This is a genomic window from Flagellimonas allohymeniacidonis, assembly GCF_004296335.1.
Taxonomy (GTDB): Bacteria; Bacteroidota; Bacteroidia; order Flavobacteriales; family Flavobacteriaceae; genus Flagellimonas; species Flagellimonas allohymeniacidonis.
Genome location: NZ_SGIU01000002.1, coordinates 1,166,174 through 1,627,546 on the forward strand (window position 1 = coordinate 1,166,174; position 461,373 = coordinate 1,627,546).

Here is a 461,373-nt window from a genome sequence, read left to right on the forward strand (position 1 = left end):
TATAGCTACCTTTTCAATTCTTGGCCTCACATCCAAAATTTCATGCAATTTTTCCCGGGTAATATCGGGTCCCATGGCAATGATCTGTTCCTCCTTTTTATTGTTCAGATAGTTCTGTGCCTCTTTCACCATTCCCAAAAAGGAAGTCTCAGCGGTATTTGGAATATAGGAGAATACCGTATTCAACAGGTCATTGTCTATTGATTTCAATATTTGTGGAAAAACCAGTTTGCCTAACATCTTACGCTCTTGGTATATTTCCTTGTCGCTTCCTCTTGAAAAATAGATGCGTTCAAAGGAACATGCTTTTCTTTCAGTAGGCTTTAGGATTTCTTCAAGATGTACTTTTCCATTTTTCTTGATGATGATGGCATTTCCTGGATCTAATTCCTTTACCTCATCATAATCAACATTGAACACGGTTTGGATGGCAGGACGTTCTGAAGCGACCACAACCACTTCTTCATCCTTATAAAAATATGTGGGACGAATGCCAGCGGGATCCCTAAAGACAAAAGCATCACCATGGCCCAGCAATCCGGCCATTGCGTAACCCCCATCCCAATTCTTAGATGATTTTCGAAGAATTTTGGCAACATTCAAGCGTTTGGCAATTTGGGGTGAGGCCTCCCGTTTGCTGTACCCTTCTTTCTTAATTTCCTTGTATATTTTGGCCACGGCGTCATCCAGGAAGTGCCCTATTTTTTCCATCACCGTTATGGTATCGGCCATTTCCTTTGGGTGCTGGCCCAATTCCACCAGATTACTAAACAACTCTGTAACATTGGTCATATTGAAGTTGCCCGCAACAATCAGGTTTCGGTGCATCCAGTTGTTTTGTCTTAGAAAGGGATGCACATTCTCTATACTGTTTTTGCCAAAGGTTCCATAGCGCACATGTCCCAACAACAATTCACCTATATAAGGAATCTCCTTTTTTTGCATCTGAACATCATGCTCCATTTCAGGTCGTTCCGTGAGGGAATTGTTGATGCGGTGGTTGATTTGATCAAAAATATCTTGAATGGGTTGTTGTTGCACCGACCGTACCCGGCTCATGTAACGTTCGCCAGGAGACATGTCCAGTTTAATGCTGGCAAAGCCAGCACCATCTTGGCCTCGATTGTGCTGCTTTTCCATCATCAGGTACATTTTGTTTACACCGTAAAAGGCCGTACCATACTTTTCCTTGTAGTATTCCAGTGGTTTAAGCAAACGGATCAGGGATATTCCGCATTCGTGCTTAATCGCATCACTCATAATAAACCAAAAATAAAAATGCCCCGAAATTTTTCAGGGCAGCACTTATGTTAACTCTATATTGAATTGTGTCAATTCCTTAAACTGTCGCAAGCGTTGATTGACCTCCTGCTTTTTGAGGTCCAGCATTCGCTCGGTTCCAAAGCGCTCCACACAAAAAGAGGCTAAATTGGAGCCTTGTATAATTCCATTCTTCAAACTTTCGAAGGAGACATTCCTCGCTTCCGTGATGTAACCGGCAAATCCACCTGCAAAAGTATCACCGGCACCTGTAGGATCAAAAACCTCTTCTAAAGGAAGGGCTGGGGCAAAGAACACATTTTCTTCATGAAATAAAAGTGCGCCATGCTCCCCCTTTTTAATAACAACATATTTTGGACCCATCTCTTGAATCTTGGCAGCCGCTTTCACCAAAGAATACTCTTCGGTCAATTGTCGTGCCTCTTCGTCATTGATGGTTATCACATCTATCCGTGAAATAATCTGCATCAATTCATCCCAAGTATTGTTCATCCAAAAATTCATGGTGTCCAAAATGGTAAGCTTGGGTCGAACTTTCATTTGATCCATTACACTCAATTGAATGTTGGGGTGTAAGTTGCCCAACATGACCACATCGGCATCCTTAAAATTTTCGGGGACTATGGGATTGAACTCACCCAAAGTGTTCAATTCGGTAATTAAGGTATCTCTAGAATTGAGGTCATTGTGGTACTTCCCTTTCCAATAGAAGGTTTTTCCACCTTTGATCACTTCAACACCTGAAATATCAACACCTCTTTCCGATAGTAAATCGAGATAATCTTTAGGCAAATCTTCTCCAACAACAGAAACAATTCCCAATTCGACCTTGAACTGGCTAGCTGCGAGACCAATGAAGGTCGCAGCACCTCCAAGTATTTTTCCGGTCTTCCCAAAAGGAGTTTCAATTTCATCGAAGGCTATACTGCCGACAATCAATAATTTGCCCATTCGCAAAATTTTGGTGCAAATATACGGTTACATATCTCATTTGAAGCATGGAAACGTTTAATTGAAAAAAAGGCTGTTCCAGAAGCATATAATCTTCTATTTTCTTCCAAAATCTGCAGGAATTTCTCCCCATGCCTTTGTTTCCCATTTCACTAAGGTGGTTGCGTATGCATTTTTTCTCAACCATTCCTCCGCTCTTTCTATTAAAAGGAACAGTTCTTTGTTTTTTGCAGTCCTTTTAAGTTTCGTGCCACACTTCTTCTTCTTCACCCAGCCCATGGCAATTTTGGAGTCTGAATATAAAATACGACCGCTCTTTTTCTTTTTTAAGAAGGCAAGGCCGTGAACAATGGCCAAAAACTCTCCCACATTGTTGGTTCCCTGCTCAAAAGGACCTTGTTTGAACAATACTTTTTTCGTTTTGGTATCCACCCCTTGGTACTCCATCTTTCCTGGATTTCCACTTGAGGCGGCATCAACAGAAATGGAACGATAATTCGGTTCACCGATACGTTTGAGTTCTTCCTTGGAAAGCTTTGGTTTCGTTTTGGTCTTGCCCTTATAATCTTCGTATTTGCCACGAAACGCCTTTTTAGCTTCAGAAAATTGGGAAAAAGCCTTGTATTGGGCTCCTTTGAAGCCGGCAATCTGTGATTTGCAATCCGCCCAAGATTCATAGATACCAGGCTTTTTACCCTTCCAAACCACATAAAACTTCTTATTGGCTGCCATTTTGCTGTTTTAGGACATGTTCAATTACTTTGGGGTAATGCTCATATTCAAGCAGATGTACCTTTTGGGCAATTTCATGTACATCATCTGCTGGTAGAAGCGTTGTTTTGGATTGATGGATGATGGCTCCCTCATCATAGTTTTCATTCACATAGTGGATGGTAATACCGCTTTCCACCTCTTGATTTTCCTTTACGGCCTTGTGGACATTTGAACCATACATTCCTTTTCCACCATACTTGGGCAACAAGGCGGGATGTATGTTAATGATTTGATTAGGGAAAGATTTTATAAAAAACTCGGGGATTTTCCATAAAAACCCAGCCAATACAACCAAGTCGGGGCTCAATGCCCGAATTAATTTGATGGCGCCTTCCTCACTGCAGAAAGCAGTTTTATTAAAATAAAAGGCTGGAATGCCGAGCCTATCGGCGCGTTCCAATACTTTAGCCGACTTTTTGTTGGAGAGAACTGCAACTACTTTGGCAAAATCGCCCTTTGAGAAAAAATGGTAAATATTCTCTGCATTTGAGCCACTACCAGATGCCAAGACGACAATTCGTTTCATGCTTAAATGGCGTTGATACCACATTTAAATTTGCAAAGCTAAAGTAATGCACTCATTTGTAAGATGCTCGATTTGGTCACATTTTATCGACAAATAGTGTATTTAATCCAAAGTTTTATATTTTTGCCAACGATTAAATTTTTAAAACCAATATAATTATGTCAGACATTGCATCAAGAGTAAAGGCTATCATCGTTGATAAACTGGGTGTTGATGAAAATGAAGTTGTACCCGAGGCAAGTTTCACCAACGATTTGGGGGCAGATTCCTTGGACACTGTTGAGCTTATCATGGAGTTTGAAAAAGAGTTTGATATTCAAATCCCTGACGACCAGGCAGAAAATATTGCTACTGTAGGTCAAGCCATTAGCTACATAGAAGAAGCTAAGTAATTTTATGATATATATCTAAAGCATGCAAATTATCCATGTGATGATGATCACATGGATATTTTTTTTATAATTTAGGTTGATAAGGGTAAAAAAATAGTTCAATGCAGTTAAAGCGTGTAGTAGTTACCGGAATGGGTGCGTTAACACCCATTGGTAACAATTTGAAGGCTTATTGGGAAGGACTAAAGAACGGCGTAAGTGGTTCGGCACCCATTACATACTTCGATACAGAAAAGTTTAAGACCAAGTTTGCTTGTGAGCTGAAAGGATATAATCCACAGGATCATTTCGATAGAAAAGAGGCTAGAAAGTTGGACCGTTTTGCCCAATATGCCTTGGTTTCCTCTGATGAGGCCATTGCCGATTCAGGTATTGACCTTGAACAGATTGATAAGTTCAGGGTTGGTGTTGTTTGGGGAGCTGGTATTGGAGGTTTAGAAACTTTTCAAAACGAGGTCATTGGATTTGCCAATGGTGATGGAACGCCACGGTTCAATCCTTTCTTCATTCCAAAGATGATTGCCGATATAGCTCCGGGCAATATTTCCATAAAGCATGGATTTATGGGTCCAAACTATACCACGGTATCAGCATGCGCCTCTTCGGCCAATGCACTTATTGATGCGTTGAATTATATTCGATTGGGCCATTGCGATGTTATTGTCACAGGAGGAAGTGAGGCGGCAGTTACCATAGCAGGTATGGGAGGGTTCAATGCCATGCACGCCCTATCCACAAGAAATGAAAGCCCTGAGACCGCTTCTCGACCTTTTGATGCAACCAGGGATGGTTTTGTTTTGGGTGAAGGAGCAGGAGCTCTTATTCTTGAAGAATATGAACATGCCAAAGCTAGGGGGGCCAAGATTTACGCTGAGGTTCTTGGCGGCGGTCTTTCAAGTGACGCACATCACATGACAGCTCCACATCCTGAAGGGATTGGGGTAGTACGTGTTATGGAAAATTGCTTGCAAAATGCTGGTTTAAAACCTGAAGACGTGGATGCCATCAATACGCATGGCACCTCTACACCTTTGGGCGATGTAGCAGAATTAAAGGCAATTTCCAAGGTATTTGGAGCACATGCCCCAAACATTAATATCAATTCAACCAAGTCTATGACCGGTCATTTATTGGGTGCCGCTGGCGCAATTGAAGCCATTGCATCCATATTGGCCATGGAGCACAATACCGTACCTCCTACCATAAATCATAGCGTGGTTGATGAAGGAATAGATGCTTCCCTTAATTTAACGCTGAACAAGGCACAAGAACGTGAAGTAAATGTTGCGATGAGCAATACCTTTGGATTTGGTGGCCATAATGCGTGTGTCTTATTCAAGAAAATAGGGTAGAAAAATACCATGAGATTTTCGTCAAAAATATTTAATTCCCATCCGAAATCGGATGGGGATTTTTTTTTGGCGATAAAAAAAATACTGGGCTTTAGGCCTAAGAACCTTGCCATATATAAAAAGGCCTTTTTGCATCGTTCCATTAATCAGAAAGATAAGGATGGAAACCCAATGAACTATGAAAGACTGGAGTTTTTGGGAGATGCGATGTTGGGAACTATTATTTCCAAGCACCTGTACAACGAAGTGCCGGAAGGGGATGAGGGTTATCTTACCAAAATGCGCTCTAAAGTGGTGAGCCGAAAGCACTTGAACGAATTGGGAAAAGATTTGGGGCTTTTAGAGCATGTGGAAAGCCGAATTCCTAAATCGCACTTTGGTGAAAACATCCATGGAAATGTGTTCGAGGCATTGGTAGGCGCCATTTATCTGGATAGGGGATATTCCTTTTGCGAGAAATTTATCAATGATAGGGTCATCGAACCTTATGTAGATATAGAGCAGCTGGAAGGAAAGGTCATTAGCTACAAAAGTTTGGTCATTGAATGGTGTCAAAAGCAAAAAAAATCCTTTGACTATGAAGTCTATGAGGATACGGGCAATGATGAACTCAAACATTTTGCCGTGAAATTGACCATAGGCAATAAGGTGTTGGGGAAAGCAAGGGCTACCTCGAAAAAGAAGGCGGAAGAAAAGGCCTCAAAAAGAGCATACTTTGCTCTACAAAGCCGAATTGAGAGTTCTTAGCATAAAAAAAAGTCTACGCAAACGTTTTCGTAAAGTTTTAAAGTTCAATGTTTTGCCCCAAACTAGGCTGGGAATTGTAATAGGAGTATATTTACCGTTCGTGTCGAGGCCATGCAGACCACCCATAAAATAGGAGCAGAATTTTACGAGGAGGACTATCATCTCATAGCTATTCACAGTGATTTGGAAAACTTCGCTATGACATACGCCCTTAATTTTTATTGTGGATTGAAGTTAAGGCGAACAGAGGAAGACCTTACTTTGGAAAAAGACCTTGCTTTTCCAATCTTTGAATGGAACGATGAGCTCAGCGAAACCCAATGGACCCTTTTTTGTAATAGAAGTGAGGAAGAAGTACGCATGGATTTTGGAGGCCTGTTTGAGGAAAATATCTCCTTGCAAAAGAACTTCCTTTTAAAGGAGCAAAAAGAGGTGGATTATTTTTTGAAAATGGATTCTGACCATACTACGGGTATAAATGAGCTGGCCAAGAAGGTCAATCAAATACCAAGAGTTGTGACTGCTTATTCAATTGACACGGAGACTTTAAAATCAAAAAGCAATTTAATCTTTTAAAGATGCCAACAAGAAAGAAGACCAAAATCGTAGCCACATTGGGTCCAGCCACTAGCAAGAAGGAGGTTCTGACCGAAATGATGAAAGCGGGAGTGGATGTTTTTCGAATAAACTTTTCACATGCTTCCCACGGTGATGTTGCGGAACGGATTAAAATGATTAGGGAACTAAATGAGGAATTGGAGCTAAATACTTCCATTTTGGCTGACTTACAAGGACCAAAACTTAGGGTTGGGGTCATGGGTGGAGAAGCTGTGGTGGCCCCAGGTGATGAAATTACTTTTGCAACCGGTAAACCCTTCGAGGGAAGTGCCCAAAGGGTCTACATGAATTATGAAAGTTTCCCTAGGGATGTAAAGCCAGGGGAACGTATTCTACTTGATGATGGGAAATTAATCTTTGAAGCCAAATCCACCAACGGGAAGGATGAGGTGAAGGCTGTTGTTTTGCAAGGAGGACCCCTAAAATCAAAGAAGGGGGTGAATCTTCCCAATACAGCTATCTCCTTGCCCGCACTTACCGAAAAAGATATTGTTGACGCCAAATTCGCCATTTCCCAAGAAGTGGATTGGATTGCCCTTTCTTTCGTTAGGCACAGCCAAGACCTGTTGGATCTTCAAAATTTGGTCAATGAGCATTCCGAACATAAAATTCCGATTATTGCAAAAATTGAGAAACCCGAGGCTGTCGACAACATCGATAAGATTGTTGCCTATTGCGATGGTCTCATGGTCGCTCGGGGGGATCTCGGTGTAGAAGTTCCGGCACACGAGGTGCCTTTGATTCAGAAAAAGCTGGTATTGAGGGCCAAAAAAGCGAGAATTCCGGTAATCATTGCCACTCAAATGATGGAAACCATGATCACCAGTCTTACTCCAACACGGGCCGAGGTGAATGATGTAGCCAACTCCGTCATGGATGGGGCCGATGCTGTGATGTTATCCGGTGAAACTTCCGTAGGAAATTATCCGGTTCAGGTTATTGAAAAAATGACCAGCATTTTGCTAAGTGTTGAAGGGTCCAGTTTAATTACCGTACCTCAAACACCACCCCATATTCGTACTAAAAGGTACATTACCAAATCGGTTTGTTATCATGCTGCACTAATGGCCAATGAAATTCAGGCCAAGGCCATATCAACATTGACAAATAGTGGATACACTGCTTTTCAGATATCGGCTTGGAGGCCCGGCGCCCATATTTTGGTATTTACCTCCAACCGGAGGATTCTCACTCAGCTCAACCTTTTATGGGGGGTGAAAGCATTTTACTATGACAAGTATGTTTCAACGGACGAAACCATTGAAGACGTAAACCAGATTGCCTGTAAAAAAGGGTTTTTAGATGTGGGTGATATGCTGATAAGCTTAGCCGCTATGCCTATTAAGGATAAGGGTATGGTAAATACACTTCGTGTAACCGAAATCGAGACCTGCAGTTTTTAGTGGAAGCAAGACCTAATTAGGCCACTTCTTTTTCAAAGGCAATAAAGTTGACGACTTTTCCCCGTGTGTCAAAAACAGGTGCACCCTGAATCCAACAATTATAGGTAGAACCATCTTTTCTATAGTTGGTAATAGTGGCTTCAAAAGGCTCTAAGTTTCGGACGGCTTTTGAAATGTTCCGAGCTGTTTCCATGGACGTTTTTTCGCCTTGGAACATCTTGGGCTTTTTGCCCAAAATTTCTTCGGGTCTGTACCCGTTCATGGAATAAATATTTTGCGAGGCGTAAACGATGTTCAACTGCGGGTCAGTGACCACTACAACATGTTCTTTTCCTAGAATTTCATTCTTAAAGGGTAATTCTTTTTCCCATTTTTCCTTCTTCGCCAAATCACTGAGATTGGAAATATCCTGAAGACTTTGGCAAACCTTATCAAAGTGTTGGGAATAAATATCTAGAGAGCTTAGTGGGTAGCTATTGATTTCTTGATTGCGATAGAACTTGCTTATCGCTTCATCATAATATCTTATCTTTTCCATGCTCAATACTATAAAGAAATTCAGTCCTCAGAAAAAATGTGAGAGACATTAACAGTATTGTTTAACAAATTCAGCAAAACTGCTTCGATAGTCCTATGTAAGTATCAACAAGAAAATGGGACAAATACCCATAAAATGGAGGTTTAAAGTGGAACCTGTGAATAGGGAAACAACATGAAATACGAATATAACGACGCCAAATTGGGAGCAATAATCGGGTTTACCGATGACGTAAAAAATAACCTCAACCGCTTTTCAGATACCTCCAAAACCATCAAATTTCTATGGAATAGAAACCAGGAACCGGTGAATCTTTTGATAGATGATATGCCAATTCAACTTGCTCCTGGTCAGTTGATGACTGTAACCTACCTACATCATGTTTCTTTTGATATGTTGAAACAGCCGTTGACGAGTATTTTGTTCAATAGAGAGTTTTATTGCATTTCGGACCATGACAGCGAGGTATCGTGCAATGGGATTTTGTTTTTTGGAACCCAAGAAATACCCATAGTCACTATTCCTGAAGAACAACGGCGCAAATTCGATTTGTGGTTCGATGTATTTCAAGAAGAATTCAGTACTCCAGACAACATTCAGGGAGATATGCTACAAATGCTATTGAAGCGATTGATTATTATGTGTACAAGATTGGCAAAGGAGCAACATATTGTAAAGTCGCTGAACAACGAACAAATTGATATTATTAGAAAGTTTAGTTTTCTGGTGGACTTAAACTATAAGACCAAACGAAAAGTCAGCGATTATGCGGACATGCTCTTTAAATCCCCAAAGACGCTTTCCAATCTATTTTCCATTTATAACCAGAAACCTCCTCAGCAAATTATTTTGGAGCGTATTACTTTAGAGGCGAAACGTCTTATGCTTTTTACCGACAAGCAAAATCAGGAAATAGCTTATGACCTGGGGTTCAACGACCCAGCACATTTTAGTCGTTTTTTCAAGAAAATGACACAAATGACTCCCTCGGAATACCGAGAAAATAAGACAAATGCCGCATAAGGGAAATATGGACAAGCGTTCGGGAAATCCCTTCTAACACCTACCTTCTTTTTCGCCACATCTTTGCCTCGTAATTAAAAGAAAGGTAAAAGATGAAATCATTAGAAAAATCCGTCTTCAATCTCATCGAGATATTTCGGACTTCCAAAAAACCCGAAATCCAAATCATTTCTAAAAAAGCACATTGCGAGCAAAAGCAAATTCACGATTTCTATTGTGATGCTGAAAAGCCTTTTGTAACCAATATATAATCTGAATTAATAAAATAAATCATTACAACTATGAGCACATTTAATGTACCTAAAAGAGAAGAAGTTAGCGCAAACAATCAAGCTATTTTCGACAATTTGGAAAAAGCCGTTGGCTTTGTTCCCAATCTATTCGCCACCTATGCCCATTCTGAAAATGCTTTAGGCAATTATTTGAATTTATCAAATGCCAAAACATCGCTGAAAACAAAGGAAAAAGAAGTAGTAAACTTGGCGGTAAGTGAAGTGAACAACTGTATTTACTGTCTTTCAGCCCACACGGCAATCGCCAAAATGAACGGATTTACCGATGCACAAATCCTGGAGCTAAGAGCTGGGCAAGCCTCTTTCGACAATAAGTTGGATGCTTTGGCAAGATTGGCCAGAAACATTACCGAGAACAGAGGTGCTACCGATGCTACTGTGGTAGAGAATTTTTTCCAAGCCGGATGGACCAAGGAAAATCTAATCGACACCATTGTTTTGGTGGGTGACAAGACTATCTCCAATTATATCAATAACACAACAGAAATTCCAGTAGACTTTCCAGTGGCACAACCCTTGGAAGCTGCTACGGTTTAATTCATAAAACCTCTAAATCATATAAAAATGAAAAATGTAATTGCAATTTTAGTATTCGCTTTTGGAGCCATTTTCTTTGGAAATGCCCAGGATACTATGAAAGATAAGGACGTTCAGACCATTTCTTTGGAACAGACTCCAGGAGAGTTTACCCAAAAACATATCACCGTTTCAGAAGGAACTTACATATTTGATATTGCCAACAATGGAGTTGGTCATGATGTGGGGTTCGTTTTGGTAAAGAAGGGACAGGACATTAGCAAGGCTGAGAATCATATTCAGACTGCCTATGTGACCCAACCTGTTAAAACAGGTGCTTCGCAGACTTCAAAGCCCACAACTTTGGAAAAAGGAGAGTACGTATATTTTTGTCCTCTTAACCCAACAGCAACAGACAACACTTTAGTAGTGAAGTAATCGAAGTTGTTTTAGATGAAAAACCTCCCAAAAGGGAGGTTTTTTTGTTTAGGATTTTATCTCTGCGTTTCCAAAAAGCTTAGGAGCGAGGCTTTTGGCCATATATATGGGCCAAGCATTTTGGAACAAATGACTTTCAGTAATAGCACTGTCGTACAACAGGTATAGCCCTCCTGATATTTTTTCAATTTCTGCTTTTGAACCATTTACAATGTTATTATCGACCACTTCTCCCAAAAAAAGAAGAAGTTCCTTCTTTTGCTTTTGTATGGTAGAGAAAATCCGCTTCTGTTTCGGGGATAGCTCGCCAAGGGTCCGAAGCGCCCAACAACCATAAAAATCACCTTCTCTAAACAAATCGGAGAGGTAATCGAAAATGGCCAACATTTGATTTTTCCCCATCTTCCTTCGGTCCACGTATCCTCGAAGAGTATCCAAAAAAGTATCATGTCGATTGTTCAAATAAGCAATGCAGATGTCTTCCTTGGATTTAAAATGACTGTACAAGGTTGCCTTGGCGATACCACATTTGCTAATGATCTCATTAATGCCAGTAGAAGCATAACCATTGGTGTAGAAAAGTTTACCAGCGGTATTGATGATTCTTTGGTGGGTGGTTGGCTGCTCCATGATATAAAGATAAGAAAAGACCGGTCAGTCTACGCGGTTATAGAAATATGGCAAAAACCATGGCCTGTGATGTAAAACCTGATCTCAAATACGCTAGGGAAATTTTAATCAATTTTTAGTGTTTTGAATGGTAATTTCCATTGTTTTCGGCAGTAATTTTGCAATTCAAAAAATGCTGTGATACTAGATTTAATAATGGCCATGCTATGGAGTCTGTCTCCTTTTGGTGAAGCTAAGTTGGGAATACCCTACGGCATCATGAAAGGGCTCAATAGTTATTTGGTCTTTATTGTTTGTTTTTTGGCCAATATCATGGTCTTTCCATTGATGATGTTCTTTCTGGAGCACATCAACCGCTATCTCACCAAATGGCGATTTTACAAAAAATCTGCGGTGTATGTGGCCCGAAGGGCAAAAACCGGGTCTGGGGGTAAGATTGAAAAATTTGGCTTTTTGGGTTTGGTCCTTTTTGTGATGGTCCCATTGCCGGGAACAGGTGTTTATGCTGGTAGCATTGCCTCCTATCTTTTTAAGATTGAAAGAAAGCAGGCTTTTTTTGCCAATGCCATAGGTATTTTCTTCTCCTCACTAGTAGTTTGGCTGATTACTGTGTTCTCCACCAACGGAGTTTAACAACTTGGGCTTAGAAATCAAACCGAAGTTGCACGGAAATCTCCTCTTTGGGCTCAACCTCTTTTTTCTTCTCTGTATTCAAATTGGCCAATGAAATGCCGAGTAGCCGAACAGAATCCTTAAGTGCAGATTGATAGAGTAATTCTTTGGCGGTTTCCAGGATGAGCTCCTTTTTTGAAATGAAATAAGGAAGAGTCTTACTGCGGGTTTGCAAGGTAAAATCACTGTATTTTATCTTTAAGGTGATGGTCTTTCCTGAAATTTTCGATTTAAGTAGCCGTCTCTCCAATTCGACTGCAATATTTTCAAGTTTTTCGAGCATAAAGATTTCGCTGCTCAAGTTTTCTGAAAAGGTACGTTCCGCTCCGACCGATTTTGGAATGCGATGCGGCTTCACTTCACTGGTATGGACACCCCTTACAACATGGTAGTAGTATCTTCCACTTTTTCCGAAATGTTGATCAAGGAATTCCATTGATTTTTCCTTTAAATCCTTTCCCGTAAAAATGCCCAGTTTATACATTTTCTCCGCAGTGACCTTGCCCACGCCATAAAACTTTCTTATGTCCAAATCCTCTAAAAAGGAAATGACCTCTTCCGGATTGATTGTTTTCTGACCATTCGGCTTGTTGATGTCACTGGCCACCTTGGCGATGAACTTGTTAATGGATATTCCGGCTGATGCGGTTAAGCCCGTACGGTCTAAAATTTTTGCCCTAATTTCCTTTGCGATAAGGGTAGCCGATGGGTTCCCTTTTTTATTTTCGGTTACATCCAAGTAGGCCTCATCCAAAGACAGGGGCTCAACCAGATCGGTATACTCAAAAAAAATGGCTCTAATCTGTTGTGACACTTCCTTGTATCGGTCAAAACGGGGTTTTACGAAGATCAATTCAGGGCAATTGCGCTTGGCAATGTATCCAGCCATAGCGCTTCGTACTCCGAATTTTCTGGCTTCGTAACTGGCTGCGGAAACTACACCTCGCTTTGAACCGCCTCCAACGGCTACAGGTTTCCCCTTTAGTTCAGGATGGTCATGTTGCTCCACGGAGGCATAGAAAGCATCCATATCCACGTGAATGATTTTTCGTAAAGGAAAATCGAAATCCATACCCAAATTTATAGCTATATTTAAAAGGATGGAACACCTAGAGATTGAACGCAAATTTTTGGTCAAATCGGAAGCTTATAAAAATGAAGCCATAACCAAAACCCGAATTGTCCAGGGATTTCTGAATACAGACCCGAAACGAACTGTTCGGGTTCGAATACATGGAGAAAAGGGTTCTGTGACTGTAAAGGGAGAAAGCAATGAATCTGGTACAACACGGTTTGAATGGGAAACAGGGATTGGTTTGCATGAGGCAACCAATTTGATAGATTTATGTGAGGGATTCATTCTAGAGAAAATTCGGTATGAAATCCCTTTTGAAGGACACCTTTTTGAGGTGGATGAGTTTCTAGCGGAGAACAAAGGCTTGATTGTAGCCGAAATTGAGCTGAAACATGAAGATGAGGTGTTTAAAAAACCTGATTGGTTAGGCGACGAGGTAACAGGAGAGGTTCAGTATTACAACGCACAATTAACCAAAAAACCATATAAGCAATGGCAATAGCAAATCGAGCTTTCGTCGTATTATGCTTCTTATTTTTCTCATGTCAACAGCAAAAACAAGCTGAGACTACTAAGCCCGTAGAGAACGAAAATTCAGTTGAGAAAAGCATTGCACAAGTTAAAGCTGAATTGGGCAAAAAGGGCTATCAGACTTTTGATTTTGTCGATGAAGAAACCAAGGATACAATTCTGATGCAACAGTACTTTATGGCCTTTCTTAAAAATGGTCCTAATAGAGAACAGTCCAAAGCAGAATTGGATAGTCTGCAAGTGATGCACCTAACACATTTGAAGCGAATGTACGACGAAGGCTTCGCAGACATTTCAGGCCCTTTTGGCGACAATGGCGATATAAGGGGAATTACCATTTACAAGGTAGCAACCTTACAGGAGGCGGATAGTTTGGCGAACTTAGACCCCATGGTCAAGGCGGGCAGATTGGTCATTGAAGTGCATCCTTGGTGGGCTGCCAAAGGGTTTCCACTTAGATGAGAATATTACCCTAAATATGCTTCGTTGCCGCACTCTTCATATCAGGACCTGAGATTTTATGCAGTACTCTTTTTTGAAAAGTCGTTGTGATGGGATAAATCAATCCTAACCCTACTAAAGCACTCCCAAAGCCCAATACGTTATATACGGATACGAACAAAGTGCCCGTATTGAGCACACCCAATATCAAGATGGTCGATAACGGGAAGGAAAGCGCCAAAACAGTCAGGGCAAAATCACTATTGAAGGTTCTTTTGGCGCTCTGGTTGTCTATTTCAAGAGATTCCACAGATGAAATATGCGCATAAGGCCAAAAACTGCAAGAGCTGAGGGCAAAAGCTAACAAAAGCAATATTTCACCTGAAACTGTCAGTCCTGTCAGTGAAACTACAAGGGCACATAGCAACACCACAGCCCCGGCCCGTAAGGTGAGTAATGAAAAGACCTGGAAAAACTGTTTTCTTCTTATTTTAAGACCCAGGCCGATAAAAAGCAACACCAAAGGCGTCATAATAAGACTGAGTTTATGAAGCACGTTGTTTAAAAATAAAGGCAGGGAATCCATGGTGATTCCAAAAGCCAGTAGAAGCAATGCAGCCCCGATAAACAGATTGACGGGTTCTGAAATAAGCACTTTAAGAAGCGAGATCAAATTATGGTTTCCCTTTCTTTTGGTAAATGTGGAATTTTGGAAATGCCAGTTCATCGCCACCAGATAGAGAAAAATCAATACAAACACTTTGTTGCCCAAATCGGCCATGGCAACTTTGGCCAAAGCAGTGTCGCCCAAAAATTCCAATACGAAAGGAAAGCAGGACAGTCCAGGTGCCAAGGAGGGGATCAAAAGACGCGCTGTTTTATGCTCAGGGGAATTTTTGGCAATTCCTACCAAAGGAAGGAGGAGAGGTGCCAATAAAAACAAAAAAAGATTCAGTCCCAGAGCCATAACAGGCAGAAACAAAAGATTCCATTCAATTTTAATGCCCAAAAGGGCGATAAAAATTGTGGCAGGCAGTGCCAAATTAAGAATGATTTTCTTTATGCCATTAAGTTCGTCCTTCGATGTGAACTTCGCCTTGAGCAAAACGCCAATTAGAATGAAGCACAAAAAGACGATGGTTTTCTGAAGACCAGAATCCATGGGCGGTTTAGATTAAGACCTTGGCGGTGGCGTCAGCGAATAGTTTCATTTCCTCCATGGTTCCCATACTTACTCGGCACCAGTTTTTATCCATAAACTGAAAGGCTCTAACGCCGACTTTTAAATGGGTCATCTTTTGTAAGAACTCTTTCCCCTCCATTTCAATAGGAAAAATGACAAAACTGGTTTCGGAAGGAACATATTCGAAGCCCATGCTTTCAAGACTGTTGTAGACAAACTTTTTGCATTCAGCGTTCAGCACTCTTGATTTATCTAAAAATTCGACGTCATCCATTGCGGCCATTGCCGCAAAGACTGAAGGATAGGTAATACCCATACCTCCACGGGTTATTTTTTTAAGCTTACCCAAGGTTTCTTCTTGTCCGACAATATAGCCCACTCGAAGCCCTGCCATACCATGTATTTTGGAAAAAGTTCGCGCAATAATTACGTTTTTGCCTTCACTGATAAGTGAAACCATGCTCTTTTTTAGGCCTTCTCCCATGAATGCCAAATAGGCTTCATCAATAAATACTGGAACCTTTTCAGAGACACGGGAACAGAAATCCAGAAGCTCTTTATGATCGGTTATCGTTCCAGTGGGATTATTGGGATTGCAAATGTAAACGAGTTTGGTGTTGGCGTCCACTGCGGCTTCCATGGCTTTGAGATCATGCGACCAATCTTTCTTCAAAGGCACTGGTTTCCAGGTTGCTCCTACAGATTCGGCAACACGAATGAGTGACATATAGGCCGGATCGGCTGATACCACATTCCCGCCGTTCATAAATAATACCATGGCTGTTTTTTCCAAAAGATCGGAAGAACCGGGGCCCATCATGATATTTTTATCTTGAACCCCTTCAAATTCTGCAATTTTGTTTACCAACTGAAAGAGTTCTTTCCAGGCATAGCGATTTCCTTTGGGAGCCGCCGCGGTAAAAGCTTCAAGTGCTTTTGGAGAAGGACCATAAGGGTTTTCATTGGCATTCAGCTTTGCAGAGAGGATGGGAAATTCCCTTAAGTCGTCAAGAAGATATTCCTTAAAAAATGGGCTGTACATAGCGTTGCCTTGCGCATCCAATTGCAATGGCGCCTTCCAGTTTTCTGCAAAGCCCAAATAGGGTGTGCTTAGAATTCCACCTGCGGTGAGCATACTTGTTTTTAACCAGTCTCTTCGGTTCAATTGTCTTTTGGCCATGGGTAGCAGTTTTTTGAGTTAGCAATCACCTCTAAATTAAGAGGTTAAGAAAAACAATCCAATGGAAAACAAATAAAAATGAAAGGGTCAAAATGGGAATTCCCTAAAAATAAGGCCCAAAAAAAAGGTTTAATGAAAGTTTAAACAAAGCATAGGGTGCCAGAATCAGAGGGGGCAAATGTCCATTCTAGAGCTTTTGCTTTATTGGAATCCAAATTTCTTCTTCAGAAGTTGGGTCATTATTACGGTAGTTTTGACCCAAAACCTCAAAATGCGGCCGGTTATCCAGCACATATCTTGACTTGGGCACCCATTCTCCATAGATGTATTGAAATATGCTTTTGTCGGAGCTTAGTCCTTTGTAATGGAAAACAGCATAATTACCGGGCACAACAATATGGGTTTCCATTCCTTTTGGGATTTGTTCAAAATCATCAACTTCTACAGCTGCCCATTTGACAAAAGAAGTTTCGGGATTGAAATGGTCAAAATAGTCTGGGTCATACTCCTGAAGGGAGATAAAATCATTGTTTGCCCTAGTATTGATTTCACTAACCCTGGGCATAAAAGTTTTCCATAATTCTTGTGTGCGATTATGCACTATGCTCATGGAAAGGTTGATTCCCAAAAGTTTCTTTTCCTCAGAACGTTTGATTTCAGGATGCAAAATGGATGACTAAAGTGAACTTTTAAACTGTTTCAAAAAACGGAGGTCGTTTTCGCTTAACAAGCGAATGTCTGGAATTTGGTGCAATAACAGTGCAATACGGTCTATACCCATTCCAAAGGCAAATCCCGAATACACTTCCGGGTCAATGCCGCAATTTTGTAATACATTGGGGTCTACCATGCCACAACCCATAATTTCAAGCCAGCCTGTGCCCTTTGTCATTCGGTAATCGGTTTCTGTTTCCAGGCCCCAATAGACATCAACTTCGGCACTCGGTTCTGTAAACGGGAAATAGGAAGGTCTCAATCGAATTTTTGATTTTCCGAACATTTCAGTTGTGAAATATTGCAAGGTCTGCTTCAAATCGGCAAAAGAGACATTCTTATCTACATAAAGGCCTTCCACTTGATGGAAAAAGCAATGGGAGCGTGCTGAAATGGCCTCATTTCGATAAACTCTTCCCGGTGAAATTGTGCGAATAGGAGGTTGATTGTTCTCCATATACCGTACTTGAACTGAAGACGTGTGGGTCCTTAGCAAAATATCGGGGTCCGTTTGAATGAAGAACGTATCCTGCATGTCCCTCGCCGGGTGATATTCTGGCAAGTTTAGTGCAGTAAAATTATGCCAATCGTCTTCTATTTCCGGACCCTCGGAAACATTGAACCCGATACGTGAAAATATGTCGATGATTCGATTTTTCACTATGGAAATAGGGTGTCTTGAACCAATTTCAATAGGTTCGCCGGGCCGCGTAAGATCTCCGTATTCGCCTTGGGTTTCTGCTTGGTTTTCCAGAGCTTCCTTTAAGGTGTTTACCTTCTCGGTCGCTGAGGTCTTCAGTTGATTGATGACTTGACCAAACTCCTTTTTCTGACCGTTTGGAACATTCTTGAATTCAGCAAAAAAGGAATTCAAAAGCCCTTTTTTTCCCAAATACTTGATTCGGAATGCTTCAATATCCTCTTTTGAGGTTGAGGAAAACTTTTTAACCTCTTCTAAATGTTCCTTGATGGTATCAATCATTGGCAGATTGCTTTGCAGCAGACAAAGTTAGCAAATTGTCTCTGAAAATATAGCCTATCAGACCATGAACAGCCACACCTCCAAAAAAATGCCATAACCAATGGGTGCCCATTGGAAAAATCTCTTGTGTTAAATCGATACTTCTGAAGTATACGGCCAAGCCAAAAATCAGAAATACCATTAGGATACTTTGGTAATTTGAGAATTTGGTTTTGACCAAATACAGCATTATGGGCAATAATACGGTTGTAGCTGTTACAATGTATCCTATGGAAATCTTCATGGATTCGGGCATTGGTGACATACGTACCACAAATGAAAGTCCAAGTATGACTATCACGAACAAAATGCGCTGCCACCACTTTGCAACAATTTTAAAGACAAAGTAAATCACCAATGCGCCACAAAGCAGCATAATCGGGACCCAATCCAAAAGCAACCAAAATTCATGGCTTCTTGTTGCGTGATAGATGGTACCTCCCACATAACTTATGGCGATAACGGGGATTACCCAAGTAAGAAAAAGATGTTGTTTTGGATTTTTAAAGATGCGATATCCCCAGTAAATCACAATGAAAAGGAAAACAAGATTGCTAAAGGTGTTATAGGGTTCGGCAATCAGTCCTCCAGCAAGAGTCTCCCTATAAATAGGGCCAGAATCATTGGGAAAATTACTTGTTAACGAGATGAAAAGATAAGATGCCAACAGAAGTGGATTATTAAGGATATTTGTCTTCCACATTGACCATTACCCAAGCCATACAACTTTTGAAATCCCCAAAAATATGTTCTTCAGGGATGAGGTCGGGAACAATATCAATTCTCTCCATCATATATCTGGGTTGATCAAGAATATCGACTAAGAGAACATCCATATCCTTGTTTTTCAGGTCTTGCAATACGTCCTCCATAGCATATAGACCCGATTGATCCATGTATTCCATCCGCCCCATTCGGATAATTACCGCTGATGCGGTATTTGGAATTTGCTCAGCGAGTTGTTGAAATTCACTCGTTGACCCAAAAAACAAGGGTCCTTTAAGGTGCTTAATAAAGACCTCCTCAGCCAGGTTTTTTGGAAAATCCTTTTCATCAGCCCAAGCTTTTTCCTTATTCAGTGGGATGACATCCGACCGTTTTGCAGTCAAGTCCCCCATTTTTTTCATGAACATCAACGAGGCAAAAACAAGTCCGATTCCGACAGCATAGACCAAATTCCAAATGGAGGATAAAACCATGACCGTCAGCATAATGATGACCTCGGAGCTCAGTTTCAGGAGACCAATGGAGATATCTTTGGGCAAATAAGGAATGGCTTTGAGTCCTTTATAATCCATGACCCCAATACCAACAGTCACAAGAATACCGGCCAAAACTGCTGCAGGAATTTGAGAAGCTACGGGACCAAGGGCCAAGAGAATAATCAGAAGTAAAACACCGGCTATCATTCCAGATAGTCTGGTTTTACCTCCAGAGTTGATGTTTACAACGGTGCGAATGGTAGCACCGGCCCCAGGAATTCCTCCAAAAAAGGCCGCTATACTATTTCCGATGCCCTGCCCTACCAATTCTTTGTTCGGCTTGTGCTTGGTTTGGGTCATATTGTCGGCCACAACAGAGGTAAGCAACGAATCTATGGCACCCAATAATGCCAAAGTTAGTGCGGTAAAAATGTGTGGGGAGATGGAGGCTATCGAAAACTTCGTAAAAATCCCAAGATTGGGAATTGGCAATCCGGTGGGAATTTCTTCTATGGGAATATACTTCAAACCGAAGCCGTAGGCCGCCCCAGAAACCAGAATAAGCGCAATCAAGGTACTGGGAATAGCCGTGGTAATTCGTTTAAAGCCATAAATGATAATTATGGTGGCAATGGCCAGGGCCAATTCGAGCCAGTTGATATTGGACAATGCCCTGGGCAAAACTTTTATTGTTCCCAAAACGCCAGAGGCATCCTTTGCAGCCAAACTTTGGGCCTCTTTTTCCATATCGGCCTGGGTAATTTTTCCAGCTCTGTTTATGGTTTCCTCAAAGTCCTCAAGAACCAAAATGCCTTCCCCTGCCTCCTCTTTCAATATATTTTCCAATATCTCTTCCTCCGCAGCAGCCATATATTGTTTTACATACTCTTTATCTTCTTTTGGGTAATAGCCTACTGCAGGAAGAATTTGGGTCACCAGAATGATTACGCCGATGGCGGTCATAAACCCAGAGACAACAGGATAGGGGATATACTTGATATATTTCCCTAAACCTATCAATCCTAAACCGATTTGCATCACACCGGCCAAAAGAAAAATGGTAAGGATTGCTGGTAGGGCCTTTTGAACATCCCCATCGTTGACGGCGACTATTCCCGCAATCACGACCATGCTTACCGCAGTCATTGGAGCGGTTGGACCAGAAATTTGAGTATTGGTACCGCCAAAAAGGGCGGCAAAAAAACTGATGAAAATAGCGCCGTACAATCCAGCACTGGGTCCCAAACCCGAACTTACCCCAAATGCAAGAGCCAGAGGTAAGGCTACGATTCCTGCGGTGATCCCCCCAAATAGGTCTCCTTTAAAATGCTTCAGCATAGGTTACAAGCTGTTTCCCAGTAAAACAGGTAAGATAGTGAATTTAACAAACTAAAAAAGGCCGTTGAAATGTTAAACAATGGCCTTTCCATGATTAATTACTATGAACAGTTCAGCTATAAATAAGAAACCTTTCCATTCGAAATATCATACATGCCCCCAACAATCAAAATTTCGCCGTTTTGTTCCATTTCCTTTAGAACAGGGCTCTTCTTTCGCATATTTTCTATGGTTAGATGTACATTTTTTTCAGCAACAGCATTTACAAAAGGGGTATTCTTCGAGGTGCGTTCGCTTGCCTCGGAAGGTTCTGTAATGGCTTCCACAGCTGGTTTGATCTTACTAAGCAGCTCGGTTAGATTTCCCATCTTAGCGTCGTCACAAGCACCTTTTACAGCACCACAACTGGTGTGGCCCAAAACAACAATAATCTTTGTGCCAGCTAATTTGCATGCGAATTCGATACTACCTAAAATATCCTCATTTACGATATTGCCCGCTACCCTGGCACTAAAAATATCTCCAACTCCTTGGTCAAAAATCAATTCTGCAGAAACCCGGGAGTCAATACAGCTTAAGATAGTTGCGAAGGGATACTGCCCAGTTGATGTTTCGGATACCTGTTGAAGAAGGTCCCTTTTCTGTTGTTTTTGTTCAACAAAGCGCTGGTTACCTTCTTTCAGAAGATCCCACGCCATATTTGGGTTCAAAGCCGCCTGGCTTTCCTTAGTCTGTGTCGTCATTTGTTGTTTTGTTATTGTTGTTTTTGTCTAGTTTGAAAAATTGGATATAACTTTCTGGATTCTCAACAATACCCCTTTCAGAAATCAATTTGATATCAATATGCTTGTTTCTGGCCTTTTCAGAAAAGTCTTCAAGAATTTCAACGATATCATTATCCAAATAACGGGTGTTGCGGACGTCCAGTTCAAGTTGCGAATTTTCCGGAAGACTATCAAGTTCTTTCAGAATGGCCCCCTTATTAAAAAAGGTTACTTCCTCGGCCAAGGTCATTTTAATTTTATGCGCACCGTTACTTTTGTCCTCGATATGCAAGAAATGTGAGTTTTGATAACTCTTAATTAGGATGACCACGATACCGACGCCCAAACCAAGTCCAATTCCTACAAGAAGATCGGTAAAAACAATCCCTAAAACAGTTACTACGAATGGAATAAATTGTTTCCAACCAAGATTGTACATGGTTTTGAACAAGCGTGGTTTTGCCAATTTATAGCCAACCACAAAGAGTACAGCAGCCAAAACCGACAAGGGGATCATGTTGAGCAATCTTGGAATAAGAAGTACCGAGACCAGCAGGAAAAACCCGTGGATAATGGCCGATGCTTTGGTTCGACCACCAGACTGGATATTGGCGGAACTTCGTACAATTACCTGCGTAACGGGAAGACCTCCCAAGAACCCAGAAACGGTGTTTCCAACACCTTGGGCAAACAATTCTTTATTGGTGGGTGTTGTTCTTTTGTAGGGATCCAGTTTATCGGTGGCCTCAACACAAAGCAGGGTCTCCAAACTGGCAACCAATGCAATTGTGAATGCGGTAATCCAAATTTCTGGGTTTCCAATTACTGAAAAGTTCGGAAAACTCAATAGGCTGCCCATCGCAGAAATACTTTCGGGAACAGGAACCTTGACTAGGTGATCTATTGAAATAGACCAGGTTTCGTTTCCCTGTGTCACAGCAAAATAGAGTATGCCCAAAATAACGGCAACCAGTGGGCCTTGTATTAGTTTAAACACTTTTGATTTTTTGCTGAGAACCTTTTCCCACAATATCAGGACTCCCAATCCGATTACGGCAATCAATGTTGCTCCCGGACTAATGGAACGGAGAGCGGAGAAAATTCCGCTGAAAGTATTTTCTCCATCAACTTGAAAAAATGAAAAGTCTCCCCCAGGAGCTTCATCATAACCAAAGAAATGTGGAATCTGTTTTAATATGATAATGATACCTATTCCGGTAAGCATACCCTTGATAACAGACGAAGGGAAGTAGTAAGCGATAACACCGGCCTTCAAAATACTGAACAAAATCTGTATGAGACCTCCGAGCACTACAGCGACCAAAAAATTTTCGAAGCTTCCAAGAGTGCCTATGGCCGTTAATACGATAGCCGCCAAACCCGCAGCCGGTCCACTTACTCCAATCTGTGAACCACTTAATACCCCAACCAAAATACCACCCACTATTCCAGCGATGAGTCCGGAGAATAGTGGTGCACCACTTGCCAGCGCGATACCTAAACATAGGGGCAGTGCTACAAAAAAGACAACAATACTTGCAGGCAAGTCATTTTTAATATACTTGAACATAAGAATGAATTTTTTTCGTCTTGCCAGAAAAGAATGGCAAAGACATTGACAAAATGAATTAACTAAATTATGCTATGCCATTTGTCTTGGAGGAGGAAGAAGTATGTCGCCAATAAAATCAGAATCGAAGATTGAATGTTCTATATAGCCAGAAGCTATATGGAAAGAAATTGGAGTTTGGGAAAAACCAGAATTGTTTAAGAAAAGGTTCTTTTCATCAGCTTTTTTTTCCGACTCTTTCTCACTTTTCTTTTCCTCTTCACCCGTGTCAACCAAAAAAGCGACTTCACAGTCTTTATGCAACAAAGGCAATAGGGAAGGTGCCATTATTGAGAATGTTAGCATAAAGGCAATAAAGGGAAATGCTATCGTTCTGACCACTTTGAGGACTTTGAACAAAAATAACAGCATAGCTATCAATTTTTGTTAAATATTTTTTAAAAATCCTTAAGGGGCTTGATATTTTCAATTTTAAGCCAACCGGTTTGACCGTCTGCTATTCTTATCTTTCTCCAGTCGTCCAAGCCATCCAAAATGCTGACTTTAGTGCCTTCATGAAGAATAAAAACTGCCTCGCTATTGGTGTTGGGCTCTGAGGTAATCCTGACTTCCTTGCTAAAGACTATGGCAGGATTGTCGTTTTTTACCGCTTGATATTGCAAGTAGGCCATAACAGTTGCGGTAAGCCCGAGAAACAGTGCCAAGATACTCGTGATGAATGCCATCCGTTTTTTACCTGCCGGACGCAGAAAATAATAAGCTAGGTAGAAGAGCACAAAAAGCATCATCAATATTATCGCCAAATAGGCCCATTGGTCATGGGACAGGGCATTTACCAAAGAATCATATAGTTTGGTAAGCACCGATCTAGGCATTTCCTCCACAGCATCCAAACGCATATTTTGTGCATATTTTAGATTACTCAGGATTTCGCCGTCACCAGGCTTTAATAGCAATGCCTTTTCGTAATAATAAATGCTGGGACCAATGGCATTTAATTTATAGTGGCAATTACCCAAATTGAAGTAAAGTTCAGCAGAATGTTGCCCATTGGCAATGATCTGTTCGTAGTTTTCAATGGCTTTTGAGTACTCCCCTTTATTGTAAAATTCCGTGGCCTCCGAAAAGAGCTTGGAATTTTGGGAATACCCCATTGAAGCAATGGAAAGAACTAATAACAGAGCTACAGCGCTTATTCTCATAGTTGCTTATCCAGATTTGAGATTACCTCACTCGCTTTGGCATAATCTTGTTGCATTTCCACATCAGAAAAAGGGCTGTATCTAGCCATTTCACAATTTTGCAAAAGAGCGATAAAGCCTGTTATGTCGGCACCATTCACTTGCTTTTCTTCCAATATGGAAGTGATTTTTTCTTTACTGAATTCTGCGGTTTCAATCTTCAGCTTGGCTTTCAAATAATTGTGGAGTCCCTTTTCCAAGGCTACATAAAAGGCGTCCTTGTTTCCCAATTCTTTTCGTGCAGTAAAGAGGTATTTCTTCGCGAGTTTATTTGCTCTTTTTATTTTGTTTCCTTCAATATCGCTTGCCAAGGCCTCTCTTTTCTTAAAAGAAAAAACAGCGATGGGAATCAAAAGTAACGGAGCAAAAAGAAGTAAGTAAAAGCGGTTGGAACCGAAAAAAGTTTGCGAACCGATATTCGTTAGATTGGGTTTCAGTTTTATGAAATGAAATTGTTTTCCGGTCGGAACTACCAATTGTTTGTTCACCGATGAAATCGAACTTGTGCTTTCGGTACTTTCGGGACCTTCAAGCACCTCAATATTGATTTCGTCAGAGTCCAAGGTAACGTATCTTGATGTTTTCGGATTAAAGTAACTAAAAGTAATACTAGGAATAGGGTATTTACCACGGAAGGATGGAACAATGGTGTAATTATCCGTCACTTTGCCATCCATTCCATTAATATTGGTACGTACGTTTTCATTGTACTCCGGTTCATACACTTCCAGGGAACTTGGCAATTCAAGTTCTGGTAATTGAAATAATTTTAAATTTCCCTTTCCTGAAACCTCAACCATCGCCTGAAGGGATTCAGAAGCATTCAATTGGTTTTTGCTTGTGGAAACTGAAAAGGTAAACTCGCCTACAGCACCACCAAAATTGGCCGGTTTACCTGCCTCGGGAAGGGATTTCACATTAATCGTTCTTTTCCCGGCCGAAACCGTTTTACTGGTTTGGGTATAAATTCTCCCTCCAAAGAAGTCCCTTCGATTGGTGGGAACGTCCACAAAAATTTCTAGGGAGAGTGGTTCAATTTCAAGTTGCCCCGCCTTTTGCGGATAAAGAACAACCCTTTTAAGAACAACATAGCGATACGGTTTGCCCTTAAAAGTTCCATTTTGTGCAGTGTGTTTTGTTACCGGAATGTCTTGACTCCAAAAGTTGTTGTATTTGGGATTGTCCAAGGGTCTATAATTGGTAACACTGATGTTCGGGCTCACATACAGTTTGTAAATTACGGTTACCGCTTCATTTAAGTATGGGCTTCCTTTGGAAACCTCCGCTACCAAATGGAGACTTTCGTCCGCAATGTCATCTACCGATTTTTCATCGTTGGGTTTATCGACCGCCGCTGTAACTACCACTGATTTAGGCAAGGTCTTGTAGACCTGTCCCTCAATTTCTATAGTTGCTTGTTTTATGGTGAATTTGCCACGGGCCGTTGGTACTAAAATATAGGAATAGGTCTTGGAAAAGCTCCGCTTACCGTTTATCCATGATGAACTTATAGATTGCGAGGGCCCCATAACTACTTTAAATCCTTCGAAAGGAGGAGGGGTAAAGTTGTCTCCATCTTTGTTCATGGAAAACTCAACTTTCAATCGTTCGTTTATGCCCAACTTTTCTTTACTGAGCTTAAGCTCAAAGGTTACTTCATCTTGGGCATGAAGTGGCAGGGTCAACAGAAAAACTCCGCATACCAAACTCCAAAAACTCCCAAAATACCTCAACATCACCAATCTTTCTCGTTTTTTATTTTTTTGCCTCTCACCTTGCGGGCTTCCATCTTTTCTTGGACCTTTTTCTCTTCGTTTTGCATTGCCTCTAGCAAATTCTGAATTTGCTGTTTGGACAGTTGATTGGGTCTTGGTTGCTGCTTTTGTTCCTCAGGCTGGTCTCCTTCATTGGGCTTCTTCTCTTGCTCTTTTTTCTCATCCCCGTCCCCTTTTTGATTCTCTTCGGGCTTATTTTCTCCATTATCTCCCTCATCGCCCTCATCTTTGTTTTCGTCTTGATCTTGTTCCCCTTCGTTGTCCTTATTATTATCCCCCTCGTTATTCTGGTCTTGGTTTTTATCTTTTTGGTCCTGCTGGTCTTGTTGGTCCTTGTTATCCTCGTTTTGATCGTTTTTCTGCTCTTCTTGCTCCTTTTCCAACATCTTTTTGGCCAAAGCTAAGTTGTATCTGGTCTCATCATCATCCGGATTGTTTCTTAAGGCTTCCTTGTAAGCCTCTACAGCCTTTTGGTATTCTTTGTTTTTCATGAAGACATTGCCCATGTTATGAAACGACTTGTGCTTGCCCCCTTTTGTTGAAGCCACTTCCCCCGCTTGTTTATAGCGTCCGAACGCCTCCCCATAGCTTTCCCTGTTATAATAGGCATTCCCTAGGTTAAATGGAGCAGCAGCATTTTTTTTGCTTTTCGAAATGGCCCGGCGATAATCGGTTTCTGCCGAAGTGAAATCATTCGCGGTCAATTCTTCATTGGCCTCATGGGTAAGGTTGGTGGAAGCCCTTAGGGCTTTTTGTGCCTTCTTGTTGAATTCCTCGGTGTCTTGAGCAGCACCGGGGATGGCGATCAGGAATATTAAAACAAATACTAATCTCATCGTCTTATGCATCATCATGTTCATTGAAAAGATTTAGTTTCTTCAGCCAACTTGTTTTTCTATCCAGAAGGAAAATGTCCAAAAATAAAAATAATAAGCCTATGCCCAAGAACCACTGAAACTGGTCCTTGTATTCAGCAAATTGCTTGGCTTCGAACTCCTTTTTGTCCATCTGGTCAAGTTGCTCTTTTATGTATTCAACCGCTTTTTCGGTATTGGAACCATCAATGTAGGCACCATTGCCTTCTTCCGCAATTTCTAATAAGATGGCCTCGTTCAATTTTGTGATGACCACTTCTCCTTGATTGTCTTTCTTCAGGCTTTCCACTACGCCATTCCGTTTTAGTGGAATGGGAGCACCTTTTGATTTTCCCACCCCAACCGTAAAAACACGTATTCCATTTTGAATGGCATTGTCTACAGCTCCAATGGTATTTCGTTCAGAGTGATCTTCCCCATCAGAAACAATAAACAACACCCGGTTGGTTTGCTCCTCATCATCGTAGTAGGTGCTTGCCAGATTTATTGCGGCGTCGATGGCCGTACCTTGGGAAGACAGCATGTTGGTATTCATACTCTGCAAGAACATTTTGGCCGCCCCATAATCTGTTGTGATCGGCAGTTGGGGGTAAGCCTGTCCTGCATAGGCAATAATGCCTATTCTATCACTTGCCAATTGATTGATGATTTCTGAAACCAAACGTTTTGCCTTTTCCAATCGATTGGGTGCAATATCCTCGGCCAACATACTTTTGGAAACATCCACGGCAAACACGATATCCACTCCTTCCCTCTTTACCGTCTCCAGTTTTGTGCCAATTTTAGGATTTACCAGACCAAGAATCAAAAAACTTAGTCCAAGCAAAAGGAAAATAAGTTTTAAGGAAGATTTGAAACGAGATCTGTTGGGTGCCAGCTTTTTCAACAACTTTGCATCGGCAAAGTGTTTTTGTGTGCGATTTTTCCAAATTTGAAGAAAAAAGAAGGCCAGTACCATCACGGGGATGATGGCCAACAGGTAGAAGTATATTTTTTCGTCAAACTGAATCATGAATCTTTAAATAAAACTTTTAAAAAGCGAGTTTCTCAATCCCCATTCCACTAACAGCAAGAGCCCTGCCAAAAATATAAGGGGTCGAAACTTTTCTTCGTATTTGTAATATTTGAATTCTTCAATTTCTGTTTTTTCCAATTTATTGATCTCATCATAAATCTCTTCGAGCTTCTCGTTGTCCGTGGCCCTGAAATATTTTCCTCCAGTGGCTTGGGCAATTTCTTTCAACAATTTTTCATCAATTTCTACCTGGCGCATGCCATACCTGAAAGAGCCATCACGATTATAAGCAATTGGAGATAGGGCATTACCGTTGGTGCCCAAACCTATGGTATAGGTTTTGATTCCGAATTCCACTGCCAAATCAGCAGCGGTATTTGGTTCAATAAAACCTGAATTATTGACACCATCGGTTAGAAGAATGATTACTTTACTTATGGCTTTGCTCTCTTTCAATCGATTTACCGACGTGGCCAACCCCATACCGATTGCCGTGCCATCCTCTAACTCGCCATATGTTATTTCCCTCAATGCCGCCAAAACAATGGATTTATCACTTGTGATAGGGGTTTTGGTATAGCTTTCCCCGGCATAGCCCACAAGGCCAATCCGATCATTCGGCCGTTTTTTGATAAAGCTGGCAGCTACCTCTTTGAGTGCGGATAGGCGGTTTGGCTTTAAATCTCTAGCCAACATACTTGATGACACATCAATGGCCATTACAATATCGATACCCTTGGTTGTTTTGGTCCTTGTGGAAATATCTTCGGTTTGAGGTCTTGCCAAAGCCGTGATAACCGCTGCTAGAGCCAGAAGACGAAGTACGAACAAAAGAGGCCTTAGTTTTGAGGCCAAACTTTTTACAGTAAAACCTTGAATGCTTGAAATACGAAGGGAGGCCAGTTCTTGTCTTCTTTTAAAAAGATACCATGCTATCGCCAGAGGAAGCAATAGTAGCAACCAAAAAAACTGTGGATTGGCAAATTCTATATTATCAAACATTACTTAGACCTGGGTTTTTACATCCAACGTATTCAATATTCGGTTTACGATTTGTTCCGCATAATCATCTCCATCCTCCCAGGTGATGATCACCTGTTGCATAAATCCTTTTCCTCCAAAGGAAAGTATGTTGTATTTGGCTCTTTTGGATTTGTTGTTGCCAGGAGTTTTTAAACTTCCGGCACCGTAGGTCCTTAATCCCTGAACACCAGATTTGGTAGTGAATTCCTCTTGTTTGGTGGTAATATTGCGAACACCAAGACTCTCAAAATTTCCTAAAACTGCTGTGATGGCTCCCTCAAAGTTGGGGTCATTCTGCTCTTTATAGGTAACGGAGTTAGTTGCCACCGAGAAAATACCAACATAACTTCCATAGGTAAAGGTTTGCATTTCCTTGATCAATTCCTCAGTTTCTGGAGGAAGCTCTATTTCCTGTCGAACCAACACATCGGGTGTTTCCAATTCTATGGGTGGATACCCGTATGAGCTAGACACCCATTCGCCCTCCAACAACTCTTTTGTAGGATATCCGAAAACCGTATCCCTAACCTGCTTTACTCCGAAAAAAGCCAACGAAAATCCGGAGCCTAAAACCAGAACGCCAGCGAAAATGGCAGCAGCCCAATAGATTCTTTTACGTTGTTTTTTTCTTGCCAACTCCTCCAGGTATTCTTCGTTTAGAAGCAGCTCTTCCTCCGTCGGCTCGGGCAAGGCATCATGGGTCTTGACCACGATATCCTCAACAAGCTTTCTATCTTGTTCAGCAACCGACGTAGGGGGTTTGGACCGGGCAAACTTCACCAAGTCTGCAGTCTGCAGTATTTTTTGAAACTGCCTGATGGTTTCTTCCTCAAGTTTAAGCTCCCCAGAGTCAATAAGCATCTCGAGTTTTGTAATCAGTTCGGCCGTTGTGCTTTCCAAAGCAGATATGTGAACATCTTCTTCCAAATAGGAGCGAACAATAGCGGTCAATTCCGAGTAGTATTTCTTATAATCGTCCTGAATCAGGTATTTGGAATTTTCCAAACGCTTCAATTCCAAAAGTGCCCTATCGTAAGGAGGCAACAATGCTTCTTTTTCTTCTTCGGTGAGTGGTTTTTTACGCAAGAAAAACCAGTAGATCAAGCCCCCAATAATAGCCAGCCCAAGAACTATCCAAAGAAGGGTTTTCCAAAGTTCAGCATTGCTCCGTTCAACCTGAATCAAGGGCTTGATGTCAAACATTTTCTGTTTGGTGGTGTCCACTGCAACATCGGCTACCTTGATATTAAAGGAATCGGTAAAAAAAGGCTGTTCATTAATGGCTATTCGCTGCGGAGGAATGGTATATGTACCGCTATCAAATTGTGTGAGTGCATAAATGCGCTGCAAGGTGAGCCTATTTTTATTTTTTGTGGTGTCCGTCAAAAGGGCCTCAACACTTTCCAAGGGTGAGAATGTTTGTCCCTCCGGGAAATGGACAATATCCGTTGAATCGACCTCAACCGTAATCTTGTATTTAATCTGCTCCCCAATCTTGATGGAGGTGGTATCAATTTCAGTTTGAACCTTGGGAGCTTTTTGGGAAAAGCCTGTAGCAGGAGATAAAACTGCACAAATAGATAGCAACAGAATTGCCGAAACAGTCCCTTTCTTAATTTCCCAATTCACCATCTTCAACCTCATCATCCCCTTCTTTTAAAATAGGCCAACAACTTTTTCACGTAGCTTTCATCAACTCTGCAATGTATTACCCCACTGCCCGATTTGGTAAATGAATCATGAAAATAAGCCACTTTGTTGTTATGAAATTCACCATAGGCGTACCGAACTTTTTTTGATTGGGTGTTCACCAATTCCAACACACCGGTTTCTGCATCCTGCATTTGAACCATCCCCAAATTTGGCATCGATTCTTCCCTTTCGTCATAGACCCGTATTCCCGTAACATCGTGCTTGTTTCCCACAATGCGGAGTGTATTATCGTAGTCGTCCGCTATGAAATCAGAAAGAACAAACACTATGGCTTTCTTTTTCATCACATTCGTCAAAAACTTAAGCGCCTCTGAAAGATTTGTTTTACTGCTCTGGGGAGAAAACTCCAAAAGCTCCCTGATAATTCTAAGAATATGGCTTTTTCCTTTTTTGGGAGGAATAAACAACTCCACTTCATCTGAAAAAAGAATAAGCCCCACCTTGTCGTTGTTCTGCAAAGCCGAAAAAGCCAATGTCGCAGAAATTTCGGTAATTACTTCCTTTTTGAATTGTTTGGTGGTGCCAAATAGTTCAGAGCCACTCACATCCACCATGAGCATCATGGTCAGCTCCCGTTCTTCCTCAAAAACCTTCACATAAGGTTCGTTGTAACGTGCGGTTACGTTCCAATCTATGGAACGGACATCGTCACCAAATTGATACTGTCGAACCTCGCTGAAGGTCATTCCCCTTCCCTTAAAAGTGGAATGATACTCACCGCCAAATATATGGTCTGAAAGACGGCGAGTCTTTATTTCAATCTTACGTACTTTTTTAAGTAACTCTTTTGTATCCATTTTGGTTCAAGGAAGAAGGGTTTCCGTATTCGAGCGAAGCATCGCTACTTCTACCAAGAGGTTGAACCTTTAAGGTACTTCCACTTCGTTGACAATCTTATTGATAATTTCTTCAGACGTCACATTTTCTGCCTCTGCTTCATAGGTGATTCCGATTCGATGACGCAGCACATCGTGTACAACGGCCCGCACATCTTCAGGAATAACATATCCTCTTCTTTTTATAAAAGCATAGCATTTGGAAGCGTTTGCCAAATTGATACTTCCTCGGGGAGAAGCTCCAAAACTGATAAGGGGTTTTAGATTTTCAAGGTCGTATTTTTCTGGATAACGGGTGGCAAAAACCAAATCCAGAATATATTTTTCAATTTTCTCATCCATATAAACTTCCCTAGCTGCCTTCTGTGCACTTAAAATTTGCTTCAGTGTAACCACTGGCTTAATGGGTTCGTGGTCGCCTTTTAAATTTTGACGGATGATGAGTTGTTCTTCGTTCAATTTAGGATAGTCGATAATCGTTTTCAACATAAATCGGTCGACCTGCGCTTCAGGAAGTGGATAAGTACCTTCTTGTTCCACAGGGTTTTGTGTTGCCATAACCAAAAAAGGAGCGTCCAATTTAAAGGTTTCATCCCCAATGGTTACCTGCCTTTCCTGCATAGCTTCCAACAAAGCCGACTGTACCTTGGCCGGGGCACGGTTAATCTCATCTGCAAGTACAAAATTTGCGAAGATGGGCCCTTTTTTGATGGAAAAGTCATTCTCCTTGATATTATAGATCAAGGTACCAATGACATCTGCCGGGAGTAAATCTGGTGTAAACTGAATTCTGCTGAAACTGCCTTTAACCGCTTTTGCCAAACTGTTTATGGCCAGGGTCTTGGCGAGACCTGGAACTCCTTCCAACAAGATATGGCCTTGTCCCAATAGGCCTATAAGCAGTCGCTCCACCATATGCTTCTGACCTACAATGGCCTTGTTCATTTCGGTGGTAAGCAAATCAATAAAAGCACTTTCCTGGGCAATTTTCTCGTTCACTGCGCTAATATCAATAGTAGTAGTTTCTTCCATACAATCTTTTCCGGTAAGGTGTTAATGCTAGTGTTTTCCTAAGGAGTGCAAAATGAAAATTAATTTAAAAAGCCCCTGTTAATTAATGGTTAAAAAAAACGCGAAGGCCGCAGTTTTAGGAAGTATTTAAGGGTTTAATTTTATATTTTCACCATCCATGGAAGACTCAAATAACTTTTCCAAAATTATTGCTGGAACAATGACTTGGGGAAGCTGGGGCAAACAGCTTTCCAAAAGGCAGATTATTGATTTAATGCAGCACTGCGTGGAGATAGGTTTGACCACCTTTGACCATGCTGACATTTATGGGGATTATTCTACGGAACAAGACTTTGGAAAGGCTTTCGCCGAAAGCGACATTCCGAGAGATCAAATACAGTTGATTACGAAGTGTGGCATACAAATGACTTCGGGTCGGCCCAACAAATTGAAACACTACCAATACGACAAAAACTACATCATCGGGTCGGCAGAGGAATCGCTAAGGAAACTGAACACCGAGTATCTCGACCTGTTCTTGTTGCACCGGCCCAGTCCGTTAATCGAACCCGATGAGATTGCCGCTGCAATTGACAGTTTATTGGCGAGTGGAAAAATTAGAAACTTTGGGGTTTCGAACTTTACGCCTTCGCAGATAGCGATGGTTGAAAAAGCTGTTCCTATTTCCGCGAATCAAGTAGAATTCTCCTTAACGCATTGCTCCCCAATGTATGATGGTACTTTTGATGATTGTATCGCCCAGAATAGAACAGCAATGGCTTGGAGCCCATTGGGGATTGTTTTTCGGGAGAAAAATGAACGAACGAACCGAATTAAAGAGGTCCTTTCCCAGTTAAAGGGAAAGTATGATGTTGAGGAGAGCCAACTTCTTTTGGCTTGGCTTTTGAGACATCCGGCGGGAGTTTACCCAGTAATTGGCACGACTACCAAAGAGCGATTGGAATTGTCCGTTCAGGCTGCTTCAATACACCTTGAATTACAAGATTGGTTTTTATTGTTGGAAGCCAGCAACGGACATGAAGTCCCTTAAAAAATGGAAATGCAGGCAATGACAGTTTTAATTACAGGAGCTACCAGCGGTATTGGTAAAGCTACCGCGGAAATCTTGGGGTCCAATGGCTTCAATCTAATCCTATGCGGGAGACGAGAAGAGCGCTTAGCACAACTAAAGAAAGAGCTTTGGGCAAAAACCCAAGTACATACCTTACAATTTGATGTTCGCGATAAGGATGAGGTATTCAAGGCGGTTCAATCCCTACCTACTGATTTTAGACAAATTGATGTGCTTATCAACAATGCGGGCAATGCTCATGGTTTAGATCCGATTGACCAAGGAAGCACAGAGGATTGGGAGGCAATGCTCGATATTAATGTGAAGGGATTGCTCTATGTTTCAAAGGCGATTTTGCCTCAAATGGTGGAACGCAAAGCGGGGCATATTATCAATATTGGCTCCTTAGCCGGTAAAGAGGTTTATCCAAAAGGGAATGTGTACTGTGCGAGCAAGCATGCCGTAGATGCCATTAATCAAGGAATGCGATTGGATTTGAATGAACATGGAATTCGCGTCGGGGCAGTAAATCCTGGATTGGTGGAGACCGAATTCAGCGATGTACGTTTTAAAGGGGACGCACAAAGAGCTGCAACGGTGTATAAAGGGTACCAACCCTTAAAACCGGAGGATATTGCCGAGATTATTTATTTTGTTCTTACAAGACCGTATCATGTAAACATCGCAGATTTGGTGGTCTTGCCCACTACCCAGGCAAGCAGCACCATCGTGAAGAAGGAGTTATGATCAATAAACGCCTGCTTGTAAAAAACTTATTGGCCCATAACGATGAAAACAGTTTCTACGACAAAAAACGGTTTATCTCGATAGGGGAACGGGAAGGGAAAGGCAAATTTTTGAAGCATGTCTGCGCTCTCGCGAATAGTAACCCGAAAAACAATTCTTTTATAGTTATCGGAGTTGAAGATGAGGACAACAAAATTGTTGGTGTAGACTTTTTTGATGATAGTAAGATTCAGAACCTGGTGAACGCCTATCTGGATAACCCACCTATAATTTCCTACGAAAACATACCTTTTCCTCACTTACCTGAGGGTAAGGTGGTTGGGCTTGTGACCATTCGGTCAAATGGAAAGGTCTGTGCACTACGAAAGAATATTTGGAAGTACTATGGTGGATCTGTTTTCTTTCGAGAGGGGAGCATAAGCCTTCCCAAAGCATTTGACATCGAGCTTAAGGATATCAATTCCGAGGTTGTTGAAACCCTTGAACAACATGCACGAAACAACATTGAATTAACCTTGGATGCGGTCATTAACTTTATCAATATTCGTCATGCGGACCTGCGAAGTGACTACAAAGTTTTCAAAGAACAGTTTGTGGTCTGTTGGGCGGGGAACGTTAAGAAGGTCAGGAGCGAACAGTACTATTCTCGGGTGGATATTGAGTTGATCAATGAACAAGTAAAGCTGTTTTATTCTGCTTTGGATGAGATAACGATAGACTATGACGAGGATTCGTTCTCGATGTTGGAATACGTACAATTGGGATTGGGAACACAGCAAAAGTACTATCCATTGGAGAAGATGGTGATTACTTTTTTCAACAATGGAAAATACTCTATAAATAGTGAATTGGTGTTCGAACCACCCCAATATGACAAGAAAACCCTGCATCACGTTTTTAATGCCAACAATTCCATCCTACAAAAACTGGAGAAGAAGATTAGATTAAACAAAGCAGAGGAGCGGGATTTAACCAATCTCCCTGCTTCATATTTGATTTGCTATCTGAATGGGTTTGAGGAAGCAAAGGAGCAAATGGACCATGCTCGCCATTTACTTAAGAAAAGGAATGCTCAAGTTTATCAATCGCTTAAGGAATCATTGCGCATTCTAAGAAAAGTGAGGTATAGCTAGTTTTTCGCAAGCCAAAGAACTTGATATGGATGCACTTCCAACAGTCCGCTCTGAACCGTAATCTTTTGGTCAGATATCAAATCTTTGGGCTCACCTTTGGTAAAATAGCCCAGTTTCATAATCCAGGTAGCCTCGATCACCTGAGGCTTTTCATCAAAATTACAAACTACCAACAACCCATTTTGTGTCCCGCCTGTACGTTCAAAAACCAAAATATGGTCGTTGCCGGTATGATGTAAAACGGTATTGTCAGAATCTGCAAAAATGGATGACGCTTTTCTGATGGAAATCAATTTTTTGAGGACATGAAAAATTTTGGATTGTGGGCTTTCGGTATTCTTTAAGCCCTTGATTACATCCCAGTCTTGTTGGGGTCGGTTCACCCATCGGCTATCTTCTTTTTTTGCCTCATCTTCCAAGAAGGAATAGTCATTCAAAGCACCAATCTCATCACCGGCATAGACTATTGGGATACCGGCAAAGGAAAAAATGATGGCATGTAACAATATTATTTTGTCTATGGCCTCATTGGTTAGTTCAGCATCATTTTTCTTAATCCCTTTTTCCAAACCTAAGAGAGAGGCTGTACTGCCGGTGATACGACCATCCCCAGTTTTTGGATTGTACATGAACATCAAACCCTTTGATGGAGACCAATCCAACCGTTGGCAGTAATAATCCAAAAGAAACTTTCGATGTTGTTGGGGATTCCAGCCAATCTCCCAAATAAACCCATCGTCATACCCTAAACCAATATCATCATGGCAACGAACATAGTTCAACCAGGTGCCATCCTTAGGTTTGGAGGGAACGCTTACCAGACTTTTGTACAGCAGAATTGTTTTTTTGGTCGCGATGGAATTCCATAACAAGGCCATTAGGGAGGCATTGTAGGCCACTTCACATTCATTGCCTCTTCGTACACCCTCTCCGAAATATTTCACTATTTCTTTTGGAGCAACTATGGCCTCAGCTAAGAAAATGGTTCCAGGTGCGATAACCTGTAGACACATGCGGAAAAGACTAACAACCCTATGCGCTTCCGGGAGGTTTTGGGAAATGGTTCCCATTTTTTTCCAAAGAAATGCCAAGGCATCAAACCGAACCATATCAACCCCTAAATTGGCCAACTTTACAAGATTGGCCAACATTTCCATAAACACCTCGGGATTGGTATAGTTCAAATCCCACTGATAATCATTAAAAACGGTCATCACCCATTGGTCCATCTCTGGGATAAAGGTGTAATTGCCAGGTGAGGTTTCGGGGAATACCTCGGGCAACGATTTCTCAAACTCATTGGGAATCGTTCTGTTTTCATAGGTATAATAATACCGCTGGTATTTTTTGTTCCCCTGTTTGGCTTTTTTGGCCCAAGGAAATTCATCTGATGTGTGATTGACCACAAAATCAAGCATCAAAATAATGCCTTCTTTGCGCAAGGCATTTGTAAGATTCTCTAAGTCTTTTTTGGTACCGTACTTTTTGTCGACCTCATGATAGCTATTTACCGCATAGCCCCCATCATTTTCTCCGTTTGGTCTTTTTGTGATGGGCATCAAATGCAGAAAATTGATGCCGAGATTTTTAAAGTAGGGTATCTTTTCCTGTAGCCCTTTTAAATCTTTATTGAAATGCTCAACATAAAGTTGCATTCCGACCCACTTCTCCGATTGGTACCAGTTTCCCGATTTTATCCTTGACAAATCCTGCTGCCTTAAATCATCTGGTCTAGAGGCAAATAATTTTGGGAGTAGTGAAAGTAGCTTTTTGAAACTGGAGCCGTACTTTTCTTCGGGATAGAGGGAAAAGAACAAATGTTGAATAATCCCGAGGTTCGTGGCTAAACGAAGCTCAAAAAGGGAATCTTCTTTTTTATGCTTCGCCCCTGAAGTCAAGAGTTGGTGTATCGCAGCCTGATTCATTAGACTTCCAGCTGTGTTTTAGTTGGCAGTGAGGGAATAGCCCCGTAATTGGTTGTCGTCAATGCGCCAGCCTTGTTTGCCATTTCAATCATATCGATTAGCAATAATCGGTTCTCAAAGGCTTTATTATAATTGTCGAGATTGGAAATCTGGTATAAAAGACAGCCAATAAATGCATCTCCGGCACCTGTGGTATCCACAGGCTTTACGGCAATACTGGGGACAATGGTCCTAGTATTGTTGGAACTGACCAAGGTTCCTTTTTTACCAAGGGTAATGGCAATGATTTTTGTTCCTACTTCATGAAAAAAGTCACAAGCGTCATCGAGCTCGGTTTTGCCTGATAATAGTAAAGCCTCTTCTTCACTGAACTTGCACAAATGCGACTTTTCAATAAAAGGCATGCATTTTTTAATGAATTTTTTTTCATCGTCGCGCCAAAGGTCACTTCGGTAATTGGGGTCGAAGCTGATGAACATTTCCTTGGTAAGTGCATCGAACAGGTATTTGCTGTACGAGGTTTCCAATGGACCTCCCAATAAGGCCGTTGCAGCCCCCAAATGCAGCATGTTGCCATGAAAACCCTTTCTCAGGCTTGCATCATAAGTAAGTTCTTTATCTGCTCCTCGGCTAAAGACAAAATCACGTTCGCCATCCTCAGCAAGCGATACAAAGGCCAAGGTTGTGAAGGTTGAACAAATCTGTGCCAGTGAGATGTCAACGCCCTCATTTTTAAGGGTATTGAGCAAGAAACTACCAAACGGGTCGTCTCCAACACTTCCCACAAAAATGCTTTTTCCTCCCAATTTGGCAATCGCACAGGCAACATTTGCCGGTGCTCCCCCAGCTTTTTTGGTAAACTCCAAAGCCTCGGCAAGATTACTCCCTTGGTTTTCTGCCACGAAGTCTATAAGTAGCTCCCCAACACAGAACACTTTTTTCATACCTCCAACAAGAAATTAAAGTTCCAAGGTAAGAGAAAAACGGATGCTAGTCCAAAATTTTGTGGGCAATGACAGTAAAATAAGTTGATGTGGTATTCGCACAAAGGGTTTCCCGTGCTTTTGCTTCGATGACCATACCATTTTCCAGGGTATTTTCTGTCATTAGAAAGACTACTTCCACCTGTTGTTCCTCGGTGAGTCTCTGTCGAACGCTGCTTCCGTATTGAAGCACTTCCATGACCTCAATGGTAAAGACATTGTTTTTGGCGGTGCCACATACATCCTTTTCCTCAGAAGCTTGTTGCATAACTCTAAGTGTGAACAGAATCTCGTCTTTACCCAATTGCTGCCCCACGGGAATGTCTTCCCCATTGAAGATGTTTTCTGGTTCCCCTGAATTATCGGTTGGGCTACAAGCTACGACTAGCCATAAAAAAAGAGTGATGACCACGAATTTCACAACTAAAGTTTATATACCTACGATATGGAACAGGTATTGGATGTTAAAGAAAAAAGGGGCGATAAAATCACCCCTTCTCCCATTAGTAGTGTTTAACAACAGATTTATCTTTTGATAATCTTGAAGTTCTCGTTAATGTTATGTCCAAAAATCTTTACAAAATAGATGCCTGGTGTGGAGTTGGAAGCATTCCAGACAAAAGGTTTGGAACCATCCCAATTCTTTTCTTCATACACCATTTGACCCACCATGTTGAAAATTTGGGCACTCACCGTTCTATTTTCAGAATTCTTCAGAGCAAAATAAAACGAATCTGAAGATGGGTTAGGCCACACAGCTGTGATTACCTCTGTTTCCAAGGTGGCTAAATTTTCAGGTACTCCGGTTTCTTCTCCAGGGACTCCCATAGGTTGAATCTCCAAGGCTGTCTCTCCGGTGGCGGCTCTGTTTACCGTACCGAAAATCTGGAATATTTGATCTTCTGGATTACCTCCAAAGGCAACAGATTGCGGCGTCCAATCAATAGCTCCAGTGACGAAAAGGTCAGCTGGATCTCTAAATGACGCCTCATTCCCAATAAGGCTTGCTTGGGTCAACCAGAACCACTGGGTTTGATTGGGCAGGAAGTTGAGATTTGCATAAACAGAAAGCCAATACGTGCCTGATTCCAATACCAAGGCTTCGGGAAGGTCAAGACTTAAATTGGCATCTGTTGGATTTGATGATGGGGCAAATGCACCACTATCATATACCACAGCCCCGGGCAATCCTCCATTGTCTTGATAAACTACAACTGAGGCATTGTCCAATAATGGGCTGTTGTTGGCCCCGCCAAAAGCGATGATGTTGTTTATGGTCCATTGCTCACCCTCCGGGATGATGAAGTCGTCTGCAGATTGTGCCAACGCACCTCCAAAATCGAGGAATGTTTGTGAGGGGCTGCTACTGCTTACCGCGCCATTTTGGTCATAAATGGGAAACTCGGTAAGGGTCACTGTGAATCCCTCGGCTACTTGTTCCTTGCCAGACGTGGCAACCAGTCCTATTGCGGCTGAACCTTCAACATCTGGAGCAAACGATAGCGAAATGGTATCATCTTCCAAGACGGCTGTTACAAAGTTAGGATTGGAGTTGGTCAATTCTACGGATATTGGTTTTCCTTTTGAACTGACAAAAAGGTCAGTAACATCCACTTCAATGGGCGGATTATTGACAGGAAGCGTTATATCAGGCAGCAAGTAAGCGGTGCTCAGCGAAGCTTCCGGGGATTTGGAAGCATAAAAACGGGCATTGTAAACCCCGTTACCATGAGCAGCCACAGCCACAAATCCATCACTTCTTGTACGAATTTGCGGAACTACAACATTCCCAACCACAAAAGGTTCCTTAAACCATCGGGTTCTGTCCCCATTCAAACGGAAAGAAACATATAGCCCTGTACTGGTTCCAGCATAATAAAGGTTGTTGTTTCCACCAATGGAAAACCATCGAACCGACGGCCCATTTCCTGTTCCATCTTTGTTTTCTTCAAGATTTCCACTAATACTTTCCCATGTTTCACCGGCATTTTTGCTCATAAAAACACTGACGATATTATAGTTGGAAAAGACTGCAAATACCCGATCGGAATTGTTGGGATCCACATAGATCTGATTGATATTTCCCGTTGGAAGTCCTTTCCCACTTGAAATATCCACAGGAGTTTGATCATCCAGGTTGGCGTTTTCAACTTTAAAAATCAATCCAGAGGAAGTACCGTAGTATAAGCGGTTAGCCACAGGGAATCTCGAGACATCCAATCCGGAGATTACAGATCCATCAGGGGTGGCAGTTTGCGTCTGTTGAACCCAGTTTACGGTCGCAGGGGCGTTGGAAAACAATGGAACTTCATCCAAGTTGTTGTTTCTCCACATTCGATCTCCAGCGGGCATATACATAATGTTGTCATTGATAGGGTCGAGCACAAATGGCGCAACAAAATCAAAACCACTGGCACCAGCAGGCTGAACGCGTGTAAAGGAAATGAATTCCCCAGCTTCGTTAAAATTGAACCGATACACATTCCCGAACTGGGCAGAGACATACCGGGTAAGGCCTCCGTCAGCTATGGCATTATAGGATCCGTCACCACTGAAATCACTTTCCCAAGGGTCATTTCCATTGGTAGAATTGGTGAACCAAGTTCCATTATCCTGAAAACCTGCAACAATATCTTGACTATTGCCCTCTGGATCAATGGCAATGGCATAAGGTTGTGTGGTGATATAGCCATTGTTTAAGGAAGTCCAGGTCACAGGTTCTGAGGTAATGGTGATATCCTCGGTTACTTGCACTCCACCATCGTTTGCCGAAATGGCCTTATTTGGATTTGATGGCAAAAACACCAAATTATGTTGATCGGGGTGATGGTTTGGATATAGGGCGAAACTATTACTGAAAATCGTATAGCCACCGATCCAACCTTCAAATCCGGTGGGTGTTGTGAAACCGGTTGTGGAACGGTATAAATTGGTACCACCGACAAAAACGATATCAGGGTTCGTAGGATGAACCTTAATTACCATGTTATAAGCTCCTTGAAGGTTCAAATTCCCTGCTATACCACCAACGTTGGTTGGGAGGTTGGCGGTTAAATCAACCCATTGCTCTTCTGGAGTTGCTGCATCCGCTTGATATCTCCAAAGGAAAGCTTCTCCAAAATTGCTTAGATCATAGGAAAAGAAATAAACACGATTTTCATCGGAAGGGTCAAAAGCCATTATGGTCCTTCCGTAGGAAGGAAATATCCCTTCAGGAGTGATGTTGGTCCAAGTGTCTCCATCTTCCGAAGTGTAGAAACCGGCATTTTCATTACCAAAAATGTCCACGGTTGCATAAAGTGTTCCACTTGGGGTAACAATGACTTCCGTTTGACTGTCAAACCCGCTTGGGAGGACTTCTTCAAAATTTCGGGCGCCATCTTGGGAACGGAACAAACCATCAAAAGTAGCGGCATAGACATCCCCATTTTTCGGGTGAACTATTATACTGTTAATTAAATCGAAGGAAGAGAAAGAAGTAACATCGTTATCTGTAGTGTTACGCATTCGAATCCAGCTTCTTCCATTGTTGAATGATTTAAAAATACCTGAGCCTTGGTAAAAGGCACCTGGTGCTCCCGCGGAGTTTCCAAATCGCTCCCCTGACGCATAATACCATACATTTTGCCTGTTCTTTCTGGGATCTTGTGCAATGGCCGTAATGCTGGGCGATTGCCACTTGCGGGTTACCCTTCTCCAGCTCGAGCCGGCATCTGTAGATCTCCAGAGGCCACCGGATACTCCACCGGCCAAAATGGTGTTTTCATTTCTCATGTCTAATGCTAAGGCACGGGTACGACCTCCTACGTTGGCAGGACCACGGCCCCTCCAATAGAAATATCGTCTTTTAGAGGCCTCGGTGCCATAAGTTTTAGACATTTCTTGTTGCACATTGGTTGGAGCAATCTTATCCGAAAACTCTGCTTCCTTAGTTAGAATATTATCTGGTATCCGCTTTGAAACCGGGTCTTGTAATAGTCTGGCTTCATAGGCAAGTCGGTCCAGGGCCCGATCACCTATGGCTTTAGGTTTGGCACCTACAGGACCCTTTTTACTATCATATAATTTGGATTGTTTATACAAATTATGCCCTTTCTGCGGGGCATCGTCATGTGTTCTTTTAAGTTGTTGTGCCAGACCTGAGGAAAGGACGAGCAAAAAACTGATAATAAAAGAAAAAAGATGTTTAGAGAGTAGAGGTCTTTTCATATGTAGTGTCTTTGAAAAAGTTAGCCTTTCAATATAAAAAAAACTTAAATTCTTGTTAAAGCTTTCTTACGAAAATCGATGAAATACACTGTTAACCTAAGATTTTGGTAGGAAAAAAACCAACAAGACGAAGCTGGCGGGTTAATGTATTCGTAAACTTTTTGGACTTAGCAACAGTTTCCTGCGTATTATTGCGAAAAATTTGGCACATGCGAACCCTTGTGATTGGAGATGTCCATTCTGGACTGTATGCTTTGGAACAACTCCTGGAACGGGCCCAAGTAACCCAAAAAGACCAACTGATTTTTCTTGGAGACTATGTGGATGCTTGGAGTACCGCTGTGGAAACTGTTGATTTTCTAATTGGGCTAAAACAAAATTACAACTGCAAATTCATTAGGGGCAACCATGATGAACTTTGCAAGGAGTGGTTGCTAACCCAAAAGGAAAACCCACAATGGCTTGCACATGGAGGAGCAGCGACCCGAGCTTCCTATTTGCAAACTGATAAGGAAACTTGGCATTCGCATGTTGAATTTTATGATGCGTTGGAGAATTACTACTTGTCAGAGGATAACAGACTCTTTGTTCATGCAGGGTTTACCAACTTAAAAGGTGTCGACTTTGAGTATTTTGACCAACTTTTTTACTGGGACCGAACCCTTTGGGAGCTTGCCAAGGCTATTGATTCCAAACTCAGTCCAAGCGATGAGGATTTCCCTAAAAGATTATCCCACTATACAGAGATTTTTATAGGACACACCCCGATTTCCAAAACTGGGGAAGTACTGCCAAAAAAGGCGGCAAATGTTTGGAATGTAGACACTGGTGCAGCCTTTAAAGGCAAATTGACCCTGATGGATGTAAATACCAAAGAGTTTTGGCAAAGTGATCCTGTCCACACCTTTTATCCAGGAGAAAGAGGAAGAAATTAAGGTGTCAGAATTTTCCAGCTTTGTGATCATCTTGCCACTTGGCCAATTCCTTCCATTGACCTTTATGTGCCATTTTAGCCTGCATGGGCCAAGAAGCTGGATCGTGGATACGGTAACGGTCCCCACCGGAATTCAGCACCTCTTGGCATTTATCCGTAGAAACCTCAGAAAGGGCCTTCCATGTTTTTATTCCAAAATTATGGAACAAACCTTCAATTTTGGGACCAATACCTTCCACAAGTTTTAGGTCATTCTCTTTAACTCGTTTTCCAAAAGCGGCCTTTGCAGCGTTGGCATCAAAACGAGCTTTTGATTTAGTTTCCTTTTCCTTTGGGGAAGAAGTCAAGGCGGTTTTCTCCACACTACTTTGTGTTTTGGCACTTAGTTTTTGGGTACAGGCTTCGAGATCTGCCTTGAGCTTCGCATTTTCCTCCTCTAATTTTTTTGCTTCAGGGGATTCCATTTGCAAATCAGAGTTTTGAGCCTTTCCAATAAGATATCCAAGTATGCCTGAAATGATTCCCACCAAAGCTGGAATTATCCAGCACCAAATATTTAGATTTTCAAAATTCATAAATCGAGGTTTGCTGATTATTAGTTAAAGTTATGGGGCTTCTGTACTCGAAGAGTCTTTGTCTTTCAAAATAGCCTTGATCTCATAAGAAACTGGTCCGAAGAAAATGTCCTTGTCAGAAACCATTTCTTTGGATAACTGACCAAAGGGCTGCACTTGAGAAGTGGGGATACCACTCATCACAAAATGATTTTTTACCGAGTTGGCCCTAGCCAAACCCAGATTATCGAATGGGGTGAAATTTTCTTCCTGAGAAGTGTAATACCCCGTAATCTCAACAAATTTCCCAGGATTTTCTATCAAATACTCCTTTAAACTGGCCAAACCGTTCCTCATTTCAGAGGAGATGGGCATAATAAAGGAAGGTGAGGAGTTTTTAAAGCTAAAGTTATCCGAAGAACTAAAAGCGTACCCATCTTGTTTAAAGCTAAGGGAGTATATGGGACTGATATTTTTCTCAATATCCCGGGAAGGTGTTTCATTTGTGACCTCACCCATAGTTGCACTATCTAGGCGGCAAGAACTACACAATTTCCAATACAGTAGGGTACCAATTAGTATGGTAAACAAAATGCCCAGTAGGTAGGCCGAGGTCGTTTTCATCAGTACCCAAGGTTAATGTTCGTTTCTACAATGTATTAAAAAAATGCTAATTTTTTTGAATTAACTATAAGAATCTGAGAGAATTAGAAAATCAATCCGAATAATCTACAAACAGAAGATATAAGGAAAAGTGCCAACTATACACAATTTGGAACCACTGATACGTAAGCCTATAGTTTACAGTAATTTTTTTAAGAATTTAGTATAAGAAAACATAAGGGACCCTATTTCTCCCGACGAAGATCCGGCATTGAAATAGGGTTTTAATTTAAGTTTGAGTTAGTTAAGTTGGTTTAAAGACTGCCGGTTTCAGGTTCATCGGAAACCGGCGTTTTTTTTATTCACTGTGAACGTGGTCTTTAATAAATCTTTCTCTCTTGAAGAACTACCAACATACAATTCATAGTCCATTATCTCGATTTCCCACCCTTCATTTTCTGGATTATACCAGGCCAAATCTTTGACACTGACTTCCAGCTTTACTTTTTTGGTTTCGTTGGGTTCCAAAAGGATTTTTTTAAAGTCTCGAAGCAGTTTAATGGGCCTGTCAACCTCTGAATTGGAAAACCCGACGTATAACTGAATCACTTCCTTTCCTGCAATGGTACTGGTATTGGTCACCTGTACTTCTACTTCAAGAAGGTCATCTAAGCCAATTTCATTTTTAACCACACTCAAACTGTCATATGCAAAATTGGAATAGCTTTTTCCAAAGCCAAATGGATAGGCGGGGTCAATGTTCTTTTTATCAAAAAGGGTATAGCCGTGGTAATAATCGTAGGTGGCTTTTTTGGTAAAAGGCTTGAATTCTGGATAGTCCTTTTGGTCCTTGGCTATGCTAAAAGGTAGTTTTCCACTGGGATTTACATCTCCATAAAGAATATGGGCAAGAGCAGTACCTCCTTCCATTCCAGAATACCATGAGAAGAGAATGGCAGGTACTTCATTTTCCCAAGGAGATAAATCAATGGCACTACCACCGACATAGACCACCGCTAGATTTTGGTTGGTAGGAGAAAGTGCTTTGATCAATGCCTCATCGGGCTGGTTCAGTCGAAGATTTTCGCGATCACCTCCTATTTTGGTATCCCCCAAGAATTTACCTGCTTCAGCAGAGGCCTCCATGGTTTCGCGTTTCCAAACGATAAATTCCCCTTCGTCCTCATGTGTAAAGCCAACCAAGAGAATTACCTCGTCAGCTCTTTGGGCCAATGCCTTGGCTGACGCTACATCGCTGCCATCATTTAGAATCACTGTGTTGCCCAAGGCTTCCTGATGTGTTTTGATACCTTCAAAAGGTGTGGTCACATAGATTGGAGTGGAATCACTACTGCCATGATCTCCTGTGTTTTCCAGATTCGCCAAACGACCGATAACGGCGATGGTTTTTCCACTTTCCTTTTTGAAAGGGAGCACATTTTCATTTTTAAGAAGGACCATACCTTCCTCGGCAGCTATCCTCGCTAAATCAATACTTGAGGGTTGGCCGATAATATCCTGAGGGTATTGCCCTTGGTCATCTACGAACGCATATTTTAATCGAGTAGCGAGTGATTGAACCACCAATGTATCTATATCGGCTTCAGATATCTCTCCATTTTGAATGCCTTTTTCAATTGCTTCATAATTATAAGCCTGTCGTACTGGCATTTCAACATTCAGGCCGGCCTTTACGCCCCCTATGCCATCATAGAGGCCGTAGAACCAATCTGTTGTGACAAAACCATCAAACCCCCAGTCATCTCTTAAAATGTCGGTCAAAAGTCTTTTATTGCTCCCACAAAACTCCCCGTTTACCGCATTGTAGGCACTCATAATGGATGCAGGTTTTCCTTCTTGCACTGTTTTCTTGAAATGGGGCAGGTACACCTCATGCAGGGTTCGGTCGTCCACGGTAATATCAATTACCCAGCGTGAGTTTTCAATGCTGTTCAGAGCAAAATGTTTGGGACATGCCATGACCTTGTGCTTCTCGATACCTTTGACTGCTGCAACACCAAACTCCCCAAGTAGCCATGGGTCTTCGCCATAGGTTTCCTGTGCTCGTCCCCAACCAGGGTGTCGCAACAGGTTGATACAAGGTGTAGCAGCATAATTGACTTGGTTGGCACGTATTTCTGAAGCAATGACCTCATGGATCTGTTGTTCCAATTCGATATTCCAACTTGCCCCCCGTGCCATTGCAACCGGAAAAGTAGTAACACCTTCCACCGACTTATCTCTTACCCGAGCTCCTCTGGGACCATCGGACAATACCCACGGAGGAATCCCCAAACGTTCATTTTCACCAACATAAATATGGGGAAATCGACCTCTGCCCAAAAAATTAATCAACATCTTAGCCAATCCACCAGCATACTTTTCCCCATACATTTGTTTTACTTTTTCCTTCAAAGTCATCTGCGCTACAAGTTCTTTGGCGAGTTTTTTGAAATCGGTATCGGAGGTAAGGGCGGTCGATGCCACTTCTTTTGTATGCAATGAAGGCATGCTATAATTCACACTGTTGTAGTAGACGATACCTGCCGCAATCAATAGGAATAACAGGAAAACACCAAGAAATTTTAGGGTTTTGAGCAGTATTTTTTTGAAGGTTTTCATGATAAAGGGAATTTATGGCATTTTGCCACAAATATATTTAATGTGGCGCTTTGCCACAAATATTTTTTCTACTAACTTTAAACCATGGACATGGATGAGTTTTTGGAACGAGGTGAGGAGTTATTCTTACCAAACCTTTCCCTGGATATTGCAATCATGGGTTTTCAGGAAGGGGAACTCAAAATTTTATTGCTTGAGTTTGAGGGCAAGTGGACCTTGCCCGGAGGATATGTTGGCCGTGAAGAATCTACAGATTATGCTGCGGTTCGCGTGTTGGAAGAGCGTACGGGATTGAAGCGATCATACCTAAAACTCTTTCAGGTATTCGGAAACAAAGACCGAAGTTTTACCAATGAGTTTGAGAAAATTGCCACCAAAGCGGGCCTACCTTGGCATAAAGATCTTTGGATCAACCAAAGATTTGTTTCCTTGGCATATTATGCCCTAGTGGATATTGAAAAAACCAATCCCACAGGAGGGGAATGGCAACAGGCCTTTGGGTGGCATAACTTAAAACAACTACCTCCGATGTGGATGGATCATGGCGATATAGCTGAGGCCGCCATGAAGCAGTTGCAGAGGGACATTACCTTGGAACAGATATCCTTTAATCTACTGCCCGAAGAGTTTACCATGCCAGAACTTCATCAATTGCATGAGACGATTTTAGACAAAAAATTGGAACGGAGCCGGTTTCAAAAAAAGATGCTTTCCCTGGGCATTTTTGAGCGACTGCCGAAGCCCAAAGCGGACGCTCCTCGAAGAAAACCCTATTTATATAGGGTCAAGGAATGAGTTTAAGCAGAAAATGACGTAAAAAAACCCCATAATGAAACGAAGAGAAGCCCTAAAAAATACAATGTTCGGTGTTAGTGCTTTAGCCTTGGCATCATCATTTACAAAATTCAACGACCTCATGATTTCACAAAACTTAGAGGAAAAAATAGCCTTAGGGGTTCAATTGTTTACCGTTCCCAAAATGGTGGATAAGGATTTTAAAGGTACGCTTCAATTGATTTCTGAATTGGGATATAAGGAAGTCGAACTATTTGGACCTTATCCTTTCAGTGCACAGGAAGCCAAGGACGCATGGAACCAATTTAAACCTATGTTAGGATTGGAGAACGATGCTTTTTATGGCTATTCCATTGAGGAAACCGCTCAACTTTTAAAGGATTCTGGTCTGTCCGTTCCTTCCATGCATACTGATTTCATTACACTTCGGAAAGAATTGGATAAAATGTTGGATGAGGTGGCGAAGTTGGAAATCAAGTATTTGGTATTGCCAGCCATTCAAGAAGAGAAAAATACCCTGGACCACTACAAAAGGTTTGTAGAGGAGTTTAATGGTTTTGGGGAGAAAATGAGCCCATACGGCATTCAGTTTGTTTACCACAATCATGGTTATGAACATGTGGAACGGGATGGCAAAATTCCCATGCATTATTTATTACAAAACACGAATTCTGATTATGTCAAATTCGAGTTGGATATATTCTGGATGCAGGCGGCTGGAGCAGACCCCATCCAATTTCTAAAAGATTATCCCACCCATTACAAAATGCTCCACTTGAAAGATGCCTCGCAAGAGTTTAGATTTTCGGGCGATGGCGGTTCGCCGGAGCAATGGATGGCCGGATTTCCATTGATGAGCGACCCAGGCGATGGCGTTTATGATATTGCCGGAATTATAAAACAGGCCAAGGCTTCTGGTGTTGAGCATTACTATCTAGAACGGGATATTGCACCCAACCCAGAAGAAACCTTGAAAAATTCCTTCAAAAATTTAAGTGAGCTGAGTTGAGACTTTTAGCCTACAAGTCGAATTTTATGCCTTGTGCCAAGGGCAGTTCGGTAGTGTAATTAATGGTGTTGGTTTGTCGTCTCATGTAAATTTTCCATGCGTCGGAGCCACTTTCACGCCCGCCCCCTGTTTCTTTCTCTCCACCAAAGGCACCACCAATTTCAGCTCCTGAAGTCCCAATATTTACGTTGGCAATTCCACAGTCACTTCCTGCGGCGGAAAGAAATTGTTCAGCTTCCCTCAAATTGTTGGTCATGATTGCAGAGGAGAGTCCCTGTACCACTCCATTTTGGATGGCAATGGCATTTTCAACCCCTCCCGAATACTTAAGTAGGTATAAAATTGGGGCAAATGTTTCTTCTTGAACGATATCAAACGAATTTTCAGCTTCGACTATGGCAGGCTTTACATAACAACCACTTTCATAAGCCTCACCAGTGAGAACCCCACCTTCCACTAGAATGTTTCCACCTTCAGTTTTTACTTTTTCCAGAGCGGCTTCATACATTTTCACAGCATCTTTGTCAATTAATGGGCCTACGTGGTTGTTCTCATCCAATGGATTGCCAATGCGCAATTGTCGATAAGCGTCGACCAAAGCCTTCTTTACTTGGTCATACATAGAATCATGAATGATCAGCCTTCGGGTTGAGGTACATCGTTGCCCTGCCGTTCCTACAGCTCCAAAAACGGCACCAATGACAGTCATTTTGATATCAGCATCCGGAGTCACGATGATGGCATTGTTACCTCCCAGTTCCAACAAAGATTTTCCAAGACGTGCTGCAACGGCTTGTGCTACAATTTTCCCCATGCGGATGGATCCTGTTGCCGAAACCAAGGGAACGCGTTTATCATGGGTCATAAATTCACCTACTTTGTAGTCCCCGTTGATCAGACAAGAAATTCCCTCAGGGAGATTATTTTCTTTCAACACTTCGGCAATAATGTTTTGGCATGCCACACCGCACAGGGGTGTTTTTTCAGAAGGCTTCCAAACACAAACATCACCACAAATCCAGGCTAAAGCGGTATTCCAAGACCAAACGGCAACAGGGAAGTTAAATGCTGAAATAATGCCCACAACACCCAGTGGATGATATTGTTCATACATGCGATGGCCCGGTCTTTCAGAATGCATGGTGAGTCCGTGAAGTTGTCTTGAAAGTCCGACCGCAAAATCACAAATGTCAATCATTTCTTGCACTTCACCCAGACCTTCTTGATAGGATTTTCCCATCTCGTAGGATACCAATTTGCCAAGGGGTTCCTTGAGTTCGCGAAGCTTTTCCCCAAATTGACGAACAACCTCACCACGTTGGGGGGCAGGAACTTTTCGCCAAAAAGTAAAAGCCTGGGAAGCTGCTGTCATTACCTTTTCATAATCTTCTTTGGAAGTTGTGGTCACTTTTCCAATTAAGTCTCCATCAACCGGGGAGTAGGATTCGATGACTTCGCCAGACCCAAAGTTATTGGAACCTGTTGAGGTTCCTTCATTGATTTCGCCTAGCCCAAGTTGTTCAAGGGCTTCGTCCAATCCGAAAGTAGCAGCAGCAACATTTGACATTTTATAACTTTTTAAAGCTGATTTGTTAGATTTTTGACAAAACTACGAAGAACTCCAGTTTTGAAAAGGGAAATCAAAGATAATGTGACAAGAACAGTAAAATGATACCCATTAAAGCGGGAATACCTTGAACCATGAATATTTTTTTGGATACGGAAATGGCTCCATAAAGCCCGGCAATTAGAACACAGGCTAAAAAAAACAAGGCAACATTGAATTGCCAAGTTGCATCTTGAATGAATAAGGACCAAATCAGACCTGCCGCCAAAAATCCATTATACAACCCCTGATTGGCTGCCATGGATTTCGTAGGCTCAAAAAGATCTTTTGGAAAATTGCGAAATACCTTTTTGCCCGTTGTGGTCCATGCAAACATTTCCAACCACAAGAAGTAGAGATGCAGGAATGCAACGATGGCAATAACAATTTTAGCGGCAAGTATCATAATCAATCATTTGAAGTAAAACGTTCATCAACTGGCATCACTGTGCCACAGGTGTCGCAGGTTCTCAATTCTTCCGAACCGTAAAAGTGCTTGAAATGCGAAAGGAAATCTTTTTCGATGTCATGCAAGGTAAAATAGGCCTCATAAAGCTTATTGTTGCAGTTATCACAAAACCACATGAGCCCGTCATCAACATTCATGTCGTCTCGTTTCCGTTCTACAACCAAACCGATGGACCCTTCATGTCGTACTGGGGAATGTGGTATTTTGGCAGGGTGCAGGTACATATCACCAGGACCTAATTTCATTGTCTTTTTTTGACCATCTTCCTGTATATGAACTTCAATATTACCCTCAAGCTGATAAAACAACTCTTCGGTTTCATTGTAATGATAATCCTTGCGCGCATTTGGTCCGGCCACTACCATAACAATATAATCCCCTGCTTCTTTGTATAGGTTTTTATTACCCACAGGAGGTTTTAGCCTATCCCTGTTTGCCTCTACCCATTCCAAAAGATTGAAAGGTTCTCGAATGGCCATAATCTTATTTTTTAGGAAAGGTAAAAAAAAGACCTGTAGAATCACAGGCCTCTTAAAAACACTTCACTAAGATTAATTTTAAACAAGCAAACGCTATTCCAGAGTAATAAAGATTTGCGTGAAATAGGGTTTGCCCTCCTTATCCAAACTTATGCTCAAAGCGGTATGGGTATAGGAACCTTCCAATGTGCTTTTGTGTGAAGAGCTGCTCAGCCAGCCCTCGAGGGCAGTGGCAGCCGTATCGTAATGACGGGCCACATTTTCTCCAATACTTACTGCGTTGGTTTCAGCAGCAATTTTTGTAGCTCTAGAATCAAAATTATCATGACTTAGTTTGTTCTGAGAAATCATATACTCATTGTGGTCCTCAGCATGCTTATAGGTTTCAGGGCTATCAAGCAGTGCTTTGGCACCAAGGGAGGCCCTATGCTCGTTTATGAGGCTCAACAGATCGTCCTCCATTTGGGAGGTATTGATTTGAACTTTTCTATCCGGATTTGGGGTTTGTGAAAGCAATTGCTCTTCGGGAGTAGCACCTGACTTGCTGCAGGTTATCACTAAGACAGCTACAAAAGCAGTCAAAGTGGCTATGCCAAATTTTTTCATTTTCCGGGGGTGTTTTCGTTAGTATTCTCAATGTGCTCGAAGGGCTAATCTAGTCAAGGACTGTAGTTGTGCCATAAAAATTCCATAAGCCACCAACTTGATCCGATAATATGTCAATTTTAGGAGCTCAAGGTCAAAACATTATCGATTGAGAATCATTTCATCGATAAAATGATACACTTTAAAGTTTATACAACCTAGAATAGGAGGTAGGCCTGAATTAGATATCTTCCGCTGGTAATTGGTCCTTTTTCTCCTCAAGCACCCAACTGAAGACAAAGGCACCAATCTCCTTTACCGGTTCGTAAAAAATGGAGTTTTTCTTGGTCTCTTCTTCCACAAAATTGAAAGAAGCAGTAAGCCGTTCAAAGAAAATGAGCAAAGCGCCAATAATAACGGCGACCTTTAGCGTTCCAAATACCGCGCCGGCAATCTTGTTCAAAATACCCAACATGGCAAAATCTGCAATTCTGGTCAAGAATTTCCCGGCAAAATGAACCAAAACCACAATAGCGAAGAACGTGATTAAAAAGGCGGTTATTTTGATATAGTTTTCGGACCAATCCAAACGCTCCATGAGATACTCTCCAGTGATGTAAGAGAAATGAATCGCACCATAAATACCTGCGATCAATGCGATCAATGAGGCAACTTCAACAAAAAGTCCATTTCGAAGCCCCTTGTAAAGTCCCCAAACCAGCAGGATGCCAATAACAATATCTATGAAGCTCATAGAAGGATTTTTAACAAATATAGAACTTTGATTCGTACCTTTGGAAAGCCAAAAAATAGCTATGGCAAGAGACGAAATATTAAAGCAAAGATGGGATTTACTGGTTGAAAAACTCTCCGCTCAGTTTGCTGATGGAGACCCCCTGGAAATAGACGGTATTATCTACCTAGTGGGAGTTCAAGAGCTTGGAGATTTTCATAGATCCTTTAAAAAGGATGAGAAAGTAAATCTAATGCATATTGCTATTTGCCGACTATTGGAACCCTATGGCTATTATGATTTTGATTTCTTTGATAATGATGGTTGGCCCCATTATAAAATCAAAGAACAGCTTCCCCCGTTAAAGGCCGGCGAACAATCTGTGTTGATGAAAGAAGCCCTTGTCAATTATTTTTTGGAAAAGAAATACATCGTTTAATGAATCTACAAAAGCCGTACTACGCTGTTATTTTTACAAATACAAGAACCCAAGGTGACCACGGATATGGAGAAATGGCCAAGGAAATGGAGGAATTGGCAAGGCAACAACCAGGTTATTTGGGTTTTGAAAGTGCAAGGGACGAACTGGGGATTTCAATTAGTTATTGGGAAAGCTTGGAAGCGATTTCCCAGTGGAAGGCGAATCTCGATCACAGCTTTGCCCAAAAAAGAGGTATCGAGCAATGGTATTCCTGGTACAAAGTTCGAGTGTGTCTTGTAGAGCGAGAATATGAATTTGTAAAAGAGAAATAATAAAAGCTTAACATCTGAATTATGTCCAAGTTTTGGCATTTTCTGTATGTTTCCGTTTCGACCAAAAATTGCTGAGTCTATGAAAGAAAATGTAGGGTTTTCCAATCTTAATCGTGAGCGTAAGGTTCAGGATATTGCTAAAGATTCCTTTGATCTTATTGTCATTGGTGGTGGAATAACAGGAGCCGGAATTGCCTTGGATGCAGCTTCCAGGGGAATGAAAGTGGTGCTTTTGGAAAAAGGGGATTTCGCCTCTGGAACCAGTAGCAAGTCCACCAAGCTGATTCATGGAGGACTTCGCTATTTGAAGCAATTCGATTTTTGGTTGGTAAAAGAAGTCGGTTCCGAAAGAGCCATTGTTCATAAATTGGCCCCTCATTTAGTGCTTCCCGAGAAAATGCTTCTCCCTTTGATTGAAGGAGGGTCGTACGGCAAATGGTTGACCTCAATTGGCTTGAAGGTCTATGATATTTTGGCACAGGTCAGTGGGGATGACAAAAGGCAAATGCTGGAGAAAAAAGAAGCCATGAAGCTTGAGCCCCTGCTTCCCAAGAAAATTCTAAACGGTGCCGGATACTATGCAGAGTACCGCACCGATGATGCCCGCCTGACCATGGAGAACTTAAAAACGAGTGTAAGCTATGGTGCTCAGGCCCTAAATTATGCCAAAGTCACAGATTTCTTGTACGAAAACGACAAGGTGGCCGGGGTTAAAATTAAGGATGAGGTCACAGGCAAAGAGCACGAGATAAAATCCAAATATGTCATAAGCGCTGCCGGCCCATGGGTGGATGAACTGCGAAGCGTCAACAAATCCAAAAAAGGAAAACGACTTCACTTGACCAAAGGTGTGCATTTGGTTTTTCCAAAGGAAAAGTTACCCGTAAAACAATCGGTGTATTTCGACATTCCAGACGGTCGGATGATGTTTGCCATTCCTAGAGGCAAGGTGACCTATGTAGGTACCACCGATACCAACTTTAATTTGGATAAAGATCATGTACAAACCGATGTTGCGGATGCTATTTACCTAATTTCCGCGGTCAATAATATGTTCCCGGATATTAATCTTGAGATGGAAGATATTATTTCTTCTTGGGCAGGATTGCGCCCTTTGATTCATGAAGAGGGCAAATCGGCGTCTGAACTATCCAGAAAAGATGAGATTTTCACTTCCGATACAGGGCTGGTGAGTATCGCTGGTGGAAAATTGACGGGTTATCGGAAGATGGCCGAGCGGGTGGTCAACCGGATTGTAAAAAAAATGGAGGAAGATTACGATATCGAACCAAAACCTTGCCTAACCGACAAAATTCCTCTTTGCGGAAACGATTTCAAAAAGTTTAAGCACGTTAAAAAGTACATTGACGAAGTTTACAACCGCATCAAGGAGGAGGGCTTTACGCATCATGATGCTTGGTATTTGGTAACCACTTATGGAAAACAGACAGAAACCATTTTGGAAAACTATGCTTCTTTGAGAAACAAGGACTCCTATATCAGAATGATTCGGGCCGAGGCACAGTTTTCCATTGCCCATGAAATGGCCTTGAACCCTATGGACTTCTTTATTCGAAGAACAGGAAGACTGTATTTTGACATTGACAGTGTTCGCGAATACCTAGACCCCATTTTGGAAGAATTCAAGAAAGCATTCGGTTACGACAGTGCCCAAATCTTGACCTTTAAGGAAAAAATGGAAGAGGAATTGGAATCCCATTCCAATTTTTCATTGGAACGGATTTAATGGTCTCATAAACCGTAGGATTTTCCCTTGTTAAGGGAATTTAATCTTAATCCAGTTTCTCCGTAAGCTTTTTAAAAGCTTTCTTTGGATCTTTATCCTTATAAAGGATGTTGTACACCGTATCGATAATGGGCGTTTTGGACTTTTTCTCCAACCGATTCATAAAATCATGGGCTGTTTTTGCCGCATAGTAGCCTTCAGCCACCATATTCATTTCCATCATCGCACTTTTCACCGTGTAGCCCTTTCCAATCATGTTGCCGAACATGCGATTCCGGCTAAAAATGGAATAACCGGTGACCAAAAGGTCTCCCAAATAAGCTGAATTGTTGATATTGCGTTTCATCTTGTGCACACACCCTATAAAACGTTTCATTTCACGAATGGCATTGCTCATCAGCACGCTCTGAAAATTATCACCATAATTTAGACCATGGGCTATTCCGGCGGCTATGGCATAAATATTCTTTAGCATGGCGGCATATTCCGTGCCTATGATATCATCTGAGATTTTGGTGCGGATGTAATGGCTCCGTAACTTTTCGGATACAATCTCTGCCTTTGGAGTATCGGAACAGGCGATGGTGAGGTAGGACAAACGCTCCATAGCCACTTCCTCTGCATGGCTGGGTCCTGTGATCACTCCAATGTTCTCAAAGGGGATTTCATACTTTTCATGAAAATGTTCACCGACAATCAGTCCCGATTCAGGAACGATACCCTTGATCGCTGAGAAAATGATTTTATCTTTCAGTGACACAGTAAGCTTGCTCAACTCCCCTTCCAAAAAGGCAGAAGGAATGGCAAAAATCAGAATATCGCACGATTCAACTACCGAATCGATAGTTGAGCTTAGGCTTAATTTGGAAACATCAAATTGTGCCGAACTGATGTATTGAGGATTGTTTCCTTCCCTCTCAATATGGTGGATAATGGAATCGTTTCGGATATACCAGCCAATATGATCTAAGTTCTCAGAAAGCATTTTTACGATAGCGGTTCCCCAGCTACCGCCTCCAATAACACCAAAGCGTGGCTCTTTTTGCATGGTCAACATTTGACGCCAAAACTAAACAATCTTCAGACTTTCTTATTAAGTACTGATTATCAAAAAGTTATGATTTTGGCATAGTGCTTGGTTATTACTTATTGAATCAAAAAACTACGATTATGAGAAATGGAAAACTACTTTTTGGAATACTGCTTATTGGTTTGTTGGCGAGTTCTTGCTATACCGAGGTAATCATTGAAGACGATTTCATTGATGAATCACCGGTAAATACAGCTTTAGTTTTGGAATCATACGACTTGTGGTATGTGGACATTAATGCTAGTCGTGGGAATGGCGAAGTGCCTTTTTTGCAAAGGGCTTTTACCATTTCTTTTGATCGTGGGGTTGTTTTTGTAAACAACAATTTGGTAGGAATTGGAAAAACAGGAAATGGTTTTGGCATTGATGTGGGGGCTTATGGTACGCTGAACGGAGCTGTGGAAATTGACCATGATGTTGATGGACTTTGGTTGCTAGAGGTATTGGCAGTAAACAACCGTACCATAGAGCTGTACGATCCAAATTCAAACACTTCGTATCTGTTGCGGGGTTACTCCAGAAACAACTTTGATTACGATACTGTCTTTTATGATAATATTCATTACTTCCTACAAGAATATGATGCATGGGAAAAAACGTTTACCAGTGAAGTAGGAGCTCTTAATGAGTTTGATGATGAAAACTATCTTCAATTTTTATCAGGTAACGGACAAGGTGTTTTTAGATCGTCAGTGGATAGCCCAGGTTTACCTTTGGTTGATGTAGTATGGGATTATGAAGGGGCTTACGAAGTATTCGATGTGGCGAATGATGCCTTACTCAAAACTTTAACACTCGATTATGACTTTTTGGGCAATGATTATTTTGAGCTCTACGTTATTAATGATAGCACGATTGAATTGTACCACGTAGCGAGCGAAACGATTTATGAGTTTACAGGAAGAGGGTATGTACAATATTTAAAGTCAGGTGCGAAGACAGGGAAAAAACGTGTAAAAGTTAAAAATGACACAATGAGCGTTTCCCGTCACAGAAAAATGTAAGGAACTTTTTTAGTGTTCGACTAGACATACAAGTTTTTTGGTTGGTTATTTAGTTAAGAATCGCCTCAGACATAAAGTTTGGGGCGGTTCTTTTTTATGGCATTCAATCAATAACCTTTAATCTTGGGAGATTGGCAAGAATAAGCCTAACGATTGTCAAATACGCAATTCTTCAATCAAATGCTGCCAAACCCCATATAAATCCTATTTTTGCCGGCTTCAAATCACTGGTGATGAAAAAGTACCTCAATCTGTTCGATTTTTCCCAAAAGGTGAATTACAGAACCGAAGTGTTATCCGGACTCACTGTGGCCCTGGCCTTGGTTCCAGAGGCAATTGCTTTTGCTTTTATTGCAGGCCTATCTCCTTTAACGGGACTTTATGCAGCCTTTGTAATGGGGTTGGTAACATCGATTTTGGGTGGTAGACCCGGAATGATCTCCGGAGCTACTGGTGCTGTGGCTGTGGTAATCGTCAGTTTGGCCAAGGACTACGGGGTGGAATACGTTTTTGCTACCGTTATTCTTGCAGGAATTCTTCAGGTAGCAGCCGGATTTTTACGTTTGGGAAAACTGATGCGTTTAGTGCCTCATCCCGTAATCTTCGGATTTGTGAACGGTTTGGCCATTATCATATTCCTATCACAACTAGATCAGTTCAAGGCGGTGGATGGGTCTTGGCTTAGTGGAATAACCTTATATACTTTTTTGGGTCTGGTTTTTTTGACCATGCTGGTCATTTGGGGATTGCCCAAATTGAGCAAGGTGGTACCTGCCTCATTGGTAGCAATTCTGCTGGTCTTTGGTCTGGTTTTTTTCTTCAATATTGATACCCGAACCATTGGGGATATCGCTTCCATTCAAGGAAGTTTTCCGCCATTCCATATTCCTGAACTTCCATTTTCCTTGGAAACGCTTCAAATCATTTTTCCCTATGCCGCCATTGTGGCTGGGGTAGGTTTGATAGAAAGCTTGTTGACCTTGAACATTGTGGATGAGATTACGGAAACCCGTGGAAGGGGCAATAAGGAAGCAGTGGCGCAAGGCACGGCCAATATTCTTTCCGGTTTGTTTTCGGGAATGGGAGGATGCGCCATGATTGGGCAAAGCTTGATCAACACTTCCAATGGTGCTCGAGCAAGGCTATCAGGGATTGTAGCATCATTGATGCTTTTGGCCTTTGTGATGTTCGGTTCTGATCTCATTGAGAAAGTTCCCATGGCGGCATTGACCGGTCTGATGATCATGGTAGCGTTAGGGACTTTTGAGTGGGCAAGTTTGCGGGTGTTTAAACGGATGCCCAAGTCTGATGTTTTGGTGATGATACTGGTGACGCTAGTGACCATATTCTTACATAATTTAGCCTTGGCCGTTTTGGTCGGTGTAGTTATTTCTGCTTTGGTTTTTGCTTGGGACAATGCCTTGCGGATTCGAGCAAGAAAACATGTGGACGAAGATGGCATAAAGCACTATGAAATTTATGGTCCACTATTTTTTGGAAGCACAACCCTTTTTGCTGAGAAGTTTGATGTGCAGAATGACCCGGAAGAAGTCGTGATTGACTTTGCGGAGAGCAGGGTGGTGGACATGTCTGCCATTGAAGCCCTGAACAAAATAACGGAACGCTATCAAAAGGTGGGTAAAAAAGTCCATCTAAAGCATTTGAGCAAAGACTGTAGACGTCTTTTAAAAAATGCAGATGATATTATTGAGGTCAATGTGATGGAAGATCCAACGTACAAGGTGGCTGTTGACAAAATCTGGCCTTATACCTAAAAACTGTGGTGAATTTTAATTTCTCAACCTACCCATAAACACGCTAACGTTGGGGTTGATGGGATTACCAGATGACCGGCGCATCAAGGTAATTTGTCCGGTATGGTAGATGCAATCCGAGAGCATTCCGTTGATTAGGTTCCAATAGGGAAAGCTGGATTGTTGCTCTCCTCTTTTAAAAATAACCTCAAAAGATTCAAAATCCTCCGCATTTTTGTTTGCCATGGCTTTACTTGCGGCTTTCAGGTTTTCCAGCGTTTTTCGTCGGAAATCTTCATAAGAGTATCCCGAAAAGTCTGCTGGCCGCTCATTCGGGGTGGCAGAAGGTGCGTTCATGATCATTTCCGACATACCGTAAATGTGCCTCATGGTTTCCAAAAGGGTTCGTGCATCTTCTGATGGTTGATACGCAAGGTCTTCGGGTCTAAGCCCCTCGGTGGCCCAGTAAAATCGAAAGCCCAAACCGTCAATCATTCGGGCTGCAACATTTCCCGGGGTATAATCAGCTGGATAATCAGGTATTTCTTTGTAGGGAAGGTCTTGAGCTTTCAAGGAGGTTGTCATCAGAAAAATAATTAAGAGGAAGCTTAACTTTTGGGTCATGTTATATCTATTGTCGTTTACTCCAAATTTCATGAATAGGGGTTCCTTTGCTGCTATTGCCAGAGTGATGCCAGGCCCCATCCTTCAGTTCAAAGTCGAAGGATAAACTTGCTCCAACCCTTGAATCATCGCGAGAAAAGAACTGGATGTTCTCGGTGTATTTTCCATCAACCGATGTATAGGTTCCCCCTCCGGTTCCCATAAACTGTTTGGTCTCTGTGTTATACGCAATCCACTGAAAACGGGTTCCTGATAATATCTTCATGGTTTTCCTAGGCCGGTCGGTATCCCGTTGCTGTATTTTTCCGTCTCGCATTCTTCCAGAAATCAGCCAGGCACCATCCAATTCCCCAGGCGAGCCATCATCAATTCGGGTCCATAGGTTGTCACCAATTTTAAGTTTTCCATCTATAAATACATATGTGCCACTTTTGGTGGTCCCCACTAGGTCTGGATCAAATGAGGCAAATTCATAGACATAGCTAAAAGTGCCATTCGAGGCTTGGAAGGAACCTCCCCAAGTGCCATCGAACTTGCCTGTTTTTTTCTCGAAAAAAGCTTCTGAAATGTAACCGTCTGAAATGATGATGACGTATTGGGTGTTAATACCCTTTTCATTTTTCATGGTGGCCTCCCATGCACCATCCAACGATTGGGAATATAGGCCAAAGCTAAAAAGGCAGGCTATGGCAGCAAATACTTTTTTAGGGATTGTCGAACTCATCAGAATAAAGAATTTTACCATTCAAATCCTTTAAAGATACATAATCTATGACCCCTTTCCCTGTGAAGGTAAAAATGAGTCCCATTATTTTGCCAGTGGCATCGGGGAACGGCATTTCATAGGCAAATTCTCCATTCAAATACACTTGAAGGAATCCGTCTTTACTTATAACTTTCAAAATTTGCCACTCATCCATCTTCACACCAAGGGAGGAGAAGTCATTTTCGGCACCCTTAAAGAACTGGCTTCCTGCCTTGAGTAAAAGATTGCTTTCGCACCCTTGACTTATGATGCTTACCCAAGACGCATCTTTTTCATCAATCACCTTCATTTCCATAAAGGGACAAATCAATCCTTGGATATCCTCATATCGCACTCTGGTTTCAAGCTCAAAGGCATTGCTTTGAAGCTCTGCGAACTCTCGGATATTAAAAAAGGAAAGGATGAGGTTCTTACTGAGGTCAACCCCCGATTCTATCAGATTCGAATCCTTTACATTTAGGGTGCCGTTGGAAACAATTTCCGCTTGGTTTGGATAAATGGGGACATTCTGAAGTCTTTCGGATTTTGTAGTGGCAAACCAGCCATCCGTTTTTACATGAATTCGGGTTTTCTGGACGACCTGATCATTGGCAATAAGACGTGCCCAATGAAACCCTGGATAGTAGTAGATTTCCGAGAAGTTTTTCTTTTCTGGGTCGATACGGGTCTTATGGCTGGGGTTCCACGAACGTTGAACAAAAAAACTGTCGGCCTCCACCTCGGTCAGGTCATATGAAAAAATCACGGAGTTGGGTACATTCAGGTCCTTGGTTTGGTTCGCCGAAAACGGAATATTTGCTGGGATTACAACTTCCTTTTTTTTCTTCACCAATGAGATTAGCAGTAAGGTCAAAACTATTGCTCCCAAAACAGAAAAAAGTAGAGTCGTTTTTGATGGGGTCCCTGATTTGACAGCGACTGTTTCATCTTGTAATAAAGGTTTACCCTGTTTCTGGCGGAAGATATTCCAATCTTCATAGCCTAACAATGAAACCAGTGCATCCAAAGTACTGGGATGGGGCATCTTATTGAAATCTTTTTTCCAAAGCCGCTTCATGGTGGAGAGGCTGATGCGGATATTCGATCTCTCCTCCATTTGATCAATAAGAAACTGAAGGTTACGTTGGCTTAAGGGCACTTTTTCCCTGGCCTTCTCGGGAAAGTATCGAGCTTCAATTTCCGCGATGCAAGTAGTTACAAAATCCCTCTCGGTGGCCGTCATGGATACAATTTATAAAATGGACGTGATTTGGATTATAAATAAACGGTTTTTGACGGTTTGTTACAGTTAGAATCACTCGAATTTTGGAAAAAACAAAAAAATGAGCAGAACACAAGTAATTCTAGGAGGTAGAATAGCCATAATAATTTTGTTGTTTTCAAGTCATCTGACGATGGCCCAGGCAATTCCATTGACCAAAGAAAATTGGAAAATAGTTGACAATGCTAACAACCAACCTCTTGATTTTTTTACCACAACGTACAAGGAGAAAGAAGCCTTGCACTTGGGAAGGCACGAAATAGTAACACTGGAAGGGAAAACCTATCAAAATTTTGTGCTGGAGATGGATATAGCAGGAAAGGCGATGCCGGGAATCGGCTTTCACGCTAAAGATTTGTATGACTACGAGTTTTTCTATACCCGGGTATTTTCTGGAGGAAAGGAGGATGCGCTCCAGTACACCCCAGTGTATAATGCGGCACTTCCTTGGCAACTGTACAACGAACCCATCTATGAAACCAAGGCCATGTTTCAACCCGAAGAATGGTTCCATCTACGAATTGAGGTATTTGATAAAAAGATGAGGGTGTTTGTCAATGATGAAAAAAGCCCCAATATGGAAGTGGAACTGTTACAAGAGGAGACCAAGGATGGATTTATTTTTTTTAAGACCAGTTTTGCTGAAGCTTATTTTGCCAATATTGAAGTCGGGCTATTGAACGAGCCTTTTCCCATAAAAGAAGTTGAAAATCCATACACCTATTTGGAGGAATGGCAGATTTCTGAACAGTTGGAAGGAAACATTCATTCACAAAGACAATACTATCGATGGTTGAACGATGCTGAAAAAAACCATAGTTGGAAGGATATACAAGCAGATAAAAATGGCATTGTGAATTTGGCGCAATATTACGAGCATCCCAAGGAATCTATTTTTGCCAAAACAAATTTGGTTTCATCTGAGGACAAAGAGGTCACTTTGGCCTTTGACTATACCCAAGTGTTATTGATAGTTTTAAATGACCAACTCCTTTTCCATGGAAGGGAACTGGATTCACATAATTTTATGCGGATGATGGATGGAGAGGAGAAAATAAAACTGCAACTTAAAAAAGGTGATAACAAATTGGTATTCTGGGTACGTTCAGATGATGAATGGCAAGATGAAGTGGGCAACCCAGCCTATTTGGGGAGAAAACAAGCCATGAACTGGGGATTTATTGCCCGTCTGGAAGAATAGTTAGGGTTAGTTGGGAATCTTTTTGATAAAATGTACCAATACGTCCTCTTTTTGAAACCCTAATTTCAAATGAAAGTCTTGAGCGGCAAGGTTCCAATCCCAAGTATCTGAGCCTATTTCCGAACAACCTTGAAGTTTGGTCCATTGCTCCCCTTTTTCAAAGAGAAGTTTGGCAAGCCCTTGTTTTCTATATTTAGCATCAACAAATATGGCCTCCACATAACCCGTAGGGGATGTTTTTGAGCCCTCAACATAATCCGTTCTAACGGAAACCGTGATAAAGCCGACCGCACTATTATCGAATTTGGCCAGAAAGGTTTTGCACTTCGGATTTTGTGCCATTCGTACCAAGCCCCTTTCTGTTTCTTCGGCAGGATAGTCCTTGAAAAGTTTCAAAGACATGTTAAGCCATGCTTGAAAATCTGATGGCTGATAATCTGCAATAGTAAAATTGTCCATGCCGATTATGGTCTAAGCAATTGAATTGTAGAGCACTCCACACGAGTGGGGTAGAAAATAACCCAAGATATTATCCTTGGTTTTGAGAGCTTAAAGTGTTCGAAGATACTCCGCCAAGTCCCGGGCCTCCTCTTCCGTAAGGTTTTGGTTGAGCATGATGGCGTTGTTGTACTCTTTCAATAAAGCCTTGGCAATGGGGTCTTCGCGAAGCATGCCATCGGGATTTAAGATCATGTTCATTACCCATTCTGGACTGCGACGCTCGTATACACCTTTCATGGCAGGTCCGATCATACGCTGGTCGACCATGTGACACGCTACACAAATGGCATTGAACTGGGCCTCGCCCCTTGCCGCCATTTCAGTATCGATTTCTTCACCGAACTCTAGGTTTTCGATCGGTCCAATTCCTTTGTTCTCCAAATCAACCGGAACACCTTCACTTACCTCTGTTTTCTTCTCTTCGGTTTTGGTGCGACTTACTTCGAAGCCATCTTTCTTCTCTTCTTTTTTTCCGCCACAGCTCAAAATAAAAGCCCCGAGGCACAACAATAGGAATACTTGTTTCATAATTCAGGTTTCAGTTGAATGTTTTTGACTAAAGGAACCACTAATATAGAAAATTGGTGGTTAAGTTAGATCTGGCCCATCTCCCTAAGGAATTCTATAGCCCTTTTCTCGGTATAGGAGATGTTATCCTTGTCCCAGAAGCCCACATGCCCTCCAAAACTCGGCACCTCCAGAAAGAGATTTTTGTTTTTGTCAGCTTCTGCGTAGGGATAGCATGCATTTCCCAAGAAAGAATCATCACTTGCATTAATTAATAGCACCGGGATATTTACTTCACGAAGAAATTGTAGGGAGCTACATTGGGCATAGTAATCGAAGGCATCCCGAAAATTATGCGCCCTACTGGTATAGATATCATCAAAATCCTTCAGCGTAATAATCGCTTTAATATCTGAATCAGGAATCAAATCGGGAAACATTTTTTGTTTTTGGCGTAGTTTGGCAATCAAGTGTTTTTTAAAACGCTTGGCATACAAAACGTTTTTTGCTGTAAGCAATTGATCACATGAATCGCGCAAGCTGCACGGCACGGAAACGGCGATAGCTCCCTTGATTTTTTCAGAAACCTCGTTGCTTTCCCCTAAATATTTGAGCAAGAGATTGCCACCTAGACTAAATCCTTTTAGGTAAATGGCATCATAGTCTTTTTGTTTCAGAATGTGATGGATAACCTCTTGTAAATCTTCTGTCGCCCCAGAATGATAAGAACGGTAGCTCAGGTTAGGTTCCCCGCTGCAGCCTCTGTAATTTACCGCACAGGCATCAAAGCCATAGGTATTGAAAATTTTGGCGCTTCCGGTAATGTAAGGGCGCTGGGCATTTCCTTCAAGCCCATGCAGTAAGATGACAAGCCCTTTTTTTGGAGTTTGGGAAAAGCTCCAGTCAACGTCCAAAAAGTCTCCGTCCGATAGCGTAATCCGTTCCCTATGTTGGGTTACTCCTTCCACCTTACGCATTACACCTGCATAGATGGTTGAGAAATGGCCATTTCTAAACAAAAGGGATGGGCGGTACTTTGATGTTACCAGCGGCATTAATACAAAATATTGTCTTTGGGTTTTATGGCTTCCGGAAGTTCTTGCTCATCAAGCATGTCCCTTAAATCAATTTCGATGGTTCGGCAAAGCGCGGTCATTGGCACGTCGTTGATTCTGCCCTCAAAAGGGTCTTCGCTATTGTCTCCAACACTTTCCATGGTGTTGAAAATCCATGAGATGAGTACAGAGAAAGGAATTTGCAGAAAAATCAACCAATCCATACCATCAACGCCAAAGTTCTGGTTGTGATCTTCAAATATGTTGAGCAAACCGAATGGAATCAAAAGCACAAAAATCCATGTGAACACCCTTGAGAAATAGGCATATTGCCTGGGAAAAGGTGTGTTTTTTATACGTTCGCACTTCCCCTGAAGATTATAGAACTCTTCCAAAACTCGCTGTAGTTGTAGTTCCTGAAATTCAGTTATTGTTCCCTCTTCCCTGAGCTTGGCAACATCAAGAGCTTGGTTTTTTACCAAATGTGTAGCAGGATTCACCCGTTTTTTCAGGTCGCTGAATTCACGCATGCTCACAAAATTATAGGCCTCATTGCATGAGATATTTCGTTCCCCATGCTTATCAAAAACTTTTTCTATCGATTTGTTTTCCTTAATACTCCAAGATCTGGGTTGTCGCAATTGAACGCGCAGGGCATTCAACCAAGCCACATGGCGAAGTATCAACTGTTCACGCATTTTTTTGCTCTCCTCGTCATTATCCGACCTAACAAATGACAAAACGCGTATACCCCAGGTTCTGCTATAATTGACAATTCCTCCCCATATTTTTCTTCCTTCCCAAAAGCGATCATAGCTTTGGCTATTTTTAAAACCTATGTAAAATGAAACGGCAATACCGATTACCGTAAGGGGTTGCCAGGGTAGATCGATAAATGTCCATCCTAGGCCGTAATAAATCCCAAAAATGGTGAGAGCATAAAGCGTAAAGAAAATTAGGTTTTTCCAGGCATATTTAAGAATAAGGCCCCATCCAATATTTCGTTTGATGTACATAGCAAAGGATTACTTTCTAAAAATAGGCAAATCCTTTAAATTTTGTTCTTAGCTTTAGGATTGACACATAATTTTAAACAAGAATGGAATTAAGAGGAAAGAAATGCGAACATCTTGAAGCTATAACGGATGTAAAAAAAGCAAAGGCATATGAGTGTGAGGAATGTGTGAAAAGGGGTGACAAATGGGTTCATTTAAGAACCTGTCAAGATTGCGGAATAACACTATGCTGTGATAGTTCTCCCAATAAACATGCAAGCAAACATGCTGCTTCTCATGATCATGCGGTTATAAGTTCTGCCGAGCCCAATGAAAATTGGTTGTGGTGCTACGTCCATAAGGCCATTGCCAAATACGAATGACGCAATCAATGGTAAGATTTTATCCTTTAGGATATATATCAAGCAGCTTTGCCTGAGCCTCGACGGCTTCTTTAAACTCTTCTTTAAGAGAAGTGACCAAGGCTGATACAGGAAGCACATTTTCGATGGTGGTCACCCCTTGACCAGCTGACCAAATCGTCTTCCATGCCTTGGCTTCGGTGTCCAATTCCTTTCCAAAATCGATTTTCCGGTCCTTTTTCAAATCTTCCTCGGAGATTCCGGCAGCTTTTAAGCTTGCTGCCAAAAAATTGGCGTGTACCCCAGATATGGCCGCAGTATATACCACATCACTTGCCCCGGATTCAATAATCATCTTTCGATATTCCTCTGGTGCCTTGCTTTCCTCAGCGTTGATAAAACGGGTGCCCATATAGGCCAGGTCAGCACCCATTTGCATGGCAGAGGCAATGTCCCTACCAGTGCTTATGCAGCCTGATAGCAAAATAGTTTTGTCGAAGAATTTTTTGACTTCAGCTACTAAACTCATCGGATTGATGCTACCCGCATGTCCTCCAGCTCCGGCAGCGACCAAAATCAAACCATCCACACCGGCTTCGGCAGCTTTTTGGGCATGCCTTTTCTTGATAACATCATGAAAAACAAGGCCGCCATAACTGTGTACCGCATCCACAAGTTGGCTTACTGCACCCAGGGAAGTAATAATAAGGGGAACCTGATGTTTGATGCAAAGCTTGAGGTCTGCCTCTAACCTAGGATTCGTTGGGTGTACGATGAGATTCACCCCAAACGGAGCAGGCTTGTTTCCAGTTTCTGCCTCGTATTCCTGTAATTCTTTTTTTATTTGGATGAGCCATTCTTCGAAACCCTCACTGGTTCTTTGGTTCAATGCCGGGAACGTCCCTACGATGCCATTTTTACAGCACTCAATGACCAAGCGGGGGCCAGAAATAAGGAACATGGGTGCAGCAACAGCAGGTAAGGAAAGGTCTTTGATGAAATCTGGTTTTTGACTCATGGCTTATGTGTTAAAGTATTTCTAAAAGTAGCCCGAAAATGAATAGGGATGAACTTTGATTTTCAAAACTATGGTAATTTTACAACTATTATGCATGCATAACAAATTAACCAACTATGTTTTTTAAGGAATTTGAAATTCGGTGGAGTGATTTGGACGCCAATCGCCATCTGGCCAATTCGGCTTACATTAATTTTATGAGTCATACGCGTATGGCGTATTTGGGTCTCTTGGGATTTAACCAAAAGACTATGGGGCAATTTAATATTGGCCCCGTTGTTTTTTACGAGCATATGTATTACTTCAAAGAAGTTTTTCCCGGAAAGCCGGTGAAGGTGTCTTTGGGCTTTAAAGGGATGAGTGAAGATGGAATGTTCTTCGAGTTCCAACATGATTTTTATGACAGTGAGGGAAAGAACTTTGCCCGGTGTGAAATGATGGGCGCTTGGATGGACCTAAAGGAGCGTAAACTCATTCCGTTGCCCCAGCAGTTTTTGGATGCATTCCACAAGATGGAAAAAACCGAAAATTTTCATACCATCACAAAAGCGGATACCCGAAAATTTTCCAAAGTACCTCAAAATCTATAGTTGGGTCCTTTGTATATTTTCGGACGGAAGTCGTTTGTGGCGATAACAATATGATCACCTACCTTTAGGTTCTCAGCCTCTTTTTTGGAACAAAGAATCCGAACCTCGTTGTGCTGGACCCATAGCTTCAATTCAACCTGGGATTCTTTTGGTTCGATGGACAAAATTTCGCCTGAAACACTAAAGTTTTCCTGAATTTTTGGATTGGAAAAAAGCTCTTGCGGAGTGCCAGAGCGAATAAGTTCGCCCTGCTTCATTTCAAAAACCCAATCGGACAGTTTTGAGATTTCTTCAAGGTCGTGGCTTACCAGAATGGTGGTCAATCTGTATTCCTGATGTACTTGCAATAGGTACTTCTGAAGTTTTTTCCGGATTTCAACGTCCAAGGCTGAAAGTGGCTCATCGAGTAAAAGAATTTTGGGCTGTTGTGCCAAGGCCCTTGCTAGGGCTACCCGCTGTTGTTGACCTCCTGAGAGGGTCCTTGGCTTCTGGTTTTTGAGATTTCCCAACTCCATAAGCTCCAATAGATGCTCTACATGATTCCCATTTTTACGCCCGGCTGCAAAATTCAGATTTTCAATTACCGTCATATGGGGAAAGAGGGCGTAATCCTGAAAAACAAAACCAATATTCCGTGCTTGTGGCTTGACGTTGATGTTTTGGTTGGAATCGAACCAGTTTTTTTGATTCACCACAATCTGGCCTGTGTCCGGTTTCAAAAGACCGGCCAAAATACGAAGGGTAGAGGTTTTTCCTGCTCCTGATTCGCCATATAGGGTAACAAGTTGTCCTTGCTCAACCTTGATGTCCAAATCAAGTAGCATTGAACCGCCAGCGGCATTAAGTTTCTTTTGGGCTACAATAGATATCATTTCCAAAAGCGTTTTACGTAACCGCCGTTCACCAAATACACCAGCAACAGAATACAAAAGGTAATGACGAAAAGCACCCCTGAGTAAAAATTGGCGGCGCCATAATTCAAGGCTTCCACTTCTTCATATATGGCTATGGAGGCAACCTTGGTTTCACCGGGAATGCTTCCCCCTATCATAAGGACAACCCCAAATTCCCCGACCGTGTGGGCAAAGGCCAGAACAATTCCGGTCAACAACGAAGGTTTAATGTTTGGCAATATAACCTTGGAAAGGGTCTCATACTTTGATTTACCCATTAGGTAGGAAGCTTCCCGTAAAGATTCGGGGAGACTTGCCAAACCGGATTGTATGGGATGTACCATAAAGGGGAGGCTATAAATTATTGAGGCAATGACCAATCCTGTAAACGAAAAGACCAATTTTAGTCCTAGCCATTCATTCAACCAGCTCCCAAAAGTATTCCCCGGGCTGAAAGCAATCAGAAAATAGAAGCCAAGCACTGTTGGCGGCAAAACTAGGGGCATGCTTACCAAGGCTTCCACCACAGGTTTGCTTCGGGATCTGGTATTTGAGAGCCATAGGGCAATAGGCAGTGATAGTCCAAAGAGGACAATCGTGGTGACCAAAGCCAGTTTAAAGGTTAGAACCAAAGGGTCCCAGTTCATAGGCAACAAGATTGTTTCAGATCACAATTTAGCTATTTTGCCGACGCTCTATCATCCTTTTTTGAAAGAGTTTACGGGCTGGTATTATAAGATGTCGTAGCCATGAGCATGAAGAATATTTTGGGCCTCTTTTGAATATAGATAATCAAAGAACTTTTGTGCCACTAAAATTTTGCCCCTCTGTTTTAAAATTACAGCTCCTTGCGCTATGGGGGTATAGCTGGATTCATTCACTTCAATCCAATGCCCTTTTCCCCTTATTTGGGGAGAAATGACCACGGATTTAGAGGTAAATCCCATTTCTGCAGATTTGGATATCACAAATTGATTGGCTTGGGCAATACTCTCAGCAAACACTAATTTGGACTCCACTTCATTTAGAATCTCAAAACCCTCTAAAACCTCCATGGCTGCTTTGCCATAGGGGGCAATGTTCGGATTGGCGATAGCAATATGCGAAACCATGTCTGTTTGCAAAAGCTGAAGCGAAGGCTCTAAATCGTCCACCATGGTCCATAGGACAAGTTTACCGTAGGCGTAAATTTTTGGTTTATTCTTAGTATGACCGGTAGCATATAATTCCTCGGGATATTTCATGTTTGCGGAAAGGAAAATATCAAAGGGAGCGCCTTCTCTTATCTGGGCCGTGAGCTTTCCAGATGATCCCACGACAAGCTCAAAGGGAATTCCAGTTTTTTCAGAAAATGACTGGGCAATTTCGGCACTTGCAAATTGCATATTGGCAGAAACGGCAATGATTAACGTATCGTCTTCTTTGGGTTTTTCCCCGCAGGAAAGCAGAATCCATAGGAAAAGGAAAAAAGAATGTGCTTTAGGTTTTGCCATCTTGAAGGATATACCTCTGTAAAAGTAGTTTATCCGAAGGAAAGGGTATCAAGGATTGGGTTTAGGTTTTTTACTTGCCAAATAAACACCCAGCAAGACCAATATGGTGGCCGATACTTTGACAAAAGTTAATTGGTCCTTTCCGGAAAACAGCGCGAATAGAATGCCTAAAAGGGGCTGCAGGTACACAAAGGCACCCACGGTAGAAGCCTTTAGCTGGGTGAGTGCAAAAACGTTGAACAAATAGGTCATAAAAGTTGTACCGATGACCACAAAAAGAATTGACCCATAAGCCCATAACGGAATGGTAGACCACTGAATTTCCATGAACTCAGGCAGGGTAATTGGAAAATTTATGACAAGGGCCAAGGTAAAAAGCCATTTCATCAAGGTAAATGGATGGTACTTTTCAATCAGCGTTTTGGCCACAATGAGGTATGCTCCATAGGAAGTGGCATTCACAACGAACAAAAAGTTACCCAAGGGAATATTTGGGGCATCACTCCGCATTTCGGCGCCGAAAAGAATCAAGGCAACAGCACCAACAAACCCCAGAAATACCCCTAGTCCCTTATTGGTCGTTATTCTTTCCTTTAGGAAAATTGCCGAAAGTATCACCACAATAATGGGGGTGATGGTGACCAAAACAGCACTGTTGATTGGGGTTGAGAGTTGAAGGCCTTTAAAAAAGGCCAACATATTAATGACCATTCCCAAAATGGCGCAAACCAATACCCTGGGCCAGTCCCTTTTTTCAATTTTCTCCCTTGGTCCCAAGGGTGAAATGAGCCAAAAGAGGGCAGCAGCACCTGCCACCCGTAGCATGATAAATCCAAAAGGTTGAACATAGGTAGGCATCACCCCTTTGGCTATGGTATGGTTAATACCATAGATGGTCGTGGCACCAATCGCCGCCAATATGGCCAAGGTACGCTTGCTCATCAATGCAATGCCGCATTTGCTTGTTGGACCACTTTTTTGGAGTTGCCGATAAAAATCTGCCCGTTAACTAGGGCAACAGGTCTTTTCAAAAACGTATAATGTTCCAAGATGAGGTTTTTATAGTCATCTTCGGAAAGGCCTTGTTCATGAAGTCCTCGCTGCCTAAAGAGCATCGCCCTTCTACTGAAAAGCGCTTCATAGCTTCCTGCCAGATTTTTCATTTCTTCCAACTGTTTTTCAGAAATGGATTCTGATTTTATTTCCTGAAGCTCCACCCCATCCAAAGGCTCAAGCTCTTTTAGAATACGTTGGCAGGTGGAACAAGTTCCCAAATGATATATTTTTTTCATAGGCTCAAATTTATAAGGCTACAAAGGAACTTAAAATTGTACATTTTAAATCAAGAAAGTGCAAATTCCACTGCTTTTTGGGCATGTATTTTTGTGGTATCAAAGGTAGGAAGGTCCACCTCCTCATCGGGAATGAGGATAGGAAGTTCGGTACATCCCAGGATAACTCCTTCAATCCCATGCTTTTTCAACTTTTCAATGATACCCAAACATGTTTTCTTGGCTTCCTCGGTGAAAACACCTTTTACCAACTCATTATAAATAATGGCTTGGAGTGTTTTGCGGTCATTACTCTCGGGAACCAATACCTCCAAGTCAAATTGATCTTCAAGAATTTTGGTATAGAAATCTTTTTCCATAGTGAATTGTGTGCCCAGTAAGGCCACTTTCTTAAGCCCTGCTGCTGAAATGGCCGCACCGGTTGCTTCGGCAATGTGCAAAAATGGAATGCGAGTGGCGTTTGTAATATGGTCGCTTACCAAGTGTATGGTATTAGTGCATAGAAGGATGAGGTCAGACCCTGCTTTTTCCAATCGTTGGGCTTGAGAGGCCATTTCTTGGCCAATTTTTCCCCAATCGTCGGAAAATGACCATTTTTCAATTTGCTCAAAATCTACAGAGCTCATAACACTTTTGGCAGAATGGGAACCGCCGAGTTGTTCACGGACCATTTCGTTAACGTGTTGGTAGTAGATTTTGGAGGATTCCCAACTCATTCCTCCTATCATTCCAATTGTTTTCATGCTGCTGTTTTTTGATGTTATTATTTTATTTTGGAAAGGTCTTCCGCTCCCTCAATAATGAAATTCCTTAGGAATTGTAAGAGAGGTTCAAAAGTCTTTGTGCCTTTTTTGGAAGTTGTTTGGAGATGGTCATGATGACAAACACAATTTTCCATGGTGATTAAATTTATATTTCGCTAAATATCGATATGTTCTCAAAAATTTTTTAAAGTTCATCTTTTAAGCTATCCACATAAGCTTGAATGACTTCTTCGTTTCTTCTATAATACGTCCATTTTCCATGTCGCGTGGGAATAACCAAATCGGCACTTTGCATGGAATTCAGGTAGGTAGAGATTGTCGACTGCGACAACCCTGTCTTGTCTTGGATAAAACCAACACAGACACCATCATCAAAATGGTCAATATCCTGATGGGGCGGAAAATTATCTTCTGGACTTTTCAACCATTTCAGGATATTTACCCTAGTTTTATTCGACAAAATTTTACTGATTTCAACAATGTCCATGGGACAAATATATATAAATATTTACATATCTAAAAATATAGATATATTAATTTTGAATGGAAAAACAGTTTGATATTCTTTTAAAGAACAGGACCATACTGAGGTATTATCTCCAAAACCTTACTAAAGATGAACTATTTAGGATACCAAAAGGCTTCAATAACAATATCTGGTGGAACATTGCCCATGTTGTGGTGACCACCCAGGTATTGACTTATGGTTTTAGCGGTCTTGACTACATAATGGAAGAGGAGCTGGTTGAGAAATATCGAAAGGGTACTTCTCCCGAAGGAGAGCCTTCCCTTGACGAGGTTAAAAGAATAGAGGATGGTCTTTTCAGCACATTACAAACCATGGAAACCGACTATCAGGAAGGAAAGTTTTCAGGGTTTAAAGAATATTTAACCTCCCCAAAAGTTTTGTTGCGAACTGTGGAAGACGCTATTTCCTTTTCCGTTTTTCACGATGGTCTGCATTTGGGAACAATCCTTGCGCTTCGAAAAGCCATAGCGCAGGAAAATCACTGAACCACTTTACGCTTTAGATATTTGTTGGCCTCCGCATAGGGAATGGTTAGGGTTATAGGTCCGTCTGCATACGAGGCCACTTCGTATTGATTATAGATCAATTCCAATCCCGATGCGGTATAACCCAGATTTTGTGGCAAATGGAAAGAATCCCCTTCAAACATGAATCCGGTTGTGTTGATGCCTGAATCCTGCGGAATTTTCTCTTGGATTCGAAATTTGGTTTCGGCGTATTTCGTGAAGTTTTCTTTGTCATCAAATAGCTCCCAAGCCTCCAATTCTTCTGCTTTAAGTTTATCAAAATTTAGAAATCCTGTTGAGCTATACCCATGGGCTCCCCCGGTAAAGGTATAGGCGTCCATTTTGATGGTCAGGGTTTTGGCATCCTCGTATATCACTTCGGCGATAAGCTTGGCCTCCCAGCCAATGGATTCGTCAGGAAATCTGGCTTTCAGGTCTTTATAGCTGTTGGAAAATGAACGTATTGCCTTTTGTATTGAGTTGATATCTTCGCTTTCCTCAAAGGAAAGGATAGCGATCACCTCCTCATGGAGTGCCAGGTTAATGGTCTCGGCCAATGGGTTTTCATCCAGCGCATTCGGAAGACGGACTTCCACTTTTGGGCAGCCTTCACAAGAATCTCCTTCAAATAAAAAAGGCTCGAAAGTAAGGTTGTTGCCATTTTCACAACCAAGGAGCAGCAAAAGAAAAGTAAAAAACGGAATGGGGTTTTTCATCGAGTAAGGGTTTAGGGTGACCCAAAAATAAAACTTCGTTGATTACTCCAAAAGATAACGATACATTTGTACGCATATTTGAATGAAATGAGCACAAAAAACCTAAAATTCAATAGTAAAACCATTCATGGAGGACAAGAACCCGACAAAGCATATGGTTCTGTAATGCCTCCCATTTATCAAACATCCACTTATGCCCAGACCACACCAGGAGGGCATAAAGGATACGAATATTCACGAAGTGCCAATCCTACTCGAACCGCCTTGGAAAATTCTTTGGCAAGCATTGAAAATGGGAACTATGGCCTTGCTTTTGCCAGTGGCCTATCGGCGATTGATGCTGTCATAAAATTGTTGAGTCCAGGGGATGAAGTGGTTTCTACCAATGACCTATATGGGGGTAGCTACCGCTTGTTCAAACAGGTTTTCGAAAAGTATGGGATTAAATTCCATTTTATTGGCATGCAAGAGGTAGATGTTATTGAAGCCCATATCAACGAAAAAACCAAGCTTCTTTGGGTAGAGACGCCAACCAATCCCATGATGAATGTTATTGATATCCCAGCTGCTGCCGATTTGGCCAAAAAACACAATCTATTGTTAGCAGTAGACAATACCTTCGCCACCCCTTATTTGCAAAGACCTTTGGACCTTGGAGCAGACATCGTGATGCATTCTGCCACAAAATACTTGGGTGGCCATAGCGATGTTGTTGTGGGTGCTTTGGTGGTTAAGGATAAGGAATTGGCAGACCAATTATACTTTCTTCAAAACGCGAGTGGTGCCGTATGTGGCCCTATGGACAGTTTTTTGACCCTTCGTGGAATCAAAACTTTACATGTTCGTATGCAACGCCATTGTGAAAATGGGAAAGCAATCGCTGAATATTTGGTAAAGCACCCTAAAATTGAAAAGGTCTATTGGCCTGGATTTGAATCCCATCCCAATCACGATATTGCCAAGGCCCAAATGGATAACTTTGGTGGGATGATTTCTTTTATCCCAAAAGGAAGCAGTTTTGAAGATGCCGTTAAAATTGTGGAAAACCTAAAGGTTTTTACACTGGCCGAATCTTTGGGAGGTGTTGAAAGCTTGGCCGGTCATCCAGCAAGTATGACCCATGCCAGTATTCCAAAAGAGGAGCGTGAAAAGAGTGGGGTTGTCGACTCCCTTATCCGCTTAAGTGTGGGGATTGAGGATGTTGATGATTTGATTTCTGACTTAGATCAGGCCATTGGATAAATTCATTTTGCAAAATTTTCAAAAAAGAGACTTTAAATTGTCTAAATAGCATAATTTTGCCCCCAAATTCCTAATTCGATAAAAACGGCCTCTTTATCGGGGTGCCCATTAACAATTTACCAATCCTCTTATGGAAGCAAAAATCAAAGCATTTATGGATGAGGTGAAGACCCGAAACGGTCATGAGCCAGAATTCATTCAAGCGGTTCAGGAAGTGGCTGAAACCGTCATACCCTATATTGTAAAACACGACATCTACCATGGAAAGAACATTCTATTGCGAATGGTTGAGCCAGAGCGGCTCATTTCATTTCGTGTCGCCTGGGTCGACGACGATGGGGAAATCCATGTAAATCGGGGGTATCGAATTCAAATGAATTCGGCCATTGGACCGTATAAAGGGGGACTTCGATTTCACCCAACGGTAAACGCCAGTGTTTTGAAGTTTTTGGCCTTCGAGCAAGTTTTTAAGAACAGTTTGACCACCTTACCGATGGGTGGTGGAAAAGGAGGTTCCGATTTTGACCCTAAAGGCAAGTCAGACGATGAGGTAATGCGTTTTTGTCATTCGTTCATGGTGGAATTGTGCCGCCATATTGGACCGAATACGGATGTTCCAGCAGGAGATATCGGAGTAGGCTCTCGTGAAATAGGCTTCTTGTTCGGGATGTACAAAAAAATAAGAAACGAATTTACTGGTGTACTTACTGGAAAAGGGCGTTCATGGGGTGGTTCTCTGATTCGACCGGAAGCCACGGGATACGGGACCGTTTATTTTGCGGATAGCATGTTGCAGACCAAGAACGAGTCCTTCAAAGGAAAATCGGTAGTGATTTCCGGATCTGGAAATGTGGCCCAATATGCAGCTGAAAAAGTGTTGCACTTGGGAGGTAAGGTCTTGACCCTATCCGATTCTGGGGGACACATTTATGATAAAGATGGGATTGATGAGGAGAAATTGGCCTTTGTAATGGATTTAAAAAATAACAAACGGGGAAGGATTTCGGAATACGCGGATAAATATCCATCCGCAGAATTCCATAAAGGAACCCCACCGTGGTATGTGCCCTGTGACATAGCGCTGCCTTGTGCCACCCAAAATGAGTTGGATGGCGATGCTGCAGCGACCTTGATCAAAAATGGCTGTATGGCTGTGGCCGAAGGCGCCAATATGCCATCTACACCAGAAGCGATACATGCGTTTCATGAAGCGAAAATTTTGTTTGCTCCGGGGAAAGCATCCAATGCGGGAGGTGTAGCTACATCAGGTTTGGAAATGTCGCAAAACTCATTGCGTATCAGCTGGACCCGCGAAGAGGTCGATGATCGACTCAAAGGAATTATGGGCGACATTCATGATTCATGTATTGAATATGGTATGGAAGAAAACGGTTATTGCAACTATGTAAAAGGGGCAAACATTGCAGGTTTTGTAAAAGTGGCCGATGCTATGTTGGCACAGGGAGTCATCTAGACCGTATTAATTCATTAATTTAAAGGACAGTTACAAAGCTGTGGTTAATTTTGCCCTGTTTTGTAACTGTTTTCTTTTTAAATGTCCATGCAAGTTTCTACCAAAGCTATTGTACTGTCATCTTTAAAATATGGAGATACCAGCCTCATTGTAAAGATGTTCACCGAGTCCGATGGTCTTAAGTCGTACTTGTTAAAAGGAGTGTTGGCCTCAAAACGGGGAAAACTCAAATCGGCCTATTTTTTGCCATTGATGCAATTGGATATTGTGGCAAGCCACAAAAACAAAGGCACTTTGGAACGTATTCTTGAGGCCAAGGTTTCTGCTCCGTATAAATCGTTGCATACCGATATTGTAAAAAACAGTGTTGTACTTTTTTTGGCGGAAATGTTGGGCAATAGTATTCAAGAGCAGGAAAAGGACAGGGGATTGTACAATTATTTGGAATATAGCTTGTTGTGGCTGGACGAGCACGAGCTCAACCCAAATTTCCATTTGGTTTTCTTATTGAATTTAACCAAATATCTTGGGTTCTATCCTGATACATATTTCCAAAATGCTTCCTACTTTGACCTTCAGGAAGGTAATTTTGTCCAGACCCCAACCATAAACCCTATAATCCGGGGAGAGAGTTTAATGCACTTCAAAAGCATATTGGGCATAAATTTTGATGCATTACAAACGATTAAAATCAATAAGACACAGAGACGAGAGCTCCTTAAAATGGTTATTCTGTATTTTCAGCTACATTTGCACGGATTCAGAAAACCCAAGTCCCTGGAGGTCTTAAATGCAGTTTTTGAATAGTATGCGCAACATCGGAGTTGTACTTGCCTTTTTTCTGACTTCCCTTCCAATTTTTTCGCAGGAAATCACTGTCTTGGATTCGGAAACAGGAACTCCTGTGGTCAACATTGCTGTATATAATCGAGATAAATCCAAAACCATTGTTTCCGACTTTGACGGAAAATGCGACCTAAGTATTTTTTCTAGAAATGAACGGATTACCTTCCGCCATATTAGTTACGAAGTTTATACGTCAACCAAGGCCTTAATAGCAAGAAAAGGGAATCGGGTATACCTAAACCTTCGACCTGAAGAGTTGCAAGAAGTGGTCATGTCCGTTTCAAAATGGGAGCAACAAAAAAAGAACATTCCACAAAAAATTGAGTCCATTGATGCACGGAGTATTGCCTTTTCCAATCCACAAACAGCCGCCGACCTTCTCCAAAATAGTGGCAAAGTGTTTGTCCAAAAAAGCCAACTGGGCGGGGGAAGCCCTTTGATCAGAGGGTTTGCCACAAATCGGTTGTTGCTTTCGGTGGATGGCGTACGAATGAACAATGCCATTTTTAGGGGCGGGAACATTCAGAATGTAATCTCATTGGACCCTTTTACCATTAAGAATACCGAAGTGATTTTCGGCCCTGGCTCGGTTATATATGGAAGTGATGCCATAGGAGGTGTAATGAACTTTTTCACCCAAAAACCACGGTTTTCCTTTACCGATAGTCTTACGATTTCTGGAAATGTAAATTACCGCTTTGCATCTGCAAACAATGAAAACACGGCTCATCTTGACCTTAATTTAGGGCAACAACATTGGGCATCCTACACAAGCTTCACCTACAATAACTTCGGAGATTTGGTGATGGGAAGCCATGGTCCAGACTCTTATTTAAGGAACAATTTTGTGGTTCGCAGAAATGGTGTTGATGTACTGGTTGATAACGATGACCCCCAAAAACAGGTCCCATCTGGTTATGATCAAATTAACTTACTGCAAAAGTTTGTCTACCGACCAAATAGTACTTGGAATTACGATTTCGGCTTGTATTACTCCGAAACTTCAGATTATTCCAGATATGATCGACTCATCCGTCCAGATGACTCTGGCGAAGGGCTGCGCTCAGCAGAATGGTTTTATGGTCCCCAAAAGTGGTTTATGGGAAAACTTCAAATCACCAAAAAGGGAAAGAACAAGTTTTACGATGGAGTAAAATTGACTACGGCCTATCAGCGCTTTCAAGAAAGTAGAAACAATAGGGATTTTCAAGACCTCATCAGAAATACCACCCAAGAAAAGGTGGATGCCCTGTCTTTGAATCTTGATTTTGAGAACAAGAAAATTGGAAATCTCAGGTTGTATTATGGGGCAGAGTATTTATTTAATAAAGTACGTTCTGAAGGGAGTTGGCTCAACATAGCAACGAATGAAGTAAATGCTGCACCTTCACGTTACCCCGATGGCTCAACTTGGCAAACTTTCGCCGGATACATTAATGGGGAATATCAGTTGAATCCGAATTTTAGCTTGCTTTCGGGCTTGCGATACAGTCAGGTTTGGGTAGATGCCCAATTTGATAACACCTTTTTTCAGTTCCCTTTTGAGGAAGCCGATTTGATCACCGGGGCGCTCACTGGAAGTATCGGTTTCAGTTGGTTTCCGAAGGCAGATTTACAAATTACCATGAATGGCTCCACAGGATTTCGAGCCCCCAACATAGATGATATTGGAAAGGTTTTTGACTCAGAACCTGGTTCCGTAGTTGTTCCCAACCCGGACTTGGAACCTGAGTACGCCTATAACGTAGAACTGGGCGTTCGCAAAAATTTTCATGATAAAGTGGTACTAAAAGGAGCGACTTTTTATACCTATTTGGTCGATGCCCTGGTTCGTAGGGATTTTACTTTTAATGGAGAGAGAGAGATTGTATACAATGGGGAATTGAGCAATGTACAGGCGATTCAAAATGCAGCCAAAGCCTATGTATATGGTTTTGAATTGGGGATGGATGCCTTTTTTACGGACAATTGGTCCTTATCGACCAATTTGACACTGACCGAAGGAACGGAGGAAGATGACAATGGAGAGGATTCCGCAGCGCGGCATGTGGCCCCCACCTTTGCCGATGTGCATTTGATTTGGCAGAACGATAGGCTCAAGGCAGATTTTTTCCTGAACTACAATGGGGAAATCAGTTTTGATGACTTGGCACTTTCTGAAAGAAATAAGCCCTTCATTTATGCATCTGACGCCAATGGAAATCCTTTTTCCCCTTCATGGTATACATTGAATTTCCGTTCGCAATACGAAATATCCAATGCATTAAAAGGCACCTTAAGTATTGAAAATATCACGGACCAACGCTATAGAAGCTATTCTTCGGGAATAGTGGCACCAGGAACTAATTTGATTTTGGGATTGGGCTATAATTTTTAATCAAAAAAGCCCAGATATTTCCGGGCTTTGCAACTTTTGGAGTTATTCGGGATTAATGTTCCAGCTTTTCCTTGGTGTCTTCAGCAGCTTTCTTTAGATCCTCCGCAGTCTGGTTGGCGGCATCTTTTAGATCCTCACCCATTTCTTTGGCTTTCTCCATAGTCTCTTCACCTGCCTTTTTAAGGCTGTCCAATGCTTTTCCACCTTCCTCACCGGCTTCTTTTATGGCATTCGAAGCTTCATCTGCGGCCTTTTTTATCTCATCACCTGCATCTTCCAAGGATTTTGATGCTTCTTCCGTCGCTTCTTTTGCCTTGTCCGTGGCTTCTTTGCAAGACATTACTGTCCCTAGGGAAAGGCACATTACCGATACAATTAGAATTCCTTTTTTCATTATAAAATGGTTTAGTGTTAAGGCCTGAAAGTATAAAATTTGAGGGATTTCACCATAAATACCATATCATATTTACATTAAGCCATTTAGAGATGACCTAAAGTGGATTTTACCAATCGAAATTCAGACTAAATTTATAATTTTGCACCCTTGGAAATTGAGAAGCTAAGAACCATGAAGTTTGCTGAATATAAAGGATTGAACTTGCCCAAGGTTGCCGATGAGGTACTACGTTTTTGGAAAGAACATCAGATTTTCGAAAAAAGCGTTTCAACCAGAGAGGGTAAAAAAGGCTACGTTTTTTACGAAGGCCCACCTTCTGCAAACGGTATGCCTGGCATTCATCATGTTATGGCAAGGACGATCAAAGATATTTTTCCGCGGTACAAAACCATGAAGGGTTTTCAGGTAAAGCGAAAAGCAGGATGGGATACCCATGGGCTTCCTGTTGAACTAGGCGTGGAAAAAGAATTGGGAATTACCAAAGAGGATATCGGCAAGAAAATTTCCATTGAAGAATATAATGAAGCCTGCAAAAAGGCGGTTATGCGCTATACCGATGTATGGAATGCCATGACCGAACAAGTGGGGTATTGGGTAGATATGGAAGACCCATACATCACCTACAAGCCAAAGTATATGGAGTCGGTTTGGTGGTTGTTGAAGCAGATTTATGACAAGGGGTTGATTTATAAAGGGTACACGGTACAGCCTTACTCCCCTAAAGCGGGCACGGGCCTAAGTTCCCATGAAGTAAATCAGCCGGGAACTTATCAAGATGTTACCGATACCACGGTTACTGCACAATTCAAGGCTAAAAAGGAGACCCTTCCCGATTTTTTGAAGGATACTGGAGAGGAAGTTTACTTTCTTGCGTGGACAACCACGCCATGGACCTTGCCTTCCAATACGGCACTTACGGTAGGATCCAAGATTGAGTATGTTCTGGTAAAAAGTTATAATCAATATACTTTTGAGCCTACTCAACTTATTCTGGCCAAAGCACTTGTGGGCAAACAATTTTCCGGGAAGTTTTATGAAGTGGACAATGCCGAAGATTTAAATGCTTATCAGCAAGGGGACAAAAAAATTCCCTTCCAGATACTGCAGAGCTTTATTGGAAAAGACTTGGTTGGCATTAAATATGAGCAACTGATAGATTACGTGCTGCCCTACCAAAACCCAGAAAATGCATTTCGCATAATATCGGGTGATTTTGTGACCACAGAAGATGGTACCGGAATCGTACATACAGCCCCCACTTTTGGGGCGGATGATGCCTTGGTGGCCAAACAGGCAAAACCTGAGGTACCACCCATGTTGGTGTTGGATGAAAACAAAAACCCTGTTCCCTTAGTGGATTTGCAAGGGAGGTTTCGACCTGAAATGAAGGAGCTTGGAGGTAAGTACGTCAAAAATGAGTACTACGAAAAGGGTGAAGCTCCCGAAAAGTCTGTGGACGTAGAAATTGCCATCAAACTTAAAGAGGAGAACAAGGCTTTTAAGGTTGAGAAATATAAGCACAGCTATCCACATAGTTGGCGAACCGATGAGCCACTTCTGTATTATCCATTGGATTCTTGGTTCATAAAGATATCTGATGTCAAAGATCGTATGCACGAGTTGAACCAATCCATAAATTGGAAACCCAAAGCCACAGGTGAGGGTCGCTTTGGCAACTGGCTGGCCAATGCCAATGATTGGAACCTTTCTCGGTCACGCTATTGGGGCGTGCCCTTACCCATCTGGAGAACGGAAGATGGTAAAGAGGAAATCATCATAGGTTCTGTGAAAGAATTGAAAGCTGAAATGGGCAAAGCAGTTTCCGCTGGATTTATGAAAGAGGACCTGTTCGCAGATTTTGTGGTTGGCGACATGAGCGAGGCCAACTATGCAAATGTTGACCTACATAAAAACATCGTAGATCAAATTACTTTGGTTTCTCCATCCGGAAAGCCCATGAAAAGGGAAACGGATTTAATTGATGTTTGGTTCGATAGTGGTTCTATGCCCTATGCACAATGGCATTATCCCTTTGAGAATAAGGATTTAATCGATAATGGAACTGCGTTTCCAGCCGATTTTATCGCTGAAGGCGTAGATCAGACCAGAGGATGGTTTTATACCTTGCATGCCATATCCACCATGGTGTTCGACTCCGTTTCCTATAAAAATGTGGTGTCCAATGGTCTTGTCTTGGATAAGGACGGTAAAAAGATGTCCAAACGATTGGGCAATGCAATAGATCCTTTCGAGACCTTACCTGAGCATGGAGCAGATGCAACCCGTTGGTATATGATTTCCAATGCCAATCCGTGGGATAATTTGAAATTTGATTTGGATGGCGTGGTCGAAGTAAAACGCAAGTTCTTCGGTACGCTTTACAACACTTATTCCTTTTTTGCCCTCTATGCCAATATTGACGAATTTCAGTATAAGGAAGACGAAATTCCGTTGGAGGAACGACCAGAAATCGATCAGTGGATTCTTTCTGAATTGCATTCTTTGATCAAGAAAGTAGACGAGGCCTATGCGGATTATGAAGCTACCCGGGCTGCGCGATTGATTTCCGATTATGTTCAGGAAAATCTAAGTAATTGGTTCGTGCGTCTAAGCAGAAGACGGTTCTGGAAGGGAGACTACCAAAAAGATAAAATTTCGGCATACCAAACTTTGTACACCTGTTTGGTAACGGTGGCGAAACTTTCTGCACCGGTCGCTCCATTTTATATGGATCAACTCTATAAGGACTTGAATGCGGTTACGGGCAAAGAAGACTTTGAAAGTGTTCATTTGGGAGACTTTCCGGTTTTTGATTCCAACAAAGTGAATGCGCAATTGGAGGGGAAAATGCAGATGGCACAAAAAGTATCGTCTTTGGTGTTATCTATCCGGCAGAAGGAAAAAATTAAAGTACGACAACCCCTTCAGAAAATCATGATCCCTATTTTGGATGCCACCCAGAAGGAAGAAATAGAAGCAGTTTCGGATTTGATCAAATCTGAGGTGAACGTAAAGGAAATTGAATTGCTGGATGATGCCTCTGATATTTTGGTGAAGCGCATCAAGCCCAATTTTAAGGTTTTGGGACCAAAATTTGGAAAGGAAATGAAGGCCATTGCCGCTGAGGTAGGACAGATGGGGCAAGAGGATATCCAAAAAATTGAGCGCGAAGGCGAATTAATGCTTCAAATAGAAAATAAAAGTATTATTTTACAGTTAACCGATGTAGAGATCAGTTCTCAGGATATTGAGGGTTGGCTGGTTGCCAGCTCAGCAGGACTGACGGTGGCATTGGACGTTACCATCAATGATTCTCTCCGGAAGGAAGGTATAGCAAGGGAGTTGGTGAACCGAATTCAGAACCTTCGCAAGGAATCGGGCTTTGAGGTAACCGATAAAATTGATATTAAAATATTGAAGGACGGCTGCGTGGAGAATGCGGTTTCCAGTAATGAAGAGTACATCAAAACGGAAACCCTCACTGCAGAACTCGATTTCGCAGAAAATATGGAAGAAGGCGTAGCGATTGCCTTTGATGACGTAAATACAAAATTGTTTATTCAAAAACATTAGCAAATGGCACAAGATTTAAAAGTTAGATATTCAGATAAAGACCTAGAAGAATTCAGAAACCTTATTGAGGAAAAAATAGAGAAGGCCAAAAAGCACTTGGACTTGTTGAGGAGTTCTTATATGAATGATGGCAACAATGGTACGGATGATACCTCGCCGACCTTTAAGGCCTTTGAAGAGGGTTCGGAAACGATGAGCAAAGAAGCCAACACCCAATTGGCTATCCGCCAGGAAAAGTTTATCCGCGATTTGAAGAATGCCTTGTTGCGTATTGAAAACAAAACTTACGGCATTTGTAGGGTTACTGGCAAGCTGATCAACAAGGAACGGTTAAAGTTGGTTCCGCACGCTACCTTGAGCATAGAGGCGAAGAACATGCAGAAATAGGAGGATGATGGCCCTTTTTCCATGAAAAGGCTACTCCTTGTTTTCTTGATATTGGGATACGGGAATCTTGCTGCACAAAAGCAGCTTAGAAAAACCATTCTCAACGATAGAACCACTTCTGTTATCATCAATTCAGAGAATTGCTATCAAATATCCTTGGAGACCATCAAAGGGACAGAGCTTCGGGTAGAGGCTGCCATTGAAGGTGAGTATTCCAAAGATCTTGTCATCAAATTAGAGGAGCAGGGAACTTCAATTTTGGTCAGTGCGGGGTTTCAACCCGGATTTTTATTTCCCAACGACAAACTAAGCGCACATAAGGTTATATCCATTTCCTTGCATATCCATATTCCAGAATTTAAACAGGTAAAGGTATACGGGACCAATACCAATGTACAGGCCAAGGGAAATTACAGCGATTTAAGTATCACTCTTGACGATGGGGAATGTAGAATTACCAATGTGGGTGAAAATGTGGACGTGGTGACACAAAAGGGAAATATTTGGTTAAATGCCATTTCTGGAATTGTGCAAGCGAACAGTGCTTATGGACAGGTGTTTCCAAGCCCTATACCGACCGGTGATAACCGCTATGTTCTGAATACCAAAGAAGGCAATATCTACCTGAGTAATACAAAATAATATCCCTACTTTTGCCCAATCTTTTGAAGTAAGATGAGTATAAAAAAGTCCCTTTTGGTTGTTGCTTTGGTACTCTTGGTTGACCAAGTAACAAAAATCTACATCAAGACCCATTTTGAATATGAGCACTCCGTGGACATATTCTCATGGTTCAAGATTTATTTTATCGAAAATTCTGGGGCTGCTTGGGGCACCAAGCTCAGCGATTTTTTACCAATTTCTGAATCAGCGGGAAAGTTGATTTTGACAATTTTTAGACTTTTTGCCATTGCTGGAATTGGATATTGGCTTTGGGACATCATTAAAAAACAATCTCCAAGAACATTGATTCTTGCTGTCTCTCTCATTTTTGCAGGTGCTTTGGGAAATATCATTGACTCTGTGTTTTACGGGGTAGTTTTTGACGATAGTTTTGGCAAGGTTGCCACACTTTTTTCAGATGACCCATATGGCAAGTTGTTCCACGGTAGGGTGGTCGACATGCTTTATTTCCCAATGATCGATACAACTTGGCCTGACTGGGTACCTTACTTTGGAGGTAAATCCTTTCGTTTTTTTGAACCTGTTTTTAATATTGCGGATACAGCCATCAGCACGGGGGTGGGAATACTCATTGTTTTTAACAAGAAAGCTTTCCCTAAGGTAGAGAAGAAAAAGGAAGACTAAAATTTGTGCAGACCTTTCGGGGTCACACAATAATCCAAACGAATATCTTCATCGCGGACGTCTTCAATGACCTCTACTTCGGGTTCAAAAAAGGATAATCCTACTTTCAAGGTTTCAGGGCTACAGTCCTGAAGAAAAGCATCGTAAAAACCTTTTCCATACCCAATACGATTGCCAAGAACATCATAGGCCAGCAAGGGAACGAACACCACCTCTATTTTAGAGGGCTCGACTTCTATTCCGTCAACGGGTTCTGGAATGTTCCATTGATTGGGTTTTAAAATAGTGTGGTCTTGGAGCAGATAGTTTGAGAGTGTATTGGGTCCAGTTACTTTGGGCACAACAATGGATTTGTCTTTTCCTTGAAGCAAAGTAATCAAGGCATGGGTGTCTACCTCTTTATTTTGGGGAATACTTAGGAAAGTATGGAAATAAAAAAAATCCCACATCGGGATTTTAAGTAAGCCATTTACTATTCTTAAACTTTGTTCTGAGATTTGATTTTCCGAAAGTTCGGCTCTCAGGAGTTTATATTTTTTTCTTAGCTCATGCTTCAACATCTAGTGTGCTGAAAGGTTTGGGGGTGTTTTGGGAAACTTGCTATTGTTGTTTGGTAGCAACCGAGAAAAAGATTTTGAAGAAAAGCATCAAAATCAAGTACATTCCCAAAACGATAACGTAATTCTCCATGTTTACTCGTTTATACGGTTAAAAATAGGGAAATAAAATGTAAAGAATACTACCAAATGCATCTTTTATCGATGAAAAGCACACTTTTTAGCAACAGTTTAACATTTTTAGCAAAAGCCTAAACATTTTTTAGGATTCCTTAAACAGAAAAGTCGCATTGAGCGTGATATCCTACAAAACGATGTTCCAATGCAGAAAAGGCACCTTTGCAGAATGTGTTTTCTTGTCCGCTTTTTCACTAAGATTACCGAATCAATGCCATCACTAGCTGAAGTCAGGTAATGTGGCCATCAATTTTGGGACGTTCTTGGTCAATTTTAACGAAAAACCCTTTTATTTAACTGTAATTTTGTAAAGCTTACAGTGTCTGAATAATATATGCCGAATCCTACCCTTGACATTCAAATTAGTGCTTTGCCCCATAACCCAGGGGTCTATCAATTTTATGATGAAGAAGGAAAGATACTCTATGTAGGTAAGGCCAAAGATTTGAAGAAACGGGTTTCTTCTTACTTTGTAAAGAACCATGAATACGGTAAGACCCGGGTGTTGGTCAAAAAAATCCAGTCCATTCGCCATATTGTGGTTCCCACGGAATCAGATGCGCTTCTGTTGGAAAACAACCTTATTAAAAAATACCAACCTCGGTACAATGTTCTGCTGAAGGATGACAAATCTTACCCATGGATTTGTATTAAGCAGGAGAGATTTCCAAGAGTTTTTCCTACCAGAAAACTGATTAAGGATGGTTCGGAGTACTACGGACCCTATACAAGCATGAAAACGGTACGAACGCTGCTCGATCTCATCAAGAGTCTATATCCCTTACGAACCTGCAACTATGATCTTTCAGAAGAAAAAATCAATGCTGGCAAGTATAAGGTGTGCTTGGAATATCATTTGGGGAACTGCAAAGGACCCTGTGTGGGCTGGCAAGAAGCAGACGAGTACCATGATCAAATAGCCCATGTTCGTGATATTATCAAAGGAAATTTCAAAAGTTCCCTACAACACTTCAAGGCCAATATGAAAGAAATGGCCCAGGCCATGGAGTTTGAAAAGGCGCAACGTATCAAAGAAAAGATAGAGATACTTGAAAACTATCAGGTAAAATCCACGGTGGTGAATCCAAAAATCAACAATGTTGATGTTTTTACCATCATCTCCGATGAGACCCACGGCTATGTTAATTTCCTTCAACTTTCACATGGTTCAATTACGCGTTCACACACCCTAGAGATTAAAAAGAAGCTTGAAGAAACCGATGAGGAACTCTTACAGTTGGCCATTACTGAGTTAAGGCAGCGGTTTAATTCCACTAGCAAGGAAATTTACCTTCCTTTTCCGGTAATGGTAGAGGAAAATGTAAAAGTGACCCTTCCGAAACTTGGAGATAAAAAACGTATTCTGGAGTTATCGGAACGCAATGCCCGGTTCTTTAGGCAAGACCGGTTTAAGCAAATTAAGATTACCGACCCCGACCGACATACCAAACGAATCATGGCTCAAATGAAAGCCGATTTGAGATTGTCGGAAGAACCAACACATATTGAGTGTTTCGACAATTCCAATATTCAGGGCAGTAATCCGGTAGCAGCCTGTGTGGTGTTCAAAAATGGGAAACCCTCAAAAAAGGAGTATCGTCATTTCAATATAAAGACCGTTGAAGGACCTGATGATTTTGCAAGCATGGAAGAGGTGGTCTTTCGAAGATATCGAAGGCTTCTTGATGAGGACCAATCCCTTCCACAACTTATTGTAATTGATGGAGGAAAAGGCCAGCTTTCCTCTGCCCTCAAAAGTTTGGAAGTTCTCGGACTTAGAGGTAAAATTGCGATTATTGGAATAGCCAAACGCCTTGAGGAGATTTTTTTCCCAGATGACCCCATACCCCTTTATCTCGATAAAAAATCGGAAAGCCTAAAGATAATTCAACAACTAAGGAATGAAGCCCACCGATTTGGCATTACGCATCATCGCAATAGAAGAAGTAAGGGAGCAATGAATTCAGAGTTGGAAGGTATAGAAGGTATTGGAAAGAAAACGGCCGAACAGTTGCTTAAAAACTTCAAATCGGTTAAACGAATACGAGAAGCCACAGTCGAAAGTTTGGCTGAAGCCGTTGGAATGTCCAAAGCAAAAAAAATATATGATACGTTTCACCAGTAAAAGAATATGAAGAAGCTGTTTGCTTTATTGACGGTTTTATGCATGGCGACAAACAGTTTTGCACAGACCGAAGCCCAAAACGACCTAAAAGTAGGGTTGGTTTTGAGTGGAGGTGGCGCAAAGGGACTTGCTCATATCGGTGCCCTCAAGGTTATTGAGGAAACCGGGGTTAAGATAGATTACATCGGAGGAACCAGTATGGGAGCCATTGTTGGTGCCCTTTATGCCTCTGGATATTCGGCGGTCGAATTGGATTCCATTTTTAGGGTCACCGATTTTTCTGCCCTTATTCAAGATAATGTACCTCGAAGTGCCAAAAGCTTTTACGAAAAAGATGACTCAGAGCGTTATGCACTTAGCCTACCTTTTGACAATTTCAATGTGTCCTTTCCCCAGGCGATTTCTGGAGGTCAAAACATTTATAACGAACTGGTGAGACTCCTTTTTCACGTCAAGGATGTTCAGAATTTTAAGGACTTGCCCATCCCTTTTTTGTGCATGGCCACCAATGTTGAAACAGGCGAGGAGGTGTTATTGGACAGTGGATATCTCCCCGAAGCTATTATGGCCAGTGGCACCTTCCCTTCCTTATTTGAACCCGCAGAAATCGAAAACGAGATTTTGATTGATGGCGGTGTTGTGAACAACTACCCTATTGATGAGGTGAAAAAAATGGGTGCTGATTTCATTATAGGGGTCGACGTGCAACACGGGCTTGCCACAAGGGAGTCCTTAAACTCTGCTACCGAGATTTTGCTTCAGATCAACAACTATAGAACCGTCAATGATATGAAAGAAAAAACAGGGAGAACGGATATTTATATCCGTCCCAACATTGATGACTTTTCAGTGATTGATTTTGAACGGGGCCCAGATATTGTTTTAAGTGGAGAGACGGGAGCACTCCAGGAAAAGGAAGCATTGACCACGTTGGCAGAAAGGCAAAATGGACAGGAACAGCCCTTGAATAGAATAGCAGCAATGGACAGTCTTACCATTAACCGATTGATTATTGAGGGGAACGATCGCTATACCAGGGGCTATATCAAAGGAAAGCTTCGGTTTAGCTTGGCTGAAAAAATACCGTTTGAAAAACTTAAGCAAGGAATCAACAACCTTTCGGCCTCGGGGAATTTTAAAGCTATCCGTTATCAGCTGGTTTCTAACGGATTGGGAACAGATTTGATTCTAAAACTTCGGGAAAACGAAACCAAGATGTTCATCAAAATGGCAGCCCACTACGATGACCTCTATAAAAGTGCTGCTTTGATCAATCTCACCAAAAAGAACTTCTTGCTGAAAGACGATGTGGCATCCTTTGATTTTATTTTGGGAGATCACCTCCGGTATAACATGCAATACTACTTGGACAAGGGATTTTATTGGAGTTTTGGAGTAAATTCAAACTTCACCACTTTTGATGAAGAAATTGACTTTGGGCTGATTCGCTCCAATTTTGATGCCCCTGACGATCCAAATATTCGCGAAATAACCCTCGATGTCACCGATCTGACCAATCAAATCTATTTGCAGACCGTGCTTCGGGAAGAGTTTGCCTTTACTTTGGGCCTTGAGCATAAACTGCTGCGATACAGTACCCGAACCTTGAATGATTTCGTAGAAGATCAAGAAAGTACCTTCGAGCCTACAAGCTCTGAGCGAACATTTTTTGAAGATTCCAATTATTTCAGTGCCTACGGAAAAATAACCTTGGACACCTATGACGACAAGTATTTTCCTACCAAAGGAATTTTCTTCGATAGCGACTTCCACCTATACCTGTTCTCTTCCGATTTCAATGATAATTTCCGGGAGTTTTCCATTGGTAAGGCCCGAATAGGGTCGACATTTACTCTATTTCCGAATTTGTACCTTAATCTAGAATCGGAAGGGGGTTTTAAGTTGGGGACCTCAAATGTAACTTCTTTCGATTTTGTTTTGGGAGGTTATGGCAACGACTTTGTGAACAATTTCATTCCCTTTTTTGGCTATGATTTTCTAAGCCTCCCAGGAAATAGCTATGTAAAGGCATTTGGAAGATTGGATTACGAATTCGCGAAAAAAAACCACCTAATGTTTGCAGCCAATTTTGCGAATGTGGAGGATGATCTCTTCCGAACTGGAGAGTGGTTCACAGAACCTACCTTCAGTGGTTTTGGGGTAGGATATGGTCTTGAGTCCTTTCTGGGCCCCGTACAAATTTTTTACACATGGAGTCCAGATATTGGGGACAATCACATCTTTTTCAGCGTTGGCTACTGGTTCTAAACCAGTTATTGTGCTGATAAAAAACACGAGTCACGTAATTCAAATATGAATCGAATAAAAAGTTAAACAAAAGTGGGTTTTTTTTCATGGCTTTCCTTTTTTTTGGCATTTCTCAAAAAAAACAAAAGGATAGTTAAAGTCCGTTAAAAACTTATTTTCCTACAAAACCTTGATGTATCTTTAGCGTCACATAAGGGGTGGTTCCCTTATAACTTTAAGTATTGGTTTTTCATAATTTAAAGTTTGGTTGGTTATTTAGGAAAAGCCCAGTTCTCATACTGGGCTTTTTTTTGTGGCTATTTTGGAACGGCTTTTGTTTAAGGAATTGTAAAATAGTTAACTACAACATTGATTTTATTAATTTTATACCAATTATTAAGGCCATGAAGAAGATCTGTATCCTACTTTGCATACTTTTTTCAGTACCTCTTTTGGCCCAAAAGAGCTATCCTGCATTTAAGCCTGGTGAATGGCTTAAGTTTCGAATTCACTATGGGTTTTTGAATGCGAGCTATGCCACCTTGAACCTAACCTCCGATATGGTGGATAGCATTCCAGTGTACCACGTGGTGGGACGAGGAAAAACTACGGGCTTTGCGAGTATCTTTTTTAAGGTAGATGATACCTACGAAAGCTATTTTGGCAAAAAAGACGGAAAACCGTATCGATTTATCCGCAAGATTAATGAAGGCGGATATACCAAAGACATTGAAATTGACTTTTACCACGATAAGGAAAAGGCCATTTTAAAAGATAATAAGAACGGGAAGCAAATGGATATTCCTGTTCATGATAAGGTCCAAGACCTCCTATCTGCAGCTTACTATCTTAGAAAAGAGTTCGACTTGGAAGATTTGACAGTAGGGGAATCCATTAATATGGATATGCTTTTTGATGACGATGGCGTCTATAAATTCAAACTGAAGTATTTAGGAAATGAAATCATCCGAACAAAGTTTGGTAAAGTAGAATGCCTTAAATTTAGACCAGTGGTTCAATCAGGTCGGGTTTTTAAGGAACAAGAAAGTCTTACTCTTTGGGTTTCCAATGACCTGAACAAGATACCTATTCGCATTAAGGCTGATTTGGCGGTAGGCTCACTTAAGGCAGACCTGGACGCTTTCAATGGACTCCGAAATCAGTTTAAGATAATTATGAAATGAAAGATTTGTATTGAATGAGCATGGATGACCACATCGAGTCCCAAATCAACAAATTAGAAGAAAAATACAAAAACTCCGGACAAGACTTAAGCTCATACCTTGATGGTCTATTGTACCAAAAATACCTTACCTACTGGGACTATATCCATTTAGATACCCTTTTGAGCATTCAGGTTCCGCGTACACACTTTCCCGACGAGGAAATATTTATTTTATATCACCAAATTACCGAGCTCTACTTTAAGCTTATTCTTCATGAGCAGAAACAAATTGTAGAGGATAAGTCGCAGAACCTCGATTTTTTTATTGAGAAGGTCAGGCGAATCAATAGCTATTTTAGAGCCCTGATTTCTTCATTCAGCATCATGATCAAAGGGATGGAGCGCGAGCAATTCCTCCGGTACCGTATGGCTCTTCTCCCTGCAAGTGGATTTCAATCTGCCCAATATAGAATGATTGAGATTTATGCAACCTCTCTTGAGAATTTGGTGCACCATACCGAACGGGAACACTTTTCAAGTGAAAACGGTATAGAGGAGCTATTCGACCACATTTATTGGAAAAAAGGTGCAACCGATCGCAACACGGGTGAAAAAACCCTGACCTTGAAGCAATTTGAGTTTAGATACACCCCACGATTATTGCGGATTTCCAATCAAGTGAAGAACAGCACTATTTACCATAAATACCTTCAGCTTCCTGAACAGACTAAAAACAATCCAGAATTGATAAAGGCCCTTCAAGATTTGGATGTAAACGCAAACGTGAATTGGCCCTTGATGCATCTGGGGTCCGCCTATCGCTATTTGGCCAAGGAAAAAGCAGAAGTTGAAGCCACTGGAGGCACCAATTGGAAAGAGTATTTACCTCCGAGTTTTCAGAAAATAATATTTTTCCCAACTTTGCATTCTGAAGAGGAGAGGGAGAATTGGGGAAAACAGTGGGTAGAACATATTTTTAATCCAGAAAATAAAGGGGCATAAGGATGTATAAGTATTGGGGCATTGTTTTGGCTTTCATCGTTTTTGTATCCTGCAAGGAAACGAAAAAAGTAGAGCCAATCGAAATAGCGGAGATTCCATTGCAGGAACCTATCAAGAAGATTTACGGGTTCGATTTGGAACAATTTCATGTGGTGCACGACACTGTAAGAAGTGGGGATAGCTTTGGTAAGCTAATGCTTCAGAACCATGTGGATTATCCCAAGATTGTAACCATTTCTGAGGAATACAAGGACAGCTTCGATGTTAGACGCATCAAAGTCGGTCGGCCCTACACCATTTTAAAATCAAAAGATTCCCTGGAAAAGGCCGAGGTTTTCATTTATGAAAATGACAAAATCAACTATACCGTGGTTGATATGCGAGACTCCGCGGTGGCCTACAAAAGCCGAAAAAAGGTAAAATATGTGCAGAGGGAAGTAGCTGGAGTCATTAAAAGCTCACTTTCACAAACCTTGGATAGTTTGGGAGTGGACTATATGGTCACCATTGACCTTTCCGAAATCTATGCTTGGACCATTGACTTCTTTCGATTGGAAAAAGGAGACAAGTTCAAGATACTTTTCAAGGAAAAATACATCAACGACAGCATCTATGCAGGTGTAGAGCCCATTGAGGCCTCACTTTTTGAACATAAGGGAAAACCTGTGTATGCATTCCCCTATGTCACCGATTCCCTGAAGCAAATACAAGATTACTTTGATGATGAAGGCAACAATCTGCGAAGCACCTTTTTAAGGGCGCCGATTAAGTTTGGATACCGACTATCATCTCGCTATAATCTGAAACGTCGTATTGCATATTACGGCTATAAAGTACGACCACACAAGGGAACTGATTATGCAGCTCCCATTGGCACCCCAATCATTGCTACGGCAGATGGAACGGTGACCGAGTCAACACGTCGTGGAGGTAACGGTAAATATGTGAAGATTCGCCATAATGGCACCTATAGCACCCAATATCTGCACATGAAAAAACAAGCAGTAAAGCGAGGTGAATTTGTTCGCCAAGGCGATGTAATTGGCTGGATTGGTATGACAGGAAATACAGGTGGTCCCCATGTATGCTATCGTTTTTGGAGAAATGGAGCTCAAGTAGATCCCTTAAAGGAGAAATTGCCAGCTGCCGAGCCCATTGCCGATTCTCTTAAGACAGGGTTTTTAGATCACATTGCCCCAATAAAGCAACAACTTGATTGCATTGAATTTGATACCCCTGAAAAGGTTGAGGAAACCTTAGTAACCCTAAACGAGCAAAATGGCACTGACCAATACGAATCCTACGACAACTAAAGCCTGGAAAAACCTTGAGGCACATTTCGAACAAATAAGCCAAAAACACTTAAAATCCCTTTTTGATGAAGATGCCAGCCGGGGACAAAAGTTTTCTATAGAATGGAATGACTTTCTTGTCGACTATTCCAAAAATAGGATTACGGAGGAAACCAAGTCCTTATTGCTGGAATTGGCTGATGAGGTTCAGTTAAAAGAAGCCATCGATAAATACTTTTCCGGGGATATACTCAACCAGACCGAGAATCGTGCAGTCTTACATACTGCCCTAAGGGCCAATACAAATGATGAGGTTTTTGTGGATGGGGAAAATGTAGTTCCCGAGGTCAATGCTGTCAAACAACAAATAAAACAGTTGTCGGAAGCCGTCATTTCAGGTACACAAAAAGGGTATACCGGAAGGGCATTTACCGATATTGTGAATATTGGTATTGGAGGTTCCGATTTGGGCCCGGTGATGGTAACAGAGGCATTGAAGTTTTATGGAAACCACCTAAAAACCCATTTTGTAAGCAATGTGGATGGTGATCATGTGCAGGAAATACTAAAAAACCTCAATCCGGAGACTACGCTGTTCATTATTGTTTCCAAATCTTTTACGACCCAAGAAACCCTGAGCAATGCCCTGACCATTAAAAAGTGGTTCCTGAAGCAAGCCGGAGAAGGAGACGTTGCCAAACACTTCATTGCCGTTTCAACCAATCTTGAAAAAATCAAGGAATTCGGAATTTCCAATGATAATGTTTTTCCCATGTGGGATTGGGTTGGCGGCCGTTTTTCGTTGTGGAGCGCGGTTGGTCTTTCCATAGCACTGTCCGTTGGATACGATAATTTTGAAAAACTCTTGGTAGGAGCTCGAAAGATGGATCATCATTTCAGAGAATTTGCTTTTGACGAGAACATTCCAGTGCTTTTGGGATTGCTGACCGTATGGTACAACAACTTTTTTAAGGCTGAAACAGAGGCCATTATTCCTTATACGCAATATCTAAGTCGTTTTTCGGCCTATTTGCAACAGGGCATCATGGAAAGTAATGGGAAGAGCGTGGATCGTTCTGGAAATCGTGTTGAACACGAAACCGGAACCATCATCTGGGGGGAACCCGGCACCAATTCCCAACACGCCTTTTTTCAGCTAATCCACCAAGGAACCAAATTGATTCCGACCGATTTTATTGGCTACAAGGAATCACTGTATGGCGATACCGACCATCACAATAAGTTGATGGCCAATTACTTCGCTCAGACCGAGGCGCTGATGAATGGAAAAACCAGAGAAGAGGTAGAAAGCGAACTAAAATCCCAAGGCGTATCTCCAGAGCAAATTTCGGCCCTTGCCCCCTTCAAGGTTTTTGAAGGGAACAAACCTACAAACTCTATCCTCATCAAGAAATTGACCCCAGAAAGCTTAGGGTCATTGATTGCCCTTTACGAGCATAAAATATTTGTGCAAGGCGTGGTTTGGAATATTTTTAGCTATGATCAGTGGGGGGTTGAATTGGGCAAGCAATTGGCAAAAAACATACTTTCCGATATCGAAAATTCAGAAATTGGCAAACACGATTCCTCCACATTGAAACTTTTGCAATTTTTTAAGAATTGATTTAAAATTTCGTAAAAACCCAATTTTTATAAGTAGTTGATTTAAAATTATTTACCTTTCTTCCCGACGCAGAAGCACACCTTATTTCTTAACATTATCTTAATGTTTGTAAAGATTAAATGGGGGATTTTTGCAACGCTATTTAATCAATTTAATACTGTAAAATGAAGAAAATCTACTTGGCCATCGCTGCAATTATGTTTTCAGCAATGGCATTTGCACAAGGGGTTACCACATCGTCCTTGGGAGGTAAGGTGACCGACAACACCGGTGAACCGCTTCCCGGTGCTAGCGTGTTGGCAGTACATGTACCTTCAGGTACAACCTATGGTGCAGCTACCGATTTTGACGGTTTCTACCGTATTTCAGGTATGAGAACCGGAGGGCCTTACAAAATCACAATCTCCTATATTGGATTTAATGAGGATGTAAGGGAAGGAGTTTATTTGAACTTGGGCCAAACGGAACGAATCAGCTCTCAATTGTCTGAGTCCGCCACTGCTTTGGATGAAGTCGTGATTGTAGCTCAATCGGGGGGTCTTTTCGATGCTGGAAAAACAGGAGCTGAAACCAACGTTAGTACAAGACAAGTAAATAACTTGCCATCTATTTCCCGTAACATTGCTGACTTTGCAAGGTTGACACCTCAAGCCAAGGTAACGGGTGATGATGTGATTTCAATTAGTGGTCAGAACAACCGTTTCAATGCCATCTATATTGATGGTGCCGTAAATAACGATGCCTTTGGCTTGGCAGGAAATGGTACCAACGGAGGGCAAACAGGCGTGAGTCCTATCTCCCTTGATGCAATTGAATCCTTCCAGATAAACGTTGCACCTTTTGATGTACGTCAATCAGGATTTGCCGGAGGTAGTATCAATGCCGTAACTAGGTCAGGAACCAACAAATTCACGGGATCAGCCTATGCACTTTTCCGAAACGAAAACCTTTCGGGAAAAACCCCTGTGGACTTAGTTGGCGACGGAGGAGAAAGAGAAAAGTTGGATGAATTTACCGCAAACACCTACGGTGTTAGAATTGGCGGTCCGATTATCGAAGATAAATTGTTCTTCTTCGTTAACTATGAAAGACAGGAAGTTGAAACTCCCCAACCTTTCGATATCTCTACCTACCGTGGTGATGCCACTGCAACCGATTTGCAAGGACTAAGTGATTTTCTTGTTGGTAACTTTGGTTACAACCCTGGCACATTTGCCAATAGTATAGAGTCCTTGACCAGTGACAAGTTGATTGCCAAACTAGACTGGAACGTCAATGACAAGAACAAACTTTCTTTCAGACACAGCTACGTAAAAGCTGTACAGTTTGATGCGGCCGCTTCAAACACAGGTCGAATCCAATTCTTGAACAGGTCTATCAATTTTGAGTCCGTTACCAATTCTTCTGCTTTGGAATTGAACTCACAAATTGGTGATAACATGTCCAATAACTTTGTATTGGGTTACACCAGAGTTCGTGATGATAGAGATCCTTTTGGAGACCCTTTCCCTTCCGTACAGATTTTTGATGCCGCTGGTACTTCCATTTTCTTTGGATCGGAGCCATTCTCAACTGCAAATGTCTTGGACCAAGATATTTTCACCTTGACGAACAACTTCCAAATTTACTCTGGACGTCACACCATTACTTTAGGTACCAACAACGAATACACTTCAGTTCGTAACGTATTCTTCCGTCAAAACTTTGGAGATTACCGCTTCAGCAGCCTCTCTGACTTTTTGGATGGTGAATTGGCCAACCGATACCGTCATGGGTATTCTTTGATTGGCGGATTTGGTGACGAATCTGAAGGTGCTGCCGAGTTCAATATTTTCCAATTTGGTCTTTACGCTCAGGATGAGATTGACATCACCGATAACTTTAAAGCTACCGTTGGTGTTCGTATCGATGTACCTTACTGGGAAGATGGTAGGGAGAACGAAGACTTCAACACAAGGACTGTTGCCTTGTTGGAAGCTAACGGAAAAGATTTGCAAGGAGCCCGTGTTGGACAGGGTATTGATCCCAATGTTCACTTATCTCCAAGATTAGGTTTCAGCTGGGACGTTAAAGGAGACAGGACTACACGACTACGTGGTGGTTTGGGGATATTTACATCTAGAGTTCCATTGGTATGGCCTGGTGGACAATACACCAACAATGGTGTATCTACCGGATTCATCCAAAGAACATCAAGTGACGGTCCAGTTCCCGTATTCAACCCAGATCCGAATACACAGTTGCAGGATCCTCCTCAAGGTTCTGGATCTGTAGGGGGCCAGATTGATTTGTTCGCCAAAGATTTCAAACTTCCACAGATATTTAAAACCAATATCGCGATAGACCAAAGATTACCTTGGGATATGGTATTCTCTGCTGACTTCATTTGGAACGACAATGTAAATACCGTTTTCTACGAAAACATCAACTTGGAAGGGCCACAGTTCACCACTACAGGTGCTGGTTCCCGACCTAACTACGGGTTTACAAGAATCGATTCTACCTACGATGCAGTTTATTTGGGAAGCAACACAAGTGCAGGTAGCTCATACAACGTTACAGGTACCTTGACCAAGAATTTCTTTAGTCCAAAATTGGATGCAACTGCTCAGGTTTCGTATACCTACGGTGATTCTGATGGTATTTTTGATGGAACGAGTTCGCAGAACAGTTCTCAGTTTAGAAACCTTGAAACAGTCAATGGTTCCAATGCTCCTGATTTGTCTACTTCTGACTTTTCTCCTGGGCACAGGATCATTGCGAACTCAACCTTTACCCTTAAGTGGAACGAGAACCTACGTACAAGAATCGGTCTTTTCTATGAAGGGGCTGAGGGAACACCGTTCAGCTACGTGTATAACGGTAGTGGACTTTTGGCTGATACCGGAAGCTTCTCTGCTTTGATCTTTGTTCCTGAAACCCAAGATCAAGCCTTGTTGGTCGATTCTGATGATTTGACGGCTGCAGAACAATGGCAAGCCTTGAACGCAGTTATCGAAGGTGATGAGTACCTGAGAAGCCGAAGAGGACAGTTTGCTGAAAGAAACGCAGACCGTACCGATTGGACCCATATTATTGACTTGAAATTTGCTCAAGAATTTGGCCTTAAAATCGGTGAAAACTATCACAAGCTAGAGCTTACCGCCGATATCTTCAACTTCACCAACTTGTTGAACAAGGAGTGGGGGGTACGAACCTTTACCAACTTCAACCAAGTTCAGTTGTTGAACTTCGAAGGTTTTGCTGCCGATGGTACCACACCAGAGTTCACTTTTGAGCCAGGTGTTGAGGACACCAAAAACATTATTGATGATGCCGGGTTGGTATCTTCAAGATGGCAAATGCAATTTGGAATTCGATATAGTTTCAACTAATTGATCGCCATAAACTTTCGAAAAGCCCCGCCATTTGGCGGGGCTTTTTTTATTCCCAAAATCATTACTTTTAAGCTTCAAACAAATAACCAATGGAAATTCTTCAGAACCTTCACTCCTATCTGGCATATATTGTTTTGTTGGTAATCATTTTTGCTGTTTTCAACGCCTTGATGGGCTGGACCGGCAAACGCGATTTCACCATGCACAAAGACTTGCGCATAAGTTTGTTTGCCCTCATCCTCAGCCATATTCAATTGTTGATCGGCCTTATTGTTTATTTTGTATCGGCCAATGGCCTAAAGGCCATACAGACCTTGGGCATGGGCGGTTTAAATGCCCCGGCCCGTTTGCTGGCCTTGGAGCATCCCTTGACCAATGTGTTGGCCATTGTCTTGATTACCATTGGGTGGTCGCGCCACAAACGCTTTGTTGAGAGCGATAAAAAGTTTAAGACCATTACGATTTTTTATGGCTTGGGCCTCTTACTTATTTTAAGCCGTATCCCCTGGGCGCAGTGGTTTAATTAGTATGAGCAGGCCTCTTAATTTGCAAAAATCATCCTAGGTGATAGTTCGCGAACAATTATTCGAATAGCCAAAGAGCCACTGCAATTATAAAATCTTATTGTTTTTAATAATCATGTAATCGGATTATTATTAGGTTTTAATGTAAATACTTTCTGGATTTATGAAGACGATAGTAGCAAATATTCTCAACGTGTTTGTTATTTTTCTAACGATTTACCATGGGTTCAAACAAGATTTGAAGGCATTTTGGATATTCTTGGGGATAAGCATTCTACTTATTTTAGCTCAAGTAGTTTTTAGAATCCTTAAATCCAAAAAAAAAGTCGATTCACAACGGAAAGACTTTTTCAAAACATTGATTAGCCCAAAATATCTTGGATGGCAACAAGAGATTTTCAATAGGCTATATGCTAATCTCGAATTTGCGGAGCTGTATAAAAAAAAATACCCGGCTTTAGTCTTAAGGGATAGTAAGATTAATAAATACCCTTTCGGGGATTTGTGTGAATTAAAAAGTGAAAAACTTCCAACTATCAAATTAAGTTCCGAACAAAAAAAATTTCTTAAAATTCTTAACCCTACGCTTCATTACCCAAAGATGAAAGGTTTTTCACTTAAAAGATTACATTTGAACCGATTGGGTTTTGTGGACAAATTAGAGGCCAATACAACTAATTACAAGCAAAATCTGGTAACATGTCATATATTAGAATGGGAGCTCTATAAGTACTATAAGACTCAAAAGAAGATTCCAGATAGTACTAAAGAAATTTTGGACAACCTTCCGTTTCGTAGTAAGTATCATGGAGATAAGAATGCTAAAAGTGCAGTTCTAGAACCCTCCGATAACAGTTTTCCATTATTGAGCGTGCAAGCAATTATAGTTTATAGGGATTACAATGAATACAACAATTCCACCTGGAAGGTTATATTGAAAAAACGAAATACTAATGTAGCAGTAAAACCTGGGTTTTTTCAGTTTCCTCCTGCTGGGGGGTTTGAGGTCTATGGATCTGAAGACGACGATGACAACATTTTATTGAAACAAGGTTTTGATGTTCGAAGTGCCATCTTTCGAGAATATGCCGAAGAAATTTTTGACATTAAAGATATGCAAGCAAGACCTGATAGCAGAGAAATTGATTTTGTCTATAAGGAGGAGAATGTTGTTGAACTTATGAATAGCATCAACACCAAAAACTCCCATTTAGACTTTCTCGGTGTCATTGTTGACTTGTCGGTTTTACGACATGAAATATCGTTTTTACTTTTAATTGATGATGAAGATTTTAGTAAAAAGACTATTAGAGGTAATTGGGAAGCACAAAATATAATGCCAGTAGATGTACGAAATCTTAAATCTACATTACAAAATGAAAACCTCCACAGTAGTAGCGCTGCTTTGTTACAGCTGGCTTCTGAAAACAAAAGATTGAAAGAGTTGGGAATAACAAAATCTTTAGAACTCTAATAATATATTTTTCAAAAGGCAGATTTTACACACTTCCTAATCAGAAAACAACTAGGTGATTATAAAATCACCTTATCTGCCTTTTTAGCTTTATCTCTGATAAGTCTAGAAGAGGACGTTATCAATGTTGAACGAAAACACCACGTTTTTGATAATAAGCGCCATTGCGAAAATTATATATCAGTACGTAATAAAAATCTTCCACAAAAAGAAGATTTTGTAAGGAAAAACTTCAGGTTGAAGAACTTTATATTTAAATTTATCACGGTCATTTCAATGTGTAACTACAGCACCTTGACCATCTTTCCCCTAAAAAGATGCGAGGTGCCACTGGAATGATGGAACAGTGTAAATGATAAAATGCCATCTCAACTTACAAATTATCGAATCTTTCTAGCTTCTCCAAGTGATTTATCTGATGATAGAACTATTGTGGAAGAAACAATAAATGAACTGAACTTGACTTTTGGTCGCCCAAAAGGCATTCATCTTGATCTTATTAAGTGGGAGACACATTCTGCACCAGGTATTTCAAAAAAGAGTGTTCAGAAATTGATAAATAATGACATAGGTGATTATGATTTATTTATTGGATTACTTTGGACAAGATACGGAACACCAACAGATGAGTATCAATCTGGCACCGAAGAAGAGTTTAACATTGCATATGAGAAATTCCAAAAATCATCAAAATCTGTTCAAATACTTTTTTACTTCAAGAAGACACCATTTTCCATAGATGATATCGAGCCCGATCAGCTTAAGAAAATTAAAGAATTCAAATCGGCAATTGAAAAAGACAGAAAGGTCTTATCTGGCGAATATAACGATACTTTTCAACTAAGTTCACACTTAAGACTGCATATCCCAATACGTGTTCAAGAATTACATGAGAATCAATCTTCGAAAACAGTTACTTCCAAAATTGAACCAGATACTGTAGAGGAAATCGAAGTTGATAGTGAGGTTGAAAATGGATTACTGGAGTACAGAGAAATCTATGATGATTCAATTGAAATTGTTATCCAATCACTTAACAGGATATCAGATGCGATGGAATGGGTGTCAGATGAATTAAATAGCAAAACCAACGAACTTACAGCGTTGACCTTGGATAAATCGAGACCATTGAATAGGAGATCTATAAAACAAATCCTTGCCAGAGCCGCCAGGTCAATGGACCATTTCGGAAATCGGATTGATGTTGAAACACCAATATTTTTTGAAAGCTTCCAAAGTGCCATGGATTCTTTGCAAAACATATTAATAATCTATACCTCGGATTTTGATGAGATTGATATGAATGAAGTCATTCAAACTAGAGATTCCCTCTCTGATCTTATTGAGTCCATGTCGAGTAGCGTTGGGGGTATTGACGAGTTTATTTCTACTGTCCGTTCCTTTCCAAGAATATCTAAAGATATGAATGCATCCAAGACCAAGGTTGAATCCAGTTTGATGGAATTATTGGACAACACGAAAATAAGTTTGTCCATTGCCTCCGGCCTACGAGGAAGATATGATGACTTTCTTGGCGAAACGAATGTGTGATAAATTCATTAACAAAGCAGATGTTCAATAATATTGAGTTTGACCCAGAAATTCTAAAGTCAACCTCTTCCAGTATTCATAAAAGGAATTTAGAAATTGGCTCGGCCAGCCTAAACGATTATAGCCTTAGGCTCAGTTTAAATGTTAGACTTTTATACGGTAAATTCTCTTACGAAGTATTGGAAAACAATGAAATTAGTATAGCTATTTGCCATGAGATCAATTATTTTATCAAATGGCAAAATAATCTTGATGACTAGTCCTATCTTCATAGTTTTCTGGATAGAATTACCAATTCTTGTGAGAGCATCATTCAGGGATATAGGGCTCCTTTAAAATGCAAAAAAACTGAAGGAAGATGATATCCTGTTTTTTGAGCAAAGAAGGGAACTCTTCATTAGGAGATAGAAGAGCTAGTCCCCGTTGGGTTTTTTGAACGAGGACCAATCAAATGAAATCAAAAGTGGTGTCCAAAATTGCATCTCACGGCTGAGGTCTGAGATATAGAATGGAAGATTCATTTCAAATATTGTCTCTAGACCCTTTTAACAGTTTTTATTATGTGTCGTCAGCTAGTTCATACTTTGGAACCACAGGTATCTTGTACAGTCTTATGTACCCATTTAGGTCGATGAATATTTCTGAACTACAATTTCACAATCAAAAGCTAGACCTGTGGATTTTACAATCTACTTTCTTTGCTCTAGCACCTTCTAACATAAAAAGGCAAGCATAACTGCAGAAAAAACTAAGCTGTACTTTATTGAAGCTCTATTCAACATCGAATACAGTGATAATTTCCTTCAGATATTATTATATGAGTCCAAAGTTTTATTCCGATAATACTAGCAGCGATTTTAATCAATTCTGTAAAATTCATATCCTCTTCACTTGGTAGTAATTCCCCAGATGGGTGATTATGGCATAATACTATTTTCGTACATTTTAGCGACACAGGGTAGCTAAGGACATCTACTGGTTTTAAAATGTTTCTATTACTTATCCCTATTGTGACCAGCTCAATGAATTCAATATCATTTCTATCGTTTAGGCCGATTGTCCAGCAATATTCCTTTTTTCTGTGATGTCTGTTTTGAAAGCATAATATTTTTTGCATTATGCGAGCTATATCGGCAATACTGTTGACATGCTTGTCCTCTTTGGAAACACTTACTTTCATGAATTTAATTTAGAAAAAAGAGTTATAACCCATTAATTGGATTGATATATGCACTTTCTGAGTTGGTAATTCTCACATACAAGTGTACGAATAGACTGAGTTTCGTAAAAGTGGTTTCACTAACTTTCATTATTCTTTCAGAATAGAATTTACATGCAATTCCACTATTAGCATTGCAATAAATTCAAATTGCTTGTCATCCGTAAGTCTTGCGGACCAAGATTAGATGACTAACTTTGGTACATGAATGAGAAAAAACACACCAAGTACAAAACCAAATATTGGTTGATAGCAAGTGTAATTGTTCTTTTGGCAGCGACAATAGGCGCTTATAAATTTGTCAATGGTTATTTGGTGAAAATGACATTGAATGAAGACGGTACAGGACAAGGATACATGAAAACACCAGACATCTTGGATATGATGTTGTTCTTTGGGATAATTGCAATAGGTCTGCTAGGTTTAGTTCTAACAATAGTAAACCTCGTCAGAATTGTAAGAAATTAAAAGGGCTTATAGCTAAACTTCTGCCCACCCACAGAGGCATCGGCCATAAGCCCGGCCTTGGGCAGGGCAAACACGGCCACCCCCTCTTTATATTTGGCATTGGCGGCAATACCAGATTTTAGCGCCACGGCAGAGGCCTCGGCCGCAAATTGAAATTTTCCTTCTTTGAATCGGTTAAGGTCCACAGCTGTCTCAAAAAAGATAACCTCAATAATCGCTTGGCCCCCAGCCTGTAGGCCCACATTGAGCTTTTTTAGGCCTGCCATACCCACCATTTCACCACCTTCATAGACCACCCCGTTTCCAGAGGCGCCCCCAATAATAAAACCGCCCTTGCCCACGTTGGGGAACAGCACGTAGCCTGCCGAATTTTCAAAGAATCGGTCAAGGCCTATGTCAGCCTTTAAAAGTGTTTTTTTGGCTTTTTTGGCATCGTTGATGACCTTTCGGTCTTTTTTGCTCTGTGCATTTGCACCAAATGCTAAAAATAGAATACCAATGATCAGTATGGATTTTAAGACTCTCATGGAACAGGAATTATAAGTGGAAAATAAAGGTAAAAAAAAACCCCTTCCTATACAGAAAGGGGTTGCCAATATTTGTTAAATCGACTATTCTTGCGAGTACTCCGGGAATTCTCTGTCCTTCATAACCTCCTCCATCTGCAGCACATGCCGTTCGGTATGCCCAGCGGCGAACATTACAATTTGAAACCCATCAACCGTGCCGAACGGAAGATCGTTGCTAAAGCGATTTCTCAGATCGTCTTCGGTGGTCTTTACATATTCAATATGCTCCCCGCGTTTTTCCATAAAGGCTTTAACCGTATCTTCATGTGATCCAAATTTTCCGCTGGGCTCAAAAGGTTCAGCTGTCTTTACTTTATTGGACCGATCGGTGATTATGCCGAATAGTTGATCGTCCTTAAGCTTTACCGAGTCTTTCAAGGTTGGGTTGGGCCCTGCAGCAACCGCTTTTTGTATCAAGCCGCTAAAGGCATTTTCTGAAATGGCCAGATGTTCCGCACATTCGGCGATGGACCATGATTCTTCGGTGGGCTTATAGTTCAATTGCTCTTCGCTGAGTCCGTCCAACACCGATTTCATATGATCTCTTGTCTCTTCCAAATATTTGATAAGGGTGGCACGTTCGTCATCGGTCAGCTTGTTGGTGTCTGCACTAAAACTAAAGAAGAAAAGTGCAATAATCGGTAAAACGAGTTTTTTCATTGTGATAGGATTTGATGTTCTTGTATGTATTTTACTAGGTGTAAGACGATTAAAGGTACAACAATTGGACACTTGGCCAATCTCCTTTATAAAAGGCCAATCATCTTAAGACCAAAGATAATGGTAAAGAGCAGCACTGAATGGGGGCAAATCGGCCAATAACAGGGGCGGTTCTGAAGAGATAATTTTAAAAAAGAGAAGAGATAATAGACAAAACCAATGACAAAATAAAACATCCATATAAATTTTCTATTTCTTGTACCATGGTTTTTGTATTTTTAATTAGTTCTAAATGCCCAAAAAGAGTGTGCAGATAGAACAAGGAAGCAAAGATTTTAAAGCTATCTGAAAAAGGAAAATTCAACTACATTTCATTGCCACATCCACCTTAGGTTGTGGCACTTTTTTTATCTTTCTGGAATATGGGACAAAGTGAGCTTTTTTTTAATGTGATACGTGAGGGCAACCTTGAAACGCTTGAACAATTGGTACAGGCCGATGGAAAACTTCTGAACTCAAAAGATTCAAGAGGCTCAACTCCCTTAATTTTGGCCACCTACTACGGTTATGCCAAGGTTGCCGAATTTCTAGTTAAGCAAGGTGCCGAAATTGACGCCAAGGATGGTTCAGGAAACACCGCATTGATGGGGGTTTGTTTTAAAGGGTATATCGAAATTGCCAAGCTATTGATTGATTCTGGAGCCGATGTCAACCATGTCAATGCTATGGGTGCCACGTCACTTATTTATGCTTCCACCTTCAATAAGCCGGAAATAGCCAAGTTACTTTTGGACCATGGTGCTGACCGTTCCCACAAAGATGCTAGGGGAAATACCGCCTTGGACCACGCCAAAATGCAGGAGTCCCATGAACTGATAGCGTTATTGACGCCAAAACCTTGAAACAAATGGACGCAAAAAAGCAACTTAACCTGGTCAAGCGTCTAAAAGCGATTGCGGATACTGGTCTTGTATACACGGAAGGGGATTATGACAAGGAAAGATATGAAGAGCTGCAGAAAATCAGTTTACAGCTTTTGGCTCATATTGCAGAGGCACCTCTTCAGGTTATGCAGGACTTTTTTGTCCCACAAAAAGAGTACCCCACGCCGAAGGTCGATGTGCGAGGTTTTGTGCTGAATGATAAAAATGAGGTTTTGATGGCCCGGGAACGAGTGGATGGTAAATGGACCATTCCTGGGGGATGGGCCGACGTGGGAAGTACACCATCCGAAGTGGCCGTAAAGGAAATCTTTGAAGAAACTGGCTTGGCAGCTAGGGTGGTTCGCTTGTTGGGGATATATGACAAGCAGGTGCATCCACACCCGCCAGAACCTTACTATATCTACAAAATCGTCTTTCTGTGTGAAATTACCGGGGGATCTTTAATACCGGGATTTGATATGCTCGGAGCGGACTTTTTCCCTTTGGATGCACTTCCGTCGTTATCCGAAGAACGAATTTTGGAAACGCAGGTAAGGCAACTCTTTGATTTGGCAAAATCTAATTCCAACGAAGTGCACTTTGATTGATAGACATCATGGACAAACTTAAAATTGCGCTAGTACAATCTCATTTGCATTGGGAAAATCCTGAAGCAAACAGGTCGATGTTTGAAGCTAAAATCAAATCCATGCCAGAGACCGTGGATTTGGTGATTTTGCCAGAAATGTTCACCACCGGCTTCACCATGAAACCCCAAAACATTGAGGTTGCTGAAGGAGAGAAAACTGTGGATTGGATGCAAAACCTTGCGAGGGAAACAAAAACGGCCATTACCGGAAGCATTGTTTTTTCAGAAAAAGAAAAGTTCTTCAACCGACTGTTTTTCGTGGAACCCAATGGAAATAGTATCACCTACGACAAAAAGCACACCTTTACACTAGCTGGTGAGGACCAGGTTTATGAAGCCGGCAGCAAAAAAATAACCATTGAATTCAAGGGATTTCGATTTTCACCTTTAATCTGCTATGATTTAAGATTTCCGGTGTGGTCCCGAAATGTGGACGATTACGATGTGTTGTTTTATGTAGCGAACTGGCCAAAACCTAGAATTGCTGCATGGGATACTTTGCTAAAAGCGCGCGCCATTGAAAATATGGCCTATTGCATTGGTGTAAATCGGGTTGGGCTTGACGGTCTGGGCTATGAGTACCCTGGGCATACCGCTGCTTATGATACGCTTGGCAATCAATTGGCTTTCTCCAATAAAGAAGAGATTTTATACGTCGAACTTGACCGGGAACACATTTTCACGCAAAGAAACAAGTTGAAATTTCTTCAGGACCGAGATCGCTTTAATCTGCAAGGATAAACTCTTGTGCCAATTCCCAATTCGCTCGCACATCAATCACATCGGGGTAATAGCTGATTTTTTCAGGCTGGATTTTCTTCAAAAAACTGCCCGTATCCCATTTGCCATTGCCATTGGTATCAAAAATTACGCGCACCAAATATTGGGAAGGTTCAAGATTGTTGAATTCAAAGGTTTTAGGCCTATCGGCCAGAAGTTCCCGCTGGGTTTCACCTTGTTCGTTGGTTAACTGAACTACTAGTGGATAACTTACCGCTCCACTCACGGTTAACCTGAGATTTCCGTAGTCCGCATAACTTCCTGTCGAAATCCGATAGGAAAGCGAATCGTTTTGCAACCCAAAAAAGTCCGAAACGGCCCCGGGCAATAACGAAAGTCCGTATCGTTGGTTAGGCTCAAGTTCAAAACCAAAATCAATCTTGTTTTTCAAGGTATCGATTTGATAACTATAAGGCATAACAATTGAATCGCTTATGACAAACTCTACCTTGCTAGTGTCCAAAGCAACGATTGGTGTAGTGCCCAAAATACTAAAGGAATCCTCAAAATTCATGGTACCTCGAACGCTCGGGGTAAACTTCAGGGAATCTAAATCCAACTTTCTGGTCTTAACGGTAAAGGTGTCCTGTTGGTCCAGTAAACTATTGCTGACCGTGAAAATAATGGAGTCTAAATCCGTTGGGGTTAACCAATAATCCAAGGTGTCCCGCTCCCTGTCTTTTAAAACTAGGGTGCGTACCGAGTCGGGCAGTTCAGTGAGCGACTCTATTTTCATGTCCTCATGATTGCCTTGAAAGCCAAAAATAATGTGGTTTTTGGCCACATAACTGGGTACGGAAGCACTATAATCGGGCTCCTCCAAAAAAAGATTGAGGAGATATATGGAATCCGTGGGAATTTGTATGGTGTCCAGCAAAAACCCGATTTTATCCTGTCGTTGGTCAAACAAATTATTTTTGTTGATATCCTTAATGGCAAAAAGGGCATAAGAGCCGGCCTTTAAGTTTTTGAGTTCAAACAAGGGAAGACTATCCAAGGTGTTTGTGATGTAATTTGGTGGTCTTTTGTAAATGGTGGAGTCGGTATAGCTGGTGTCGAGTTCATAGAGCATAACACTCACAAATTCGTCCGCTTTTCTATTGAAAGCATCCTTTATGGCTCCAGAAAGTGATAGTGAATCGATGTACGCTCCGGTGGAGAAAACATAGTTGAGATAAGGGTATGGATTTCCTTCGTTATTATCCACAATACTCTGACCAAAATTAAAGGTATAGGTAGTATTCTCCCTAAGGGTATCTTGAATGGTAATCTCCACATACTTGCTTGCGCCTCCAAGAGGTCTTATCTCTAGAGGGTATTGCAAGGGAGGAGAAACAATAATCTGGTTTTGCGCATCCTCCACCCTAACGAATTCATCAAAATACAGCCTGATTTTATTCGCATTAAAATTGATTGAAAAATTTTCGGGGGTGGCCCTTAAAAGAACCGGGGGTTCAATGTCTTTTGGGCCGCCGGAGGGGGTTCCCTTTCTGGCACATTGCCAAAGGGCCAGGCCAGTCAACAAAAGGAAAAGGAGACTCAATGATTTTTTCACGTAGACCATGCAAAAACTAATCTGGGACAAAGAAACAATTTAATTCAAGCATTGGGAACAAGCCTTTGAAAATTTTAACCCTTTGGAACTACAGCAATACTGGCCACGGAAATGGTGACATCACCAAGTTGGAGTAACTCGTTGGCGCAGGCTTCGAGGGTGGCCCCGGTTGTAATTACATCATCTACCAGCAAAATATGCTTGTAGGGAACCGAAGCGGTGGTATTTGCCTTAAAGGCCTCTTTGGTCCCTAACCATCGTAATTGCCTGTCTTTTTTGGTCTGCGTTTTGGTATTTCTAACTTTGACCAGTAAATCCGTATTTAAGTCCACTTTCAAATGGTGGGCAAGCCTTTTGGCAAATAAACGCACTTGGTTGTATCCTCTTTTCTTCTCTTTTCGCGGATGGAGGGGAACCGGTACAACAACATCAACATCTTGTAGTCCCTTATCCCGTTTCAACAAGGAACCATACCAATCACCGAAAAATCTTCCCACCTCTTCTTGGTTTTTATATTTTAATTGATGCAATAGGTTTTTCACTATTCCATTTTTCGAAAAAAACACAAAAGAAGCCCCTTTTTTCATGGGGATTCGGCCATAAAATATACGGTCTACGGCATTTTCATCGATGAAATTGTACTCGGTGAGTGGCATATCATGTCGACAAACGGTACAGAGTAGGTTTTCTCCTCTGGATAATCGCACATTACATCCAAAACATACCATTGGCAATAGTATGTTGTTAATATCGTTTATTATCTTAGCCAACCTTTTGTACAACAAAACCGTTTTGTTTTAGAGCAGCTCTAACACCCCATGGACGCCCAAGATAACAAATTCAACTACAAGATTATTTTCACAGCACTCTTGGCGGTTATTGTGGGGATTCTGATAGCATTTTACTATAGCTACGCCCAATCCAAGAACCAAATGGTGTTTTTGGAACAGGAAAAATCACTTCTGGTTAAGGACCTTACCCTGATGAAGGCCGAAGTTGACCGTCTCTCTGGTTTAAACGAAGTGAATGAAATAGAGTTGCAGACCTCCAGGTTTCGGGTGCAACAACTTTTGGATTCCGTGGGAAGACTTAATTTTAGCCTTACCAAGCTCAAGGAAACACGAAAGGAGCTGCGCATGTTGGAAATTGGCTTCGACAGTCTGAAGCTTAAAAACAATTTCCTTCGTTACAACAATAGGCTTCTGGCGGATAGGTATGAACAAACCCGAAGACAATTGGAAGAAGCTCGCGGTAGGGCGAGTAATATTGAGCAATCAGAATCACGCTTGCGTGAAGCCAATCGAGAATTGAGTCGGGAGCTTAAAATCAAAAGCTATCTCAAACTACAAAGTGCCGAAGGGAATGGTTTTCGATTAAGAGCGGGAAGACCCCTGAAAACCAACAAAGCCTCTACCATTGAAAAATTGAGAGGTTGTGTGACCGTATTGAGCGATCCTACCGAAAAAGGAAAGGTGCGCGTGCTCTACCTTCAATTTTTAGATCCCGAAATGAAGGTCATTGAGGACAATGCCAGCACTATTTCTGTTGGGGGCAACACCTATAGCAAAAAAGTTGAAATTGTATACACTGGAAAGGAAATCAGCGTATGCGATGCCATTACCGTACCAGAAGGTTCCTTGGATGAAGGAATTTATACCCTCAATGTCTTCGAGGATGAAAGACTTCTGGCCTCAGCTGAATTTCAGCTGAAATAACACTTCATTTTTAGGGTAAAATTCTATTTTTGCCGAATGGCGAATCAAGAGGATATTTTTAAGAAAGTTATTTCCCACGCAAAGGAATACGGATACATATTTCAATCCAGTGAAATTTACGATGGACTCAGTGCCGTTTATGATTACGGTCAAAATGGAGCTGAGTTAAAGAAAAACATTCGCGAGTACTGGTGGAAGGCTATGGTACAGCTCAATGACAATATTGTCGGTATCGATGCGGCCATTTTTATGCATCCCACAACCTGGAAAGCTTCAGGCCACGTTGACGCTTTCAATGACCCCTTGATTGACAATAAAGATTCCAAAAAAAGATATCGTGCTGATGTTTTGGTCGAAGACCATGTGGCCAAGATTGAAGCCAAGATTGATAAAGAAGTGACCAAGGCCGCTAAACGGTTTGGGGACAGTTTTGATAAGGACCAATTTTTGTCTACCAACCAGCGGGTTTTGGACTACCAAAATAAGGCAACCACTATTTTAAAGCGTTTGGGACAATCTTTGGAAAAGGAAGACTTGGCCGATGTAAAAGCTTTGATTGAGGAACTGGGGATTGTTTGTCCCGTTTCAGGGTCCAAGAACTGGACCGATGTCAAACAATTCAACTTAATGTTTGGGACCAAATTGGGTGCTTCCGCGGACACCGCTACGGATTTATACCTACGACCCGAAACCGCTCAAGGAATATTCGTCAATTTCTTGAATGTGCAAAAAACTGGCCGTATGAAAATCCCATTTGGAATTGCCCAGACCGGAAAAGCATTTCGTAACGAAATTGTGGCCCGTCAGTTTATTTTCCGAATGCGGGAGTTTGAGCAGATGGAGATGCAATACTTCATCAAACCTGGCACCCAAAAAGAATGGTATGAAGCATGGAAGGAGAAGCGGATGAAATGGCACCTCTCCCTAGGAATGGGTAAGGAGAACTACCGTTACCATGATCATGAAAAATTGGCACACTACGCCGATGCTGCCGCAGATATTGAGTTTAAATTTCCATTCGGATTTAAGGAGTTGGAAGGGATTCATTCCCGAACCGATTTTGATTTGGCCAGTCATGAAAAGTATTCTGGCAAAAAGCTGCAATATTTTGACCCTGAGCTAAATGAGAGTTATGTGCCTTACGTACTGGAGACCTCAATAGGTTTGGACCGGATGTTCTTGGCCGTTTTCTCCAATTCTTTGGTGGAAGAACAATTGGAAAACAACACCTCACGGGTTGTACTGAAGTTGCCCGCTGTGCTTGCACCGACCAAAGTGGCGGTTTTGCCCCTTTTGCGCAAGGATGGTCTTCCTGAAATTGCCCAAAAGCTGGTAAACGAGCTCAAATGGAACTTTAATGTGGTGTACGATGAGAAGGATGCTGTAGGGCGACGTTATCGCCGTCAAGATGCGGTGGGTACTCCATTTTGTGTAACGGTTGACCACCAAACCTTGGAAGATGAAACCGTAACCATTCGTCATCGCGATTCCATGGAACAGCAGCGTATAGCCCTTTCTGAAGTAAAAGGAATTATCGCGAAGGAAGTGGATATGAAAGAATGGTTAAAAGGGATTTGATTCCTCTACTACTTTCTTAATCAGGCTCAATCCCATTTTTTTGGATCTTCAAGACTTTGCCTTCTTGATCAAAAGCCTGTATAGGAGCAAAATCTTCCTTGATTTGGGCGTAATCCTTAAAGCTTAAATCCCAAATCATGGTATCCCTAGAATTATTATCGGAGGTCGGAGTATCTTCCTTTAGTATTTTGATTAGTTTAAATCCAAGTTTTTTTGGGATTTGCCGGCTTATCAAATTATTGGAATCGCAGTGGATTTGAATATTCTTCACCCTATGAAATTCGAATCCAGCCTTAACCATTGCGGAGGCTGCTTCGGTGGCATATCCTTTATTAAGGAATGAAGAATTTATCCAATAGCCAATTTCACGTGATTCTTTCCCCAAGCGGGTATGTAACCCGGTTGACCCGATCAATAGGTCTTCCGATTTGTTGAATATTCCAAACGTGTAGTCCTCATTTTGGATAAAATCGGATTCAAATTTTGATACTAATTCCTTTTTTGATTCTAGGGTTGTTGGCTCACTCTTAGCCCAAGGCATCCACTTACGAAGGTTTTCAAGACTGCTTGCAATTGCATTTTGAACCAATATGGCATCACTTGGTCTATAACATCGAATGACCAATCTTTCTGTAATAATTTTGAATGGGATGCTCATGGAATTGCTAGGGGCCAATTTATATTTAGTGGAGTTTTAAAAGCTACATTTTGGTAACGATTGACACAAATCATTTCAAATATATTAATCATAGTCAATCTTAATATCAACATAACGCAAATAGATTACCAGACGTTTAATTTTAGAGATGAGAGCATTACTTTTAATTCGGATAAATACCTAAACACTATTAAAATGGATAATATGCACAATGGTAACGGTGACCCTGGCCAGTGTCCCTTTCTGAACGGTGAGTTGAAGCAAGCCGCAGGTGGTGGGACCACAAATCGCGATTGGTGGCCCAATGCGCTGAACTTAAACATCCTTCGTCAACACTCCAATTTGGTTGACCCCATGGATGAGGATTTTGACTATGCTGAAGAATTTAAAAAGTTGGATTTGGACGCAGTCAAAAAAGACCTTACCAATTTGATGACCGATAGCCAGGATTGGTGGCCGGCAGACTATGGACACTATGGCCCCTTCTTTATTAGAATGGCATGGCACGCTGCAGGGACCTACCGTATCGCCGATGGGCGAGGTGGCGGTGGAACTGGAGCACAGCGATTTGCACCCCTAAATAGCTGGCCCGACAACGCCAATTTGGATAAGGCAAGACTCTTGCTTTGGCCTATTAAACAGAAGTACGGAAAACAAATTTCTTGGGCGGACCTTCTGATTTTGGCTGGGAATGTTGCTCACGAATCGATGGGCTTGCCTATGTATGCTTTTGCCGGTGGGCGTGAAGATATTTGGCAACCTGAGGAAGATATTTACTGGGGCTCTGAAGCCGAGTGGTTAGGGAACAAAGACCGCTACAATGAAGAAGGAGAATTGGAACAACAAATGGGAGCGGCCCATATGGGATTGATTTATGTAAACCCTGAAGGACCCAATGCCAATCCCGATCCCGTAGCAGCGGCCCACGATATCCGCGAGACCTTTGGCCGTATGGCGATGAACGATTATGAGACTGTGGCTTTGATTGCAGGCGGACATACCTTTGGAAAAACCCATGGAGCTGCAAGTGATGCGGAATATTTGGAAGCCGAGCCCGCAGGAGCACCCATTGAAATGCAAAGCATGGGTTGGAAGAGCAACTTTGGTACTGGCATGGGTTCAGATACCATAACCAGTGGCCTTGAAGGGGCTTGGACAGATACACCTATCAAATGGAGCCATAAATACTTGGAAAACCTATACAACTATGAGTGGGAATTGACAAAAAGCCCTGCTGGAGCATGGCAATATCAACCCAAAGATGGTGCTGGAGCTGGAACTATTCCTGATGCACATGATCCAAGCAAAAAACATGCTCCATTCATGCTGACCACGGATTTATCCTTAAGGATGGACCCGGCCTATGAGAAAATTTCAAGACACTTTTTGGAAAACCCAGAAGAGTTTAAGGAAGCCTACCAAAAAGCGTGGTTCAAATTGACCCACAGGGATATGGGCCCTATCCAAAGATATTTGGGTGCGGAGGCACCAAAGGAAACTTTGATTTGGATGGATCCGGTACCTGAGGTAGATCATGAGCTTATCAATGAGACCGACATTGCTGATTTGAAGGAAAAAATTCTTTCTTCCGGCTTGTCTATTTCCCAACTGGTTTCCACTGCTTGGGCATCAGCATCTACTTTCAGAGGTTCTGATTACCGAGGAGGTGCCAATGGGGCACGCGTTCGTCTGGCTCCCCAGGAAGATTGGGAAGTAAATAATCCCGCCCAACTCTCCAAGGTACTATCGGTACTTGAGGGAATCAAAAACGATTTTGCGAAGACGGTTTCTTTGGCAGATTTGATTGTTTTGGGTGGTTGCGCTGCGGTTGAAAAAGCAGCAAAAAACGCAGGTCATGAAGTTGCGGTTCCTTTCACACCAGGTCGAACCGATGCTACTGCCGAGCAAACTGACGCCGAGTCCTTCGAAGCCTTGGAGCCTATGGCCGATGGGTTCAGAAATTATATGAAAGATAACCTTAGCGTTAAGGGAGAGGAACTTTTGGTGGATAAAGCACAGTTGTTGACCTTGACCGTTCCAGAAATGACTGTTCTTGTTGGCGGGATGCGTGTTTTGGACACAAACTACGATAAGTCGCATCACGGGGTTTTCACTGGAAATCCAGAAACACTTTCCAACGACTTCTTTGTAAATCTTTTAGATTTAGGAACCACTTGGAAAGCGACTTCAGATGCAGATCAAGTGTTTGAAGGGCGTGACCGTAAAACGGGTGACCTTAAATGGACCGGTACCCGAGCTGATTTGATTTTCGGTTCGAATACAGAGTTACGAGCGATTGCCGAGGTATATGGCAGTGCAGACGCCAAAGGCAAATTTGTTGGCGACTTTGTAAAGGCTTGGGATAAAGTGATGAATTTAGATCGATTTGATTTAAAATAATCTTGGTGATAACCTAAAAAAAGAGCACCCCAATTTTAATTGGGGTGTTTTTTTATGGGGTAATAAGTGCCAGTGAATATCAAGATTTCAAAAACTTTGACTTATTCTATCTTGTTACGGTTTTCATCATACAAGCCTATCAATAGGCTATTACCTTGATCATCGACTTTGATGCCGCCGTACGCTGCGGCCTCATACTTTTCTCCTTCTCCTTCCTGAAAGAAAAAAGATTCCGCCCCAATATTGATTCCCATCCATTTTTGCGAAGTGTATTCAATAATATACTCTTGATTATTAACAGGTTCCCTTTCTTTTTGAAGTCGAATTCGCTGAGCGACACCATTTTCATCTAGCTTGACCACACAAAAGCCTCTTCTGGCTATGCTATCGGTATCAATATTTTCTGAAATGGCATACCGTAGTCGCATGTAGTCTCCCTGCAGCAATGATCTTGGGTCAACTGGGGCCAATTCGAGCAAAATTAGGCTTCCATCAGATAGTAACTCTTCCTTTTTTAGGGTTGAGTTGGTGAAAAAAGCCAACAAAACCAGAAGATTCAGAAGTATGATTATCCACCTATACCTTTTCATCGGCTTTCATTTTACGGTTAAGAAATAGATAGAGTAGCCCGAACAGAATTCCAGAGGAAAACAAGATGATCGACTTGGTCAATAGGGTGAAACTTAAATCGTAATAGTACTGACCAACAAAATATATCAATGCAATGATTCCGATGATCATGCCCGTCTTATAGTTCACCAAAAAACAGAGAAGCAAAATCATAAGTGCCCCTAAAATTGATGGGGCGAACAACGTGGATATCAGAAGCAATCCAACCAAGGAATAGATAATCACCTTGGTTTTAGAAGTCTCAATTTTATGGATGCCCGATATGATATGGGTCAAATAGGCCAAAATCAAAATCAGAACAATCGATGACAACCAAATATAGTCTTGCGAAACCGGTAATAAATCCTTTTTTCCTATGGCGATCAATCCAAAAAGAATAGACATGATCAAACCGATGCGTAAGGGATTGTACAATTTGGCCAATTTTTTATAGGATGCAATTATTCTGGCTTCGTTGAGCAAAAGGGAAGTAAGCACAATAGCGTTGGCAGCAACATAAAAGTGCACCAAATTATAGGCATCGTTGGAAATGATAAGGGTAAGTAAACTGCCATTAAAAATCAGCACTGAAATAAACAATAAAATATAATTCCTTGTTATTGAAAGGACCACAAGGGCAAGAAGTCCCGTCAATAGGGTAACCGTGTTTTCTTCGATATCCCATTGAAATAATCCCATAATGAACAATACAAACCCTATTATATAGAGTGAGATGCTGAAGGTGTCGATGATCAGCTTATCAAAAGCTTTGCTCAGAGCGATGGATGAAACTATGAACCCGAGCCCAAACAAAAAAAGGCCAATAGGTGAGTTGTAAAGCCCCGTAATGGTTAAAAACCCGAGGAAGGCCAGCATGGCCAAGAAGCCCCCAAAGATGGAAAGTATTTTAATGGCCAAACTGGATGTGTTGGCACCCTGTTTTTCATAAACCTCACGGATTTTACCCTCATCATAAGCAAAAGTATCACCTTCGGAAGAACGAATTTGTTCCAATAGCTTTGATATGTGCGCTAGCTTGTCCATTTCTTTTGAAAATCAATGAGTTTTTTAATGACCAAGGTTACGCTGGCAATTACAAATAGACCAATAAAGAAAAACATGCCTGCACTATCCGATAATTTTATAAAGTACGCCGAAAGGCAGATGATAATGCTAAACGGAATAATGGAAAGGTAAAATCCACTTTTTTTGCGCAAGCCATATAGTATTCCTAGGGCGTATAACAGGAAAGCCAATAAAATTAAAACAAGAAACGAGGGTTCGGCATCATCAAATATTCCGATGACCACTCCAATGGTACCAAAGCTAGCGGAGGCCAACCCGAGCAGGTTCAAAAACCATTTAGGAGCATTTAGCTGTGAAAAGATTTTTTTCGCAGCCAAAAAACCTATCAAAAACAGTGAATTCATCCCAAAAAGTAGCGTAAACAGAAATACTTCAGACCAACTGTGGGCTACTTGCTCTGCATACAAGATAAGGGTGGTATTGACCAGTGTGATGAAAATGAGCCACAACGGCGCAAAATTAGAAATCAGTACCCAAAGGGTTATAAACAGGGTCCAGCTTAGGAAAAAATCGTAGGCATTGGCTCCTGTTTGATAGACTTGCCCAAAAACGGCAAAAAGGACCCCTACCAAAATGGAAGCTCCGGTCAGTAGTATATTCTTGATTTGCAAACTATGCTTGGAGAAGAGGACTACGGCGGTAATAAGAATGATAAGCCCTTCAATCAATCCAATTTTAACGAACTTATGCAGTTCGGCCCAGTTGTAGGCAAAAAAGAAAATGATTCCAGCTGCAGTAAAACCGACTCCTAAGCTAATGAAAAGGAGTCTCAGAAATTTCTGCCAGGATGCTTTGCTGTTATAGACATGGTCTTTTAGCATTGTTTCAATGCCTTTTTCAGACCAACTACTGTATCGGCCTATAATATGAATGTCTTCACGCTTTATATCGGACATGTCGCTAAATCCCTGTAACCTTGCCATGGATTGGCAGGTTGGCTAGGAAGTTAGTCAATGTTTTCGTAATGGCAAACCGAACAGCTTTCGATGTATTTTTCCATTCCTTCAGGGATATGGGCCTGATTCCAATTTTCGCCGGCAAAGTCAATGAGGTCGGCTACACTTTTCCATTTGGAAATCATTACAAAATCATTGGGATTCCATTTCGTGGGCCTTCCAATTTCCAAACCAATCAATCCGTTGAACGATTTGACCAAAGGCGTGGATATTTCCTTGAATTTCTGCTCAAATTCTGCATGCAGTTCTTGGGGGACTGTTGTTGTAAATATTCGAAGAATCATATCAATCCATTTAATGATTAAGTTAAGAGCTTTTGTTTTGAGACAACTTTTGTCTTAGCTGAATTATGGAAACCACGTGAACAAAAACAGCGGAGGGCATCAAAAAAGCGGCGACCAAAATGTAGGGATATGTAAAGAAGTCAACTGGAAAAACCTCGATACTACCGTACATTTCGGGGAAGTAAATCGTGGTTTGAAAAAGGAAAATAATAAAAGCTATTACTGCTAGGCCTAGATAATTCCAGATTAGGCCAAGCTTTAGATTTCCCCTCCATACTTGCCATCCTATCAATAGGGCAGTTGCAGCATAAACCATATCATAATTGTAGCCATGGAGTGTTACATTGGAATGAAGAATCCCTTGATAGACTGAAAACACAAATAGGGTTTCAATACCAATCCTAAAGATCTGGTAGAAGATCAGCCAATGTGGCGGGATATGATTCAGCCAATTGGCGCCCTTGATTTTTGAAACGGACCATCCAATGAAAATAAAGGCAGGGAGTATGGTTAAAAGCACAAAGCGCGGCGGGAAATCCAGCGTTGCTATAAACCCTGTGAGGGATAAGCCAAAAATATAGAGGTGCCATCCCAAGAGGATGACCACCCACTTTTTAAACAATTTTGAATCATCTTGACGCATTGCCTTGAAAGCAAAGGCCATTAGGATTACTGTCATCAATAAGCTTAATGCAATATAACCGAGTTTTAATGTCATGATCGTTGTATTTTTTGGGTCAATAAATCGACGGCAAGTACACCGTCTTGGTTTAATAGTTCTTCAGTTTCTTTAAGTGCCTTTTCCCATTCAGGAATAATAGCGTTCACGAGTTCAATGCCGGCATCGGTCATTTGTACGAATGGAAAATCCACTTTGGAAATCAATCCTCGGGCAACCAACCGATTCAGATTCCGGTTCAAAGACGATTTTTCCAAATGCAGGCCCCGGCATATATCTTTTTGGGGAAGTTTCCCCTTTTTGGTGAGCACAAAGAGGATGGTTAGCTGACTATCAGTGATTTGAAATGGTGAGAGATACTTTCTATAGATGTTTGCAATGACTCTATTGACTTGCCTCACCTTGTTGGAAATACAAAGCGACGGATTAAAGTGCTTATGCTCAATGGAATTCATGTTTCAAAATTACTCCAAAAAGTTGTATTTACAACTTTTTGGATGTCAAATTGAAAACTTCTCGAAACTGTGGTCATTAATTTGAAGGGGCAGGGAGCGAATTGATTTTTCAGAAAGGGATTTGCTTATAGCTTGAACTCCGTAATATTTTCATCCGTATCGAAAATATGGGGATAGTGCTCTTTGATGTTCCTTTTCATAAAGTCCAAAGGCACGTCCGTGAAATGCCCATAGTCGTCGGTGTATTCCATAAACAGGCTTCCCTCACTATTGTACTGCTGTAAAAAAGAATTGTTCTCACCATCAAATTCCAAAGGCTCAACTTTGAACTTCTCACACAAAGATTTATTGAAAGCAGGTGACATTTTGAGCCATTTGTTGTTGAGGTGCACATTGACCATGCCGTGGGGAGTCAATTCGTTTGAGCCAAACTTTTCAATTAACCTTTCCGCGGCGATATGATTTTTCACCTTCCCCAAATGAAGTCTAGCCGGAATTCCCAAAGCACGAAGGCAAGCAATCAATACTATCGATTTCTCAACGCAGTTTCCCGAAGGGTTTTTGGCAATTGCACTTGCACGAAAATTTTCCTTCGAGAGGCTGATACTATAAGGATCGTATTTCCAATGGTCTCGAACTTTGGTGTACATTCCCATTGCTATTTCCTTTTTCGATAGCGAGTCATCCTTAAATTCCGCAATCAACTCCTGAATAGCATCACTTTCGAAGTCAAAAAAATATGAAGATTCCAGATATTCCATTCAGATATTTTCTTTTTTATATGTAGGGGTCAATTCATTGATTTCAAAATGTTTGAAAACCCTAAGTGCTCTCAGTGTATTCCACCTACTGGGTTTGCCGGTTTTTTCCATGGTAAAATGCACTTGGCCTGGATGGGCGGCCTGCACGTTCCAGGTTCCATCTTTGTTCCTTTTTTTTTGAAGGATATGTATTGCCGGAAGCACTCTACCGTCCCATGCGCACTTAGCATTGTGAAAATAATCCATTGCGCGAAGAATATCGAATTTCCATCGGCTTGGATACCGCAATTTCAAGAATTCTTTTTTGATGATTTCTCCGGTTCGGTCGGAAAGGAAAAGTTGGTGTAAAAGGATAAATTCCTCAGCGGTTTTCTTGGCTTCAATAAGGTCCTTGCGTCGATATGTATGGCCGCATTTTAGAAACCCATCCAGACCTTCAAGAACCGAGATGGTCGAATGCAGGGAACTATGGGTAGCCCCACTTCGCGTAGTCCTGCAATTAAATCCACCATCAGGCATCTTTTCGTTTAAAATAGCATCCAATACAGGCTTCAAACGTTGTTCATTTGTCTTAAAGTAGGAGGCGTAGTTCAAGAACATACCATTGACGCAAACATCACTTAAGTGTTCTGTGGAAGGTCCCAATCGGATACCGCCGTCTTGGGCTTTACACGTATCCAATATCAACTCGATGGACTCCTTAACTTTTGGGTTTTCTGGAGACAAATTCAAGTTTCGAAGATCAAGAAGCGTATAATGTGTTGATGTCCATTTAGGTTGATAAAACCGGTCTCCCCAATGCCCCTTGGGATTTCGTTTATCCAAAAATTGTTTTCCCCAACCTTCGAGGGCAATCCTTTGCTGTAAATCCTTTCGTTCTTCTCCTAGCAAATCTCGCCATACTTGATATTGTATGGATACATCGCCTTTAAGCAACCAGTTTATGATGTGTTGGGGATTCATTGAACAAAAAGAATCTAGTGTCATGAAATTAACAAATTCTTACGTTCTCAAAAACAGCCATTGAATCAGAGCTACCAATGATTGTAATAAGTAGCTCATTTTCTAAATGCACTAAGTACTAAGGAAGGCGGAGCGCCTAACATTACAGCTCCCGGAACAATTAGAGTACCCAATAGAAAGCCAGCTGGTCGCCTGCAAGTTGGAAATGCAGTTAACACGAAATTAAAATACGTCACATTTTGTAGGGCAATGATTTGGCATATCTTACTGGAGTTTCACCGGTCATCAGCTTGAAAAACCTTATAAATGCACTGCTTTCCGAAAAACCGAGGAGGTAACTTATTTCGTCAATGGAACTTTGCTTTTCTTCAAGATAGGTTTTGGCCAATCGTAGTTGTAACTCATATTCTACCTCCTTAAAGGAGGTGTCCAGCAATTTCAATTTTCGTTGTAGGGTTCTTTTGGATACGTTTAGGTTTTGGGATGCCTTTTCTATGGGGATACGCTCTGGTTTGTGCCTTAGAATGCATTTTTTCAATTCAAAAATCACCTTATGCTCTCCTTTTAGACTTTTCATTTCATCTTTTACTTTTTCCTTAAGGTCTTCAAGCAACCCTGGTATTTCATTTTTTTTATGCTTGTTAAAAATTTGCCTTTCGAAGAAAATCTGGGTTTTGGATTGATTAAAATGTAATCTGCAATTGAAGAGCCGGTAGTATTCGTTTAAACTCTTGGGTTTGGAATTTTCAAAATGAATCTTGATGGGACGGTAATTTCTGTTGGTATAGGTGACAAGAGACTTTAAACATGAGTATAGGGTAAGATCTAAAATTTGTTTTTTGGCATAGCTTTGTTGTACTTTCCAATTGGGATTCTCTTCGAAAATTACCGAGTAATAATCTCCGGTTTTTTGTAGGGTGCAATGCAATGCATCACTGATAAGTTTGGAATATTCCACGGCATTCTCAAAGGAATCTTTCAAGGTTTCACTGTACTGCATTATATTATCCACCTGCGTCGTTGCCTTTAAGGAAATCTGCTCTCCTATATGCAGTCCAAGGTTCTCGTCATTCAGCATTTGCCCAATCTGGTTTAAGTATTGGACCATGGTTTGATAGCTGATGTACTGATTTTCTTGGAACACCTTGGCGTCTCTTTTGAATTCAACCACATCTGCACCTTTCCGCTCAGCATATTCAACTAAGTCAGATAAAATTATTGACGAAAAATACATCCTATAAATATGGCGCAAAATGTCAATTTTATCAAATTGGACTCCAATAAATTTGCCAGAAACATCATTCATTACTTAAGACTACGATTATGACAAATCAACAATTTCCTAAAGGTATTTTACCAGTACTGCCTGTGGCAAGTATTGACAAAACGGCGGACTATTATGTCGACACATTGACTTTCAAGGAAAATTTTCGTCAGAAATCGCCAGAAGGGGTATCCATTAATGCACAACTGACTTTTGAAGAATCTACTCTGATGTTGAATCTAAATGCGGAACAGGCCCCACAAGAAGGAGGTGGCGTGTACTTTTGGATTAGACTCTACGAAACCGATATTGAAGTGTACTATAAGAATTTGGTAGCCGCTGGAGTCAATGTGGTAGACGAACTTAAGGACCAATTTTGGGGAGACCGCTCTTTTGTAATCAAAGACTGTAACAATTACTTCATTGCCTTCAATCAAGTCATTCAAAAGTAGGACAATTAATCACTAAAAAATAGACCATGATTTTTGTAAGAGCAGATTACAAAATAAGAGATTCTAAAGATCTTGAATTTGTCAAGATTATTATACGTGAATTCATGGCGGAAATCAGGGCTAATGAACCAAACACCATTATGTACAGATCCTTCCATGAGAAAGAAGATCCTTGTCGGTTCTCCCATTTGGTAGGATTTACCGATGAGAAAGCCGAGTTGGTGCACAAGCAGACGGATTATAACAAAACATTTACCTCTAAGCTATATCCATTGTGCGCAGACATGCCCAACTTTATCAATTTTCAAGAGGTAACTTTATGATGCAATGAAACCTATGATAGTTCCTTTGAAGATGTCTGTTTCTGCTTTTTCCTAAAGATTTTGGATTCAAGGGGATGTGTCAGTAGTTTTCATTCCCCTTTTCTCAAATCCTTGACGGTCGTTTTTGTGATATCAAAAAAATCAATTTCATGGGTTGCAGATTCACCAACCGGACTTTGAACTTCTATTCCAATTTTAATGGAATCAGCCTGAGGCAAAGTGCTTAATCGAGCCATTTTGAAGTTTTTTCCGTCTATCGACCAAAGCATTGAATAGATATTGCCTTTTCGAATTAGTTTTAGCCAGACTTCGTCCTGATTATGAAGGATCACCCCGTTGGCATCATCTGAAACATTTTTTGTGACGACGGTAACGATACTCTTACCGGTTGCATCTGAATTCTCAAAGGCAAATTTTATCCAGTTATTGTTATCTATATGAACCATAAGGGCAATGGCATTCCATAATGAGGAAAAGTCGGGTCGTACTAAAGCTTTTGTAACAAAATCACCTTGGACTTCTTGAAATAGAAATGGCGCCGATGAGGTTATGGAATTGTCTTCCGGATTATTAAAAAAGTCTGTTCCTTTTCCAGCTACGACTTTCAAAGTTCCATTTACTATTTCGAAGGATTTTGGCGTATTCATCCATTTAAAGGTGGCCAAATTTTCAGGCTTGAAGTTGGGTTCCATAAGCTGTTTCATTTCAGAAGTTTCTGCAGGGGCCTTATAATCTTTGGTATTGCAACTGAAGATAGTGAAGACTAGGATTGGAACTATTCTTTTGGAAACATTCATTTGCATCTTCTTTATTTATTAGTCACATAGGAGGATGCCCTGTTACTTTGGGAATCTATTGAAATATTCGGATGTAATCCACAACCATCGCACTTTCCATAAAGTTAGGGTCAATATCGGGTTGAATGGCGATGTTCAATATCAAGTAGTAATCTGAATTATAAGGCCATGTTTTGGAATCCTTAACCTCGGGGCTATATTGATAGTGTTCGACTCCATCAACGCTGAAAGCTAGCTTTTCTTTGGTCCATTCCAAGGTATAAATGTGAAATTCGTCCGAGGCATTTTCTATGGTTTGACCGCCAAGGTTCTCGACATAATCCCCATAACTTGAGCCGTTATGTACTGCGCTCGACACATAATCTTGGTTTTTCCCCCAATGTTCCAAAATGTCAATTTCACCACAATGGGGCCATTTGGTGGTTCCAAAACCCTTATTTTCCCAGTAAGCACCGTCCTCATCTATGTTTGTGTTTAGCATCCATATCGCTGGCCAAGTGCCGATACCTTTTGGCAATTTGGCCCTAATTTCAATCCGACCATAGGTGAAGGCAAATTTAGAATTTAATCGGGCAGAGGTATATTCTTTGGTCTTACCTTGGTCCCTAAATTTTTCCTTCTTGGCAACGAGGTTTAGATGTCCATTCTCCACATAGGTGTTTTCCGTTCTGTCCGTATAGTGCTGGATCAACCCGCCCCACCAACTGCCCCCTGGAGGAAGTTGGGTTTGAAGAAACCATTTCTCAGAATCAATGGCTCCGGTGCCGCTAAATTCATCGGACCATACCAAGGTATTGAATGGCGAATTTTGAATACTAGTTGGACTGTTGGCTGAATTTTCATTAGGAGTAAATGACCCAGTGAAAACTGCGCATGAGATCAAAAGCACAAATAGGGGAATGGTGAAGTAGGGCAGATGTTGTTTTGTCATTTTTAAAGCTTGATTTTTTGTTTTTTGTCACTTTGCGGTCAAACCGCGTTATTGGGATTATCCAGTTTATATTTAATGAATTGCTCGTTGCCAATCTGCACTTCTTTTTCCTTTTTAAAGCCAAGCCGCAATAATCCTTTTATTCGGGTTCTGGTAGGGGGAAACAATACCTGAATCGAATGTACACCTAGTTCATTAAAGGCCCTACGGATGATTTCCTTATATAAGACTTTGCCCATGCCCCAATATTCTGGATGTAATACCAATGCCAGGTCTGCTTCGCCATCTTCAGGTTGTATGCCACCCCAACCAGCAAACTGATCATCGATTACAAAAGCCCACGGGCCATAGCCATGTTCTTTCCAAAGCCGTTCTTTAGAGGCTACAAAGTTATCACAATCCTTTTCGTCAAAATCCCCTTTTAATAAGGGCATTTGTCTTCGCACCAAAGGGTTGTTCATCAAATCAATGATACTTGATTTGTCAATTTCCCCAAGACTCTTAAACTCAATATTCATTGGAACATTCTCCTTATTCACTTTTGGATATTTTTTCCTTTGACCAATAACCATATGCCTAAAGCAACTTCTGACAACATGGGCAATATAAAAATCCAATTAAGGATTTCAATAGCACTTTGATATTCTGGCACCAGTAATCTGGACGTGTGGATTATGAAATAGCCCATACCACCAATAACCAAAAAAATAGAGATCAGCTTGGGCACATAGTTCGATTTTAAACAAAGGTAACCGAGTGCCAAAATATGCAGGGCAAAAATGATCAAACCTATCGACCAAGACGTATCAAATCTGGTCAAAAATATCCAAGTTTGCGATACCAAGTGTGGTTCACCAAAGATGATTTGTTGATAATCAGTGTTAAACAGTTCAAGAATATAGCTAAAGTTTAAAATTGAGGTTCCCAAAATAGCGGTGTAAACAATTCTCAACCATGCTGAAACCAACGAAATGCCTTCACTGATCGGTTTGAAAAAAAGGTAAAGCCCCCAAGCGGCAACAATGTCACTTACAAGCACCACAATCCAACTCAGAACCCCTATTCTGAATAGCATTTGGTTGTTTTTTATATTTTCAAACGTGGCTGTTGGATCTTCTGAAATGGTGAGTTTGCCGATGCTTACATCTGTGGCAACCACGGCAGCTATGGTCATGGAAACAATAGCAATACCTGCGATGACCGCAGCTTGACCGACAGATATTTTAACAAGGCTAGTTTTCATTCCTTTACTATCTCATATACCAGTTCGACCATTCCGTCCTTAAAGGCGATAACATCCTTTAAATGTAAGGTGTTCTCTTTTTCAATATGGTCAAAGAAAAGGGTCCCGCTTCCCAGAAGCGTTGGTATGATGGTGATGTTAATTTCATCGGCCAGTCCCAATTGGAGGAATTTTTTTGTGAGCATGGTTCCCCCTACCATCCAAATATTGGTAAAGTTAGGCTTTAACTGCTCAGTAACTATTTCCGTCAGGTCGCCAGATAGGAAATGTACACTCTTCCTTTCTGATTCAAGGTTCCGGTGGGTCAAGACGAAAACGGGAACCTCGCCATAGGGCCAACCCAGTTCAACGGCATGTTCGTAGGTACGGGAACCCATAACATAACAATCGATGGAAGCCAAAAAATCGGCAATGTACTCTTTAGTGAGCTCAACGCCTTTCTCATAGGTATCTTTGGAATGCATCCAAGAAACGCTTCCGTTCTCTTTGGCGACAAAACCATCAAGACTTGAAACCATGTGAATGGTTATCCTTGGGTTTTTAGGTTTCATAGTCCTCAATTTTCCGATCCTCCTGAATTTCGCCGATATGATAGTACGATACTATATCTCCGATGAGATTATCCTTCCTATAATACCACTCACTTACATCCAATTTAAAATCTTCGCCTTGTTGGGCCGTGTAGCGAACACAGGCCTTATCCTCTTCATACATTTCATCATGGATCTTAAACGTATAGCCCAAGAATTTGTCCTTGTTTGCCTCAACCAAAGCAATGTAGGCTTGTTTGCCTTCTATGGTCCCAAAGGGACTAGTATGCGTAAAATTGTCAGCGATGGGCAAATTGTGGAAATCGCCTTGGTTCCATTTCGCAAACCATTGTTTTACCAATTTTTGCATATCGATTTTGTTTTCGTCAGGGGAAAGGAATTGATTCAGCTTTAGCCTAAAGATAGTGGATCGTAAAATTTTCCAATGGTAAATCTGTCCGCGGCGAAATTAGCACGGTATAAATCGAATTTTTAATTGAGCAGTGCAGGAAGTAGAAACTCTTCTAAAATATCTCGGCTCTGATTGCCTTTGCCGTTTCTAAAATTACCTGAGGTAATGACCACTACGGATTCAAGTGCGGGAAGTATAAAAATGAACTGTCCACCAGCTCCTCGGGCCTCTATGGACTCAATTTCTCTTCCGTTGATGGTATACGTATCATGCCACCATAGATAACCATATTGATTTTTATCTCGTACGTCTTGCAATTGTACGTGCTTTTCAAACGATTCTTCAACCCAAGATTTTGAGAGAATTTGTTTTCCATTCCACTGGCCTTTGTTTAAGTAGAGTTGCCCGAATTTGAGCAAATCTCTAGGAGTCAAAAGCATACCGCCGCCGAAGTAGGGGGTAACTTTTGAATCATCGGTTTGATTGATATAATTGGTTATTCCCAAAGGAGCGAAAAGTTTTTCGTCCATGTAGGTTTCCAAGGGAGTATCTAGCCGCTCATTGAGACAAATACCCAACAGAAAAGGGTTGGCAGAGCCATAATCGGCATAAGCGCCCGGCTTTTGAACCATGGGAGCCTCCAAAACGGTTTTGAGCCAGCTATTGGGATTCTCCGGATCTTGGTAATAGTCCTCGTAAGCTAGATTATTTACATCCAATCCAGAGCTCATGGTAAGCAAATCCTTGATTCTTATTTTTGATTTTAACGAGTCTTTGGTGTATTGGTATTCCTGAGGTACATAGTCATATAAAAGCTCATCAACACCCTTTATGAATTGATCCTCAATGCCGATACCGATCATGGCCGAGGAGATACTTTTTGAGGCAGATCTTAGATCATGTGGTATATGGGCATTAAAACCATCAAAATAGGTTTCAAACACCAAATTGTTTTCTTTGGCAATGAGCACACTGTGGGTGTTCACCAATTTTTTAGCGCGAACGCCATCAATCAATCTGAGCAGCTGGCTTTTATTGATACCATATTCACTGATATGGGCTGTGGACCAGCCATCGTTTAATTGTGCAGGGGTATCGGTATTTTGAGCTTGTTCCACTGGTGCCGAGGTGTATTCCCAACCATCATCAGAAGGCCTCAAACTTGTTTTTGTAATTAGGACATCGGTCAAAAAAATCTCGAGCTCAATCGTACTTTCCAATAGCTCAGCACGAAAATTAAATCCCGTATTGTCGTCTCTAAATAGTAGGGTATCTGCTTGCTTTTTAAAGTCCCCGGTATAGGTTCCTCTAAATCTTTGGTCTCCAAAAAAGGGATAAGCCAGATAATTGCCCTCTTCCGTATGTTCCATGTAAAGCATAATGTCGTCTGACTGCAAACCATTATCTAACATAAAGGGGTTCCAGGCCCCCACAAATTTGTTATCACCTACATGAGGTATGCTTACATGGTAAAGTAACTTTCCGCTTTTAATAAATCCTGTAAGCGCTTGGCTGTCATCGCCATACTTTAAATCAAAAAACAATTGTTCATCTACATCGGACAGCAGACCCTTTTCGCGGGAGGAGACCAAATCTTCATCGATGAGAATTTTGTCATTCGCAATGGTGAGATGATATGTGTTGTTTTCCAATTTCTCTAGGGTCACCTTAAAATTGAAGCTGCTTTTATCAGGCAAGAAGCCAATCCACTCACCTTGATAATCTTGCTTGTTATTTTGAGCACAACTTATCAATGCACTTACAGTCAGAAACACTAAGATGGCTAGGGATTTACGCATTGTTTGAAAGATTTGAGTTGTAAAGGTAGCGTGTCACAAGGCTTAGAAATTGTATAAAATTAACATCAGAATTTTTTGATGATCATTTTTCGATATTGGCTTGGGGACATCTTAAAATGGGATTTGAAGACACGGTTGAAATGACTTTGGTCCGAAAACCCAACTTGGTAGCTAATCTCCGTCAAATTCAAAGAGGAATTTAGCAGAAGCGGAAGCGCCTTTTTTAGTTTCTGTTGCCTTATGTATCCGCCAAGGCTCATGGAAAGGTATTTGGGCGCGGCTCTCGAAATGTGTACGGGATGTACATTGAGTTGGCGGGATAAATAGTCGAGGCTCAAAGTCGCCGTATCGTAATGCAGCAATTCTTTTAGGTCATCTACCCAGCTAGGATGCTTAAGCGCGTTGGTTTGTTTTATCTCGCTCAACGCCTCGCAGATTTGAAGTAATAATACCTCAACCGAGACTTCGCTCAACGTGTCCGAAAGCGCAAATTCACTATAAAGATGTGCGAAAAGCAGGTGTAATTGCGGATTTTGAATCAGTTGGCTGCCCTCCCATACCTGTAAAGAGATTCCGTTTTTTTTAAGCCAGTCTTTCTCAAATTCCAAATGAAATCCGCCGGCATAATCAGAATGCTTTGAGCCATAGTGTGGCTCTTGCCAATTGTTAAACATAAGACTCCCAGAGGGGCAGAGTGTTTTGACCCGTGTATTGCAGTCTTTCATATCACCCTGCAAAACATACATGAAGTATGGATTTTCATGGTAATGCCAATCCGTTTTATCTCCAGAATAGTCGTACTGCGACAACAAAATCCCGTTAAATGAACGTTCCGAATTTCGGTTTCCGTAATACTCTCCTCGAGATAAGATTTTCATAGATGGAAGTGCTTGCAGTTAACGGTGTTGTGTACGATTAGATGCGGGAATTGACGCGAGTCATTTTCCGTAGTAACCGAAAGATAATTGATAAGATTGAATTTCCGACAGGAAATTCAGCCGCTATGAATAATACACCTTGTTAGCCACTGACTTTTCCTTGAGATTACATTCGGATTGAACAGATATAAGTCCAAACTATAAAAAGGATTTGTAAAGGAATTCTAAACCACAAATACGCGAGACCATTTCCGTCGAATGTTCCTTTTTGATAATTTACATTGTTTATTGAAGCATAAATATTGGCTGGTAGCATTAGCAGAAGAAAAATAATCAGTGCCCACCCAGATAGATATTTAAATCTGGGAATTAGAAGCCCTATTGCCATTAAGATTTCAAATACTCCTGTTAGGTAGACAAAACTTTCTTTGAAAGGAACAAATTTAGGTACCATCATTGACATTCCTTTTGTAAATACGAAATGTCCAATAGCCGTAAATACCAGCATTGTTGACATGGCAATTCTGGCGGACAAAGCAAAATCATATTCTTTTTTGATGATTTTAATTACAAAAATGGAGATAGTAAAACTTAATAATAGTACAATTAGCGGTTTCATGTTTTTCTGAATTATAGAAGTGTAAAGGTCAGAAAACACCGAAGTAAAAACAATGAACCCAGGTTAAGTAATGCGCCTTCGTATCCTGCTTAATGCTTGTGGAGTTACACCAATGTATGATGCAATATATTTTAATGGAATTTGTTGCAACAATTTTGGCCGGTCAGAGAATAAGTCCAAATATCGTTCTTCAGCCGTTTTACTCAATAAGGAAAGTTCTCTCTTTGATTTTATTAAAAACATATTTTCAGCCATTTTTCGTCCGATACTATTTCCACTGCTTGTTCTTTCATAGACTTCTTCTAGGTCTTTGTGCGAAATTTTCCATAAAATGGTATCTGTCAACGTTTCAATTTGGTATTCAGAAGGGGTTTGTGTTAAAAATGAATCATACCCAGTGACAAATTCATTTTCGAACAAAAAACCAAAAGTTAGATCGACTTCTTCCAAGGGAACATAAAGTCTGACGATTCCTTTTGTTATAAAAGACAAATGGTTCTCAACCTCTCCAAATTTCAATAGAATAGAATGTTTTTTGAGCTCTACTTCTTGCAATTTTGAGGAGAAAAACTGCCAATCAGAATCGGTCATTGGAGAGATATTTTCAATAAACTTTCTGATTTCGTTCATTTACGGATTTTTTAGCTTGTGGCTAACGGTCTCGGCTATAAGTAGATGCGTGGTTTAGCACTCAACTTTGCAAGCCTGCCGGCAGGCAGGTACATGCCAGGTTGGAAATTCCTGCGGAATTTCCAAAGTAGGCGAGGACGGTCCCATTAGTTATAGCCATTGTTGGCGTTTCGTTGTTTTTATTTCATTACTCAGTCCGATGTTGTCGCAGTCTGTCCGCATAATAGTTTCCAACCATCATGTCGTTTGATTAGAAGTCCAGTTTCAACAAGCTTTAGCTTAAAGACTTGTCCTGATGTGTCTGTCATTGTCGAACGCAATCTACCTGTGTACGCCGCAAGTTCTTTAGTTAAAACGGTGATTCGTAGTGAGTCCCACTGGTTGTCAATGGATTGATACAATGGTGCACTATGATTGAGTATCGTAGCTACGGAATCATAAGAAATGGATGATGAGTATCCGGGAGGAGTCCAGAAAAAATCCTTGGAATTATCAAGGTATTTGAATTCAGCCGTAAGTCCTAATTCTCGAATGTCGTTATAATAATCGGTCAGCGTTTGTCGGACGTTGTCACTAACTTCAATTTTCTCATCAGATGTAATTGTCTTGGGCTGCTCACAGGACAATACTGTTAGTAGGCAGGAAATTGTCAGTATATTAATAAGGTGTCTCAAATCATTTTCTTTAATGCATGCCAACGGTCCCGGCTATGATTCCGTTGTGGGTAATTCCACAGGAATTTGTCCACTCATGAATCACCCCATTAAAAGTAATAACTTTATAAGAGTAGGGGGAGTAGCAATTGATTATACCCATTGTTGTGCGTTCGTTTTTTCATTAAGTAGGAATTGGCAGATTATGCATTTTCAAGAATGATAGTTTGTCCCAATATCCACGTTGAAACTTAATTTTTTCATCGACTACTTTAAAAAATCCACATCCTCTTAACCCTAAGGGGTCTTTCCATTCCAAAATAGCCCATTCTCCGTCCTCAAATATATTTTCAGGAATGCAAGTCATATTTGCTGTATTAAATTCAGTTGCAAACATTTCTCCAATGGCTTTTTTTCCTTCTATCGGCTCATTGGCTACTTGATGGTTAATCGCGTCCAAATGATATAACTCAGTTATTTTTTCTGCATTTCCTTCATTGAATATTTCAACCCACTTTTCTATTAGCTCTCTTGGTTTCATCTTTTTCAGTCTGTTTTTTATATGACTCACAACAATCCCGGTTATGAGTTTATCACGCCTGGCCCTTATGAATTATAGCCGTTGTTGCTTGCAGTTTTTATTTACAATTTAATTTGATTTCCTTCCCAAATGTTCAGTCAATAATTTCCAGCTGCAATCCTCTTTTATTAAAACAGAAGTTCCAATTCCATTTCCAGAAACAGATTTCCCATTTACGACTCCTGTCCAATAAAAGTCAAATAAATAAACTGCAAAATTTTCTTCTCTGCTCAGCCATCTTACATTATCAATTAAATACTTTTCATTTTTAATTTTGCTAAAATTATTTTCATAAGCAATTTGCACTTTGTTTTTTCCACAATGGACAGTACCATCTGAAAATATGACGCTTATGGATTCGGAAATTAGAGGTTCAATATTTTTCCAATTTTGTGTTGCCAATGCAATTTCATAGGCTTTTATAAATTCTTCTGGTATCATTTTGCTCAAATTGCAGGTAACGTTCCGGCTATGAAGCGTAGGAACGGTTTGTTTGGTTAGGCCTATACTTTATAGCCATTGTTGTGCGACGCTTTAATAGGGTATATTTATTATTTTAGAACTGACCCATTTTAACTTTCCATTATTTGAATAAAAAATAAATTTTCCATCTTCAGAGAGTGACGGTGCAAAATCTTGCCGTGTAATGTTAATTTGATCTCCTAAACTTTGAGGTTCTGTCCAATTATTCTTTTGATTCCTAGTACTATAATAAAGACTACTGTTACCATTTTCGTTAATTGAGAAAATTATAAAACTTTCATCTGGTGAAATGTAAGGGTCAAATTCATATTTTTCTGTACTTAATGGTCGTCCAACATTCTTTGGTTCCGAAAATTCATTGTTATCCAATACTTTGGTAGTATAGATATCAAAAGAACCTTCTCCACCCGATCTATCTGAAGAGAAGAAAGCATTTCCTTTATCTGAAATTGAGAAGAAATACTCGTCAAATTCGTCCGAATTAATAGGCTCAGGAAGTGGTTTGGGATTTGCCCATACACCATTTTCATCATTGGCATACCAGATATTCCAATCTAGACTTTTATCATTTGGTTGGGTTGGTCTGTCCGAAATAAAATATATTCTATTTCCTTCTCTGGTCAAAAAAGGGTCTGCATCACTATAGTTTGGGTGAGAGAATGAAGCAATTTTTGGCATGCTCCATTTATCATTGCGCATTTTTGAGAAGTATATATTTTCCTTCGAATCAATAGTAGTAAAATATATCTCGTCACATTTTTTAATTTCCATATTAAATTTAAAGCTTCCATTTAAATCCAATAGTACAGGATTAAAATCTTGTGGAATGGAATTTGGCTCTGTTAAACCAAAATAATCACAACCGTTTTCTTGAGCAGCCATTTTGTGGTTAGCTAGAATAAGTATGCAAGCAAAAAATATTTTTTTCAAAATAGATTGTACCATAATTCACTGAGATATTAATTCATTTCTTTTCAGGATGGGAAATGTTGCACAACGGTCTCGTTTAAACGCAGTAGCGGATTTTAAGCCATTGCATTTCCGTTAGAAATATGCTTAAAGTTAAACAAAAACGGTTCAAGCTTGGACCTGAACCGCCTATTGCGTTTATACATTGTTGTGTGCTGTTTTTATTTGAATATCGGCGCCATATCCATATACAGCCTAACCGATTTGACCTTTCCATTGTAGTTCAAGTCAGTAAATGCAACTGCTTTTACTGTAGCATCTCTTCCATCGTGCCGCTTGTAATGGTTTAAGGCCTCGAGCACATAATTCTTGTCTGTGCCATAAATATTGGTTAAATCGTGTTCGATACTCACAAAACTTTGCCAATACTCACCAAGTCCTTTTAAGATGGTTTCCTTTCCAATGCCAAACTGCTCGTTGTTAAACCACATTTCCACATCATCGGCAAGAAATTTACCATAAGTTTCTATGTCTTTTTCGTCCATAGCTTTCAGATACGACAAATAATTTCTGTAAACGTCTGCTGAAAGTTGATTTACATTTAGATTTTGAATTTTCATAATTGCTGTCTTTTTAATTATTAATCATTACAGCACAAATATTGAAATACTCAAAAGGCAAGTGTTAGTGAGAAAATCGGTTAGTATGGTACTTTTTACGGATTTAAGGGTTTGAGCGGTAATCCGAGGGGGTAAGGCCAGTTTTTTTCTTAAAAAACTTGGTGAAATAGGACTGGTCTTCAAAACCTAACCAATACATTATTTCTTTTATTTCCATTGCCGTTTGTTTGAGTAAGCTCTGACTTTCAATCAATATCAGTTCTTCAATAGATTGTTTGACTGTTTTGCCAACAGTTTCTTTGAGGACTTCGGATAGATGTTTTGAGCTCATGTTCATATTGTCGGCATAGAAACCGACACTCTTTTGAGTTCGATAATTCTTGGTCAAAAGGTCATTAAATTCACGAGTGATTTGTTCATTCCTCGAGAACGAATTCTCGCTTGAATTCTCTAAGTAGATTGAATTGATGAACTCAAGAATAGAATACAGGATACCTGCGGCAATATTTTGGTCAGCTTTGAATTTTTCTAATGTTTCGAACAACTTATTCAAGTTGGAATATCCCTCATCTGTCAACTCGACAACGTGATTTGCCCCAACCTTAAAAAAATCGTAGTCCAAAAGAAAATTATCATAGAAAGGCTTTTTGAAAAGTGATTCTTTAAAAAATACGGTTTTATTGCTCATATCCCAGTTATTGGATATCCAATTCCTCACAATTCCAGGCCCCACTATGGTAAGTGATTTTTTCTTTAGATCGTATGTATTAATACCTATTTGAAGTTTGCATTCGCTTTCGTGCAATAAGCCGAAAACATAAAAATGACTTCTGTAGGGATAATTTATTCCCTCGCTTTTTCCGAAATCTTTTTCAGTTGCGATGTACAACGGAATTTGTGGTTCGCTTTTGATTAGTATCTCGCGAAGATATTGTTGGTATTCAAATTCTCTTGGAACATTCTTTATCATTCGTAAAGTAGTTGTTCTAATGACACACAACGGTCTCGGCTATGATTTCGTTGTGACGATGTCTGCGAAGCAGCGGGCGAGTTGGCGCGCAGGCAAGGCAGGATTATTCCGCCGAAATTCAGCCGTTTGATTTATACTTTTATTTTGGTGTGGCACAAAACCACAACCTGCCTGCCTGCCGGCAGGTGAATTATAGCCATTATTGGCAACTGGCTTTTCTTTATTTTCTATTTAAAAATCCTTTCGCAATATCATCTACAGTATGGTGGTGGGCATTCCATTTTTCATAAACCTCCAAAGCCCATTTTCTTATCAATTCTTTGCATTCGGTATCATCAATTGACTTTTCTTGAATATCGGTTGTTGTAATGGTTCCCCTTTTTAGTATTTCTGGTGGGGTCAGGTTTTCATTCTGTTTATGAACTTTATACTTATTCAGATAATCACTAAGTTTTGGTGAAAGTTCATAAGTCCATTTAATACCGTATTCAAAAATCAAATGAAGTCTTGACAAGTGAAAGTGATTATTCCACCTACCATGAATTTCTGGGTGTTGTAATGTGTGTGCATCAACAATCAGAAATCTAAATATGTGATTTTCAATATTTGAAAAGTCAATTTCTTGAAAGCCAAGATTAAAAATCTCTAAGCATTCGTGAATTCCTCTTTCTGTCTTTGCTCCACAAAATTGACATTGCCCACTATCTAAAAGTGTAACACCATTCTTTTCTGCTAAATCAACATAATCTTGCATTGTCTTTTTGGCTTGTTGCCAACGGTTTGTGTATGATTAGTTGCGGAAAAGGGCGTAAGTCATTTTCCGCTGTTGGCCAAGATAATTAATGCGTGTGAATTTCCGATGAGGAAATTCCGCAGCAATTAATTATACACGTTGTTGTAGCCAGTGTTTTTAATTCTTCAATCTATTTGCAAAATCGTCATTCCAGATTTCGTCTATAACTTGAATTCTATTTGCACTCAAAAATTGAAATTCCACCGGTTCATCTTTTAAAATGAAGACATTATTACCTTGATATACCATCAAAGCTTCTCCGTAATTGTCCTTTAAATAAATATTGTTGTTTTTTAAATAGATTTCAAGTTCCCCGCCACTTTCGTACTCAAATGTTCCTATAAAGTCTTTGAAGTTATTGGGTAAAGGAGTTGGGGTTGGTCTATGTTGGAATTCATTAATAAAAAACTTGCCAGCAATTTCCTGAGCAAGACCCCAGTAATGAACTTCATCAAATTCTCCTTGACCTAAATTTGAAAGTATAATAATGTCCAATTTAATTTTCGGGATACTTAATATTTCTGTTCCGGTTACTCCATTATGATAGTAATAAGATATGTCATTACGTTCTGGGAGCCACCAGCCAAGTCCATAGCGAAACGAAGTGCCGTTATTCAAACGGGTCTGCGTATACATCTTTCTTTGAAATTTAGGTTTTAGTAGCGTATTGTCGTTAATTGACTTCATCCACTTAATCATATCCTCGATATCGGAATAAATTCCATCACCCACACCAATATCTTCTTGGCCAACTCGCCATATCTTAGCCAATTCTCCATTCTTTAACGTGTACCCCTCCGCCTGATTCATTGTTACCTTTGTTTGGTCCTCAAAAAAGGTGTTATCCATTTCTAGGGGTTCGAAAATTCTCTTTTTAAAGAAACTTCTATGATCATTTTTAGTGATTTGCTCAATTAGGAAAACAGCCAAAGAGTATCCGACGTTGTGGTATCGAAACTGATTACCTGGCTTATCAAGTATTGAGTCCTGTTTCGCAGAATCCCATAGCATCTTTCTCGTTACATGCTTTGGCCATCCATCTCGTTTTAAACTTTTCCACTCTTCTTCCATAGGAGCTAAACCGGCAGTATGCGAAAGAAGTTGATTCAAAGTCAAAGATTTCCATTTCTGGGGTAAGGAATCTAAGTATTTATTAATTGGCACATCAATTTCAATTTTATCATCTTGCTCTAAAAGAAGAATTGCCATAGCAATAAATTGTTTTGTTAGTGACGCCAATGGATAAATTGTATGAACGTTAGCAGGTACTTGATGTTCTACAACACTATATCCATAAGCTTTTTTGTGAATCACTTTTCCATTTTGAATAATGGCAATGGACAACCCAGGTGTCTTCCTTACTTCAATTTCATTTTCAATGAAAACATCGATTGAATCAATGCTTTGACTGTAATTTGTCTGAGCAAAAAAGAGCAAAATAACTAGTGAAATATGATAGAGCTTTTTACTCATTTTTTTATTGGCTACAACGGTCCGGCTATGATTTCGGCTTGGGAAATCCCAACGGGATTTTCCAGCTAAGAAATCCAGCCGTTTTTAAAGTTATGGTTTTTAATCTGTTCCAGGGGAAAGCTGAATTATAGCCCTTGTTGGCAACAGTATTTATTTCAGTTTTATAATAGTCCCAGGTTGCTCAAAAAGTAAAGTATCATTTTTCAGAACCCCATTGTAGAAAAGAGTATCTCCTTTTATTTCCAACACTTCAACTTTTACTCCTCCTGAATTATTAATTAATTGTTCTAACTCGTCCAGTTCACTCAATTCCGTGTCATAAGTCAAAATCCAGTTGCAATCGTCTAAATATTTTATAATTGCATGTGTACTGTCTCCAGCCTTTTCCCATTCAACTTGTCGGCCATTTTTACGAATTATGTTAGAACTAATGGGGTAGATTGAATCTCCGGGAATCAAAAAAGTCCCGTTTTTAAAGTCTGCACATTTCAGGTCCTGTTCACAGGAAGAAAGACTTACCGTTATAAGGGAAAGAATTATTAGTTTTTTCATATTGTTGCCAACGGCCTCGGCTATGAGTAGTTGCTAAGCAATTACTTATAGCCGGTTTTAGCTCTAGTTTTTTATATTTCATTTATAAGAATGGAGTTACAAATATTGAAATCAAGAGGCTCATAAATGCTTCTCCAAAATTTGACAACCAGAAATAGTCAGCAAAGAAGAAAATGCCAAATACCGCAACAACCGATATAAGGTCAACAAGAACTACTTTTTTGTATCGAACCAAATCCAATATGAATAGTGTAATAGCGGGCAGTACTTGAAGTCCCTTATTGAATAGTTGACTATCCTGCAAATTCAAATCAAACGATATTCGAAATACTGCTGCGCTCATCAGCATAACCATCCCACCTAACATAAATCGCTTATGAAGAAAAGCTTTTTTTCTGTAGATAAAGGCTAAAGCAAATAAGATATAACCCGAAGACAATCTAAAAACATTGTGTCCGGCACTATCAATTGTGGTAGTGCCAGCATAAACTTTATAAATGGAAGGGAAAATTCCTGTTGGAATCATTAACATCAAAATGCACAGTCCGAAAATTCCAAACACTTGATGAACTCGAAAATTTTTATTTCGAATAAGAAAAACCTGAACAGCATATAGGAGTGTCCAAATTGTGAAAACAATTCCGTGAATAACAAGGTGATTGGGTAATGGGTCAGGATTCTCAAAATATTTTGAAAGGTAAAAGGAAGGAGCAAAGCCCCAAAATACAGTAATCAAATACCATATTCCAGTTCCCGTAAAAAAGTTGTGTTCTGATCTTGACTTCATTTAAATTAAAGCTAACGGTCTCGGCTATGAGTAGTTGCGTGGTTTAGTAGTTAACTTTGCAAGCCTGTCTGCGGGCAGGCAGGTACACACCATACTGAAAATCCGCCGATGCTCACCATAGCTTTAGCGAAGGCGAGAGGATTTTCGTAAATAGGCGAGATCAAGCAATTAATTTTATACAATGTTGTAGCTAGTTTTTTATTCAGTTAAAAATTTAGTTCGGTCAGAAAATTAAAATTCATTTAGCAAAAATTACGCTTTTTATATAAAATAGAGAGTGGTTTATCTCTGGCGAATGGTGATTCAATCCGTCCATTCACTTACTCTGAACGATTCAACCTAACAATGCAGGCTAATAAAAGAGCATTAGGCGAAATTTTCCACTCTCTTTTTTAAAATTCTACTACACCATATTCACATATTCTTTTTTCAAAGTCCGATAAACTTAATTTCTTGGTTTTAACCAACATAAAAGCATTTACTAAACTTTGGGTTGTCATTAAAGTATATTTACCTGCTTTTGCGTACTTTATTTGGTTTTTTGTAAAAGGTGTTTTCGTCTTTTCTTTAAAGTGCTTGTTATTTTCGTGATTTACCACAAACATTCCTTGACAGTTTTTTCCTTTGCTTTTTTCTACGTCAACATGCTTGGTCATTTGCCTTGTTTTGTCGTCAGATGAATTTTGGTTTACTGTGCCAGTAACTTCTACTAATATTATTTTGTCTGATAGTATTATTCTTAAATCTTCTCTTTTTAATTGTTTTCCAACTTTATGAACTTTTTCAAATCCTATTTCTTTAAATAAGAGTTTTACATTTTCTTCTAATAGGTCGTCATTGGCTTGTGGGTAAACAACCATTCCTAAAAACTTATACTTTTTAGATAATGAGATTAGTCTGCGATTAACCTTATTAATTTTAGATTTTAATTCAATCCGTTCTTTTAATAGGTTCTCTATTTCAGGAATTTTTTTTGTCAATTCAAAATATTCTTCTTTAGTCATTTTTCTCTCCCATACTCTTTATTTTTAAATTAGCTACAACTCTTTTATATCCGCAATTTACCCCATTTTATATGGATAGCCTCTCTATTTAATAAGGGAGCCATTTTTTTGAAACTTGCCGTACATGGCATTAAATACTTTCTAGATTCAGCCTTTCTTTGGTTGATGAAACTCAAACCCTTGACCAAAACCCAAAAGGAACAACTGTCCTATTTGATTGCAGATCGGTATGGCTCCCCAGAAGAGTTGGCCAAAGTCTTGGACCTTAACCTAGAGATGCTCTTTTATATAGAAGAAGATACGTTTGACCGAAAAGATATTCAGAGTGTGGTTTCGGCGCTGCGGACGGTTATTGTCACCCTAAGGCAACCGTAAGGGATAAATGTTTTGCCAACGTTTTGGCCAAACCGAATTTTACTGCCCTTTAGGTTTTGTTTGGCACGTGCTAGTTCGATTTCTCGAAGTTAAACTCATAAACAACCAAACTGTCATTTTCCCTTCCTTTGATCGTTCTCCTATACTTTTGATTTGAAAGAAACTCATATTTTACCTCAAAAGGATTTTTATAATCGTTGTTCTCAAAAATAATTTTGTCTTCTTCCAAGCTAACCGATTTAAAAATCTTAGGGTTGGAGTTTTTGATAACGCTGAACAGGATAATGTCCTCACCAACTTTTTGAATTTGGGTTTGGGCAGCATAAGATGTGTCACTCTGCTCAATATAATATCCCTGTTGTTGCATCCAGCCAAAATCATTGAGGATCCATTCTTCATGCAACTCGCCATCAAAAGCTTTTGCTATCCATTTTCCTTCAAGTTTCGATTTAAGGCCTATATGGTCTTTGATGTTACTGGTCTGGTTGCACGACAGTACTAAAAACAAACATAGTGGGAATAATAGATTTACTTTCATTTATAGAAGATATGAGATAGGCCAGTGCCCAAACGTTTAGCGCATACCATGAACGGGGGAAACTCACCTTAAGGTTATGCAAAATAATTTACATTTCAAGGTAAGTATTTTATTAGTAACCCCTTACCTTCAATTTTTGTTTGTTCATCTTTTTGCTGTTAAAGTAATATCGGGCTTTCTTTGAATTGAGGTTCACCACTATTGAATCAACGGGTCTGATAATTCGCAAGCGTACAACTGGCCCCATGAAGCCTAATCGAACCTGTTCTTTGTTTTTGGGAATTCTTATTGTTGCCTCACCCTCAAAATCTGTATTGAAGCTTTCTCCATTTTTCCAATCCGCTATATAGATGTTGGCTCCTCGTAGTGGCTGATTATCTAATATTAACTTCATTTTAATGGTGTCCAATTCTTCATTCTGGGAACAAGCAATAATTGGCAGGAGATAGAGAATAGTGCATATGGAAATTTTCATAATAAATAATAGGTACAATGGTCTCGGCCATGCGTATTAGCGGATTTATACTCACAAACTTTTCAGTTTTGCACTAACCTTTGTTTTCTGTTTATAGTTTCGTTTTTGGCGATTTAATAGCTATTGCTTCTATACTGTGCTGTTGCCAGTTTTATAACCATTCACATTCAATTCCCATCTTGTTGAATTCATCGATCACATTTTCCTTTGCATAACACAACACGGCCTTTTTTAAGTTTGGAAACTGTTTTGCGTCTTCAGTATTTTCTATATCCCAATAGTCTTCCCAACCCTCGCCGTATCTTAAAAGTTGCAAATAAATATCGTTTCCGCCATCTTGATATATTTCGGTAATATCAGATGTGTATTTTTTGGGTATTGGCAAATCCTTAAAATATTGGGTTACCTCGGGTATTGGCCTATGTCCTTCCTTGTCAATGTCTATTTCCCTTTTATCGTACCACTCTACAAATTCATATAAGTCGAATTTGGGTTTTAAAAGTTCTTTGTTGTACATCAATTCCTGAATAATGGACAGTTTGAAACCAAAATCACTAAATTCAATCTGTTCTTCGGTTAAATCCTTTATTAGATATTTATCTTTTGGGATTTCTTCTTTGTAATCAAAGTTTTTACCGATAGAAATGGAGTAAGGTTCAGTATACCCTTTATAGGTTAATTTGCGGACTTTGTGTTTTTTTAGGTCAAACTCAGCGAAATCGTCATGCGTTACGTTCTTTTTATCAATTGTGATCTGACCGCTAAAAAACCTCGTGGGAAAATGCCTTAGTTCGTGGTTGCTGGAAAGTAGAAAATTCATATTTAATATATTATCCCAAGATCCATAATCTACATATATGCCCAGTTCGTCCCAAACTACTTGCCAAAGCAAATCATATTCTTGTTTTGAAGGCTCTCCAAAAAGGTCTTGGAGTGTATTTAAATGTATTGGGAATGAAACTTTTAAGCCATTGATTTTAATTTGACCCTTACCACATTCTATTAAAATTTGATTTCCAGGCTTTTCTTTCTTTTCAATTGGATTGGACATTTTTATCTATTCGGTCGTTTTAATTGGCTGCAGCATCTCGGCAAAGATTTGCCTGTTTATAAGGTTGAAGTTAACGAATTCCTGCCCACTGGCAGGCCGGGCGGTTATAAATTATAGCCGTTGTTAGGAGCCGTTTTATTTCAGTTAATTTTACTCAGTTTCAACCCAATCTTATTTTCAGTCAGAAACTTTTCAAAGTCTTGTCGGTTATCAAATTCAGTCGTATTTCTTTTTACAGTTTCTGGATCAGGTAAGCTTTCATAATCATTCTTTATTACCCAATATTTAAAAAAATTGTCTTCTGTTCGTTTTCTTCCATTACCTGTTTTTACAATAATCCATTTGTTATTATCTGCAATTTCCAACACAGTCATTGGAACAATTTCAACTCCTAAAGTGGCGCAACTTTCTGTTTGATGAAGAATTCTGCGGTCAACATTATCATATTCGGATAGATAGATGTTATTTCCCAGGTAATTTTCTTTTGCTCCAATACAGCAAGAATTAAGTGAAATAACTAAAATCAGAAAAGTCAATATGTTTTCAGTTCCTTTTTTCATTCAAATTGAGCCCAACGGTCTCCGCTATGCTTTTTGCCATTGGAATTAATTATGGCCATTGTTGTATTTAGTTTTTATTCCAGTTTTTTGCATTCCACTACTTGGTCTTTTATTGAAATCTTGAAGCCTGAAATTTCGTTGTCTTCATTTCTGTAGAATTCATTTTTTGTAAAATCACTACGATTTACGAAAACATCTTTTTCGGTTGGTGTTAGTAGGATTCCATCGCCTTCGTGATTCCATTTTATATAAAGTCCATTTTCTATCAGATAGATACCGAAAGGATATTTAGATAAAGTTTCATAATTTCCTACATACGCTTCCATTTCGTTTACCGACAAGGATTTGTCATCTAGTTTTTCAGGTTCAGCGTAGTCTTTATCCAATAGTATCGCTGAAATATCTTTTGGAGCTATGTTAAAGAATCCAGAACTTATGTTCGAGACAAAAATGACATAAAGGTTTTGCTCTGGATAAATTGATACATAAGAGGTAAATCCATTGACTAAGCCGCTTTGCGAAATAATTTTATTGCCAAAATTTTCCTGTACTCCCCAGCCGTAAGGATATTCTAAGCTATCTAAGTTTATAACTTCATTCGATGAAATAGATTTAGCCCATTTGAGCAAGTCTTGAGCTGTTGAGTAATTTGAACCCGAACCTATTAAAGAGTGATATACATTTTCTGATACTTCCATTGGACCTGAAGGCGTCACACGATGTCCTAAAGCAACCTTTTTGGGGATATCATAGGGATAGACACCTGAATATTCCATTTTCAATTTATCGAAAAAAGTATTTTCAATAAATTCATTGTATGGTTGTTGTGTAATAACTTCAACCAAATAGGCTAAAATTGAATAACCTTCATTACTGTAAGCGTCGTCAGTTCCAGGTTCGAACAAAAATTCCTTACCCTTAAGAGAATTAATTTGGTCGACAAGTTTGGTACCAGGACTAATTTTATCAAATCTTGGAACCCCAGAAGTATGTCGTAACAATTGCTTTATGGTAACTTTCTTATCAGAGAATATGGAAGCATAATTGTTGACGTCGTCATCGAAATTAAGTTTGCCATCTTGAACCAATTTTACGATAGCTGCTGCGCAGATGGATTTTGATATAGAGCCAACCATAAATTGATTATTGCTTTTCAATCTTTGGCCATCTTCAAAAGACCTGAACCCAATAGTTTTCTCATATAATTCCACATCATTATTGGCAATCAATACAACACCGCTAAAATCGCCATTCTCGAAGTGCGCTTTAAAATAATTGTCTAATTTTTTGAACGTTGAATCAGAAAGGGTTGTTTTTTTTTGCGCATTACAATTTATAGCTATGAATAATAGTATTGCGGTTAAAAATTTGTTCATTTCTGATGTTCTTCTAAAATCAAACACAACGGTATCGGCTATGGTTTTTAAACATTGGTATTAATTATAGCCATGGCAAGCAATAGTTTTTATTCCAATTCTCCATTTTCTTTGAGGTATCCAAATATTTTTTTGTCCACCTCTGATATTATTTCCAAATCCTTGTAATTTAACCATCTAATTTCTTCAATTTCACTGGTCGGTTTCAATATTCCGTCATATTTGGCTTTATAGCAGGTCATTTTAACCATGACTCCATCTTTGGCTCCGTCAGATTGCGCCCTGAATGTCCCTACGTATTCAATCGTATTTTTGTCAATTTGGACATTCAACTCCTCCGCAATTTCTCTAATCAAAGTCTGTTGGTCCGTTTCTCCTAATTCTCTTTTTCCGCCTGGAATGTAATATTTTGTTTTCCCCTTTGATTTGGTACTTAAAATATGTCCATTTTTTGTTTCGATAAACGCTATTTTGTCAACTTCAGTCATTTTTAGTAAGTTTTTCGGAAATGCACAACAACATTAGTATCTATAAACCTACCCAAAACCTCAGGCATATCCAAAAAGGCAATACTACAAACGGTACGTCAAGCGAACCCCGCCATAATAATTAAGGTCGTTGCCTGGGTAAAAATAGCGAGGCTCACTGCCGCCAAAGCCCACGGCGTTGATCAATACCGATTGCGCAAAACGGGAGTTGAAGACATTGTTCACTCCAAAATTTAGCCCCAAAGTAAAGCGGTTGCCAATAGGGGTGCGGTAGTTTAAACGGGCATTAAAAACGTTGAAGGCTTCACTGCGCAAGGTGTTGGCATCGGTCAAAGAGATCTCGTCCACATACTGATGGGTAAGGCTCAACCGAAAGCCTGCCGTATGCGCCACATCCACCCCCGAATTAATACGATTCTTAGGCACTCCGGTCAATGGGTTGCCCGAAAAATCGTCGTCCCCATCCACAAAATCCACAAAGCTGTGGTCGTTCAGGGTGTAACTTACGTAGGGGGTCAGCAGCATTTCTTTAGAAATGGCCCAGCGGTATTTCACATCCAGCTCCAAGCCCTGATGCCTTGTTTCCCCGGCATTTCTGCCAATAAATTGGTCTTCGCCCACCCGTTGAGCCACCAAAAGGTTGTTGATGTCCATGCGGTAGAGGGTGGCTTGCAGCAATAGCCTTTTTCTAAAGATGCGAACTTGCCCACCCAGTTCGTAACTGGTTCCGGTTTCTTGGGCAATATCGGGGTTGATAATACCATCTGGCGTCAAGGTCTCCTCCAAACTGGGGTTGGAAAACCCACGGCTCAAATTGGCATACAGCCGTCCGTTGGTAAACGAATACGAAAGTCCCAAACTAGGCAAAAAGATGGCGTCGAAATTCCGTTCCGCTGAGGTGTTGGCATCCCCTGTGTTGAACAGATCCCGAAAATCATATTCGGTCTGGTTGAAATTAAGACCGGCTTGCACCGAGAATTGGGTGGTGATGGGATAAGTAAAAGTGCCAAAAAGGTTCAACTGCGTTCGAAACTCCTTGTTTTCGCTGATTTGGTCGCCTCTAAGGCTGCCATTGCCATTGTTGTCCCGAAAGAGATTGCGAAAGATGCCCCATTCGTATTCATCCTTGTATATTTCCCCTCCCAAAACATATTCGGCTTTCCCCAATTTCCCCTCAAACATACTTCGAAAACCAAACCCATTGGTGATTTCCTCCAAAATATTGAAGGGTCTCTGTTCATCATGATCTAGATAGGTGTAAAAAATACTGGTGGTGTTTTTCAATTGGTCCGAAAGCTGATAGTTGTGGTATAGTCCGGCCAAGGTGTATCGGTTGGCCTCAAACCCCCGTGCTGCCAACCAATTGGCCGCTGCCCTGCGCGGGTCCTCTCGAAAATCGGTCTCGCCCAACGAGCTGGGTATCTGGGCCGTGTAATCAATATAATTGATGACTACCCCCAAGGTGCTTTTGGCACTCAGGGCAACATTCGAATTAAGCAGAACTCCATCCCGGCTAAAGCGATTGTTCTGCCGGAAACCGTCTGTCTCCAAATGGTTATAACTTACTTTAATGCCAAATCCTTTCTCTTGATGACTGAAGGAGACATTGTTTTTGAACATGTTGAAAGAACCCGCCGTAAAATTGTTGACCAATCGGGTACGGCCCTCTTGCGCCAATTTGGTATTCAAAAGGATTGCCCCTCCCAAGTTGGTGCCATATGCGGTTCCTTTTGGGCCCTTTATAACTTCGAGGGAGCCCAAATTTTCCAAATCAAAGGCTTCAATGGTAGAAAAGCCAGTACCATTGGTGACCGGAATTCCGTTGAAATACAATCGGAGTTTGTCCGTCCCAAAGGGGGTTCTTGCCCCAACTCCCCTGATGGTAATGCGATTGGTGTTCAGAGCACCCGAAAGCACATAAACCCCCGAAATTTGATTGATGGCCGAAGGCACATCCACCGGATTGAAACGCTCAAAAGTGGCGGTTCCCACCGTGGACGAGGGTGTAATACCAATCGCTTTTTTGGGAATGACCTCTTCGGTCAGAATCACCTCGTCAAGTCGGGTGAGGGTATCATTTTTTACTAGTTGTCCCCATAAACCAAAGGAACAGAAAAGAATGAGGCCGGTAAGAAGTTTGATGAGGTTGGGCAACACGCTATTTTTTCAAGGTGATGGTTTTCCCTTTTCGTGCACTTTCCCGAGCGGCATCCAAGATTTCCATAACAATCATATTGTTTTCCAAAGAGGATAGATCATAAGGGGCAAGTTGTAGCTTTCCCTGTACCACTGCCGCAAGTAAAGAAAAAGGGTCGTTCAGGGGACTTTCGCGCTCCGGGAGTTCCATTTTTTCTTCAGAAAAACCGTCGTAGCCCTCCGCAATACGAATCCGAAATTGATTGCGATTATCGGCGTACACCGCTCCGGTTAGTCCATAAATTTCCATATCCTTTCGCCCTATGGGCCAGTTCCACGAGGCCTCGATAATGGCTTGGGCCGTATCATAGGTCAACAAAATAGTTGCATCATCATCCACCTTGGGATTGTTTTCGGCTTGTAGTTGTTGTGTTACCGCTGTAACCGTGTTGGGTCGTTTACCTTGAAGTAACCAAGTCATTAAGTTGGCACCGTAACATCCAAAATCGGTAATCGCACCCCCTCCGTTGTCTTTGGGGTCCAATAGCCAGTCCAGAAACTCTTGATTGATGCCCAATTTGGCCGGACCTTTATGTCCATCCCGAACAATCACCTTACGCACCTCTCCAATTTTACCTTCATCCAAAATCGCTTTGGCCTTGTGGTTAGTTGGGTACCAGGTGGTTTCATAGTTCGTCAACAAATGGATGTTGTGTTTTTCGGCCAGGGCCTTCATTTTTTTTGCATGATCCATACTCACGGCCAAGGGCTTTTCCACCATCACATGGATGCCTTTTGGAGCACAGGTCTGCACCACCCCTAGGTGGTCATAAATGGTTCCAAATGCGGTCACGGCTTCCGGTTGGGTGGCGGCAAGCATTTCCTCCAAGGAATCATAGACCAAATCCATTGAAAACCCATGCTGTTCCGAATAGCGTTGGGCCAAATCGCGATTGGGCTCGGCAATGCCCACGATTTCAATATCGCCGATATCCTCGCGACCCAATATCCAATGCACATGGGTATGGGTGAGGCCGGCGACCCCAATCTTTAATGGATTTTCTTGAGAAAGTAGCGATGCATGGACCATAGTAAAGCAAAGAAAAAATAAGAGTGTGTACCGAAGCATAGGGGTAACTTAAAACTATGGACTAAAAATAAGAACTAAATGGCAAGCGCCTTCAACAAAGTTTCAGTATTGACGATATGGGCGAATTCGTCCTTTAAATTGGCCATGGCAATTTGGTGAACCAATTCGGCTTCCAACGGCTCCCCGTGAATTCCCTTTTTATTGAATGAAGCAGTTGCATCAGAAACCAAAGTAGTTTTAAACCCAAGATTGGCGGCCATGCGCGTAGACGTGGATATGCAATGCTCGGTGGTCAAACCAACAATGACCACATCGGTTATCCCCTGTTTCTTGAGCTGATGTTCCAAATCCGTCCCAATAAAAGCGCTGTTCACTTCCTTCGGAAATACAGGTTCCCCGTTTTGGGGTTCCAGGCCGCTTTGAAAAGCGTGGGTCTCCTTTGAAGGATGTAAGGGCGAATCCAGATTTGTAGAGCAGTGCTGTATATGAAAAACAGGCCATCCCTTTTTTCGGAAGGCCTCCAGGATTTTTTGGCTTTGGGCTTCTGCATTGGGATTATTGCGTTCCTCGCCATAAAACCCCAATTCTTGTAAGCCTTTTTGAATGTCGATTAGAAGCAGTGCGGTCATAAGTATTGAAATCTGACCTAAAAGTAGCGATTAGAATCGAAAACCTACCGATACGCCTCCCCTATAAATAAAGGTGTCTTGGAAATCTTCGGGATTGATATTCCTTCCGAACCCTCCAAAGATTTCCAGAGTAAATTTTTCACTGCGCGTGGCCCATTTATTTCCCAATCCCAATCCCAAAGCAACAGTACTGTAGTCATTGTCTCGAAGCCCAAGGTCGGGGTCCTGAAATTCGTCTTCACCCGTATAATAGAGTCCAAAAGCTTCCGCAAAAAAACCGCTTCGAGGCTGGTAGCCAAAATAGGCCCTGAAATTTGGGCCAATTCCAAAATTGCCATTAAAATCGGTGCCGTCGTTATCAAAGTAAACCGTAGCCCCCACACTCGTATCCTCACTAAGATAATATTCGTAGGAACCTTCCACGGTTGTAGTGGCCAAAAATAGGCCGATGTTGAACTTTAGTTCATTATCATTACTGAAACGGGGATAGGCTTGACCCATGACCATAGATCCAGAAAAAAGAAAAGTAAGTATCAGAAGCTTTCTCATAATCGTGGTTTTGTTCTACTGGATAATCAATTAGCGTTCCAAAAACAAAGGTAAAAGGATTGCTTCAACAAATTTGTTTTAGGGAGCCATCTACAATGGTTATTTTTAGCTAAAATTTTGAAATGACCATAGTATCCTACAACGTCAATGGAATACGGGCCGCCCTCAACAAGGGCTTTATTGATTGGCTTCTAACGGTAAATCCCGATGTAGTCTGTTTACAGGAAATCAAAGCCCTTAAAGAGCAAGTGGATGTTTCCCTTTTTGAAGCAGCGGGTTATACCCACCATTACTGGTTCAGTGCCCAAAAAAAGGGATATAGCGGTGTGGCGCTGCTCTGCAAGAACGAGCCGGATCATATTGAATATGGCACCGGAATCGATTATATGGATTTTGAGGGACGGAACATTAGGGCCGATTTTGATGATGTTTCGGTGATGAGTATGTACTTGCCCTCTGGCACCAATTTAGATCGTTTGGAACACAAGCTGACCTATATGGCCGATTTTCAGAAATATGCCGATGTACTTAGAAAGGAGCGCCCTAATTTAATTGTTTGTGGAGATTACAATATTTGCCATGAGGCCATTGATATCCACGACCCAGTGCGAAACAAAAATGTATCAGGCTTTCTACCAGTGGAACGGGAATGGATAGGGAATTTTATCAACAGTGGTTTTATTGACAGTTTTCGACACTTCAACAAAGAGCCCCACAATTATACCTGGTGGAGCTACCGCGCCAATGCCAGGGCCAACAACAAGGGCTGGCGATTGGACTACGGAATGGTCAACGAATCACTAAAAGACCGTTTGAAGCGCTCGGTGATCCTTTCTGAAGCCAAACATAGTGATCATTGCCCCATTTTATTGGAAATTGAAAAATAACGTTTGATTAAAAAGGTCTAGGTATGAATGATGTACTTTTGGGCCTTTGCTATTCAAAATTTGATGAAATACACCCGAATTCCGCATACCGATATTAGAATAAGTAAAATCTGTTTGGGCACCATGACCTTTGGTCGACAGAATAATGAAGAGGAAGCCCACAAACAAATGGATTATGCCCTTGATCAGGGCATCAATTTTTTTGATACGGCCGAATTGTATCCGGTGCCCGCTAAGAAGGAGCTTTATGCGGTAACGGAGGAGTTTATTGGGAATTGGTTAAAGAAAACCGGGAATCGGGAAAGGATTGTGCTGGCCACGAAAATTGCCGGTCGCGCTGAATTCACCAAACATATTCGAACAACAGGTTTCAGCAAAGATTCCTTGATCAAAGCCGTGGAAGATAGTCTAACGCGACTCCAAACCGATTATATCGATTTGTACCAGCTCCATTGGCCCGAGCGAAACACCAATTATTTTGGGCAAAGGGGCTTTAATGCCCATGCTTTTGATGCTTGGGAAGACAATATTCACCAAGTGTTGGAGACTCTACGTGACTTGGTAGCAGAAGGAAAGATTAGGCAGGTAGGTCTCTCCAATGAGACACCATGGGGGACGATGCGCTTTTTGGAAGAGAGCAAGGTTCACCAAAGTCTACCTCGCATGTTGACCATTCAAAATCCGTATAATTTACTCAATCGACTTTTTGAAGTAGGATTATCAGAAATTTCCCAGCGTGAAGGTATTGGCCTTTTAGCCTACTCCCCACTTGGTTTTGGAGTGCTAAGTGGAAAATACCTAGGAGAGGTGCAACCTAGGAAGGGGCGCATCACCCTATTTCCAAATTACAACCGATACAGCGGGCCCATAGCTACCGAAGCAACACGAAAGTATCAGGAGCTTGCCATGGAACATGGACTGAGTTTGGCACAAATGGCTTTGGCCTTTGTGAATTCAAGACCATTCTTAACGAGCAACATTGTTGGCGCCACAACCATGGAACAGCTTAAGGAAAACATTGAGAGTATGGATGTTGACCTTTCGGATGAGGTATTGGATGGTATAGAGGAAATTCATAATTCCATTCCCAATCCGGCCCCTTAGGGTATATCCGGAAGAGCATAGGCGCGATAGGTATCTCCGGATTTGGTGCCCATTTTTCCTCCTCCACAAGCAATGACCACGTACTGCTTGCCATTTACTTCATAGGTGGCCGGTGTGGCGTATCCTCCTGCTGGCAGGCTATCTTCCCATAGCATATTTCCATTTTCCATAGCAAAGGCTCTAATCTTTTCGTCCCGTGTGGCCGCTATAAAAAGCACACCGCTTGAAGTGATTACCGGCCCTCCATAATTCTCCGTCCCGGTGATGGGTATTTGGGGGTCATTCAAGTTTTTGTCATGACCCAAAGGAATTTGCCATAAGTACTCTCCCGAATTTAAATCGATGGCATTCAGGGTACCCCATGGGGGTTTTACCACAGGAAATCCCCTGTCATCTTTAAATCGACCAAATCCAGCAACCGCATAAGGCACTTTTACCGATGTTTCCTCCACCCGATGGTCGGTTTCTTCCTCAAGTCCAGAAATAAAATGGGCTATTGCACTGATTTCTGAGTCGGACAGATTGGGCATACCGGGCATGGCGCCTTTACCATTTTTGATAATGGATGCAATGGAATCCACAGAAAACCGCTCCTTCACATTTTGTAGTTCCGGGATTCCTGCAAGGCCTTGAAGTTCTCCACCATGGCATCGAGCGCATTGTATTTGGGTAAGGGATTCACCGAGATTGACAGTTTGGCCATCGGTACCCCCCACAGCTTTCATGCGTACAATCCATGCCATTTCATTGGAATTTACATACATAACACCGTCCCTTGGGTCCAAAGCAGCCCCACCCCATTCGGCGCCTCCATCGGCCCCCGGGTACAGCATTACCCCTGTGGTGTCGATTGGGATAAATTGCCCCTCGGAGGTCACCGACCTAAATTTTTCCAAAACAGTGGGGGGATCAATATTCTGGTCCTTGTCCACAAAATCATCTACAAAGGCAGGCTGATTAGGATTATAGAGATCCGCTTCCGTCAATATTTGTCGGGCAAAGGGTTTGGGCAAAACAGGCAAGGGTTGCGTGGCAAAAGCTTGTTCTCCCTTAAGGGAGGAAGCGGGATACGCTTTCTCCTCAATTGGAAAGAGGGGTTCACCTGTTACTCGGTTGAAAACAAAAACGTGACCACTTTTGGTTACCTGGGCCACAGCGGCAATTTTTTCACCCTGTCTGTCCATTTCAAAAAGGTTGGGCGGTGCAGGTAGATCCCTATCCCACATATCGTGATGTACCATTTGAAAATGCCATATTCGTTCTCCGGTATTGGCATCCAAAGCCAAAAGACTATTGGCAAAAAGATTAGCTCCTGCTCGGTCTCCACCATACCAGTCAAAGGCTGCAGATCCTGTGGGGACATATGCGATGCCACGCTCTCGGTCGACAGCAATTCCTGCCCAACTATTGGCTCCTCCAACGGTTTGGTAGGCGTCATTGGGCCAAGTATCGTGCCCAAACTCCCCAGGTTGGGGAATTGTATGAAATGTCCATTCAATGGCTCCTGAGCAGACGTTATAGGCCCGGATATGACCAGGCGAGGATCCTGGACCTTCACCTACCCGTGTCCCCATAATGAGAAGATTATTATAAATGGCACCCGGGGTGTTCGCCACTACGGATAAGGTTTCGGGTGCTCGTCCCAAACCATGCCTGAGATCTATGCTTCCATCTTCTCCGAAGGAGGCAATGGCTTTTCCAGAAGCCGCATCGATGGCAAATAATTTAGAACCGCTGGAGAAGAACAGACGGCTTTTTTCCTTATCCTCCGAACCCCAATAGCTCAATCCCCGATTCAGACCAAGACCTGAATTGTCTTTTGTATTGGGACTGAACTTCCATAGTTCTTCGCCGGTAGCGGCGTTTAAGGCGAAAAGTTCTATGGCAGCGTTCACTCCGTAAAGAACATCACCAACAACGAGGGGATTGGTCTGAATTTGAGTGGTTCTTCCAACCTCAAGCCCTCCACTTTGGTATTCCCAGGCCAATTGCAATTGTGAAACATTCGCTACATCGATTTGGGAAAGTGAGGAATAATGGGTTCGTTCTGCATCCCCGAGATAGGAATTCCATTGGGTGTGGTTTGGAACAAAATTATTGTTTTCAGAAGTTTCGCAAGCTAAAAAGGAAAGTAATAAAAGTCCTAGCAAATAGGGTCTCATGAGAAAGGGTTTGCTCCTAAAGTTAAGAAAACTAAGGATGTGGTTTTACCCAAAGAGATATTGGACTACATCTTCAATTTTGGAGACCTTTCGAATTTCAATGTTGGTGTTCTTCAAACCTATTTTGTTGTTTTTTGAAACAAAAATGGTGGTAAACCCCAATTTTTCAGCCTCCAAGATTCTTTGGTCGACCCGCTGCACAGGTCGAATCTCTCCGGCAAGTCCCACTTCAGCAGCAAAACAGATGCCTTTTTCGATGGGGATATCCGCGTTACTGGACAGGATAGAAGCTACAACTGCCAAATCGATCGCAGGATCGTCTACCGAGATACCTCCGGTAATGTTCAAAAAAACATCTTTGGCACCTAACCGAAACCCGGCCCTTTTCTCAAGGACAGCCAAGAGCATGTTCAAACGTTTTGCGTTAAAACCAGTAGCGGAACGCTGAGGTGTTCCGTAAACCGCACTGCTGACCAGCGCTTGAATCTCAATGAGTAAAGGTCGCATCCCTTCAATGGTGGCGGCAATGGCCGTACCACTAAGCTCCCCATCATTTTTGGAAATCAACACTTCTGATGGATTGTTCACCTCCCTGAGCCCGCTTCCCTGCATTTCATAAATGCCCAATTCAGCTGTGGACCCAAATCGATTTTTGAGTGAACGCAGAATACGATACACGTAATTTCGGTCTCCTTCAAATTGCAGTACAGTGTCCACCATATGCTCCAAAATTTTAGGGCCAGCAATCGCACCATCCTTGGTAATATGGCCCACCAGAATTACAGGGGTGTGGCTTTCCTTAGCAAATTTGATAAGTTCAGCAGTGCTTTCTCGAATTTGTGAAATACTCCCTGCTGCAGAATCGATATAATCGGTATGCAAGGTTTGGATGGAATCGATTATCACTAAATCGGGTTCAACACGGACAATCTGCTGAAAAATATTTTGTGTTTTGGTTTCCGTTAAAATGTAGCAATTTTCACTATTGGGCTCAATACGGTCGGCCCTCATTTTGATTTGCTTTTGACTTTCTTCACCGGATACATAAAGGGTTTTGTAGGGAAGTTTCAAAGCTATTTGAAGTAAAAGTGTACTCTTACCGATGCCCGGTTCACCACCCAAAAGAATCAATGAGCCAGGGACAAGGCCACCACCCAGCACCCGATTGAACTCCAAATTTTGAGTGTCCAGCCGAAGTTCACGGTCTTGGGTTATTTCTGAAATCTTTAGGGGAGTGTTGGTTTTTTTAACCGAAGGGTTGTCAATTTTCCAACCGGCTTTTTCCTCTTTTTGAACCACTTCCTCAACAATGGTGTTCCATTGTTTGCAGGAACCGCATTGCCCTATCCATTTGGGATATTGGGTTCCACAATTTTGGCAGAAAAAAGCAGTTTTGACTTTGGCCATTCACCCTTGGTTTGGGGCTAAAGATAGCACAAAGTCTTAAAAAGGAAACTAGGGTCTAGTAGCCAAAATCGGCCTTTAGGGCATCGATCTTTTCGAGGGCCATATCTTTGGTAAGAAAATCGATTTCTTCCATTTGGAAAGCCTTTTCAAAGGTCTTGAAGGCTTTTTTGGGTTCACCCAACTCTTCATAGTATTCGCCTTCAAAGTAGAAGCCCATCATGGTTTCAGGGAACTCTTTTTTGCAAAGCTCGGCCAAAGGTTTTAGCGATTCAAAATCGTCTTTTTTCAAACAACCGGCGTAAATCGCCATGATATCATTGAGTTCTACAGGTTTGCGATACCCTAGGATTTTTTCAATCTGGGCGTAGCGATTTTCCAGATATTGATAAACCGGTTCATTGGAGGTCAAGATTTCCGTTTTGTACTCCTTGGGACTAATGGGTCGAAATACCTTAAAGTTGTTGTCAAAGGCTTTACCAATTCCGTAGGTAACAATAGACAGATGGTCCGCATCTTCATATTCTTCGAAAAAGTAATGCAATGATTCTTTGCTTATCGATTTTACTGCATTGTTCATTTGTAGAATCCGTTGTCGGTCCTCGGTCTTTTCCTTCTCTAAAATTAGATTGTAGAAAATTTCCTGGTTCAGGTCTGATAGTCGAGAAGGTACCCGACTTTCCATATCAGTGGCCAAAACTGGAGAAATGACAACGTAAGAATTGAAAAAGGATTTGTCCTTAAAGAGAAAGTAATTTCCAAAATTACCTGTGATGTCATAACCCACGAACATTTTAAAAGGAGCGATATTGTAGCTTGTCTCCAAGTAGGGGATCAACTCGGTTCCCAAAAACTCGTAGAAAAGTTTCCCCTTTTCGGTAGGGAGACCAGTGGTTTGTTCGAAATCACAATCATCCCAACGAATGTCGTCCTCGGACTGATGGACGCCCACAACTATAGCTTCGGGCATTCTTCCTTCGGACGCATAGAGTTTTGCATTGGCGACCACAATGTCGAACAGATAGTCGGCATCAAGCACGACAATAAGCGCGTATTTGTTTTCTTTAGAGTAATCCTCTGGGAAATAATAGGAAACATCCCTTCTCTCCTGAAGTCTAAAGGATTCGAAGATTTCTTTCTTCACCTGAGCGCCTACATTGAGGCAAATTAGGCCAGTCAGTAAAAACAGACACTTTTTCATTGGTTAAGCTTTTTAGGCTGGGGTCTACCGATTTCTATTCAATAACGGTAGTACTAGGAAGGATATTGCCCCAAAAACAACGACCATGAGGGTTTGGGAAATCCACATGATCCAACCAAATGCATCCCCAGAAACGGAGCTTATGCCATAAATGCCCAGGGCAGCACTTACCGCTATTGGATATAAGCCTATTCCGCCATTGGTGGTCGACATGGCGAAGGCACCTCCAACAAAAGCAACCAGTAATTCACTAATGGATAGTTGATGGGTTTCTTCCACTGTGTATTTGATGACCCAAAACATGGCAACATAACAGCCCCAAATTAGAAGGGTGTGGAAAATGAACCACCATTTGCGCTTCATTTTAAAGACACTCAAAACACCCTCTAAAAGACCATTTAGGAATGCCTTTAGCTTTAATGCAAATTTTGATTTTGATCTTCGAATAAGGCGTGTGGCTACCAAAAGACCCAAGATGCCCATGGCCAGAATTCCAAAGGCTCCCAAAAAGTTTACGCCTTTTTCTTCCAAAAAGGCCAAAATGACATCGGTCTGTAAGCCCAAAGTAATCAAGATTACCAACAGAAGCATGAGCAGATCAACAACCCTTTCGGTTACGATGGTGCCAAACCCTTTTTCAAAGGGAACTTTTTCATAGGTGGCCAAAGCCGTGGCTCGCAATACTTCTCCAGATCTTGGAATGCCCAAGTTGGCAAAGTAGGCAATAAGAACAATGAAGAGGTTATTTATAATTTTAGGGCGGTACCCTAAAGGTTCCAACAGGTGGTTCCACCGAATGGCTCTTGAGAGATGGCTTAGGATTCCTAGTGCAACAGAAATGCTGACCCAAAAAAGGTCGGCATTGGATATGTAGTAAAGAATTTGCTTGCGTTCTTCTGGAGAGGTCGAGTAGTACGAATACCAAACCAAAAACAGCCCAAACCCTATGGGAACAAATATTTTAAGGAATTTTTTGAGTAAAGGGCTCAAATTATTTAAGGAGATTGGTCTCTTCGTTCGGGAAAACCAAGGCAGGATTAAAGGACTTAGCTTCTTCAATTCCCATCCAAGCATAGGTGATTAAAATGAGTACATCACCCACCGCAACTTTTCGGGCAGCAGCTCCGTTCAATGTTAGTTCACCTGAACCTCGCGGGCCAGGAATGGCATAGGTTTCAAGTCGTTCTCCATTGTTGTTGTTCACAATTTGAACCTTTTCGCCCCTAATAATGTTGGCCGCGTCCATCAAATCTTCATCAATGGTAATACTTCCAATATAATTAAGGTCAGCACCAGTAACTTTTACCCTATGTACCTTCGATTTTACAACTTCTACTTGCATGCCGCAAAATTAGTTAATTGAGTCTAAGATTATCTATCAACCGGACTTCATTTGCGTAAACGGCGATAAAGCCCCGGTATTTCATGTCTTCCTGTTTTGTTAAAACTGGGGTCAGTGTTTCTTCATCTGCTATTTCAAAATACTCCAGTTTCAACTCGTTCTGATTATTGAACTGGGACCTTACCCAGTCCGCAATGTATTTAGCACTTTCCGTGCCAAATTTTTCTTTGGCAGCTTTCAGTGTTTGGTATATGAAACCTGCATTTAGTCGGGTTTCCGCGGAGAGTCTTTCATTACGGGAACTCATGGCCAAACCATGGGTCTCCCGCTCAATGGGGCAGCCCACAATTTCAACAGGAATTTTTCTTTTGGCGACCAACTTTTTGATGATTTGAAGCTGTTGAAAATCCTTTTCTCCAAAGTAAGCTCTATCTGGAGTTACTGTATTGAGCAGTGCTTCAACAATGGTGCCGACACCTTCAAAATGCCCTGATCTGAATTCTCCCTCCATAACCTTGTCCAAACCGTCAAAGTCGTATTGCTCCGAGGTAATTTTCTCCCCATACATTTCAGATACTGCAGGCGAAAAAACGGCAATATCTTCAGAAACAGCTTTTAAGAGGTCAAGGTCGGCTTGAAGCTTTCGGGGATATTTTTCCAGGTCATCTGGATTATCGAACTGAGTAGGATTTACAAAAACGCTAACAACAGTAACGTCATTTTCCGAAACGGATTTGCTCACCAAGGACAAGTGACCTTGGTGCAAGGCACCCATGGTAGGAACCAAACCAACGGTTTTGTCTTTGCTTCTTTCTTGGTTTAAGAAAGACCGAATCTCCCTTTTTTCGTGAAATACATCCATGCTCATAAACAAAAGCGTGCAAAAATACTATAAATACTGCGAATCGGCATAATTTTTGTACTTTTGCGGCTACGTTTTTCGGATGAACCAAAGAAAGTGTTTATGAATGGTAAAAAGATATTGTTTGTATCTTCTGAATTAGTGCCTTACCTCCCAGAGAACCCAGTTTCCTTAATGTCTTACGAAGCGCCCCGAATGGTCAATAGCAACGGTGGTCAAATCCGCATTTTCATGCCAAGGTATGGAAATATCAATGAGCGAAGACATCAATTACACGAAGTGATTCGCTTGTCTGGGATGAATCTGGTAATCAACGATATGGATATGCCGCTTATCATTAAGGTGGCATCAATTCCCCGTGAGCGCATTCAGGTGTATTTCATAGACAATGATGAATATTTTAAGAGAAAGGCAACCTTTGAGGATGCTGAGGGAAATTTGTTTCCGGACAATGATGAGCGGGCGATTTTCTTTGCCAAGGGTGTTGTGGAAACCGTTAAGAAATTGAACTGGTCGCCTGATATTATCCATGTGCATGGATGGATGGCTTCCTTGTTACCACTATATCTGCGCAAATATTATGAAGATGAGCCGCTTTTTGCCGAAAGTAAAATCGTGACTTCAGTATATGATGGGGGATTTGACGGTGAACTCGACCAAAAGATGATTGAAAAAATAAAATTTGACGGTGTTTCGGAGGAAAGTGTGTCAGCACTTACCTCACCCAGCTATAATAATTTGTTAAAGGTAGCTGTGGATCATTCTGATGCCATTATTTTAGCCTCGGAAGGAATATCGGAAGAATTAAAGAGCCACATAGCCAGCCTTTCCAAACCTGTGTTGCCCTATGTCACACTTCAAGAGGCAGAAGAGGCATATACAAATTTCTATAAAACAGAAGTTCTAAAACAATAGATTGCATGAGTTTATTTAAGGGCATAAGGGCTTTGGCCTTGGCTGCGGCATTACTTGCCACATTATATTCCTGCGAGGAGGAATTGCAGACCCTTGGTGATGGAGTCGTAGCTGGTGAACCTTTTAATACAGGGCGGGAGGTTTATGACGTATTTGCTTTCAACAAATCAGTCACAGCGGTACAGACCAATAGGTTGCCCCTGTATCAACTTGGAGCTTATTCAGACCCTATATATGGGAAAAGGGTGGCAAGTATAATATCTCAAGTCACACTGCCGGCGAACTTGGGAAATCCGACTTTTGGGGATTTGTCCCAAGCTACGGAAGATGTTTCGGAAACGGATGATGACGATTCAACGAATCCAGAAAATGAAACAGTACAGGAGGTTTTTCTTTATATACCCTTTCAAATTCCGCCGCCATCCTTAAGAGATAGCGATGGAGATACCGTAGAAGATGCTTTTGATGTGGACCCAGACGACCCCAACTCTGATTCTGATGGGGATGGAGTAACAGATAATGAAGAGAGAATTGCAGGATCCAATCCGTTGGATCCAGACGAAGATGGTACCGGTGATGATTTTGTGGCCAATACATTTCCTAGAAGATTTGATTTGGATAGTATTTTTGGGAACCGAGCTGCTCCTTTTAACCTTAAGGTTACCACTTCTACATTTTTTCTCAGGGATTTGGACCCAAATACCAACTTTGAGGAAAGACAGCGTTATTTTTCCAATCAAGATTTGTCCAGTTTTCAAGGTGAAACCCTATTTGAGGGTCAGGTAACCGTTAGTGACGAAGAATTGCTCTTTTTTCAGGACGATGACCCTGAAACAACCGATGTGGATGAATCGGAACAGATTGAAAGCCGTCTTACCCCTGGAATTCGTGTTCCCTTGAACAATGAATTTTTTCAGACCAATTTTTTGGATAAGGAAGGGCAGTCAGAGTTATTGAGCCAGGCCAATTTCACGGATTTTTTCAGAGGGATACAAATTCTTGGAACCGATATGGAGGAGCTTATGTTCCTTTTGGACTTGACGCAGGCGTTAATAACAGTTTCATATACGTACCAGGATTACAACTTTACTGATGAGGTTGTTGAAACTGCCGAACGAAATTTTCTCCTCAACTTGGTTCAGAATAATAATGGACTAATTTCAGGTAACGCGATCAATACCTTTGTCAATGATCCTTTTCCGGCGGACATCACCAATGCATTGGATGCGACTGAAAATGCCTCAAGGATTTATCTTAAGGGTGGACCTGGCACCATAGCGGAGGTTCGATTATTTGCAGATGACGAGGAAACAGATGGAAGAGGCTTGCCGTCCATAGAAGAAATACGGGCCAATAACTGGATTATCAATGAAGCCAATTTGGTTTTTTATGTAGATAGAAATGCGTTGGATGCGGTTGGAGGAACCATTGAGCCACCACGACTTTATCTTTACAATGGGGAAACCAACAATCCGATTTATAATTTCGAAACCGAGAACAACCAAGTGGACGAACCCCTTGGAATTTTTCTGAACTATGATGGTATCCTCGAAAAGAGTGGCAATCAAGGCATAAAATACACAGTTAGAATCACCGATCATATCAACAACATTATTGTGCGGGACTCGGCAAATGCTAAACTGAACCTAGTCCTAAGCTCCAATGTAGGAGATCCTAGGGTTGCCGAAGGCACCGGAACCGGTACTACGACCTTGGATGTGCCCTTAATGTCCACGATAAATCCTTTGGGAACCATACTTTTCGGAAGTAATGTTGGTCCAGCCAATGAGGATAATAAGCTAAAACTTGAAATTTTCTTTACTGAGGCCAATTAAATGTACCTTTTGTAGATTTTTTCCGTTTTACAGAGTACATGGTCAAGGAATTATCGGAATAGATTTTAACTTTGGAATTAATCACTAATCATTAAAGACTCTTTATTATGTGTGGAATTGTTGGGTACATAGGACACCAAGAGGCCTATCCCATTATCATAAAGGGCTTGCAAAGGCTTGAATATCGAGGTTATGACAGTGCGGGCATTGCCCTTTACGAAGACGGAGAGATTCATGTTTCGAAGACCAAAGGAAAAGTTGAGGATTTAAAGAAGAAAGCGGAAAATGCAGCGAACACTTTGGGGGTTTTGGGTCTGGGCCATACGCGATGGGCCACACACGGTGTTCCCAATGATACGAATTCTCACCCTCATTACTCCAATTCTGGTGATTTGGTAATCATACATAATGGGATTATCGAGAATTACGAGTCCATTAAGAAAGCACTTCAAAAAAGAGGATATGAATTCAAAACCGATACCGACACTGAAGTATTGGTCAACCTTATAGAAGAAGTCAAAAACAAAGAAGGGGTAAAGCTTGGAAAAGCTGTACAACTGGCTTTGAACCAAGTAGTTGGGGCGTACGCCATAGCGGTATTCGACCGTACCAAACCCGATGAAATAGTAGTGGCCAAATTAGGAAGTCCCTTGGCTATAGGAATTGGAGAAAACGAATATTTTATTGCCTCCGATGCCTCACCTTTTATTGAGTATACAAACAACGCGATTTATCTCGAGGATGAGGAGATGGCCATAATTCGCCTTGGTAAGGAAATCAAGTTGCGAAAAATAAAGAATGATGCCATTGCATATCCCAATATATTGGAACTTCAGTTAAATCTGGAAGAAATAGAAAAAGGCGGTTACGACCATTTTATGCTCAAGGAAATCTATGAGCAGCCTCGGGCTATTTTGGACACTTACAGAGGAAGGTTGTTGGCCAATGAGGGTATCATCAGAATGGCGGGAATAGACCAGAACCTTGAGAAGTTTCTCAACGCCAATCGGATTATCATCGTGGCATGCGGAACTTCATGGCATGCCGGATTGGTGGCAGAGTATATTTTTGAAGACTTGGCGAGAATTCCGGTAGAAGTAGAGTATGCTTCGGAATTCCGTTATCGAAATCCTGTAATCACCGAGAACGATGTGTTGATAGCAATTTCTCAATCTGGAGAGACTGCGGATACCTTGGCGGCTATAAAATTGGCCAAAGAGAAAGGAGCTTTTGTTTTTGGTGTTTGTAACGTTGTGGGCTCTTCCATTGCTAGGGAAACCCATGCAGGGGCCTATACCCACGCGGGACCGGAAATTGGAGTTGCCTCAACCAAGGCCTTCACTACACAAATCACCGTACTTACACTGATAGCTTTAAAATTGGCTAGTGAGAAGGGTATGTTTTCGGCTTCTAAGTTCCATGAAATTTTGACCGAACTAGAAGGTATTCCTGGCAAAGTAGAGCGAACCTTGGAGTCCAACGATTTGGTTGCGCATATTTCGGATACGTACAAAGATTCAACCAATTGCTTGTATTTGGGTAGGGGATATAATTTCCCGGTAGCCCTTGAAGGGGCATTGAAACTTAAGGAAATCAGCTACATACATGCGGAAGGGTACCCTGCAGCAGAAATGAAACACGGTCCCATTGCCCTAATTGATGAGCAAATGCCTGTTGTTGTAATTGCTACCAAAAAGGGGCACTACGAAAAAGTTGTGAGCAATATCCAAGAAATAAAATCCCGTAATGGTCGTATCATTGCTGTAGTCACCGAAGGGGACAAAACCGTAAAGGAATTGGCCGACCATGTTGTAGAGGTTCCCGAGACCTTGGAATGCCTTACACCTCTCTTGACGACCATACCATTACAGTTGCTTTCCTATCATATTGCGGTAATGCGTGAGTGTAATGTAGATCAGCCAAGAAACTTGGCGAAATCAGTTACTGTGGAGTGACTTGGTTTAATCAATAAAATATCAAAAAGGCACCGATTTCGGTGCTTTTTTTGTTAAAACCGTATTTAAACCCCATTTTTTTTGGCAATAAAGTATTATGCATGCATAATTTTTTTAGATTTTATGGAAATGGAATGAAAAAAAATGTATCTTCCGCTTCCAATACTTTACGTATTCTTTAACTAATTTAACTCAAATTAATACCTAATGAGAAGACTAATATTCCTTTCCCTCATGCTGTTTGGGACGGTCCTACATGCCCAAACAACAGTTTCTGGAAAAGTAGTTGACGAGAACAATGAACCGGTCATTGGCGCTAACGTTGTGCTGATTGGAAAAGCAGAAGGGACCACTACGGATTTTGATGGAAATTTCACCTTCAACACTTCAGAACAGCCCCCTTTCCAGCTTCGAGTTACAAGCGTTGGGTTTTCTGAATTTATTGCCGATGTAACCTCTAATAATCAGACCTTAACCATAACGCTATCACAAAGTTCTACGATTTTGGATGAAATTGTTATTTCCGCCTCTAGAACCCCCGAGCGTATTTTCGAGTCTCCGGTTTCCGTTGAGCGATTTGGGTTAAAGGATATTAAAAATACTTCAGCAGAATCCTTTTATGGAGGTCTCCAGAATCTTAAGGGAGTGGATATCAATACGAACAGTTTGACTTTCCAGTCCATTAATACTAGGGGCTTTGCTACGTTTGCCAATACGAGATTCCTTCAATTGGTAGATGGCATGGACAACTCGGCACCAGGTCTGAACTTTGTATTGGGTAACTTGGTGGGGATGTCAGAGCTGGAAGTTCAGAGTGTTGAAATTCTCCCGGGAGCTTCTTCGGCCTTGTATGGAGCCGGTGCTTTCAACGGAATATTGTTTATGAACAGTAAAAGCCCTTTTGATTTTCAAGGGATAAGTGCCTATGCAAAAACAGGAATCACCTCACAAGAGGCCGCTGGTGATAATCCTTATTACGATTTGGGAATTAGGGCAGCACATGCGTTTAGCGATAAATTGGCGGTCAAGGCGAATCTATCCTTTCTAAGTGGTGAGGATTGGCATGCAATAAGTGAATTGGACTTGGCCAATCCCGGTGCCGATAGAACAGACCCGAATTATAATGGTCTTAATATATATGGTGATGTGGTTTCCACACTCCTAAATTTTGACGCAGCTGCCGGATTGCCAACAGGCACTGTCGGCTCAGCAAATATTTCTCGAACAGGATATGCAGAACGTGATTTGGTAAACTATAATGCTGAAAGCGTAAAAACCGATTTTTCGGTTTATTATAGACCTTTTGCCGACGATTTTGAAATCATTTATCAAGGTCGTGTTGGACGGGGTAACACCATTTATCAAGGTGCCAATCGCTATGCCGTAAGGAACTTTAATCTTCAACAGCATAAAATAGAGTTCCGCAACGACAACTTTTTCCTGAGGGGGTATATTGTTACAGAAAACGCTGGTGATTCCTACGACACCCGGTTTACGGCCATCAATATCAACAGAAGGTGGAAGTCAGATACCCAATGGTTCACTGATTACGCTGGAACTTATATTCCTACCTTCCTTGGTGGTATCCAGCAAGGAGGCCTCTCTAGGGAAGCCGCTTCTGAGGCGGCACATGCTGCAGCACGTATTGCAGCTGACACGGGTCGGTTGTTGCCAGGAACCCCAGAATTCCAAAGCGCCTTTAATGCAGTAACGGCAGACGGTGATTTAACTACGGGCTCTCGATTTATAGATAATACTAAGTTCCGCCACGTCAATGGAAACTACAACCTAGCTCATTTGATTAATGATTGGGCTGATGTTCAGGTTGGAGGATCGTTTAGGGAGTATGAATTGAACTCTCAAGGAACGATTTTCACAGATTTGGATGGACCGATCACCTATAATGAGTATGGTGCCTATGCCCAACTTCAAAAGAAATTGTTGGACGAAAGATTAAAGTTTACCGGTTCTGTACGATATGATAAAAATGAGTTTTTCGATGGCTTTTTATCTCCAAGGGTATCCTTTGGATATACCGCTGGAGCTATGCGAAATCATAATATAAGGATATCTGCACAGCAAGGATTTAGAAATCCTACTACGCAAGACTTGTTTATTGGTCTTAATGCAGGGACTGCTATTTTGGTTGGTTCTGCTCCCAATAACTTGGATCGCGATATCAGGACATTTAACGTAAGCCAAAGCGGCCAGGACCTAATTGGACAATCCACCGTTGATATTGTTGGTCGAGCGGCTTATGAAAATGCGTACTCTTTAACTTCTGTGTTGACTGGAGCTCCAGAAGCGGTCACCACCGGAGTGGTTAAACCAGAAGAAATTACCACCTTTGAAGCGGGTTATCGAGGACAAATTGGAAAATTTACGGTTGATTTGAGCGGGTATTATAACCGTTACAAAGATTTCATAGCCAATGTGACGGTATTGGTTCCTTTTTATGGTACCGCTGGTGATAATGGGCTCTCTCTCTTGGCATTACAAAATGGGGACCGTCAGGCCTATCAGACGTATACCAATGCAGAAGTGGATATTGACTCCTGGGGTGGTACCATAGGCGTTGACACGAAAGTCTTTGGAGACTTTGATTTAGGGGTAAACTATACCTACGCAGAGTTTGATTTCGACAAGGCTAGATTTCCTGATTTTGAAACTAACTTCAATACACCGAAGCATAGGGTAAAAGCTTCCTTTGGAAACACCGAACTGTTCAAGAACTTTGGATTTAACTTCAACTATCGCTGGAGTGATTCTTTCTTTTGGGAAGCTACCTTTGAAGATGGTGATGTACCGGCCTACACTGTACTTGACGCGCAGATCAACTATACGATACCAAGTATTAAATCTGTGTTCAAAGCTGGAGGCTCCAATCTTTTGGGAGATGAGTATTTCCAGGCTGTTGGTACGGGTAATATCGGGGCAATCTATTACGTTTCCTGGACGATCAATCCGTAAGGCAATCGTGAAAAAAATCTTGTGGGGCGCTGAATTTTTCAGCGCCTTTTTTGTTCTTAAAAAAAGGCAGTTTTTCGTTTCTCTTTAAAGAAGTAATAACATATCTTTGCAGCCGGAAAAAAACAGATGTTTTCCATCGTATTCAATTAAAAATTAACACAGTAATGTCTAAAGTTACAGGAAAGGTTGCCCAGATTATAGGCCCGGTGATTGACGTAGTGTTCGAATCCGGAACAGAGATACCAAAGATTTACGATTCCCTCGAAATTGACAAAGAGGATGGCTCCAAATTGGTTTTGGAAGTACAATCCCACATCGGGGAAAATACAGTAAGGACCATCTCAATGGATTCAACAGATGGATTGAGCAGAGGCATTGAGGCACATGCTACCGGAAGTTCCATTCAAATGCCAATCGGTGAAGAGGTTTATGGACGACTTTTTAATGTAATTGGAGATGCTATTGACGGGATGGAAAACCTTCCCAAAGAAGGAGACAACGGTCTTCCTATCCACAGAGAGGCTCCTAAATTCGAAGATCTTTCTACATCTACTGAGGTTCTTTTTACGGGAATCAAGGTTATTGACTTAATTGAACCTTATGCCAAAGGTGGTAAGATTGGATTGTTTGGAGGAGCTGGTGTGGGAAAAACGGTTTTGATTCAGGAATTGATCAATAACATCGCAAAAGGTCACGGTGGTCTATCCGTATTTGCTGGTGTGGGTGAAAGAACCCGTGAAGGAAATGACTTGCTGCGTGAGATGTTGGAATCTGGAATTATCAAATATGGAGACGACTTCTTGCACTCCATGGAAGAAGGGGGCTGGGACTTGACCAAAGTGGACAAGAAAGCCATGAAAGAATCCAAAGCAACGTTTGTATTTGGTCAGATGAACGAACCTCCTGGAGCTCGTGCGCGTGTGGCGCTTTCAGGATTGACCATTGCCGAGTACTTCCGTGATGGCGCTGGTGATGGCCAAGGAAAAGACGTACTGTTCTTCGTTGACAATATATTCCGATTTACACAAGCAGGATCTGAGGTATCTGCACTTTTAGGAAGGATGCCTTCCGCTGTGGGTTACCAACCTACTTTGGCAACAGAGATGGGAGCCATGCAGGAAAGGATTACCTCTACAAAAAGAGGCTCCATTACGTCGGTTCAAGCGGTATACGTACCCGCGGATGACTTAACTGACCCTGCTCCAGCAACAACTTTTGCCCACTTGGATGCTACAACCGTATTATCTCGTAAAATTGCTGAGTTGGGGATTTATCCAGCGGTTGACCCATTGGATTCTACCTCAAGGATTCTAACTCCAGAAATTCTGGGGAAAGAGCATTACGGATGTGCGCAGCGTGTAAAAGAGTTATTACAGCGTTACAAAGAACTTCAAGATATTATTGCGATTCTGGGAATGGAAGAATTGTCTGAAGAAGATAAATTAGCGGTAGGTAGAGCGAGAAGGGTACAGCGTTTCCTTTCTCAACCTTTCCATGTTGCAGAGCAGTTTACTGGTATTCCCGGTGTGTTGGTTGACATTAAGGATACCATCAAAGGCTTCAACATGATTATGGATGGAGAATTGGACCACCTTCCGGAATCCGCATTCAACCTGAAAGGTACCATTGAGGATGCCATTGAGGCAGGAGAGAAAATGTTGGCGGAAGCTTAATAAGTCTTGAGTAACCAGTGCTCTTGTCTCTGATGGACTTGATACAGGTTACCCAATACTTCATACTATACTGAAATTATGTATTTAGAAATTGTATCTCCAGAAGCAACACTTTTTGCTGGTGAAGTAACTTCAGTTACCGTGCCTGGTGTGAACGGGGAATTCCAAATGCTCGAAAATCACGCACCCATAGTTTCACTTCTCCAAGAGGGTGATGTTAAAGTGCAAGGTGACCTAGAAATCCATGAGGATTTTCAAAGTAAATTTACCAAGGGAGCAAATGGAGAGACCGTTCTATCCATAATAAGCGGTACCGTAGAGATGAACGATAACAAGGTGATTGTTTTGGCGGATTAAGGTATTGAATTGAAAAATAAAAAGGCCCCCAACAAAAGTTGGGGGCCTTTTTATGCCATGCTTTCCTATTTATAGCTAATGGTCACCGTATTTGAAGCTATTTTTTTGAGTTCCTTGGAATAGGCCGTAAATCTATAGGTTCCTTTTTCGGTAAAAGTAAACGAAAAGTAGGTGTTATCACCAGTTTTTGGAGAGGCCACGGTATAGGAGAGATCTTTATATTTTTGAAATTTGCCGTTTTTCATTTTATCCACTAAAACTGCAATACTTGGTGTATTCAGTTTTCCAGGATAACAATCAACAAAAATCCAAACCACACCTCCATTTTTTCTTGAAATTGTAAAAGAGGTGTACTGCTTGGACTTGGGTGGAAGCAAATTGTTGTTATCCTTGGGAGATGCATTGGAAAAATAAATCCTGGCACTGCTATAATCGGTAGTAGAGGTTCCATTGGAAGATTTCGCGGCGCTACCATTGATTTCATCCAATGTTTTCATAGGCTGCTTTTTTCCAGTCACCGTATTAATACTAAAGGCTCTTTTTGGAGTTCTTAAACCTTTTGCTCTTAGCTTTTCCAAAGCTTTTGCATCACTGGCCGCTATATAGTACATTCCATTTACGCCTCCTACCAAGCCTATGCCCGTAGCCACACCTTTTGAAGTTGCTATGCCGATGGCTTTGTTTTCTTCGTTAAAAACAGGACCTCCACTATTTCCTGGATGTATCTCGGCATCAGTTTTCATATAACCGTAGTCATTGTTGAAAACGAAATCAAAACCGCTCATAATCCCTCTACTAAGGGTGCTCATGTCTCGTAGCATTAGATCTGCGCCTCCCTTAACTTGGGCCGGATACCCATATACACAAAACTGTTCCCCTTGGGTCACCTGATCAGAATCCCCTAGTGGAACAGCGGTAAACCTAAAACCACTAGTGTTGCCCTGTTCATCACTTATAATCCGCAATAAGGCACCGTCGAAGGCACCCATCCCGATGGAAACCACCTCGGCATTATATAATTTGTAATCATTTTCATTAGTTCCTGTAAATACCTGTACGATAGGAATGGGATAACCTGTTCTATAGGCCTTGATGAAGTTTTTGTTTTCTATCAATTCTTCTGAATATGGCGCAAAACCTGCCTTTTTCTTTCCTGCCGTATCATAGTAGTCGTAATCTACGTAACCAGTAACACAGGATTCCACCACATGACGGTTTGTGAAAATATACCCGTCTTCGGTCACAAAAAAACCAGACCCCCTACTTAAATAACCAAGCCCCGGTTTTTTTTCCTCCAATTCGGGATCGAACAATATGATTTTCACTATACCATCACTGTAGTTGGCGGCAATGAATTTAGTGTTGAGTTGAGTGTAGGAATTGAGGGCATAAACGACGGTCAGAAGGAAGGTTAAAAAGAATCTCATCAAGGTTTATATTATTGATTCATAACTACTTCCTAATTTAATGATTTTAAGTAAAAAATTGGAATATTTGAGATAGGAAGATTTTGACAGCACTTTTGCAACCTGAATTACCCTCCTTTGAAGTATTATTTCTAAAGCAAAGGAACTACATTTGAAGCATGTCTAGCTTACCCAAAAATCTAGAGGAAAAACTCCAAAAGAGAGAACGAGAAAATGCGCTTCGCACACTTCAACAGCCACAGAATTTGGTGGATTTTTCTTCGAATGATTATTTGGGGTTTTCCCGTATCATGGAAATTGAAGAGAGGGCAAAAGAATATCTTCAAAACTTTGGATTAAACCAAAACGGACCCTCAGGTTCAAGATTGCTTACTGGAAACCATCCCCTTTACCCTGAATTGGAAGCTTTGCTTTCAACCTATCATAAGGCAGAAGCAGCTTTGGTTTTCAATTCTGGATATGATGCCAACATTGGATTCTTTTCATGTGTGCCGCAACGTGGTGATCTTGTTTTTTTTGATGAGTTGGTGCATGCCAGCATCCGCGATGGGATAAAGATGGGCAATGCCAAGAGTTACAAGTTTGGCCACAACGATTTGGAGGATTTAAAAAAGAAGGTAAAACGTGCGTTGCATAATTCTTCAAAGAGCACCGAATCTGAGATATATATTGTAACAGAATCCGTGTTTTCCATGGATGGGGACACGCCCAACCTTCAACAACTCGCAGATTTTTGTGCAGACAACTCATACCATTTGACTGTAGATGAGGCCCATGCCATTGGTATTTTTGGAGAAGGAAAAGGATTGATAGGTCAACTTGGGTTGGAGAAGCATGTTTTTGCCCGAATTATCACCTTTGGAAAAGCCTTGGGCGTTCATGGGGCTGCGATTCTTGGCTCTCCCAGATTGGTGACCTACTTGGTCAACTTTGCCCGAAGCTTGATTTATACTACAGGATTGCCTCCGCATACAATCGCAATGGTTCTGTCGGCATACCGTTATTTGCAGGATGTAGGGAGCAAAAACCAAAAAGAGCTTCTGGAAAGCATTGAATTTTTCAAAAAGCAAGTTAAAGAACACAATTTTGAAGATCGGTTTATCCCCAGTGATTCTGCAATACATTGTATGGTCTATCCTGGGAATGATAAGGTAAAAGAATTATCGCGATATCTTACAGGGAAGGGATTTGATGTTAAGCCCATCTTATCTCCAACAGTAAAGCAAGGGAAAGAAAGATTGCGCTTTTGCCTGCATAAGTACAATACCCACGATGAAATTTTAGAAGTATTGACCCATATCAAAGAATATGTAACTCCATGAAACAAGAATTTCACACCTTGGGGACATTTGAATTTCCGGCAGATGTTCAGATTATCAAAGCCAAATTGGAATCAGAGGGCATCCCAGTTTTTTTAAGGGACGAGGTGACTATCACTTCTGACCCCTTGATCAGTTCAGCTATCGGTGGGGTTAAACTTCAGGTATATTCATCTGACAAGGAAAAGGCAAAAAGAATTTTTGATGAGGTGCGCAGCTATGCCACGGATAGGAATGGGAATTTGGTAGCCTGCCCTAACTGTAAGGCGACAAAATCAGAAATTTATTATTCTAGAAAAGGGATATTTTACAAACTCTTTCCATTTTTTGAAACAAGAAAGTATAGGTGTACCAACTGTAACTTCATCACTAAACCCGCAAAATGAAACTATTTGTTACTGGCATATCCACAGAGGTGGGTAAAACTGTGGCTTCCGCCATTTTGGTCGAGGCCTTGCAAGCAGACTACTGGAAACCCATTCAAGCAGGGGATTTGGAATATTCCGATAGTCACAAAGTAAGGGACATGATATCTAACAAAAAAACGGTCATTCATAAAAACTCTTATGCATTGCATACACCTATGAGTCCACATGCTGCTGCGGAAATTGATGGAATTACCATTGATTTGGATAAAATTGCTCCCCCGTACACCTCAAACCATTTGGTAATAGAAGGAGCAGGAGGTTTATTGGTTCCCCTTAATGATTCAGATACGATTTTTGATTTAATACAACCAGATTACAAAGTTATCGTTGTCTCCAGGCATTATTTGGGAAGCATCAATCACACCTTATTGACAGTAGAAAAGCTTCAAGAAAAGAATTTTGATGTAAGCATCATTTTCAGTGGTGACGAACACCCGACCACAGAAAGTATTATCCTTCAAAAAACTGGGGCCAAGTTCATTGGACGGATTAATGAGGAGGATAATTTTGATAAGAAGGTGGTGGGCAAATATGCAGAAACTTTCAGGGAAGCACTGTCGTTACTCTAGCCTTTGGTAAATCAATCCGCGGTCGATGGTATGTGCTAAGGTGTAATGCTCTTCCAAATAGCCATCGATATAGGCATTTAGTTCAACCAATTTTTTGTCAAAAATCCGTTTGCCCTTTCGTGCCACTATGGTTTTAGGTTGAATTTCTTCAAGAATGTATTGCAGCTCTTGCATGGATGTACTTCTGGGGTTATCCATATAGGGGAAAAGTACCTCACGCGTAATATTGCTGGGATGCGTGGCCGCTTTGGTAGGCGGAGAAACATTCATGACCCAATACCCAATATGATATTCCGTGAGAAAAATATTCTTGGTTTCGAGGTCGTTCTCCATAATATACCTTGGCACTTCAATGCCTTCCCCATTGTAAAATGAACCTTTTTTTATTTTGTTGGAAATGATGTTGCCATACTCCAAATAGGCCTCAATAGGAATCAAAACAAGTAACAAAATGATTATTGGCCGGTATTTGTGCTGTATCGGATGAAGTTTACCTATTGCCATTCCAATTGGAATCAAAACAAAGGGATACAACTGAATCAAATAGTGCCCATTCACCTTCCCAGCCTGAATGAACGAGACCAAGACGCCAATCACTACCGCTAGCATCATTTGTATGGCATGATTTCGAAAGTCAATCCATTTAAATTTATAAGCTCCAAGAAAGAATGCTGCGAAAACCAAGGCCACGGGCAAAGCCTTTAAGGGGGAATGAAATTTCACCTTGGAATAGGCCAAGGGAGCTTCAAAAATAGACCTCCACCATAGCTCCTGTTGGTCAGCCAAAAAATAGGGCAGGGCAGTAAGGAAAATAATCAGGAATACACCCAACCCCATAGTGATCAGTTTGCTTATGGCCGGAAAAAAGTTCTTTTTCTGGATACCTGTCCAAAGAAGAAAAAGACAAAGGGTCAGAAGGGGATAGGCCATATTCAATTTCGACATGACCGATAATCCGAAGAGAATACCTGCCAGCAAATACCTCCAAGCATTTTGTTGGCGTACTAATATGAAGAAACCTGCAACAAAAAATAAGGTGCATATATGTTCAGACATAACCCCTTGTAAGCTTCCGAATAAACTGAACAGAAATACGCAAAAAAGGGAACACCAAAAACCAACTTTTTTTGAAATGATGTTGAGCCCTATTTTATAGGTAAAAAAAGCTGTACAAACTACCAGTAAGGTTCCGAAAAAACGGATGGCCAAAAAACTTTTTCCAAAAATGGCAATGACCCCGGCAAAAAATAGAAAGGTAACCGGAGGTTTCAAGTCCCATAATTTGGTATAGGGCAGAAACCCATCTACCCAAGATTGCCCCATGATGATAAAAGTGCTTTCATCCCTATCGATATAGTCTCTAAAAAAGAAGGGGAATCGAATAAAAAACGCAACAAGAAAGAGAATCAGCAAAACGGTTTTCCAATTCAAGTTCTTGTAATCTGGGGTCAATAAGCGAACTGCGTTATCAAACAAATTGACTGGTGGTTTTTTGGCTATTAATTATGATCTTTGCAAGATAGATAAAATGAAGGTTTGAAGAATCCAAGCGTATTGGAAAAACTGACGGACAGGGATCAAAAATGTATTTGGCACCCGCTGACACAGCATAAGACCGCAAAACCACCAATTGGCATAACCAAGGCCAAAGGGGCGTTGATTTGGGATGATAAGGGCAAAGCCTACATTGATGGCATTGCCTCATGGTATACCGCAATGTATGGACATTGCAATGAGCGGATAACATCGGCCATCTCAGAACAGATGCAGCAATTGGATTTTGTAATGTTCAGTGGTTTTACACACGAACCAGCTGTGCAATTGGCCGAGGAACTCCTACCTCTACTTCCTGGCAATCAAGCGAAGCTCTTTTTCAATGACAATGGGTCCACGGCTATTGAAGCGGCCATAAAAATGTCCATACAATATCACCATAATAAGGATCAAAAAAGGGATACAATCATTGCTTTTGAAGATGGTTTTCATGGAGATACCTTTGGAGCAATGTCCGCCTCGGGAATATCATCATACAACGGCCCGTTTGAAGATTTTCTTTTAAAAGTGGTTCGGATACCGGTTCCCACAGAAGAAAATAGCGAAGAGGTGCTAAAACAACTGGAGGTGTTGATTACCACCCATGCTTGTTGTTCATTCGTCTTTGAACCCTTGGTACAGGGTGCTGCCGGCATGAAATTCCATTCGCCAACCGGCTTGGATCAATTGATTGCGAAATGTCAAGAAGCGGATATTTTGTGTATTGCCGATGAGATTATGACAGGTTTTGGAAAGACCGGTAAGAATTTCGCCTCTGACTATTTGAAAAATGATCCCGATATCATCTGTTTGAGCAAAGCCTTGACTGCTGGAATATTTCCTTTGAGTATAACAAGTTGCAACCAAAAGGTGTTCGATGCCTTCTTAAGCAATGAGGTATCCAAGGGATTTTTTCACGCCCACACCTATAGCGCCCACCCTCTAGGTTGTGCAGCTGCCTTGGCAGGATTGGAATTGCTGCAATCAATGGAAATCAAAGAGAGTCAAAAATACATTGCGCAACAGCATCAAGAGTTCGTAAACCGTGTACAGCATCATCCCAAAGTAAAAAATGCCAGAGCTATCGGTGTAATTCTAGCCGTTGACCTTGATTTGGATATGGATAGATATGGTTCGGTACGTGACAAACTATATGATTTTTTCATGGAGCGTGGCGTAAACCTTCGTCCCTTGGGAAATACTATTTATACCTTACCTCCCTATGTGATTTCGAAGGAGCAGTTGCAGCAAGTTTACGATGCCATGGAGGGCGCACTTGAGATAGTTTGATATGTTGAAAAATCCTATTTCCATTACTGCATTGTCTTCCTTTTCTTCTTTGGGATCAACCGAAGAGGAAGTCTGGAAATCCTATCAAAGAAACAATCATTTGTTTGATGAGGGTGAGGTAGGACAACAAAGTGTTTGGATGTCCCGCTTGTCGGCAGAACAACTCAATGCTATTGAGGACCTCCGAAAATCCGATGCTAAATATCGTTCCCTTGACAAATCTGTTTTGTTTGCCATGCATTCAGGAAGAAAAGTGGTGGAACAGGCAGGTTGGGATTCTACTACAGAGTTTGGCATAAACATAGGTTCTTCCCGAGGTGCTACTTCTTTATTCGAGAAGTATCACGAGGAGTTCTTGACTCAAGGAAAAGCGTCAACCTTAGCCTCACCTACAACCACTTTGGGCAACATTTCATCATGGGTAGCCCATGATTTAAAGTCAAAAGGCCCAAATATTTCCCATTCGATAACGTGTTCCACCGCTCTTCATGCGGTGTTGAACGGAGTCGCTTGGATTACCAGTGGCTTAACCGATAAGTTTTTGGTAGGAGGTAGCGAATCGCCTTTAACACCTTTTACCATTGCCCAAATGCAGGCCCTCAAGATTTATAGCAAAGAAACTGATGGTCCTCCTTGCAGGGCTTTGGATTTAAAAAAAACGCGAAATTCCATGGTATTGGGTGAAGGAGCGGCTTTGGCTTGTTTAGAAAAAGGGTCAAGACCCAATGCATTGGCCAGGATTGTGGGAATGGGTTATGCTACGGAGCCCCTGACGCACAATGTATCCATCTCTACCGATGCACAGTGTTTTCAAGATTCCATGAGAATGGCCTTGAATGGAACTTCCCCTAAGGAAGTTGACGCCATTATTTTACATGCTCCCGGGACTGTAAAGGGAGACCTATCGGAATACAGGGCTATTGAAAATGTGTTTGATGATAGCATACCTTTTCTAACGACGAACAAATGGAAAGTAGGCCACACCTTTGGTGCTTCGGGAATGCTAAGCATCGAAATGGCATTGTTAATGTTAAAACACAACAAAGGAATTGCATCGCCATTTTACACAAACCCAAGCAGGTCCGATCAATTCAATAGGATTATCGTAAATGCGGTAGGTTTTGGTGGGAACGCAGTCAGTATTCTTATTGAAAAGGCAGGTTGATCTATGAAAAGGTATTTAATCAGAATCTGACTTCTATCACACACAAATTATTTGGAATGGCTTATTTTTGGCTCTAGATTAAATAAAACTATGGAGTCTATCAGAAACAACTGGACCAAAGAGGAAATACTCGAAGTTTACAACAAACCTTTGATGGAGCTATTATATGATGCCGCAACCGTGCATCGCCAATACCATGACCCAAATACGGTCCAAGTTTCCACTCTACTTTCCATAAAAACAGGAGGATGTCCTGAAGATTGTGGCTATTGCCCGCAAGCAGCTCGCTATCATACCGATATTGAAGGCAATGATCTAATGTCAGTGCAACAGGTTAAAGCCCAAGCTTTACGTGCCAAAGCTTCTGGAAGTTCACGGGTATGTATGGGAGCCGCTTGGCGAAATGTGAAAGATGGACCTGAGTTTAATCAGGTTTTGGAAATGGTTCGGACTATCAACAAATTGGATATGGAAGTATGCTGTACGCTGGGGATGGTTACCGAAAATCAGGCAAAGCGACTTGCAGAGGCCGGACTTTACGCTTACAATCATAATCTCGATACCTCAGAAGAATATTACAAGGAGGTCATATCGACACGCGGCTATGAAGATCGTCTTGAAACCATAGAAAATGTTCGCAAGACCAACGTTACGGTATGTAGTGGCGGAATAATTGGTATGGGAGAATCCGTTGAAGATCGAGCTGGGATGTTGGTAGCCCTCTCCACTTTAAGTCCGCAGCCCGAATCTGTTCCGATAAACGCGTTAGTAGCTGTTGAAGGCACTCCCATGGAAGAAGAAAAACCCGTTGAGATTTGGGAAATGATTCGCATGGTGGCCACAACCCGTATTGTGATGCCCAAAACACAAGTGAGATTATCTGCAGGACGCACTGAAATGAACAGGGAAGGCCAAGCAATGTGTTTCTTTGCCGGGGCCAATTCCATTTTTGCAGGAGACAAATTGTTGACCACACCAAATCCAGATGTGAACGAGGATATGGAAATGTTCAAACAATTGGGGCTTCAACCCCAAAAAGCGTTTGTGAAAGCTCCCCAACCAGAAACCATAGAAGCGGCGGACTCACAATTTGAATCCCTTGGCGAAAAACCAAAGTGGACGCGCCCCGAACATACCATTGAGCGGAATGAAGCGGCCAAACAAAAATCTTCATTGGCAGCCAAAGAATAACGTTTCAAAACAATTTAAAAAGCTTTTTATAATTTAGTTGTTTCAAAATCATTGAAATTTTGGAGCTTAACCTTGAACAGATCCCTAGGGAAAAGACTCTTACCAAGAAAGAGTTTCTCCGAAAATACTTCAAACCTCAAAAACCGGTGGTCATTGAGCACTTTATTGAGGATTGGCCAGCATATAGCAAATGGAGTTTAGATTATATGAACAAGGTGGCCGGGGAAGTGGAAGTTCCTCTATATGATGATCGTCCTGTCAAACATGATGAGGGTTTCAATGAACCCCATGCTAAAATGAAGATGAAGGAGTATATTCAACTCCTAAAAAGCCAACCGACAAAATATCGAATCTTTTTGTGGAATGTTTTAAAGGAAGTTCCACAGTTACAAAAGGATTTTAAATACCCTGATTTTGGTTTGCGGTTAATGAAGGGCCTGCCCATGCTTTTTTTTGGGGGTAGTGATTCCCATACCTTCATGCACTATGATATTGACTTGGCCAATATTTTTCATTTTCACTTTGAAGGCAAGAAACAGTGTATTTTGTTTCCCCAATCTGAAACAAAGTTCCTTTACAAAATTCCACATTCGCTAATTACCAGAGAGGATATCGATTTTGCCAACCCAGATTTGGAAAAGTGGCCGGCCCTCAAAAATGCAAATGGCCATATCGCCCATTTGGAACACGGAAATGTATTATATATACCAGAGGGATATTGGCACCATATGAAATATATGACGCCAGGTTTTTCAATGAGTTTGAGGGCCATTGCCCGGAAACCCAAGAACTTTGGAAGAGCGGTGTACAATATTTTCTTTATGCGACATTTCGACAATGCCATGCGTAGATGGAAGGGTCAAAAGTGGATAGATTGGAAAAATGAAGAAGCCGTAAGGCGAACCCATCAGATGATTCTTCAAAAACAGAACCTTTAGGTCAACTCCTTTATTTTTTGGTAGACCAGATTGCTTTCCCATCCGCGGTAAAGCAGATAATCGGCCATCTTCTTTCGTTTCTTGTGGATGTTCGTTTCCTTGATTTGTAGTAACCGTTTTTTGGCAAGGTCATCCAAAGTTCGGGCATAATCATACTCGCTAATTTCCTTAAGGGCAATCTGAATATTGAATTTGGAAATATCCCGCTGTTGAAGCTCCCTAATAATTCTCAACTTTCCCCACTTTTTAATGTTGAACTTACCCCTTGCAAAACTCTGAGCAAAACGTTCCTCATTAAGATAGTTTTCTTTGATTAAGTGACCCAGTATGACGTCAATAGCCTCGGGAATCATTCGCATTCCCTTTAGCTTTTCGACCACTTCCTTATGACAGCGATCTTGGTAAGCACAGTACGATTCCAATTTTCGGGTAGCTTCGGTTAGTGAATACGCTCTTGAATAGTTCATTAGTTATGTAACTTGGATATCAGAAGAGCAATACCAACAAGCAGAGCAATGAAAACAACGATAAAAATGACAAACATAACGAGGAACAAGAACAGCTTCAAAATGGATGTTCCAGCATCGAGTTTAAACAATTTGCCAAAGCTGTAAAGGTAGAGAAAGATTGTGATGAATGTAGTAATGGAATAAATAAAGGGATGGGTCAGCAAACTAATGTAGAAGAAAATAAAAATAAAGACCAATGAGGTACCTTGGATGTACGAGTTAAAGACTAGATGTTCGGCGTAGTTATAGGTTTTGCGATAAATCAAAGAAGTAAACAAGGCATAAATTGGAATTAATATCAAAGTAACCAGATTAAAATATTTTATTATCTGCCCCTGTATTTCTTGGCTAACTTGTCCTTCTAACCCCTCTGTGTTTTTAACTTCAGGGATACCAAATGATGCTTTCAGGTTTTCGTTGATGCCCTGAAGGTCATTCATATAAGTATCCAAGAAAAAAGTAAGTGAAAACAGAACCAAAGTAGCCCCTATGATCAGGTAGGTTAAGGGGGGGACATATTTTTTTCTAACCCCTGAGGCGTATTCTTCCAGCACGACATGAGGACGCACAACAAGGGACCAAGTGGTAAAGAAGTATTTGTTGTCCCATCCAAAAAAGGTTTCGACAAAGTCGGATAATATCCGTTTTAAAGTAATTCGTTCTTGAACAACTTTTGCTCCACAATACAGACAAAAGGATGCTTTTTTGGCAATGGGTTCGTGGCAATTTAGGCAGTTGGGCATTAAATCTGGTTTGGCTAAAACTCAATGTACTAAATATAAAAATCTTGCCTAAACAAAAAAAGCGACTCCATTGCTGAAGTCGCTTTCTATTATCGTATGGTTTTACCATCCTTGTTTTTAAAACGATATTCAAGATAGGTATAGGCATCCCTGGGTTGTATTTTTACCCATTGTTTAAATTCCATATACCATTTTTGGCGTATGGAAGGAAGACCTTGTGTTAAGTAAGCAGCAATAAAAGGGTGTATGTTCAAAACAATACCTTGGTTTTTTTGATTCCCTTTCATTAGTTTTTCCAAATCTGAATGGATTTTGTCAATCAACACAATGGGTGCTTCAACTTCAGCTCCCGATTGATTTGGATCTTTCTCACTGGTCTTGATGTTCATTTCCGGACGAACACGTTGTCTTGTAATTTGAACCAGACCAAACTTACTTGGAGGTAAAATCTTGTGTTTGGCGCGATCATCCTTCATTTCTTCCCTAAGGTGATCAAACAACTTGCGTCGGTGCTCACCTTTGACCATGTCAATAAAATCTACTACGATAATACCACCCATGTCGCGAAGTCGTAATTGCCTTGCAATTTCCGAGGCCGCAAGAAGATTAACTTCTAGTGCGGTATCTTCTTGGTTTTTGGCCTTATTTGACCGGTTACCACTGTTCACGTCAATCACATGAAGTGCTTCAGTGTGTTCAATGACCAAATAAGCACCTTTGCTCATGGAAGCGGTTTTCCCAAAAGATGTTTTGATTTGGCGTTCAATACCGAACTTCTCAAAAATGGGGGCTGAACCCTTATAGAGTTTTACAATGGATTCCTTTTGAGGAGCAATCTCATGGAGATAATCCCTTATTTGGTCATACAAGGTTTCATCGTCTACATGTATACCCGTAAATGAATCATTGAAAACATCTCTCAAAATGGAAGAAGCCCGATTGAGCTCTATTAAAACTTTTGATGGATGGGGTGCCTTTTGCAATTTCTTGCTCATTGCCGACCATTTGGTCAGCAGATTCTGAAGATCTTTGTCGAGTTCTGCAACTTTTTTGCCTTCCGCAACGGTACGTATTATTACCCCAAACCCTTTTGGTTTTATACTTTTTACCAATCGTATTAGGCGGTCCTTTTCTTCTTTGCTTCCAATTTTTTGTGATACGGAAACACGGTCTGAAAATGGAACCATTACCAAGTATCGCCCCGCTATGGAAAGTTCGGAACTGATACGTGGTCCTTTTGTGGAAATGGGTTCTTTTACAATTTGTACCAACAGTGACTGATTGGCCTTGAGCACCTCATTGATGCTGCCATTTTTGTCAATATCTTTTTCAAATGGAAAATTTTTCAGGGTGTACTCTTTTAACTTCCCTGTTCTCACTTTCTTGATGAACTTAAGCATGGAGGATAATTGCGGACCAAGGTCATGGTAGTGCAGAAATGCATCTTTTTCATAACCCACATTCACAAAGGCCGCATTTAGACCGGTAACGGGTTTTCTTATCTTGGCTAGGAAGATATCCCCAACGGAAAATTTGTTGTCATCCTCATCTTTATGTAATTCAATGAGTTTTCCATCTTTTAGTAAGGCAAAATCGACTGCTTCAGGACTAGATCTAACAATTAATTCTCTATTCACCTGAATCGATTTTTATTCATTCCAAAATAGTGATTGGAATAAATGATTAAACAATATCTAGAATCGGTTTTTTTTCAAACCGATTGAAATTCTATCTTTTTGAATCTCTATGTCAAAGAACGTATGGATGAAAAATGAAAAAGTAGTCAGTTACGACTACTTCTTCTTGTGTCGGTTAGCTCTTCTGCGCTTTTTGCGCTTGTGGGTAGCTACCTTATGTCTTTTTCTTTTTTTACCACTCGGCATACAGCTCTTCCTTTAGTGTTAGTTGATTATTTTACTTGAACGTTGCTCTTTACACCCTCTACAAAGACCTTTGCAGGTTTGAAGGCAGGAATATTGTGAGCGGGAATCTTAATTGTAGTGTTCTTTGAGATATTTCTCCCTGTTTTCTCTGCCCGGGTCTTTATGATAAAGCTTCCAAAACCTCTTAGATAAACATTATCTCCATTTTCTAAGGACGATTTCACTTCTTCCATAAAAGATTCAACTGTAGCCTGAACGTCTCCTTTTTCCATTCCTAGTTTCTCTGAGATTCTAGTAACAATATCCGCTTTCGTCATTATCTATTTTATTTTCTGTTTTTTTAGGCTTGCAAATATAAAAATTAAAATTAATCTTTTCTTTAAAGCCTTTAATTTTAAGTATATAAACTGCTACTTTTATTTTCTAGTATTTTATTGAATGAGCTTTTCGCAAAAAGTTTTGCAATGGTACCAAGAGCACAAGCGTGAACTGCCATGGAGAAACACCAAAGACCCTTATAAAATTTGGCTATCCGAAGTCATTCTTCAGCAAACCCGGGTTGTTCAGGGCACACCTTACTATCACAAATTTGTAAAGGCCTTCCCCACAGTACAGGATCTGGCTAATGCCAGCGAAGAAAAGGTTTTGAAACTTTGGCAAGGCTTGGGGTACTATTCCAGGGCAAGAAATCTCCATGCCACTGCCAAAATTGTGGTCACAGAATACGAAGGTAAGTTTCCGGACACCTATGAAGGACTAAAACGCCTAAAGGGCGTTGGAGATTATACGGCAAGTGCCATTGCTTCCATTAGTTTTGGAATCCCCGAACCTGTTGTTGATGGCAATGTATATAGGGTTCTCGCGAGATATTTTGGTGTTGAGATCCCTATAAACAGCTCTCAGGGAATCAAATACTTCAAAACACTTGCCCGTGAGGTAATGGACAGGAAAAATATTCGTGACTACAATCAAGCCATTATGGAATTTGGAGCCATTCAATGCGCACCCAAAAAGCCCTACTGCCTGTTATGCCCTTTGAATGATGGATGCTCCGCACTGAAAGAAAATCGAGTGGCCGACCTTCCGGTCAAGCTGAACAAAACGAAAGTAAAACAGCGTTATTTTAATTATTTGGTTTTTTTGGACCCACAAATGAGGACGCAACTTGAACAAAGGAAGGGGAAAGGTATTTGGCAAAATCTGTATCAATTCCCTTTGGTAGAATCTGAAAAACTGATCGATGGGGAAGAACTAAGAACACAGATTCAAGCCCTAGATCTTGAGAATCAGATCAAAAGCATTTCTCTTCGCAATAAGGAACCTGTAGTACATAAGCTGTCCCACCAACATTTACACACCCGTTTTTGGATGGTGGAATTGGCAAAGGACCTCAAAGAAGGCATATCTTGGAAACAAACCATTGATTTTCCTGTTCCAGTTTTGATTGCCGACTTTATCAAGACATTCAAAATTTAGTACCTTTGACCAATTGAAAAGTTATGAGCGGAACATTAAACAAAGTGATGCTAATTGGCCATCTGGGGGATGAGGTTAAAATCCACTATTTTGAGGGAGGAAACTGTATCGCGCGCTTTCCTTTGGCCACCAATGAGACCTATACCAATAGGCAGACCGGGGAGAAGGTGACCAATACAGATTGGCACAATATTGTGGTAAGGAACAAGGCTGCCGAGATTTGCGAAAAATATTTGAGTAAGGGCGATAAGGTCTACGTAGAGGGAAGACTCAAAAACCGGCAATGGCAAGGAGAAGATGGGAACACCAGATACACCACCGAGGTGCATGTTCAGGATTTTACATTTTTGTCCACCAAAAAGGAAAGTATGGCCGGGGTACCTCCCCAGACATCTGTAGTTGCTCCGACCGAACCACAACAACCTGCCAGTACACCCTCAGTTGGCGAGGCAGAGCAGGATGATGACCTACCCTTCTAAAATTAAGAATAAGCAGCATAGATTTGGACCCCGACCCCTATAGTTTGGTTTTCTCTCTATCAGCGATAAGCGGAGTTTTCTATATAAAGGTCATGGTACTTTTGCTCCTGTTGTGCTGCTCAGCGTTAATATCTGGCGCGGAAGTAGCCTTGTTTGGCCTTTCCCAAACCGATTTGAACGAGTTGTCGGAAGATGATTCCACCAGGGGCTCCCTTATTGCAAAGCTTCTTGGGAAACCTCAAAAATTGCTGGCGACCATCTTGATTACCAACAATGCCATAAATATTGGAATTGTGCTCCTGTTCAGTTCCTTGGGGGACACCCTTTTCTCAAAAATCGACCAAAGTCTTTTTGGTGTCGTTTCCGTTCGCTTTATATTGGAGGTGGTCTTGGCAACATTTCTCATATTGATGTTTGGTGAGATACTTCCAAAAATCTACGCCAACAGAAACAAGAGACAGTTTTCTGAGATTATGGCGGCTCCTTTGAACCTCTTTACCCTTCTTTTTACGCCTTTGAGCTCACCCATGAGTTCGGCGACCCTTTATTTACAGGAAAAGTTGGGAAGACAAAAATCGAGCCTCAGTGTAGATCATTTATCCCAAGCGTTGGAATTGGCCTCTGAAGGCGATACAACCAAAGAAGAACAAAAAATCCTCGAAGGCATCGTGAGCTTTGGCAATACCGATACCAAACAGGTAATGCGGCCTCGAATTGACATTTTCGCCCTTAACGAGGAAATGAAGTTTCGTGAGGTATTGGAAGAAATCAAAAAGAATGGGTATTCCCGTATTCCTGTGTTTTCCGAAAATATGGACAATGTTTTGGGCGTTTTGTACGTGAAGGACCTACTTCCCTACCTAGATCGGAAAACCTTTAACTGGATGTCACTGATTCGCGAACCCTATTTCGTTCCAGAGAACAAAAAGCTCGATGATTTGCTGCTGGAATTTCAGGACAAGAAAAACCACCTGGCGATTGTAGTGGATGAATATGGGGGGACTTCAGGAATAGTTACCTTGGAAGACATTATCGAGGAAATCGTTGGGGATATCAGTGACGAGTTTGACGATGAGGATTTGATATTCTCCAAATTAGATGATTTCAACTATGTATTTGATGGAAAAACGGCTTTGAAGGATTTTTACCGGGTTGTCAAAATTGAGGATGAGGATGAATTTGAAAATAACAAAGGAGAATCTGAAACCATAGCTGGGTTCGTTTTGGAAATTTCCGGAAGTTTTCCCAAAAGGGGCGAGAAAGTACTTTTTAAGGACTACCGGTTCATAGTGGAAAGCTTGGATAAAAAAAGATTGAAGCAAATTAAAGTAACGTTACCCAATGAAGGCTAATATTTGCGCTGCCCTTTTGTTATTATTTGTTATCTCCGGATGTAAAGATGAGGTGATGCCCAAACCCAAGGCGATGCTGAGCTTGGAATATCCAGATGCCAAGTACCAAGAGCTGGATTCAGATTGCACATTTGTGTTCGACTTGAATCGCGCCTCCAATCTGAAAGAAAACGAAGACTGCTCCCTCGTTTTGGATTACCCCAATATGAAGGGATCAATTTATATTACCTACAAACCCGTAAATCAAAATCTGGATACCCTGCTCATTGATGCTCAAAAACTATCTTATGAGCATGTAGTAAAGGCCGACAATATCTTGGAACAACCTTTTGTCAACCCAGAGGATAAGGTGTATGGCATGTTTTACGAAGTAAGCGGCAATGCTGCTTCCCAATCGCAATTTTATGTTACCGACAGCACCTCACATTTTGTAACAGGCTCCTTGTACTTCTATGCAAAGCCCAATTACGATTCCATTTTGCCGGCAGCTATCTATCTTCAAAAAGATATTCGCCGGATTATGGAAAGCCTTCGCTGGAAAAAATAAAGCTATTCCTCCTTTTGCAGCAGGGCTTCCGCGTTTTCCAAACTTTGGTTGATTTGATCCCGTAAAGCCCTCACTTTTTCCTCTTCCTCATCAAGCCATAACTGTTTTTGCTCTGTTAGTTCCTTTCCTTCCAATATTTCTTCGGAATCGAATCGGTCACCAAAATTCATCATCCAATCCATCATGGCCGTATTGGCACCTTGAAGGTCTTTCATGGCAGCTTCATATTGCAAGCCTGTTTCAGTTGTGTCGACTTTGGCCTTAAGTTCGCCCACAAGTTTTCCCAGTTTCCCCATTTTGGGCATTACCTCATCATGTATGGCCATAACCTTTTCCATTTGGGTCGGACCTTCTGGGGTTTTCTTTTCCTGCTTACAGGAGAAGAACAAAAAAATAACTAAACTCGGAAATAATAAAAGTCTTGTTTTCATAGTATTGTTGCTAAGTGAAAAAACCCAAGGAACACATTTAAATGCTCCTTGGGAGATTAAAGTTAAAAAGAATATTGCGTTCCCAGGGTCAAGGTTTCCCTTGTTCGAAGTTGGACCCCGTTTACATCTTGGTACAGGGGCGATGCCACTTCAAAGCCAAACCTTAGATTTTTAAGGGCTCCTGAAGGGATGTACACGTTAAAACCAAGCCCTCCGTTTACAAAGGTGCCACCAGAATTGTTGGTGTCTGCCGTGATTACCATCATAGGATTTAGATTGGGGTCCTCACCTTCAATTTCCCCAACAAGCAATCCCTCCAACCGGGCTGAAAAGCTCAGCCATTCAGTTGCTTTTACGGCAAACCAATTGTTTAGGCTATACCGATTGCCGTAGCGGAACTCTCGGTCGTTTTCCCCGAACCGGAAAATGCCCCTCAGTTGAACACCCCAAGAGTTAATATTCCCCTGGCCCAGGTACGTGAGTGCCAAATTAGTGTCAAAAGTTCCACTTCCAATTTGCATAGGGTAAGGAAGCTCCACTTCATCGGGGGCGGAGGCCGGGGTTACATCGCTTTCAGTGACGCTTCCTGTGGGAATTGAAAATCCGAGCTGCCCATGCATTGTTTGTTGATTTGAATTAAAGAACCGGTAAAGCCCAGAGACTTGGATGTCGCCAAATCCATTGGCTTCTGTAATAAAGGTTCCACCCATTCGTGTAATGTGGTCCATCTCCATGGACAAATAATTGAACATGACCATAAGCGTGATGTTATCGCTTGGAGCATACATGGCACCTACCATATGCATATGCATTGGCATGCTGGTGGGTGTGACCATATACTCTTGAAGCGCATCATTAAATGAGGCATCATCGCTTCCTCTTTTTAAATCTTCCATGTTCATATACATGTACCGATAGGAGAACATCCATTCCCCTTTTCCGTGCATGTGGTCTCCCATAACAGGAATTGGAGCATGGCCATCAGGTCGTCCAGCGGACCATTTTGGTAATGTGTCAGTGGTATCTTGTGCAAATAATGCAAGGCTAGCCATTAAGAAAATGGCAGAAATATAAAGTTTCATCCGTTTTTTATTTTGTATTGAGATTGATATAACCTATCCAAAAAGATGATGAAATTGAATCATCTTTTGAACTAAGCGTTGGGTAATCTGTCTGATAGCTAATTAGCTAATCGCATTGGGCGGATGAAAACTGCCTGCGGTAAAAAGATAGGTGTAGGGATTTAAATAATCATAGTTGCGCTTGTTCTCGGGAGCACCTGCTTCCTTTGTAACAAATTCTTGAAGATCCACAAAACCAATGGGATATTCTTCCATGACAATCTTTGGAAGGTTTTGCCGCTTTTGGTCGTTTTGTTCAGTGAGCTTTTGCATCAGGTAGCACTTTCCATGGCATTCCAACTCAAGATTATCTTTGTTGATACAAAGAAACTCCGCAATGTAATCCTCATAAACAATATACTCCATCAATGGTACAACGGGCCTTGCCATCGCTACCAAATAGAGCAAAACAAAACCATATACAATGGAATTCTTCAAAGGATTGGGTTTGGAAGTACAAAAATAACCCACAAAGGGTCAAATTCTCTTAAATATCCCTCACTTTTGCACTTTAAATTCAGAAAGTGAATATCCAAAATCGAAAGTGGTCCTATCTCTTTCTGCTTTCCATTATCTGGGGAAGCTCCTATATTCTGATCAAGAAGGGCCTTGAAGGATTCAGTCCCATTCAGCTAGGGGCCATAAGAGTAGTTTTGGCCGCACTTTTCCTGTTTATTATCGGATTCAAATCACTGCGGACCATTTCTAGAACTGAATGGCCATGGGTTGCTCTTTCTGGGTTTATTGGCAGTTTTGTGCCGATGTTCCTTTTTGCTTTTGCAGAAACAGAGATTGGTAGTGGAATTGCCTCGATACTAAACTCGCTTGTCCCACTTTTCACCCTTTTTATTGGGTTGTTTGCTTTCGGAATTCACTTCTCCAAGAATCAGTTGCTGGGTGTGATTGTAGGGCTGATTGGTGCTGCTTTTTTAATTTTCTTCGGAAGCCAAATCAATCCGAACCAAAATTATTGGTATGCCAGCCTGGTGATTTTGGCCACCGTTTGCTATGCCTCCAATGCCAACATCATAAAAAGTAAATTGCAGAATGTATCTCCCATGGGTATCGCGGTGGGCAACTTTGCGGCCATTGTGGTTCCAGCACTTTTGATTTTGCCCTTCTCCGGATTCTTTTCCCAAGAAGTCACTTCGGGACCAAGATTTTGGAGTTCCTTGGGGTACGTTATCATTTTATGTATAATGGGAACTTGTGTAGCGAAGGTAATGTTCAACAAATTGGTGCAAATGTCCTCAGCTGTTTTCTCCGTTTCGGTAACCTATCTAATCCCCATTGTTGGGATTTTTTGGGGAATATTGGATGGTGAGGCCTTTAAATTACAACAGTTATTTGCCTCTGCCATCATTCTGTTGGGAGTGTACTTGGTGAATAAAAAAAAGACGCCCAAAAAGGCGTCTTTTTCTAATTCTTAATGGAAATCTTATTCAAAATCAGCAGGTGAAACCCCATCGTTGACCTTGATTTCCTTTACGATGAAATCGAAGGTTTGGGGACCAGCTGTTTGGGTCAGTTTAAATGGAAATTTGATTCCAGAGACTTCTTTGTAATCCGATAGTTGCAAGGTCTGGGTCATCTGTTGCCCTTGTACTTCCTGAACACTGACCTCTTGAAGCTTCAACCCTGTTTCTACATCATAGAAAGCCGATTTGCCATCGGTAATTTTCAGTTTGTACGCTTTTTTATCGCCAACCGCTTCAATTCCTTCAAGACTGATGTTTCCAGCGGCCAAAAAGTTCAACTCAGGAAAAGCTGCAGATTCTTCCTTGATTTTCTCAATTTCTTCTTCAGATAGGTCTTTGCGTTGTCCTTGGGCCACCATATAACCTTTATCGCCATCCAAAACCTGCTTTTGCATAGAATTACCCATGACTTTTATGTCTTGCATAAACTGGTCTTTAGCGGTCTTCTTCATCTCAAGCTCCAACTTCATCCCCTGCATTTCTGCTTCTGCAATCATGGCATAGGATTCTACACCTTCCAACTTTTCTTTGCCCCCAACGGCCTCAATGTATTTTTCCAGAATAGAGTTAGCGGTGATTCCTTCAGGGACGGCCACATCATAATTGGGCTTTTCTGTTTTACTGGCAAATACATCGTAATAGAGAGAGGGAACTTTTTTCCCATTGAATTCCAGTTTTTCAAGATTTTCTATTACATCACTTCCTTTGCCTGTGACCACAACACGGGAATTCGATGTGGAAAAGTGTTTTTGGGCCGCTTTTTGAACATCCTCGGCAGTAATGGCATCGATGCGCTCCAAATAAGTTTTATAGAAATCCTTTGGAAGACCTTCGGTTTCTATGTTCAAAGCATAATTAGCTATGGTTTGCGGTTTTTCCAATGCCATCACGAAACTACCTGAGTATTTGGCTTTGGCATTTTTCAGTTCTTTTTCGGTAACTGGCTCTTTCATGATTTTGTCTATTTCACTCAAAATCTCAACGACCGAACTATCTGTAACCATATTGCGCACCTGTGCAGAGGCACTAAAACGCATAGGGCTGAACTTATTATCCCGTATGGCGGAATAAGATCCATAGGTATATCCTTTGTCCTCCCTTAGATTCATAAACAAACGGGCCTGAGATCCACCACCTAGAATTCTATTGGCCAAAAGCGCAGAAAGATAGTCGTCATCCTTCATTTTAAGATTGGTAACATTCTGCACAGCAATCTCAGATTGAACCGCGTTGGGCATATCCACAAAATTTACCTGGGTATATTGCGCATCCGAAGGGTTTGAGTAGCTGAACGAAGGTGGTGTAGCCTTCGACCACGGAGTGAAGTATTCCGTGACCAACTCTTTGACCTTGTCAAACTCTACATCACCAATAACCACCAAATAGGCGTTGGCAGGCACAAAATTGGCCCTGTAGTACTGTTCAATATCCGCTAGGGTCACCCTATTCACAGTTTCCTCGCTGGTAATCTCCCCAAAAGGGTGATTTTTGCCATAGGCCAAGGCCAGCTGCACGCGTGTTGCAATAGCGGAAACATCTTTTTCCTGGGATTTTAATCCCGTCAAAAGTTTTTCCTTTTCCTTATCAAACTCTTCTTGGGTGAAATTGGGATTCAAAGAGGCATCTGCCATCAATTCAAGAATTCTTGGAAAATACTTGGACAAACAACTTGCAAAAGCACTTTGATCACCGATGTTTATGGTAGCACCCAAAAAGTCTACCTCTTCGTAAAAATCGTCCTTAGAAATGGATTTTGATCCCTTGCCCATTAAACTTGATGTTAAATCGGAAACTCCCGCTTTCTCACCTTGTAAAATTGGAGGGTTATCGAGTGTAAGTTGCATGGAAACCCTTGGTAGTTTATGGTTTTCCACTACCATGACTTTCAGCCCATTGTTCAACTCGAAACGAGTTGGTTCTTGTAAATTGATTTCAGGTGCAGGACCTGGCTCTGGTTTTTTGCTACGGTCGATTTGTGCGAAGGTTACCGTTACCATTAGGCACAGCAGACCGGAAAGAATATACTTTTTCATATTAATTGGCATCTTTTTGTTCGGGCAAATACTCAAGTTCAACTCGTTGATTCACCTTCAGATATTTTTTTGCAACTTCCCTAATTTCCTCTCGGGTAATGGAACGATAAATATCAATTTCGGTATTGATGAGATTCGTGTCGTTTTTTAGCATGTAGTTGTCGGCCAAGGAATTGGCTATCCCTTGAATGCTGCTGTTTGCGTTTACAAAGTTATTCTCGAACTTATTTTGGAGTTTTTGATAGTCCCTCTCGGAAATTAAGTCCATCTGTATTTTGAGAATTTCTTCGTCAATCTCTTTTTTGAGGTCCTGAATGGAATTTTCCCCAACAGGCAAGGCTCCAACAACATAGGAGCTATAGTCAACGGCCGAAATTGGAACAGAGAAAATCTGCAGCGCCATCTTTTTGTCATCTACCAACTTTTTATAGAGTTTTGAACTTTCTCCGTCACTCAGATACGTAGAGATCATATTGATGACATGAGCATCGCGTTCGGCTTGTCCTGGGGTTCTATAGGCCAATAAAATTGCTGGAATCTGAATGTTCGGATCGTTGTAGGAGGCTTGGATGGTTGTAGTGATGGGTTTTTCAATAACCTTGTTCCTTTTGATGTCCGCGCCTTTTGGGATGGGTCCAAAATAATCTTGGATCATTTTCTTGGTCTTTTCCGAATCAATATCTCCGGCAACCACCAAAACGGCATTATTGGGAACATAAAAGGTTTTGTTGAAATTTTTGAAGTCATCCAGAGTGGCACTGGCCAAATGATCCAAGGAACCGATAACGCCCCAGCGATAGGGATGTTCGGAGTAAAGATTTTTCAGTAATTGCTCAAAAATGGCACCGTAAGGGGAATTGTCGGTACGCAACCTTCTTTCCTCCTGTACCACCTCTTTTTGTGTGTCCACTCCAACTTGACCGATGATGGGATGCATCAATCGTTCAGATTCTAGCCATAAACCTGTTTCAAGACTGTTGGAGGGAAAGGTTTCATAGTAGTATGTCCTATCCAAAAAAGTGTTGGCATTTCCGCTTCCACCACTCGAAGCAACAATCTGGTCCCATTGGCCCCGTTCAATATTTTTGGTGCCCTCGAACAAAAGGTGCTCAAAAAAGTGCGCAAATCCGGTCTTTTCAGGATCTTCATCTTTTGAGCCTACAAGGTACATTACCGCTGTAGTCACTACGGGAGCTCCATTGTCTTGATGTAAAATAACGTGAAGGCCGTTGTCTAAATCATACTCTTCAAAAGCCACTTCCTGCGCATACAAAAAGTTTCCTATGATAAGCATGAAAAGACCTAAAAATAGTTTTCTTTTCATTACAAAAATTTAAGAGTTAATATCGTTTTTCATTAGTACTGATTTTCTTTATGATGTTACACGAATATAGCGTAAAATTCAAGGGAATTTGGGTATTGTAAACAACTCTTTAACAAGAAAATATGGCAAATTCGCCAACATTCAGTAAATTAAAGGTCCATCCTGAAAAGCAATTACGATGAAAAACCTAACCCTTCCCATTCGTTTTGGTATCGTTACCAGTGCGGTGCTTATGGCCTATTTTCTGATTCTTTCGCTCATGGGAAAGCATACCAATGTTTTTTTCAGCCTTTTTAATGGAGTGATAACCGGGCTCGGAATTTATGAAACCATCAAGTATACCAAATTGAGGCAGGGGAAGGACTTCAACTATGGCAAAGGTTTCACCGCTGGAATTACCACAGGTTTTGTGGCCACACTCCTGTTTACCATTTTCTTTGCTTTTTATAGTACCGAGTTGGACAAAGATTTCCTCACGGAGCTTTCACAAGTATGGTCCAAGGATTATGCAAATTTTGAGGGAATTGTTTTCTTCACGGTTTCCATCATGGGTTTTGCCACCACGCTTGTTTTGACCCTCTCTTTTATGCAGCTCTTCAAAACCTCGAACAATCCCAAAAAATAACAATGGATTGGAGTAAATAATGCTTGTACATTAAGGATTTAGCAGTATATTTGCACCCGCGAATTTCGATAAGCGACAAACATTAAATTTAATAAAACGCAGTATGTACGCAATTGTAGAGATGGCAGGGCAGCAATTTAAAGTTGCAAAAGACCAAAAAGTGTACGTTCACCGTTTGCAGACCGAAGAGGGAAAAAAAGTAACCTTTGATAAGGTTCTCCTTTTGGACGACGGTGGGAACGTAACTGTTGGCGCCCCAGTCATAGAAGGTGCAGCCGTTGAGGCCAAAGTAGTAAAGCACTTGAAAGGTGATAAGGTAATTGTCTTCAAAAAGAAAAGACGTAAAGGGTATCGCAAGAAAAACGGTCATAGACAATATTTGACTGAAATTGTTGTGGAAAGCATTGTTGCCAAAGGAGCTAAAAAAGCAGCACCTGCCAAAGCCAAGGCAGAAAAACCAGCAGAAGCTCCCAAGAAAGAAGCAAAGCCAAAAGCAAAAGCCAAAGTGGAGGAGGCGCCAAAGGCGGCACCAAAAAAAGCTGCTGAGGATTTGAGCTCAAAAACGGTTGCTGAATTAAAGGAAATGGCAAAAGCCAAAGGAATATCTGGTATTTCTTCCATGAAGAAAGCAGATTTGATTGAGGCTTTAAGCAAATAAATAGAAAGAACTAAAAAAGATATATCATGGCACATAAGAAAGGTGTAGGTAGTTCGAAAAACGGTAGAGAGTCAGAATCGAAACGCTTGGGCGTGAAGATTTTTGGTGGACAAGCCGCTGTGGCTGGTAACATCATCGTTAGACAACGAGGGACCAAACACAATCCTGGTGAAAACGTATATGCCGGAAAAGACCATAGCTTACATGCCAGAATAGATGGTGTAGTAAGGTTTGAGAAGAAAGCTGGCGGAAAATCCTATGTTTCCGTTGACCCTTTCGAGGCATAAGCATAAATAAGACTTTTAAAAAAGCCCACATTAATGTGGGCTTTTTTGTTGCTTAATTTTTTAGAATATCCCTGACAATTTTCAGATGGTGGTCGGTATGAATTTTAAGAAAGCGCTTGGTCTGTCCTTTGTCAATCACATTGAAATAGGGGTGCTTGAAGTGAACTTTTTTATCTAATCGCTCAATTCTTTTAAGATTTTTTCTAGCTTCTTCCATTTGTAGATAAAGACTATCGGTTGATATGGTCTTCGGAGGGCGAACCAATTGAGGAGATTCGGCCACCCCTCTTGGGAATGCACCCATAGTGAAAACCACCATCCTTGAAAAGTTAAAGTTGGAACGGTATGTATTTGGATTTGATGCTTCCAAGGCTTCGCAAATATGATTAATCGTTTTTAGGCTATGATCTAAGTGCCATGCTACGTCAACCTCGGACACTTCCATATTTCGTTTTGCTCTTTCGGGGATATAGTTGATGATATCCGAAAACTGCGCATCCAAAAACTGAGGTCCAGGGTCAGAATTTCGTATCAAAATAAAAGTAGTTGTAAGAAGAGCTAAAGCTACCAAAAAATACCGGATTTTTTTCATGGGTGACAAGCTAACGATTAAATCGCCTCAGCTTTTTCCCTAATCTTTTCCAACCAAATTTGATGAAGTTTTTCCAACTTTCTGGGCTGAAAGGTCTTTTCCAAAAAAGTGAGGAAACCGTGTTGGGATTCTTCGGTTATCAGTTTGCACCCATCCTGGGTCGGAATGATAAGCCAAGCATGATAGCCTTTGATACTTTTTTTGATGGACACCCAACTTAGTCTTGAGTAGGGCTCAAACTCCTGAATGGTGGATTCAAAATCCAGCCCCATGGTTTTCCATTCAAATGTTGAATCTGCATCTAAAATTCCATTGTCAGGAGAGGCTACTTTGACATTAGATGCACCTTCATACCATTCAGGCCATGTTTCGGCCGCTAAAAGGATATTCCACACTGTTTCGGGAGTAGCTTTTATTTCTATTTCATTGTGTACAAAAAACCCGGCTTCTTCAGGAGTGTAAGCTTCTGGCCAATTGATTTGGCTTGGGTAGGGCTGACTTTCGGCAATCTTCTTTTTTGTAGAGGTACAAGATTGGATTGTGACTACAAGTAGTGCTGTTAATAAAAGAACTTTTTTCATGATGTAACTTTTTGATGTTGTGTCATGCCGCTCATGACCATTTTCATAATGCGGATCTTCCCCCATCGGGGCACAGTTCGTAACCCCAAAATCAAGATTTTAGTCAGCCTGCCTGGAAATACGGTGGACTTCTTTCCTAAAGATTTTAGTATGGGCAGCACGACTTCCTTGGGAGTGAGCACATTGCCCATTTTCATGTTCGCAACTTGTGCAAAACCACTTGCAACTGGACCCGGCGCGGCTGCCAGAACATCCACATTGTAGGGCTTTAATTCGTGATATAAGCCTTCCCCAAGAGATTGTACATAAGCTTTTGTTGCTGCATAATTGGCCGCGTTGGGGACTCCCTGGAATCCTACAATGGAACTCATCAAAATAATCCCTCCCCTTTTATTTTGGGCAAATTGCCTTGCAAAGTGATGGGTCAACATCATAAGGGCAAGCGTATTCACCTGAACCATTTCGATTTCTTGATCAACATCCGACGCGATGAACTCGCCCGAAGTACCAAAACCTGCCGATGCGACGAATAGGCCAATTGGAATATCTCCAATACTGTTGATAATATGGGTGATACCTTCTGTGGATGCAAGGTCCGCAGTGATGCTATCCGTTACAATGCCCCATTGATCCTCCAATTGAATGGAAAGTTGGTTGAGGGCAAATTCATTTCTTCCGTTAAGGATAAGATTGAAGCCAGCTTCGGCCAAACTACGGGAGATTTCTTGGCCAATGCCGGAAGAGGCACCGGTTATCAAGGCCCATGGTCCGTAATTATCCAATAATTGCTGTTTAAGATGATTTGAAAATCGCATAATTCTTTGTTTGAGTTAAATAGGCTTCCAGCCCCACCAAATAAAAGTGGGGTAATTGGTCTTTCTCTTTTTGAAAATGATAGAGGAAGGCTTTGACTTCTTTTCCTCTGCTGCTCTTGTTTTGGAATTCCTTGCCATCTTGATCTTTTTCTCTAATTCTAAAACTGAAATCGGTACCCAAAATCTGGGAAGAAGCCAATTTGATCCACTTGATCTACATTATTGGTCAAGCGATTATAGCGTTGGACAAAAACATTCTCATTGGCAGTTACGTTTTGTAAATCCACATAAAACTGATGGGAAGTTTTCTTGTCCCGACTGTTGATTTTTAAACCGAACTTCACATCCCACCGGAAATAATCATCGATTTGGTCGCTAAAGGCCAAGTCTTCTTGAAGTACTTCAAAGCCTGCCAATCGAGAAGCTTCGAGGTCAACAGGGGTAAAATATCGCCCTCCTGAAGTGGTGAGACGCGTATCCACAAACCAAACATTTTTTCCGGCCGGACCAGTTTTAAATTCCTTACCCGCCAAAAGATTTACTACATAGCCATTGTTGAACGGGGTATTTCGCTCAATACCATCACTTCCTTCATATTTGCTTTCAAAAAATGAACTGGTCAAAAGGCCATAATAGCCCTTACTAAAGAATTTCTCCAGAGTGAGTTCTATACCTTGATTGAAACCTGTGCCCTCATTGACAAGGGAAACCCTATCATTGTCGAATCCAAAGTCAGCCCCTTCTGTAAGTGTGGAGTAACTTGAAGGAAAGGGTTCAACAGCTGCGTTATCGATGTCCTGATAGTAAACCTCCAGTTTACCGCGCCAGCTATCACCCAGTCGTACATCGTAGCCCAAAACATAGTGGCTGCTTCTTACGAAATCCAAATCCCTGTTGGTCTGTTGGATTTCTCCATTCACATTTTCGTTCAGAAATAAAAGTGGGAGTGGAGCAGATTGCTGGTGAACCCCATAGCCTAGGTTAATAGTGTGGTTCGGGAAAAGCGTATAGTTTACTGCAGCTCTGGGTTCTAGTACAAATTGCTCATTCAAGGTACTGTATTGGGTATGCAGACCGGCATTTAGGGTGAGCTTTTCAGCAATCCGGATTTGACTTTGAAAATAGGGTTGAATAATGTTCAAACCTTCATCAATGTCCCTAAAATTTACAAGGTCAGGGTCTCCATCACCATTTGTATCCGCTTGCTCGTTTCTATCCAATAACAGACTTTCGATGTTGAAACGCTCAAAAAGAAGTCCGGCTCTGACGGTAAATTTGCGACTTAACTTGGTATTGAACAGCGTTGAAAAGGTAAAACGTGTTTCTGAATTATCAGCTTCCGTATATCGTATCAATCGTTCTTGGGAGGTATCTTTTTCTATAAAACGGTCAACCACGAAGTCATTCCCCGAATAAGAGGTGGAAGCAATGGTCCTAAGAAATGAATTGGACCCCAATTTTAGATTGTGCTTCACACCAACCACACCAAATCGCGATTCCACAAAGGTGTTTTCATCCTCCGCGGCAAAAAGATCATCAGGGTCAATATCATCCCCCAGAAATTCAATGTCCGAATTACCAATGATTCCGAAAATTGATAAGTTTCCAAAGGAAGTTTTCCCAAAATCGATATTGAAGGAAACATCGTTGTAATTGGGTGTAGCTGCCGTACCTCCTGCACCGACTCCAAGAAGACCTACCAGGGAATACCGGGCTGCGACCAAAAACGAACCGCGATTTTTGCCCAAGGGGCCTTCCGCCATAGCTTCTACCCCAGTGAAAATTCCGGTTTGTAGGGTATACTCATAGTCGTCGGCATTTCCTTTTCTAAAACCTAAATCGAAAACCCCGCCCAGGGCATTGCCATATTCAGCAGGGAAGGCTGAGGTAATAAAATCTGAATTCTTCAAAAGATTGGGATTAAGGGCAGAAACCGGACCTCCTGTTGTTCCCAAGGTGGAGTAGTGATTGGGGCTTGGAATGGGGACACCTTCTAAACGCCAAAGTAGTCCAGTAGGAGAATTTCCCCGTATTACAATATCGTTACGGCTATCGTCTGGGGCTGAAACCCCAGCAAAGTTGGCAGCCAAACGTCCTACGTCACTTCTGCCCCCAGAGAACCGGGTCACTTCCTCAACCCCAAATTGACGGGCTGAAACAGTTGCCAGTTTGTTCAACGGGCGGTCCTTGTTCGCTGAATTGGTCAACACAACTTCGTCCAGTTGGTTGAAAGATTCCAACAATTGAATGGTCAAGAACACATCCTTCCCTGTTGTGACTTCAACATTGGGAACAGTGGTGCTTTCAAAACCGATATAGCTAATACGTAATACCTGCCTTCCGATGGGTACATCATTTAATACGAATCTACCGTCAAAGTCGGTAATGACCCCTGTGGCGGTTTCCATATTCAATAATTCAATCGTGGCGCCTTCAAGGGGGCTTTCTGATTGTTTGTCTACCACAATACCTTTAATGACCCCGGTTTGCGCCAAGGTCAAGGAGGCGTACAAAACTGTAAGAATAAAAATGATTTTTTTCATGACTGGTTTCATTGAGATTTGCTCGAAATTGAAACAATGAATCCATCCTTGGAACTGAATAAACCTGTATCAACATATGATTGGCTGAAACGTCACATACAAGGTTGTAGCCAAAAAAACTTCAATGAACTACTTTCATTTCAACTGAACGGACCTTGATAACAATTCAGGTGGTTTTTTGACGGTTGGCCCTATGTCATCATGCGGTTAGTAATGTGATGTTTATCTTTAAACTATGTTGAACGGGATTTTCAAAAATGCCAGGGTAAAAAAGTTCCTCTTTCGATGGATGGTGGTGAACGTGGTTTTTTTCTTGATAAAGACCACAATGGATCATGAAGACCGAGGGTTGAGTAATTTTTTCAACCCAACAAGTCTTTTTTATTACTTCACCGCCTTTCTGTTCTTCATGGTGACTTGGGAATTCAACGATTATTTGATTAAAAGGCAACGTTCACAGGGCAAGTTGAATTTAAAAAATAGCCTTAAGATTTTTGCCCAGACCATGGCCTTGTTGCTTCCATTAAGCGCGGTAATCTATTATTTGGCCCTATTTCCCTTTAGGGAAATTATAGGAATAGAATGTGAAGATCCTTTTGTGGAGTTCATGGCCGATTTTTTAAGGGCGGCTTTGATAGGGTCCACCGTTGTTTTTTTTAACCTCTTTTATTTCGCAATGAAACAAAAAGAAGAGATGGAAGAACAAATGGAGAGTTTGAAAAAGGAAATGTTGGCCTCAAGGTATTCGTCACTGAAAAGCCAAATCAGCCCACATTTTTTATTCAATAGTCTTAACACCCTTACTTCGCTGATGTACGAGGACCGCGATTTAGCTTCTGATTTTGTAACTCGGTTGGCAACCAGCTATCGCTATATTTTGGATAACAAAGAGGACGATTTGGTCACCCTTCAAAAGGAATTAGCTTTTTTGAATGCCTATATATTTATGATGGAAATAAGGCACAAAAATGCGATTAGAATCAAAATGGATATCAAAGTAAATCCTAAGAACTACTGGATTCCAACGCTTTCCCTTCAGATGTTGATTGAAAATGCGTTGAAGCACAATCTTTACTCTAAAGAACAACCCCTGGAAATCACCGTGGTTTCTATTGATGATGATGCGCTCGCCGTTCGTAATAATCTCAGAAAGAGAGAATTGAAGAAAACTACCCAAATGGGTCTTGATAACATCAAAAAACGGTACTCGTATTACACCAATAAACAGGTCTTGGTGCGACAGGAAGAAGAATTTTTTGAAGTTATCATTCCATTGCTTGATAAGGAAGTCTCCCAATCTAAACTCATTGCCATTTCCTAGTTATGAAAGCTGTAATCGTAGAAGACGAGGAATTTGCATCCAAGCGTTTATCACAGTTGGTCACCGAACTGGCTCCCGATATTTCAATACTTACCGTATTGAGTTCCGTAGAGGAAGGAAAAACTTGGTTTTCTTCCCATCCATTTCCCGACCTGATTTTTTTGGATATCCAATTAAACGATGGTTACGGATTTGATATTCTGGACGATTTGGAAGACCATCCCCCTGTTATTTTCACGACTGCCTACAATGAATTTGCCATAAGGGGATTCAAATATAATGGGGTGGACTATTTACTAAAGCCCATTGTAAAAACCGATCTGAAGGTTGCTTTAGAGAAGTTCAAGAAGAATGTGACCCAAAACGGACAATCGACTTCTGAAAATATTGCCCAGCTTAAGCAATTGTTCCATAAGGAATACAAACATCGGTTTATGGTTAAGGTAGGCAACCAGTTTCGATCATTCAATGTTGAGGATATAGCTTTTTTTAAATCCCATGAAGGATTGATTTTTCTTTATACACATACAGGACAGTCCTATCCCATTGAATACACCATTGACCAGCTGGAGAACATTTTGAACCCCATTCATTTCTTTAGGGTAAATCGGAAATTTATGGTCTCCGTGAAGTCGGTTGCGGAGATACACAGTTATTTCAATAGTCGTTTGTTATTGAAACTTCTTCCGAAGGAAGAGGAGCAAGTTATTGTTTCAAGGGAACGAACCACCAACTTCAAAAAGTGGTTGGACATGTAAAAGAAAAACCCCCACATTGCTGTGAGGGTTTTGTGTTGTTAGTTGTATCAGAATCTAATACCTGTAATAATCCGGCTTGAAGGGCCCTTGGACCTTCACACCAATATAATCTGCTTGTTCTTTATCTAGCTCTGTGAGCTCTGCACCCAATCGGGCCAAGTGAAGTTTAGCCACCTTTTCATCTAAATGTTTAGGCAGCATATACACTTTGTTTTCATATTTAGCACTATGCTTCCATAGCTCAATTTGTGCCAAGGTCTGATTGGTGAAAGAGTTACTCATCACAAAACTTGGGTGCCCTGTGGCACAGCCCAAGTTAACCAGGCGACCTTCTGCCAAAACAATGATATCCTTGCCATCAATGGTATACTTGTCCACCTGAGGCTTGATTTCATCCTTGGTATTACCATATGTGCCGTTCAACCAAGCCATATCAATCTCGTTGTCGAAATGCCCGATGTTACAGACAATGGCCTTGTCTTTCATCGCACGGAAGTGCTTTTCGCTGATGATATCTTTGTTTCCTGTAGCTGTGATGACCACATCGGCGTTGGCCACTACCGTTTCCAATTGTTTAACCTCATATCCATCCATACAAGCTTGAAGTGCGCAAATGGGATCGATTTCCGTAACAGTAACGATGGCCCCGGCTCCTCTAAAGGATGCTGCCGTTCCCTTACCAACGTCACCATACCCAGCAACCACAACACGTTTCCCAGCCAACATGGTGTCAGTGGCACGTCTTATGGCATCCACTGCACTTTCACGGCATCCGTACTTGTTGTCAAATTTAGACTTGGTAACAGAATCGTTTACGTTAATGGCAGGCATTGGAAGCGTACCATTTTTCACACGGTCATACAAGCGGTGTACTCCTGTAGTGGTCTCTTCAGAAAGTCCTTTGATATCCTTGGCCAATTCGGGGAATTGGTCCAATACCATATTGGTCAAGTCACCACCATCGTCTAAAATCATGTTCAAAGGCTTGCGTTCCTCACCAAAGAACAAAGTTTGTTCGATACACCAATCAAACTCTTCCTCGGTCATTCCTTTCCAAGCATATACTGGAATTCCAGCTGCCGCAATGGCTGCCGCTGCATGATCTTGGGTAGAAAAAATGTTACAGGAACTCCAGGTAACATCAGCACCTAATTCCACAAGGGTTTCGATTAAAACCGCAGTTTGAATGGTCATATGCAGACATCCTGCGATACGTGAACCTTTTAAAGGTTGTTCGTCTTTATATTCCTCACGAAGTGCCATTAGTCCAGGCATTTCCGCCTCAGCTAATTCAATTTCTTTTCTTCCCCAATCTGCAAGGGAAATATCCTTAACCTTAAAAGGCACATAGGGAATTGTTTTTACGCTCATACTTTTATTAATTTATATTGTAGCTTCGCCTAACTCGGCTGCAAAGATACAAATAACGTAACTTTTACTCATGCCTATTTACAAAAGCATAACAGTATCGCCCGCCATTTCGGCACATGTTTGGAAAGTAACCGAAGCAGAAGGACTTTTAGCCGAAGGGATTGAATTGTCCGATCACTGTCAAAACCGATTGGATGGCATGAAATCGGAAGCGCATAGAAGGGCATTTTTGAGTATTCGCCATTTACTGGCCATTGAAGGATATGTGGACAAGGATTTGTATTATGATCCTTTCGGGAAGCCCCATTTAAAGGATGGAAGCCATATTTCCATCACGCATTCGCACAACTTTACCGGAATTATTGTAAGTCGATTGGATGAAGTGGGCATTGACATTGAAATGCAACGAAACAAGATTTTGCGAATTGCTAACAAATTCACACCCTTGGAAGAATACAGGACTTTGGCCAATACGGAGGCTGTAATCCGCAAGTTGACCATAGTATGGGGGGCCAAGGAATCATTGTATAAAATTTATGCCCAAAAAGGATTAAGTTTTTTGCGACATATTGATGTTGCCGATTTTGCCTTTGATGATTTTAGAACCACTGCCAAAATCGAATATCAAGGTAAAACTTCAAATTACGATGTGGAGTTCCTCGAGTTTGAAGGATTCACATGTGTATTCGCAAAGGGGCAGAAATGACTTGACCTCAAATGGGTTTTTAGTAGTTTTGCCATCTAAATTTGCATAACCCATGAAAATATCGGTCGAACTTACCCTAACACCGCTTCAAGATAATTTTGAACCACCCATCATTGATTTTATCAAAAAACTCCGAACTTCTGATCTAACCATTCTGGAAAACCCATTGAGCACCCAAGTATATGGTGACTACGATAAGGTAATGGAGCTACTGCAAAAAGAGATCAAAACTTCATTTAAAGGCTTGGAACATGTGGTTTTGAATATGAAATTGGTTAAATCGGACCGAAGCGACTATGAGCCACATTTTTGATTGGATTTTTTCACAATACGATGGGGTCTCCACACACATTGTTGTGCTGGAACTCGTTAGCGTTGTTTTTGTTCTACTTAGTGTTTGGTATTCCAAAAGGGAGAATATCCTGGTTTACCCCACAGGCATTGTGGCCACAGGGATTGCGGCCTACATTCTGCTGTACTGGGGCCTTTTAGGGGATATGCTCATTAATGTTTACTACTTCATTATGAGTGTTGTGGGATGGTATCTATGGACCAGAAAAGTTGATGAGACCCATTTTATTCCTATAACTACCACTACCCAAAACGAGAAGAAATGGTCGATATTCATTTTTTTGGGAACCTTGGTTTTTGTGACTGTAGTTTATCTTCTAGCCGATAAATTCAATACATGGACTGCCTATGTGGACACTTTTACAACCGGAATCTTTTTTGTGGGGATGTGGTTGATGGCCAAGAAAAAATTGGAGAACTGGATATATTGGATTGTTGGCGACATTATTACTGTGCCATTGTATTGGTACAAAGGGCTTATCTTTAGTTCGCTTCTCTACGCAGCATTAACTATAATCGCCATTTACGGTTACAAGGCATGGAAGAAAAGCTTGGGCAAGAGCCCTCAAACCTTGTTAAAGTAGTTCTCTTTGGACCGGAATCTACTGGGAAGACCACGCTCTCACGTCAGCTGGCAGACCATTATCAGACCGAGTGGGTCCCTGAATATGCCCGAGAATATTTACAGAAAAAATGGGATAGGGAACAAAAGACTTGCGAACCACATGATTTGCTTCCAATAGCCTATGGCCAAATGAGATTGGAGAATGAGTTGGCAAAAAAGGCCAACAAACTTCTTGTGTGCGATACCGACCTTTTAGAGACAAAAGTATACTCAGAAGCATATTATTTAGGGTACTGCGACCCCTTATTGGAGCAATATGCCCTTGGTAACCAATATGAACTCTATCTGTTGACCTACATAGATACACCATGGGTTAAGGATGACCTTAGGGACAAACCCGATGAGAGAGAACGAATGTTTGCATATTTCAAGGGAACCTTGGAAAAATACGGTAGGAATTTTGTTACTTTAAAGGGAGAAGAAGAGGTTCGATTTTCAAAGGCCGTCAAACACATAGATAAACTCCTCAACACATGATCGATTTTAGTCTCGAAGACTTAGAACAGCTGCAGATAAAGGGAATTTCCCAGGAAAAAGTATTAGATCAAATAGCAACCTTCAAAGCTGGAATTCCTTTTGTTCAATTAAAGAAGGCCGCTGTAGTTTCCGATGGCATTCTTCGGTTTTCGGATGAAGAGCAGAAAGACTTGGTTCACTTTTTTGAGGAGAAACGTAAGAGTCTGGTTCTTTTAAAGTTTGTTCCAGCTTCTGGTGCAGCCTCACGCATGTTTAAGGCCATGTTCAACTTTTTGGATGCTTTTGACCCTTCACAAGAAAAATCGGAAGATTATTTCACCCGAACTGGGGATAAGGCCGCTCATCAATTTTTGGAAAATAAGGAGCAACTTCCATTTTTTCAGCTTATCAATAACCGAATAGCGGGAAAATTTAACAATCCAGATGAAGAAGCATATCTTTTTGTAAAGGAAATGCTTGTAGAGGAGGGTCTCAATTATGGTTTTTACCCCAAGGGCCTACTCCCTTTTCATAAATATGATTCGGAAACGGTTACCCCGTTCGAAGAACATTTGAAAGAGGCTGCGCTTTATGCCAAAACGAGTGGGAAGGCCAATCTACATTTTACAATTTCCGTGCAGCACGAGGAAATGTTCAAAGACGAACATGCCAAAGCTGCTCCCAAGGTTACCAGAAAGACCGATACGGAATTTAATATCACCTATTCCAATCAAAAACCTTCCACGGATACCCTTGCCGTTGATTTAGAGAACAAACCTTTTCGAAAAAATGATGGGTCCATCCTTTTTAGACCAGGAGGGCACGGGGCACTCATTGAAAACTTAAATGAGCAGGATGCGGACATCATCTTTATTAAGAACATTGACAACGTAGTCATTGACCAGAATTTAAGTGCCGTTTGTGCTAGCAAAAAAATGCTTGCAGGTGTTTTGCTTAAAGTACAGTCAAGCGCATTTGCCTATGCCAAAGATTTGGAGGAAGAAGTTTCCATAGAAAAGCTTGAGGAAATCAGAAATTTTCTTGAAAAAGAGCTAAATGTCCCCATGCCTGATACATTCAATCAACAGGATCAGGCTGAAAAAAGGAAAATATTGAGTAATAAACTCAATAGGCCCATTCGAGTTTGTGGAATGGTAAAGAACGAAGGAGAGCCTGGGGGAGGTCCGTTTTGGATTGTAGACCACACGGGTACAATTTCACTGCAGATTGTTGAATCGGCACAAGTTGATCTGTCCAATTCCGAGCAGGCCGCTTTGTTAAAGAATTCTACACATTTCAACCCTGTGGATTTGGTTAGTGGGATACGGAATTACAAAGGAGAAAAATATAATCTTTTGAACTATGTGGACCACATGCAAGGCTTCATTACCGGAAAGACCCAGGAGGGAAAGGAGCTGAAGGCACTTGAACTTCCGGGCCTATGGAATGGAGGTATGGCCTATTGGAACACAATTTTTGTTGAAGTTCCACTCGTGACCTTTAACCCTGTGAAAACAGTAAATGACCTTTTCAAGCCCAGTCATCAAGGATAACTACAAAAGTCCTGTCATCTTCTAGAAATCCTCTTTGCATCAGGGGATTTTTTGCTTTTTAGGGCAAGTTATTTCCTAAAATATGTTAAAAATACCGGAACGCGGTGACCTACTTAACAAAATGGTGTCCTATAGAGTGAACAAGCAAAAGCAACAAAACATGTTGATGATTGGGATTAAAATTTTTTTAGTTGGAATGAATGCTTTAGCTCTTTTGATGATTTTTTGGGCAGAGAATAATACCGAAAAACAGATAGTATAGCAATGCCGGCTGTGATGGGCCGGTCATTTTTGGTTGGTTGATTTGGTTGAAGGTCGCACTCGTTGCGACCTTTTTTTGTGACCCAAAGCTAAAACATGTGTCTAAATTGTTGAAATGATGAGTATGATGGTTTTTCGAATAATGTTTGGTATAAGTATTCTTGTTTTGGGGATATCAATTTTCATTTTGGTGTCCTATTTGCGTAAGGAATATCATAAAAAAAGGGAAGAATAGTTTGGATGATGCTATGCAAACACTAACCATGCGTTGTCCATTAGGTCCGGATTTGTAAATTTTTGCAAATAGGATCTTGCGGAAAGGCTGCTTCGGCAGCCTTTTTTGTGTAAAAAATATACACTCCTCCTTCCCAGATTCCCAATTTTACACATGTCAATATTAATCTGAATATTTATAAAAATCTAATAATCAATATTTTATACCCATAATGCTATTCAAAAAAAGTATGGCACTGCATTTTCATAGGATAAAGTGAATTTAATTTTAAAAAACATATCATGAGAAAATTGATTTTAGCATTCGTATTATCTTTTGTGGGATTCGCAGCAATGGCCCAAGCTGCAAGTGTATCGGATCAAACCGATAAAACAGCTGTAATTGCTCCGGTTCAAGACTTTGAGGAAATCAGTGTGTCTGATCTTCCAGAAGCGGTTGTCACCGCCGTATCAAAAGATTATCCGACCGCTTCCATAGATAAGGCCTACAAAAATGCATCCAATCAGTTCAAGCTCGAGCTATCCTTGGAGGATGGCACTTCTGGCACCGTTTATGCCGATGCCGAGGGAAACTGGATTGAGATGTAACACAAGTTTGATTAATCGTGTTAGGTTAGTTTGGTTAGAGAGAGGTTCGCGGGGGCGAACCTCTTTTTTTGTGATAATTTTACAACCCTTTTATCGTCCTATCGCTTTTGGGAACCGTATATTAGATACGAGATATGCCCAAAATCTTAATCATTGAAGATGACACTGCGTTTTGTCAAATGCTTTCGCGCTTTTTGACGAAAAATGGTTTTGCCATTACTACAAGTTATAACCTTCACAATGCCAGTGAAAAATTAAAGCATACCAAGTTTGACGTTATCTTGTCGGATGTTAGGCTTCCAGAAGGGGATGGCTTGGATTTGCTTCTCCGTATAAAATCTGAATTTCCCGAGACCCAAGTCATCATGATGACAGGATATGCAGAAGTTAAGACGGCGGTAAACGCCATGAAAAAGGGGGCTTTTGACTACATCGCTAAGCCCTTTACGCCCGAGGAAATCCTAAACATTATCAACAAGGCCTTAAAGGCTGGGGATACATCTTCAAACGAGAAAGTTCAGAAGTCGGCAAGCCACAAAAAAAAGGAAACTACATCAACAAAACCCCAGTTTGTTGCCGGGATAAGTGAAAGTTCTCAACAAATGCAGCAGTATATAGAACTGGTTGCACCTACCTCCATGTCTGTTCTCTTGGTTGGGGAAAGTGGGACTGGAAAAGAAGTCACGGCAAGGATGATTCATGACCGTAGCCATCGGAGAAATCAAAAGTTTGTAGCGGTGGATTGTGGAGCCATACCCAAAGAAATTGCGACCAGTGAGTTTTTTGGACATCTGAAAGGCAGTTTTACAGGAGCGATTGAAGACAAAATGGGCCATTTTGAAGCTGCAAATGGCGGGACACTTTTTTTGGATGAGATTGGCAATTTGTCGTACGAAAATCAGGTTCAATTGTTACGTGCCCTTCAAGAACGAAAAATAAAGCGGGTGGGGAGCACACATGAAGTGAGTGTGGATGTGCGAATTATATCGGCCACCAATGAAAATCTTGAAGAGGCTGTCGAGGAGGGGAGGTTTCGTGAAGACCTTTACCATAGAATCAATGAATTTTCAATTACGATTCCCCCTTTAAGAGCACGCATAGAAGATCTCTTGCAATTTGCGACTTCATTCTTGGAAGATGCCACCAAAGAGTTGGGGAGAAACGTCACCCAAGTTGCGGATGAAGCAAAAGAAGTATTGCTTCATTATTCCTGGCCGGGAAATCTCAGGGAGTTGAAAAATGTGATGAAGCGAGCCGTTTTGTTCACGGAAGGTGAAACATTGAAATCGGAAGCCTTACCTCAAAAGTTGAAAAATCACTTAAAAAGTGAGCTGAAGGGTACGGACTTTTCAAAGGAAACCTATGAAAAAGAACGTATTCTAAAAGCATTGAAACAAGTAAATTTTAATAAGAGCAAAGCAGCAAAGTTGCTGCAGATTACCAGAAAGACCCTCTACAATAAAATTAATCAGTATCAATTGGATGTGTAGCCATTAGCTGTACAATTTCATCCTCCAGTTTTGAAATGATTCTTTTTAGATTCTCAAAATCCCCTTTTATTTCTCTTATTGCCACCTTTTTAGAAATGATTTCCATTTTTTCCAATAAAGGAACAGCTTCAATAATTTTTAGCTGACGAAACATAGGCAACATTCGGTGGGCAATGGATTCCATTTTCGAAATTTCTGATTCATGTAGTGCTTTCTCCAGTAAGTACATATCTTTTTTGGTGTTCTCCAGAAAAACATCAAGCACGTTATAAAGAGGCTGACCATCTAAAAAAGAAGAAATCAAATCCAAGCTAAATAAAGTTGAATTGGAATGGAACGTGTTTTTGTATGCGAGCTTGGAACTGACATTTTTTCTGTGCCCCTTGCTTACGGAATATAAGGTTTTCAGCAAAACTTCGGCGCTGAAGGGTTTTACAAGCATTTCCGTGAACCCGGCATCCAAACAAACCGAACGGTTAAGGTTCTTTTGCCCGGTCATGGCTATTATGGGTTGGTTTGAGTAGTGGGAAAAGCCATTGTTTTTTAAACGCTTCAATACTTCAAAACCGTTAACATCATTCATTTGTATATCGGTCAGCACGATATCATAATCCAAGGACTTGTTCAAGGGAATATCCTTAAAACTGGAATAGCCCATAGTAGCAACACCCTGTGTTTCACAAAGCTCAATCAGTAAATGTAGAAGGGCCCGATCATCATCCAAAATCAAAATAGACAGGGAGTGATTGTCTTGTTCTGCAAGAAGTGCTTGTGAAGATTCAACACTTGCGAACTCCAAGGGAAGCGATACGGTGAAGGTGCTACCTTTACCTTCTTCACTTTCCAGTTCAAGATAGCCACCCATGAGTTCGCTGAGCTTCTTTGATATGGTCAACCCCAAACCGTAACCCTGATATTTCTGGTTGTCATTACTTTCGACTTGTGCGAATTCTTTAAAGATCAGCGCTTGTTTTTCCTTTGCAATTCCAATACCAGTATCTATGACCTTGATACGGAGGTAATCCCCTTTTACGGTTTGATGCACAAAAGCATCAATTTTTACAAAACCATGATGTGTAAACTTAAAGGCGTTCCCGATTAGGTTACTCAGTATTTGCCTCAAACGCAAGGAGTCGCCCAAAATGGCGGATTGAAGCTCGGAATCGATGGAAAACTCCAGATGCACAGATTTTTTAACCTTCACCTCTTCAAATTGGGCCGCGATATTGGTCAAAAGTTCTGTAAGCAGAAAGGGCTCTTTTTGAATTTGCAATTGACTGCTCTCCAACTGGGAAAAATCCAGAAGGTCATTTGCAAGGTTTTCAATATAGCTTAGCGCAGATTTTATCCTTCGCACATATTTTCGTGCTTTTTTTCCTTTGATTTTGTGGTCCAACAATTCAGAATAACCCTGAATGGTGCCCAAAGGAGACCTCAAATCATGACTTACGGTAGATATTAGTTGCTCCCGGCTTTTTAGAAGAGATTCCGAATAATTTTTCTCCTTTTCCAGTTGGTCTCGATAGCGTTGTGACTTTAAAAAATCCTTGGACACCAAGACGGTGAATAAAAATGCAATGAGTAATCCAGAGACAATGGCCACGCCTGCGAACCGAATACTACGCTTCACCACTTTCTCTTTTTGAAATCCGTCCAAATAAGCATTTGTAATAAGTTCTTGTTGAAAAGCTGAGGTGAAGCTCCTAAGTTTTTGGGAAAGCTCCAGGTCAGTTTTATAGATTTCCAGTTCTTTTTGAATCAAAGAACGTTCCAGCTGTTCGCTTTCTGTTTTTGCACGGTTCAATATGGATTTTGACAATTGCAGCACAGAATCTACTTGGGCGGCATTTGGTGCTGCATTAGCTTCCTTGGGAATATTTTTGTTGAGAATATCCACGTATTCCCGAATGGAGTTTTGTGTTGACAGAGATAGCTTTTCAAAATTCGGAACAAAGGTTTCAGGTGTGATGCGGCCCATATCGATTTCCATTTTGTTGATTGCTTTTAAAATGGAATCCAAAGGGGCGGTTTGCTCGGTTTTTAGCTTTAATTTTCTCAGTTCTGCATTATTGAAGACCTTCAGCTTTAGCAATCCCTGAACCGAGTCCAGTCTTTGAGTCTGTGATTGGCTTGGGGTCAACAATTGTAAAGAGTCAATTATGACAAGGATAGAATCAACCTTTTTTGAGTAGTTCCTAAGTTCACTTGATTTTCTTGTTTGCAAGGCCAATTTGGAAAGATTCTCGGCCTCATATAACTCTGTAAGCAGTAAGTTGGTATGCAATAACTTTTGATTGTCTTGCATCTTAACTTGGGAAGTGCTGTAATCCTCAAATTCCGAATAGATGAGATATCCTGCAAGTAGACTGAGTATGCCCATGGCCAAGTAGCCGGCAATGATTTTTAAAGTAAACTGTTTTCTTGACTTGGGGCGCATGTTCTCAAGTATATACGCAAACCAGAAGCATAATGGGTCAATAAGAGGTGTTAATTAACGCAATTTTTATTATGAAAAGTGAGCGCCGGATATTACTTTTGCCCCATCTCAAAGGGGTGCTTTGCTTCACAAAAACAACTGATGTTTGGCAAGGCTGAGATTATACCCAATGAACCTGGGCGGGTAATGCTGCCAAGGGATGCGCTTAGCGCCTTTTGGAATTCATCGTTTCTGTAAGGAAACAAAAATCAAGTACTAACAAGAATAATGACCCCTTTTATTCGTAAACATTTTACGAATGAAAACGCTCTGTTCTAATTATTATGAGAAAACCACTAAATATAGAAGTGGTTCAATGCGACAACTAAAAAACAATAGAAAGCATCGCATTAAAACTTTATTCACAACATTGGCCCTTTTTGGGCTGGCACTCAGTTTAAGCGCCCAAAAATCACGAACAGATTCCATCGAAGGAAAACAGGTAGACCTAAATGAGGTAGTAGTATCCGCCTCTCGGGTGACTGGGGAGTCTCCGGTTACTTTTTCCAATTTCGAAAAAACGGATATTGCCAAGGTGAATTTGGGACAGGATATCCCTGTTTTACTCAATTACCTTCCCTCTGTGGTTTCTACCACTTTTGATGGGACCGGAGTGGGGTACACGGATTTTCGTATTCGGGGTGCTGACAACTCCCGAATCAATGTTACCATCAACGGAATTCCCTACAATGATGCGGATAGTCAAACCACATTCTTTGTTAACCTTCAAGATTTTGTTTCCTCAGTAGAAAACATTCAAATTCAAAGAGGGGTGGGAACTTCTACCAACGGAGCAGGTGCTTTTGGTGCTAGCATTAATATTTTGACTGATAATTTGTCTGAAGAGGCCTATGGCCAGATTTCAAACAGCTTTGGTAGCTTCAACACCCGAAAGCATACGGTAAAGTTTGGTACTGGATTGTTGAATGATCACTTGGCTTTTTCCGGAAGGCTCTCAAGAATTAAATCCGACGGCTATGTAGACCGTGCGTTTTCTGATTTAAGTTCCTATTTTTTGGATGGGGTGTATAAGGATGAAAACACTCAAGTTAAAGTGCTGGTTTTTGGAGGTGAAGAAATTACCGGGCTTTCATTTGCAGGTTTGGATGAAGCCGGCTTGGAGACCAATAGACGCTTCAATGCGGATGGACTGTATGTGGACAGAGAAGGCGTGCAAAGGTTTTATGACCGACAAACCGATAATTACAAACAGGACCATTATCAATTGCATCTGACGCAACAATTCGATGAAAACTGGAGTGGGAATGTTTCATTCCATTATACCTACGGGCGGGGCTTTTTTGAGCAATATATAGATGACGCCTCCTTGAATTTTTATCGGTTGGATGAGTTTGAATCAGATGGTGAGGCAGTCACCAATTCAGATTTGATAACACGTCAACACTTGAACAGCGATTTTTATGGTACCGTCTTCAGCCTGATTTATAAATCAGCACAGTTGGATGCTGTTTTTGGAGGAGGATGGAATCGCTATGATGGCGAGCAATTTGGTGAGATCATAGGTTCTGAATTTGCAATAGTTCCCAATATTCCCAATCGATTTTTTGAGAATGAAAGTGACAAAAAGGATTTTAACATCTACGCAAAAGGCACCTTTAGACTAAATGACCAACTTTCTCTGTTCGGAGATTTGCAGGTTCGTAACATTAATTATGAAGCAAATGGTTCACTTTTTGAGCCTGGCGCAGTTTTGGACGTAGATGAAAACTATACTTTTTTTAATCCCAAAGCTGGGATAACCTATCGCATTAACCCGAACAACAGTCTTTATCTCTCCTATGCCCGCGCTAACAGAGAACCAGCTCGGGTGGACTTTGAAAATGGGAATCCTGAGCCTGAAAGCCTGGACGATTTTGAATTGGGATGGCGTCATATTACGTCCGATTTTCAGCTGAATACAAACATCTATTATCTAGATTTCAGAAATCAATTGGTGCTTACGGGCGCGTTGGATGAGGTAGGTTTTCCCATTCGCCAGAATAGTGGCAGCAGCTTTCGCTTAGGCTTGGAAATAGATGCCAACTGGAATATTTCAGATATGTTTAGGGTTCGTCCAAATTTGGCATTGAGCACCAATAAGAACCGAGATTTCTTTTTTCAGAGAGATGGTCAATTGGAAAACATGGGGAACACCAACATTTCTTTTTCTCCTGAAATCATAGCCGGAAACGTTTTCACTTTCAGTCCGAATGAGGATTGGAGCTTCAGCTTGTTTTCCAAATATGTGGGAGAACAATTTATGGGCAATATAGACTCACCGGTTTCCAAACTTGATGCCTATTTTGTGAACGATTTGAATATTCAATATCAAATCACCGACATTCCCATTGTGAAATCGATTGTTTTTTCTGGTCAAATCAACAACCTATTCGATTTGGAATATGAGAACAATGGTTTCTTCTTCACTTTTGATGATGATTTTACCAATCCAGGCACGGTGACGACTGTTGAAGGGAACGGATTTTATCCTCAAGCGGGCATCAATTTCCTGTTGGGTGCAACAATCAATTTATAGCGACATAACCATTAAAAGGGATTCTGTATTTTTAGCTTAATGACAGAATCCCTTAATACACCCTTTTTTAAAAAATCTTCAATACGCTGGGGAGTAATAGGCTGTGGCAGCGTGACAGAAAAGAAAAGTGTACCCGCTTACCAACAAACCGAAGGTTTTGAGGTGGCCATGATAATGTGTCGGAATGCTAGTAGGGCAAAGGACTACGCGGAGAGGCATAAGGTTCCATTTTGGACCACAGACGCCAGGGCAGTTATTGAAAATCCGGAAATTGATGCGGTTTATATCGCTACTCCCCCCGATTCACATAAGGATTATGCCCTTTGGGTGGCAAAGGCAGGAAAACCTTGCTGCATTGAAAAGCCCATGGCACCTAATTTTCATAATTGCGAGGAAATCTACAAGGCATTTTTGGACCGTGAATTGCCGTTGTTTGTCGCTTATTACAGAAGGTCTTTGCCTCGATTTTTGAAAATAAAGGAGTGGTTGGATACCAAACAAATTGGAACAGTTCAGCAAATCCATTGGGTGAAAACAAAACAACCCAATGATTTGGACCTAAGCGGAAAGTACAATTGGAGGACTGACGCAAGCATTGCCCTTGGAGGTTATTTTGATGATTTGGCCAGTCATGGATTGGATTTGTTCACCTTTCTTTTGGGTCCAATAAAAAGCGCCAATGGGAAGGCTTCTAACGAAGGAGATCTCTACTCGGCCTATGATACTATTACAGGATCTTGGGTACACGAAAATGGAGTTGTGGGTAAAGGAAATTGGAATTTTCTGGCCCAAAACCGAGAAGATAGTGTTGAAATAATTGGTACGGAAGGCAGAATACTATTTTCTGTCTTGGATGAGGCCCCAATCGAACTTATTACCAAATCAGGCCGACAAAGCTTGGAAATTCAGCACCCTGTTCATATCCAAAAATATCATGCGGAAAATATCAAAAAGCACTTTAAAGGAGAAGGTATTCATCCTTCAATTGGGAAATCAGGAGTTCACACCAGTTGGGTGATGGACTCTATTTTAGGCAAACTGTAGAGCCCTACCAATGGTGATGTACGTGCTGCTTTATTTGATTTTGATAAATAGCATCGATTGCTTTAAGCTGCTCGATACTTAGTTCTGGAATCTTCAAGGCCTCAAGATTGGAGTGCAGATGCTCTTGTTTAGAAGCACCGGGAATAATACAGCCAACTTCCTGGAAGCTCAATATCCATTTGAGTGCAATGGGAGCTAGATTTTGATAGTCTGGGAAAAGTGCCTTCAAGTCTTCAACAGCGTTTAGTCCTAATTCAAAAGGAACGCCAGAAAATGTTTCTCCTTTGTCAAAAGCATTTCCCTCCCTGTTGAAAAAACGGTGGTCGTCTTTACCAAATCTGGTTTCTTTCGAAAACTTACCGGTCAGCAGACCGCTCGCCAGAGGAACCCTTACTATGACACCCACGTTTCTTTTCTTGGCTTGTTCAAAAAATAATTCTGCAGGTCTCTGCCGAAACATATTGAATATGATTTGTACCGTGCTTACATTGGGATATTCAATTCCTTTTAGAGCTTCTTCTACCTTCTCTACACTAATGCCAAGGTTTTTTATTTTCCCTTCATCTTTTAGCCTATCAAAAAGTTCGAAAATCTCAGGATTATAGTAAACTTCTGTAGGGGGACAATGCAGTTGAATGAGGTCTAAACAATCAAGTCCTGTATTTTTTAAGCTGTCCTCTACAAATTTCCTTAATGCTTTCGTAGTATATCTTTCAGCAATATGCGGGTTTATTTGTCTCCCACATTTGGTGGCAATGTAAATCTTTTCCTTTCTTGAGCGTATCACCTTGCCCACGGCGGCTTCACTCGCACCGGCTTCATAAACATCAGCGGTATCTATAAAGTTTATACCTAAATCTATGGCTTCGTTGATAATTCGGTCAGCTAGATTGGCATCGAATCCAGAACCCCATTTGCCACCTACCTGCCAAGTACCAAGAGATATTTCGGAAACCTCGAATCCGGTTTTCCCAAGTTTTCTGTAATTCACTTCATTTAAGTTTAATTAGAAATCGTAACTGTATTGCCGCTTTGGGTGGCCCTATAAAAAAGCAAGTCGTAGTAGCGGTTCCCATCATCAGGGCGATTGAGCTGTTGTCCTGTAAAAAGGCTGTAGGTAAAATCTTCACAGGAGCAGACAACATTTTGGCCCTCAATTTCCATGGTGGAACAGTTATTGGGGGTGTGATTGGGACAGCTTGCCTCAAAGGCAAAAAAGGTATCCAAGCTTGACTTTATAACAAAGGCACCACGAGTACCCACACCGGCATTTCCTATATAAACAGGATTTCCGATTGTATTTAAGTCGTTGTACAAGGGAAGATTCAAGTTGATTTCAAATCGAAAATTCACCTCCTGCAAAAAGGGATTTCTATTGGACGGATCGCTATCACAGCTTATCAAAACAAGTAGGAAAATACAGGTCCAAAAGTGTCTCATACGTACGATTTCTTAGCAATATAACGGCAAATTTGGTCAAAAAATGCCTATCTTTGCGTTAAATCCTCGCAAAATACGGTGCGTTGCGCAGTGTTGGTTGAGGATTTTTGTATTTGTGGTAAAAAGTACATTGGGAAGAAGCTTCTGCATTTTCCCCAATGGCTTTTTGTATTAAAATATGACGAAATGAGCAAGATATCGTATTATACAGAGGAAGGATTAAAAAAGCTAAGGGAGGAACTCAACCACTTGAAAGATGTAGAACGCCCAAAAGCTTCCCAGGCTATTGCTGAAGCAAGGGATAAAGGCGATTTGTCAGAGAATGCCGAGTATGATGCCGCCAAGGAGGCCCAAGGACTCTTGGAAATGAAAATTTCCAAAATGGAGGAAATTTTGTCAAATGCAAGACTTATTGATGAGTCGCAATTGGATACTTCAAAAGTGTTGGTTTTGTCCACTGTAAAATTGAAGAATCAAACCAATGGTATGGAAATGAAATACACCTTGGTTGCTGAAAGCGAAGCAGATTTGAAGGCAGGAAAAATATCCGTCACCTCTCCCATTGGCAAAGGCTTACTTGGAAAGTCGGTTGGAGATGTAGCCGAAATACAGGTCCCCAATGGAACCCTAAAATTTGATATTCTGGAAATCACCCGGGAATAGACTTTTGAATTCTTTATATTTAGTCCTGTCATTCGATAGGATTTTTTTATTCAAAACCTTACGCCATGCCAAGTATTTTCACCAAAATCATAAATGGAGAAATCCCGAGTTATAAAATAGCCGAGGATGACGACAACTTTGCATTTTTGGACATCAACCCGAATGCAGCAGGGCATACGCTTTGTGTCCCGAAGAAGGAGGTCGACAAAATATGGGATTTGGATGAGGAAAGCTATATGAAACTAATGGCTTTTTCCCGTAAAGTGGCCAAAGCCATCGAGGCTGCCATTCCATGTGAGCGCGTGGGTATTTCTGTAATTGGATTGGAGGTTCCCCATGTCCATGTGCATCTGATTCCGTTGCATAGCATGAAAAATGCCACATTTCAGCACAAAGAATCCTTAAAGGCTGAAGAATTTGAAGCCATTGCCGAAAAAATAAGCCGACTTCTTAAATAATGCCTTCCAAATGCAGATAGACCGAGGCGCCTATCAAACCCAAAATCAGGATTAGAACAATAAAGAATAAAGTGGTAAATCGAACGGATGGCTTATCGGGCTGTACCAACTTATTGTAATAATCGAACACCCGCTCAATATCGTTGGTCCAATTTACAGGATAGATAATGGAATAGCACTTCTTACACTTGATTTCGTGGGTCACTTCATCTGTAGTGCGATGAAAAAAAGGATTGTAGGTGTGTTTTTGGTAAAAGGAGAGTTTTAACTCCTGGTTGTAACACTCAGGGCAATTGTTGGTAATATCCGCATCCTTAATAACAATCTTTCGCTCCTTAGCCATAGTAACTAGTTGTTCGCTTTCAAGGAAATTTGCATGATTGTTCCTTCTTTATTAGACGAAAGTACTTTAATTTTTCCTTTGTGGTACTCTTCCACAATTCTTTTAACAAGGGAAAGACCCAATCCCCAACCCCTTTTTTTAGAGGTTACTCCTGGGTTGAAGATGTTTTGATAATCACTTTTTGGAATCCCGTGGCCCGTGTCAGAAACCAAAATATGCACATACTGGCCTTTCTGCTCAATTTCTATCCCAATATTTCCCTTTCCCTTCATGGCGTCAATGCCATTTTTGACCAAATTTTCAATGCTCCAATTGAACAAAGGGGGATTCAGAAGAACAGGTAATTTTTCAATATTCGAACTAAATGAAAAATGAATGAGTTTGGAGCTTCTACGCTTCAGGTATTCGTAGGCCTTTTTTGTTTCCGAAACAATATCATGTTCCACAAGGTTGGGTGTCGACCCTATTTTTGAAAATCGCTCAGTGATGGTCTGCAGGCGCAAAATGTCCTTCCCAATTTCCTGGGTGATTTCCGAATTGATATTTTCTGATTTCAAGAGTTCGTTCCAACCGAGCAAGGAAGTGAGCGGTGTGCCTATTTGATGGGCCGTTTCCTTGGCCATCCCTGCCCATAGCTTGTTTTGTTCAGAAGCCTTGTTCGTTTTGAAAAAGAAGAAAATCACCGTGCCAAAAAGGAAAATGATCAGCAACAGTGCCAAGGGATAATACTTAAGTTTGTTCAGCACCTCCGAATTTCCATAATACAAGGTTTCCAACAACTCCCCATCTTGAATGATTTGTATGGGTTCGTTCTCTCTCCGAAATTGTTCTACCTTCTTTTGAAGGTATGTGCTGTCCTGTGCTTTTTCCTCTGGAATGTTGTGTGTTTTGATGGAGCCTTCCTCATTTACCAAAATCATGGGGGTAGAGGTATTGTTGCCCATGACCCTTAAGGTAAGGTTTCCCAACTCTTGATCCACTGAAGACTGAATCAATTCCAATTGGGCCGTGGCCCAAATCTCCATTTTAAGCCGCTCTTCCTCCTTGAACTTCTTGAAAAAACTATTCGTGTTCCAAAGAATAAGGCTCACAATAACAAATGCCGAAACTAGCATAATTGCATTGGAGGCCTTTCTCTTGGGGTTAAAGTTCATTTTTAATGGAATTGGGATTAAAGATAGCGGAAAATGAAAAAAGAATGTTGATAGTTCATACGGGTATATGGTTTTTATTCGGGTTCATTTTGCTTACTTTTGGAGCTTATTGAAAAGTATTTTGCATGGAAGTTCAGGGAAGAATTAAAATGATAGATGAGACCAAAACCTATGGCAACAATGGTTTCAGAAAGCGCGAAATGGTGGTTACCACAGAAGAACAATATCCACAACATATTTTGGTGGAGTTTGTTCAGGACAAATGTGACCTATTGAACAATTACCAAGTGGGCCAACAGGTTAAGATCAGTATTAACCTTAGAGGACGTGATTGGGTGAATCCCCAGGGAGAAACCAAATACTTCAATTCAATTCAAGGATGGCGAATAGAAAATCTGGAAACTTCTGGTAACTCTGCAGATGCGCCTCCAGTTCCTCCAATGGAGGCCTTTGAACCGGTTGATGATCTTAATGAGGAAGATCACGACGATTTGCCATTTTAATCCACTTTGGGGCTTACCCGGGCTATAGAACGTATTTTTGGAAGGTACCTGCCTTCACCTTTTACCATTGCGGTGCTGCTAACACTGCTAACGATAGTTTTGGCCCTTGTTTTTACGGATAAACCATCAGACGGAAACCATTTTTTCAGAATATTGAAGTTTTGGGAAAATGGGGTCTGGAACAACGGTCTGTTGGTCTTTGCGTACCAAATGATGCTTGTTTTGGTGCTTGGGCATGTGCTGGTTCTGAGTCGGCCCATGGAACGGTTGATTTTAAGAATTACGCGTTTGATAAAAGATACCTCAAGCGCGGCTGTTTTGGTTGCGGTTTCAACCATGTTGGTTTCTTTCTTCAATTGGGGGTTGGGACTTATTTTCGGTGCTATACTGGCACGAAAGGTAGGGGAATATGCCCAAGCGCACCAAATACCCATCAATTACCCATTGATAGGAGCCTCAGGCTATGTTGGATTGATGGTATGGCACGGGGGAATCAGTGGTTCGGCCCCATTAAAAGTTGCTGAGGAAGGTCATTTGCAAACCTTGCTCAGTGGCATCTCAGAACCCGATGTGATATCCCAACTACCTTCGTCCATTTCCACATCGCTTACTATTTTAAGCACTTCGAATCTGGTGTTGTTTGCTCTAATCGTTCTGGTCATTGGAGTGCTAGTGTACTTGTTGGGAAAAAAGGCAAAACCCACTCCAATTCATTTAAAGGAATACGAGTTTGATCATACGAAAACCAAGAAACTGATAGGGGCAGAAAAGTTGGATTACTCCCGAGTTGCTGCCACATTATTTGGGGTTTTGATCTTTATCGCTTTTCTGGTACAATACCTCCCAGCAATACAAACATTGAACATTACCCCTAACATGCTTAACTTTTTTATGTTGGGATTGGCCATTGTCCTCCACGGTAACTTTAAAAACTTCTTGAGAGCCGTTCAGGAAGCTATTGGTGATACAGCCGGAATATTGATTCAATTTCCACTGTATTTTGGAATTATGGGCATCATGGCCGGAAGCGGGATGATCAATCATATTTCCGATTTTTTTGTCTCCATTAGCAATGATACCACCCTGCCAATTTTCACATTTTTTAGTGCTGGCCTGGTCAACGTATTTGTTCCGAGCGGAGGTGGTCAATGGGCCATTCAGGGACCTTTGGTATTAGAGTCTGCCTTAAAGTTGGGAGTCCCCCTTCCAAAAGCAATAATGGCATTGGCCTACGGTGATCAAATTACTAATATGTTGCAACCCTTTTGGGCACTTCCTCTTTTAGGAATTACTAAATTAAATGCAAAGGAGATTCTTCCATACACTGTGATCTTCATGTTTTTTGGCAGCGTCCTCTACATTTTGGGACTTCTTATTTTTTAAAGCATTTTGTAACTTTAATAAAAATTGCAACTTGGAAAAAAGTAAAAAGAATCTTCCCCTATTCTTTTTGGGAGATAGGTTAGAATTCCCTCCGGTAGACCATGCCAATAGAGATGGTTTGTTGGCCGTTGGGGGTGATTTATCTCCCGAACGACTGTTATTGGCTTATAAAAATGGCATTTTCCCTTGGTTTAACGAAGATGACTTAATTCTCTGGTGGAGCCCAGACCCGCGGATGGTATTGTTTCCTGAAAAACTGAAAGTATCGAAAAGCATGAGGAAGGTGCTTCGCGACGGACCGTTTACCTTGACCACAAATACATGCTTTTCCGATGTGGTGGACCGTTGCGCCAAAATTCCCCGGAGAGGGCAGGAGGGCACATGGATTACACCCAAAATGAAATTGGCGTATCAGGATTTACATGAGAAAGGATTCGCAAAATCATACGAAGTTTGGCAAGATGATACATTGGTTGGAGGATTGTATGGAATGGACTTGGGACATGTGTTTTGTGGAGAAAGTATGTTCAGCAGTGTGCCCAATGCATCCAAATTTGCTTTTATCCGTCTGGTTCAAGAATTAGAAAGAAAGGATTATCGTCTTGTGGATTGCCAAGTGCATACAGAGCATCTGGAAAGTTTGGGAGCTGAACTTATTACCAGAAATCGTTTTCTTGAAATTCTAAAGTGATAATTGGGCCGAAGACAGCAGAAAGACCACATTCTGCGGTAATGAGGAGGTATAATCCTCCAAGCGATATTCAATGCCCATTTGAAACTTAAAACCCTTGTCCAACTGCCATCCAATCTGACCACTGAGCCTTGTATCATATTGGGATGACCTACTTTGCGTTATGCTCAACAGGTTTTCGAAGCCCCCTACAAAATAGGCTTCGCCCAAATCCAACTTTTCACCCTGCAATGGAAAATCCAGAGCAAATCGATATCGAAAGCGATGTATTGTCCTTGCTCTAGTGATGCGTTGCTCGGCCCTTAACCGATGCCCAAAACGAATAATCATCGGGCGGGAAGTAGTGTTGAACTGCTGCATAAAACGAAGTTCATTGGCACCATCGTCAAAAATATCTCGAAAACGATATTGAACCCCAAAGGCGATACTCTGAGAGCCTTTAATTTTAAATTTAGAAAAATGTGCTAGGTCCAATTGTCTGCTTTGATATTCAACAACTCCTTCATCAATAAAAAATGAACGATAGGCCAATGAAAAGTTATGGCCATAGGTTTGGGATACATTGTAGTTGACGGCAGCTTGAGGCTGAAAAAAAGCCGTAAGATTATCCTGGGCCCTTACCCCAAGGCAACATAGTGCCACAAGCAAAAGAGGTAGTCGTTTAGTACAGGACATGGTCATAGTTGGCTAATGCAAATCTCCGAACTTTTACAAATTTGCCCTCACTGTTGAACAGTGCTTCGTAATGCTGATAGCCTTTTTCGTTTTTTGCTGAAAAAATCAATTCATAATTGATATAGGGTAAAATCAGATTTTGGAAGGCTTCTCTAATGGTTTTTTTATTGTTTTGTTTAGAGGAAGGATACTGCTGCTGAATTTTTTTGACCTTGTATTTTTTGAAATTGCTTCCAAGATATTGAACAATGCGATTCCAACTGTCCTCAGGGATATCATTAGGTTTGATGATGAATTCTACATCTTCCAGTTGACCCTCGGTGTCGAACTCTACACTGTAGTGCAACCGTCCCTTTTTAAATTTGACCTCAAAACTTCTTTTAGCACCATCGGTCTCTTGATAAAATCGAATGCGTTTTGCATCCTCCAACTTAGGTTCAATTAGGGTGAAGGCGTTTTTGGGGAGTTCTGATTTTGATATTCGAAACTCCCTTTCATTTTTATCTTGACTCCAAATTGGAGAGACACCAAGTAGTGTACAAATAATTACAACACTGCTAAACTTCCGAATATCTGAAACAATTGACTTCATGATCATTGACCATTCCTGTGGCTTGCATGTGGGCATAGACCACGGTACTTCCCACAAATTTAAACCCTCGTTTTTTTAAATCCTTGCTCAAGGTATCTGATAAAGAGGTGGTCGCTGGGGCATCTTTATAGTTTTTCCATGTATTCTTGATGGGCTTTCCATCTACAAATCCCCAGATATATTCACTAAAACTTCCAAATTCCCTTTGTACGTCCAAAAAAGCCTGCGCGTTGGACACTGTGGCATGTACTTTTAGTTTGTTTCTGATGATCCCAGGATTCTGAAGAAGCTCATCAATTTTGTTTTGATCGTATCCTGCGATTTTGTGATAGTCAAAATTGTCAAAAGCTGACCTGAAGTTTTCTCGCTTTCTCAAAACGGTAATCCAACTTAGGCCCGCTTGGAAGGTTTCTAAAATCAGAAACTCAAAGAGGGTGGCATCGTCTTTCACAGGAACACCCCATTCCAAATCGTGGTAAGCTTCATATAGTGGGTCACCTTCGCACCAACCACATCGGTGTTTGCTCATTTTTTTGTTTTGCATAAAGATAGCAGAAAACCCAGACCGTTGCTATAGGGCTATTAGCTCTTGGGCGACGATGGCATTGTCCACATCAGCATAAATCCTGTTTTGCCCATCATAAAAAACAGCTTGGTCCTTTCGCTCTAGGACAGCCCTTCGTTTTGCATTGGAGAGCTCCAAAATTCCTGTTATCGTTACAACCTCATCCACTAAGGCACTTACCGGCACATCTACCTTGAAGGTGGAAATTTTTGGATTGAGGGAGTCGGAGAGGAACAGGTAGGAGTTGTTTGCCGGATTTCCTACTCTAAATGTGGTTCCGAGTTCTAACTTATGAGGTTTTACAATGGCGTCGGGCAGGGGTTTAACAAGGTCATGGTTGGGAAAAAGGGAAGGTTTTTTTTTCTTTTTCATACTCCAAATTCTTAGTTGAAACTTTGAATCATAAACAGGTATAGGGGCATCCCCAATGTAATGTTGAAAGGGAATGTGATGGCCAGTGCCATGGGAACATATAAACTTGGGTTGGCCTTGGGAGCTGCTATGCGCATAGCTGCAGGGACTGCGATATACGAGGCGCTGGCGGCCAAAATTGCAAACAGAAAACGGTTTCCAATACTATCCGTAATAAATTGGCTAAACCAGGCCACTAAACATCCATTGATAATGGGAAGACCCACCGAAAAGAACAGGGCAAATTTTCCTTTCCGGATGAAGTCTCCCAGTTTTTTCCCGCTGGTTATACCCATATCCAATAGAAATACGGCAAGGAAACCTTTGAAGATATCCGTTGTAAAGGGTTTTATCCCCTCCGCTTGTGATTCATTGGCAAAGAATCCAATGGCCAAACTCCCCAAAATAAGGAGAACACTTCCGTTGGTAAGGGAATGATGTAGAACCTTGTTGAAGTTTTGCCGGTCACTTTTTTGCTTCGTAAAGAGGGCCATCAGCAAGACACCAACGATGATGGAAGGAGCTTCCATCAAAGCCATTACAGCCACCATATGACCTCCAAAATCTATAGTTTCCATTTCTAAAAACGAAATGGCCGTTACAAAGGTTACTGCACTAACGGAGCCATAGGCCGCTGCTATGGCTCCCGAATTTTCAACACTGAACTTTCGTCTAAGAATAAAATAGGCGAATACGGGAACAGATACGGCCAAGAAAATCCCAAAGAAGAGCGACCAGACAATTTCCATGCTGAAATCGCTATGGGACAATTCCAAACCTCCCTTAAAGCCAATGGCAAAGAGCAGGTAAAGTGAAATAAATTTTGATGAATTTTCTGGGATGGACAGATCACTTTTTAATTGAACGGCCAAAATGCCCAGAAAGAAAAAGAGAAGTGCAGGGTTGGTCAAATTATCGACCAAAAGATGTAAATCCATGAATGATTACTCTTCCAACGTTATTTTTAGGATACCGTCAATGCGCAATCTTTTGCCTTCATGACGGATACTATTGATGAAGTTTTGGGCAATGACCTTTTCGTCTTCAAGCTCTTGGATGCGCTCATCTGGATATTTGGTATTGGCATCACAATCCCCCTCGCACCAAGACAGTCGCTGAAGCTTGTGAAAGTTTATTTTTTGGTCCAGCAAAGCTGTGATGACATCGCAGGCTTCTGAAGGCGTAAAAGTGCCATCGACCAACTGTATTTTCTGTTTTGTTTTAACCATTACTTCCATGTTTGTAAAAAGTTTTAAGATTTAATTGAATGAAAATGTTATTGTTTTTTGATGCTGGCGCCTATTACTAGTGCGGAAATAATTCCTGTGCACAGTAGAAGTTTATCCATAAATAAATACCCATTCTGTAGGGAAAGGACAATAAAAAACAACAGAAGGCATATCAAGGCAGCTCTTGAGGCCAACACCCTATGTTGTGACCATTTAATGGATTTTACTTTTCTTTTTTGCTTGTACGGCAGGGATAATTTTTCGCTCATTGTTTTAAATATTTGATGCAAAACTCATATATATATTTCATATATTTTTATTTATATTTATTATCACTTACATAATGATTGCTTATGAACTATACTTTGAACCAATTGCGAATTTTTCTTAAAATTGTTGAAAAACAGAGCATTACGAAGGCTTCGGAAGAACTTCATTTGACGCAACCGGCAGTATCCATCCAGCTTAAAAATTTTCAGAATCAATTTCCCATTCCTCTAACAGAGGTTGTTGGAAGACAACTTTTTATCACGGATTTCGGAAACGAGATTGCCGTAATTGCCAAACGTATACTCAAAGAAGTTGAAGGGATCAATTACAAATTGCTCACCTATCAAGGGGAGTTGGCAGGCCGACTTAAAGTCTCGGTTGTTTCTACTGGAAAATACGTGATTCCCTATTTTTTATCGGGTTTTATGAGGGAAAATGCCGGGGTGGACTTGGTAATGGACGTGACCAATAAATCCAGGGTTGTTGAAAGCCTGGAGGAAAATCAAGTGGACTTTGCCTTGGTCAGTGTACTACCTGCCCATTTGAATCTTAACAAGATAGGCTTAATGAAAAATATCTTGCATTTGGTTGGAAACCCCAAGTATTTTGAAAAAGTAAAATTGGGGAAGAAGTCCTTTGCGAAGGATACTCCCTTAATTTTCAGGGAGAAAGGCTCCGCCACAAGAGCGGCAATGGAGAACTATCTTACGGAGAAGAGTATCGCGGTTGGCAAAAAAATAGAACTGACCTCAAACGAAGCGGTTAAACAGGCTGTAATTGCCGGTTTGGGCTGTTCTATAATGCCTTTGATAGGTGTGAACAATGAGCTGGAGCGAGGGGATCTAAAAATTATCCCACAAAAACACCTACCCATAACCACAACATGGAATTTGGTTTGGTTACGGAACAAGAAACTCTCACCTGTAGCCTCAGCACTTCTGGACTACATTGATGCAAAAAAAGAGGAAATAATAAACTCCAACTTTCAATGGATACAAAGGTACTGATGCTTATTCCGAGCGTTTTTTAGGAATGATTTTCACAGTACTATGTATCTCCAATATCAAGTCTTTATTTCTAGCTTCTACAACAAGATCGGTCACTTCTTGTTTGGCAGCCCGAAGCTCTTCGATTCGTTTTTGGGAGTTTTCGGGGTTACTGTTATTGGTTTCTTTCAAGTTAAGAAGCTGAACCGTATGGAATTTTATCTTATAGTTGAGCAGTGATAGGAGGACCTCGGCGGACTCCGCTGGATCGAATAGCCCTTCTACCAAGCGAACCTGATAGCAGGGATCCCCCTTATCACTGCTGCTTTTATGTGGTAGCAGTTTGTTCTTATTGGCCTTGAGCCATTGAAAAAGCTTGCTTTCCATCGAAGAAATATAGATTTTCGGTTTTTATGACATCCAAATCCTTGGTAATGGCCCTCTCCAAAATGTTGGGAATTTCAGAGGATTCAACACTTGCGCCATTTGAAATGGCAAATCGACAACGCCAGTGATCGGTACAGAAAGTTTCCTCAAACCCGTTTGGCCATACTTTCACCCCTCTGTTCGTGATCACTTGAAGTTTAAGATTGGAATTTTCAATGGACTGCAATTTTTGAGCGATTTCATCTGGGTTTGTCCCTGACCAGTGAACAAAAAGGTCAACACCCTTAAGAATCTTGCTTTTTGGCTCTTTTCTTGTGAATTTGGGAAGGTGGAGCGGTTCGCTTTCTTCGTACGAAACTTTGTTCAATGTTTTGGGTTCATGACCCAAATTGGCAATTACTGCTTCGGCAAACTCCTTGGTTCCCACCTTTTGGGCACTTGTGTTTTCGTCAAAGATGTCATACGTATGGATGCCGTCTTCCATGGTTTTTAGCCAAGCATTTTCCACCTTTTCCGCAACATCATTTTGTCCTAGGTGATTTAGCATCATAATAGCGCCTTGCAACAAGCCCGAAGGATTGGCTAAGTTTTGACCCGCACGTCGAGGTGCCGAACCATGGATGGCCTCAAACATGGCGCAACTTTCACCAATGTTGGCTGAACCCGCAAGACCTACCGAACCTGTAATTTGTGCAGCGACATCGGAAAGAACGTCTCCGTAAAGATTGGGCATTACGATAACATCGAAGTTTTCTGGAGTGTCGGCCAGTTTGGCAGCGCCTATGTCGATAATCCAATGTTCGTTTTCAATATCTGAATACTCAGCGGCAATTTCGTTGAATACTTGGTGGAAAAGTCCGTCTGTTTGCTTCATGATATTGTCCTTGGTAAAGCAGGTCACTTTTTTACGATTGTAGCGCCTGGCATACTCAAAGGCATATCGCACAATTTTTTCACAACCTGGACGACTTATTAATTTAAGGCACTGCACGACCTCGTCGGTTTGCTGATGCTCAATGCCCGCATATAGGTCCTCCTCATTCTCTCGAATGATCACCACATCCATCTTCGGGTGCTTGGTTTTTACAAAGGGGTGGATACTGCGACACGGCCTAACATTGGCATAGAGACCCAACGACTTTCGTGTGGTAACATTGAGGCTTTTGTAACCTCCTCCTTGAGGAGTTGTGATGGGAGCTTTCAAAAACACTTTGTTTTTTCGGATGGTGTCCCATGATTCTTTTGCTATTCCGGATGTATTGCCCTTTAGGTATACATTTTCACCGACTTCGATTTCATCGATTTCAAGTTGGGCCCCGGCTGCCATTAAAATTTCTAGGGTGGCGTCCATGATCTCAGGACCGATTCCATCACCCTTGGCTACTGTAATTCTGTTCATTCTGATTTATTTTTTGACAAAAATGCGAATATGCAATCATTTAATTTTATTTATATTAATTATGAAATACATAAATTATTATAATAGATAAACCGGAATGTCTTCTGAATTGGTTGTTGTCTTTGGCCGAGGGCAACCCTGCAGAGGTAGATGGATTTAAGACATGGCTTATATGCCGAGTGACTTATACTTTCTCTGTATTTTTCTTTAGCTTTTTCTCCTGAAGTGGGTCCATATAAATTATGGGCATGGCATATACCAAGGGAGTGTTTGAAGGATACTTCTCCTTGATTTTCTTGTTTATTTTAGTGAACAGCAATGCCTTGGTAGTACCCATAACAAGGGTTTGTCCAAAACTTTTTTTCGCTTTGTTTTGGACTCTTTTGTACAGAAGCTTATCGGAAACCAGAGCATCCAATACTAGCTTTTCATCCAAAAGAAAATCCACCACCTCCTCGGCCTGGGTTGCCGAATTACAACAAATATGCATAAGCACCATAGCGATGGGGTGAAATAAGTATGGTTAACAATGTTTATGGCGGTTTTTGTCCTAACTTTTGCTAGTTGTACGCCAAGAGTTCTTTACTGTCCAGAGCATTGACCAAATCTGCCGTAAGCGTTTTGTACGTCCTGAAAAATTTTATACCGTTGACCCTTTTAAAGGTAATTACCGGATTCTGATCACCTGAAACATCGGTAACTACAACAACAGAATTTTTAAGGGTCTTCATATCCGCGATACCACCTCTTTTGATGATGAAATTTTTCCGCGGAACATCCAAATGGCGATATTCGCTGGATGAGGGTTCAGAAATAATAAACTTGTCCCCGATCTTCACACTTTGGCTAGCAGTCTGTTGGGCATTGACCCATCCAATCGAAAGGGAGAATAACAGTAGTAAAACATAAGTTTTCATCTTGCCAGATTGTTTTGTTTGTTTGTTTTATTTGATAAGATTGCTTTGATGGTAGGTTTGTATCCGTAAAAGTCCCTACCATCTTCCCTGCGCAAAACCACTTGGGTTCTTCCGTCGGGCATCGTTTCCATGTGGTCAATGATGACCATAGTACCATGAAAATTAAGGGTCATTCCAAAACCTGAGCTCGAATTGAGTGAATTGTTCAATACAACAACCTGGGAGTAAGGTATTTCCAAGAGCAAGTTGTCTTCGGCATCTCCCCTGCTCATTGTGAAATGCTCAAATTGGATTTTTTTATAATCGTTCTGTGAGTATACCTCGTAACTCAGCAAAACCAACATTCCTATTAAAATAAGTAATCTTCTTTCCATATGCAACCACATTAATCTGTTTTCGAACATTAAAGATAGTACTTATCGCACAAAAAAAAGTATTACTACTGTTAAAAGGGAGTTAAACTATTATACTATGATAGTAATACTTTTATATTTGTCTGGAAGTAAAAGTAACTAGTGTGTCATGGAAAGATTAATGCATTCCATAAAAATAGGAATCAACAACAAGCTCTACGTTAAGGATCCTGAGTCCTCCGATTTGGGTAAAAGAATTATTGAGCAAAGTATTTTGATGATTGATGAAATGGGTTTTGAAAGCTTCACCTTTAGAAAACTTGGTGATCGAATTAAATCCAATGAGAGCTCCATTTACCGATATTTTGAGAACAAGCACAAGCTGTTGTTGTATTTGGCGTCTTGGTATTGGGGATGGCTTGAGTATAAAATGGTGTTTGCCACCAATGGTATTTCCAATGCTAGTGAGAAGCTGCGAAAAGCAATCGAAATTTTGACGCAAACTGTTGAAGAGGACGTCTCATTTTCGCATATCAATGAGGTGCTTTTAAACAAAATAGTAATAAACGAGTATTCCAAGTCCTATTTGACCAAGGAGGTTGATCAAGAGAATAAAGATGGGTACTTCGTCATTTATAAAAGACTGATTAACCGTCTGTATGAAATGATAGTTGCCTTAGATCCAACATACCCCTATCCATCAAGTTTGGCGAGCACAATACTAGAGGGGTCCTTGCACCAATATTTCTTAAGGGAACACTTCCCCATGCTTACCGATTGTAACGAAAAAATTACACCAACCGATTATTTTATGGATTTGGCCTTTAGGGCCTTAAAACCAACAAATCATGCCTAAAACCATTCTTACCGCATGGCAGCGCCTTTTGGGCATGCTTGCGTTGGACAAAAAAGATATTTTACAGATCTTTTACTACGCCATTTTTGCTGGAGTTGTAAATCTTTCCTTGCCATTGGGTATACAAGCCATCATCAATTTGATACAAGGGGCCCAGGTCAGTACTTCATGGATAATTTTGGTGATACTCGTTACTCTCGGTGTAGCTTTTGCTGGGGTTTTACAGTTGATGCAGATACGCATTATTGAAAATGTACAGCAGAAAATATTCACAAGATCATCTTTTGAATTTGCATATCGATTTCCAAAAATTAAGATGAGCCAGCTACGGAATTTTTATCCGCCAGAGCTTGCCAATCGTTTTTTCGATACGCTTACCATACAGAAATCACTCTCTAAGATTTTGATTGATTTCCCAGCGGCGCTTTTGCAGATTATCTTCGGATTGTTGCTCTTATCCTTTTATCATCCGTTCTTTATTATTTATGGCATACTGCTGATCCTGTTGATCTATGTTGTTTTTAAATTCACTGCTCAGCGCGGCCTTGAGACCAGTTTGGATGAGTCACAGAATAAGTACAAAGTTGCCCATTGGATTCAAGAAGTGGCTCGAAGTCTTGTGAGTTTTAAGCTTTCAGGTAAAACTACACATGCTATAGACAAGAACGATACCTTGGTGGTCAGCTATCTCGATGCAAGGGAAAGTCACTTCAAGGTCTTGGTGCTCCAATTCATTCAAATGATTGGTTTTAAGGTGTTAGTGACCGCAGGACTACTTCTTATCGGTGGTCTTCTGGTATTGAACCAAGAAATGAATATTGGTCAGTTTGTGGCTGCTGAACTTATCATCCTTTTGGTGATTAGCTCTGTGGAGAAACTGATTTTGGGCTTGGAGACTTTCTACGATTTATTGACCTCATTGGAAAAATTGGGTCAGGTAGTGGACCGGGAATTGGAGCCTTTGGACGGCGAACGTCCATTTTCTGAAGATGAAGGTTTCACCGTAGAATTGCAGAATGTGTCATATTTTGTTCCCGATAGGGACAAAAAAATAATCGACGATATTTCCTTGACCATTTCTCCTTCTTGTACAATTTTATTGCAGGGGCCGAATGGATCCGGAAAATCAACCCTACTCCGATTGATTGCGGGTATTCTTGAGCCTACCCAAGGCAATATTTTTGTCAACAATGTAGCCCTGCAGGGGTTGAACCTGAACTACTACCGTTACCATTTAGGGCAGTCCCTAACAGAGGAATCCCCTTTTGAGGGAACGATTGTGGATAACATTACCTTCGGTGACAAGGAGGTTTCGAAGGATGATGTGTATTGGGCACTTGAAAAAACAGGCTTGACTGAATTTGTCAAGGAACAGCCACAAGGACTCAATACAGTGCTTTACCCCGAAGGAAGGCAAATACCCTATACCATTGCGAAGAAGATTGTTTTGGCTCGTAGTATTGTAGGTCGACCTAAACTGTTAATTCTAAAAGATCCCCTAGATCAGTTCACAGAAGAAGAGGCTGAACGGATTATGGACTTTCTGACCAATCCAGAAAACGGATGGGCTTTGGTCGTGGTTAGCCAAAACCCCAAATGGACAGAGCGTTGCGGACGAATAATCACCATTGAAAACGGAAAATTGATTAACGAAAGATAAGATCATGCTTAATATTTCACATAACAGGTTGAACCAGAAAGTCGATATCACAGGATATAAGGCTGGGTTGAAAGTGTTCCATAAAAGGCATTACAAGCACTTTAACCGATTTTTGGCGGCATTTTCCTTTATCGTGCTAATTATCTTGTTTTTGCCATGGACCCAGAACATCTCGGGGGATGGCTTTTTAACCACACTCAAGCCTGATCAACGACCTCAGACCATACAATCACCAATTCCCGGTCGAATTGAGAAGTGGTATGTACGCGAGGGAGATTTTGTTAAGGCGGGAGATACCATCCTTCATATTTCTGAGGTAAAAAGTGAGTATTTCGACCCAAATCTAGTTGCCCGAACAGGACAACAGATTAAGGCGAAGGAGATGGCCGTGACCTCATACCAAGAAAAGGTAAAGGCATTGGGCACTCAAATTCAAGCAGTTTCAAAAGAAAGAGGGCTTAAGTTGGAGCAGGCACGCAATAAGCTGGTGCAATCCAGACTTAAGGTCCAGAGCGACAGTATTGATCTTGAAGCTGCCAAGACCAATATTCTCATTGCCCAACGTCAATTTGACCGTACCACAACCTTGGAAAAGGAGGGGCTAAAGGCGGTGACGGATGTGGAGGAGAAGCGCCTGAAGCTGCAGGAAACCCAAGCAAAACTTATATCCCAAGAGAACAAACTCTTGACCAGTAAAAATGAGGTCATCAATGCTCAGGTTGAAATTACCAGAATTGAGGCAGAATATGCAGACAAGATAGCTAAGGCCCGAAGCGATAGATTTACAGCCCAATCCAATCAATTCGATTCGGAGGCCCAGGTGACCAAGTTGGAAAATGAATACACCAACTATGAGATGCGAAATAATCTCATGTACATCAGGGCACCTCAAAATGGGTTCATCAATAAAGCGCTACAATCAGGCATTGGCGAAACCTTCAAGGAGGGAGACCGTCTTGTGGGGATTATGCCTTCTGATTACGAAATGGCTGTGGAGACCTTTGTGGAGCCCATTGACCTACCTCTTATTCATTTGGGTGAAAAAATACGTATCCAATTTGATGGATGGCCCGCTATAATATTCAGTGGCTGGCCCAACGTTTCCTTCGGAACCTTTGGAGGAAAGGTGGTTGCCATTGAAACCTTCATCAGCGACAATGGAAAATATAGAATTCTTGTCGCACCTGATAAGGATGAAGCGCCTTGGCCCAAAGATTTAAGGGTAGGTTCTGGCGCTTTTACCATGGCCCTGCTGGAGGATGTTCCCATTTGGTTCGAACTATGGCGACAGATCAACGGATTCCCACCAAATTATTATCAACCTGTAAACGGCAAGTCCGATGTTGCAAAAAAATAGAGCAAACATTCTCTTCATAACGGTTCTTCTCTGGACTGGGTTGTTTGGGATGTATGGTCAAAACGATACCATTGTGCTCAATTTTAATGAGTATTTGGGATATGTGAAAAAGTACCATCCGATTGCTAAACAGGCCCAATTGACCATTTCGATTGGTCAGGCCAACTTGATGAAGGCAAGAGGGGGGTTTGACCCCAAAATTGAGGTGGACTATGATAGGAAGGACCTGGATGGAACCGAATATTGGGATCGGTTGAACACGACCTTTAAAATACCAACTTGGTTTGGCATTGAGCTAAAGGGAAATTTTGAGCAGAATCAAGGTGAGTTTATCAATCCTGACGAAACCGTTCCCGATGATGGTTTGTATAGCGCCGGGGTTTCCATGTCACTCGGAGAAGGTTTTTGGATCAATGAGCGGATGGCCACTTTGCGAAAGGCGAAGTTTTTTCGCGAGCAGACCAAGGCCGACCAGGATTTGTTGGTGAACGAGATTTTGTATAAGGCTTCCTTGGCCTATTTTGATTGGTTGAGAGCCTATCAAGATGCGCAGATTTTTGGAGATTTTTTACAAAATGCCCAAACCCGGTTTGGGGGTATTCGGCAAAGTGCTTTGGCCGGGGACCGGGCGATGATCGATACCGTGGAGGCCAAAATAGCTGTTCAGAATAGGGCCTTGAGTTTGGAGCAGGCCAAAGTGAAGTTGATGAAAAGATCTTTGGAACTTTCCAACTTTTTATGGCTCAATGACATTCCTGTGGAGCTTCAGCCCGATGTAGTTCCAGATATCAATGTGGAAAACACCATTGATGGAACTTTGGAAATTATGGGAAGACCATTGGATAGCTTCACTTTGGAAAACCATCCCAAGATTCGATCATTGGACTTTAAGATAGATGGTCTTGTCGTGGATAAAAGGCTAAAAGCCAATAAATTGTTACCTACACTTGATGTGGAGTACAATTTTTTGACGGAGTCGCCGGATCAGTTGAATTCCTTTTTGACCGAGAACTTTAAAGGTGGGGTAACCTTCCGATTTCCTTTGTTCCTTAGGAAGGAGAGAGGCGATTTAAAATTGGCTAAGTTCAAACTGCGGGATGCCGAATTTGAAAGGGACAATGCTCAAGTAGAAATTCAAAACAAGGTCGTGGCGATTTATCGTGAGTTGGATTCTTACACTACCCAGAATCAGCTTATTGGTAACATTGTGAGGGACTACAGTACCCTTTTATCCGCAGAGGAGCGCAAGTTTAGCTTTGGCGAGAGTTCATTGTTTTTGATCAATTCTCGGGAAAGCAGCCTAATTGATGCTTTTTTAAAACAAAACGAAGTGCAGAACAAATTCTTTTACACCAAGGCGATGCTGTTCAAGAGCTTGGCAATAAACCCAATGGATCTATAAATGCAAAGGCTATGGCTCGGAAAAAAGGAATGCTTGGATACAGAAAATTGTTGAACACCAAAGGGTTCAAGTTGACCTTTACTTCCTATATCAAAGATACTTTCTTCATTGTCTCCGGTATTTTTGCCGCAGCGTTTGGGTTGGAAAGTTTTCTCTTGCCCAATCGGTTCATTGATGGAGGTGCAACAGGTATTTCCCTCCTAATTTCAGAAGTAGCAGAGATTCCACTTTGGTTGTTGATCATTATGGTCAACCTGCCTTTTTTGTTCATGGCTTACCGGGTCATTGGCAAACAGTTTGCTATAAAAGCTGTGTTGGCCATTTTTGGTCTGGCCCTCACATTGGTTTTGGTAAACTTTCCAGAGGTTACTCAAGATAAACTATTGGTTGCTGTATTTGGGGGTTTCTTCTTGGGAGCGGGAATAGGCCTTTCCATTCGTGGGGGAAGCGTGCTGGATGGTACCGAGGTGCTCGCCATTTTTTTAAGTAGGAAATGGGGCGCCAAAATAGGGGATATCATCATCTTAATGAACGTGGTCATTTTTTTGGCGGCAGCCTATTTACTCTCTATCGAAGCCGCGCTTTATTCCATGTTGACGTATTTGGCTGCTTCCAAAACTTTGGATTTTGTTGTGGAAGGTATTGAAGAGTACACTGGGGTGACCATCATTTCCCAAAAAAGTGAGGAAATGCGCACCATGGTGATTGAAAAGATGGGCCGAGGACTTACCATATATCAAGCTCGGGGTGGTTATGGAAAGAAAGGGGAGCAAATGGAATATGATGTGATCTATACTGTGATTACCCGTTTGGAAATACGCAAACTGCATCTCGAAATCGAAAAAATCGACGAAAAAGCCTTTGTGATAATGAACAGTATCAATGATACCAAAGGGGGAATGGTAAAAAAGCGCATCTTGAATCATTAGGAGGTCTCAAAAAAATACCCTTGATAATTGCTATTGTAAGTTTTCAATAAGGAATACTACCAATGATAAAAATCAGAAAGTAAGCATCAATTAGATGTTAATTTTGCAGGAAAGGACTTTATGGAAACTTTAGTGGATAACGGAAAAGCAAAGGTTTTGGCATTGGTGGCGGAAGGTATCTCCAAAGGAATGGACTATACCGAATACCGTGATATGGTTCATGGTTTGGCCAAAAACAGGGCAACCACCGGTCCCGAACAACTGGAATCGCTCATCAACTATACCGAGCTCAACGATAGACGAATGTCACGTTGGGACAAAACCCTTAAGATTTCAGAGGAATTGGAAACCAAAATCTCCGAACTGGATAAGGATATCGAGCTATTGGTGTTGACTGAAAGCTGGTGCGGTGATGCTTCCCCAAGTCTACCTGTTGTCAACAAGTTGGCACAGCTTAATCATAAGATTGACCTAAAAATTGTGCTTCGTGATGAAAATCCGGAGTTGATGGATGAATTTTTGACGAACGGGTCGAGATCCATTCCAAAATTGATTGTGCTTGACAAAAATAAAAATGAGATTATCGGCGAATGGGGTCCTAGGCCAAGTTTAGCAACGCAGATGGTAGAGGACTATAAAAAAGAACATGGCCATCTCACCTCAGAATTCAAGCAAGACCTTCAAGTTTGGTATAACAAGGACAAGGGGCAGAATATTCAAGAAGATTTACTGAAGCTACTTACTCTGAAATAGATAAGTAATGGTGCCTATTTGCGAGGCTTTGGAATCAGAACTAAATCGGGCTTTCAAGGCGTACCGAATGGCATTTTCAATCAGGCAGTAGTTATTTGTGCCGGAACTCTTCTCGTTAAAATCGGCCTCCATTACGTAGCCATTGGAATCTACTTTGATATTGATTACCACTTTACCTCCTTCAATACAGGTATAAATTGGCGGGGGAAGTGAATACGCATTGCGTTCCACCAAGGAATAGGAGATGGACGTTCTTCTGTCCTTTAGGTTATTGGTAAACGTTTCTTTTTGTTCTTCGCGTTCACTAAGTTGTTGTTTTTTTTCCTGTCGCTTAGCTGCAAGCTCCTTGAGATGGGACTCATACTCACTATCAGAAGCAGAGAACTCGCTGTTTTCGTTGTTCAACGCCCTTTCTTCCATTAATTCTTCCAAGGTCTTGAGCGGCTCAGGATTTCCCACTGAAGGCTTAGCCGTTTCGTTGAAGGCCATATGGCTTTTGATGGGATCATTGTTGACCAACTCCTCCAATCGTTTTTCCTCTTCCTTCAAAAGCTCCTCAATGTCCTCATCTGCCAAACTGAGCTCAATCGCATACTCCTCTTCCTGTATTCCTCCCAGATGGATATTGTACAGCAATAGCACAATAATGCTCATGGAGAACACGGTAATAAGTAACGATAACTGTTGACGGTTAAGGTTCATGGTGCTATAATAACCTCTTTTTTTCTAAATTATTTTATCTCAATGTTCGTACCTAATCCGGTTTTTGCACAGAAATTAACCCATATTTTGGAGTTTTTCCTTGAAAACTGCCGGTGTGACTGCATTACTTACGTCAAAATCGCCTATTTTGGTTCTTCTGAGTTGCGAAAGATGAGCGCCAGATTGCAAGGCTTTTCCAAAGTCATGGGCCAGTGACCGAATGTAGGTGCCCTTACTACAAACCACTCTAAAATCCACCTCTGGCATATCGATTCGTGTAATTTCAAACTCCGTTATAAGTATCTTACGGGATTTTATGGTAACATCCTGTCCTTTGCGGGCGAATTCATAAAGCCTTTTTCCATCTTTTTTTAGCGCAGAAAAAATGGGTGGTATTTGCTCAACTTCTCCCATGAATTGCCCAGTAGTTTCATGGATAAGGTCCTCCGTGATATGAGCGGTATCAAAAGTATGGTCAATTTCAGTTTCCAAATCGTATGAAGGCGTTGTGCTGCCCAGCATGAATGTCCCGGTATATTCCTTTGGTTGCCCCTGCAATTCCGGAATTTTTTTGGTGAATTTTCCGGTGCAAATGAGAAGTAGACCCGTTGCAAGGGGATCCAAGGTGCCAGCATGCCCAATTTTAAATTTCTTAAGGTCAAACTTTTTACGAATGGCCCATTTTAAAGCGTTAACAGCTTGAAACGAACTCCACTCCAAAGGTTTATCAATCAATAGAATTTGTCCGTTAAGAAAGTCTTCTTTGGTCATTAACAGCTTGTGATTTGTGGGAAAATAAGAAAATCTTGTCGTTTATCCCCAAATGCTCCAAGCAATGGCAATAAGACCCACGACCAAACAGTATATGGCAAAATAAGTGAGCTTGCTTTGACGAACCAGTTTGATCATCCAGGTACAGGCCGCTAGACCGGCAATAAAAGCTGCGACAAATCCAACTCCCATGGCCACGGCTTGCTCTCCCACAAAGTTGATTTCCCCACTCAATAAGTCTTTGGCCATTTTACCAAGAATTAAGGGGACAACCATCAAAAAGGAAAATCGGGCTGACTTGGTCTTATCCACCCCAAGCAATACAGCTGCTGAAATCGTGGCCCCACTTCGTGAGATACCTGGCAAAATAGCAACCGCCTGTGCCATTCCAATGGCAAAGGCACTTCGGTATGAAACTCCTTTATCTGTTGTTTTGGCCAAATCGGCCAGATACAGCAAAATAGCAGTAATTAGGAGCATAATCCCCACGATTATGATGGCGCCATCGAAAAACACTTCAAGAAAATCCTCCAAAAAGAAGCCTATCAAAGCTGCGGGGATCATCGAAATAATAATTTTCATGGAAAACTGCGTCTCCTCATTCCATTTGAATCGAAAAAGACCTTTAAAAATTTCGGCAACATCCTTTCGAAAAACAATCAAGGTGCTTAAAGCAGTTGCAAAATGTAGGACTACCGTGAACAAAAGACTTTCTTCGGGAAGGGAATCGGCGCCTAAAATGGCTTTGCCCAATTCTAAGTGACCACTGGAAGATACAGGTAAGAATTCGGTCAATCCTTGAATGATTCCAAGGATAATCGCATCAATAATGTCCAAATTATTTCTTGTTTTTGTTAGGGTTCAACAAAATGGCATAGACCTGAATGCCAAGACCGATGAGAACCAAAGTGGGGGCCAATCGTATTCTTCTGAAACTGTAGATGTCGGGATTAAATACATTGGGGTCATCACTGCCACCTCCACTCATTAAAATAAAGCCCAAAGCAATAAAGGCCAAACCGATGAAGAGAAACAAATAATTTCTTTTTTGAAAAATAAACTCCTTGGTTGGCTTGCTTTCCTTCTTATTTTTCTTACTCATGCTGTAAAGTTAATAATAAAGATCGTCAGTTCTTAGGTTCAAAAATCTTTGGGTCGCAAAATGGGTGCTGGCCCAAGAGATGATGACACCCAAGCCAAAAACACCGACAAAGAGACCTATCAACAGCACCAAATCTTGAAACAGATTGAGTTCCGGGAAGTTCTCATTTACATAGTAAAGCACCACGCCCAAGGCAATAAGGGCAAGTAGAGCCCCGAACATACCAAGTTTAATGTTGGTCCAAATAAAAGGCCTTCGAATAAAGGTTTTGGTCGCTCCAACCATCTGCATGGTTTTTATAATGAACCGCTTGGAATAAATAGATAATCGAATGGAACTATTGATCAACAGAACTGAAATAAAGGTAAAAACACCGCTGGCTATCAGAATCCAAAATCCAATTCTTTGCACATTGTCATTCAGTAACGAGATCAAGGGTTTGTCATAACTTACCTCCTCCACATAGGTTTTTGCCGAAATGCTTTCGGCTATCTCAGCCACTTGGTCTGGGGAAACATAATCTGCTTTAAGATGAATGTCCATTGAGTTTTTTAGCGGATTATATCCTAAAAACTCCACAAAGTTCTCCCCGATGTCCTCACTATATTGTTCAGCGGCATCTTCTTTGGAAATAAACTCTGCTGTTTTGGTGTACTCCGCCATGGCCAGACTTTTTTGCAGCTGTTCTATCTCAACAGGTTTCGCGTTGTCCTTCAAGAAAACAGAAATCGTGATTTGTTCCTTGAAATGATCGGCCAGTTTTTTGGTATTCAAAACCAAGAGTCCCAATACACCCAGTAAAAACAATACCAGGGCAATGCTCAAAACCACAGAAAAATAAGAGGAAATCAGCTTTCTTCGTTGATATCGTTCAATATATTGACTCATACAGGAAGTTCGATGCGTAAAAATAGAAAAGTAAATTGTAATTAGAGGATTACCGCTATTTTTGCTTCTCGAAAAAGTTGAAGCGAAGATGAACTATAATTTCAGGGAAATTGAGGCCAAATGGCAAAAGTATTGGGCCAAGAACCAAACGTTCAAAGCATCGAACCAATCTGACAAACCCAAGTTTTATGGCTTGTCGATGTTTCCCTATCCTTCTGGGGCGGGACTGCATGTAGGTCATCCCTTAGGGTATATTGCCAATGATATCTATTCCCGATACAAAAGGCACAAGGGGTTTAATGTACTGCACCCCATGGGATACGACTCCTTTGGCCTTCCAGCGGAACAATACGCGATTCAAACGGGGCAGCATCCAGCGGTTACAACAGAGGTAAACATAAAGCGCTATCGTGAACAGCTGGACCAATTAGGGTTTAGCTTCGATTGGAGTCGTGAAGTGCGTACTTCTGACCCTAAATATTACAAGTGGACACAGTGGGTGTTCATTCAGCTTTTTGATTCGTGGTATAATCAAAAAACGGATAAGGCAGAGGACATTCATGGTTTGATTTCCTTTTTTGAAAAAGAAGGGAATGCCAACATCCAGGCAGCTTGTGACGATGATACACCTGATTTCAGTGCAGAGGAATGGGCTAGCTTTTCCGAAAAGACCAAACAAGAAGTGCTATTGAAATATAGACTGACCTATTTGGCCGACACTGAAGTGAATTGGTGCCCGGCTTTAGGTACTGTACTGGCCAATGATGAAATTGTAAATGGCGTTTCTGAACGTGGGGGGCATCCCGTTATTCGGAAAAAGATGACACAGTGGAGCATGCGAATCACTGCGTACGCCCAAAGATTACTGGATGGGTTGGACACTGTCGATTGGCCCCAGCCCCTAAAAGATTCCCAAACCAACTGGATTGGACGCTCAGAAGGAGCTTCGGTCACCTTTAAGGTGAAGGAACATGATGCAAACATAGAGGTGTTCACCACACGGCCCGATACCATTTTTGGCGCAAGTTTCATGACCTTGGCACCGGAACATGAATTGGTCTCCCAAATAACCACTCCAGAACAAAAGGAGGCGATTGATGCCTATATGGAAGCCACAGCCAAACGTTCCGAAAGGGACAGAATGGCCGATGTAAAAACTATTTCTGGGGTATTTACAGGAGCTTATGCCGAGCATCCTTTTACCAAGGAACCGGTACCCATTTGGATTGGGGATTACGTCTTGGCGAGCTATGGCACCGGAGCAGTTATGGCCGTTCCCTGTGGGGACCAACGTGATTATGATTTCGCAAAACACTATAACATTCCCATTCCCAATATTTTTGAGGGGGTTGATATTTCGGAAGAAGCCTTTGCTGATAAAGAAAATACCGTGATTGCCAATTCTGACTTTTTGGATGGGCTTTCCTATAAGGATGCAGTCAAGAAAGTGATTGAAGCTCTGGAACAAATAGGTCAAGGCGAAGGCAAGATCAACTATCGCCTTCGTGATGCAGTTTTTAGTAGACAGCGCTATTGGGGCGAACCCTTTCCGGTATATTATGTTAATGGCATGCCTCAAATGATAGCCTTGGAGCACTTGCCCTTGGAATTGCCCGAAGTGGAAAAATACCTTCCCACCGAAACCGGAGAACCTCCGTTGGGCAATGCAACGCATTGGGCTTGGGATGCCAAAAACAACAAAGTTGTTTCCAATGAGATGCTGAGCCAAGTTCAACATGACGGTCATTCCGAACTTGATTCGGAATCCCATGAGGGTGTGTATCCACTAGAATTGAACACCATGCCCGGTTGGGCTGGAAGTTCCCAATACTTTAATCGGTATATGGACCCCCATAACGATGAAGCCATCTACTCACAGGAAGCCATTAATTATTGGCAAGATGTCGATCTTTATATCGGGGGAAGTGAACATGCGACCGGGCATTTGCTCTATTCCCGATTTTGGCAGAAGTTTTTGTTCGACAAGGGCGTTGCAACCAAGGATGAATTCGCCAAAAAATTGATCAACCAAGGGATGATTACAGGAACAAGTGCGTTTGTCTATAAAGACTTAGATTCTAACACATTGTTTTCGAAAGGCCTAAAAGAAGGCAAAAATGTCATTCCGGTACATGCCGACGTTTCTCTGGTTAATGCTTCGGATGAGTTGGATGTGGAAGCCTTCAAAAAATGGCAACCCGAATACAAAGATGCGGAGTTTGTTCTTGAGGATGGCAAATACATTGTTGGGCGTGAGATTGAAAAAATGTCCAAATCCAAATACAATGTCGTCAACCCCGATGCCATCTGCGAAGAATACGGAGCAGACTCATTGCGTTTGTACGAGATGTTCCTAGGACCCTTGGAGCAATCCAAACCTTGGAATACGGCCGGAATCACTGGGGTACATTCCTTCCTGAAGAAAATGTGGAAATTGTATGACGCTATTGAGGAAAGTGAGCCTACCGCTGAAAATCTCAAAACGCTGCACAAAACCATCAAAAAAGTGGAGGAGGATATCGAAAATTTCTCCTTTAACACTTCCGTGTCCACTTTTATGATCTGCGTTAACGAATTGACCGCGCAAAAATGTAAGAGTAAATCCATTTTGGAACCTTTGGCCATTTTAGTATCGCCTTATGCGCCGCATATCGCCGAGGAACTCTGGGAACGGTTGGGGCATAACGAATCGATAGCGGAAGCACCTTTTCCAATCTTTAAGGAAAAGTACTTGGTGGAAAGCACCAAGGAGTACCCGATTTCCTTCAATGGCAAACTTCGCTTTAAACTCGAACTTCCATTGGATATGGGGAAAGACGAGATTGAAGCTGCGGTGATGGCCCATGAAAAAACACACGCACAACTACAGGGTCGCGAACCCAAAAAGGTCATTGTGGTTCCGGGAAAAATCGTCAATATCGTAGGGTAGCCAGTTTCACTCCGGTAAAGGGGACTGCAGGTTTTTGAGGAAGGTCAAGTTTTGTTACCTTCACTCAAACCACCTTCCATGGAAACTATAGAAATCCTAGGTCTGGTAGCCGCTACTTTGACCACCAGTTCTTTTGTACCCCAAGTGTATAAAACCTGGAAAGAAAAATCCACGAAAGATATTTCTTTAACCATGTACCTTGTATTTTTTACTGGGACGATGCTTTGGTTGTACTATGGATTTGTCCACCGCAGTGCGCCCATTGTATTCGCCAATGGAGTTACTGGGTTGCTGGTGGCCTTTATTCTTGTCCTAAAACTGAAGTATAGGTAGTTTTATTAAAAAATAAAGGGTATAGATTCAATTTTTATTAAATATAATCTATACACCCCCATAAAAATAGGGGTCATTGGTTAAAAAAATGTAATTTTTGACATCATACCCCTACTTTTTATCGATTTTATTTCCCTTTTTGTTCATTTTGTAACACCTTTGAATCATAAATCAAAAAATCACAACAAAATGATTGTAGGGGTACCTAAAGAAATCAAGAACAACGAAAGTCGGGTCGGGATGACACCTGCCGGCGTTTTCGAATTGGTAAAAAACAACCACACCGTATATGTGCAATCTGGAGCAGGTGAGGGCAGCGGTTTTTTTAATGACGATTACCAACAGGCCGGGGCCACCATTTTGGATACCATTGGTCAAGTTTATGCTATGAGCGAAATGATTGTGAAGGTCAAAGAGCCCATTGCTGAAGAGTACAACCTAATTCAAAAAGACCAGATTGTTTTTACCTACTTTCATTTTGCTTCCAGTGAAACATTGACCAAAGCCATGATAGCAAGCAAGGCCATTTGCATTGCTTATGAAACCGTGGAAGATGAAGATGGTACTTTGCCTTTGCTCACCCCCATGTCTGAAGTGGCAGGAAGGATGGCCATTCAACAAGGAGCGAAATATTTGGAGAAGCCCAAAAAAGGAAGAGGCGTACTCTTAGGTGGAGTTCCCGGTGTAGCTCCGGGGCGTGTACTGGTCTTGGGAGCAGGTACTGTTGGAATTCAGGCTGCAAAAATGGCAGCAGGATTGGGCGCTCATGTAACCATCTTAGATATCAATATGAAACGTTTGCGTTACGTAAACGATGTAATGCCAAGTCATGTAGTGACCGAATTTTCCAACGAGTTTAATATCAGAAAGCATATTAAAGACCACGATTTAATCATCGGGGGAGTATTGCTCAAAGGGGCAAAAGCACCAAATTTGATTACACGCGAGATGCTGAAGGATATGCGTCCAGGAACGGTAATTGTGGATGTAGCAGTAGATCAGGGCGGCTGTGTAGAGACCACCAGACCTACCACACACGAAGACCCTATTTACATCATAGATGATGTTGTGCATTACTCCGTGGCCAATATGCCAGGGGCGGTGCCTTACACCTCTACGATGGCACTGACCAACGTTACCCTGCCATATGTACTTAAGCTAGCCAATATGGGATGGCGAAGTGCTTGTAATTTTGATAAATCCTTGGCGAAGGGATTGAACATCGTTGAGGGTAAAGTGGTATACGAAGAAATTGCAGAGGCTTTTAGTTGGGAACCTGCTATGGCCTAACGTACATTTTGTCAGTTAATAACCCTAGCCCCGCCTTGGCGGGGTTTTTGCTTTATAGTTGGTATATTTATAAGAGAAAAACGAAAAAACTATGATGACATATTATATCCTCATTGGAGGAATTGCTTTGTTAAGCTGGCTCGTCAGTACCCGATTAAAAAGCAAATTCAAAAAATATTCGCGTGTACATTTAAGAAATGGTATGAGCGGGGCTGAGATTGCCCAAAAAATGTTGGATGATCATGGCATTCGCGATGTAAAGGTCATTTCAACAGCTGGAATGCTCACAGACCATTATAATCCAAAAAACAAAACAGTCAACCTAAGTGAAGGGGTGTATAGCCAACGCAATGCTGCTGCTGCGGCCGTCGCTGCACACGAAGTGGGCCACGCGGTTCAACATGCTCAGGCTTATGAATGGCTGACCATGAGGTCCAAACTAGTGCCTGTGGTGAGTGTTACTTCAGGCATGAGTACCTGGATTGTTTTTGGAGGAATTGCCCTTATGGCCACCAATGCTTTAGGAGGAATTGGGTTTTATGTGGCTGTTGCCGGACTTGCGATGATGGGTTTCGCAACCCTGTTTAGTTTTATTACGCTACCCGTTGAATACGATGCCAGTAAGCGTGCATTGGTATGGCTAAAGCAGAAAAATATGGTAAGTCAACAAGAATATGCAGGTGCAGAAGATGCTTTAAAATGGGCAGCTAGGACCTATTTGGTGGCAGCGTTAGGCGCATTGGCGTCCCTACTGTACTGGGCCTGGGCGGTATTCGGAGGACGAGATTAATCTTTGAGCAATGAGTTTAGTTAACCTGCTTGATAACCTCAAGCAGGTTTTTTATGGCATTTATTGTAATTTTCATAAGTGAACTTCAATAAAACATTGATTCCAAAAGAATATCAAGGCCTATTCGACAATATAGGGCGGTACGTGACTCTCTCGGATAGTGAGAAAGAAAGAATTGCCGCTATAGTTACGTTGGCACCCATAAAAAAGAGACAGTTCATAGACCAACCCGGGTATATAAGTCTGTATCGAAATTATGTGGTCAAAGGAGCTTTTCGTTCGTTCTTTTTGGATAAGGATGGAAAAGAACACACGGTTCAAATTGCAATTGAGGACTGGTTCGTAAGCGATTTTTATAGTTATATAACCCGTACTCCTGCGACCTTATTTGTCGAAGCTTTGGAGGATGCCATATTGCTTCGCATGAAATATGAGGACATTGAGCCCCTGTGCGGAGAAATCCATGTTTTGAGTGAGTACTACAGAATCACTACGGAAAAGGCTTTTGCCTATTCCCGTAACCGCGCACTTTCCAATTTAAGTATGACTGCCGAAGAACGTTATTTGCAATTAACCTCAATGTATCCCGGCATCGTAAATCGTGTTCCCCAAAAGGTTATTGCTTCTTATTTAGGGATGACCCCGGAGTTTTTGAGCAAGATTCGAAGAGGTATCTCTGGAAATTCTTGAACTAGTTCAAGCAAATTTCCTAATCCAAATTATTAGAGCGCCGTTCTAGGAACGGCAACTTTGTCGTGTTGAATTTTAAATCTATTTACAATGAAAACAACACTGAACAATGTACTATTTGGATTTCTTGGACTGCTCATGGTGGTTTTTGGACTAAACAAATTTCTGGGTTTTATTCCCGTAGAACCTCCAGCCGACGAAACAGCACAACAATTTTTGGGAACCATGTTTACCTCCTATCTTTTCGTTGTGGTCGCGATTGGGGAGATAGCAGGAGGTATTCTTTTGGCTATGAGAAAAACCCGACTTTTGGGATGGCTACTATTGGCACCGATTGTGTTTAACATTGTCGCTTTTCATGTGGCCCATGATTTTGTGGGCAATGGCATATGGTTGCTCCCGACAGCTTTGTTTTTAGTTGGTGGCTTTTTCTTGAAAGGAGAAACTTTTGAACTTTTAAAAACCAACTAGGATGGAGAAAAGAATCTGGTTAATTACGGGCATATCAAGTGGCTTGGGAAAAGCTTTAGCTGAAAGGATAATGGATTCAGGAGATTTGGTGTTGGGCACCTTTCGCAAGGAGAATCAAGTGAACGAGTTTAACAAAGCCAACCAAGGAAGGGGTCATGCCTATCTTCTGGATGTCACGGACCATTTGGCCATAGAAAACGTGGTTGTGGCCATAAAAAATGTGTACAACAAAGTCGATGTCCTAGTAAACAATGCAGGAATTGGATTCATAGGTGCCATTGAAGAAAGCAGTATGGAAGAAGTGCGGCAAGTTTTTGAGGCCAATTTCTTTGGGGTTCTAAAATTGACTCAGGAAATCTTGCCCCTCATGCGTGAACATAAAGCTGGGCATATTGTCCAAATCTCATCGCATGGAGGACTGAAGGCTTTTGGCGGATTTGGCATTTATAATGCAAGCAAATTCGCCTTGGAGGGATTTAGTGAGGCCTTGGCCCAAGAAGTTGCCCCTTTGGGTATCAAAGTATCGCTAGTAGAACCTGGTCCATTTCGTACACAATTTGCCGGTTCGGGGCTTCTAGAAGCAAAACGGACAATCCCGGATTATAATGAAACAGCGGGCGCCTTCAGAGCCAAACTTAAGGGTGTGGATGGTAAACAGGAAGGGGACCCTGCCAAAGCGGCTGAGGCAATTCTACAATTAGTGAACGATGAAACGCCTTCCTTTCGACTACCATTGGGCAAAACAGCACTACTTACCATAGAAATGAAGTTGGATAGTGTGCGGGATGACCTGGAAAGGAATAGAAGTATCGCCGAAAATGCCGTTTTTATTTAGGCTTAAATTGAAATTTGCCTATCAATTTGTTGATCCAGCGAAATGAAGGTCTCCGTACGGGATACCCCTTCAATTTGCTGGATTTTCTTGTTCAGTACTTGCATCAAATGCTCGTTGTTTCTGCACAGCACCTTAATTAAGATGGACCAATTGCCCGTCGTATAATGGCATTCCAAAACCTCTGGAATCTTCTCGAGTTCTTTCACGGCTCTGGGATTGGCCATGGCTTTGTCCAAAAAAATACCGATATACGCCATGGTGGAATAGCCCAAAACTTTGGGGTTGAGAATGAATTTCGAACCGGATAACAGACCCGAACTCTCCAACTTTCGAAGCCGTTGGTGAATAGCTGCTCCAGAGATGCCAATATTTCGGGCTATTTCTAAAATGGGTCTTCGGGCATCTTCCATTAGAAATCTTAGAATCTTTTTGTCGATGCCGTCAATTTTAACCGAACTGTTATTGGATTTCATAAGTAGCTTAAAAAAGTCAACCTAAAGGTATCAAAAAAAAGAAAATTGTTAAATGGCAATCGAGTCTGGGTTATATCCTAAGTAAGGCACCTCAAATTCGTTGAAATCAATCCCATGGGATTTCAGTTCGACTAAAATGGGATCGTATACTTCACTCTTAATTGGTATTTGAATACCTGGGGTTTTTATTTTTTGATTCAAAATTTGAAGTGCTGCCATCGCCACTGGAAGTCCAACCGTTTTTGCCATTGCAGTATAGATTCTATTTTCCCCAAGTACTACCATATTGGCATCTATTTGTTTCTTTTCACCGCCAATTTCGTAGCCAAACTTGTGGTACATCACAATCATATCTTTTTCATGCTCCAAAAGCGTCCAACTATCCTCCAAAATATACTGTAGCATTTGTGCCGGGGTGGCATTTTCTAGTGGAATTTTTTTGGATGCATCAAATAGATTAAGTTCCAATAACTTGCCCCAGCGAATATCATCTTGATCAATTTTAAGGTAATGACGGAGTTTTAGCTCCACAGAATCTGTGGGAGAGTAAGGCAAAAACAAGTTCACAAATTCCCGGTACGACATACCTTTTGAATTTTCAATGATATAACTATCATCCGTCATACCCAACATTACGAACATGTGCCAAGCTTTTGAAAATCCTACTCGGCGCATGGTGCCCCTATACAAGGTAAGTGCATCTTGTAGGCCATAGGCTTCCCTGTATTTTAGTGAATCCCGATTCGCATAGCCTTCAAAGGTGCCATAACCCTTGACCTCCAAAAACTCCGTTCTTCTGAACAATTTTTGATAGGGAATATATTTATAGGTTCCTTCTTGAATGAATTTTGCCGCTCCGCCTTGACCTGCCACTACAACGTTCCGTGGGTTCCAGGTAAACTTGTAATTCCAAAGGTTGGTATCGCTGTCGGGTGCTACCAATCCTCCTGTAAAAGACTCGAAAAGCAGCATTTTGCCTCCAGTATCGCGAATACGATCTATAATCTGCATGGCACTCATGTGGTCAATCCCTGGATCAAGGCCTATTTCGTTCATAAAAACAAGACCAGCTTTTTTGACATCGGCATCCAGCTTTTGAATGTCTTGATTGATATAAGATGCTGTAACCAAGTGCTTTGTATGTTTCAGGCAGTCTTCAGCAATTTTAATATGCAGTTTTGGAGGGAGCATCGAAACCACAATGGAGGCCTCAGCTATTGCTTTTCCTCTTTCAGCATCATTAAAAATGTCCAGCTTTACCAAGCTGCAATTTTCATGTGAGGTCATTTTTGGGTCAACTTGTGAAAAGTCGATATCGCAGATGACTAATTTCAACTTTTCCTCAGCGGATTTTTCAAGTATATATTTTAGCAAATAGGCGGTGGACTTGCCAGCACCGAAGACCAAAACTGTACGGGACATAGCTTTTCGTTACTTTTGATAGAACGATTGCTAAGGTATCAAATTGTTATACCTATAAAAATATTAGCTAAAAAAGTTATGAAAAAAACATTTTTGCTTGCTGGTGCGGTATTAGGTTTGTTGGCAGTGCTTTTAGGGGCTTTTGGAGCCCATGGATTGGAGAAAATTGTGGATAAGGATGCTGTTGAGTCGTTTGAAACAGGTGTCCGCTATCAAATGTACCATGCATTCTTCTTTTTGTTTGTTGGTATTTGGGATGGAATTGGAATTAAGAAACAAAGACTGCTTTTTTGGTTGGTCTTGATGGGAATCATACTTTTTTCTTGCTCGATTTACCTTTTGGTATTGGGTCCCGTGCTGTCATGGGATTTAAAAATAATTGCCTTTTTAACACCTTTAGGAGGCACATTATTGATTGGGGCATGGTTTTTTTTGGGATATTTCATTTTGACCAAAAAATCGACAAAATAAACTACAAAAACACCTTGGTAAGCACTTATTTTTCTAGCTTTGCCCCAAATTAAATCCTAAAAAATGACATCGCACAACCCAATTACGAAATCGATTTCGTTAAAGCAGCACGGAATTTTTCACGATAGGGTAAACTATCAATCTTCCCCAGAAAACTTACACGACAAAACCATAGACATGGACATGGGTAAAGAAGCTTCTTCAGGGGCTTTGGCTGTAAGCACCGGAGAGTTCACCGGACGTTCTCCAATGGATCGGTTTATTGTAAAAGATGAAATTACCGAGGACAAAATATGGTGGAGTAACATCAACATTCCATTTGAGAGCGACAAGTTTGACCAATTATATGACAAGGTCATTAGCTACTTGAATGAAAGGGAACTGTTCGTGCGGGATTGCTATGCCTGTGCTGATGGGGACTACAGAATGAATCTTAGGGTAATCAATGAATATCCTTGGTCCAATATGTTTGCCTACAACATGTTCTTAAGACCTACTGAGAATGAATTGGATGCTTTTGAACCAGAATGGACCGTAATCAATGCGCCTGGGTTTCACGCGGACGCAAAAATTGATGGTACGCGCCAACATAATTTCGCAATTTTGAACTTCACCAAAAAGATTGCTTTGGTAGGAGGAACCGGGTATACTGGGGAAATCAAAAAGGGGATTTTCTCCGCCCTTAATTTCATTCTACCTGTGTACAAAAATACCTTGCCCATGCACTGCTCGGCCAATGTCGGAGAAGACGGGGATACGGCACTTTTCTTCGGATTATCAGGAACAGGAAAAACCACTTTGTCAACTGACCCGAACAGAAAGTTGATAGGCGATGATGAGCATGGCTGGACCCCAGACAATACCGTATTTAATTTTGAAGGGGGATGTTATGCCAAAGTGATAGACCTTTCACAAGAAAAGGAACCCGAAATCTACGGTGCCATAAAAAAGGGTGCCATTTTGGAGAATGTTATCATGGACGCAAATGCAGTAGTGGATTATAGCGATACCTCCATCACCCAAAATACCCGGGTGAGCTATCCCATTCATCATATTGAAAACATACAACAACCCTCCATAGGAAAAAATGTAAAGAATATCTTCTTTCTAACCGCTGATGCTTTTGGTGTTTTGCCTCCTATATCAAAATTAACCCCAGCGCAAGCTGCATATCATTTTATTTCTGGATATACAGCGAAAGTAGCTGGAACCGAAGCCGGAGTTATTGAGCCCCAACCGTCTTTTTCAGCATGTTTTGGAGCGCCTTTTATGCCTTTGCATCCCGCTAAGTATGCTGAGATGTTAAGTGAGAAAATGATAGAAAATGGGGTGGATGTTTGGCTGATCAATACAGGTTGGACCGGTGGGCCCTACGGCGTGGGTACCCGAATGAAATTAAAGTATACCCGTGCTATGATCAGTGCCGCACTGAGTGGAAAATTAGGGTTATATACCTATGACAACTACCATATTCATTCTGTATTTGGAGTGGCCCAGCCCCGGGAGTGCCCAGGAGTGCCTACCAGTGTTCTGAGCCCAAGAGCCACGTGGAACAATGATGATGCCTACTATAAAACGGCATTTAAATTGACCAATGCGTTTCGAGAGAACTTTAAAAAGTTTGAAGCTTATGCGAGTGAAGAGATTCGCCGTGGGGGCCCCCAACGATATGCCTTCTAAAAACAAAAAGCCCGATCAGTTGATCGGGCTTTTTTTATTTTGAATACCAATTTTATTTATTGACGCTGGTGATATATTTCTGAAGTGCCATCGTCATGGACGGTGTTTCAGGGGTCGGCGCTTTAATGTCGATTCGAAGACCGGCATCCGTAGCGGCTTTCACCGTACTGTTACCAAATACGGCTATTCTTGTTTCGTTTTGCTCAAAATCAGGGAAATTCTTCAATAGGGATTCAATACCTGATGGACTAAAGAAAACTAGTACATCGTAGTATACATTTCTTAAATCGGAAAGATCACTGATTACGGTTTTGTAGAAAATTCCACGTGTCCAGTCTACACTCAACTCATTAAGAGCATCAGGTACTGCGGCTTTTAGGGTATCAGAAGAGGGAAGAAGAAACTTCTCATCTTTATATTTCTTGATCAATGGTGTCAATTCATTGAACGCACGTTTGCCAACGTAAATTTTCCTTTTGCGGTATACTACGTATTTCTGTAGATAGTAGGCAACCGCTTCAGACTGGCAAAAATACTTCATGCTGTCTGGCACCTTAAAACGCATCTCTTCAGCAATCCTAAAAAAATGGTCAACCGAATTTCGACTGGTTAGAATGATTGCAGTAAAATTGTTAAGATCAATTTTTTGCTGCCGTACATTCTTGGCCTGCACACCCTCTACATGGATAAAAGGTCTGAAATCTACCTTTACCTTTTCCTTTTCAATTAATCGTGAGTAGGGGGAATTTTCGATTTTGGGTTCTGGTTGGGAAACCAAAATTGTTTTTACCTTCATAAGCCTTTTAAACTTTTAGATAGCTTCCAATTACAACCAAGGGTGCAATTTCGAGTGTGCAAAGGTACAAAATAAAATAGAAAATGTTGGGTACTAAGACTTTTTGATAGTTCTTCAACAGGTTTGCCAGACCTATGGTATTAATTGAAAAAACTAAAATAATTGTGATATAAATGACAGTTTTTGAGTCTTGTAGCACATAAATCAGCAGTATATTGCTTATGAGCATTATCAGGCTGCTATGGTTCAAATAGGTGAGCTTGGTGTAAATGATTTCAGAAACTAGGCCATTGGTATTGAAAACAAAACCCTTGACGGACTGAAGAAGTACTTTTAAGACTTGAAACCCTCCAACGAGAGCAAAAATCAATGCAAAAATTGGTATCGGGTCGTTAGAAGGGTGTGGGAAAAATGCCTTCCAAGCCAAAAATATGAACAAAGAAAGATTGATGAGCTGAAACAAGGTCATGAGCACATGGAACCAGCTGAATAACCGACCTTTCTTGTTATAAAGTACGATATATTTATTGTTGAAAGGAAGTATTAAAAAACTTAAAAATCGCGTTTGGAACATATACTTGGCCAGCGTGATCACGACTAGGCTCAACAGAATGGCAATCGTCATCCAATCAAAAGATTCAACGGTTTTATAGATTGGGTTCATTGCTCAATTTTAATGGGTTGCCCATTCAAGCCAGGAAGCAACTGGTTTTCAGATATACCTACTCTAAAATAACCTACATTTTCCATTTTTGGTTTTGGGAGAACAAACCGGAACGATACGGTATCCTGAGATACAATCTTTTCCATATTGGCATCAACTTTCTCAACTGTAATAGGGACCATCTCCTTGACCTGCTTATATCTGTTGGAAAAAGCTACGGTAAATGAAAGTTTGTTCAGGGCAATGTCGAAATCATACGGATTATATACCTCAAGCCGATAACAATTTGAACAGGAATCTTCCATCACTAGACCTTGTAGCTTTCTAAAAGACTCAAAATCATCCATGAAAATACCATAAAATATACTTCCATCAGGATGGGAATAAGAAATATCCCCTGCACTTCTATATTTTGTGGCGTAAAGAATCTTTTTGTTCCGAACCCTTTCTTCGGAGTTATCAATGGAATATTGGTTCTTGCGGTACATATAATTGTTCAAGCTAAAACTATGCTGCCCCGAATAGAACTCATACATAGGAGCTCTTCTATATGAATTTTCAAAGACCACCGGGATTCCCCCAGATTTTGTATGGAGCTCGCTTACCCAGTCTTTGTTGCCATGTGTTTCAAAAAGTAAGGGTAATAGCGGTTGGTGAATCAGCCAAGCCCTGGCATAGAGCATCACGAGTAAACTTACCAAACCCAGTCGATACACCCATTTTCTCACATTGCTGTGTTCCAGCAGATAGTTGAAAGTTAAAATCGCCATGGGGATGGAAACAATAATAATCCATTGGGTTTGAACCCTTCTATTAAAACTGGAAACAAAGAAGAATATGATCACCCCAAAAGACAAGTACTTTAAGGCCTTGATAAAGGGATCAGTAGCCTTTGTTTTGATCAATGCGAGATAGACCCAGTAAAAAAGAAGCCCAAAAATGGCCACTAGGTTCACAAAATACCCCAAAGTGAACTTTGAAAAAGAATAGGCCTGGTTGGGACGCTCATAAAGGTGATACTTTATGGAAATAAAATCATTTTCATAAAGCCAATATAAATGCGGTGAATAGCAGGCCAATGCAATCAATACCGCCAACCATGCTCTTCCGTTCTTCAAAAGTTTTATGTTGGAAAGAAATACAAAAAAGATAACCAAGAACGCATGATATTTACTGTACATCAATGCCGACATGGTGACTCCAATGGCTATTGTCGTGATAATGGAAGGGTCTTTTAGAAATCGTTTGTAAAGCCATAAGAAAAGTGCAGTGAAAAATAGCAATGGGGTGTCGGGTAGCGTTAAAAAACCATAAGCATTCATTAAGGTCATGGAAAATACCAATACAAAGAAATGAATCACGTAGTCATTCTTTTTTTGATTGTCAATGGTACTCCATAATATGAGGTAGGTTCCTGCGGCCAAAACACAGCTCATAAACCGAACCCCCAACTCACCTGAGAACAAAAAACTGCTTAATTTAATAAGAAAAGCGACCATCGGAGGGTGGTCAAAATAACCCCAGTCCAGCTCTTGGGCATAATACCAATAATAAGCCTCATCGTAAATGAGTTCCGTAAAATAGCTTTGAAGGAGGTTTAGAATGAAAAGCGATGCCAGTAGAATGAGAAAAAGCCTGGGAAACTTTTGGGCCATCAAACGAATTTTAGATGGGTCAAAGTTACAAACTTTGACCAACAAAGTCAGGGAACCAAAAACTTGTGTTGACCCAAAAAGAAGGTATAAAGTGTTATTTTAGCGTTCTAATCACGAGTGAATGGCGGACGGATTGGTCATTATACCCACTTTCAACGAAATTGAAAACATTGAGGCCATCATCAAAACGGTCTTTGACCTTAAAAGAGATTTTCACATTTTGGTGGTCGACGACAATTCGCCCGATGGTACGGCAGATAACGTTCGGCAGTTGCAGACCCAATTTCCTGAATCCCTTTTTTTAGAAGTCCGCAAGGAAAAATCTGGTCTGGGAACCGCCTATATCCATGGATTTAAATGGGCTTTGGCCGGGGATTATGAGTACATTTTTGAAATGGATGCGGACTTTTCGCATCGGCCTGCAGATTTGCTTCGATTGCACAGGGCATGTTTAAATGAAGCGGATGTGGCCGTGGGCTCGCGCTACAAAAAGGGCGTGAACGTGGTGAACTGGCCACTGTTCAGAATTCTGCTTTCGTACGGCGCATCTTTTTATGTAAAGTTGATTACGGGGATGAAGGTGCATGACCCTACTGCTGGTTTTGTCTGTTATCGCAGAAAAGTATTGGAAACCATAAACTTGGATAATGTTCGATTTATCGGATATGCTTTTCAAATTGAAATGAAATTTAGGGCCTACCTAAAAGGGTTCAATATCGAGGAGGTTTCGATTATTTTTACAGATAGGATCAATGGAAAATCAAAAATGAATTCCTCCATAATTAGAGAAGCTATTTTTGGGGTCTTCACCATGAAGTTGAGGAGTATTTTCTTTAAAAAGAATTTTTAAGCATGTCTCGAATTTTAATAAAGAATGCCAAGGTTGTCAATGAAAATAATATCATCGAAACCGATTTACTTTTGGATGGGGATTTCATTGAAAAACTGGATACCGACATCACTCATGATTCTGCTGAGGTCATTGATGTTCAGGGAGATTATGTGTTGCCAGGGATTATTGATGACCAAGTCCATTTTAGGGAACCGGGCTTAACGCACAAAGGGAATATTGAAAGTGAGAGTAGGGCAGCTTTGGCAGGGGGCATCACCAGCTTTATGGAGCAACCCAACACGGTTCCGCAAACCACGACCATAGAAAAACTCGAAGCCAAATTCGCCACAGCAGCCAATACTTCTTGGGCCAATTATTCCTTTTTGTTCGGTGGCACCAACGATAATTTGGAAGAATTAAAAAAGTTGGACAAAAATGCTTGTTCCGGGGTAAAATTGTTTCTAGGTTCGTCCACGGGAAACATGTTGGTGGATGATGAAGCGGTCCTTGAACGCATTTTCAGTTCAACGGAGATGGTGATATCTACCCATTGCGAAGATGAGGGCACGATTCGGGCCAATCTTGCAAAATATAAGTCAGAATATGGGGATGACATTCCAATGCGATACCATCCCATCATACGGAGTGAAGAAGCTTGCTACCTTTCGTCATCCAAAGCCATTGCCCTGGCAAAAAAAACAGGAGCCCGATTGCATGTCTTCCACCTTTCCACTGGGATTGAAACAGATTTGTTTACCAATACCATTCCTTTAGAGGAAAAAAAGATTACGGCTGAGGTATGCATTCACCATTTGTGGTTTTCCGATGAAGATTATGACACCAAAGGGGCACTGATCAAATGGAATCCAGCGGTGAAAACTTCAAAAGACAGGGACATGCTTTGGGAGGCCCTGTTGGATGATAGAATTGATGTGGTGGCCACGGACCATGCGCCGCATACCCTTCAGGAAAAGGATAATCCTTATGCCAACTGTCCCTCGGGAGGACCATTGGTGCAACATGCCTTGTTGGCAATGCTCCAAAAAGAACAGGAAGGAAAAATAAGCTTGGAAAAAGTGGTTGAAAAAATGTGCCACAATCCGGCCAAACTATTTGATTTGGATCGAAGGGGCTTTATCCGGGAAGGATATTATGCGGATTTGGTTCAGATCAATCGAAATTCACCTTCGCTGGTGGAAAAATCCAACATTCTGTACAAATGTGGTTGGTCTCCCTTTGAAGGCGTCACATTTGATTCGAAAGTTGTTCGAACTTTTGTAAATGGGCATTTAGCCTATGATAAGGGCGCTTTTTCTGAAAAGAGAAACGCCAGAAGATTGACATTCAATCGTTGAAATGAAGAAAGTAACACTGCTTTTATTTGCCATACTGACCATCTCATGCGCTGAAAAGGTAATTGAGCCACCTCAAGACCTTATTCCCAAGGAGAAAATGGTGGAAATTTTACATGACCTGGCCATCTTGAATGCCACGAGAACGTCGTTTGGGTCAGTGTTGGAAGACAATGATATTGAAATCATGGACTTTTTGTTTCTGAAATACGAAATAGACAGCCTTCAATTTTCCAACAGTGACCGGTATTATGCTTCCATTCCTTTGGAGTATCAATCCATATATGAAGAAGTGGAGTCTAAAATTCAGAAGCAAAGAACATCTCTGGAAGAGGCCAAGAAAAGCAGAAATGACAGTATCCGGAAGGTTCAAGAAGCCGAAAAAGATACGGTCAATGTGAAGAAGGAAGACCCCACCCCATCTTCCAATTAAATCTTGAATTTGGAACTGCAAAAAGCAATGGTGTCGTCCAAGGATTCGTATTCAAATCCGGGGATAGTTCTGGATTTGGCATTGTCGTAATTCTCTTGGTTGTAAAGGCCTTTTACAATGTTTTTTGTGAGCTTTCTGCGTTTTCCGGTAAATATTTGGGAAAGGAAATCCATCCGCCATAAAAATTCCAATACCCACATCGGAACTTTCTTTTCGGGTGGATTTACTCCCATGGCTACGGCGATTTTTTCAAAAACATCAAGGTAACTTAGGTTTTGGTTGACCAAAATATAACGCTCCCCAGAGATATTGGATTTCATTAGATAGGTCATTGCAGATACCACATCGTTTACGCTTGTAAAACCGGTTCCTCCAGGAAATGAACTCTTTTTTTCCTTGGCGACGTGTTTGAAAAGCACACCGCTTCCTGAGTGCCAAAACCCGGGACCCAATACAATTCCTGGGTTAACAACAACAACTGGAAGCCCTTCTTTCCAACCTCTCCAAACTTCCAGTTCGGCCTCAAACTTTGACAGACCATATACCGAAACATAGGTGTCGTTCCACTCTGTTTCCTCGTTAATGGCGACACCTTTTTTCCCTGAACCAATAGCAGCAATTGAGCTGACATAGCACAGTTGTTTAATACCATGTTTGAGCGATAGGTTTACGACGTTCGCCGTGCCCTCAACATTGATTTTTAACAAGGAATTGAAATCTTTGGGATCAAACGAAATAAGTGCTGCAGAGTGGTACACATAGTCCACATCATGAAAATGGGCTTCCAAAGAACCCAAATCGGTAATATCGGCCTTTACCCATTGGATTTTTTTGAGGTAATCCTCAGGATTATCAGTGTAGTAGCTAAAAACCTTGGTGACCTTGGGGATGGAACTTTTATCTCGATAGGTTGCTTTAACAGCCTCTCCTTGTTCCACCAATTTGAAGAGCAAATGGGCCCCAATCAATCCAGTTCCTCCGGTAACCAAAATCATTTCGTAAAAGTACCCATTTGATGCGGATTTACATATCGATATAAGAACTTCATTCTATATTTGCACTTTCTGAAATACCTAGGGATGAGTAAAAACTTTGTAGAAGAATTACGTTGGAGGGGAATGGTCCATGATGTGATGCCGGGCACTGAGGAACATCTTATGCAGGAGATGCAGGCTGCTTATGTGGGGATCGACCCTACTGCCGATTCGCTTCACATTGGTCATTTGGTCAGTGTAATGATGCTCAAACACTTTCAATTGGCCGGTCACAAACCTTTTGCTTTGATTGGCGGAGCCACGGGCATGATAGGAGACCCCTCAGGCAAATCGATGGAACGTAATCTTTTGGATGAGAAAACCCTGCGGCTTAATCAGGAATCGATCAAAGAACAGCTCTCCCGTTTTTTGGACTTTGAAAGTGATGCACCCAATGCGGCCATGTTGGTGAACAATTACGACTGGATGAAGGATTTTAGCTTTTTGGAATTCATTCGTGATGTTGGAAAGCATATCACCGTGAATTACATGATGGCCAAAGACTCTGTGAGGAAACGCTTGTCTTCTGAGGCAAAGGAAGGCATGTCATTCACCGAGTTTACCTACCAATTGGTGCAGGGGTACGATTTTCTGTATTTGTTCCAAAATTACAACTGCACCCTACAGATGGGCGGAAGTGATCAATGGGGTAATATTACCACGGGTACAGAGCTCATCCGAAGGATTGGTGGCGGTAAAGGTTTTGCCTTGACTTGTCCGCTGATCACCAAGGCGGATGGCACCAAATTTGGCAAGACTGAAGGCGGCAACATTTGGTTGGACGCCCATAGAACATCTCCCTATAAATTCTACCAATATTGGCTAAATACCTCTGATGAAGATGCGGTAAAGTATATTAAGATCTTCACGTTTTTAAGTAAAGATGAGATAGAGGCGCTAGCCAAAGAACATGAGGAAGAGCCACATTTGAGGATGCTTCAGAAAAAACTGGCTGAGGAAATCACGGTAATGGTCCACTCAAAAGGGGATTTGGAAAAAGCCGTTCACGCAAGTACCATTCTCTTCGGAAAATCCACCTCAGAAGATCTAAAACAGTTGGACGAAAAGACATTTTTAGATGTTTTTGAAGGGATTCCGCAGGCAGAGCTGCCCAAATCTGAACTTGAAAATGGTCTGGATATGATAGGGGCTTTGGCGGCCAAAACGGGCTTCCTAGGTTCCAATGGTGAGGCACGAAGAGAGTTAAAACAAAATTCCATTTCTGTAAATAAAGCGAAGGTCAAGGAGGATTACACCATAAGTTCTTCGGACTTGATCAATGACCGTTTTGTGCTCCTACAACGAGGAAAAAAGAATTACTATTTATTGATAATCAATTGATTGAAGTCAAAGAGCCATAAGGTTGCAACCCCTTATGTCCGAATGGTCAAACCGTCCCAAAACTTCGAAAGAGCCATCTTCATAGGTCTTGCCCAGGTCTTGCGTGGCAATGAATGCACAGGAGTATACATTGGCCAAATCTATTACATTGACTCCTCCAGTTTTGCGGTGGACTGCCCAGGACAAAGGATCTTCTGAGTCCCGCGTCATGATTTTCATCCAATTTGGGGATTGAAATCTTCCGTTGCCCTTAGAGTAGGCCTGCGACAACAACTCGGTCATGCCATATTCGGAATGTATTTCTGAGGTGCTGAAGGCTTTTTTCAACACCCGATGGAGCTCTTCACGAATCATTTCTTTTCTGCGGCCTTTCATGCCGCCAGTTTCCATGATGGTAGTATGCCTTAAGGGAATGGGAAACTCTTCTGCCAAATCAAGCAAGGCAAAAGAAACACCAATGAGCAATGTTTTTTGTTTTGCTTTTTCAAGTCGCAAAAGGGTTGAACTCAGTTCTTGCAGGTTGTTGAGGTAAAAACCACTGTCCGAATGTCCGCTTTTTTCTATTAGATCGTTGACCATATAGACCAAGGACGAATTTTGACGCTCCAAATAAGAAGGTAACAAGGCCAAAACGCAATATTCGTTTATTGGACCGTAGAATTTCTCGAATGCCAAACGATAACTTTGCTGGTAGAGTCTAGCATCGAGAACAAAATGTTTGCTGGTTAAGCTGCCCGTAGTGCCACTGCTTTCAAAAACAAGTTCGGGGACTTTCCCAGAACATATAATTCGTTCCGATTTGAAGAATTCGATAGGTAAAAAGGGGATATCCAGGGTTTGGGATACGTTCGAGGGCGATTTTCCCAAAAGCTTACAATATTTCCTGTAGATGGAGTTGTTTCGATACTGAAAATCGAAGATTTCGAGTGCTAGATCATTAAAATCAGCCTGATTGTCTAACGCGAAGATTTTCTGGATTCTTTTAACGTCCATCAGGAAGTAAAAGTACCCAAAAATAGAAAGCTAAGTGTCAAAAAGTGAAGAGAGCCAACCTATTTGATGACCAGCTTACGGGTCATTGTTTTCTCTCTTTCCGTTACTTGAAGCACATATACGCCGGGAACCAATCGTGAGATGTTCAAAGTATTGGTTGAAATCCTGTCGGTTAGAACAACCTCTCCAAAAACATCATAAATCTTTATTGATTTAACGCCGTTCGTTTCTGTGGTAATATACACTTCATCGCCATAAACGGGATTGGGGTACATTTTAAAACCCTGCAATTCGCTTATTTGTTGGGTATTGACACTGACCAATTCCTGACCGAAGGTAAATAGTGGAAAAGCCATAAGTATAATAACAAAGTAGAGTTTCCTCATAAATGCTGATTTGGGAATTAAGCATTATAAATGTAGTCAACAAGGTTAAAGCATACCATAAAATGTTGTGAAACAAAGAATTATGTATGTAAAAAAGAAAGAAACCCGGCTAAGAGCCAGAACTTGTAGGAAAAATGGAACTATTTGATAATGAGCTTTCGGGTGGCTACCTTGCTATGTTCCTGTATTCTAATGATGTACACTCCTCTGTCTAGATTGGAAAGATTGAGCTCCCTGCCTATGATGGTTGTCCGTAACACTTGGGTTCCCAAAACATCAAAAATGACTATTTGCTTAGGGGAGTTTTGAGGGGTTTCAACATAGATTTTACCTTGGGTAACCGGATTTGGATAGAGCTTTAACCCATTGATATCAGCAGTGGATTGGATATTTTCTTGAGAAAACCCAATACTGCAAATACATAAAAAGAAAACCAAGTAAAGGTGTTTCATACAAAGTAGGTTACAAAGGCTATGCCACAAATATAGCTAAATACGTCGCTGAAAATGAACCGTTTATCGAAAAAGGACCCAGATTTTCGATAAAGTGCAAAATAAAAGGCCCTGCTGAGCAAGGCCTTTAACTATTGCGAAACATCTTAAATTAGTTGATACCCACGGTCCACCCAGCTCCCCAAGTGGCAACATCGGTACCTGTACCATTTCCAACCCCGGAAATAATGTCAGCCTCAGTAAAGGTGAATCCGGTATCATTTTTCAAGTTGGTGGTCACATTGTTGAAGGTAACATCAACAATGTTCAAGAGGTCATCCAATACACCTTGACCTGTTGGATTGTCTCCCATATCACCATCCAAATCAAAAGCTTCATCGTAGTCGTTGATAACTACATTGGTGAAGGTACCTTGTGTACCGGCTCTTAGCCTAATCGCTTCGTCACCATCGTCTGTGCCGTCACCAACTACGGTTACATTGGTCACGGTAGGAGCTGAGAAATATCCACCCTCATTGCTAAAATCAGTGTTGTATCCATCACATTCGAAAGCTTTGTCGTGGCTATCTCCGTGCTGCACGTAAACGTCGGTTAAACTTCCTACAAATCCTTCTGTCCAGTCAATGGAATCGTCTTCGGAATTTACAACGACCAAGTGGCTTGCATTCACTGTTCCTCCGAAGAATTCGAATCCATCGTCGGAACCTTCATAAACCTGAACAAAATCAATAGTGGTACCAGTTCCCACTCCGTAGATGGAAACTCCATTAAGTTCGGCATTACCATCAATGGCACCACCGGCATATTCTACTCGAACGTATTCTAGAATACCTGAATTATCGGTTGGCATATTTCCTCCAAAAGAAAGACCTCCAACTTCGGTTGTTGCTGTGTCATCAGAACCATTTGGAGTAGAGTTGATCGGTGCTCTTCCACAGATTACCAAACCTCCCCAATCTCCAGAAGATGGAGTACCAGCGTTGGATGTAAATACTATGGGTGCATCTGGCTCACCGTCGGCAATGATTCTTGCCCCTTGCAAAATAGCAATGTAAGCATTTACTCCCACGGGCTCAGCTCTCACAGTCATACCAGCTGGAACGGTAAGTGTAGTTCCTGCGGACATCAAAACAGGACCGGTAATTACGTATTCTATTTCTGAATCCAAGGTTAAATTCTCCGTGAAAACACCACTAAGGTTAACCGTGTTTTCAGATTGGTCAGGATCACTTCCAGTATTATTGTTCGTAGTTGTTACACTGTTATCGTTAATAACAATGTCTGAGGTATCGTCGCTTTCACAAGCAATAAACAAAGCAGCGGCTATACCTAAAAATAAAAACTTGTTTTTCATTTGTTTGAGTTTAAAAAAAGAATTAAAATTTATATTTAAGGGTTAGCCCAACGTTAACCCCAAGGTTATACTCTCGTATTACGATATCCCCGATTCCGGTTCCTTCCCGTACAAAGGAGATATCTGGATCCAAAATGTTCTTTGCTGATAAATTGGCTTCAAAATGTTCACCAAAAGAGTTTTGCCATACAAAATTCAAAGTGGGAACCGCTTTTTCAACAATATTACCCAAGCTGCCTGCTCCCAAAGAGAAAATACGATCGGAGAAATATGAGAAGGCTACGGTAGCCCTGGGTTTATAAGTTCCAAATACAGGACTATAATTCAAATCGGCATTTATAATAAAAGGCGAAGCTCCTTCCAATTCATCCGAAGTTCTGTCGAAGGTGGTTCCGAAAGTATTTTCTTCACCAGCTGGAATGTCCCTCAAATCCTGGTCTGTATTTGTATAAGCCGCATTCAAGCCTACAGAAACTACAGCGTTGTCATCCGCATCTGTGTAAAGATTTTTCCTTACTTCCAATTCGACCCCGAAGATATCCGCTTGCTCCCCAGTTCTAAAATACCTCTGGGTTCCCGTAGCATCAGCGGCTACAACTCGGTTTACAGGATCCTTGATGGTTTTCGCAAATGCTGCAAGCGAAATGATCTCGCCTCTTTCCAAAAACCACTCATACTTAATATCGTAGTTGTAAATGTCAGAATAGGTTGCTCCAGTTCCATCGAGGCCTCCCAACAAATCTGGGTTACCACCATATCGTATTGTCACTGCTTCATATACAAAAGGAGCTACTTCCTTAAACTCGGGGAAAGATGCTGTTTTACTAGCTGCAAACCTTAAATTGGAATTCTCGTTTAGGGCATATTTTATGTTCAAACTTGGAAGGAAGATATTTTCGTAAACACTTCTAGCGCCGGGATCATCAGGTCGGATGTTGATCACATCATAAACGATATCTTGATCATAGGTCTCAACACGTAGCCCTGGAACAAATGACCATTTTTCACCAACTTGAAGTTCAGCAGCTGCGTAAACACCGTTAACATTCAAGTTACCTTTGTACGTATTCTCTGGAAGCCCAGGACGGTTTCGATTTCCAATATCGTTGTTGATGGGATTCAATACGAGCAAATCCCAAAGACCACTCCCAGCAGGAATATTGATGTTGTTCACATCGAAAATGGAATTGAAGTTGTTCACATCCGTAATCGGTGTTGCGTCACGATCTTGAATCTCGTACCCATATCGAATACTATTGAACCTACGCTCTTTTCGCCTTCCGTTATATCCAAAATTCAATTTGACATTATCAGAAACCTGATAACCAAGATGGATGAAACTGTTTAGCTCGTCATCTTCGATACTTTGAAAAAAGCGTTGGTTGTCGAAAGGAATATTGGTATAAAAAACAGGATTTGTGTCGGCATCTGCATCCAAAGCAAACTGATAGTTTTCCAAGGACAATCGCTTACGATCGGGTTCATCAGAAAAAACCTTGTTAAAACCTATTCCCCAATCAACATCCCACTTTTCGTCAAAAACATGCTGACCTGTTAATTGGTTAACAAAAATCATGTCTTGGTTGAACTGTACGTTCTGAATAAAGAAACCTTCATCGGTTGTAATGATGGCGTCCCGATTGGTACCCAATCCATTGACACCATAAAAGCCAACCGCATCCGTTGAACTGTTGATGAACAAAGAGCTGTATTTGACTTTGTTTTCACTATTGATGCGATATACAATGTTACCCAATGCAGTGGTGTTTGTTTTGTATGCAAATTCACGAACATTGGGAAAGTCTACTTTCAGTACATTGGTAAAGTCTCTTGCGGGACCTTCCCAGATTTCGTAGCCATTGTTAAAGCTTGCAGCACCAAAAAAGCTTAATCGTGATTCATCGTTATTAAAGTTGAAGGAATAGCCGCCTTCCACAGCCGCAGATAGGTTTATGGGATTCCATGCGTCTTGTGGGTCCACACCATGGGAAAGGATAATGGCGAAAGGGTCATTATCGTAGCGGTTGTAAAAACCGAAATTGCTTGGGCCTTCACTTCGTACGAAGTCTTCCCCAGAGGCATTGGTGTTTATTCCACTTCCCAAGACAATCTCAAAATATCCATCGCCGGTATATTCTTTGGAATCAACATTTACATTTCCGGCAGCAAAGTCACCAAAGAATGTAGAATTATAAGCTTTTCCTACAGAAACATTTTCAATGATACTGGAAGAGAACAAGTCCAGATTAATATTCTTTTTATTGACATCATTGGAGGGAAGCGCAAGACCATTCATGGTCGTATTTTGATAACGGTCACCCAATCCTCTAACATAAACATTGCTTGAACCCTGTTGTTTTGAGATACCAGAAATTTGCGCTACGGCTGCGGCTGCATCATCAATACCTTTTAAGGTAAGGGCCTCTGCACTGATGGCTTCTTGAATCACCAAGGCTTTTTTCTGTGAAAGCAAAAGAGCAACTTCCGAATCCTGTCTAGCTGATGTGGTTACAACAACCTCGTCCAAGCCTACACTACTTGCCCCGAGACCTGCATTTATCTGGGCAACTTTTCCAGCCTCAACGACCACGTTTGGGATTTCCAAGGTTTCATATCCCAAAAAGCTAATGACCAAGGTGTAGGTTCCAGGCTCAACATTCTCAATTTCGAAAAGTCCATCAAAATCGGAGGTAGTCCCCTGGGTTGTTCCTTTGATAATCACATTGGCAAAGGCCAAAGGATCGTTGTTAAGTTCCTTATCGGTCAATTTACCAACAATGCCGCCACTTTGCTGTGCAAAACCACTTATACATATGAAGGTAAATAAGAGTGTCAGATATGTTCTCATCAGTTGTTTGCTTGGATTTTATTTCGGGGCAAAGAACGCGACGAGCTGTAAAAGCGATGTTAGGCCGGGGTTAAAAATTCATTGAAAAACTGTTACAATAACGTTATGACATTAAATGAATGTTAAGCATTTATGACGTTATAGTATTATATTTACATTTGGGCAGTTAACACTAAATGTACCATTCCATGAAAGCTAAGGACATACGTATTCTTTTGGTAGATGACGAACCAGATATTTTGGAGATTGTCAGCTATAACTTATCTGGAGAGGGATATGAGGTCTTCACGGCCAAAAACGGGGTTGAAGGTGTTGCCAAAGCCAAAAAGAAACAGCCCCATCTTATTATATTGGATGTCATGATGCCAGAGATGGATGGCATTGAAGCTTGTGAAATACTCAGGAGTACTCCAGGCTTGGAAAACACTATTATTACCTTTCTCACTGCAAGGGGCGAGGATTACTCCCAAGTTGCCGGTTTTGATGCTGGTGCCGATGACTACATTACAAAGCCCATTAAACCCAAAGTGTTGGTGAGTAAGGTGAAGGCTCTTTTAAGAAGATTAAAGGAAGACAAAGCCGAGGTTGAGGATATTGTAAAAGTGGGCAATATTGTAATCAATAGGGAAGAATATAAAATCGTGAACAATGGTAAGGAGATTGTACTCCCAAGAAAGGAATTTGAACTCCTTTCCCTCTTGACCTCAAAGCCGAGCAAGGTCTTCAAACGCGAAGTGATTCTGGATAAAGTTTGGGGCAACGAAGTGGTTGTTGGAGGAAGAACCATCGACGTGCACATCAGAAAATTGCGTGAAAAAATTGGAGACCATCACTTCAAGACCGTCAAGGGCGTGGGCTACAAGTTTGTGCTGTAATGGCCATACAAACCCGAAAATCTTACAAGTTTGCTTTACGTTCTTCTCTCCTCATCACCTTTTTCTTTACGGCGAGTTTAGTCGTTTTCATGTTGCTTCAAAATAATTGGGATTGGTTTTTCCTTGCTGTTTTTGTGGTTATAAGTTTCGCTGTCTCCTTTGTGGTACTTCAAATTCGGGTAGAACGTTTTATTTACCGACGGGTCAAAAAAATATATGACGACGTATCGCTATTGGAATCCACCTCATTTTCCTCAAAACCGGTAACCACCGATATGAAAACCTTGACAGAGGAAATTGAAAAATTTGCCGAGGACAAAAAAATAGAAATCGATACCCTAAAAATCAGGGAAGAATACCGAAAAGAATTCTTAGGTAATGTGTCCCATGAACTAAAAACCCCTCTTTTTACCGTGCAGGGATATATTCTCACTTTGCTTGACGGGGCTATTAAGGATAAAAAAGTGAGGGAAAAATATTTGGCTCGAGCCAATAAAGGTGTTGAGCGGCTTATTTATATTGTCCGTGACCTTGATCTGATCTCAAAACTTGAAGTTGGAGGTTTAAAATTGGAACGGGAGGATTTTGATATCATTGAACTGATTCAAAACGTATTTGAACTTCTTGAGATGAAGGCCGCCAGTAAGGAGATCACCTTGACCTTCGATATGGAATACAACCATCCCATCTATGTCAATGCGGACAGGGAGAAAATACAGCAAGTAGTAAGTAATCTGTTGGTGAATTCAATCAAATATGGTCATCCAAAAGGGACAACCGAAGTAAGCGTTGAAAACCTTATCAAGAACAAAGTAATTGTTAGGGTGACCGATAATGGGGAGGGAATTCCCAAGGAGCACATACCCCGATTGTTCGAGCGATTCTACCGGGTAGATAAGAGTGGAAGCCGCCAGGAAGGGGGTTCTGGGCTGGGACTTGCCATTGTAAAACACATTATAGAGGCCCACGATGAGAAAATTTATGTGGAAAGCGAGGAGGCAGTGGGTTCTGAATTCTCTTTTACCTTGGAAAAAACTTCGAAGATGGTCGAAAAGTCACTGATCGAATCAAAGGAAGTGAGTCCCATGTAGGATTCAATTCTTTCCAAAACATCAATGGTAAACTCATTTTGCTTACAATACGGGACCAAACCTTTCTTGTCCAAACGCTTTGCCAAATATTCTTGTTCGTATTGACCCGGAGTCGGAATAAAAAATGCCTTCTTTTCCAATTTGGCCAAATCCATAACCGTGGTATACCCTGAACGACATAGTATTCGTGCACTTTGATTAATTGACTTTTCCAGTTCTGAAGATTGCATAAAATTATAAATCTCAATGGAGCCTTTGTCGGAGGTTACGGTTTCTTTGGTTTGAGAATTCTCAATGACACCCTTAATCAGGAGTACCTTTCCCTCAAAGATGGTGAACTCCTTAAGCAATTTTTCCTCCAATAAGGTGCGTTGTGGTTCAGGACCCGATAGAAGAACCATAACGTCAAATTTTGTATCGACATCACTTTTTTGAAATCGACTTAAGGGCCCCAAGTATTCTATATTGATTTTCGATTTTTTCAAATGGCCCAGTTTTCCAGTAAGATTGGGCTTACCTTTAATATCGGGCACCCAGCAGGCATCGAATTTTTTAATGATTTTTTGATGGGCCTTTGAGCTCATCCAGGTCGTATTTCCAGAAAGCACATTTAATTGATGGGTGATGAACACGCAAGGGACTTTTTTATAAAAGACCCCCATCCGGTTATCTGAAATGATGCCCTCAATCTGATGTTTCTTTACTAATTTCTTTACTGCTTTTTTCTCAGCCGCCATGGCCTTGAGCACTTTGGGAGAATCCCAAATCATTTTGATTTTAAAATTTCTTGCCTTCTCGGCGTAGGTAATTTTGTAGGAGGGCAGTTCAAAGGATGGGAGATTGGGAAATTCTTTTTGTAACAAAGCAAGCGCCACACCGTCTGAAGCAATATAGGGCTTATGTCCAAATGCCAATAACGCATTGATAATGGGAATACATCGCGTTGCATGCCCTAAACCCCAGTTTAGAGGCGCAACCAGGATTCTTTTGGAATTTTGCATTCATGTAAGAAACAACATCGAGATTGCTTTTGTATTTCCTTAGTTTTGCCAAAACATTAAATTTTCGCAAGTCCTAGTACCCCATGGGAAGTAAAAACAAGTTAAAACGGTTTAAAGAGAATGAGTCATTTCCAAATGTGCTCCAACCTACTCGGGAGGAGGTAATCAATGGTTTTCAATGGAAAGGAAAATGGAAAAGCTTCTTTAAAAATGACCATCCTATTGTTTTGGAGTTGGGGTGTGGTAAAGGTGAATATACGGTAGGCTTGGCTGAACAAAATCCAGAGAAAAATTACATTGGCATTGACATCAAGGGCGCCCGATTTTGGAAAGGTGCAAAGTCCGCTTTGGACCTGGAGTTGAAAAATGTAGGCTTTCTTCGTACACAAATTGAATTGGTCGACCTGTTGTTTGACAAAGGCGAGGTCGATGAAATCTGGATTACCTTTCCCGATCCACAAATCAAATACAAACGCACCAAACATCGACTAACCAATCCAATCTTCTTGAAAAAATATGAGCAAATTTTGAAACCGGGAGGGGTTGTAAATCTAAAGACCGACAGTGAGTTCATGCATGGCTATACCCTCGGTCTGTTGCAAGGACTGGGGCACGAGATTATGTATTCGAACCATGATGTATATCGAAACGAGGGAAGCCCCGCCGAGGTTCTGGAGATAAAAACATTTTATGAAAATCAGTACCTTGAAGATGAAAAACCAATAACCTTCTTAAGGTTTAGGCTACACTGACCAATGACACACTTACTTACGCTTTTTTTTGCAACTTTTTCTGCCGCATTCATGGCTACCGTACCACCAGGTTTGCTCAATATGAACGCCGCCAAGACCAGTGTGGAAAAGGGGAAACTAAATGGGGTCATATTCAGCTTGGGAGTTTCCTCCATGATCATGGTGCAGGCTTATATTGCGGTTCTCATTTCTAAATTCCTGTATAACAATCCCGAGGTGATCGATATGTTACTGAAAGTAGCGTTGGGAGTTTTTGCTTTTTTTGCCATCTATTTTTTTGTGACTGCGAAGAAAAACAAAAAAGGAGGGATAAAATCGGTGAAGGTCAGCAAGAAGAACAGTTTCTTCAAAGGCATGTTGCTGGCTGCCTTAAACCTCTTGACCATTCCTTACTATAGCGGACTGAATGCCATGTGGAACGGCGCTGGATGGATTAAATTTGAAATAACAGATATTCTTACCTTCGTTTTAGCTGCGGGGTTGGGGACCTTTTCTGTGCTCTATTTGTACACCTTTTATTTCAATAAATTGGAAACCAAAACCAATCGGTTCTCAAAAAATTCCAATTACATTTTGAGCGTTTTGATGGTAATTCTTTTGGTAATAACCTTATTCCGGATATTCTACAAATAATGGAGGAGCCCAACTTTTTTGATAAAGTGTATGAAGTCGCCAAGCAAATACCTTATGGCCGGGTAACCTCTTATGGGGCCATTGCCAAATATTTGGGGGCCGCCCGAAGTGCTCGAATGGTGGGCTGGGCCATGAACAATTCCTTGGCAAAGGAAGTCCCCGCGCATCGCGTTGTGAATCGGGTAGGTGTGTTAACAGGAAAACACCATTTTGACGGTACCAATCTCATGCAACAACTTTTGGAAAATGAAGGTATCGAGGTACAAGACAATCAAATTGTTGATTTTCAAAAATTCTTTTGGGACCCTGCCAAAGAGCTATAGCTGATTCAGAACTTTCAACAATTTCTTGGAATAACCTAAGTCAATCCCATCATCTTCATTTTCAATGACCAAACTTTCCTTTGTTACCACTAAGGCGTATCTTTGTTATTTATAATCAGTTTAAACGACTGGAAAGCAAAAGAGTTCATGAAGCTGAGTAAAACAGACGTACTAAAGGCCTTGGAAAAGATTTCAGCCCCTGGTGAAGGTCAGAATATGGTGGAGAGCGGTGCGGTGACCAATGTGCAGGTGTTTGGCGATGAGGTAGAGGTGGATGTCACCATCAAAAACCCAAGTCTTCAGGCCAAGAAGAAGACTGAGGTTGAGATTTTAAAAATCATCCATCAAGAAGTCTATCAGAAAGCCAAAATAAAGGTGAACCTTAAGGTGGACGCTCCGGCGAAACCCAAGGTGAACCAAATCAAGGGAAATCCCATTCCAGGAATTCAAAATATCATCGCAGTTGCTTCCGGAAAAGGAGGAGTAGGGAAATCCACAGTGACGGCAAATTTGGCGGTTACCTTGGCAAAAATGGGTTTTAAAGTTGGTCTTTTGGATACCGATATTTATGGACCTTCCATGCCCATTATGTTTGATGTGGCCATGGAGAAGCCCTTGTCGGTGAACATTGATGGTAAGGCAAAGATGAAACCCGTGGAAAATTATGGGGTCAAGTTGCTTTCCATCGGGTTTTTTACCCAACCCAATCAGGCTGTGATTTGGAGAGGCCCCATGGCTTCCAAAGCCTTGAATCAAATGATTTTTGATGCCCATTGGGGAGAACTCGATTTCCTTTTGTTGGATTTACCTCCTGGAACGGGAGACATCCATTTGAGCATCATGCAATCCCTACCGGTTACCGGAGCAGTGGTGGTAAGTACCCCACAAGAGATTGCCTTGGCCGATGCGAGGAAGGGTGTTGCCATGTTTCAGCAGGAAGCTATAAGTGTTCCAGTTTTGGGAATTGTGGAGAATATGGCCTATTTCACGCCAGCAGAGCTCCCCAACAACAAATATCATATCTTTGGTAAGGACGGAGCCAAGAATCTTGCTGAAGACTTAGGGGTACCTTTTCTGGGAGAAATTCCTTTGGTACAGAGTATTCGTGAGGCAGGGGATGTAGGTAGGCCCGCTGCCCTGCAAACAGCCACGCCTACCGAAGAAGCTTTTGAGGAGTTGACGAAAAGTGTAGTAAGCGAATTGGTAAGACGGAATACGGCCTTACCTCCTACAGAAGCGATAAAAATTACGACCATGGCGGGATGCGCTGCCATAAAAAAGAAATAAACATGACTTCTGACGAAATAAGAATCAATGTGGAAAAAGCTTTGGATGAGATACGACCCTTTCTCCAAAGTGATGGCGGTGACATATCTTTGGTTTCAATAGATAATGGCAGTTCCGTGAAAGTAAAGTTGGAAGGCAACTGCATCGGATGCAGTGTCAACCAAATGACCTTGAAGAGCGGAGTTGAAATGACCATCAAAAAATATGTGCCCCAAATCGAAGAAGTGATCAATATAAGTTAGGCTGATAATTGTCATAATCCCTTCGCATGGCAAGCTGTAAGTTGCACCTTCCTAAAGAACTTTTTGGATGATTAAAACCGATATTTTGATTATTGGAGCAGGACCTACGGGTCTTTTTGCTGTTTTTGAAGCGGGCCTGTTGCAACTCAAATGCCATTTAATCGATGCACTGCCCCAACCTGGGGGTCAATGTGCCGAGATTTATCCCAAAAAACCCATTTATGATATCCCTGGTTTCCCAGAGGTTTTGGCCGGAGAACTGGTGGACAACCTGATGGAGCAAATTAAGCCTTTCCAGCCTGGATTTACCCTCGGCGAACGGGCAGAGACCATTGAGAAGTTGGACGATGGGTCTTTTATTGTTACTACCAACAAGGGAACAAAACACCAGGCGCCCATTGTGGCCATCGCAGGAGGTTTGGGGAGTTTTGAGCCTCGCAAGCCCCAGTTGAGAAACTTATCGCAGTTTGAAGATAAGGGAGTGGTGTATATGATTCGGGAACCTGAGGTGTTTCGAGATAGAAAGGTAATTATTGCCGGAGGTGGTGATTCTGCTCTTGATTGGTCCATCTTTTTGGCCGATGTGGCGTCAGAGGTGACTCTTGTGCACCGTCGAAATGAATTTAGAGGTGCCCTCGATTCCGTTGAAAAAGTACAGCAACTCAAAAATCAAGGTAAAATCAACCTCATTACACCGGCAGAGGTCGTTGATTTGAAGGGAACAAACAAACTGGAGGGGGTGGTCATCAAAAAAACAGATACCTCCGAAGAAATCGCATTGGAGGTGGATAATTTTATTCCCTTGTTTGGCCTGTCACCGAAACTGGGACCCATTGCCGACTGGGGATTGGAAATTGAGAAGAATGCCATTAAAGTTGACAATACTTTGGACTATCAAACCAATATTCCAGGGATTTATGCCATTGGCGATGTTAATACCTATCCCGGAAAGTTAAAATTGATTTTGTGTGGTTTTCATGAGGCAACCTTAATGTGCCAAAGTGCATATCAACGTATTTTTCCGGATAAAAAATATGTAATGAAATATACCACGGTCGGTGGCGTTACAGGATTCGATGGAAGTAAGAAAGAGGCACCAAAAGCTGTGGTTAAAGCCATTGATTAAAGATTCAAGTAAGGATTGTATACATTTGCGGACTTTAGAGATGTTATACGTTTGAATGAGCGACATTAAAGTAAAAATTACCGACCGTGAGGGTGTACTGCACGAAGTGGATGCCCCTACCGATATGAATATGAACCTTATGGAGGTTGTACGTTCCTACGAGTTGGCCCCCGAAGGTACGATTGGCATTTGTGGCGGTATGGCCATGTGTGCTTCCTGTCAGTGTTATGTAAAATCTGAACATGCGCTTCCTGAGAAATCGGATGACGAGGAAGCTATGCTATCCGAGGCATTCTTTGTAGAGGACAACAGCCGCTTGGGCTGCCAAATCCATATGACCCCTGAACTTGATGGGTTGGAAGTAGAATTGGCACCAGAAGAGGCCTAAATCCTTGCTTGATAGGTAAACAGATTGTAATATCTGCCCTCGGAAGCAATCAGTTCATCGTGTGTGCCCTGCTCGGCAATTCTTCCATTTTCAATCACCAAAATTTGATCGGCCTTTCGAATGGTACTTAGGCGGTGTGCGATGACAAAAGTGGTTCTTCCTTTGGTCAATTCGGCCAAACTCTTTTGAATCAAAGCTTCAGATTCAGTATCCAAACTGGAGGTGGCCTCATCCAAAATCAAAATCCTAGGGTTGGCCAAAACAGCTCTCGCAATCGCGATACGTTGGCGTTGTCCTCCAGAAAGTTTCACCCCGCGTTCGCCAATCAAAGTGTCCAATCCTTCATCGAAGCGATTGGTAAATTCATCAACGTAAGCAGCTTTTACTGCCTTTTGCAATTGTTCCTCAGAGGCATTGGGCCGCGGGAAAAGAATATTCTCCCGAATGGTTCCTTCAAATAAAAAATCATCTTGAAGAACGACCCCCAAAAATTGACGAAAACTGGTCAAATCAACCTTCGCCATGTCTTTTCCATCAATGGTGATTCTTCCAGAATCAGGATTCAAAAAACTGGCCGCCAACCCGGCGATGGTCGATTTACCCGACCCAGAACTGCCCACCAAAGCTATGACTTCTCCGGAAGCGGCGCTAAAACTCACATTGTGCAATACCTCCTTGTCCTCTTCGTAAGCGAAAGAAACATCTTCAAAGGCAATATCACCAACAATTCCGTTTAGTTCGATGGTTCTTTGCGTATTGTCCGCTTCAGCGGTCTCATTCATAAGCTCTTCAGTACGATCCAATCCTGCCAAGGCTTCGGTCAACTGACTTCCAATATTGCTCATCTGAACAATGGGTGCTACCATTAAGGCCAGCAAAAAGGTAAACTCAAAGTATTCACCCGTAGTCAATTCCCCTTGAATCATTTTATAGCCTCCGTATCCCATCATAATTCCGGTGGTGGCCAGTCCAAGTAGAAAAGTGGAAGAACTGGTCATCACGGCCGTGGCGGTCAAGCTCTTTTTCACATTCTCATAAAGACGCTGCACCCCACCTTCAAAGACCTCAGCTTCTTGCTCTTCCGCATTGAAACCCTTAATAACGCGAATCCCACCTAGGGTTTCGGTAAGGCGTCCTTTTACCTCTGCATTGATTTTACCACGATCTCGAAAAACAGGACGTATAATTTTAAAGGCCTTTAGTGCAATCACTGCAAAAATGGCGAGAGGAATTAAGGTCAATAGGGTCATGGTCGGACTGATTCTTAGAAGTAAGATAAGGGAAACCACGGCGGTAATGGTCCCACCCACCAGCTGCACTAGTCCGGTACCGATTAAATTGCGAACACCTTCAACATCGCTCATTATTCGCGAAACCAAGGCCCCAGATTTTGTATTGTCAAAAAAACGAATGGGTAGGGAAAGCACCTGTTTCTGAACCTGTGCCCTTAATTCGGAGATCATATACTGCGCCTGAATGCTCAACACTTTGGTCAGAAGAAAGGACATGACAGCCTGCACCAAAAAAGACAGAATGACCACAATGACGAGAATCCTGAGAAAATCAAAGTCTTTATTGGGGATGATTTCATCCAAAAAATAGCGCAGGGATACGGGTGCAACAAAACTGGCCGCTTTACTGATAACAATCAGCAATAGCCCAATGAAGACCAAACCTCTTCTAGGCCAAATTATGGTCTTGAACGCCTTTAAAATGCTTACCTTTTTGTCCGCCATTTGATTTTTTTGAAAGAAGACGCAAGTTAGTCCAAATTTAAACACCTAAAACCACATAAAGCACTCATCAATTAGTATGAAAGACAAACAAATTACATAGTACCTTTATTTGACTTTTTTGACCACCAAATGCTAAAGAAGACCATTTTCTGTTTATTTCTGATATGGGTTGTATCGCTATCCGGGCAGGAAAAATACATCCAGTTCCGAGAGATTGTTACTGACAGCGCTCAAATTCTGACCGAGGAGCAGCTGACCCGCCTACGTGTAAAACTAACCGAATTTGAGAAAGCAACAACAAATCAGTTGGTGGTACTGACTATCGAGAAGCTTCCCGCTGAAACCATAGAGCAGTATGCCAATGGCACCTTTAATCAAAACAAACTGGGCCAGAAAGACAAAGACAATGGCATTTTGATTGTTTTTTCAGAGGCTGATAGAGAGGTAAGAATTGAGGTGGGGTATGGATTGGAATCCTACATCACCGATGCTGTGGCTTCCCGAATAATTCGGAATACCATGATTCCCGAATTTAAGGAGGGACGCTATTACGTTGGACTGAATTTGGCCACGGACCTTATCATGAAGCTTTTAAATGATCCTGAGGCGCTTGAAGAGTTTAAACAGGAAATGGAAGGAGAAAACCAAGGCTTATCAGGGGGATTAAAAATTTTTGTTCTGCTCTTTCTGTCTGTATTTATTGCAGCGGGAGGATTCATTTTTTACAAGACCTATTCCAATATTGTTGAGGTGTTTCGGGGTATTTTTATTGGGAAACTTGGGGTGTTGCCTGGCCTGCTGATGGCTGTTTTCGCTTTACTTCCCATACTTTTCTCTTCGGTGTTCATTGTAATGCCCTTGGTATTTGCGATTTTGTTTTTGGATGTTGGGATTGACCTTTCACAGTACGAATACTTGTTGGATGAACCTTCATGGTTACTCTATGCTCTTGCAGGTTTTATTGCATTGACCATCATTTTAGCACTTCTAAAGATTTCTATTAAAGGGAAGGAAGACTTCAAGCTCTCTTGGTTCAAAAGCGATAAAAAATATGTATCGAAAACCTTTTCTTCGGGAGGCACACATTCCTTCGGTTCAAGTTCTGGCTCTTCGTTTAGTAGTAGTTCGAGCAGTTTTTCAGGTGGTGGAGGCAGTTCTGGCGGAGGAGGCGCAAGCGGAAGTTGGTAAAGGGTAACCTGTGGTTTAAGCCACATCGCTTCACCCATATTATTTTTATCTTCACGGCACATTCTTAAGACAAAGCATATGAAAAATTTGGCGCTGATTTTCTTGTTGGGCATGGCTTCCTGTGCAACAAAGGAAATAACCGAAGTTGAAAAGTGGCAGGCACAAGCCGAAAATATTACCATTATCCGAGATGATTTTGGGGTTCCTCATATTTACGGAAAAACCGATGCCGATGCAGTTTTTGGATTGCTGTATGCGCAATGCGAGGATGATTTTAACCGGGTTGAGCAAAACTACATTTGGGCCATAGGCCGATTGGCCGAGGTGGAAGGCGAAGAGGCCCTTTACAGCGATTTGCGTGCCAGACTTTTCATGACCAAGGATGAAGCTATTGCCAACTATGAAAAAAGCCCAGATTGGCTAAAAGAACTTTGTGATGCCTTTGCTGATGGAATTAATTATTACCTGCATACCCATCCCGAAGTAAAACCCAAGCTATTGACCCGATTTGAACCTTGGATGCCCTTTTATTTTAGTGAGGGCAGTATTGGTGGCGACATCGAACGAATTTCAACCCGAGGTATTAGGTCGTTTTACGAAAGTGCTATGACGGTCCCAGAGATGGAGGCTTATGAGCTCAAGAAAGAAAAGGAAATGGCAGAACCTCAAGGCTCCAATGGCATTGCGATATCTGGAAAACTGACCCAATCGGGCAACGCTATGCTATTGATCAATCCCCATACCTCCTTTTACTTTCGAGGAGAGGTGCATGTGGTAAGCGAAGAAGGTCTCAATGCGTATGGGGCGGTAACCTGGGGTCAATTTTTTGTGTACCAGGGATTCAATGAAAAAACAGGGTGGATGCATACGTCTACTTATACCGATGTTTTGGATGAATTCAAGGAAACCATCGTAAAGAATGAGGATGGACTGTTTTATCAGTATGGGGAAGAGCTAAGACCTGTTAAGGTAAGTGAGGTAACTCTTGAGTACAAAGATGGCAAGGATTTAAAAGAGAGAACCTTTCCCCTGTACCATACACACCACGGACCAATAACCCATTTGGAAGGAGGCCAGTGGACAGCTTCGTCCATGATGTGGGAACCGGTTAAGGCGTTGGAGCAATCCTATATTCGAACCAAACAGGAGGGATATGACGGATTTCGCAAGATGATGGATATCCGAACCAATTCCTCCAACAACACGGTTTATGCCGATGCCGAGGGGAATATTGCCTATTTCCACGGGAATTTTGTCCCCAAGCGGAATACCATTTTTGATTTTACCCAACCGGTAGATGGTAGTAATCCCAAAACAGATTGGCAGGGATTGCATACGGTCGATGAAAACATCTTGATTTTAAACCCTCCCAATGGCTGGATTCAAAACTGCAATTCCACACCTTATACGGCTGCCTTGGAATTCAGTCCCAAGCGAGAAGATTATCCAAAGTATATGTCACGGGACCAAGAAAACTTTCGGGGGGTTCACGCCATTGAACTGCTCACAGGAAGAATCGGTTATACGCTCGACAGTTTGATTGCCTTGGGTCATGACCCTTATTTGCCAGCTTTTGAAGCCTTGCTTCCAGACTTGGTCGATGCCTTTGATAATAACCCGTCCTCCGAATTGAGGGAGCCTATTGAGGTTTTAAGAAATTGGGATTACCGCACCTCAAAGTCTTCTGTGGCCATGACATTAGCCCATTATTATGGAACGCTGTGTTATCAAAAAGCGGCAAGACCTGAAGGGTTGTACGCGATGCAATTGGTAAAGTATTGGGGAAGTGATTCTCCGGATTCGGAAAAATTGCAATTGTTCAAGGAAGTGGTGGAAGGGCTAACCGAGGATTTTGGCACCTGGAAAATGCCTTGGGGTGAAGTTCACCGGTATCAGCGCCTCAATGGAGATATACGTCAGGCTTTTGACGATGACAAGCCCAGTATCCCGATTGGTTTTGCCAGCGGACGTTGGGGGGCTTTGGCGGCTTATGGTGCTCGGTATGACAATAACACAAAAAAAATCTACGGAACCCGGGGCAATAGTTTTGTTGCGGTTGTTGAGTTTGGAGAAAGGGTCAGTGCCAAAACGATATTGGCAGGAGGTCAAAGTGGGGATCCCAATTCCCCACATTTTGATGACCAAACCCAACGATATGCTGACATGGAGTTTAAAGACGCTGCGTATTACAAAGAGGATGTACTAAAGCGTGCGAAAAGAACCTATAAACCTGGGGAGAACTAGATTATTCCTCTTCCTTTACGACGATAAGGCTCGCTTTGGAACCCGTAGAAAGGTTCCATCGATTGTTGTGGATCACTTGCCCCTGTTCATCTGTAATAACCACTTGTGCAGTGTTGGGGCCAGAAGTACCTTGGTTCAAAGCTTCGAAATCGAGGCGGTTGAATCCTTGCACCAAATCAATATTTACTCCTTTAAAGCTACCTGTTAGCAAAATATTGGGTTCGATGACCACTCCGTTGAGATATATTTTAACCCGATCTCCGTCCACATACTCATGGTCACGGCATACAATTCCCACAAACTTGGCATTGGTTTTTACATCTCCCAAATATTGGTCTCCAAAATGTTTTTTGGACCCTTTTTTCTCTTTTTCGCCAACTTTGGGGTCGATGACGAGATCGTGTCCCGCTTGGAGCAACTCTCTATCCGGAAGCATTTTCACCCCAGGATTATTGCTATTTGAGGACAAATTTTCATCAATTACCGAGGGAATACGCAGTGAAGTTCCCTGATTACTGGTCTTAATGTCCAGATTGTTCCGCTCACCCACCTTTAGGGGACGGGTGGTAGGAAGATCACCTTGGGCTTGGATGGAAACCAGACCCAAAAGGAAAAAAGCTATTAGGGAAATACATTTTTGCATAGCAATTCGGTCGTTAGCCTATCCTAAAGTTAACAAATACCTTGCCACTCAGTTAATAAAAAGGCGTTAAATCGTTAAAACGCTGTACTTAAATTCAGCTTTTTTCGACGAAAAGGATGCCCACTTTACTTATTCCAAAATATAGTCAACCAACTTTTCAGGTCCTTCCAATAGCATCCTTACGATTTGAAGGGTACCATCGGTCTTGGTAGCGATTTGCCATTTGATCAATGAGATTTTGCCATTTTCGATTTCAATGCCCGTAATGCTGCGAGGATGCACGCAACTACCATCATTAAAAAAGGGGATTTGACCGGGTTCTGGAAATCTGGGGCGATGGGTATGGCCCGCAATGGTTATTCTGAGCTTGTTCTTTACAATCCAACGTTTGATTCTTCGTTCAATTCGTATGAGTTCCTTGTAGTTTTTGGCTGGGCTGGTAGGATCTGCTATTCCTACCACTTGCAAAGGTTTCCAAAGGACTCGAACCAAGAATCTACCAATTCGCCAGCATACATAATTCCACCAATCGGCTTGGTGGCCATGGGTGCAAAATAGTTCTTGACCTGTTTCGGAATGTTTTAAAATTATGGCCTCGTGATATGTGATTCCGTCGAAAAGGGATTTATCCATTCCATCAATAGGCTCAAAATAGTGGGTAAGGTGTTTGTTGACATAATCTTGGTCTCGATACACCATATCATGATTGCCCCAAAGCATATGAAGCCTTTTATCCAAATGAAATTGTCGAAGCAGTTGAAAGACATTTTTGTGGGCATCAAAAATCGATTCAAAGGTCAGATTTTCCCAGAGCTCATCCCCATCTCCCAATTCGCAATATTGAAAGCCCTGGCGATAGTAGTGGTTGAGAGCATGAAAATAGATGTTTCGGTTATTGGCAAAATCATCTGCAAAACTGTTATCGCCCCTGTGACAATCGCTGAAAAGAATAAATTTGGACGAATCATCAAATGGAATAACCTTGGCACTTTGGTAGGCCCTATCAAGTCGTTTGTGCGATGACATTCTCAAATTTTCTTAAATATCTAAAAAAAAGAGGGCAATAACATAAAGATTCCCTTAACAAAGGCACATTTTTACTTTTTGTAACTTTACGGGCTCAATCTCGTCTAACTCCTTGTATGATGCACGACTACAACCTAGAAAGTCCAATGATTCAGCTGGTGAGTTTCAATAAGTTATTGGAACACTATGATAACCAGTTGCATAACAAGGATAAACATCTTTCCGACCGTGCCAAGCACGTCTTGGAAGCACAGGCTCCTTATCCTGAACTAAGGGAAGGCTTTGACGATATACGGCTATTGGAGAAACACAAAGGCGTCATTAGGACCATACTGGCGGACACCTTTTCACCTGTACTTACCAAAAATGAGATAAAAACGGCCTCCACTCCTTTTGAAAATTTGGTATTCAATTCTTCCGAGCGCTTTCAAAATATTTTGAAAGCGGCTGGCGATGGTTTTGAGTTGGAGATCAGGAATTTGCCCATGGAGATGAACTACATCATGAAGGCCACTGTTATCCTGAATTTCTATTATGGTTTTAAAATGGACTTCAAGCGTCCGTTCTTTTACGATATACCAGATGCCAATGGCATAATGCGGCATTATCGCATCTTGTACAATGCCGATTTCATGGAGATCATTCCGACTGAAAAGTCCAAAGAGCTTACACAAGATGATGTGGATGAGCTATTGGAGAATTTTGATGATATTGAACTTTGGAAGGAAAAGATTCCACCCAATAGTTTTATCTCCAAAGGATTTGTGATATGCAATATGTTCGATGTCACAGCTGAGCACTCCATTTCCGAAATAAAATCCACTTTGATTGGCAGCAACAAAAGGAGTAACGAAAACTTTATGGACAGTTTTCAAGATACCTTTCGATCACTGTTCAACCTTAGGAATATTAAGGTAGGGTTTGCTGGCTATGACTCCGGCACCAATCGTTTTTTGAAGATATACGGCAAGGGAATTGAAAGTTTTCTCTTGAAAGGTAAGGAAACCGAATCTTGTGATGCCATGCTTTGTCAAGGTTCATATAAAAGTCTATTGACCGAGAATACCTATTTCACCATATCCAATGTTGAAAAGTATTTCGAAAAATCTGGAGGAGCCCAACCTTACAAAAACCTTCATGAACAAGGAATAAAAAGTGCCATCTTGGCGCCAATTGCAGATAACGGAACACTTTTGGGTGTACTCGAGCTGGTTTCAGAAACTGTAAACGAACTCAATAGCGTCAATGCCAATAAGTTGGAGGATGTGATGCCCTATATCATATCCGCAGTGTTACGTTCCATTGAGGAAGAAGAAAACTTGGTGGATGCCATTATTCAGCACGAATGCACCACCGTACATTCTTCGGTATATTGGAAATTCCAGGAAGAAGCCAAAAAGTTTATGGCCGATGAACTTATTGGAAATCAGCCTATTTTTAAGGAGATTGTTTTCAAGGAAGTATACCCGTTATATGGTCAGGTAGATATCAAGGAATCCTCCAAACAAAGGAATCTTTCCATACAAAGAGATCTTATGATCCAACTTTCTGAAATTAAAGGGGTTCTTGAAAATACCGTTGAAAAATACCGACTGCCCATTTATGAAGAGTTAATATTTAGGGTGGACACCTATTTGGAGGAGGTAGGTGAAGCACTCTATACCCATACGGAACAGGCTATTTTTGATTTTGTAAAAGAAGAGGTCAATCCAGTCTTTGAACATTTAAAGAAGATGGACAAAAACCTTGCAGGGTTTGTTGAGACCTATGAGGCTCAAATAGATGAAACCACCGAGTCCTATTACGATCACCGTCGCAACTATGATGAGAGTGTAATGGAGGCAAATATGCAATTGGCGACTCTGTTGGACAAGAAGCAAATGGAAGCCCAGGAAATGTTTCCACATTATTTTGAGCGGTACAAAACCGATGGCGTCGAACACAATATGTATATCGGTAGTTCCATTGCCCATAACCGAATTTTTGACGAGCTATATCTTAGCAACTTGCGATTGTGGCAACTCCAGGTTATGTGTGACATGGAAAACAGATACTATGCGCTTAAACCGAAATTATCCGTAAAATTGGACGTCGCTTCCCTAATTTTGGTATATAGCACGCCCTTGGCGATTCGTTTCCGGATGGATGAAAAGCGTTTCGATGTGGACGGCACATACAATGCGCGATACGAGATTATCAAAAAGCGAATTGATAAATCATACATTAAAGGAACCAATGAGCGCTTGACCCAAAAAGGGAAATTGGCTATTGTTTATTCCCAGCGTAAAGATGAGAAGGAATATCTGCGATATATTAAATTCCTAAAGGCTAAAGGCTATTTTACGAACAATATTGAGGTAGTTGAGCTAGAAGGATTGCAAGGGGTTACAGGCCTTAAGGCCATAAGAGCGGAAATTTTGTACACCAAGGACAAAAAGTCTGAGCGCACCTATACCTATGATGATTTAATGGAAGAATTGAAAGCCTAGGCTAGAAGGTCATTCGGTCGGGTCCAAAAAACCGGAAAGCAATTCCGAATGCGATTACAGATACAATCATACCTACCATAAAAATGTTGTAGGTAATCCTTAGAATTTTGTATTTCTTATTCAGTACTAGACCCAGAAAGTAAAGATCTTTGGTCAATGAGGAATACACATAGTCTTTGTCTTTGACCAATTCTTGGAGCGCCCACTCGTAATCATCTAAATCCATTTTGTGAAAATTCCCAAAAAACAACAAGTTGACTTTCTTTTGTTCAACATCTTTTTTGGTGAATTTTCCACTGGTGACGTTTGGTCGGGTGGCCAATATGGACAATACCATGGAAACCACGCTAAAAACAATGAATATCAAGGTCGGATAAATGAGATAGGTATTGGAAGGATTATCCAGCTTCGGGATTAAGTTTGCCAATACCAGGGAGATGATAATCGCATTTACCGATAAAAGAATGTTGGCTTTGGTGTCGGCAATGTCACTGAGCTTCAAGTGGTTTTTTAAGGTTGCGCGATATAAGGTTTGTACACTCCTATCGGGACTTTCACTTTTATATTTCGCTTTCAGGGCCTCTTTTTTGGCTATCTCCTTTTCAGCTTTTTTCTCCTTAATGAGCTGTTTTAGATTGCGTTCCTTGCCTTCTTGCCAGTTTTCAAGAGCATAGTCGGTGTAGAATCGGTGTTCATCCCGAAACATTTTGATGTTGGCATCACGCCATTCCTTATTGGAATATTGGGCAATGTCCAATTTGTCCAATTCCTCCTTTAAATAGTCTGTGGTCTCCCAATAGCTTTTTTGTGCAAAGTGGGAGGCATCGGCATCCCTGATGATTTCTTCTTGAAGCTTGGTGGGTTGATGATAGCGTTCGGTTGCCATAATCCACGAAGAAACATCCTTGATTGATACTTCGTCATATCCGTTTTCCTTTAAAAAGGTCTCTGCAATCTCGCAACTGCCTTTTTCATGGTTATCAACTCCTTTGGAGTACCCCGTATCGTGGAACCATGCCGCTAACAATAGCTTTTCATCTTCAGAATCCCCAAGGCTGTGATTGTTGAGCAATTCTTTAGTACTTTTAACTACGCGTTGGGTATGTCGCAAATTGTGGTACAGGAATCTTGGGTCAAGTCGATTCTGCAAAAGATCAGATACAAAGCTTTCCGCTTTTTCAACAATTTCAGACATAGCTCTAAATTAAAAATCCAAAATACGAAATTTTGGAATCAACCTCAGAATTATGAAAAGACAAGGCTTCATCCTTTTTCTGCTTCTCTTGCTATCGGCCTGTGCAACCTACAAAGCAAAATACAGCGAACCAATCCAAACCAATATCGCAGATACGAAGAAAGAGATTGCCCATACCTTCTACCTCATAGGAGATGCGGGTAAATCGCCCATGGGAACATTGAATCCAACTCTTAAGCTTTTCAAGGAAAAATTAGATCAGGCCAGTGACCAAAGCACGGCTATTTTTTTGGGTGACAATATTTATCCTGCCGGCTTGCCTGACAAAAAGAAGGATGCGGAGGGGTACAATACCGCCAAAAATCATTTGGATGCCCAACTGGCAACTCTGGAAAACTTTAAGGGGCAACCGATTTTTATCCCGGGAAACCACGATTGGTATGCAAATGGTCTAAAGGGATTGGAACGACAAGAGGACTACATAAAAAAAGCTTTAAAAGATAAAGATGCCTTCCAACCCAAGAATGGATGCCCCATTGAGAAAATCGAAATCAGTGATGAAATTATTATAATAGCCATAGACACCGAATGGTACCTGACCAATTGGGACAAGCACCCTACCATCAATGACGACTGCGAGATAAAGAGTAGGGGAAGGTTTTTTGAGGAATTGGAGAGCCTGATCAAAAAGAATGTTGACAAGACGACCATTATTGCCATGCATCACCCCTTGTTTACCTATGGTTCGCACGGAGGATATTTTTCGTTCAAACAAAATTTGTATCCCAGTAATGGCAAAGTACCTTTACCTGGGATTGGATCATTGGTCAATTTGCTTAGAAAGACTTCAGGGGCTTCCACTACCGACCAGCAGAACAAAATGTACACCTTTCTTAAAAATAGGATTGCTACGCTTGCCCAATTTTCTGATAAGGTGGTTGTTGTATCCGGCCACGAGCATACATTACAGTATATAGTTGAAAAGAACATCCCACAGATTGTCAGTGGCTCAGGAGCCAAGACCGGTGCGACACGTCTTTTAAATGGCAGTAAGTTTTCAACCGGAAAAACGGGTTACGCTGTTTTAAAGGTCTTTACCGATGGTTCTTCCCATGTAAGTTTTTATGGGGCCGATGCAACTGAGGAACTGTTGTTTCAGTCCGAAGTGCTCCCTCCGAATAAAACAGGAAAGAAAGCGGCTTATGATGATGAGTTCCCTGCTTTTAAAACGGCATCCATATATCCCGAAGAGCTAATGGATAAAAGCGGATTTCACAAATGGCTTTGGGGAGAACGGTATCGAAATTATTATGGGATCAAGGTAAAAGCTCCCACAGTGCGTTTGGATACCCTTTATGGAGGACTCACCGTGGTACGAAAGGGAGGAGGCAACCAATCTAGCTCCTTGCGATTGAAGGACAAGGATGGGAGGCAGTATGTAATGCGTGCTCTCCTAAAAAGCGCAGAGCGTTATTTACAAGCGATAGCTTTCCAAGAACGGTACATTATCGGTAAGTTTGAGGACACCTCTATAGAAAGACTACTTCTGGATCTGTATACTGGTGCACACCCCTATGCCCCCTTCACCGTAGGCACCCTTTCAGATGCCGTGGGCCTATATCATACCAATCCAAAACTATTTTATATACCCAAGCAGTCTACCTTAGGGGATTTTAATGGTGAATTTGGGGACGGTTTATATATGATTGAAGAGCACGTGTCCGATGGACATTCTGATCTAGAGAGTTTTGGCAAGACCAAAAAAATTGAGAGTACATATGATCTTATTACTAAACTCCGAAAAGATGAAAAGTACGAACTGGATGGGACTACCTATGCGAGGGCCAGACTTTTTGATATGCTCATCGGGGATTGGGACCGCCACGTGGATCAATGGCGCTGGGCTGAATTTGATGGAGAAAATGGTAAAAAGATTTATCGACCAATTCCAAGGGACCGAGATCAGGCCTATTCGCAATGGGGTGATGGATTCGTTATAGGATTTGGTTCAAGAGCAGTGCCGGGCCTCAAGATTTTTGAAGGTTTTGGTGAAGAAATCAGGAGTGTGAAGGGGTTTGCCTCTTCACCACGGACCTTCGCTCTGGATATGGCCTTATTGTCCAAGACGGATAGGGACACATGGGTAGAGCAGGCCAAGTTTATTCAAGAAAACGTAACGGAGGAGGTAATTGATAAGGCACTTTTAGAGTTTCCGGAAGAAGTGAGGGATGAAACTGTTGACAAAATCAAGAAAACGCTGCTCTCTAGAAAAAGAAACCTTGTGGAAACTGCCAAGGAATACTTTGGCGTAATCAATAAGTACAGTGTGGTAACTGGGACTGATAAAGATGATTATTTCGACATCACTTCTTTAAAAGATGGGAGTCTTGAGATAAGGGGATATCGCATCAAGGGCGGAGAAAAGAAAGATCTGTTTTTTGAGAAAATCTATCACCCAGAGTTCACCAAGGAGGTTTGGGTATATGGTTTGGATGACGATGACGTTTTCGATGTGAACACCGCAACTTCCAAAATAAAGATTAGGATTGTTGGAGGACAGAACAACGATGTCTACAAAATTGATGGAAAAGCCAAAAAGGCGCACATTTATGACTTCAAGGCCAAAAACAATACCTACGATGAGGCTTTCGGTGGTTCGGTACATCGCCTGAACGATTATGATACCAATACCTATGAATTCTTGAAAATAAAGGCTAGCAACAACATGTTGTTACCGTTATTGGGCTTTAATCCCGATGATGGTTTTAGTATTGGTGTTACCGATACCTACACCTTTAATGGTTTTCGGCAGAATCCATTTACCCAACAGCATACCTTTAATGCAGGATTTTATTTTGCCACCAGCGGTTTTGATTTGGGTTACAATGGAGAGTTCGCGCATATTTTTGAGAATGTAAACTTGGAACTAAATGCTAGGTTCACAAGTCCGAATTTTGCCATCAACTTCTTTGGATTTGGTAACGAAACCGAAAATAATGATGACGAAGAAGAACTGGAACTCGATTTTAACAGGGTAAAAATTCGAACTATAAAATTTGCACCTTCCCTCGTTTGGAGGGGACGACTTGGATCAAAAGTGAGAGTAGGGGCCTCCTATGAAAACTTTGATGTGGAAGAAACAGGGGATCGTTTTATTGAAGGCTTTTTTACAGATGCCGGACGTGACACCCAGCAAGACTTTTTTGGTGTTGACGCGGAATATGGATATTCCAATGCAGATAGTGAAGCCTTCCCTACCCTGGGAATGAGTTTTTCCTTGCATGGAGGGTACAAAACCAATCTAAGTGATTCCGGAAGGGCCTTTGGGTTCATTATACCCAGTTTGTCCATAGATCATAAGTTGTGTTCGAATGGTAGACTGGTGTTGGCCACTAAGGTTAAGGGGCACTTTAATATTGGAGATGATTTCGAGTTTTATCAAGGGGCCAGTATCGGAGCCAACAACGGCTTGCGTGGATTCCGTTTTCAACGATTTACGGGAAAAACGGCCTTTTACCAAAATACGGATCTTCGATTGAGCTTCAGGAGTAGGAAGGCAGGATTTTTACCGGTTACCCCTGGTGTTTTTGGTGGCTTCGATTATGGAAGGGTTTGGTTTCCCGGGGATTCTTCGGATAAATGGCACAATTCCGTTGGTGGTGGTTTCTTTGTGAATGGCGCTGATATATTATCCGCGAACATTGGTCTTTTTAACAGTGCCGATGGACTGCGGTTTGCCTTTGGGTTGGGCTTTGGCTTCTAATCTTTTTTTAGGGTATACGAGTATAGATTTCTTCCTTTGGTTTTTGATTGTTCGTCAGCAATTAGGAGGGTACTGTCATTCACAAAACAAATAGACTCTTGTTGGGTACGGTGGAGCACATCTATGGTCTCCAGTTTACCTTGGGAGAAATCGTCCATAGAAAAATCGGTATACAACCAGATAAATCCTGAGCCAAGCAACACAATTTTAGTGCCATCAGGAGAGATATCCGCTGCGGTGACCGAACAAAATTGACTGTCCGTGCATGTGACCAGTTCGCCAACACGCTGTGCAGCATATTTTCCTGGAGTATCCGGAACCTTGTAAATATAGGCCCTGCCGTTATAAGGCCTTGCTCTGTTTTTGGTAATGAGGTACAACGAGCTTCCATGATGAAAAAAAGCCTCACAATCGTAGTATAAACCTGCTTTTTTGGGTGGAAATTGGTTTTGCTCGGGATAGCGGAATTCTATTTTTTCTGCATCTATTTTATCCCCTTTTTCTGTATCGGGATTGGGTACTTTGTAAATTACCAGGTCCTTTCGGTAGTTTCCATTATTTCCAAAGTCGCCGATAAAGACATCACCATTTTGGGCTCTGGCCAAATCCTCCCAATCTTCGTTACCTGCATCCTTTACCTTAAGTTCCTGAATCAATTTACCTTTCAGGTTTATCCGGTAAAGCCGGTCTTTATTCCCATTGTCTTCAATAATCCAAGCCGTATTGTTCTTTCCTGGGATAATTCCGGAAACTTCACTCAACTTGGAAGGTAATTTTCCTAAATATTCCAAATCTCCATACCATGGGTTTTGGGCACATGCCTGAAATACAACAAGCCCAATAAGTGGCAGGATTTTATTCATTTTCTGGTTTGATGGGCATATAAATTTCTGCTTTCCACTTTAGTTCGTCACCTCCGTTATGGGGACTGTTGTAGAAAACCTCAACTGGGGTGTTTTCCACCGTAATGTTGTTTCTTTTGGCATAGTCCAACAGAGCATACCACGCGCGGTCGGAGGTAATATAATTGCCATTGTATTCTGCCTTAAGCGCTTTCTTTTTAAACATCCTCTTGTACTTGATGTCGCTTCCAATGGGCAATTTTTCAGAACGAATGATGGGTTGGGCAAAATTGTAGTAGATGCTATCCTTCTCTTGATCCCAGTGAGTGACCTCAATCATCGGAAGCCCATCAAATTCTGCACCATTTGCAATAAGCTCGCCTGTGAGGTAATTAAAGTTTTTCATCATACCGCCAGCTTTTTGAAACTGACTGACCTTCAAGGGTATATAGGCCAAGTATTTTGTGGGAACCTCATCTTCGCCTAGTATTTTCACTTTGAATTTTTTGGTATGATCTTGCAGGTTTTCGATAAAATCCCTGACCGTTTTTCTACCTCTTTTCTCAAAATCGGTATCTGAAAAAGGCACATTCAATTTATTGGATAAACTATGGTTCAAGTCCTTAATGTCCACAGTAACCTTGGAAGTGGAATCGTTAATAGGTTTAATGTGCCATTGGTAACTGTGGATGGAGTCTCCAAACTTCACTTTTTGTGTCAAATGATAAATGTCTCCATCTTGCTGTATTTTGGCCTCGGTGTCCAAAGTCTTGTCCCAGAGTTTCAAAGTTTGATTTATGGCCCCCGGGAAGGTCTTTGCGGTAAATCGAATGGTATAATCTGAAGGTTTAATGAACAAATACCATACAAGTGCCCCAATTACAACAAAAAGAGCACCATACACTATTTTCTTCATAGAAAGTTTAGTTTGAAGCGAGTCCGGACTCGTTGTACATATTTAAGTTATCCACTACAAATTTTCCAAGGTCCCTACCTTGTTTTACCCCAATTTCTACCGCTGCCCTATAATGAATGCCACCATACATTCGGCTTATAGCCGCCTCGTCCGCAGCTTCGTAGAAAGAGTTAAAAGACCGCACAGGAAGTCCATAGGCAACCTCGGTATCATCGTCAAAAGCAAAGGTATCCCCATAAATACTTGTGAGGGCCACGGAAGCCGCTCCCGAAACCACACTATGGCCACTGGTATATTCTGGGAACGGAGGTGTTTGAAGCACTGGCTCCCAGCTATCATCAATATGCTCGTTGATAAGGGTTTCTGGTCTTATAAGACTACTGCGGTATTTTTCATCCCAACAGCTAATAAATGCATCAGCTATAGCGATGGATGTTTTGGTATAGGTATAAACTGTTTTGGCCAAATCGGCATCCGTATTTCGAGATGCAATTTTGGCAATACCAATCCAGTGAGCACCTGGGGTAATCTTTTTGGTAGCAAACATCAAGTGTCCTCGGGTCACAGAAACATAGGGGTTGCAGTCCCAGAACTGGGCAATGGCCACTTCTTCAGAATCATCTCCCTTGGCAGTGATTTCATTGCTGATATCGTATACCTCCTTTACTTCCTTAAAAAAATCGGAACCTTCTTCCATAGAAAAGGGAGGAGGAGGTGTCGGTTTGAACTGTGGCGCAGAATCAATTACAAAAGGTCTTATTTTGTTCCAATGGGGTTCAATGCCATCCATATATGAAGGAGGCGTCGGCTGCCATCTTGAAGGTTCATCGGAGTTAACGGTGAATTTCGGCATGGTACGCGTTTGCTTGTAATTGTCCTTGTCCATCCATTGGGCCACATGCTCTGCTACCTTAAGTCCGTAGTCCTTTGAGATGTTGAATTCCTTCTCATTGATTTCCTCCCAAATGGAATAAAGGCTATCTCTATAGGCAATAATGCGATCTTCAGAGAATATCAGCCTGCGGTTCAAATCCATATGGGCAATCAAGGCGGCAAGATCATAGTTTAAGTTTTCGGTGGACTCAGGTTCCGGTACTGCCCCAAAATCATGGAGTTGGCCCGAGAGCGAATTATAATCCTCATTCTTCCGAGTCAAAATTTCATATGCAGCTATGTTAGGATAGGCATAAATTCTACTGGCAACAGGAGGGGAGAAGATATCATGAATCATTACCCCGGTCACCTTATCAACAGAGGCGTGATAATCTTCAGCGGTAATTACAATAGGTTCATTTTTTTTCTGACAGGAGGTGACCATCAACATCACCAACAACGATAGTGCTCCAATTTTTTTCATCATCATCCTTTTTATTTGTTTAATATTTGGTAGGTTTCTGCTTCAGCATTATTAAAAACAGCCAACAGATAAGGCTCATTATTGATTTCCAATACATGAAGGTGCCTTAGGGATTTTTGGGTGAAATCCAAACCAAGTCGGCTCCCCAAAATTATATCATTTTCATTGTTTATCAATGCTCCTGGGAAAGAATCAAAACGACCGTGATACGGTTTTACCCCAAAGTAATTGCCTCCGACCAGAACCTCCATAGCCCCATCCCCGTCAAAATCATAAGAGATAAAGTCCATTATCGGTGCAATTTGAAGTTCATTTTCAAAGGGAACAAAGGAGAAACTCCCTTGCTCATTCTTTAGATACCCAGAGGCCAAAAGGGTTGTCTCTAATACCTTTGCTTTTGATAAAGTAGCTTCATCAAAAATTTCTTCTATCGACTTCCCGGCAAAAGAAGTGTACGAGGTAAAGGATTTTCTCAAAAATTCCATTTGCCCAGAAAGCCCATCCAATCCTTCAATGGGATAGTATTTTCCATTTTTGGGTATGGCCGTAACTGTTTCTGTTTGACCATTTCCATCAAAATCATAAAAATACATCCGTAGAGGCATTTCCTGTGAGGCTTTGAACTTGTTGTTCGTGCCCCAATTGCCCAGTAGGTAATCTCGATCACCGTCTCCGTCTATATCGAACGAATGAATGGATTGCCAAAGGCCATTGAGTCTTAAATCGGAGACTTTTTCGAAACGGCCATTTTGATTTTTTAAAAAAACGGGCGACATCCACTCCCCGATGACAATCAGGTCTTTTTGGCCATCATTGTCAAAGTCATCCCAAAGAGCATCGGTAACCATTCCTTGTATGGCGTTGAAAGTATTGTCAATGATAAAGGAACCATTTTCATTTTTCAATAAATGGGAAGGCACCGGTTTTCCGAAGCTTCCAGTTTCGGCATGGCCACCAATAAAGATATCCAAATCTCCATCACCATCGTAATCGCAAGTTTTCACAACCGAGGTATTCTGAAAGATTTCTGGAACAGTACCTTCGGTAAAAATAGAGTCTGTTTGTATGAGAAAGGTTTCGGTGAGGGGTTTGGATTTACCATAAAAGTCGCCTCCCCCGGCACCAAGGATAATGTCGTTTTTAAGGTCTCCGTTGAAATCAGCGATTACCGCGGATATCTGTTCCTTGACGGAGTCTTTTTTGATTTCTTCGAGATCTTGAAACACAAAAGTGCTGTCTTGTTGCACAAAAACACGTGCTGGGTAAAATTTAGAGCCTCCAAAAAGAATATCTTCCTTTCCATCTTGGTTCAAGTCGCCGACTGCCATTGCTGGGCCTCGGTCTGATAGTTTGTAGGGAATTAATTTCTCTCGATTGAAATCCACATAATTATCTTCCTTATGTAGGTAGTCAATCCCCAAATTCCCCTCAACTTTTTTGAACAGTGGTGAATTATTTGTTTTCCGATAGATGTAGGGTTTGGAATTTTCGGGTGCAAGGATCAACTGCTGATTCGCTTGGACATTCCTCAAAACCTGAAAGGTTTGGTTAGGCCAGATGACCTTGAGCGAATCCACCTTTTCTGATTTTCCTAAACCAAAATGGACTATGGGTTCAGAAGAAGCTTGGAATCCTCGAGAAGGAAACAATTCTTTAAATTGAACTTGCCCATCGGTGTAGGCATATGCTTTGGTTCCAATACCAAAAGTGTTTTTGCCCCGATATTTGATTTTTGCCTTTAGAAAATTAGCTTCGTCATTGGTTTTGTTCAAATAAATCGTAGCTGGGGCATTCAAATTATTGACCACCAAATCAAGGTCCCCATCATTATCCAAATCCCCATAAGCCGTGGCTCCCGAAATCTGGGCATCACCCACAATCCACGATTCGGATTTATCCTCAAAAGCGAGCCCTTTTTTCCCTTTAAAAATATAGTTATGATGCACGCCGGACGGCATCATTTCCAAGGCTTGCTGATCCACCAATTTGGTGTTGCTTATCTTATTTTGAATCTGGTCGCTAGAGACAAATTTGATGAAGTCAAGATCATTGGGCCGTTTCGGGATTCCATTGGCAACGAAAAGGTCTTGCTCGCCATCTTGGTCGTAATCCGCAAAAAGAGGTGCCCAACTCCAGTCTGTAGCTGCGATTCCACTTAAAAGTGCGGTTTCCATGAATTTGCCATCGGGCTGATTTACATAAAGCATATTTCGGGTGAACTGGTAGTGGTACCCATATTGTTGAACCCGAAGTTTTTGGGTCTGGATGTTGTCATCCCCTTCCGAAGCTTTTAGGGGGATTTCTTCTGCAGGAAGCATGTCCAGTGAGATAAGATCGGGAAGGCCATCATGATTGATATCAGCTACATCGCTACCCATCGAAAATCGGGAGGTGTGCCCAAAGTAGGTCCGAAGACTTTCAGTAAAGGTGCCATCACCGTTGTTCAAATAGAAATAATCATCTTCATGGAAGTCGTTGCCGACGTAGATATCGGGGTAGCCATCCATATTGAAGTCGGAAACTGCGACTCCGAGACCGTACCCATTGATGCCTCCAAAAATTCCAGCTTCCTCACTAACATCAACAAATTTGCCATTATCGTTTCTAAGGAGCTTGTCCCCGGTTTCATAATTACGTTGAAGACGAAGACTGGCTTTTCCGAATGATTCTGAGGTATGAACTGCATGATTGAGCAGGTAAAGATCTAAGTCACCATCCAAATCATAATCCAAAAAAGTCGCAGATGAGCTATAGGAATCGAAATCCAAACCATAGCTTGCAGCACTCTCGGTAAATGTGCCATCTTGGTTATTGATAAAGAGTTCGTTATAGCCATTAAAACCATTGATGCCCACGACTGCGCAGACGTAAATATCCAGCCAACCATCCCCATTGATATCGGCCATTGTAGAGCCCGTGTTCCAAGAACTGTTCCCTGCTACCCCAGCGCTATCCGTAGCATCCTCAAATTGAAGATCTCCTTTGTTGATGAAAAGCTTGTTCTTTACCTGATTTCCAGAAAAATAGATGTCAGGTAGGCCATCATTGTTGATGTCCCCTACGGCCACACCACCTCCATTGTAGAAGTAGAGGTAATCCAAAATATTTAGATCATCAGTTTCGGTAATGGTATTGATGAAGTTGACTCCTGTCTTCTTTGGTGCTGGCGTTGAAAAGAGTTCACCTTCCTTTTTGCACCCCACAAACAGCAGACTGGCAAAAAGAGCTACAAAAAGCCTATTCATCAAGTGCAAAGATTTTGGGTTTTCCATCATTTATCGCTGCTACCACGAATCTCTTGTTGTTTTTATCCTTTACCACCCCAAGATGCTTAACTTCTTCGCGGATGAAGAAGCCACTTTCATCGTAGTTTTTCCATTCGAAATTAAGATTTCCATCGCCCAAAAGAACATTTCCATAGTTGGCGTCCAGTCGTGAAAATTGAGGCTTGAATTCGAAGTTATTTCCAGCCATGATCAAATCCAGATGACCATCATTGTTTACATCTGTGCAAGTAATTCCACAGATACAGGACAATTGGGCACGACTGGGCAGTTTTTTAATCGAGAATTTACCGTTTCCATCATTTATGGCAATCACAGAAGCCGAGATTGCACTTTGTTTTACGATGGACTGTTCTAAGACTTCCTTGGGGAAAAGCTCGTGAATGGTTCTACGGGCATAGTCTGAAGCCTTGAGATTTTGCTTTTTTAAGGATACGAGCTGTCCGGTGAGTTCCTTCTTTTGATGTATGGGGTAATCCCCTCCATTCTCGTTGATGGTAACGATTTGTTCAATGGTCCCATTGTTGTCAAAATCGTTGATCCACATTTTCATGGGCTGGCCCTCGGTCGGTTTGTAGTGAAGATTTTCACCTTGATTACCCAATACCAAATCCAAATCCCCATCTTTATCCAAATCAACAGCTTCAACCGTATTCCACCAACCCGCTAGACTATCCAAGGTAGAATCCATTTTTGAAATCCTTCTTCCAGAATTCGTATAAATTTTTGGCGTGTCCCACTCGGATACTGTGATAAGATCTTGTTTTTGATCGCCGTTTATGTCGGCCCAAACCGCGTGGGTGACCATTCCTTCATTTTTAAGGTCATAGGCTCGTCGTTCGGTAACATCCACAAATTCCCCATCCCTGTTCTCTAGGAACAAATGGTTAGGACTAGGACCATATACACCAACAACGCTGCGTGAACCTATAAATACATCCACATCTCCATCACCATCAAAATCGCTTGGTGCAATGGTTGCAATATTCTTAAATACCGAAGGTAGCACTTGATCGGATTTGGAAAAATTTCCTTTTCCGTCATTTAAGTATAGTCGTGGACGATATTGACGCTCTTGGGTAAATTCGTTTCCTCCAGACCCCACCATGAGGTCTAAGTCGCCGTCCCCATCTGCATCCAAAAAGGCTGCGGCAGTATCCTCTAAATTTTCATCGCTGTTGAAAGAAGTCTGTCTTGATACAGAAAAGGAACCGTTCCCTTGATGTTTATAAATGAATCCGGTTTCTCCTTTGGCTCCGCCCACAAAAATATCCTCGTTGCCATCACCATCCACATCACCAATCGCTAAAGAAGGACCCTCTTGGGAAAGTTTCTTATAGATCAAACCTTCATAGTCAAAATCATTGTAATTGTTTTCCTGATGTGCCATCAACTTCGAATTGTCCAGCTCTCTAAGTAGGGATTTGGTTTCACGCTTCAGATGGGGCACGTATACGTCTGTTGCATCGGATTGGTTCAAAGTCAGTTGCTTATTGGATGTAACGTTCGTCATCAAAATGGTCTTGTCGTTAGGCCAAATCACTCGAATGGAATCCAGGGTTTTGTGTTTGCCCAATCCTAAGGTCATTATATAATCTACAGAAGATTGAAAGCCACGAGAAGGAATTAACTCTTGGTTAATAATGTTGTCACCAAAATAAAATTGAACAAGAGATCCTAAGGCAAATTTGTTTTGCCCTTCCCCCACCAATTTCAATTGGATATAGTTGTTTTCCTTGATCGAATTGGTATTGTTTTTATAAATAAAAGTTTCGGTATTGACATTGTTGATGACCAGATCCAAGTCCCCATCGTTGTCCAAATCACCATAAGCAGCACCGTTGGAACGGGTGGGTAAATCAAAGCCCCATTCCTTGTTGGCGTTGTCAAAGGTAATGTCACCATTGTTTTTATAGGCATAATTGGGTTGTGGCTTAATCGGCATTTTATTGATGATGGAGTCTATGGATTCCTTTCTTCCGGTAAGTGCCATTTTTTGAATGATCTCATTCGCGAAGAAATCCACAAAATCAAGATCGGTCAAATCATGGTTAATACCATTGGTGACGAAAATATCCTTTAGGCCGTCATTATCCATGTCGAATATGAGTCCGGCCCAACTCCAATCCGTAGCATCGATACCGCTATAATAGGCTACTTCGGAAAAAGATCCATTACCGTTGTTCAGCTGAAGGGTATTTTGAATGTATTGCTGATAGAAGTCTTTGCTCTTTTTGAGGTCAAAAATGTTGTAGCCCTCAAACTCCATCACCGATTTCACCCGAACTTCGGGTTCGGGAAGCATATCAGTAATAAAGATGTCGTTATGGCCATCGTTATTGATGTCGGCTATATCGATTCCCATGGCCGAAAGACTCAAATGGGAAGTATATTCCTTGATTTCTTCCGTGAAGGTGCCATCTTTTTGGTTGATGTACAGATAATCTCGTTCATAGAAATCATTGGAAACATAAATATCGGGATAGGTATCTTGATTGATATCGGTGACCAAAACGCCAAGACCGAAGCCTATTAGGCTTCCGTAAATACCAGCCTCCTCACTAACATCAACAAATTTTCCATTATCATTTCGAAGTAGCATATCGCCCACACCCCGAAAAATATGGGGAACTCCTTCCCAATCTTGAGCTCTTACTTCACGCTGTTCGGCATATCCAAGACTACTCACAGGGATGTTACTGTTATTTAAAATATAGGCATCGAGGTCGCCATCCTTATCGTAATCGAAGAAGGAAGCATGTGTGGAGAATCCAGTTTTGGCGAGGTTGTATTCTTCCGCCTTTTCTGTAAAAGTTAGGTCGCCATTATTGATGTACAGATCATTGTCGTGGTTATTTCCTTCCAAATTTCCGGCATTACTAACATAAATGTCGAGCAGTCCATCGGCATTGATATCAACCATAACCACGCCAGTGGACCAAGGTTTGCTACCGGTGACTCCTGCTTGTTCAGAGATATCTTCAAATTGCAGATTGCCTTTGTTCAAATAGAGTTTGTTCTTTTCCATGTTACCGGTAAGGTAAATATCGGAAAGGCCATCGTTATTGATATCGCCAATGGCTACTCCACCACCATTGTAGAAGTTACGGTACTTAAAAATATTGAAGTCCTTTTGGTTTTCTACGCTGTTTACAAAGGTGACCCCAGTTTCCTCCGGGGAAAGCAAGGTGAAAAGTGTCTTTGAGGTTTCGCTGGTTTCTTCCTTCTTTTCCTTGTCCGAACAAGAGGTGAAAATCAACAGAAGACTAAAAAACAATAGTGCATATTCCTTCATTTCCATTTTCATTTTTTCTGCAGTACAACTGTGGCTTGGTCATTTCGACCTACCACAAAACTTGTTTTATCGTTAATCTTAATTTCTCGTATTGTTTTTACAACGCCATTCAGCTGTAGATGCTGGTTTTGGTCCCAAAAGAAGTTCCCTTTGGTGTCATTCCGTAAAATTAGCCCATGAAAAGCATCTAACCTACCCAATTGGGTGCTAATATGGTGATTGTTACCCACAATTAACAAATCAAGATACCCATCATTGTTGAAATCATTGATGGCAATATCGTTAATTTGTGAGGCCTGTGCTATTTGGGGCAATGGTCGACTAGTGAAATTACCTTGGCCGTTATTTTCAAAATAAGCAGATTGGAGCGTGTATACGTATTTCTTTTCTGATTCTGAGAGCGAATTTTTTCCAAAAAGGTCAGTTAAAGAGGCTTGTGCAAACTTCTTATAGGAAAGATACTCTTTGTTTAAAAAAGGCATCTGTTTTGTCAAATCATCTTTGGAAGCAAAAGGAGTTTCAATGCCTTGGTGATAATAGGTCACCAATGGTTCAACCGAACCATTTTTATCAAAATCATTTCGATACAAGCTTACTGGTTCATTGTTTGATGCTTTGAACTTGGAATTCAACCCCCAATTACCACAAATGAAATCCAAATCACCATCATTGTCAAAATCTCCCAGAGTAAGTGAGTTCCACAGGCCTTCCGTGTTTTCCAACCCATTTCCTTCCTGAAGGGTGAATCCATCTTTTTGGTTGATAAAAACGGAGACGGGCATCCAATGCCCAACTACGACAATATCTGGCAGTCCATCTTGATTAATATCAACTATCTCAACATCCTTAATATTTCCCAAATACTCAAGTTGGGGTATAAGTTTTTGCGTTTGGTCTTCGAATTTACCAGTGCCATCGTTAACCAGTAAGAACTGCCTCGGTGTTTTTCCGAAACTTGCAGGGACCCTATCGGACACGAGAAAGATATCCAAATCCCCGTCAGCGTCGATATCCCCAACAGCAATATCCGATGCGTTGATTTCCACACCCTTGAACGTATCGACTTGCTCAATAAGGGTTCCTTGTTGATTTAAATGTAAGGTAGGCTGCAGAGGTTTTCCCGATTTAAATTCGTTGCCTCCGTAAGCAATCAGCAAATCCTCTTGGCCATCACCATTGGCATCAAAGAAAATGCTGGCAGTCGCTTCATTAATGCTGTTTTGGTCCAAAAAAGTGGTATCGGCTTCGAAGCCGCCATTTTCCCCTTGAATAAACAAGGCGTTCTGTTGTCCTTTGGCGCCACCGAAAAATACATCCTGTTTGCCGTCGTTGTTTACGTCACCAATCGCTATACTTGGCCCGTTATTGGAATCGGCAAAGGGAATTAGGGGCTCCCGGTCGAAATCCAATGAGGCCTGTTCTTTATGGATGAATTTTACCAAACTGTCATTAGCTTCTAAAAGGGTGTTCTCCGGCTGGGTTTTATTTTCTGTTGATGAGGTGGCCTTTTTAAAGGAGACTTTGATTGAAGAATTCGTTGGAATGGCTTCAAGCACCTCAGACTTTCCGCCAGGCCAAACTACTTTGAGGGAATCAAGGGTAGCCACATTTCCTAAACCCATATGAATGTAAGCTGGTACCGAGGATAAATAGCTGCGATTGGGATAATTTTCATTGACGACTTGTTCTTGTCCCATGTAAGCGACAACACGGGCACCTATACCAAAACGATTGTGTTCGGGTCCTTCAAATGAAATTTTTAAATAAGAGCCTGTTTGTGAGGTGTTTTCCAGTATGCTCGCTACCTGTTCGTGGTTGTTCACCACAACATCCAAATCTCCATCGTTGTCCAAGTCCGCATAGATACAACCGTGGCTGTATGTGGCCTGCTTGCCATACCAGTTTTCGGACACATTTTGGAAGGTTAGATCTCCGTTGTTTTTAAAAAAATAGTTGGGAACCTTCTTTTCGGGAATTTCATCAACAATGGGCAGATCGTTTTCGTTCATACCTGAGCCGATTCGTTTTTGAATATCATCGTTGGCTATGAAATTCATGTAATCCATGTCATTTGTCGCCCCTTTTATTCCATTGGAGATAAAAAGGTCCTTATATCCATCATTGTCAAAATCGGCTGCGAGAGCACCCCAGGACCATTCGGTGGCAGCAATTCCACTTAGAAATCCAATTTCTGAAAAATTGGAGCCTCCAAGGTTGAGGTGCAAAGTGTTTCGCATGTATTGGGGAGCATATCCATTTCTTAAATATTGTTGGTAGATGGGATAGCCATATTCCTGTCCAGAGGTTTTGTACGTTTCGAGGTCCTCAGGGAGCATATCCAATGAAATGATATCCAAAAGACCATCATTGTTAAGGTCCGCTATCTCATTTCCCATGGAATAATGGGTGGTATGTCCTAAATGTGCATTGTTATCGGATATGATTTCTTTAAAGGTGCCATCTTTTTGGTTGAGATAGAGGTAGTCGTTCTCAAAAAAGTCATTTCCCAAATAGATGTCAGGGTAACCGTCGTTATTGACATCACCAATGGACAGTCCCAGTCCATATCCCGACTTTCCTTGAAAAATGCCAGCTTCCTTGCTGACTTCTTCAAAGTATCCGTCTTGATTCTGAAATAAGACATCTCCAGCCAGGGCATCAAACCCTTTTCTTTGGGCACCTTTTCCATAAGTACGGTTGGGATGTTCGGAGTGGTTCATCAAATACATATCCAAATCTCCATCCAAATCATAGTCGAAAAAAGCGGCTTTGGTACTTAATCCTGCGAAATCCAATCCATATTCAGCAGCCATTTCTTCGAATAGCGGGGTGCCATCTTTATTGACCCCTTGGTTCACATACAAGAGGTTTTGCCCTTTTAGGTTTTTGTGATTGGAAGCTTTACAAATGTAAATGTCGAGAAGACCATCATTGTTGATGTCTACATGGCTAACCCCGGTGGACCAGCTTCCCGAGGTTTCAATTCCAGATTCCTTGGTAATTTTTTCAAATGTCAGATTTCCTTTGTTCAGGTATAGTTCATCTTGAACTTGATTCCCCGTAAAAAAGAGGTCTATCCATCCATCGTTATTGAAATCTGCAGCAGCCACACCGCCCCCATTATAATAATACAAATAGGAAAGTATGTTGAGTTCTGGGGTGTCCGTTAGCTCATTTACAAAGTTAACCCCAGATTTAGAAGCATCAACTTCGGTAAATAGTTTAGGCTGTTTTGTACATGATACCAACAGTAAAATCAAGAAAAACCAATATGGCAACCCACTTCGCATACGCTATCCGCAAAAAGAAAGGCAATTTAAGTAAACTCAGAAAAAAAGTTATCACAAATGGGTCACCAAATGTTATCTTATTCAAGAAGGACGGCACAAAAAAAACAAGAGTTGTTGAAAGTTATCAAAGAGGGCGTTCAAAATGGGAAACTTGCGGTCGCACTAATAAAAAATAATTAAATTGCGATACATCAACCTGCCAAACTTTTACAAATGGGAAATTTGAATATCCTCGATTTTATAGTAATTGCTCTTTATTTTTTATTGGTTTTTGGAATTGCATGGTTCGTTACCGTCAAAGAAAAAAGCGGAGCGAGCTCCAAAGACTACTTTTTAGGGGGTCGAAACCTGGGTTGGTTCGCGATAGGCGCTTCATTATTTGCCAGTAATATTGGTTCGGAACATTTGATTGGGTTATCGGGTTCCGGTGCTCGAGGTGCTTTTCCAGAAGCTCAGTTTGAAATTCTAGCTGCTCTTATTTTGCTGTTGTTAGGATGGGTCTTTGTTCCATTTTATATTAAGAGCGGAGTATTCACAATGCCTGAATTCTTAGAAAAGCGTTATAATAAAGGGTCTAGGGTATATCTGTCCTTAATTTCCATTATTTCCTATGTTCTAACCAAAATATCCTTTACCATATTTGCCGGAGCCCTTGTGTTTGAGGTGCTGTTGGGTATTCCTTTTTGGACCGGTGCCATTGTAACCGTTATTGCAACCGGAATTTACACCGTATTTGGTGGATTGAAAGCGGTTATCTATACGGATATGGTACAGTCCATAATTTTTATTCTTGGTGGAGCCGCCGCCACTTATTTTGGCCTGCAGGCCATTGGGGGGTGGGAAAACGTTATGCTGGCGATTCAGGATAATGCCCCAGAGCCTGACACGTTCATGAGTCTTTGGAGAAATAAGGAATATCCATGGACGGGAGTTTTACTTGGAGCTCCGATTCTAGGAATCTGGTATTGGTGTACGGATCAGTTTATTGTGCAGCGTGTGCTTTCTGCAAAAAATATTAAGGTGGCTAAACAGGGGACCATTTTTGGCGCTTTTTTAAAGTTGCTTCCTTTGTTCATATTTGTTATACCTGGAATTGTGGCTTATGCACTTTCGGTTACCGAGTTTCCGGATATGTTCACGGTTACCAATCCGATTACCGGTGAAACAAAGACCACAACGGATGCTGCTCTACCGGCATTGATTCTTAGGGTACTTCCCGTTGGATTCAAGGGATTGGTGGTGGCTGGATTTTTAGCAGCATTGATGAGTTCATTATCCAGTGTTTTCAATAGTACGTCAACCTTGTTCACTTTCGACTTCTATAAACAGTGGAGACCCAATGCTTCTGAAAAACAGCTGGTGATGGTGGGTAGAATAGCTACAATTCTATTGGTGATTGTGGGCTTGGCTTGGATTCCATTTATGCGGAAGTTGACCGAAGGCGGGGGTATTTATAAGTACCTTCAAAGTGTACAGGCCTATATTTCACCACCGATTGCCGCTGCTTTTTTACTGGGGATATTCTATAAAAAAATCAATGGGCGAGGGGCTTTGGCCGCATTGTGGACAGGCTTTGTTTTAGGTATTGGTAGGTTAGTGTTGGAGTTTATGAGCCAAGAGGGCGGGCTTACCATCTCTGAGACCTCACTCTTGGGTACTATGGTTCATATGAACTTTCTTCACTATGCAATTTTCTTGTTTGTTACTAGCATCGTCATTATGGTGGTAGTTAGTTTAAGTACGCAGAAAACGTCAAAAGAACTAGACCCTACCTTGACCTACAAGTATGGAGACAAGGACAAAGAGAGTATTTTCAAGGGCAAGGAAATCTGGATGACACTTGGAATTATTGGTGTAGTGTTGGTACTTTGGTACGTCTTCAGATAGGGGATAAAATTACGATATTCACCAAACCACATCTATACCGGTTGTCTACTCGATTAAACAGGTTTTCCGGTTGAATAGTCAGGATCGTCCCATTTGCCCTGGAATGTAGGGCTTGGCTTCTTAAAAAGATAAGGGATAGAGTCTCGCTTATCTTGTTCCATAATCGTATTATTCAATTGAGTATAGAGTTAGCTTATGGATAGTTGAATTAACTGTTTATTGAGAGGGTGGATAGATGTCTTGGTAAACCGTCTCCACTATCTTTAAGGTTGCTACGGAAAGATCATTGGGTGCAAAAGAAGTAGATTAAGCATCCAGATGAGCTGAATACCTTTAAGAATTGCAACCTTATTTTGCCAAGAGGTGAAGGACAGATTATGGTAGTTGAATAAACTTCTGAGGTTCAATGGTCATCAAAAGAAAAAACCTATAACAATAAAAAACCCGCCAATTGGCGGGTTTTTATTTTCTATATAAAACCTAGTAGTATTAGTAACCAGGATTCTGCTGCAAATTCGGGTTTGAAAGTAGTGCTGTAGCAGGAATTGGATACAGCTCGAATTTCTGGTCACCTACAGATGATGCGTCTTTAAACTCCCAGTCTCTGGTAAACTGTCCAAAACGAATCATATCAGGCCTTCTTACGAACTCTACATAAAGCTCACGGCCTCTTTCTTCAAGAAGGTCAGCTTCAGAAACAGCTCCGATAGGAGTAGCTCCACGAATTGTGCGCAACTCATTTACCAAGGCTGTAGCATCACCTCCACCTGCACCACGCAAGATAGCTTCTGCCTTCATTAGGTGGGCATCAGCGTACCGGAAAATGATTTGGTGGTTGTTGAAAGCACCATAGCGAGCCGCATATTTTTGCACGCGGATACCGGTTCTTTCATTGTTACCAACCAATCCAGGGAAATCCCTGGTAAATGCCAAGTCATTACCTGGTCTATCTGTAATTTTACTACCATCTCCGTTGTACTGCTGTCCAACCAAGAAACCTAATCCAACATTGGATCCATCTTCAAATCCATCGCTGTTTTCATCTTGGGTTCCTTCAGCACTTGTAAATGGAATACCTGCACTTGGTACAAAACCTCTTCTTTCCTCTTGGCCGTCTAAACCAGGTCCGCCTGCAGATCCCCTGTTGCTATTCGCATCACCTTCAAACATGTCATAAAATTCAGCGAGTGTACTGAAACCATTCCAACCGCCACCACCTAACTCGGTAGAGTTGTAGTGTAGCCCATTGAAAATTCGGTTACCAACAGAAGTTTCCAACCACCAGATTGTTTCAGTGTCAGGAGTGTCTCTAAAGATATCAAAGTAACCTGCTTGCAAGGCGTAGCCTTCAGCAGCAATCTCATCAACCAAAGTAACTACACGATTCATATCAGCAGTATCAGGTGAGCCACCGTTGTAAATATGACGATTCAAAAGTACTCTGGCCAATAGGAAACGGGCAGCTGCCTTTGAAGCTACCTTATTGGCATCGCTACTTGGCGCAACGGCCGAAGGCAATGCGGTGATAGCCGCTTCCAAATCGGCAATTACCAGAGCAACCGCTTCTGTTCTTGATAAGACGGATGGGTTGATTTCAGGACCTTCATCAACACCCCTGAAAGGGACATTTCCAAATAAGTCTAAAAGCACCCAAGTAGCATAGGCCCTTACAAATTGAGCCTGACCAACCTGTTCTGCAGTACCATTACTTCTTGAATCAATAACCTCAGAAGCTCTAAAAGCACTTTGGTTAAAGTTGTTCCACACATTGAGTAAATATTGGTGGGAAGGGTCCCAGGTATGGTTGTGCAACACCCTCCAAATACCATTATCACCCCAGTCAGTTCCTCTGGTCGGTACTAAGTGTTCATCCGTAGAAACTTCTTGCAGGGCGAAGAAATTATCCTGATCATCATGCCAGTTGTTCATGTCGGCAAACAAACCATCTACCGCACTGGCCGGGTCACTAACCCCTGTAAATTCACTTCCTGTGTCTTGACGAATAATGGAATCTGATTCATCAACTTCAAGATTGGTACAGGAAACTGCCACCGTCAAACTCAGAGCGAGTGGCGCAATTAATTTTAATCGATTTCTTTTCATTGTTTTCAATTTTTTTGTTAGAAAGTAGCATTTAAGCCAAAGGTCACAGTTCTTGGTCTTGGGAAGGATGTATAATCGATACCCGCAGTTGGAAGACCATTCAATAAGTCACCAGCAGGGTTTCCGTTTGAAGCACCAGGTTGAACACTAATTTCGGGGTCTAAACCACTATAGTCAGTGATCAAAAACAAGTTCTGTCCGGTAACTGATAACCTTAAACTTTTCAAAGCTCCTTCTCCACTTAGAGGCACAGTGTACCCAAGGGTTGCGTTTTGTAACCTAACAAAATCACCATCTTCCAAGAATCTAGTAGAAACTGGAGCCGCAGCGGCAGCACTTTCACCACTGGTCAATACATCTGTAGTAACGTTACGTGCATTACCAATAGAACCAGCTGTGAAAAAGGCGTTGGCCGTATTGTTATAGACTGAGAAACCAAACTGACCTGTGAGATAAGTGGCTACATCCCAATTTTTGTACCGGAAGTTCAAGGAAAGACCGGCATTGATGTCTGGTAAAGCATCTTCACCAACAAAATCCTGAACATCACCGATTGGAAGGCCATCTGCATCAAATCCACCAAAATCCCTTAGGAAGTATGAAAATAAAGGGAGATCACCTGCCAAACGTTGGGCAAATGCTTGGGAAAGTCCCTGACCTCTAATGGTACCCGCATTCAAAACACCATCGAAATCTTGGAGTTCGTTGTCGTTGTAGGCTATGTTAAAAGCACTGCTAAAGCTTACATCTTCCGTTTGAACCCACTCTACATTGATATCAAATTCAACCCCTTGGTTAATCAAGGTAGCGTCAATATTTTCAAAGAAGAAAGGTTGTGGAGAAGGCTGGGCAGCCAACCTGTTCAAAAGAAGGTCAGTAGTTTCTTTACGGTAGAAGTTAATACTACCAGAAACCCTGTCATCATTAAAACCATAATCAACACCAATGTTGTAATCCAAAGTTTCCTCCCATTTCAACTCGGGGTTTGCAAAGGTCACAGGTGATGTTCCCGGTGGAATAAATTCTCCATCATCATTTATCGAAGGTGCCCCAAATCGGTCACGCTGAATAAACTGCGCAAAGGTCAAACCTTCTTGGTTACCGGTAATACCAGCCCCTACGCGAAGTTTAAGGGTAGAGAAGGTGTCTCCCATGAAATCTTCTTCATGAATTTTCCAAGCAAAAGCTCCGGAAGGGAAATAACCATATTGGTTGTCACCACCAAAACGAGAAGAACCGTCGGCCCTGAAAGTCGCAGTAAAGAGATATTTATCTGCAAGTGTGTAGTTCACCCTTGCAAAGAAAGATTGCAATTCGTCGGTATTATCAAACGTATCTGCGGCAATAGCTTCAACAGATCGAGTAGTACTCGTAGAAATACGATCGGTAGTAACCGTAGGGAACAACCTATTAACAACAAGATCAGAAGATCGGGCGTCATATCCAAACTGTTGGAACCCACCATCAATTTCAGATTGTACGCCTTCGGTGGAATTGATAAGGTCGGTTTCCATCTGATTCAAATCTGATGTGCCAAATCCGAAACCTTCAACATTTCTTCCTGTGTTTCCAAAATCTTGGAAGGAATAACCAACCAAAGCATCCAAATAGGAATTATCGAATTCTTTACGATAGTTCAAAGTAGCTTCCACAAGTCTATTCTCCAATTCCAAAGTATTGAAGTTACCACGACCATTACCCTGAACATTCCTACCTACATTGATAGCATCTCTTGATGATACATTTAAGGTAGTACCCTCGGACTTGTCATAACCTATATTAATCTTACCGGTTAGTTCGGGCGTAAATTTATACTCAACAGAACCATTGATAAGCAAACGATCAACATTACTCAGCGTACGTGTACGTTGAAGAAGTGTTGCAGGGCTTAACAATCCACCAACGGCGGCGAAATCTGGACTAGTAGGCCATGTAGGGTTGGCAGAATAAGCTGCACCCAACAAGTCACCGTTGAAACCTGCACTACCACTTAAAGGAGCTCGTTGCTCGTTTACTCTTGAAATGGACCCTTGAAAATTCAAGGTTAGTTTGTCATCCAAAAATCTGTGGGTAGCATTGATTCTACCAGTAATTCTTTCAAGGTCTGAATTTTCTACTACACCAAACTGCTTTCCATATCCGAAAGTAGCGCGAACATTACCTTTTCCATAGTTGTGAGAGTAGGATAGGTTTTGATTTTGTGAAGCTACGGTACGCGTCACAAAGTCTTGCCAATTTACATCGTTCCCAAAATCTTGGTCACTTGCACTACCTCCAAATTGCTCAACACCTGCGAGGAATTGCTCTCTGTTCAACAGGTCATATTCGTCGGCCGGAGTCGAAATACTCAAATTTGAGGTGAACTCAAATCTTCCTCCTGAACTTCCACGCCCACTTTTAGTTGTAATGATGACGACACCATTAGCACCCCTGGACCCGTAAATCGCGGTAGCAGAAGCATCTTTCAAAACACTTATGCTTTCAATATCACTAGGGTTTAGGAAAGTAAGAGGGTTAGAGCCTGAAGAAGTACCAAGTCCGGTGTCTCCACTTCCAGGAGAGGTATTTGCACCTGATAATGGCACCCCATCCACAACGAACAACGGATTATTGTTCGAACGAATAGAGTTCGTACCCCGAATTCTGATGGCGACCCCGTCTCCGGGCGCACCACTAGCCTCTGTAATCTGCACACCGGCAGTTTTACCCTGAATCAACTGTTCTGGGGATGCAATCACACCAGCGTTAAAATCTTCGGATGTTACGGCGGCAACAGAACCTGTTGCATCCTTAACGGTCGTTTGACCATAACCAATAATTACTACTTCATCTAGCGCCTGCGCATCTTCCTGAAGCACTACGTCAATGGATGCTTGCCCACTGTAAGCTAACTCTTGGGTAGCATAACCAATGTAGCTAAACACCAAAACGGAACCATCGGCTACATTATTAAGGGTGTAGTTACCATCAAAATCTGTTTGGGTACCATTGGTGGTTCCCTTGATGACAACACTAGCTCCTGGCAAGGGTCCGGTTGCATCGGAAACAGTACCAGATACTGTCTGAGCTTTTGCTAAACCAAAGCATAAAAATGCCCCCAATAACATAAAGCTTTTAAGTAGCGTAATCTTCATAAATAATTAATTTTAAGTTTAGTTAATTTCAATTCAAGTGTTAAACATATATAAAAAAAATGTTAATCAAAATTTAAGCATTATTCAGTATATTACGAAAACGGTTTCGTGTTGATAAGTTTGGGACAGTGCTAGTTTGATAAAACCGAAAGGATTTAATTATCCATATTACAATAATACTCAAAGTAAATCAATAAAATCATAACATGAAGGCTAATATACTATTTTATTTTAAGGAGTCATTAACTTAAATAAAGCCTTTTTGTAAGTTTTACACTCAGTTGTGTTAAAAAGAGAATATTCGGAAGTATACATTTTCAGAATGATTATTTTCCATCATTTTTAGAAGGAAATACCAAGCATGCCAAACTTAAAATCAAAGATCACACTTAAGGATATTGCCCGCGAATTGGAGGTCTCCATTTCCACAGTTTCCAAGGCCTTAAAAAATAGTGAGGAAATAAGTCGCGACACTAAGGAAAAAATCCAAGCTTTTGCACGATTATACAACTACAAACCCAATAACATAGCCATTAGCTTAAAAAACAAAAGAACCAAAAATATTGGGGTTGTAATTCCAGATATTGTCCATCATTTTTTTACAACAGTAATCCGAGGCATTGAAAAGTATGCCAATGCCAAAGGTTATAACGTAATTGTATGCCTTTCTGAGGAATCTTTTGACAAGGAAGTTATCAATATGGAAATGTTGGCAAATGGTAGTATTGATGGATTTATAATGTCTTTGTCCTCCGAGACCCAGGCCAAAGGAGATTACAACCACCTTCGCGAAGTTACAGAACAAGGTATTCCTGTGGTCCTTTTTGATCGCATCACCAACGAGGTGGAATGCGACAAGGTTGTCATCGATGATCAACTAGGGGGCTATTTGGCAACCAAGAAGTTGGTTGGTCAAGGAAAGAAAAAAATTGCCCTCATCACCACCGATGACTATCTAAGTGTGAGCAAGGCCAGAACAGAAGGATATAAAAAAGCATTGTTGGAAAGCAATTTGCCGGTAGATGAATCTAGAATCCTAAAATTGCCCACCATGGACATGGATGAAAACAAAATACGCAAGTTTTTCAATTCACAGGAAATAGATGCTGTCATGTGCGTGAACGAAATATTTGCAGTTTTTAGCATGAGGGTCGCTTTGGAGCAGGGGTTTAAGATTCCAGAGGAAATTTCATTCATTGGTTTTACAAACGGACTTCTTTCCAAATACGCGAATCCGAGTCTTACTGTAGTTGCGCAGCATGGAGAACGCATGGGGGAAATTTCGGCCCAGATGCTGATTGACAAGGTTGAAAGTGAGAATGAGGAAGAAACCTTTCAGACCAAAATTTTAGAACCTACTTTAGTGGTTAGGGATTCCACAATTAATTAAGTTTGTGAAAACTAAACGAATTCTACAACCATTACTTCTACCATTAAACAGTACACATGAATCAAGATTATATTCAAGCACACCCTTGGTCAATTATTGAGCAAGGATTCGATAAAGAACAGGTTAAGTCTTCGGAAAGTCTTTTTAGTATAGGAAATGGTGCCATGGGGCAGCGTGCCAATTTTGAGGAACACTATTCTGGTGAGACTTTTCAAGGAAGCTATATCGCTGGAGTGTATTATCCCGATAAGACCAGAGTGGGCTGGTGGAAAAATGGATACCCCGAATATTTTGCCAAGGTGTTGAACGCCCCCAATTGGATTGGAATCAATGTGTTTGTCGATGGTATGCCTCTGGATTTAAATACCTGTAAAACCGTCAACGATTTCAAACGCGAACTGAACATGAAAGAAGGTTGGTATCAACGGAGCTTTTCAGCAGTTTTACCCAATGAGGTTGAAATCAAAGCTAAAATTACACGGTTTTTAAGTTTGGACATTGACGAAGTGGGAGCCATTCGAATGGAACTATCTCCAGTGAACCAAGATGCAGAGATAACATTTGAGCCTTACTTGGATAGTGGCATCACCAATGAAGACACCAATTGGGACGATAAATTTTGGAACACCACAGGTGTACAAGTCAAAAACAATCGGGCCTTTATCGAAGCCCATACCATGAAGACCAATTTTGCGACTTGTACCTTCATGCAAGCACAAGCCGGTTATAATGGAAAAGAACTGGATGCCCATCCCGATAAAAAAACCGATACACGGGTTAGCCTTCAATTCAAGCAGAATGTTGCCAAAGGCGAACATGTAAGTTTGACCAAATATGGCGGATACACTGTATCAAGAAATCACGACCCATCAGAACTGGTCAAAGTAGCCAATACATCTTTGGACAAAGCAAGTGAACTTGGGTTCGATGCGCTTCTAAAAATGCAAAAAGAGGCCTGGGCCAAAATTTGGGAAATGAGCGACATTACCATTACCGGGGATGTGAAGGCCCAACAAGGTATCCGATTTAACATATTTCAATTGAACCAAACCTATTTGGGAAGGGACTCTAGGCTCAATATTGGTCCAAAGGGTTTCACAGGTGAAAAGTATGGAGGAAGTACCTATTGGGATACGGAGGCATACTGCCTCCCATTTTATATGGCGACCAAAGGCCCGGAAGTAGCTTGGAGTCTATTGGAGTACCGCTACAATCATCTACAAAAGGCAATTGAAAATGCTCAGAAACTTGGGTTTACCAACGGAGCTGCCTTGTACCCCATGGTCACCATGAACGGAGAGGAGTGTCACAATGAATGGGAGATTACCTTTGAGGAAATCCATCGAAATGGTGCCATTGCATTTGCCATTTACAACTATGTCCGTTTCACAGGAGATTATAGTTACGTTCCCGAGATGGGGTTAGAGGTTTTAATTGGTATTGCCAGATTCTGGAATCAGCGGGTAAACTTTTCCGAAGCCAAACAAAAATATGTTATGCTCGGGGTTACGGGTCCCAATGAATACGAAAACAACGTCAACAACAATTGGTACAGTAATTACATGGCCAAATGGTGCATAGAATATGCTCTTGAGAACATAGAAAAAATCAACAACGAATATCCCGAGGATTATAAAAGGATAATGGGTAAAACCAACTTGTCCGCTTCTGAAACGGAGGCTTGGAAAAAAGTTGTTGACCAAATGTACTTTCCATATTCAGAAGAGCATCAAGTCTTTCTCCAGCAAGATGGATTTCTGGACAAAGAGCTTATCAAAGTGGATGCCCTTGCCAAATCCGAAAGACCTATCAATCAAAAATGGAGCTGGGACCGTATTTTGCGTTCACCGTACATAAAACAGGCTGATGTATTACAGGGGTTTTATTTCTTCGAGGACCATTTCACAGAGGAAGAATTGGAGAAGCATTTTGATTTTTATGAACCCTTTACCGTTCACGAGTCGTCACTTTCACCCTGCGTTCACAGTATCCAGGCTGCCAAATTGGGTCGAATGGAACAAGCCTATACTTTCTACTTAAGAACATCACGTCTAGACCTAGATGACTACAATAAGGAAGTCGAAGAGGGATTGCATATTACCTCTATGGCCGGAACTTGGTTGAGCATCGTTGAAGGTTTTGGCGGCCTACGGGTCAAGGATGGGGAGCTCCAGTATTCCCCACAAATTCCACAAGAATGGGAGTCCTATTCCTTTAAGATCAATTTCAGAAATCAGATAGTAACCATTACGGTAGAGGAAGGAAAATCGAGTTTTGAGATAACAGGGTCCAACGAATTGGGAATAAAAGTAGATGGGAAATCCATCACTTTGGTTCCCGGTAAAGTGGTCACCGCATGAAACGGCCGCTCTTCCTTAGTGCAATTATTCTAATTGGGATAATCATCTCATGTCAACCTAAAGCAAAATCCGAGGAAATGCAATCCACTGTGAAAAGAAAGGCAGTAGTATACCAAGTTTTTACCAGACTTTTTGGCAATACCAATACAAACAACAAACCTTGGGGCACTCTTGAAGAAAACGGCGTCGGGAAATTTGCTGATTTTACAGATAAAGCCCTTTTGGAAATAAAGGCTTTGGGTGTCACCCATATTTGGTACACCGGAGTACCGCATCACGCGGTTATTGGAGATTATACGGCTTACGGTATTTCCAATGATGATCCCGATGTGGTGAAAGGTAGGGCAGGGTCTCCCTATGCGGTTAAGGATTATTATAATGTGAATCCAGATTTGGCCATAGACCCCAACAACCGATTACAAGAGTTTAAGGACTTGATCGAAAGAAGCCATAAAGCAGGATTAAAGGTGCTTATCGATATTGTGCCCAATCATGTTGCTCGTGATTATAAGGGGCTCACCAATCCTAAAGGTGTTTCTGATTTTGGGGCAGAGGACGACACCACTTTGGTCTATCATGTAAACAATAATTTTTACTACTTACCGGGAGAACGCTTTGAAGTACCTGATTGGGAAGGTGGGTATTTACCCCTCGGAGGGGAGAACACTTTGCTTTCCAATGGCAAGTTCGAAGAAAATCCAGCCAAATGGACGGGCAATGGATCTCGATTGGCCAAACCCAACTTTAATGATTGGTACGAGACGGTGAAGGTGAATTACGGAGTTAGACCAGATGGCACAAAGGATTTTGCCGAGCTGCCCGAAGCCTATGCCAAGGAAGATTACGAAGCCCATCATGCATTTTGGAAGGACAAAAAATTACCTGACTCTTGGGTAAAGTTCAGGGATATTGCCCTGTACTGGCTTGATTTGGGTGTTGATGGCTTCCGGTTCGATATGGCAGAAATGGTGCCGGTCGAGTTTTGGAGTTATATGAATTCAAGCATTAAGATGAAAAATCCGGATGCTTTTCTGCTAGCTGAGGTATATAATCCAAGTCTTTATCGGGAATATATCCATAAGGGGAAAATGGATTATCTCTACGATAAAGTGGAACTGTATGATAGCATAAAACATATTATGAAAGGATATGGGTGGACCGATCACATTCCGGTGGTACAAAAAGGGATGGCCGATATTGAGCACCATATGCTTCACTTTCTGGAGAATCATGATGAGCAACGAATAGCTAGTCCAGACTTTGCAGGGAACCCTCAACTGGCCAAGCCAGCAATGGTGGTTTCAGCTACGATCAGTACCTCACCCACTATGATCTACTTCGGACAGGAAGTGGGAGAACCAGGTGCTGATGACGCTGGTTTTGGTAAACCCACCCGCACCTCAATTTTTGATTACGTTGGGGTTCCCCACCATCAACGTTGGGTCAACAACAAAAAGTTCGATGGGGGACAACTTTCGGAGGAAGAAAAAGAACTAAGGGATTTCTACAAAAGGCTTTTGAACTTTACCATAAACAGCGAGGCCCTCATGGGCGAGTATCAAGAAATTCACTTTTTTAATAAGGAACACACCCAAAATTATGACCATCGCGTGCTTTCCTATGTACGATGGAGTGCCAATGAAAAGTTGATCATTGTTTCCAATTGGGAAGGTGCGAGGAATTATTCCATTGAATTAAAAGTTCCTGGAGATATCATTGAAAAATGGAATTTGAAGGATGGTATTTACACCTTGGAAGATCAACTCTACAACAAAACCCAGACAGAACTCAAAGTAGAAAATGGCTTAGGAACTGTTACATTGCATTTGGAGCCTTTGGAGTCCCTTGTACTTCAGCTAAAATAAAAGAGCGAATCACCTCGGTGACTCGCTCCCAGTTTTAAGGTCGGTTAGTTAATTCACTCCTTGGCAGCCGTTTTTTGATAAATAAAGGCTATAACGGCTCCAATAATACCATAATAGGCAATATCGATTACGGCTTCGACCACATGTCCGGTCAAATCCATCCATTCAGCGGTGGCATACCAGATTAGTCCCATGGATATTCCGACAAAAACGCCGATCCAGGCCCCAAATTGAAATCCCTGTCCAATGGAATGGTGTCCTCTGGCCCATTTGCTGTAAAGTGTGCTGAGAACAAAAGCTCCAACAAGATTGCCCAATGCAATCAATCCTAAATTGGGTTCAGCTTTCATTGCATTCACTATGGAATGCTCTTCAAAAAAATCTGCGGTAGCAATACCCCAAATCAGAAAACCCAAAAAAAACATGACCACCCCTGCAATTAGGGTTGCCAACAAATTTGATTTTGAAAACATGTTGGTTATATATTGGTTAGTAATGTCTCAAAAATATTAAATATTTTATGACAATATGACAAAAATTTATATTTATTAATGAAGAATCAATGATTTAAGGTGTTTTCAAGTATTCTTTTTAAGGTGAAAAATTCTTTGTTTTTATTTACCTGGCAAGTTGTATTTTTAGTCCTAAAATCAAATTGAATGAGAAATAAATTAGCCCTTATTGGAATTCTAATCCTTACTACTGCATGCAATATGAACAATAGCAAACCATTGGTTATAGGTCACAGGGGAGCTATGGGCCATGAGACCGAAAACACGCTGGCATCCGTACAAAAGGCATTGGACTTGGGTGTGGACATGATTGAGATTGATGTATTTCAAATTCAGAGTGGTGAAATAGTAGTTTTTCATGATGAACGCGTGGAGCGTTTGGCAAATGGCGGTGGTCGAATTGAAGAATACAACATCTTCGACCTTAATCAGCTAACACTTGATGGTAACCACAAAATACCGATGTTGCAAGATGTGTTGGGACTCATAAACAACAAAGTGGCCCTCAATATCGAGTTGAAAGGTGCAAATACGGCCGAAAGGGTCAATTTCATTATGGATTACTATATCCGTCAGAAAGGGTGGAGTGCAGAAAATTTTATTATTTCCAGCTTTAAGTGGGATGAACTAAAAAAGATGAGAGCGTTTAATACGGAGGTTCGCATTGCCGTACTTACAGAAAAGGATCCTCTCACCGCTCTTGATATGGCCAAGGAATTGGGTGCAGTTGCCATCAATCCGAATTACGCTATGCTTACGGCCGAAAATACATCAAAAATTCAGCAAGAGGGTTTCAAAGTCTACACTTGGACGGTAAACGAACCTAAGGACATTGAGAATATGAAAGCTTTCGGTGTGGATGGAATCATAACCAATTTTCCAGAACGGGTCAATTAATGTTCGATGTAATTATTGCAGGGGGTGGAGCTGCGGGATTCTATGGGGCCATTCAAATGGCCGAACATAATCCTCACCTGTCGATCGCAATACTCGAACGGGGTAAAACCGTACTTACGAAAGTAAAAATTTCGGGAGGGGGAAGGTGTAATGTGACCCAGGGCGAGTTTTCGGCGAGAGAGCTTGTTTCTGGATACCCGAGGGGTGAGAAAGAGCTCTTGGGACCTTTTCATCGACATGGCCCAGCCGATGTAGTCTCCTTTTTTGAGGAAAAGGGTGTTCCACTCAAAATTGAATCGGATGGCAGGGTATTTCCGAAGAGCAATTCCTCTCAAACAATTATCGATTGTTTTCTTTCTGAGACCGACCGTTTGGGGATTCAGGTGATTTGCAATAGTTCTGTGCAAAACTTCAGAAAAAATAGGGAAAGTGATAGCTGGGAACTAAACACGGTGAACAAGAAGTACGCCGCGAAAAACTTGCTGTTGTGCACTGGCAGTAATTCGAGAATCTGGAAAATCCTGAAGGAAATGGGACATACCATTGTACCTCCAGTTCCTTCTCTTTTCACTTTTAATATTAAGGATGACAGAATTGATGGGATTCAGGGGATAAGCGTAAATGCTAAGGTTGAAGTGTTGCCCAAGAAAATATTTGCGTCAGAAATCAATGTAAAATTGAAAAGCGCCAAAAATCGAGCAACAGTTTTGGAAGCCGAAGGTCCAATTTTGATTACCCATTGGGGACTTAGTGGTCCGGCCATTTTAAAGCTATCTGCCTGGGGTGCCCGAGTGTTGAATGCCTATAAATACCAATTCCGCATTAAGGTCAATTGGGTGCCCGAATATTCTACGGAATCCTTTGAAGGATTACTTCGAAAGGTAAAGGAGGTCGAACCGAAGAAAACCGTATCCAGGTCACATGTGGTGGATATCCCTCAAAGACTTTGGGGCAAATTGATTTTGGCTGCTGGAATCAATAAGGCATCAAGATGGGCGGAGATAACGAATGCCCAATTGCAACATTTATCCAAAGAGCTGACCCAATGTGTTTTTCGGGTAGATGGTAAAAGCACTTTTAAAGAAGAGTTTGTTACCGCGGGTGGGGTAGACTTATCTGAGATCAACTTCAAGACCTTTGAAAGCAAACTACATCCAGGACTCTTTTTTGCCGGGGAAATCATTAATGTAGATGGAATAACCGGAGGCTACAATTTTCAGAACGCATGGACCGGTGCCTTTTTTGCAGCCAAGGCCATTGCAGAAAGGGAGAGCTAAATTATTGCAGCCAAAGTGAGAGATACGCGGCAATGGCAGCACCTAAAGTGGGCCCTAAAATAGGAACCCAAGAATAACTCCAACCATTACTCCCTTTATTCTTCAAAGGTACCAGCGTGTGAACAATTCGAGGCCCTAAATCACGAGCAGGATTAATGGCATAACCTGTTGTTCCTCCCAAACTTAATCCAATGCCCCAAACAATAAGTGCAACAGGAAGAGCTCCCAAGGAGCCTAGCCCAATTATGCTGTTATCATTCCCATTTGTGGCATCGGTAAAATAAAGTACCGCAAACACGAGAACAAAAGTGCCGAGCAGTTCTCCCAAAATGTTGAGAAACCGGTTGGGTATTGCTGGGGCAGTGCAAAAAACGGCCCTTTTGCTATCACCATCCTCGGTGGCATCAAAGTGTTTTTTATGCATGAGCCACACGAAGAACGCCCCAAGCATAGCGCCCAACATTTGTGCGATGAGGTATTGGGGCACATCGTAAATGGAAAACTCTCCTGCAAGGGCCAAACCTATGGTGACGGCAGGGTTGAGATGCGCACCACTGTAAGGACCCGCCACGACGACTGCCGTATAGACCGCCAAGCCCCATCCCGTGGTGATTACAATCCAGCCGGAACTGTTGCCATAGGTCTTTTGTAAAACAACATTGGCATTTACACCACATCCCATGAGAATCAATAAGAAGGTGCCAATAATTTCGGAAACAAAGGGAGTCATAAGGTTCTTTGGTTTAGTTGGATTTTGTCCAGTGTTCTAAGGCGTCAATAGCTCTATACCATCCTTTAATTCCTTCCTCTACAGCTTCTCTTTCGGCGGTAGGATTAAAACGAACGTCGGTCTGCCAGATATCTTGAATTTCTTCAGGGCTCTTCCAGAAACCGACAGCCAAACCTGCAAGATATGCTGCGCCCATCACCGTGGTTTCCACAATCTTGGGACGAATGGTAACCGTGTTCAATACATCAGCCTGAAACTTCATAAGCATGTCGTTTACCGTAGCGCCTCCATCCACCCGAAGTTCTTGAATGGAAATTCCCGAATCGGCTTCCATCGCCTTCAAAATATCCATGGTCTGATATGCAATGGATTCCAAGGCGGCACGTGCGATATGCGCATCGGTGCTTCCTCGGGTAAGGCCAAATATGGTCCCCTGTGCATATTGATTCCAATGTGGGGCACCCAATCCTGCAAAAGCTGGAACGAAGTAGACTCCATCAGAACTGTCGACCGAACTGGCCAATGGTTCAACGTCCGAAGACTTTTGGATGATCTTTAAGCTATCACGAAGCCATTGCACAACGGCGCCTGCAATAAAGATACTGCCCTCCAAAGCGTATTGCGTTTTTCCATTGATTTTCCAAGCAACGGTGGTCAACAAATTATTTTCGGAGACGATAGGTTTTTCGCCAATGTTCATAAGCATAAAACAACCTGTGCCATAGGTGTTTTTTACCATCCCTTCCTGGGTGCACATTTGACCAAAAAGGGCCGCCTGTTGGTCACCTGCAATCCCTGCAATCGGAATTTTGGCTGCAAAAAAATTGGGTCCGGTATGCCCATAAACCTCGCTGGATTGCTTCACTTCTGGAAGCATACTTTTTGGGATGGTAAGAAGTTCCAACAGCTCATCATCCCATTCCATGGTATTGATATTAAATAGTAAAGATCGACATGCATTGGTAACATCGGTGACGTGTAAGGCCCCTTGCGTCATTTTCCAAATAAGCCAGGTGTCAATGGTCCCTAAAATCAAATCACCTGCCTCAGCTTTTTCACGTGCCCCTTCTACGTTATCGAGGATCCACTTAACCTTTGTCCCCGAAAAGTAGGAATCAATCACAAGCCCTGTTTTCTGTCTGACCATTTCAGATTTGCCTTGCTGTTTAAGCTTATCACAGTAGGCCGAGGTACGCTTGTCTTGCCAAACAATGGCGTTGTAGACAGGTTCGCCAGAGTTTTTATCCCACACCACTACGGTTTCCCGCTGGTTAGTGATGCCGATAGCGGCTATTTCCTCTCCCTTTATTCCCTTTTTACTAACAGCTTCGGCCGCCATGCCTGCTTGGGTGGCCCAAATTTCGGTAGCATCGTGCTCTACCCATCCCGGCTTGGGGAAGATTTGTGTAAATTCTTTTTGTGCTACGGAAACAATGCTTCCCTTTTTATCTACCACAACAGCTCTTGAGCTGGTTGTACCTTGATCTAGGGCAAGGATGTATTGACTCATTTTGGTTATTTTAATGCGTCTGAATTTACTAAAATAAATTGGAGCGCTCGCTCGACCTGATAAAAATCAAAAAAATGAAAACGTACATCGCTTTATTAAGGGGAATTAATGTTGGAGGCCAGAAAAAAATAAAAATGGCCGAGCTAAGGAAAGCCTTATCCACCAGAACTCTTCAAAATGTGCAAACCTATATTCAAAGCGGAAATATTGTTTTACAAAGTGAACAGGAAATCCCACATTCGATTTCTGACGAAATCCATACGATCATTTACAAAAGTTTTGGTTTTGAAGTGCCTGTTTTGGTGGTTACCAGTGAAGAGATTCAACAAATTTTGAAAAATAATCCTTTCGCAGACCAAGAAGAAGATAACCGACTTTATTTCGTACTGTTGAAACAAGAACCTCTGGAGCAATTAGTGGAAGAGTTCAACCAATTAAGTTTTGAAAACGAAGATTTTCATATTGCCCCGAACTGTGTATATCTCAGATGTAAAATAGGATATGGCAATGCCAAACTAAGTACGAACCTTATCGAAAAGAAACTTGCCGTGGAAGCCACCGCCAGAAATTTAAGGACTCTGCAAAAGTTGTTGGCTTTGTCAGAAATTCAATGAATCTTCAATTCAACATCCAAATCTTATAGTTCAGGGCCGTAGCGAAACCTACCCAAAGGAGGTAAGGAATCAGTAGTATAGCAGCTACCTTGCTAACCACTCTAAACCATCTAATGGTCAATATGATAAGAGTCAACAAAACCAAAATGACCAGTAGGGCCCAAAAGGGGCTTTGGAATCCAAAAAAGACAATGCTCCAAAGTGCATTGAAAAGTAACTGAAAACCGAAATGATAGAGTGCTGTTTTTACCCAGATATGGTGAAACCCTTTTGACCAAACAATTCCGGCAGCAACACCCATCAAAACATACAAAACAGTCCAAACTGGTGCGAAAACCTCATTGGGTGGGTTAAAACTTGGTTTATTCAAGGTGGTATACCATGTGTTCACGGAACTTTGCGTCGCAAAACTAGAAAGAAAGCCAATCAACAGGCATATCACTACTGTAATAAAGATGTACGTAATTCTCTTTCGGTTCATGATTGGCGTATCTCCCCTAAAATAGTAATTTATTTGAATCCTGACGCTTTGGTGAAAAGGCCATGCGCTATATTTGCCCAAACTGTTTTCAATGACCGAAAAAGACTTTGTTCCCAACTCGTACAAAGTACTTCCTGAAGAGGGTAGAGTGACTTGGAAAGCACCAAGTAACATTGCTTTAGTAAAATATTGGGGAAAAAAGCCAGATCAAATACCCGCAAATCCTTCCATAAGTTTTACGTTAGATACATCAGCTACCACTACCACGCTTGCTTTTAGGCGAAAAAGACGGGCTGATTCAAAAATTTCATTCGACCTCTTTTTTGAAGGAGAACCCAAGGAGAGTTTTAACCCTAAGATTCAAACTTTTTTGGAGCGGATTGAAAACTATGTCCCCTTCGTCAAGGATTATCACTTAACCATTGAAACCTCAAATTCTTTTCCCCATAGCAGTGGAATAGCATCTTCTGCTAGTGGCATGGCTGCGCTCGCCCTATGTTTAATGAGCATGGAAAAGCAGATTCTAGGTGACATAACTGCTGATTTTTTTAATAGAAAGGCTTCCTTTTTGGCTCGATTGGGCTCTGGAAGCGCTTGCAGAAGTATTGAGGGAGGTCTGATACAATGGGGGGGTACTGACTCCATTTCGGGGAGTTCCGACTTATTTGGAATTCAATATCCGTTTGAAGTCCATCCGGTTTTTCAAGATTTTCAAGATACTATTTTGCTTGTTCATAAAGGTCAAAAACAGGTCAGTAGCACGGTAGGGCATAATTTGATGCACGATCACCCCTATGCTGAAGGGCGTTTTTCACAGGCCCATGAAAATTTGAAAAACTTAAAACCCATTTTGGCCCAGGGCGATTTGGAAGCTTTTATTAAGATTGTGGAAAGTGAGGCGCTGACCCTTCATGCGATGATGCTCACAAGCCTACCTTATTTCATTTTAATGAAGCCTGACACACTCGAAATCATCAACAAGATTTGGCAATATCGTGAAAAGACAAATCACTCGGTTTGTTTCACGTTGGATGCAGGAGCCAACGTACACATGCTGTATCCGAAATCCATAAAAGACGTGGTGTCACAATTCATTCAGAATGAATTGGTTGCACATTGCGAGAATGGACAATGGATTGATGATCAATTAGGAAAAGGAGCAGTTTTGTTGTAAGATCAAGCGCTTTCTGAAGTAGCAATACCAACCTAGGGAAGGCCTGTTTGTTTGGCCCTTATTTTGATTGTTAAGGAACTCTTTTTCGAATAAGACGAGATATAAATAAGCAAACTGTAAATAAATAGCGCTATTCCAAGCATTTCCAAAACTTCTTCGATAGTGTAAAAAACCGCAAATCGAAAATCCTCTCCATTGACTTCGTAGTGTTTTCCCTCAAACAATTCTATACCAAGAGCTCCAAAAACAAAGATGAGCCCGGATAGAACAAAAAGCAAGCGAATTTTTTTGGGGAGATTCAATAAGAAAGGAAGATAGAGTACACCCAGTACAATTACCGCTATGCCATATGGAATCACCCATGCAAAGTAAAGATATCCTCCTACTTCAAAGTGGCTCCTTATCAATTCCATCAAAACCTCATGAAATGAGAACATCTCATCAAAACCTAGAAAGATGAATATGAAGCAAAGTAATAACCATAAATTCTTCTTGGATTTAGGATTGCTTGAACTTTGAGCTATGTAAAAGAGAAGAAAAGCAGATAAAAAAAGAGAAAGCGTAGCGTATAGTGTGGGGAGGTTATCTTCACTGTTTAAATCAAATAAGGATGCTGCTTTTTTAATTAGTGAGTCATCAGTGTTAAGGCTAACCGCCAAACTTATAACATTAAAAACTAACAAGATTCCAATAATAACAAGTAGTGTCCTGAGTACTGCCCAAGGCGTTATTACCCACTTCATTTAATACGGTTAACATTTTCTTTAAATAAAAGTAATGATTTCCTGACATATGCTTCATCTGATTTAACGGAAGGATAGCCAAGTGCCCCAACCATAATCTACTAGAATGTGGCTATATCGGAACAAGGTCTGGCCAAGTTTGTTGTGCTTTGCCGTAATCGAAGTATATTTGCCATTGAATTGGAATAAAGGCAGGTAGAATAAATACCGGTAACAGAGATTCAAGGTGAATTTTTACTGTTAGTATTCATCAAAAGCCAAAGAATTCCTAAAAATGAAATACCATTGCATTTTTGTTTATCTTTAAACAGTAAAAGGTTGAACAAAAATAATTTTTGAAGCAATCGACTATGAAAGGACCGCTTTTTTATTCTAAAATTCTACTCTTCGGGGAGTACGGAATCATTAAGGATTCCAAAGGACTTTCCATTCCCTATAACTTTTTTAAGGGAGCTTTGAAGACCGATGAGAACCCTTCAGAGTCTGCAAAAAATTCGAATCAAAGTTTACACCTATTTGCCGAATACCTTGAAAATTTGGAAATGGAGGATAGCCAATGGGTCTCTTTTGATTTGAAATCCTTGAAGGAAGATGTTGAAAAGGGAATGTATTTCGACAGTTCCATACCCCAAGGCTACGGAATTGGAAGTAGTGGTGCCTTGGTAGCGGCCATTTATGACAAATATTCCAATGATAAAATCACGGTTCTTGAAAACTTGACCCGTGAAAAGCTTCTGAAATTGAAGGCGATTTTCTCAAAAATGGAATCGTTTTTTCATGGAAAGTCTTCAGGTTTAGATCCTTTGAACAGCTATTTGAGTTTGCCTATCTTAATCAATTCCAAAGACAATATTGAGTCCACCAGCATTCCTTCCCAAAATAAGAAAGGAAAAGGTGCAGTATTTTTGTTGGACAGTGGCATGACCGGCGAAACCGCGCCCATGGTTCAAATTTTCATGGAAAAGATGAAGCAGGAAGGCTTCCGAAGCATGATCAAAAACCAGTTCATCAAACATACCGATGCTTGTGTGGAGGATTTCTTGAATGGTAACGTCAAATCCCTTTTTGGAAACCTAAAGCAGCTTTCCCATGTGGTTTTGGATAATTTTAAGCCAATGATTCCTTCCAAGTTCCATGATCTATGGCAAAAGGGAATCGAAACCAACGACTATTACCTTAAACTATGTGGTTCTGGTGGTGGAGGCTACATTTTAGGGTTTACCCAAGACTTCGAAAAAGCCAAAGAATCCCTTGTCGGACACAAATTGGAAGTGGTCTACAACTTCTAAATCCTAAAAATGCTTAGTCGAAAAAACAAACTCTTGCTTTTTAAGCTGTTGAGTCTGTTTTCCGTGGTGAGGGGCTACAACATCTTGGTGATTACCCTTGCCCAGTACTTGGCATCCATCTATATTCTTTCTCCCGACCTTCCCCTTCGAGATGTTATTCTCGACATTAATCTTTTTTTGATTGTGACCGCTTCAGCTTTGGTGATTGCCAGTGGCTATATTATCAACAACTTTTATGATGCCGAAAAGGATTTGATCAATAAACCCACCAAAAGTATGCTGGACCGTTTGGTGAGCCAACGCTTTAAATTGACCACCTATTTCATCCTTAATTTTCTGGCGGTAATTGCGGCAAGTTATATTTCCTTCAGGGCTGTTTTCTTTTTCTCTGCCTACATTTTTGGTATTTGGTTGTATTCGCATAAACTAAAACGGATTCCCTTCTTGGGAAACTTGGTTTCGGCTACTTTGGCGATTGCTCCGTTTTTTGTGGTCTTTGTTTACTATAAAAATTTTGAGACCGTCATTTTTGTCCATGCCCTCTTTCTGTTCCTTTTGATTTTGGCACGTGAAATGATCAAGGATCTGGAAAATATGGCTGGTGATCTCGCTCAAAATTATCGAACCATACCCATTCTATATGGAGCAAAGATTTCCAAAGGATTGATTGCCTTATTGATTCTTCTCACTTGGATACCCGCCCTACTGCTGATCAAAATCTTTGATGTGGGTTATATGTATCTGTACTTTTGGTTATGCATCGTTCTGTTGGGGCTTTTTCTGGTGCTGCTTTGGAAGGCCGCTGGGAAAAAGCATTATGTTTGGCTGCACAATATCCTAAAGTTTATCATAGTCGCGGGAGTTTTCAGTATTTTGCTGATTGATGTGGACTTGGTCCTAAATCGAATTTTATAATGGAAAATCATCTTAAAGTGGCTATGGCCCAAATTGCTCCGGTTTGGCTGAATAAAAAAGCTACCCTCGACAAAGTAAAAAGTACCATTCTGGAAGCTTCTAACGAAGAAGCTGAATTAATTGTTTTTGGCGAAGCCTTTCTGCCCGGTTACCCGTTTTGGTTGGCCTATACCGAAGGGGCAGCTTGGGATTTGAAGATCAACAAAGAGTTGCATGCCCACTACACCCGAAATTCCATTCAGATTGAAGCCGGGGAACTGGACGATTTGTGCAAGCTCGCAAAAGAGAAGAACATGGCCGTGTATTTAGGCATGATGGAACGCGCCAAAGACCGGGGAGGCCATAGTTTGTATTGCTCTTTGGTATACATTGACCAACAAGGGGAAATCAAATCCGTGCACCGAAAGTTGCAACCCACCTACGATGAACGCCTGACCTGGGCTCCTGGTGATGGAAACGGGTTACGAGTGCATGCACTGAAGCAATTCACGGTCGGTGGACTCAACTGTTGGGAAAACTGGATGCCCCTGCCACGAACTGCCCTTTATGGGCAAGGGGAGAATTTACATGTAGCCATATGGCCCGGAAACCTCAATAACACTCAAGATATTACCCGTTTTATCGCCAGGGAATCCCGAAGCTATGTGATTTCGGTTTCCTCCATGATGCGAACTTCCGATTTTCCAGATGATACACCTCACTTGGATAAAATCTTGCAAAAAGCACCAAAAGTTTTAGCCAATGGAGGGTCTTGTATAGCTGGACCTGATGGCGAGTGGTTGGTTGAACCCGTGATCAATAAAGAGGGATTGATTTACCACACTTTAGACGTAAACCGAGTCTATGAAGAACGACAAAACTTTGACCCAGTAGGGCACTATTCCCGCCCTGATGTCACCAAATTAACAGTCAACCGCGAACGACAATCCACTGTGGATTTTAAAGAATAGTTTTCTTTTCATATTGAGCCCTGTCCAAAGGTGCTCAGGCAGAAAGGATTACCTACCTTTGCAAAAAATTTAATGACTGATGGCGAAATCAGACTATAATCGAGGGCGAAAACCTTCGAAGCATTCTTCCAAGGGACCACAGAAAAAGCAATTTGCCCGAAAGCCCAAATCACAGGACAGACCCCAAAGACCGGCACCAAAATCAAACCCCGATGAGATTCGGTTGAACCGGTATATTGCCAATGCGGGTATTTGTTCCCGTAGGGAGGCGGACACTTATATTGCCGCTGGAAATGTTACCGTGAATGGCAAGGTCATTACCGAAATGGGATTTAAGGTAAAACGTTCCGATGATGTTCGTTTTGATGGGCGGAAGCTCAGCTTGGAAAAGAAGGAATATGTGCTCTTGAACAAACCCAAGAATTTCATTACAACCACCAGTGATGAAAAAGGTCGCCGCACGGTAATGGAATTGGTTTCTAGTGCCTCTAAGGCACGTTTGTTGCCCGTGGGTCGACTGGACCGCAATACCACTGGACTTTTATTGTTCACCAATGACGGGGATATCACCAAAAAACTGACCCATCCCAAACATGGGGTTCGAAAGATTTACCAGGTCACTTTGGATAAAAATCTTGCGCTAACCGACCTCCGAAAAATTGAAGCGGGATTGGAATTGGAGGATGGCACCATTGAGGTGGACCAAGTGAGTTATATTCAAGGCCAACCCAAAAAAGAGGTGGGTATAGAGATTCACAGTGGTCGAAACCGCATTGTCCGAAGAATTTTTGAACATCTGGACTATAATGTCATCAAGTTGGATCGTGTGATTTTTGCCGGGCTTACCAAAAAAGACCTACCACGAGGGCATTGGAGGCATTTAACGGAGCAAGAGGTGATTAATCTGAGGATGATAAGGTAGTACCGAGCAAACTAGGGTCAATTCAATTTCTGCAAAAGGCTTTTTTTGGAAGCTCACTTATTGCCATTGTGTGTGTAGGGTTTTCATTATACCCATGGATTGTATGAGCCAAAATTCCATATGTACCCTTCTGGATCTTGACAACTGTATCCGCGACCACCATAGTCCTCGTCTTTAATATCTAATACTATTCTTGCTCCAGCTGCAACTGTGCTACGATAATGATCATCGATTTCTTCAACAATGATATATGGGACTTGTGTATTAATTCCATTTAGGTCTTTAGGGGTCTTGATGAATTGACCAAATTCATTATGGTTTTCAGATCCTAACATTATCATAGAATTACCAAATTTTAGCTGCGCATGAGCGATAGTTTCATTTTCACTTGGGACAATCAAATGCTTTTCAAAACCGAAAGTACTACATAGCCACTCAATTGCTGCTTGAGCATCCTTGTATCTCATTGTTAGAATTATAACTGATCCGTTTCGTTCCATAATTGTATAGTTTATTGGTTTATATTGTTAAGACGTTTGCTAAAAAGAAAAATGGACAAGTTTTTCATAAAAATCTATTGAAAGCACTTCAATAGGTCGACAGAATTGGATGATAATAAAAAAGGAAGAAAGATTTTAAAAGGGATATCGTCAATAAATATTACACACAACAATTGAGCTAAGGACTGTTTCAATGATCTTTAGCACCAGATAAGTGAAGTTCGGGAAATTCGGCTCGCATTGCAAAAGGGAAATTGACGGATTTCCAATATTAGTTTACGATTTTTAGAGACCCTAAAGAATAATGGCCTTTTCCATTTTTGCCCGTATCTCCTGCAAACACAAATTTCCTAAACTCCCATCATGGGTGTGCTCTATGTCCCGTTTCGGTTGAAAGGTGCCCGCTTCAATTTCGGCTCCCATTTTTTTATAGGCATCCCGAAACGGCATTCCATTTTTTACGAGTTCATTCAAGGTATCAACACTAAATAGATAATCATACTTGGGGTCGTCGAGAATCTCAGCATTGACTTGAACTTCCTTTAAACTGAAATGCATCATTTCCAAACAAGCCTTCATGTCTTGTAGCGCTGGAACTATGATTTCCTTTACCAATTGTAGATCACGGTGGTACCCGCTGGGCAGATTATTGATAATCACGGTCAATTGGTTCGGCACCGCTTGGATTTTGTTGCATTTGGCCCGGATCAGCTCAAAAACATCGGGGTTTTTCTTGTGGGGCATAATGCTACTCCCCGTGGTCAATTCGTTGGGGAAAGAGATAAAGTTGAAGTTTTGGCTCATGTACAGGCAAATGTCCATCGCTAATTTCGAGAGCGTTGAAGCCACGCTTGAAATGCCAAAGGCCGTGGCCCGCTCCGCCTTTCCCCGGCCCATTTGGGCGGCAACAACATTGTATTTTAAAGTTTCAAAATTCATTTCTTCCGTGGTGAAAGTACGGTCAATAGGAAAGGAACTCCCATAACCTGCTGCACTTCCCAAAGGGTTTTGGTCAGCAGCTTTAAAGGCGGCATTCAAAAAATGAACATCATCCACCAAACTTTCGGCGAAGGCAGAAAACCAAAGCCCAAAGGAGGAAGGCATGGCAATCTGGAGGTGTGTATACCCAGGAAGCAGCACTTTTCGATGCTTTTCGGCCAACTCCAACAGCAAATCAAACAAAGTTTTGACCAAACTCTTTACCTCTGCGAGTTCATCTTTAAGATATAATTGCATGGCTACGAGCACTTGGTCGTTTCGTGATCGCGCGGTATGGATTTTCTTCCCGGTATCCCCCAATTTTTGGATCAACAAATACTCAATTTTTGAATGCATGTCCTCAAACTCCTCCTCGATGGTGAAATCTCCAGCTTTAATGGCTTCGTCAATAATGTCCAACTCTCGTGTTAGGCCTTTGGCTTCCTCAGCAGTAATTAACCCAACATGACCCAACATTTTGGCATGGGCCTTTGAGGCCATTACATCGTACTTCGCCAAAACGAGGTCCAATTCACGGTCGTTGCCAACCGTAAAATGGTCAATTTTTTTATCTGTACTAAAGCCTTTGTCCCAGAGTTTCATTTAGGTGGATGTTAGTTGTTTGATGTCTGATGCTTGCTGTTTGCTTTTTAGTTCTCGGAAAGAAATCCTTCCAAAATTTTAATATACAAATCAATACCTTCTTCAATCTCATGTAGGTGGATAAATTCATTCGCCGAATGTGAACGAGTGCTATCCCCAGGCCCCAATTTTACGGATTGACAGCTCAAGGCCGCTTGATCGGAAAGGGTAGGCGAACCATAGGTTTTTCGCCCAAGGCCAATACCACTTTTGACCAAACCGTGTTCAGGGTCTATGGCTGACGAGTTCAATCGCAACGATCTCGGGGTCAACTTACATGGAGCTTCTTGTTCCAAATACTTGGCAATTTCCTGATTGGTGTAACGGTCGTTTACACGTACGTCGACTACCAAATTAACATGGGCTGGCACTACGTTGTGTTGATGACCAGCACTTATTTGGGTCACTGTCATTTTTACTTCTCCCAACGTATCGGATACTTTATCGAAGGAATAATTTTTGAACCAATTCAACACCTCAATGCTATTGTAAATGGAGTTGTTGTTGTTGGGATGGGCCGCGTGTGAAGGTGTACCTTCCACAACCCCGTCAAAAACAATGAGGCCCTTTTCTGCAATGGCCAGATCCATTAGAGTGGGCTCTCCCACAATGGCCACATCAATCTCTGGAAGAATCGGCAACAGGGCCCTTAGGCTTTTTTCTCCGGCATCTTCTTCCTCAGCCGTGGCAGCCATAATGATATTATGGTTCAAGTTTTCCCGCTCATAAAAATGTACAAAAGTGGCCAATAAGGAAACCAAGCACCCTCCAGCGTCATTGCTCCCCAAACCATATAATTTTCCATCTTCCACATGGGCATCAAAGGGATCTTTGGTGTATGCCGTATTGGGTTTTACGGTATCATGATGTGAATTCAGCAACAGAGTAGGTTTGCCTTCATCATAATGTTTGTTGAATGCATAGATGTTGTTAAACTGTCTTTGTGTTTTAACGCCAAACCCATGCAACCAGACCTCAATTGCATCTCCGGTTTCGTCTTCCTCACCCGAAAATGAAGGAGTAGCGATCAACTTCTTCAGAAGTGCAATGGCTTTGTTCGTGAGTTGTTCTTGTTCGACCTTCATAATGTGAGTGTAGTAAAAGTTGTTGACTCATTCCTAATCATACTGCTATCGCCAATGCACACTTTTTTCACCTTGTTTTGCAAGGCATAAAAACAATTGTGGAGTTTCGGTAGCATCCCATCCGAAATAATACCTTCCTCCAAAAGGGTTTTATAGGAGTGGGAATCAATATGCGTAATTACGGAGTTTTCATCAGAAACATTGCGCAGAACCCCCTTCTTTTCAAAACAATAATAAAGCGTGGTTTCAAAGTGGGACGTCAAGCCAACAGCAAGCTCTGAGGCTATGGTATCGGCATTGGTATTCAATAATTGACCTTTACCATCATGCGTAAGCGCACAAAAAACAGGAGTAAAACCGGTTTGAAGCAGACTAAAAACGCCTTGGGCGTTGACGGCTTCAATATCGCCAACAAAACCAAAATCCACCTCTTGGACAGCCCTTTTATGCGCCCTGATGGAACCGCCGTCCGCTCCGCTCATTCCAATGGAGTTGGTGCCCAAACCTTGCAATTTGGCAACGATATTTTTGTTGACCAAGCCACCATAGACCATTACAGCTACATCCAAGCTCTGTGCATCGGTGATTCGTCTACCGTTTGTCATTTTGGCCTCAATACCCAGTTTATTTCCCATTTCCGTAGCCTTTTTGCCTCCACCGTGGACCAATATTTTGGCACCTTTCATATGGGAAAAAGATTGTAGTAATTGGAAAAGTCCATCGTTATCTTCGATGATATTTCCTCCTATTTTTACTATGGACAGGGTCTCCTTCATAGACTTTCCAAGATTTTTTTCAATACAATCTGTACCGAAAAGGTTCGATTGTTAGCTTGTTCGGTGGTCAGGCTCTGAGGGCCATCCAATACTGCATCTTCAACCACCACATTTCTTCGTACAGGAAGGCAATGCATGAATTTTGCTTTTCCCAATTTTTCTTGGGTCATCATCCAATTGGAATCCTGATGCAATACTTTTCCATAATTGGAATAGCTGCTCCAGTTTTTCACATAGACAAAATCGGCCTGTTCCAATGCTTTTGCTTGATCATATTCGATTTGGCATCCATGGGTAATTTCTGGATTGAGCTCATAGCCCTTGGGATGCGTGATTACAAATTCAGCATGTTGCATCTTTATCATGGAGACGAACGAATTTGCCACCGCATGTGGAAGTGCTTTGGGATGTGGAGCCCAAGAAAGGACAATCTTTGGCTTTGCTTTAGTTTTGTTCTCCTCCATGGTTATGGCATCTGCCAGGGCTTGAAGCGGGTGGGCTGTGGAACTTTCCATATTGACCACTGGAACCGAGGCATATTTTCGAAATCCCCGAAGAACTTCTTCGGCTTCGTCTGTTTTCTTGTTCTGCAATCCTGCAAATGCACGGATAGCAAGGATATCACAGTATTGTGAAACCACGCGGGCAGCTTCTTTGATGTGTTCCGAAGTGCTATGGTTCATAACAGTGCCATCACCAAATTCCAAAGTCCAGCCTTCTTTTCCAAAGTTCATGATCAAAACCTGCATGCCCAAATGCAAGGCAGCTTTTTGAGTGCTCAATCGGGTGCGTAGGCTGTTATTAAAAAACAGGAGGCAAATGGTCTTGTTCTTCCCCAATGCATCAAACTGGTAGGGACTTTTTTTCAAGGCAATAGCGTCTTCCACCAAATTGGGCAGTGAGTCAATATCATTCAAAGAGAGAAAATGCTTCATACCAATTCTTGTTTTAGTGCATCAAAAAACAAATCAATATGTGACTTGGTAATGTTTAGAGCCGGGAGAATCCGGAGTAACTTTTTGTTTTTTGACCCACCTGCAAATAGGTGTTGCTTATGGATCAATCGTTTTCTGAGGTCGGCTACTTCAAAATCAAATTCAAGTCCGAGCATGAGCCCTCTTCCCTTTATCTTTTTCACATGAGGTAGCTCTGTCGCCTTTTCCATAAAATATTCTCCAAGCTTTCGAGAATTCTTAATCAAATTTTCGTCTTCCAAAACTTCTAGAACAGCTAAAGTGGCCGCACAGGCAAGATGATTTCCACCAAAGGTGGTGCCCAAAAGCCCATAGGACGCCTTAATGGATTCATGGATGAGAATTCCTCCCACGGGGAAACCGTTGCCCATACCTTTTGCTATGGAAATGATATCGGGCTGAATATCGTGATGTTGAAAGGCAAAAAATTTTCCACTTCGCCCAAATCCGGATTGCACTTCGTCTGCAATGAGCACAATCCCATTGGCTTTGCACGTTTCGGCAATATGTTGAAAGAACTCCGTGGTAGGTTCGTCCAATCCGCCGACCCCTTGAATGGCCTCTAAAATTACCGCACAATAGTCGTTGGTTTGAATTGCCTTTTCGAAAGCTTCGAAATCATTCAAAGGCAGGAATGTGACCTGTTGCTGTTTGTTGATGGGGGCGTTGATGGCGGGATTGTCCGTGGTCGCTACCGCTGCGGAGGTCCTTCCGTGAAAGCTGTTCCCAAAAGCAATTACTTTTGATCTTCCAGTGTGGAAAGAAGCCAATTTCAAGGCATTTTCATTGGCCTCAGCACCCGAATTGCAAAGAAACAAGTTGTAGTCCTTGCAATTTGAGAGCTTTTCCAACTTTTCTACCAATTCCAATTGCAGAGGATTTTGGATGGAATTGCTGTAAAAACCAATTTTATCCAATTGGGACTTTATCCGATTTACATAATGCGGGTGCGAATGCCCAATGGAAATAACTGCATGGCCTCCATAAAAATCGAGATAGGTGTCACCTTTTTCATCAACCACTTCAATTCCTTTGGCGGATACTGGGGAGACGTCGTAAAGGGGATATACATCAAAAAGCTTCATCTTACCCTTTTCTTATTTGATTAATCTTTTCAAATGAGGTCACAATTCCTTTGATCAAGGAAGAGCTGAGACCTTGATGTTCCATTTCATTCAAACCTTCAATGGTACAACCTTTCGGCGTGGTCACCCTATCGATTTCTTCTTCCGGATGGGTGCCCGAATCAATGAGCAGATTGGCTGCCCCATTGCAAGTGTGCATGGCAAGTTCTTGGGCTTCCTTAGCATCAAAACCTAGCTGGATGGCACCTTGCGTGGTGGCCCGTATCAAGCGCATCCAAAACGCGATACCGCTAGCACATATGACTGTAGCCGCCTGCATTTGTTCCTCCGGAATTTCTAATGAATGTCCCATGCGGTTGAATATCGCCTTCGCGAGGTCAATGCGTTTTTTGCCCAATTCATTGGTGCAAATGCAAGTCATGGAATTACCTACAGAAATGGCCGTATTTGGCATACTTCGAATAATGTATTGGTCCGATCCTATGATGGCTTCCATTTTGGAAATTCTGAAACCAGTAATGGTGCTGATGATGACATGATTTTCGTTGAGCAAGTCCTTGATCTCTTCCAAAATGGCCGCAAAATGACCAGGCTGTACGGCAAAAATGAGTACATCCGAATTTTTTACTGCTTCTCGGTTATTTGAAGTGACCGTGACATTGCCATATTTCTCGAAATTTTGAATTTCCACTGTGTTTCGCTTGGTCAAATACATGGTGGTTGCACCGTTGCTGTGCAAAACTCCTTTGGCAATGGCCAATCCTAAATTTCCGGCTCCTATAATCGCTATTTTCATGATATTCTTTTTTAAAAAACCCCTGCTTTAAGTTGCAAACCTTCTTTTTCGTCAAAACCAAAAATCAGGTTCATATTCTGAATGGCTTGTCCCGAGGCACCTTTCAGAAGGTTATCGATTGCTGAAGTAATCAGCAAAACATCTTCGTGCTTGTGCAGGTGTATATGGCAGTTATTGGTGTTTACTACTTGTTTTAGATGAATAGGATCCCCTGAAACATGGGTAAATACAGCATTGGAATAGAAATCGCCATATAGGCTTTGTGCCTCCTCCAAGGCGCCCTCAAATTTTGTATAGGCTGTTGCAAAAATTCCTCTGGTGAAGTTTCCACGATTGGGGAGAAAGTTTAGGGTTCCCACAGGATTTCCAAAGGAGGCAACACTTTCTCCAATTTCGCCCAAATGTTGATGGGTGAAAGGTTTGTACCATGAAACATTGTTATTTCTCCAGCTAAAGTGAGAGGTTGCGGATAGTCCAACACCAGCACCTGTACTTCCGGTCACGGCATTAATATGGACTTCATTTGACAACCGACCTGCTTTCGCCAAAGGCAGCAGGGCCAATTGAACGGCGGTCGCAAAACATCCAGGGTTGGCGATATAGGACGCAGGTATTATCTGCTCTTTATGCAACTCTGGAAGACCGTAAACAAATGTTTTTCCTTGATAAACCGCATCTTCCTGTAGCCTGAAGTCATTGCTTAGGTCAATGATTTTTGTCTCTGGGCTAAACGTGTTCTCTTCCAAGAACTTCTTTGAATTTCCATGACCGAGACATAAAAAAACCACATCTATATTGGGATTGATTTCCCCTGAAAATTTCATATCGGTTAGCCCCAAAATATCCGGATGAGCCGAACTAAGGGCTTTTCCAGCTCGTGTGGTACTGAACACAAAATCTATCTTCGCTTCTGCATGGTTCAGAAGCAAGCGAATTAATTCACCACCCGTATATCCAGACCCTCCTATTATTCCAACTTTAATCATCGCTCAGGTTTGAATGTGTTGCAATTTTTCCTGGGTTGGACAGGATTTTAATGAATCCCTTGGCATCGTCGGCAGTCCATCCCTTGTTCATTTCACCATAACTTCCGAAGGAAGCATTCATCAAGTCGTGATTGGATTTCACACCGTTCAGCTCAAAACGATAGGGATGAAGCGTGACAAATACATTTCCCGATACATTTTTTTGAGTGTCGGTCAAAAAGATCTCTATGTTTCGCATCACCTCGTCCAAATAGTTGCCTTCATGCAGCAGCATTCCATAAAAGTTCCCCAGCTGTTCTTTTTGGTATTGTTGCCACTTGCTCAAAGTGTGTTTTTCCAGCAAATGGTGCGCTTTTATGATAATCAAAGGTGCGGCGGCCTCGAATCCTACGCGACCTTTGATCCCAATAATGGTGTCCCCCACATGAATGTCCCTACCAATGGCATATTTGGAAGCGATTTCAGAGAGCTTTTCAATATTCTCAACAGGGGTGGCGATTTCTCCATCTATTGCTACCAATTCCCCTTTTTGAAAGGTCAATTTTAACTCTTTTGGGATTTCTTTTTCGAGCTGGCTTGGATAGGCGGTACCAGGTAAAGGCAGATGGGAAGTCAAAGTTTCATCCCCTCCTACCGAAGTACCCCATAGGCCTCGGTTGATGGAGTATTTTGCCTTTTCCCAAGAATATTCGATTCCGTTTTTCTGTAGATATTCGATTTCTTCCTCTCGAGACAGTTTGTTATCCCTAATTGGGGTAATAATCTTGATATCAGGAGCCATGATTTGAAAGATCATATCGAACCGAACTTGGTCGTTGCCGGCTCCTGTACTGCCATGAGCGATGTATTCTGCGCCCATTTTCTTGGCGTAATTCACAATTTCAAGGGCTTGGACGATTCGCTCGGCACTTACAGAAAGTGGATAAGTGTTATTACGCAACACGTTCCCAAAAATCAGATATTTCACCACTTTTTCGTAGAAATGGGAAACCGCATCGATGGAAGTATAGGTGGTTGCCCCCAACTCAAGGGCTTTTTGCTCGATTTCTGAAATTTCCTGTTTGGAAAATCCTCCTGTGTTCACGCTTACCGCATGAACTTCAAAGCCTTCCTCTTGGGAAAGGTATTTGGCACAATACGATGTGTCCAATCCGCCGCTGTAAGCCAGTACTAGTTTTTTCATTTTGTTTTCTTTTTTAGGAAAAGGTTCTGTTTCATTTCCTTTAATCGTTGAAAGGCCTTTCCATTAAGCTTTCTCGATTTATATTTTTGTGCGTTGGAGTCGTACAACATTCCCGTACAAAGGCACATTTTGCGTTCGGTTCTAGTAAGAATATCAAAGTTCTTGCAGGTCTGGCAGCCTTTCCAGAAGTCCGGATCATCGGTGAGCTCTGAAAAAGTCACAGGCTTGTACCCGAGTTCATAATTCATTTTCATCACGGCAAGCCCAGTGGTAATCCCAAAGATTTTGGCATTGGGAAATTTTTTCCTCGATAGTTCAAAAACGGCTTTTTTAATTTTTTTTGCCAAACCTTGGTTTCGATAATCGGGATGCACAATCAAGCCCGAGTTGGCCACGAAGTTTTTATTGCCCCAAACTTCGATATAGCAAAAGCCCGCAAAGTTATCCCCATCAAGGGCAATCACGGCATTGCCATTTTGCAATCTTTTGATGATGTATTCAGGTGTTCTTTGCGCAATACCGGTACCTCTGACCTTTGCAGAGTCGGTAATGGTATCACTTATGATCTGTGCGTACTTAAAATGTGATTCGTTAGCAACTAAAATTTCCATTGCTACTTTGATTTAAACTGAAAAATGAACTAAAAATCTTGGAGTTTTTGCGGAAATGGACTCACCTATTTCCATAACTGATGTGCACCCTTACGGGCGACGGCGGGAAGCGAAAGGACGTACGGGAGCTGTGATGCCCAAAGAAAAGAATATGTCTTTTTGTTCTTTCATTATGGGTTAAAAGTACAAATTAATTCCAATTGGCCTAGTTTGCACCCAATTTTTTAAAGAAATCTAACTTTTTTCCTTCTTTAGCGGTCAATTCATAAATCATAACGCCGAACACTGCTAAATATTCGATGAGCAAGAGCCATAGATTTTCGGTATAATCCGGATTGGAATAGGCCCAATAACTCAACATAACAGTAATTGACCATACCAAAGGAAATCGGTACTTGGTAAAAATACCCAACACCAAAAGAAAGACAATATACCAGGGATGTACCGTGCTGGAGAGAAAAAGATAGCAAGCCAATACCCATAACATGGATTTTAGCAAAGTATTGAAATGCTCATTTTTCCGAAAGAAGGCCAGCACCAAGGTGATGCCAATTACGGCCAGCACCATGACCTTGCCATAACTTTTTATGAGTTCCCAAGGCTTGGCATCAAAGTATGTTGTTCCGATATGTTTTACCAGGTTGTAAAGGCCTGCATTAAATTCAAAATTGGAGAACCACAATCCCACAGTTTCAGAGTAATTGTCGACAAAAACGGATGAATAAAAGGGGAGAAGCAGTAAAAGACATGCCGTGCCCGTAAAGAAGTAAAAACCTATACTTTTTTTTATCCCAAAGTATCTTAGAAACAAGGGCAGAAACAATATGGGAACCAATTTCGTCATAATGGACAGCGCGTAAACGGGAGCGGCGACCCTCCACTTTCCTTTAGAAACCAGATAAAGTGCCCAAACAAAGAAAAACAGCATTACCCCTTCAAAATGGAGATTACCCGTTAGTTCGATAATGACCAATGGGTTGAGAAAGTACCAGAATGCAAAGTCTGGGGACAGGTTAAGATGTTTAAGTAGCTTTCCTGCAAAAAGTAGAACTCCGATATCGGCCATGATGATTAGGAGCCGCATGGCGATGACAGAGCCTGGAATACTTCCGCCTCCAAAGAACGCTGCAATAGTAAAAATAATCTGGTTCAACGGAGGATAATTACTGAAGTGCTTTGCGCTGAGCTCTCCCATGCCCGCAAAAAGTTGATCGGCGTTTGAGATAGGGAGGTTGTTTTGAAGGATAAGGTCCTTGGGAAGATGAATGTATGGATTGATTCCATTTTTAATCAATTCCCCGTCCCAGATAAAACGGTAAAAATCTTGGGAAAGATTGGGTTCCATCCAAAGGAACACAAGTCGAAACAGTAAGCCAGAAATCAAAAGGAATTTGAAATTCCGCTTTTCAAACTGAATCAGTTTGAGGCATAAAAAGGACATTCCCGCATAGAGCGTGATCAGTTTGACAAAGTCAGTTCGATTTAAGTCGTAGGCGAAGCTGACATAAAAGAGAAGGCTTCCCAGTACAAAAAGTATGGGATATTTGTGAAGTCTCCAATAAGACCACATGGATTATGCCTTGGAGGTCAGGGACTTGAAAAACACAAACCCGAATCCTAGGAACAACATCAAGTGAAAGGGAAACAAACCGAAGTCATTCAATGGAATGGCACTGTACATACCAAAAAGGAAGTAAACCATTAAGGCAAACTCCAAAATCATGTTGGGAGATAGTTTCTTGGCCAGATACTTATTGCCTTTCCAGCTATCGGTCAAACTGTTGATGTTGAATTTTGGTGTTCTTACAAATTCACTTCGCTTGCCCATGTGTCCTTCCAATACGGCCACTGTATTATGTAGCGAAAAGCCCAAGGCCACTGAAAAGAAGGTGAAAAACAGCTTAATGTAATCCACAAAATTGTCGAAACTGCTGCCCTGTATGCTCTTGTAGGTAAACCAATAGCAAATGAACAAAATAATAGTACTGATGATAAAGAAGCTGGTTACTTCAAAGACCCAGCCCAGGTGTCCATACGTATTTTTAATGTAGAGCATTGGAATGCTCAAAAGAGCTACGATAAACACGCAAAGGAACATGGAACTGTTCAACAAGTGCATTACCCCATGAAATTTCGTTTTAAACGGAATATTCTTGGCCATTATTACACTCCAAACGGTTTTTCTGAAGTTCTCTGCACCACCCTTGTTCCAACGGAACTGTTGTGAGCGGGCCGCACTGATTACCACAGGAAGTTCGGCTGGAGTCTCAACATCTTCCAAATATTTAAACTTCCAATTCTTCAATTGTGCTCGATAGCTCAAATCCAAATCTTCGGTCAAGGTATCCCCTTCCCAGTTACCCGCGTCAAGGATGCACTCTTTTCTCCAGATTCCGGCAGTACCGTTGAAGTTAATGAAATGACCTTTGGAATTTCTTCCAACTTGCTCCAAGGTAAAGTGGGCATCCAGCGCAAAGGCCTGAATTTTTGTAAGGGTGGAATAATCCCGGTTGATATGACCCCAACGGGTTTGCACAACACCTATTTCTTCATCTTTGAAATAGGGAACGGTCTTTTTCAACCAATCGCTTTCAGGAAGGAAATCCGCATCAAAGATGGCAACAAATTCGCCTTTGGCGATTTCCAGACCTTCTTTTAAGGCACCTGCTTTGAAGCCTTGTCGGTTTTCCCTTCGAATGTGCACTATGTCAAGCCCTGTTTTCTTAAGCCCTTCAATTCGCTTGGCTGTTTCAATAACAGTGTCATCCGTGGAATCGTCAAGGACCTGTATCTCCAATTTGCTTTTGGGATATTCAATTTTGGAAATGTTTTCCAAAAGGCGCTCCATCACATACTCTTCGTTGTAGATGGGCAATTGAATGGTGACAAAAGGAATTTCTTTGGGATCTAATAGATTGAATTTGGGCGCTTCATCATTTCGTTTTTTATAGCCTAAGTAGTTGACCAGTAGGTTGAGCTGCGCCAGACTATAGAAAAAAATCAGAATTAAGGCCGTACTATAAATAGCGATGATGATTAAAGCGATAGTTAGTCCCATATTACTTTATACTGTATTTAAAAATCCAACCCAAAATTTTTATGCCTGCAAATATAGTACCTTTTACCGTACCTGACACTTTAGAAATCCCAATTCTTCTTTTATAACGTACTGGTACTTCGATATATGCCATTTTTTTTCGCAAAACTTTAAGCTGCATTTCCACGGTCCAACCATAAGTTTTGTCCTCCATTTCCAATTCCTTGAGCTTTTCGTATTTAATCGCCCTAAAAGGTCCTAAATCCGTAAATTTTGCTCCGAAAAACAGGCGCATCAAAAAAGTGGCCAATTGGTTCCCAAAAACTTGTTGTGGAGTCATAGAACCTGGTTCGCGAAGTGATTTTTTTCGCGCTCCAACCACAAAATCAACATCTTTTTCCAAAATTGGAGCTACCACCTTATCCATTTCTTCTGGATAGTCTGAATAATCTCCGTCAATAAATACGACAATATCGGGTGCTTTGGATTGTTTATCGATGTAATCCATGCCTTTTAAACAGGCATAACCATAACCTGGGCGGTCTTCGGTGAGAACGGTAGCACCAGCTTTTTGGGCATTTTCGACCGTGTCATCGGTAGATCCGTTGTTAACCACAATAATTTCGGAGACAATTTTTGGGATGTCAGCGATGACCGAGGCAATGGAATCTCCCTCATTCATCGCAGGGATGATAACTTTGATATCTGGCATTACCTTAGATCGGAAAGTTTGTTTTCTTTTTTGAAACTACTGAAATCATACCATTCCTTAACTTTTTTTCCATTACTATATTTTTCTGCAGACTTCAATTTTTCATTCTTGTATTTAAGACAGTAGCCATTTTTCACTCCTTTTTGTAGTTGGCATTTATGGTTCACCTTCCCTTGCGTGTCATAAAATAGCCACCATTTCACCATTTTGCCATGGGCATAGTGACCTTCCATTTCGAGAAGTCCCTCCTCGGAATAGAAATACCAATATCCCACTTTTAGATCATTCTTAAAGTGTCCTTGTTCCCTTAATTCGCCGTTGGAATAGTAAAACTTCCAAAAGTCTTCGCGAGAATCTCCTTTTTTCCAGCCTTGAGACTTTATTGCGCCATTTTTATGGTATTCCCGATGGTATTCCTTGTTAAGTGAAACAAAGGAATACAGCAACAGTATTGCGAGTAAGAAGGAACGCAACATCTTATTTCTGATTCACCAATTGCATTAGATCCACATCATTGCCCAACAATACTTGGTTACCATCAATTCTGCCTTTTAATGGACCATTCTCGAGTTTTAGAACACCTCTTGGGCAAACTGCAGAGCAAATACCACAACCCACGCAGCTCGAACGAACAATGTTCTCTCCTTTTTGGGCATAAGCTCGTACATCGATACCCATTTCACAATAGGTGGAGCAGTTACCGCAAGAAATACATTGTCCTCCGTTGGAGGTGATTCGGAATCTTGAAAAGAGACGTTGTTGAAAGCCCATCATGGCGGCCATGGGGCATCCAAAGCGACACCATACCCGGTTGCCAAAGATGGGATAGAATCCTGTTCCTATAACTCCAGAGAAGATACTTCCTATAAGGAAGGAATAGGATTTTCGCAAGGTTTCAGATTTGAACAAAAACACATTGCCGTCTCCGCTAAAAAAGTGAATCCCAAGCAAAACCATAATGATAACAAAATATCCAACGGCACCATACTGGGCGTCCTTTTGTAACTGTTCCCGTTTAAAGAGCATCACCCAAGCAAAAACGACAGTTAAGAGGCCGGCAACTCCAATTAAGAACGTGCTTTTGGTCAGCCAATATTTGCTGGTATCCGTGCCTAGATACGAATAGATCACTGCTGTGGTCATTAAGGTTACAAAGACCACTACACTGTGCACCACCCAACGCTCAACATTCCACGCTTTTACCGTTTTGTCACTAAGATGCCTAAAAGAATCCCCGGCGGTTTCAGCCAGTCCACCACAGCCACAAACCCATGAACAATACCAACGCTTACCATAGCGATAGGTGAGAATGGGCGTAATGACAAAAACAGAAAGGATACCAAAAATCAAAAGGGCAAAGCCGATATCCCCTGAGCTCAAAAAACTCTTGATACGATATCCCTCAAAATTATAATAGTTTAAAGGCCAAACGTTCTTTAAGTCGTAATAGGGAAGGCTGCCTCCATTCAAGATTTTATCTCCATTCAGACGAGCCATCAATTCTGGAATGATAAAGGCAAAGGCTGTTTGAAAGAACATCACACTCATGGTGCGAATACGTTCGTAGCGATTATGGCGGTACTTCCACATGAACTTAATACCGAAAGCCAAAATGGCAACAGTATATAGGGAACCATAAACAAACCACTGGCTCGCAGGATTGCCACTCAAGGCCTTACTGAGAGGGTCAAACAGGGCGATTACACCCTTATTTTCTCCACCTCGCACCAAACCGAGATATTCAGGAAAGAAATAAAGCACGATATAGAAACCGGTAAGGGCAATACCGGCCATCCACCCCCACAAACCTTTGCTTGATATGGATTTGAACCAAACTCCATCGTTTTTGATTCCAGGCAATTTTTGGGAATAGGAATCCCACGTAAACCAAAGTGTGCCAGCGAAAATAGCCGATAACGAGATGGTCAACCACATTCCCTTGTTTGGGAAGCTTACATTGAAGGCGGCCAGAAGCATAATGGCGAGGCCGAACATTCCGATAAGGGTTGCAATTTTTTGATTCTTACTTAGATTTTTTGGAGGTTGACCAGTTAAGGCCATGCTTCTATCATAAGTGCTCATAATGGGATAGTTGATGTTTTGTATTTGACTCTTTTGTAATAGTTTTTAGAGTCAATTGAATTGGAAGATTCTTATTAAGTTTTTCTTTTTCGACTTTATGCTTTTTCCAAAATCGGAATTGAATTTGGCCACAATCTCCGATTCGTATTTTTTGTAAAACTCCGGATCAAAATTGGCATCAATCAAATGTTCCATGGCATAGTCCAAGCTTCTTTCTTCAGTGAGCCAGCGATCAAAAATCTCGTGCCGCATGCGTATTCCAAAGGTATTGATGCCCAAAAATTGGTTATTTTCCTTGTGGAAGGCCACGGTAATACAAATTTTCTCCTCAGGATGTCGCCAATGGAAATGTTCTTCATAATCCTTCCTTCCTCTATTGGAAAAGACCCAACCATAGGTTTGGTATTCGATGTCCAGGAATTTGGCAGAGTTGAACCAATGCCCCGGTTTGTACTCAATTCGGTTGCCGCAGATGGTCTGTGCTACGGTTTCTCCCATCATTCGACCGGTATACCAAACTGCCTCGATAGGCCTACGGTTACCAATGGCTTGGTGTTGTTCAGCACAATCGCCGATGGCGTAGATATCTTTTATATTGGTTTCCAGAAAGCGGTTCACTTTTACACCACGTCCCAGCTCAATGCCAGAGTCCTGTAAAAAGTCAATGTTTGGCGTAACCCCTGCAGTAAGTCCGACCAAGTCACATGGAATTTCTTCACCAGTTTCAGCAACAACTACTGATTTCACCTTGCCGTTTTCGTCGCTCACGATTTCCTTAAGATTCGAACTCAATCGAAGATCAATATGATGTTCACGGATGTGCTCGTTGATCATTTGTGATTCTCCTTCTGGGAGAACACCGTTCCAAAAACTACTTTCCCGTACCAAAAAGGTAACAGGGATATCTCTACTACGAAGCATTTCCGCCAATTCAATACCGATGAGTCCACCTCCAACAATAACGGCCCTTTTGCAGACATCCTTATTGGGAGCGTTCACTTCCAAAAGGTCAAGATCCTGTTTGGAGTAGAGCCCCTGTGCCCCATGGAGATCTTGACCGGGCCATCCAAATTTATTGGGTTTGGAGCCTGTGGCAATAATTAATTTGTCATAATGGAATGCCCTTGAGCCATCAACAAGCAACTGTTTGTTTTCAGGATTCACCTGTGTAACAAAGCCCCGAACCAATTCGATTCGGTTTTTCTCCCAGAACCAATCCTCATAAGGTTGTATATGATCAAACTTCATATGCCCCATATACACATACATAAGGGCAGTTCTTGAAAAGAAATAATCGGTTTCTCCTGAAATAATAATGATTCTCTTGTTGGAAAGCTTTCGGATATGGCGGGCGGCAGTGATGCCTGCGATACCATTTCCGATAATAACAATGTTCTCCATGAAATAATGGTTGTTCGTTGATGTGTCGCACTTAAATATAGGAACTTAACGCGAGGGTATAATTTAGAAAGAATATAAATTCTTCACCTTGCGTAAGGTTATCCCAACACATTCGAACGTCTAATGTTCTGATTTTTAAAATCTTAAATAATTCATAAAAAAGAATTCTCTCTGTATGTTGTGAAAATTGGTCTCGACAGAAGCAGCAGTTTCAATCAACGTATGCTTCATAAAATGAAAAAATCAAGAAAAATCTCGGTAGTCATTGCCGCCCTGTTGCTTTTCAATTTCGGATTTGCACAGGATACCAAAGACTTTTTTGCTAAGGCGGATACCTTCTTTAATACCTATGTAAAAAATGGACGGGTAGCCTATAAGGACATCAAAGTAAATCCTGCTACCTTGAACGAGCTATTGGATTTGGCCAAAAACATTCAAGTTTCTGCAGACGACCCCAAAACGTATCAAGCATTTTGGATCAATGGGTACAATCTTTTCGTAATAAAGGGGATTGTGGACAATTATCCCATAAAATCTCCGCTTGACAAGGCTGGCTTTTTTGATAAAACACGCTACGAGATCGGAGGAAAAAAGACGACTTTGAATGATATCGAGAACAAACTGTTGAGGGCAAAATTTCCAAAGGAGGCACGATTCCACTTTGTTTTGGTATGTGCTGGCTTGGGATGTCCTCCCATCATCAACAGTGCCTATGTCCCTGAAAAATTAGAGGTGCAATTGCAAAAACAAACCGAATTGTCGCTGAACAATCCCAAGTTTATACGTGTGTCTGGAAAAAAAGTGGGCCTCTCTCAGATTTTTGAATGGTACAAAGGCGACTTTACCCAAAATGGAAAGAGCTTGGTTGATTTTGTGAATGATTTCCGCCAAGAAAAAATAGAGACCAATGCCAAAGTGGGTTACTACCCCTACGACTGGAATTTGAACGAATCCAAATAACATTTCTTACTAACAACTATCATCATGAAACAATTTAGAAGCCATATGCTTATGGCAGGAATCCTTTTATGCTCAGTTTTGGGGTTTTCCCAAGATGACGATCAACAAGGAAGTAACATTCAGAACTTAACGCCATCAAAACTCATTGGAAAAGGACAATGGGATATCAAATGGTTCAACAACCTCTACACAGAGACAGAGGACACCTTCAGCGGAGATATTCCCAGGAATGTATTTTTCACGTCTACGCTCGATATTTTTACCGGCGTAGGTCAAAACCGAAGGGTAAACCTAGGGCTGCTGTTGGAGTTTAGGTCAAACACCGTTGGAGGCAGAGGGTTGTTCGATTTTCTATCTTTTGACGGGGAAGAGGGTACGGCCAGATCAGGCCTTACATCTTTGGCCCCAGCTATCAAATTTACTCCCATAGCCAGTTTGAACAACTTTTCCATACAAAGTGCATTTTTTATACCGTTGGTGGATAATGAAACTGAAAATGGAGTTTTCTTGGACCAAAACGGTTTTACATGGCAAAACCGCTTCTTTTATGACTACTCTTTTGCACAAGGCAAGTGGCAATTGTTTTCTGAATTGAATTCAGAGTTCAATTTTGGAGATGAGGCCGATAGCTTTGCGAATAACAGCTTACGATTGACGCCAGGATTATTTCTAAGCTATTTTCCTAGCTCTAAGTTCACAGTGTTGGTTTTGGCCCAGCATTCCCAATTACTGGATTTGGGTGGAACAGAATTCTCGCAAGATTTTACAGCGCTGGGCGGTGGAGTGAAATATCAGCTGACCGAAGAATTGAACATTGAAGGACTTTATACCAATTTTGTTAGAGGAAATGATACCGGTCTGGGACAAACTTTTAACATAGGATTACGAGCCGTGTTCTAGGAATCAATACACATAAAAAGCTATTTTAGAAGCCTTAATTCCCGATAATGAAGAAATTAGGGCTTCTTTTTTTGTGCTGCTTACAGTTTTCGTGCAGTAGCCAGAGGATGGTTACCAAGATAAATGGGGTAAGTTTTGTTGGCTCTAGGGATCAGGTAAGCCAAGAGCATGTGAATCCAGTTTTGAATGTAAATGCAAACTATGCGGCCGTAATGCCCTTTGGTTTCATTCGGGATTTAAACTCCCCAAAAGTTATTTTTGATACCGACCGTCAGTGGTATGGGGAAACCCGTAGAGGGGCAAAGCAGTATATTGAATTACTTCAAAAGAACGGGGTGAAAGTGATGCTCAAACCTCAAATATGGGTATGGCGCGGAGAGTTCACGGGTGATATTGTAATGAAATCCGAAGAGGATTGGAAGATTTTTGAGGACACCTACAAAGATTTTATCATCACATATGCCCGATTGGCAGAGGAGACAAAATCAGATATTTTGTGCATAGGGACTGAGTTGGAAGAGTTTGTAAAAAATCGACCGGATTACTGGAACGCCTTGATCAAAGAAGTTAGAAACGTTTACAAAGGAAAACTTACCTATGCGGCCAATTGGGATGAATATTCAAGGACACCCTTTTGGGACCAACTCGATTTTATTGGTGTAGATGCCTATTTTCCACTTTCAGAAGAACGTTTTCCCACTTTGGAAGCCTTGAAATCTGGTTGGCAGAAATGGAAAACCAAATTGGTAGAGCTTTCGGATCAGAATGGAAACCCCGTACTTTTTACAGAATTTGGATATCGAAGTATGGACTACACAGCCAAAAAACCATGGTTGGTGGACCGAAATGAGATGGATGTCAATTTGCAGGCTCAAGCCGATGCCACAAAGGCCATTTTTGAGGAGTTTTGGGAGGAAGACTGGTTCGCTGGAGGGTTTGTTTGGAAATGGTTTATTCACCATGATGATTCTGGAGGACCCAAGGATAACCGATTTACTCCACAAAATAAACCTGCTGAGATAGTTATCCGTAATTTTTATAGTAATTACTAGACCAAGAGATAGAATAGCCATCTCTTAAATCTGTGACCTTAAAAAAGCTTTCCTTTTATTTCCTGTTTTTGGTTGGTATGATTGCCTTTGGGCAGCATGGTACGGTTACTTCGGTCAGTATTCAAGGCAATGAACGCACCAAGACAAGCTTTCTAGAAAAAATCATTGGATTAAAGTCAGGAATGCCCTTGGATTCCGCCGTAATTGATCAAGACATCTATAAATTGAAGCGATTGCCTTCTATATCCCATGCTTATGTTCAAGTGCAAGAAAGGGACCTCGAGGGTGAGTATGATGTAGTGTATGGCATTGAGGAAAACTTCACACTGATTCCCTTTGCGAGTGTGTATACGTCCAATGATGATGAGTTTGCCTTCCGTATTGGACTGCAGGAATTCAATGCCTTTGGACAGAATATCACCCTAGGAGGATTTTATCAGCGTGATATTTTTGATTCTTTCGGGGCTCATATTCGAGCCCCCTATCTTTTGGGTAAAAAGTGGGGGCTTTCCTTTAGTTATCAAGACCTGACTACCCAAGAACCCGTTTTCTTGGAAGAGGGAACTGCGGATTACCGCTACAACAATGAATCTGTAGAGTTGTTGGCCCTTTACCAGCTTAATTTCAAGAACAGACTGGAGTTTGGTCTAAACTTGTTTACAGAGGACTATCAATATCTTTTTGGGGTGACTTCCCCTGAGGTTCCCCAAAATCTGCGTGTGAACAAACATCTCTTAAAGTTGATCTATGATTATGATGGACTTCGGTATTATTATCAGTACTTGGAAGGATTCCGAAGTACTTTAAATCTCCAGTATGTAAATAGCTCAGATATGCGCCTTCCTGAATTCTGGATTGGGTTTAATGACTTTTCCTATTTCCATAGGGTAGGTTCAAAGGGAAACTGGGCCAGCAGATTGCGTTTGGGGCTTTCTAGCAACTTAGATACGCCATTTGCTCCCTTCGCAGTTGACAATAACCTAAATATTAGAGGTGTTGGCAATACCATTGACAGAGGTACGGCAGCCATAGTTTTAAATACGGAATACCGGCATACCCTGATAGAGAAAAACTGGTTTGTACTGCAAAGCAATGTATTTATTGATGGCGGTACTTGGAGAAACCCTGGAGGCGATTTCGGTGATTTTGGAGATAGCCAAAACCTTAGGGTCTACCCAGGCGTGGGGGTCCGGTTCATTCACAAGCGAATTTTCAATGCCATTTTCAGAATCGACTACGGGCATGGCATTACCCAAGAAGCTTCAAGAGGTATTGTATTTGGCATCGGTCAATATTTTTAAGTTTTTTATTCACAATCCGTTTTATAACCCCTTATTTTTCGGATATTTGTAAGGCACTCCCTTTTATTTTCAATGCTCTATGCAAAGGATGATTTTTTTTGTCCTGTGGGTCTGTTTTTTCAACTACTCATGGGGGCAACAGAACAGCTACACCGTGATTGCAGAGTCGGGGGATGGCATCTATTCCATTTTAAGGAAACAAGGAGTTGATCCGGTCAAATATTATCAAGCATTTATTGAACTCAACGAGGAAAACATAAAAGATGGGAGTTTTCTCTATGTAGGAAGGGAGTATCAGATTCCGTTTGCTCCAGATTCCTTTAAAAATAAAGCAATTCGAGTGACCCTTCCAGAGGAAGTGGAAGAACCTATTTTTGAAAGCGGACTAAATGCCTTGAACCGAAAAAGTAATCGACTTGGCAATGCTGTATATTATCTGATTACCGAAACCTCCGATTCCAGCGGAGACCGATTTACGAAGCAAATTGGAGTCAATTTAGCTCGGGAACTGATGGTCCATGGGGCCACGGTATTTATTCTGGAGGACAAGAGGGAGAAGCATCCCAAAGAAAATGAGGAGGTGTTGGCAGACCAGAATGGGATGGGCGTATTTGTGGATGCCGTGAACAAACGGTTTTTGAAACACTCCGGAAAATATCAGCGCTTGTTGGTCATCCGTTCCAACGGAACAATCCAGAATGGAAAAATAAATGTGGCGGTTTACCATCATGAAAAGAGCAAGGAAGGCCAAAGACTTGCAGCGAACATTGAGGAAATCTTTAAACAGCACGGAGCAAACAACAAACGTTTCAAAGATGTGCAGACCGTCCTGGAAGATAAAAACAGCCTCTATTTGGCCAAGAATGTGTTGCCCGCGATCAGTCTACTTGACATTACAGGCAGTTCCCAATCTTCAAATCCAAAAGAAATTCAGGTTTCATCCAATCGGAATGCTTTTGCCCGATGGTTGACCAACGGGATTATGAAGGATTATGCTGACCTTGATTTCGAGGACCAGGATTAAAGTCCTTCCAAAACTGTAGCTCCCTCAGGTATATTGAAATGATCTGCTTCCAAACTTGGGTCGAAGGCAACATCCGATAGCTTTATATTGGTGATATGCTCACCGGCTGTCTCATCTTCAGTCAACCAATACGTCCTATAATTTGCAGGAAATGTTATTCCTTCCACAACTTGTTTTCCTGACAGTTCCATCAATTTTTCGGGGAGATGCTTTCCTTTTTCGAAATATCCTGGGTAGGAAACGATATAACGGATGACACGAAGCTGCTTGGTTTCGGCATCCAAATACAGCACATAGTAATCGTCAGGGGCATCACCGGTGCCCTCATCAAAAGAAACTTTGACCACATTATACGATCGGCCCTTAAATCTTTTCTGGGGGAGTAGTTCAAGATTGACGCCTGTTCCATCCAATACAAAGGGCTGTGCCATAAAGAAATAGGGGGTCAAGGACCAAAAACGGGTATTATATGGAAAGGTCGTGCTGTCCTTTGCGATGGTCCAAGCTTTCTTGCCATCCCAGCCATATTGGGAGGTAGAATCTCCCACTTGATAGTGTCGGGCCCTACTGGACCAAGGGTCAATTACTTGATAGGTGTCCCGGGGTGTGCCGCCATCAAGGGGCTGATAGTTAAATCGAAAAGACACGGCTCCGTTTTTATACCATCTTTCAAGCCCTCCATGGGCTTCCATGGCATCCCAGATGACCTTTCCAGATTCGGAACCAGTAAGTCTGCTATGGGCTTTTGCCACCCTGTTGGCTATCCAACTATCGGGAACCATAACGGTTTCTTTTTGCGATTTCTGAACGGAAATGGGTACAACTTCCTCTTTTTTAGTTTGCTTACAGCTAGAAGCTAGAAGAACCAAAGTGCAGAATGTGGTCCATACGATATTTCTCATGATAGTAATTTAGGTCAATAGATGTTTGTAATAGTAGCGATATAATTCGTCAGGGCCAGCACCCAGATAATTTTTAACGTGAATCATTCCAAAATGGAATTGAACCCGAAGCCAACCTTTTTCTCTGTATTTCCGGGCTGAAGTGATAACGTGATGCGGCAATACCTTGAATTTGGTATGATGGTACAGCCGTCGAATAAACTCTGTATCCTCATAAATGAGATACTGTTCATTGAAGCCTTGAGTCTTTTCAAAAAGTTCTTTTTTGATGAACAATGATTGGTCACCTCCCCTGCACAGAGAATGGTTGATACGGGATAGCCATGCAAAAAATCGAAGTATAGGGTTTTTGGAATCGAACTTCATTCGAAAACAGCCTGACTGGTAGCCTTCGCCAATGGCCTTTAAAACAATCCTATCAAAATGTTTTGGTGGAAAGGTGTCGGCATGCAGAAAGTAGAGAATTTCTCCGGTGGCATGTTTTGCCCCCGTATTCATCTGTCGCGCCCTACCTTTTTTTGAAGAAATTACCGTGGCCTTATTTTTTGTGGCAATTTTAATGGTTTCATCTCTGCTACCGCCATCGACACAGATAATTTCTGCGATGAAATCCTGGTCACTGGTTTGGCCAAGATGCTCCAAAACTTTGCCTAGACCGGCCTCCTCGTTGAGCACGGGAATTATGATGCTGATTTTCGGACTATTTGGCTTCATTTAAACTCCAATCATATTCCAAATAATCAATATCCGCGTCTTTCGCTACTGGATTGTTCAAATAGGTGTTGATATACTCCAAGAGGGATTTTCTCTCTGTAAAATCGCCTTTGTACCATTTAAAGATTCTTGAGAGTTCGGCCTTTCCTTTTTGAAATCTGTTTCTTTTGGTGTCGTTGATAAAATCAACTGCTGTTTTCGAAAGCAAGCGTTCCATGCTTTGGGCAGTGAAGGCACTATTCAACAGTTTTGGGCAGGAATAAGAGGCGCAATTAATGGCAAAATGGATACGGGGTTCATCCATTTTCCGAAGTATTTTGTGCTCAATATCATTGAGGGAAGTCAGCTTGCTTCCCACCTTTATCCAGTCTCTTTTCCATCGATTTGGAATATCCTTTATACTTATAATAGGGTAATGGTCAACTATTAGCTTTACCGTGGCAGCATTGTATAAATTGATGTAATAGGCCAGTTTTTCATTTTTTCCCCAGTCCTTCGCTGGAGGGTTTTCCGCAAGAAAATCCAAATACGCTTGTAAACTTTGGACGTTCTCTTTTAATCCACCGTAGTTCACATTACCCTCATCATCCACATACTTCTTCAACAAATCACCCCAGACTGAATGATCTAGCGTTTGTATCTCACTTTGTGGAATCCGTTCAGCATGGAAAGATTGTTTATGATTTGGAGTTAAAGATGTTTGCGTAGCGCCCCTACACGATATTAAGACCGTAAAAATGAGTAGGTAATTCAAAGGGCTTTTCATAGCTATTTTTCGCAATGCTTTCTAAAGAAAGTCTCAAAAACAAGCAAAAACTTTCAATGGTTAAAAAAAAAAGGATGCTTAACAGCATCCTCCCCCATCGTAGTGCCAAGTACTTTCGCTAACATGAATTTCATCAGAAGCCTTTCCTAGCGCAGCTGCAGTTTTATCACATACCGCCAAAGGCTGATTTTGCAACAACACATGCCCCTTGTTGTCATCAAAGTATTCTTCACCGCCATAATAAATGGCTGTTTTACCCGTAAAAACGCAAGGGCCATCCTCGGGCATGGGATCTTTTATGGCAGCAATTTCGATAGATTCAATATGAATCAGCTCATCTGTTGGATAGTGGTTGGGAGACAGCACTCGATACGATTTTCTCGCCCTAATCTCAATGGTGCCAAAACCTGCATCGGTCAAAAACTTTACATAATCCCTGATCGGAATACTTCCACTTAAACAAAGTGCCCTTAAACGGTCATCATTCCGAAGCTCATCATTCATGGGTTGCTCGCAGGTTGGGTCACTCATTACCAATCTTCCATGAGGTTTAAGTACGCGGTACATTTCGGCGACCGCTTTTTTCAGGTCCTCCATCTTAAAAATATTGAAGAGACAGTTTTGTGCCGCTACATCGATGCTCTCGTCCTCAACAGGGAGGTTTAGGGCATCGCCCTTGACCAAATTAACAAATTCACTTTTGAACCAATCGTTTTCTTCCTCGGCGATTTTAAAGTTATTTTTTGATGCTTCCAGCATTTCATCCACAGAATCTACTCCGGTAATACCCCCTTTTTGCCTTGAAAAGTAAGCGAACTGAAGAAGCTCCATGCCTCCGCCAACACCAACATAAAGCACTTTGGGGTTATCAATCAAATCTTGGGCAGAAACCGTACTCCCACAGCCATAGTTCATTTCCTGCATGATTTTGGGAATGGAAAGTCCGGGAAATTGCCAGATTGGATTGGTGGTGCAACAAAGTCCGACATCGGGGGTAAGTGCGGCCTCTTTGTAGAGGTCCTGCGTAGCATCTAAATAACTCATATTTCTTTTATTAGTTCTTTGAACAATTGGATCATTTTAGGTTCCGTCTTCCCAGCAATCTCGATAATCTCTTGAATGTTAATAGGTTGAAGATTGTCAGGGTCACATTCATCGGTCAAAACCGATACGGCTATAATAGGTAGTCGCAATTGATTGGCAACAATTACTTCGGGAACCGTACTCATTCCAACAGCATCGGCACCCAAAATTTTAAGCATGCGATATTCGGCCTTGGTTTCCAGTTGAGGTCCTACCACCGAAACGTATACTCCTTTTTGCAATGTAATTCCCTCTTTCTGGGCGATAGCCTCCACTTTTTTCCGCATTTCGAGGTCATATGGTTCACTCATATCCACAAAACGGTCACCAAATTCCACTACATTTTTAAAGGCCAAAGGAGAACCACCCTGAAGATTGATATGATCTTCAATCAGCATGATATCCCCTTTCTTGAAATCGAGATTGATGGCCCCCGCCGCATTGGAAACAAACAGCTTTTTTATGCCAAGTCCGTGCATTACACGGATGGGATAGGTAATATCTAGGAAATCATAACCTTCATACAAATGGAACCGCCCTTGCATCACCACCACTTTTTTTCCTGAAATGGTGCCATAAATGAGTTTTCCTGAATGAAACTCAACAGTCGCCAGCGGAAAATAGGGAATATGGTTGTAGTGAGCTTCGATGGGATTTTCGATTTCACTGACTAACTGCCCCAGACCGGTGCCCAAGATGATACCTATTTCAGGGGATTCAAATCCTCTTTTGTTTAAATACTCCAGTGATTCTTCGACTTGTTTTTTGGTCATTCTGTAATATGGGTTAAAAAGGGTTTAAAAACTGCAATATCCTTTATGTCTTCGTAGAGGTCAACATCATTTTTTTCGGGTAAAAGACATACCGATTCTTGTTTCAGGTCATCCAAAGTATCGCTAAGAACGGTTTCCTGGCCCCAAGCTTTATTTTGAAATACCTTCTCGTTCAATTGGTTCATACCAAGCAGATAATATCCACCATCTTCGGCTGGTCCTACCACATAATCGTGCTGATCTAGTTGTGCAAATACATTCTCCAAATCCGATTGCGAAAGATCGTACATATCACTTCCAATGATAATGATTTTTTCAAAACCTAAAGCAAAACCTTCATTGAAGGCATTCAGCATTCTTGATCCCAAATCGGGTCCCTCTTGCAGTTTTTTCTGATAAGTTGAGTTGTCCCAAATATCATTTTCCCAAATAGTTTCTGAGTAAAAAACGTGTTTTTCGGCGGCCAGTTCCTTTGTAAAGGAAACAGTATGGTTTAGAAGGAATTTATAAACGTCGAGTGCAGCTTCTTCCCCAATTTTTGCGGCCAAACGCGTTTTGCATTTTCCGAGTTCGGGATTACGGGTAAAAATAAGAAGTAGGTTATGGTTCCTTGGGCTCAAGTGTTTCGGTATTGAATGAATAAATCTTCTCGGCATTGGTCAGGAGTTTCCCCCAAAACTTACTGTAAGCATGAACCTTTTGTGTTTCTTTTTGCAAGCTATTGTAAACGGGATGCCCTTCGTTTTTCCATTGGAAAATTCCTCCGTAGAGGTTTTTTACATTGCTATATCCTGCTTCCTTAAGCTGTTCTCCAATATCCTCAGATCTCACTCCAACAGAGCAGTACACTACAATGGGAGTATTTTTATTGGGTACAATCGATTTCACTCTGCTCAAATCAAAATCTTCATATCCTACCCATTGCGCATCTTTTAAATGACTGGTAGCGAATTCCTCTTTTTCACGGGTATCGAGCAAAAAAGCTCCTTTGTGTCCTGCTAGGGTTTCCGGAAAGATGTATTCAACTGAGCCCGAATTGAATCGATCTAATACCTCGGGTATGCTCGACTGGGTCCACGCCCTAAGGATCAGTAACGAGAAAAGAGCAAATAAGATTACATATCGCATGAGTCAAAAATAACAAGTTAGGCGGGATTAATTGAAGGGGTGCAAAACAATTATGATTATCTTAAACTCTAAATTTTGCAAAAACCCCAATGAAAAAAATACTATTCCCTTTTTTTGTGCTTGCTTTGGTATTGGCCTGTAAAGAGGAGACCAAGCCAAAGGAAATTGAAAAAAATCCAACCAAAGTCTACACAGAGATGTACCGACCTCAGTACCATTTTAGTCCAGAAGAAAAATGGATGAACGACCCCAATGGTCTGGTTTATCATGATGGAATCTACCACCTGTTTTACCAATTTTACCCCGATGACATTGTTTGGGGCCCCATGCATTGGGGTCATGCGATCAGCAAGGACATGATGCATTGGGAACACAAGCCCATTGCGCTGTATCCTGATGAGCATGGCTTGATTTTTTCAGGAAGCGCGGTTGTAGACCATAACAATACCTCAGGTTTTGCCAAAAATGGGGAAACGCCCTTAGTTGCCATTTTTACGTATCACCTTATGGAAGGTGAAAAAGCGGGAAGGGATGATTTTCAGACCCAAGGCATTGCTTATAGTTTGGACAATGGAGACACATGGACCAAGTATGAAAACAATCCTGTAATCGGTAATCCGGGCATTCGGGATTTTAGGGATCCCAAGGTATTTTGGCACGAGGAATCCGAACAATGGATTATGGCCCTGGTGGCTGGGGACCATGCCAAATTTTACAGTTCTGCCGATTTAAAAAAATGGAAGTTTCTCAGTGATTTCGGGAAATACCAAGGTGCGCATGGCGGTGTATGGGAATGCCCCGACCTTTTTAAGCTAAAGGCGGAAGGTACCGAAGAAGAAAAATGGGTTTTGATCATCAGCATCAATCCTGGGGCGCCCAATGGAGGCAGTGGTACCCAATATTTTATTGGTGAGTTTGATGGAAAGCGGTTCACTTCCAACCAGAGGAAACCCAAATGGTTGGATTTCGGAACAGATAACTACGCTGGGGTAACCTATAATAACACACTCAACAACGAACGTATTTTTATTGGATGGATGAGCAATTGGGATTATGCTAGGGATACCCCAACGGAAAAGTGGCGCAGTGCGATGACGTTGCCCAGAGATCTATCACTCCGGAAGGAAGGAGATGATTTTGTTTTGCTTAATTATCCCTTTGGGACTGTAGATAGTCTAGCGAAAAAAGTAATCACAAACGGAATTAAGATTCCTCCACAAAATAAAGAAACCTTGAAGGTTGATGGATTGAACCAATCACAGATTCGCTTTTCAACGGAATCCAAAAACTTTAATGTAATCCTGAAAAATGAAATGGGAGAGACCCTAAATTTGAGTATGGATACTGAAATGGGAGCTTTCCTTTTGGATAGGATGCAATCCGGGAAGGTGGATTTTCAACCTGAATTTGGTAATAAGAAGCACCATATGTCCATTTCCTCTCTTAGAGAGGAGCCGTATGAGGTCAAAATCTTTCTGGATTGGTCTTCGGTTGAGGTATTTATCGACCAAGGAAGGTATACAATGACTCAACAACTATTCCCAACAATGCCCTATGATCAGTTAATAATTGAAAACAATGATGATGAGGCCGATATTTTAGATGTTTCAATCGATGCAATGGATTCCGTATGGTAATTGGCATTTGTCTGGCAGAAGTTTTGGGTTCTGATTTTTGTCAGCTTTTTTTTCTGAATCCCTTTGGAAATTTGACTGTTCTTAATCCTCAATAAATGAATTTGTCCCCGCACCAGCTTCAGGAGACAGCTTTACTGATTGATAAAATCGTTCTTGAAATAGAACAAGGCCAAGGCACCTACAAACCCTTGCTTGCAGGGGTCTGCGAATACTACCAAAAGAGTGCCTACAATCTGTTGGATTATAAGACCTTTCGAACTTTTGATGTAAGGGCTCTGCAAGAAAAGCTCAAGACCTTGGGCCTGACCCGATTGGCCAATGCCGAAGGCAACATTCTTGGCAGTTTGTTGAATGTAAGGGAGGTAATCGGGAGGTTGAACGGGGAAATTACCCCGACTGAAAAGAACGTTGGGCTATCAATTGGGGATGGCAATAGACTCTTAAGAGAGAACACTCAGAAGCTTTTTAGTGTAAATGGTGACAGAAGAAGGGTCCGAATCATGGTCACACAACCAACTGAAGCCGCCCACGATTACCAAATGGTGCATGAGATGGTCCAAAATGGAATGGATTGCGCTCGTATCAATTGTGCGCATGATGGTCCTGAAGTATGGGAATCCATTGTTAGAAATGTGCGAAAAGCAGCGGCTGCTTGTTCCAGGGAAGTTAAAATTGCAATGGACTTGGGCGGCCCTAAGATACGGACAGGAAGCGTTCCACTTGGTCCTGAAGTTCGCAAATTTAGACCTAAGCGTGACTTTTTGGGCAATGTGGTAGGGCCAGCACTCATTCGAATGGTCCCTGAAAAGAAGGAAACTCTGGAATCCGACGAAATTCCAGTGGCCCAAGATTGGTTACAATACTTGGTTGAGGGAGAAACCTTGATCGTTAAGGATACCCGAGGGAAACAAAGAAAGCTTAAGGTATTCAAGATTGAGGAAAACAGCACTTTACTTTCATGCAAAAAAACGGTCTACATAGCAACCGGAACCCAAATTAATCCAAAGAGAAAAGAACTGCCCAAAGTCGCGGTTGGAAAACTTTCGGCAAGGGAACAGTCCATCGAATTGTATATTGGAGATACTTTGACCATAAGTATGCATCTGGATTCAGCATCGCTTCCTGAATTCGATTCCGAAAATAACTTAAACAAGCCAGGGCGTATTGCCTGCATTCCGGCAGAAATTATTCAGAAAGTAAAACCTGGCGAGCTCATTTTCTTTGATGATGGCAAGATAGAGGGGATTATAGAGAAAGTGAGCGAGGACTTTTTTGAAGTGAGAATTACAAAAGCAAACGCGAAAGGTTCCAAATTAAAAAGCGAAAAGGGGATCAATCTTCCCCAGTCCAATCTGGGCATCTCAGGGCTTACTGAAAAAGACCGGCAAGATCTTGCATTTGTGGCAACCCATGCCGATATCGTTAATTTTTCATTTGTAAACAGCGCAGCCGATGTGCACGATCTTTTGAGTGAACTGGAACGATTAAACGCGTTGGACAAGCTTAGCATCATTTTGAAAATAGAGACGCAAAAGGCTTTCGTAAATCTGGTTGACATTGTTTTGGCCGCAATGAAGACCAAATACATAGGCATTATGATTGCGCGTGGTGATTTGGCTCTCGAGGTCGGATGGCGCAATATGAGCAAAGTTCAAGATGAAATACTTTCCCTTTGCGGTGCAGCTCATATACCCGTGGTTTGGGCAACACAGGTTTTGGAAGGGCTGGCGAAAAAAGGATTTCCATCTCGATCGGAAATCACAGACACCACTTCCTCATTAAGGGCAGAATGTGTGATGCTGAACAAGGGGCCCTATATTGGAGAAGCCATTGCTTTTTTGAATGAGCTTCTCCAAAACATGGAAAATCTTCATGAAAAGAAAGAAGGAATGTGGCCCAAAATCGATTGGATGTAACGGGCATTCATCCAAAGGATTTTTCTTGACCATTTTATAGGATTGAACGCTTTCAATTTCCAGGGTCACTTTGTAATTTAAGAGGTGGTTTTCAGACTAAGAATACCTAAAAACAATTGTTAACTTAAGAACACATACCATGAGAATTGGAATAAACGGAATGGGCCGCATTGGCCGAGCGGCCTTAAAAGTAATTAACGAAACTCCCGGGCTGGAAATTGTAGCCGTAAACGATATTGTCCCCATCGATAACATAGCCTATCTGATAAAATATGATACGGTTTATGGAGTCTATGACAAGGAAGTGACCCATGAAGATGGGCATCTCATTGTGGATGGGCAACGCATACAATTTACATCGTATAGAAACCCTGAAGAATTGCCATGGAAAGCCCAAAATGTGGATTTGGTGATTGAAAGCACCGGGGTTTTCACCAAAGGAGAGGACGCGGAACGGCATTTGAAAGCAGGGGCAAAAACGGTTATTATTTCGGCACCGACCAAAAGTGTGGATACGCCCACAGTGGTTCATGGAGTAAATTCCTTGGATGGGGAAACCAGTGTTTTCTCTTGCGCTAGTTGTACCACGAACAACATCAGTCCGGTTGTTGAGGTTTTGGGAAGAAGAATTGGGATAAAAAAAGCCATCATGACCACTGTGCATGCCTACACGGCTTCCCAAGGAATGGTGGATGCGCCTTCCAAAAAGAATTTTAGAATGGGAAGGGCCGGAGCTCAAAACTTAATCCCAACGACCACCGGAGCCGCAATTGCCACAACAAAGGCCATGCCTGAATATGCAGGAAAATTTGATGGCGTTGCCATTAGGGTTCCTGTCCCAGTAGGCTCAATTTCTGACCTGACTTTTGTCACGGAGCGAGAAGTGACCGCAGAAGAGGTGAATCAAATTCTGCAAGAGGAAGCAGAATCAGACCGATATAGAGGTGTTTTGGCCACAACCAATGAGCCCATTGTATCATCAGATATTATTCAAAGTCCGTATGCTTCTACCGTTGATTTGGCGATGACCCGGGTAGTGGATGGCGATTTACTTAAGGTAATGACCTGGTACGATAATGAATGGGGCTTTACCAATCAAATGGTTCGACAGATTTTGGAAATCAAAGGTTAAAAGTAAAAAGGGAAACATTTTGTTTCCCTTTTTTGGTTGTATAGATGTAGATGAGACCCTACCGGGTAAATGAGCTTGTTTATTGGCCCTGTTGATAGGGCCCTATTCCTAAAGGAGATACCTATATAAACTGGTCAGGAATGAGTAGAGGGAACATGCGATGACCAGATACCAAAATACGTATCCCATTTTTTCTTCAATAGCGTTCATTAGTGGTTGAGGTTTTAATTCTACATCGAAGATACTGAATGTACAGAGTGGTTTAATGTAGCTTTTTATTCCTAGTAGGGAAAAGGATATAGTTGGTCAAAAAAACTTTGTAAATGGTAGTATTGCCCAATTTATGGAAGAAAAGGATTTTCTGGGTGCTGTATTCCCGTGAAAAATTGTAAGGTGGTGGGAAAAAGCAAAATATCTTGTGACCCAAACATCTTGATGGGTCTTACAGTTATGGCAAGATAGCTTCACAAGCTTTTGCTGAATTATTCAATACCAATAAAATAGGGAAGCAGGCAACAAGTGGAATTGCAATACTTGCGTTGGAAATTGCCAACGGAAACTTTAAACGAGCGGAGTTCCTTTAATTCGCTTTTCTATTTTCTTTTTCTTCACGGTAAGGCTCTTCATGATTTCCATAAGCTTGGAATCCTTTGTTTTCTTGTAGATTTCGTTGATGGAAAGTATAAGTTGTTTGGCTTCACGTGAAGCCTTTACGCGGTCACTGGTAGACATATGACTCAAAGTCCTGCTTTCGAACTCGGCGGCCTGTGCTAATAAATCCTCGGTCATTTTTATTTAAAATTAATCTAGATTGCCTAAATATAAGCCTTAGTTTGATATTTAAAACTTATGGGGCCATTCAATTTATAGATTTATGAAAATCTTAAGAAGTAGTCCGTTGACTACAAAAGAAAAATCTTTTTTCAAATATATTCTTTTCCACCAATTGTTCTAGATTAAAACGAAACACTTCTCGTTTTCTTTTTTACTAGTACGTCTCCTGTGTATGTGTGTAGAATGTGGACGCAAAGGCTCGGGTCTGGTGCACCTATCCTAAAGGATAGTTCCAATTGTTGGGGCCATATTTGTAAACGGCCATCTACCAAGGGCCTGGGCAGGCAAATGTTTTGCCCCTTTTGGTACTTGTACAGGGCATGGGCTTCAAATAGAAAGGAAAATTGAAAGACCAGACTGTCCACCACCTCCATTTTGGCCAAGTGGGAAGGCTCGGTTTTGTGCAGCACAAGGCGGCTATTTTGGCGTTGCATACGGTTAAGGAGCATGCCATTGTGGTAGTTGACAATCTGGTGCGTGCCAAAGGTGAGTTGCAAGGCGGCCGTTGAAGTTTCCTCTTGAAAACTTGCCAAGGTTTGGAGTAGGTTATTGGACATATTGGATGCTATTTTAATAAGACTAGGTTTTCAAAAGTAGTAAAAAGGTTGTAAACAACCCATTGTATACAATTCGTTGTATAAAACCTATCATTTGCAAATTTGGATCATGTCAAAGCGTGAACGAAAAAAAGAGATTCCGGCTTTCTGCATTGAATTTGGAAAACGTATCAGAGCGCTACGCTTGGAAAATGACCTCAGTATTGCCGAAATTGCCTTCAAAGCTGGGATTGATGCCCAAAATTTGAGAAAATATGAATTGGGCAAGCAGGAAATGAAGATTTCCATGATGAAAAGAATTGCGGATGCCTTTGGGATTACCACTTCAGAACTATTGTCTTTTGATAAATGATTGGACTAAAGCGGAAAAGCAAATTCTTATAGAATTTGGGGAGAAAGTCCGAAAAATTCGTAGGGAAAAGGGGATGACACAAGCCGATTTGGTTCATGAGGCGGGTGTTCATGGCAATATGATCGGTAGAATTGAACGGGGTGAACGCGCGGCTAATGTTCTACAACTTTTTAAAATTGCTAAAGCTCTAGGAGTTAATATTGACGAATTGTTTGATTTATAAAAGTCTTAAGAAGTAGTACAACGCCTATAAACAAAAAAACCGGCTTTCGAGCCGGCTTTTTTTTGTGGTACCTCCAGGAATCGAACCAGGGACACACGGATTTTCAGTCCGTTGCTCTACCAACTGAGCTAAGGTACCGAGCTGCCTTTCTTCAAGGCGGGTGCAAATATAATTTCAAAATTAGGATATACAAACAAAAACACGAAAAAAGCCGGTGGTTTTTTATAATTCTCGATCTTTGTTTTATGAACTTGGTCATTGATATAGGAAACACCCTGGTGAAGTACGCTGTTTTTGAAAACAATAGGATTCTTCACATGGAAACTTCGGAATCGGGATTATTTCTTTCCATGATCAAGCAGTTGTACCAATTGCATCCGCGAATCGAACGTGCTATTATTTCTTCCGTAGGCAAGCTTGAAAACAAAGAGAAAGATATTGTCTCCCTGTTTTCCAAGGTTCACGTCCTGTCCCATCAGTCAAGGGTCCCCTTTAAAAATAGCTATGCCACACCTAGCACCCTGGGCATGGATCGTATTGCGCTGGCCACGGCGGCCTTTTATAAGTATCCCCGAAGCAATGCCCTGATCATCGATGCGGGTTCGTGTATCACCTATGACCTTGTGAACGATGCAGGGGAGTACATTGGAGGGGCCATTTCACCAGGTTTGAACATGCGTTTTAAAGCGATGCACAACCAGACACAGAACTTACCCTTATTACAACCCGAAGAGTTTATGGATTTTATTGGCAATTCCACCGAAGCATGCATGCAAAGCGGGGTTATCAATGGTTTGGTGCAAGAGATTGATGGAGTCATTAACCAGTATCACTCTCGTTTTCAAGATTTAACAGTTATTTTAACAGGCGGTGACTCTCAATTTTTTGTCAAACGACTAAAAAATTCCATATTTGCGAATTCTAAATTTCTCGTGGAGGGGCTTAATTACTTGCTGGAATACAACAAAAGCTAGATGGTAAAGAAATTTTTGATCGCTTTTTTTTGCGTGGCGACCCATAGCATATTTGCGCAAAATGGAACCATATCACCATATTCATCTTTCGGAATAGGAGACCTTCGGGACAACGCCACGGTGGAAAACAAAATGATGGGGGGCATCAGTCTTTATGCAGACAGTATCCACTACAGTCTTCGAAACCCCGCGGCCTTTTCAAAATTAAAACTGACCACCTACACAGCGGGAATTTCACATACCGAATATCGCCTTGAAGATTTTACCGAAGAACAGAATACATCGGTTACCAATTTAGAGTATTTGGCCATTGGATTTCCCTTGGGCAAGAACATCGGTTTGGGTTTTGGGCTTATGCCCTTCTCCTCTGTCGGTTATGATTTGTTAAGTGAAACGACCAATTCAGAACAGCAGACGGTCACCAATGCGTTTAGAGGTGAAGGCGGATTAAACAGGGTGTTCCTTTCAATCGGTTGGGAACCCATAAAAAATGTAAGTCTGGGAGCTACGGCAAATTTCAATTTTGGAACCTTGGAATATGAGAGGATTCAAAGCGTGGAAGACGTTCAGTTTGGGACCTTGGACCGCAGGGAATCACGGATTAACGGTTTCGATGTAAATTATGCTCTGAACTATACCCCTTCGTTCAAAAACAAGTATACCTTATATACATCGGTATTGATCAATACACAAGCAAATCTGGTTGCTGAAAACTCGGAAAGGTTGGGTTCCTTTTCGTTGGTCAATGGACAGGAGATTGAAGTTATTGATGTGGATTTGGATGCAACGGGTCTACGAAATACAGAACTGAAAATCCCAACGCGCGCGACCTTAGGGTTGGGTTTTGGAGAGGATAAAAAGTGGTTTTTTGGAGGGGAATACAGTTTCCAACAATTTAGTAGTTTTCGAAATGATTTCTTAGGACTGGACAACGTAGAATATAGCGATGCAAATAGCTTTGCATTTGGAGGTTATTTTATTCCTGACTATAAGGCGCTATCCGGCTATTTTAAAAGGATTACCTATCGTGCGGGACTGCGTTATGATGTATCCGGATTAGTGGTCAACGGAAGGGAAATAAACAATTTTGGCATAACTTTTGGATTTGGTTTACCGTTGGGCAATTCGTTTTCCAATCTTAACTTAGGTTTTGAATTGGGCAAAAGAGGAACCACGGACGCCAACTTAATACGGGAGAGCTATTTACAATTTAATGCAAGCCTCTCTTTGAATGATAGATGGTTCGTTAAAAGAAAAATAAATTGATAAAAAATTAGTACATTAACCACTTTAAAATTAGTAAGATGAAGAAGAAACACTACTTAACGATGATTGCGGTCCTGATGTCGATTGGTTTAAGTATGGCTCAAGCTCAAAACCCAGAGTGTATGACCAATCTTTCCATTTACGCAGAGCACGCAAAGGTTAAAAATTATGACGCTGCCTATGAACCATGGAAGATGGTCTATGAGAGCTGTCCAGATATTAACAAAGCCAACTTTTCCTATGGTGAAAAGATATTGGCCCATAAAATAAAGAATTCCTCAGGTCCGGATAAAGATGGTTATATCCAAGACCTTATGGAATTGTATGACAATAGCCTTAAATATTTTCCTGCGAAATTCTCAAAAGCTGGGGTAGCTATTGATAAGGCATTGCTTTCCTACGACAATAAAATGGCATCCGACGTTCAGCTTTATGATCTGTTGGGTAATGCCTTTAAGAATGATAAAAAGAACTTTAAGAACCCTAAGGCGCTTTACCTCTACTTTTCGACATTGGTTGATTTGCACCAAGGCGGTTCAAAAGATCTACAAGAGGTCTTTGATGTTTATGATGACGTAACGGAAAAAGTTGAGGAAGAGAACAAGAAGTTGACCGACGTTATCAAAACCCTGTTGCCAAAAGATTCTTTGGGGACATTGACCACAAAAGAAAAAAGAAGACTTAAGGCATCTACCACCAATTCCAAATCATATGGTAAGATCGCTACCAGTATCGATTCCAAATTGGGGGCATTGGCTGACTGTGGAAACTTAATTCCACTTTACGAAAAGAATTATGAAGCCAAAAAAGGCGATGTAAACTGGGTAAAAAGAGCTGTAGGACGTATGTTCTCTAAAGAGTGTACCGATGACCCTATGTTCCGTAAACTCTTCGAGGCTCAATTGGCTTTAGATCCTTCGGCAGATGCATACCTCTATGGAGGAACCCTAAAACAAAAATCAGGAGATAGCAAAGGTGCGATTGCCGATTTCAACAAGGCAGTGGAATTGGAGACTGATTCCTATAGAAAATCAAACATTCTCTACAAAATTGCCACTACAGTTCGCCGTAGCAGCAAATCCCAAGCAAGAAGCTATGCTTTAAAGGCCGTCAATGCCAACCCATCCAATGGAAAGGCATACTTGTTGATCGCAAACCTTTATGCAACAAGCGCCAATGCTTGCGGAAGTACTCCATTTGAAAAGAGAGCGATTTATTGGAAGGCCGCTGAAATGGCAAGAAAAGCAGGTCGAGTAGATCCATCACTTAGTGGAAGGGCCAGCAAATCTGCTGCAAGTTATGCTGCAAAAGCGCCTACCAAGGAAATGATTTTTAGTTCTGGTAAAGCCGGGCAGACGGTTAGTTTCAACTGCTGGGTAGGTGGCAGCGTAAAGGTGCCCAACTTATAGAGTGAACCCTTTTTCTAAAAATATTTTAAAGTGTTTTGCCACGGTTTTTACCGTGGCAATCCTTTTTATGGCATGTAAGGACGATTATGAAAGGGTGGGAGAGGAAGCCATAAAACCAGTATTCCCTCAAGGGGTGGCACAAAACTTCACCCTTACATACACCGAGACCAAGGAAGAGATGACCACCGAGGACCAAGACAGTTCCAAGATCATTGCCATTCTTACCAGTCCCTTGACCGAGGACTTCGACAATCAGCCTTTCAAATATAGAACCTTTCCGAAGGGATTGCAGGTGGACTTTTTTGATGATGAGAACCAGAAAAGTGTGATTACTGCGGACTATGGTATCGTATATTCACAGACCAACCTGATCGACCTTCAAGGAAATGTGGTCATTGAAAGTCATGATGGGAAGAAGTTGGAGGCCCCACAACTGTACTTCGACCGTTCCAATAATTGGATTTTCACCGAAGCTACCTTTACGTATACCAACCCTGAGGACGGAACCGTAATGGATGGGGAGGGAATGGATTTTAATAGAGATTTTAGTTTCTTTAAGGCCCATAAGACCTATGGCCTAATGATGATAAAAGAAGAAAACCAATAAGTTATGGGAAAATATATGAAATACACCATCTATGTGAATTTGGTGATTTGCGTGCTATCGGCTTACATGGCCTACAATCTGTGGGATGCTGACCGTAGTCGGGCCTACATTTTTGTATTCTTGGCTGTTATCACTGGTTTTATGTTTCTTTTTAGGAGACATTATTACAAAAAATTCGAAGAGCGAAAAAAGAATAACAAGTAACCGTTGTGGAATCCCCATTGCTCATCATAGCACTTTCCCTTTTGTTTTCTGCATTCTTTTCAGGTATGGAAATTGCCTTTGTTTCCGCAAACAAAATCCATATCGAACTTGAAAAAATGCAGGAGGGTTTTTTGGCCAAGGTGTTGCGTTGGCTCACCCAAAAACCCTCAAAGTTTATCGCCACCATGCTTATTGGGAACAATATAGCTTTGGTAATTTATGGTTTTTTTATGGGGGATGTGCTCATGGAGTGGTTTCAGACCTTGTTACCTACCCAGAATCAGTTCATCAATTCAATGTTGACTGATTTCAGCCTCTTGTCCCAAACTATTATCTCTACGCTGATTATTTTAATAACCGCAGAGTTTTTACCAAAGGTTTTCTTTCAGATTTATTCGAATACGCTGTTAAAAGTATTCGCTATCCCAGCTTATTTTTTCTACCTGTTGTTCTCGTCCATTTCTTGGATGGTCATCAAGATTTCTGATTTCATACTTCGGGTCTTTTTCAAAACCGAAGGAGATGAGGTTCAATTATCGTTTACCAAGTTGGAACTGGGGGACTATATCACCGAGCAAATGGAAACGGTGGAAGAAGAGGATGAAGTGGACTCGGAAATTCAGATTTTTCAAAATGCCCTGGAATTTTCAACTGTTAAGGCTAGGGAAGTAATGGTGCCCCGCACCGAGATTACCGCTGTGGACCTTGATGAAACCCCGAAAAACCTAACCAAGCTATTTTCAGAAACAGGATATTCCAAAATATTGGTTTTTAAAGAAAGTATCGATGAAATCATAGGGTACGTACATTCCTATGAACTCTTTAAAAAGCCAAAAACCATTAAAAGTATTTTGTTGCCGGTGGAGCTTGTGCCCGAAACCATGTTGATCCAGGATATTTTGAACGTGCTGACCAAAAAACGTAAGAGTATGGCCGTTGTACTTGACGAATATGGAGGAACTTCAGGTATCTTAACGGTTGAGGATATTATCGAAGAATTGTTTGGAGAGATTGAAGACGAGCACGACAGTACGGATTTGCACGAAGAGCAGTTGAGTGAAAATGTATATAAGTTTTCCGCTCGCTTGGAGGTGGATTATATCAATGAAAACTATAAACTTGAGCTTCCAGACAGTGATGAGTATGAAACCTTGGGAGGGTTGATTATGAACGGCATTGCGGAAATTCCGGAGCAGGACTCAGAAATAAAAATGGATAACTTCGTTTTCCGTATACTCGAGGTGTCCAATACAAAAATTGATTTGGTCACGGTGCAAGTACTCACTGAAGATTAACAATTTACCCGCCTTTTTCAGCTTTCCTAATTGAAAAGAAAATGGTATTTTCGCCCACTGAAATATAGAAAACTAGCAGTAGAATGGCAATATTGGAGAAAATAAGAAAACGAACAACGGTCCTAATTTTAATTATTGGACTGGCCTTGTTCGCATTTGTAATTTCGGGTGTTTTCACCGGTAATGATTTTGGAGGAGGCAAAGTGGGTTCTGCGGTAGCGGAAGTCAATGGAGAGAGCATTTCTATAGATGATTTTAGACGTGAAGTGGAAAATGCTTCTAGACGATTTGGACCAAGCTTTTCCTCTACCCAATTGGTCAATACGGTATACGAACAACAAATTCGAAAAGCTATCCTTGACCAACAGTTTGAAGATTTGGGCATTGAAGTGGAAAGCGATCAAATCGTGGAATTTGTTAGAAATTCCGGGTATGCCCAAATTCCTGATTTTTTGGATGAGAATGGTATTTTCAACGAAGAGGTCTTCCGAAGTGCCATTGCCGATTGGAGTGTGAACAACCCAGTACGCTATGAAGATTGGTTGTACATTGAAAAAACCATTATTCAATCTGCCAAGGAACAATACTATTTTAATTTGGTAAAAGGTGGTGTAGGTGCAACCCTGACAGAAGGGGAATTCGACTATAAACTGGCCAATGACAAGGTTGATATTCAATATGTGCGCGTACCCTATTCCAAAATTGCCGACAGTACCATTCAAGTGTCCAAGGCTGAAATAGAAACCTACATCAAAGGGCATCCTGAAGATTACCAACAGGAGAAGTCAAGGGATATCCGTTTTGTGTTCTTCGAGGAGAAAGCCTCCCTATCTGATGAAAAGGCCAAGATGGATGAAATTTTGGCGTTAATGGATGACTCAGTGGAGTACGTAGAGGAAAGTGATACTACTGACACGATTCCTGGTTTTCGGAATACCACGGATATGGATGCCTTCTTGGATCGTAACTCTGATACCCAGTTCGATACCATTTACAGAGCGCAAAAAGATTTACCATCATCTGTTGCAGATACTTTGATTGCTTTGAATGTTGGTGAAATTCACGGTCCTTACCGTGATGGGGATTTCTTTAAGGTTTCCAAGATTATGGATAAAAAGGCCAACGGTACCGTTAAGGCCAGTCATATTTTGATTACCTACGAAGGTGCAGAACGTGCAAATCCCGAAATAACCCGCACAAAAGAAGAGGCCGAGGAAAGAGCCCAGGAGCTTTTGGAAGAAGCGAAAGAGGATGGCACTCAATTTACAGTGTTGGCCCGTGAGAATTCAGATGGTCCATCAGCACCTCGAGGTGGGGATTTGGGATACTTCCAAGAAGGAGTTATGGCCGATGCCTTCAATGATTTTTGCTTTAGTAATGATGTTGGGGAAATCGGTTTGGTGGAAACTGAATTTGGTTATCATGTTATTAAAGTAGATGACAAGCAAGATATTCTTCAGGTAGCTACCCTTTCAAGAGAGATTGAACCTTCTGAGGAAACCATCAACACCTTATTTACCGATGCCACCAAATTCGAAATGGCAGCAATTGATGCTGAAGCTCAAGCTTTCTCCGACATTGCAAGTGAAAGTAACTATAGTGTTAGACCGGTAAATAAGCTTAAGGGAATGGACGAAAATCTACCCGGGCTTGGGTCTCAAAGATCCATAGTACAGTGGGCATTTAATGACGATACCGAGGTTGGTGATATCAAGCGTTTCAATATGAACAATGGATATGCCGTAGTACAATTGACCAGGAAGTACAAGGAAGGGCTCATGTCCCCTGAAGATGCTTCGGCCACGGCATTGCCAAAAATCAGAAAAGAAAGAAAGGCGGATCAACTGATTGCGGCCAATCAAGGGAAAAGTTTGGATGCACTGGCCAAGGACAATGAAACTATCGTATCAACCGCAACAGCCTTGACCAGAAAATCACCAACATTGCCTGGAGCCGGTAGGGAACCCTACGTGGTCGGTACAGCTTTCGCCTTGGATAAAGATGCCACTTCTGCACTGTTGAAAGGAGAATCTGGTATTTATATGATCAAAGTGACCAATAAGGAAGAAGCTCCTCAACTCGATAACTTTTCTACGTATGCCAAAACATTGAAAACCAATGAATATGGTAGAGTGAATGGAGACGTCTTTAAGGCCTTGAAGGAAGGTTCGGAAATAGATGATAAACGAGCCACATTTTATTAAGGATAGAGCATTACTATAGAAAAAGCCCCTTTAAAGGGGCTTTTTTACTGCTTGAACAATTCAATGGTATAGTCCAGTAAATCTGTTCCTCCAGGTTTTCCATGTCCCGGAATAACCAATTCAACTTCAGGATATTCTTTTTTTACTCTGGCGACAGTTTCTGACCAATCTTCAATAGTTGCATCTCCCAAATACCCCTTGCTGGCACCAACCGATTTTACCAAACACCCACCAAACAAGGCCTTATCACCTTCAAAATAGCCTATGATGTTGTCCTTCGTATGCCCTTCTCCCAAATGCGCCAAGTGTACTTTTTTATCTCCGATCCTTAAAGAATGGGATTTGATGAACCCGTTTTTTGGAATGGCATAGTGGTTCAGCCTCGCCAATTCAAGGGTCATTTCGCTAGCATAGGAGTCGCTACCGTTTTGATGAAATTCCTTTAAACCTCCTAGACAGTCCTCATGAAAATGACTTACAACAACAGCTTTGACCACACTCTTCAATTCTTTTTCTACCCAGCGGATAAGCTCTAAAGAAGCAGTATCGTTGGTGGGGGTATCAAAAACCAAAGCTTCACCATTATCCACTACAATCATTCCATTGCATGCCACTTTTCCATAGTCTTCTGTCTGCAAATAGGAAATATGAAGAAAAGTCTTGTTGCCCAACTGTTTTATTACCAAGGATTCACTTTCATAGGTTTTGCTGTGGCTATCAGTTTTACAGCCCATCGAACAAAAGGCAAAAGCTAAAACAAGAAAAAAAGGTAATCTCATAATGTGTTATTGGTTTATAGTACCATATCCTTATAGGATAACAGCGTGCTGTATCCTTTAAATCGGAAATAATCTTTGGCACCAGCTCCTCCAGTCGCCAGTACAAAATCTCCTCCCCAAGCTCCAAGACTCTTTATACTACCTGGATAATCCGGGAAAAGTTTGGACTTTATGGGTGGGATTCCAAGGATTTTGGATAAAACAATCTCGTGCTTCCCAACCAACGCTTCAAACTCAGAAAGATTTTGGGCCGTGGCCATACTCCCGGTAATTCTGGTGATGTTGGAAATCAAAGCCTCTTTATCGAACATTTTACCTCGATATGCAGCTATGGCTTCCTTGCTGCTTTGTTTTTGTTTGAGATAAACAAAAAGGAGATCATCCTTGAAGGACGGATGAAAACCAACTTCCTCCACAGTGACCTTTCCATTTTTGACTTGATACAGTATGGGACCATTGTGTTGTGCACATGCAATGTCATATCCGCTTCCTCCAAAGGCATTCCATAACAATTGATAGGCATCTACCTCTGCCCATTGGGCTATATTGTTAATTAAGGTGGAGGAGGTGCCCAAACCCCATTCTCGTGGAAAACCTAAGCTTGTGGTCACTTTCAACCCGTTTGCACTGGCAAGAAAAGCTGGGTTTTGTTTTTTTGCCTCGGAAAGTAACTCTTTTAAGATATGGGCCGTACCCATATCGCTTGATGCAATGGGTGTTAAATCATTTAAATCAAAACTCGCTTGAAACCAAAGTTGGTGGTTCTCGTCCTTACTTTCCCATTCCAACAGGCCAGTATCAGTGTCTTCCACTTGCAAAGATTGTCCAAATTTGGTGGGCACTGCGAGTCCTAGGGCGCCATCTAAAATGGCATATTCCCCAGAGAGCAATAATTTTCCATTGCTGTAAAACTCTTTCTCCATTTAGGAACGATGGTTTTCGAGTGCTTCTTTTACGGAGGCATTGGTGACGGTTCGGTCCTTAAAATAATTTACCAAAGTGGTTTTTTCATCCTCTGTCGCACCCATTTGGTTGAGAAGATTCATAAGGTGCATTTTCATATGGCCCTTTTGGATGCCAGTAGTGGTCAGTGAACGCAAGGCTGCAAAATTTTGTGCTAGTCCGGCAACGGCCACAATTTGCATCAATTCTTTTGCGGTTGGATTACGAAGAATTTCAAGTGCCAATTTGACCAAAGGATGCAAAGACGTCAAACCTCCAACGGTACCCAACGCCAAAGGTATTTCTATCCAAAACGTAAAGACCCCATCTTCTATCGAGGCATGGGTCAAACTCGAATAGGAACCATCTTTGGCCGCATAGGCATGGATGCCCGCTTCAATGGCACGGAAGTCATTTCCTGTGGCAAGAATTACGGCATCAACACCGTTCATAATGCCTTTGTTATGGGTCACCGCCCTAAAGGGGTCAGCCTTGGCAATTTGGACAGCCTGCACCATTTTTTTTGCAAAAAGTTCCGGCGACAGATCATCCTCGTTCAATTCCTCCACTGGGCAAGAAACCTCTCCCTTTACAATGCAGTTGGGTACATAGTTCGATAGGATACTCATCACAATCTCCAAATCCTTTTCCTCGTCACTAAAGTGGGGATAGGCTTTTGCCTTCTCCCTCAAGGTCTTTGCAAACTGCTCCAAACAAGAGTTGATAAAGTTGGCTCCCATCGCATCCAAGGTTTCAAAAGTGCAATGCAATTGGTGGTATCCTGAAATATTTTCAGTTTTGTTCCTAAGCTCGATGGCGGTGATACCACCCCCACGCCGCTCCATGCTTTCAGTGATATCCGCAGTACTTTTAATAAGATCCTCCTTGATTTCTTCAAAAAAGCGTTCAAGCTTTTCAGAATCACCCCTAAAAATAAAATGTACCTGACCTACTTTTTCGGTTCCCAGAACCTGTGTCTTAAACCCGCCTCGTGAAAGCCAAAACTTGGCCGCTTTGCTGGCGGCTGCAACCACCGAACTTTCTTCGATGGCCATGGGGATGGCAAAAAACTCTCCGTTAATGAGAAAATTGGGGGCTATGGCAAAGGGGAGATAATAGTTGGAAAGGGTGTTTTCTATGAATTCGTCATGCAGTTTTTGAACTTTGGCGTCCTGATTCCAATACCGTTTTAAAAGCTGTTTGGTTTGCTCGGGATCTTTTGTGCAATTATTTGCGATCCACTCAATTTTTTCATTTTTGGCCAATCGCGAAAAGCCTTCTACAGGAGCTTTCATAGTGTTCGGTTAAAGGAACCAAATATAATGATAAAGGTCGTTTTAACGATTTCAAACGGGCCACTATGGCCCAATTCTTGTTGCATTTGCAACATCAAAGTTTACATTCTGAATAAATATTAGTAAACTTGATGGTTTTTAATCAATTTATAACATCGATGAACAAAAAGTTCCTTTTTAGCCTATTCCTTTCAGGCGTATTGACCTTCACTTTTGCCCAACAGAAAAAAATAACCCTCGAAAACATTTGGAACGGAACTTTTAGAACGGAGGGCATGGAAGTCCTTCGGTCCATGAAAAATGGAAAGCAGTATACTGTTCTTAACTTCAATCGATCTCCGCGAAACAGCAGTTTGGATAAATACGACTATACCACTTTGGAAAAAGTGGAGACCCTGGTCGCATCTTCTAGCCAGATACCCTATTTTACTTCCTATACCTTCAGCGATGACGAGTCCAAAATTATTTTGGCCACGGAGGTTGAACCCATTTTTCGAAGATCAAGGCTGGGGATTTATTACGTTTACGATATTGCTTCCAAAGGAATCACCAAAATTTCGGAGTCCAAAATTCAGGAACCTCTCTTATCACCTGATGGTTCAAAAGTAGCTTACGTTAGAGATAACAACCTCTATATTTTCGATGTGGCCGGCAAAAACACCCAACAGATTACCACCGATGGAAGTTACGGTTCCATAATCAATGGGGTTACCGATTGGGTATATGAGGAAGAATTTGCTTTCGTTCGATCTTTTGCTTGGAACAGTAATGGAACCAAAATTGCCTTTCTTCGATTTGATGAGACCAATGTTCCCCATTTTTCGATGGATGTATACGGACAAGATCTCTATCCGTACCAATACGAATTTAAATACCCAAAGGCCGGTGAGGAAAATGCCAAGGTTAGTTTGCATATGTTGGATGTTGCTTCAAGTTCCATTTCGAAGGTGGATTTAGGGGAGGCATACTATATTCCTAGAATCAAATGGATGAACAATCCCAACTATTTGAGTGTTCAGACCATCAATCGTCATCAGAACCATATCAAGCTACATGAGGTCAATGCCTCGGATAATTCGGTAAAGACCCTATTGGAGGAAAAGGACGAAGCTTATGTGGATGTCACCGATGACCTTACCTTCTTACCTGATGATAGCTTTATTTGGACCAGCGAGATGGATGGGTTCAATCATATTTACCTCTATGATAAAAATGGAAAATTAAAGAAACAGGTTACCAGTGGTCCATGGGAGGTCACTGACTACTACGGCTATGATCAAGCCAATGATCGAATTTACTACCAGTCCGTTGAGAACGGGTCCATTAATCGAGACATCTATAGCATCTCGAGTTCAGGAAAGAAAAAGAAGCGCTTAAGCGCTAAAGAGGGAACCAACTCTGGGGATTTCAGCGCAGATTTTACGTATTATATCAACACGTTTTCAAACTCCAAAACTCCTTATGAGTTTACGTTACATCGTGCCAATGATGGAAAAAAAATAAAGGAGATCAAGGACAATGCTGATTTGCTCAGTACACTTGACGAATATGAGATGGTGGACAAGGAATTTTCCACAATCCACATTAACGGCAACGATTTAAACATGTGGATGTTGAAGCCCAAGAATTTTGATCCATCCAAGAAGTATCCCCTATTCCTATATCAATACAGTGGCCCGGGGTCACAACAGGTGGCCAATAGATGGATGGGAAGCAATGACTACTGGCACCAAATGCTAGCAAACCAGGATATTATTGTGGCCTGTGTTGATGGTCGGGGGACTGGTTTTAAAGGAAGGGATTTTAAAAAATCCACTTACCTCAATTTAGTGAAGTATGAAACCGAAGACCAAATTACCGTTGCCAAAGAGCTAAGCAAATTACCCTATATTGATGAAGACAGAACGGGTATTTGGGGTTGGAGCTTTGGAGGGCACATGAGTACCAATTCCCTTTTAAAGGGAAATGATGTTTTTGAGATGGCCATTGCCGTTGCCCCGGTCACAAGCTGGCGGTTTTACGATACTATTTATACAGAACGATTTCTACGAACACCACAGGAAAATCCGGAAGGGTATGACAACGAGTCTCCCTTTAACTATCCTGAGTTGCTAAAAGGCGATTATTTGCTGGTGCATGGTTCTGGGGATGATAACGTGCATGTACAGAATTCAATGCGAATGGCAGAGGCTCTAATACAGGCTAACAAACAGTTTGATTGGGCCATTTACCCAGATAGAAACCATGGTATTTATGGTGGCAATACACGGAACCACCTTTATCAAAAAATGACGGATTTTGTTATCGAAAAACTTAGGGATAGACCAAAGAAACCCAGTAAACTTCTAAAGCAACCCATAAAGGGTTAAGTAGTCAAAATAAATTACTAATCAAACTAACTCAATATGTCTGATCTTGTTAAACCTGCACACCAAAGGGAGCTTTTTGGCCATCCCGTAGGGCTATATGTGCTTTTCTTTACAGAAATGTGGGAGCGCTTTTCGTATTACGGAATGCGTGCTCTATTGACCCTATATATGACAGCCAAAACCTTGGAAAACGATCCTCAAAGCGGATTGGGATGGACGGTGACCGAAGCTTTGGCGCTCTATGGATGGTATACCATGCTGGTATATGTGATGAGTATCCCTGGAGGGTTTTTAGCCGATCGCTATTTGGGACAGAAAAAAGCAGTGACAATTGGCGCCATTCTTTTGACCATTGGACATGGGGTATTGGCCATAGATGATCTATGGGCCTATTATACAGGTCTCGGCTTTGTGATTCTTGGGGTCGGTATGCTAAAACCCAACATTTCTACGATGGTGGGAGGACTTTATGCACAAAACGATATTAGAAGGGATAAGGGCTTCAGCATATTTTATGTAGGTATTAATTTGGGGTCATTCCTGGCTTCTCTATCTGTTGGATTGATCGCCCAAGCTTATGGTTGGCACTACGGATTTGGTATGGCTGGCATAGGAATGTTGTTCGGATTATTGGTTTACCTCTACGGGCACCGGTTTTTGATACATGTTGGTAATCCACCGACTGCGGAGGAGAAATCATCGGATATTAGTATTGGAGAGCTCTTTTCACAATTATTCAAGTCTCCGCTTCAATTAGGTATTGTCGCGGTTCTCTTAGCGTATTCCGTATATGCAGGTTTCAGCTATGAAGGCCCAGATAGTTGGGGATTCGGTGTACTTTTTATATTTCTTTCCTTAATTACGGGAATGATGATGATGATCTATAAAAATCTAGATGGGAAAGTCGAAAAAGACCGATATGTAGTTCTGTTGCTTTCACTTTTGATGGTCATTGTATTCTGGGGTTGTTTTGAACAAATGGGAGGATTGATGAATCTTTACGCCCAAGAGAAAACAAATAGAATGCTAATGGGTTGGGAAGTGCCAGCAGCGTGGTTTCAATCTGCCAACCCAGGGTTTATCATCTTATTTGCCGTGGGCGTAGCTGCGTTTTGGGCGAGAAGAAAACTAAAGGGAAAAGAGGCGACCTCACTTTTCAAAATGGCCGTAGGGGTTATCATCATGGGCATAGGGTTTGCCTATATGGTCTTTGCCTCACTGCAGTATGAAAGCCAAGGTAGCTCTGCTATGTACTGGTTGGTTTTGGCGTATTTGTTCCATACCCTCGGAGAACTTTGCTTATCACCGGTATCATTATCATTTTTCACCAAATTGGCACCAGCAAGGTACATGGCTCTTATGATGGGTGTGTATTGGGCTGCTACTGGTTTGGGAAATAAGGTTGCAGGGGTTATCGGGGAAAGCTCCGTTCAAGCTGGTGAGTTGAGAGTGTTTGGAGGACTGTTCATATTTGCGGTTCTGTTTGGGACACTGGTTCTACTATTGCTGAAACCTTTGAAACGACTTACCCATGGTGCAGAGGACAAGGAAATCGATGTCCACGCCCAAGAATCCTAGACTTATTCAAACCAATTGAGAATATAAGCTCCCTTTTCGCGTGTATCGTGGAAAGGGACTTTTTTCTTTTGGCAGGTTTTCTTCCAGCGACTGCTATAACTTTTGTAGTTGGTCCCATCGGAAATGACCTGTTTGGGCTGAAGGGAATCCAGCCATCGAGCCAAATTGATTTTGGGAGAGTCTGTCATCCATAGAATATCAAGGTTTCTTTGCTTAGGAAGAATCGCAAAGCTGTCAACCCGGTAAAACCTTTTGTTTCCAAATCGATAATTGTTTTGAAGGGGATAGTAATTCGTTGCAGCCGCTTTCTGGCCCATCTGGAAGTTTTTGACTGTAGCTTTAGTTCGAGAGGAGTCCTTTGAAAAAGCTAGTAATCTTTTTTTCGATTGATAGAGTAGCAATGGAGTTTTTGCAGAATGTGCAATGACCAGTTGCTGGTGATTTCTGGATTGAATTTGATTTTTGATGCCCCATAATTGTAAACCGATAATTCCACTTAGTGGAATAAGAATCTTTTTAAAGCTTGGTTTGGATAAAAAAACCACCAAAGCAATGATTGTGGGATAGGTCAACATCAATTGAACGCCATCAAAAGGAATCTCTTTTAAAACAAACTGCTCTTGCTGGGCTATCCAACCTATGGCCCAGTTCATTGATTTAATGATGAAATTGAAAGTTATGGTCAAAAAGCTGGGTAGAATATTAACTAGAGCCAAGGCAATCACCAAAAGACCCATGCCTAAAATGATGCCCAGAAAAGGGATTATCAATAGATTGGAAACAAAGAATAAAGCTGGAAACTGATGAAAATAATATAAACTAATGGGAAGCACCCCTAGCTGGGCAGCAAAACTTATGGAAAGTAGTTGCCAAAGCTTACGCACCAGAAATTGGTCAGGTGTATAAAACTTCTGCAATTTTGGGTATATCCATAAAATGGATAAAACAGCAATATAACTCATTTGAAACCCCACCTGAAATAAGAAAAGAGGCTTCACCAATAAGATAAAGAACATGGAAAGGGCAACAATATTGAACGGATTGGTGGGCCGATTTAGATTTAGGGCATAGGCTACAAAAGAGAACATGGTCACGGCACGAACTATGGACGGAGATAGCCCAGCCATAAAGGCAAAGCCCCAAAGCATAATAAGAACAATACCCATTTGAATGGTTTTCCCTTTGGACAATCGCTTTAATGGAGAAGTCAGAAATTGTAAAATCAAGAGGAGGATGCCCACATGTAGCCCAGAAACCGCTAAGATGTGCACAGCGCCGGCATTTTTGTAATTGTCATACATCTCCTTTGAGATATCACTGCGTTTCCCTAGTAACAATGCTTGAATAACAGCAAGTTCACCACTACCAAAGGGATGTTGATGTAACTTGGAAATAATATGTTCGCGAAAGGCCATGGCATATCCATAAATTGTACTGCTAGGTCGCTCAAGATACAGGATGCCCTTTGGCTTGCTACTGATCTGATGGAAAATGCCTTGTTTCCGCAGGTAGTCCCGATAATTGAATTGATAGGGATTTCGGGGAGGCTTGATTTCTTGGGCCGACGATAGCACAATGATTTCATCATCAACAATAGGGATTCTCCCATTGGTATCCGAGGAAAGATAAAATAACAGCTTCCCTACAGATTTGTTCTGATCCTGAGAAATTACCTGGGCAACAAAACGATGAGAATAGGCATTGGGTTTTAAAACCTCCTGGATTTTTAGGTGCCAACTGGACTCATCCTCAATTTTCTTATGGGTGTAATGGTTGTGGAGTGCTTTCCCTAAGGATATTGTGGTTATAAAAATCCCTAGAAAAAGGGTTATGCCCGCTGCAGATATCCCAAACACAACAGACTGTTTTTTCCAACCAAGATAAGTCAGCCCTAAGCAAAGCAATAGGGAAATACCGGTAAACCAAAGAGGGGGTCCCCAATAGAAACCGATGATAATGCCGAAAATCAGAAATAGGGTCAATTTGACCGAAACGAAATCAAATAACTGCATTATAGGATTCGGGTTGCCTTCACAAAGGAGTAGTTCCAAAACCCTTCCCGTAGGGAAGAGACTATCACACCACGTGAGGTTGTGGAGTGTATGAACTTGATATCGTCTCCTTGTACGTCGACTACCAATCCAACATGGTTTATGCGCTTTCCGCGTTTACTGGTCTTAAAAAAAAGCAGGTCACCTTTGCGAACGTCTGCTACTTTTATTCGCTTTCCTTTTTCGGCCATTTGGTACGAGACCCTGGGAAAGCTAATTTCATTTTCCTTAAGGCTTACAAAGACTAGTCCAGAGCAATCCATTCCTTTTCGGGTGGTACCGCCAAATTGATAACGGGTACCACTAAAGGTCATGGCCGTGGCAATGATCTCGCCTGCCTTTAAATTCTTCTTCTCTTCCTTTTTGGAAATCTTCGGAGTGAGGTTAGTCTCCTCGGATGACCCTTCAACAGTAACGGTCCGGGTCTTGCTGTACGTTCTTTTTCGTTTGCTCGTTCCGCAGCCAATCAAGCATAATGTTACGAGCAAACACATCATCTTTCGTAACATCCAAGAATACTTTTACTTCTTGGAAGCTAAATCTAAGCATTTTTAACGAGTAATTCGGCTGCTTTTTGACTGGCGCCCTTTCCTCCTAATTTATTTTGTAAAGTTTTATAATCTGACAGAATTTGAGCACGTCTTTCACCTTCAAGGATTTTTGAAAGCTCATTCTTCAGATTTTCGGATGTTAAATCGTTTTGAATCAGTTCTTTCACAACCTCTCGGTCCATGATGAGATTGACCAATGAAATAAAATCCAGGGTGATGATTCGCTTCGCTATTTGATATGAAATCCAGTTGCCTTTATAGCAAACCACTTGTGGGACATGAAACAGGGCAGTTTCCAAGGTGGCCGTTCCGCTGGTGACCAAAGCGGCATGGGCATAGCGCAAAAGGGGATACGTTTGGTTGGACACAAAACCCACATTGGAATCCTCGACGAATGAGGCATAAAAGTCATCGGGTAAACTCGGTGCTCCGGCGATTACAAATTGATATTCTGGAAAATTCTTACGAACCGATAGCATGATAGCAAGCATTTTTTGCACTTCTTGTTTTCGGCTTCCGGGGAGAAGGGCGACAACGGGTTTCTCCAAATCCAAATGGTTCTTTTTTCTAAACTCAATTTCATCAGGAATGGGAGTGTTGTCGATGGCATCAATCAAAGGGTGCCCAACAAATTGAACAGGATACCCATGCTTTTTTTCGTAAAATTCCTTTTCGAAGGGAAGAATGACGTACATATGGTCAATATCCCGTTTAATTTTCTTGATTCTACCTTCCCTGGATGCCCAAATTTGGGGAGAAATATAGTAGTTGGTCTGAAATCCTTTAGTCTTGGCCCATTTGGCAATTCGAAGGTTAAAGCCCGAAAAGTCGATAAAAATGATTTTATCCGGTGCAAAAGCCTCAATGTCTGTTTTGCAGAAATGAATGTTCTTAAAAATGGTGGGAATGTTTTTCAGCACCTCAAGAAAACCCATAAATGCCATGTCTTTGTAGTGCTTGGCCAAATCTCCCCCTGCTGACTGCATTAAATCGCCGCCCCAACAACGTATTTGAGCTGATTTGTCCTTTTCTTTAATGGCCTTTATGAGGTTGGAGCCATGCAGGTCTCCCGATGCCTCGCCGGCTATGATATAGTATTTCATTTCAATGGTTCAGGCTCAGTGCAGCAACTTGTAATATAAAATTACCAAAGCTGTCAAAAGCGTGGCAATCATTACACCACGAGCACGAAGGTCTCGTTTTAAGCGCAAAAATCCGAAAAAAGCCACTAAATTAAGAATGGCACCCAATGCCAATAAGCTTCCCACGTGACCTTGTTCAACCGCTGCATTATAGGTTTCGGCTATTCCCAAATCTGAAAAAATCAAAATGTACAATAAGGTTCCCAAGGTGTTGGCAATGATTCCAACAAAAAATCCGATGGCAATTTCTTTTTTACGATTCATTCAAACTCCAGTTGTTAATTTGTGGTATGGCATGGTGCGCTGTTAGGTCGAATTGGGTGGGCACAACCGATACGTACCCTTGTGAAAGGGCCCATTCATCCGTATCCTGTCCCTTGTCCAAAAGCTCAAACTCGCCGCTCAACCAATAATAATCCTTTCCGGTGGGGCTGGTGCGTTTTTCAAATTGCTCTCTCCAATTGGCTCGCGCCTGACGACATATTTTGATGCCGTTCGGCTTTTGATCCAACTTTGGAAAGTTGACGTTTAACACGGTTCCTTTGGGGATGCCATGCATGAGGGCCTGTGATACTATTCTTTTCACGGAATCAAGGGTCGGCTCAAAATTGGCTTCCCAGGAATAATCGCAAAGTGAAAACCCGATGGCAGGAATTCCTTCAATACCTGCCTCAATGGCAGCACTCATCGTTCCGGAATAGATAACATTGATAGAGGAATTTGAACCATGATTGATACCACTGACACAGATGTCCGGTTTACGATCCAAAATTTCTTGAAGTGCCAATTTTACACAATCAGCAGGTGTTCCGCTACAGCTATATTCCAATGGAGCGCCCTCCTGATGATCAATGACCACTTTCTTGGAATACAAGGTGCTATCAATGGTAATGGCATGGCCCATGCCCGATTGCGGGCTATCAGGTGCCACTACGATCACATCGCCCAGCTCATTCATCGCCTTGATCAAGGCCCGAAGACCCGGAGCAGTAATTCCATCGTCATTGGTGACTAAGATCAGCGGTTTTTTCATTTTGCATAATTAAAGGGTCAAAAATACGTTTTTCATAAGGATATGAGACCCTGGAGCGTTTAACAAAAAATTAAGCGGAGCCAAACTATGTGGCACGGTTTTTTCAGTATCTTAGGGAATTCGTACGAATAGGAATGACATTATTGCAATGAGAATTCGACCACTTTTGGTAAAGTTCATTTGCAATTTAAAAAAACATCAATGTTTATGAAAAGGAATTTCACCCTCGCACTTTTGGTAATTCTTGTTGCCGTAGCTTCTTGCAGTTTTACCAATAAGTCTTTTGAAAATGATGATAAGGATAAACTGCTTTTGGATTTGATCACCTACGTTTTGGAGCGCGGGCACTACGAACCAAAAAATTTGAACGATAACTTCTCTTCCAATGTTTTTGATGACTTCATTGACGTTGTTGATCCAACGAAAAGATATTTTCTGGAAAGCGATATTAGGGATTTTGAGAAATACAGATTTCAAATTGATGACGAAATCAAGAATACCGACATTACTTTCTTCAATATCGTATATCAGCGTTTGATGAAAAGAATGTCCGAGGCGGAAGGTATTTATAAAGAAATTCTGGAAGAGCCCTTCGATTATTCCATCCAAGAGACCATAAACATCGACTACAAAGAGCAGGAGTTTGCTGCGAGCAAAAAACAGCTTAAGGAACGTTGGAGAAAGCAATTAAAGTACAACACCTTGGGGGTATATGATAATAAGCTTTCTGAAAATGAAGAAGGAATTTCTAAAGACCAGCTGGAGGCCGAAGCGCGGGAAACCACAGAAAATACACTAAACGACTTTTTTGATTTCATTGGCGATTTAGAGCGTAAGGATTGGTTTGTACAATACATCAACACCATTGTGGATGAGTTTGATCCACATACGTTTTATTTTGCTCCAGATGACAAGGAGAAATTTGACATAGGAATGTCTGGGAAGTTTGAAGGTATAGGGGCGCGACTTCAAAAGAGGCCAGAAGGGGCAAAAGTGGTGGAAATCATTTCTGGTGGGCCGGTTTGGAGAGAACAAAGCTTGGAAGTGGGAGATGAAATTTTGAAAGTTGGCCAACAAGGTGAAGAAGCCATCGATATTGTAGGTATGCGATTGGATGATGCCATTAAGCTGATCAAAGGCCCAAAAGGGACCATAGTTGACCTAACTGTCAGAAAAGTAGATGGTACCGTTCAAGAAGTATCCATAAAAAGAGACGTCGTGGTTCTTGAAGAGTCTTATGCGAAGTCTGCAACCGTTAAAGATGAGGGTAATAAGTATGGTCTTATCAATCTTCCTAAATTCTATGTGGATTTTGAAGATTATACCGAAAGAAATGCAGCCACTGATGTGGCAAAAGAAGTAGAAAGACTGAAGCAAGAGGGTGTTGAGGGCATCATTCTTGACTTGAGGGACAACGGTGGTGGATCTTTAAAAACTGTTGTGGATATGGCTGGATTGTTCATCAAAGAAGGTCCTATCGTTCAGGTAAGGTCTTCCGGACAACGAAAAGAAGTTCATGAAGATAAGGACGAGCGCATTCAATGGGATGGGCCATTGGTAATCTTGGTAAATGAACTTTCAGCTTCAGCTTCAGAAATTTTGGCAGCAGCCATGCAGGATTATAAAAGAGCCGTTGTAATCGGTAGCAAGCAAACCTTTGGAAAAGGGACTGTTCAAAATGTCATTCCATTGGATAATATTGTAAGAAGCAACGAGCATGGTGATTTGGGCGCCATTAAATTGACGACTCAAAAGTTTTATAGAATCAACGGAGGCTCTACCCAGTTGGAAGGGGTAAAAAGCGATATCGTGGTCCCAGACAGATACAGCTATATCGATTTGGGCGAGCGAGATCAATCCAATCCTCTGGGATGGGACAAAATATCAGCTGCGGACTATAAGGTTTGGGATGGTTATATTGATTTTGAGACTACTATTGAGAATAGCAAGAAGCGAATGGCCGACAATCCACAAATAAAGCTTATTGAAGAAAACGCCAAATGGCTAAAGGAGCAGCAAGGAGAGACTGTTGTGTCATTAAACTATGATGCGTACAAAAGAGAGGAACAGAAAGCCAAGGAAAAATCAGAGTATTTCAAAAGTCTTAGGGAATATGATTCCCAGTTGACCTTTGAGTCCCTAAAATATGAGACTGAACTTTTCACAAAAGACTCAGTGCTTCGTGAGAAAAGGGATAGATGGCATAAGAACCTCGCCAAAGACATTTACGTTGAGGAAGCCATCAATGTGTTGAAGGACCTTAAACTGAACAATATTAAAAGCTCTCAACGCAGATTGGCCAGCGTTAAAGGCTGATCCCCAAGAAAACATTTTTATAAAAACCGGCTTCTTCGAGGTCGGTTTTTTTTGTTTCCCAAGTTTTTGCAATTTTATCGCGAATGAAGCGCAAAACAATTTATACCGTTCTGATCATCATCTGTATCATAGGTTTTTGGCTATTCGAGAATTTCTACACACCGGCCAATTATTCAAAACAGGGCAACAAAAATATCACAGCTCCATTGGATGCGGTTTGGTTGCCCAGCAGCACCTATGGTGATATTGTATCCCACGAATTCTTCATGTTATCATACAATGAACCTTATGAGCAGGCTGAATGGGTTGCCTACCCTTTAAAGAAATCCCATTTAACTTACGATGACCGTGAAAGGCCCTATTTCATTGAGGATCCCAAGGTGAAGTCCAAATCGGCGGATTGGAGAAATTATCGAGGTTCTGGGTATGACAGGGGGCACCTATGTCCTGCTGGTGACCGAAGGTTTTCTGAATATGCCTATAACGAGACCTTTTATACAAGCAACATCAGTCCGCAGGATAGAGAGTTTAACGCCGGTATTTGGAATCGGCTTGAACAAAGAACCAGATATTGGTGCAAAAAGTACGGTGATTTGATTGTCATTACTGGAGGCGTTTTAAGACCGGGTTTGGAGGAAATTGGGGAAGAGGATGTGGATGTTCCAGACGCTTTTTATAAAATAATCATCAAAAAAAGGAAGGGATCCCCTGAAATACTTTCCTTTTTGATTCCCAACTGGGAAAGCAACCAACCCCTTCAAAACTTTTTGATTTCCATTGATAAATTGGAAGAAAAAACGGGCTTGAACTTTTTTGAGAAACAAAGCGAGGATTGGCAACAAGAAGTTGAGTCGACCGTCGATACCTCAGGGTGGAGTTTCTAGAGGCCATCGCGCAATCGATTCGAATCCAGCTTCAAAAAGACAAACAACAGCAAGGTAAAAAAGAGCAGCCCCGAGCCACCATAACTAAAAAAGGGCAAGGGCACCCCAATGGTCGGGAGCAGACCAATCACCATTCCAATGTTAATGAAATAGTGAATCAGCAAGATGGAAATTACCCCATAGCCGTACATTCGGCTAAAATCACTTTTTTGTCGCTCCGCCACATGGATCAACCGTAAAAAGAAAACCGAGAATATGACAATCACCAGTGTGGTTCCCAGAAATCCCCATTCTTCACCGACCGAACTAAAAATGTAATCCGTGTGTTGTTCTGGAACAAAATCCCCTTTGGTACGTGTGCCTTCTAAAAAGCCTTTTCCAAAAAAACCTCCTGATTCAATAGCTTTTTCGGATTGATAGGTATTGTACCCTATAGTTTTGCGAATTTCTTCTAGTTTTTTCTCATCCTTTTCCAAACTCAACCAAAGCGCAAAGCGGTCTCTGTGTCTTTGCTCGAAGACATTTTCAAAAACGAAATTAACTGAAAGCGAAAATAAAATTGAAACAACAATCGCGGCACTAAAAGGGAGCAATGGAATCTTGGCAGACTTCTTTTTGAAAACGAAAATGAGCACCGTGATGATTCCCAAGGCAATGCCTATCCATACTGTGCCAAACATTAAAGTGGTAGCGAATAGGACAATGGCCACCAACAAGATAACCAAATAGTACAGCGGAAACCCTTCCCGAAAAAGAACAAAAAACAGAGAAAAATAAATCAGGGAGCTTCCAGGATCGGGCTGGGGTAAAATCAAAAGGGCTGGAAGCAGAATGATGAGAACAGCATACAGTTGGTGCTTTCTGTTTTTAATATCGGTTTGAATATCGCTGAGATATTTGGCCAAAGCCAGCGCTGTGGTCACTTTGGCAAGCTCAGATGGCTGAAGGTTGAAAAAGCCCAGATCATACCAAGATGTAGCTCCAGCTATAGTCTTTCCAAAGGCAAAAAGGCCAATGAGCAAAACAAGGGAAGCAAGATAAAAAATGGGAGCAAAGCGTTCAAAAAAGCTGGTTTCCACAAATAAGACCATAACAATGACAAAGAAAGACAGAACAATAAAAAAGAGCTGCTTGCCGTATAAGGTCGAGAAATCAAACAAAGAGAGGTCGGGGTCGGTCAACGTAGTGGAATAGATATTTATCCACCCAATGAAGACCAAGAGGGAATATAAAAAAACAGTAAGCCAATCAATCCTTCTAACCAGTCCTCTACCAGACATATTCGTTTATCTTGAAGGGTTCCCCGCTGTAGGGTTTTGCATATTCGTGTTCCAAGGTCTTATCAAGCATACGTTTTTCCAAATCTGTTCTAGTGATTTCACCCTTGATATATTTTTCAATCAACAAAGAAGCGATATGGCCCGCATATCGCGCCCCGTAATATCCATTTTCAATATAGACTGCAATAGCAATTTTAGGATTTTCCACAGGAGCAAAAGCCACAAAAACGGAATGGTCCGTGAGTTGCATGCGTTCCCCATTGATACGGACAAAGTTCTCCACGGTACCTGTTTTTCCAGCAATCTCCACATCAGGAATACGAAGCCAGCGGGCTGTTCCATATTTGTAAACATTGGCCATCCCTTTAACAACCGGTTCAAAATGTTGTCTGTCGATTGTGGTGTAACGGGGTTCTGTAAACCGTGGGTCGATTCCCCCATTACCTCCAATACTTTTTATTACATGAGGTGTATAAAAGTATCCCCGGTTCGCTATGGCAGCTGTCATATTGGCTAATTGCAAGGGTGTGGCCGCCACTTCTCCCTGACCAATGGAATTTGAAATGATAAACGAGGAAGACCATCTATTGTCCCCATAGGCTTTGTCGTAATAGGCCTTTCCGGGAATACGTCCCGGTCTTCCTGTAGGAAGGTCTGTTCCTAAATAACCTCCCAATCCGAAGCTCTTCATGTGCTTTTCCCAAACATCCATGCCTTCATCCGTAGTGGTGTATTTGCCATATATTTTTCGGAAGGTTCCTGCAAAATAGGCGTTGCAAGATTGAAAAATTCCAGAGTTCATATCGCGTACACCTCCTCCACAATGGCAGCCTCTTTTTGTGTTGCCCACGTAGAAACCGTTATAACAGGTGAATTTGGTTGACGGTTCTATTACGCCTTCCTGAAGGGCCACAAGGGCATTTAACGTTTTAAATGGTGAACCTGGAGAAGGCTCGGCCAGTATCGAACGATCCCAAGTAGGTTTGGAAATGGTATCGTAATGGAGCTTGGTGTAATTTTTAGAACGCTCGCGACCCACTAACTTGGCAGGATCATAGGTAGGTCCGGAAATCATGGCCAAAATCTCACCGCTTTTAGGTTCGATAGCTACAATTCCACCTCTTTTTCCATGCATAAGGCGCTCGCCGTACTCCTGCAACTTTTTATCTAAAGTTATCAGGATTTCTTTCCCTTGTTTAGGGAGGGTATCCAGCTTACCACTCTTATAGGGGCCTATATCCCGATTGAACCGGTCCTTTTGAATGTACTGTATCCCCTTCCTTCCTCTCAGAACTTCCTCATATTGTTTTTCAATACCCGTTCGACCTTTAAGCTCCCCAGCCACATAGTAGGGATTGTTTCGCAAGTCGTTTTCGTTTACCTCACTGATATATCCTAAAACATTGGCGGCACTATTAGTTGTGTAGTACCTCAATGATCTTTTTTGGATATAGAAGCCCTCAAAATGACGCATTTTTTCTTGGAGACGGGCGTAATCCTCCTTGGAGAGTTGCGGCACCAATACCGAGGGTAGTCGGGGTGAATAAATTCGGGCCTTTCTCATTTTGGCAATGAAATCCGTCTTTTCAACGCCCAAAAGTTTGCAGAACTCCAAAGTATCCAAAGGCTTTACCTCCCGGGGAATGACCATGACGTCATAAGCAGGTTGATTACCCACCATAAGCTCTCCATTTCGGTCGTAAATATATCCACGTTCCGGATAGTCATATATGGCTTTAATGGCTGGATCTTCCAGGGTTTGGTCAGGCGAAAAGCTAAAAAGCTGTAGATAGGATAAGCGGCCTATAAAGGTGAAGCCTATTAGTACCACTATGGAGGAGAGTAAGAATTTTTTCATTGTATTTACGATTCACTAACCCTGTATGAATTTAACGAATGAGTTCTGATTTTATTCGCTTTTTGGACTAAAAAGTGAACTGAACAAAGAACACAAGAATATGGTAACCAGAGAGGTGGCAAATATTTTCTTTAAAATTAGCAGTAAATGCGAAAAACTTAAAATTTCCAAGAAAAAGAATACCATTTGATGCACTAGCACCAATAAGGCCAAAAAAGTGAGTCGTTGCACCTTGGTTGTATTCTTAAAACTGAAGTTTTGAAATTCATAGTTGACCCCAAAGCAAAATCGCATGATTAATGGTCTTGCATATGCCGCCGTCAAAGTGGCCAAAGCATGAAGGGCCAAAGTGTCGGAAAAAAGATCGATGATAAGACCCAATAAAAAGGCCGTCAACATGAAAACCCCACGATTTCCCTTTATGGGATACCAATACAGAAAAATCACGTAGACCATAGGATTGATGAACCCCATGAAGTTTAGGGTGTTAAAAATCAAAACTTGAGTCAAGACAAGTAATATGAACCTGAGGATATTTAAAAAAACCACACTATTCATCCGTTGTCAATGCTTCTAATTCCCGAATTTCCGATTTGTTCCGATTTCTGATAATATAGATGTTTTTGACGTTGGCCATATCATTGAACAGTTCAACGTCAATATTGTAAAAGCTTTTGGAGGCGTTGAGATCATATTTTTTGATAACACCAATAGGGATGTTTTCCGGAAAAATACTCGACATAGCTCCTGTGACAATGGTATCGCCCACAACCAAAGGCACCAATCTGGGAATATCCACTAGTTGAACTATAGTGTAATCCCGGGCATCCCAAACCAATGACCCGAAGTAATTGGTGTTTTTTATTTTGGCGTTGATGTTCGATTTGGTATTCAGCAAACTTTGAACCGTTGAGAAATTGGAAGAGGTATTTTCCACGATGCCCAGAATACCCCTTGTGGTGATGACCCCCATATCCTGTTCCAAACCATGGTTGGATCCTTTATTAATGGTGAGGTAGTTTCTTGGGGAGGCAAAACTGTTTTTTACGATTCGGGCCTCGGTTACCTCAAAATCGATGCTGGCAGTGTCCAGCTGAACCTTGTTTTCTTCATTCGCATTAAACAGAATACGCCGTAAACGTTCATTTTCCTTGACAAGTCTGTCATTTTCCTCTTGCAGTGAGAAATAGGAAGAAACATCAGCCGCAGCGCCATAAATTTTTCCGGTGAGCCATTTGGATGAATTAAAGAATTTGGACTGGTGGTAGGAATGGGACCTTACCGTGATAATCAAAGATATCAATGCCAGAAAGCTATATAAAAAAGCAGTTCTATAGCTTAATATGAAATTGATAATGCGCTGCATTCAATCTGAAGATAAGTAAAATCCAATAGTTTAATAGCATCAAAGCAGGCTCGCAACGGTAAGATTGGGCTATTTAATCAAAATGCTCTTGTATCGCTCCAAATTTTTAAGGGCAATCCCTGTTCCACGTACCACAGCTCGAAGTGGATCTTCCGCAATGTACACTGGCAAATCCGTTTTTTGGGAAAGCCTTCTGTCCAATCCTCGTAGCATCGAGCCACCTCCGGCCAAATAAATTCCCGTATTGTAAATATCCGCCGCAAGTTCTGGAGGGGTTTGGGACAAAGTCTCCATAACCGCATCCTCTACTCGAAGAATACTTTTATCAAGCGCCTTGGCAATTTCACGGTATGATACATGTACCTGTTTTGGTTTCCCCGTAAGCAGATCACGACCTTGAATGGATTTGTCATCCGGTGGGGATTTCAAATCTTCTGTAGCTGAACCAATTTCTATTTTAATGGCCTCGGCCGTACTTTCACCAACATATAAGTTGTGCTGGGTGCGCATATAATAAATGATATCATTGGTGAACACATCCCCTGCAATTTTCACTGATTTGTCGCAAACGATACCGCCCAACGCAATTACTGCGATTTCGGTGGTACCTCCACCAATATCCACAATCATGTTTCCTTTGGGCTGCATAATGTCCAATCCAATACCTATGGCTGCAGCCATAGGCTCGTGTATGAGATATACCTCTTTGCCATTCACACGTTCCGCGGATTCCCGAACCGCTCGCATCTCCACCTCGGTGATTCCCGAAGGAATACAGATTACCATGCGCAATGCAGGTGGGAACCACTTTTTCTTTAGGGCCGGAATGTTTTTGATGAACATATTGATCATCTTTTCCGAAGCATCAAAATCTGCAATTACCCCATCTTTCAATGGCCTGATGGTCTTGATGTTCTCATGGGTCTTTCCCTGCATCATATTGGCTTCCCTTCCTACCGCAATAATTTTACCCGATACCCGGTCCCTGGCCACTATGGACGGACTGTCCACGACCACTTTGTCCAAGTGAATGATAAGAGTGTTTGCAGTTCCAAGGTCGATTGCAATTTCCTCGGTCATGAAATCAAAAAATCCCATAAAAAAGCGTATGTTTTGTTTAAGTTAACGAAAAATTATCGGCTAATGTACTAAAATTAATGCTTAAAATGCCGAGTCCCAGTCATTACCATAGATAGCCCATTTTCGTTACAATAATCCACACTCAATTGGTCCTTGATAGACCCTCCAGGTTGTATCACACTTTTGATGCCCGCTTTGTGCGCAATTTCCACACAATCTGGAAATGGGAAGAAAGCATCGCTCGCCATTACCGCCCCATTGAGATCGAATTTAAAGGAGTTTGCTTTGTGAATAGCTTGATTTAGGGCATCGACTCTAGAGGTTTGACCGGTACCACTTGCACATAGCTGTTTGTTTTTGGCCAACACAATGGTGTTACTTTTGGTGTGCTTGCATAATTTGGAAGCAAAAAGTAAGTCTTCAATTTCCTGTGGGGCAGGCTGCTTTTCAGTAGCGGTTTGCAAGTCTTCCTCCGTATCGGTTTTGAAATCCTTGTCTTGGACCAAAACCCCGTTCAAACAAGTTCTAACCAAAGTGTCAGGCATTTCAACCTCATTTTGGATCAAGATGATCCTGTTCTTTTTCCCTTTTAAAATGTCAAGAGCCTCGTCCGAGTAACTGGGTGCAATGACCACTTCACAGAACAGTTTGTGGATTTCTTCCGCAGTAGGTTCGTCAATGGGGGAGTTGGAAATTAAAATCCCCCCGAAGGCTGAAATAGGGTCTCCCGCCAGAGCATCGACATAGGCTTCCTTTATGGTGTTTCTTGTGGCAAGCCCACAGGCATTGTTATGTTTTAGGATGGCAAAGGTTGGAGCGTCGTTTTTGAACTCACTCATGAGGTTAACCGCGGCATCAACATCCAAAAGGTTATTGTAAGAAAGTTCCTTTCCATGCAATTTGGTGAACATCGCCTCGAAATCTCCAAAGAAAAATCCTTTTTGGTGCGGATTTTCCCCATAACGCAAAACCTGACCTTTTTGCTCACTGATTTTTAAGACTGCCTGATCGTGATTTTGATTGAAATAGTTAAAAATGGCGGTGTCATAGTGTGAGGAAATATTGAAAGCCTTGGTGGCAAACTTCTTTCGTTCCTCAATGGAAGTGGTTCCGTTTCCGTTGGTAATCACATCAAGGAACTCGCCATAGTCCTCCATGGAGGAAACACAAAGCACATCTTTGTAGTTTTTGGCCGCTGCCCTGATCAAGGAAATGCCGCCAATGTCAATTTTTTCGATAATGTCCTGTTCTGAAGCTCCGCTTGCCACTGTTTTTTCGAAAGGATATAGATCGACGATGACAATATCCAGCTGTGGAATTTCGAATTCCTGCATTTGGGCCACATCACCTTCGTGCTCTTGCCGATTTAAGATTCCACCAAAAATTTTGGGATGTAGCGTTTTTACTCTTCCGCCAAGAATTGAGGGATAATCCGTGACTTCTTCAACTGGAATTACGTTTAGCCCTAAATCTCGAATAAATTTTTCGGTTCCCCCGGTAGAGTATAGGGTCACCCCAAGCTCATCGAGCTTTCTTACGATGGGTTCCAAACCATCTTTATGAAATACAGAAATTAAGGCGCTGGAAGCTTTTTTGGCAGTGTTCATCTTTGTGTCTTAAAAATCAATTTCTTAAGCACACAAAAGTAAATTTTTTGTTAGTTAATTCTTTATGGGTTATCAACAAAATGGAGAGAGTTTTAAAGAATCTGAGCTACTTTCTTATTCACAAATTCCAAAAAACGCTCATCTTCTTCTGTAAAAGGGTCAGGGGTATTGGAGTCTATGTCAATTTGCCCAATGTTTTCCCCGTTGACGAATAAGGGGACCACAATTTCCGCCTTTACAGTGATGCTACATGCAATGTAGTTGTCTTGGGCAGCCACATCGGGAACTACAAAATTCTCATTGCTTAGGGCCACTTGACCGCAAATTCCTTTTCCGAATGGAATAATGGTATGGTCCGTTGGCTCACCGGCATAAGGACCGAGTTTAAGTTCTTCCTTATCCCCGTTTCTGAAATAGAATCCAACCCAATCATAATAGGGGATTTCCTCTCTGAGTAGTTGGCAAATATTTAGAAGCCGATCATTAACAGGGATATCTGTCGATTCTATAAGGGAATCAATTTCACTTTTCAAGGTTTCAAAAGATGTCATGGTGCATTTGGTATTAGTCCGAACAAAATTCGACAATAGAGTCAGCAAATTTATTCAAAACTTACGGTTTGGTAATCCGATATTAATGTACCATCGTCGGCGATACCCTCGATAAAGACTTTGGCCCCTTTTTGGGAAAGGGTAGGAACCATAATTTCAGCTTCTCCCTGTTCGTCGGTAATCAACTGTCCCTCCCAATGCAAGGTGCCATAGGATTTAAACTTTGGACTGGAGAAGTTGGCGTACTGGGGATTAAAGAACTGTTTGGGACGTTGAAATCCCTCTGTCGCCAAAAAGGAGGTAAAACGTTCTTTGGGTTTGTCTCCAACGTAGCGCCCATACTTTCGGTAGATATAAATCACTGCTCTGTTTCCCATTTCAATGGGATGATGCGTATAATGAATCTCATCAATTCCTGCCGTGTTAGAGTTCAGTAGATTTGGAGGTAAGTTGTTTATCCCTCTTGAGGGATTATACATAACTACATCATCAACAACAATTACAGGGGGTTTTACTACCGATGGCGTACCATTCTTAGGAAGAATGATACTATTCCCAAGAGGTGTAATTATGGTTCGATATCCTAGATTTTGAAGAACTAACTGTAGTGTAGGCCTTTTTTTGACCTCCTCTGTGGTAATTTTTAATCCATCGAAAATAGCGTCAATTATCCCAATTGGTCTGTGGGTAAGCTTTTTTTCAATTTTATCCTCACTTACGGTTACCCCTTCCAAGGCTATAAGGCGGTCATCTACCAAATAATCCTCTTGGGTAAGTACGGGTAAAGGCTCTTCCTCCTCACCAAGAACACTTTTATTTTTAGCTATCAAGAAGGATTCCGAGAGGGAGATATTTTTGTTTTTATAGGAGGGGATGATTTTCATCGTAATTTCGGGCTCCTCAGTTTTATTGCGGCGATTCAGCAGTGCAGCGTAGACTTTTTCCCCATGATGCAGGGTAACATTATCCAGCTTAAAACTTTTATCATCCTGTATGTCCGTCTGATAGACCTGAGGATGACTCTTTTGGTAGAGTGTCAAGTATTTATCCTTTTCAGGGTTGGCATTTAGCACCTTCCCCGTAATTTGGAAACCATCTTCCAGCTTATATTTTTCTGATGGAGGTGCATCAAAAATATTGCTCCAGTCATACCGACTCCATCCCAGGGTCAATAGCAGGTTGTCCAGTTCGTACTTTTTAATTCTATCAATGTTTTTGAGGTAGTACCGCATATTTTTTAGGGGCCCCTTAACATAGGGTTGAACCAAAAGTGCTGATAATATGGACTGTTCGGCCTCTGTAGATTCTGTGTCTTCGGGCAGAACGGATACACTCAGTCGAGCGTTGGTTTGGGTTTTTGAATAAAGATTGATTTTTAATCCAATGGAATCTCGCTTTAACTCTGTATCTATTTTGGAAACCTTGGCTCTAACAGTATTCAGATTGGCTTCGTTGAATATTAATCGTTCAATGATAGGATTGAGATTTGCATCAAAGACGGTAATAATGTTCACCCCTCTGAGCAATTTGTCCTTGGAAATCATGATGGAATGCTCGGTGTCCTCAAACTGAAAAGCGTTCAAGGTCAGCAGGCCATCTCGGTGAATGGCGAGAAAGTGATCCTTTCCTTTGATTTCTTTGAGGGTCTGGTCATTGGTTTTCATTAAAATGGCCACCTTGTCGTCAAACAGATTATTTACGGAAAGGTTAATGCCATATGGTTTTGCTTTTTCAAGTTTGGCCAAGATTTTTGAACCATTTTTGGGCTGCCCTTCCAAGAAGTAGGTTTGACCCAATAGCGGGATGAATTCAAACTTACCGATACCATCTTCGTTGACCTGAATGGAATTCACCAGTACCGTTCCATTCTCTGAAAACAATCGCAAGGACATTGAGGTGTTCATCTTAGGCCCGTCCAAAAGCTTTAGGCCGACGGTGTTGACGGTATGGGCTACTAAATGCCCTCCTTCGGGCATAATCGCTATTTGTTGCCCGTTTAATCGCTGATCGGCCGATAGTTCGGAATGGGGCGTTGTAAGGGGGCTAACCAATTTCAATCGTGTTGTAAAGGAGTCATCTTCCTTGAAATTCTTCATCCATCGCGTCTGGGCCTTCAAGAAAATTTGTTCGCCACTTATGGTTTTTGGCAGTTGTACATGGCCTGAAGCAATACCGTTTTCAACATTTAGCAGTAGGTCCTCCACCTTTTCTCCTGACTCATCGAAGAGGGCACAAATAAGATTGGTGCTTGTGGATTTCGAAACATTTTCCTTTCGATCGTACAAATAGGCCGTGAACCAAATGGTCTCACCGGGCAGGTAAACTGTCTTGTTGGTATGAACAAAGAGCGTTTCCCGGGGAAGCTCAAAATAGTTTTCGTACGAATCAAGAATTTGGTTTAAAGAGTTCTGAGCAGAGGTAATGGTTGAGAGTAAAAAAGACAGAAGGAGAAGCCGTCGTTTCATAGGATTTTTTCTACAAGATATAATAGAAAAGCCACTTTTTTTGTTTAGAATAAGTTAAAATAAGAACGAAATCTGTATGGATATCAAGGGTTTGAAAAGTTGTCTGATCCCTAAAATTTAGTTAACCAAAAGTGGCGAAAAGTCAAAAATCGTACCTTTGCCGTGTGAAACAGAAGATTTTACAATGGCTTTCCCCATTCATGGCTTTGACCGTGATGCTCTCCACCATTTCGTGGACAGTGGACAAGCACCTTTGTATGGGACGGGTCATGGATGTTTCCTTATTTGTTGAAGCAGAAGATTGTGGGATGGCCGATGCACTTTCAAATTCAGGCCAAGACAGCATGATGAATCATTGTTGCGATGATGAGTCGTTTACCTTATCTGGCCAGGAAGACCTTACACTTACTTGGTTAGACTTTGATTTGGACCAGCAAGTCTTCCTATTTGCATTTTCACACTCATATCTAGATTTATACAGTCCTCAAGTAGAGCCACCCGCTCCTCATGAGGAATATCCACCTCCCTTGTTGGTCAAGGATATACATATCTTGGACCAGGTCTTTTTGATTTGATGTATTGAACCATTGATTGATTCCCGACGCAAATGCGATTCGGGTACACTAGGTTATGCTTAACACAATGATTCAATACAAATGAAACAAATACTCATACTAATATTATGGCTTCCGCTACTGACGACTGCTCAAGAAAAGATTGAGGGCATGGTCATGGAAGCTAATCCCGAGAATAAACATATAGGCCTCTCGGGAGCCAATGTCTACTGGTTGGATTCCCCGATAGGAACAATAACCAGGCAAGACGGAACTTTTACCATTCCCTATGATCCCAAATACGATAAACTGGTTATCAGTTATATTGGGTTTAGGACCGATACGCTTTTGATAGATTCACCTCAAAATGTTCACCATTGGCTGCAACCCTCCAACCAATTGGACGAGGTGGTGGTTGAAAAGAAAAGGGATGCTGTTGAAAAAGCGCTTTTCTCTGCACAAAATGTAATCACCGTGAACAGTGCGGAGCTTTTAAAGGCAGCTTGTTGCAATCTTTCTGAGAGTTTTGAGACAAATCCGGCAATCGATGTGAATTTTAACGATGCCCTCACGGGAACCAAGCAAATTCAAATGTTGGGGCTTACGAGCCCATATTTGCTCATCACTCAAGAAAATATTCCCATGGTGCGCGGAGCTTCACAAACCTATGGGTTGACCTTTACTCCAGGGACTTGGGTCGAAAGTATTCAAATTACCAAAGGCGCCGGAAGTGTAGTCAATGGATTTGAGAGCATTTCTGGGCAAATCAATACCGAGTTGCAAAAACCGTTGACCGATGTTCCTGTTTTTGTAAACGGGTATGCCAACCTAAACGGACGTTTGGAACTAAATACGCATTTGAACACCAAGATTTCGGATAAATGGAGCACTGGGCTATACCTACATGGTAATCGACGGGATGTTGAGGTGGATAACAATGACGATGGTTTTTTGGATACCCCTTTGGCCAATCAAATCAACATTTTGAACCGTTGGCAGTACCAAAACCCGGAAAAAGGCTGGGTGAGCTTTTTTAACGTTCGTTTTTTAAACGATGAGAAACAAGTGGGGGAAACCGGTTTCAACCCTGATACAGATCGCTTTACCACCAATGCGTGGGGCAGCGAAATAGAAACCCAACGGTTCGATGGTTCTGTGAAGGTAGGATATGTTTTTCCTGAATTACCCTTTCAGAGTTTTGGATTTCAGGCTTCCTACAGTAAGCATTCCCAAGATTCCTACTATGGCTTCAATGTTTATGACATTGACCATGAAAGTATCTATTCCAATCTTTTGTTCAACTCCATTCTAGGAAACACTAGGCATAAGTTCAAAACAGGGGTCTCCTTCGCCTATGATGGTTATGATGAGTTGGTCAACGGGAATGTGTTCAGTAGGTCCGATCGTTCGGCAGGCGCATTTTTTGAATACAGCTACACAAATCTTGAAAAGTTGAGTCTTACAGCAGGTGCACGTGTGGATACGCACAACAGGCTTGGTACCTTCTTTACGCCAAGACTTCACGTTCGCTACACTCCCTGGGAAAAAGCCAGTTTAAGGGGCTCTTTCGGATTGGGTAGAAGAGCGGCCAATATTTTTGCCGAAAATCAAAAGTTGTTTGCCTCTTCAAGAACCATTCAGCTCAATGGGAACGGAGGAAACATTTATGGTTTTGATGCCGAAAAAGCAGTCAACTTCGGATTCGGTTTCCTTCAAAGGTTCACCGCATGGAACCGACCTGGTTCTTTTTCTATCGATTTTTACAGAACCGATTTCGACAATCAGGTGGTCGTGGATTGGGAAAATCCAAGTGAGGTTCGTTTTTCAAACTTAGAGGGGAAAAGCTTTGCCAATAGTTTGCAGGTGGAGCTGAATCAGGAGGTACTACCCAATGTTGAGCTTCGTATGGCCTATAAGTATTATGACGTAAAGACCGACTATCAAACGGGGCTAATGCAAAAGCCCTTGCAGGCACAACATCGCTATTTTGCCAATGTTGGGTATAATACCCAACCGAAAGAGAACGGATCCCAATGGCGATTTGACTATACATTCAATTTACTGGGAGAGCAGCGTTTGCCTAGCAGTTCGGTGGACATACCCAACTTCCAATTTGGGGATTTTGCTGAAGGGTATAGTTTAATGAACGCGCAGGTGACCAAAGTGTTTTCCCGTAAATTTGAAGTGTATTTGGGAGGGGAAAACTTAACCGGTTTTAGACAAGATAATCCGGTTTTGGGGGCTAACGACCCTTTTGGACCGAATTTTGACACTACCATTGTGTTTGCCCCAATATTGGGAAGAATGGTGTATGCAGGATTTCGATTTAAATCATAACAAGAAAAATAACTAAAAAATGAAAAAAGTAATATTAGTATTAGTAGCCATCCTCGTTTCTGTTGTAGGTATGGCTCAGGAGAAAAACAAGAAAATGAAATTTGAGGTGGATGGAAAATGCGAAATGTGCAAGGTCCGTATTGAAAAGGCCGCTTTAAATGTTCCTGGAGTAAAGTATGCAATCTGGGATATTCCGACGCACGAATTGTCTTTGGTCGTGGATGAGCGTAAAACCAATTCCATGGAAATAAAATCGGCCTTGGCAAAAGTGGGCCACGACACCAAGGAATTAAAAGCCACACAGGAAGCCTATGATAATATTCATCCTTGCTGTAAGTATCGTGAGGACGATTCGGACGATAGCGGTAAACATTAATGAAGCACTCGTATTCCATTAAGGGCATGACCTGCCAAGGTTGCGTGGCCTCCGTGAAAGGAAAATTGGAAGGAATCCCAAATGTTCAGGAGGTTGAAGTTAACCTTGAAAAAGGTGAAGCCACCATTTCTATACAGGAACATATCCCAATTGGGGAGCTAAGAGCTTCGTTGCCCGAGAAATATTCCATTGCCGAAAAGGAGAGTGGAATGCTGCATGAAGCAACTTTGGAAGAGACTTCCAAGTGGAAGCAATTGCGACCCCTATTTTTGATTTTCGCCTATCTGTTCGCAGCGGCCTTCTTATTGAATTATAAAGCGTGGGACAGCAGGGAGGCAATGTTGGATTTCATGGGCCTTTTTTACATCGTTTTCAGTTTTTTTAAATTTTTGGACCTGAGAGGGTTCCCAGATAGTTTTCGGATGTATGACCCCTTGGCCAAAGCGGTTCCAGTCTATGGCTGGGTTTATCCCTTTTTGGAATTGGGTCTGGGCCTGTTCTTCTTGATGAGGTTTCAAGTGCAATTGGCTTTGTGGGCAACGGTATTCATCTTGGGGGTGACGACATTTGGAGTCACCAAAACCCTGCTTGACAAAAAGAGTATTCGCTGTGCTTGTTTGGGAACCGCCTTGAAGCTTCCCATGACGGAAGCCACTTTTATTGAAAATGCCATCATGTTGGTGATGGCATTTTGGATGATTTTAGCATAAAAAAACCGCACCCAAAAGGTGCGGTTTTTATTTGATCTATCACTTCAATTACATCATTCCGGGCATTCCACCACCACCTCCCATTGGAGGCATAGCAGGCGCATCTTCCTTAATGTCGGTCAAAGCACATTCTGTGGTCAAAATCATACCGGCAACTGAAGCTGCGTTTTCCAAAGCGATACGCGTCACTTTTTTGGGATCGATGATTCCAGCCTTCATCATTTCAACATACTTGTCAGATTTGGCATCATAACCAAAATCACCTTTTCCTTCAAGAACTTTCGCGACTACAACCGAACCTTCACCTCCAGCGTTTTCAACGATGGTTCTCAAAGGAGATTCAATAGCTCTAGCTACGATTTGAAGCCCTGTGTCTTCATCAGCATTGACAGTGTCTACTTTAGAAAGCACCGACTTGGCCCTCACCAAGGCAACACCTCCACCAGCAACAATACCTTCTTCCACTGCTGCTCTTGTAGCATGCAACGCATCGTCAACGCGGTCTTTCTTTTCTTTCATTTCAACTTCAGAGGCTGCACCTACGTAGAGAACAGCTACACCTCCGGCCAATTTGGCCAAGCGCTCTTGAAGTTTTTCCTTATCGTAATCAGAAGTTGTGGTCTCAATTTGAGCCTTGATCTGATTTACTCGGGTTTTGATATTCTTAGTGGCCCCTGCACCATTAACAATGGTGGTGGTGTCCTTATCGATAGTGATTCGCTCACAAGAACCCAACATATCCAAAGATGCATTCTCTAGAGAGAATCCTCTTTCTTCAGAAATTACAGTACCATTGGTCAAGATGGCGATGTCTTCCAACATAGCCTTTCTTCGATCTCCGAATCCGGGTGCCTTAACAGCTGCAATTTTCAGTGAACCTCTCAATTTGTTCACGACCAAAGTGGCCAAGGCTTCACCGTCAACATCCTCAGCAATGATCAACAAAGGCTTTCCGGATTGCGCAACAGGCTCAAGGACTGGAAGCAAATCTTTCATGGCAGAAATCTTTTTGTCAAACAAAAGGATATATGGGCTTTCCAAATCTGCAATCATCTTCTCAGAATCGGTCACAAAATAAGGTGAAAGGTATCCACGATCGAACTGCATCCCCTCAACAACGTCAACATAGGTATCGGTTCCTTTGGCTTCTTCTACTGTAATGACTCCTTCTTTCCCCACTTTTCCGAAAGCTTGGGCGATTAGGTCTCCAATAGTTTCATCGTTGTTTGATGAGATAGCAGCTACTTGCTTGATTTTTTCAGAAGAATCCCCAACTTTTTTGGATTGTTTGGAGAGGTTTTCCACAATGGCAGTGACAGCTTTGTCAATACCTCGTTTAAGGTCCATTGGGTTGGCACCGGCCGCTACGTTTTTAAGTCCTTCTTTAACAATGGCCTGTGCAAGAACGGTAGCCGTGGTGGTACCATCACCCGCCAAATCATTGGTTTTGGAAGCAACTTCCTTTACCATCTGGGCACCCATGTTTTCCAAGGCATTTTCCAATTCGATTTCCTTGGCCACGGTTACCCCATCTTTGGTAACTTGAGGGGCCCCGAAAGATTTTGTAATGATTACGTTTCTACCCTTGGGTCCTAAAGTAACTTTTACCGCATTGGCCAAGGCATCCACACCTTTTTTCAGACCGTCGCGGGCTTCAATATCAAATGTTATATCTTTTGCCATTTCTTAGTTGATTTCTTTAATTAAACAATTGCTAAAAGGTCGCTTTCACGCATCATCAAGTAATCCACACCATCAAACTTCAATTCTGTACCGGCGTACTTTCCATAAAGCACCGTATCACCAACTTTGACCGTAATGGGCTCATCCTTGGTTCCAGGTCCTACGGCAACAACTTTTCCTTTTTGGGGTTTTTCCTTTGCGGTATCGGGGATGATAATTCCCGAAGCTGTTTTAGTTTCAGCGGCAACGGGTTCGATAAGAACTCTATCCGCTAATGGTTTGATGTTCACTTTAGCCATATTTTCAATTTTTAGGTATTTATTTTAAAAATTCTGCTATCCTTTGGGCAGAAATTATGCCATTGCCAAAAAACTGACATTCTGTTAAAACAAAAATGCCAGCTTGTCATTTAAGCTGGCATCTTGTAAATCGTATGTCATTATCCCTTAGTTAATTGTATCTGCAGGATTGGTGTTGTCAGGAGAAGGTACTTGTTCTGGAACTTCCTCTGGAAGCGTTTCAGGAACAGTGGTCTCCACATCATTGCCATCCAATACTTTGGAACCCGTCTGTCCGAAATTTCCTTTCAAGGAAACATTGGAAAGCAGTATCAAGACAATCAGCAAAGTAGCCAGTGTCCAGGTACTTTTATCTAAAAAGTCTCCGGTTTTCTTTACGCCACCTACCACTTGGTTGCCACTCCCTCCAAAGGAAGAGGAAAGACCGCCCCCTTTTGGATTTTGTACCATGACCACCAACATCAATAGTAGGCAAACAATAATGATCAGTATTAAGAAAATTGTAAATGTACTCATCGCGCTATTCTTTTTCCTTCTGCAGCTTTTTCACCGCCCGAATTTGGTCCGCAAAGAAACCACTTTTTTCTGGATATTTCAAACTCAAAATCTTAAAGGCCTGTATGGCTTTTTTGTACTTTTTCTGCTCAAGGTAAACCTTTGCCAAAGTTTCGGTCATCAACTGACTTTTGTCCATTTTTACCGACTCCTTGATGTTCACCTTGGGCTTGGCATCCTCCCTGGGTACAATTTTGGGATTGTTCTCAATGAACTTGTCCAAAAGCTCAAACTTTTTCTTTTTTGTATCGTCTTTTTCAGCGCTGGACATTTCGTTCTTGGGCTCTTTTTGGGATGTCAATTGCAGCCATTCCGTAAAAGAGTGTTTTTCGGTTTTCGTGAACGGAATGGGTTTGCCCAAATTGAGTTCTGTCTCTGGGCTAGTTGATTCTTCTTCCTTTTTCTCCACAAAATCCTCTTCCTTTACCTCTTTTGAAGCAAAAAGCTTGGGATCAAGGATTTGCTCGGCATGCTCAATGTTCTGTGGTAGGGCACTTTCTTTGGATTCCCCTAGAATTACTTCGGTATCGGGATTGGGTTCTATTTCTTCGGAAACCGCGGTTTTCTCCTCCAATTTAGGAGCCCTGCCCGCCAAGGTATCTGCAATGGTGTTCTGTACAAATTCCTTGGACGTAATATAATCAAACAGTATATCTCTGTCGGATGTATAGGCTGCTGTAGTTTTTAGAGCTCCGTTGTATTTGTAACTGTCCAGATTTTTTAAACCTTTCAAATGAAGTGCCCGGGCTGCTTGAAAGTAAGGATATTCCGCAATCATATCCTCCAACTCCCTGGTCTGCTGTGGAGACAGGATGGTATTTGATTTTTGCAGGATATGTAAAAAATCTGTTACGTTCATGGGCTTACCAGTTTCCGAGGGAAGCGTTAAAAATATCTTGTGTAATCCGTTCAAAAATTTCTTCGTGGGCCTGTGCCTGAATTGCAGTCAACTGGGCGGCTGCATCGAAATCAAAGAAGAAAGAAAATCGCTTTTCAAAGTCGACATCTTCCTTTTTTCGGTTATAGAAACGAACATTGACGCTCATCGTCAAGCGGTTTTGAGCAGTTCTTTGGTCTGCCGTCGCGGTCATGGGAGTTACCCGATACTCCACAATTTCACCCTCGTACAAAAGATCACCGTTGCTGCCTGTCAATGAAAGACTGGTAAGGTTGTTGATCAAATCCTGAAGAGCCAAAGTGAAATCCCTGTCCAAACCGGGAACAATGGTGGAACCCGGACTTTGATCGGCGTAATTTTGAAAAAAGTTGACTTGGAAACTTTCGGCCGTACCGATATCGGCCCCTGAAAAATTATAGGCTCCACACCCACCCATGCTCAAGAGCATGCTTAGGAATCCCAGCCGGATCACTATTTTTCCAATACTTTTTTTGATTTGAATCATTCTTTAAAGATCGTACTGTTTTATTTTTCTATAAAGGGTCCGTTCGGAGATGCCCAACTCGGATGCAGCTGCTTTTCGTTTACCTCGATTACGCTCCAACGATTTTTTGATTAGTTCAATCTCCTTTTCCTGAAGTGATAGGGTCTCTTCCTCCTCTATTTCCTCAGCAAAATGGTATCGGTCCTCGTTGGTTCTGGCAACCGCAACAGGGGCTTCTACCACGGGTTCGGGCAAATGCAGCACCTCTGTTGGGAGACTTTCCTCCTCATGGATTTTCTCGTCTTCACCACCATATATTTTTCGGATAAGGGTTTCATTTTCCTCTTGCACCTTCGAAGTATCATTACTTTTGAGCAATTCCAAAGTAAGCTTTTTAAGATCATTGAGGTCACCTTTCATATCGAAAAGCACCTTATAGAGAATTTCACGCTCATTGCTAAAGTCGCTTTCCTTCTTTTCCTGTCCGATTACAGCGGGAAGATTGCTACTGTTAGCATTGGGCAAATAACTGCTGAGGGTTGCCGCAGAGATGGTCCTATTTTCCTCGAGGACGGATACTTGCTCTGCAATATTCCTTAACTGTCTGATGTTTCCAGGCCAACGGTATTTTAAAAGAAGCTCGATTGCCGATTCTTCCAATCGAATGGTCGGCATCTTATATTTCTGCCCGAAATCTGATGCAAATTTTCGAAACAACAAATGAATGTCATCGCGCCTATCCCTAAGGGGTGGAATGCTAATTTCAACCGTACTCAATCGATAATAAAGATCTTCTCGAAACTTTTCCTTTTTTATGGCCTCGAACATATTGATGTTGGTCGCTGCCACGATTCGCACATCGGTTTTTTGAACTTGCGAAGAACCCACTTTCAGGAATTCCCCGTTCTCCAATACCCGCAACAAACGAACTTGCGTCGTCAATGGCAGTTCTCCAACTTCATCCAAGAATATGGTACCCCCATCCGCTACTTCAAAATAGCCACTTCGGGTTTGCGTCGCTCCGGTAAAGGCTCCTTTCTCGTGTCCAAAAAGTTCACTATCGATGGTTCCTTCGGGAATTGCCCCGCAGTTGACGGCGATGTATTTGGCGTGTTTTCTATGCGAAAGGGAATGTATGATTTTTGGAATGGCCTCTTTACCCACGCCACTTTCTCCCGTGACCAACACGGAAATATCGGTGGGGGCCACTTGAATAGCCTTTTCAATGGCACGGTTGAGCTTCACATCGTTCCCGATGAGCTCAAAACGTTGTTTTATGGATTGAACACTTTCCATAGTTTAGTTGTTCTTGGAATAACCAACCGCTTCTCCTATTAAAGTTGCAGAAGTACATTCGTTGATTTTCACGTTTACAAACTCACCCACATGGTAGTTTTCTTTTGGAAATACAACCACTGTATTTTGGGAGTTTCTACCCATCCAATGGGTATCTGATTTTTTTGAAGTCCCTTCTATCAACACTTCCTCAACTTTTCCAACATGCTGTTGCGTACGGTATAGGCCGTGCTTTTGTTGGAGGTCAATAATTTCTCGAAGCCTGCGTTTTTTTGTATCCTCTGGGATGTCATCTTCCAGTTTACGGGCCGCTAAAGTGCCTGGGCGCTCCGAATAGGCGAACATAAACCCAAAATCGTACTTTACATATTCCATCAAACTCAATGTATCTTGATGGTCCTCTTCCGTTTCCGTAGGGAATCCAGCAATCATATCTTGGCTAATGGCACAATCAGGAATTATTTTTCTGATGTTGTCGATCAATTCAAAATATTCCTCCCTGGTATGAAGCCGGTTCATTGCCTTCAAGATGCGATTGCTTCCACTTTGAACGGGGAGGTGAATATAATTGCAGATATTTTCGTGTTGGGCCATGGTTTGAATGACATCCAAGGTCATATCCTGTGGATTTGAGGTCGAAAAACGAATCCTCATTTTCGGTTGTTGGGTCGCCACCATGTCCAAGAGCTTGGCAAAATTCACTGAAGTGGCTTTCTGCATTTCGGAGGCCTTTTCAAAATCTTTTTTGAGCCCACCGCCATACCAGAGATAACTGTCCACGTTCTGGCCCAATAGCGTGATTTCCTTGAATCCCTTTTCCCAAAGATCTTTTACTTCATCCAATATCGATTGTGGATTTCGGCTTCGCTCCCTACCTCGAGTAAAAGGAACCACACAGAAAGTGCACATATTATCGCAGCCTCGGGTAATGGAAACAAAAGCAGTGACCCCATTTGAATTCAACCGAACAGGGGCTATGTCGCCGTAGGTTTCATCCTTGGACAAGATAACATTTACGGCATTCCTACCTTCGTCGATCTCTTGAATCAAATTAGGAAGGTCTTTGTAGGCATCTGGCCCTACAACCATATCTACAATTTTCTCTTCTTCCAAGAATTTGCTCTTAAGGCGTTCGGCCATACAGCCTAAAACCCCAACCTTCATTCCGGGATTGATTTTCTTCACAGCGTTGAACTTTTCCAATCGCTTGCGAACCGTAGTTTCTGCCTTTTCTCGAATGGAACAAGTATTGACCAACACAAGGTCGGCCTCCTCCAAAAGTTGGGTGGTATTGAAACCTTCCTTGGCTAAAATGGAAGCAACAATTTCACTATCGGAAAAGTTCATTTGACATCCGTAGCTTTCAATGTATAGCTTACGGTTGTTGTTTTTATCTTGATCAAGGGTGAGCGTACTTCCTTGTTGGCTCTCGTCGATAATTTTTTCCATGCTTCCTTTCTCGGTCATTTTTCCCCAAATGGAGGACAAAGATAATGCTTATTCCATTTTAGTGACAATATGGCAGTATTATTTAGGGCTGGATTGGGAATTATTGGGATATTCTTAACTTGAAGGGCAATTCTAAACCAACCTGATCATGAGATTTCTGCAGATTTCCGAGAAAGTTGCTGCCAGTCCATCATTGGATTTCGGCAGTATTTTTAACAATACCATTGAACTTTTCAAAAAAGTTTGGTTGCAAGGGTTCATAACAGTTCTGCTTATGATGGTAGTGATACTCCCTTTTTACATCATACTGTATGTGCCCATGATTGCTTCGGGAATGATGGACCCCTATGCTTATGAGCGAAACGACCTCCCTTCTGGAATGCTTGTTTTTTTGATTGTGTTCTATCCCATCATGATTATCGGAATTTCAACCTTTGCCATGTGCCTTAATGCTGCTTTTCTGCGTATCTGTAAAAGAATTGATTTAGATCAAATGGGGAAGGATGATTATTTCTACTATTTCAAAAAGCCCTATCTAAAAAAGGCTTTTGTCTTGGCATTGATTATCACCGGACTCTCCATACTTGGAATGTTGGCTTGCGGTATCGGTCTTATTTATTTGGTAGTTCCTATGTCCCTTTTTCCGGCGTTCTTTGCTTTTGACGAAGAATTGACTCCATCCGAAATTACGAAGGCGTCCTTCGCCCTGGGGAATAAAAACTGGCTGATTATTTTTGGATTGATTTTCGTCACGGGTCTAATTGCCCAGTTGGGTGTTTTACTCTGTTTTGTTGGTGTTTTCTTCACTGCTATGCTTGGGCGAATACCTACTTATTTTATTTATAAGGAAATCGTTGGATTTTCTTCTGAAGAATAAATTTATTGGTTTCAGGCGCAACTTTGTTTAAGTTTTTTAATCTATTAGGTGTTATTCATCCAAAAAACTTAAACAATAAATGAAAAGGAACGCCCTATTACTCCTGCTCCTAACCACACTGACATTTTTATCCTGCAACGAGAACGATGATGCGGATGGAGATTACGCAGATTACCTCGTGGCCCGACCCTTGGTAATGAGCAAAGCGGAATTTGCAAGTAGCGTTGATATTCTTCCTCCCATTTCAATCGATGAATCAGGAAAGGTTTATGCCTACGGGGACTATGTCTTTATTAATGACAAATCTCAAGGTATCCATGTAATTGATAACAGTAATCCAGAGTTTCCCAGAAAGGTTTCGTTTATCAAAATCCCTGGCAATGTTGACATTTCGGTAAAGGATAACTTTCTGTATGCCGATAGTTTGATGGATTTGATTGTGCTCGATATTTCCGATATAGACAATATTGTGCAGGTCAATCGGTTGGAAAATGTGCTAAGACAAGGTGTGTTCTTTCCTTTTGATGCTGATATCGTTGAGTATGAAGAGTTTGATTATGAAACCGAAATTGTTGTAGGTTGGCAAACAGTAAGTGAAAGACGACTTAAAAGCGAGGTTGAAAATCGAACAGATGTGATTTTTGACGGCTTTGCATTGGCGGAAGCCACCAATGATTCCGGTTCTGGTGAAGGAGGTTCTCTAGCCCGGTTTAAGATTGTTGGCGAGTTTCTCTATGCTGTTGACAGCCATCACATTAATGTGTTCGACATTTCTGATTTGGAAAATCCGAAAGACCTTGATGATATCTATGCTGGGTTTGATATCGAAACCATTTTCAACAAAGGGGATCACCTCTTTTTGGGGAGTATGCGTGGGATGTATATTTACGATATTTCGTCACCCGCCACACCCACCTTTGTTTCGGAATTTCAACATGGTACGGCGTGCGACCCTGTTGTGGTCGATGATAACTACGCCTATGTTACCCTCAGGGGAGGCAACTGGTGCGGTGCAACCGAAAGCGGACTGTTTATTGTGGATATTTCCAATATTGAGAATCCTGAACTAACTATTTCTTACCCCATGGATGAACCCTATGGTTTGGGAATTAGAGATGAAAAACTATTCATTTGCGATGGATCATCCGGCCTTAAGGTATATGACAAGACCGATGTACAAGATTTACAAGCATTAAATCACTTTAAAGATATTGTTACGTTTGATGTAATTCCCTTGGAGAGCCATTTGATCATGGTTGGAGACGAGGTGTTATATCAATATGAATATCTCGATAACAATATCAAGCTTATCAGTCAAATTGGACTTGATTGATACAGCGCAATTTTCCCTTGAAATATCCCGTTTTTAGCGGGATATTTTTTTATATCCAATGTTGCCGGAAATCTAAAATCGAAATTTTCATATACTTTTGTTAGCTTAAAAAGCATTGCATGCCAAAGAATCTAGTTATTGTCGAGTCCCCCGCAAAGGCGAAAACCATTGAACGGTTTCTGGGAAAAGACTATCAAGTTGAATCAAGTTTTGGACACATTGTCGACCTCCCTTCCAAGGAGCTCGGGGTAGATGTTGACAACGGTTTCAAACCAAAATATACAGTTGACAAAGAGAAGAAAGCCCTTGTAAAAAAACTACGGGATCTAGCCCAAAAGGCAGATACGATTTGGCTGGCCAGTGATGAGGATCGTGAGGGAGAGGCCATCTCTTGGCATTTGGCGGAAGAATTGAAATTGGACCGACAAAAAACCAAACGAATAGTATTTAATTCCATTACAAAATCAGCCATTCAAAGGGCGATTGAAAACCCCAGGGAAATCAATTATGATTTGGTAAATGCGCAACAAGCCAGGCGTATTTTGGACCGATTGGTGGGATATGAACTTTCACCTGTACTATGGAAAAAGATCAAACCAGGACTTTCGGCAGGAAGGGTGCAATCGGTTGCCGTTCGGCTCATTGTTGAGCGAGAAAGGGAAATAGATGCCTTCAATCCAGAAGCTTCGTACCGCATAAAAGCGGAGTTCAAAACAGATAAGAACAACGCTTTTTCAGCTCGATTGGGGAAGACCTTTCCAACCCGTGAAGCTGCAGAAACATTTTTGAGACAGAATATATGTGCTAACTTTTCTGTGGGTAGTCTTGACAAAAAACCGGCTAAAAAATCACCTGCAGCCCCTTTTACCACATCAACCTTGCAACAGGAAGCATCCAGAAAACTGTATTTTTCCGTTAGCAGAACCATGCAGGTGGCCCAAAGGCTATACGAGGCAGGTCTCATAACCTATATGAGGACAGATAGTGTGAATCTATCCAAAGAGGCGTTGAACGCCGCCAAGGAAGCAATCGTTCATAACTACGGCGAGGCTTATAGCACAACCCGAAACTACACCGGAAAGTCCAAGGGCGCACAGGAAGCTCACGAAGCCATTCGCCCTACCGATATGAAGTTACAGGCCCCTTCTCTAGAGCGGGACCAGGCGAAATTATATGAGTTGATTTGGAAAAGAACCCTTGCCTCACAAATGAGTGATGCCGTTCTGGAACGAACCAATGTGAAGATTAAGGCCAGTACCCATAACGAAGAGTTTATCGCCAATGGGGAAGTGGTCAAGTTTGATGGGTTCTTAAAAGTATATTTGGAAGGAACCGACGAAGAAGATAAGACAGAGGAGCAAGAAGGAATGCTACCGGCCATGGAAGTGGGTGAAGCTTTGCAGAACCTTTTTATTTCTGCTACGGAGCGATTCACGCGACCGCCTTATCGCTATACGGAAGCGTCCTTGGTCAAAAAATTGGAGGAGCTTGGCATAGGACGACCATCAACCTACGCACCCACAATTTCCACAATCCAGAACCGTGGATATGTTGAAAAGGGTACTGTGGAAGGTACAGAAAGAAAATATACCCAACTCGTTTTGGAGTCCGGAGAAGTACAACAGAATAAATTGTCAGAAACCATAGGTTCAGACAAGGGCAAGTTGGTTCCTACGGATATTGGCATGATCGTAAATGATTTTCTGGTCAGCCATTTTACCACCATTTTGGACTATAACTTTACGGCCAAGGTCGAGGAAAATTTCGATGAGATAGCTGCAGGAGAGGAAGATTGGCAAAAAATGATGAAGGAGTTCTACAAGGATTTCCATCCCAATGTTTTGGATGTAGAGGAAAATGCCGAACGTGCCAGTGGAGAGCGCGTTTTGGGTACAGATCCAAAATCAGGGCGACAGGTTGCTGCCAGATTGGGTAGATTTGGTCCCATGGTCCAGATTGGTACCGTTGAGGAAGAAGAAAAGCCTCTGTTTGCCAGTTTGCTGCCCGACCAGTCCATTACCACCATCACATTTGAGGAGGCCATGGAACTTTTTGAATTACCGCGAAAACTTGGAGTTTATGAGGGAGAAGAAGTTGAGGCCAATGTTGGCCGATACGGGCCCTATGTCCGTTTTGGTAAAAAGTTTGTTTCCCTGGCCCAAGGTGAAAGTGCCTTCGAAGTAGATTTGGACAGAGCCATAGAACTGATCAAGGAGAAGCAAAAAGCTGATGCTCCCATAGCTACTTACGAAGGTAAGGAGGTCACAAAAGGAAAAGGAAGGTTTGGACCTTTTATAAAATGGGATGGTATGTTCATCAATGTCAACAAAAAATACGATTTTGACAACCTTTCCAATTCCGATATCACAGAACTCATCGAGGCCAAAAAAATCAAGGAAGCGGAAAAATTGGTGCAAGAATGGCCTGAGGAAAAAATCAAGATTGAGAAAGCAAGGTGGGGACGACATAACATCATTAAAGGAAGAGTGAAGGTTGAACTCTCCAAAGATGTGGATGCAACCAAGATTTCTTTGGATGAGGCTAAGGCATTGATTGAAAAAAAGACCCCTAAGAAAAAAGCCAAGGCAAAGACGAAGAAATAATATGGCATTCGATTTTTTGGTTCCTGTTACGGATAAGGTTTTGGCATTTACAGAATTATTGCCACCGCAATCTCTCGGAAAAAATATCCATAAGCATACTGAAAAAAAGGGCTTACCGGTCTTCGCAAATGCCACTGTTGCCATTTTCGGGGTATTGGAATCAAGGAATGCCTATGAAAAGAAGCCCACCCAAATGGATATGGATGAAATCCGCATTCAACTCTACCGATTGATGATGGGCAATTGGAATTCCACAATTCTTGATATTGGAGATGTCGAGGAAGGAGATACTGTGGAGGATACCTACTTTGTGGTCAAGCAAATTGTTGAAGGCCTGCTTGAGGAAAAAATTATACCTATAATAATAGGGGCAACCCAAGATATTACTTTTCCCACGTATCGTGCTTTCGATAAAATTAAACAGATGGTGAATCTGGTCGGCATCGATAGCCGATTCGATTTTGGTCAGGAAGATGAATTGATTTCCTCGCACTCCTACATGAGCAAGATCATAACGGATAAGCCCAACAATCTTTTCAATTTTTCAAATTTGGGATATCAATCCTATTTCAACGCCCAAGAGGAAATGGATTTGATGGAACGGCTTTTTTTCGATGCCTACCGCTTGGGGGACATCGCCTCGAATATTGGATTGGCCGAACCTGTACTTAGAAATGCCCATCTGGTAAGTTTAGATCTTCGTGCTATCCGTGCCAGTGAAATGGGAATGAACAAGGAGTTTTCACCCAATGGATTTACAGGAAGGGAAATATGCGCCATTGCACGTTATGCAGGTATCAGCGATAGCGTTCGTTTATTTGGAATTTATGAGGCCCAAAATTCCAATCAAACCTTTCAGATGATTGCACAGATTCTGTGGTATTTCATCGAGGGCATAAGCTTTCGGGTTAAAGAGTATCCCAGTTCAAAAAACGAAGACTTTACCAAGTTTACAGTACCCACCGATACAGAGGAGCTGATTTTCTACAAAAGCCACATTACCGAAAGATGGTGGGTGGAGGTTCCTTCTATTCTACCCGAACATACTAAAAACAATTCACCCGCGTTATTACCATGCACCGAAGAGGACTATTTGGAAGCTTGCAACCAAAATATTCCCGAACGGTGGTTCAAGGCCTACAGAAAGGGCTTTAACTGAACAAATTAAATTTTAAGGATAAATTGTTTTTGCACAATATTTTGTGCAAAATACAGTTTTGAGAATAACGAATTTGTGTTGCGCAGTCTATAAATCTTAATTCGAAAATTTAACCTAAAGTATGAGAAAGTTATTCTTTTCATCCCTGGCTCTTGTTTTTTTACTGGCAAGTTGTGGTTCAAAATCAAGGTCAAAAGGTGAACTGGTTGGGGTAAAGGGGAAAAAATGGTACCCAGAAAAACCCTATGGAATGGAATTGATTCCTCGCGGTTCCTTTGTAATGGGAAAAGCTGAAGAGGATCAAGCCAAAGTGCTCAATGCCCCTACGCGAACGGTTACTGTTCGCTCTTTCTATATGGATGATACCGAGATTACCAACAGTGAGTATCGTCAGTTTGTAGAATGGGTGAAGGACTCTATTGCCAGAACAAAAATGGCCATTTTGGCCGATGAGCTGGGCCTTGGTCCCGAGGACGAAGGAATTGGTGAGTACTCCTTTAAGGACACCGATACAACCAAAATTTCGGTGTACGAGCGATATATGCTTGACAATTATGCCGGTTTGGGCGAAACAGGGTATGAAGGTAGAGCCTTGAACAGAGATGTCGATTTAATTTGGGATACCTCAGATTATCCAGACGAGTACTATGCAGAAGTTATGGACTCCTTGTACATTCCTGAAGAGGAAAGCTACAATGGGCAAAGAACCGTTGATGTAACCCAGTTGAAATATACCTACAATTGGATGGACATTGAAGCTGCTGCACGAGCGAAAAAAGGAAGAAGAAAAGATTTTATAAGGCAAGAGGTACTTGAAATTTATCCTGACACTACGGTATGGATAAAAGATTTTGAGTACTCGTACAACGAACCTATGCACAATGATTACTTTTGGCATGATGCTTACAGTGATTATCCCGTTGTAGGTGTTAACTGGACACAAGCCAAGGCCTTTTGTAATTGGAGAACCAAGTTTAAGAATGACGATCAAAGGAGCAGGGGGAGACAGTTTGTGAACCAATTCAGATTGCCTACCGAGGCTGAGTGGGAATACGCGGCCCGAGGTGGAATCGAAGGAGGTACTTACCCATGGGGTGGACCTTATGTAATCAGTGATACCGGTTGTTTCATGGCCAACTTTAAGCCACAACGTGGAGATTATGCCGCAGATGCTGCATTGTACACCGTTGAGGCCAAGTCATATGAGCCTAATGAGTACAACCTTTATAATATGGCCGGAAATGTATCGGAGTGGACAAGTTCAAGTTTTGATCAAGGTGCGTATGAGTACCTGTCGACCATGAACCCCAACATCGGTTCCGGAAAGAACAAAAGAAAAGTGATCCGTGGTGGATCATGGAAAGATGTGGCCTACTTCCTGCAGGTGAGTACACGTGATTACGAGTACCAAGATTCTGCACGTAGCTACATCGGTTTCCGAACCGTCCAAGATTATATGGGCGAAGAGGATTCCACAAAGGGACAAGGACTCCCTAACTAAAAAGAGAAATAAGTAAGAGAGCATTATATAAACCAGTAACCAAATACTTATTTATATAACTTAATTAAAACTAGAATTATGGCACAGTCAAAATCAACAAAAAAGCTGTTTAACATGGCCTACGGGCTGGGAGCATCGGTGGTAATTATCGGTGCACTTTTTAAGATCCTTCACTGGGAGTTTGGTCCCCTTACAGGTGGATTGCTTCTTGCAGTGGGTCTTATTACTGAAGCATTGATCTTCGCTATCAGTGCATTTGAACCTGTAGACGACGAATACGATTGGTCTTTGGTTTATCCAGAATTGACCAACGGTCAGTCTAAAGGAAACAAGAATGACGCTAAGCAAGCCAAAGAGGCTGAAGGTCTTCTTTCCAGAAAATTGGATGATCTTTTAAAAGAGGCCAATATCGATTCTGAGCTTTTCTCAAGCTTGGGTGAGAGCATCAAGAGTTTCGAAGGAGCTGCTAAAAACATTGCTCCTACTACCGATGCAATCCAACACACTAAAAAGTACTCTGAAGAGTTGTCACATGCTGCCGCTCAAATGGAGTCTTTGAATAGCCTGTACAAAGTTCAATTGGAGAGTGCTAGCCGCCAAGCTTCCATCAATGAGGAAGTAGTACAGAACGCTGGTGCACTTAAAGAGCAAATGGAATCTTTGGCTACTAACCTTTCTTCCTTGAACGGAGTTTACGGTGGTATGCTATCTGCCATGAGCAAAAACTAATTAGGGATTTGATTAATATACCAAACCCAAATCAAATTAATTTTTAAAATCTAATTAGAAAAACATGGCATCAGGAAAACAATCACCACGTCAGAAGATGATCAACTTAATGTATTTGATCTTCATCGCGATGTTGGCGTTAAATATGAGTAAGGAAGTACTGGCCGCATTCGGTTTGATGAATGCCAAGCTAGAGACTTCCAATACGAAGGCGGACGCAAACAATTTGGCTTACTTTGAAGGTCTTGAGACCAAAGCATCTGAAGATGCGATCAAGTATGGTCCTTTGTTTGAAAAAGCTAGAACGGTTAAGCAACTGTCCCAAGAGTACTACGAGTACTTGAAGGAGCTGAAAAAAGGTATGTTGGCCGATCAGGAAGACCCAAACAACTATGTTGTAATGGACAAGTCTGATTATTTGGACAACCTATTCTTTAAAGGCGACAACTTAAAACCTGAAGGAAAAAAATTCCTTTCCAGTTTGCAAGACTATCGCGAAAGCATCTTGGCTGCGATACCAGAAAACATGACCGATATTAAAAGTGCTGTGCAAACGCGCTTTGAAACTGGTGATGATAACGGTAAAGTGACCCGTCTTCGCGATCAGGTAAAAGTAGATTGGATGAACTACCACTTTGAAGGATATCCTTTGGTGGCTTCCTTGACCAAAGTTACCCAGCTTCAAGCTGATATTAAGGCTACCGAGCAAGAAATCCTTAAAGGATTGTTGGAAGGGAACCTTACCGAAGCGGTTTCCTTAAAGAACTTTGCAACTGCCTTGCAAGCTTCAAAATCTGCTTTTTACACAGGTGAAAAGTACGATGGTAAAATCATCATCAGTAAAACCGACAACAGTTCCAAGCCTGTTAAGGCTGAATTGAAGTTGGATGGTAGAAACTTGACCGAAGGAAAAGACTACCTATTGGAAGAAGGAGGTATCAAAATGTTGATCAGTGCAGGAGCTGCAGGTGACCATACCATTGAAGGTACTATGTTCTTCATGCAGGATGGTGAAGAAGTTCCAGTTCCAGTAAACAATACCTTTGCGACGATTACCAAGCCTAATGCAGCAGTTATCTCTGCAGATAAGATGAACGTTGTTTATCGAGGAGTGGCCAATCCAATGACCATATCTATTCCTGGTATTCCAGATAATAAAGTAAGAGCTTCTGCTCCTGGTCTTACCAGAAGAAGTGGTAGCAACTATATTATGAATCCTGGTACGGGAAGAAAAGTTACCATTACGGCTTCAGGTACATTGCCTGATGGCAAGGGAATCTCCACAAAGTCCGAGTTTAGGATCAAGGATATTCCAAGACCAAGCGGTACCGTACGTGGTGAGGCTGGTAGTGTGAAAATGCCAAGAAGAAATCTTGAGATTTCTACCATCAGCGCTATGTTGGAAGACTTCGACTTCGACTTGAACCTTGCTGTAAGCGGATTTAAGTTCAAAGTTCCTGGTCAGCCTACAATCAACGTTACTGGAAGTAAATTGGACGGTAGAGCCAAATCTGCTCTTACAAGAGCCCGTAGAGGTGATGCTGTTCAGATTTTTGACATCAAAGCATATATCACCAACAACAGAAGCTACAAGTTGAAAAAAGTTTCCCCAGTTGTTGTTGAGCTTACAAACTAAAATAGTATACAGAAGATCATGAATTGGAAAAATGCATTATTAATTGGAGCTTTAAGCTTACTGCCCGTATCTATTATGGCCCAGGCAAACATCTTGAATGCCAAATTGCCACAGGATATTGGTAAGAAGACTGAAGAACAAATCGAGCAGGACAACGACGCTCCCCTTGCGTATGGTTATGTGGACGACAGGGATATCCTTTGGTCCAAAACCATATGGGAAATTGTTGATCTTGATGAGCGTGTAAATTTCCCGCTGTATTACCCAACAGATACCATTGGTATCGGGAAAGACAGAAGGTCCTTGTACCATGTGCTGATGAAAAACATCAGAAATGGCAAACTGACCGAGGTTTATACAGATTCGTACTTTACGGAGAAGCGAACCTTGGATGATTTATCCGCCACTTTGCAAAAAGTCGATACCACCGATTTGGGATATGAACAATTGAACGCCGGTGAGCAGATTTCTGCGGAATTTATTAACCAAAGAGATTTGACCGCTGCAGATATTGAGGAATATCGCATTAAGGGAATCTGGTTCTTCGATAAGCGCCAAGGAGAATTAAAATTTCGTTTGTTGGGAATAGCACCCGTTGCACCCGATGTAAACTTTATCGATGATGAGTCGGTAGACCCAGGGGAGAACAAAGTAGAACTGTTCTGGGTATGGTATCCCGCTGCAAGACAAATTTTGCACGAAGCCAAAGTTTACAATCAACGTAACTCGGCACGTCCCATTTCCTTTGATATGCTATTGAACGCTAGACGTTTCAATGGGGTCATCTACAAAGAGGAAAACGTTCACGGCGACCGTGAGATAGACGATTACGTTTTTGACAATGCCCTTTTCCAGCTCTTGGAAGCCAAAAGAATCAAAGAAGTGATTCGCGACCGTGAGCAAGACATGTGGGCTTATTAGCCACAAAGTTATTTCCAATTCAATTCATACAGCGCCGCACTTATGTGCGGCGCTTTTTTATTTCAAAAAACCCAAGGGGATGTCTAATTTTACGGAATGGTAGATTATTTGGTCGTAGGCCTCGGGTTGGCAGGAATTTCGTTTTGTGAAACACTGGAAAAGCAGGGAAAAACCTTTCAGGTGGTTTCCGATGACTCCCAAAAGGCTTCTTTAGTTGCCGGCGGGCTTTACAATCCGGTTATTCTTAAGCGCTTTACCCTGGCTTGGGAGGCCAAAAAACAAATGGATACGGCCATTCCCTTTTATCAATCCCTTGAAGAAAAGCTTGGTGTTAAACTGGATTACAAACTACCAGTTTTACGAAGATTTGCCTCCGTTAAGGAACAAAACCTTTGGTTTGAGGCTATGGATAAACCGGGGTTGGATGATTTCCTTTCTTACAAAATCGTTGAAAACACCAACCCCCGAATTGATGCTCCCTTTGGTTTGGGAAGGGTTATGAACACAGGTAGGGTTGATACGGCGAGTTTACTAAGAGCATATTCAAAATATTTGAAGGCAAAGGAGCTATTGGTAAACGAATCGTTTGACCACTCCAAGCTGGTCCTAAAAGGCGATGAGGTGACATATGTTCCAATAAAGACTAAAAGAATAGTTTTTGCGGAAGGTTTTGGGCTAAAGAACAACCCGCTGTTCAGGTATTTGCCCCTTAACGGGACCAAGGGGGAACTTTTAAAGATCAAGGCACCACAACTACATGAAAATAGTGTGATCAAATCCTCGGTATTTATTATTCCATTAGGGGACCACATCTACCGGGTTGGGGCCACCTACAAATGGAAAGACAAAACCAACGAACCCACTGAGGAATCCAAACAAGAACTTTTGACGAAGTTGAAGACCTTCTTACAATGCGATTTTGAAGTGGTGGAACATGTGGCTGGAATTCGTCCTACAGTGGTGGATAGAAGACCTTTGGTTGGACAACATCCCCAATATACCAATGTGCACTGCCTAAACGGATTCGGCTCACGGGGCGTTCTTATCGCTCCATTTGCGTCAAATCAGTTATTTCGCTCTATTGAACATGGATCGTCATTACATCCAGAAATGGACATCCAGCGCTTTACAAAGAAATATTACAGGACCTAACTTTTGGCTTCCTCCGGGCCATACTGGATGAATAAATTGATCCAGATGTTACGTGATAATCGAATGATGATGGGCATAAATACGACCAACGTAAGTACAATGGCAATAAAAGTATTGATGAGCGAAGCTTTCACAAATAAAAAGGCGATGACAAATGCAGCAACAGCGAAGGCAATGCCCACTGCATAGCTCACATACATGGCACCATAAAAAAAGGAAGGCTCTATCTTGTACTTGGTACCACAGTTCGAACAGCGCTCATGCATTTTTAAAAGTTTCCCCAAACTATAAGGGTTCCCGTCCACATACATGCTCTCTTCATGACATTTCGGACAACTTCCTGTTAAAATACTGTAGAGTTTAGTTCCTTTTTTTAACATTTGCAGCGATTTTGGACAAAATTACGCATTCGATAGTTTTTGTTCAGTAATTCTGGTTACATAAATGCTAAATATCCATAACCTTTCAGTCTCTTTTGGAGGAGAATATCTCTTCAAGGAAATCGCTTTCCGATTGAATGCTGGCGATAGGGTCGGTCTTATTGGCAAGAATGGAGCTGGAAAGTCAACTTTGCTCAAATTGTTGGCAAAGGATTTTGATCCTGATTCGGGGGCGATAGCCAAGGAGAAAGGGGTGAATATTGGATTTTTAAGGCAAGACATTGACTTCGAGCAAGGAAAAACTGTTTTGGAAGAAGCCTATCAGGCTTTTAAAGAGATCAAGGATCTTGAAAAACAACTTGAAGATATCAATCATCAGTTGGCCGAACGTACTGACTACGAGAGTGAGGCCTACAATCAATTGATGATTGACCTAACGGAGGTTACGCACCGCTACGAAATTTTAGGAGGATATAACTATCAGGGGGATACGGAGAAGGTCTTACAGGGTTTAGGCTTCAAAAGGGAGGATTTTACCAAGCTTACCGATACCTTTTCAGGTGGCTGGCGTATGCGTATTGAACTGGCCAAGCTCTTGTTGGAGGACAACCAGGTCTTGTTGCTGGATGAGCCTACCAACCACCTCGATATTGAATCCATTATTTGGCTTGAGCAATTTTTGAAAAATTATTCGGGAGCCATCGTGATCGTTTCCCACGACAAAATGTTCTTGGATAATGTAACCAATCGTACCATTGAGATTTCTTTGGGGCGCATTTATGATTACAACAAACCCTACACCAAGTACCTTCAACTTCGGGAGGAAATCAAGGAACAGCAAGTTAATGCACAAAAGAATCAGGAGAAGCAAATACAACAAACCGAGCGCCTGATTGAAAAGTTCAGGGCAAAGGCTTCCAAAGCCTCAATGGCCCAGTCCCTAATCAAAAAATTGGACAAGTTGGACCGAATCGAGGTGGATGAGGACGACCATAGTGTAATGAACCTGCGATTTCCAGTTTCCGTGAATCCAGGAAAAGTGGTCCTTACCTTGGAGAATCTTACCAAAAACTACGGCCCTAAAAATGTATTGAGCAATATTGACCTTTTGGTGGAACGTGGCAGTAAAACGGCTTTTGTGGGCCAAAATGGACAGGGAAAAACCACGTTGGCCAAAGTAATTGTCGGGGAAGTTGATTATGAGGGAAAGGTAAAGGCTGGACACAATGTACAAATAGGCTATTTCGCACAAAACCAAGCCGAGTACCTCAATGGGGATAAAACTGTTCTCGATACGATGATTGATGCGGCCAATGAAGGTAATCGAAGCAAAGTGAGGGACATTTTAGGTTCGTTTTTGTTTCGTGGGGATGATGTGGAAAAATATGTCAAGGTACTTTCAGGAGGTGAACGAAATCGCTTGGCATTGGCAAAATTGCTACTGCAGCCCTTCAATGTCCTGATTATGGATGAGCCCACCAACCACTTGGACATCAAGTCCAAGAATGTTTTGAAACAAGCGTTGGAAAACTTTGAGGGGACATTGATTTTGGTATCACACGACCGAGATTTTCTGCAGGGCCTTACCAATAAAGTTTATGAGTTCAAAGAAGGTAGCATCAAAGAATATCTAGGAGATATTGACTTTTATCTGGAGCAACGCCAAGCTGAGGATTTCAGAAAGATTGAAAAAGGGGATAAAAAGAAAGCCCAAAAGTCTGAACCTAAAAAGAATGATTATCAAGCACAGAAGAAACTCAAATCCCTAAAGAACAAATTGAGTGCCATTGAAAAGAAAATCGCCAATCTTGAAAAAGATATTGCGAGCATAGACCACGAGCTACTCCTAAACTATGACGCCACAGTGGCCAAGCCCAACTTTTTTGATGATTATCAAGGCAAAAAAGACGAATTGGGGCAATTAATGGAGAACTGGGAAAAACTTTCAACCGAGCTCGAATCCATGGAAGTATGATCGTATTTTTTCGACAAACCACAGGTTTTTAGGGCTATACCACAAAATCTGACTAGTTCACCCATATTATTTTGTAGGTTTTTTCTTTCTTTTTTATTTCGTAGTTGAATTCTTAGAAATTTAAGAATGGCCAACATGAGACTTACCCTTTTCGCAATCTTAAGCTGCTTCATCACAGGAGTCACTTTTGGAAAAAGTAATATCCCATCCAAGGAGAAAAAGGCCTTGATTGATTTGTACCAAAGTACAAATGGTAGTGGTTGGAGTGTACCTTGGGATTTGGATACCCCGGTGGATACCTGGAAGGGTGTTACGGTTAAGGACAACCATGTGGTTGGCATCAATCTTTTTCGAAATAATTTGGAAGGCACCTTGCCGTCAGGTCTTGCCAGACTTAGATACCTGACCCACCTTAACTTGGCTTTCAATAGCATTACCGGTGTTTTACCGCAAGAAATTATTGAGCTTCAGAATTTGAAAGTACTTAGACTTGAAATGAACCGACTTAAGGGGGAGATCCCAAAAGAGATAGGGCAATTGAAAAACCTTCAAGTATTTTCAATCTTCAACAATTTCATCAATGGGTCTATTCCAGAGGGATTTGGTGAAATGACCAATCTTCGCGAATTGAATCTTTCCAGTAACAATTTAAAGGGCAACATACCCGCCTCCATTGGAAAGCTGACAAAGCTTGAGGCATTGGGGCTTTTTGAGAATAATTTATACGGATCTATTCCAGTAGAAATAGGAGCATTGGTAGGACTAAAGGAATTGGTTTTGGCCAACAACCAATTGGGAGGCGAGATTCCGATGGAATTTGCCCAATTATCCAATCTGAAAATATTGCAACTCCAAAATAACCGATTTGATTCGTTTACCGGTGTTAAGGCAATGAATACAAAACAGTTTTTGGTTTTTGATACGGACGACAAGTCCTTAAAGCCACGGTTTAATGAAATACAATTACAACGTACTAGAATGGCGGACACAAAATTCGAAGACGTAGACGAAAATGAGTAGTTAGTTATACTTTAGTTTGTTTGGTTTGGGGATACAGGCGTGTATCCCCTTTTTTGTTTTACGAAATGTAATAATCGATAAACAATTTATGAAATATTTAACCTGACGACTCGAATTACGGAATAGTTTTGCATAGACTAATTCATCCACTCATGCGTAAACTCATCATTTCAACGGTTGTTGGTGTGATTCTAATTTTCGGATCGTTCTACCTCTCTGGTGTCATTTCTGATAGTAAAAAGAACAGAAGACCCAGACAGGCCAAAGTGGTGAAGACCGTCTTTGTGGATACTGTAAAAAATGGGAATGTTCCCATTATGGTACCGGCCAATGGTAACCTAAGGGCTAAGCAAAGGGTAGAACTGTATTCGGAAGTTCAAGGTGTCTTCAGAACTGGCAGCAAGTTATTTCGAACAGGTCAGGAATATAGCACAGGACAGACCCTAATTCGAATTGATTCAGATGAATATTATGCCAGTGTCCAATCCGCGAAGAGTAATCTATATAACCTCCTGACGTCGATAATGCCGGATTTGCGTTTGGATTACCCCGATATTTATCCAAAATGGCAAACCTATTTGAACAATTTTGATTTGGAGCGCCCAACGCCAAAACTCCCCGAGACTACTTCAGAAAAAGAGCGATTCTTCATTTCCGGTCGAGGTATACTTTCCAACTACTACAATGTTAAGAATTTAGAACAGCGACTTTCCAAATATAGAATAACCGCTCCCTTTAAGGGAGTACTCACCGACGCGGCGGTCACAGAAGGGACATTAATCCGAGTGGGGCAAAAGCTGGGGGAGTTCATCAATACAGGGGTATATGAACTTCAGGTAGCTGTATCCAAAACCTATGGAGACTTCCTCAAAGTGGGCAAAAAGGTAGAGCTGTTCAATTTGGATAGGACCCAAAGCTATGAAGGGGAAGTGACCCGCGTAAACGCTCGAGTAGATCAAAACTCCCAAACCATTACCGTTTTTATCGAAGTTGCAGGCGAAAATTTAAAGGAAGGCCAATATCTCGAAGCCAATATGGAAGCTAAGGAAGAACCCGAAGCCATTGAGATAGATCGCTCCTTGTTATTGGAAGACAATCAAATATTTGTGGTTCGTGATTCAATTTTGGACGTCATTTCCGTGCGACCTGTTTATTATACCGACAAAAGAGTCGTTCTTAAAGATGTACCCGATGAAGAAGTCATCGTATCCAAGGCTTTGACTGGGGCATATGCAGGGATGTTGGTTAAGGTATACGACCCAAATAAATCCGAAAAGGCTAAGTCGTGAAAAAAGTTATCTCATTCTTTATTCGGTACCATGTAGCGGTCGATGTAATCATTATCGCCTTTTTTGTTTTTGGAATTGTTGGGGCCTTATCATTGAAATCGTCCTTTTTTCCTTTAACGGAGTCAAAAAATATTGCCATTAACATTACCTATCCCGGTGCGTCGCCACAGGAAATTGAGGAAGGGATTGTCTTAAAAATAGAAGATAATCTTAAGGGATTGCAAGGGGTTGATAGGGTAACGTCCACCTCTCGTGAAAACAGTGGCACCATCAATGTGGAAATTGAGAAAGGAAGGGATATCGATTTTATGCTGTTGGAGGTCAAAAATGCTGTGGACCGTGTACCCACCTTCCCCACTGGAATGGAACCCTTAGTGGTCTCTAAACTGGAAGCTGTTCGGCCGACCATCAGTTTTGCCGTAAGCGGAGAGAATATTCCCTTGGCCACCATAAAACAGATTGGAAGGCAAATTGAAAATGATTTACGGGCCATAGAAGGCATTTCACAGATAGATATTGCAGGCTATCCCGATGAAGAAATAGAAATAGCGGTCAATGAAAACAATCTTCTTGCCTATAATCTGACTTTCAATGAAGTGGCTCAGGCTGTGGCCAATGCCAACATTTTGGTCACCGGGGGTAACATTAAGACCAGTGCTGAGGAATATTTGATTCGTGCCAATAACAGATCTTATTATGGTGATGAACTTTCCAACTTAATCGTTCGTGCAGATGCTTCGGGTACAGCTATACGATTAAAAGATGTCGCCCAGATTCGTGATCGTTTTTCAGAGACGCCCAATGCCTCTTACTTCAATGGCGACCTTTCAGTAAACGTTACCATAACCAGTACAAACACAGAAGACTTGATTGGTTCGGCAGAGCAGGTTAAGGAGTATGTACAGGAATTCAACCAAAAGTACACCAATGTAGAGTTGAACGTGGTACGGGATTTGTCAAAAACCTTGACCCAACGTACCGCATTGTTGACAGAGAATGCCATTATGGGGATGATATTGGTGCTCATTTTTCTCTCTCTTTTCCTGAACACGAGATTGGCGTTTTGGGTGGCCTTCGGCTTACCCATAGCCTTTTTGGGAATGTTCATTTTTGCTCCCATGCTCAATGTGACCATTAATGTGCTGTCCCTCTTCGGGATGATTATCGTAATTGGTATTCTGGTAGATGATGGGATTGTGATTGCGGAGAACATCTATCAGCATTATGAAAAGGGCAAAAAACCGATTCAAGCGGCTATCGATGGTACCATGGAGGTAATTCCTCCCATTGTTTCGGCCATCGTGACCACGATTTTGGCGTTTTCCATATTTCTCTTTTTGGATGGAAGAATTGGTGACTTCTTCGGGGAAGTGTCGGTCATTGTGATTTTGACCCTAGCCGTTTCCTTGGTGGAAGCTTTGATTATTCTCCCCGCGCATTTGGCACACTCAAAAGCCTTGAAGGCACAAAACGATAAACCCAAGACAGGTATTGGGAGGGTATTTGCCAAACTTCGGGTAATCAATAAAATGGGAGACCGTGCCATGGCCTACATGCGGGATAGATGGTACAGCCCAGCCTTACGGTTTGCATTACGATACAAAATATTGACCTTCTCGTTTTTCATTCTTGCTTTGTTCTTGACCTTTGGGTCGATAGGCGGTGGAATTATCAGAACGGCCTTTTTTCCAAGAATTGCCAGTGACCGTGTTGCGGTCGAATTACAGATGCCCAATGGCACCAATGAAAAAATAACAGACTCCATTATCAGTTTGATTGAAGACAAGGCGGAAATTGTCAATCAGGAGCTCACTGAGGAATATTTGCAAGGCACGGATAAGGTTTTGTTTGAAAATATGATCAAGAATTTGGGCCCCGGTTCCTCATCAGCAACGTTAGTTATCAATTTACTTCCTGGGGAAGATAGACCCGATGCCATAAGGGCAGATTTGGTGACCACGAGGTTGCGAGAACTTGTTGGACCTGTTATTGGTGTTGAAAGTTTGATCTACGGTTCCGGAGGAAACTTTGGGGGAGACCCAGTTTCCGTGTCCCTCCTGGGCAACAATATAACAGAGCTTAAAGCGGCTAAAACTGAGTTGAAATCAGCCTTGGAGAATAATGCGCTTTTAAAGGATGTTGCCGATAATGATCCAGCGGGAATCAAGGAGATACGGCTCGAACTTAAGGAAAATGCCTATTTGCTGGGAATGGATTTAAGATCTGTGATGAATCAAGTGCGTGCTGGCTTTTTCGGAACCCAAGCACAACGGTTTCAAAGAGGACAAGATGAAATTCGGGTTTGGGTGCGGTACGATCGGGAAAATAGGGCATCGATAACCGACTTGGATGAAATGCGAATCGCGACACCCACTGGGGACAGAATCCCATTGAAGGAAATTGCCAATTATACCATTGCACGCGGTGAAGTGGCCATCAACCATTTGGATGGACAGCGGGAAATACGCATATCCGCAGACCTTAAAAATCCGGAGACTACAAGTGCTCCAGACATTATGTCTTGGATCCGAACAGAGTTGATGCCGGATATACAATCCAGATACCCCACGATTACAGCTTCGTATGAAGGTCAAAACCGGGAAAGAAATAAACTTTTTGACTCCCTCAATTTTGTTGGGCTTACCGTTTTATTTTTGATCTATATAACCATAGCCTTTACCTTTAGAAGTTTCAGCCAGCCTTTGCTGTTATTGTTGCTCGTGCCGTTCAGCCTTACCGCTGTAGCCTGGGGCCATTGGATCCATGGTTTCCCGATAAATATTTTATCCATGCTGGGAATCATTGCCCTTATTGGAATTATGGTGAATGATGGTCTGGTTCTCATAGGAAAGTTCAATATCAACCTACGGAGTGGAATGAGCTTCAATCGAGCAATTTATGAAGCAGGACGTTCAAGGTTCAGGGCCATTTTCTTGACTTCCGTCACCACAATTGCCGGATTGGCACCTCTACTTTTGGAAAAGAGTCGTCAAGCACAATTTTTGAAACCTATGGCCATCTCCATAGCCTACGGAATAGGTTTTGCCACGGTTCTAACTCTCTTGATGCTACCGTTGTTTCTATCTTTTGGGAACTTCGTAAAGGTATCGGCTAAAAGAATATGGACCGGTGAACGAATCACTCAAGAAGAAGTTGAGCGGGCCATTAAGGAACAAAAAGAAGAAGACCATATGGTCAATGAAGCATCATATTCACTAAACGGGAGTCAACCTCGCAAGGAAACCAAAGAAGACTCCGAAAAAGTTTTAGAGGAAACATTGTAATGAGAAGTATCTTTTTTACGCTCCCTTGTTTTTTATTGTTACTAGGAACGCCGGGACAGGCACAAGAACCCTTATTGACCAAGGACGAGGCCATTGCTTTGGTCTTGGAAAGCAATTTGGGAATCAAAGTAGCCCAGAACACACGAAAAATAGACGAGAATAATGCCAACATCCTCAATTCGGGGTATTTGCCTACGGTTACAGGTAATGCTGGAGGAAGTATTGATGTGCAAAACACCGAAGGTCAGCTGGCCAGTGGGGACTCTCGGAGGGCCGATGGTGCGGAAACACGTCGTTATAACGCTTCGGTAAGTGTCAACTATACCTTGTTTGATGGTTTGGGTCGATATTATAACTATAAAAGTTTTAAGGAGCGTTCTCAACAATCCGAACTTGAGGTACGCCAAACCATAGAGAACACAATACTGCAATTGTTCACCGTGTATTATGAGGCATCCAGATTAACGGAGAACACCAAAAATTTGGAACAGGCCCTCGAAATCTCGAAGCAGCGCTTAAGGCGTGCCCGATACCAGTTTGAGTATGGTCAAAATACAGGATTGGATGTGCTCAACGCCGAAGTGGATATCAATACTGATAGCATCAATCTATTGAATTCAAGACAGCTGCTTCGGAATACCATGCGTGATTTGAATTTAATTCTGAATCGTGAACTGTCTGAGGTTTTTGTCACCGATACCACAGTGAATTTTGTTCCTGGTCTTCAGATGGAAAACATGCACAACGAGGCAAAAGAGAATAATGTTCGAATCAAGATCAATGAAAAGGGGATGAACATCAATAAGTTGAACATCAAGGCGGCGCGAAGTGCATTTTTACCAACTATAGGGCTCACTGGTACTTACGGGTGGAATGAATCGAACAATAATAGTCCGTTAGCCTTTTTGATTCAAAACACAGCGACAGGAGTTACAGGAGCTGTTAATCTTACTTGGAATCTTTTTGACGGCGGGAGGGCCATTACTGGAATAAAAAATGTAAAGATCGGCTACGAAAACCAAGAACTTCTGATGAAACAGGTGGAACAGGAGGTGGAAAGGGACATTCGAAATGCCTGGGATAGCTATACCAATACGCTATATGTTTTGGAGGTTCAGAAAAAGAACCTGCAAACCAATCAAAACAATTTTAACCGGACCGATGAGCGCTACAAGTTGGGACAGGTAACATCGATTGAATTCAGACAGGCCCAATTGAACCTACTGAATGCCGAATTGGCTGAAAGCCAAGCAAAATACAATGCAAAATTGGCCGAACTTCAAATGCTACAGATCAGTGGGCAATTGTTGAATGTGGACTTCTGACCAAAAACCACCGAATTTACATGGCTCATGTTTGAACATTTCTTTCAATGTCCGTATTGTTGGGAGGAGATTTCTTTTCTTTTGGACACCTCGGTTGGGCGGCAAACCTATGTGGAGGATTGCGAAGTATGCTGCAATCCCATTGAGGTGACACAGCATTTTCAGAATCAGGAATTGATTGCTTTTGAGGCAAGGGAATTGGGCCAATAATTTGATTACCTTTAAAAAGGTCATTTCAGCACTCCCATGAAACTGTCGAGCATTATTCCTTCCAAAATTTTTCCAATTCTATTAGTCAACTTTATTGGAATTTTGGGATACAGCGTGGTGGTGCCCATATTGATTTTCATTGTCACCGATATGGGGGGCAATGGATTCATCTATGGAATTTTGGGAGCCATGTACCCCTTTTTTCAATTTATTGGGGCGCCTCTCCTTGGAAAACTATCTGACAAAATTGGAAGAAAAAAAGTGCTGGTCATTAGCCAGATGGGGACTTTTGTAGCCTGGATGCTATTTTTGTTGGCCTTTCTTCTTCCTAAAACCACATTATGGTCGCAGGACACTTCCCTCACGGGAAGTTATGTGATGACCTTGCCCCTCATCATTATTTTTGTGGCGCGTATTTTTGATGGCTTCACCGGAGGTAATATTTCAGTCGCTAATGCCTATTTGTCCGATATCTCCACAGATGAGGACCGTAACACCAATTTTGGGAAAATGGGAGCCTCTACAAGCCTTGGGTTTGTATTGGGACCAGCCTTTGCAGGAGTTCTGGCCTCGACCCAAATGGGAGAGGTTTTACCCCTGATATTGGCAGCCTTAATTTCGTTGGTTGCGATATTCGTTATCAATACCAAACTTGTTGAAAGCGTTCCATGTGTTGTAAATACGGGGACTGTGCGACTTCGTTCCCTTCGAAGATTTTTTCAGGTAGAGCATAAAAATTGCTTTCAAGAGGGAGAACTTTTGGCCGATGCGCCAAAAGCGAATCTTAGAAACGTGCTCAAGGAATCAGGAATTCCTCTTTTGTACTTGGTCTATTTTCTAACTTTTTTGGGATTCAGCCTTTTTTATGCAGGTCTGCCCATCTATGCCAGTACGATTTTGGATTGGACATCTTCCGAGTTGGGTATTTTTTTGGCATATTCCAGTTTGATTATGATTATCGTGCAGGGCCCAGTGTTGAGCAAATTGGACGGGAAAGTACCCAATGAACGTTTAATCTTGATCGGCTCCATCGTTTTGGCAACATCCTTCTTCCTTTTGTCCTATCAAAACACGATTACCTTGTATTTGTCCAATACCCTTTTATCCATAGGCAATGGATTGATGTGGCCTAGTTTTATGGCTTTGTTGTCGCGAACAGGAAATCCGAAAATGCAAGGCGCTATTCAAGGCTATGGCAATAGCATGGGGAGTATTGCCAGTATGTTTGGACTTATTTTGGGAGGCGTTTTATTTGAGTTTATGTCAACTGTTGTGTTTGTAATTGGGGCATTTGTTTTCTTAATAATCACGGTTTTAATGGCAATCAACTTTTTAAAGACAAAAAGGCAAGTGGAGTTCGCTGCCAAAGCAACATAATTCTGATTGGCTTAGGGTTACCGAAACAAAATAGAAGGTCGTTCGTCTACTCTTCATAACCTTAAACCAATTTTCGTGATGTCGTTAAAGCAAACAGCTCGCTTAGCTGGATTTCTTTTTTTTATTTTAGTGGTCACCGGTGTTTTTGCAGAGTTCTATGTAAGGCAAAACATTTTCGTTTATAAGGACATCGCAGCTACGGCTCGAAACATTATTGAGAATGAATGGCTGTTCCGATTGGGTTTTGTAGCCGATTTGGTGATGTCCACCGCCTTTTTCTTCTATGCTTTTCTATTATATATCGTTTTCAAAAATGTCCATAAAAATGGGGCACTCCTCTTATTTCTATCGATAACGATTTCTGTGGCGATGTACTGCCAAAACATGCTCTATCAGTTTTCGGCTTTGGAATTACTGCAAAACAAGTCCTATTCTGAAGGTTTTGGAATGGAGCAGTTGGAGTTGCTATCCTCATTTTTCTTAAACATGCATGGCCGGGGGTATATGGTGAACCAAATTTTCTACGGTTTATATCTCTTCCCTTTGGGCTATATGATCTATAAATCGGGAGTCGCACCCAAATGGTTGGGAATTATCCTTATGTTGGGATGTCTGGGAGATTTTGTTGACTTTGTTACCTATTTTCTATTTCCAAATACTTCTTCCGTGGTTTTACAGAACATTACAATTCCAGCAGATGTTGGAGAGCTTCTTTTTTGTCTGTGGTTGATGATTTGGGGCGTCAGGGAAAAGAATATAAAGCTTATTGCTATGCCTGTTAGGCCGTAATAGGCAGTGTCATTGAAATTTCTACCATATTCTTGGAAGTCTCTTTTTCGATAACGATGTCCCAATCGGCCACATTGATTTCTCCGGAAATAACAAGTTTACCGTTTTTTAATTTTCCTTTGAACTTAACCGGCTTGGAAATACCTTTTATATCGAGATTTCCTTCAATGGTATAATCTTCATTATTTTTTGTGATGGATGTGCTTGAGAAGTATAACCGATCCTGCTTACTTCGATGAAAAAACTTTTTGCTCATCAAATGCCAATCCCGTAAAAAATTTCCGGTTTTGAGGGATTCAAGTGAAACCGAGCCCTTTAACGTTGATTGGGTGAAATCTTCCATGTCTATCGAAGATTCAGAGCGTACTTCACCAATACTTCCATCAACATCTTTTTCTTTGAAAACAAAGGTTATTTCGGCGTTGTCAGTATCAACCGACCGTTCCTGGAAAATGGTAATGGAGGACCAAAATGTAACGACAATGAGGAGGATTCGAGTAAGGGACATATTTCTTCTTTTTCAGCTTAATCCAAAAGGAAAATTCAAGGATTAAAGATAACTATTTTGGCCGCGCTTAATTCCCTGCCGCTAAGAAATGGACAATTCTTAAACAAATTTTTAACGTTGGTCGGGCGGAAATTCCTATATCTTTAAAGACAACCAATATGTGGCCCCATGGGTTTCCTAGGCAATAGATTACAATTTCCAACCTTACATAAGGGGTATAATCGAGTTACTTCATGAAAAACCCTTACCCATGAAATATTTCAAAGCAGGTATCGTGTTGCTTATCGCTTTTGGTTTGACCTCGGTTTTCGGCCAATCCGATCTGCAAAAAATACATGACCAAGGAAAAAAAGCCTATGAAGCTGGGGATTATGTGAGCTTTCTGGATAAAATGACCCAAGCCAATGCACTTCGACCCAACCACCCTTCCATATTGTACAACCTCGCCGCCGCCTTCGCCCTAAATGAGAGAAAGCAAGAGTCTACAAACGCATTGAAAAAGGTAATTTGGATGAACGCGAATCTACCCTTTCAAAAGGATGAAGACTTTGTGGGCCTAGCTGAGTATCCGCTATTCCAAAAATTGGTTGAGCAAGCAGAACATTTGAGCAAAGAAATTAGAAAGGGTGAAACGATTATTGAATTACAAGATAAATTACTGCACCCTGAAGGGATAGCCTACAGTGAAAAAAAGGGCAAATTCTACGTGGGAAGTGTCCACCAAAGAAAAATCCTGGCTGTAGACAAAGAGGGCGAGGTTTCAGAGTTTGCTTCTGGAGGTCACCTTAATGCAATCATGGGCCTAAAGGTCGATGAAAAGAACCAGAGGTTATGGGCATGCTCAACGCCCATTGCGGAAATGATGGGAGAATCCGAAAACGGTACTGCCCAGGTCGTATGCTTTGATTTGGGTACAGGAGAAGTGTTGGCATCGTATTCCGCACCGCACGATAATGCCTGGTTGGGCGATTTGACCATATCCCAAGAAGGTGACGTCTATGCGTCAAATAGTAATGCTGAGCAGCCCATCGTATACAAAGTGGTGGAAGGAGAGGAAAAGTTGCAAGTTCTTTTTGAATCACCGAAGCTCATTTCGCTGCAAGGGATTGCTTTGAATTCTGATGAATCTGTTTTGTTTGTGGCGGACTATCGAGAGGGAATCTTTAGGTATCATTTTGAAACAGCTAGGCTATCCGCCATAAAGAATAATCTACAACACCCTTTAAAGGGTATTGATGGATTGTATTATCATGACGGGAGTTTGATTGCAATCCATAATGGGCTAAGGCCCTTCAGAATTGTAAAATATCAACTGAATCCGCCTGAGGATGAAATTGATTCGTTTGAATTTATTGAGAAGGCATTACCAGAGATGAACGAACCGACTTTAGGAGTTATGGTCGGAGATGACCTCTATTACGTGACCAATAGTCCTTGGGGCGCGTATGATGAAGAAAAGAAGCTAAAAGAATCAGAAATTACCAACCCCATCATTAGGAAGGTCAAAGTGCCCTCTCATTTGCTTCGAATCTTTTCTACAGATGCGGTGGAAACATCCATGGCCATTACTCCGGATGAAAAAACTGCATTTGTAAGTCGGCATACCGGCAAATGGGGCAGCCGGAATAATCCTCCGTCAACAATTTATGAATATCAAAAATCTGGCGATTCCTGGGAGTTACTGGGACCTGCATTTTGGAGTGATCCAGAGGATGATGTCAGCGATTCTGATGCTTTTATTTCATACGATGGAATGGAATTCTTTTTTGTATCCAGCAGAGTTTATGAAGGGAAGACCGATAGTAATCGGGATATCTGGAAATCAATAAAAAAGAATGGAAAATGGTCGCCTCCCGAACCGGTATTGGAGGTGAATTCCAGCGGGTACGAAGCTAGTCCAGTGACCGATAAAGAAGGAAATTTATATTTCAGTTCCATACGTGAAGAAGGGAAAGGTCTGGGAGATTTTTACTTTGCCAAACGCAAGGAAGATGGCTCGTATGAACAGCCCAAGTTGTTGGAAGGAGAGGTAAATGGCAGTTCCGGGGAGTGGAACCTCTTGGTTTCCCCCAATGCAGATTGGATGATCTTTGAATCGTCCGGAAGAAAGGAAGGCCTGTCCACCTACGGGGATTTGTATTTCTCCAAAAATGAGGACGGTGAATGGACAACCCCAATTCATTTAAAAGAAATAAATAGCACGGGTTCAGAACTAAATCCAAGGTATCTGGCGGCATCGAAAAAACTGGTGTTCATCAGCAGTAAAAATCTTGAGAGCACCAATGCGGACATCTATGAAATCAATAGCGATGTATGGAATACTTATCTTAAGGCCAATGATTAGTCTAAAAGTTCATTCAAAGTATTCAGAAAAACGGCTCTTCTTGGCTTTGATCTCTGTTTTTGTTGGGATGACCTTACTTTCTTGTGATACCAACAAGCAGACTGACTTTGATCAATTGGAAGAAGAAATTCTGCAACTTCACGAGCAGCAGAGGGATTTCCATTTTCAAAAGGACTCCATTGCTTTTGCCCGTCAATTATCACCTGATTTTATTTCGGTCAATCGAGGAGAGATTTCTAAGCCTACCGAAGAACAAACCTTGAAACGATATCACAACTATTTTTCCAATGTGGAATTCATAAAATGGGATGATGTAAGCAAACCCGTCATCCGATTTTCAGATGATGGTTCCCTTGCCTATACCATAGTTGATAAAATAGTGGAAGTTGCCTATAGAAATGAAGAGGGCGAAACAATCAAAGGCCAAACCCATTTTGCATGGACGGCTATTTATCGAAAGACTGAAGACGGTTGGAAAATTGAATGTGTGTCCTCGACGAACAAACCTGACAGGGAAGAACTTGAAGAGTGATACAAAGATGAATTCACTCCTATTTCTTAGACACTTTAAAAAAACACCAAAAGTTTGGAAACGGATTGTAGACACTATCTGGTAGTTATATCTGCATGAGAGTTTGTGGATTAAGCGAATCAACGATATTTAAATACTTCTTTGAACTTATAAAATAGTCTTTCTGCAACACTTAGATCTTCTGTTATAATTTCAGCATTTCCCAGAAGTTCCTGATCGAACACCAGTTTTTGGCCATAGGACGTTTTTGTTCCATTGGGAAGGGAGATGTAGACGAAATATTGTTCGTCCGCATTAGGCGAAATGGATATGTTCTCTACAAAACCTACCAGCATACCAAATTGTTGATAGGGATAATTATCTAGCTTGATCAATACTTTCTGGCCTACTGTAACCTTGCCGGAGTTTTGGGATGCTATTGTGGATTTGCCTACCAGATTGGATGTGTTCTTTGGAAGAACAGAAAAAACAACATCTCCTATGGTAACATTTTGATTCACCCCCCAATATTCTTGAAAACTTACGATGCCGTCTATGGAAGAACTAAGAACAAAGGCATGTTCCCAATCGCGAATTGATTTCTGTAAGGCATTATACGATTGTGCTAGGTTTCGTAAAAAACGGGTACTTTCTTCCCTTTCGTTTAGTTGTGTACTTTTTAGGGCTTCATTGGCAGATGAAATGGCTCCCCTCATTTGAGAAATGGAAATGGCCATAGTGCTAATTTGTTTTTGCATTTGAATGAACTCAAGCTCTTTTGATTCATATTCTTGTTGGGAAATCACGCCTCTTTCAAATAGTTGCTTGTGCCTTTCGAAGTCTACCTTAGCCAGTTTCTGCTCTCTTTCCAGCAGCTGTTTCTGTTTAATTTGGCTTATAAGTTGTGTTTTTATTTCCGCTAAGGATTGTGCATTGCTTTCCAGCTTATAAACATAGGGTTCGAGGTCTTTGAGCAAATAATATTCCACGTAGCTTTTTTCAAAATCGATGTATGCAATTTCTATGTCACCTAAATTCAGGTCGACAATGAGCTCTATGGGAAATGAAAAATCGTTCAATGTAAAATCCAGTGTATCAATAATGCTCTTTAAAAAGTATACATCTTTATAGTTGGCCGTGTTCTTGAGGATGGCCAATCGTTGGTTGGGCTTCACCGACTGCCTATTCTCAATGAAAATGGTATCTATAGCCCCTGACTGTCGTGCTTTTAGTTGCTCGGCGGGTCTTTCGGTAGTGACAATGATTTTTGCGGAAACAAAATCGGGATACTTTATTATAAATGATAGCACAAGAACAATAAAGGTGAAAAGAAAAATGAGTGTAATGCCCCAGCGTACGATCCAAGAAGGGGGATTGGTAAGTATTTCCTGTACTTCCTCTGATCTAATGTATAAATTGTCTTTGCTTTCTTTTTCAGGCATTTTCTTCTTTTTTTACACCCAATTGTTCAAGAGCCAGTTGATTTTTTACCAAATCATAGTATACTCCTTGCTGATGTATTAGTTCTCGATGCGTCCCCAATTCCGTAATCTGGCCATCGTCCAATACTACAATTTGATCTGCATTCTGCACGGTACTGAGTCTATGTGCAATGACAATAGCGGTCTTGTTCTTGAAAAACCTGTTTAAATTTTTCATGATAACCGATTCATTTTTGGCATCCAAAGCAGATGTAGCTTCATCAAAAAACAAAAAATCGGGGTTCTTGTACAGAGCTCGGGCGATAAATAGCCGTTGTTTTTGACCCGTACTTATTCCGATGCCCTCGTTTCCGATTTGGGTATTAAGACCCAGCGGTAGTGACTGTACAAAATCATATATGTTGGCCAACTTCATGCAGTCAATCAATCGCTCTTGGTCAATTACATCCGCACCGACGGCTATGTTGTAGGCTATGGTGTCATTGAACACATATCCCTCTTGCATTACCACCCCACAGCTTGACCTCCATGCCTTGTGGGAGATATTGTTCAGGTTATGGTCCCCGTACATAATACTACCTTTGGCCGGCTCATAAAACTTCAGTAAAATTTTTAGCAATGTTGTTTTTCCACTTCCGCTTGCTCCGACAATGGCGGTGGTTTTGTTTGCAGGAATGGTCAGGGAAAGCCCTTTGATCACATTTTCGTCGTTACCTAGGTATCGAAAAGAGATGTTCCGTAACCTAATATCTCGATTGGGCTGAAAGTTATAAATGAGTTGCTTTTCTTGCAGTTCTTCATCTTGTTTGTCATGGATTTCCCCCAAGCGTTCAAGACTTATTTTGGCATCTTGGGCGGCTCGGATGAAATCGACCAACTGGGTAATGGGGGTGTTCAATTGCCCTATGATGTATTGAATGGAAAGCATCATCCCCAGAGTTATGGAGCCCTCTATCACCAAGAAGGCTGAGGTAAATGTTATAAAAATGTTTTTCGCCTCGTTTATGAACGAGGAACCTACACCTTGGGTTTGCTCCAGTACCAAGCTTTGCATATTTACCTTGAACAATCGGGCCTGAACGAACTCCCAGCTCCATCGTTTTTGCTTTTCGGCGTTGTTCATTTTGATCTCCTGCATACCACTGATCAATTCAATAACCGTGGTTTGTTCCTGACTTAGTTGGGAAAATCGTTTGTGATCTAACTCTTTTCTTCGTTTCAGGAAAAACAAGATCCATCCGATATAAAAGAGACTGCCGATGGCAAAAATCAAAAATATTGAGAGGTTGTAGTAAATAAGAACAAAGCCAAAAACCAAAAGGTTGGTCATGGAAAATAGCGTGTTCAAGGTAGAGCCGGTAAGCAAGTTTTCAATACGGCTATGATCGTGTATGCGCTGCATAATATCACCGGTCATACGGGTATCAAAATATGCGATGGGCAGATTCATGAGCTTTATAAAAAAATCGGATACCAATGAAATATTGATGCGGGTACTAAGATGTAAAAGAATAAAGCTTCTAAAAACATCTACACTTGCACGGCCAATGAACAGCATAATCTGGGCCAGAAGAATTAGGTATATGAAATCGATATCCTGGTTTTGAATACCTACGTCAACAATGCTTTGGGTTAAAAATGGGACAATTAGCTGAAGCACGCTTGCGACTAACAGCCCTATGCACAATTGGAGTAGGAGGTCTTTGTATTTGAACAAATACTGATAAAGAAATGCAAAGGATTGCTTATCGGTGGCTTCCCATTTGGCTTGGTTGAATTTTGGGGTAGGTTCCAAGAGTAAGGCGATACCCTCCTTGGTGGTCTCGTCTGCATTATTTCCAATCCAATGCTTCAGGAAATCATCTTTTTGATAGCTGATTAGTCCATATGCAGGGTCGGAGATATAGACAATATCCTTGTGAATTTTATAGATGACAACAAAATGACTTTTGTTCCAATGGGCAATAAGGGGCATTGGAGCTTGTTTGAGCTTTTCGAAATTCGTTTTTAGGGCCAGTGATTTGAACCCAATGGATTCACTCGCTTCGCTTAATTTTAAAAGATTGCTTCCTTCCCGTGTAGTTTCTGATAAGGACCGTATCTCTTTTAGGGATATTAGCTTGCCGTAGTGCTTTACAACAATTCGTAAACAGGTTGGCCCGCAATCTTTTTCATCGGGTTGTTTGTAGAAGGGGAATTCTTTTTTCAAAAAGTATTTTGTTAGCAATGTAGGACAAGGAGAGGGGAAATACTTTCTTTAATGAAGAAACGGAGGTATCCAAGCAAGGATGCCTCCGTAACAAATTTTAGTAACACCAGTCAACAGTACTTGACTGAGCACCAGCGCAATACGCCGGAGCTGAAGAACAAGAAGGGAAGTTGTAGACTACCTGCCTCCATTGATTCCATGGCTCTGGGCCATTTTTACACTGTAGGGTGGCACCACCTCTAACTTTTTTTTGCTCATTCTTTGACAACTGTGAGCCCAAATCTAACTTTTTCATGGTACTTAAGAATTTAAGGGTTATACTTATAATTTCATACAATGTAGGATATTTCCTTCTTTTAATGAAAGATATTAAGTTAAAATCCTGAGTATTTGGGATTTTTTAGAATATTTTATAAAACGGTTACGATGTTTTCAAAAGCCAGTCTTTTTAAAACATCAAATACCAAAAGTTTATACTGCTGATCTTCTATTGATATTTCCTCGTCAAAGTAATCCAACAACAGTTTTAGAAGGCTTTCAATTTCAATGGGCCTTTTTATTAATGAGATAATAATGGCATCCAATTCATCGTAGTAAGATTCCTGTACGCTTAGTGTCAGTAAATCTATGCTTAAGGTCATGCAGTATTTCTTTCTAGGGACTTTCAATATTTGGACCAATGCTTTTTTTGGATCTTCTGAATTTAATAGCCCCCATGGCTTGCTTAGGTCAACTGCTTCCACTCCATCTTTTAGAACTACTTTTCGTTGAATCCATTTCGGTTCCATATAAAAGGTTGCCGTTTTTTGATAATGAATAAGTTCACTCTCGTAGATTTCACCTTTTTGAATTTCAAGAAATAGGTTTTCCAAGCATTTTTGGTATTTAGTCTCCAGCAAGAAAACTTCTTTCACGGGATCGGGCATGCCTTCCTGCTGAACAAATGCCTCTAAATTGCCTTCGGATAAATCAAGGTTGGGATAATAGTGTTTTGCAACCAGCAAAGTTCGACGGTAGAACTTTAGAGAGTTGAAAATGCTGTCTTGAAGTTTGAGAAATTGCCCCTTTTGCCCGAGGAAATAGGATTTGTTTAGTTCATGCCCGTTCTCAACGGTGGTAAAATCCAAATGATCATAAAACCGGTTCCTTAAGGGCACAGTCCCATTTTTGCATAGTTTCAATATCCGGTAGTAAGCATTGGGGAATTCCAATTGTAACCTACGTGCTAGATGATGCAAAACGTAAGGAATCTTTTTACAACCCCCCACCGGATGAATCATGGGCACTTCTGGGATATCTGCAAAACGCCAATAATCTTGGTATAGCGGATGGTCCACAGGTTCCGAAACATAATATTCCGTTTTTATATTTTCTTGCCTGGCCAGATAGAACAATGAAATTTGCTCGACCAACATGTTTAGGTAACCCAAATTTACCTTGTCAAGATTATCAGTGTTCTCTTCGATTATTTGTTCCGCGGTTGAACAATATTTTTTGATAAAGGGTAAGTAGGTGCCCCCGAAGATTCCGGCATTACTTGCGAATGTATGTGGTTCATTAAGGACATTTTTTAAATGATGGGGAATGTACTTAAAATGCTCGCCCATATCTTTCAAAATCTCTTTGTTGAAGAATAGATCGACCTCCTGATTGGACGCTATGAGTTTCGCATTATTCAGACTTTCGGGCAAAGGATTCCATAAAAACACATCGCCATCAATATGTATAAAAGGTTCTTCTTGTAGACTATAAGTTTTGATTTTTGCCAAAGCAAAAAGCTTGGGATGAATTTTAGAGTTCCTATCAAAGACAACATGCACCTTGGTGTAGGGTAGTCCTAGCATGTCAACCAAATTTTTTTTGCCCAGTTCATCAGTATATAATTCGAGTCTGTCATAATGCCTGCGAAGTAATAGGGCACTTAACGCCCAGGACATCCAGTTGTATTCGGAAGATTCCCATCCCCCTTTCATATGTATGGGACTGGTATGATCCGCGTTGCCACTCCAAAAAGTTTGAACTACCTTCATTTTCAATAATGTAGTAAAATTCTTTACTTATATGAAGTAATATACTATTTTTATTAGTGGTAAATTTTCTTTTGAAAATCTTCACATGCCTTTCAATTGGATTTTGAAAAGGTTTGCCAATGCCCCAACATATATCTGATGGAATTTCATGAAATTGCTTATGAATTTTTGAAATCTGCGAAAGTTTCTGTTAGCAGAGATTATCTTAGGGAAAGGCTCGAATCCCACCCGTATTACCCTTCATTGAATGCACTAACGGACATTTTGGATGAGCTACAAATAGAGAGTTCTGCTTTGCAGATTGAGGAAAAACAAAGATGGCGCGAGTTACCATTTCCCATTCTGGCACATGTCGTCTCTGAAAATGGACAGCTTGATTTTGAGGTGATTAAAAATCAGCAGCACATTAAAACTGAAGGGGGGTTTTTGCAAAAGTGGACCGGAATCACCCTTCTTATCGGGAAACAAAGAAAAATCACGCATGAGGAACATCAAAAACAATTTATAAAGGAAAAATTCGAAGGCGGTGTACTTTGGTCATGGGTTACGTTCCTGTTGCTTTTGGCCACCATGCCGCAACTTATTTCCTTTAAACTGGGGTTCTTCATACATTATGTGCTTTCATTGACGGGATGCTTAGTGTCATGTAATATTGTCGCCTATAGCTTGGGTGTAAAAACCGATATGTCGGACTTATTTTGCAAAGTAGAAACTTCTGGATGCAACGCGGTATTGACTTCTAAGTTGGGAAGACTGACGGGTGATATTGGACTGGCCGATATTGCAACGGTATTTTATGGGGGGATGGTGATTTATATGTCCTTCTCTACTGGCTTTGAACCAGATTCAAATTTACTTTTCTTAAACTTGGTCCAGGCTCTACCATTTTTCTTTACTTTTTTATCTGTAGCCTATCAGGCTCACATGAAATCTTGGTGCAAACTCTGTTTGTTGCTCACCTTAATTATATGGTTGCAAAGCATCAATTTGGTTTTTGGCTTGATGCAGTTGCCTTTTGATAATTTCGGCTTAATTGCGCCACCTTTCATGTACTACCTGACCCTTGTGCTAAGTATGGCCTTGGCGGGAAGTTGGTTTATTGTAAAACCTCTACTTCTCACGAAAAGGAGTAGTATGTTTCAAAAGATCAGAATCAGAAAGTGGAGACAAAATCCACATTGGTTCAATGCCTTACTGCCCCTACATAAACAGATTGATAGCGCGGTTTGGAACAAGGAGATTTTTTATGGTAATCCGAATGGGGTCTTGCAAATATTAATTACCAGTAAACCCCTATGTGAGTATTGTGCTAAAGCACACTTTGAGCTTGAGCAAATCTTAAAGAAGCATCCAGATGATATAGGGGTAAGGGTACGTTTTACGCTACCTTCATTGAATACGGAAACCGAGGACTATAAGGCTGTGTTTCATATTTTGAACATGTATGAAGAGTTGGTTTGGAAAAAAGGGCAGAATCACACAAGCCCTTTGATGAAAGAAATCATTTCGGATTGGTATGAAACGCAAAACCTGTCAGATTGGGTTGACCGTTACCCAGTGCATGCAAAAAGCGAGGAGGAGGTACATGCTTTAATTGGTCAATCGGTCCAGTGGGCCAACGCAATGGGGATAACACAAACCCCTGCGTTTTTTATCAATGGCTTTGAAATGCCCAACCCACATACCTTTAAGGACTTGTTTTTGTTTATTTCTGAATATATCGAAATTTTGAAAGGACAACGTTCACCCGTCTCGAGTCAATAACCCCGGTAAACAAGTCAACTAAGGCCCTACAAACAAAACAGTGCACTAAACAAGATATTACTTTGTTGACTCGCCAACCCAAACATACTGGATGCTCACCTACCCTCTTCAGCAAAAAAAGCTCAAGTTGTTGTGGGGTAATTTGAAAAATGAACGGGAAATAGCCCAATAATCGCCAAAGTTTTAATGTTTTTCAGGAATTTTCACTGGTCAGTTGTTATATAGATGTAACCAAAACTGGAAAAGTGATGAAAAAGTCCCTATCTACCAATATCTCCAGAATTGAAGAAAATAAGAGAATCCAAGAAATGTTTGATGTTTACAATAAGGAAATCGGCGTTATTGTGATTTTTTTCGTAATCCAATTTGTGCTTTGGTGCTACATCATTTGAATGGACAACAAGCTTCATTCACCCAAAGAATGAAGTTTAGCGTCATGATCGCCTTTTTTTTTTTTGAAACTGGCTTGACCTTAGATTTTAAAAAATTAATCGCACTGAGGCATTGGGTGTTATCCTTAGTGAACTTTGTAGAAATTGCTGCGCCTCTCCCAATGGATTGGCCCTATAAAAGCTGTTTATGGTGTTTTCACGGTTTAGTACGTTCCAAACAGCCACTCCTACTTGCACGCTTTTATTTTCTCCCCAACTAAATTCATATTTCCCTGAAACATCCAAGCGCAGATAGTCATCCAAGCGCTCGCCATTGGTGATGTCATAATTGACCTCCCCGTCAACAATTTCGGCATTTGGGACTGGCCGCGTTTTTGGCTTTCCAGTTCGCCAGTTCAACCCTGCGGCGATGAGTAACTCACCTAACGTGTAGTTCGCGCCCAAAGTCATGGCATGGGTAATGTCAAAGTTGCTGGGGAACCTGGTCTCTGGCAGTTGCTCAAAAAAATATTCGCTGTTAAGATAGGAATAGCTGAGCCATAAGCTGTTTTTTCCAAACTGTTTACGGATTAAAAGGTCAAGACCCGTAGCATCATAGGACCCTGAAGTTCTTGCAAACTCATATCGGTCTTGAAATCCTTGACTTTGGGTAGTAATGCCGTCAACGCTTTTGTAGAAAGTAACCGCATTAACCAGCCAGCCGTTTTTGTTGAAGCTTAGCCCAGCAGAGCCTTGTTTGCTCGTAATAACTGGGATGGATTCATCATTGGAAAGTTGCCACCTTCGTTTTTCGATACCCAAAAAGTCATTTTGAAAGTTAATTACCTGTGAAGTACTCTGGTGTTTGAATTCTCCTAGCACCTCTAGATTAAAACTCTCCCAAAAGCTATGGCTAAGACTAAGCCGAGGTTCCCATACCTGTTTTTTAAAATCATCCAGATAATTGAAGCGAATCCCTAAATTCAGTTGAGTGGCAGTGTTTTTGGAAGAAAGCCCAATTTCTGAAAAAATGGCATGAGTACGCAGTATTTCCCCCTCCAATCGAACAAAAAGTGGGTCATCAACATCAGCAAGGTTGGTAACCTTGGTTTCTACAAAATGATAACCATTGGTCCAATTTATCCGGGGAGTCAACACGTTCAAGGTTTTCAGTCTAATGCCAGTTTCTGAAACTTTGTTTTCCTGAAGAAAGCGTTGGTCTTGAAGAATATTGACGTTTCTGGCCTTAAGTTTATAATCTGTATTGTAGATTTCGAGTTGTGTTCTAAATTTTTCCGTCCAGTCCCGTTGATGGTTGACCCCTCCGGCTATGGTTGTTTGGTCCAAATTGCTTTCACGGGACACATCCGTTCCTGATAGTTGCGCGACCTCGTTAAAAGTCAATTCATTGGCAGTGTACATAAAGTTAATGCGGAAGTGGTCTTTTTCGGAAGGGTGAAAAAGCAGACGGAACGATGCATCGTAAAAGTCAAAGGCGATGTCCGAATTGGTCACTGCTGCGGTATTACTTTCTATCTCAGTGTCTTGGGTGATACGGTCAAAATAGTTTGAATAGGTAGGGGTCTCTACAAAATCACTCACAGACTTGCGAGTAGCCACTTGCAATGAGGCCTTTTTTCCCAATGGTGCATCAAGAGCACCATTGGCATCAATGAGATTAACCCCAATGCTGCCCTTAAAGCCTGTGTTGAGGTACTCATTGGTTTTCATAGCGATGGTACCGGAGACGCCATCCGTCTCTGAGGCGCTGCTTCCATTTTTTCTAAGCGCAACTTTTTGGGTGATATGGGGATTGTACATGGAGATCAAACCAAAAAAATGACCAGATTGGTACATTTTAATACCATCCCAGGTAATTAGATTTTGATCATGGCTACCACCTCTAATATTGATATTTGAAACGGTCTCATCAATACTTTGTATTCCTGGGAGAGCTTGCACGGATAACAAAACATCGTCCTCCACAAGCCCTGGAAGTATGTTGAACCGGTCAAAATCCAATTCTACCGAACCATTGTCAAGCTTGTCGATACCGCGAACCAAAAAATCGTAAACAGTGACTTCGGCAAGTTTTTCTTGATAGGGTAGAAGGTATATAGTGTTACACCCAGAAGTATTAAAGTAATTTACCTGCCTCTGCAAAGGCTTATAGCCCATAAGTCTGATTTGGATAATGTCTTCCGTCTTCAATCCATCGATCTCAAAATAACCTTCTTCATTGGCAATTGTTCCCTTGGAATCGACTTGTATCGTAACATACGGTAGCGTTTCACCAGAATCCTTATCTTTTAGATAACCGCAAAGAAGAATAGTTTTTTCCTTTATGGAAATAATGTTTTCAGAAACACTAACAAAAATTAGGTTGCTTTGTTCGCTTATGTAGTTGAGGGATTCTTCAAGGTTCATTGAGTTATTGGGAGCGACAATGGCAACGCCATCGACCAACTTCGAGGCATAATTAAATTGTACCCCAAAACGTTCTTGTAACGTTACTAAAATAGTGGTCAGAGGTTGGTCTGTCTCTGTCTGGGCGGTTGTATTTATGCTATGAAGTGATACTACAATGAATATAAGAACAAGTAGTCTCTTAGTCACGTTTACTAAAACGCACGGTGTTGGGCTTTAGTATTTGATAGTTGAGGTCTAGAGGCTCACTGATGGCCGCAAGAGCGGTTTCCAGATCACTATGTACAAAACCTCCTGTAAAAAGTTGTTCCGCATCAACATTTTCAAATGTAATGGTCACATTATACTGCCTTTCCAATTCGGCAAATACTTCCTTTAAAGGAGTACGTTGAAAATAGCTGGTATTCTTGGTCCATTGCGGTTCGTCAAAACTATTTTTACCAGTGATCATTTCACCATCAAATAATTTGAAGTTATCTCCAGCTTGGAGTATTTCGGTGTGTCGGTTGGTCACTACGCGAACCGTACCTTCAAAACAAGCTACTTCAAAAAAAGTACCCCGTTGCTTAACGTTGAACTCGGTACCCAAAACACTTATAGTACCTTTTGAGGTGACCACGTCAAACTTAGCACCTTTGGCCACATCAAAAAAGGCCTCTCCTTCCAACTTAATCTCTCTTTTAGTACCCCACGCATTCTTATCATAACTTACTTCAGAGAGCGCATTGAGCACTACTTGCGAAGCATCCGGCAATTCGATAATGGTTTTTTGTGCCACCTCGGTCTGTACTTCGGTCACTGGATTGAAAAGGAAGTAATAGTAGAGCCCAAAAAATAACACGGCTACGCTGGCAATGCGAAGTATGGGCTTGATCCATTGAATTTTCCTCACTTTAGGGTCAGGCGAAATAACACGTTCCTTGAAGGTTTCAAAGTCATCCACAGTCGAAAAGTGGGATGCCTTAAACTGCGCAGCATCGTTAATGATACTTTTATAAAAAGGCGCGTCTTCCATAGCATCAAATGCCTTGCTTTCCTCTTTGGAAAGTTCGTCTAGAAGCCACTTTTGTATCAAGTTTTCCTGGTCCATAATTTAGGATCTTTGTCTATATAACAACCAAGGGCTAAATTTTCCTGATTATTTTATCTTAAAATTTTCCAGTTCTTTTTTCAATTGATCAAAAGCCGAGTAAATACGGTATTCCACGACCTTTCGGGTCACGCCTAATAATTGTGCGATTTCCTCGTGTTTTTTGCCTTCAACCTTATTGAGCATGAAAGCGGTACGTTGCTCTTCCGATAGTTTTGAAAGAGCTTGTTGGTATTTTTTGTAATACTGTTCTTTTTCCAGGAGAAACTCCGGATTTTCATTGGTAAAACCCTTTGGAGATTCACTTTGGTACTTTAAAACTACTTTTTGATGTTTTACCTCATTGAGCATTAAATTATTGGCCACCGTATACAAAAAGGATTTGGCCTTGTCCAAAGTAATTTTCTTGCAGTTTTCCCACAACTTCGCAAAAGCGTCATGAGCCTTGTCCCCGGGGTTTAGCCTATCGCCGTATTTATAGTAAAGAAAATCGTGAAGGTTTTGGGCATGTTTATTATAGAAATTGGCAAATAGGGTTTCATCACAGATGTTTTGGTGGAGGCTCTTTTTCAATCAAGTTGGTTTTTTGGTCGTCTAAATGTAAAAAAACTTTTTTCATGAAAATTTTTCAGGAGTTTTTGCCGTTTAGTTGTTCTATCTACGAATCCCAATTTCTAGAAAATTTAAGGATATGAAAAACGGAGTAAGACTTTTAAGCGTATTTATATTGGCATTAAGCTTATTGAACATCTCTTGTAGAGAAGAGGAATTTGAGTCCATTGGGCCTGTTCCAGAGCAAAGCTTACAAGCAGATTCCAATGTAGCGAACCTTTTGTTCAGAACCTCTTTGAAAGATGGCTCCGAGGATAATATCCTAGATCAGGCCAGTTGCTTTTCAATCGCACTACCAGTAACGGTAATTGCCAATAGCACTGAAATCACCATTGAAAAAGAGGAAGACCTTGATGAAATTGAGCTCATTTTTGAAGAGAGCGATGAGGATACAGATACTTTGGAAATAGTTTTCCCTGTTACCATTGTGTATTCAGATTATACGGAAGTAGGGGTTGCAAGTGCCGAAGAGCTGGAAGATTTAGCAGAAACTTGTCCAGAGGAGGACGAGGATATAGAATGTGTGGATATTATTTACCCAATAAATATCTCCATTTTTAATCCTAGCACCGAACTCTTTGATACTATTACATTGGAAAATGACGAAATGCTCAATGATTTTATCGAGGGGCTGGATGAAGATGATATTGTCAACGTGGAATTTCCAATCCTTTTGGTTTTAACCGACGATACGGAATTAGAGGCTACCAATCTGGAGGAACTCGAAAACTTTATTGAGGATGTCATAGATGACTGTGACGAAGATGACGACAATGATTTTGATGATGACAATTGTAACGATTGCACCGTAGAACAACTGCAAGCGGCCTTTGCTGAATGTCCCGACTTTGGAGTGAACAAATTCAGTCTTAACGGAGAAAATCTTAAAAGTCAATACGATGACCTTGCATTTGACTTTCAAGAGGACGGCAGCGTAACGGCAACCTCTAATACAGAGAACTTTTCCGGAACTTGGTCAGCTACGGGGTCAGGGAATGATATTATCATGGTAATTGATATCGTGGATTTAGATGATTTCAATTTAGAATGGACCGTTAATAGAATTTTGGAAACCCCAGGGAGAACTAAAATCACCCTTCATGAAGGCGATGGAAACATACTTCGTTTTCAAGATGCCTGCAACAACGGCAATGGCAACTAAATTCCATTGATGGGAAAAAAATAAACCAATCCAAACATACTGGGTTCATCCAGTAGGCCCCTTATTTAAAAGGCATTTTCAAACTTTTAGATAGGGGTTTTGCTTTTGTCGAAAATAATTACCGTTCATCGGTTTCGGTCAGGAAGTCTTCTTATATGCTTGTTTTACTCATGCAAACCAAACTAACATAACATGACTTTAACCGCTATCGTAATCGATGATTCGCCCATGCAGAGACTAGCTACGGGTAAATTGGTAAAAAATAATCCCAACCTTAAATTGAGGGGAACCTTTGATAATCCTAAAATCGGGCTTCAAGCCGTAAATCTTCTGCGTCCTGATGTGGTGTTCCTCGATGTTGAAATGCCCGGATTGAACGGCTTTGAAGTTCTTGAATCTCTTGAATATGATTGCCAGGTTATACTAAACTCTACCCGTTCACAATTCGCCTTAAACGCCTTCCAATACAATCATGTGAAAGATTATGTGACCAAGCCTATGAAAAAGGACCGTTTTGAAAAGTCTGTGGACCGTCTAATCAAAAACCAATGTGCTAAACAAAAGACAGAAAAATTCAATTCAGTTCCTGTATATAAGGAAAGGCTAAGAAGAGCAAGTTAAGGGAGGTTATCTTACAGTATACCTTTTGAGATTTTAAGACATAAAAATGGCTTCAAGAAATTGAAGCCATTTTTTAGTAGCGGGGACTGGACTCGAACCAGCGACCTTCGGGTTATGAGCCCGACGAGCTACCTACTGCTCTACCCCGCGATGTGGACGGCAAATATACGACCGTTTTTTGATTATTTCCAAACGCTGTTCCATATTCAATTCATTCCATGGTTTCAATCCAACCTAAAATCCATAAATTCGGGCTTTTGTGTCTATGCAAACAATCAACGATTTTCTTTCTGTTCTCATCTCCTATACCGAGTGGGCCATGCTTATTCTCTTAATAGGAGGGGGATTATACCTAGTTTTTAAATCAAAGTTTTTACCCTATCGCTTTTTTGGGCATGCCATTGCCATTACTTCGGGTAAATACGACAAAGCGGACACCAAAGGAGATGTAAGTCATTTACAGGCTTTGTCGGCCGCGGTGGCGGCAACCGTGGGCTTGGGAAATATTTCCGGAGTGGCAATCGCCATTTATATGGGAGGGCCAGGCGTGGTTTTCTGGATTTGGATTACGGCCCTTATCGGAATGTGCATCAAATTTTATTCCTGTAGTTTGGCCATCATGTTCCGTGGAAAGGACTCGGACGAAAAAATGCAAGGTGGCCCTATGTTTTATATTGTGCAAGGTATTGGGCAAAAGGCAAAACCTTTGGCGGTGTTCTTCTGTATAGCTGGACTCTTTGGCTTTCTTGGGGTTTTTACGGCCAATCAGTTTACCCAAACCTTTATGAATGTGGTAAAACCCAATGAGAACTTGGCTCTTCTGGGAGACTTTAATTGGAAATTGATTGTAGGTATCTCGCTTGCTGTTATCACCTCCTTTGTCATTTTTGGCGGTCTGAAAAAAATTGCCAAGGTAGCATCGGCCATAGTACCCTTTATGGTGTTGCTCTATTTTTTGGCGGTGGTTGTAGTCATGGTGAATAATTCTAGTCAGATATGGCCTTCGCTACAGCTCATAGTGACAGAAGCCTTCAATTTTGAAACCATGGTCAAAGGTGGTTTTTGGGGCCTTGTGATTCTTGGGGTGCGAAGGGCCATGTTTTCCAATGAAGCAGGATTGGGAAGTGCTCCCATGTATCACGGCCAGTCCAAAACGGATGAACCCATTCAGGAAGGGTTGGTTGCCATGTTGGGCCCTTTTATTGACACGATAGTCGTATGCACCCTTACGGCTGTTGTCATCATTTTAAGTGGGGCCTATCTAGAGGCAGAGAGCAACGGTATTTTAATGACCCTGATTGCCTTCAAAAAAACGCTTTTCGGTTATGGTGATGTTTTATTGATGGTTATTGTTTCGGCATTTGCATTATCTACCCTGTTTACCTATTCATATTATGGGGTAAAGTGCCTTTCATTTTTGACCAATGCCAAAATAGGCGGTTTTTTCAACTGGTATTTTGTGGCGACCATTATTTTCGCGGCAGTGGCATCCGTCGACCTTGTAATTAACCTAATCGATTTGGCCTATGCCCTTATGGTCATACCCAACATGATTGCGGTACTTTATTTATCGCCACATGTAAATACTGCCGCTAAACACTATTTCGCTAAATTGAAAAAACAAAATGCATAAGTCAGGCTTTGTCAATATTATTGGAAATCCCAATGTAGGGAAGTCAACCCTGATGAATGCCTTGGTGGGGGAACGACTTTCCATCATCACCTCCAAAGCCCAAACCACTCGGCATCGCATTTTGGGAATTGTAAATGGGGATGATTTTCAAGTGATTTTGTCAGACACTCCGGGCATCATAAAACCGGCCTATGAGCTGCAAACCTCTATGATGGATTTTGTAAAATCTGCCTTTGAGGATGCCGATGTATTGTTGTACATGGTTGAAATTGGAGAGAAAGGACTAAAGGATGAAGCTTTCTTCAATAAAATAAAAAACAGCAAAATACCGGTGCTGTTGCTGCTCAATAAAATTGATACCTCTAATCAAGAAGTTTTGGAGGAACAAATTCAATATTGGCGTGAATTGCTTCCAGAAGTGGAAATCCATCCGATTTCAGCCTTGGAAAACTTCAACGTGAAGGAGTTATTTGATAGGATTCTAGAGTTACTTCCCGAAGGACCGGCCTATTATCCAAAAGACCAATTAACCGATAAACCGGAACGCTTTTTTGTAAATGAAACTATCAGGGAAAAGATATTGATGAATTACAAGAAAGAAATTCCCTATGCCGTTGAGGTAGAGACCGAGGAGTTTTTGGAAGATGAGGACATTATCCGGATTCGTTCAGTAATTATGGTGGAACGCAACAGCCAAAAAGGAATTATTATTGGTCACAAAGGAAGTTCTTTAAAAAAAGTAGGGGTGGAAGCAAGGAAGGACCTGGAAAAATTCTTTGCGAAACAAGTGCATATCGAACTCTACGTTAAGGTCAACAAGGATTGGCGCAAAAAGCCCAACCAGCTGAAACGCTTTGGTTATAATAAATAGCCTATGGCCCTCCGGTTTTACGTCTTGGGAATATCTTTAATCAATTCATTTAGGTAGTTGTTCAGTTGGTTCATTTGAGGTTTTCCCTTGGCTTTTCCCAACCGTCCGAAAGCATATAGGGCAAACCAAATAACAACCAAAAAACCCATGCCCACCATCCAAAAGGTCACATCATGGCCCAAGGAATAATTGGAGTAGGCAAAAACTCCCAAAATCACGAATAATGTCCCGATTCCAAAGTGAAGAAAAATAAAAAAGGTCCAAAGCGTGGGGTTCGGGCCAAAAACACCGTGAATTGTACTTTCACCTTCTTCAAAGGAAGTCATTTCTAAATGTAGCTGTGGGGACCAGAAGTCGGTTTGAGCTTTTGTAAAACGTAGATATACATGCTCATCCAACCGTTTTACGGAAAAAGGGTTTTTGGCCTTCACATCAAATGTGCTTTTTAAGGACTCCAAGTCGATGTTCAAGCCAATTTTAAATCTGGGCCGCAATACAATCTCATCGCCTAGTTCACTCATAAGAAGCTGAAATTGATGAAAGAAGGTATCATTTTTTCTTCATAAATAGTGGTACTTTTGCCGAAAATTAATGAAGATGGGTGCTATTGTCGCCATAGTGGGAAGACCGAATGTTGGGAAATCCACCTTTTTTAATCGTTTGATTCAAAGGCGTGAGGCCATCGTGGATGAGGTCAGTGGTGTTACCAGGGATCGTCATTATGGAAAAAGCGATTGGAATGGGAAGGAATTCTCGGTAATTGATACTGGTGGATATGTTGTGGGAAGTGAGGACGTGTTTGAAAAGGAAATTGACAAGCAGGTTGAGTTGGCCATTGATGAAGCGGATGCCATTATTTTTATGGTGGATGTGGAATCGGGGGTTACAGGTATGGATGAGGAGGTCGCCAAGCTATTGCGAAGGGTGAACAAACCCGTTTTTTTAGCGGTGAACAAGGTTGACAATGCGCAAAGGGCGGCGGATGCCGTCGAATTCTATTCGCTAGGCTTGGGTGACTATTATACGATATCCAGTATCAACGGTAGTGGTTCAGGTGAACTGCTGGACGCCCTTGTGCAGGTGCTTCCGGAAACTGAGGAGGAAGAAGCCGAGTTGCCACGATTTGCCGTAGTGGGAAGGCCCAATGCCGGCAAATCTTCCTTTATCAATGCCCTTATCGGTGAGGAGCGCTATATCGTAACCGATATCGCTGGCACCACACGAGATAGTATAGATACCAAGTATAATCGATTTGGATTCGAATTTAACTTGGTCGATACTGCCGGTATCCGAAGAAAAGCCAAGGTGAAGGAAGACCTGGAATTCTATTCGGTAATGCGTTCAGTTCGGGCAATTGAGCACTGTGATATTTGCCTATTGCTATTGGACGCTACCCGAGGGTTTGATGGTCAAGTACAGAACATCTTTTGGTTGGCCCAACGAAACAATAAAGGGATTGTGGTTTTGGTGAACAAATGGGATTTGGTTGAAAAGGAGACCAATTCGGTTCGAGATTATGAGAAAAAAATCAGAGAACAAATGGAACCCTTTACCGATGTGCCGATTCTTTTTATATCCGTCTTGAACAAACAACGCATCTTCAAAGCCATCGAAACCGCGGTTGAGGTCTATAAAAACCGTTCAAAAAAGATTGTGACCCGAAAATTGAATGATGTGATGCTCCCCATCATTGAACAAACCCCTCCGCCTGCATATAAGGGTAAGTTTGTGAAAATCAAGTTCTGTACGCAATTGCCCACTCCGTACCCGCAGTTTGCTTTCTTCTGCAACCTTCCGCAGTATGTGCGTGAGCCCTACAAGCGATTTTTAGAGAACAAACTTCGTGAGAATTTTGATTTTACAGGGGTGCCCATCACTATTTTCATGCGGAAAAAATAGTTCTAGCCCTTGGAGGCCAACCGAATGGAAACGCGCTGTTGAATGCGATTTCCTTCCCCGTCCACAGCAGTTAATTGGTAGTCGTCAGGTTTGACATCCAAAATCAGTTCGTGGAAACTTGTGGTCATGCCCACATAGGCGTCGTCGAGATACCAGTATACTTCACTGCCACTTTGTTGATGCGCCAACTTAAATATTACTTGTGTTGAGCTGGTGCCCAAATCCTTTGGTATCAAAATCTCTTCGTTTTTTTTTGGAAATATGAATTCCATCAAATGTGATTCCAAGTTGGAACAGTTGGTGAGAAAAGTGGGCGGTGTTTTGTAGCTGGGATTTGAAGATGTGTAATAATACTCCATGACGGGAGGAAGAACGAACCAATTTTTGGCCACCATGTCCTCCAAAGGATAGCAATCTGAATTTACCTGATACGTTTCAGTGACATCCAAAAACACCTGATGGTGATAGGGACATGGACTGCTTTTGGTTCCATTGATGGGTTGTAGTTCTTTTTTGATTTCTCTGCAGAAAATGGAGGCACGATGTCCGCTATCGGCACAGGTTTCAAGCTCGACCAAATCGTCATAGGGTTCAGGAAACCAATCACTTTTGGGCAATGCGTCGAGCACATCAAATAAAATTGGTGCCGCAGCTGTGATGCCGGTTAGGCCTGGCCTTCCTTCCCCATCAGCATTGCCTGCCCAAACGCCAATGGCATAGTCGGGTGTGACCCCGACGGCCCAAGCATCCTTAAAACCAAAACTAGTACCCGTTTTCCAGGCAATTTGCTTTGAAGAATCAAAAAACTCCCAATTTTCATCGCCTTCAGGTCGGTTTACCTCCTTCATTGCATTAAGCGTATGATAGATTGCTCCGGCATTTAATATGGAGGTTTCAAACTGTGATTCCCCGAAATCAATTTTTGCATTTGCCAAATAACTGGGCTCCGCAAATTCGTATGTTCGATAAGTGCTTGAATTCTTCACAAAATGATTCACTGTAGAAGCTGCGGAAGCATAGGTTTTCGTTACATCCCACAATGAGCTTTCTGCTCCGCCCAAAATCAGGGACAATCCATAGTAATCCACTGGTTTGCTTAAGGAATTTAGATTCATTTTGTGCAGCTTATTGTAAAATTTTTGGAGCCCGTAGCTTCTGAGCAATCTAACTGCAGGAACGTTCAACGAACGGGATAAGGCCCTACTTGCGGGAACGGCCCCAGCGTGCTTTTTATTGAAGTTTTTCGGATTATACCCATTGATAACGGTCGGAATATCAGTTACCAAAGTATTGGGCAATAACTGGCCCTCATGTAAGAGGGAGGCAAAAAGAAAGGGTTTTAGGGTACTGCCTGTACTCCGGTTTCTGGTGATAATATCCACATAATTTCCATGTTGTTTCCCTGAAGGGGAATTACCGACATAGCTCAGAACTTCACGTGTTTTTACGTCCAACACCAATATGGCCAGATTATGGATTTCATTGCTCTTTAGTCTATTAAAATGTCTTTGTGCGATTCGATTGGCCTGTTGTTGTAGAAATCGATCCACTGAAGTCCGAATACGTTCTCCAGGGTGTTCCTTTTTGATTCGTTCCGTTAGGTGGGGAGCTATGTTGGGTAACGGTAGTGGCTTTTTAGGTAAAGGTTCCGCAATGGCAAGTTCATAGGTGGTTTGGTCGATTTGATTCTTGTCCCATAGTTTTTTGAGTAAACGATTCCGCTTTTTTAGTAGACCCTCTTCGTTTCGACCAGGAAAAATCAGCGAGGGTGCATTAGGGAGCACGGCCAAGGTTGCGGATTGTCCCCAGCTCAATTCATGGGCTGGAACACCAAAATAGCGCCATGCAGCGGTCTCCAAACCCACTACGTTACCTCCGTAGGGAGTATGGGAAGCATGTAGCCTTAGAATTTCATCTTTCGAATACCGAAACTCCAGCCTGGTCGCCATGCATATTTCAATGAACTTTTCAAGGTAAGTACGCTTTTTGTTCTTTCTGCTCAACCGAATCACTTGCTGGGTGATCGTACTACCCCCTCTACGGGTGTTCTGGGTGAGATTATGTTTGATGGCATTAAAAATCGAAATAGGATTGAATCCGGGATGCTTGTAGAAATATTCATCTTCAAACAACAATATACTTTGCTTAAAGCGCTTTGGAACAGAATCCATCTGTGGAAAACGCCATTGTCCATCTTCAGCAATCCTGGCCCCAATCAATATATTGTCAGAGCTGGTTACCACCGTTGAAGTGGGTTCCAGGAACAGTTGATTGGGTAAGCAGAACAACCAGAACAGCAAGGCAATCAAAGATGTGGAAAATTTGATCTTATGCCTTTGCCAAAAAACTTTAAAAGATGATAAACAAACTTTCATCCCATCATTGTGATACGTTTATCCATTTGCCCTTGTTCCTTGCATAGTAGGTGTTGTCATACATCGCCTCCACCTGAGCCCCTGGTAGGTAATAATCTCCCAGAAAGGAAGCATTCAGCTTCACGGTAAAGGTTTTGGTTTTCTTTCTTCCTAAATCAAAATAGAAATGGGTCCTGTCATCACGCGTATCAATATAATCGACCTTGTTTGCATTGGGGTCACTTCCCCCAGCGAAGGTGGTATTGACAATTTCCCAACCACTGGGTACAATCTGTGTCAATGCCAAATTATCCACATAGTCATCCGAGCTATTGAAAACGGTAATCTTTGCCTGTAACTCGGTGCCTTGACGCAATTCGGTAACATCTATGGCGTTGCCTATGGCATCAAGATATTGTACTGAAAGGGTAAGGTTCCGATTCTGCGCCAATTCCTGACCCACGGGCAGCTTCCCTGTTTGGGTAAGGGTGGCATAAATAACATTCCCCTGTTTGTTCTCTATGACAATGTTATTCTGAGTCGATGAAATCGAAAGGCCACGTTGGGCTATGGCCCGATCTGTTTCCACGTTTCTTTCCTTTCCTCCATTTGTAAAGGTCAAATCGATAGACCTGCCGCCATTTTTCACCACCATTTTGGCCATGGCCAGCAAGGCAAAAGCCGTCTCTTGTGTGCTGTACCATCGCTGCGAGGACAGGTTTTTTGCTAGGGAAATGGCCAGATCCCTTTGTCGAGAGTCTCCCAATATGACCATGGTCTCCAAGGCCATGGCCCTATTCCTAAACACAGAGCCATAAGTGCGATAATCGTAGGCGTTGGGCTGGAAATTGATATTTGCTTTTTGGGCAAGTTCTTGGGCGACTTCCTTTTTACCTACCAATGCATAAGCAGCGGCCAATCGCCACTTTGCTTCATTACTGAGGTTTTTTGATTCACGTAAACGATTCATGGCAGCCAATTCGGGTTGTTGTGCCAAGGCCAAAGTATACAAGCGGTAGGCTTGTGCGATATCGTTGTTGTATGAGGTACTTTGATTGCTCCATTGACGCGCCGTGTTTTTTTGATATCTCAACCAATTGTTTAAGAAAGTCAACGGCAATTGATAGCCCTTTTGTTTGGCCTCAATCATAAAATGACCTGCATAAGAGGTGCCCCAATCGTTGGGATTGTCGTAACCGGGCCAATAACTTAATCCCCCATTTGGGTTTTGAAAGTCATTTAGTTTTTTAATCGCCGCTTTAATGTTTTTTTCAATCTCTTTTTTCTTTTCAAAAGTGATGTCCAAAACTTCGGATAAGTACAATTGCGGAAAGACTGCTGAGGTCGTTTGTTCCACACATCCATGAGGATAGCGGAGTAAATAGTCCATCCGTTTTGAAAAATCCATAGGAGGGAGCGTGGAAAATTCTATGAAAGCAGTATTGGTTCCCGAGGTGCCGAAGGTTTCAAATGAGATGCTTTGTGAGTCATTGGCATTGACGGTATAAAGCGCACTTTTGGTCGTTATGAGATTTGGATTTTCTACATCAATTTCTGTTTCGCTGGTTGCTCTTTCCCCATTTCCAGAGGCATTCACTTTTATGGTTTGAAAGGCCTTAGTGGGATTCACTTTAAAATCGAAATTCACAATTTGTTCGCCTATCGAATTGAACGTGATATTTTTAGTAGTGGGCCCAAGGGGTTCCAACGCTTTGCCTGCTGCAATAGTGACACTCACATTTTTTATCTTTTTATCCATGGCAAAAACTGTAACGGGAATGGTTACTTTTTCTCCAGGAGATAGTTTTCGCGGAATGGAAGTCAATACCATTAAAGGTTTGCGCACCGGAGTGGTTTTTTCCGTGTTTCCATAGGCATTGTTCCCATTACCGGCAACGATCATGGCACGCACAGACCCTACGTAGTTGGGCATATTAATGGTATGGGTTGCCTTTTCCCCAGCTTTTAAGCTGAAAGGTCCCAAATAGGTGACCACAGGTTTAAAGCGTTGTGCTTTTCTATTTTTTGCCCCTTCACCAATTCCACCACCACCAATGGAATAAATGTTGTCGACACTTACCGAAAAGGCACCCATGACATCATCAAAAATGTCAAATGTCTTTACTCCCAAAGCCTGTCTGGCATAAAAAGATGCGTGGATATCGGGCGTTTTAAAACGTGTCAAGTCAAGTAGTCCTTCATCGACCACGGCCAATGAATAGGTCATGGGTTTTTTATTGGCTTCGGACACAGTGACTTTATAGGACTGTTCCGGCTCTAGCACTCCGGGCATTTGAAGCTCAGGGTCCAAAAAAGTGGCGGGATTTTCAACCGATAGCGGAACAACGCCATACAGCCGAATGGGTAAATCATTCTTCACCTGGCCATGAGGTTGTAGCAGCGAAATGTTGACGTACGCATTGGGCGCCATTTCAGCTGTAATGGGAATAATGGCCTTGGTCTCTTTGTTGGAAGTTTCAATCCATTGCTGGGATAGAACCTCAGACCCGTTTTCAATACTCAACAAGGCGCGACTGCCCAAATCGGATGGAAAGGTCACCACGGCCTGATTGCCAAGCGTGTATTTTTCTTTGTCTGCAGAGAAAATCAAAATCTTCGAACTTTCCATATCGTTGGAGGCAGGTCTCCTCCACCAATTTCTGTAGAAATATGCCGTTCTTCCTGTGGCGTGCCCCGAGGCTTCATCAATGACTCGTACTAAAAAACGACCCCCCTCGTCATCCGGAATGTTTACCTTAAAATTGGCCTTACCATCTGATCCAGTGGTCAAGGTTAACTCTTTAAAAGGTCTGTGCACTGTGGCATTTTCATATCGAGAAAGATTGTCGTAGCCTCTGTTCCACCACCAGCGCCATTCAATTTTGAAAATATTGACCTTTAATTTTCTGTTGCCTACGGGTTTGCCTTCCAGATTTACGGAAATTACATCAAAGGTAGTGTCCTCATCGGTCAAAAATGAGCCATACTGCCGAGCTTTAGGCGAGCGTAGCCCAACAAAGTAGGGGAAGGGAGACAGTTTTTTGCTGAAGACATCAATGGAAAAATCGCCCCCACCCTCAAATACCTTGGTTGTAAAGGTTGCTTGCAACATCCCCGGGGCATGGGTATTGGTATTGATCTTTTGGTTGATATTCAGGATTCCCTCACTATTAAGTTTCGAACTTATGAATTGAAGCTCTGTCTCACCGAAGGTTCTTACAGGATCCTGAAAAACATAACCCTTATGGTTTGGAAATGCATTAGCAGCTTGTTGCAATTTGGCGTTAATGTCAATCTTGAGGTTACGGGCGGGAGCCCCATGCAACCATTGAACTATCGCTTGCCCTTGGTTGTTTTCGTTGGCTTTGAGTACTTCGCCTTCAAAATCAAACGCTACTTTCAACCTGTTGGGCTTGATGGTGGCAATTTTTAGACTTTTGTTGAACTGTGCTCCCCCCACAATAATTTTGGCATTCCATGTGCCTGTGGGTGCCGTAGCTTTGGTCGGGATGGGGAAATAGTAAAAACCACCTTCTTTTTTGGCAAACAGATCTTCTGAAACAGGAACCGGGTCTTGCTTCAGGACATTGCGCTGCACTAGTTTCCCCCTGGCATCGCTCACCTCCAAAACAACAGGGTGGTTTTCTGGTAAAGGATTGGCCTTATCATCCAAAACAAAAGTGAGATGGACGGGGTCACCTGGTCGGTGAACCCCTCGCTCGGTGTACATAAAACCTTGTAGGCCACTTTGTAATTCTTGTCCGGAAACATCAAACTTACTTAAGGACAAGGCATTTCCATCGGCAAGTTTGGCATAGGCAAAGTTGTTGTCCTTTTCTGCAATGGCAAAGGCCACGTTGGCCTCTCCGTCATAAATTCCAAAACCAGAGGCGTCCGTATTGACTTCAGAGAGCAATTGCTGTTGAAAGTTGTATAATTTGATTGTGGTGTTGTTTTCGGGTTTGGCGGTCAAAAGATTGGTTGCTGCAAAGTGATAGGTTTGATTGTTCCCCTTCTTTACAATAAGTCCCAAATCACTGCCCAGAAGATTTGTGGAGACTATCCTATTTGCATTATAGTATGCTTGGTGACAGGGATTATTCTCTTCTTCCCAATTGTAGTCGTAATTTCTCCAATAATAGATTTCATTATCCCAATAGCGTTCTTCCAAAGCCTGTTCACTGAGGTCTTGTTGATTTGTCTCTGAATCATAGGTTTCCGCTAATTCTTCAAGATTTTGGGAATCTTCACATTCATAAGTGGCATGTTCCTTTTTAAAACTGAATTCAATCCTATAAAGCGAACCAGGACTCACTTTGATCAATTCGGAAAGATCCAAAGCATGGGCCTTCCAAAAGCTGGTATCTTCCGTATCACTTTCTGCCAAAGGAATCACCTTATAGGCCACTCTTCGCCCAACAGGTCTTAGATCAGAAGTGTATTGTTCGGTAAGGTTACTGTATTGCAGGTATTGCAACATATTGTTTTCAAAAACCTGAATCACCCGCACTTCCACCGCAGAAAGATTAACGGTTTCAAAGTAAATAGGTGTCGAGGATGCATTTGGTAAAATGGTGCCTTTTGAAATCAGTCGAACATTGGGTTTTAACTGTTCAAAGGAAACCAGTTCTGAAAAAGGCTTTTTTAGTGAGTAACCATATTCGCTCTTAATGCCCTCAAAGACATTGACACGGACCTCTCCCATAATCCGGTTGGAGGGATAAATACTCAATAGATTGCCATTTATTTCATAGCGAAGACTTTCTGCATTTTCTATGCTGACGAGCCCGTTTAGATTTTGATTTTGTTTTAAAGGGTCTGAAAAATTAAGGGTCAACGCTGCGTTCGGAGCTGTGGACGTTTTGGCATCCACAACCACAAACTTGTTAAGCCCTGGGATGGCATAGGTTTCAGAACCTTTATTGTCTATACCTAACTCTTTCCCATTCCAGGTGATGGAGAGTTCACTGTCATCCGTCTTACGTGGTATACTATCAATTCTAAATGAAAAGTACCTGGAATCCTCCTCAATGTTGTCCCATTTCACAGGCATCTTGTTGTTCCCTTGGGTAACAGATAATACCGTATTCATATTGGTGGCACTAAGAATGTCTGAAGCTTCCAATGTACCCGACAGGTATTGCCAGTTTTTGCTATAGGATTGCAGATTGCCCAAATTAATCTTGAAACTGGGAAGTATGGTCTTAAAACTAAAAGTGTACTTCCTGTAGTCTCGGCCAACGTCATCAAAAAGCTTGCTGAGGGCAACGGTAACCGAGTATTCCGTATCGGGCTGAAGGTATTCCGAAGGTTGAAAAACCAGCTCCCTGCCATATTCAATGGCAAGTTTGCCTTCCACTTTTGGTGAAATCTCAAAGTATTCGGAAGGTAGTTCTTGGGTCAATTCGAACTGATCTAACTGTTGCGCAAGAACAACGGTGATGGGTGCTGTTATGCTTTGATTACCACTAGTGTGGTAACTAATGTAATCTTTGAATTTGAACAGATTGTCGGTCTCTGGGGAAGCAGTCTTTTTTTTGCAGGAAGTGAAAAAAACGAGGGTGGTAATAAATAGGACTTTGAAAAACTGTGACATACCAAAAGGTGTTAATTATAGGATCAGTTTACCTAGCCTAAGATAGTTTAAATGCAGATGAAGGGGCGTTTAAAGTTGATGGGTTGTTGGTAATGATTTACGGATAGTTGGGAATTACGGACGGATTCTTATGAAATATTTATGATTTGGTCTGTTTCATTTACTATCTAAAAAAGATATCTTGAAATCATTAACAACCTAAAAACGAACATTATGCGCAATCTTATCCTTTTCTGCTTTGCCTTTACAACTTTTTTTGTTTCCATTGCACAGGAATCTGACTATCAACTTGTTGAAAAAACTGTAAACTACTACTTGGAAGGGGGTACGAACAATGACTTCGAAACTTTGAAGAAAGCTTTCCATGAAACGGCCACCATGAAGTTTATTGGCAAAGAAGGATACCGTGAGGTAAATGCCTTGGAGTTTTTTGGCAAGGGAATGAAACCGGGACCAAAACAAAATCGACAGACCCGGATTGCCGATATCACCATCGCGGGCAATGCCGCCAATGCTCGATTGGAGATTGATTATCCCACCTTTACCTTCATCGATTTTATGAACTTATTAAAAATTGACGGGGAGTGGAAAGTTGTCAGTAAGATTTTTTATCGAAAACCAGGGACTGTTTCGGAAATGAAATGATTTAATTTAAATTAAGCGTAAAAAAACCCGTGCCTTCATTCCTTTGGGTCGGGTTTCCATCGATAAGTAGATTTTCAAGTGTTGGGATACCTCCGCAACATCCCCCAATTGGGGAACTTCCAATTTGAATCTCAAGATTGGCAGTAGCTTCTAAACTGAAATTCAAAGTGATATCGTAGGCTTGCGAATTCCATTGGGCATTGTCCAAAACAAGAACCGTGACCTCTTCTCCATCCATGTTTTGGTATGTTGCAAGGCTAACAAGAAAATCTGAGGCTTCTGTACTCTCTAAGGTAACATCTTGCAGGTCATATATATCGCTTTCAAAAATGTTTTGACCATCAGAGAGGACCTCAAGACCAATTACGGGTGGTCCAGCGCATAGTACCGCAGCGCAATCAGTTTGTTCATCGCAACAAAAAGATGCACAAAGTAGAATGGTTCCGACAAGAATTTTTTTCAGGAACATGATTTTATTTTCTAGATGTGAAAAAGAGAAAAGAGTTGCCTAAAGCATCAGCTAAAGAAAGCCATGTTCTTACCATCCTCCAGAAGCGCCACCGCCGCCGAAACCGCCACCACCGAAGCCTCCGCCAAAACCGCCACCACCGAAGCCTCCGCTCCCGAACCCTCCTTTGGAGGAGCCTCGGTAGCCACCGCGGCCCATATTGCTTAGAATGATGATATCCCAGATATCAAAACCAGAATCGCGACCACCTCGACCACCTCGGTTGTTTCGGTTCTTACGGGATAGAATAATTAGAATGACGATGAAAATTATAATGGGCAATAGGGCTTTTATGGGAAAACCTTGATTTTCACCAAAAGTTCTGTCCTCTTTAAACTGCCCAGTCAATACTTGAAAAATGGCATCTGCACCTTTATCGAGTCCACCATAATAATCCCCTTTTTTGAACTCGGGAATGATGACACTTTCGATGATGCGCTTGGACATTAAGTCCGTTAATGTGCTCTCTACCCCATAGCCTGTATTGATGGCAATTCTTCGGTCATCCTTGGCCAATAAGATTAAAATACCATTGTCTTCATCGGCCTGTCCAATACCCCATTTCTGCCCCCATTGCGCACCCAAAAAATTGATATTTTCCCCTTCGGTAGAGCTAATAATGGCCACCACAATTTGTGTGGAAGTGCTATCCGCATAGCGAATGAGCTTTTGTTCCAAGGTCTTTTTTTGGGAAGACTGAAGCAGATTCACATAATCGTAAACACTGGTCTGCTGCGAAGGTTTTTTAGGTATGGTGAACTGCCCCCAAATGAAGCTGGAGCATAGAAAAAAAACAAGAAAAGTTCTAACCTTTGGAGACCGCATCGCTTAATTCATTGGTATCGTCATGGTCCCAGGGAAAATGGGCTTCCAACTCTTTCCCGGCCTGTAATATACCCGCTACGATTCCTTGTTTAAAATCACCTTTCTTAAAGTGGGTCTCTATTACTTCTTTGGTGCTGTCCCAAAATCCACGGGAAACAGCTTTATCAATCCCTCGATCACCATAGATGACAAATTTATGATCATCCACCGCCACATAAATCAAAACTCCATTTTCATCTTTGGTATTGTCCATCTTTAGAAAGTGAAATACCTGTTGAGCCCTGCTAAAATGGTCAATATTGGTAGTTGCTTCAATGTGAACGCGAATCTCTCCCGAGGTATTCTTTTCTGCCTCTAAAATGGCATCAACGATTTCTTGCTCTTCTGCGTAGGTCAAAAACTCTTCGACGTGCGACATAGGTTAGTCAAATTCAAAGTTAACATCGGGGGCATCCTCTGCGCCAGGTTTGGAGCTGAATAAAGCTAAAGAATCAAAGTTGGCGATGCTTGCAATGATATTAGTTGGAATCTGTTCAATTTTGATATTGTACTCCCCCGCCAAGTCATTGAATCTATTGCGTTCAACATTTATTCGATTTTCAGTACCCTCCAGTTGGGATTGCAATTCCAAAAAGTTTTGGTTGGCCTTTAGATCTGGATAGCGTTCCACAGTGACCAATAGCCTTGAAAGTGCAGAGGAAAGTCCGGTCTGCGCCTGTTGAAACTGAGCCAATTGCTCAGGAGTAATGTTGTTTGCATCGACAGTGGTAGAGGTGGCCTTGGCCCTTGCCTCGATAACATCGGTTAAGGTGCCACGCTCAAAATCAGCTGCTCCTTGAACGGTTTTGACCAAATTTCCGATCAAATCGCTTCGGCGTTGATACGAACTCTCAACATTCGCCCATTGTTTTGTGGCCTGACCTTTCATATCTACCAAAGTATTGTTCGTTCTTACATACCAGCCACCTAGTATTACGGCGATAACAATAAGAACTATGATAGTAAGGATACCCTTTTTCATTTTCTTGGATTTTCGTGTTTATTGCTACAGTTATAGTTGTTCTTTTATCTTGAGGAGTTCCGCTTTTACTTTTTGAAGTTTTTGAATTACCTCAAACTTGGACAGCGTTTTCTGCTTTTCTTCCTTCAAATGGGTTTTGGCTCCCTCAAGCGTGAAGCCGCGTTCCTTGACCAAGTAATAGATCAATTGAAGATTCTTGATGTCCTGGGGTGTGAATTTTCTATTTCCCTTCGCATTTTTTTTGGGTTGAAGTACATCAAACTCCTTTTCCCAAAAACGAATCAATGAGGTATTCACCCCAAAGGCCTTGGCCACCTCGCCAATGCCATAATATCGTTTTTCAGGAAGTTCTACATGCATTAATCAAGGGATTGGTTCTCTTGGTTGGCGAATTTCAGCATGTTTTCAAATTCTTCCGCCGTCAAACTTCCGTAGTAGAAGTTGATGGGGTTAATGCGTTCCTCGTCCTTAAAGACTTCGTAATGAAGGTGAGGTGCTTCCGAGCGGCCCGTGTTACCCACAAAACCTATTAAGTCACCCCTTTTCACTTTCTGGCCCACACTTACATTGTATTTGCTCAAGTGAGCATATAGCGACATGTAGCCGTAACCATGATCAATTCGGATGTGCTTGCCGTAACCTGAAGATCGGTTGTCGGCACGTTTTATCTTTCCATCACCTGTGGCATAAATCGGAACACCCCGTGGTGCTGTAAAGTCCATGCCCCAATGCATTTTTCGTGCTTTGGTGAATGGATCGGAACGCCAGCCGTAACCCGAGGCCATACGGGTCAAATCTTCGTTCCGAACAGGCTGAATGGCAGGGATAGAAGCCAACAGCTTTTCTTTTTCCTCAGCTAACTTTGCAATCTCGTCCAAAGATTTGGACTGGATTACCATTTGTTTCTGAATGATATCCAATCGTTGAGTTGCGTTGATGATGATTTCAGAATTGTTGAATCCTTCCAACGACTTATATCGGTTTATCCCACCAAAACCTGCCCTCCGTTGTTCTTCTGGAATCGGATTGGCTTCAAAATACAAACGATAGATATTGTTGTCCCGATCCTCAATATTGGTCAAAACTTGCTCCATTTGCTCCATCTTCTTGGAGAGGATGTCAAATTGAAGCTCATAGTTGTTGACCTCTCGTTCCAAGGAAAGCTCCTTGGGTGTATTTAACCAGCTCGTGTTGAGCAGGATGATAAGGCCCAACAATCCAAAAAGCGCCGAACCTACCACAAATAGAAAAAGGTTTCTATACTTTCTGGACTTTTTTGGTTCTATCTTTCGATAGGAAAGTGTATCAGGATCGTAATAGTACTTAACTTTATGCATGAAGGGATTTTATCCTATTTTTGCCCATTCTTTTTATCAAAACAAACAAATATAAAGATTGTTTTGCTCAAAGTGTTAAATTTAATAAAACCCTAGCAAATCTGATGACATCCCAAGAGGTTAGAACCCGGTTTTTGGACTTTTTTAAAGGAAAACAGCATAAGATTGTTTCTTCGGCACCCATGGTGATCAAAGATGACCCCACACTTATGTTCACCAATGCCGGCATGAACCAGTTCAAAGAGTTTTTTCTTGGGAATTCCGTATCCTCATCAAAACGGGTGGCCGACACCCAAAAATGTCTACGCGTAAGTGGAAAGCACAATGATTTGGATGAAGTGGGCAAGGATACCTACCACCACACGATGTTTGAGATGTTGGGGAACTGGAGTTTTGGCGATTACTTTAAAAAAGAGGCTATCCAGTGGGCCTGGGAATTGCTGACCGATGTATACAAAATCGATAAGGATAGTCTTTATGTTTCCGTATTCGAAGGGAGCGACGATGCCGATAATCTTGAAATGGACCAAGAAGCTTTTGACCTATGGAAAGCCATTGTGCCAGAAGATCGGATTATCATGGGGGACAAGAAGGACAATTTTTGGGAAATGGGAGACCAAGGTCCCTGCGGCCCTTGTTCCGAAATACATGTAGACATTCGTTCCAAGGAAGAAAAAACAAAAGTGCCTGGCGCCTCATTGGTGAACCAAGACCATCCCCAAGTCGTGGAAATTTGGAACTTGGTCTTTATGCAGTACAATCGCAAGGCCAATGGAAGCTTAGAAAATCTTCCCGAGAAACATGTAGATACGGGAATGGGTTTCGAACGTTTGTGCATGGTGTTGCAAGGGGTACAATCAAACTATGATACCGATATTTTCATGCCCTTGATTCGAGAAATTGAGGTCATTACAGGGCATAAATATGGCAATAGTGAAGAAGTTGATATCGCTATTCGAGTAGTTGCCGATCATGTTCGTGCGGTAGCATTTGCCATTGCAGATGGGCAATTACCAAGTAATAGTGGAGCAGGTTACGTAATCCGAAGGATTTTACGCAGGGCCATTCGTTATGGCTTTACCTTTCTTGGCACCAAAAAACCCTTTATCTATCGTTTGGTTAAGGTGCTCAGCAGTACAATGGGCAATGCTTTTCCAGAGCTCAAAACGCAATATCAATTGATTGAGAATGTGATCAAGGAGGAAGAAAACTCTTTTCTTTCCACTTTGGAACAAGGACTGGTGTTGTTGGAATCCGTCGTCAAGACATCCAAAACCAAAACGATTGATGGACGTAAGGCCTTTGAACTATACGACACCTTTGGATTCCCCATCGATCTTACTGCTCTTATTTTGGAAGAAAAGGGCTATGGGCTCGACATGGAAGGGTTTGAAAAAGCTCTCCAGGTTCAAAAAGACAGATCTCGTTCCGCTTCGGAAGTTTCCAAAGAGGATTGGACTGTTTTATCCGATGATTCAACCCAGGAGTTTGTTGGTTACGATGCACTTGAAGCGGATGTAAAATTGGTCAAATATCGGAAGGTAAGCAGCAAAAAAGAAGGAGATCAATATCAGTTGGTTTTCAATTTAACCCCGTTTTACGCTGAAGGCGGAGGACAAGTAGGGGACAAAGGCTACCTTAAGGCACCCAATGGAGACGTGGTTTATGTTGTGGATACCAAAAGGGAGAACAACGAAATTGTGCACTTTTCGGAAAATTTGCCCAAAGATGTTTCAGGAACGTTCAAAGCTGTTGTGGATAAAAAGCAACGTTGGAGAACCGCTAGCAACCATACGGCAACCCACTTGCTTCACCAGGCCTTACGAGAAGTTTTGGGAGACCATGTGGAACAAAAAGGCTCGGCCGTCCATTCCAAGTATTTGAGGTTTGATTTTTCCCATTTTTCAAAAATGACCGTTGAAGAATTGAGGCAAGTTGAGAATTTCGTGAATGCGCGTATCGAAGGACAACTTCCCTTGGAAGAAAACAGAAATATGCCGTTAAAAGAAGCCTTGGGACAGGGGGCCATGGCACTATTTGGTGAAAAATATGGGGATACTGTTCGTACGGTACGTTTTGGGCAGTCCATTGAGCTTTGTGGAGGCACTCATG

General features: G+C 41.6%; 432 protein-coding genes and 2 tRNA genes (2 of these 434 only partly in view). 194 read left to right on the forward strand and 240 right to left on the reverse strand.

Translation table 11 applies throughout. The features are described from left to right. From EW142_RS13660 to purN, 4 genes are all read right to left on the reverse strand, one after another. Positions 1–1,260: the 5' portion of an amidophosphoribosyltransferase gene (locus tag EW142_RS13660; RefSeq protein WP_130614739.1), read on the reverse strand. It extends 639 nt beyond the left edge of the window; only the first 1,260 of its 1,899 coding nucleotides appear in the window; it begins with the start codon at positions 1,258–1,260; its stop codon lies beyond the left edge, outside the window. Positions 1,261–1,305: 45 nt separating this feature from the next. Beyond that, complete coding sequence (locus EW142_RS13665) at positions 1,306–2,232, reverse strand: PfkB family carbohydrate kinase (protein WP_130614741.1); 927 nt, start codon at positions 2,230–2,232, stop codon at positions 1,306–1,308. 96 nt (positions 2,233–2,328) lie between these two features. Beyond that, positions 2,329–2,964 (reverse strand): ribonuclease H1 domain-containing protein, encoded by a 636-nt coding sequence (locus EW142_RS13670; RefSeq protein WP_130614743.1) that lies wholly within the window; start codon positions 2,962–2,964, stop codon positions 2,329–2,331. Then, entirely contained in the window at positions 2,951–3,532 is a 582-nt protein-coding gene (gene purN / locus EW142_RS13675) for a phosphoribosylglycinamide formyltransferase (RefSeq protein WP_130614745.1), read from the reverse strand. The genes EW142_RS13670 and purN overlap by 14 nt, the downstream gene beginning before the upstream one ends. Positions 3,533–3,690: 158 nt before the next feature. Between purN and EW142_RS13680 the strand changes: the two genes are divergently transcribed. The 5 genes from EW142_RS13680 (at position 3,691) to pyk (ending at position 8,044) form a co-directional block, all read left to right on the forward strand. After that, positions 3,691–3,924, forward strand: coding sequence for an acyl carrier protein (locus EW142_RS13680; RefSeq protein ID WP_010519573.1), 234 nt, complete (start codon positions 3,691–3,693; stop codon positions 3,922–3,924). Positions 3,925–4,025: 101 nt separating this feature from the next. Then, positions 4,026–5,276, forward strand: a complete 1,251-nt coding sequence (gene fabF, locus EW142_RS13685; RefSeq protein ID WP_130614747.1) for a beta-ketoacyl-ACP synthase II — start codon at positions 4,026–4,028, stop codon at positions 5,274–5,276. A 9-nt stretch (positions 5,277–5,285) separates the two neighbouring features. Further along, complete coding sequence (gene rnc, locus EW142_RS13690; protein WP_130614749.1) at positions 5,286–6,023, forward strand: ribonuclease III; 738 nt, start codon at positions 5,286–5,288, stop codon at positions 6,021–6,023. 111 nt (positions 6,024–6,134) lie between these two features. Then, positions 6,135–6,599: an IPExxxVDY family protein gene (locus EW142_RS13695; RefSeq protein ID WP_130614751.1), complete on the forward strand. Its 465-nt coding sequence runs from the start codon at positions 6,135–6,137 to the stop codon at positions 6,597–6,599. A gap of 2 nt (positions 6,600–6,601) precedes the next feature. Beyond that, positions 6,602–8,044, forward strand: a complete 1,443-nt coding sequence (gene pyk / locus EW142_RS13700; protein ID WP_130614752.1) for a pyruvate kinase — start codon at positions 6,602–6,604, stop codon at positions 8,042–8,044. A 16-nt stretch (positions 8,045–8,060) separates the two neighbouring features. On the opposite strand, the gene EW142_RS13705 is transcribed toward pyk, so the two are convergent. Continuing rightward, positions 8,061–8,582 carry a PAS domain-containing protein gene (locus EW142_RS13705; protein ID WP_130614754.1) on the reverse strand — a complete coding sequence of 174 codons (522 nt, stop codon included), beginning with the start codon at positions 8,580–8,582 and terminating at the stop codon, positions 8,061–8,063. Between the two features lie 174 nt (positions 8,583–8,756). On the opposite strand from EW142_RS13705, the gene EW142_RS13710 reads away from it, so the two are divergent. From EW142_RS13710 to EW142_RS13720, 4 genes are all read left to right on the forward strand, one after another. Next, positions 8,757–9,605 carry a helix-turn-helix domain-containing protein gene (locus EW142_RS13710; protein WP_130614756.1) on the forward strand — a complete coding sequence of 283 codons (849 nt, stop codon included), beginning with the start codon at positions 8,757–8,759 and terminating at the stop codon, positions 9,603–9,605. Positions 9,606–9,697: 92 nt separating this feature from the next. Further along, positions 9,698–9,856 (forward strand): hypothetical protein, encoded by a 159-nt coding sequence (locus EW142_RS16815; protein ID WP_205783281.1) that lies wholly within the window; start codon positions 9,698–9,700, stop codon positions 9,854–9,856. Between the two features lie 30 nt (positions 9,857–9,886). Next, positions 9,887–10,435 (forward strand): carboxymuconolactone decarboxylase family protein, encoded by a 549-nt coding sequence (locus EW142_RS13715; RefSeq protein WP_130614758.1) that lies wholly within the window; start codon positions 9,887–9,889, stop codon positions 10,433–10,435. Positions 10,436–10,462: 27 nt separating this feature from the next. Then, positions 10,463–10,852, forward strand: a complete 390-nt coding sequence (locus EW142_RS13720) for a plastocyanin/azurin family copper-binding protein (RefSeq protein WP_130614760.1) — start codon at positions 10,463–10,465, stop codon at positions 10,850–10,852. Positions 10,853–10,900: 48 nt separating this feature from the next. On the opposite strand, the gene EW142_RS13725 is transcribed toward EW142_RS13720, so the two are convergent. Continuing rightward, positions 10,901–11,482, reverse strand: a complete 582-nt coding sequence (locus EW142_RS13725; protein ID WP_130614762.1) for a TetR/AcrR family transcriptional regulator — start codon at positions 11,480–11,482, stop codon at positions 10,901–10,903. 201 nt (positions 11,483–11,683) lie between these two features. On the opposite strand from EW142_RS13725, the gene EW142_RS13730 reads away from it, so the two are divergent. Continuing rightward, the gene (locus EW142_RS13730; protein WP_417935793.1) at positions 11,684–12,115 is read left to right on the forward strand and encodes a COG2426 family protein; all 432 of its coding nucleotides are present in this window, start codon (positions 11,684–11,686) and stop codon (positions 12,113–12,115) included. A 10-nt stretch (positions 12,116–12,125) separates the two neighbouring features. On the opposite strand, the gene dinB is transcribed toward EW142_RS13730, so the two are convergent. Continuing rightward, positions 12,126–13,226, reverse strand: coding sequence for a DNA polymerase IV (gene dinB / locus EW142_RS13735; protein ID WP_130614766.1), 1,101 nt, complete (start codon positions 13,224–13,226; stop codon positions 12,126–12,128). A gap of 28 nt (positions 13,227–13,254) precedes the next feature. On the opposite strand from dinB, the gene EW142_RS13740 reads away from it, so the two are divergent. Then, complete coding sequence (locus tag EW142_RS13740; protein WP_130614768.1) at positions 13,255–13,731, forward strand: CYTH domain-containing protein; 477 nt, start codon at positions 13,255–13,257, stop codon at positions 13,729–13,731. Beyond that, positions 13,722–14,222, forward strand: a complete 501-nt coding sequence (locus EW142_RS13745; protein WP_130614770.1) for a YciI family protein — start codon at positions 13,722–13,724, stop codon at positions 14,220–14,222. Before EW142_RS13740 ends, EW142_RS13745 begins: the two co-directional genes overlap by 10 nt. Positions 14,223–14,232: 10 nt before the next feature. On the opposite strand, the gene EW142_RS13750 is transcribed toward EW142_RS13745, so the two are convergent. The 17 genes from EW142_RS13750 to EW142_RS13830 form a co-directional block, all read right to left on the reverse strand. After that, the gene (locus EW142_RS13750) at positions 14,233–15,363 is read right to left on the reverse strand and encodes an AEC family transporter (protein WP_130614772.1); all 1,131 of its coding nucleotides are present in this window, start codon (positions 15,361–15,363) and stop codon (positions 14,233–14,235) included. A gap of 7 nt (positions 15,364–15,370) precedes the next feature. Further along, positions 15,371–16,564 (reverse strand): pyridoxal phosphate-dependent aminotransferase, encoded by a 1,194-nt coding sequence (locus EW142_RS13755; RefSeq protein WP_130614773.1) that lies wholly within the window; start codon positions 16,562–16,564, stop codon positions 15,371–15,373. Positions 16,565–16,751: 187 nt separating this feature from the next. Next, complete coding sequence (locus tag EW142_RS13760) at positions 16,752–17,231, reverse strand: GyrI-like domain-containing protein (RefSeq protein ID WP_130614775.1); 480 nt, start codon at positions 17,229–17,231, stop codon at positions 16,752–16,754. Between the two features lie 9 nt (positions 17,232–17,240). Beyond that, positions 17,241–18,260: a phenylalanine--tRNA ligase subunit alpha gene (gene pheS / locus EW142_RS13765; protein WP_130614777.1), complete on the reverse strand. Its 1,020-nt coding sequence runs from the start codon at positions 18,258–18,260 to the stop codon at positions 17,241–17,243. Next, positions 18,253–18,966 (reverse strand): ceramidase, encoded by a 714-nt coding sequence (locus EW142_RS13770; protein ID WP_240740219.1) that lies wholly within the window; start codon positions 18,964–18,966, stop codon positions 18,253–18,255. Before EW142_RS13770 ends, pheS begins: the two co-directional genes overlap by 8 nt. A 13-nt stretch (positions 18,967–18,979) precedes the next feature. After that, complete coding sequence (locus EW142_RS13775; RefSeq protein ID WP_130614780.1) at positions 18,980–20,839, reverse strand: SulP family inorganic anion transporter; 1,860 nt, start codon at positions 20,837–20,839, stop codon at positions 18,980–18,982. A 116-nt stretch (positions 20,840–20,955) separates the two neighbouring features. Next, positions 20,956–21,582: a carbonic anhydrase family protein gene (locus EW142_RS13780; protein WP_130614782.1), complete on the reverse strand. Its 627-nt coding sequence runs from the start codon at positions 21,580–21,582 to the stop codon at positions 20,956–20,958. Then, the gene (locus tag EW142_RS13785; protein ID WP_130614784.1) at positions 21,566–23,173 is read right to left on the reverse strand and encodes a SulP family inorganic anion transporter; all 1,608 of its coding nucleotides are present in this window, start codon (positions 23,171–23,173) and stop codon (positions 21,566–21,568) included. Before EW142_RS13785 ends, EW142_RS13780 begins: the two co-directional genes overlap by 17 nt. A 72-nt stretch (positions 23,174–23,245) precedes the next feature. Further along, positions 23,246–23,584 (reverse strand): hypothetical protein, encoded by a 339-nt coding sequence (locus EW142_RS13790; protein WP_130614786.1) that lies wholly within the window; start codon positions 23,582–23,584, stop codon positions 23,246–23,248. A 26-nt stretch (positions 23,585–23,610) separates the two neighbouring features. After that, the gene (locus tag EW142_RS13795) at positions 23,611–24,375 is read right to left on the reverse strand and encodes a tetratricopeptide repeat protein (protein WP_130614788.1); all 765 of its coding nucleotides are present in this window, start codon (positions 24,373–24,375) and stop codon (positions 23,611–23,613) included. Then, the gene (locus tag EW142_RS13800; RefSeq protein ID WP_130614790.1) at positions 24,372–26,150 is read right to left on the reverse strand and encodes a BatD family protein; all 1,779 of its coding nucleotides are present in this window, start codon (positions 26,148–26,150) and stop codon (positions 24,372–24,374) included. Before EW142_RS13800 ends, EW142_RS13795 begins: the two co-directional genes overlap by 4 nt. Continuing rightward, entirely contained in the window at positions 26,150–27,025 is an 876-nt protein-coding gene (locus tag EW142_RS13805; protein ID WP_240740220.1) for a tetratricopeptide repeat protein, read from the reverse strand. Before EW142_RS13805 ends, EW142_RS13800 begins: the two co-directional genes overlap by 1 nt. Positions 27,026–27,029: 4 nt before the next feature. Beyond that, positions 27,030–28,076, reverse strand: coding sequence for a VWA domain-containing protein (locus EW142_RS13810; RefSeq protein WP_130614791.1), 1,047 nt, complete (start codon positions 28,074–28,076; stop codon positions 27,030–27,032). A gap of 6 nt (positions 28,077–28,082) precedes the next feature. Further along, a complete protein-coding gene (locus EW142_RS13815; protein WP_130614793.1) occupies positions 28,083–29,081 on the reverse strand; it encodes a vWA domain-containing protein in 999 nt (332 codons plus the stop codon). 3 nt (positions 29,082–29,084) lie between these two features. Continuing rightward, positions 29,085–30,746 carry a BatD family protein gene (locus tag EW142_RS13820; RefSeq protein WP_240740240.1) on the reverse strand — a complete coding sequence of 554 codons (1,662 nt, stop codon included), beginning with the start codon at positions 30,744–30,746 and terminating at the stop codon, positions 29,085–29,087. After that, entirely contained in the window at positions 30,746–31,612 is an 867-nt protein-coding gene (locus EW142_RS13825) for a DUF58 domain-containing protein (RefSeq protein ID WP_130614795.1), read from the reverse strand. The genes EW142_RS13820 and EW142_RS13825 overlap by 1 nt, the downstream gene beginning before the upstream one ends. A gap of 69 nt (positions 31,613–31,681) precedes the next feature. After that, entirely contained in the window at positions 31,682–32,683 is a 1,002-nt protein-coding gene (locus EW142_RS13830; protein WP_130614797.1) for an AAA family ATPase, read from the reverse strand. A gap of 157 nt (positions 32,684–32,840) precedes the next feature. On the opposite strand from EW142_RS13830, the gene EW142_RS13835 reads away from it, so the two are divergent. The 3 genes from EW142_RS13835 to EW142_RS13845 are packed head-to-tail and all read left to right on the forward strand — an operon-like array spanning position 32,841 to position 35,614. Next, the gene (locus EW142_RS13835) at positions 32,841–33,713 is read left to right on the forward strand and encodes an aldo/keto reductase (protein WP_130614799.1); all 873 of its coding nucleotides are present in this window, start codon (positions 32,841–32,843) and stop codon (positions 33,711–33,713) included. A gap of 9 nt (positions 33,714–33,722) precedes the next feature. Further along, complete coding sequence (locus EW142_RS13840; protein WP_130614801.1) at positions 33,723–34,481, forward strand: SDR family NAD(P)-dependent oxidoreductase; 759 nt, start codon at positions 33,723–33,725, stop codon at positions 34,479–34,481. Continuing rightward, positions 34,478–35,614, forward strand: coding sequence for an ATP-binding protein (locus EW142_RS13845; protein WP_130614803.1), 1,137 nt, complete (start codon positions 34,478–34,480; stop codon positions 35,612–35,614). Before EW142_RS13840 ends, EW142_RS13845 begins: the two co-directional genes overlap by 4 nt. Here the strand turns inward: EW142_RS13845 and EW142_RS13850 are convergent. The 4 genes from EW142_RS13850 to EW142_RS13865 form a co-directional block, all read right to left on the reverse strand. Further along, a complete protein-coding gene (locus EW142_RS13850) occupies positions 35,611–37,539 on the reverse strand; it encodes an alpha-amylase family glycosyl hydrolase (protein ID WP_130614805.1) in 1,929 nt (642 codons plus the stop codon). The genes EW142_RS13845 and EW142_RS13850 overlap by 4 nt on opposite strands. After that, positions 37,539–38,483, reverse strand: coding sequence for a carbohydrate kinase family protein (locus EW142_RS13855; protein ID WP_130614806.1), 945 nt, complete (start codon positions 38,481–38,483; stop codon positions 37,539–37,541). The genes EW142_RS13850 and EW142_RS13855 overlap by 1 nt, the downstream gene beginning before the upstream one ends. 46 nt (positions 38,484–38,529) lie before the next feature. After that, positions 38,530–38,943 carry a hypothetical protein gene (locus EW142_RS13860; RefSeq protein ID WP_130614808.1) on the reverse strand — a complete coding sequence of 138 codons (414 nt, stop codon included), beginning with the start codon at positions 38,941–38,943 and terminating at the stop codon, positions 38,530–38,532. A gap of 104 nt (positions 38,944–39,047) precedes the next feature. Next, positions 39,048–42,731, reverse strand: a complete 3,684-nt coding sequence (locus tag EW142_RS13865; RefSeq protein ID WP_130614810.1) for a T9SS type A sorting domain-containing protein — start codon at positions 42,729–42,731, stop codon at positions 39,048–39,050. Positions 42,732–42,940: 209 nt separating this feature from the next. Here EW142_RS13865 and EW142_RS13870 point away from each other — a divergent pair, with 209 nt between their 5' ends. Then, on the forward strand, positions 42,941–43,666 hold the full coding sequence (locus tag EW142_RS13870; protein WP_130614812.1) for a metallophosphoesterase family protein: 726 nt from the start codon (positions 42,941–42,943) through the stop codon (positions 43,664–43,666). Between the two features lie 4 nt (positions 43,667–43,670). Here EW142_RS13870 and EW142_RS13875 read toward each other — a convergent pair whose 3' ends face one another. The 3 genes from EW142_RS13875 to EW142_RS13885 all read right to left on the reverse strand — a co-directional run bounded on the left by EW142_RS13875 (position 43,671) and on the right by EW142_RS13885 (position 47,444). Next, on the reverse strand, positions 43,671–44,240 hold the full coding sequence (locus EW142_RS13875; protein ID WP_130614814.1) for a hypothetical protein: 570 nt from the start codon (positions 44,238–44,240) through the stop codon (positions 43,671–43,673). Between the two features lie 30 nt (positions 44,241–44,270). After that, the gene (locus EW142_RS13880; protein ID WP_130614816.1) at positions 44,271–44,843 is read right to left on the reverse strand and encodes an OmpA family protein; all 573 of its coding nucleotides are present in this window, start codon (positions 44,841–44,843) and stop codon (positions 44,271–44,273) included. A 315-nt stretch (positions 44,844–45,158) separates the two neighbouring features. After that, a complete protein-coding gene (locus EW142_RS13885; protein WP_130614818.1) occupies positions 45,159–47,444 on the reverse strand; it encodes a beta-glucosidase in 2,286 nt (761 codons plus the stop codon). A gap of 90 nt (positions 47,445–47,534) precedes the next feature. Between EW142_RS13885 and EW142_RS13890 the strand changes: the two genes are divergently transcribed. Further along, positions 47,535–48,239: an NUDIX hydrolase gene (locus EW142_RS13890; RefSeq protein WP_165395285.1), complete on the forward strand. Its 705-nt coding sequence runs from the start codon at positions 47,535–47,537 to the stop codon at positions 48,237–48,239. A 34-nt stretch (positions 48,240–48,273) separates the two neighbouring features. Further along, positions 48,274–49,248, forward strand: coding sequence for a sugar phosphate isomerase/epimerase family protein (locus tag EW142_RS13895; RefSeq protein WP_130614821.1), 975 nt, complete (start codon positions 48,274–48,276; stop codon positions 49,246–49,248). A gap of 10 nt (positions 49,249–49,258) precedes the next feature. On the opposite strand, the gene amaB is transcribed toward EW142_RS13895, so the two are convergent. The 5 genes from amaB to EW142_RS13920 all read right to left on the reverse strand — a co-directional run bounded on the left by amaB (position 49,259) and on the right by EW142_RS13920 (position 53,141). Further along, positions 49,259–50,815 carry an L-piperidine-6-carboxylate dehydrogenase gene (gene amaB / locus EW142_RS13900; protein ID WP_130614823.1) on the reverse strand — a complete coding sequence of 519 codons (1,557 nt, stop codon included), beginning with the start codon at positions 50,813–50,815 and terminating at the stop codon, positions 49,259–49,261. A gap of 73 nt (positions 50,816–50,888) precedes the next feature. After that, a complete protein-coding gene (locus EW142_RS13905) occupies positions 50,889–51,260 on the reverse strand; it encodes a DUF1304 domain-containing protein (protein WP_130614825.1) in 372 nt (123 codons plus the stop codon). Between the two features lie 2 nt (positions 51,261–51,262). After that, positions 51,263–51,802: a 3-hydroxyanthranilate 3,4-dioxygenase gene (locus tag EW142_RS13910; protein ID WP_130614827.1), complete on the reverse strand. Its 540-nt coding sequence runs from the start codon at positions 51,800–51,802 to the stop codon at positions 51,263–51,265. Between the two features lie 93 nt (positions 51,803–51,895). After that, a complete protein-coding gene (locus EW142_RS13915; RefSeq protein WP_130614829.1) occupies positions 51,896–52,408 on the reverse strand; it encodes a CAP domain-containing protein in 513 nt (170 codons plus the stop codon). 220 nt (positions 52,409–52,628) lie between these two features. Next, entirely contained in the window at positions 52,629–53,141 is a 513-nt protein-coding gene (locus EW142_RS13920) for a CvpA family protein (protein ID WP_130614831.1), read from the reverse strand. Positions 53,142–53,202: 61 nt separating this feature from the next. On the opposite strand from EW142_RS13920, the gene EW142_RS13925 reads away from it, so the two are divergent. The 3 genes from EW142_RS13925 (at position 53,203) to EW142_RS13935 (ending at position 55,620) form a co-directional block, all read left to right on the forward strand. Next, the gene (locus EW142_RS13925; RefSeq protein ID WP_130614833.1) at positions 53,203–53,559 is read left to right on the forward strand and encodes a hypothetical protein; all 357 of its coding nucleotides are present in this window, start codon (positions 53,203–53,205) and stop codon (positions 53,557–53,559) included. Continuing rightward, a complete protein-coding gene (locus tag EW142_RS13930) occupies positions 53,559–53,873 on the forward strand; it encodes an antibiotic biosynthesis monooxygenase family protein (RefSeq protein WP_130614835.1) in 315 nt (104 codons plus the stop codon). The genes EW142_RS13925 and EW142_RS13930 overlap by 1 nt, the downstream gene beginning before the upstream one ends. Before the next feature lie 79 nt (positions 53,874–53,952). Continuing rightward, positions 53,953–55,620 carry a glycerol-3-phosphate dehydrogenase/oxidase gene (locus EW142_RS13935; protein ID WP_130614837.1) on the forward strand — a complete coding sequence of 556 codons (1,668 nt, stop codon included), beginning with the start codon at positions 53,953–53,955 and terminating at the stop codon, positions 55,618–55,620. Between the two features lie 46 nt (positions 55,621–55,666). On the opposite strand, the gene EW142_RS13940 is transcribed toward EW142_RS13935, so the two are convergent. Next, positions 55,667–56,668, reverse strand: a complete 1,002-nt coding sequence (locus EW142_RS13940; RefSeq protein WP_130614839.1) for an NAD(P)H-dependent glycerol-3-phosphate dehydrogenase — start codon at positions 56,666–56,668, stop codon at positions 55,667–55,669. Between the two features lie 122 nt (positions 56,669–56,790). Here EW142_RS13940 and EW142_RS13945 point away from each other — a divergent pair, with 122 nt between their 5' ends. Next, positions 56,791–57,714: a nicotinic acid mononucleotide adenyltransferase gene (locus tag EW142_RS13945; RefSeq protein WP_130614840.1), complete on the forward strand. Its 924-nt coding sequence runs from the start codon at positions 56,791–56,793 to the stop codon at positions 57,712–57,714. A gap of 233 nt (positions 57,715–57,947) precedes the next feature. After that, positions 57,948–59,489, forward strand: coding sequence for a SulP family inorganic anion transporter (locus tag EW142_RS13950; protein WP_130614842.1), 1,542 nt, complete (start codon positions 57,948–57,950; stop codon positions 59,487–59,489). A 15-nt stretch (positions 59,490–59,504) separates the two neighbouring features. Here the strand turns inward: EW142_RS13950 and EW142_RS13955 are convergent, their stop codons facing one another. Genes EW142_RS13955 through EW142_RS13965 form a run of 3 tightly spaced genes read right to left on the reverse strand, consistent with a single transcriptional unit; the run spans position 59,505 to position 62,080 of the window. Next, a complete protein-coding gene (locus EW142_RS13955) occupies positions 59,505–60,125 on the reverse strand; it encodes a DinB family protein (protein ID WP_205783285.1) in 621 nt (206 codons plus the stop codon). Next, on the reverse strand, positions 60,100–60,816 hold the full coding sequence (locus EW142_RS13960; RefSeq protein ID WP_130614844.1) for a membrane or secreted protein: 717 nt from the start codon (positions 60,814–60,816) through the stop codon (positions 60,100–60,102). The genes EW142_RS13955 and EW142_RS13960 overlap by 26 nt, the downstream gene beginning before the upstream one ends. Further along, positions 60,797–62,080: a hypothetical protein gene (locus EW142_RS13965; protein ID WP_130614846.1), complete on the reverse strand. Its 1,284-nt coding sequence runs from the start codon at positions 62,078–62,080 to the stop codon at positions 60,797–60,799. Before EW142_RS13965 ends, EW142_RS13960 begins: the two co-directional genes overlap by 20 nt. Positions 62,081–62,180: 100 nt before the next feature. Between EW142_RS13965 and EW142_RS13970 the strand changes: the two genes are divergently transcribed. Next, entirely contained in the window at positions 62,181–63,320 is a 1,140-nt protein-coding gene (locus tag EW142_RS13970; RefSeq protein ID WP_130614848.1) for a 3-keto-alpha-glucoside-1,2-lyase-like domain-containing protein, read from the forward strand. A 6-nt stretch (positions 63,321–63,326) separates the two neighbouring features. Here EW142_RS13970 and EW142_RS13975 read toward each other — a convergent pair whose 3' ends face one another. From EW142_RS13975 to EW142_RS13990, 4 genes are all read right to left on the reverse strand, one after another. Beyond that, on the reverse strand, positions 63,327–63,779 hold the full coding sequence (locus tag EW142_RS13975; RefSeq protein ID WP_130614850.1) for a GNAT family N-acetyltransferase: 453 nt from the start codon (positions 63,777–63,779) through the stop codon (positions 63,327–63,329). Positions 63,780–63,869: 90 nt separating this feature from the next. Next, positions 63,870–64,349: a c-type cytochrome gene (locus EW142_RS13980; protein ID WP_130614852.1), complete on the reverse strand. Its 480-nt coding sequence runs from the start codon at positions 64,347–64,349 to the stop codon at positions 63,870–63,872. Positions 64,350–64,414: 65 nt separating this feature from the next. Further along, complete coding sequence (locus EW142_RS13985) at positions 64,415–65,383, reverse strand: YheT family hydrolase (RefSeq protein ID WP_130614854.1); 969 nt, start codon at positions 65,381–65,383, stop codon at positions 64,415–64,417. Further along, positions 65,383–66,399, reverse strand: coding sequence for a bestrophin family protein (locus EW142_RS13990; RefSeq protein ID WP_130614856.1), 1,017 nt, complete (start codon positions 66,397–66,399; stop codon positions 65,383–65,385). Before EW142_RS13990 ends, EW142_RS13985 begins: the two co-directional genes overlap by 1 nt. Positions 66,400–66,482: 83 nt before the next feature. Here EW142_RS13990 and EW142_RS13995 point away from each other — a divergent pair, with 83 nt between their 5' ends. Then, positions 66,483–66,761, forward strand: coding sequence for a UBP-type zinc finger domain-containing protein (locus tag EW142_RS13995; RefSeq protein ID WP_130614857.1), 279 nt, complete (start codon positions 66,483–66,485; stop codon positions 66,759–66,761). Between the two features lie 19 nt (positions 66,762–66,780). Here EW142_RS13995 and EW142_RS14000 read toward each other — a convergent pair whose 3' ends face one another. Next, the gene (locus EW142_RS14000) at positions 66,781–67,758 is read right to left on the reverse strand and encodes an NAD(P)H-dependent flavin oxidoreductase (RefSeq protein ID WP_130614859.1); all 978 of its coding nucleotides are present in this window, start codon (positions 67,756–67,758) and stop codon (positions 66,781–66,783) included. Positions 67,759–67,874: 116 nt separating this feature from the next. On the opposite strand from EW142_RS14000, the gene EW142_RS14005 reads away from it, so the two are divergent. After that, the gene (locus EW142_RS14005; RefSeq protein WP_130614861.1) at positions 67,875–68,348 is read left to right on the forward strand and encodes an acyl-CoA thioesterase; all 474 of its coding nucleotides are present in this window, start codon (positions 67,875–67,877) and stop codon (positions 68,346–68,348) included. Here the strand turns inward: EW142_RS14005 and EW142_RS14010 are convergent. The 7 genes from EW142_RS14010 to EW142_RS14040 form a co-directional block, all read right to left on the reverse strand. Further along, a complete protein-coding gene (locus EW142_RS14010) occupies positions 68,336–69,220 on the reverse strand; it encodes a sulfate/molybdate ABC transporter ATP-binding protein (protein ID WP_130614863.1) in 885 nt (294 codons plus the stop codon). The genes EW142_RS14005 and EW142_RS14010 overlap by 13 nt on opposite strands. Then, on the reverse strand, positions 69,217–69,888 hold the full coding sequence (modB, locus tag EW142_RS14015) for a molybdate ABC transporter permease subunit (protein ID WP_130614865.1): 672 nt from the start codon (positions 69,886–69,888) through the stop codon (positions 69,217–69,219). Before modB ends, EW142_RS14010 begins: the two co-directional genes overlap by 4 nt. An 84-nt stretch (positions 69,889–69,972) precedes the next feature. Next, on the reverse strand, positions 69,973–70,734 hold the full coding sequence (modA, locus tag EW142_RS14020) for a molybdate ABC transporter substrate-binding protein (RefSeq protein ID WP_130614866.1): 762 nt from the start codon (positions 70,732–70,734) through the stop codon (positions 69,973–69,975). 48 nt (positions 70,735–70,782) lie between these two features. Then, a complete protein-coding gene (locus tag EW142_RS14025; RefSeq protein WP_130614868.1) occupies positions 70,783–71,676 on the reverse strand; it encodes a DMT family transporter in 894 nt (297 codons plus the stop codon). Beyond that, complete coding sequence (locus EW142_RS14030) at positions 71,676–72,026, reverse strand: arsenate reductase family protein (protein WP_130614870.1); 351 nt, start codon at positions 72,024–72,026, stop codon at positions 71,676–71,678. The genes EW142_RS14025 and EW142_RS14030 overlap by 1 nt, the downstream gene beginning before the upstream one ends. A 50-nt stretch (positions 72,027–72,076) precedes the next feature. Further along, entirely contained in the window at positions 72,077–72,769 is a 693-nt protein-coding gene (locus EW142_RS14035) for an aspartate/glutamate racemase family protein (protein WP_130614872.1), read from the reverse strand. A 205-nt stretch (positions 72,770–72,974) separates the two neighbouring features. Further along, entirely contained in the window at positions 72,975–73,277 is a 303-nt protein-coding gene (locus EW142_RS14040) for an ArsR/SmtB family transcription factor (RefSeq protein ID WP_130614873.1), read from the reverse strand. Between the two features lie 56 nt (positions 73,278–73,333). Between EW142_RS14040 and EW142_RS14045 the strand changes: the two genes are divergently transcribed. After that, positions 73,334–73,804 (forward strand): DinB family protein, encoded by a 471-nt coding sequence (locus EW142_RS14045; RefSeq protein ID WP_130614875.1) that lies wholly within the window; start codon positions 73,334–73,336, stop codon positions 73,802–73,804. Here EW142_RS14045 and EW142_RS14050 read toward each other — a convergent pair. Beyond that, positions 73,798–74,541 (reverse strand): DUF3298 and DUF4163 domain-containing protein, encoded by a 744-nt coding sequence (locus EW142_RS14050; RefSeq protein WP_130614877.1) that lies wholly within the window; start codon positions 74,539–74,541, stop codon positions 73,798–73,800. The two genes, EW142_RS14045 and EW142_RS14050, sit on opposite strands and share 7 nt — an antisense overlap. 87 nt (positions 74,542–74,628) lie before the next feature. Here EW142_RS14050 and EW142_RS14055 point away from each other — a divergent pair, with 87 nt between their 5' ends. The 4 genes from EW142_RS14055 to EW142_RS14070 all read left to right on the forward strand — a co-directional run bounded on the left by EW142_RS14055 (position 74,629) and on the right by EW142_RS14070 (position 80,480). Further along, complete coding sequence (locus EW142_RS14055) at positions 74,629–75,783, forward strand: cystathionine gamma-synthase (protein WP_130614879.1); 1,155 nt, start codon at positions 74,629–74,631, stop codon at positions 75,781–75,783. A 130-nt stretch (positions 75,784–75,913) separates the two neighbouring features. Beyond that, positions 75,914–77,257: an NADP-specific glutamate dehydrogenase gene (gdhA, locus tag EW142_RS14060; RefSeq protein ID WP_130614881.1), complete on the forward strand. Its 1,344-nt coding sequence runs from the start codon at positions 75,914–75,916 to the stop codon at positions 77,255–77,257. A gap of 87 nt (positions 77,258–77,344) precedes the next feature. Next, positions 77,345–78,064, forward strand: coding sequence for a DNA repair protein RecO (gene recO, locus EW142_RS14065; protein WP_130614883.1), 720 nt, complete (start codon positions 77,345–77,347; stop codon positions 78,062–78,064). Then, positions 78,048–80,480, forward strand: coding sequence for a TonB-dependent receptor (locus tag EW142_RS14070; protein ID WP_130614884.1), 2,433 nt, complete (start codon positions 78,048–78,050; stop codon positions 80,478–80,480). Before recO ends, EW142_RS14070 begins: the two co-directional genes overlap by 17 nt. 52 nt (positions 80,481–80,532) lie before the next feature. Here the strand turns inward: EW142_RS14070 and EW142_RS14075 are convergent, their stop codons facing one another. Then, positions 80,533–80,874: a hypothetical protein gene (locus EW142_RS14075; protein ID WP_130614886.1), complete on the reverse strand. Its 342-nt coding sequence runs from the start codon at positions 80,872–80,874 to the stop codon at positions 80,533–80,535. A gap of 174 nt (positions 80,875–81,048) precedes the next feature. Here EW142_RS14075 and ileS point away from each other — a divergent pair, with 174 nt between their 5' ends. Genes ileS through EW142_RS14095 form a run of 4 tightly spaced genes read left to right on the forward strand, consistent with a single transcriptional unit; the run spans position 81,049 to position 86,145 of the window. Beyond that, on the forward strand, positions 81,049–84,450 hold the full coding sequence (ileS, locus tag EW142_RS14080) for an isoleucine--tRNA ligase (protein WP_130614888.1): 3,402 nt from the start codon (positions 81,049–81,051) through the stop codon (positions 84,448–84,450). A 3-nt stretch (positions 84,451–84,453) separates the two neighbouring features. Beyond that, on the forward strand, positions 84,454–84,837 hold the full coding sequence (locus EW142_RS14085) for a TraR/DksA family transcriptional regulator (RefSeq protein WP_130614889.1): 384 nt from the start codon (positions 84,454–84,456) through the stop codon (positions 84,835–84,837). A gap of 21 nt (positions 84,838–84,858) precedes the next feature. Further along, a complete protein-coding gene (locus EW142_RS14090; protein WP_130614891.1) occupies positions 84,859–85,479 on the forward strand; it encodes a hypothetical protein in 621 nt (206 codons plus the stop codon). 33 nt (positions 85,480–85,512) lie between these two features. After that, positions 85,513–86,145 (forward strand): lipoprotein signal peptidase, encoded by a 633-nt coding sequence (locus EW142_RS14095; RefSeq protein WP_130614893.1) that lies wholly within the window; start codon positions 85,513–85,515, stop codon positions 86,143–86,145. Here the strand turns inward: EW142_RS14095 and EW142_RS14100 are convergent. Further along, positions 86,142–86,705, reverse strand: a complete 564-nt coding sequence (locus tag EW142_RS14100) for a 5-formyltetrahydrofolate cyclo-ligase (RefSeq protein ID WP_130614895.1) — start codon at positions 86,703–86,705, stop codon at positions 86,142–86,144. The genes EW142_RS14095 and EW142_RS14100 overlap by 4 nt on opposite strands. 508 nt (positions 86,706–87,213) lie before the next feature. Between EW142_RS14100 and uvrC the strand changes: the two genes are divergently transcribed. The 11 genes from uvrC to EW142_RS14155 all read left to right on the forward strand — a co-directional run bounded on the left by uvrC (position 87,214) and on the right by EW142_RS14155 (position 103,520). Further along, the gene (gene uvrC / locus EW142_RS14105) at positions 87,214–89,004 is read left to right on the forward strand and encodes an excinuclease ABC subunit UvrC (protein WP_130614896.1); all 1,791 of its coding nucleotides are present in this window, start codon (positions 87,214–87,216) and stop codon (positions 89,002–89,004) included. Between the two features lie 6 nt (positions 89,005–89,010). After that, entirely contained in the window at positions 89,011–91,272 is a 2,262-nt protein-coding gene (locus tag EW142_RS14110) for a patatin-like phospholipase family protein (protein ID WP_130614898.1), read from the forward strand. A 383-nt stretch (positions 91,273–91,655) separates the two neighbouring features. Beyond that, the gene (locus EW142_RS14115; protein ID WP_130614900.1) at positions 91,656–92,435 is read left to right on the forward strand and encodes a DUF3108 domain-containing protein; all 780 of its coding nucleotides are present in this window, start codon (positions 91,656–91,658) and stop codon (positions 92,433–92,435) included. A 14-nt stretch (positions 92,436–92,449) separates the two neighbouring features. After that, positions 92,450–93,418: a tryptophan 2,3-dioxygenase family protein gene (locus EW142_RS14120; RefSeq protein WP_130614901.1), complete on the forward strand. Its 969-nt coding sequence runs from the start codon at positions 92,450–92,452 to the stop codon at positions 93,416–93,418. 2 nt (positions 93,419–93,420) lie between these two features. After that, a complete protein-coding gene (locus tag EW142_RS14125) occupies positions 93,421–94,731 on the forward strand; it encodes a peptidoglycan DD-metalloendopeptidase family protein (RefSeq protein WP_130614903.1) in 1,311 nt (436 codons plus the stop codon). Further along, positions 94,697–96,334: a glucose-6-phosphate isomerase gene (gene pgi / locus EW142_RS14130; RefSeq protein ID WP_130614905.1), complete on the forward strand. Its 1,638-nt coding sequence runs from the start codon at positions 94,697–94,699 to the stop codon at positions 96,332–96,334. Before EW142_RS14125 ends, pgi begins: the two co-directional genes overlap by 35 nt. Before the next feature lie 164 nt (positions 96,335–96,498). Next, positions 96,499–99,708 (forward strand): TonB-dependent receptor, encoded by a 3,210-nt coding sequence (locus EW142_RS14135; protein WP_130614907.1) that lies wholly within the window; start codon positions 96,499–96,501, stop codon positions 99,706–99,708. 92 nt (positions 99,709–99,800) lie between these two features. Further along, the gene (locus EW142_RS14140) at positions 99,801–100,238 is read left to right on the forward strand and encodes a hypothetical protein (RefSeq protein ID WP_130614915.1); all 438 of its coding nucleotides are present in this window, start codon (positions 99,801–99,803) and stop codon (positions 100,236–100,238) included. Between the two features lie 190 nt (positions 100,239–100,428). Then, positions 100,429–101,709, forward strand: a complete 1,281-nt coding sequence (locus tag EW142_RS14145; RefSeq protein ID WP_130614931.1) for a hypothetical protein — start codon at positions 100,429–100,431, stop codon at positions 101,707–101,709. 360 nt (positions 101,710–102,069) lie between these two features. Beyond that, positions 102,070–103,260 (forward strand): DUF4062 domain-containing protein, encoded by a 1,191-nt coding sequence (locus EW142_RS14150; RefSeq protein ID WP_130614933.1) that lies wholly within the window; start codon positions 102,070–102,072, stop codon positions 103,258–103,260. A gap of 20 nt (positions 103,261–103,280) precedes the next feature. Further along, positions 103,281–103,520, forward strand: a complete 240-nt coding sequence (locus tag EW142_RS14155) for a hypothetical protein (RefSeq protein WP_130614935.1) — start codon at positions 103,281–103,283, stop codon at positions 103,518–103,520. Positions 103,521–104,035: 515 nt separating this feature from the next. Here the strand turns inward: EW142_RS14155 and EW142_RS14160 are convergent. After that, the gene (locus EW142_RS14160) at positions 104,036–104,440 is read right to left on the reverse strand and encodes a JAB domain-containing protein (protein WP_130614937.1); all 405 of its coding nucleotides are present in this window, start codon (positions 104,438–104,440) and stop codon (positions 104,036–104,038) included. A gap of 243 nt (positions 104,441–104,683) precedes the next feature. Here EW142_RS14160 and EW142_RS14165 point away from each other — a divergent pair, with 243 nt between their 5' ends. Next, complete coding sequence (locus EW142_RS14165; RefSeq protein WP_130614939.1) at positions 104,684–104,947, forward strand: hypothetical protein; 264 nt, start codon at positions 104,684–104,686, stop codon at positions 104,945–104,947. On the opposite strand, the gene EW142_RS14170 is transcribed toward EW142_RS14165, so the two are convergent. Together EW142_RS14170 and EW142_RS14175 are read right to left on the reverse strand one after the other, a co-directional pair. Further along, positions 104,944–105,474 (reverse strand): lipid-binding SYLF domain-containing protein, encoded by a 531-nt coding sequence (locus EW142_RS14170; RefSeq protein ID WP_130614941.1) that lies wholly within the window; start codon positions 105,472–105,474, stop codon positions 104,944–104,946. The two genes, EW142_RS14165 and EW142_RS14170, sit on opposite strands and share 4 nt — an antisense overlap. An 84-nt stretch (positions 105,475–105,558) precedes the next feature. Further along, entirely contained in the window at positions 105,559–106,176 is a 618-nt protein-coding gene (locus tag EW142_RS14175) for a DinB family protein (protein WP_130614943.1), read from the reverse strand. 422 nt (positions 106,177–106,598) lie between these two features. Between EW142_RS14175 and EW142_RS14180 the strand changes: the two genes are divergently transcribed. The 3 genes from EW142_RS14180 to EW142_RS14190 are packed head-to-tail and all read left to right on the forward strand — an operon-like array spanning position 106,599 to position 108,489. Next, a complete protein-coding gene (locus tag EW142_RS14180; RefSeq protein WP_130614945.1) occupies positions 106,599–107,078 on the forward strand; it encodes an ankyrin repeat domain-containing protein in 480 nt (159 codons plus the stop codon). Between the two features lie 5 nt (positions 107,079–107,083). Beyond that, positions 107,084–107,707: an NUDIX hydrolase gene (locus tag EW142_RS14185; protein ID WP_130614947.1), complete on the forward strand. Its 624-nt coding sequence runs from the start codon at positions 107,084–107,086 to the stop codon at positions 107,705–107,707. Positions 107,708–107,715: 8 nt separating this feature from the next. Continuing rightward, entirely contained in the window at positions 107,716–108,489 is a 774-nt protein-coding gene (locus tag EW142_RS14190) for an amidohydrolase (RefSeq protein ID WP_130614948.1), read from the forward strand. Here EW142_RS14190 and EW142_RS14195 read toward each other — a convergent pair. Beyond that, the gene (locus EW142_RS14195; protein WP_313790919.1) at positions 108,473–110,071 is read right to left on the reverse strand and encodes an Ig-like domain-containing protein; all 1,599 of its coding nucleotides are present in this window, start codon (positions 110,069–110,071) and stop codon (positions 108,473–108,475) included. The two genes, EW142_RS14190 and EW142_RS14195, sit on opposite strands and share 17 nt — an antisense overlap. A gap of 86 nt (positions 110,072–110,157) precedes the next feature. Further along, complete coding sequence (locus EW142_RS14200) at positions 110,158–110,865, reverse strand: ComF family protein (protein ID WP_313790920.1); 708 nt, start codon at positions 110,863–110,865, stop codon at positions 110,158–110,160. Positions 110,866–110,901: 36 nt separating this feature from the next. Between EW142_RS14200 and EW142_RS14205 the strand changes: the two genes are divergently transcribed. Both EW142_RS14205 and EW142_RS14210 read left to right on the forward strand, forming a co-directional pair. Beyond that, entirely contained in the window at positions 110,902–111,798 is an 897-nt protein-coding gene (locus EW142_RS14205; protein WP_130614950.1) for a hypothetical protein, read from the forward strand. 36 nt (positions 111,799–111,834) lie between these two features. Next, entirely contained in the window at positions 111,835–113,376 is a 1,542-nt protein-coding gene (locus tag EW142_RS14210) for a glycine--tRNA ligase (RefSeq protein ID WP_130614952.1), read from the forward strand. A gap of 16 nt (positions 113,377–113,392) precedes the next feature. Here the strand turns inward: EW142_RS14210 and EW142_RS14215 are convergent, their stop codons facing one another. After that, on the reverse strand, positions 113,393–114,034 hold the full coding sequence (locus EW142_RS14215) for a GNAT family N-acetyltransferase (RefSeq protein WP_130614954.1): 642 nt from the start codon (positions 114,032–114,034) through the stop codon (positions 113,393–113,395). Positions 114,035–114,229: 195 nt separating this feature from the next. Here EW142_RS14215 and katG point away from each other — a divergent pair, with 195 nt between their 5' ends. Further along, positions 114,230–116,434 carry a catalase/peroxidase HPI gene (katG, locus tag EW142_RS14220; protein WP_130614955.1) on the forward strand — a complete coding sequence of 735 codons (2,205 nt, stop codon included), beginning with the start codon at positions 114,230–114,232 and terminating at the stop codon, positions 116,432–116,434. A gap of 101 nt (positions 116,435–116,535) precedes the next feature. On the opposite strand, the gene EW142_RS14225 is transcribed toward katG, so the two are convergent. The 9 genes from EW142_RS14225 to EW142_RS14265 all read right to left on the reverse strand — a co-directional run bounded on the left by EW142_RS14225 (position 116,536) and on the right by EW142_RS14265 (position 123,533). Beyond that, positions 116,536–117,024, reverse strand: coding sequence for a GDYXXLXY domain-containing protein (locus EW142_RS14225; RefSeq protein ID WP_130614957.1), 489 nt, complete (start codon positions 117,022–117,024; stop codon positions 116,536–116,538). Then, a complete protein-coding gene (locus EW142_RS14230) occupies positions 117,011–118,087 on the reverse strand; it encodes a DUF4401 domain-containing protein (RefSeq protein ID WP_130614959.1) in 1,077 nt (358 codons plus the stop codon). Before EW142_RS14230 ends, EW142_RS14225 begins: the two co-directional genes overlap by 14 nt. Next, positions 118,075–119,052 (reverse strand): DUF2157 domain-containing protein, encoded by a 978-nt coding sequence (locus tag EW142_RS14235; RefSeq protein ID WP_240740222.1) that lies wholly within the window; start codon positions 119,050–119,052, stop codon positions 118,075–118,077. The genes EW142_RS14230 and EW142_RS14235 overlap by 13 nt, the downstream gene beginning before the upstream one ends. A 23-nt stretch (positions 119,053–119,075) precedes the next feature. Further along, positions 119,076–119,369 carry an antibiotic biosynthesis monooxygenase family protein gene (locus tag EW142_RS14240; protein WP_130614961.1) on the reverse strand — a complete coding sequence of 98 codons (294 nt, stop codon included), beginning with the start codon at positions 119,367–119,369 and terminating at the stop codon, positions 119,076–119,078. Positions 119,370–119,391: 22 nt separating this feature from the next. Further along, positions 119,392–120,087 carry a hypothetical protein gene (locus EW142_RS14245; protein ID WP_130614963.1) on the reverse strand — a complete coding sequence of 232 codons (696 nt, stop codon included), beginning with the start codon at positions 120,085–120,087 and terminating at the stop codon, positions 119,392–119,394. Then, positions 120,084–120,503 carry a MarR family winged helix-turn-helix transcriptional regulator gene (locus EW142_RS14250; RefSeq protein WP_130614965.1) on the reverse strand — a complete coding sequence of 140 codons (420 nt, stop codon included), beginning with the start codon at positions 120,501–120,503 and terminating at the stop codon, positions 120,084–120,086. The genes EW142_RS14245 and EW142_RS14250 overlap by 4 nt, the downstream gene beginning before the upstream one ends. Before the next feature lie 125 nt (positions 120,504–120,628). Further along, positions 120,629–121,264: a transglutaminase-like domain-containing protein gene (locus EW142_RS14255; protein WP_130614967.1), complete on the reverse strand. Its 636-nt coding sequence runs from the start codon at positions 121,262–121,264 to the stop codon at positions 120,629–120,631. Continuing rightward, positions 121,265–122,227, reverse strand: coding sequence for a hypothetical protein (locus tag EW142_RS14260; protein ID WP_205783286.1), 963 nt, complete (start codon positions 122,225–122,227; stop codon positions 121,265–121,267). 232 nt (positions 122,228–122,459) lie between these two features. Next, positions 122,460–123,533, reverse strand: a complete 1,074-nt coding sequence (locus tag EW142_RS14265) for an AraC family transcriptional regulator (RefSeq protein WP_130614971.1) — start codon at positions 123,531–123,533, stop codon at positions 122,460–122,462. A 17-nt stretch (positions 123,534–123,550) separates the two neighbouring features. On the opposite strand from EW142_RS14265, the gene EW142_RS14270 reads away from it, so the two are divergent. Together EW142_RS14270 and EW142_RS14275 are read left to right on the forward strand one after the other, a co-directional pair. Next, positions 123,551–123,943, forward strand: coding sequence for a VOC family protein (locus EW142_RS14270; RefSeq protein ID WP_130614973.1), 393 nt, complete (start codon positions 123,551–123,553; stop codon positions 123,941–123,943). Positions 123,944–123,969: 26 nt separating this feature from the next. Next, the gene (locus tag EW142_RS14275) at positions 123,970–124,266 is read left to right on the forward strand and encodes a putative quinol monooxygenase (RefSeq protein WP_130614974.1); all 297 of its coding nucleotides are present in this window, start codon (positions 123,970–123,972) and stop codon (positions 124,264–124,266) included. Positions 124,267–124,355: 89 nt separating this feature from the next. Here the strand turns inward: EW142_RS14275 and EW142_RS14280 are convergent, their stop codons facing one another. The 20 genes from EW142_RS14280 to EW142_RS14380 form a co-directional block, all read right to left on the reverse strand. Then, complete coding sequence (locus EW142_RS14280; protein ID WP_165395286.1) at positions 124,356–125,063, reverse strand: DUF1349 domain-containing protein; 708 nt, start codon at positions 125,061–125,063, stop codon at positions 124,356–124,358. A 55-nt stretch (positions 125,064–125,118) separates the two neighbouring features. Next, positions 125,119–125,994, reverse strand: coding sequence for a glycoside hydrolase family 16 protein (locus tag EW142_RS14285; RefSeq protein WP_130614978.1), 876 nt, complete (start codon positions 125,992–125,994; stop codon positions 125,119–125,121). Positions 125,995–126,032: 38 nt separating this feature from the next. Then, complete coding sequence (locus EW142_RS14290) at positions 126,033–126,533, reverse strand: GNAT family N-acetyltransferase (RefSeq protein WP_205783287.1); 501 nt, start codon at positions 126,531–126,533, stop codon at positions 126,033–126,035. After that, positions 126,530–127,237, reverse strand: coding sequence for a DUF4386 domain-containing protein (locus EW142_RS14295; protein WP_130614980.1), 708 nt, complete (start codon positions 127,235–127,237; stop codon positions 126,530–126,532). The genes EW142_RS14290 and EW142_RS14295 overlap by 4 nt, the downstream gene beginning before the upstream one ends. Further along, entirely contained in the window at positions 127,234–127,788 is a 555-nt protein-coding gene (locus EW142_RS14300; RefSeq protein WP_130614982.1) for a dihydrofolate reductase family protein, read from the reverse strand. Before EW142_RS14300 ends, EW142_RS14295 begins: the two co-directional genes overlap by 4 nt. Then, positions 127,778–128,137 (reverse strand): nuclear transport factor 2 family protein, encoded by a 360-nt coding sequence (locus tag EW142_RS14305; protein ID WP_130614984.1) that lies wholly within the window; start codon positions 128,135–128,137, stop codon positions 127,778–127,780. Before EW142_RS14305 ends, EW142_RS14300 begins: the two co-directional genes overlap by 11 nt. 122 nt (positions 128,138–128,259) lie before the next feature. After that, the gene (locus tag EW142_RS14310) at positions 128,260–129,978 is read right to left on the reverse strand and encodes a serine hydrolase domain-containing protein (RefSeq protein WP_130614986.1); all 1,719 of its coding nucleotides are present in this window, start codon (positions 129,976–129,978) and stop codon (positions 128,260–128,262) included. A gap of 65 nt (positions 129,979–130,043) precedes the next feature. Beyond that, positions 130,044–130,856, reverse strand: a complete 813-nt coding sequence (locus tag EW142_RS14315; protein ID WP_130614988.1) for a helix-turn-helix domain-containing protein — start codon at positions 130,854–130,856, stop codon at positions 130,044–130,046. A gap of 166 nt (positions 130,857–131,022) precedes the next feature. After that, positions 131,023–131,475, reverse strand: coding sequence for a DoxX family protein (locus EW142_RS14320; protein WP_130614989.1), 453 nt, complete (start codon positions 131,473–131,475; stop codon positions 131,023–131,025). Between the two features lie 63 nt (positions 131,476–131,538). Next, positions 131,539–132,105 carry a Crp/Fnr family transcriptional regulator gene (locus EW142_RS14325; protein ID WP_130614991.1) on the reverse strand — a complete coding sequence of 189 codons (567 nt, stop codon included), beginning with the start codon at positions 132,103–132,105 and terminating at the stop codon, positions 131,539–131,541. 837 nt (positions 132,106–132,942) lie between these two features. Further along, positions 132,943–133,299 (reverse strand): nuclear transport factor 2 family protein, encoded by a 357-nt coding sequence (locus EW142_RS14335; RefSeq protein ID WP_130614995.1) that lies wholly within the window; start codon positions 133,297–133,299, stop codon positions 132,943–132,945. A gap of 108 nt (positions 133,300–133,407) precedes the next feature. Then, positions 133,408–133,779 (reverse strand): nuclear transport factor 2 family protein, encoded by a 372-nt coding sequence (locus EW142_RS14340; protein WP_130614997.1) that lies wholly within the window; start codon positions 133,777–133,779, stop codon positions 133,408–133,410. A 93-nt stretch (positions 133,780–133,872) separates the two neighbouring features. Further along, positions 133,873–134,766, reverse strand: a complete 894-nt coding sequence (locus tag EW142_RS14345; RefSeq protein ID WP_130614999.1) for a TolB family protein — start codon at positions 134,764–134,766, stop codon at positions 133,873–133,875. Positions 134,767–134,951: 185 nt separating this feature from the next. Then, positions 134,952–135,350, reverse strand: a complete 399-nt coding sequence (locus tag EW142_RS14350; protein WP_130615001.1) for a nuclear transport factor 2 family protein — start codon at positions 135,348–135,350, stop codon at positions 134,952–134,954. 103 nt (positions 135,351–135,453) lie between these two features. Continuing rightward, entirely contained in the window at positions 135,454–136,320 is an 867-nt protein-coding gene (locus tag EW142_RS14355; protein ID WP_130615003.1) for a helix-turn-helix domain-containing protein, read from the reverse strand. A gap of 220 nt (positions 136,321–136,540) precedes the next feature. Continuing rightward, the gene (locus EW142_RS14360) at positions 136,541–137,074 is read right to left on the reverse strand and encodes a DUF5946 family protein (RefSeq protein ID WP_130615005.1); all 534 of its coding nucleotides are present in this window, start codon (positions 137,072–137,074) and stop codon (positions 136,541–136,543) included. A 156-nt stretch (positions 137,075–137,230) separates the two neighbouring features. After that, positions 137,231–138,586: a serine hydrolase domain-containing protein gene (locus EW142_RS14365; protein WP_130615007.1), complete on the reverse strand. Its 1,356-nt coding sequence runs from the start codon at positions 138,584–138,586 to the stop codon at positions 137,231–137,233. A gap of 150 nt (positions 138,587–138,736) precedes the next feature. Then, entirely contained in the window at positions 138,737–139,138 is a 402-nt protein-coding gene (locus EW142_RS14370) for an LPS-assembly lipoprotein LptE (protein ID WP_130615008.1), read from the reverse strand. 82 nt (positions 139,139–139,220) lie between these two features. Then, positions 139,221–139,925, reverse strand: coding sequence for a hypothetical protein (locus tag EW142_RS14375; RefSeq protein WP_130615010.1), 705 nt, complete (start codon positions 139,923–139,925; stop codon positions 139,221–139,223). A 392-nt stretch (positions 139,926–140,317) separates the two neighbouring features. Next, on the reverse strand, positions 140,318–140,929 hold the full coding sequence (locus EW142_RS14380) for a hypothetical protein (RefSeq protein ID WP_130615012.1): 612 nt from the start codon (positions 140,927–140,929) through the stop codon (positions 140,318–140,320). A 165-nt stretch (positions 140,930–141,094) separates the two neighbouring features. On the opposite strand from EW142_RS14380, the gene EW142_RS14385 reads away from it, so the two are divergent. Continuing rightward, a complete protein-coding gene (locus tag EW142_RS14385; protein WP_130615014.1) occupies positions 141,095–141,304 on the forward strand; it encodes a hypothetical protein in 210 nt (69 codons plus the stop codon). Positions 141,305–141,374: 70 nt separating this feature from the next. On the opposite strand, the gene EW142_RS14390 is transcribed toward EW142_RS14385, so the two are convergent. The 10 genes from EW142_RS14390 to EW142_RS14435 form a co-directional block, all read right to left on the reverse strand. Further along, the gene (locus EW142_RS14390; RefSeq protein ID WP_130615016.1) at positions 141,375–141,842 is read right to left on the reverse strand and encodes a hypothetical protein; all 468 of its coding nucleotides are present in this window, start codon (positions 141,840–141,842) and stop codon (positions 141,375–141,377) included. Positions 141,843–141,954: 112 nt separating this feature from the next. After that, positions 141,955–142,317 (reverse strand): hypothetical protein, encoded by a 363-nt coding sequence (locus tag EW142_RS14395; protein WP_130615018.1) that lies wholly within the window; start codon positions 142,315–142,317, stop codon positions 141,955–141,957. A 151-nt stretch (positions 142,318–142,468) separates the two neighbouring features. Further along, on the reverse strand, positions 142,469–143,368 hold the full coding sequence (locus EW142_RS14400; protein WP_130615019.1) for a DUF6892 domain-containing protein: 900 nt from the start codon (positions 143,366–143,368) through the stop codon (positions 142,469–142,471). Between the two features lie 140 nt (positions 143,369–143,508). Further along, complete coding sequence (locus tag EW142_RS14405) at positions 143,509–143,928, reverse strand: hypothetical protein (RefSeq protein WP_130615021.1); 420 nt, start codon at positions 143,926–143,928, stop codon at positions 143,509–143,511. A 74-nt stretch (positions 143,929–144,002) separates the two neighbouring features. Continuing rightward, positions 144,003–145,304, reverse strand: coding sequence for a serine hydrolase domain-containing protein (locus EW142_RS14410; protein ID WP_130615023.1), 1,302 nt, complete (start codon positions 145,302–145,304; stop codon positions 144,003–144,005). 89 nt (positions 145,305–145,393) lie between these two features. Then, on the reverse strand, positions 145,394–145,792 hold the full coding sequence (locus EW142_RS14415) for an NUDIX hydrolase (RefSeq protein ID WP_130615025.1): 399 nt from the start codon (positions 145,790–145,792) through the stop codon (positions 145,394–145,396). An 84-nt stretch (positions 145,793–145,876) separates the two neighbouring features. Beyond that, entirely contained in the window at positions 145,877–147,946 is a 2,070-nt protein-coding gene (locus tag EW142_RS14420) for a TonB-dependent receptor family protein (RefSeq protein WP_240740223.1), read from the reverse strand. A 4-nt stretch (positions 147,947–147,950) separates the two neighbouring features. Further along, a complete protein-coding gene (locus EW142_RS14425) occupies positions 147,951–149,057 on the reverse strand; it encodes a Gfo/Idh/MocA family protein (protein ID WP_130615029.1) in 1,107 nt (368 codons plus the stop codon). 35 nt (positions 149,058–149,092) lie between these two features. Beyond that, positions 149,093–149,647: a cysteine hydrolase family protein gene (locus EW142_RS14430; RefSeq protein ID WP_130615031.1), complete on the reverse strand. Its 555-nt coding sequence runs from the start codon at positions 149,645–149,647 to the stop codon at positions 149,093–149,095. Between the two features lie 30 nt (positions 149,648–149,677). After that, the gene (locus EW142_RS14435) at positions 149,678–150,196 is read right to left on the reverse strand and encodes a hypothetical protein (RefSeq protein ID WP_130615033.1); all 519 of its coding nucleotides are present in this window, start codon (positions 150,194–150,196) and stop codon (positions 149,678–149,680) included. 122 nt (positions 150,197–150,318) lie between these two features. Between EW142_RS14435 and EW142_RS14440 the strand changes: the two genes are divergently transcribed. Both EW142_RS14440 and EW142_RS14445 read left to right on the forward strand, forming a co-directional pair. After that, positions 150,319–151,083 (forward strand): exodeoxyribonuclease III, encoded by a 765-nt coding sequence (locus EW142_RS14440; protein ID WP_130615035.1) that lies wholly within the window; start codon positions 150,319–150,321, stop codon positions 151,081–151,083. A 63-nt stretch (positions 151,084–151,146) separates the two neighbouring features. Further along, positions 151,147–152,187 (forward strand): NADP(H)-dependent aldo-keto reductase, encoded by a 1,041-nt coding sequence (locus EW142_RS14445; RefSeq protein WP_130615753.1) that lies wholly within the window; start codon positions 151,147–151,149, stop codon positions 152,185–152,187. Here EW142_RS14445 and EW142_RS14450 read toward each other — a convergent pair. From EW142_RS14450 to panC, 6 genes are read right to left on the reverse strand one after another with little or no spacing between them, the layout of a single operon-like run. Further along, the gene (locus EW142_RS14450; protein WP_130615037.1) at positions 152,184–154,349 is read right to left on the reverse strand and encodes an outer membrane protein assembly factor BamB family protein; all 2,166 of its coding nucleotides are present in this window, start codon (positions 154,347–154,349) and stop codon (positions 152,184–152,186) included. The two genes, EW142_RS14445 and EW142_RS14450, sit on opposite strands and share 4 nt — an antisense overlap. 45 nt (positions 154,350–154,394) lie before the next feature. Next, positions 154,395–155,756: a DNA repair protein RadA gene (gene radA / locus EW142_RS14455; protein WP_130615039.1), complete on the reverse strand. Its 1,362-nt coding sequence runs from the start codon at positions 155,754–155,756 to the stop codon at positions 154,395–154,397. A gap of 55 nt (positions 155,757–155,811) precedes the next feature. Continuing rightward, positions 155,812–156,954: an alpha/beta hydrolase gene (locus tag EW142_RS14460; RefSeq protein WP_130615040.1), complete on the reverse strand. Its 1,143-nt coding sequence runs from the start codon at positions 156,952–156,954 to the stop codon at positions 155,812–155,814. A gap of 24 nt (positions 156,955–156,978) precedes the next feature. Then, entirely contained in the window at positions 156,979–157,944 is a 966-nt protein-coding gene (locus tag EW142_RS14465; RefSeq protein ID WP_130615042.1) for a lysylphosphatidylglycerol synthase transmembrane domain-containing protein, read from the reverse strand. 1 nt (position 157,945) lies between these two features. Beyond that, complete coding sequence (gene panD / locus EW142_RS14470; RefSeq protein ID WP_130615044.1) at positions 157,946–158,296, reverse strand: aspartate 1-decarboxylase; 351 nt, start codon at positions 158,294–158,296, stop codon at positions 157,946–157,948. 13 nt (positions 158,297–158,309) lie between these two features. Beyond that, positions 158,310–159,158, reverse strand: coding sequence for a pantoate--beta-alanine ligase (gene panC, locus EW142_RS14475; RefSeq protein ID WP_130615755.1), 849 nt, complete (start codon positions 159,156–159,158; stop codon positions 158,310–158,312). Between the two features lie 102 nt (positions 159,159–159,260). Here panC and EW142_RS14480 point away from each other — a divergent pair, with 102 nt between their 5' ends. The 6 genes from EW142_RS14480 (at position 159,261) to EW142_RS14505 (ending at position 168,863) form a co-directional block, all read left to right on the forward strand. Beyond that, positions 159,261–160,073 (forward strand): glycogen/starch synthase, encoded by an 813-nt coding sequence (locus tag EW142_RS14480; RefSeq protein ID WP_130615046.1) that lies wholly within the window; start codon positions 159,261–159,263, stop codon positions 160,071–160,073. Positions 160,074–160,078: 5 nt separating this feature from the next. Next, positions 160,079–161,908 carry a DUF4270 domain-containing protein gene (locus EW142_RS14485; protein ID WP_130615047.1) on the forward strand — a complete coding sequence of 610 codons (1,830 nt, stop codon included), beginning with the start codon at positions 160,079–160,081 and terminating at the stop codon, positions 161,906–161,908. Positions 161,909–162,015: 107 nt separating this feature from the next. Beyond that, positions 162,016–163,863: a glutamine--fructose-6-phosphate transaminase (isomerizing) gene (gene glmS / locus EW142_RS14490; protein WP_130615049.1), complete on the forward strand. Its 1,848-nt coding sequence runs from the start codon at positions 162,016–162,018 to the stop codon at positions 163,861–163,863. Positions 163,864–164,070: 207 nt separating this feature from the next. Further along, positions 164,071–166,833: a TonB-dependent receptor gene (locus tag EW142_RS14495; protein ID WP_130615050.1), complete on the forward strand. Its 2,763-nt coding sequence runs from the start codon at positions 164,071–164,073 to the stop codon at positions 166,831–166,833. A gap of 164 nt (positions 166,834–166,997) precedes the next feature. Beyond that, positions 166,998–168,506 carry a F0F1 ATP synthase subunit beta gene (gene atpD, locus EW142_RS14500; RefSeq protein ID WP_130615052.1) on the forward strand — a complete coding sequence of 503 codons (1,509 nt, stop codon included), beginning with the start codon at positions 166,998–167,000 and terminating at the stop codon, positions 168,504–168,506. A gap of 78 nt (positions 168,507–168,584) precedes the next feature. Further along, positions 168,585–168,863, forward strand: coding sequence for a F0F1 ATP synthase subunit delta/epsilon (locus tag EW142_RS14505; protein ID WP_130615054.1), 279 nt, complete (start codon positions 168,585–168,587; stop codon positions 168,861–168,863). A gap of 65 nt (positions 168,864–168,928) precedes the next feature. Here the strand turns inward: EW142_RS14505 and EW142_RS14510 are convergent, their stop codons facing one another. After that, positions 168,929–170,290, reverse strand: a complete 1,362-nt coding sequence (locus EW142_RS14510; RefSeq protein WP_130615056.1) for a S1C family serine protease — start codon at positions 170,288–170,290, stop codon at positions 168,929–168,931. 158 nt (positions 170,291–170,448) lie between these two features. Here EW142_RS14510 and EW142_RS14515 point away from each other — a divergent pair, with 158 nt between their 5' ends. The 3 genes from EW142_RS14515 to bioD are packed head-to-tail and all read left to right on the forward strand — an operon-like array spanning position 170,449 to position 172,606. After that, complete coding sequence (locus EW142_RS14515; protein WP_130615058.1) at positions 170,449–171,612, forward strand: aminotransferase class I/II-fold pyridoxal phosphate-dependent enzyme; 1,164 nt, start codon at positions 170,449–170,451, stop codon at positions 171,610–171,612. Further along, positions 171,609–171,995: a putative signal transducing protein gene (locus tag EW142_RS14520; RefSeq protein ID WP_130615060.1), complete on the forward strand. Its 387-nt coding sequence runs from the start codon at positions 171,609–171,611 to the stop codon at positions 171,993–171,995. The genes EW142_RS14515 and EW142_RS14520 overlap by 4 nt, the downstream gene beginning before the upstream one ends. Further along, a complete protein-coding gene (gene bioD / locus EW142_RS14525; RefSeq protein ID WP_130615062.1) occupies positions 171,992–172,606 on the forward strand; it encodes a dethiobiotin synthase in 615 nt (204 codons plus the stop codon). The genes EW142_RS14520 and bioD overlap by 4 nt, the downstream gene beginning before the upstream one ends. Here the strand turns inward: bioD and EW142_RS14530 are convergent. Then, complete coding sequence (locus EW142_RS14530; RefSeq protein WP_130615064.1) at positions 172,598–174,082, reverse strand: ArnT family glycosyltransferase; 1,485 nt, start codon at positions 174,080–174,082, stop codon at positions 172,598–172,600. The two genes, bioD and EW142_RS14530, sit on opposite strands and share 9 nt — an antisense overlap. 60 nt (positions 174,083–174,142) lie before the next feature. Here EW142_RS14530 and bioA point away from each other — a divergent pair, with 60 nt between their 5' ends. The 4 genes from bioA (at position 174,143) to EW142_RS14550 (ending at position 178,723) form a co-directional block, all read left to right on the forward strand. Further along, positions 174,143–175,429, forward strand: coding sequence for an adenosylmethionine--8-amino-7-oxononanoate transaminase (gene bioA / locus EW142_RS14535; RefSeq protein ID WP_240740224.1), 1,287 nt, complete (start codon positions 174,143–174,145; stop codon positions 175,427–175,429). Between the two features lies 1 nt (position 175,430). Continuing rightward, positions 175,431–176,594 carry a beta-ketoacyl synthase N-terminal-like domain-containing protein gene (locus tag EW142_RS14540; protein ID WP_417935789.1) on the forward strand — a complete coding sequence of 388 codons (1,164 nt, stop codon included), beginning with the start codon at positions 175,431–175,433 and terminating at the stop codon, positions 176,592–176,594. 90 nt (positions 176,595–176,684) lie between these two features. Further along, positions 176,685–177,785, forward strand: a complete 1,101-nt coding sequence (gene bioB / locus EW142_RS14545) for a biotin synthase BioB (protein ID WP_130615066.1) — start codon at positions 176,685–176,687, stop codon at positions 177,783–177,785. A gap of 59 nt (positions 177,786–177,844) precedes the next feature. Beyond that, a complete protein-coding gene (locus EW142_RS14550) occupies positions 177,845–178,723 on the forward strand; it encodes a cupin-like domain-containing protein (protein WP_130615068.1) in 879 nt (292 codons plus the stop codon). Here the strand turns inward: EW142_RS14550 and EW142_RS14555 are convergent. From EW142_RS14555 to EW142_RS14570, 4 genes are all read right to left on the reverse strand, one after another. Beyond that, entirely contained in the window at positions 178,720–179,190 is a 471-nt protein-coding gene (locus EW142_RS14555) for a regulatory protein RecX (RefSeq protein WP_130615070.1), read from the reverse strand. The genes EW142_RS14550 and EW142_RS14555 overlap by 4 nt on opposite strands. Beyond that, positions 179,190–179,975, reverse strand: a complete 786-nt coding sequence (locus EW142_RS14560) for a DUF3667 domain-containing protein (protein WP_130615071.1) — start codon at positions 179,973–179,975, stop codon at positions 179,190–179,192. The genes EW142_RS14555 and EW142_RS14560 overlap by 1 nt, the downstream gene beginning before the upstream one ends. 89 nt (positions 179,976–180,064) lie before the next feature. Further along, entirely contained in the window at positions 180,065–181,612 is a 1,548-nt protein-coding gene (locus EW142_RS14565; protein ID WP_130615073.1) for an Rne/Rng family ribonuclease, read from the reverse strand. A 272-nt stretch (positions 181,613–181,884) separates the two neighbouring features. Beyond that, on the reverse strand, positions 181,885–182,175 hold the full coding sequence (locus tag EW142_RS14570; RefSeq protein ID WP_130615075.1) for an HU family DNA-binding protein: 291 nt from the start codon (positions 182,173–182,175) through the stop codon (positions 181,885–181,887). 121 nt (positions 182,176–182,296) lie between these two features. Between EW142_RS14570 and mutY the strand changes: the two genes are divergently transcribed. The 4 genes from mutY to gldD are packed head-to-tail and all read left to right on the forward strand — an operon-like array spanning position 182,297 to position 185,712. After that, positions 182,297–183,334: an A/G-specific adenine glycosylase gene (gene mutY, locus EW142_RS14575; RefSeq protein WP_130615077.1), complete on the forward strand. Its 1,038-nt coding sequence runs from the start codon at positions 182,297–182,299 to the stop codon at positions 183,332–183,334. 23 nt (positions 183,335–183,357) lie between these two features. Beyond that, positions 183,358–183,813, forward strand: a complete 456-nt coding sequence (locus EW142_RS14580; RefSeq protein ID WP_130615079.1) for a single-stranded DNA-binding protein — start codon at positions 183,358–183,360, stop codon at positions 183,811–183,813. A 23-nt stretch (positions 183,814–183,836) separates the two neighbouring features. Continuing rightward, on the forward strand, positions 183,837–185,165 hold the full coding sequence (locus EW142_RS14585; protein ID WP_130615081.1) for a gliding motility-associated protein GldE: 1,329 nt from the start codon (positions 183,837–183,839) through the stop codon (positions 185,163–185,165). Continuing rightward, on the forward strand, positions 185,155–185,712 hold the full coding sequence (gene gldD, locus EW142_RS14590; protein ID WP_130615083.1) for a gliding motility lipoprotein GldD: 558 nt from the start codon (positions 185,155–185,157) through the stop codon (positions 185,710–185,712). Before EW142_RS14585 ends, gldD begins: the two co-directional genes overlap by 11 nt. Before the next feature lie 2 nt (positions 185,713–185,714). Here the strand turns inward: gldD and EW142_RS14595 are convergent, their stop codons facing one another. The 3 genes from EW142_RS14595 to EW142_RS14605 all read right to left on the reverse strand — a co-directional run bounded on the left by EW142_RS14595 (position 185,715) and on the right by EW142_RS14605 (position 187,702). After that, positions 185,715–186,143 carry a hypothetical protein gene (locus EW142_RS14595; protein WP_130615085.1) on the reverse strand — a complete coding sequence of 143 codons (429 nt, stop codon included), beginning with the start codon at positions 186,141–186,143 and terminating at the stop codon, positions 185,715–185,717. A 62-nt stretch (positions 186,144–186,205) separates the two neighbouring features. Further along, on the reverse strand, positions 186,206–187,225 hold the full coding sequence (locus EW142_RS14600; protein WP_130615087.1) for a transporter family protein: 1,020 nt from the start codon (positions 187,223–187,225) through the stop codon (positions 186,206–186,208). 102 nt (positions 187,226–187,327) lie between these two features. Then, positions 187,328–187,702 (reverse strand): hypothetical protein, encoded by a 375-nt coding sequence (locus tag EW142_RS14605; protein WP_240740226.1) that lies wholly within the window; start codon positions 187,700–187,702, stop codon positions 187,328–187,330. An 86-nt stretch (positions 187,703–187,788) separates the two neighbouring features. Between EW142_RS14605 and EW142_RS14610 the strand changes: the two genes are divergently transcribed. Next, positions 187,789–188,694, forward strand: a complete 906-nt coding sequence (locus EW142_RS14610; protein ID WP_130615089.1) for a DMT family transporter — start codon at positions 187,789–187,791, stop codon at positions 188,692–188,694. 8 nt (positions 188,695–188,702) lie between these two features. Here EW142_RS14610 and EW142_RS14615 read toward each other — a convergent pair whose 3' ends face one another. Together EW142_RS14615 and EW142_RS14620 are read right to left on the reverse strand one after the other, a co-directional pair. Beyond that, positions 188,703–190,775: a M16 family metallopeptidase gene (locus EW142_RS14615; protein WP_130615091.1), complete on the reverse strand. Its 2,073-nt coding sequence runs from the start codon at positions 190,773–190,775 to the stop codon at positions 188,703–188,705. Position 190,776: 1 nt separating this feature from the next. Further along, positions 190,777–192,099, reverse strand: coding sequence for a M16 family metallopeptidase (locus EW142_RS14620; protein ID WP_130615093.1), 1,323 nt, complete (start codon positions 192,097–192,099; stop codon positions 190,777–190,779). 178 nt (positions 192,100–192,277) lie between these two features. Here EW142_RS14620 and EW142_RS14625 point away from each other — a divergent pair, with 178 nt between their 5' ends. The 3 genes from EW142_RS14625 to rpmA all read left to right on the forward strand — a co-directional run bounded on the left by EW142_RS14625 (position 192,278) and on the right by rpmA (position 193,669). Continuing rightward, complete coding sequence (locus EW142_RS14625; protein ID WP_130615095.1) at positions 192,278–192,724, forward strand: DUF4199 domain-containing protein; 447 nt, start codon at positions 192,278–192,280, stop codon at positions 192,722–192,724. A gap of 103 nt (positions 192,725–192,827) precedes the next feature. After that, positions 192,828–193,382 (forward strand): 50S ribosomal protein L21, encoded by a 555-nt coding sequence (gene rplU / locus EW142_RS14630; RefSeq protein ID WP_130615097.1) that lies wholly within the window; start codon positions 192,828–192,830, stop codon positions 193,380–193,382. Positions 193,383–193,408: 26 nt separating this feature from the next. Beyond that, positions 193,409–193,669 carry a 50S ribosomal protein L27 gene (rpmA, locus tag EW142_RS14635; RefSeq protein ID WP_130615099.1) on the forward strand — a complete coding sequence of 87 codons (261 nt, stop codon included), beginning with the start codon at positions 193,409–193,411 and terminating at the stop codon, positions 193,667–193,669. A 52-nt stretch (positions 193,670–193,721) separates the two neighbouring features. Here rpmA and EW142_RS14640 read toward each other — a convergent pair whose 3' ends face one another. The 4 genes from EW142_RS14640 to EW142_RS14655 all read right to left on the reverse strand — a co-directional run bounded on the left by EW142_RS14640 (position 193,722) and on the right by EW142_RS14655 (position 198,200). Continuing rightward, on the reverse strand, positions 193,722–194,261 hold the full coding sequence (locus tag EW142_RS14640) for a DUF1569 domain-containing protein (RefSeq protein WP_130615101.1): 540 nt from the start codon (positions 194,259–194,261) through the stop codon (positions 193,722–193,724). A 17-nt stretch (positions 194,262–194,278) separates the two neighbouring features. Continuing rightward, positions 194,279–194,842 (reverse strand): SRPBCC domain-containing protein, encoded by a 564-nt coding sequence (locus EW142_RS14645; RefSeq protein WP_130615103.1) that lies wholly within the window; start codon positions 194,840–194,842, stop codon positions 194,279–194,281. Continuing rightward, positions 194,839–195,657: an SDR family NAD(P)-dependent oxidoreductase gene (locus EW142_RS14650; RefSeq protein ID WP_130615105.1), complete on the reverse strand. Its 819-nt coding sequence runs from the start codon at positions 195,655–195,657 to the stop codon at positions 194,839–194,841. Before EW142_RS14650 ends, EW142_RS14645 begins: the two co-directional genes overlap by 4 nt. Positions 195,658–195,815: 158 nt before the next feature. Continuing rightward, on the reverse strand, positions 195,816–198,200 hold the full coding sequence (locus EW142_RS14655; protein WP_130615107.1) for a TonB-dependent receptor: 2,385 nt from the start codon (positions 198,198–198,200) through the stop codon (positions 195,816–195,818). Positions 198,201–198,435: 235 nt separating this feature from the next. Here EW142_RS14655 and EW142_RS14660 point away from each other — a divergent pair, with 235 nt between their 5' ends. Together EW142_RS14660 and EW142_RS14665 are read left to right on the forward strand one after the other, a co-directional pair. Beyond that, positions 198,436–199,521 (forward strand): sensor histidine kinase, encoded by a 1,086-nt coding sequence (locus EW142_RS14660; protein ID WP_130615109.1) that lies wholly within the window; start codon positions 198,436–198,438, stop codon positions 199,519–199,521. A gap of 2 nt (positions 199,522–199,523) precedes the next feature. Further along, positions 199,524–200,279: a LytR/AlgR family response regulator transcription factor gene (locus tag EW142_RS14665; RefSeq protein WP_130615111.1), complete on the forward strand. Its 756-nt coding sequence runs from the start codon at positions 199,524–199,526 to the stop codon at positions 200,277–200,279. Between the two features lie 54 nt (positions 200,280–200,333). Here EW142_RS14665 and ahcY read toward each other — a convergent pair whose 3' ends face one another. Next, on the reverse strand, positions 200,334–201,650 hold the full coding sequence (gene ahcY, locus EW142_RS14670; protein ID WP_130615113.1) for an adenosylhomocysteinase: 1,317 nt from the start codon (positions 201,648–201,650) through the stop codon (positions 200,334–200,336). Between the two features lie 70 nt (positions 201,651–201,720). Between ahcY and EW142_RS14675 the strand changes: the two genes are divergently transcribed. The 7 genes from EW142_RS14675 (at position 201,721) to EW142_RS14705 (ending at position 207,914) form a co-directional block, all read left to right on the forward strand. Then, complete coding sequence (locus tag EW142_RS14675; RefSeq protein ID WP_130615115.1) at positions 201,721–202,356, forward strand: 4'-phosphopantetheinyl transferase family protein; 636 nt, start codon at positions 201,721–201,723, stop codon at positions 202,354–202,356. A 52-nt stretch (positions 202,357–202,408) separates the two neighbouring features. Then, a complete protein-coding gene (locus EW142_RS14680) occupies positions 202,409–202,669 on the forward strand; it encodes a thiamine-binding protein (protein ID WP_130615117.1) in 261 nt (86 codons plus the stop codon). After that, positions 202,653–203,291 (forward strand): nicotinamide riboside transporter PnuC, encoded by a 639-nt coding sequence (gene pnuC, locus EW142_RS14685; RefSeq protein WP_130615118.1) that lies wholly within the window; start codon positions 202,653–202,655, stop codon positions 203,289–203,291. Before EW142_RS14680 ends, pnuC begins: the two co-directional genes overlap by 17 nt. Beyond that, positions 203,246–203,809 carry an AAA family ATPase gene (locus EW142_RS14690; RefSeq protein WP_130615120.1) on the forward strand — a complete coding sequence of 188 codons (564 nt, stop codon included), beginning with the start codon at positions 203,246–203,248 and terminating at the stop codon, positions 203,807–203,809. Before pnuC ends, EW142_RS14690 begins: the two co-directional genes overlap by 46 nt. After that, positions 203,806–205,341 carry a DUF4301 family protein gene (locus tag EW142_RS14695; protein WP_130615122.1) on the forward strand — a complete coding sequence of 512 codons (1,536 nt, stop codon included), beginning with the start codon at positions 203,806–203,808 and terminating at the stop codon, positions 205,339–205,341. Before EW142_RS14690 ends, EW142_RS14695 begins: the two co-directional genes overlap by 4 nt. A gap of 777 nt (positions 205,342–206,118) precedes the next feature. Continuing rightward, entirely contained in the window at positions 206,119–206,424 is a 306-nt protein-coding gene (locus EW142_RS14700) for a hypothetical protein (RefSeq protein WP_130615124.1), read from the forward strand. A gap of 134 nt (positions 206,425–206,558) precedes the next feature. Beyond that, positions 206,559–207,914 (forward strand): sigma-54-dependent transcriptional regulator, encoded by a 1,356-nt coding sequence (locus EW142_RS14705; RefSeq protein WP_130615126.1) that lies wholly within the window; start codon positions 206,559–206,561, stop codon positions 207,912–207,914. On the opposite strand, the gene EW142_RS14710 is transcribed toward EW142_RS14705, so the two are convergent. Then, positions 207,889–210,351, reverse strand: a complete 2,463-nt coding sequence (locus tag EW142_RS14710; RefSeq protein ID WP_130615128.1) for a hybrid sensor histidine kinase/response regulator — start codon at positions 210,349–210,351, stop codon at positions 207,889–207,891. The genes EW142_RS14705 and EW142_RS14710 overlap by 26 nt on opposite strands. 298 nt (positions 210,352–210,649) lie before the next feature. Here EW142_RS14710 and EW142_RS14715 point away from each other — a divergent pair, with 298 nt between their 5' ends. Next, positions 210,650–212,926: a TonB-dependent receptor gene (locus EW142_RS14715; RefSeq protein WP_240740227.1), complete on the forward strand. Its 2,277-nt coding sequence runs from the start codon at positions 210,650–210,652 to the stop codon at positions 212,924–212,926. A 39-nt stretch (positions 212,927–212,965) separates the two neighbouring features. Then, positions 212,966–213,970, forward strand: a complete 1,005-nt coding sequence (locus tag EW142_RS14720; protein WP_130615130.1) for a Gfo/Idh/MocA family protein — start codon at positions 212,966–212,968, stop codon at positions 213,968–213,970. A 4-nt stretch (positions 213,971–213,974) separates the two neighbouring features. Here EW142_RS14720 and EW142_RS14725 read toward each other — a convergent pair whose 3' ends face one another. Together EW142_RS14725 and EW142_RS14730 are read right to left on the reverse strand one after the other, a co-directional pair. Next, complete coding sequence (locus EW142_RS14725; protein ID WP_130615132.1) at positions 213,975–214,961, reverse strand: aldo/keto reductase; 987 nt, start codon at positions 214,959–214,961, stop codon at positions 213,975–213,977. An 11-nt stretch (positions 214,962–214,972) separates the two neighbouring features. Beyond that, on the reverse strand, positions 214,973–215,410 hold the full coding sequence (locus EW142_RS14730) for a Rieske (2Fe-2S) protein (protein WP_130615134.1): 438 nt from the start codon (positions 215,408–215,410) through the stop codon (positions 214,973–214,975). Between the two features lie 186 nt (positions 215,411–215,596). Here EW142_RS14730 and greA point away from each other — a divergent pair, with 186 nt between their 5' ends. Together greA and EW142_RS14740 are read left to right on the forward strand one after the other, a co-directional pair. Further along, positions 215,597–216,073 (forward strand): transcription elongation factor GreA, encoded by a 477-nt coding sequence (greA, locus tag EW142_RS14735; protein ID WP_130615135.1) that lies wholly within the window; start codon positions 215,597–215,599, stop codon positions 216,071–216,073. Positions 216,074–216,138: 65 nt separating this feature from the next. Then, entirely contained in the window at positions 216,139–216,531 is a 393-nt protein-coding gene (locus EW142_RS14740) for an HIT family protein (protein WP_130615137.1), read from the forward strand. Here EW142_RS14740 and EW142_RS14745 read toward each other — a convergent pair. Next, positions 216,524–216,874, reverse strand: a complete 351-nt coding sequence (locus EW142_RS14745; RefSeq protein WP_130615139.1) for a hypothetical protein — start codon at positions 216,872–216,874, stop codon at positions 216,524–216,526. The two genes, EW142_RS14740 and EW142_RS14745, sit on opposite strands and share 8 nt — an antisense overlap. Before the next feature lie 5 nt (positions 216,875–216,879). Beyond that, positions 216,880–218,028 (reverse strand): sensor histidine kinase, encoded by a 1,149-nt coding sequence (locus tag EW142_RS14750; RefSeq protein ID WP_130615141.1) that lies wholly within the window; start codon positions 218,026–218,028, stop codon positions 216,880–216,882. Between the two features lie 125 nt (positions 218,029–218,153). On the opposite strand from EW142_RS14750, the gene EW142_RS14755 reads away from it, so the two are divergent. From EW142_RS14755 to aat, 3 genes are read left to right on the forward strand one after another with little or no spacing between them, the layout of a single operon-like run. Beyond that, positions 218,154–218,531, forward strand: a complete 378-nt coding sequence (locus EW142_RS14755; RefSeq protein WP_130615143.1) for a DUF3127 domain-containing protein — start codon at positions 218,154–218,156, stop codon at positions 218,529–218,531. Between the two features lie 6 nt (positions 218,532–218,537). Then, entirely contained in the window at positions 218,538–219,914 is a 1,377-nt protein-coding gene (locus EW142_RS14760; protein ID WP_130615145.1) for a short-chain fatty acid transporter, read from the forward strand. A gap of 31 nt (positions 219,915–219,945) precedes the next feature. Beyond that, a complete protein-coding gene (gene aat, locus EW142_RS14765) occupies positions 219,946–220,605 on the forward strand; it encodes a leucyl/phenylalanyl-tRNA--protein transferase (RefSeq protein ID WP_130615147.1) in 660 nt (219 codons plus the stop codon). On the opposite strand, the gene EW142_RS14770 is transcribed toward aat, so the two are convergent. From EW142_RS14770 to EW142_RS14800, 7 genes are read right to left on the reverse strand one after another with little or no spacing between them, the layout of a single operon-like run. Beyond that, positions 220,597–221,280: a DUF2490 domain-containing protein gene (locus EW142_RS14770; protein WP_165395288.1), complete on the reverse strand. Its 684-nt coding sequence runs from the start codon at positions 221,278–221,280 to the stop codon at positions 220,597–220,599. The two genes, aat and EW142_RS14770, sit on opposite strands and share 9 nt — an antisense overlap. Beyond that, positions 221,267–221,872 carry a hypothetical protein gene (locus EW142_RS14775; RefSeq protein ID WP_130615151.1) on the reverse strand — a complete coding sequence of 202 codons (606 nt, stop codon included), beginning with the start codon at positions 221,870–221,872 and terminating at the stop codon, positions 221,267–221,269. Before EW142_RS14775 ends, EW142_RS14770 begins: the two co-directional genes overlap by 14 nt. Then, positions 221,838–222,401 (reverse strand): DNA-3-methyladenine glycosylase I, encoded by a 564-nt coding sequence (locus EW142_RS14780; RefSeq protein WP_130615153.1) that lies wholly within the window; start codon positions 222,399–222,401, stop codon positions 221,838–221,840. Before EW142_RS14780 ends, EW142_RS14775 begins: the two co-directional genes overlap by 35 nt. 42 nt (positions 222,402–222,443) lie before the next feature. Further along, positions 222,444–222,809 (reverse strand): hypothetical protein, encoded by a 366-nt coding sequence (locus EW142_RS14785; RefSeq protein WP_130615155.1) that lies wholly within the window; start codon positions 222,807–222,809, stop codon positions 222,444–222,446. 11 nt (positions 222,810–222,820) lie between these two features. Further along, positions 222,821–223,786, reverse strand: a complete 966-nt coding sequence (locus EW142_RS14790; protein ID WP_130615157.1) for a sodium-dependent bicarbonate transport family permease — start codon at positions 223,784–223,786, stop codon at positions 222,821–222,823. Positions 223,787–223,792: 6 nt separating this feature from the next. Further along, complete coding sequence (locus EW142_RS14795; RefSeq protein ID WP_130615159.1) at positions 223,793–224,077, reverse strand: hypothetical protein; 285 nt, start codon at positions 224,075–224,077, stop codon at positions 223,793–223,795. 47 nt (positions 224,078–224,124) lie between these two features. Beyond that, positions 224,125–224,346: a hypothetical protein gene (locus EW142_RS14800; protein ID WP_130615161.1), complete on the reverse strand. Its 222-nt coding sequence runs from the start codon at positions 224,344–224,346 to the stop codon at positions 224,125–224,127. 84 nt (positions 224,347–224,430) lie between these two features. Here EW142_RS14800 and EW142_RS14805 point away from each other — a divergent pair, with 84 nt between their 5' ends. Beyond that, positions 224,431–225,354, forward strand: a complete 924-nt coding sequence (locus EW142_RS14805; protein ID WP_130615163.1) for a LysR family transcriptional regulator — start codon at positions 224,431–224,433, stop codon at positions 225,352–225,354. A gap of 3 nt (positions 225,355–225,357) precedes the next feature. Here EW142_RS14805 and EW142_RS14810 read toward each other — a convergent pair whose 3' ends face one another. The 5 genes from EW142_RS14810 to EW142_RS14830 all read right to left on the reverse strand — a co-directional run bounded on the left by EW142_RS14810 (position 225,358) and on the right by EW142_RS14830 (position 228,410). After that, on the reverse strand, positions 225,358–225,720 hold the full coding sequence (locus tag EW142_RS14810) for a hypothetical protein (protein WP_130615165.1): 363 nt from the start codon (positions 225,718–225,720) through the stop codon (positions 225,358–225,360). Then, a complete protein-coding gene (locus EW142_RS14815; RefSeq protein WP_130615167.1) occupies positions 225,683–227,119 on the reverse strand; it encodes an NADP-dependent isocitrate dehydrogenase in 1,437 nt (478 codons plus the stop codon). The genes EW142_RS14810 and EW142_RS14815 overlap by 38 nt, the downstream gene beginning before the upstream one ends. 184 nt (positions 227,120–227,303) lie before the next feature. Continuing rightward, positions 227,304–227,618 carry a hypothetical protein gene (locus EW142_RS14820; protein ID WP_130615169.1) on the reverse strand — a complete coding sequence of 105 codons (315 nt, stop codon included), beginning with the start codon at positions 227,616–227,618 and terminating at the stop codon, positions 227,304–227,306. A 61-nt stretch (positions 227,619–227,679) separates the two neighbouring features. Beyond that, positions 227,680–228,036, reverse strand: a complete 357-nt coding sequence (locus EW142_RS14825) for a hypothetical protein (protein ID WP_130615171.1) — start codon at positions 228,034–228,036, stop codon at positions 227,680–227,682. Further along, complete coding sequence (locus tag EW142_RS14830; RefSeq protein WP_130615173.1) at positions 228,033–228,410, reverse strand: hypothetical protein; 378 nt, start codon at positions 228,408–228,410, stop codon at positions 228,033–228,035. The genes EW142_RS14825 and EW142_RS14830 overlap by 4 nt, the downstream gene beginning before the upstream one ends. 148 nt (positions 228,411–228,558) lie before the next feature. Here EW142_RS14830 and EW142_RS14835 point away from each other — a divergent pair, with 148 nt between their 5' ends. The 6 genes from EW142_RS14835 (at position 228,559) to EW142_RS14860 (ending at position 235,346) form a co-directional block, all read left to right on the forward strand. After that, complete coding sequence (locus tag EW142_RS14835) at positions 228,559–229,245, forward strand: TetR/AcrR family transcriptional regulator (RefSeq protein WP_130615175.1); 687 nt, start codon at positions 228,559–228,561, stop codon at positions 229,243–229,245. Further along, the gene (locus EW142_RS14840; RefSeq protein ID WP_130615176.1) at positions 229,238–230,905 is read left to right on the forward strand and encodes a peptidase domain-containing ABC transporter; all 1,668 of its coding nucleotides are present in this window, start codon (positions 229,238–229,240) and stop codon (positions 230,903–230,905) included. The genes EW142_RS14835 and EW142_RS14840 overlap by 8 nt, the downstream gene beginning before the upstream one ends. Before the next feature lie 4 nt (positions 230,906–230,909). Beyond that, the gene (locus tag EW142_RS14845; RefSeq protein WP_130615178.1) at positions 230,910–232,262 is read left to right on the forward strand and encodes an HlyD family secretion protein; all 1,353 of its coding nucleotides are present in this window, start codon (positions 230,910–230,912) and stop codon (positions 232,260–232,262) included. Next, positions 232,246–233,664 (forward strand): TolC family protein, encoded by a 1,419-nt coding sequence (locus EW142_RS14850; protein ID WP_130615180.1) that lies wholly within the window; start codon positions 232,246–232,248, stop codon positions 233,662–233,664. The genes EW142_RS14845 and EW142_RS14850 overlap by 17 nt, the downstream gene beginning before the upstream one ends. An 11-nt stretch (positions 233,665–233,675) precedes the next feature. Continuing rightward, complete coding sequence (locus EW142_RS14855; protein ID WP_130615182.1) at positions 233,676–234,593, forward strand: YitT family protein; 918 nt, start codon at positions 233,676–233,678, stop codon at positions 234,591–234,593. A gap of 120 nt (positions 234,594–234,713) precedes the next feature. Next, a complete protein-coding gene (locus tag EW142_RS14860; protein ID WP_130615184.1) occupies positions 234,714–235,346 on the forward strand; it encodes a thioredoxin family protein in 633 nt (210 codons plus the stop codon). On the opposite strand, the gene EW142_RS14865 is transcribed toward EW142_RS14860, so the two are convergent. From EW142_RS14865 to EW142_RS14885, 5 genes are all read right to left on the reverse strand, one after another. Continuing rightward, on the reverse strand, positions 235,329–236,048 hold the full coding sequence (locus tag EW142_RS14865) for a hypothetical protein (RefSeq protein WP_130615186.1): 720 nt from the start codon (positions 236,046–236,048) through the stop codon (positions 235,329–235,331). The two genes, EW142_RS14860 and EW142_RS14865, sit on opposite strands and share 18 nt — an antisense overlap. 75 nt (positions 236,049–236,123) lie before the next feature. Further along, positions 236,124–236,819 carry a tRNA pseudouridine(55) synthase TruB gene (truB, locus tag EW142_RS14870; protein WP_130615188.1) on the reverse strand — a complete coding sequence of 232 codons (696 nt, stop codon included), beginning with the start codon at positions 236,817–236,819 and terminating at the stop codon, positions 236,124–236,126. Positions 236,820–236,861: 42 nt separating this feature from the next. Then, positions 236,862–237,656, reverse strand: a complete 795-nt coding sequence (locus EW142_RS14875) for an undecaprenyl-diphosphate phosphatase (RefSeq protein WP_130615190.1) — start codon at positions 237,654–237,656, stop codon at positions 236,862–236,864. A 1-nt stretch (position 237,657) separates the two neighbouring features. Then, entirely contained in the window at positions 237,658–237,921 is a 264-nt protein-coding gene (locus EW142_RS14880) for a DUF3098 domain-containing protein (protein WP_130615192.1), read from the reverse strand. Positions 237,922–237,930: 9 nt separating this feature from the next. Then, a complete protein-coding gene (locus EW142_RS14885) occupies positions 237,931–238,809 on the reverse strand; it encodes a cell division protein FtsX (protein WP_130615193.1) in 879 nt (292 codons plus the stop codon). Positions 238,810–238,897: 88 nt separating this feature from the next. Here EW142_RS14885 and leuS point away from each other — a divergent pair, with 88 nt between their 5' ends. From leuS to EW142_RS14920, 7 genes are all read left to right on the forward strand, one after another. Then, positions 238,898–241,738 carry a leucine--tRNA ligase gene (leuS, locus tag EW142_RS14890; RefSeq protein ID WP_130615195.1) on the forward strand — a complete coding sequence of 947 codons (2,841 nt, stop codon included), beginning with the start codon at positions 238,898–238,900 and terminating at the stop codon, positions 241,736–241,738. A 78-nt stretch (positions 241,739–241,816) separates the two neighbouring features. Then, a complete protein-coding gene (locus EW142_RS14895; protein WP_130615197.1) occupies positions 241,817–242,071 on the forward strand; it encodes a SemiSWEET family sugar transporter in 255 nt (84 codons plus the stop codon). A gap of 189 nt (positions 242,072–242,260) precedes the next feature. Then, positions 242,261–243,361 (forward strand): alanine dehydrogenase, encoded by a 1,101-nt coding sequence (ald, locus tag EW142_RS14900; protein ID WP_130615199.1) that lies wholly within the window; start codon positions 242,261–242,263, stop codon positions 243,359–243,361. Positions 243,362–243,452: 91 nt separating this feature from the next. Continuing rightward, positions 243,453–244,151 carry a zinc metallopeptidase gene (locus EW142_RS14905; protein ID WP_130615201.1) on the forward strand — a complete coding sequence of 233 codons (699 nt, stop codon included), beginning with the start codon at positions 243,453–243,455 and terminating at the stop codon, positions 244,149–244,151. Positions 244,152–244,229: 78 nt separating this feature from the next. Continuing rightward, positions 244,230–244,841, forward strand: coding sequence for a Crp/Fnr family transcriptional regulator (locus EW142_RS14910; protein WP_205783288.1), 612 nt, complete (start codon positions 244,230–244,232; stop codon positions 244,839–244,841). A 90-nt stretch (positions 244,842–244,931) separates the two neighbouring features. After that, entirely contained in the window at positions 244,932–245,312 is a 381-nt protein-coding gene (locus EW142_RS14915; protein ID WP_130615203.1) for a DoxX family membrane protein, read from the forward strand. 1 nt (position 245,313) lies between these two features. Then, the gene (locus EW142_RS14920) at positions 245,314–246,147 is read left to right on the forward strand and encodes an oxidoreductase (RefSeq protein ID WP_130615205.1); all 834 of its coding nucleotides are present in this window, start codon (positions 245,314–245,316) and stop codon (positions 246,145–246,147) included. 2 nt (positions 246,148–246,149) lie between these two features. Here the strand turns inward: EW142_RS14920 and EW142_RS14925 are convergent, their stop codons facing one another. Next, a complete protein-coding gene (locus EW142_RS14925) occupies positions 246,150–246,620 on the reverse strand; it encodes an Lrp/AsnC ligand binding domain-containing protein (protein ID WP_130615207.1) in 471 nt (156 codons plus the stop codon). Positions 246,621–246,668: 48 nt separating this feature from the next. Then, the gene (locus EW142_RS14930; RefSeq protein ID WP_130615209.1) at positions 246,669–248,042 is read right to left on the reverse strand and encodes a saccharopine dehydrogenase family protein; all 1,374 of its coding nucleotides are present in this window, start codon (positions 248,040–248,042) and stop codon (positions 246,669–246,671) included. A gap of 78 nt (positions 248,043–248,120) precedes the next feature. Between EW142_RS14930 and EW142_RS14935 the strand changes: the two genes are divergently transcribed. Together EW142_RS14935 and pckA are read left to right on the forward strand one after the other, a co-directional pair. Next, positions 248,121–248,513 carry a DUF423 domain-containing protein gene (locus EW142_RS14935; protein ID WP_130615210.1) on the forward strand — a complete coding sequence of 131 codons (393 nt, stop codon included), beginning with the start codon at positions 248,121–248,123 and terminating at the stop codon, positions 248,511–248,513. Positions 248,514–248,576: 63 nt separating this feature from the next. Continuing rightward, positions 248,577–250,193 carry a phosphoenolpyruvate carboxykinase (ATP) gene (gene pckA / locus EW142_RS14940; protein WP_130615212.1) on the forward strand — a complete coding sequence of 539 codons (1,617 nt, stop codon included), beginning with the start codon at positions 248,577–248,579 and terminating at the stop codon, positions 250,191–250,193. A gap of 52 nt (positions 250,194–250,245) precedes the next feature. On the opposite strand, the gene EW142_RS14945 is transcribed toward pckA, so the two are convergent. Genes EW142_RS14945 through EW142_RS14955 form a run of 3 tightly spaced genes read right to left on the reverse strand, consistent with a single transcriptional unit; the run spans position 250,246 to position 253,308 of the window. Beyond that, positions 250,246–250,989, reverse strand: coding sequence for a uroporphyrinogen-III synthase (locus EW142_RS14945; RefSeq protein ID WP_130615214.1), 744 nt, complete (start codon positions 250,987–250,989; stop codon positions 250,246–250,248). Between the two features lie 7 nt (positions 250,990–250,996). Next, positions 250,997–251,653 carry a DUF4271 domain-containing protein gene (locus tag EW142_RS14950; protein ID WP_130615216.1) on the reverse strand — a complete coding sequence of 219 codons (657 nt, stop codon included), beginning with the start codon at positions 251,651–251,653 and terminating at the stop codon, positions 250,997–250,999. Beyond that, positions 251,650–253,308 carry an ArnT family glycosyltransferase gene (locus tag EW142_RS14955; RefSeq protein WP_130615217.1) on the reverse strand — a complete coding sequence of 553 codons (1,659 nt, stop codon included), beginning with the start codon at positions 253,306–253,308 and terminating at the stop codon, positions 251,650–251,652. Before EW142_RS14955 ends, EW142_RS14950 begins: the two co-directional genes overlap by 4 nt. Before the next feature lie 121 nt (positions 253,309–253,429). Between EW142_RS14955 and EW142_RS14960 the strand changes: the two genes are divergently transcribed. From EW142_RS14960 to EW142_RS14970, 3 genes are read left to right on the forward strand one after another with little or no spacing between them, the layout of a single operon-like run. Then, positions 253,430–254,158: a polyprenol monophosphomannose synthase gene (locus EW142_RS14960; protein WP_130615219.1), complete on the forward strand. Its 729-nt coding sequence runs from the start codon at positions 253,430–253,432 to the stop codon at positions 254,156–254,158. 2 nt (positions 254,159–254,160) lie between these two features. Next, a complete protein-coding gene (locus EW142_RS14965) occupies positions 254,161–255,495 on the forward strand; it encodes a dihydroorotase (RefSeq protein ID WP_130615221.1) in 1,335 nt (444 codons plus the stop codon). A gap of 1 nt (position 255,496) precedes the next feature. After that, positions 255,497–255,925: a DUF4296 domain-containing protein gene (locus EW142_RS14970; protein WP_130615223.1), complete on the forward strand. Its 429-nt coding sequence runs from the start codon at positions 255,497–255,499 to the stop codon at positions 255,923–255,925. Here the strand turns inward: EW142_RS14970 and EW142_RS14975 are convergent. Beyond that, positions 255,922–256,920, reverse strand: a complete 999-nt coding sequence (locus EW142_RS14975) for an NAD-dependent epimerase/dehydratase family protein (RefSeq protein ID WP_130615225.1) — start codon at positions 256,918–256,920, stop codon at positions 255,922–255,924. The genes EW142_RS14970 and EW142_RS14975 overlap by 4 nt on opposite strands. A gap of 84 nt (positions 256,921–257,004) precedes the next feature. Here EW142_RS14975 and tyrS point away from each other — a divergent pair, with 84 nt between their 5' ends. Further along, a complete protein-coding gene (gene tyrS, locus EW142_RS14980) occupies positions 257,005–258,300 on the forward strand; it encodes a tyrosine--tRNA ligase (RefSeq protein ID WP_130615227.1) in 1,296 nt (431 codons plus the stop codon). Positions 258,301–258,306: 6 nt separating this feature from the next. Here the strand turns inward: tyrS and EW142_RS14985 are convergent, their stop codons facing one another. From EW142_RS14985 to EW142_RS15005, 5 genes are all read right to left on the reverse strand, one after another. Beyond that, positions 258,307–259,293: a LuxE/PaaK family acyltransferase gene (locus tag EW142_RS14985; protein WP_130615229.1), complete on the reverse strand. Its 987-nt coding sequence runs from the start codon at positions 259,291–259,293 to the stop codon at positions 258,307–258,309. 59 nt (positions 259,294–259,352) lie between these two features. Continuing rightward, positions 259,353–259,679 carry a T9SS type A sorting domain-containing protein gene (locus EW142_RS14990; RefSeq protein ID WP_130615231.1) on the reverse strand — a complete coding sequence of 109 codons (327 nt, stop codon included), beginning with the start codon at positions 259,677–259,679 and terminating at the stop codon, positions 259,353–259,355. 140 nt (positions 259,680–259,819) lie between these two features. Beyond that, the gene (locus EW142_RS14995) at positions 259,820–260,131 is read right to left on the reverse strand and encodes a T9SS type A sorting domain-containing protein (RefSeq protein ID WP_130615233.1); all 312 of its coding nucleotides are present in this window, start codon (positions 260,129–260,131) and stop codon (positions 259,820–259,822) included. Positions 260,132–260,282: 151 nt separating this feature from the next. Continuing rightward, positions 260,283–261,485: a multidrug transporter gene (locus EW142_RS15000; protein WP_130615235.1), complete on the reverse strand. Its 1,203-nt coding sequence runs from the start codon at positions 261,483–261,485 to the stop codon at positions 260,283–260,285. A 22-nt stretch (positions 261,486–261,507) separates the two neighbouring features. After that, complete coding sequence (locus tag EW142_RS15005) at positions 261,508–264,333, reverse strand: TonB-dependent receptor (RefSeq protein ID WP_130615237.1); 2,826 nt, start codon at positions 264,331–264,333, stop codon at positions 261,508–261,510. A 188-nt stretch (positions 264,334–264,521) separates the two neighbouring features. Here EW142_RS15005 and EW142_RS15010 point away from each other — a divergent pair, with 188 nt between their 5' ends. Both EW142_RS15010 and EW142_RS15015 read left to right on the forward strand, forming a co-directional pair. Further along, positions 264,522–265,208: a response regulator transcription factor gene (locus tag EW142_RS15010; RefSeq protein WP_130615239.1), complete on the forward strand. Its 687-nt coding sequence runs from the start codon at positions 264,522–264,524 to the stop codon at positions 265,206–265,208. Next, positions 265,208–266,299: a sensor histidine kinase gene (locus tag EW142_RS15015; RefSeq protein WP_130615241.1), complete on the forward strand. Its 1,092-nt coding sequence runs from the start codon at positions 265,208–265,210 to the stop codon at positions 266,297–266,299. Before EW142_RS15010 ends, EW142_RS15015 begins: the two co-directional genes overlap by 1 nt. Here EW142_RS15015 and EW142_RS15020 read toward each other — a convergent pair. After that, the gene (locus EW142_RS15020) at positions 266,188–267,300 is read right to left on the reverse strand and encodes a glycosyltransferase (RefSeq protein ID WP_130615242.1); all 1,113 of its coding nucleotides are present in this window, start codon (positions 267,298–267,300) and stop codon (positions 266,188–266,190) included. The genes EW142_RS15015 and EW142_RS15020 overlap by 112 nt on opposite strands. Positions 267,301–267,383: 83 nt before the next feature. On the opposite strand from EW142_RS15020, the gene trmB reads away from it, so the two are divergent. The 7 genes from trmB (at position 267,384) to EW142_RS15055 (ending at position 272,051) form a co-directional block, all read left to right on the forward strand. Next, the gene (gene trmB, locus EW142_RS15025; RefSeq protein WP_130615244.1) at positions 267,384–268,052 is read left to right on the forward strand and encodes a tRNA (guanosine(46)-N7)-methyltransferase TrmB; all 669 of its coding nucleotides are present in this window, start codon (positions 267,384–267,386) and stop codon (positions 268,050–268,052) included. 3 nt (positions 268,053–268,055) lie between these two features. Beyond that, positions 268,056–268,685 carry a LysE family transporter gene (locus tag EW142_RS15030; protein WP_130615246.1) on the forward strand — a complete coding sequence of 210 codons (630 nt, stop codon included), beginning with the start codon at positions 268,056–268,058 and terminating at the stop codon, positions 268,683–268,685. Beyond that, positions 268,685–269,008 carry an MGMT family protein gene (locus tag EW142_RS15035; protein WP_130615248.1) on the forward strand — a complete coding sequence of 108 codons (324 nt, stop codon included), beginning with the start codon at positions 268,685–268,687 and terminating at the stop codon, positions 269,006–269,008. The genes EW142_RS15030 and EW142_RS15035 overlap by 1 nt, the downstream gene beginning before the upstream one ends. Before the next feature lie 147 nt (positions 269,009–269,155). Beyond that, positions 269,156–270,295, forward strand: coding sequence for an Mrp/NBP35 family ATP-binding protein (locus tag EW142_RS15040; protein WP_130615250.1), 1,140 nt, complete (start codon positions 269,156–269,158; stop codon positions 270,293–270,295). Between the two features lie 2 nt (positions 270,296–270,297). Then, positions 270,298–270,537 (forward strand): NifU family protein, encoded by a 240-nt coding sequence (locus EW142_RS15045; RefSeq protein ID WP_130615252.1) that lies wholly within the window; start codon positions 270,298–270,300, stop codon positions 270,535–270,537. Positions 270,538–270,604: 67 nt separating this feature from the next. Then, the gene (locus EW142_RS15050; RefSeq protein ID WP_130615254.1) at positions 270,605–271,663 is read left to right on the forward strand and encodes an NAD(P)/FAD-dependent oxidoreductase; all 1,059 of its coding nucleotides are present in this window, start codon (positions 270,605–270,607) and stop codon (positions 271,661–271,663) included. A 55-nt stretch (positions 271,664–271,718) separates the two neighbouring features. Next, a complete protein-coding gene (locus EW142_RS15055) occupies positions 271,719–272,051 on the forward strand; it encodes a 2Fe-2S iron-sulfur cluster-binding protein (RefSeq protein ID WP_130615256.1) in 333 nt (110 codons plus the stop codon). Here EW142_RS15055 and EW142_RS15060 read toward each other — a convergent pair. Then, positions 272,048–273,787: an ABC transporter ATP-binding protein gene (locus EW142_RS15060; RefSeq protein WP_130615258.1), complete on the reverse strand. Its 1,740-nt coding sequence runs from the start codon at positions 273,785–273,787 to the stop codon at positions 272,048–272,050. The two genes, EW142_RS15055 and EW142_RS15060, sit on opposite strands and share 4 nt — an antisense overlap. 129 nt (positions 273,788–273,916) lie before the next feature. On the opposite strand from EW142_RS15060, the gene EW142_RS15065 reads away from it, so the two are divergent. After that, positions 273,917–274,975, forward strand: coding sequence for a TPM domain-containing protein (locus tag EW142_RS15065; protein WP_130615260.1), 1,059 nt, complete (start codon positions 273,917–273,919; stop codon positions 274,973–274,975). Between the two features lie 78 nt (positions 274,976–275,053). Further along, entirely contained in the window at positions 275,054–277,219 is a 2,166-nt protein-coding gene (locus EW142_RS15070; protein ID WP_130615262.1) for an acylase, read from the forward strand. Position 277,220: 1 nt separating this feature from the next. Here the strand turns inward: EW142_RS15070 and EW142_RS15075 are convergent, their stop codons facing one another. Continuing rightward, positions 277,221–277,862, reverse strand: coding sequence for a hypothetical protein (locus tag EW142_RS15075; protein ID WP_130615264.1), 642 nt, complete (start codon positions 277,860–277,862; stop codon positions 277,221–277,223). Between the two features lie 129 nt (positions 277,863–277,991). Then, the gene (locus EW142_RS15080; RefSeq protein WP_130615265.1) at positions 277,992–278,888 is read right to left on the reverse strand and encodes a metallophosphoesterase family protein; all 897 of its coding nucleotides are present in this window, start codon (positions 278,886–278,888) and stop codon (positions 277,992–277,994) included. Between the two features lie 116 nt (positions 278,889–279,004). On the opposite strand from EW142_RS15080, the gene EW142_RS15085 reads away from it, so the two are divergent. Beyond that, complete coding sequence (locus EW142_RS15085; protein ID WP_130615267.1) at positions 279,005–281,377, forward strand: GAF domain-containing protein; 2,373 nt, start codon at positions 279,005–279,007, stop codon at positions 281,375–281,377. A gap of 1 nt (position 281,378) precedes the next feature. Here the strand turns inward: EW142_RS15085 and EW142_RS15090 are convergent, their stop codons facing one another. Next, positions 281,379–282,572: a Pycsar system effector family protein gene (locus tag EW142_RS15090; protein ID WP_130615269.1), complete on the reverse strand. Its 1,194-nt coding sequence runs from the start codon at positions 282,570–282,572 to the stop codon at positions 281,379–281,381. Positions 282,573–282,624: 52 nt separating this feature from the next. On the opposite strand from EW142_RS15090, the gene EW142_RS15095 reads away from it, so the two are divergent. Further along, the gene (locus EW142_RS15095; protein WP_130615271.1) at positions 282,625–286,335 is read left to right on the forward strand and encodes a metallophosphoesterase; all 3,711 of its coding nucleotides are present in this window, start codon (positions 282,625–282,627) and stop codon (positions 286,333–286,335) included. Here the strand turns inward: EW142_RS15095 and EW142_RS15100 are convergent. The 6 genes from EW142_RS15100 to EW142_RS15125 are packed head-to-tail and all read right to left on the reverse strand — an operon-like array spanning position 286,332 to position 299,289. Beyond that, on the reverse strand, positions 286,332–287,198 hold the full coding sequence (locus EW142_RS15100; protein ID WP_130615273.1) for a hypothetical protein: 867 nt from the start codon (positions 287,196–287,198) through the stop codon (positions 286,332–286,334). The genes EW142_RS15095 and EW142_RS15100 overlap by 4 nt on opposite strands. Further along, positions 287,191–288,093, reverse strand: coding sequence for a GyrI-like domain-containing protein (locus EW142_RS15105; protein WP_130615275.1), 903 nt, complete (start codon positions 288,091–288,093; stop codon positions 287,191–287,193). The genes EW142_RS15100 and EW142_RS15105 overlap by 8 nt, the downstream gene beginning before the upstream one ends. Positions 288,094–288,100: 7 nt before the next feature. Continuing rightward, on the reverse strand, positions 288,101–289,453 hold the full coding sequence (locus EW142_RS15110; RefSeq protein WP_130615277.1) for a vanadium-dependent haloperoxidase: 1,353 nt from the start codon (positions 289,451–289,453) through the stop codon (positions 288,101–288,103). An 8-nt stretch (positions 289,454–289,461) separates the two neighbouring features. Beyond that, positions 289,462–292,695 (reverse strand): VCBS repeat-containing protein, encoded by a 3,234-nt coding sequence (locus EW142_RS15115; protein WP_130615279.1) that lies wholly within the window; start codon positions 292,693–292,695, stop codon positions 289,462–289,464. Next, positions 292,688–296,029 carry a CRTAC1 family protein gene (locus EW142_RS15120; RefSeq protein ID WP_417935790.1) on the reverse strand — a complete coding sequence of 1,114 codons (3,342 nt, stop codon included), beginning with the start codon at positions 296,027–296,029 and terminating at the stop codon, positions 292,688–292,690. The genes EW142_RS15115 and EW142_RS15120 overlap by 8 nt, the downstream gene beginning before the upstream one ends. A gap of 8 nt (positions 296,030–296,037) precedes the next feature. Continuing rightward, entirely contained in the window at positions 296,038–299,289 is a 3,252-nt protein-coding gene (locus tag EW142_RS15125) for a VCBS repeat-containing protein (RefSeq protein ID WP_313790922.1), read from the reverse strand. A 243-nt stretch (positions 299,290–299,532) separates the two neighbouring features. Between EW142_RS15125 and EW142_RS15130 the strand changes: the two genes are divergently transcribed. Beyond that, on the forward strand, positions 299,533–301,206 hold the full coding sequence (locus tag EW142_RS15130; RefSeq protein ID WP_130615284.1) for a sodium:solute symporter: 1,674 nt from the start codon (positions 299,533–299,535) through the stop codon (positions 301,204–301,206). A 489-nt stretch (positions 301,207–301,695) separates the two neighbouring features. Here the strand turns inward: EW142_RS15130 and EW142_RS15135 are convergent, their stop codons facing one another. Together EW142_RS15135 and EW142_RS15140 are read right to left on the reverse strand one after the other, a co-directional pair. Further along, the gene (locus EW142_RS15135) at positions 301,696–303,309 is read right to left on the reverse strand and encodes a RagB/SusD family nutrient uptake outer membrane protein (protein ID WP_130615286.1); all 1,614 of its coding nucleotides are present in this window, start codon (positions 303,307–303,309) and stop codon (positions 301,696–301,698) included. A gap of 17 nt (positions 303,310–303,326) precedes the next feature. After that, the gene (locus EW142_RS15140; RefSeq protein WP_130615288.1) at positions 303,327–306,443 is read right to left on the reverse strand and encodes a SusC/RagA family TonB-linked outer membrane protein; all 3,117 of its coding nucleotides are present in this window, start codon (positions 306,441–306,443) and stop codon (positions 303,327–303,329) included. Between the two features lie 361 nt (positions 306,444–306,804). Here EW142_RS15140 and EW142_RS15145 point away from each other — a divergent pair, with 361 nt between their 5' ends. The 3 genes from EW142_RS15145 to EW142_RS15155 all read left to right on the forward strand — a co-directional run bounded on the left by EW142_RS15145 (position 306,805) and on the right by EW142_RS15155 (position 312,058). Further along, on the forward strand, positions 306,805–307,833 hold the full coding sequence (locus tag EW142_RS15145; protein ID WP_130615290.1) for a LacI family DNA-binding transcriptional regulator: 1,029 nt from the start codon (positions 306,805–306,807) through the stop codon (positions 307,831–307,833). Positions 307,834–307,889: 56 nt separating this feature from the next. Beyond that, entirely contained in the window at positions 307,890–310,193 is a 2,304-nt protein-coding gene (locus EW142_RS15150) for a glycoside hydrolase family 65 protein (protein ID WP_130615291.1), read from the forward strand. Positions 310,194–310,270: 77 nt separating this feature from the next. Beyond that, the gene (locus EW142_RS15155) at positions 310,271–312,058 is read left to right on the forward strand and encodes an alpha-amylase family glycosyl hydrolase (protein ID WP_240740229.1); all 1,788 of its coding nucleotides are present in this window, start codon (positions 310,271–310,273) and stop codon (positions 312,056–312,058) included. A gap of 53 nt (positions 312,059–312,111) precedes the next feature. Here EW142_RS15155 and EW142_RS15160 read toward each other — a convergent pair whose 3' ends face one another. After that, positions 312,112–312,510 carry a hypothetical protein gene (locus tag EW142_RS15160; protein WP_240740230.1) on the reverse strand — a complete coding sequence of 133 codons (399 nt, stop codon included), beginning with the start codon at positions 312,508–312,510 and terminating at the stop codon, positions 312,112–312,114. A 207-nt stretch (positions 312,511–312,717) separates the two neighbouring features. Here EW142_RS15160 and EW142_RS15165 point away from each other — a divergent pair, with 207 nt between their 5' ends. Together EW142_RS15165 and EW142_RS15170 are read left to right on the forward strand one after the other, a co-directional pair. Continuing rightward, the gene (locus tag EW142_RS15165; protein WP_165395290.1) at positions 312,718–313,467 is read left to right on the forward strand and encodes a glycerophosphodiester phosphodiesterase; all 750 of its coding nucleotides are present in this window, start codon (positions 312,718–312,720) and stop codon (positions 313,465–313,467) included. Further along, on the forward strand, positions 313,467–314,744 hold the full coding sequence (locus tag EW142_RS15170) for a BaiN/RdsA family NAD(P)/FAD-dependent oxidoreductase (RefSeq protein WP_130615297.1): 1,278 nt from the start codon (positions 313,467–313,469) through the stop codon (positions 314,742–314,744). The genes EW142_RS15165 and EW142_RS15170 overlap by 1 nt, the downstream gene beginning before the upstream one ends. 1 nt (position 314,745) lies before the next feature. On the opposite strand, the gene EW142_RS15175 is transcribed toward EW142_RS15170, so the two are convergent. Both EW142_RS15175 and glpK read right to left on the reverse strand, forming a co-directional pair. Continuing rightward, positions 314,746–315,474 carry an MIP/aquaporin family protein gene (locus EW142_RS15175; RefSeq protein ID WP_130615299.1) on the reverse strand — a complete coding sequence of 243 codons (729 nt, stop codon included), beginning with the start codon at positions 315,472–315,474 and terminating at the stop codon, positions 314,746–314,748. Positions 315,475–315,487: 13 nt separating this feature from the next. Then, a complete protein-coding gene (glpK, locus tag EW142_RS15180; RefSeq protein WP_130615301.1) occupies positions 315,488–316,984 on the reverse strand; it encodes a glycerol kinase GlpK in 1,497 nt (498 codons plus the stop codon). A gap of 74 nt (positions 316,985–317,058) precedes the next feature. On the opposite strand from glpK, the gene EW142_RS15185 reads away from it, so the two are divergent. Next, positions 317,059–317,598, forward strand: a complete 540-nt coding sequence (locus EW142_RS15185; protein ID WP_130615303.1) for a DUF1697 domain-containing protein — start codon at positions 317,059–317,061, stop codon at positions 317,596–317,598. 4 nt (positions 317,599–317,602) lie between these two features. On the opposite strand, the gene EW142_RS15190 is transcribed toward EW142_RS15185, so the two are convergent. Further along, on the reverse strand, positions 317,603–318,079 hold the full coding sequence (locus EW142_RS15190; protein WP_130615305.1) for a TspO/MBR family protein: 477 nt from the start codon (positions 318,077–318,079) through the stop codon (positions 317,603–317,605). Positions 318,080–318,170: 91 nt separating this feature from the next. Between EW142_RS15190 and EW142_RS15195 the strand changes: the two genes are divergently transcribed. Then, complete coding sequence (locus EW142_RS15195) at positions 318,171–319,253, forward strand: diphosphomevalonate decarboxylase (protein ID WP_130615307.1); 1,083 nt, start codon at positions 318,171–318,173, stop codon at positions 319,251–319,253. A gap of 32 nt (positions 319,254–319,285) precedes the next feature. On the opposite strand, the gene EW142_RS15200 is transcribed toward EW142_RS15195, so the two are convergent. Then, positions 319,286–319,996 carry a hypothetical protein gene (locus tag EW142_RS15200; protein WP_130615309.1) on the reverse strand — a complete coding sequence of 237 codons (711 nt, stop codon included), beginning with the start codon at positions 319,994–319,996 and terminating at the stop codon, positions 319,286–319,288. A 350-nt stretch (positions 319,997–320,346) separates the two neighbouring features. Here EW142_RS15200 and EW142_RS15205 point away from each other — a divergent pair, with 350 nt between their 5' ends. The 4 genes from EW142_RS15205 (at position 320,347) to EW142_RS15220 (ending at position 324,072) form a co-directional block, all read left to right on the forward strand. Then, positions 320,347–321,285 (forward strand): mevalonate kinase family protein, encoded by a 939-nt coding sequence (locus tag EW142_RS15205; protein WP_130615311.1) that lies wholly within the window; start codon positions 320,347–320,349, stop codon positions 321,283–321,285. Positions 321,286–321,294: 9 nt separating this feature from the next. Next, positions 321,295–322,200 carry a geranylgeranylglycerol-phosphate geranylgeranyltransferase gene (locus tag EW142_RS15210; RefSeq protein ID WP_130615313.1) on the forward strand — a complete coding sequence of 302 codons (906 nt, stop codon included), beginning with the start codon at positions 321,295–321,297 and terminating at the stop codon, positions 322,198–322,200. Next, complete coding sequence (locus EW142_RS15215; protein ID WP_130615315.1) at positions 322,200–323,150, forward strand: carbon-nitrogen hydrolase family protein; 951 nt, start codon at positions 322,200–322,202, stop codon at positions 323,148–323,150. Before EW142_RS15210 ends, EW142_RS15215 begins: the two co-directional genes overlap by 1 nt. A gap of 79 nt (positions 323,151–323,229) precedes the next feature. After that, a complete protein-coding gene (locus EW142_RS15220) occupies positions 323,230–324,072 on the forward strand; it encodes a pseudouridine synthase (protein WP_130615317.1) in 843 nt (280 codons plus the stop codon). Between the two features lie 86 nt (positions 324,073–324,158). On the opposite strand, the gene EW142_RS15225 is transcribed toward EW142_RS15220, so the two are convergent. The 16 genes from EW142_RS15225 to EW142_RS15300 all read right to left on the reverse strand — a co-directional run bounded on the left by EW142_RS15225 (position 324,159) and on the right by EW142_RS15300 (position 340,920). Continuing rightward, positions 324,159–324,539, reverse strand: a complete 381-nt coding sequence (locus tag EW142_RS15225) for a VOC family protein (RefSeq protein ID WP_240740231.1) — start codon at positions 324,537–324,539, stop codon at positions 324,159–324,161. Between the two features lie 327 nt (positions 324,540–324,866). Then, complete coding sequence (gene argH, locus EW142_RS15230) at positions 324,867–326,153, reverse strand: argininosuccinate lyase (RefSeq protein WP_130615321.1); 1,287 nt, start codon at positions 326,151–326,153, stop codon at positions 324,867–324,869. 47 nt (positions 326,154–326,200) lie between these two features. Continuing rightward, positions 326,201–327,277, reverse strand: a complete 1,077-nt coding sequence (locus EW142_RS15235; protein ID WP_130615323.1) for a M20 family metallo-hydrolase — start codon at positions 327,275–327,277, stop codon at positions 326,201–326,203. Next, positions 327,274–328,053: an acetylglutamate kinase gene (gene argB, locus EW142_RS15240; protein WP_130615325.1), complete on the reverse strand. Its 780-nt coding sequence runs from the start codon at positions 328,051–328,053 to the stop codon at positions 327,274–327,276. The genes EW142_RS15235 and argB overlap by 4 nt, the downstream gene beginning before the upstream one ends. Further along, positions 328,050–328,988, reverse strand: a complete 939-nt coding sequence (locus tag EW142_RS15245; protein ID WP_130615327.1) for a Rossmann-fold NAD(P)-binding domain-containing protein — start codon at positions 328,986–328,988, stop codon at positions 328,050–328,052. The genes argB and EW142_RS15245 overlap by 4 nt, the downstream gene beginning before the upstream one ends. Continuing rightward, entirely contained in the window at positions 328,985–330,112 is a 1,128-nt protein-coding gene (locus EW142_RS15250; protein WP_130615329.1) for an aspartate aminotransferase family protein, read from the reverse strand. Before EW142_RS15250 ends, EW142_RS15245 begins: the two co-directional genes overlap by 4 nt. Before the next feature lies 1 nt (position 330,113). After that, a complete protein-coding gene (gene proC, locus EW142_RS15255; RefSeq protein ID WP_130615331.1) occupies positions 330,114–330,908 on the reverse strand; it encodes a pyrroline-5-carboxylate reductase in 795 nt (264 codons plus the stop codon). Between the two features lie 11 nt (positions 330,909–330,919). Next, a complete protein-coding gene (argC, locus tag EW142_RS15260; RefSeq protein WP_130615333.1) occupies positions 330,920–331,894 on the reverse strand; it encodes an N-acetyl-gamma-glutamyl-phosphate reductase in 975 nt (324 codons plus the stop codon). Further along, complete coding sequence (gene argG / locus EW142_RS15265; RefSeq protein ID WP_130615335.1) at positions 331,887–333,077, reverse strand: argininosuccinate synthase; 1,191 nt, start codon at positions 333,075–333,077, stop codon at positions 331,887–331,889. The genes argC and argG overlap by 8 nt, the downstream gene beginning before the upstream one ends. Beyond that, positions 333,074–333,688 carry a GNAT family N-acetyltransferase gene (locus EW142_RS15270; protein WP_130615337.1) on the reverse strand — a complete coding sequence of 205 codons (615 nt, stop codon included), beginning with the start codon at positions 333,686–333,688 and terminating at the stop codon, positions 333,074–333,076. The genes argG and EW142_RS15270 overlap by 4 nt, the downstream gene beginning before the upstream one ends. A gap of 205 nt (positions 333,689–333,893) precedes the next feature. Next, the gene (mptB, locus tag EW142_RS15275; RefSeq protein WP_130615339.1) at positions 333,894–335,258 is read right to left on the reverse strand and encodes a polyprenol phosphomannose-dependent alpha 1,6 mannosyltransferase MptB; all 1,365 of its coding nucleotides are present in this window, start codon (positions 335,256–335,258) and stop codon (positions 333,894–333,896) included. 3 nt (positions 335,259–335,261) lie between these two features. Next, the gene (locus EW142_RS15280; RefSeq protein WP_130615341.1) at positions 335,262–336,746 is read right to left on the reverse strand and encodes a cellulose synthase family protein; all 1,485 of its coding nucleotides are present in this window, start codon (positions 336,744–336,746) and stop codon (positions 335,262–335,264) included. Position 336,747: 1 nt separating this feature from the next. Beyond that, entirely contained in the window at positions 336,748–337,437 is a 690-nt protein-coding gene (locus EW142_RS15285; protein ID WP_130615343.1) for a glycosyltransferase family 2 protein, read from the reverse strand. After that, positions 337,437–337,913, reverse strand: a complete 477-nt coding sequence (locus EW142_RS15290) for a toxin-antitoxin system YwqK family antitoxin (protein WP_130615345.1) — start codon at positions 337,911–337,913, stop codon at positions 337,437–337,439. The genes EW142_RS15285 and EW142_RS15290 overlap by 1 nt, the downstream gene beginning before the upstream one ends. A gap of 1 nt (position 337,914) precedes the next feature. Next, on the reverse strand, positions 337,915–339,519 hold the full coding sequence (locus EW142_RS15295; RefSeq protein ID WP_130615347.1) for a 4Fe-4S binding protein: 1,605 nt from the start codon (positions 339,517–339,519) through the stop codon (positions 337,915–337,917). Positions 339,520–339,570: 51 nt separating this feature from the next. Continuing rightward, positions 339,571–340,920, reverse strand: coding sequence for an NAD(P)/FAD-dependent oxidoreductase (locus tag EW142_RS15300; RefSeq protein WP_130615349.1), 1,350 nt, complete (start codon positions 340,918–340,920; stop codon positions 339,571–339,573). A 234-nt stretch (positions 340,921–341,154) separates the two neighbouring features. On the opposite strand from EW142_RS15300, the gene EW142_RS15305 reads away from it, so the two are divergent. The 5 genes from EW142_RS15305 to EW142_RS15325 all read left to right on the forward strand — a co-directional run bounded on the left by EW142_RS15305 (position 341,155) and on the right by EW142_RS15325 (position 346,157). Further along, positions 341,155–341,880 carry a DUF547 domain-containing protein gene (locus EW142_RS15305; protein ID WP_130615351.1) on the forward strand — a complete coding sequence of 242 codons (726 nt, stop codon included), beginning with the start codon at positions 341,155–341,157 and terminating at the stop codon, positions 341,878–341,880. 24 nt (positions 341,881–341,904) lie between these two features. Then, positions 341,905–342,780: a hypothetical protein gene (locus tag EW142_RS15310; RefSeq protein WP_130615353.1), complete on the forward strand. Its 876-nt coding sequence runs from the start codon at positions 341,905–341,907 to the stop codon at positions 342,778–342,780. A 47-nt stretch (positions 342,781–342,827) separates the two neighbouring features. After that, on the forward strand, positions 342,828–343,832 hold the full coding sequence (locus EW142_RS15315) for a glycoside hydrolase family 113 (protein ID WP_130615355.1): 1,005 nt from the start codon (positions 342,828–342,830) through the stop codon (positions 343,830–343,832). A 32-nt stretch (positions 343,833–343,864) separates the two neighbouring features. After that, on the forward strand, positions 343,865–345,133 hold the full coding sequence (locus EW142_RS15320; protein WP_313790923.1) for a POTRA domain-containing protein: 1,269 nt from the start codon (positions 343,865–343,867) through the stop codon (positions 345,131–345,133). Positions 345,134–345,221: 88 nt separating this feature from the next. Further along, a complete protein-coding gene (locus EW142_RS15325; RefSeq protein WP_205783290.1) occupies positions 345,222–346,157 on the forward strand; it encodes a LysM peptidoglycan-binding domain-containing protein in 936 nt (311 codons plus the stop codon). Here EW142_RS15325 and EW142_RS15330 read toward each other — a convergent pair. From EW142_RS15330 to EW142_RS15360, 7 genes are all read right to left on the reverse strand, one after another. Beyond that, positions 346,154–347,059: a DUF6503 family protein gene (locus tag EW142_RS15330; RefSeq protein ID WP_130615359.1), complete on the reverse strand. Its 906-nt coding sequence runs from the start codon at positions 347,057–347,059 to the stop codon at positions 346,154–346,156. The two genes, EW142_RS15325 and EW142_RS15330, sit on opposite strands and share 4 nt — an antisense overlap. Before the next feature lie 9 nt (positions 347,060–347,068). Further along, positions 347,069–347,773, reverse strand: coding sequence for a TIGR04283 family arsenosugar biosynthesis glycosyltransferase (locus tag EW142_RS15335; RefSeq protein ID WP_130615361.1), 705 nt, complete (start codon positions 347,771–347,773; stop codon positions 347,069–347,071). Continuing rightward, entirely contained in the window at positions 347,760–348,539 is a 780-nt protein-coding gene (locus tag EW142_RS15340; RefSeq protein ID WP_130615363.1) for a DUF547 domain-containing protein, read from the reverse strand. The genes EW142_RS15335 and EW142_RS15340 overlap by 14 nt, the downstream gene beginning before the upstream one ends. 78 nt (positions 348,540–348,617) lie before the next feature. After that, the gene (gene arsM / locus EW142_RS15345; RefSeq protein WP_130615365.1) at positions 348,618–349,583 is read right to left on the reverse strand and encodes an arsenosugar biosynthesis arsenite methyltransferase ArsM; all 966 of its coding nucleotides are present in this window, start codon (positions 349,581–349,583) and stop codon (positions 348,618–348,620) included. Continuing rightward, on the reverse strand, positions 349,580–350,395 hold the full coding sequence (locus EW142_RS15350) for a purine-nucleoside phosphorylase (protein WP_130615366.1): 816 nt from the start codon (positions 350,393–350,395) through the stop codon (positions 349,580–349,582). The genes arsM and EW142_RS15350 overlap by 4 nt, the downstream gene beginning before the upstream one ends. Beyond that, complete coding sequence (locus tag EW142_RS15355) at positions 350,392–351,051, reverse strand: TIGR04282 family arsenosugar biosynthesis glycosyltransferase (protein WP_130615368.1); 660 nt, start codon at positions 351,049–351,051, stop codon at positions 350,392–350,394. Before EW142_RS15355 ends, EW142_RS15350 begins: the two co-directional genes overlap by 4 nt. Beyond that, positions 350,996–351,523 carry a rhodanese-like domain-containing protein gene (locus EW142_RS15360; RefSeq protein WP_130615370.1) on the reverse strand — a complete coding sequence of 176 codons (528 nt, stop codon included), beginning with the start codon at positions 351,521–351,523 and terminating at the stop codon, positions 350,996–350,998. The genes EW142_RS15355 and EW142_RS15360 overlap by 56 nt, the downstream gene beginning before the upstream one ends. A gap of 89 nt (positions 351,524–351,612) precedes the next feature. Between EW142_RS15360 and EW142_RS15365 the strand changes: the two genes are divergently transcribed. From EW142_RS15365 to gap, 3 genes are all read left to right on the forward strand, one after another. After that, the gene (locus tag EW142_RS15365; RefSeq protein WP_130615372.1) at positions 351,613–353,160 is read left to right on the forward strand and encodes a glycoside hydrolase family 32 protein; all 1,548 of its coding nucleotides are present in this window, start codon (positions 351,613–351,615) and stop codon (positions 353,158–353,160) included. Positions 353,161–353,255: 95 nt separating this feature from the next. Next, on the forward strand, positions 353,256–355,076 hold the full coding sequence (locus EW142_RS15370; protein ID WP_130615374.1) for a pyruvate kinase: 1,821 nt from the start codon (positions 353,256–353,258) through the stop codon (positions 355,074–355,076). Between the two features lie 139 nt (positions 355,077–355,215). Then, a complete protein-coding gene (gene gap / locus EW142_RS15375) occupies positions 355,216–356,208 on the forward strand; it encodes a type I glyceraldehyde-3-phosphate dehydrogenase (protein WP_130615376.1) in 993 nt (330 codons plus the stop codon). 561 nt (positions 356,209–356,769) lie between these two features. Here the strand turns inward: gap and EW142_RS15380 are convergent. Beyond that, on the reverse strand, positions 356,770–356,997 hold the full coding sequence (locus tag EW142_RS15380; protein ID WP_130615378.1) for a hypothetical protein: 228 nt from the start codon (positions 356,995–356,997) through the stop codon (positions 356,770–356,772). Between the two features lie 167 nt (positions 356,998–357,164). Then, positions 357,165–357,599, reverse strand: coding sequence for a hypothetical protein (locus EW142_RS15385; protein WP_130615380.1), 435 nt, complete (start codon positions 357,597–357,599; stop codon positions 357,165–357,167). Between the two features lie 109 nt (positions 357,600–357,708). Between EW142_RS15385 and EW142_RS15390 the strand changes: the two genes are divergently transcribed. Both EW142_RS15390 and EW142_RS15395 read left to right on the forward strand, forming a co-directional pair. Then, on the forward strand, positions 357,709–357,951 hold the full coding sequence (locus EW142_RS15390; protein WP_130615382.1) for a helix-turn-helix domain-containing protein: 243 nt from the start codon (positions 357,709–357,711) through the stop codon (positions 357,949–357,951). Next, positions 357,941–358,174 (forward strand): helix-turn-helix domain-containing protein, encoded by a 234-nt coding sequence (locus EW142_RS15395; RefSeq protein WP_165395291.1) that lies wholly within the window; start codon positions 357,941–357,943, stop codon positions 358,172–358,174. Before EW142_RS15390 ends, EW142_RS15395 begins: the two co-directional genes overlap by 11 nt. Before the next feature lie 65 nt (positions 358,175–358,239). Here the strand turns inward: EW142_RS15395 and EW142_RS15400 are convergent. Beyond that, positions 358,240–358,312, reverse strand: a tRNA-Phe gene (locus EW142_RS15400). Between the two features lie 107 nt (positions 358,313–358,419). Here EW142_RS15400 and EW142_RS15405 point away from each other — a divergent pair. From EW142_RS15405 to EW142_RS15435, 7 genes are all read left to right on the forward strand, one after another. Next, positions 358,420–359,148: a type III pantothenate kinase gene (locus EW142_RS15405; protein ID WP_130615386.1), complete on the forward strand. Its 729-nt coding sequence runs from the start codon at positions 358,420–358,422 to the stop codon at positions 359,146–359,148. Continuing rightward, complete coding sequence (locus tag EW142_RS15410) at positions 359,149–360,414, forward strand: BamG family beta-barrel-assembly machinery protein (RefSeq protein WP_130615388.1); 1,266 nt, start codon at positions 359,149–359,151, stop codon at positions 360,412–360,414. Between the two features lie 38 nt (positions 360,415–360,452). Then, a complete protein-coding gene (locus EW142_RS15415; RefSeq protein WP_130615390.1) occupies positions 360,453–361,823 on the forward strand; it encodes a tetratricopeptide repeat protein in 1,371 nt (456 codons plus the stop codon). 67 nt (positions 361,824–361,890) lie between these two features. Continuing rightward, on the forward strand, positions 361,891–362,430 hold the full coding sequence (lptC, locus tag EW142_RS15420; RefSeq protein ID WP_130615392.1) for an LPS export ABC transporter periplasmic protein LptC: 540 nt from the start codon (positions 361,891–361,893) through the stop codon (positions 362,428–362,430). Between the two features lie 3 nt (positions 362,431–362,433). Further along, entirely contained in the window at positions 362,434–362,634 is a 201-nt protein-coding gene (locus EW142_RS15425; protein WP_205783292.1) for a hypothetical protein, read from the forward strand. 5 nt (positions 362,635–362,639) lie between these two features. After that, entirely contained in the window at positions 362,640–363,929 is a 1,290-nt protein-coding gene (locus EW142_RS15430; RefSeq protein WP_130615394.1) for a hemolysin family protein, read from the forward strand. Positions 363,930–364,012: 83 nt separating this feature from the next. Then, complete coding sequence (locus EW142_RS15435) at positions 364,013–366,133, forward strand: peptidylprolyl isomerase (protein ID WP_130615396.1); 2,121 nt, start codon at positions 364,013–364,015, stop codon at positions 366,131–366,133. Between the two features lie 44 nt (positions 366,134–366,177). On the opposite strand, the gene bla is transcribed toward EW142_RS15435, so the two are convergent. From bla to EW142_RS15450, 3 genes are read right to left on the reverse strand one after another with little or no spacing between them, the layout of a single operon-like run. Further along, positions 366,178–366,912 (reverse strand): subclass B1 metallo-beta-lactamase, encoded by a 735-nt coding sequence (gene bla, locus EW142_RS15440; protein ID WP_130615398.1) that lies wholly within the window; start codon positions 366,910–366,912, stop codon positions 366,178–366,180. 14 nt (positions 366,913–366,926) lie between these two features. Next, on the reverse strand, positions 366,927–367,835 hold the full coding sequence (locus tag EW142_RS15445) for a GYDIA family GHMP kinase (protein ID WP_130615400.1): 909 nt from the start codon (positions 367,833–367,835) through the stop codon (positions 366,927–366,929). Then, complete coding sequence (locus EW142_RS15450) at positions 367,836–369,149, reverse strand: hydroxymethylglutaryl-CoA reductase, degradative (protein WP_130615402.1); 1,314 nt, start codon at positions 369,147–369,149, stop codon at positions 367,836–367,838. It lies immediately after the preceding gene. A gap of 158 nt (positions 369,150–369,307) precedes the next feature. On the opposite strand from EW142_RS15450, the gene EW142_RS15455 reads away from it, so the two are divergent. Both EW142_RS15455 and EW142_RS15460 read left to right on the forward strand, forming a co-directional pair. Further along, positions 369,308–371,518: a S9 family peptidase gene (locus EW142_RS15455; RefSeq protein WP_130615404.1), complete on the forward strand. Its 2,211-nt coding sequence runs from the start codon at positions 369,308–369,310 to the stop codon at positions 371,516–371,518. Positions 371,519–371,554: 36 nt separating this feature from the next. Continuing rightward, complete coding sequence (locus EW142_RS15460; RefSeq protein ID WP_130615406.1) at positions 371,555–373,096, forward strand: peptide MFS transporter; 1,542 nt, start codon at positions 371,555–371,557, stop codon at positions 373,094–373,096. Positions 373,097–373,098: 2 nt separating this feature from the next. Here the strand turns inward: EW142_RS15460 and EW142_RS15465 are convergent, their stop codons facing one another. The 5 genes from EW142_RS15465 to surE are packed head-to-tail and all read right to left on the reverse strand — an operon-like array spanning position 373,099 to position 377,873. Further along, a complete protein-coding gene (locus EW142_RS15465) occupies positions 373,099–375,108 on the reverse strand; it encodes a ComEC/Rec2 family competence protein (RefSeq protein ID WP_130615408.1) in 2,010 nt (669 codons plus the stop codon). Beyond that, positions 375,108–375,656 (reverse strand): C40 family peptidase, encoded by a 549-nt coding sequence (locus EW142_RS15470; RefSeq protein WP_130615410.1) that lies wholly within the window; start codon positions 375,654–375,656, stop codon positions 375,108–375,110. The genes EW142_RS15465 and EW142_RS15470 overlap by 1 nt, the downstream gene beginning before the upstream one ends. A 32-nt stretch (positions 375,657–375,688) precedes the next feature. Then, the gene (gene lpxB, locus EW142_RS15475) at positions 375,689–376,801 is read right to left on the reverse strand and encodes a lipid-A-disaccharide synthase (protein WP_130615412.1); all 1,113 of its coding nucleotides are present in this window, start codon (positions 376,799–376,801) and stop codon (positions 375,689–375,691) included. A gap of 15 nt (positions 376,802–376,816) precedes the next feature. After that, positions 376,817–377,104 (reverse strand): hypothetical protein, encoded by a 288-nt coding sequence (locus EW142_RS15480; RefSeq protein ID WP_130615414.1) that lies wholly within the window; start codon positions 377,102–377,104, stop codon positions 376,817–376,819. Beyond that, the gene (gene surE / locus EW142_RS15485; RefSeq protein ID WP_130615416.1) at positions 377,094–377,873 is read right to left on the reverse strand and encodes a 5'/3'-nucleotidase SurE; all 780 of its coding nucleotides are present in this window, start codon (positions 377,871–377,873) and stop codon (positions 377,094–377,096) included. The genes EW142_RS15480 and surE overlap by 11 nt, the downstream gene beginning before the upstream one ends. A gap of 207 nt (positions 377,874–378,080) precedes the next feature. On the opposite strand from surE, the gene EW142_RS15490 reads away from it, so the two are divergent. Both EW142_RS15490 and EW142_RS15495 read left to right on the forward strand, forming a co-directional pair. Continuing rightward, a complete protein-coding gene (locus EW142_RS15490) occupies positions 378,081–380,189 on the forward strand; it encodes a carboxy terminal-processing peptidase (protein ID WP_130615418.1) in 2,109 nt (702 codons plus the stop codon). A gap of 83 nt (positions 380,190–380,272) precedes the next feature. Beyond that, complete coding sequence (locus EW142_RS15495; RefSeq protein WP_130615420.1) at positions 380,273–381,073, forward strand: DNA/RNA non-specific endonuclease; 801 nt, start codon at positions 380,273–380,275, stop codon at positions 381,071–381,073. On the opposite strand, the gene rodA is transcribed toward EW142_RS15495, so the two are convergent. The 8 genes from rodA to EW142_RS15535 all read right to left on the reverse strand — a co-directional run bounded on the left by rodA (position 381,070) and on the right by EW142_RS15535 (position 391,280). Beyond that, entirely contained in the window at positions 381,070–382,353 is a 1,284-nt protein-coding gene (gene rodA, locus EW142_RS15500; RefSeq protein ID WP_130615422.1) for a rod shape-determining protein RodA, read from the reverse strand. The two genes, EW142_RS15495 and rodA, sit on opposite strands and share 4 nt — an antisense overlap. Beyond that, positions 382,343–384,211 (reverse strand): peptidoglycan D,D-transpeptidase FtsI family protein, encoded by a 1,869-nt coding sequence (locus EW142_RS15505; protein WP_130615424.1) that lies wholly within the window; start codon positions 384,209–384,211, stop codon positions 382,343–382,345. Before EW142_RS15505 ends, rodA begins: the two co-directional genes overlap by 11 nt. A 51-nt stretch (positions 384,212–384,262) precedes the next feature. Next, positions 384,263–384,685 carry a rod shape-determining protein MreD gene (locus tag EW142_RS15510; protein ID WP_313790925.1) on the reverse strand — a complete coding sequence of 141 codons (423 nt, stop codon included), beginning with the start codon at positions 384,683–384,685 and terminating at the stop codon, positions 384,263–384,265. 76 nt (positions 384,686–384,761) lie between these two features. Next, positions 384,762–385,577 (reverse strand): rod shape-determining protein MreC, encoded by an 816-nt coding sequence (gene mreC / locus EW142_RS15515; RefSeq protein WP_130615427.1) that lies wholly within the window; start codon positions 385,575–385,577, stop codon positions 384,762–384,764. A gap of 69 nt (positions 385,578–385,646) precedes the next feature. Beyond that, on the reverse strand, positions 385,647–386,675 hold the full coding sequence (locus EW142_RS15520) for a rod shape-determining protein (protein ID WP_130615429.1): 1,029 nt from the start codon (positions 386,673–386,675) through the stop codon (positions 385,647–385,649). Between the two features lie 56 nt (positions 386,676–386,731). Then, the gene (gene purH, locus EW142_RS15525) at positions 386,732–388,264 is read right to left on the reverse strand and encodes a bifunctional phosphoribosylaminoimidazolecarboxamide formyltransferase/IMP cyclohydrolase (RefSeq protein ID WP_130615431.1); all 1,533 of its coding nucleotides are present in this window, start codon (positions 388,262–388,264) and stop codon (positions 386,732–386,734) included. 92 nt (positions 388,265–388,356) lie between these two features. Next, complete coding sequence (locus tag EW142_RS15530) at positions 388,357–388,815, reverse strand: GAF domain-containing protein (RefSeq protein ID WP_130615433.1); 459 nt, start codon at positions 388,813–388,815, stop codon at positions 388,357–388,359. A gap of 50 nt (positions 388,816–388,865) precedes the next feature. Next, positions 388,866–391,280 (reverse strand): hypothetical protein, encoded by a 2,415-nt coding sequence (locus EW142_RS15535; RefSeq protein WP_130615435.1) that lies wholly within the window; start codon positions 391,278–391,280, stop codon positions 388,866–388,868. Positions 391,281–391,444: 164 nt separating this feature from the next. On the opposite strand from EW142_RS15535, the gene EW142_RS15540 reads away from it, so the two are divergent. The 4 genes from EW142_RS15540 to EW142_RS15555 all read left to right on the forward strand — a co-directional run bounded on the left by EW142_RS15540 (position 391,445) and on the right by EW142_RS15555 (position 395,257). Then, entirely contained in the window at positions 391,445–391,855 is a 411-nt protein-coding gene (locus tag EW142_RS15540; protein ID WP_240740232.1) for an HYC_CC_PP family protein, read from the forward strand. Positions 391,856–391,936: 81 nt separating this feature from the next. Continuing rightward, complete coding sequence (locus EW142_RS15545; RefSeq protein ID WP_130615437.1) at positions 391,937–394,171, forward strand: TonB-dependent receptor; 2,235 nt, start codon at positions 391,937–391,939, stop codon at positions 394,169–394,171. A gap of 19 nt (positions 394,172–394,190) precedes the next feature. After that, positions 394,191–394,547 carry a heavy-metal-associated domain-containing protein gene (locus tag EW142_RS15550; RefSeq protein WP_130615439.1) on the forward strand — a complete coding sequence of 119 codons (357 nt, stop codon included), beginning with the start codon at positions 394,191–394,193 and terminating at the stop codon, positions 394,545–394,547. Further along, on the forward strand, positions 394,547–395,257 hold the full coding sequence (locus EW142_RS15555) for a heavy-metal-associated domain-containing protein (protein ID WP_130615441.1): 711 nt from the start codon (positions 394,547–394,549) through the stop codon (positions 395,255–395,257). The genes EW142_RS15550 and EW142_RS15555 overlap by 1 nt, the downstream gene beginning before the upstream one ends. Positions 395,258–395,305: 48 nt before the next feature. Here the strand turns inward: EW142_RS15555 and groL are convergent, their stop codons facing one another. The 7 genes from groL to miaB form a co-directional block, all read right to left on the reverse strand. Further along, positions 395,306–396,940: a chaperonin GroEL gene (groL, locus tag EW142_RS15560; RefSeq protein WP_130615443.1), complete on the reverse strand. Its 1,635-nt coding sequence runs from the start codon at positions 396,938–396,940 to the stop codon at positions 395,306–395,308. A 20-nt stretch (positions 396,941–396,960) separates the two neighbouring features. After that, the gene (locus tag EW142_RS15565; RefSeq protein ID WP_130615445.1) at positions 396,961–397,239 is read right to left on the reverse strand and encodes a co-chaperone GroES; all 279 of its coding nucleotides are present in this window, start codon (positions 397,237–397,239) and stop codon (positions 396,961–396,963) included. Between the two features lie 147 nt (positions 397,240–397,386). Next, on the reverse strand, positions 397,387–397,755 hold the full coding sequence (secG, locus tag EW142_RS15570; protein ID WP_130615447.1) for a preprotein translocase subunit SecG: 369 nt from the start codon (positions 397,753–397,755) through the stop codon (positions 397,387–397,389). A 4-nt stretch (positions 397,756–397,759) separates the two neighbouring features. Further along, a complete protein-coding gene (locus EW142_RS15575) occupies positions 397,760–398,653 on the reverse strand; it encodes a hypothetical protein (RefSeq protein WP_130615449.1) in 894 nt (297 codons plus the stop codon). Between the two features lie 4 nt (positions 398,654–398,657). Further along, positions 398,658–399,140, reverse strand: a complete 483-nt coding sequence (locus EW142_RS15580) for an LptE family protein (RefSeq protein ID WP_417935794.1) — start codon at positions 399,138–399,140, stop codon at positions 398,658–398,660. A 60-nt stretch (positions 399,141–399,200) separates the two neighbouring features. Beyond that, a complete protein-coding gene (locus EW142_RS15585; protein WP_130615453.1) occupies positions 399,201–400,472 on the reverse strand; it encodes a sigma-54 interaction domain-containing protein in 1,272 nt (423 codons plus the stop codon). Positions 400,473–400,475: 3 nt separating this feature from the next. Then, on the reverse strand, positions 400,476–401,921 hold the full coding sequence (gene miaB, locus EW142_RS15590) for a tRNA (N6-isopentenyl adenosine(37)-C2)-methylthiotransferase MiaB (RefSeq protein WP_130615775.1): 1,446 nt from the start codon (positions 401,919–401,921) through the stop codon (positions 400,476–400,478). Positions 401,922–402,069: 148 nt separating this feature from the next. On the opposite strand from miaB, the gene EW142_RS15595 reads away from it, so the two are divergent. The 9 genes from EW142_RS15595 to EW142_RS15635 all read left to right on the forward strand — a co-directional run bounded on the left by EW142_RS15595 (position 402,070) and on the right by EW142_RS15635 (position 413,832). Beyond that, entirely contained in the window at positions 402,070–402,798 is a 729-nt protein-coding gene (locus EW142_RS15595; protein ID WP_130615455.1) for a hypothetical protein, read from the forward strand. Positions 402,799–402,877: 79 nt separating this feature from the next. Then, entirely contained in the window at positions 402,878–404,131 is a 1,254-nt protein-coding gene (locus EW142_RS15600) for an LVIVD repeat-containing protein (protein ID WP_130615457.1), read from the forward strand. 119 nt (positions 404,132–404,250) lie between these two features. Then, a complete protein-coding gene (topA, locus tag EW142_RS15605; RefSeq protein ID WP_130615459.1) occupies positions 404,251–406,734 on the forward strand; it encodes a type I DNA topoisomerase in 2,484 nt (827 codons plus the stop codon). Between the two features lies 1 nt (position 406,735). Then, on the forward strand, positions 406,736–407,893 hold the full coding sequence (locus tag EW142_RS15610) for a formimidoylglutamase (protein WP_130615460.1): 1,158 nt from the start codon (positions 406,736–406,738) through the stop codon (positions 407,891–407,893). A 121-nt stretch (positions 407,894–408,014) separates the two neighbouring features. Next, positions 408,015–409,394, forward strand: coding sequence for a T9SS ring complex lipoprotein PorK/GldK (porK, locus tag EW142_RS15615; RefSeq protein WP_130615462.1), 1,380 nt, complete (start codon positions 408,015–408,017; stop codon positions 409,392–409,394). 78 nt (positions 409,395–409,472) lie between these two features. Beyond that, positions 409,473–410,123 (forward strand): type IX secretion system motor protein PorL/GldL, encoded by a 651-nt coding sequence (gene porL, locus EW142_RS15620; RefSeq protein WP_130615464.1) that lies wholly within the window; start codon positions 409,473–409,475, stop codon positions 410,121–410,123. A gap of 64 nt (positions 410,124–410,187) precedes the next feature. Then, positions 410,188–411,759, forward strand: a complete 1,572-nt coding sequence (gene porM, locus EW142_RS15625) for a type IX secretion system motor protein PorM/GldM (protein ID WP_130615466.1) — start codon at positions 410,188–410,190, stop codon at positions 411,757–411,759. Positions 411,760–411,777: 18 nt separating this feature from the next. Next, positions 411,778–412,680: a type IX secretion system ring subunit PorN/GldN gene (gene porN, locus EW142_RS15630; protein ID WP_130615468.1), complete on the forward strand. Its 903-nt coding sequence runs from the start codon at positions 411,778–411,780 to the stop codon at positions 412,678–412,680. A 96-nt stretch (positions 412,681–412,776) separates the two neighbouring features. Then, entirely contained in the window at positions 412,777–413,832 is a 1,056-nt protein-coding gene (locus EW142_RS15635; protein ID WP_130615470.1) for an NAD(P)/FAD-dependent oxidoreductase, read from the forward strand. On the opposite strand, the gene EW142_RS15640 is transcribed toward EW142_RS15635, so the two are convergent. Continuing rightward, positions 413,829–414,212, reverse strand: coding sequence for a DUF983 domain-containing protein (locus EW142_RS15640; protein WP_130615472.1), 384 nt, complete (start codon positions 414,210–414,212; stop codon positions 413,829–413,831). The genes EW142_RS15635 and EW142_RS15640 overlap by 4 nt on opposite strands. A gap of 64 nt (positions 414,213–414,276) precedes the next feature. Here EW142_RS15640 and EW142_RS15645 point away from each other — a divergent pair, with 64 nt between their 5' ends. The 8 genes from EW142_RS15645 to EW142_RS15680 all read left to right on the forward strand — a co-directional run bounded on the left by EW142_RS15645 (position 414,277) and on the right by EW142_RS15680 (position 425,481). Beyond that, a complete protein-coding gene (locus tag EW142_RS15645; RefSeq protein ID WP_130615474.1) occupies positions 414,277–416,187 on the forward strand; it encodes an ABC-F family ATP-binding cassette domain-containing protein in 1,911 nt (636 codons plus the stop codon). Positions 416,188–416,322: 135 nt separating this feature from the next. Beyond that, on the forward strand, positions 416,323–417,207 hold the full coding sequence (locus tag EW142_RS15650) for a leucine-rich repeat domain-containing protein (RefSeq protein WP_130615476.1): 885 nt from the start codon (positions 416,323–416,325) through the stop codon (positions 417,205–417,207). A gap of 152 nt (positions 417,208–417,359) precedes the next feature. Beyond that, positions 417,360–418,496: an efflux RND transporter periplasmic adaptor subunit gene (locus tag EW142_RS15655; RefSeq protein ID WP_130615478.1), complete on the forward strand. Its 1,137-nt coding sequence runs from the start codon at positions 417,360–417,362 to the stop codon at positions 418,494–418,496. After that, the gene (locus EW142_RS15660; protein WP_130615480.1) at positions 418,493–421,780 is read left to right on the forward strand and encodes an efflux RND transporter permease subunit; all 3,288 of its coding nucleotides are present in this window, start codon (positions 418,493–418,495) and stop codon (positions 421,778–421,780) included. The genes EW142_RS15655 and EW142_RS15660 overlap by 4 nt, the downstream gene beginning before the upstream one ends. Further along, positions 421,780–423,105, forward strand: coding sequence for a TolC family protein (locus EW142_RS15665; protein WP_130615481.1), 1,326 nt, complete (start codon positions 421,780–421,782; stop codon positions 423,103–423,105). Before EW142_RS15660 ends, EW142_RS15665 begins: the two co-directional genes overlap by 1 nt. Positions 423,106–423,132: 27 nt before the next feature. Next, a complete protein-coding gene (locus EW142_RS15670) occupies positions 423,133–423,315 on the forward strand; it encodes a CPXCG motif-containing cysteine-rich protein (protein WP_130615483.1) in 183 nt (60 codons plus the stop codon). A gap of 36 nt (positions 423,316–423,351) precedes the next feature. After that, on the forward strand, positions 423,352–424,692 hold the full coding sequence (locus EW142_RS15675; RefSeq protein WP_130615485.1) for an MFS transporter: 1,341 nt from the start codon (positions 423,352–423,354) through the stop codon (positions 424,690–424,692). Between the two features lie 78 nt (positions 424,693–424,770). Then, a complete protein-coding gene (locus EW142_RS15680) occupies positions 424,771–425,481 on the forward strand; it encodes a DUF4386 domain-containing protein (RefSeq protein WP_240740241.1) in 711 nt (236 codons plus the stop codon). Here EW142_RS15680 and EW142_RS15685 read toward each other — a convergent pair. Continuing rightward, positions 425,471–425,989, reverse strand: a complete 519-nt coding sequence (locus EW142_RS15685) for a YceI family protein (RefSeq protein ID WP_130615488.1) — start codon at positions 425,987–425,989, stop codon at positions 425,471–425,473. The genes EW142_RS15680 and EW142_RS15685 overlap by 11 nt on opposite strands. A 250-nt stretch (positions 425,990–426,239) precedes the next feature. Between EW142_RS15685 and EW142_RS15690 the strand changes: the two genes are divergently transcribed. Both EW142_RS15690 and EW142_RS15695 read left to right on the forward strand, forming a co-directional pair. Then, positions 426,240–428,333, forward strand: a complete 2,094-nt coding sequence (locus tag EW142_RS15690) for an SMP-30/gluconolactonase/LRE family protein (protein WP_130615490.1) — start codon at positions 426,240–426,242, stop codon at positions 428,331–428,333. Further along, a complete protein-coding gene (locus tag EW142_RS15695; protein ID WP_165395292.1) occupies positions 428,326–428,865 on the forward strand; it encodes a nuclear transport factor 2 family protein in 540 nt (179 codons plus the stop codon). Before EW142_RS15690 ends, EW142_RS15695 begins: the two co-directional genes overlap by 8 nt. Positions 428,866–428,984: 119 nt before the next feature. Here EW142_RS15695 and EW142_RS15700 read toward each other — a convergent pair whose 3' ends face one another. Then, positions 428,985–430,286, reverse strand: coding sequence for an HlyD family secretion protein (locus EW142_RS15700; protein ID WP_130615494.1), 1,302 nt, complete (start codon positions 430,284–430,286; stop codon positions 428,985–428,987). Beyond that, positions 430,279–432,495 (reverse strand): peptidase domain-containing ABC transporter, encoded by a 2,217-nt coding sequence (locus EW142_RS15705; protein ID WP_130615496.1) that lies wholly within the window; start codon positions 432,493–432,495, stop codon positions 430,279–430,281. The genes EW142_RS15700 and EW142_RS15705 overlap by 8 nt, the downstream gene beginning before the upstream one ends. Positions 432,496–432,546: 51 nt before the next feature. On the opposite strand from EW142_RS15705, the gene EW142_RS15710 reads away from it, so the two are divergent. Then, positions 432,547–432,738 carry a hypothetical protein gene (locus tag EW142_RS15710; protein ID WP_130615498.1) on the forward strand — a complete coding sequence of 64 codons (192 nt, stop codon included), beginning with the start codon at positions 432,547–432,549 and terminating at the stop codon, positions 432,736–432,738. A 167-nt stretch (positions 432,739–432,905) separates the two neighbouring features. Here EW142_RS15710 and EW142_RS15715 read toward each other — a convergent pair whose 3' ends face one another. Beyond that, positions 432,906–434,525, reverse strand: coding sequence for a DUF6734 family protein (locus tag EW142_RS15715; protein WP_130615500.1), 1,620 nt, complete (start codon positions 434,523–434,525; stop codon positions 432,906–432,908). Positions 434,526–434,663: 138 nt separating this feature from the next. On the opposite strand from EW142_RS15715, the gene EW142_RS15720 reads away from it, so the two are divergent. Together EW142_RS15720 and EW142_RS16750 are read left to right on the forward strand one after the other, a co-directional pair. Then, on the forward strand, positions 434,664–436,289 hold the full coding sequence (locus EW142_RS15720) for a thioredoxin domain-containing protein (protein ID WP_130615502.1): 1,626 nt from the start codon (positions 434,664–434,666) through the stop codon (positions 436,287–436,289). A gap of 248 nt (positions 436,290–436,537) precedes the next feature. Then, positions 436,538–436,681 carry a hypothetical protein gene (locus EW142_RS16750; RefSeq protein ID WP_165395293.1) on the forward strand — a complete coding sequence of 48 codons (144 nt, stop codon included), beginning with the start codon at positions 436,538–436,540 and terminating at the stop codon, positions 436,679–436,681. 87 nt (positions 436,682–436,768) lie between these two features. Here the strand turns inward: EW142_RS16750 and EW142_RS15725 are convergent, their stop codons facing one another. From EW142_RS15725 to EW142_RS15735, 3 genes are read right to left on the reverse strand one after another with little or no spacing between them, the layout of a single operon-like run. Continuing rightward, positions 436,769–439,276: a TonB-dependent receptor gene (locus EW142_RS15725; RefSeq protein WP_130615504.1), complete on the reverse strand. Its 2,508-nt coding sequence runs from the start codon at positions 439,274–439,276 to the stop codon at positions 436,769–436,771. Further along, on the reverse strand, positions 439,269–440,177 hold the full coding sequence (locus tag EW142_RS15730) for a FecR family protein (RefSeq protein WP_130615506.1): 909 nt from the start codon (positions 440,175–440,177) through the stop codon (positions 439,269–439,271). The genes EW142_RS15725 and EW142_RS15730 overlap by 8 nt, the downstream gene beginning before the upstream one ends. Positions 440,178–440,225: 48 nt before the next feature. Continuing rightward, positions 440,226–440,750, reverse strand: a complete 525-nt coding sequence (locus EW142_RS15735; RefSeq protein ID WP_130615508.1) for an RNA polymerase sigma factor — start codon at positions 440,748–440,750, stop codon at positions 440,226–440,228. 118 nt (positions 440,751–440,868) lie between these two features. Here EW142_RS15735 and EW142_RS15740 point away from each other — a divergent pair, with 118 nt between their 5' ends. Continuing rightward, positions 440,869–441,951, forward strand: coding sequence for a hypothetical protein (locus EW142_RS15740; protein ID WP_130615509.1), 1,083 nt, complete (start codon positions 440,869–440,871; stop codon positions 441,949–441,951). Between the two features lie 192 nt (positions 441,952–442,143). Next, positions 442,144–442,572, forward strand: coding sequence for a LytR/AlgR family response regulator transcription factor (locus EW142_RS15745; RefSeq protein ID WP_130615511.1), 429 nt, complete (start codon positions 442,144–442,146; stop codon positions 442,570–442,572). A 77-nt stretch (positions 442,573–442,649) separates the two neighbouring features. Here the strand turns inward: EW142_RS15745 and EW142_RS15750 are convergent. Next, positions 442,650–442,722: transfer RNA gene (locus EW142_RS15750), tRNA-Met, on the reverse strand. A gap of 115 nt (positions 442,723–442,837) precedes the next feature. Here EW142_RS15750 and EW142_RS15755 point away from each other — a divergent pair. Together EW142_RS15755 and era are read left to right on the forward strand one after the other, a co-directional pair. Then, positions 442,838–444,205: an alanine/glycine:cation symporter family protein gene (locus EW142_RS15755; RefSeq protein ID WP_130615513.1), complete on the forward strand. Its 1,368-nt coding sequence runs from the start codon at positions 442,838–442,840 to the stop codon at positions 444,203–444,205. Next, a complete protein-coding gene (gene era, locus EW142_RS15760) occupies positions 444,198–445,076 on the forward strand; it encodes a GTPase Era (RefSeq protein WP_130615515.1) in 879 nt (292 codons plus the stop codon). The genes EW142_RS15755 and era overlap by 8 nt, the downstream gene beginning before the upstream one ends. Positions 445,077–445,093: 17 nt before the next feature. Here era and EW142_RS15765 read toward each other — a convergent pair whose 3' ends face one another. Then, a complete protein-coding gene (locus EW142_RS15765; protein WP_130615517.1) occupies positions 445,094–445,597 on the reverse strand; it encodes a GTP-binding protein in 504 nt (167 codons plus the stop codon). A 76-nt stretch (positions 445,598–445,673) separates the two neighbouring features. Here EW142_RS15765 and der point away from each other — a divergent pair, with 76 nt between their 5' ends. After that, positions 445,674–446,975: a ribosome biogenesis GTPase Der gene (der, locus tag EW142_RS15770; protein ID WP_130615519.1), complete on the forward strand. Its 1,302-nt coding sequence runs from the start codon at positions 445,674–445,676 to the stop codon at positions 446,973–446,975. A 2-nt stretch (positions 446,976–446,977) separates the two neighbouring features. Here der and pbpC read toward each other — a convergent pair whose 3' ends face one another. Further along, positions 446,978–449,350, reverse strand: a complete 2,373-nt coding sequence (pbpC, locus tag EW142_RS15775; RefSeq protein WP_130615521.1) for a penicillin-binding protein 1C — start codon at positions 449,348–449,350, stop codon at positions 446,978–446,980. Positions 449,351–449,354: 4 nt separating this feature from the next. Next, a complete protein-coding gene (locus EW142_RS15780) occupies positions 449,355–454,925 on the reverse strand; it encodes an alpha-2-macroglobulin family protein (RefSeq protein WP_130615523.1) in 5,571 nt (1,856 codons plus the stop codon). 213 nt (positions 454,926–455,138) lie between these two features. Here EW142_RS15780 and EW142_RS15785 point away from each other — a divergent pair, with 213 nt between their 5' ends. Beyond that, positions 455,139–455,570, forward strand: a complete 432-nt coding sequence (locus EW142_RS15785; protein ID WP_130615524.1) for a nuclear transport factor 2 family protein — start codon at positions 455,139–455,141, stop codon at positions 455,568–455,570. A 1-nt stretch (position 455,571) separates the two neighbouring features. Here EW142_RS15785 and EW142_RS15790 read toward each other — a convergent pair whose 3' ends face one another. The 6 genes from EW142_RS15790 to EW142_RS15815 all read right to left on the reverse strand — a co-directional run bounded on the left by EW142_RS15790 (position 455,572) and on the right by EW142_RS15815 (position 459,261). Then, positions 455,572–456,039, reverse strand: coding sequence for a hypothetical protein (locus EW142_RS15790; RefSeq protein WP_130615525.1), 468 nt, complete (start codon positions 456,037–456,039; stop codon positions 455,572–455,574). A 69-nt stretch (positions 456,040–456,108) separates the two neighbouring features. Then, positions 456,109–456,903, reverse strand: a complete 795-nt coding sequence (locus EW142_RS15795; protein ID WP_130615526.1) for a TPM domain-containing protein — start codon at positions 456,901–456,903, stop codon at positions 456,109–456,111. Continuing rightward, a complete protein-coding gene (locus EW142_RS15800; protein ID WP_130615528.1) occupies positions 456,884–457,321 on the reverse strand; it encodes a TPM domain-containing protein in 438 nt (145 codons plus the stop codon). Before EW142_RS15800 ends, EW142_RS15795 begins: the two co-directional genes overlap by 20 nt. 3 nt (positions 457,322–457,324) lie before the next feature. Beyond that, positions 457,325–457,924: a LemA family protein gene (locus EW142_RS15805; RefSeq protein ID WP_130615530.1), complete on the reverse strand. Its 600-nt coding sequence runs from the start codon at positions 457,922–457,924 to the stop codon at positions 457,325–457,327. Between the two features lie 30 nt (positions 457,925–457,954). After that, positions 457,955–458,284 (reverse strand): MerR family transcriptional regulator, encoded by a 330-nt coding sequence (locus EW142_RS15810; protein ID WP_130615531.1) that lies wholly within the window; start codon positions 458,282–458,284, stop codon positions 457,955–457,957. Continuing rightward, positions 458,284–459,261, reverse strand: coding sequence for a M23 family metallopeptidase (locus EW142_RS15815; protein WP_130615533.1), 978 nt, complete (start codon positions 459,259–459,261; stop codon positions 458,284–458,286). Before EW142_RS15815 ends, EW142_RS15810 begins: the two co-directional genes overlap by 1 nt. Positions 459,262–459,365: 104 nt before the next feature. On the opposite strand from EW142_RS15815, the gene alaS reads away from it, so the two are divergent. Then, positions 459,366–461,373 carry the 5' portion of an alanine--tRNA ligase gene (alaS, locus tag EW142_RS15820; RefSeq protein ID WP_130615535.1) on the forward strand. It continues 611 nt past the right edge of the window, so only the first 2,008 of its 2,619 coding nucleotides appear in the window; its start codon is at positions 459,366–459,368; the stop codon falls past the right edge of the window.

Coding starts and splice junctions, on each gene's coding strand:
- EW142_RS13740 (WP_130614768.1), top strand. CDS start 13,255: ATGGAACACCTAGAGATTGAACGCAAATTTTTGGTCAAATCGGAAGCT.
- EW142_RS15035 (WP_130615248.1), top strand. CDS start 268,685: ATGGAGGAGCCCAACTTTTTTGATAAAGTGTATGAAGTCGCCAAGCAA.
- modB (WP_130614865.1), bottom strand. CDS start 69,888: ATGAACTGGGACCCTTTGGTTCTAACCTTTAAACTGGCTTTGGTCACC.
- EW142_RS14140 (WP_130614915.1), top strand. CDS start 99,801: ATGGAAATTCTTCAGAACCTTCACTCCTATCTGGCATATATTGTTTTG.
- EW142_RS14070 (WP_130614884.1), top strand. CDS start 78,048: ATGCAGTTTTTGAATAGTATGCGCAACATCGGAGTTGTACTTGCCTTT.
- EW142_RS14915 (WP_130615203.1), top strand. CDS start 244,932: ATGAAAACAACACTGAACAATGTACTATTTGGATTTCTTGGACTGCTC.
- EW142_RS14675 (WP_130615115.1), top strand. CDS start 201,721: ATGCCTATTTACAAAAGCATAACAGTATCGCCCGCCATTTCGGCACAT.
- EW142_RS15065 (WP_130615260.1), top strand. CDS start 273,917: ATGCTAAAGAAGACCATTTTCTGTTTATTTCTGATATGGGTTGTATCG.
- EW142_RS15665 (WP_130615481.1), top strand. CDS start 421,780: ATGAGAAGTATCTTTTTTACGCTCCCTTGTTTTTTATTGTTACTAGGA.
- EW142_RS14795 (WP_130615159.1), bottom strand. CDS start 224,077: ATGGTTAAAACAAAACAGAAAATACAGTTGGTCGATGGCACTTTTACG.
- EW142_RS15460 (WP_130615406.1), top strand. CDS start 371,555: ATGTCTGATCTTGTTAAACCTGCACACCAAAGGGAGCTTTTTGGCCAT.
- EW142_RS15710 (WP_130615498.1), top strand. CDS start 432,547: ATGAAGAAACGGAGGTATCCAAGCAAGGATGCCTCCGTAACAAATTTT.
- EW142_RS13980 (WP_130614852.1), bottom strand. CDS start 64,349: ATGAAACAAGTATTCCTATTGTTGTGCCTCGGGGCTTTTATTTTGAGC.
- EW142_RS14315 (WP_130614988.1), bottom strand. CDS start 130,856: ATGAAAATCTTATCTCGAGGAGAGTATTACGGAAACCGAAATTCGGAA.
- EW142_RS15015 (WP_130615241.1), top strand. CDS start 265,208: ATGGCCATACAAACCCGAAAATCTTACAAGTTTGCTTTACGTTCTTCT.
- EW142_RS13890 (WP_165395285.1), top strand. CDS start 47,535: ATGGATGAGTTTTTGGAACGAGGTGAGGAGTTATTCTTACCAAACCTT.
- arsM (WP_130615365.1), bottom strand. CDS start 349,583: ATGAGTTATTTAGATGCTACGCAGGACCTCTACAAAGAGGCCGCACTT.
- EW142_RS14810 (WP_130615165.1), bottom strand. CDS start 225,720: ATGGAAAGCAAGCTTTTTCAATGGCTCAAGGCCAATAAGAACAAACTG.
- EW142_RS14790 (WP_130615157.1), bottom strand. CDS start 223,786: ATGGATTTACATCTTTTGGTCGATAATTTGACCAACCCTGCACTTCTC.
- pckA (WP_130615212.1), top strand. CDS start 248,577: ATGACATCGCACAACCCAATTACGAAATCGATTTCGTTAAAGCAGCAC.
- EW142_RS13870 (WP_130614812.1), top strand. CDS start 42,941: ATGCGAACCCTTGTGATTGGAGATGTCCATTCTGGACTGTATGCTTTG.
- EW142_RS14030 (WP_130614870.1), bottom strand. CDS start 72,026: ATGAAAAAAATATATCATTTGGGAACTTGTTCCACCTGCCAACGTATT.
- EW142_RS15480 (WP_130615414.1), bottom strand. CDS start 377,104: ATGAATCGTAAAAAAGAAATTGCCATCGGATTTTTTGTTGGAATCATT.
- EW142_RS15055 (WP_130615256.1), top strand. CDS start 271,719: ATGAGCGACATTAAAGTAAAAATTACCGACCGTGAGGGTGTACTGCAC.
- rnc (WP_130614749.1), top strand. CDS start 5,286: ATGAGATTTTCGTCAAAAATATTTAATTCCCATCCGAAATCGGATGGG.
- EW142_RS13665 (WP_130614741.1), bottom strand. CDS start 2,232: ATGGGCAAATTATTGATTGTCGGCAGTATAGCCTTCGATGAAATTGAA.
- EW142_RS14380 (WP_130615012.1), bottom strand. CDS start 140,929: ATGACTAAAGAAGAATATTTTGAATTGACAAAAAAAATTCCTGAAATA.
- pnuC (WP_130615118.1), top strand. CDS start 202,653: ATGAGCCACATTTTTGATTGGATTTTTTCACAATACGATGGGGTCTCC.
- EW142_RS15575 (WP_130615449.1), bottom strand. CDS start 398,653: ATGAACGTAACAGATTTTTTACATATCCTGCAAAAATCAAATACCATC.
- greA (WP_130615135.1), top strand. CDS start 215,597: ATGAGCAAGATATCGTATTATACAGAGGAAGGATTAAAAAAGCTAAGG.
- uvrC (WP_130614896.1), top strand. CDS start 87,214: ATGCCGAATCCTACCCTTGACATTCAAATTAGTGCTTTGCCCCATAAC.
- EW142_RS15205 (WP_130615311.1), top strand. CDS start 320,347: ATGAAAGGACCGCTTTTTTATTCTAAAATTCTACTCTTCGGGGAGTAC.
- ileS (WP_130614888.1), top strand. CDS start 81,049: ATGAAGTTTGCTGAATATAAAGGATTGAACTTGCCCAAGGTTGCCGAT.
- EW142_RS15815 (WP_130615533.1), bottom strand. CDS start 459,261: ATGCATAAAGTTAAGTACTATTACGATCCTGATACACTTTCCTATCGA.
- EW142_RS14730 (WP_130615134.1), bottom strand. CDS start 215,410: ATGAGACACTTTTGGACCTGTATTTTCCTACTTGTTTTGATAAGCTGT.
- EW142_RS15690 (WP_130615490.1), top strand. CDS start 426,240: ATGAAATATTTCAAAGCAGGTATCGTGTTGCTTATCGCTTTTGGTTTG.
- gldD (WP_130615083.1), top strand. CDS start 185,155: ATGAAGGCTAATATTTGCGCTGCCCTTTTGTTATTATTTGTTATCTCC.
- EW142_RS15800 (WP_130615528.1), bottom strand. CDS start 457,321: ATGTCGCACGTCGAAGAGTTTTTGACCTACGCAGAAGAGCAAGAAATC.
- EW142_RS15535 (WP_130615435.1), bottom strand. CDS start 391,280: ATGAAACGACGGCTTCTCCTTCTGTCTTTTTTACTCTCAACCATTACC.
- EW142_RS15720 (WP_130615502.1), top strand. CDS start 434,664: ATGGAATTTCATGAAATTGCTTATGAATTTTTGAAATCTGCGAAAGTT.
- bla (WP_130615398.1), bottom strand. CDS start 366,912: ATGAGATTACCTTTTTTTCTTGTTTTAGCTTTTGCCTTTTGTTCGATG.
- EW142_RS14955 (WP_130615217.1), bottom strand. CDS start 253,308: ATGGCCCAAAAGTTTCCCAGGCTTTTTCTCATTCTACTGGCATCGCTT.
- EW142_RS15365 (WP_130615372.1), top strand. CDS start 351,613: ATGAAAAAAATACTATTCCCTTTTTTTGTGCTTGCTTTGGTATTGGCC.
- purN (WP_130614745.1), bottom strand. CDS start 3,532: ATGAAACGAATTGTCGTCTTGGCATCTGGTAGTGGCTCAAATGCAGAG.
- EW142_RS15790 (WP_130615525.1), bottom strand. CDS start 456,039: ATGTTCCTGAAAAAAATTCTTGTCGGAACCATTCTACTTTGTGCATCT.
- EW142_RS13720 (WP_130614760.1), top strand. CDS start 10,463: ATGAAAAATGTAATTGCAATTTTAGTATTCGCTTTTGGAGCCATTTTC.
- EW142_RS14750 (WP_130615141.1), bottom strand. CDS start 218,028: ATGAACTTTAACCCCAAGAGAAAGGCCTCCAATGCAATTATGCTAGTT.
- EW142_RS14085 (WP_130614889.1), top strand. CDS start 84,454: ATGGCACAAGATTTAAAAGTTAGATATTCAGATAAAGACCTAGAAGAA.
- EW142_RS14260 (WP_205783286.1), bottom strand. CDS start 122,227: ATGAATCCCCAACACATCATAAACTGGTTGCTTAAAGGCGATGTATCC.
- argC (WP_130615333.1), bottom strand. CDS start 331,894: ATGATTAAAGTTGGAATAATAGGAGGGTCTGGATATACGGGTGGTGAA.
- EW142_RS13940 (WP_130614839.1), bottom strand. CDS start 56,668: ATGCAAAAAGAGCCACGCTTTGGTGTTATTGGAGGCGGTAGCTGGGGA.
- EW142_RS14840 (WP_130615176.1), top strand. CDS start 229,238: ATGCCTAAAACCATTCTTACCGCATGGCAGCGCCTTTTGGGCATGCTT.
- EW142_RS13970 (WP_130614848.1), top strand. CDS start 62,181: ATGAGCAGAACACAAGTAATTCTAGGAGGTAGAATAGCCATAATAATT.
- porN (WP_130615468.1), top strand. CDS start 411,778: ATGAATTGGAAAAATGCATTATTAATTGGAGCTTTAAGCTTACTGCCC.
- topA (WP_130615459.1), top strand. CDS start 404,251: ATGCCAAAGAATCTAGTTATTGTCGAGTCCCCCGCAAAGGCGAAAACC.
- gdhA (WP_130614881.1), top strand. CDS start 75,914: ATGGAAGCAAAAATCAAAGCATTTATGGATGAGGTGAAGACCCGAAAC.
- EW142_RS15680 (WP_240740241.1), top strand. CDS start 424,771: ATGTCGTTAAAGCAAACAGCTCGCTTAGCTGGATTTCTTTTTTTTATT.
- EW142_RS13715 (WP_130614758.1), top strand. CDS start 9,887: ATGAGCACATTTAATGTACCTAAAAGAGAAGAAGTTAGCGCAAACAAT.
- EW142_RS15805 (WP_130615530.1), bottom strand. CDS start 457,924: ATGAAAAAGGGTATCCTTACTATCATAGTTCTTATTGTTATCGCCGTA.
- EW142_RS14665 (WP_130615111.1), top strand. CDS start 199,524: ATGAAAGCTGTAATCGTAGAAGACGAGGAATTTGCATCCAAGCGTTTA.
- EW142_RS14375 (WP_130615010.1), bottom strand. CDS start 139,925: ATGAAGTCAAGATCAGAACACAACTTTTTTACGGGAACTGGAATATGG.
- EW142_RS15210 (WP_130615313.1), top strand. CDS start 321,295: ATGCTTAGTCGAAAAAACAAACTCTTGCTTTTTAAGCTGTTGAGTCTG.
- EW142_RS15685 (WP_130615488.1), bottom strand. CDS start 425,989: ATGTCCCTTACTCGAATCCTCCTCATTGTCGTTACATTTTGGTCCTCC.
- EW142_RS14660 (WP_130615109.1), top strand. CDS start 198,436: ATGTTGAACGGGATTTTCAAAAATGCCAGGGTAAAAAAGTTCCTCTTT.
- EW142_RS13670 (WP_130614743.1), bottom strand. CDS start 2,964: ATGGCAGCCAATAAGAAGTTTTATGTGGTTTGGAAGGGTAAAAAGCCT.
- EW142_RS15310 (WP_130615353.1), top strand. CDS start 341,905: ATGAAACAATTTAGAAGCCATATGCTTATGGCAGGAATCCTTTTATGC.
- EW142_RS14180 (WP_130614945.1), top strand. CDS start 106,599: ATGGGACAAAGTGAGCTTTTTTTTAATGTGATACGTGAGGGCAACCTT.
- EW142_RS15415 (WP_130615390.1), top strand. CDS start 360,453: ATGAAGAAGAAACACTACTTAACGATGATTGCGGTCCTGATGTCGATT.
- EW142_RS15465 (WP_130615408.1), bottom strand. CDS start 375,108: ATGCAGTTATTTGATTTCGTTTCGGTCAAATTGACCCTATTTCTGATT.
- EW142_RS15360 (WP_130615370.1), bottom strand. CDS start 351,523: ATGCGATATGTAATCTTATTTGCTCTTTTCTCGTTACTGATCCTTAGG.
- EW142_RS14205 (WP_130614950.1), top strand. CDS start 110,902: ATGGACGCCCAAGATAACAAATTCAACTACAAGATTATTTTCACAGCA.
- EW142_RS15370 (WP_130615374.1), top strand. CDS start 353,256: ATGAATTTGTCCCCGCACCAGCTTCAGGAGACAGCTTTACTGATTGAT.
- EW142_RS15300 (WP_130615349.1), bottom strand. CDS start 340,920: ATGGAGAACATTGTTATTATCGGAAATGGTATCGCAGGCATCACTGCC.
- EW142_RS14390 (WP_130615016.1), bottom strand. CDS start 141,842: ATGAAAGTAAATCTATTATTCCCACTATGTTTGTTTTTAGTACTGTCG.
- EW142_RS14740 (WP_130615137.1), top strand. CDS start 216,139: ATGCCAAGTATTTTCACCAAAATCATAAATGGAGAAATCCCGAGTTAT.
- EW142_RS14245 (WP_130614963.1), bottom strand. CDS start 120,087: ATGACATTAAAACTCGGTTATATTGCATTAAGCTTATTGATGACAGTA.
- EW142_RS14095 (WP_130614893.1), top strand. CDS start 85,513: ATGAGTATAAAAAAGTCCCTTTTGGTTGTTGCTTTGGTACTCTTGGTT.
- EW142_RS13820 (WP_240740240.1), bottom strand. CDS start 30,746: ATGAGGTTGAAGATGGTGAATTGGGAAATTAAGAAAGGGACTGTTTCG.
- EW142_RS13925 (WP_130614833.1), top strand. CDS start 53,203: ATGGCAAGAGACGAAATATTAAAGCAAAGATGGGATTTACTGGTTGAA.
- ahcY (WP_130615113.1), bottom strand. CDS start 201,650: ATGAGCGTAAAAACAATTCCCTATGTGCCTTTTAAGGTTAAGGATATT.
- EW142_RS15250 (WP_130615329.1), bottom strand. CDS start 330,112: ATGAAGCTTTTTGATGTATATCCCCTTTACGACGTCTCCCCAGTATCC.
- gap (WP_130615376.1), top strand. CDS start 355,216: ATGAGAATTGGAATAAACGGAATGGGCCGCATTGGCCGAGCGGCCTTA.
- EW142_RS14410 (WP_130615023.1), bottom strand. CDS start 145,304: ATGAACAAATTTTTAACCGCAATACTATTATTCATAGCTATAAATTGT.
- EW142_RS14975 (WP_130615225.1), bottom strand. CDS start 256,920: ATGATTTTGGTTACCGGAGGAACTGGATTGATTGGGGCCCATTTGCTC.
- EW142_RS14430 (WP_130615031.1), bottom strand. CDS start 149,647: ATGACCGCACTGCTTCTAATCGACATTCAAAAAGGCTTACAAGAATTG.
- EW142_RS13800 (WP_130614790.1), bottom strand. CDS start 26,150: ATGTTGAGGTATTTTGGGAGTTTTTGGAGTTTGGTATGCGGAGTTTTT.
- EW142_RS14785 (WP_130615155.1), bottom strand. CDS start 222,809: ATGAAAAAGAAAAAAAAACCTTCCCTTTTTCCCAACCATGACCTTGTT.
- pyk (WP_130614752.1), top strand. CDS start 6,602: ATGCCAACAAGAAAGAAGACCAAAATCGTAGCCACATTGGGTCCAGCC.
- EW142_RS14625 (WP_130615095.1), top strand. CDS start 192,278: ATGAAAAACCTAACCCTTCCCATTCGTTTTGGTATCGTTACCAGTGCG.
- EW142_RS15380 (WP_130615378.1), bottom strand. CDS start 356,997: ATGACCGAGGATTTATTAGCACAGGCCGCCGAGTTCGAAAGCAGGACT.
- EW142_RS14270 (WP_130614973.1), top strand. CDS start 123,551: ATGACAAATCAACAATTTCCTAAAGGTATTTTACCAGTACTGCCTGTG.
- porK (WP_130615462.1), top strand. CDS start 408,015: ATGAGAAAGTTATTCTTTTCATCCCTGGCTCTTGTTTTTTTACTGGCA.
- EW142_RS14170 (WP_130614941.1), bottom strand. CDS start 105,474: ATGAGAGTCTTAAAATCCATACTGATCATTGGTATTCTATTTTTAGCA.
- EW142_RS15075 (WP_130615264.1), bottom strand. CDS start 277,862: ATGCAAAAATGTATTTCCCTAATAGCTTTTTTCCTTTTGGGTCTGGTT.
- EW142_RS14965 (WP_130615221.1), top strand. CDS start 254,161: ATGTCTCGAATTTTAATAAAGAATGCCAAGGTTGTCAATGAAAATAAT.
- EW142_RS14515 (WP_130615058.1), top strand. CDS start 170,449: ATGTCTAGCTTACCCAAAAATCTAGAGGAAAAACTCCAAAAGAGAGAA.
- EW142_RS14210 (WP_130614952.1), top strand. CDS start 111,835: ATGGCGAATCAAGAGGATATTTTTAAGAAAGTTATTTCCCACGCAAAG.
- EW142_RS15040 (WP_130615250.1), top strand. CDS start 269,156: ATGAAGCTGAGTAAAACAGACGTACTAAAGGCCTTGGAAAAGATTTCA.
- EW142_RS15810 (WP_130615531.1), bottom strand. CDS start 458,284: ATGCATGTAGAACTTCCTGAAAAACGATATTATGGCATTGGCGAGGTG.
- EW142_RS15325 (WP_205783290.1), top strand. CDS start 345,222: ATGATTTTTTTTGTCCTGTGGGTCTGTTTTTTCAACTACTCATGGGGG.
- EW142_RS14100 (WP_130614895.1), bottom strand. CDS start 86,705: ATGTTGAAGCATGAGCTAAGAAAAAAATATAAACTCCTGAGAGCCGAA.
- EW142_RS14250 (WP_130614965.1), bottom strand. CDS start 120,503: ATGAATTCCATTGAGCATAAGCACTTTAATCCGTCGCTTTGTATTTCC.
- EW142_RS13960 (WP_130614844.1), bottom strand. CDS start 60,816: ATGAGTTCGACAATCCCTAAAAAAGTATTTGCTGCCATAGCCTGCCTT.
- EW142_RS15070 (WP_130615262.1), top strand. CDS start 275,054: ATGAAAAATTTGGCGCTGATTTTCTTGTTGGGCATGGCTTCCTGTGCA.
- EW142_RS15635 (WP_130615470.1), top strand. CDS start 412,777: ATGGTAGATTATTTGGTCGTAGGCCTCGGGTTGGCAGGAATTTCGTTT.
- EW142_RS15675 (WP_130615485.1), top strand. CDS start 423,352: ATGAAACTGTCGAGCATTATTCCTTCCAAAATTTTTCCAATTCTATTA.
- EW142_RS13785 (WP_130614784.1), bottom strand. CDS start 23,173: ATGTTCAAGTATATTAAAAATGACTTGCCTGCAAGTATTGTTGTCTTT.
- secG (WP_130615447.1), bottom strand. CDS start 397,755: ATGAGTACATTTACAATTTTCTTAATACTGATCATTATTGTTTGCCTA.
- EW142_RS13930 (WP_130614835.1), top strand. CDS start 53,559: ATGAATCTACAAAAGCCGTACTACGCTGTTATTTTTACAAATACAAGA.
- EW142_RS14695 (WP_130615122.1), top strand. CDS start 203,806: ATGATCGATTTTAGTCTCGAAGACTTAGAACAGCTGCAGATAAAGGGA.
- EW142_RS14235 (WP_240740222.1), bottom strand. CDS start 119,052: ATGGCAAGGTTACAGGGATTTAGCGACATGTCCGATATAAAGCGTGAA.
- EW142_RS15545 (WP_130615437.1), top strand. CDS start 391,937: ATGAAACAAATACTCATACTAATATTATGGCTTCCGCTACTGACGACT.
- EW142_RS15755 (WP_130615513.1), top strand. CDS start 442,838: ATGCAAACAATCAACGATTTTCTTTCTGTTCTCATCTCCTATACCGAG.
- atpD (WP_130615052.1), top strand. CDS start 166,998: ATGTCTAAAGTTACAGGAAAGGTTGCCCAGATTATAGGCCCGGTGATT.
- EW142_RS15695 (WP_165395292.1), top strand. CDS start 428,326: ATGATTAGTCTAAAAGTTCATTCAAAGTATTCAGAAAAACGGCTCTTC.
- EW142_RS14935 (WP_130615210.1), top strand. CDS start 248,121: ATGAAAAAAACATTTTTGCTTGCTGGTGCGGTATTAGGTTTGTTGGCA.
- EW142_RS13850 (WP_130614805.1), bottom strand. CDS start 37,539: ATGAATCAGGCTGCGATACACCAACTCTTGACTTCAGGGGCGAAGCAT.
- EW142_RS13805 (WP_240740220.1), bottom strand. CDS start 27,025: ATGAGATTAGTATTTGTTTTAATATTCCTGATCGCCATCCCCGGTGCT.
- EW142_RS14745 (WP_130615139.1), bottom strand. CDS start 216,874: ATGGCTAAGGAGCGAAAGATTGTTATTAAGGATGCGGATATTACCAAC.
- EW142_RS14960 (WP_130615219.1), top strand. CDS start 253,430: ATGGCGGACGGATTGGTCATTATACCCACTTTCAACGAAATTGAAAAC.
- EW142_RS14480 (WP_130615046.1), top strand. CDS start 159,261: ATGAATGGTAAAAAGATATTGTTTGTATCTTCTGAATTAGTGCCTTAC.
- EW142_RS15520 (WP_130615429.1), bottom strand. CDS start 386,675: ATGGGATTTTTTGATTTCATGACCGAGGAAATTGCAATCGACCTTGGA.
- EW142_RS15425 (WP_205783292.1), top strand. CDS start 362,434: ATGGGAAAATATATGAAATACACCATCTATGTGAATTTGGTGATTTGC.
- EW142_RS14215 (WP_130614954.1), bottom strand. CDS start 114,034: ATGAGCATCCCATTCAAAATTATTACAGAAAGATTGGTCATTCGATGT.
- EW142_RS15135 (WP_130615286.1), bottom strand. CDS start 303,309: ATGAAAAGAAATCGATTAAAATTAATTGCGCCACTCGCTCTGAGTTTG.
- EW142_RS15225 (WP_240740231.1), bottom strand. CDS start 324,539: ATGAGATACAAGGATGCTCAAGCAGCAATTGAGTGGCTATGTAGTACT.
- surE (WP_130615416.1), bottom strand. CDS start 377,873: ATGAAAAAACCGCTGATCTTAGTCACCAATGACGATGGAATTACTGCT.
- EW142_RS15270 (WP_130615337.1), bottom strand. CDS start 333,688: ATGGAAATTTTAGTTGCTAACGAATCACATTTTAAGTACGCACAGATC.
- EW142_RS15295 (WP_130615347.1), bottom strand. CDS start 339,519: ATGAGCACTTATGATAGAAGCATGGCCTTAACTGGTCAACCTCCAAAA.
- EW142_RS15715 (WP_130615500.1), bottom strand. CDS start 434,525: ATGAAGGTAGTTCAAACTTTTTGGAGTGGCAACGCGGATCATACCAGT.
- EW142_RS14240 (WP_130614961.1), bottom strand. CDS start 119,369: ATGATTCTTCGAATATTTACAACAACAGTCCCCCAAGAACTGCATGCA.
- EW142_RS15175 (WP_130615299.1), bottom strand. CDS start 315,474: ATGACTCCCTTTGTTTCCGAAATTATTGGCACCTTCTTATTGATTCTC.
- EW142_RS14255 (WP_130614967.1), bottom strand. CDS start 121,264: ATGGAATATCTGGAATCTTCATATTTTTTTGACTTCGAAAGTGATGCT.
- EW142_RS13875 (WP_130614814.1), bottom strand. CDS start 44,240: ATGAATTTTGAAAATCTAAATATTTGGTGCTGGATAATTCCAGCTTTG.
- EW142_RS15200 (WP_130615309.1), bottom strand. CDS start 319,996: ATGAAGTGGGTAATAACGCCTTGGGCAGTACTCAGGACACTACTTGTT.
- EW142_RS13745 (WP_130614770.1), top strand. CDS start 13,722: ATGGCAATAGCAAATCGAGCTTTCGTCGTATTATGCTTCTTATTTTTC.
- mutY (WP_130615077.1), top strand. CDS start 182,297: ATGAGCTTTTCGCAAAAAGTTTTGCAATGGTACCAAGAGCACAAGCGT.
- modA (WP_130614866.1), bottom strand. CDS start 70,734: ATGGCAAAACCTAAAGCACATTCTTTTTTCCTTTTCCTATGGATTCTG.
- EW142_RS15080 (WP_130615265.1), bottom strand. CDS start 278,888: ATGTCATCGCACAAACGACTTGATAGGGCCTACCAAAGTGCCAAGGTT.
- groL (WP_130615443.1), bottom strand. CDS start 396,940: ATGGCAAAAGATATAACATTTGATATTGAAGCCCGCGACGGTCTGAAA.
- trmB (WP_130615244.1), top strand. CDS start 267,384: ATGGGAAGTAAAAACAAGTTAAAACGGTTTAAAGAGAATGAGTCATTT.
- EW142_RS14445 (WP_130615753.1), top strand. CDS start 151,147: ATGAAATACACCCGAATTCCGCATACCGATATTAGAATAAGTAAAATC.
- EW142_RS14805 (WP_130615163.1), top strand. CDS start 224,431: ATGAACTATACTTTGAACCAATTGCGAATTTTTCTTAAAATTGTTGAA.
- EW142_RS14300 (WP_130614982.1), bottom strand. CDS start 127,788: ATGAAACCTAAAAACCCAAGGATAACCATTCACATGGTTTCAAGTCTT.
- EW142_RS14580 (WP_130615079.1), top strand. CDS start 183,358: ATGAGCGGAACATTAAACAAAGTGATGCTAATTGGCCATCTGGGGGAT.
- EW142_RS13910 (WP_130614827.1), bottom strand. CDS start 51,802: ATGGCCATTCGAGAACCTTTCAATCTTTTGGAATGGGTAGAGGCAAAC.
- EW142_RS15145 (WP_130615290.1), top strand. CDS start 306,805: ATGCCAAACTTAAAATCAAAGATCACACTTAAGGATATTGCCCGCGAA.
- EW142_RS14320 (WP_130614989.1), bottom strand. CDS start 131,475: ATGAAACCGCTAATTGTACTATTATTAAGTTTTACTATCTCCATTTTT.
- EW142_RS14150 (WP_130614933.1), top strand. CDS start 102,070: ATGCCATCTCAACTTACAAATTATCGAATCTTTCTAGCTTCTCCAAGT.
- EW142_RS14510 (WP_130615056.1), bottom strand. CDS start 170,290: ATGAGATTCTTTTTAACCTTCCTTCTGACCGTCGTTTATGCCCTCAAT.
- truB (WP_130615188.1), bottom strand. CDS start 236,819: ATGACCAAAGAAGACTTTCTTAACGGACAAATTCTATTGATTGATAAA.
- EW142_RS15045 (WP_130615252.1), top strand. CDS start 270,298: ATGACTTCTGACGAAATAAGAATCAATGTGGAAAAAGCTTTGGATGAG.
- EW142_RS13725 (WP_130614762.1), bottom strand. CDS start 11,482: ATGGAGCAGCCAACCACCCACCAAAGAATCATCAATACCGCTGGTAAA.
- EW142_RS14055 (WP_130614879.1), top strand. CDS start 74,629: ATGAGCACAAAAAACCTAAAATTCAATAGTAAAACCATTCATGGAGGA.
- EW142_RS14600 (WP_130615087.1), bottom strand. CDS start 187,225: ATGAAACTTTATATTTCTGCCATTTTCTTAATGGCTAGCCTTGCATTA.
- argH (WP_130615321.1), bottom strand. CDS start 326,153: ATGAAACTCTGGGACAAAGGCTTTAGTACAGATAAAAAAATTGACCAT.
- EW142_RS14830 (WP_130615173.1), bottom strand. CDS start 228,410: ATGGAAAGAAGATTACTTATTTTAATAGGAATGTTGGTTTTGCTGAGT.
- EW142_RS15005 (WP_130615237.1), bottom strand. CDS start 264,333: ATGAGAACATATCTGACACTCTTATTTACCTTCATATGTATAAGTGGT.
- EW142_RS14865 (WP_130615186.1), bottom strand. CDS start 236,048: ATGAACCTTAACCGTCAACAGTTATCGTTACTTATTACCGTGTTCTCC.
- EW142_RS14135 (WP_130614907.1), top strand. CDS start 96,499: ATGAAGAAAATCTACTTGGCCATCGCTGCAATTATGTTTTCAGCAATG.
- EW142_RS15780 (WP_130615523.1), bottom strand. CDS start 454,925: ATGTCACAGTTTTTCAAAGTCCTATTTATTACCACCCTCGTTTTTTTC.
- EW142_RS14770 (WP_165395288.1), bottom strand. CDS start 221,280: ATGTCCTGTACTAAACGACTACCTCTTTTGCTTGTGGCACTATGTTGC.
- rplU (WP_130615097.1), top strand. CDS start 192,828: ATGTACGCAATTGTAGAGATGGCAGGGCAGCAATTTAAAGTTGCAAAA.
- EW142_RS15600 (WP_130615457.1), top strand. CDS start 402,878: ATGAAAAGGAACGCCCTATTACTCCTGCTCCTAACCACACTGACATTT.
- purH (WP_130615431.1), bottom strand. CDS start 388,264: ATGAACACTGCCAAAAAAGCTTCCAGCGCCTTAATTTCTGTATTTCAT.
- EW142_RS14040 (WP_130614873.1), bottom strand. CDS start 73,277: ATGGACATTGTTGAAATCAGTAAAATTTTGTCGAATAAAACTAGGGTA.
- EW142_RS13950 (WP_130614842.1), top strand. CDS start 57,948: ATGAAAAAGTACCTCAATCTGTTCGATTTTTCCCAAAAGGTGAATTAC.
- EW142_RS14280 (WP_165395286.1), bottom strand. CDS start 125,063: ATGAATGTTTCCAAAAGAATAGTTCCAATCCTAGTCTTCACTATCTTC.
- EW142_RS14370 (WP_130615008.1), bottom strand. CDS start 139,138: ATGAAAAAACTAATAATTCTTTCCCTTATAACGGTAAGTCTTTCTTCC.
- EW142_RS14520 (WP_130615060.1), top strand. CDS start 171,609: ATGAAACAAGAATTTCACACCTTGGGGACATTTGAATTTCCGGCAGAT.
- EW142_RS14570 (WP_130615075.1), bottom strand. CDS start 182,175: ATGACGAAAGCGGATATTGTTACTAGAATCTCAGAGAAACTAGGAATG.
- EW142_RS15495 (WP_130615420.1), top strand. CDS start 380,273: ATGAAGCGCAAAACAATTTATACCGTTCTGATCATCATCTGTATCATA.
- EW142_RS15140 (WP_130615288.1), bottom strand. CDS start 306,443: ATGAAGATTACGCTACTTAAAAGCTTTATGTTATTGGGGGCATTTTTA.
- EW142_RS15785 (WP_130615524.1), top strand. CDS start 455,139: ATGCGCAATCTTATCCTTTTCTGCTTTGCCTTTACAACTTTTTTTGTT.
- EW142_RS14035 (WP_130614872.1), bottom strand. CDS start 72,769: ATGAAAACAATTGGAATGATAGGAGGAATGAGTTGGGAATCCTCCAAA.
- EW142_RS14560 (WP_130615071.1), bottom strand. CDS start 179,975: ATGCCCAACTGCCTAAATTGCCACGAACCCATTGCCAAAAAAGCATCC.
- EW142_RS14335 (WP_130614995.1), bottom strand. CDS start 133,299: ATGAAACCAAGAGAGCTAATAGAAAAGTGGGTTGAAATATTCAATGAA.
- EW142_RS15580 (WP_417935794.1), bottom strand. CDS start 399,140: ATGCTCTTGAGCATGGGTGGGTGTGGAGCCTATAATTTTTCAGGGGCC.
- EW142_RS15795 (WP_130615526.1), bottom strand. CDS start 456,903: ATGCGGTCTCCAAAGGTTAGAACTTTTCTTGTTTTTTTTCTATGCTCC.
- EW142_RS14285 (WP_130614978.1), bottom strand. CDS start 125,994: ATGACAAAACAACATCTGCCCTACTTCACCATTCCCCTATTTGTGCTT.
- EW142_RS15640 (WP_130615472.1), bottom strand. CDS start 414,212: ATGTTAAAAAAAGGAACTAAACTCTACAGTATTTTAACAGGAAGTTGT.
- EW142_RS14230 (WP_130614959.1), bottom strand. CDS start 118,087: ATGGACAAGCTAGCGCACATATCAAAGCTATTGGAACAAATTCGTTCT.
- EW142_RS15510 (WP_313790925.1), bottom strand. CDS start 384,685: ATGGGGTTCATCAATCCTATGGTCTACGTGATTTTTCTGTATTGGTAT.
- EW142_RS15315 (WP_130615355.1), top strand. CDS start 342,828: ATGAAGAAATTAGGGCTTCTTTTTTTGTGCTGCTTACAGTTTTCGTGC.
- EW142_RS13730 (WP_417935793.1), top strand. CDS start 11,684: ATGCTATGGAGTCTGTCTCCTTTTGGTGAAGCTAAGTTGGGAATACCC.
- EW142_RS14350 (WP_130615001.1), bottom strand. CDS start 135,350: ATGAAAATTCAAAATCTAAATGTAAATCAACTTTCAGCAGACGTTTAC.
- der (WP_130615519.1), top strand. CDS start 445,674: ATGGGTGCTATTGTCGCCATAGTGGGAAGACCGAATGTTGGGAAATCC.
- EW142_RS14185 (WP_130614947.1), top strand. CDS start 107,084: ATGGACGCAAAAAAGCAACTTAACCTGGTCAAGCGTCTAAAAGCGATT.
- EW142_RS14400 (WP_130615019.1), bottom strand. CDS start 143,368: ATGTCCAATCCAATTGAAAAGAAAGAAAAGCCTGGAAATCAAATTTTA.
- pgi (WP_130614905.1), top strand. CDS start 94,697: ATGGCACTGACCAATACGAATCCTACGACAACTAAAGCCTGGAAAAAC.
- EW142_RS15190 (WP_130615305.1), bottom strand. CDS start 318,079: ATGAACCGAAAGAGAATTACGTACATCTTTATTACAGTAGTGATATGC.
- EW142_RS14090 (WP_130614891.1), top strand. CDS start 84,859: ATGAAAAGGCTACTCCTTGTTTTCTTGATATTGGGATACGGGAATCTT.
- EW142_RS13935 (WP_130614837.1), top strand. CDS start 53,953: ATGAAAGAAAATGTAGGGTTTTCCAATCTTAATCGTGAGCGTAAGGTT.
- EW142_RS15585 (WP_130615453.1), bottom strand. CDS start 400,472: ATGGAAAGTGTTCAATCCATAAAACAACGTTTTGAGCTCATCGGGAAC.
- EW142_RS15090 (WP_130615269.1), bottom strand. CDS start 282,572: ATGTCTGAAATTGTTGAAAAAGCGGAAAGCTTTGTATCTGATCTTTTG.
- EW142_RS15565 (WP_130615445.1), bottom strand. CDS start 397,239: ATGGCTAAAGTGAACATCAAACCATTAGCGGATAGAGTTCTTATCGAA.
- EW142_RS14820 (WP_130615169.1), bottom strand. CDS start 227,618: ATGGTGCTTATGCATATTTGTTGTAATTCGGCAACCCAGGCCGAGGAG.
- leuS (WP_130615195.1), top strand. CDS start 238,898: ATGAACTATAATTTCAGGGAAATTGAGGCCAAATGGCAAAAGTATTGG.
- EW142_RS15020 (WP_130615242.1), bottom strand. CDS start 267,300: ATGCAAAATTCCAAAAGAATCCTGGTTGCGCCTCTAAACTGGGGTTTA.
- EW142_RS13680 (WP_010519573.1), top strand. CDS start 3,691: ATGTCAGACATTGCATCAAGAGTAAAGGCTATCATCGTTGATAAACTG.
- EW142_RS15450 (WP_130615402.1), bottom strand. CDS start 369,149: ATGAAAGCTCCTGTAGAAGGCTTTTCGCGATTGGCCAAAAATGAAAAA.
- EW142_RS13915 (WP_130614829.1), bottom strand. CDS start 52,408: ATGAAAAAATTTGGCATAGCCACTTTGACTGCTTTTGTAGCTGTCTTA.
- EW142_RS14895 (WP_130615197.1), top strand. CDS start 241,817: ATGGAAACTATAGAAATCCTAGGTCTGGTAGCCGCTACTTTGACCACC.
- EW142_RS15030 (WP_130615246.1), top strand. CDS start 268,056: ATGACACACTTACTTACGCTTTTTTTTGCAACTTTTTCTGCCGCATTC.
- EW142_RS13695 (WP_130614751.1), top strand. CDS start 6,135: ATGCAGACCACCCATAAAATAGGAGCAGAATTTTACGAGGAGGACTAT.
- EW142_RS14360 (WP_130615005.1), bottom strand. CDS start 137,074: ATGCAAGATTATGTTGATTTAGCAGAAAAGAATGGTGTTACACTTTTA.
- EW142_RS15330 (WP_130615359.1), bottom strand. CDS start 347,059: ATGAGAAATATCGTATGGACCACATTCTGCACTTTGGTTCTTCTAGCT.
- EW142_RS14355 (WP_130615003.1), bottom strand. CDS start 136,320: ATGATAAAGAATGTTCCAAGAGAATTTGAATACCAACAATATCTTCGC.
- EW142_RS14265 (WP_130614971.1), bottom strand. CDS start 123,533: ATGAATGATGTTTCTGGCAAATTTATTGGAGTCCAATTTGATAAAATT.
- EW142_RS15120 (WP_417935790.1), bottom strand. CDS start 296,029: ATGAAGGAATATGCACTATTGTTTTTTAGTCTTCTGTTGATTTTCACC.
- EW142_RS15100 (WP_130615273.1), bottom strand. CDS start 287,198: ATGAATAAAATCCTGCCACTTATTGGGCTTGTTGTATTTCAGGCATGT.
- EW142_RS13995 (WP_130614857.1), top strand. CDS start 66,483: ATGGAATTAAGAGGAAAGAAATGCGAACATCTTGAAGCTATAACGGAT.
- EW142_RS14295 (WP_130614980.1), bottom strand. CDS start 127,237: ATGAAAACTAGCCTTGTTAAAATATCTGTCGGTCAAGCTGCGGTCATC.
- dinB (WP_130614766.1), bottom strand. CDS start 13,226: ATGGATTTCGATTTTCCTTTACGAAAAATCATTCACGTGGATATGGAT.
- EW142_RS13985 (WP_130614854.1), bottom strand. CDS start 65,383: ATGCCGCTGGTAACATCAAAGTACCGCCCATCCCTTTTGTTTAGAAAT.
- EW142_RS14075 (WP_130614886.1), bottom strand. CDS start 80,874: ATGAAAAAAGGAATTCTAATTGTATCGGTAATGTGCCTTTCCCTAGGG.
- EW142_RS14050 (WP_130614877.1), bottom strand. CDS start 74,541: ATGAAAAACCCCATTCCGTTTTTTACTTTTCTTTTGCTGCTCCTTGGT.
- EW142_RS13705 (WP_130614754.1), bottom strand. CDS start 8,582: ATGGAAAAGATAAGATATTATGATGAAGCGATAAGCAAGTTCTATCGC.
- EW142_RS14990 (WP_130615231.1), bottom strand. CDS start 259,679: ATGAGGAAACTCTACTTTGTTATTATACTTATGGCTTTTCCACTATTT.
- EW142_RS15405 (WP_130615386.1), top strand. CDS start 358,420: ATGAACTTGGTCATTGATATAGGAAACACCCTGGTGAAGTACGCTGTT.
- EW142_RS15285 (WP_130615343.1), bottom strand. CDS start 337,437: ATGCCAGATATCAAAGTTATCATCCCTGCGATGAATGAGGGAGATTCC.
- era (WP_130615515.1), top strand. CDS start 444,198: ATGCATAAGTCAGGCTTTGTCAATATTATTGGAAATCCCAATGTAGGG.
- EW142_RS14825 (WP_130615171.1), bottom strand. CDS start 228,036: ATGAAAACTTATGTTTTACTACTGTTATTCTCCCTTTCGATTGGATGG.
- EW142_RS13810 (WP_130614791.1), bottom strand. CDS start 28,076: ATGATTCAGTTTGACGAAAAAATATACTTCTACCTGTTGGCCATCATC.
- EW142_RS14880 (WP_130615192.1), bottom strand. CDS start 237,921: ATGAGTAAGAAAAATAAGAAGGAAAGCAAGCCAACCAAGGAGTTTATT.
- EW142_RS14620 (WP_130615093.1), bottom strand. CDS start 192,099: ATGAAAAGAAAACTATTTTTAGGTCTTTTCATGCTTATCATAGGAAAC.
- argB (WP_130615325.1), bottom strand. CDS start 328,053: ATGAAGGAGACCCTGTCCATAGTAAAAATAGGAGGAAATATCATCGAA.
- EW142_RS15060 (WP_130615258.1), bottom strand. CDS start 273,787: ATGGCGGACAAAAAGGTAAGCATTTTAAAGGCGTTCAAGACCATAATT.
- EW142_RS15740 (WP_130615509.1), top strand. CDS start 440,869: ATGAAAAACGGAGTAAGACTTTTAAGCGTATTTATATTGGCATTAAGC.
- EW142_RS15220 (WP_130615317.1), top strand. CDS start 323,230: ATGGCGAAATCAGACTATAATCGAGGGCGAAAACCTTCGAAGCATTCT.
- EW142_RS14000 (WP_130614859.1), bottom strand. CDS start 67,758: ATGAGTCAAAAACCAGATTTCATCAAAGACCTTTCCTTACCTGCTGTT.
- EW142_RS13775 (WP_130614780.1), bottom strand. CDS start 20,839: ATGCTGAAGCATTTTAAAGGAGACCTATTTGGGGGGATCACCGCAGGA.
- EW142_RS14010 (WP_130614863.1), bottom strand. CDS start 69,220: ATGATATCTATTGTAGCCCAAAAGAAACTTAATGCCGCTGGCGGTTCA.
- EW142_RS14115 (WP_130614900.1), top strand. CDS start 91,656: ATGAAGAAGATCTGTATCCTACTTTGCATACTTTTTTCAGTACCTCTT.
- EW142_RS14835 (WP_130615175.1), top strand. CDS start 228,559: ATGGAAAGATTAATGCATTCCATAAAAATAGGAATCAACAACAAGCTC.
- EW142_RS15670 (WP_130615483.1), top strand. CDS start 423,133: ATGTTTGAACATTTCTTTCAATGTCCGTATTGTTGGGAGGAGATTTCT.
- EW142_RS15650 (WP_130615476.1), top strand. CDS start 416,323: ATGAGACTTACCCTTTTCGCAATCTTAAGCTGCTTCATCACAGGAGTC.
- EW142_RS14005 (WP_130614861.1), top strand. CDS start 67,875: ATGTTTTTTAAGGAATTTGAAATTCGGTGGAGTGATTTGGACGCCAAT.
- EW142_RS14720 (WP_130615130.1), top strand. CDS start 212,966: ATGACAGAATCCCTTAATACACCCTTTTTTAAAAAATCTTCAATACGC.
- EW142_RS15355 (WP_130615368.1), bottom strand. CDS start 351,051: ATGCCGAGAAGATTTATTCATTCAATACCGAAACACTTGAGCCCAAGG.
- EW142_RS14815 (WP_130615167.1), bottom strand. CDS start 227,119: ATGAACAGAATTACAGTAGCCAAGGGTGATGGAATCGGTCCTGAGATC.
- pbpC (WP_130615521.1), bottom strand. CDS start 449,350: ATGAAAGTTTGTTTATCATCTTTTAAAGTTTTTTGGCAAAGGCATAAG.
- EW142_RS14595 (WP_130615085.1), bottom strand. CDS start 186,143: ATGAAAACAAGACTTTTATTATTTCCGAGTTTAGTTATTTTTTTGTTC.
- EW142_RS13945 (WP_130614840.1), top strand. CDS start 56,791: ATGAGAAATGGAAAACTACTTTTTGGAATACTGCTTATTGGTTTGTTG.
- EW142_RS14715 (WP_240740227.1), top strand. CDS start 210,650: ATGAAAACGCTCTGTTCTAATTATTATGAGAAAACCACTAAATATAGA.
- miaB (WP_130615775.1), bottom strand. CDS start 401,921: ATGGAAAAAATTATCGACGAGAGCCAACAAGGAAGTACGCTCACCCTT.
- EW142_RS14440 (WP_130615035.1), top strand. CDS start 150,319: ATGACCATAGTATCCTACAACGTCAATGGAATACGGGCCGCCCTCAAC.
- EW142_RS15280 (WP_130615341.1), bottom strand. CDS start 336,746: ATGGGACTAACTATCGCTTTAATCATCATCGCTATTTATAGTACGGCC.
- EW142_RS15165 (WP_165395290.1), top strand. CDS start 312,718: ATGAGAAATAAATTAGCCCTTATTGGAATTCTAATCCTTACTACTGCA.
- argG (WP_130615335.1), bottom strand. CDS start 333,077: ATGAAAAAACTAGTACTGGCTTACAGCGGCGGATTGGACACATCGTAT.
- EW142_RS14025 (WP_130614868.1), bottom strand. CDS start 71,676: ATGAGCAAGCGTACCTTGGCCATATTGGCGGCGATTGGTGCCACGACC.
- EW142_RS14415 (WP_130615025.1), bottom strand. CDS start 145,792: ATGACTGAAGTTGACAAAATAGCGTTTATCGAAACAAAAAATGGACAT.
- EW142_RS14365 (WP_130615007.1), bottom strand. CDS start 138,586: ATGAGTAAAAAGCTCTATCATATTTCACTAGTTATTTTGCTCTTTTTT.
- EW142_RS14495 (WP_130615050.1), top strand. CDS start 164,071: ATGAGAAGACTAATATTCCTTTCCCTCATGCTGTTTGGGACGGTCCTA.
- EW142_RS15130 (WP_130615284.1), top strand. CDS start 299,533: ATGGGAAATTTGAATATCCTCGATTTTATAGTAATTGCTCTTTATTTT.
- panD (WP_130615044.1), bottom strand. CDS start 158,296: ATGCAAGTAGAAGTTGTAAAATCGAAGGTACATAGGGTAAAAGTTACT.
- EW142_RS15195 (WP_130615307.1), top strand. CDS start 318,171: ATGACCGAAAAAGACTTTGTTCCCAACTCGTACAAAGTACTTCCTGAA.
- EW142_RS13865 (WP_130614810.1), bottom strand. CDS start 42,731: ATGAAAAGACCTCTACTCTCTAAACATCTTTTTTCTTTTATTATCAGT.
- EW142_RS15390 (WP_130615382.1), top strand. CDS start 357,709: ATGTCAAAGCGTGAACGAAAAAAAGAGATTCCGGCTTTCTGCATTGAA.
- EW142_RS15595 (WP_130615455.1), top strand. CDS start 402,070: ATGAGATTTCTGCAGATTTCCGAGAAAGTTGCTGCCAGTCCATCATTG.
- EW142_RS15000 (WP_130615235.1), bottom strand. CDS start 261,485: ATGAAAAACAAGTTTTTATTTTTAGGTATAGCCGCTGCTTTGTTTATT.
- EW142_RS15730 (WP_130615506.1), bottom strand. CDS start 440,177: ATGGACCAGGAAAACTTGATACAAAAGTGGCTTCTAGACGAACTTTCC.
- EW142_RS14650 (WP_130615105.1), bottom strand. CDS start 195,657: ATGCGATTTTCAAATCATCTTAAACAGCAATTATTGGATAATTACGGA.
- mptB (WP_130615339.1), bottom strand. CDS start 335,258: ATGTGGTCTTATTGGAGACTTCACAAATATCCCATACTTTTTGTACTG.
- EW142_RS14305 (WP_130614984.1), bottom strand. CDS start 128,137: ATGCAAAAATTGGTAAAACAATGGTTTGCGAAATGGAACCAAGGCGAT.
- EW142_RS14920 (WP_130615205.1), top strand. CDS start 245,314: ATGGAGAAAAGAATCTGGTTAATTACGGGCATATCAAGTGGCTTGGGA.
- EW142_RS15110 (WP_130615277.1), bottom strand. CDS start 289,453: ATGATGAAAAAAATTGGAGCACTATCGTTGTTGGTGATGTTGATGGTC.
- porM (WP_130615466.1), top strand. CDS start 410,188: ATGGCATCAGGAAAACAATCACCACGTCAGAAGATGATCAACTTAATG.
- EW142_RS15085 (WP_130615267.1), top strand. CDS start 279,005: ATGATGCACGACTACAACCTAGAAAGTCCAATGATTCAGCTGGTGAGT.
- glpK (WP_130615301.1), bottom strand. CDS start 316,984: ATGAGTCAATACATCCTTGCCCTAGATCAAGGTACAACCAGCTCAAGA.
- EW142_RS14460 (WP_130615040.1), bottom strand. CDS start 156,954: ATGAAAAAGTGTCTGTTTTTACTGACTGGCCTAATTTGCCTCAATGTA.
- EW142_RS14690 (WP_130615120.1), top strand. CDS start 203,246: ATGGAAGAAAAGCTTGGGCAAGAGCCCTCAAACCTTGTTAAAGTAGTT.
- rodA (WP_130615422.1), bottom strand. CDS start 382,353: ATGTCTGGTAGAGGACTGGTTAGAAGGATTGATTGGCTTACTGTTTTT.
- EW142_RS13845 (WP_130614803.1), top strand. CDS start 34,478: ATGATCAATAAACGCCTGCTTGTAAAAAACTTATTGGCCCATAACGAT.
- EW142_RS14645 (WP_130615103.1), bottom strand. CDS start 194,842: ATGAAAAAAGTTCTTTTATTAACAGCACTACTTGTAGTCACAATCCAA.
- EW142_RS13895 (WP_130614821.1), top strand. CDS start 48,274: ATGAAACGAAGAGAAGCCCTAAAAAATACAATGTTCGGTGTTAGTGCT.
- EW142_RS13790 (WP_130614786.1), bottom strand. CDS start 23,584: ATGCTGTTATTTTTGTTCAAAGTCCTCAAAGTGGTCAGAACGATAGCA.
- EW142_RS13750 (WP_130614772.1), bottom strand. CDS start 15,363: ATGGATTCTGGTCTTCAGAAAACCATCGTCTTTTTGTGCTTCATTCTA.
- EW142_RS15555 (WP_130615441.1), top strand. CDS start 394,547: ATGAAGCACTCGTATTCCATTAAGGGCATGACCTGCCAAGGTTGCGTG.
- rpmA (WP_130615099.1), top strand. CDS start 193,409: ATGGCACATAAGAAAGGTGTAGGTAGTTCGAAAAACGGTAGAGAGTCA.
- EW142_RS13830 (WP_130614797.1), bottom strand. CDS start 32,683: ATGGAAGAAACTACTACTATTGATATTAGCGCAGTGAACGAGAAAATT.
- EW142_RS15435 (WP_130615396.1), top strand. CDS start 364,013: ATGGCAATATTGGAGAAAATAAGAAAACGAACAACGGTCCTAATTTTA.
- EW142_RS13825 (WP_130614795.1), bottom strand. CDS start 31,612: ATGGATACAAAAGAGTTACTTAAAAAAGTACGTAAGATTGAAATAAAG.
- EW142_RS15765 (WP_130615517.1), bottom strand. CDS start 445,597: ATGAGTGAACTAGGCGATGAGATTGTATTGCGGCCCAGATTTAAAATT.
- EW142_RS14930 (WP_130615209.1), bottom strand. CDS start 248,042: ATGTCCCGTACAGTTTTGGTCTTCGGTGCTGGCAAGTCCACCGCCTAT.
- EW142_RS14655 (WP_130615107.1), bottom strand. CDS start 198,200: ATGAAAAAAATCATTTTTATTCTTACAGTTTTGTACGCCTCCTTGACC.
- EW142_RS14855 (WP_130615182.1), top strand. CDS start 233,676: ATGGCTCGGAAAAAAGGAATGCTTGGATACAGAAAATTGTTGAACACC.
- EW142_RS14540 (WP_417935789.1), top strand. CDS start 175,431: ATGTTGAAAAATCCTATTTCCATTACTGCATTGTCTTCCTTTTCTTCT.
- mreC (WP_130615427.1), bottom strand. CDS start 385,577: ATGCAGCGCATTATCAATTTCATATTAAGCTATAGAACTGCTTTTTTA.
- EW142_RS14395 (WP_130615018.1), bottom strand. CDS start 142,317: ATGAAAATTTCCATATGCACTATTCTCTATCTCCTGCCAATTATTGCT.
- EW142_RS15350 (WP_130615366.1), bottom strand. CDS start 350,395: ATGACCAAAAAACAAGTCGAAGAATCACTGGAGTATTTAAACAAAAGA.
- EW142_RS14325 (WP_130614991.1), bottom strand. CDS start 132,105: ATGAACGAAATCAGAAAGTTTATTGAAAATATCTCTCCAATGACCGAT.
- EW142_RS16750 (WP_165395293.1), top strand. CDS start 436,538: ATGAAAAAGTCCCTATCTACCAATATCTCCAGAATTGAAGAAAATAAG.
- katG (WP_130614955.1), top strand. CDS start 114,230: ATGGATAATATGCACAATGGTAACGGTGACCCTGGCCAGTGTCCCTTT.
- EW142_RS15305 (WP_130615351.1), top strand. CDS start 341,155: ATGAAAAAATCAAGAAAAATCTCGGTAGTCATTGCCGCCCTGTTGCTT.
- EW142_RS14190 (WP_130614948.1), top strand. CDS start 107,716: ATGGACAAACTTAAAATTGCGCTAGTACAATCTCATTTGCATTGGGAA.
- EW142_RS13965 (WP_130614846.1), bottom strand. CDS start 62,080: ATGACGGCCACCGAGAGGGATTTTGTAACTACTTGCATCGCGGAAATT.
- EW142_RS14435 (WP_130615033.1), bottom strand. CDS start 150,196: ATGAGAAAGCTTCTGATACTTACTTTTCTTTTTTCTGGATCTATGGTC.
- porL (WP_130615464.1), top strand. CDS start 409,473: ATGGCACAGTCAAAATCAACAAAAAAGCTGTTTAACATGGCCTACGGG.
- EW142_RS14705 (WP_130615126.1), top strand. CDS start 206,559: ATGCCCAAAATCTTAATCATTGAAGATGACACTGCGTTTTGTCAAATG.
- EW142_RS14615 (WP_130615091.1), bottom strand. CDS start 190,775: ATGAAAAAGTATATTCTTTCCGGTCTGCTGTGCCTAATGGTAACGGTA.
- EW142_RS13975 (WP_130614850.1), bottom strand. CDS start 63,779: ATGGACAATTTTACTATTGCAGATTATCAGCCATCAGATTTTCAAGCA.
- EW142_RS14945 (WP_130615214.1), bottom strand. CDS start 250,989: ATGAAGGTAAAAACAATTTTGGTTTCCCAACCAGAACCCAAAATCGAA.
- EW142_RS14925 (WP_130615207.1), bottom strand. CDS start 246,620: ATGAAATCCAATAACAGTTCGGTTAAAATTGACGGCATCGACAAAAAG.
- proC (WP_130615331.1), bottom strand. CDS start 330,908: ATGAAAATAGCGATTATAGGAGCCGGAAATTTAGGATTGGCCATTGCC.
- EW142_RS15505 (WP_130615424.1), bottom strand. CDS start 384,211: ATGAAAAAATTCTTACTCTCCTCCATAGTGGTACTAATAGGCTTCACC.
- EW142_RS15185 (WP_130615303.1), top strand. CDS start 317,059: ATGAAAACGTACATCGCTTTATTAAGGGGAATTAATGTTGGAGGCCAG.
- EW142_RS14385 (WP_130615014.1), top strand. CDS start 141,095: ATGAAACTCAAACCCTTGACCAAAACCCAAAAGGAACAACTGTCCTAT.
- glmS (WP_130615049.1), top strand. CDS start 162,016: ATGTGTGGAATTGTTGGGTACATAGGACACCAAGAGGCCTATCCCATT.
- EW142_RS13780 (WP_130614782.1), bottom strand. CDS start 21,582: ATGACGACACAGACTAAGGAAAGCCAGGCGGCTTTGAACCCAAATATG.
- EW142_RS14225 (WP_130614957.1), bottom strand. CDS start 117,024: ATGAAAAGGTATAGGTGGATAATCATACTTCTGAATCTTCTGGTTTTG.
- EW142_RS14165 (WP_130614939.1), top strand. CDS start 104,684: ATGAATGAGAAAAAACACACCAAGTACAAAACCAAATATTGGTTGATA.
- EW142_RS15700 (WP_130615494.1), bottom strand. CDS start 430,286: ATGCCTGAAAAAGAAAGCAAAGACAATTTATACATTAGATCAGAGGAA.
- EW142_RS14640 (WP_130615101.1), bottom strand. CDS start 194,261: ATGAAAAAAATCCGGTATTTTTTGGTAGCTTTAGCTCTTCTTACAACT.
- EW142_RS15115 (WP_130615279.1), bottom strand. CDS start 292,695: ATGAATAGGCTTTTTGTAGCTCTTTTTGCCAGTCTGCTGTTTGTGGGG.
- EW142_RS13885 (WP_130614818.1), bottom strand. CDS start 47,444: ATGAAAACCTTCAAAAAAATACTGCTCAAAACCCTAAAATTTCTTGGT.
- EW142_RS14845 (WP_130615178.1), top strand. CDS start 230,910: ATGCTTAATATTTCACATAACAGGTTGAACCAGAAAGTCGATATCACA.
- EW142_RS15215 (WP_130615315.1), top strand. CDS start 322,200: ATGGAAAATCATCTTAAAGTGGCTATGGCCCAAATTGCTCCGGTTTGG.
- EW142_RS14780 (WP_130615153.1), bottom strand. CDS start 222,401: ATGAGCAAACACCGATGTGGTTGGTGCGAAGGTGACCCACTATATGAA.
- EW142_RS15155 (WP_240740229.1), top strand. CDS start 310,271: ATGCAATCCACTGTGAAAAGAAAGGCAGTAGTATACCAAGTTTTTACC.
- EW142_RS14970 (WP_130615223.1), top strand. CDS start 255,497: ATGAAGAAAGTAACACTGCTTTTATTTGCCATACTGACCATCTCATGC.
- EW142_RS14555 (WP_130615070.1), bottom strand. CDS start 179,190: ATGAACTATTCAAGAGCGTATTCACTAACCGAAGCTACCCGAAAATTG.
- EW142_RS15455 (WP_130615404.1), top strand. CDS start 369,308: ATGAACAAAAAGTTCCTTTTTAGCCTATTCCTTTCAGGCGTATTGACC.
- EW142_RS14995 (WP_130615233.1), bottom strand. CDS start 260,131: ATGAAACACCTTTACTTGGTTTTCTTTTTATGTATTTGCAGTATTGGG.
- EW142_RS14275 (WP_130614974.1), top strand. CDS start 123,970: ATGATTTTTGTAAGAGCAGATTACAAAATAAGAGATTCTAAAGATCTT.
- EW142_RS15745 (WP_130615511.1), top strand. CDS start 442,144: ATGACTTTAACCGCTATCGTAATCGATGATTCGCCCATGCAGAGACTA.
- radA (WP_130615039.1), bottom strand. CDS start 155,756: ATGGCCAAAGTCAAAACTGCTTTTTTCTGCCAAAATTGTGGAACCCAA.
- EW142_RS15385 (WP_130615380.1), bottom strand. CDS start 357,599: ATGTCCAATAACCTACTCCAAACCTTGGCAAGTTTTCAAGAGGAAACT.
- lpxB (WP_130615412.1), bottom strand. CDS start 376,801: ATGAAATACTATATCATAGCCGGCGAGGCATCGGGAGACCTGCATGGC.
- EW142_RS15290 (WP_130615345.1), bottom strand. CDS start 337,913: ATGTTGCGTTCCTTCTTACTCGCAATACTGTTGCTGTATTCCTTTGTT.
- EW142_RS15245 (WP_130615327.1), bottom strand. CDS start 328,988: ATGAAGCATTTTCTCTCTTTGAATGATATTGACTCACTGCCCAATTTG.
- EW142_RS14110 (WP_130614898.1), top strand. CDS start 89,011: ATGAAGAAGCTGTTTGCTTTATTGACGGTTTTATGCATGGCGACAAAC.
- EW142_RS15470 (WP_130615410.1), bottom strand. CDS start 375,656: ATGTTACGAAAGATGATGTGTTTGCTCGTAACATTATGCTTGATTGGC.
- amaB (WP_130614823.1), bottom strand. CDS start 50,815: ATGTCAAATGTTGCTGCTGCTACTTTCGGATTGGACGAAGCCCTTGAA.
- EW142_RS13955 (WP_205783285.1), bottom strand. CDS start 60,125: ATGAAATTTGGAGTAAACGACAATAGATATAACATGACCCAAAAGTTA.
- EW142_RS14710 (WP_130615128.1), bottom strand. CDS start 210,351: ATGCGCCCCAAGTCAAGAAAACAGTTTACTTTAAAAATCATTGCCGGC.
- EW142_RS15550 (WP_130615439.1), top strand. CDS start 394,191: ATGAAAAAAGTAATATTAGTATTAGTAGCCATCCTCGTTTCTGTTGTA.
- EW142_RS13840 (WP_130614801.1), top strand. CDS start 33,723: ATGCAGGCAATGACAGTTTTAATTACAGGAGCTACCAGCGGTATTGGT.
- fabF (WP_130614747.1), top strand. CDS start 4,026: ATGCAGTTAAAGCGTGTAGTAGTTACCGGAATGGGTGCGTTAACACCC.
- EW142_RS14160 (WP_130614937.1), bottom strand. CDS start 104,440: ATGAAAGTAAGTGTTTCCAAAGAGGACAAGCATGTCAACAGTATTGCC.
- EW142_RS13815 (WP_130614793.1), bottom strand. CDS start 29,081: ATGTTTGATAATATAGAATTTGCCAATCCACAGTTTTTTTGGTTGCTA.
- EW142_RS14985 (WP_130615229.1), bottom strand. CDS start 259,293: ATGGACGTTAAAAGAATCCAGAAAATCTTCGCGTTAGACAATCAGGCT.
- EW142_RS15490 (WP_130615418.1), top strand. CDS start 378,081: ATGAAAAGGAATTTCACCCTCGCACTTTTGGTAATTCTTGTTGCCGTA.
- EW142_RS15530 (WP_130615433.1), bottom strand. CDS start 388,815: ATGACATCTTTTGAAACCTTGAAAAGTGAAATTGATTCCCTTATAGAA.
- EW142_RS13905 (WP_130614825.1), bottom strand. CDS start 51,260: ATGATACTTGCCGCTAAAATTGTTATTGCCATCGTTGCATTCCTGCAT.
- EW142_RS14860 (WP_130615184.1), top strand. CDS start 234,714: ATGGAAACTTTAGTGGATAACGGAAAAGCAAAGGTTTTGGCATTGGTG.
- EW142_RS16815 (WP_205783281.1), top strand. CDS start 9,698: ATGAAATCATTAGAAAAATCCGTCTTCAATCTCATCGAGATATTTCGG.
- EW142_RS13835 (WP_130614799.1), top strand. CDS start 32,841: ATGGAAGACTCAAATAACTTTTCCAAAATTATTGCTGGAACAATGACT.
- EW142_RS15050 (WP_130615254.1), top strand. CDS start 270,605: ATGATTAAAACCGATATTTTGATTATTGGAGCAGGACCTACGGGTCTT.
- EW142_RS14345 (WP_130614999.1), bottom strand. CDS start 134,766: ATGGTACAATCTATTTTGAAAAAAATATTTTTTGCTTGCATACTTATT.
- EW142_RS15655 (WP_130615478.1), top strand. CDS start 417,360: ATGCGTAAACTCATCATTTCAACGGTTGTTGGTGTGATTCTAATTTTC.
- EW142_RS14905 (WP_130615201.1), top strand. CDS start 243,453: ATGATGACATATTATATCCTCATTGGAGGAATTGCTTTGTTAAGCTGG.
- EW142_RS15335 (WP_130615361.1), bottom strand. CDS start 347,773: ATGAAGCCAAATAGTCCGAAAATCAGCATCATAATTCCCGTGCTCAAC.
- EW142_RS13880 (WP_130614816.1), bottom strand. CDS start 44,843: ATGAAAACGACCTCGGCCTACCTACTGGGCATTTTGTTTACCATACTA.
- EW142_RS14425 (WP_130615029.1), bottom strand. CDS start 149,057: ATGCTTCGGTACACACTCTTATTTTTTCTTTGCTTTACTATGGTCCAT.
- EW142_RS14485 (WP_130615047.1), top strand. CDS start 160,079: ATGAGTTTATTTAAGGGCATAAGGGCTTTGGCCTTGGCTGCGGCATTA.
- EW142_RS13855 (WP_130614806.1), bottom strand. CDS start 38,483: ATGAAAAAAGTGTTCTGTGTTGGGGAGCTACTTATAGACTTCGTGGCA.
- EW142_RS14450 (WP_130615037.1), bottom strand. CDS start 154,349: ATGAGACCCTATTTGCTAGGACTTTTATTACTTTCCTTTTTAGCTTGC.
- EW142_RS15645 (WP_130615474.1), top strand. CDS start 414,277: ATGCTAAATATCCATAACCTTTCAGTCTCTTTTGGAGGAGAATATCTC.
- EW142_RS13755 (WP_130614773.1), bottom strand. CDS start 16,564: ATGGCCAAAAGACAATTGAACCGAAGAGACTGGTTAAAAACAAGTATG.
- EW142_RS14340 (WP_130614997.1), bottom strand. CDS start 133,779: ATGATACCAGAAGAATTTATAAAAGCCTATGAAATTGCATTGGCAACA.
- ald (WP_130615199.1), top strand. CDS start 242,261: ATGATTGTAGGGGTACCTAAAGAAATCAAGAACAACGAAAGTCGGGTC.
- panC (WP_130615755.1), bottom strand. CDS start 159,158: ATGGATGTATTTCACGAAAAAAGGGAGATTCGGTCTTTCTTAAACCAA.
- EW142_RS15610 (WP_130615460.1), top strand. CDS start 406,736: ATGGCATTCGATTTTTTGGTTCCTGTTACGGATAAGGTTTTGGCATTT.
- EW142_RS15105 (WP_130615275.1), bottom strand. CDS start 288,093: ATGAAGAAAATAGTGTATGGTGCTCTTTTTGTTGTAATTGGGGCACTT.
- EW142_RS13710 (WP_130614756.1), top strand. CDS start 8,757: ATGAAATACGAATATAACGACGCCAAATTGGGAGCAATAATCGGGTTT.
- EW142_RS14950 (WP_130615216.1), bottom strand. CDS start 251,653: ATGAACCCAATCTATAAAACCGTTGAATCTTTTGATTGGATGACGATT.
- EW142_RS15150 (WP_130615291.1), top strand. CDS start 307,890: ATGAATCAAGATTATATTCAAGCACACCCTTGGTCAATTATTGAGCAA.
- EW142_RS15410 (WP_130615388.1), top strand. CDS start 359,149: ATGGTAAAGAAATTTTTGATCGCTTTTTTTTGCGTGGCGACCCATAGC.
- EW142_RS13795 (WP_130614788.1), bottom strand. CDS start 24,375: ATGAGAATAAGCGCTGTAGCTCTGTTATTAGTTCTTTCCATTGCTTCA.
- EW142_RS14405 (WP_130615021.1), bottom strand. CDS start 143,928: ATGAAAAAAGGAACTGAAAACATATTGACTTTTCTGATTTTAGTTATT.
- EW142_RS14850 (WP_130615180.1), top strand. CDS start 232,246: ATGTTGCAAAAAAATAGAGCAAACATTCTCTTCATAACGGTTCTTCTC.
- recO (WP_130614883.1), top strand. CDS start 77,345: ATGCAAGTTTCTACCAAAGCTATTGTACTGTCATCTTTAAAATATGGA.
- EW142_RS14155 (WP_130614935.1), top strand. CDS start 103,281: ATGTTCAATAATATTGAGTTTGACCCAGAAATTCTAAAGTCAACCTCT.
- EW142_RS15340 (WP_130615363.1), bottom strand. CDS start 348,539: ATGAAAAGCCCTTTGAATTACCTACTCATTTTTACGGTCTTAATATCG.
- bioD (WP_130615062.1), top strand. CDS start 171,992: ATGAAACTATTTGTTACTGGCATATCCACAGAGGTGGGTAAAACTGTG.
- EW142_RS14700 (WP_130615124.1), top strand. CDS start 206,119: ATGAGAAAATTGATTTTAGCATTCGTATTATCTTTTGTGGGATTCGCA.
- EW142_RS13920 (WP_130614831.1), bottom strand. CDS start 53,141: ATGAGCTTCATAGATATTGTTATTGGCATCCTGCTGGTTTGGGGACTT.
- bioB (WP_130615066.1), top strand. CDS start 176,685: ATGGAGTCTATCAGAAACAACTGGACCAAAGAGGAAATACTCGAAGTT.
- EW142_RS14885 (WP_130615193.1), bottom strand. CDS start 238,809: ATGAGTCAATATATTGAACGATATCAACGAAGAAAGCTGATTTCCTCT.
- EW142_RS14755 (WP_130615143.1), top strand. CDS start 218,154: ATGGAAGTTCAGGGAAGAATTAAAATGATAGATGAGACCAAAACCTAT.
- EW142_RS14680 (WP_130615117.1), top strand. CDS start 202,409: ATGAAAATATCGGTCGAACTTACCCTAACACCGCTTCAAGATAATTTT.
- EW142_RS14125 (WP_130614903.1), top strand. CDS start 93,421: ATGTATAAGTATTGGGGCATTGTTTTGGCTTTCATCGTTTTTGTATCC.
- EW142_RS15095 (WP_130615271.1), top strand. CDS start 282,625: ATGAAAAGACAAGGCTTCATCCTTTTTCTGCTTCTCTTGCTATCGGCC.
- EW142_RS15010 (WP_130615239.1), top strand. CDS start 264,522: ATGAAAGCTAAGGACATACGTATTCTTTTGGTAGATGACGAACCAGAT.
- EW142_RS14045 (WP_130614875.1), top strand. CDS start 73,334: ATGGAAAAACAGTTTGATATTCTTTTAAAGAACAGGACCATACTGAGG.
- EW142_RS15235 (WP_130615323.1), bottom strand. CDS start 327,277: ATGAAGGTCGAACAAGAACAACTCACGAACAAAGCCATTGCACTTCTG.
- EW142_RS15445 (WP_130615400.1), bottom strand. CDS start 367,835: ATGGAGAAAGAGTTTTACAGCAATGGAAAATTATTGCTCTCTGGGGAA.
- EW142_RS14310 (WP_130614986.1), bottom strand. CDS start 129,978: ATGCGTAAATCCCTAGCCATCTTAGTGTTTCTGACTGTAAGTGCATTG.
- pheS (WP_130614777.1), bottom strand. CDS start 18,260: ATGATTGATACCATCAAGGAACATTTAGAAGAGGTTAAAAAGTTTTCC.
- EW142_RS14505 (WP_130615054.1), top strand. CDS start 168,585: ATGTATTTAGAAATTGTATCTCCAGAAGCAACACTTTTTGCTGGTGAA.
- tyrS (WP_130615227.1), top strand. CDS start 257,005: ATGAGTAAAAACTTTGTAGAAGAATTACGTTGGAGGGGAATGGTCCAT.
- EW142_RS14120 (WP_130614901.1), top strand. CDS start 92,450: ATGAGCATGGATGACCACATCGAGTCCCAAATCAACAAATTAGAAGAA.
- EW142_RS14175 (WP_130614943.1), bottom strand. CDS start 106,176: ATGAAAAAACTCGTTTTACCGATTATTGCACTTTTCTTCTTTAGTTTT.
- EW142_RS14775 (WP_130615151.1), bottom strand. CDS start 221,872: ATGAAGTCAATTGTTTCAGATATTCGGAAGTTTAGCAGTGTTGTAATT.
- EW142_RS14800 (WP_130615161.1), bottom strand. CDS start 224,346: ATGAGCGAAAAATTATCCCTGCCGTACAAGCAAAAAAGAAAAGTAAAA.
- EW142_RS13990 (WP_130614856.1), bottom strand. CDS start 66,399: ATGTACATCAAACGAAATATTGGATGGGGCCTTATTCTTAAATATGCC.
- EW142_RS15170 (WP_130615297.1), top strand. CDS start 313,467: ATGTTCGATGTAATTATTGCAGGGGGTGGAGCTGCGGGATTCTATGGG.
- lptC (WP_130615392.1), top strand. CDS start 361,891: ATGGCATGTAAGGACGATTATGAAAGGGTGGGAGAGGAAGCCATAAAA.